Source organism: Pseudoalteromonas sp. 1_2015MBL_MicDiv, assembly GCF_002407505.1.
Taxonomy (GTDB): domain Bacteria; phylum Pseudomonadota; class Gammaproteobacteria; order Enterobacterales; family Alteromonadaceae; genus Pseudoalteromonas; species Pseudoalteromonas fuliginea.
In genome coordinates, this window is sequence record NZ_CP012737.1 from 2,422,206 (window position 1) to 2,883,578 (window position 461,373).

General features: G+C 38.7%; 373 protein-coding genes, 25 tRNA genes, 3 rRNA genes, 1 other RNA gene and 4 pseudogenes (1 of these 406 cut by a window edge). 146 read left to right on the forward strand and 260 right to left on the reverse strand.

The genetic code is table 11. The annotated features are described in order from the left end of the window. Positions 1-11 precede the first annotated feature (11 nt). From AOR04_RS10875 to AOR04_RS10890, 4 genes are all read right to left on the reverse strand, one after another. Positions 12-1,073 carry an alkaline phosphatase D family protein gene (locus tag AOR04_RS10875; RefSeq protein WP_096793353.1) on the reverse strand — a complete coding sequence of 354 codons (1,062 nt, stop codon included), beginning with the start codon at positions 1,071-1,073 and terminating at the stop codon, positions 12-14. After that, entirely contained in the window at positions 1,070-2,197 is a 1,128-nt protein-coding gene (locus AOR04_RS10880; protein WP_096793354.1) for an alkaline phosphatase family protein, read from the reverse strand. Before AOR04_RS10880 ends, AOR04_RS10875 begins: the two co-directional genes overlap by 4 nt. Before the next feature lie 74 nt (positions 2,198-2,271). Beyond that, a complete protein-coding gene (locus tag AOR04_RS10885; protein ID WP_008139144.1) occupies positions 2,272-4,641 on the reverse strand; it encodes a TonB-dependent receptor domain-containing protein in 2,370 nt (789 codons plus the stop codon). A 194-nt stretch (positions 4,642-4,835) separates the two neighbouring features. Then, the gene (locus AOR04_RS10890) at positions 4,836-5,879 is read right to left on the reverse strand and encodes an alkene reductase (protein WP_096793355.1); all 1,044 of its coding nucleotides are present in this window, start codon (positions 5,877-5,879) and stop codon (positions 4,836-4,838) included. A gap of 224 nt (positions 5,880-6,103) precedes the next feature. On the opposite strand from AOR04_RS10890, the gene AOR04_RS10895 reads away from it, so the two are divergent. Next, on the forward strand, positions 6,104-6,493 hold the full coding sequence (locus AOR04_RS10895; RefSeq protein WP_096793356.1) for a DUF2750 domain-containing protein: 390 nt from the start codon (positions 6,104-6,106) through the stop codon (positions 6,491-6,493). 68 nt (positions 6,494-6,561) lie between these two features. Here the strand turns inward: AOR04_RS10895 and AOR04_RS10900 are convergent, their stop codons facing one another. Then, positions 6,562-7,422: an alpha/beta fold hydrolase gene (locus AOR04_RS10900; protein ID WP_096793357.1), complete on the reverse strand. Its 861-nt coding sequence runs from the start codon at positions 7,420-7,422 to the stop codon at positions 6,562-6,564. Between the two features lie 512 nt (positions 7,423-7,934). On the opposite strand from AOR04_RS10900, the gene AOR04_RS10905 reads away from it, so the two are divergent. From AOR04_RS10905 to AOR04_RS10915, 3 genes are all read left to right on the forward strand, one after another. Beyond that, positions 7,935-10,898, forward strand: a complete 2,964-nt coding sequence (locus AOR04_RS10905) for a TonB-dependent receptor (RefSeq protein WP_096793358.1) — start codon at positions 7,935-7,937, stop codon at positions 10,896-10,898. Between the two features lie 135 nt (positions 10,899-11,033). Next, positions 11,034-17,213 carry a pectinesterase family protein gene (locus tag AOR04_RS10910; RefSeq protein ID WP_096793359.1) on the forward strand — a complete coding sequence of 2,060 codons (6,180 nt, stop codon included), beginning with the start codon at positions 11,034-11,036 and terminating at the stop codon, positions 17,211-17,213. A 299-nt stretch (positions 17,214-17,512) separates the two neighbouring features. After that, complete coding sequence (locus tag AOR04_RS10915; protein ID WP_096793360.1) at positions 17,513-20,185, forward strand: CHASE domain-containing protein; 2,673 nt, start codon at positions 17,513-17,515, stop codon at positions 20,183-20,185. Between the two features lie 140 nt (positions 20,186-20,325). On the opposite strand, the gene AOR04_RS10920 is transcribed toward AOR04_RS10915, so the two are convergent. From AOR04_RS10920 to AOR04_RS11020, 21 genes are all read right to left on the reverse strand, one after another. Then, positions 20,326-20,415 (reverse strand) — tRNA-Ser (locus tag AOR04_RS10920). Positions 20,416-20,676: 261 nt separating this feature from the next. Continuing rightward, complete coding sequence (nadA, locus tag AOR04_RS10925) at positions 20,677-21,717, reverse strand: quinolinate synthase NadA (protein ID WP_096793361.1); 1,041 nt, start codon at positions 21,715-21,717, stop codon at positions 20,677-20,679. A gap of 141 nt (positions 21,718-21,858) precedes the next feature. Further along, positions 21,859-21,934 (reverse strand) — tRNA-Lys (locus AOR04_RS10930). A 63-nt stretch (positions 21,935-21,997) separates the two neighbouring features. After that, positions 21,998-22,073, reverse strand: a tRNA-Lys gene (locus tag AOR04_RS10935). A gap of 83 nt (positions 22,074-22,156) precedes the next feature. Beyond that, positions 22,157-22,232, reverse strand: a tRNA-Lys gene (locus AOR04_RS10940). Between the two features lie 24 nt (positions 22,233-22,256). Then, positions 22,257-22,332: transfer RNA gene (locus AOR04_RS10945), tRNA-Lys, on the reverse strand. 83 nt (positions 22,333-22,415) lie between these two features. Beyond that, a tRNA-Lys gene (locus tag AOR04_RS10950) sits at positions 22,416-22,491 on the reverse strand. An 80-nt stretch (positions 22,492-22,571) separates the two neighbouring features. Continuing rightward, positions 22,572-22,647: transfer RNA gene (locus tag AOR04_RS10955), tRNA-Lys, on the reverse strand. A 64-nt stretch (positions 22,648-22,711) separates the two neighbouring features. Further along, positions 22,712-22,787, reverse strand: a tRNA-Lys gene (locus AOR04_RS10960). Between the two features lie 60 nt (positions 22,788-22,847). Continuing rightward, positions 22,848-22,923: transfer RNA gene (locus tag AOR04_RS10965), tRNA-Lys, on the reverse strand. Positions 22,924-23,094: 171 nt separating this feature from the next. After that, a complete protein-coding gene (gene ybgF, locus AOR04_RS10970; RefSeq protein WP_033023873.1) occupies positions 23,095-23,844 on the reverse strand; it encodes a tol-pal system protein YbgF in 750 nt (249 codons plus the stop codon). 13 nt (positions 23,845-23,857) lie between these two features. Continuing rightward, entirely contained in the window at positions 23,858-24,400 is a 543-nt protein-coding gene (gene pal, locus AOR04_RS10975) for a peptidoglycan-associated lipoprotein Pal (protein ID WP_007378882.1), read from the reverse strand. Between the two features lie 34 nt (positions 24,401-24,434). Continuing rightward, positions 24,435-25,793: a Tol-Pal system beta propeller repeat protein TolB gene (gene tolB, locus AOR04_RS10980; protein ID WP_096793362.1), complete on the reverse strand. Its 1,359-nt coding sequence runs from the start codon at positions 25,791-25,793 to the stop codon at positions 24,435-24,437. A gap of 9 nt (positions 25,794-25,802) precedes the next feature. Next, entirely contained in the window at positions 25,803-26,729 is a 927-nt protein-coding gene (gene tolA / locus AOR04_RS10985; RefSeq protein ID WP_033031002.1) for a cell envelope integrity protein TolA, read from the reverse strand. Between the two features lie 4 nt (positions 26,730-26,733). Continuing rightward, the gene (gene tolR, locus AOR04_RS10990) at positions 26,734-27,165 is read right to left on the reverse strand and encodes a protein TolR (RefSeq protein WP_007378885.1); all 432 of its coding nucleotides are present in this window, start codon (positions 27,163-27,165) and stop codon (positions 26,734-26,736) included. Continuing rightward, a complete protein-coding gene (gene tolQ / locus AOR04_RS10995; RefSeq protein ID WP_007378886.1) occupies positions 27,152-27,856 on the reverse strand; it encodes a protein TolQ in 705 nt (234 codons plus the stop codon). Before tolQ ends, tolR begins: the two co-directional genes overlap by 14 nt. Positions 27,857-29,010: 1,154 nt before the next feature. Continuing rightward, entirely contained in the window at positions 29,011-30,021 is a 1,011-nt protein-coding gene (ruvB, locus tag AOR04_RS11000) for a Holliday junction branch migration DNA helicase RuvB (RefSeq protein ID WP_096793363.1), read from the reverse strand. A gap of 7 nt (positions 30,022-30,028) precedes the next feature. Further along, positions 30,029-30,646, reverse strand: a complete 618-nt coding sequence (ruvA, locus tag AOR04_RS11005) for a Holliday junction branch migration protein RuvA (protein ID WP_008137045.1) — start codon at positions 30,644-30,646, stop codon at positions 30,029-30,031. Positions 30,647-30,648: 2 nt separating this feature from the next. Further along, positions 30,649-31,173, reverse strand: coding sequence for a crossover junction endodeoxyribonuclease RuvC (ruvC, locus tag AOR04_RS11010; protein WP_002960649.1), 525 nt, complete (start codon positions 31,171-31,173; stop codon positions 30,649-30,651). Positions 31,174-31,317: 144 nt separating this feature from the next. Beyond that, the gene (locus AOR04_RS11015) at positions 31,318-33,819 is read right to left on the reverse strand and encodes an ABC transporter permease (protein WP_096793364.1); all 2,502 of its coding nucleotides are present in this window, start codon (positions 33,817-33,819) and stop codon (positions 31,318-31,320) included. Beyond that, complete coding sequence (locus tag AOR04_RS11020; RefSeq protein ID WP_096793365.1) at positions 33,809-34,522, reverse strand: ABC transporter ATP-binding protein; 714 nt, start codon at positions 34,520-34,522, stop codon at positions 33,809-33,811. Before AOR04_RS11020 ends, AOR04_RS11015 begins: the two co-directional genes overlap by 11 nt. On the opposite strand from AOR04_RS11020, the gene AOR04_RS11025 reads away from it, so the two are divergent. The 4 genes from AOR04_RS11025 (at position 34,523) to AOR04_RS11040 (ending at position 36,552) form a co-directional block, all read left to right on the forward strand. Next, entirely contained in the window at positions 34,523-35,146 is a 624-nt protein-coding gene (locus AOR04_RS11025; protein ID WP_096793366.1) for an arylesterase, read from the forward strand. A 110-nt stretch (positions 35,147-35,256) separates the two neighbouring features. Beyond that, a tRNA-Pro gene (locus AOR04_RS11030) sits at positions 35,257-35,333 on the forward strand. Positions 35,334-35,674: 341 nt separating this feature from the next. Continuing rightward, positions 35,675-35,920, forward strand: coding sequence for a hypothetical protein (locus tag AOR04_RS11035; RefSeq protein ID WP_096793367.1), 246 nt, complete (start codon positions 35,675-35,677; stop codon positions 35,918-35,920). After that, complete coding sequence (locus tag AOR04_RS11040; RefSeq protein ID WP_096793368.1) at positions 35,920-36,552, forward strand: zeta toxin family protein; 633 nt, start codon at positions 35,920-35,922, stop codon at positions 36,550-36,552. The genes AOR04_RS11035 and AOR04_RS11040 overlap by 1 nt, the downstream gene beginning before the upstream one ends. A gap of 91 nt (positions 36,553-36,643) precedes the next feature. Here AOR04_RS11040 and AOR04_RS11045 read toward each other — a convergent pair whose 3' ends face one another. The 4 genes from AOR04_RS11045 to AOR04_RS11060 form a co-directional block, all read right to left on the reverse strand. Further along, positions 36,644-37,777, reverse strand: a complete 1,134-nt coding sequence (locus AOR04_RS11045; RefSeq protein ID WP_096793369.1) for a hypothetical protein — start codon at positions 37,775-37,777, stop codon at positions 36,644-36,646. A gap of 293 nt (positions 37,778-38,070) precedes the next feature. After that, positions 38,071-38,307: a helix-turn-helix domain-containing protein gene (locus AOR04_RS11050; protein WP_058549639.1), complete on the reverse strand. Its 237-nt coding sequence runs from the start codon at positions 38,305-38,307 to the stop codon at positions 38,071-38,073. A 294-nt stretch (positions 38,308-38,601) separates the two neighbouring features. Continuing rightward, positions 38,602-38,970, reverse strand: coding sequence for a hypothetical protein (locus AOR04_RS11055; protein ID WP_096793370.1), 369 nt, complete (start codon positions 38,968-38,970; stop codon positions 38,602-38,604). A gap of 88 nt (positions 38,971-39,058) precedes the next feature. Further along, entirely contained in the window at positions 39,059-39,250 is a 192-nt protein-coding gene (locus AOR04_RS11060; RefSeq protein ID WP_096793371.1) for a hypothetical protein, read from the reverse strand. Positions 39,251-39,342: 92 nt separating this feature from the next. Between AOR04_RS11060 and AOR04_RS11065 the strand changes: the two genes are divergently transcribed. Together AOR04_RS11065 and AOR04_RS21700 are read left to right on the forward strand one after the other, a co-directional pair. Further along, the gene (locus tag AOR04_RS11065; protein ID WP_096793372.1) at positions 39,343-39,618 is read left to right on the forward strand and encodes a helix-turn-helix domain-containing protein; all 276 of its coding nucleotides are present in this window, start codon (positions 39,343-39,345) and stop codon (positions 39,616-39,618) included. A 57-nt stretch (positions 39,619-39,675) separates the two neighbouring features. Next, positions 39,676-39,828 (forward strand): hypothetical protein, encoded by a 153-nt coding sequence (locus tag AOR04_RS21700; RefSeq protein ID WP_198402995.1) that lies wholly within the window; start codon positions 39,676-39,678, stop codon positions 39,826-39,828. On the opposite strand, the gene AOR04_RS11070 is transcribed toward AOR04_RS21700, so the two are convergent. Further along, positions 39,821-40,435 (reverse strand): Fic/DOC family protein, encoded by a 615-nt coding sequence (locus AOR04_RS11070; protein WP_096793373.1) that lies wholly within the window; start codon positions 40,433-40,435, stop codon positions 39,821-39,823. The two genes, AOR04_RS21700 and AOR04_RS11070, sit on opposite strands and share 8 nt — an antisense overlap. 562 nt (positions 40,436-40,997) lie before the next feature. Between AOR04_RS11070 and AOR04_RS11075 the strand changes: the two genes are divergently transcribed. The 4 genes from AOR04_RS11075 to AOR04_RS11090 all read left to right on the forward strand — a co-directional run bounded on the left by AOR04_RS11075 (position 40,998) and on the right by AOR04_RS11090 (position 44,068). Beyond that, the gene (locus tag AOR04_RS11075; RefSeq protein ID WP_096793374.1) at positions 40,998-41,219 is read left to right on the forward strand and encodes a hypothetical protein; all 222 of its coding nucleotides are present in this window, start codon (positions 40,998-41,000) and stop codon (positions 41,217-41,219) included. Further along, positions 41,212-42,093: a site-specific integrase gene (locus AOR04_RS11080; RefSeq protein WP_096793375.1), complete on the forward strand. Its 882-nt coding sequence runs from the start codon at positions 41,212-41,214 to the stop codon at positions 42,091-42,093. Before AOR04_RS11075 ends, AOR04_RS11080 begins: the two co-directional genes overlap by 8 nt. 654 nt (positions 42,094-42,747) lie before the next feature. Then, positions 42,748-43,662: a zinc dependent phospholipase C family protein gene (locus tag AOR04_RS11085; protein ID WP_007379059.1), complete on the forward strand. Its 915-nt coding sequence runs from the start codon at positions 42,748-42,750 to the stop codon at positions 43,660-43,662. 1 nt (position 43,663) lies between these two features. Beyond that, a complete protein-coding gene (locus AOR04_RS11090; RefSeq protein WP_007379060.1) occupies positions 43,664-44,068 on the forward strand; it encodes a hypothetical protein in 405 nt (134 codons plus the stop codon). A gap of 63 nt (positions 44,069-44,131) precedes the next feature. On the opposite strand, the gene AOR04_RS11095 is transcribed toward AOR04_RS11090, so the two are convergent. The 3 genes from AOR04_RS11095 to AOR04_RS11105 form a co-directional block, all read right to left on the reverse strand. Further along, positions 44,132-44,788 (reverse strand): RloB family protein, encoded by a 657-nt coding sequence (locus tag AOR04_RS11095; RefSeq protein WP_096793376.1) that lies wholly within the window; start codon positions 44,786-44,788, stop codon positions 44,132-44,134. Then, the gene (locus tag AOR04_RS11100; RefSeq protein ID WP_096793377.1) at positions 44,789-46,060 is read right to left on the reverse strand and encodes an AAA family ATPase; all 1,272 of its coding nucleotides are present in this window, start codon (positions 46,058-46,060) and stop codon (positions 44,789-44,791) included. 130 nt (positions 46,061-46,190) lie between these two features. Further along, the gene (locus AOR04_RS11105) at positions 46,191-47,450 is read right to left on the reverse strand and encodes a tyrosine-type recombinase/integrase (protein ID WP_096793378.1); all 1,260 of its coding nucleotides are present in this window, start codon (positions 47,448-47,450) and stop codon (positions 46,191-46,193) included. Between the two features lie 316 nt (positions 47,451-47,766). On the opposite strand from AOR04_RS11105, the gene AOR04_RS11110 reads away from it, so the two are divergent. Next, positions 47,767-48,270: a hypothetical protein gene (locus tag AOR04_RS11110; protein WP_096793379.1), complete on the forward strand. Its 504-nt coding sequence runs from the start codon at positions 47,767-47,769 to the stop codon at positions 48,268-48,270. A 426-nt stretch (positions 48,271-48,696) separates the two neighbouring features. Continuing rightward, positions 48,697-50,067 carry a serine hydrolase domain-containing protein gene (locus AOR04_RS11115; protein WP_096793380.1) on the forward strand — a complete coding sequence of 457 codons (1,371 nt, stop codon included), beginning with the start codon at positions 48,697-48,699 and terminating at the stop codon, positions 50,065-50,067. Between the two features lie 157 nt (positions 50,068-50,224). On the opposite strand, the gene AOR04_RS21590 is transcribed toward AOR04_RS11115, so the two are convergent. The 4 genes from AOR04_RS21590 to AOR04_RS11130 all read right to left on the reverse strand — a co-directional run bounded on the left by AOR04_RS21590 (position 50,225) and on the right by AOR04_RS11130 (position 53,143). Continuing rightward, entirely contained in the window at positions 50,225-50,389 is a 165-nt protein-coding gene (locus tag AOR04_RS21590) for a hypothetical protein (RefSeq protein WP_157770544.1), read from the reverse strand. 18 nt (positions 50,390-50,407) lie between these two features. Next, positions 50,408-50,869: a hypothetical protein gene (locus AOR04_RS11120; protein ID WP_096793381.1), complete on the reverse strand. Its 462-nt coding sequence runs from the start codon at positions 50,867-50,869 to the stop codon at positions 50,408-50,410. 277 nt (positions 50,870-51,146) lie between these two features. Further along, positions 51,147-51,983 carry a nitrate- and nitrite sensing domain-containing protein gene (locus tag AOR04_RS11125; protein WP_096793382.1) on the reverse strand — a complete coding sequence of 279 codons (837 nt, stop codon included), beginning with the start codon at positions 51,981-51,983 and terminating at the stop codon, positions 51,147-51,149. A 23-nt stretch (positions 51,984-52,006) separates the two neighbouring features. Continuing rightward, positions 52,007-53,143, reverse strand: coding sequence for a methyl-accepting chemotaxis protein (locus tag AOR04_RS11130; protein WP_232525469.1), 1,137 nt, complete (start codon positions 53,141-53,143; stop codon positions 52,007-52,009). Between the two features lie 308 nt (positions 53,144-53,451). Between AOR04_RS11130 and AOR04_RS11135 the strand changes: the two genes are divergently transcribed. Then, positions 53,452-54,549, forward strand: coding sequence for an ISAs1-like element ISPsesp1 family transposase (locus AOR04_RS11135; protein WP_096792602.1), 1,098 nt, complete (start codon positions 53,452-53,454; stop codon positions 54,547-54,549). 244 nt (positions 54,550-54,793) lie between these two features. Here AOR04_RS11135 and AOR04_RS11140 read toward each other — a convergent pair whose 3' ends face one another. The 4 genes from AOR04_RS11140 to AOR04_RS11155 form a co-directional block, all read right to left on the reverse strand. Continuing rightward, positions 54,794-55,042 carry a hypothetical protein gene (locus AOR04_RS11140; protein WP_096793383.1) on the reverse strand — a complete coding sequence of 83 codons (249 nt, stop codon included), beginning with the start codon at positions 55,040-55,042 and terminating at the stop codon, positions 54,794-54,796. A 92-nt stretch (positions 55,043-55,134) separates the two neighbouring features. Then, entirely contained in the window at positions 55,135-56,772 is a 1,638-nt protein-coding gene (locus tag AOR04_RS11145) for a cyanophycinase (protein WP_096793384.1), read from the reverse strand. A 341-nt stretch (positions 56,773-57,113) separates the two neighbouring features. After that, the gene (locus AOR04_RS11150) at positions 57,114-59,393 is read right to left on the reverse strand and encodes a putative bifunctional diguanylate cyclase/phosphodiesterase (RefSeq protein WP_096793385.1); all 2,280 of its coding nucleotides are present in this window, start codon (positions 59,391-59,393) and stop codon (positions 57,114-57,116) included. A gap of 116 nt (positions 59,394-59,509) precedes the next feature. Then, positions 59,510-62,377, reverse strand: a complete 2,868-nt coding sequence (locus tag AOR04_RS11155) for a UvrD-helicase domain-containing protein (protein WP_096794120.1) — start codon at positions 62,375-62,377, stop codon at positions 59,510-59,512. A gap of 211 nt (positions 62,378-62,588) precedes the next feature. On the opposite strand from AOR04_RS11155, the gene AOR04_RS11160 reads away from it, so the two are divergent. After that, positions 62,589-63,326 (forward strand): hypothetical protein, encoded by a 738-nt coding sequence (locus AOR04_RS11160; protein ID WP_096793386.1) that lies wholly within the window; start codon positions 62,589-62,591, stop codon positions 63,324-63,326. Between the two features lie 111 nt (positions 63,327-63,437). Beyond that, positions 63,438-64,355 (forward strand): M14 family metallopeptidase, encoded by a 918-nt coding sequence (locus tag AOR04_RS11165; protein WP_096793387.1) that lies wholly within the window; start codon positions 63,438-63,440, stop codon positions 64,353-64,355. Between the two features lie 70 nt (positions 64,356-64,425). Here AOR04_RS11165 and ccoG read toward each other — a convergent pair whose 3' ends face one another. The 10 genes from ccoG to AOR04_RS11215 form a co-directional block, all read right to left on the reverse strand. Beyond that, positions 64,426-65,808, reverse strand: coding sequence for a cytochrome c oxidase accessory protein CcoG (ccoG, locus tag AOR04_RS11170; RefSeq protein ID WP_096793388.1), 1,383 nt, complete (start codon positions 65,806-65,808; stop codon positions 64,426-64,428). Positions 65,809-65,953: 145 nt separating this feature from the next. Next, positions 65,954-67,372 (reverse strand): sigma-54 interaction domain-containing protein, encoded by a 1,419-nt coding sequence (locus AOR04_RS11175; protein WP_033030984.1) that lies wholly within the window; start codon positions 67,370-67,372, stop codon positions 65,954-65,956. 93 nt (positions 67,373-67,465) lie between these two features. Next, a complete protein-coding gene (locus AOR04_RS11180) occupies positions 67,466-68,770 on the reverse strand; it encodes an ABC1 kinase family protein (protein WP_096793389.1) in 1,305 nt (434 codons plus the stop codon). A 68-nt stretch (positions 68,771-68,838) separates the two neighbouring features. Further along, positions 68,839-69,393, reverse strand: coding sequence for a DUF1439 domain-containing protein (locus AOR04_RS11185; RefSeq protein ID WP_002960677.1), 555 nt, complete (start codon positions 69,391-69,393; stop codon positions 68,839-68,841). 95 nt (positions 69,394-69,488) lie between these two features. Next, on the reverse strand, positions 69,489-72,170 hold the full coding sequence (locus AOR04_RS11190; protein ID WP_096793390.1) for a DUF349 domain-containing protein: 2,682 nt from the start codon (positions 72,168-72,170) through the stop codon (positions 69,489-69,491). After that, positions 72,160-72,441, reverse strand: a complete 282-nt coding sequence (locus tag AOR04_RS11195; protein ID WP_007378333.1) for a YeaC family protein — start codon at positions 72,439-72,441, stop codon at positions 72,160-72,162. Before AOR04_RS11195 ends, AOR04_RS11190 begins: the two co-directional genes overlap by 11 nt. A gap of 1 nt (position 72,442) precedes the next feature. After that, positions 72,443-72,769, reverse strand: coding sequence for a hypothetical protein (locus AOR04_RS11200; RefSeq protein ID WP_007378332.1), 327 nt, complete (start codon positions 72,767-72,769; stop codon positions 72,443-72,445). A gap of 139 nt (positions 72,770-72,908) precedes the next feature. Further along, on the reverse strand, positions 72,909-74,411 hold the full coding sequence (locus AOR04_RS11205) for an alanine/glycine:cation symporter family protein (protein ID WP_096793391.1): 1,503 nt from the start codon (positions 74,409-74,411) through the stop codon (positions 72,909-72,911). Positions 74,412-74,787: 376 nt separating this feature from the next. Continuing rightward, on the reverse strand, positions 74,788-75,915 hold the full coding sequence (locus tag AOR04_RS11210) for a M14 family metallopeptidase (protein ID WP_096793392.1): 1,128 nt from the start codon (positions 75,913-75,915) through the stop codon (positions 74,788-74,790). A gap of 216 nt (positions 75,916-76,131) precedes the next feature. Continuing rightward, positions 76,132-77,574, reverse strand: coding sequence for a glyceraldehyde-3-phosphate dehydrogenase (locus tag AOR04_RS11215; RefSeq protein WP_096793393.1), 1,443 nt, complete (start codon positions 77,572-77,574; stop codon positions 76,132-76,134). Positions 77,575-77,716: 142 nt separating this feature from the next. Here AOR04_RS11215 and AOR04_RS11220 point away from each other — a divergent pair, with 142 nt between their 5' ends. Next, the gene (locus tag AOR04_RS11220; RefSeq protein ID WP_096793394.1) at positions 77,717-78,517 is read left to right on the forward strand and encodes a DUF2989 domain-containing protein; all 801 of its coding nucleotides are present in this window, start codon (positions 77,717-77,719) and stop codon (positions 78,515-78,517) included. Positions 78,518-78,595: 78 nt separating this feature from the next. Here the strand turns inward: AOR04_RS11220 and ihfA are convergent, their stop codons facing one another. The 8 genes from ihfA to AOR04_RS11260 form a co-directional block, all read right to left on the reverse strand. After that, positions 78,596-78,895 (reverse strand): integration host factor subunit alpha, encoded by a 300-nt coding sequence (gene ihfA / locus AOR04_RS11225; protein ID WP_002960690.1) that lies wholly within the window; start codon positions 78,893-78,895, stop codon positions 78,596-78,598. A gap of 2 nt (positions 78,896-78,897) precedes the next feature. Then, positions 78,898-81,285 carry a phenylalanine--tRNA ligase subunit beta gene (gene pheT / locus AOR04_RS11230; RefSeq protein WP_033039153.1) on the reverse strand — a complete coding sequence of 796 codons (2,388 nt, stop codon included), beginning with the start codon at positions 81,283-81,285 and terminating at the stop codon, positions 78,898-78,900. Positions 81,286-81,300: 15 nt separating this feature from the next. Beyond that, a complete protein-coding gene (gene pheS / locus AOR04_RS11235) occupies positions 81,301-82,281 on the reverse strand; it encodes a phenylalanine--tRNA ligase subunit alpha (RefSeq protein WP_007378326.1) in 981 nt (326 codons plus the stop codon). Positions 82,282-82,365: 84 nt separating this feature from the next. Continuing rightward, the gene (gene hda / locus AOR04_RS11240) at positions 82,366-83,076 is read right to left on the reverse strand and encodes a DnaA regulatory inactivator Hda (RefSeq protein WP_002960693.1); all 711 of its coding nucleotides are present in this window, start codon (positions 83,074-83,076) and stop codon (positions 82,366-82,368) included. Beyond that, entirely contained in the window at positions 83,076-84,131 is a 1,056-nt protein-coding gene (locus AOR04_RS11245; protein WP_096793395.1) for a DUF2066 domain-containing protein, read from the reverse strand. The genes hda and AOR04_RS11245 overlap by 1 nt, the downstream gene beginning before the upstream one ends. A gap of 222 nt (positions 84,132-84,353) precedes the next feature. After that, positions 84,354-84,468, reverse strand: a 5S ribosomal RNA gene (gene rrf / locus AOR04_RS11250). Between the two features lie 211 nt (positions 84,469-84,679). After that, positions 84,680-87,570: ribosomal RNA gene (locus AOR04_RS11255) — 23S ribosomal RNA — on the reverse strand. 299 nt (positions 87,571-87,869) lie between these two features. Continuing rightward, positions 87,870-89,405, reverse strand: a 16S ribosomal RNA gene (locus tag AOR04_RS11260). The 16S, 23S and 5S rRNA genes sit together here, the layout of an rRNA operon. A 603-nt stretch (positions 89,406-90,008) precedes the next feature. Here AOR04_RS11260 and AOR04_RS11265 point away from each other — a divergent pair. Then, positions 90,009-91,424 carry an alanine/glycine:cation symporter family protein gene (locus AOR04_RS11265; protein ID WP_058230544.1) on the forward strand — a complete coding sequence of 472 codons (1,416 nt, stop codon included), beginning with the start codon at positions 90,009-90,011 and terminating at the stop codon, positions 91,422-91,424. A 921-nt stretch (positions 91,425-92,345) separates the two neighbouring features. Here AOR04_RS11265 and AOR04_RS11270 read toward each other — a convergent pair. The 12 genes from AOR04_RS11270 to AOR04_RS11325 form a co-directional block, all read right to left on the reverse strand. Continuing rightward, a tRNA-Leu gene (locus AOR04_RS11270) sits at positions 92,346-92,432 on the reverse strand. A gap of 38 nt (positions 92,433-92,470) precedes the next feature. Further along, positions 92,471-92,544 (reverse strand) — tRNA-Cys (locus AOR04_RS11275). A 19-nt stretch (positions 92,545-92,563) separates the two neighbouring features. Beyond that, positions 92,564-92,639 (reverse strand) — tRNA-Gly (locus AOR04_RS11280). 49 nt (positions 92,640-92,688) lie between these two features. After that, positions 92,689-92,775: transfer RNA gene (locus tag AOR04_RS11285), tRNA-Leu, on the reverse strand. Positions 92,776-92,814: 39 nt separating this feature from the next. Further along, positions 92,815-92,890: transfer RNA gene (locus AOR04_RS11290), tRNA-Gly, on the reverse strand. Between the two features lie 64 nt (positions 92,891-92,954). Then, positions 92,955-93,041: transfer RNA gene (locus AOR04_RS11295), tRNA-Leu, on the reverse strand. 37 nt (positions 93,042-93,078) lie between these two features. Then, positions 93,079-93,152 (reverse strand) — tRNA-Cys (locus tag AOR04_RS11300). Positions 93,153-93,183: 31 nt separating this feature from the next. Beyond that, a tRNA-Gly gene (locus tag AOR04_RS11305) sits at positions 93,184-93,259 on the reverse strand. Positions 93,260-93,472: 213 nt separating this feature from the next. After that, positions 93,473-94,018: a CDP-diacylglycerol--glycerol-3-phosphate 3-phosphatidyltransferase gene (gene pgsA, locus AOR04_RS11310; protein ID WP_033016396.1), complete on the reverse strand. Its 546-nt coding sequence runs from the start codon at positions 94,016-94,018 to the stop codon at positions 93,473-93,475. Between the two features lie 42 nt (positions 94,019-94,060). After that, complete coding sequence (gene uvrC, locus AOR04_RS11315; protein ID WP_007377971.1) at positions 94,061-95,884, reverse strand: excinuclease ABC subunit UvrC; 1,824 nt, start codon at positions 95,882-95,884, stop codon at positions 94,061-94,063. A 10-nt stretch (positions 95,885-95,894) separates the two neighbouring features. Continuing rightward, entirely contained in the window at positions 95,895-96,545 is a 651-nt protein-coding gene (uvrY, locus tag AOR04_RS11320) for a UvrY/SirA/GacA family response regulator transcription factor (RefSeq protein ID WP_007377972.1), read from the reverse strand. A gap of 107 nt (positions 96,546-96,652) precedes the next feature. Then, the gene (locus AOR04_RS11325) at positions 96,653-97,804 is read right to left on the reverse strand and encodes a dicarboxylate/amino acid:cation symporter (protein ID WP_096793396.1); all 1,152 of its coding nucleotides are present in this window, start codon (positions 97,802-97,804) and stop codon (positions 96,653-96,655) included. Positions 97,805-98,165: 361 nt separating this feature from the next. Between AOR04_RS11325 and cysK the strand changes: the two genes are divergently transcribed. Continuing rightward, entirely contained in the window at positions 98,166-99,134 is a 969-nt protein-coding gene (cysK, locus tag AOR04_RS11330) for a cysteine synthase A (RefSeq protein WP_007377974.1), read from the forward strand. Between the two features lie 145 nt (positions 99,135-99,279). Beyond that, positions 99,280-99,714 carry a hypothetical protein gene (locus tag AOR04_RS11335; protein ID WP_033023777.1) on the forward strand — a complete coding sequence of 145 codons (435 nt, stop codon included), beginning with the start codon at positions 99,280-99,282 and terminating at the stop codon, positions 99,712-99,714. A 343-nt stretch (positions 99,715-100,057) separates the two neighbouring features. Here the strand turns inward: AOR04_RS11335 and AOR04_RS11340 are convergent, their stop codons facing one another. From AOR04_RS11340 to AOR04_RS11375, 8 genes are all read right to left on the reverse strand, one after another. After that, entirely contained in the window at positions 100,058-102,334 is a 2,277-nt protein-coding gene (locus AOR04_RS11340) for an acyl-CoA dehydrogenase (protein WP_096793397.1), read from the reverse strand. A gap of 770 nt (positions 102,335-103,104) precedes the next feature. Continuing rightward, the gene (locus AOR04_RS11345; protein WP_096793398.1) at positions 103,105-103,908 is read right to left on the reverse strand and encodes a putative porin; all 804 of its coding nucleotides are present in this window, start codon (positions 103,906-103,908) and stop codon (positions 103,105-103,107) included. 241 nt (positions 103,909-104,149) lie between these two features. After that, entirely contained in the window at positions 104,150-104,524 is a 375-nt protein-coding gene (locus tag AOR04_RS11350; protein WP_007377979.1) for a PH domain-containing protein, read from the reverse strand. After that, positions 104,524-105,432, reverse strand: coding sequence for an ABC transporter ATP-binding protein (locus AOR04_RS11355; RefSeq protein WP_096793399.1), 909 nt, complete (start codon positions 105,430-105,432; stop codon positions 104,524-104,526). The genes AOR04_RS11350 and AOR04_RS11355 overlap by 1 nt, the downstream gene beginning before the upstream one ends. Continuing rightward, positions 105,429-106,256, reverse strand: coding sequence for an ABC transporter permease (locus tag AOR04_RS11360; RefSeq protein ID WP_007377981.1), 828 nt, complete (start codon positions 106,254-106,256; stop codon positions 105,429-105,431). The genes AOR04_RS11355 and AOR04_RS11360 overlap by 4 nt, the downstream gene beginning before the upstream one ends. A gap of 143 nt (positions 106,257-106,399) precedes the next feature. Continuing rightward, the gene (locus AOR04_RS11365) at positions 106,400-107,581 is read right to left on the reverse strand and encodes a cystathionine beta-lyase (RefSeq protein ID WP_096793400.1); all 1,182 of its coding nucleotides are present in this window, start codon (positions 107,579-107,581) and stop codon (positions 106,400-106,402) included. 9 nt (positions 107,582-107,590) lie between these two features. Further along, complete coding sequence (gene nudC / locus AOR04_RS11370) at positions 107,591-108,511, reverse strand: NAD(+) diphosphatase (protein WP_096794121.1); 921 nt, start codon at positions 108,509-108,511, stop codon at positions 107,591-107,593. 174 nt (positions 108,512-108,685) lie between these two features. Beyond that, positions 108,686-109,174, reverse strand: coding sequence for a LabA-like NYN domain-containing protein (locus AOR04_RS11375; protein WP_007377984.1), 489 nt, complete (start codon positions 109,172-109,174; stop codon positions 108,686-108,688). Between the two features lie 85 nt (positions 109,175-109,259). On the opposite strand from AOR04_RS11375, the gene AOR04_RS11380 reads away from it, so the two are divergent. Further along, complete coding sequence (locus AOR04_RS11380) at positions 109,260-109,877, forward strand: hypothetical protein (RefSeq protein WP_007377985.1); 618 nt, start codon at positions 109,260-109,262, stop codon at positions 109,875-109,877. Next, positions 109,874-110,629, forward strand: coding sequence for a DUF3307 domain-containing protein (locus tag AOR04_RS11385; RefSeq protein WP_007377986.1), 756 nt, complete (start codon positions 109,874-109,876; stop codon positions 110,627-110,629). Before AOR04_RS11380 ends, AOR04_RS11385 begins: the two co-directional genes overlap by 4 nt. A 71-nt stretch (positions 110,630-110,700) precedes the next feature. Here AOR04_RS11385 and AOR04_RS11390 read toward each other — a convergent pair whose 3' ends face one another. Continuing rightward, positions 110,701-112,095, reverse strand: coding sequence for a DEAD/DEAH box helicase (locus AOR04_RS11390; RefSeq protein WP_008139081.1), 1,395 nt, complete (start codon positions 112,093-112,095; stop codon positions 110,701-110,703). A gap of 201 nt (positions 112,096-112,296) precedes the next feature. After that, complete coding sequence (locus AOR04_RS11395; RefSeq protein ID WP_096793401.1) at positions 112,297-113,136, reverse strand: isopenicillin N synthase family dioxygenase; 840 nt, start codon at positions 113,134-113,136, stop codon at positions 112,297-112,299. Positions 113,137-113,403: 267 nt separating this feature from the next. On the opposite strand from AOR04_RS11395, the gene AOR04_RS11400 reads away from it, so the two are divergent. Then, on the forward strand, positions 113,404-114,606 hold the full coding sequence (locus AOR04_RS11400; RefSeq protein WP_096793402.1) for a bifunctional alpha/beta hydrolase/OsmC family protein: 1,203 nt from the start codon (positions 113,404-113,406) through the stop codon (positions 114,604-114,606). A gap of 68 nt (positions 114,607-114,674) precedes the next feature. On the opposite strand, the gene AOR04_RS11405 is transcribed toward AOR04_RS11400, so the two are convergent. Continuing rightward, entirely contained in the window at positions 114,675-115,433 is a 759-nt protein-coding gene (locus tag AOR04_RS11405; protein WP_096793403.1) for an alpha/beta hydrolase, read from the reverse strand. 129 nt (positions 115,434-115,562) lie between these two features. On the opposite strand from AOR04_RS11405, the gene AOR04_RS11410 reads away from it, so the two are divergent. Then, positions 115,563-115,886: a hypothetical protein gene (locus AOR04_RS11410; RefSeq protein ID WP_002959968.1), complete on the forward strand. Its 324-nt coding sequence runs from the start codon at positions 115,563-115,565 to the stop codon at positions 115,884-115,886. Between the two features lie 57 nt (positions 115,887-115,943). Here AOR04_RS11410 and AOR04_RS11415 read toward each other — a convergent pair whose 3' ends face one another. From AOR04_RS11415 to aspS, 3 genes are all read right to left on the reverse strand, one after another. Beyond that, a complete protein-coding gene (locus tag AOR04_RS11415; RefSeq protein ID WP_096793404.1) occupies positions 115,944-116,540 on the reverse strand; it encodes a pentapeptide repeat-containing protein in 597 nt (198 codons plus the stop codon). Between the two features lie 14 nt (positions 116,541-116,554). After that, positions 116,555-116,785, reverse strand: a complete 231-nt coding sequence (locus tag AOR04_RS11420; protein WP_033028287.1) for a hypothetical protein — start codon at positions 116,783-116,785, stop codon at positions 116,555-116,557. Positions 116,786-116,904: 119 nt separating this feature from the next. Next, positions 116,905-118,683 (reverse strand): aspartate--tRNA ligase, encoded by a 1,779-nt coding sequence (gene aspS, locus AOR04_RS11425; protein WP_096793405.1) that lies wholly within the window; start codon positions 118,681-118,683, stop codon positions 116,905-116,907. A 249-nt stretch (positions 118,684-118,932) separates the two neighbouring features. Here aspS and AOR04_RS11430 point away from each other — a divergent pair, with 249 nt between their 5' ends. Together AOR04_RS11430 and AOR04_RS11435 are read left to right on the forward strand one after the other, a co-directional pair. Next, on the forward strand, positions 118,933-119,781 hold the full coding sequence (locus tag AOR04_RS11430) for a DUF72 domain-containing protein (protein ID WP_096794122.1): 849 nt from the start codon (positions 118,933-118,935) through the stop codon (positions 119,779-119,781). Positions 119,782-119,805: 24 nt separating this feature from the next. Continuing rightward, a complete protein-coding gene (locus AOR04_RS11435) occupies positions 119,806-120,303 on the forward strand; it encodes a M48 metallopeptidase family protein (protein ID WP_096793406.1) in 498 nt (165 codons plus the stop codon). Positions 120,304-120,778: 475 nt separating this feature from the next. Here the strand turns inward: AOR04_RS11435 and AOR04_RS11445 are convergent, their stop codons facing one another. Beyond that, a complete protein-coding gene (locus AOR04_RS11445; protein ID WP_096793408.1) occupies positions 120,779-121,111 on the reverse strand; it encodes a hypothetical protein in 333 nt (110 codons plus the stop codon). Between the two features lie 159 nt (positions 121,112-121,270). Continuing rightward, complete coding sequence (locus tag AOR04_RS11450) at positions 121,271-121,957, reverse strand: DUF3334 family protein (protein ID WP_008139103.1); 687 nt, start codon at positions 121,955-121,957, stop codon at positions 121,271-121,273. A gap of 117 nt (positions 121,958-122,074) precedes the next feature. On the opposite strand from AOR04_RS11450, the gene cmoA reads away from it, so the two are divergent. The 5 genes from cmoA to AOR04_RS11475 all read left to right on the forward strand — a co-directional run bounded on the left by cmoA (position 122,075) and on the right by AOR04_RS11475 (position 126,423). Then, the gene (gene cmoA, locus AOR04_RS11455) at positions 122,075-122,800 is read left to right on the forward strand and encodes a carboxy-S-adenosyl-L-methionine synthase CmoA (protein ID WP_007378000.1); all 726 of its coding nucleotides are present in this window, start codon (positions 122,075-122,077) and stop codon (positions 122,798-122,800) included. Between the two features lie 12 nt (positions 122,801-122,812). Continuing rightward, positions 122,813-123,781: a tRNA 5-methoxyuridine(34)/uridine 5-oxyacetic acid(34) synthase CmoB gene (gene cmoB, locus AOR04_RS11460; protein WP_096793409.1), complete on the forward strand. Its 969-nt coding sequence runs from the start codon at positions 122,813-122,815 to the stop codon at positions 123,779-123,781. A gap of 191 nt (positions 123,782-123,972) precedes the next feature. Next, positions 123,973-125,025 (forward strand): phosphoribosylformylglycinamidine cyclo-ligase, encoded by a 1,053-nt coding sequence (purM, locus tag AOR04_RS11465; protein WP_096793410.1) that lies wholly within the window; start codon positions 123,973-123,975, stop codon positions 125,023-125,025. Further along, positions 125,025-125,672 (forward strand): phosphoribosylglycinamide formyltransferase, encoded by a 648-nt coding sequence (purN, locus tag AOR04_RS11470; protein ID WP_096793411.1) that lies wholly within the window; start codon positions 125,025-125,027, stop codon positions 125,670-125,672. The genes purM and purN overlap by 1 nt, the downstream gene beginning before the upstream one ends. Before the next feature lie 16 nt (positions 125,673-125,688). Beyond that, positions 125,689-126,423: a DUF3108 domain-containing protein gene (locus AOR04_RS11475; protein ID WP_096793412.1), complete on the forward strand. Its 735-nt coding sequence runs from the start codon at positions 125,689-125,691 to the stop codon at positions 126,421-126,423. A gap of 309 nt (positions 126,424-126,732) precedes the next feature. On the opposite strand, the gene AOR04_RS11480 is transcribed toward AOR04_RS11475, so the two are convergent. Beyond that, a complete protein-coding gene (locus AOR04_RS11480; RefSeq protein ID WP_096793413.1) occupies positions 126,733-127,497 on the reverse strand; it encodes a class II glutamine amidotransferase in 765 nt (254 codons plus the stop codon). Positions 127,498-127,821: 324 nt separating this feature from the next. Here AOR04_RS11480 and fadE point away from each other — a divergent pair, with 324 nt between their 5' ends. Further along, a complete protein-coding gene (fadE, locus tag AOR04_RS11485) occupies positions 127,822-130,278 on the forward strand; it encodes an acyl-CoA dehydrogenase FadE (protein WP_096793414.1) in 2,457 nt (818 codons plus the stop codon). A 33-nt stretch (positions 130,279-130,311) separates the two neighbouring features. On the opposite strand, the gene AOR04_RS11490 is transcribed toward fadE, so the two are convergent. The 11 genes from AOR04_RS11490 to dnaQ form a co-directional block, all read right to left on the reverse strand. Further along, positions 130,312-131,286: a DUF6136 family protein gene (locus tag AOR04_RS11490; protein ID WP_232525470.1), complete on the reverse strand. Its 975-nt coding sequence runs from the start codon at positions 131,284-131,286 to the stop codon at positions 130,312-130,314. An 86-nt stretch (positions 131,287-131,372) separates the two neighbouring features. Further along, positions 131,373-131,963 carry an ABC transporter ATP-binding protein gene (locus AOR04_RS11495; protein ID WP_096793415.1) on the reverse strand — a complete coding sequence of 197 codons (591 nt, stop codon included), beginning with the start codon at positions 131,961-131,963 and terminating at the stop codon, positions 131,373-131,375. 570 nt (positions 131,964-132,533) lie between these two features. Then, positions 132,534-132,610: transfer RNA gene (locus AOR04_RS11500), tRNA-Asp, on the reverse strand. A gap of 54 nt (positions 132,611-132,664) precedes the next feature. Then, positions 132,665-132,741 (reverse strand) — tRNA-Asp (locus tag AOR04_RS11505). Between the two features lie 37 nt (positions 132,742-132,778). Beyond that, positions 132,779-132,855: transfer RNA gene (locus tag AOR04_RS11510), tRNA-Asp, on the reverse strand. Positions 132,856-132,893: 38 nt separating this feature from the next. Then, a tRNA-Asp gene (locus AOR04_RS11515) sits at positions 132,894-132,970 on the reverse strand. 31 nt (positions 132,971-133,001) lie between these two features. Continuing rightward, positions 133,002-133,078: transfer RNA gene (locus AOR04_RS11520), tRNA-Asp, on the reverse strand. A gap of 41 nt (positions 133,079-133,119) precedes the next feature. Next, positions 133,120-133,196 (reverse strand) — tRNA-Asp (locus tag AOR04_RS11525). Between the two features lie 26 nt (positions 133,197-133,222). Continuing rightward, positions 133,223-133,299: transfer RNA gene (locus AOR04_RS11530), tRNA-Asp, on the reverse strand. A gap of 97 nt (positions 133,300-133,396) precedes the next feature. Continuing rightward, positions 133,397-134,767 (reverse strand): TIGR03503 family protein, encoded by a 1,371-nt coding sequence (locus AOR04_RS11535; protein ID WP_096793416.1) that lies wholly within the window; start codon positions 134,765-134,767, stop codon positions 133,397-133,399. Between the two features lie 9 nt (positions 134,768-134,776). Next, on the reverse strand, positions 134,777-135,490 hold the full coding sequence (dnaQ, locus tag AOR04_RS11540; RefSeq protein ID WP_007378211.1) for a DNA polymerase III subunit epsilon: 714 nt from the start codon (positions 135,488-135,490) through the stop codon (positions 134,777-134,779). 68 nt (positions 135,491-135,558) lie between these two features. Between dnaQ and rnhA the strand changes: the two genes are divergently transcribed. Beyond that, complete coding sequence (gene rnhA, locus AOR04_RS11545) at positions 135,559-136,023, forward strand: ribonuclease HI (RefSeq protein WP_007378210.1); 465 nt, start codon at positions 135,559-135,561, stop codon at positions 136,021-136,023. A 163-nt stretch (positions 136,024-136,186) separates the two neighbouring features. Here the strand turns inward: rnhA and AOR04_RS11550 are convergent, their stop codons facing one another. Next, entirely contained in the window at positions 136,187-136,972 is a 786-nt protein-coding gene (locus AOR04_RS11550) for a class I SAM-dependent methyltransferase (protein ID WP_096793417.1), read from the reverse strand. A gap of 53 nt (positions 136,973-137,025) precedes the next feature. On the opposite strand from AOR04_RS11550, the gene gloB reads away from it, so the two are divergent. Beyond that, positions 137,026-137,799 (forward strand): hydroxyacylglutathione hydrolase, encoded by a 774-nt coding sequence (gene gloB, locus AOR04_RS11555; protein WP_096793418.1) that lies wholly within the window; start codon positions 137,026-137,028, stop codon positions 137,797-137,799. Positions 137,800-137,954: 155 nt separating this feature from the next. Then, the gene (locus AOR04_RS11560) at positions 137,955-139,535 is read left to right on the forward strand and encodes a LysM peptidoglycan-binding domain-containing protein (RefSeq protein WP_008138497.1); all 1,581 of its coding nucleotides are present in this window, start codon (positions 137,955-137,957) and stop codon (positions 139,533-139,535) included. A gap of 65 nt (positions 139,536-139,600) precedes the next feature. Here the strand turns inward: AOR04_RS11560 and AOR04_RS11565 are convergent, their stop codons facing one another. Genes AOR04_RS11565 through AOR04_RS11575 form a run of 3 tightly spaced genes read right to left on the reverse strand, consistent with a single transcriptional unit; the run spans position 139,601 to position 141,127 of the window. Further along, on the reverse strand, positions 139,601-140,050 hold the full coding sequence (locus tag AOR04_RS11565) for a flavodoxin (RefSeq protein ID WP_010553680.1): 450 nt from the start codon (positions 140,048-140,050) through the stop codon (positions 139,601-139,603). Then, positions 140,050-140,814 (reverse strand): tRNA pseudouridine(65) synthase TruC, encoded by a 765-nt coding sequence (gene truC, locus AOR04_RS11570; protein ID WP_096793419.1) that lies wholly within the window; start codon positions 140,812-140,814, stop codon positions 140,050-140,052. Before truC ends, AOR04_RS11565 begins: the two co-directional genes overlap by 1 nt. Beyond that, positions 140,807-141,127, reverse strand: coding sequence for a YqcC family protein (locus tag AOR04_RS11575; protein WP_096793420.1), 321 nt, complete (start codon positions 141,125-141,127; stop codon positions 140,807-140,809). Before AOR04_RS11575 ends, truC begins: the two co-directional genes overlap by 8 nt. Positions 141,128-141,231: 104 nt before the next feature. Here AOR04_RS11575 and AOR04_RS11580 point away from each other — a divergent pair, with 104 nt between their 5' ends. Further along, on the forward strand, positions 141,232-142,260 hold the full coding sequence (locus tag AOR04_RS11580) for a DUF3549 family protein (protein ID WP_096793421.1): 1,029 nt from the start codon (positions 141,232-141,234) through the stop codon (positions 142,258-142,260). Continuing rightward, a complete protein-coding gene (locus AOR04_RS11585) occupies positions 142,261-142,560 on the forward strand; it encodes a DUF3301 domain-containing protein (protein ID WP_007378202.1) in 300 nt (99 codons plus the stop codon). 725 nt (positions 142,561-143,285) lie between these two features. Here the strand turns inward: AOR04_RS11585 and AOR04_RS11590 are convergent. Next, positions 143,286-143,939 (reverse strand): GNAT family N-acetyltransferase, encoded by a 654-nt coding sequence (locus AOR04_RS11590; protein ID WP_008138505.1) that lies wholly within the window; start codon positions 143,937-143,939, stop codon positions 143,286-143,288. Between the two features lie 153 nt (positions 143,940-144,092). On the opposite strand from AOR04_RS11590, the gene AOR04_RS11595 reads away from it, so the two are divergent. The 3 genes from AOR04_RS11595 to AOR04_RS11605 all read left to right on the forward strand — a co-directional run bounded on the left by AOR04_RS11595 (position 144,093) and on the right by AOR04_RS11605 (position 145,479). After that, positions 144,093-144,329 carry a DUF2789 domain-containing protein gene (locus tag AOR04_RS11595; protein WP_096793422.1) on the forward strand — a complete coding sequence of 79 codons (237 nt, stop codon included), beginning with the start codon at positions 144,093-144,095 and terminating at the stop codon, positions 144,327-144,329. Positions 144,330-144,425: 96 nt separating this feature from the next. After that, the gene (locus tag AOR04_RS11600) at positions 144,426-144,692 is read left to right on the forward strand and encodes a hypothetical protein (RefSeq protein WP_007378199.1); all 267 of its coding nucleotides are present in this window, start codon (positions 144,426-144,428) and stop codon (positions 144,690-144,692) included. A gap of 13 nt (positions 144,693-144,705) precedes the next feature. After that, positions 144,706-145,479, forward strand: coding sequence for a Zn-ribbon-containing protein (locus AOR04_RS11605; protein WP_096793423.1), 774 nt, complete (start codon positions 144,706-144,708; stop codon positions 145,477-145,479). 63 nt (positions 145,480-145,542) lie between these two features. Here AOR04_RS11605 and syd read toward each other — a convergent pair whose 3' ends face one another. Then, positions 145,543-146,082, reverse strand: coding sequence for a SecY-interacting protein (gene syd, locus AOR04_RS11610; protein ID WP_096793424.1), 540 nt, complete (start codon positions 146,080-146,082; stop codon positions 145,543-145,545). A gap of 59 nt (positions 146,083-146,141) precedes the next feature. On the opposite strand from syd, the gene queF reads away from it, so the two are divergent. Next, positions 146,142-146,987 carry an NADPH-dependent 7-cyano-7-deazaguanine reductase QueF gene (queF, locus tag AOR04_RS11615; RefSeq protein WP_096793425.1) on the forward strand — a complete coding sequence of 282 codons (846 nt, stop codon included), beginning with the start codon at positions 146,142-146,144 and terminating at the stop codon, positions 146,985-146,987. Positions 146,988-147,242: 255 nt separating this feature from the next. Here the strand turns inward: queF and AOR04_RS11620 are convergent, their stop codons facing one another. From AOR04_RS11620 to AOR04_RS11630, 3 genes are read right to left on the reverse strand one after another with little or no spacing between them, the layout of a single operon-like run. After that, complete coding sequence (locus AOR04_RS11620; protein WP_096793426.1) at positions 147,243-148,148, reverse strand: peptidylprolyl isomerase; 906 nt, start codon at positions 148,146-148,148, stop codon at positions 147,243-147,245. 32 nt (positions 148,149-148,180) lie between these two features. Then, the gene (tamB, locus tag AOR04_RS11625) at positions 148,181-151,870 is read right to left on the reverse strand and encodes an autotransporter assembly complex protein TamB (RefSeq protein ID WP_096793427.1); all 3,690 of its coding nucleotides are present in this window, start codon (positions 151,868-151,870) and stop codon (positions 148,181-148,183) included. Further along, positions 151,870-153,597: an autotransporter assembly complex protein TamA gene (locus AOR04_RS11630; RefSeq protein ID WP_096793428.1), complete on the reverse strand. Its 1,728-nt coding sequence runs from the start codon at positions 153,595-153,597 to the stop codon at positions 151,870-151,872. Before AOR04_RS11630 ends, tamB begins: the two co-directional genes overlap by 1 nt. Before the next feature lie 214 nt (positions 153,598-153,811). Between AOR04_RS11630 and AOR04_RS11635 the strand changes: the two genes are divergently transcribed. Then, complete coding sequence (locus AOR04_RS11635; protein WP_096794123.1) at positions 153,812-154,147, forward strand: ribonuclease E inhibitor RraB; 336 nt, start codon at positions 153,812-153,814, stop codon at positions 154,145-154,147. A gap of 44 nt (positions 154,148-154,191) precedes the next feature. Here the strand turns inward: AOR04_RS11635 and AOR04_RS11640 are convergent, their stop codons facing one another. The 5 genes from AOR04_RS11640 to AOR04_RS11660 form a co-directional block, all read right to left on the reverse strand. Continuing rightward, on the reverse strand, positions 154,192-155,943 hold the full coding sequence (locus AOR04_RS11640; protein ID WP_096793429.1) for a DEAD/DEAH box helicase: 1,752 nt from the start codon (positions 155,941-155,943) through the stop codon (positions 154,192-154,194). Positions 155,944-156,062: 119 nt separating this feature from the next. Then, a complete protein-coding gene (locus tag AOR04_RS11645) occupies positions 156,063-156,365 on the reverse strand; it encodes an H-NS histone family protein (protein ID WP_096793430.1) in 303 nt (100 codons plus the stop codon). A 172-nt stretch (positions 156,366-156,537) separates the two neighbouring features. Then, complete coding sequence (locus AOR04_RS11650; RefSeq protein ID WP_096793431.1) at positions 156,538-156,777, reverse strand: hypothetical protein; 240 nt, start codon at positions 156,775-156,777, stop codon at positions 156,538-156,540. Positions 156,778-156,840: 63 nt separating this feature from the next. Next, entirely contained in the window at positions 156,841-159,726 is a 2,886-nt protein-coding gene (locus AOR04_RS11655) for a TonB-dependent receptor plug domain-containing protein (protein WP_096793432.1), read from the reverse strand. Positions 159,727-160,131: 405 nt separating this feature from the next. Then, positions 160,132-162,486 carry a DNA polymerase II gene (locus AOR04_RS11660; RefSeq protein WP_096794124.1) on the reverse strand — a complete coding sequence of 785 codons (2,355 nt, stop codon included), beginning with the start codon at positions 162,484-162,486 and terminating at the stop codon, positions 160,132-160,134. Between the two features lie 60 nt (positions 162,487-162,546). Here AOR04_RS11660 and dinG point away from each other — a divergent pair, with 60 nt between their 5' ends. The 7 genes from dinG to AOR04_RS11695 all read left to right on the forward strand — a co-directional run bounded on the left by dinG (position 162,547) and on the right by AOR04_RS11695 (position 168,420). Continuing rightward, the gene (gene dinG, locus AOR04_RS11665) at positions 162,547-164,622 is read left to right on the forward strand and encodes an ATP-dependent DNA helicase DinG (protein WP_096793433.1); all 2,076 of its coding nucleotides are present in this window, start codon (positions 162,547-162,549) and stop codon (positions 164,620-164,622) included. Continuing rightward, entirely contained in the window at positions 164,622-165,398 is a 777-nt protein-coding gene (locus AOR04_RS11670; RefSeq protein WP_096793434.1) for a sulfite exporter TauE/SafE family protein, read from the forward strand. Before dinG ends, AOR04_RS11670 begins: the two co-directional genes overlap by 1 nt. Before the next feature lies 1 nt (position 165,399). Then, a complete protein-coding gene (locus AOR04_RS11675) occupies positions 165,400-166,008 on the forward strand; it encodes a primosomal replication protein (protein ID WP_096793435.1) in 609 nt (202 codons plus the stop codon). After that, positions 166,008-166,901, forward strand: a complete 894-nt coding sequence (locus AOR04_RS11680) for a histone deacetylase family protein (RefSeq protein WP_096793436.1) — start codon at positions 166,008-166,010, stop codon at positions 166,899-166,901. The genes AOR04_RS11675 and AOR04_RS11680 overlap by 1 nt, the downstream gene beginning before the upstream one ends. Before the next feature lie 51 nt (positions 166,902-166,952). Further along, entirely contained in the window at positions 166,953-167,234 is a 282-nt protein-coding gene (locus AOR04_RS11685; protein WP_007378180.1) for a late competence development ComFB family protein, read from the forward strand. Next, positions 167,218-167,370 carry a DUF2496 domain-containing protein gene (locus AOR04_RS11690; protein ID WP_007378179.1) on the forward strand — a complete coding sequence of 51 codons (153 nt, stop codon included), beginning with the start codon at positions 167,218-167,220 and terminating at the stop codon, positions 167,368-167,370. The genes AOR04_RS11685 and AOR04_RS11690 overlap by 17 nt, the downstream gene beginning before the upstream one ends. Positions 167,371-167,544: 174 nt before the next feature. After that, positions 167,545-168,420, forward strand: coding sequence for a DMT family transporter (locus AOR04_RS11695; RefSeq protein WP_096793437.1), 876 nt, complete (start codon positions 167,545-167,547; stop codon positions 168,418-168,420). Between the two features lie 53 nt (positions 168,421-168,473). On the opposite strand, the gene AOR04_RS11700 is transcribed toward AOR04_RS11695, so the two are convergent. After that, positions 168,474-170,672: an exonuclease domain-containing protein gene (locus AOR04_RS11700; protein WP_096793438.1), complete on the reverse strand. Its 2,199-nt coding sequence runs from the start codon at positions 170,670-170,672 to the stop codon at positions 168,474-168,476. Positions 170,673-170,761: 89 nt separating this feature from the next. Between AOR04_RS11700 and AOR04_RS11705 the strand changes: the two genes are divergently transcribed. Next, complete coding sequence (locus AOR04_RS11705) at positions 170,762-171,256, forward strand: dual specificity protein phosphatase family protein (RefSeq protein WP_096793439.1); 495 nt, start codon at positions 170,762-170,764, stop codon at positions 171,254-171,256. 102 nt (positions 171,257-171,358) lie between these two features. Here the strand turns inward: AOR04_RS11705 and AOR04_RS11710 are convergent, their stop codons facing one another. After that, positions 171,359-172,102 carry a competence protein CoiA gene (locus tag AOR04_RS11710; RefSeq protein WP_096793440.1) on the reverse strand — a complete coding sequence of 248 codons (744 nt, stop codon included), beginning with the start codon at positions 172,100-172,102 and terminating at the stop codon, positions 171,359-171,361. Positions 172,103-172,164: 62 nt separating this feature from the next. Next, positions 172,165-172,620 (reverse strand): hypothetical protein, encoded by a 456-nt coding sequence (locus tag AOR04_RS11715; protein WP_096793441.1) that lies wholly within the window; start codon positions 172,618-172,620, stop codon positions 172,165-172,167. Between the two features lie 416 nt (positions 172,621-173,036). On the opposite strand from AOR04_RS11715, the gene AOR04_RS11720 reads away from it, so the two are divergent. Next, complete coding sequence (locus tag AOR04_RS11720; protein WP_096793442.1) at positions 173,037-174,461, forward strand: sugar porter family MFS transporter; 1,425 nt, start codon at positions 173,037-173,039, stop codon at positions 174,459-174,461. A 224-nt stretch (positions 174,462-174,685) separates the two neighbouring features. On the opposite strand, the gene AOR04_RS11725 is transcribed toward AOR04_RS11720, so the two are convergent. Further along, positions 174,686-175,075: an outer membrane beta-barrel protein gene (locus AOR04_RS11725; protein WP_232525471.1), complete on the reverse strand. Its 390-nt coding sequence runs from the start codon at positions 175,073-175,075 to the stop codon at positions 174,686-174,688. Between the two features lie 199 nt (positions 175,076-175,274). Between AOR04_RS11725 and AOR04_RS11730 the strand changes: the two genes are divergently transcribed. Then, positions 175,275-176,510: a helix-turn-helix domain-containing protein gene (locus tag AOR04_RS11730; RefSeq protein ID WP_096793443.1), complete on the forward strand. Its 1,236-nt coding sequence runs from the start codon at positions 175,275-175,277 to the stop codon at positions 176,508-176,510. A gap of 258 nt (positions 176,511-176,768) precedes the next feature. Here the strand turns inward: AOR04_RS11730 and AOR04_RS11735 are convergent, their stop codons facing one another. Next, positions 176,769-177,728: a response regulator gene (locus AOR04_RS11735; protein WP_232224765.1), complete on the reverse strand. Its 960-nt coding sequence runs from the start codon at positions 177,726-177,728 to the stop codon at positions 176,769-176,771. Positions 177,729-178,067: 339 nt separating this feature from the next. On the opposite strand from AOR04_RS11735, the gene AOR04_RS11740 reads away from it, so the two are divergent. The 4 genes from AOR04_RS11740 to AOR04_RS11750 all read left to right on the forward strand — a co-directional run bounded on the left by AOR04_RS11740 (position 178,068) and on the right by AOR04_RS11750 (position 181,283). After that, positions 178,068-178,331 carry a GrxA family glutaredoxin gene (locus AOR04_RS11740; RefSeq protein ID WP_007585470.1) on the forward strand — a complete coding sequence of 88 codons (264 nt, stop codon included), beginning with the start codon at positions 178,068-178,070 and terminating at the stop codon, positions 178,329-178,331. Positions 178,332-178,491: 160 nt separating this feature from the next. After that, positions 178,492-180,336, forward strand: a complete 1,845-nt coding sequence (locus AOR04_RS11745; RefSeq protein WP_096793444.1) for a DEAD/DEAH box helicase — start codon at positions 178,492-178,494, stop codon at positions 180,334-180,336. 263 nt (positions 180,337-180,599) lie between these two features. Next, complete coding sequence (locus AOR04_RS21595; RefSeq protein WP_157770545.1) at positions 180,600-180,764, forward strand: hypothetical protein; 165 nt, start codon at positions 180,600-180,602, stop codon at positions 180,762-180,764. 3 nt (positions 180,765-180,767) lie between these two features. Further along, positions 180,768-181,283 carry a hypothetical protein gene (locus tag AOR04_RS11750; protein WP_096793445.1) on the forward strand — a complete coding sequence of 172 codons (516 nt, stop codon included), beginning with the start codon at positions 180,768-180,770 and terminating at the stop codon, positions 181,281-181,283. Between the two features lie 188 nt (positions 181,284-181,471). On the opposite strand, the gene AOR04_RS11755 is transcribed toward AOR04_RS11750, so the two are convergent. The 12 genes and pseudogenes from AOR04_RS11755 to AOR04_RS11810 all read right to left on the reverse strand — a co-directional run bounded on the left by AOR04_RS11755 (position 181,472) and on the right by AOR04_RS11810 (position 193,386). Beyond that, positions 181,472-183,028, reverse strand: coding sequence for an AbgT family transporter (locus AOR04_RS11755; protein ID WP_096793446.1), 1,557 nt, complete (start codon positions 183,026-183,028; stop codon positions 181,472-181,474). Between the two features lie 142 nt (positions 183,029-183,170). Then, a complete protein-coding gene (locus AOR04_RS11760) occupies positions 183,171-183,446 on the reverse strand; it encodes a YfcL family protein (RefSeq protein WP_008138544.1) in 276 nt (91 codons plus the stop codon). Positions 183,447-183,457: 11 nt separating this feature from the next. Further along, the gene (locus AOR04_RS11765) at positions 183,458-184,606 is read right to left on the reverse strand and encodes an ATP-NAD kinase family protein (RefSeq protein ID WP_096793447.1); all 1,149 of its coding nucleotides are present in this window, start codon (positions 184,604-184,606) and stop codon (positions 183,458-183,460) included. Beyond that, positions 184,596-185,150: an elongation factor P hydroxylase gene (locus AOR04_RS11770; RefSeq protein WP_096793448.1), complete on the reverse strand. Its 555-nt coding sequence runs from the start codon at positions 185,148-185,150 to the stop codon at positions 184,596-184,598. Before AOR04_RS11770 ends, AOR04_RS11765 begins: the two co-directional genes overlap by 11 nt. A 118-nt stretch (positions 185,151-185,268) precedes the next feature. Further along, positions 185,269-185,730, reverse strand: coding sequence for a zinc-ribbon domain containing protein (locus AOR04_RS11775; RefSeq protein ID WP_198402996.1), 462 nt, complete (start codon positions 185,728-185,730; stop codon positions 185,269-185,271). A gap of 61 nt (positions 185,731-185,791) precedes the next feature. Further along, entirely contained in the window at positions 185,792-186,433 is a 642-nt protein-coding gene (locus AOR04_RS11780; protein WP_096793449.1) for a glutathione S-transferase family protein, read from the reverse strand. Positions 186,434-186,932: 499 nt separating this feature from the next. After that, positions 186,933-188,063, reverse strand: a complete 1,131-nt coding sequence (locus AOR04_RS11785) for an ABC transporter permease (RefSeq protein ID WP_033028252.1) — start codon at positions 188,061-188,063, stop codon at positions 186,933-186,935. Further along, positions 188,053-189,003 (reverse strand): ABC transporter ATP-binding protein, encoded by a 951-nt coding sequence (locus AOR04_RS11790; RefSeq protein ID WP_045984431.1) that lies wholly within the window; start codon positions 189,001-189,003, stop codon positions 188,053-188,055. Before AOR04_RS11790 ends, AOR04_RS11785 begins: the two co-directional genes overlap by 11 nt. Continuing rightward, the gene (locus AOR04_RS11795; RefSeq protein WP_050482411.1) at positions 189,000-189,944 is read right to left on the reverse strand and encodes an HlyD family secretion protein; all 945 of its coding nucleotides are present in this window, start codon (positions 189,942-189,944) and stop codon (positions 189,000-189,002) included. The genes AOR04_RS11790 and AOR04_RS11795 overlap by 4 nt, the downstream gene beginning before the upstream one ends. After that, entirely contained in the window at positions 189,941-190,618 is a 678-nt protein-coding gene (locus AOR04_RS11800) for a TetR/AcrR family transcriptional regulator (protein WP_033028251.1), read from the reverse strand. Before AOR04_RS11800 ends, AOR04_RS11795 begins: the two co-directional genes overlap by 4 nt. A gap of 365 nt (positions 190,619-190,983) precedes the next feature. After that, positions 190,984-191,313 (reverse strand): annotated as a pseudogene (locus AOR04_RS11805) (DUF4112 domain-containing protein); the annotation flags it as partial. 72 nt (positions 191,314-191,385) lie between these two features. Beyond that, positions 191,386-193,386, reverse strand: a complete 2,001-nt coding sequence (locus AOR04_RS11810) for a winged helix-turn-helix domain-containing protein (protein WP_232525472.1) — start codon at positions 193,384-193,386, stop codon at positions 191,386-191,388. A 174-nt stretch (positions 193,387-193,560) separates the two neighbouring features. On the opposite strand from AOR04_RS11810, the gene AOR04_RS11815 reads away from it, so the two are divergent. Beyond that, positions 193,561-195,516 carry a fused MFS/spermidine synthase gene (locus AOR04_RS11815; protein WP_232525473.1) on the forward strand — a complete coding sequence of 652 codons (1,956 nt, stop codon included), beginning with the start codon at positions 193,561-193,563 and terminating at the stop codon, positions 195,514-195,516. Positions 195,517-195,654: 138 nt separating this feature from the next. Here AOR04_RS11815 and AOR04_RS11820 read toward each other — a convergent pair whose 3' ends face one another. The 3 genes from AOR04_RS11820 to prmB form a co-directional block, all read right to left on the reverse strand. Continuing rightward, the gene (locus AOR04_RS11820) at positions 195,655-196,914 is read right to left on the reverse strand and encodes an IS4 family transposase (RefSeq protein WP_157770546.1); all 1,260 of its coding nucleotides are present in this window, start codon (positions 196,912-196,914) and stop codon (positions 195,655-195,657) included. Positions 196,915-197,452: 538 nt separating this feature from the next. Beyond that, on the reverse strand, positions 197,453-198,550 hold the full coding sequence (gene aroC, locus AOR04_RS11825) for a chorismate synthase (RefSeq protein WP_096793453.1): 1,098 nt from the start codon (positions 198,548-198,550) through the stop codon (positions 197,453-197,455). A gap of 64 nt (positions 198,551-198,614) precedes the next feature. Next, positions 198,615-199,550: a 50S ribosomal protein L3 N(5)-glutamine methyltransferase gene (gene prmB, locus AOR04_RS11830; RefSeq protein WP_002962167.1), complete on the reverse strand. Its 936-nt coding sequence runs from the start codon at positions 199,548-199,550 to the stop codon at positions 198,615-198,617. Between the two features lie 153 nt (positions 199,551-199,703). On the opposite strand from prmB, the gene smrB reads away from it, so the two are divergent. Both smrB and AOR04_RS11840 read left to right on the forward strand, forming a co-directional pair. After that, entirely contained in the window at positions 199,704-200,261 is a 558-nt protein-coding gene (smrB, locus tag AOR04_RS11835; RefSeq protein ID WP_007377742.1) for an endonuclease SmrB, read from the forward strand. A 27-nt stretch (positions 200,262-200,288) separates the two neighbouring features. Then, a complete protein-coding gene (locus AOR04_RS11840) occupies positions 200,289-201,218 on the forward strand; it encodes an AEC family transporter (protein ID WP_096793454.1) in 930 nt (309 codons plus the stop codon). A gap of 1 nt (position 201,219) precedes the next feature. Here the strand turns inward: AOR04_RS11840 and AOR04_RS11845 are convergent, their stop codons facing one another. The 3 genes from AOR04_RS11845 to sixA are packed head-to-tail and all read right to left on the reverse strand — an operon-like array spanning position 201,220 to position 202,816. After that, the gene (locus AOR04_RS11845; RefSeq protein WP_096793455.1) at positions 201,220-201,957 is read right to left on the reverse strand and encodes an SDR family oxidoreductase; all 738 of its coding nucleotides are present in this window, start codon (positions 201,955-201,957) and stop codon (positions 201,220-201,222) included. An 8-nt stretch (positions 201,958-201,965) separates the two neighbouring features. Then, a complete protein-coding gene (locus tag AOR04_RS11850; protein WP_096794127.1) occupies positions 201,966-202,319 on the reverse strand; it encodes a RidA family protein in 354 nt (117 codons plus the stop codon). 26 nt (positions 202,320-202,345) lie between these two features. Further along, positions 202,346-202,816: a phosphohistidine phosphatase SixA gene (gene sixA / locus AOR04_RS11855; protein WP_096793456.1), complete on the reverse strand. Its 471-nt coding sequence runs from the start codon at positions 202,814-202,816 to the stop codon at positions 202,346-202,348. A gap of 192 nt (positions 202,817-203,008) precedes the next feature. Between sixA and AOR04_RS11860 the strand changes: the two genes are divergently transcribed. Together AOR04_RS11860 and AOR04_RS11865 are read left to right on the forward strand one after the other, a co-directional pair. Beyond that, positions 203,009-205,732, forward strand: coding sequence for an insulinase family protein (locus AOR04_RS11860; RefSeq protein ID WP_033040657.1), 2,724 nt, complete (start codon positions 203,009-203,011; stop codon positions 205,730-205,732). Between the two features lie 54 nt (positions 205,733-205,786). After that, entirely contained in the window at positions 205,787-208,048 is a 2,262-nt protein-coding gene (locus AOR04_RS11865) for a sensor domain-containing protein (RefSeq protein ID WP_007377736.1), read from the forward strand. Between the two features lie 87 nt (positions 208,049-208,135). Here the strand turns inward: AOR04_RS11865 and AOR04_RS21880 are convergent, their stop codons facing one another. From AOR04_RS21880 to AOR04_RS11910, 9 genes are all read right to left on the reverse strand, one after another. After that, positions 208,136-208,330: a hypothetical protein gene (locus tag AOR04_RS21880; RefSeq protein WP_033016303.1), complete on the reverse strand. Its 195-nt coding sequence runs from the start codon at positions 208,328-208,330 to the stop codon at positions 208,136-208,138. Between the two features lie 321 nt (positions 208,331-208,651). After that, positions 208,652-209,224: an elongation factor P-like protein EfpL gene (efpL, locus tag AOR04_RS11875; RefSeq protein ID WP_007377734.1), complete on the reverse strand. Its 573-nt coding sequence runs from the start codon at positions 209,222-209,224 to the stop codon at positions 208,652-208,654. 147 nt (positions 209,225-209,371) lie between these two features. Continuing rightward, positions 209,372-220,930, reverse strand: a complete 11,559-nt coding sequence (locus AOR04_RS11880) for a tandem-95 repeat protein (protein WP_096793457.1) — start codon at positions 220,928-220,930, stop codon at positions 209,372-209,374. Positions 220,931-220,989: 59 nt separating this feature from the next. Beyond that, positions 220,990-221,814 carry a sulfotransferase family protein gene (locus AOR04_RS11885; protein WP_096793458.1) on the reverse strand — a complete coding sequence of 275 codons (825 nt, stop codon included), beginning with the start codon at positions 221,812-221,814 and terminating at the stop codon, positions 220,990-220,992. A gap of 6 nt (positions 221,815-221,820) precedes the next feature. Beyond that, the gene (locus tag AOR04_RS11890) at positions 221,821-222,522 is read right to left on the reverse strand and encodes a phage tail protein (protein WP_096793459.1); all 702 of its coding nucleotides are present in this window, start codon (positions 222,520-222,522) and stop codon (positions 221,821-221,823) included. Positions 222,523-222,553: 31 nt separating this feature from the next. Then, on the reverse strand, positions 222,554-223,480 hold the full coding sequence (locus AOR04_RS11895; protein WP_096793460.1) for a hypothetical protein: 927 nt from the start codon (positions 223,478-223,480) through the stop codon (positions 222,554-222,556). Continuing rightward, the gene (locus AOR04_RS11900; protein WP_096793461.1) at positions 223,467-224,717 is read right to left on the reverse strand and encodes a hypothetical protein; all 1,251 of its coding nucleotides are present in this window, start codon (positions 224,715-224,717) and stop codon (positions 223,467-223,469) included. Before AOR04_RS11900 ends, AOR04_RS11895 begins: the two co-directional genes overlap by 14 nt. Before the next feature lie 135 nt (positions 224,718-224,852). Continuing rightward, the gene (locus AOR04_RS11905; protein ID WP_096793462.1) at positions 224,853-225,059 is read right to left on the reverse strand and encodes a hypothetical protein; all 207 of its coding nucleotides are present in this window, start codon (positions 225,057-225,059) and stop codon (positions 224,853-224,855) included. Between the two features lie 266 nt (positions 225,060-225,325). Continuing rightward, entirely contained in the window at positions 225,326-226,384 is a 1,059-nt protein-coding gene (locus AOR04_RS11910) for a phytanoyl-CoA dioxygenase family protein (protein WP_096793463.1), read from the reverse strand. A 150-nt stretch (positions 226,385-226,534) separates the two neighbouring features. Between AOR04_RS11910 and AOR04_RS11915 the strand changes: the two genes are divergently transcribed. The 4 genes from AOR04_RS11915 to AOR04_RS11930 all read left to right on the forward strand — a co-directional run bounded on the left by AOR04_RS11915 (position 226,535) and on the right by AOR04_RS11930 (position 229,877). Beyond that, positions 226,535-227,806 (forward strand): class I SAM-dependent methyltransferase, encoded by a 1,272-nt coding sequence (locus tag AOR04_RS11915; RefSeq protein WP_096793464.1) that lies wholly within the window; start codon positions 226,535-226,537, stop codon positions 227,804-227,806. Continuing rightward, positions 227,803-228,339 (forward strand): hypothetical protein, encoded by a 537-nt coding sequence (locus AOR04_RS11920; protein WP_096793465.1) that lies wholly within the window; start codon positions 227,803-227,805, stop codon positions 228,337-228,339. Before AOR04_RS11915 ends, AOR04_RS11920 begins: the two co-directional genes overlap by 4 nt. A 27-nt stretch (positions 228,340-228,366) precedes the next feature. After that, a complete protein-coding gene (locus AOR04_RS11925) occupies positions 228,367-229,164 on the forward strand; it encodes a hypothetical protein (RefSeq protein ID WP_007377721.1) in 798 nt (265 codons plus the stop codon). A gap of 326 nt (positions 229,165-229,490) precedes the next feature. Next, the gene (locus AOR04_RS11930; protein ID WP_007377720.1) at positions 229,491-229,877 is read left to right on the forward strand and encodes an MmcQ/YjbR family DNA-binding protein; all 387 of its coding nucleotides are present in this window, start codon (positions 229,491-229,493) and stop codon (positions 229,875-229,877) included. Between the two features lie 189 nt (positions 229,878-230,066). Here AOR04_RS11930 and AOR04_RS11935 read toward each other — a convergent pair whose 3' ends face one another. Both AOR04_RS11935 and fabB read right to left on the reverse strand, forming a co-directional pair. After that, a complete protein-coding gene (locus tag AOR04_RS11935; protein WP_096793466.1) occupies positions 230,067-230,576 on the reverse strand; it encodes a GNAT family N-acetyltransferase in 510 nt (169 codons plus the stop codon). Between the two features lie 130 nt (positions 230,577-230,706). Continuing rightward, on the reverse strand, positions 230,707-231,918 hold the full coding sequence (gene fabB, locus AOR04_RS11940) for a beta-ketoacyl-ACP synthase I (protein WP_007377718.1): 1,212 nt from the start codon (positions 231,916-231,918) through the stop codon (positions 230,707-230,709). Between the two features lie 179 nt (positions 231,919-232,097). On the opposite strand from fabB, the gene mnmC reads away from it, so the two are divergent. Both mnmC and AOR04_RS11950 read left to right on the forward strand, forming a co-directional pair. Next, positions 232,098-234,107: a bifunctional tRNA (5-methylaminomethyl-2-thiouridine)(34)-methyltransferase MnmD/FAD-dependent 5-carboxymethylaminomethyl-2-thiouridine(34) oxidoreductase MnmC gene (gene mnmC / locus AOR04_RS11945; RefSeq protein WP_096793467.1), complete on the forward strand. Its 2,010-nt coding sequence runs from the start codon at positions 232,098-232,100 to the stop codon at positions 234,105-234,107. 509 nt (positions 234,108-234,616) lie between these two features. After that, on the forward strand, positions 234,617-235,252 hold the full coding sequence (locus AOR04_RS11950) for an SDR family oxidoreductase (protein ID WP_096793468.1): 636 nt from the start codon (positions 234,617-234,619) through the stop codon (positions 235,250-235,252). Positions 235,253-235,457: 205 nt separating this feature from the next. Here AOR04_RS11950 and AOR04_RS11955 read toward each other — a convergent pair whose 3' ends face one another. Further along, entirely contained in the window at positions 235,458-236,219 is a 762-nt protein-coding gene (locus tag AOR04_RS11955) for a sulfite exporter TauE/SafE family protein (protein ID WP_033028237.1), read from the reverse strand. Between the two features lie 218 nt (positions 236,220-236,437). Between AOR04_RS11955 and AOR04_RS11960 the strand changes: the two genes are divergently transcribed. Continuing rightward, positions 236,438-237,403 (forward strand): YHYH protein, encoded by a 966-nt coding sequence (locus tag AOR04_RS11960; RefSeq protein ID WP_096793469.1) that lies wholly within the window; start codon positions 236,438-236,440, stop codon positions 237,401-237,403. Between the two features lie 13 nt (positions 237,404-237,416). Then, positions 237,417-237,731, forward strand: a complete 315-nt coding sequence (locus AOR04_RS11965) for a hypothetical protein (protein ID WP_096793470.1) — start codon at positions 237,417-237,419, stop codon at positions 237,729-237,731. An 11-nt stretch (positions 237,732-237,742) separates the two neighbouring features. Here the strand turns inward: AOR04_RS11965 and AOR04_RS11970 are convergent, their stop codons facing one another. The 11 genes and pseudogenes from AOR04_RS11970 to ssrA form a co-directional block, all read right to left on the reverse strand. After that, complete coding sequence (locus tag AOR04_RS11970; protein ID WP_096793471.1) at positions 237,743-239,281, reverse strand: DUF2235 domain-containing protein; 1,539 nt, start codon at positions 239,279-239,281, stop codon at positions 237,743-237,745. Between the two features lie 475 nt (positions 239,282-239,756). Then, on the reverse strand, positions 239,757-240,107 hold the full coding sequence (locus AOR04_RS21705; protein WP_198402997.1) for an HNH endonuclease: 351 nt from the start codon (positions 240,105-240,107) through the stop codon (positions 239,757-239,759). Then, positions 240,092-240,493, reverse strand: a complete 402-nt coding sequence (locus tag AOR04_RS21710; RefSeq protein ID WP_198402998.1) for a hypothetical protein — start codon at positions 240,491-240,493, stop codon at positions 240,092-240,094. Before AOR04_RS21710 ends, AOR04_RS21705 begins: the two co-directional genes overlap by 16 nt. Before the next feature lie 68 nt (positions 240,494-240,561). Continuing rightward, entirely contained in the window at positions 240,562-243,831 is a 3,270-nt protein-coding gene (locus AOR04_RS11980; RefSeq protein WP_198402999.1) for a type I restriction endonuclease subunit R, read from the reverse strand. 64 nt (positions 243,832-243,895) lie between these two features. Next, entirely contained in the window at positions 243,896-244,903 is a 1,008-nt protein-coding gene (locus tag AOR04_RS11985; RefSeq protein ID WP_096793472.1) for a virulence RhuM family protein, read from the reverse strand. Further along, positions 244,896-246,269 carry a restriction endonuclease subunit S gene (locus AOR04_RS11990; RefSeq protein ID WP_096793473.1) on the reverse strand — a complete coding sequence of 458 codons (1,374 nt, stop codon included), beginning with the start codon at positions 246,267-246,269 and terminating at the stop codon, positions 244,896-244,898. The genes AOR04_RS11985 and AOR04_RS11990 overlap by 8 nt, the downstream gene beginning before the upstream one ends. After that, positions 246,262-247,308 carry a PDDEXK nuclease domain-containing protein gene (locus tag AOR04_RS11995; protein ID WP_096793474.1) on the reverse strand — a complete coding sequence of 349 codons (1,047 nt, stop codon included), beginning with the start codon at positions 247,306-247,308 and terminating at the stop codon, positions 246,262-246,264. Before AOR04_RS11995 ends, AOR04_RS11990 begins: the two co-directional genes overlap by 8 nt. After that, positions 247,308-249,737 (reverse strand): type I restriction-modification system subunit M, encoded by a 2,430-nt coding sequence (locus AOR04_RS12000; protein WP_096793475.1) that lies wholly within the window; start codon positions 249,735-249,737, stop codon positions 247,308-247,310. The genes AOR04_RS11995 and AOR04_RS12000 overlap by 1 nt, the downstream gene beginning before the upstream one ends. Before the next feature lies 1 nt (position 249,738). After that, complete coding sequence (locus tag AOR04_RS12005) at positions 249,739-250,662, reverse strand: restriction endonuclease (RefSeq protein WP_096793476.1); 924 nt, start codon at positions 250,660-250,662, stop codon at positions 249,739-249,741. Between the two features lie 527 nt (positions 250,663-251,189). Beyond that, a pseudogene (locus AOR04_RS12010) lies at positions 251,190-251,294 on the reverse strand (site-specific integrase); the annotation flags it as partial. A 180-nt stretch (positions 251,295-251,474) separates the two neighbouring features. Further along, positions 251,475-251,831, reverse strand: a transfer-messenger RNA (tmRNA) gene (gene ssrA, locus AOR04_RS12015). A gap of 556 nt (positions 251,832-252,387) precedes the next feature. Between ssrA and AOR04_RS12020 the strand changes: the two genes are divergently transcribed. Further along, positions 252,388-254,013 (forward strand): DUF342 domain-containing protein, encoded by a 1,626-nt coding sequence (locus AOR04_RS12020; RefSeq protein ID WP_096793478.1) that lies wholly within the window; start codon positions 252,388-252,390, stop codon positions 254,011-254,013. Here AOR04_RS12020 and rnt read toward each other — a convergent pair. Beyond that, a complete protein-coding gene (gene rnt, locus AOR04_RS12025) occupies positions 253,997-254,689 on the reverse strand; it encodes a ribonuclease T (protein WP_008137071.1) in 693 nt (230 codons plus the stop codon). The genes AOR04_RS12020 and rnt overlap by 17 nt on opposite strands. A 207-nt stretch (positions 254,690-254,896) precedes the next feature. Here rnt and AOR04_RS12030 point away from each other — a divergent pair, with 207 nt between their 5' ends. Next, positions 254,897-255,775 carry a flagellar protein MotY gene (locus AOR04_RS12030; protein WP_007379022.1) on the forward strand — a complete coding sequence of 293 codons (879 nt, stop codon included), beginning with the start codon at positions 254,897-254,899 and terminating at the stop codon, positions 255,773-255,775. A 17-nt stretch (positions 255,776-255,792) separates the two neighbouring features. On the opposite strand, the gene AOR04_RS12035 is transcribed toward AOR04_RS12030, so the two are convergent. Next, positions 255,793-256,689 (reverse strand): DMT family transporter, encoded by an 897-nt coding sequence (locus AOR04_RS12035; RefSeq protein ID WP_033023894.1) that lies wholly within the window; start codon positions 256,687-256,689, stop codon positions 255,793-255,795. Between the two features lie 215 nt (positions 256,690-256,904). On the opposite strand from AOR04_RS12035, the gene AOR04_RS12040 reads away from it, so the two are divergent. Next, positions 256,905-258,107, forward strand: a complete 1,203-nt coding sequence (locus AOR04_RS12040) for an aromatic amino acid transport family protein (protein WP_096793479.1) — start codon at positions 256,905-256,907, stop codon at positions 258,105-258,107. A gap of 80 nt (positions 258,108-258,187) precedes the next feature. Here AOR04_RS12040 and AOR04_RS12045 read toward each other — a convergent pair whose 3' ends face one another. From AOR04_RS12045 to AOR04_RS12060, 4 genes are all read right to left on the reverse strand, one after another. Next, positions 258,188-259,378, reverse strand: coding sequence for an amino acid aminotransferase (locus AOR04_RS12045; RefSeq protein ID WP_007378347.1), 1,191 nt, complete (start codon positions 259,376-259,378; stop codon positions 258,188-258,190). A gap of 80 nt (positions 259,379-259,458) precedes the next feature. Beyond that, positions 259,459-260,118: a GAF domain-containing protein gene (locus tag AOR04_RS12050; protein ID WP_008135709.1), complete on the reverse strand. Its 660-nt coding sequence runs from the start codon at positions 260,116-260,118 to the stop codon at positions 259,459-259,461. Positions 260,119-260,174: 56 nt separating this feature from the next. After that, on the reverse strand, positions 260,175-261,824 hold the full coding sequence (locus tag AOR04_RS12055; RefSeq protein ID WP_096793480.1) for an ATP-binding SpoIIE family protein phosphatase: 1,650 nt from the start codon (positions 261,822-261,824) through the stop codon (positions 260,175-260,177). After that, positions 261,824-262,129 (reverse strand): STAS domain-containing protein, encoded by a 306-nt coding sequence (locus AOR04_RS12060; RefSeq protein WP_008135712.1) that lies wholly within the window; start codon positions 262,127-262,129, stop codon positions 261,824-261,826. Before AOR04_RS12060 ends, AOR04_RS12055 begins: the two co-directional genes overlap by 1 nt. Positions 262,130-262,264: 135 nt before the next feature. Here AOR04_RS12060 and AOR04_RS12065 point away from each other — a divergent pair, with 135 nt between their 5' ends. Beyond that, positions 262,265-262,594: a translation initiation factor gene (locus AOR04_RS12065; RefSeq protein ID WP_007378351.1), complete on the forward strand. Its 330-nt coding sequence runs from the start codon at positions 262,265-262,267 to the stop codon at positions 262,592-262,594. 12 nt (positions 262,595-262,606) lie between these two features. Here AOR04_RS12065 and AOR04_RS12070 read toward each other — a convergent pair whose 3' ends face one another. After that, positions 262,607-265,627, reverse strand: coding sequence for a bifunctional diguanylate cyclase/phosphodiesterase (locus tag AOR04_RS12070; protein WP_096793481.1), 3,021 nt, complete (start codon positions 265,625-265,627; stop codon positions 262,607-262,609). A gap of 362 nt (positions 265,628-265,989) precedes the next feature. Between AOR04_RS12070 and AOR04_RS12075 the strand changes: the two genes are divergently transcribed. Next, complete coding sequence (locus tag AOR04_RS12075; protein WP_007378353.1) at positions 265,990-267,150, forward strand: chorismate mutase; 1,161 nt, start codon at positions 265,990-265,992, stop codon at positions 267,148-267,150. A 137-nt stretch (positions 267,151-267,287) separates the two neighbouring features. On the opposite strand, the gene tyrA is transcribed toward AOR04_RS12075, so the two are convergent. The 6 genes from tyrA to ffh all read right to left on the reverse strand — a co-directional run bounded on the left by tyrA (position 267,288) and on the right by ffh (position 272,292). Continuing rightward, the gene (gene tyrA, locus AOR04_RS12080; protein ID WP_096794129.1) at positions 267,288-268,421 is read right to left on the reverse strand and encodes a bifunctional chorismate mutase/prephenate dehydrogenase; all 1,134 of its coding nucleotides are present in this window, start codon (positions 268,419-268,421) and stop codon (positions 267,288-267,290) included. A gap of 269 nt (positions 268,422-268,690) precedes the next feature. Continuing rightward, positions 268,691-269,050, reverse strand: coding sequence for a 50S ribosomal protein L19 (gene rplS, locus AOR04_RS12085; protein ID WP_007581406.1), 360 nt, complete (start codon positions 269,048-269,050; stop codon positions 268,691-268,693). A gap of 33 nt (positions 269,051-269,083) precedes the next feature. Next, positions 269,084-269,851, reverse strand: coding sequence for a tRNA (guanosine(37)-N1)-methyltransferase TrmD (trmD, locus tag AOR04_RS12090; RefSeq protein ID WP_008135721.1), 768 nt, complete (start codon positions 269,849-269,851; stop codon positions 269,084-269,086). After that, positions 269,851-270,387: a ribosome maturation factor RimM gene (gene rimM / locus AOR04_RS12095; RefSeq protein ID WP_008135722.1), complete on the reverse strand. Its 537-nt coding sequence runs from the start codon at positions 270,385-270,387 to the stop codon at positions 269,851-269,853. Before rimM ends, trmD begins: the two co-directional genes overlap by 1 nt. A 17-nt stretch (positions 270,388-270,404) precedes the next feature. After that, positions 270,405-270,653, reverse strand: coding sequence for a 30S ribosomal protein S16 (rpsP, locus tag AOR04_RS12100; RefSeq protein ID WP_002962192.1), 249 nt, complete (start codon positions 270,651-270,653; stop codon positions 270,405-270,407). 259 nt (positions 270,654-270,912) lie between these two features. Further along, positions 270,913-272,292 carry a signal recognition particle protein gene (gene ffh / locus AOR04_RS12105; RefSeq protein WP_008135724.1) on the reverse strand — a complete coding sequence of 460 codons (1,380 nt, stop codon included), beginning with the start codon at positions 272,290-272,292 and terminating at the stop codon, positions 270,913-270,915. A gap of 250 nt (positions 272,293-272,542) precedes the next feature. On the opposite strand from ffh, the gene AOR04_RS12110 reads away from it, so the two are divergent. Both AOR04_RS12110 and AOR04_RS12115 read left to right on the forward strand, forming a co-directional pair. Next, positions 272,543-273,349 carry a cytochrome C assembly family protein gene (locus AOR04_RS12110; RefSeq protein WP_007378359.1) on the forward strand — a complete coding sequence of 269 codons (807 nt, stop codon included), beginning with the start codon at positions 272,543-272,545 and terminating at the stop codon, positions 273,347-273,349. A 61-nt stretch (positions 273,350-273,410) separates the two neighbouring features. Further along, a complete protein-coding gene (locus tag AOR04_RS12115; protein WP_008135726.1) occupies positions 273,411-274,679 on the forward strand; it encodes an HlyC/CorC family transporter in 1,269 nt (422 codons plus the stop codon). A gap of 144 nt (positions 274,680-274,823) precedes the next feature. On the opposite strand, the gene AOR04_RS12120 is transcribed toward AOR04_RS12115, so the two are convergent. Then, positions 274,824-275,432 (reverse strand): transglycosylase SLT domain-containing protein, encoded by a 609-nt coding sequence (locus AOR04_RS12120; protein WP_007378361.1) that lies wholly within the window; start codon positions 275,430-275,432, stop codon positions 274,824-274,826. 143 nt (positions 275,433-275,575) lie between these two features. Beyond that, a complete protein-coding gene (gshA, locus tag AOR04_RS12125; protein WP_033040263.1) occupies positions 275,576-277,153 on the reverse strand; it encodes a glutamate--cysteine ligase in 1,578 nt (525 codons plus the stop codon). A gap of 523 nt (positions 277,154-277,676) precedes the next feature. Between gshA and AOR04_RS12130 the strand changes: the two genes are divergently transcribed. Next, positions 277,677-279,224, forward strand: coding sequence for a methyl-accepting chemotaxis protein (locus AOR04_RS12130; RefSeq protein WP_096793482.1), 1,548 nt, complete (start codon positions 277,677-277,679; stop codon positions 279,222-279,224). 108 nt (positions 279,225-279,332) lie between these two features. Here the strand turns inward: AOR04_RS12130 and clpB are convergent, their stop codons facing one another. From clpB to rluD, 3 genes are all read right to left on the reverse strand, one after another. After that, positions 279,333-281,909 carry an ATP-dependent chaperone ClpB gene (gene clpB, locus AOR04_RS12135; RefSeq protein WP_096793483.1) on the reverse strand — a complete coding sequence of 859 codons (2,577 nt, stop codon included), beginning with the start codon at positions 281,907-281,909 and terminating at the stop codon, positions 279,333-279,335. A 98-nt stretch (positions 281,910-282,007) separates the two neighbouring features. Then, the gene (gene pgeF / locus AOR04_RS12140; RefSeq protein WP_008135739.1) at positions 282,008-282,739 is read right to left on the reverse strand and encodes a peptidoglycan editing factor PgeF; all 732 of its coding nucleotides are present in this window, start codon (positions 282,737-282,739) and stop codon (positions 282,008-282,010) included. Further along, positions 282,739-283,716, reverse strand: coding sequence for a 23S rRNA pseudouridine(1911/1915/1917) synthase RluD (gene rluD / locus AOR04_RS12145; protein ID WP_007378366.1), 978 nt, complete (start codon positions 283,714-283,716; stop codon positions 282,739-282,741). The genes pgeF and rluD overlap by 1 nt, the downstream gene beginning before the upstream one ends. Positions 283,717-283,857: 141 nt before the next feature. Here rluD and AOR04_RS12150 point away from each other — a divergent pair, with 141 nt between their 5' ends. After that, the gene (locus AOR04_RS12150; protein ID WP_007378367.1) at positions 283,858-284,622 is read left to right on the forward strand and encodes an outer membrane protein assembly factor BamD; all 765 of its coding nucleotides are present in this window, start codon (positions 283,858-283,860) and stop codon (positions 284,620-284,622) included. A 463-nt stretch (positions 284,623-285,085) separates the two neighbouring features. Here the strand turns inward: AOR04_RS12150 and AOR04_RS12155 are convergent, their stop codons facing one another. Further along, positions 285,086-285,424: a P-II family nitrogen regulator gene (locus AOR04_RS12155; RefSeq protein ID WP_096793484.1), complete on the reverse strand. Its 339-nt coding sequence runs from the start codon at positions 285,422-285,424 to the stop codon at positions 285,086-285,088. Positions 285,425-285,584: 160 nt separating this feature from the next. Between AOR04_RS12155 and AOR04_RS12160 the strand changes: the two genes are divergently transcribed. Both AOR04_RS12160 and AOR04_RS12165 read left to right on the forward strand, forming a co-directional pair. Further along, positions 285,585-286,133: a GspH/FimT family pseudopilin gene (locus tag AOR04_RS12160; RefSeq protein WP_096793485.1), complete on the forward strand. Its 549-nt coding sequence runs from the start codon at positions 285,585-285,587 to the stop codon at positions 286,131-286,133. Positions 286,134-286,214: 81 nt separating this feature from the next. Then, positions 286,215-286,754 carry a GspH/FimT family pseudopilin gene (locus AOR04_RS12165; RefSeq protein WP_096793486.1) on the forward strand — a complete coding sequence of 180 codons (540 nt, stop codon included), beginning with the start codon at positions 286,215-286,217 and terminating at the stop codon, positions 286,752-286,754. Between the two features lie 201 nt (positions 286,755-286,955). Here the strand turns inward: AOR04_RS12165 and AOR04_RS12170 are convergent, their stop codons facing one another. From AOR04_RS12170 to murJ, 13 genes are all read right to left on the reverse strand, one after another. Further along, positions 286,956-287,375: a type IV pilin protein gene (locus AOR04_RS12170; RefSeq protein WP_007378371.1), complete on the reverse strand. Its 420-nt coding sequence runs from the start codon at positions 287,373-287,375 to the stop codon at positions 286,956-286,958. A 10-nt stretch (positions 287,376-287,385) separates the two neighbouring features. Next, a complete protein-coding gene (locus AOR04_RS12175; RefSeq protein ID WP_096793487.1) occupies positions 287,386-290,652 on the reverse strand; it encodes a pilus assembly protein in 3,267 nt (1,088 codons plus the stop codon). Between the two features lies 1 nt (position 290,653). Beyond that, entirely contained in the window at positions 290,654-291,157 is a 504-nt protein-coding gene (locus tag AOR04_RS12180) for a hypothetical protein (protein ID WP_007378373.1), read from the reverse strand. Further along, complete coding sequence (locus AOR04_RS12185) at positions 291,145-292,146, reverse strand: PilW family protein (protein ID WP_007378374.1); 1,002 nt, start codon at positions 292,144-292,146, stop codon at positions 291,145-291,147. The genes AOR04_RS12180 and AOR04_RS12185 overlap by 13 nt, the downstream gene beginning before the upstream one ends. Before the next feature lie 2 nt (positions 292,147-292,148). Further along, positions 292,149-292,709, reverse strand: coding sequence for a type IV pilus modification protein PilV (gene pilV, locus AOR04_RS12190; RefSeq protein WP_096793488.1), 561 nt, complete (start codon positions 292,707-292,709; stop codon positions 292,149-292,151). Between the two features lie 127 nt (positions 292,710-292,836). Next, on the reverse strand, positions 292,837-293,538 hold the full coding sequence (locus AOR04_RS12195; protein WP_096793489.1) for a LytR/AlgR family response regulator transcription factor: 702 nt from the start codon (positions 293,536-293,538) through the stop codon (positions 292,837-292,839). Continuing rightward, positions 293,535-294,569: a sensor histidine kinase gene (locus AOR04_RS12200; protein ID WP_096793490.1), complete on the reverse strand. Its 1,035-nt coding sequence runs from the start codon at positions 294,567-294,569 to the stop codon at positions 293,535-293,537. The genes AOR04_RS12195 and AOR04_RS12200 overlap by 4 nt, the downstream gene beginning before the upstream one ends. A gap of 28 nt (positions 294,570-294,597) precedes the next feature. Continuing rightward, positions 294,598-295,527, reverse strand: coding sequence for a 4-hydroxy-3-methylbut-2-enyl diphosphate reductase (gene ispH / locus AOR04_RS12205; protein WP_007376921.1), 930 nt, complete (start codon positions 295,525-295,527; stop codon positions 294,598-294,600). Further along, positions 295,527-295,967: an FKBP-type peptidyl-prolyl cis-trans isomerase gene (gene fkpB, locus AOR04_RS12210; protein ID WP_002958231.1), complete on the reverse strand. Its 441-nt coding sequence runs from the start codon at positions 295,965-295,967 to the stop codon at positions 295,527-295,529. Before fkpB ends, ispH begins: the two co-directional genes overlap by 1 nt. Beyond that, entirely contained in the window at positions 295,964-296,464 is a 501-nt protein-coding gene (gene lspA, locus AOR04_RS12215) for a signal peptidase II (RefSeq protein ID WP_007376920.1), read from the reverse strand. The genes fkpB and lspA overlap by 4 nt, the downstream gene beginning before the upstream one ends. 12 nt (positions 296,465-296,476) lie before the next feature. Next, a complete protein-coding gene (gene ileS, locus AOR04_RS12220) occupies positions 296,477-299,305 on the reverse strand; it encodes an isoleucine--tRNA ligase (RefSeq protein WP_096793491.1) in 2,829 nt (942 codons plus the stop codon). Positions 299,306-299,310: 5 nt separating this feature from the next. Next, entirely contained in the window at positions 299,311-300,261 is a 951-nt protein-coding gene (ribF, locus tag AOR04_RS12225) for a bifunctional riboflavin kinase/FAD synthetase (RefSeq protein ID WP_096793492.1), read from the reverse strand. An 84-nt stretch (positions 300,262-300,345) separates the two neighbouring features. Then, the gene (gene murJ, locus AOR04_RS12230) at positions 300,346-301,884 is read right to left on the reverse strand and encodes a murein biosynthesis integral membrane protein MurJ (RefSeq protein ID WP_442960137.1); all 1,539 of its coding nucleotides are present in this window, start codon (positions 301,882-301,884) and stop codon (positions 300,346-300,348) included. 295 nt (positions 301,885-302,179) lie between these two features. Between murJ and rpsT the strand changes: the two genes are divergently transcribed. Next, positions 302,180-302,440: a 30S ribosomal protein S20 gene (gene rpsT, locus AOR04_RS12235; RefSeq protein ID WP_002958225.1), complete on the forward strand. Its 261-nt coding sequence runs from the start codon at positions 302,180-302,182 to the stop codon at positions 302,438-302,440. 69 nt (positions 302,441-302,509) lie between these two features. On the opposite strand, the gene AOR04_RS12240 is transcribed toward rpsT, so the two are convergent. After that, positions 302,510-302,893, reverse strand: coding sequence for a response regulator (locus AOR04_RS12240; protein WP_007376916.1), 384 nt, complete (start codon positions 302,891-302,893; stop codon positions 302,510-302,512). Positions 302,894-302,997: 104 nt separating this feature from the next. On the opposite strand from AOR04_RS12240, the gene AOR04_RS12245 reads away from it, so the two are divergent. Together AOR04_RS12245 and AOR04_RS12250 are read left to right on the forward strand one after the other, a co-directional pair. Next, positions 302,998-303,447 (forward strand): hypothetical protein, encoded by a 450-nt coding sequence (locus AOR04_RS12245; protein WP_096793494.1) that lies wholly within the window; start codon positions 302,998-303,000, stop codon positions 303,445-303,447. A 100-nt stretch (positions 303,448-303,547) separates the two neighbouring features. Beyond that, positions 303,548-303,793: a hypothetical protein gene (locus AOR04_RS12250; RefSeq protein ID WP_007376914.1), complete on the forward strand. Its 246-nt coding sequence runs from the start codon at positions 303,548-303,550 to the stop codon at positions 303,791-303,793. Between the two features lie 858 nt (positions 303,794-304,651). Here the strand turns inward: AOR04_RS12250 and AOR04_RS12255 are convergent. After that, positions 304,652-305,572, reverse strand: coding sequence for a 2-hydroxyacid dehydrogenase (locus AOR04_RS12255; RefSeq protein ID WP_096793495.1), 921 nt, complete (start codon positions 305,570-305,572; stop codon positions 304,652-304,654). A gap of 543 nt (positions 305,573-306,115) precedes the next feature. Between AOR04_RS12255 and AOR04_RS12260 the strand changes: the two genes are divergently transcribed. Continuing rightward, a complete protein-coding gene (locus tag AOR04_RS12260) occupies positions 306,116-307,825 on the forward strand; it encodes a GNAT family N-acyltransferase (RefSeq protein WP_033041286.1) in 1,710 nt (569 codons plus the stop codon). 333 nt (positions 307,826-308,158) lie between these two features. On the opposite strand, the gene dapE is transcribed toward AOR04_RS12260, so the two are convergent. Further along, positions 308,159-309,343, reverse strand: a complete 1,185-nt coding sequence (gene dapE / locus AOR04_RS12265) for a succinyl-diaminopimelate desuccinylase (RefSeq protein ID WP_096793496.1) — start codon at positions 309,341-309,343, stop codon at positions 308,159-308,161. Between the two features lie 500 nt (positions 309,344-309,843). Between dapE and AOR04_RS12270 the strand changes: the two genes are divergently transcribed. After that, the gene (locus AOR04_RS12270) at positions 309,844-310,497 is read left to right on the forward strand and encodes an OmpW/AlkL family protein (RefSeq protein ID WP_007376909.1); all 654 of its coding nucleotides are present in this window, start codon (positions 309,844-309,846) and stop codon (positions 310,495-310,497) included. A gap of 61 nt (positions 310,498-310,558) precedes the next feature. Here AOR04_RS12270 and AOR04_RS12275 read toward each other — a convergent pair whose 3' ends face one another. Next, a complete protein-coding gene (locus AOR04_RS12275) occupies positions 310,559-311,095 on the reverse strand; it encodes a thioesterase family protein (RefSeq protein WP_007376908.1) in 537 nt (178 codons plus the stop codon). Between the two features lie 105 nt (positions 311,096-311,200). Here AOR04_RS12275 and AOR04_RS12280 point away from each other — a divergent pair, with 105 nt between their 5' ends. Next, positions 311,201-311,695, forward strand: a complete 495-nt coding sequence (locus AOR04_RS12280; protein WP_008134718.1) for a hypothetical protein — start codon at positions 311,201-311,203, stop codon at positions 311,693-311,695. 30 nt (positions 311,696-311,725) lie between these two features. Here the strand turns inward: AOR04_RS12280 and tyrR are convergent, their stop codons facing one another. From tyrR to bcsE, 3 genes are all read right to left on the reverse strand, one after another. Beyond that, positions 311,726-313,282 carry a transcriptional regulator TyrR gene (tyrR, locus tag AOR04_RS12285; protein ID WP_007376906.1) on the reverse strand — a complete coding sequence of 519 codons (1,557 nt, stop codon included), beginning with the start codon at positions 313,280-313,282 and terminating at the stop codon, positions 311,726-311,728. Positions 313,283-313,483: 201 nt separating this feature from the next. Next, the gene (bcsG, locus tag AOR04_RS12290) at positions 313,484-315,064 is read right to left on the reverse strand and encodes a cellulose biosynthesis protein BcsG (RefSeq protein ID WP_007376905.1); all 1,581 of its coding nucleotides are present in this window, start codon (positions 315,062-315,064) and stop codon (positions 313,484-313,486) included. Between the two features lie 168 nt (positions 315,065-315,232). After that, a complete protein-coding gene (bcsE, locus tag AOR04_RS12295) occupies positions 315,233-316,852 on the reverse strand; it encodes a cellulose biosynthesis protein BcsE (RefSeq protein WP_096793497.1) in 1,620 nt (539 codons plus the stop codon). A gap of 113 nt (positions 316,853-316,965) precedes the next feature. Between bcsE and bcsR the strand changes: the two genes are divergently transcribed. The 12 genes from bcsR (at position 316,966) to AOR04_RS12355 (ending at position 336,937) form a co-directional block, all read left to right on the forward strand. Beyond that, positions 316,966-317,157 (forward strand): BcsR/BcsP family cellulose biosynthesis protein, encoded by a 192-nt coding sequence (bcsR, locus tag AOR04_RS12300; RefSeq protein WP_007376902.1) that lies wholly within the window; start codon positions 316,966-316,968, stop codon positions 317,155-317,157. Positions 317,158-317,178: 21 nt separating this feature from the next. Beyond that, positions 317,179-317,892, forward strand: coding sequence for a cellulose biosynthesis protein BcsQ (gene bcsQ, locus AOR04_RS12305; RefSeq protein ID WP_096793498.1), 714 nt, complete (start codon positions 317,179-317,181; stop codon positions 317,890-317,892). After that, on the forward strand, positions 317,889-320,561 hold the full coding sequence (gene bcsA / locus AOR04_RS12310) for a UDP-forming cellulose synthase catalytic subunit (RefSeq protein ID WP_096793499.1): 2,673 nt from the start codon (positions 317,889-317,891) through the stop codon (positions 320,559-320,561). The genes bcsQ and bcsA overlap by 4 nt, the downstream gene beginning before the upstream one ends. Then, the gene (gene bcsB, locus AOR04_RS12315; RefSeq protein ID WP_096793500.1) at positions 320,554-322,800 is read left to right on the forward strand and encodes a cellulose biosynthesis cyclic di-GMP-binding regulatory protein BcsB; all 2,247 of its coding nucleotides are present in this window, start codon (positions 320,554-320,556) and stop codon (positions 322,798-322,800) included. Before bcsA ends, bcsB begins: the two co-directional genes overlap by 8 nt. Beyond that, complete coding sequence (bcsZ, locus tag AOR04_RS12320) at positions 322,800-323,930, forward strand: cellulose synthase complex periplasmic endoglucanase BcsZ (protein ID WP_096793501.1); 1,131 nt, start codon at positions 322,800-322,802, stop codon at positions 323,928-323,930. The genes bcsB and bcsZ overlap by 1 nt, the downstream gene beginning before the upstream one ends. Next, positions 323,921-327,739, forward strand: a complete 3,819-nt coding sequence (locus tag AOR04_RS12325) for a cellulose synthase subunit BcsC-related outer membrane protein (protein ID WP_096793502.1) — start codon at positions 323,921-323,923, stop codon at positions 327,737-327,739. Before bcsZ ends, AOR04_RS12325 begins: the two co-directional genes overlap by 10 nt. 247 nt (positions 327,740-327,986) lie before the next feature. Beyond that, entirely contained in the window at positions 327,987-329,480 is a 1,494-nt protein-coding gene (locus tag AOR04_RS12330) for a peptide MFS transporter (protein WP_096793503.1), read from the forward strand. Positions 329,481-329,618: 138 nt separating this feature from the next. Further along, positions 329,619-332,366: a metallophosphoesterase gene (locus AOR04_RS12335; protein WP_096793504.1), complete on the forward strand. Its 2,748-nt coding sequence runs from the start codon at positions 329,619-329,621 to the stop codon at positions 332,364-332,366. A gap of 303 nt (positions 332,367-332,669) precedes the next feature. After that, a complete protein-coding gene (hppD, locus tag AOR04_RS12340) occupies positions 332,670-333,716 on the forward strand; it encodes a 4-hydroxyphenylpyruvate dioxygenase (RefSeq protein WP_008134701.1) in 1,047 nt (348 codons plus the stop codon). Positions 333,717-333,852: 136 nt separating this feature from the next. Continuing rightward, positions 333,853-335,166: a fumarylacetoacetase gene (fahA, locus tag AOR04_RS12345; RefSeq protein WP_096793505.1), complete on the forward strand. Its 1,314-nt coding sequence runs from the start codon at positions 333,853-333,855 to the stop codon at positions 335,164-335,166. Positions 335,167-335,301: 135 nt separating this feature from the next. Beyond that, complete coding sequence (locus tag AOR04_RS12350) at positions 335,302-336,465, forward strand: M23 family metallopeptidase (protein ID WP_007376893.1); 1,164 nt, start codon at positions 335,302-335,304, stop codon at positions 336,463-336,465. Beyond that, a complete protein-coding gene (locus AOR04_RS12355) occupies positions 336,455-336,937 on the forward strand; it encodes a bactofilin family protein (protein WP_096793506.1) in 483 nt (160 codons plus the stop codon). Before AOR04_RS12350 ends, AOR04_RS12355 begins: the two co-directional genes overlap by 11 nt. A 21-nt stretch (positions 336,938-336,958) precedes the next feature. On the opposite strand, the gene AOR04_RS12360 is transcribed toward AOR04_RS12355, so the two are convergent. Further along, entirely contained in the window at positions 336,959-337,432 is a 474-nt protein-coding gene (locus AOR04_RS12360) for a hotdog fold domain-containing protein (RefSeq protein ID WP_008134698.1), read from the reverse strand. Between the two features lie 183 nt (positions 337,433-337,615). On the opposite strand from AOR04_RS12360, the gene AOR04_RS12365 reads away from it, so the two are divergent. The 3 genes from AOR04_RS12365 (at position 337,616) to AOR04_RS12375 (ending at position 339,988) form a co-directional block, all read left to right on the forward strand. Then, the gene (locus tag AOR04_RS12365; RefSeq protein WP_096793507.1) at positions 337,616-338,815 is read left to right on the forward strand and encodes a multidrug effflux MFS transporter; all 1,200 of its coding nucleotides are present in this window, start codon (positions 337,616-337,618) and stop codon (positions 338,813-338,815) included. Then, on the forward strand, positions 338,812-339,456 hold the full coding sequence (locus AOR04_RS12370) for a LysE family translocator (protein ID WP_096793508.1): 645 nt from the start codon (positions 338,812-338,814) through the stop codon (positions 339,454-339,456). The genes AOR04_RS12365 and AOR04_RS12370 overlap by 4 nt, the downstream gene beginning before the upstream one ends. 67 nt (positions 339,457-339,523) lie before the next feature. Next, the gene (locus AOR04_RS12375) at positions 339,524-339,988 is read left to right on the forward strand and encodes a methylglyoxal synthase (RefSeq protein WP_002958191.1); all 465 of its coding nucleotides are present in this window, start codon (positions 339,524-339,526) and stop codon (positions 339,986-339,988) included. Positions 339,989-340,007: 19 nt separating this feature from the next. Here the strand turns inward: AOR04_RS12375 and yegD are convergent, their stop codons facing one another. The 6 genes from yegD to AOR04_RS12405 all read right to left on the reverse strand — a co-directional run bounded on the left by yegD (position 340,008) and on the right by AOR04_RS12405 (position 347,198). Continuing rightward, entirely contained in the window at positions 340,008-341,372 is a 1,365-nt protein-coding gene (yegD, locus tag AOR04_RS12380) for a molecular chaperone (RefSeq protein ID WP_096793509.1), read from the reverse strand. Positions 341,373-341,434: 62 nt separating this feature from the next. Then, positions 341,435-342,277: a DNA ligase gene (locus AOR04_RS12385; RefSeq protein WP_096793510.1), complete on the reverse strand. Its 843-nt coding sequence runs from the start codon at positions 342,275-342,277 to the stop codon at positions 341,435-341,437. Between the two features lie 33 nt (positions 342,278-342,310). Then, entirely contained in the window at positions 342,311-342,967 is a 657-nt protein-coding gene (locus tag AOR04_RS12390; RefSeq protein WP_096793511.1) for an HAD family hydrolase, read from the reverse strand. Positions 342,968-343,205: 238 nt separating this feature from the next. After that, a complete protein-coding gene (locus AOR04_RS12395; RefSeq protein WP_096793512.1) occupies positions 343,206-343,505 on the reverse strand; it encodes a hypothetical protein in 300 nt (99 codons plus the stop codon). Positions 343,506-343,611: 106 nt separating this feature from the next. Then, a complete protein-coding gene (locus tag AOR04_RS12400; protein ID WP_096793513.1) occupies positions 343,612-345,894 on the reverse strand; it encodes a TonB-dependent receptor in 2,283 nt (760 codons plus the stop codon). Between the two features lie 440 nt (positions 345,895-346,334). Further along, a complete protein-coding gene (locus AOR04_RS12405; RefSeq protein WP_007376883.1) occupies positions 346,335-347,198 on the reverse strand; it encodes a mechanosensitive ion channel family protein in 864 nt (287 codons plus the stop codon). A 700-nt stretch (positions 347,199-347,898) separates the two neighbouring features. On the opposite strand from AOR04_RS12405, the gene AOR04_RS12410 reads away from it, so the two are divergent. From AOR04_RS12410 to AOR04_RS12425, 4 genes are all read left to right on the forward strand, one after another. Continuing rightward, complete coding sequence (locus tag AOR04_RS12410; RefSeq protein WP_096793514.1) at positions 347,899-350,034, forward strand: M3 family metallopeptidase; 2,136 nt, start codon at positions 347,899-347,901, stop codon at positions 350,032-350,034. A 114-nt stretch (positions 350,035-350,148) separates the two neighbouring features. After that, positions 350,149-350,994 (forward strand): carboxylate/amino acid/amine transporter, encoded by an 846-nt coding sequence (locus tag AOR04_RS12415; RefSeq protein WP_007376881.1) that lies wholly within the window; start codon positions 350,149-350,151, stop codon positions 350,992-350,994. A 74-nt stretch (positions 350,995-351,068) separates the two neighbouring features. After that, on the forward strand, positions 351,069-352,394 hold the full coding sequence (locus AOR04_RS12420; protein WP_007376880.1) for a glycerophosphodiester phosphodiesterase family protein: 1,326 nt from the start codon (positions 351,069-351,071) through the stop codon (positions 352,392-352,394). A gap of 243 nt (positions 352,395-352,637) precedes the next feature. Further along, positions 352,638-353,372, forward strand: coding sequence for a dienelactone hydrolase family protein (locus tag AOR04_RS12425; RefSeq protein ID WP_096793515.1), 735 nt, complete (start codon positions 352,638-352,640; stop codon positions 353,370-353,372). Positions 353,373-353,404: 32 nt separating this feature from the next. On the opposite strand, the gene AOR04_RS12430 is transcribed toward AOR04_RS12425, so the two are convergent. Next, positions 353,405-354,328: a LysR family transcriptional regulator gene (locus tag AOR04_RS12430; RefSeq protein WP_007376878.1), complete on the reverse strand. Its 924-nt coding sequence runs from the start codon at positions 354,326-354,328 to the stop codon at positions 353,405-353,407. Between the two features lie 156 nt (positions 354,329-354,484). Here AOR04_RS12430 and AOR04_RS12435 point away from each other — a divergent pair, with 156 nt between their 5' ends. Further along, on the forward strand, positions 354,485-355,168 hold the full coding sequence (locus tag AOR04_RS12435) for a type 1 glutamine amidotransferase domain-containing protein (RefSeq protein ID WP_008137014.1): 684 nt from the start codon (positions 354,485-354,487) through the stop codon (positions 355,166-355,168). A gap of 118 nt (positions 355,169-355,286) precedes the next feature. Here the strand turns inward: AOR04_RS12435 and AOR04_RS12440 are convergent, their stop codons facing one another. Continuing rightward, on the reverse strand, positions 355,287-356,546 hold the full coding sequence (locus tag AOR04_RS12440) for an IS4 family transposase (protein ID WP_157770546.1): 1,260 nt from the start codon (positions 356,544-356,546) through the stop codon (positions 355,287-355,289). Positions 356,547-356,658: 112 nt separating this feature from the next. On the opposite strand from AOR04_RS12440, the gene AOR04_RS12445 reads away from it, so the two are divergent. From AOR04_RS12445 to AOR04_RS12465, 5 genes and pseudogenes are all read left to right on the forward strand, one after another. After that, complete coding sequence (locus AOR04_RS12445) at positions 356,659-357,240, forward strand: rhomboid family intramembrane serine protease (RefSeq protein ID WP_033031816.1); 582 nt, start codon at positions 356,659-356,661, stop codon at positions 357,238-357,240. A 90-nt stretch (positions 357,241-357,330) separates the two neighbouring features. Then, a complete protein-coding gene (yghU, locus tag AOR04_RS12450) occupies positions 357,331-358,173 on the forward strand; it encodes a glutathione-dependent disulfide-bond oxidoreductase (RefSeq protein WP_007376875.1) in 843 nt (280 codons plus the stop codon). Between the two features lie 214 nt (positions 358,174-358,387). Continuing rightward, a pseudogene (locus tag AOR04_RS12455) lies at positions 358,388-359,625 on the forward strand (ABC transporter substrate-binding protein). Continuing rightward, complete coding sequence (locus AOR04_RS12460) at positions 359,625-362,921, forward strand: PAS domain S-box protein (RefSeq protein WP_096793516.1); 3,297 nt, start codon at positions 359,625-359,627, stop codon at positions 362,919-362,921. The pseudogene AOR04_RS12455 and the gene AOR04_RS12460 overlap by 1 nt, the downstream one beginning before the upstream one ends. 111 nt (positions 362,922-363,032) lie before the next feature. After that, the gene (locus AOR04_RS12465; protein ID WP_096793517.1) at positions 363,033-364,406 is read left to right on the forward strand and encodes an FG-GAP repeat domain-containing protein; all 1,374 of its coding nucleotides are present in this window, start codon (positions 363,033-363,035) and stop codon (positions 364,404-364,406) included. A gap of 88 nt (positions 364,407-364,494) precedes the next feature. Here the strand turns inward: AOR04_RS12465 and AOR04_RS12470 are convergent, their stop codons facing one another. Both AOR04_RS12470 and AOR04_RS12475 read right to left on the reverse strand, forming a co-directional pair. After that, positions 364,495-364,947, reverse strand: a complete 453-nt coding sequence (locus tag AOR04_RS12470; RefSeq protein WP_096793518.1) for a hypothetical protein — start codon at positions 364,945-364,947, stop codon at positions 364,495-364,497. Positions 364,948-364,959: 12 nt separating this feature from the next. After that, entirely contained in the window at positions 364,960-365,235 is a 276-nt protein-coding gene (locus AOR04_RS12475) for an EF-hand domain-containing protein (RefSeq protein WP_007376870.1), read from the reverse strand. Between the two features lie 298 nt (positions 365,236-365,533). On the opposite strand from AOR04_RS12475, the gene AOR04_RS12480 reads away from it, so the two are divergent. Further along, positions 365,534-366,391, forward strand: a complete 858-nt coding sequence (locus AOR04_RS12480) for a PA4780 family RIO1-like protein kinase (protein WP_007376869.1) — start codon at positions 365,534-365,536, stop codon at positions 366,389-366,391. Positions 366,392-366,420: 29 nt separating this feature from the next. Here AOR04_RS12480 and AOR04_RS12485 read toward each other — a convergent pair whose 3' ends face one another. The 5 genes from AOR04_RS12485 to AOR04_RS12505 are packed head-to-tail and all read right to left on the reverse strand — an operon-like array spanning position 366,421 to position 371,422. Beyond that, the gene (locus AOR04_RS12485) at positions 366,421-367,095 is read right to left on the reverse strand and encodes a response regulator (RefSeq protein WP_033023590.1); all 675 of its coding nucleotides are present in this window, start codon (positions 367,093-367,095) and stop codon (positions 366,421-366,423) included. A 39-nt stretch (positions 367,096-367,134) separates the two neighbouring features. After that, on the reverse strand, positions 367,135-368,580 hold the full coding sequence (locus tag AOR04_RS12490; RefSeq protein ID WP_096793519.1) for an ATP-binding protein: 1,446 nt from the start codon (positions 368,578-368,580) through the stop codon (positions 367,135-367,137). Further along, positions 368,580-369,110: a hypothetical protein gene (locus AOR04_RS12495; protein WP_096793520.1), complete on the reverse strand. Its 531-nt coding sequence runs from the start codon at positions 369,108-369,110 to the stop codon at positions 368,580-368,582. Before AOR04_RS12495 ends, AOR04_RS12490 begins: the two co-directional genes overlap by 1 nt. Positions 369,111-369,119: 9 nt before the next feature. Then, positions 369,120-370,781 (reverse strand): YHYH protein, encoded by a 1,662-nt coding sequence (locus AOR04_RS12500; RefSeq protein WP_096794130.1) that lies wholly within the window; start codon positions 370,779-370,781, stop codon positions 369,120-369,122. A 32-nt stretch (positions 370,782-370,813) separates the two neighbouring features. Then, complete coding sequence (locus AOR04_RS12505) at positions 370,814-371,422, reverse strand: flavin reductase family protein (protein WP_096793521.1); 609 nt, start codon at positions 371,420-371,422, stop codon at positions 370,814-370,816. An 87-nt stretch (positions 371,423-371,509) separates the two neighbouring features. Between AOR04_RS12505 and AOR04_RS12510 the strand changes: the two genes are divergently transcribed. The 3 genes from AOR04_RS12510 (at position 371,510) to AOR04_RS12520 (ending at position 373,744) form a co-directional block, all read left to right on the forward strand. Continuing rightward, positions 371,510-373,039, forward strand: a complete 1,530-nt coding sequence (locus AOR04_RS12510; RefSeq protein ID WP_096793522.1) for a cryptochrome/deoxyribodipyrimidine photo-lyase family protein — start codon at positions 371,510-371,512, stop codon at positions 373,037-373,039. Between the two features lie 2 nt (positions 373,040-373,041). Then, positions 373,042-373,176: a DUF2256 domain-containing protein gene (locus AOR04_RS12515; protein WP_076925416.1), complete on the forward strand. Its 135-nt coding sequence runs from the start codon at positions 373,042-373,044 to the stop codon at positions 373,174-373,176. Positions 373,177-373,306: 130 nt separating this feature from the next. Next, the gene (locus tag AOR04_RS12520; RefSeq protein WP_008136991.1) at positions 373,307-373,744 is read left to right on the forward strand and encodes an OsmC family protein; all 438 of its coding nucleotides are present in this window, start codon (positions 373,307-373,309) and stop codon (positions 373,742-373,744) included. A 434-nt stretch (positions 373,745-374,178) separates the two neighbouring features. Here AOR04_RS12520 and AOR04_RS12525 read toward each other — a convergent pair whose 3' ends face one another. Continuing rightward, positions 374,179-374,358: a 2TM domain-containing protein gene (locus AOR04_RS12525; protein ID WP_096793523.1), complete on the reverse strand. Its 180-nt coding sequence runs from the start codon at positions 374,356-374,358 to the stop codon at positions 374,179-374,181. 218 nt (positions 374,359-374,576) lie between these two features. Between AOR04_RS12525 and AOR04_RS12530 the strand changes: the two genes are divergently transcribed. Next, positions 374,577-375,344, forward strand: coding sequence for an EAL domain-containing protein (locus AOR04_RS12530; RefSeq protein WP_096793524.1), 768 nt, complete (start codon positions 374,577-374,579; stop codon positions 375,342-375,344). Between the two features lie 114 nt (positions 375,345-375,458). Continuing rightward, a complete protein-coding gene (locus AOR04_RS12535; protein ID WP_096793525.1) occupies positions 375,459-376,244 on the forward strand; it encodes a putative porin in 786 nt (261 codons plus the stop codon). A gap of 71 nt (positions 376,245-376,315) precedes the next feature. On the opposite strand, the gene AOR04_RS12540 is transcribed toward AOR04_RS12535, so the two are convergent. Next, entirely contained in the window at positions 376,316-377,803 is a 1,488-nt protein-coding gene (locus AOR04_RS12540) for a dipeptidase (RefSeq protein WP_096793526.1), read from the reverse strand. 137 nt (positions 377,804-377,940) lie between these two features. On the opposite strand from AOR04_RS12540, the gene AOR04_RS12545 reads away from it, so the two are divergent. Then, a complete protein-coding gene (locus tag AOR04_RS12545) occupies positions 377,941-378,132 on the forward strand; it encodes a DUF2986 domain-containing protein (RefSeq protein ID WP_198403000.1) in 192 nt (63 codons plus the stop codon). A gap of 2 nt (positions 378,133-378,134) precedes the next feature. Here AOR04_RS12545 and AOR04_RS12550 read toward each other — a convergent pair whose 3' ends face one another. The 3 genes from AOR04_RS12550 to AOR04_RS22070 all read right to left on the reverse strand — a co-directional run bounded on the left by AOR04_RS12550 (position 378,135) and on the right by AOR04_RS22070 (position 383,064). Continuing rightward, entirely contained in the window at positions 378,135-379,097 is a 963-nt protein-coding gene (locus AOR04_RS12550; protein ID WP_096793527.1) for a TDT family transporter, read from the reverse strand. A gap of 186 nt (positions 379,098-379,283) precedes the next feature. Further along, positions 379,284-381,431, reverse strand: a complete 2,148-nt coding sequence (locus AOR04_RS12555) for a TonB-dependent receptor (protein WP_096793528.1) — start codon at positions 381,429-381,431, stop codon at positions 379,284-379,286. 334 nt (positions 381,432-381,765) lie between these two features. Beyond that, positions 381,766-383,064, reverse strand: coding sequence for a methyl-accepting chemotaxis protein (locus AOR04_RS22070; RefSeq protein WP_096793529.1), 1,299 nt, complete (start codon positions 383,062-383,064; stop codon positions 381,766-381,768). A 957-nt stretch (positions 383,065-384,021) separates the two neighbouring features. Here AOR04_RS22070 and AOR04_RS12565 point away from each other — a divergent pair. Next, positions 384,022-385,263, forward strand: a complete 1,242-nt coding sequence (locus tag AOR04_RS12565; RefSeq protein ID WP_257790461.1) for an MFS transporter — start codon at positions 384,022-384,024, stop codon at positions 385,261-385,263. A 64-nt stretch (positions 385,264-385,327) separates the two neighbouring features. Here the strand turns inward: AOR04_RS12565 and AOR04_RS12570 are convergent. The 4 genes and pseudogenes from AOR04_RS12570 to AOR04_RS12585 all read right to left on the reverse strand — a co-directional run bounded on the left by AOR04_RS12570 (position 385,328) and on the right by AOR04_RS12585 (position 390,597). Beyond that, positions 385,328-386,374: pseudogene (locus tag AOR04_RS12570) on the reverse strand (NAD(P)-dependent alcohol dehydrogenase). A 143-nt stretch (positions 386,375-386,517) separates the two neighbouring features. Beyond that, positions 386,518-387,231, reverse strand: a complete 714-nt coding sequence (locus tag AOR04_RS12575) for a DUF1499 domain-containing protein (RefSeq protein ID WP_007376175.1) — start codon at positions 387,229-387,231, stop codon at positions 386,518-386,520. A gap of 107 nt (positions 387,232-387,338) precedes the next feature. Continuing rightward, positions 387,339-388,679 carry a DUF1501 domain-containing protein gene (locus AOR04_RS12580; RefSeq protein WP_096793531.1) on the reverse strand — a complete coding sequence of 447 codons (1,341 nt, stop codon included), beginning with the start codon at positions 388,677-388,679 and terminating at the stop codon, positions 387,339-387,341. 10 nt (positions 388,680-388,689) lie between these two features. Then, entirely contained in the window at positions 388,690-390,597 is a 1,908-nt protein-coding gene (locus AOR04_RS12585) for a DUF1800 domain-containing protein (RefSeq protein ID WP_096793532.1), read from the reverse strand. Between the two features lie 171 nt (positions 390,598-390,768). Between AOR04_RS12585 and AOR04_RS12590 the strand changes: the two genes are divergently transcribed. After that, positions 390,769-390,984 carry a hypothetical protein gene (locus AOR04_RS12590; RefSeq protein WP_007376172.1) on the forward strand — a complete coding sequence of 72 codons (216 nt, stop codon included), beginning with the start codon at positions 390,769-390,771 and terminating at the stop codon, positions 390,982-390,984. A gap of 55 nt (positions 390,985-391,039) precedes the next feature. On the opposite strand, the gene AOR04_RS12595 is transcribed toward AOR04_RS12590, so the two are convergent. From AOR04_RS12595 to AOR04_RS12610, 4 genes are read right to left on the reverse strand one after another with little or no spacing between them, the layout of a single operon-like run. Continuing rightward, entirely contained in the window at positions 391,040-392,014 is a 975-nt protein-coding gene (locus AOR04_RS12595) for a sensor histidine kinase (protein WP_033023292.1), read from the reverse strand. Then, a complete protein-coding gene (locus AOR04_RS12600; protein ID WP_096793533.1) occupies positions 392,007-392,558 on the reverse strand; it encodes a heme NO-binding domain-containing protein in 552 nt (183 codons plus the stop codon). The genes AOR04_RS12595 and AOR04_RS12600 overlap by 8 nt, the downstream gene beginning before the upstream one ends. 15 nt (positions 392,559-392,573) lie before the next feature. Next, positions 392,574-393,689 carry an HDOD domain-containing protein gene (locus tag AOR04_RS12605; protein ID WP_096793534.1) on the reverse strand — a complete coding sequence of 372 codons (1,116 nt, stop codon included), beginning with the start codon at positions 393,687-393,689 and terminating at the stop codon, positions 392,574-392,576. A gap of 29 nt (positions 393,690-393,718) precedes the next feature. Further along, entirely contained in the window at positions 393,719-394,978 is a 1,260-nt protein-coding gene (locus AOR04_RS12610; protein WP_157770536.1) for an IS4 family transposase, read from the reverse strand. A gap of 269 nt (positions 394,979-395,247) precedes the next feature. On the opposite strand from AOR04_RS12610, the gene AOR04_RS12615 reads away from it, so the two are divergent. Continuing rightward, on the forward strand, positions 395,248-395,568 hold the full coding sequence (locus tag AOR04_RS12615) for an alpha/beta hydrolase-fold protein (protein ID WP_096793535.1): 321 nt from the start codon (positions 395,248-395,250) through the stop codon (positions 395,566-395,568). Between the two features lie 155 nt (positions 395,569-395,723). On the opposite strand, the gene AOR04_RS12620 is transcribed toward AOR04_RS12615, so the two are convergent. Beyond that, positions 395,724-396,188, reverse strand: coding sequence for a nuclear transport factor 2 family protein (locus AOR04_RS12620; protein WP_096793536.1), 465 nt, complete (start codon positions 396,186-396,188; stop codon positions 395,724-395,726). Positions 396,189-396,279: 91 nt separating this feature from the next. After that, complete coding sequence (hrpB, locus tag AOR04_RS12625) at positions 396,280-398,706, reverse strand: ATP-dependent helicase HrpB (protein ID WP_096793537.1); 2,427 nt, start codon at positions 398,704-398,706, stop codon at positions 396,280-396,282. A gap of 285 nt (positions 398,707-398,991) precedes the next feature. Between hrpB and AOR04_RS12630 the strand changes: the two genes are divergently transcribed. Further along, on the forward strand, positions 398,992-399,189 hold the full coding sequence (locus AOR04_RS12630) for a CsbD family protein (protein WP_008132353.1): 198 nt from the start codon (positions 398,992-398,994) through the stop codon (positions 399,187-399,189). A 61-nt stretch (positions 399,190-399,250) separates the two neighbouring features. Here the strand turns inward: AOR04_RS12630 and AOR04_RS12635 are convergent, their stop codons facing one another. Both AOR04_RS12635 and AOR04_RS12640 read right to left on the reverse strand, forming a co-directional pair. Beyond that, a complete protein-coding gene (locus AOR04_RS12635; RefSeq protein WP_096793538.1) occupies positions 399,251-401,512 on the reverse strand; it encodes a xanthine dehydrogenase family protein molybdopterin-binding subunit in 2,262 nt (753 codons plus the stop codon). After that, positions 401,509-402,006, reverse strand: coding sequence for a (2Fe-2S)-binding protein (locus tag AOR04_RS12640; protein WP_096793539.1), 498 nt, complete (start codon positions 402,004-402,006; stop codon positions 401,509-401,511). Before AOR04_RS12640 ends, AOR04_RS12635 begins: the two co-directional genes overlap by 4 nt. Positions 402,007-402,420: 414 nt before the next feature. On the opposite strand from AOR04_RS12640, the gene AOR04_RS12645 reads away from it, so the two are divergent. Beyond that, positions 402,421-403,053, forward strand: a complete 633-nt coding sequence (locus AOR04_RS12645; RefSeq protein WP_007376162.1) for an RpiB/LacA/LacB family sugar-phosphate isomerase — start codon at positions 402,421-402,423, stop codon at positions 403,051-403,053. 157 nt (positions 403,054-403,210) lie between these two features. Here the strand turns inward: AOR04_RS12645 and AOR04_RS12650 are convergent, their stop codons facing one another. Further along, positions 403,211-403,348 (reverse strand): hypothetical protein, encoded by a 138-nt coding sequence (locus AOR04_RS12650; RefSeq protein ID WP_198403029.1) that lies wholly within the window; start codon positions 403,346-403,348, stop codon positions 403,211-403,213. A 553-nt stretch (positions 403,349-403,901) separates the two neighbouring features. On the opposite strand from AOR04_RS12650, the gene AOR04_RS12655 reads away from it, so the two are divergent. Both AOR04_RS12655 and AOR04_RS12660 read left to right on the forward strand, forming a co-directional pair. Beyond that, a complete protein-coding gene (locus AOR04_RS12655; RefSeq protein WP_096793540.1) occupies positions 403,902-404,360 on the forward strand; it encodes an efflux RND transporter periplasmic adaptor subunit in 459 nt (152 codons plus the stop codon). A 619-nt stretch (positions 404,361-404,979) separates the two neighbouring features. Further along, entirely contained in the window at positions 404,980-407,796 is a 2,817-nt protein-coding gene (locus tag AOR04_RS12660; RefSeq protein ID WP_096793541.1) for a COR domain-containing protein, read from the forward strand. A 108-nt stretch (positions 407,797-407,904) separates the two neighbouring features. On the opposite strand, the gene metH is transcribed toward AOR04_RS12660, so the two are convergent. The 3 genes from metH to metA are packed head-to-tail and all read right to left on the reverse strand — an operon-like array spanning position 407,905 to position 412,555. Next, positions 407,905-410,535, reverse strand: coding sequence for a methionine synthase (gene metH / locus AOR04_RS12665; RefSeq protein WP_096793542.1), 2,631 nt, complete (start codon positions 410,533-410,535; stop codon positions 407,905-407,907). 9 nt (positions 410,536-410,544) lie between these two features. Next, entirely contained in the window at positions 410,545-411,618 is a 1,074-nt protein-coding gene (locus tag AOR04_RS12670) for a homocysteine S-methyltransferase family protein (RefSeq protein WP_008133982.1), read from the reverse strand. Next, a complete protein-coding gene (metA, locus tag AOR04_RS12675) occupies positions 411,608-412,555 on the reverse strand; it encodes a homoserine O-acetyltransferase MetA (RefSeq protein ID WP_002958117.1) in 948 nt (315 codons plus the stop codon). The genes AOR04_RS12670 and metA overlap by 11 nt, the downstream gene beginning before the upstream one ends. Before the next feature lie 220 nt (positions 412,556-412,775). Here metA and ettA point away from each other — a divergent pair, with 220 nt between their 5' ends. From ettA to AOR04_RS12695, 4 genes are all read left to right on the forward strand, one after another. Beyond that, positions 412,776-414,449, forward strand: a complete 1,674-nt coding sequence (ettA, locus tag AOR04_RS12680; RefSeq protein WP_096793543.1) for an energy-dependent translational throttle protein EttA — start codon at positions 412,776-412,778, stop codon at positions 414,447-414,449. A gap of 153 nt (positions 414,450-414,602) precedes the next feature. Further along, the gene (locus tag AOR04_RS12685; protein ID WP_007581201.1) at positions 414,603-414,971 is read left to right on the forward strand and encodes a PilZ domain-containing protein; all 369 of its coding nucleotides are present in this window, start codon (positions 414,603-414,605) and stop codon (positions 414,969-414,971) included. A 53-nt stretch (positions 414,972-415,024) separates the two neighbouring features. Beyond that, positions 415,025-415,933: a histone deacetylase family protein gene (locus AOR04_RS12690; protein ID WP_096793544.1), complete on the forward strand. Its 909-nt coding sequence runs from the start codon at positions 415,025-415,027 to the stop codon at positions 415,931-415,933. A 62-nt stretch (positions 415,934-415,995) separates the two neighbouring features. Then, positions 415,996-416,499 carry a TlpA family protein disulfide reductase gene (locus tag AOR04_RS12695; RefSeq protein WP_096793545.1) on the forward strand — a complete coding sequence of 168 codons (504 nt, stop codon included), beginning with the start codon at positions 415,996-415,998 and terminating at the stop codon, positions 416,497-416,499. 1 nt (position 416,500) lies between these two features. On the opposite strand, the gene AOR04_RS12700 is transcribed toward AOR04_RS12695, so the two are convergent. Together AOR04_RS12700 and AOR04_RS12705 are read right to left on the reverse strand one after the other, a co-directional pair. After that, positions 416,501-417,502 carry a helix-turn-helix transcriptional regulator gene (locus tag AOR04_RS12700; protein WP_096793546.1) on the reverse strand — a complete coding sequence of 334 codons (1,002 nt, stop codon included), beginning with the start codon at positions 417,500-417,502 and terminating at the stop codon, positions 416,501-416,503. Further along, positions 417,486-418,406, reverse strand: coding sequence for a GGDEF domain-containing protein (locus AOR04_RS12705; protein ID WP_096793547.1), 921 nt, complete (start codon positions 418,404-418,406; stop codon positions 417,486-417,488). Before AOR04_RS12705 ends, AOR04_RS12700 begins: the two co-directional genes overlap by 17 nt. A gap of 580 nt (positions 418,407-418,986) precedes the next feature. On the opposite strand from AOR04_RS12705, the gene AOR04_RS12710 reads away from it, so the two are divergent. Together AOR04_RS12710 and AOR04_RS12715 are read left to right on the forward strand one after the other, a co-directional pair. Next, a complete protein-coding gene (locus tag AOR04_RS12710) occupies positions 418,987-420,945 on the forward strand; it encodes a phytase (protein WP_096793548.1) in 1,959 nt (652 codons plus the stop codon). Positions 420,946-421,066: 121 nt separating this feature from the next. Continuing rightward, complete coding sequence (locus AOR04_RS12715; protein WP_007376147.1) at positions 421,067-421,735, forward strand: hypothetical protein; 669 nt, start codon at positions 421,067-421,069, stop codon at positions 421,733-421,735. Here AOR04_RS12715 and pdxR read toward each other — a convergent pair whose 3' ends face one another. Beyond that, entirely contained in the window at positions 421,736-423,193 is a 1,458-nt protein-coding gene (gene pdxR, locus AOR04_RS12720; protein WP_096793549.1) for a MocR-like pyridoxine biosynthesis transcription factor PdxR, read from the reverse strand. Between the two features lie 106 nt (positions 423,194-423,299). Here pdxR and AOR04_RS12725 point away from each other — a divergent pair, with 106 nt between their 5' ends. Then, complete coding sequence (locus AOR04_RS12725; protein ID WP_096793550.1) at positions 423,300-423,875, forward strand: GNAT family N-acetyltransferase; 576 nt, start codon at positions 423,300-423,302, stop codon at positions 423,873-423,875. After that, on the forward strand, positions 423,875-424,465 hold the full coding sequence (locus AOR04_RS12730) for an FMN-binding negative transcriptional regulator (protein WP_096793551.1): 591 nt from the start codon (positions 423,875-423,877) through the stop codon (positions 424,463-424,465). Before AOR04_RS12725 ends, AOR04_RS12730 begins: the two co-directional genes overlap by 1 nt. 206 nt (positions 424,466-424,671) lie before the next feature. Here the strand turns inward: AOR04_RS12730 and AOR04_RS12735 are convergent, their stop codons facing one another. From AOR04_RS12735 to AOR04_RS12820, 18 genes are all read right to left on the reverse strand, one after another. Beyond that, positions 424,672-426,255, reverse strand: coding sequence for an RICIN domain-containing protein (locus AOR04_RS12735; protein WP_007376143.1), 1,584 nt, complete (start codon positions 426,253-426,255; stop codon positions 424,672-424,674). A gap of 422 nt (positions 426,256-426,677) precedes the next feature. Continuing rightward, positions 426,678-427,562, reverse strand: a complete 885-nt coding sequence (cyoE, locus tag AOR04_RS12740) for a heme o synthase (RefSeq protein WP_007376142.1) — start codon at positions 427,560-427,562, stop codon at positions 426,678-426,680. A 9-nt stretch (positions 427,563-427,571) separates the two neighbouring features. Further along, positions 427,572-427,928, reverse strand: coding sequence for a cytochrome o ubiquinol oxidase subunit IV (gene cyoD / locus AOR04_RS12745; protein WP_002958101.1), 357 nt, complete (start codon positions 427,926-427,928; stop codon positions 427,572-427,574). Then, positions 427,928-428,554 (reverse strand): cytochrome o ubiquinol oxidase subunit III, encoded by a 627-nt coding sequence (gene cyoC, locus AOR04_RS12750; protein ID WP_096793552.1) that lies wholly within the window; start codon positions 428,552-428,554, stop codon positions 427,928-427,930. Before cyoC ends, cyoD begins: the two co-directional genes overlap by 1 nt. Continuing rightward, entirely contained in the window at positions 428,551-430,539 is a 1,989-nt protein-coding gene (gene cyoB / locus AOR04_RS12755; RefSeq protein WP_096793553.1) for a cytochrome o ubiquinol oxidase subunit I, read from the reverse strand. Before cyoB ends, cyoC begins: the two co-directional genes overlap by 4 nt. 2 nt (positions 430,540-430,541) lie before the next feature. Further along, a complete protein-coding gene (cyoA, locus tag AOR04_RS12760) occupies positions 430,542-431,501 on the reverse strand; it encodes a ubiquinol oxidase subunit II (RefSeq protein ID WP_096793554.1) in 960 nt (319 codons plus the stop codon). A 319-nt stretch (positions 431,502-431,820) separates the two neighbouring features. After that, positions 431,821-432,240 carry a hypothetical protein gene (locus AOR04_RS12765; protein WP_096793555.1) on the reverse strand — a complete coding sequence of 140 codons (420 nt, stop codon included), beginning with the start codon at positions 432,238-432,240 and terminating at the stop codon, positions 431,821-431,823. Positions 432,241-433,586: 1,346 nt separating this feature from the next. Further along, complete coding sequence (nqrM, locus tag AOR04_RS12770) at positions 433,587-433,799, reverse strand: (Na+)-NQR maturation NqrM (RefSeq protein ID WP_007376137.1); 213 nt, start codon at positions 433,797-433,799, stop codon at positions 433,587-433,589. A gap of 102 nt (positions 433,800-433,901) precedes the next feature. After that, complete coding sequence (locus AOR04_RS12775; protein WP_096793556.1) at positions 433,902-434,933, reverse strand: FAD:protein FMN transferase; 1,032 nt, start codon at positions 434,931-434,933, stop codon at positions 433,902-433,904. A 107-nt stretch (positions 434,934-435,040) separates the two neighbouring features. Further along, complete coding sequence (nqrF, locus tag AOR04_RS12780; protein ID WP_096793557.1) at positions 435,041-436,270, reverse strand: NADH:ubiquinone reductase (Na(+)-transporting) subunit F; 1,230 nt, start codon at positions 436,268-436,270, stop codon at positions 435,041-435,043. 18 nt (positions 436,271-436,288) lie between these two features. Beyond that, on the reverse strand, positions 436,289-436,897 hold the full coding sequence (gene nqrE / locus AOR04_RS12785) for an NADH:ubiquinone reductase (Na(+)-transporting) subunit E (RefSeq protein WP_007376134.1): 609 nt from the start codon (positions 436,895-436,897) through the stop codon (positions 436,289-436,291). Between the two features lie 10 nt (positions 436,898-436,907). Beyond that, complete coding sequence (locus AOR04_RS12790) at positions 436,908-437,540, reverse strand: NADH:ubiquinone reductase (Na(+)-transporting) subunit D (RefSeq protein WP_077535711.1); 633 nt, start codon at positions 437,538-437,540, stop codon at positions 436,908-436,910. Next, complete coding sequence (locus AOR04_RS12795; protein ID WP_077535712.1) at positions 437,540-438,292, reverse strand: Na(+)-translocating NADH-quinone reductase subunit C; 753 nt, start codon at positions 438,290-438,292, stop codon at positions 437,540-437,542. Before AOR04_RS12795 ends, AOR04_RS12790 begins: the two co-directional genes overlap by 1 nt. Continuing rightward, the gene (locus tag AOR04_RS12800; RefSeq protein WP_007376131.1) at positions 438,285-439,487 is read right to left on the reverse strand and encodes an NADH:ubiquinone reductase (Na(+)-transporting) subunit B; all 1,203 of its coding nucleotides are present in this window, start codon (positions 439,485-439,487) and stop codon (positions 438,285-438,287) included. Before AOR04_RS12800 ends, AOR04_RS12795 begins: the two co-directional genes overlap by 8 nt. A 4-nt stretch (positions 439,488-439,491) precedes the next feature. Next, a complete protein-coding gene (locus tag AOR04_RS12805) occupies positions 439,492-440,835 on the reverse strand; it encodes a Na(+)-translocating NADH-quinone reductase subunit A (RefSeq protein ID WP_007376130.1) in 1,344 nt (447 codons plus the stop codon). 374 nt (positions 440,836-441,209) lie between these two features. Continuing rightward, complete coding sequence (gene fabV / locus AOR04_RS12810) at positions 441,210-442,403, reverse strand: enoyl-ACP reductase FabV (RefSeq protein ID WP_007376129.1); 1,194 nt, start codon at positions 442,401-442,403, stop codon at positions 441,210-441,212. A 106-nt stretch (positions 442,404-442,509) separates the two neighbouring features. Further along, on the reverse strand, positions 442,510-442,821 hold the full coding sequence (locus tag AOR04_RS12815) for a BolA family protein (protein ID WP_096794132.1): 312 nt from the start codon (positions 442,819-442,821) through the stop codon (positions 442,510-442,512). A gap of 63 nt (positions 442,822-442,884) precedes the next feature. Next, a complete protein-coding gene (locus AOR04_RS12820; protein ID WP_096793558.1) occupies positions 442,885-443,493 on the reverse strand; it encodes an alpha-ketoglutarate-dependent dioxygenase AlkB family protein in 609 nt (202 codons plus the stop codon). Between the two features lie 41 nt (positions 443,494-443,534). On the opposite strand from AOR04_RS12820, the gene AOR04_RS12825 reads away from it, so the two are divergent. From AOR04_RS12825 to AOR04_RS12840, 4 genes are read left to right on the forward strand one after another with little or no spacing between them, the layout of a single operon-like run. Then, complete coding sequence (locus tag AOR04_RS12825; protein ID WP_096793559.1) at positions 443,535-444,668, forward strand: methyltransferase; 1,134 nt, start codon at positions 443,535-443,537, stop codon at positions 444,666-444,668. Between the two features lie 7 nt (positions 444,669-444,675). After that, positions 444,676-445,230 (forward strand): YajG family lipoprotein, encoded by a 555-nt coding sequence (locus tag AOR04_RS12830; RefSeq protein WP_096793560.1) that lies wholly within the window; start codon positions 444,676-444,678, stop codon positions 445,228-445,230. A gap of 2 nt (positions 445,231-445,232) precedes the next feature. Beyond that, entirely contained in the window at positions 445,233-445,853 is a 621-nt protein-coding gene (locus tag AOR04_RS12835; RefSeq protein WP_096793561.1) for a peptidylprolyl isomerase, read from the forward strand. A 46-nt stretch (positions 445,854-445,899) separates the two neighbouring features. Beyond that, positions 445,900-447,279: an AmpG family muropeptide MFS transporter gene (locus AOR04_RS12840; RefSeq protein WP_096793562.1), complete on the forward strand. Its 1,380-nt coding sequence runs from the start codon at positions 445,900-445,902 to the stop codon at positions 447,277-447,279. 78 nt (positions 447,280-447,357) lie between these two features. On the opposite strand, the gene AOR04_RS12845 is transcribed toward AOR04_RS12840, so the two are convergent. Further along, the gene (locus AOR04_RS12845; protein ID WP_007376121.1) at positions 447,358-447,597 is read right to left on the reverse strand and encodes a helix-turn-helix domain-containing protein; all 240 of its coding nucleotides are present in this window, start codon (positions 447,595-447,597) and stop codon (positions 447,358-447,360) included. Positions 447,598-448,009: 412 nt separating this feature from the next. Here AOR04_RS12845 and AOR04_RS21885 point away from each other — a divergent pair, with 412 nt between their 5' ends. Next, positions 448,010-448,198, forward strand: a complete 189-nt coding sequence (locus AOR04_RS21885) for a hypothetical protein (protein ID WP_096793563.1) — start codon at positions 448,010-448,012, stop codon at positions 448,196-448,198. Positions 448,199-448,247: 49 nt separating this feature from the next. Here the strand turns inward: AOR04_RS21885 and erpA are convergent, their stop codons facing one another. Together erpA and AOR04_RS12860 are read right to left on the reverse strand one after the other, a co-directional pair. Then, positions 448,248-448,586 carry an iron-sulfur cluster insertion protein ErpA gene (gene erpA, locus AOR04_RS12855; RefSeq protein ID WP_007376119.1) on the reverse strand — a complete coding sequence of 113 codons (339 nt, stop codon included), beginning with the start codon at positions 448,584-448,586 and terminating at the stop codon, positions 448,248-448,250. Between the two features lie 447 nt (positions 448,587-449,033). Further along, positions 449,034-455,312, reverse strand: a complete 6,279-nt coding sequence (locus AOR04_RS12860) for a M4 family metallopeptidase (protein ID WP_096793564.1) — start codon at positions 455,310-455,312, stop codon at positions 449,034-449,036. A gap of 475 nt (positions 455,313-455,787) precedes the next feature. Between AOR04_RS12860 and AOR04_RS12865 the strand changes: the two genes are divergently transcribed. The 5 genes from AOR04_RS12865 to AOR04_RS12885 all read left to right on the forward strand — a co-directional run. Continuing rightward, entirely contained in the window at positions 455,788-457,470 is a 1,683-nt protein-coding gene (locus tag AOR04_RS12865) for a chloride channel protein (protein ID WP_007376117.1), read from the forward strand. A gap of 15 nt (positions 457,471-457,485) precedes the next feature. After that, positions 457,486-457,920 (forward strand): CopD family protein, encoded by a 435-nt coding sequence (locus AOR04_RS12870; RefSeq protein ID WP_007376116.1) that lies wholly within the window; start codon positions 457,486-457,488, stop codon positions 457,918-457,920. 168 nt (positions 457,921-458,088) lie between these two features. Further along, positions 458,089-459,105: an aspartate carbamoyltransferase gene (locus AOR04_RS12875; RefSeq protein ID WP_007376115.1), complete on the forward strand. Its 1,017-nt coding sequence runs from the start codon at positions 458,089-458,091 to the stop codon at positions 459,103-459,105. A 33-nt stretch (positions 459,106-459,138) separates the two neighbouring features. Further along, a complete protein-coding gene (hemL, locus tag AOR04_RS12880; protein ID WP_008133947.1) occupies positions 459,139-460,419 on the forward strand; it encodes a glutamate-1-semialdehyde 2,1-aminomutase in 1,281 nt (426 codons plus the stop codon). Positions 460,420-460,598: 179 nt separating this feature from the next. Then, on the forward strand, positions 460,599-461,373 hold the beginning of the coding sequence (locus tag AOR04_RS12885; protein ID WP_033023282.1) for a methyl-accepting chemotaxis protein. 1,067 nt of this gene lie beyond the right edge of the window; 775 of the gene's 1,842 nt are visible here — the first part of the coding sequence; its start codon is at positions 460,599-460,601; its stop codon lies off the right edge, out of view.

The following is a 461,373-nucleotide window of genomic DNA, read 5'->3' on the forward strand; positions in this document are numbered from 1 at the left end:
TAGTAGTGAGTTTATTTATAAGGGCTAATACTTGATAAACTAAAGTCACTTTGCATTATTACTTCGCCATCAATGCCTTTTAATTTAAGTGAAATAGTGGGATCAATTTGCTGCCAGTCTATACTTAAATCACCGTAATTTACGTTATGAGTAAAATCCCCTACTCGGTGTTTATTAGGGCTTACGTCTTTCCATTTTTCAGTTAAGCCAGAGCTGGTCATCTCAATTAATGGGTAATCAAGGTTTTGCTGATACTTTGATATTTCACCCCAGTGCGTATCGCCGCTGATGATCACTACCCCATTTACTTTATGCTTTTTAATCAATGCAAATAAACGGTTTCTATCTTCAGGAAAGTTTGCCCATGACTCCCAACCTGTAAAATCGGGTAAAAGCTGTAAGCTTGAGGCAATCAATTTTATTGCAGCAGGCTTTTTAAGCTCTTGTTCAAGCCATTGCCACTGGGCTTCACCTAGCATGGATGCGCCCTTCACTTCACTGGGACTATACGGGCCTTGGTTATTTAACTTACGTTTAGTGTAGTATTCAAGCTCACCTACATGGTTTAGCGCATCACGATTCCAACGTAAATCAGGCATTATTACTTGTATGGTTTGCTCATTTTCACCATACATGTACGAGGTATAAATTCCATCAGGGCGAGTGCGACGCGCTGAGTTTACAGGTTCATCCCAAAAATTAAGCATAATTTGGCGTGATTGCTCTTTATGCGGATACTCTTTACCGGCATCGTTTTGGCCATAATCGTGGTCATCCCATATAGCAATAATAGGCGTTTGCGCTTTTAACGTTTTAAAACCAGGCTTTGCCCCTAAACGTTGGTACTTATCGGCAAGTACATCCATATCGTTGGTATCGCCGTAAATATTGTCACCCAAAAATATAAACAAACCCCCTTGCTCTTTATTAATTGTATTAAATATGGGTATGTTTTTATCTTGATGCCCACACGAACCAAATAGGATTTTAGATGGCGCGGCAGTAATACTTGCGCTAATAACCGAACTCAACGCCAAGGCAGTTAGGGTTAATGGTTTTAATAGGTTCTTCATTTTAAAATCTCGCTAATAGCAGGCGCCATATTTGAATTTATTTCATTTGGATTCTGCCCAAGCGCCTTTAAAACGGTCGCCGCTATTTGCGCTTGTTTAAGCTCATTTTTAGTTTTAATTAAGCCACTACCTTTTATTGCGGGGCCAATGGCTGCAAGCCAAATATGTTCAGAGCCGACAATTCCTTCTGGGTAGGTATTTTCACCTAACTCTAGCTCAGCAAGTGCACGTTTAGAGCTGTGATGTTGCCAATCGTTGGCATTATTGCCACGGCCGTGATCAGTAGTAATAATTAGTGTGGTGTTATTTTTATAACCTGCTGTAGTTTGAATGGTTGCCCATAAGTCTTTTATAAACGCGTCACTTTGCCTTGCCGATTTAAGGTATTGATCGTAATGTCCATCATGCGCAAAGTCATCGGTTTCGCCTAAACTTATCACTAACAACTTAGGCTTTTTAGCCAACATATACGCTTTAGCAAAGCGATATGTAAAACTGTCTAGTCGTACGTTATGCCAAGGACTGGGGATTTCATTTTGTAACGCATTTAATAATGGCGCATCAGTGAATAAATTCTCTGCAATTGACATAAAACCTGCATTTACATACACGTTACTGCGCTTAGTATTTACAATGTATGGAAATACATCCCAACTGCCAAATAAGGCTGTGCTACCTTTAAACCCAGGTAACTTATCTAAACGCTCTAAAATAGTTTTATTTGGGTTGAGCACTTTGTTATTACTATTTATATTTTCGTCAACTTCACCGGTGAGTATTTCGTTATAACCAGGGTATGAAAAATACCACGGGTTACTTACCGACATAGTAGAGCTGTTAGCTCTATCGCCAATTATAATGCCTTTTCTAGCCACTACTTGCGTTAAAAAAGGCATTAGTAATTGCTGGCGCTCATTTGCTGTTTTTGCCCAAAACTGGGTCTTTAATTGCTCTGGCTTTTTAACAAAATCAGTATTATTAATTAAGCTATTATCAGCCCCATTAAATACTTCTTGCCAGCGTACTCCATCAAGCGTTACCAGCACTACATTTTGCGCTGCTGCTGCAAAGTTACTCGCTAATACACTTAAGCTAAATAGTGTTACTTTTAAAATCGTTTTCATCGCGTTTTGCGCCCTTTGATATAATAAAGCCCATCAATGATGGGCTTTATTTTAATTCAATTACTAAAACTTAATTAAAAGTCAGCGGTAAATGTAACTGCTGCGGTGCGTGGCGCGCCAATGTAATAAGTAGCGCCGTTACCAGTACCACCTGCTAAGTAGCTTTTGTCAGTAACGTTATAAACAACAAACGATACGTCAATGGCTTTAAACGGACCTGCATCTACGTCAGTTGAATAACCTGCATTAAAATCAAGTACGGTGTAGCCGTCTACTTTATTACGCGTGCGAGTGTCTTCGTCTTGCCATGCACCTAAGCGCTCACCGGTGTATTTAGCCGATAAACCAACACGAAAGCCATCGCTAAAGTAATCGGTAGATACCACAAATAAATCTTCTGATGAATCTATTATGCTGTCGCCTTTTCTAAAGCTCGGTGCTACCTCATTACCACTTTCATCTCTTAATATTACACCCTGTGAATCGTATGCATTTGGATCATCCGACGAATACTCAGAACTGCTATTAGTATACGACGAATACACGCTCCAGCTTGGTGTTAACATATAGCTTGCTGCAAGCTCAAGCCCATTTGAGTCAATACCCCCTACATTTACGTACGAGCCATTTGTACCAATGGTGTAATCAATCCCATCTGTGCCACTACCAGGGGCAATAAAGGTAATGCGGTTATCAAACTTAACACTGTAAGCCGTTGCTGTAAGGGTTAATCTGTCGGCTTGGTAACGTACACCAAAGTCGATGTTGTCGGCAGTTTCTGGCTCTATGTTTGTAAGTGTTGAGCTATCTCGCTCAAGTACACCGTCTTTAATTGCTGAAAAATTCTCGCTGTAACTGGCAAATAATTCTGTGCTGTTATTTAGCTGATACAATACACCACCACTAAATAACACGTCTGAATCGCTATCTACTTTATCTGATCTTTCGTTAGCAAAGTGGTCGTATTTTTGTAATTCAACTAAATATTGTTTTGCACCAATATTTAATGTTAAGTCACCAAAATTAATCGAGTCTTGTAGGTACCATTTGAATGTATCGGTATCAAAAGTGTTTTTGTATTGTGTCCAGTAAGGCGTGCTATCAAAGTGATGATAAATACGCGCATCAATTACTTTGTGCCAATCACGCGATTCATCACGTTCGCTTTGCTCATACCAAAAGCCCGCTTCGATATCGTGATCACCAAATGTAGCTTGGTAATTTGCCGTTACACCTAAACGATCTTTGTTGTAATGCGTATGGCGGTAAGACATAACAGGCGTTGCTGTTGCATCGTAACACGCAGGATTTAAACCAGGACCCGACTCCCATGGCCAGCTCAAACTTTGCGTACAATCGGCATTGGGTGCAAGCGGGTTGCCTTCACTATCAGCAAAACCATAAGAGCCTGCATTAGTGCCACCCTCGGTTGTTGGGTCGCCATTTTCATCAACAGGCGTTGTTAAATAAGGTGGGATCCAATCGCCGCGACCTGAATTTTTATGATAATAAGGACTAACGGTTAATAATGAAGTTGGCGAAATCGCGTATTCAAATTTTAAATAGCCTAAGGTATTTTCACGAAGCGTTCCCCAACCTTCTGCAAACATTTGGTCAAAATGCGGAACTCCTGTCCAATTCCATGTTAGCTGATCCCAATCGGGTGTTTGTTCAAACTGCTCAAGGCTTACGCTGTTATAGTTTGTCTCGCTTACATCATCGTAAGATAAACGACCAGTAAGTGTTAAATCGTCAAAATTAGATACAAACTTAAGCTCAGCGTGTTGGTTGTCTTTGCCCCCATTACTGCCTGAACCAATCCAGCGGCTTGTATCTGTTTGCGAGTAACTTACGTACGCTTGTGTGTTATTAAAAACAGTGCCTGTTTCGTGTTTAATATAATAACGCGTGGCATCGTGGCTGCCTGATGTATAAGCAAAGGTAGTGCCTTTTTCAAGGCTTGGGTCTTTACTTACAAAGTTAAATGTCCCGCCTAGTGCTTCAAGTGAAGCCGACTTAATATCAGACGTACCTTGACCTACTTCTACCGTTGCTAAATTTTCGCTCTCCAAGTAACGGTTAGCTTTAGCACCACCGCCGTAATTAGAGCCACCATTGGGAATGCCATCAACGGTCATTCCTAATTGTTGTTGGTTCCCATCAATACTAAAACCACGCATAGTGATTGTAGTAGACCAATCGTCGCCACCAAATGCATCACCTTCGTTTATGCTAATACCTGGTAAGTTATCAATAACCGATAATATGCTCGATACCGAACTTTGCTGCTCAAGCATTGCAGGCTCAATAACATTGTTAGCGTAGCTCGTTGGTTTAGCTACAACGGTTACTTCTTCTATGGTGCTGTCGTTAGCATAAGTAGATGTTGATACAGCCATGGCAATAGCCATGCTCAATAGCGATTTGTTTTTTAAGGCGTACATTGTTGTCCCGTTTAGTTTTAATTATGAAATATGAAAACGAGCACAGTATGAATTTTAAATATGACAACGAGGATGAACTTTATTTACATAAAGGTTAAACAAATATGGAAGATTTATGGCGGGAATATGTACAAAAAAAGACACCCAAAGGTTTGGCTTAAGGTGCCTTAATAACTAAATATGATATTTAGCTGTTATTTTAATTCAGCTAGCATTTCATCGCTGTAAGGTACTAGTTCTTCACCGTTTGCAATTTTGCTAATGTAATCTGGGTTTGCGATAAGCGGGCGACCAATAGCGATAAGATCAAACTTAGCATCGTTAATTGCTTCTTTTGCTGACTCAAAAGTATAGCTGCCAACGCCTACTAATGTACCTTTGTAGCCTGCACGTAAAAATTCAGACGTTGTTTTACCTTCAAGCGAATCAAACGTTGTACTGTCGTCAAAAATACCACCGTGTAAGTATGCTAAATCTCTCTTCTCAAGCTCTGGTAATAAGTAATCAAATACCGCTTTATCACGGTTATCTTCGCTCATATTAAAATAAGCACCCGGTGTAACACGTAAAGCAGTACGCTCATTACCTACAGCGGCGATAACTGCATCGGTTACTTCTAGTGCAAAACGCGACATATTTTCAGGCGTTTGACCGTATTCGTCGCTGCGTGTATTTGCAGCGTAATGTAAAAACTGGTCAATCAAATACCCGTTAGCACCGTGAATTTCTACCCCGTCAAAACCCGCTTCAATCGCATTTTCTGCCGCCTTTGCGTAATCAGCTACTAGGCCCTTAATGTCATCTATAGTCGCTGCTTTTGGTGTGATGTATGTAAGCTCACGCATACGAGGCACAGAGCCTTCAACGCCAATTGCCGATGGTGCCAGTACATCGCCATCAAAAAAGTGAGGATGTGCAACACGGCCAACATGCCAAAGCTGTGCAAACATTTTGCCGCCATTAGCGTGCACTGCGTCTGTTACTTTTTTCCAACCTTGAATTTGCTCACTGGTAAATAAACCCGGTGTATTTGGGTAACCTTGCGCATCTGGACGAATAATAGTTGCTTCGCTAATAATTAAACCGGTTTCGGCACGGCGAGCATAATATTCAACCATATCTTGTGTTGGCACTAAGTTATCGTCAGCCATACAACGCGTTAATGGCGCCATAATTACGCGGTTTTTAAGCTCAATCGTGTTATTTAGTTTAAACGGAGCAAGTAGATCGGTTGTCATTTTTTAATCCTTCATTAAATATATGCTTACTACAATGTGGCCTTTTTACAAACATTCAAGCTTATCTTGAATGATCGCTCAAATTAGTGAGGACTTATACTGGTCAATATACAAATTAGATCTGCATTGCTGAAATTAAATAACAACTTTTCAACACTCTGTCATATAACTCGATATACTTGTGTGCATATAATTTAGATATAGTAATTAAGAGTGAGCTAATTATGGCAACGCCAAATTTAAGTGAAGAACACGCAGTAATTTTAGGGCTTGGGGCAAAAAAACGCCTAGCCTATATGTTCGAAACCGTACAACAATTTAAACAAGTATGGATTTTAAACGATGATGATGGCTGCGTTATGCTTGCCAACGAAGATGACGACTGTGTGCCAGTTTGGCCAACTCGCGAATTTGCAGAGGCATGGGCAACTGGCGAATGGGTTGGTTGTAGCGCTAAAGCAATTCCACTTGCTGATTGGTTTAGTCGCTGGACACCAGGCCTTGAACAGGATGATTTACTTATTGCAGCCTTTCCTACTGAGGAAGACGACGGCACGATATTGTTTTCAGATGAGTTTGAAAAACAATTAAAAGCACCAAAGCAAAAATATTAAGGTTCAAAGCCTAAATACTCAGAGTTCTAAAATTTATAAACGCGGCACTTAATTTAGTAGCTGCGTTTTTATTGGCAATATCTAAAATTCAAATAAGCCTTCGTAATTGCATCTGGATTTTCTACTTGCGGATAATGCCCAAGCTCTACAAACTCTTGTATGCGCGCATTGGGGATCAGCTTTTTATAATGTTCAATCATGTGCTTACCAGAGATGGGATCTTCTGCGCCTGCTATAAACGTAAGTGGTATATTGCTATTTATGATGGCACCAACCCAACGCTCTCTGTTTTGCTGCCTCTGCTTTATATAACTGATAAGTTTAGGCATAACGGCTAAACCATCTTTATAAATTAGCAACTCCCAAAGTGTGTCTACCACTTGTTTTGAAGGGGGTGTACTTTTACTAAAAATAGTCACTAAATTATTGGCAAATTTTTGTTTATTCATTAATTTTGGCACTAGCCAACCAAACTTAGATAATAATAATTTTTGTATAAATAAGGGGTTATGCACTTCAGGAAACAGTCCACCATTTAAAAAGCAGACACTGTTTATTTTAAAGTCACTTTGGCTAACTACTTGCTTTGCTAATAACTCTTGAGCCACAGTATCGCCATAGTCATGAGCTAAAATATGTATATCATTAATATTTAACGTTTTTAAAAATTGAGTATATAAGTCGGCTTGTTCAGTAATTTTATAGCCTGCATTTTTAGGTTTATCTGACAAACCAAAACCTAGCATATCGAGTGTAATTACAAAATAATGTTCACTAAGCGCTTGCCACATACCTTCCCAGTCCCAACTAGCACTTGGAAAGCCATGTATTGCAGGTTTTGTTACATCGCCGGCTACTTTTGTAAATATTTGATGACCATTAATTTGGGTAAATGAACCCTTAGACTGCCACTGCTGTAGGGAAACCATGTATTAGCTTAATTTTTATTATTTATTTGTGTAGTTCTATCATAAGAGTGATATGAAGAGGTAATAAAATTGATATTTAGGAAAAATTTTAATCCGAAAAAATCAACAGCTCCTAAATAAATTTAAAAAGCGGCTAACTAAACAGTCAGTCGCTTTTTTTAACTATAAAAAGTTTATTAGCACAAAACCTTATACTCTTTTCGTATTTATAATAAATTTTTAAATAAGTAGATTAACGACCCAAGCTGATTTATTTTCTTTTTTAATTAGAACACATCTAAAAGTATGAACAAACCACGATTACAGCGCCTTAAATAACACATACTAAAACTTCAAATAATACTTTATAACTATATTCAACTACGTAGTCACAAATCAACTGCCCGAATATTAAACGATTGACATATTTATTAATGAAGTGTTAACGTCATAAAACACAAATGCCACCGGTGGCAATAGGCATCTAAGTATCATTTTTGTTACACACAACGCTCTTATATAAAGGAAAAATCATGAAAAGCATGAGACTCAGCACAATAGCAGCTGCATTATTATTAGCCCTTCCCTCTTATGGGCAAAGCTCTTCAACCGCTGATGAGCTTAACAATAAAGAAAAGCCGATCTCTAGTGCATTATCGAAACAAGAAGGTAAACCTCAAACACCAGAAGATGATATTGAAATTATTAGTGTTACCGGTATTTACCAAGCTGATTTAAAAGCACGTGCACTTGAGCGAGACAGTAATGCATTTAGTTCAGTTATTGCAACTGATGACATGGGCAACTTTGTTGATCAAAATGTCGCAGAGTCATTAAGAAGAATGCCAGGTGTAACACTGGAAAGAAGTGAAGGAGAAGGGAAATACGTAGCTGTTCGTGGTTTAGGACCTAAGTTTGTAGCAATAAATATGAACGGTGCTGAGTTATCTGGCGCAGGAGATGACCGAAAAGTAGGTTTGGACGGTATAACGAGTGATTCTCTTGGTTCCATTGAAGTTTTTAAAACACTGACTCCTGACATGAACCTAAATTCAATTGGTGGTGCTGTAAATGTTAAATCGATCTCTGCTTATGATCGAGGTGAGAATACCCTAAAAATAAAAATTCAAGACGCTTACAATGAGCTGCGCGAAAAACACTCTCCTAAATTTAGTATTGATGGGACTCAATTGTTTCTTGATGACACCATTGGTATTGGGTTTGCCTTATCTTACGAAGATCGTAAAACACAAGTGGATGAAAATAGGCATCACAGTACCCGTGATTTAAATTTTTTAAAAGGTGGAATAGGCTTAACTGCGGAAGACATTGAAAGCGCACCTGAAATTTTAGCTCCTGCGCAATTAGAAAACCGCCGTGAAATAGCAAATAGGGAAAGAACTACCGCAACGGTTAATATCGAATTTAAACCAACAGACTCTGGTTTCTACTATTTACGTGCCAATTACTCAAACTATACAGATGAAGATATAGCACTACGTGAATTCTATAATTTTTATAATGGCGACCAAGATGACGAAGTTATTTATGTAAATTCAGAAACTAAAGAATTTGCACTGTCTGACATTGATGTAATGAACCAATATTTTGTTCAAGAAGGCGAAAAAACCACTATTAATATGAGTATTGGGGGTGAAAATTACGTAGGTGATGACTGGAAAATAAATTATGAGTATGCATATTCAAAAACAGATGATGAGTCTGTAGGTGACCGTCGTGTGCAATTTCGTGAAAGAGAAAATATTGTCTACGGCAAAGCGTCTAAAAACAGTATTGTGGCACGTGTACTTACTCCCGCAGAAGCCGCTGAGTTAGGCGGGTTTGCATTAAGTAACGAAGGCGATGTATTCAACGGTGAAGCTGATGGAGATTTAAGCGATCTTTCCAACATGGAATACGATAACTTGTTTATGGAAGACAGCACTCGTACTGACGAAATTAGTAGCTTAAAATTAGATTTAACCAAACAGTTTGACTCGGAGTATATAAATTATATCAAGTTTGGTGGTACCTATAATGAACGCGAGCACTATAACAACAAAGATCGCTGGAGTTATAGCATTGATGATAGTGACTGCAATGGGGATGAAACTTGTATTACTGTTGCGAACTCTAATATAACTAACTATGACTACGCAATACCTAATAATAGTGATTTCTCTTATCCGTTTGTATCTCGCTCGCAAATGGAATACATGGTTGATGCAACATCAATTACGCGCGAAAGTGCCACCGGTGGTGAAACGTCAATTGATAGTACTAAAGAAGATTATACATTAAACGAAGATACTTATGCCGCCTACGTAATGACTGAGCTACGTCTAGCGGATAACTTAAAAGTAATCACTGGGGTACGCTATGCGCACACTGAATTCTCATCCACTGGTTTTATGTCACTTGAGAATGATGATTGGAAGTTCGATGGTATAAACACACTCGATCTAGCTGTCCCCCTTCCCGAAAGTAGTATCACTTACAGTGAATATTTTCCGAGTATGCATATACGGTATGAGCCATCTGATACGGTATTAGTACGTTCATCACTTTGGACTAGTTATACCCGACCTTCGTTTAAACAAGCACGTGGTTATGCGAAATTTGATAATGACATTAGCTTGTGTGATCCAGCCACCGATGACTGTTTTAACTCGCAGGATGGCCAAAGCGCACTTGATTTACAAAACTATGTTTTAGGCCCTGATAACGCATTACAAGTAGGTAATCCAAACTTAGTTGCAATGAGCTCAACTAACTTCGATGCATCAATTGGTTGGTATCCTTCAAAAGAACTCTTTATGGAACTTGCTGTTTTTTATAAGGATATTGATAATTTTATCGTTGATGTTTCAGGTATTCAAATGCGCTTGGATGAATTGCCTTTAACATTGCCCGTTAATCAAGTTTCTGAGTTTGCAATTTTACAAGACTTACAACTAAATCAAGTAGATATCACACTCAATGGTGACACTGCCAATGTATATGGTATGGAATTGAGCTTTAATCAATTTTTTGAAAATGGTTTGTTTTGGCAAAGTAATATGACGGTAGTAAGCAGTGAAGCAACGCTAGACGATTCTATACGTGTAGATAAAATGCCACTACCTGGACAAGCAGATATTACTGCTAACATCTCTTTCGGTTGGGAAGATGACGATTTGTCACTTCGTTTAATCAGTAATTACCGTTCAAAAATCCTTGAAGAAGTTGGTGCTTGCCCTGCTTCTGCAAATATATCTGATCCCCACGAATGTAAAAAATGGGCGGATATATATCAAGACGCAATTACTACCGTAGATTTTAAACTCAAGTATGACTTTAGCAAAAACCTAAGCGCTTACTTTGATGCAATTAACATAACCGATCAATCTGATCTTCGCTATTTCGCAGGTAATGAGCTATCTGGTGGTGCTGTCCTGTATCAGCGTGAGAACTATGGACGAACCTTTCAACTTGGTATGAATTATAAATTCTACTAAATAATCTGAACTCTAAATAATAAATCTCTTAACCAGAGTACAGATTAAATACACAAAACTAAAAATTAGCACACTCTACGTGTGCATCACACACTGCCAACACAGACGCTAAAAAGTTCATCCTTGGAGGGATGTATGAAAACAAAAATAAGTGTAATCACCACATTATTACTCAGTACAATATTAACGGGATGCCAGGAAGAAAGTTCAATTAACGTTAAAGAAGCACCCGCCCCTGCTATTCAAGGAACCTTTGTAGATAGCCCTGTTGCAGGCTTAAGTTACACAAGTTTATCAGTACCTGATGGTGTAACCGATGCCAACGGTCAATTTAACTATTTTCGCGGCGAAGCGATTACGTTTGCAATAGGAGATATTGCGTTTCCATCTATTGCGGCAAGTAATATCTTGTCACCTTTAAATTTATTTTCAACCGATACTGTATTTCATCCTGCTGTTGTAAACAGCTTGCGATTATTTCAATCACTTGATAGTGATGGCGATGTGAGTAACGGTATTACCATTAGTGCCACAACAGCCGATGCAGCAACGATCAACTTATCAGAAGGCCAAACAATTACCGATTATTTTAGTCGTAGTGAAGATGAATTTGCGGCAGATGTAAACGTTTGGCTAGCAAATGCAGGCACACCAACAACGGAACTCATTGATGCTGATCAGGCTATATTACATTTTGTTGATTTTGTGTATAAGCAATACAACAGTACACAGCCTAATGCATTTAACTTGTCACTATTTACCGGTGATGTATACAACCCTTTGGTAAAAGGCAGTACTGCCGGTATTGAAATACTTAATTTTAGCCCCGCTGATGATACTAACTCCACGGGCACATTTACTAGAACAGCTGATGGTGAAATTATTGGCAACGGCAATTATGAATTTATATTTGGTGATCGCGTACTCGCTTTTACAACTGCTGTTAATGGTGAGTCAAATACACAATACCTAATTTCACGTTCATTTAATACGGTTGATAGTGTGTATAGTTTGTGCCACCAATCTGATGACGCATCGCTTAGCGACATGATTGCAAAATGCGATAGTAACGACGATGCTAAAAATAACGTTATCGTATTTAGTGAAGAGCAAGCTGCCATTGAGCTTGAAAACCTCAACAATTTAGCAGAACAGAACAGCAAAGCACTTATTGAAGATTTTAACACCACCACTGAAGACTTCTTTAAGTCTACCTATAAAAGCGTAAGTGATGAGATTGGCAGTGCTGCTCTTTACTTCAAAACCGGTGGTAGCTTAGAACTTGATGCTGAAAATGGCAATATAGTGCTTGAAGGCGACCGCTTTAGTATTGGTAACACACTGCCAGGCAAAGAAACAAGCCCAAGTGACACATTGGGTAAAGGTATTTATAACTTAAGTGAAGGCTTTACAATTAGCTTTGATGTTATTGCCCATAATGATGCGGGTACTCTGTCATTGTATGTTGACAATAATACGACTGGCCAAGACAACTCAGTACATGGCAAAGCATCTAAATTTTATTCAAAAGCTATTACAGCTGAAAATTTACCTCAAGGTCAACGCTTTACATATACCTATAAACCAGGTGAAGACGTAGTAACAGGCCCTGATCTGGACAGCGAAAGCGCGCAAGGCGTATTAAATGCAGAGATTAAAAACTCATTTTTACAGATTCGAACTGATAGCGCGGCATCAATTACGTTAGATAATTTAGAGTTAATTACGGTTGCCACAGATGTACCTGAAATTGAAGAGCCTACTGATCCAACCACACCACCAACAGGGGGAGACACGACAACGCCATTCCCATTTGTTACTGATTTTACAACGGTAACAGGTGATTTATTTTCAACTGATTTTTCCGCGATTACAGCAGCTGACGGCTCTATCGTCCCTATGTTTAAAAAGACAGGTGGATCGGTTTCTGTTATTGATACCGGTTTAGAAATTAATAGTGGCCGCTTTACAATGGGTAATACAACGCCAAATGTAGAGACGACCGAAACAGATCAAAGTACAACTGGTAGCTTTGATTTATCGCGCCCCTATCAAATTTTGATAGATATCGTGAGTGTGAGCGATCCTGATGGTGATAATAACTTCCAAATTTACGTGGATAACAATACCTCTAGCAGCTCAAAGTCAATTCATGGCTCTAGCTCAAAATTTTACAATGAATTAATTAACACCTTAGTACCTGACACTACGCTAGTTGTTGAAGGTAAAGTTGCAACAGCAACTTCATTTTTACAGCTGCGTACTGAAAATGGCGGGACGGTTGTTATTAAAAATCTACGTATCGAATACTTAGACGATCCGAGCGTATTTAAATGTAATAGCTCTCCTGAGCTGTATTTTTGTGATGACTTTTCAGCAGGCGATTTATCCAACTGGAAAATTATTGCAAAACCAGATAACACAGCGGGCGCCGTGGGTGAATTTGATATTTTAGATTTAAGTGGTAACAACGTTATGCGTTACACCGCCGGTGGTGTTGGTGGTGAGCTCATTTTAGCCACTGAAGACGCATTACAAAATGTGCCAGATACCGGTAACTACTTTTTTGAAGCTGATATTCGACCACGTCAAAACAGTACAACAGCGAGCAAACAGCTCTACTTAATGGCTCGTTATGAAAGTGAAGGCAACTGGCTTGCTGGTGGCTTAAATGTACAAAACTCAACAAGTAGCACACAAGTAGAAGTGGCTGTGACTGTTGACGGTTCTATTTCTCGACCTGTACAAGCTAAGTCTCCTATCTTATTAGGTGAAAAAGGCGGTACAACTGATGGCGTTTGGTATACCACCCGCTTTGAAATGATAGACTCAGAGCTTACTGCATACCTGAATGGTGAAAAAATGGGCACAATTAGCGACAGCACGTATAGCGCTCGTGGCCTAATTGGTTTGTTTACTAACAACCGCTCATTTGAACTTGATAACGTTAAAGTCGGCGATCCAAGTATTAAGCCAATTCAATTAACCCTTGATTATAAAGATCCTGCATGGGATGCCAGTACAACCACTGATCCGCTCATAATTAATGTGACAGCAATTAAAGACGATGGTGTTACACCCGATACCTTCAGCGTTACATCGAGTAATAAAGACGTAGTGTCTGCTGATGTCTCAGGCGATGTAGTTACGTTAAGCCCGCTCAGTGCTGGTGAAGCAACAATTAAGTTTGTATCAGGTTCTGATGAAACAATAATCAGAACGATTGAAGTAAATGTTGTCGAAGCCTTTGTGATGCCAAGCACCGATTATGGTGACCTAAGCGGTAAGCTAATGCCTGAAAAATCAGCAGATAATCAATTTGTTGATACGTTAATTTCAATTGATTTTGATACTACCGGTGTAACACCAACCTTAGGTAGTCTTGGCGAAGTTAGGATTTATAAACAAAGTGATGACACTTTAGTTGATACCCTACAAGTAGGTAAAAACATCGATGTAATTGGTTACCCTGGGCAAGATCGCATACGTGCTGTAAATTACTTCCCTATTAGCTTAGAGGACAATACATTAATCATTAAGCCTCGCAACAGTGTGCTTGAGTATGGCCAAACTTATCGTGTAGTTATCGGTGACGACGTTGTTACTGGTGCTAAATTAAATGACATGGATTTCGCTGGACTTGGCAATAACAGTCAGTGGACATTTACAACCAAAGTAAATATCCCAGCAGGAAATGAGCTACTCGTTGACGATAATGACGTTGCTGACTTTAGAACCGTGCAAGGCGCACTTAATTTTGCAATGCAGCATCTTGATAAAGATGAGCAAACAACGGTTTCAATAAAAGACGGGACTTACAATGAGCTGCTATTTCTGCGCAATAAAAATAATATAACGCTACAAGGTGAAAGCCAAAACAATACTATTATTCAGTACGAAAACTACGAAACACTTAATAGCGGTTCAGGTGGTAGCGCGGCACTTGGCGGTGGTACTCCAAACGGTGGCCGTAGTGTATTTTTGGTTGAAGGCACAGATATGCTGGTTATTAACAATCTAACGTTAAAAAACACGCACATTCGTAGTAACAGCGTATCAAATCAAGCTGAAACTATTTATTTCAATAGCCAATATCGTTTAGTTGCCAACAACGCAAACTTTATTAGTGAGCAAGATACCCTACTACTAAAAGGCTATACTTGGTTTTACAACACGCTAGTTGCCGGTAACGTAGACTTCATATGGGGATACCCAGTTACTTCGTTATTTGAAGATAGCGAAATACGTACCCTAGGTGATTCTAAAAATGGTGATCCAACCCAAGACACCAAAGGTGGCTACGTTTTACAAGCGCGTGTACCGGTAGAAACCGATCCTGGCTTTATTTTCTTAAACAATGAGTTTACCAATGGTCCTGGCCCTATTGGTAATGGCGTACTAGACAATTCAACATATCTTGCTCGCAGTAGTGGTAGCTCTTCATACTTTGATAATGTAACCCTTATCAATAACAAGTTTGATACCCACATTGCAACTGTTGGCTGGGCTGTTCAAGGTGTTGAAAATCAACCAGCTCCAAATCCAGAAGCACCTTCAGCAACAAGCGGCTGGCGTGAATACGGCAGCATGGATATGCAAGGTAACGCACTAGATTTAAGCACCCGTAATGGTGGTTATATTTTACAAACAAGTGAAGTAGCTCAACTGCTTGAACGTGATAGTATTTTTGCAAGTTATAGCGATGGCGCAGGGTGGACCCCAACCCCTTTACCAGTGCCAGTGTTACCTGACGAACCTGTAAAAGTAATATCTGTTAACGTGAATTTAGGATTTGCTGGTTATAACTTTGATGTGACCGGTGGTACTAATGGCACTGTGGTAACTGTAGATAATGGCTCATCATTAAAAGCAGCATTAAGTGAAGCAAAAGCAACCAGTACACCTATTATCATTTATGTTGATGGTGTTATTACTGATGCGAACAGTGGCGGTGATGGCTTATCAATTCAGATAAAAGATATGGATAATGTGTCTATTGTGGGCGTAGCAGATCGTGGTCATTTGGATGGTATTGGCATCGAAATTCGCAGAGCGAATAATATCATAATTCAAAATTTAAAAATTAATCAAGTGCTTACCGGTGGTAAGGATGGTATTTCAATTGAAGGTGATGAAAACGGAAGTACCTCTAATATCTGGATTGACCACAATGAGTTATATTCATCGCTAGACTCAGATCAAGATTTTTATGATGGCCTAATTGATTCTAAATCTGGCGCGCAAAACATCACAATTTCTTATAACTACTTACACGATAGCTGGAAAACCTCATTACACGGTCATAGTGATGATGACACCAGTACCAACAAAAATCGCTTTATTACTTTTCACCATAACCGATTTGAAAATATTGTATCGCGAGTACCCTTATTTAGATTCGGTCGCGGCCATGTATTTAATAACTACTACAACAACATTACCTCTAGTGCCATAAACTCACGTATGGGGGCGGAGCTTCAAATAGAAGGTAACTACTTTGAAAACACCAAAAACCCAGTGATCTCGTTTTATTCAGATACTATTGGCTATTGGAATACATCGGGTAACTACCTCAGTGATACAGTTACCTGGGGTGAAGTACCAGACGGTGACGTAGCGGGTGAAGTAACCGAAAATGGAATTACACCAACAAGTAGCTACCAAGTGCCTTATGAGTACACACTAACCCCTGTTATGGCTATTAAAGATCATGTTATTGCGCATGCAGGTATTGGTAAAATAGATCAAAGTGATTTAGATATCCCAACGATTGAAGTGCCTACAGAGCCGCCGATTCAAGAGCCGTTAGGGCTACCATTTACTGAAAATTTTTCTGCAAACAACGCTGATGAATTTTTCAGTAATCGTTACCGTGACTTATCAGGCCTTGCAGGGAGCAACACCCCCCTATTTCACCGTGTTACAGGCAGTGTTCAGGTAAGTAATGGAAAACTAACCATGACCGGTACACGTATTAGTATTGCAAATACAACACCGACCATTAACACCACGGGTGGCGATACGCAAACAAGCGGATTATTAGACCTATCAAATAACTACCAAGTAACGTTCAAGGTGGATGCTGTAAGCGGTAATACAGCTAAAAGCTTTCAGATATACGTAGACAACAATACCTCAGGAAGTGCTAATTCAATACATAACGGTAGTTCTAAGTTTTACTCTATAAAGCTGGAAGAGCTAGTACTGGGGCAAACCTATACTGTTGATGGTTTTGTTGCCACACCAACCTCTTTTATAACTATCCGTACAGAGAGTGAGGCAACTATTACGATAGATGAATTAACAATTCAGTAACCTTCCCAAGTAAAAAGCCCTTATGTTGATTCTATGGGGCTTTCATTTTTATATCTTTAATATAAAACTACATTTTTAGTTATTTCCTATTACACATAAGTCCAGCTCAAATAACACAATAAGTAACAACTTAAGATTAACACATTACCTCGAATTTAAGTCGATACAACTCTATAAGGTATTGTCCATTATATAAATTACAAAAAAAGCCTAAGTTGTAACATTCAAAATAAGTGCTATATTTAGTCCGAGCATAAGATACTAAACGCTTATATAAGTACATATAAAAGGACGAATGAATGCTTGCAAAAAGCAGGATTAATAATGGGCTTTTACTACAAGTAATCATCCAAATTATTATCCTCATTATAGGTGCTACTTTCACTTATTCTCAGCATATTCAATATCAACGCGAACGTAATGCTGTTATTTCAACGGCTCTAAACAACCGACTTTCCTCATTATCCACAGGTATCATCAATAGGGTTAATTTATATCAATATGGGCTATTCGGCTTAAAAGGATTTATACACGGTATTGGCATTGATAATTTAAATTATCAAGCGATGCAAAACTACTCAAATAGCCGAAATTATACTTTAGAATTCCCTGGTGCCGATGGTATAGGTTTTATTAAAAGAGTATCACCAGCGCATTTAGCTCAATTTTTAGAACACGCTAAAAACGAGCGGCCCGATAATACCTTTAGTTTAAAGTCACTCAAAGACGACAACGATGAGCATTTTATTATTCAGTATATTTTTCCTGAAAAAAATAATTCAAAAGCACTTGGTCTTGATATTGGCTCTGAGAACATACGCCGACAAGCAGCACTCAACTCAGCAATAAACAATAGCACCCAATTATCGGCGCCAATTACCTTAGTACAGGCTGACAAAAAACCACAGCAAGGTTTTTTGATTTTACTCCCTGTATATCAACAAAATATCGTGCCAAAAAATACACAACACCGCCTAGAAAAATTAGTAGGTTGGACTTATGCCCCTCTATTAATTAATAATATTTTAGAGTCACTTTCTCAAGTAGACGAAAATAGTTTAAGCATCAGTGATTTAAATAACAGTACTGAATTTACCTTTTTTAATTACGGCAATAAGAATAATAACACCGCGTTTCAAACTTCTAATACTATCAATATTATGGGACGAAGCTGGAAAGTAACACTGCATGGTTCTCAATCTTTTATCGCCAACCTCCATTTAGCTAATAAATATCAAGCACTCGTTGATGGAGTCTTTTTAACCGTCTTCTCAATGTTTTTTATATTCGCTCTACAGCTATTTTTTTATCGCAGGGCACAAAGAATAAAACTCAAAGTAGAAGCCGCTAAAAAGCACGAACAAATACTTGAACAAGCAAATTCAAAACTAGAAATTGAAGTAAAGTTACGCACCCAACAAATAGCCGATATAAGTACTTTACAACGCAGTATTTTAGACAGTGCGAGTTACTCTATTATTGCTACAGACAAAGACGGCCTAATTACTGAATTTAATCCTGCTGCAGAGAAACTACTTGGCTACAAAGCCAGCGAAATTATTGGTATCAAAAACCCGAGTATTTTTCATGTAGAAGATGAAGTAGTTAAAAAAGCGCAGCAATTAACAAAAGAATTAAACAAACCTATTAAACCTGGCTTTGAAGTATTTGTCGTTAAAGCAACACCCACCGAACCTGATATAAACCAATGGACGTACATAGATTCTAACGGTAAGCATATCCAAATTAATTTAAGCATTACCTCATTGCTCAATAATAGAGGTCAAGTAGTTGGTTTTTTAGGTATCGCATTTGATTTAACACAGCAAATAAAACATGAAGAAGCACTTGCACAAGCAAAAGAATTAGCAGAGCAAAGCTCTAAGGCTAAATCAGAGTTTTTAGCAAATATGAGTCACGAAATTCGTACCCCAATGAATGGTATTTTAGGTACTTTGCAACTACTACAAGAGCAGCCACTTAACGAAAAATCACAAGAATATTTAAAAAAATCATTATACTCAACAAGAGCATTAACAACCATCATTAACGATATTCTCGACTTTTCTAAAATCGAAGCCGGTAAATTATCATTAGAAAGCATGCACTTTGAACTGAATGAGTTAATAAACCATTTAGAGTCGGATCTCGCACTTTTTGCTAATGAGAAAGGCATTTACCTACGTTTCATATCTAATATTGATCACAACTATTGGATAGGTGATCCGGTTAGGCTGAGACAGATTTTCATTAACTTAATCTCTAATGCCATCAAATTCACCCACGAAGGTGGTGTAACCGTTGAGTTTAAGTTAACTGACGATAATAAAATATACGGCATTGTCTCAGATACAGGCATTGGTATATCACAAAATGCAATTGATCGATTATTTGAACGCTTTGAGCAAGCAGAAACGTCTACTACCAGAGAATATGGTGGAACAGGGCTTGGCTTACCGATAACAAAATCGTTAATTAGCCTCATGAAAGGTGAAATTAAAGTGACCAGCACATTAAACTCTGGAAGCCAATTTTGTGTTTATTTACCACTGAAGAAAGCAAATATAAAAGCAATAGATCTAAATACAAAGTATTTAGAATTTCCTGATTTATCAAACAAAACAATTTTAATCGCAGAAGACAACAAAATTAATCAACTGGTTGCAACTGCAATGTTAGAGCCGACTAAAGCCAATATTGTAATAGCTAATAATGGGCTTGAAGCAATTGCATTATATGAATCGTTGTTACCTGACATTATTCTTATGGATATTCAGATGCCGAAAATGGATGGTTTTGAGGCCTGTAAAAAAATAAATAGTAAACAAGTCATTATAGCCCTAACGGCCAATGTTTTTACTGAACAAAAAGAATTATATAAACAACTTTTTGATGGCTATATTTCTAAGCCTATTGAAAAACAAGAATTAATAAAAGCACTACATATGAATAATACAGAGGAAAACATTTGATATGCCTCAACAAATCAAGTTTAAGTAGATTGAATTAACAACATACTCCAAATTACTTTGTCGCGCCTAACCAATAGTTGAGCAGAGTTTACTTTACATTAAAAAGCCCAGTTAAATTAATAACTAGGCCTTAAGAATAATGGTGGAGGGAGAGGGATTCGAACCCTCGTTAGGGATAAACCTAAACACACTTTCCAGGCGTGCGCCTTCAGCCACTCAGCCATCCCTCCACAGTGTTGCAATTGTATAATGCAACGGCACGCTATAGTATGAAATAGGCCCACAAGGTGCAAGGCATTTTTAAATATGAACCTTCAAGTGCTTACTTATCAAGCAATAACTTACGTTTAAGTATAAAAAACGGCTAAATTCAAGATTTAACCGTTTTTAATTTAAACTTTAAAATGACTTAACCTGAACTCTGATTAAGAGATTTACTACGTATTGAATATGATGATATTTAAATTTATTTTCTCTAGCCAGAGTTTAGGTTACTTAGCCATACTCGCGGTAAATTCAAGCATGCGATTAAGTGACTTAAGTGCGCCTTCGCGTAAATCCATATCAACAAATACTTCTTTGCCTTTCGGGTCAATTAGGGCTTCCTCAATCGCCTTTAAGCCATTCATTGCCATCCAAGGGCAATGAGCGCAACTTTTACATGAAGCGCCCTCACCTGCCGTTGGAGCCGCGAAAAACTCTTTATCTGGGCATAGTTGCTGCATTTTATAAAAAATACCGCGATCGGTTGCAACAATAAATTTATTGTTGGGCATTGTTTGCGCAGCTTTTATGAGTTGGCTCGTTGATCCTACTGCATCGGCAAGTGCAACAATCTCTGCTGGCGATTCTGGATGAACTAATACGCCTGCATCTGGGTGTAGCGCCTTCATATCTTTTAAAGCTTTAGTTTTAAATTCGTCATGTACAATACATGCACCATTCCACATAAGCATATCAGCACCGGTATTTTTTTGAATATAACTACCAAGGTGCTTATCTGGTCCCCAAATGATTTTTTCGCCTTGCTCATCTAGGTGCTCTACAATTTCAAGTGCACACGATGACGTTACAATCCAATCGGCACGCGCTTTGACCGCAGTAGAGGTATTTGCATATACAACAACTTTACGATCTGGGTGCTGATCGCAAAACGCAGAGAAATCGTCTATCGGGCAACCAATATCTAACGAACATGTTGCTTCAAGTGTTGGCATAACAACCGTTTTATTGGGTGTTAATATTTTAGCTGTTTCGCCCATAAATTTTACGCCCGCGACGATAATCATATCTGCATCGTGACGTGCGCCAAAACGTGCCATTTCTAGCGAATCGGCAACGCAACCGCCGGTTTCTTCAGCAAGTGCTTGAATTTCAGGATCGGTATAATAATGGGCAACAAGTACTGCATTTTTATCTTTTAGTAATTGCTTTATACGCGCTTTATATTCGCCTTGCTCGTCTTGTGTTAACGGTGCTGGCTTAGGGGGAAAGATATAACCTTCAGGCATAATAGTTTGAGCTAGACTCATGTTCTCGACCACTTATCTACAGTGCATTAATTAGGGCGAATTATACGAGAATATCAAAGCAAATAACAGCAAACTAGCGAGGCTGTTTATAAAAAATAAAGTGGGAATTTAAAAAAGAATATAAAGGAAAGTATTAGAGAGTGGTGGGTCATGATGGATTTGAACCATCGACCAATTGATTAAAAGTCAACTGCTCTACCAACTGAGCTAATGACCCGCTCTAATATAAATTTGCTTTGTAAAAAGCTGCGTAAATCCGCCGATTAAAACTTTCATAGAATGGTGGGTTATGATGGATTTGAACCATCGACCAATTGATTAAAAGTCAACTGCTCTACCAACTGAGCTAATAACCCGCTCTATGCACTTATTCAGTTAAGAATGAAGTTTACGTAAATCCGCCGACTGATGCCAAACAGTATTCACAAGGAATAAACAATGGTGGGTCATGATGGATTTGAACCATCGACCAATTGATTAAAAGTCAACTGCTCTACCAACTGAGCTAATGACCCGCTCTTATATAAATTTTCATAGAATGGTGGGTTATGATGGATTTGAACCATCGACCAATTGATTAAAAGTCAACTGCTCTACCAACTGAGCTAATAACCCGCTCTATGCACTTATTCAATTATGAATGAAGCTTACGTAAATCCGCCGATTGATACCAAACCGTATTCACAAGGAATAAAGAATGGTGGGTCATGATGGATTTGAACCATCGACCAATTGATTAAAAGTCAACTGCTCTACCAACTGAGCTAATGACCCGCTCATGCACCTATTTAAAATAAATAAGCTTGCGTAAATCCGCCGATTGATACCAAACCGTATTCACAAGGAATAAAGAATGGTGGGTCATGATGGATTTGAACCATCGACCAATTGATTAAAAGTCAACTGCTCTACCAACTGAGCTAATGACCCGCTCTGATATAATTGTCTGTACTAAAGTCTAAGTTAAACCATTATATTATTTATAAATATAAAATGGTGGGTCATGATGGATTTGAACCATCGACCAATTGATTAAAAGTCAACTGCTCTACCAACTGAGCTAATGACCCGCTCTAATTTAACAACTTTAAATACTACGTAAATCCGCCGATAAAAGACCATTTTAAAAATGGTGGGTTATGATGGATTTGAACCATCGACCAATTGATTAAAAGTCAACTGCTCTACCAACTGAGCTAATAACCCGCTCTTTTTGCCGCATTTCGAGTGGGGTAACCATTCGTTTGCTGCGGGCGCTTATAATACTTATTTATAAAATGAGTGCAACCGAAATTGTCTCTTTTTTTAAGTTTTTATGCCTAGTTGACCAATTTTAGACCGCTTATGGCAAAAAGCAGTCTAATCAAGCCGATTCAATTATTTTGATAAGCGTTCTGTGGCCAATTTTGCAGCAGTTGTACTTGGATACTGATTAACAAGATCATTCAGAATTTTTAGAGCTTCCTCTGCTAAACCTTGCTCTTGCAAAAGTGTTCCTAGCTTTAACATTGCATCTGGTCGTTTATTTGAATTAGGAAATTCATTAACAACCACTTTAAAGTGCTCTATTGCTTTTACTGGCGTATTTTTAATCGTCAGCAATTGCCCAAGCCAATAATGTGCATTAGATGCATAAACTGAGTTTGGGTATGACGTTAAAAAAGTTTGAAACTCAGGAATTGCTTGATCATAACGCTTATCCTTCATTATAAGCGCTACAGCACGCTCGTATGCTTCGTTTTCAGATAAATCGTTACTGTATGTCTGTGCATCACTTGGTTGCGTATAATCAGCTGCAGGCGCTACAGCAGGTTGTGCATATGCTTGGCTTACGCGATTTTCAATTTCTTGATAAAGTTCGCGTTGACGCTGCAGTACTTTTTCAAGCTTATAGCTTTGTTCTTCAGTTACGCCACGGATTTGACTTACTTCATCTTGTAATAGATTAAGTTGTTGCTGTAACTCTACTTGTAAAAAATTACGCGACTGCATCATGCTCTCTAATGATGCTAAACGCTTCTCAATACTTGATTGTGAACCTGCAGCTTCTGAAACAGGAGCGGGAGCAGCCATTAACTGGGTGCTCCCGCTCAATATCATGGCTGCCAAAATAAGTTTCGGCTTCATAATATCTCTTATCTTAGTAAACGAGTACCGCACGGCGGTTTTTAGCGAAAGCTGATTCAGTGCGAGATTTAACCATTGGCTTCTCTTCACCGTAGCTTACTACTGACATTTGGCTAGCTGAAACACCTAAACTTTGTAAGTATTTCTCAACCGCTTGGCCACGGTGCTCACCTAGTGCAATATTGTACTCTGGCGTACCGCGCTCATCTGCGTGGCCTTCAATTAGTACTTTAACTGATGAATTTTGAACTAAAAATTCAGCATGAGCACGAAGCAAGTCAGCGTATTTGCCTTCAACTGTCGCTTTATCAAAATCAAAGTAGATTACTTGCTCTTGGCGTAGTGCTTCGTATTTTTGACGAAGTTGCTCTTCTGCTTGTTGCTCAGGAGAAATTGTAGCCACTTCAACTGTGTCTGTATTTGTCGATTGTTCAACAACAGCTTCATTTGTTTGATTTGCAGCACCTTCATCAATATCCGAAGATGAGCTACAAGCTGCTAATGTCATTACTGGCACAGCAATTAGCAGGCCTTTAAGTATTTTGTTAAGTTGCATTAAGTAGATTCCTATTTTGAGTAAACCAGTAATATTACTGTAAATATGGCGACCAAGCTGGCGCCTTTACTTGTCCGTCAAGCACAGGTAAACGAGCTTTAAAGCGACCGTCCATTGATACCAGCGCGAGTACCTGTTTATTATTATGAAGCGTGCTATAAATAATCATCGAACCATTTGGTGCTATGCTCGGTGATTCATCTAGGCGAGTTCGCGTTAATACTTGAAACGCGCCCGTAGCAAGCTCTTTCTTAGCAAGATGGTACTGCCCGTTGGTACGGTTAACCATCACTAATTCTTTACCGTCTGGTGTTATCGAACCCGCAAGGTTCATATCACCATCAAAGGTCAATCGCTGTGACCTACCATTTTTTAAATTTAACTTATAAATCTGAGCATTACCACCCCTTTCAGAGGTAAACACTATATCTTGACCATTTGGATACCAAGATGGTTCAGTATCTATACTACGATGTCGCGTAAGACGTGTTTCTTTGCGTGTTGCCAAGTCTAATAAGTAAACTTCTGTAGCACCCGTTTTGTCTTTAGAGAGCACTAAAAGAAGCTTTTTACCATCTGGCGAAAACTGCGGAGCACCGTTAATACCGCGATAACTTGCAATAACTTCACGCTTACCGGTATACAAATCTTGAATATAAATTTGGCTTTGACGGTTTTCAAATGTCACATACGCTAATTTTGTGCCATCAGGTGACCAAGCCGGTGACATTAGTGGCTCTTTCGAACGTAGTAACACCTGTTCGTTAAACCCGTCATAATCTGATACAACAAGCTGATAAGGCTTATCATCACCATCACGTACAATTACGTACGCAATCTTGGTTAAAAAAGCACCTTTCTCACCCGTTAATTTCTCATAAATGACATCACTAATACGATGTGAATAACGACGGAAACCACTTATGCCAATAACACTATCTCGTGCTTCTAAAATATGATCTTGGCTTTTAAGTAACTTACCATTACTCATCATTTGCGTTTCACCTCCCGTGATTTGACCACGAATAACATCGACTAACTCATAACGTACTAAATAACGTCCATCAGTCTGTTGCTCAACCTCGCCAACAAGTATCGCTTCAACACCTTTATTAACCCAAGATGCATAATCAATGTCAGCATCTTTGTTTGGTTGTTGCGGCATTTGCATAACATCTACAGGCTTAAACTTACCACTACGCATGAGATCTGCAGCAATAACATCACTTATTTTTTCAGGAATTGGACCAACACCATTGTATTTAAACGGCACAATTGCAATAGGTCTTGCACCATCTACACCTTCTGTTATTACAATTTCAAGGGCTGCGTTAGCAATGCCCTGAAAACCAAATAACAGCACTAAACAGGCAATTTTTACTTTGTTGAACATATCATTCCTTTAAAATTCTGGCTTGATTGTTAAATTAATATTCTTAAGTTGTTCGAATACGTCTTTGTCTTTAGATACCGGTAATGTGTCAGCCATACGAACAGCCCTAAGTGCAGCCTCACAGACTAGTTTATCGCCGCCTAATGATTTAACTTGTGTTACTAAACCATTAAAGCCTAAACGAATATTTACTCGGCACTGCTGATTTTTCATTTTCTCGTCGATCAGTAAGTTCTGCTGAATACGCGCCATAATTAGAGCGCGATATTTATCAACTTCACCCACGACCTGTTGTTGACGTATTTTACTACGCGCAGCCTGCTCTTTAGCAAGTTGTTCTTGTAACATTTGTTCTTGTAGGGCCTGTTGACGCTGTTGTTCAGCCTTTTTAGCACGTTCTTTAGCCTCTTCATCACGCTTTTTACGTTCATCTTCAGCTTTTTTAAGTGCTTCTTCCTCAGCTTTACGCTTATCGGCAGCTGCTTTTGCTGCACTTTCAGACTCTTGCTTTTGTTTTTCGGCTTGTTTTGCTTTAGCACGTTCCTTTTGTTCTATTGCGCGTGCTTTTTTAGCTTGTGCTTGCGCCTCGGCTGTTTCTTTTTCTTTAGCCTTACGTTCTTGCTCTAATTTCTTAATATGACGGGTTTCTGACTCGCGCTGTTTGCGTGCATTTGCAGCTCTGCGCTCTAAATCACGGATGCGTTTGTCTTCTGCCTTTTTTTTGTCTTTTTCTTGCTTTTGGAGTTCAGCTATTTTCTGCTCAACCATTTTTTGGTCAACTGTCACAGCTGACACCGCTTTATCAACATCAGGTATAGCTTTATTAAGCGTTACTTCCATAACCTTTGGTGCTGGCGGGTGAATGTTTGCCGATGCATATAAAAAACCACCCAGCGCCACATGCAAAACTACTGATTTAATTAATGAACTACTCATACCGTTATTTTGTCCCTTCGAAGGATTCTGTCATTAATCCAACTGACGGTACACCAGCACTTTTTAAAAAGTCCATTAAGAGCAATACCTCTTGGTATGATACTTTTCCAGATCCCTTTATCATTACAGGTACATCAGGATTTTTCATTAGCTGTAACTTAATCACAGCCGCTACATCAAGCGCCTCCATCGGAGCCTCTGGATCAGTCCCTACACTAACGTAATATTTACCTTGTGCGTCAATCGAAGCAATAATAGGTGGCGCATCTTTAGTATCAACTAAATCTGACTCCGTCATTTTAGGCAAGTCGACTTTAACACCATGTGTAATAAGTGGCGCTGTTGCCATAAATATAATCAGTAGCACCAACATTACATCAATGTAAGGAACTACATTAATTTCTGCGACCGGACGGCGCTTCTTACGCTGATACATTCGCTTGGGCCTCTATTTGTGTAGCTGCTTGACGGTGTAAAATATTAGCAAACTCTTCCATAAAATTAATGTAGTGAGATTCTAGCTTTTCAACTTTATTAGAAAAACGGTTGTAAGCAATAACAGCAGGAATAGCTGCAAACAAACCCATTGCTGTGGCAATAAGTGCTTCTGCTATACCAGGTGCTACCATCTGCAACGTAGCTTGTTTAACTTCACCTAATGCTATAAAAGCATTCATAATGCCCCATACAGTACCAAACAAGCCTATATATGGGCTAATTGAACCCACTGTCGCTAAAAATGATAAGCTTGACTCTATTTTCTCTATTTCTCGAGAGAGTGCCACGCGCATAGAGCGGTGTGTACCTTCCATTACAATACTCGCACTTTGAAAGGTATTTTTCTTATGTCGCGCAAACTCTTTAAAACCAGCTGTAAATAGAGCTTCAATACCTTCAGATTGACCGTTACGTGATGAAATTTCGTTATATAGTTTACTTAAATCAATACCAGACCAAAATTTTTGTTCAAACTTTTTAGCACTTGCTAACGCATCTGATATTGCTTTTTTACGCTGAAAAATAATTGCCCATGACATTACAGACATAGCAACTAGCCCTAACATTACTAGTTGAACAAGCAAACTGGCTTCTAATATTAAATCCAAAAAATTAAGCCCTGATCCCACGTGAAACTCCTAAATAGTATCAAAATACGTCAAATTGATTGATTTGTGTAAATATGACCGCTCGTGCAGCCAAAAGTTGCACATAGTGTATCGAGTCCATTTCAAACTGACAACGATATTGCTATGAACAAGCAACAAAAAACGTTGAAATAACCTTTATTTCGCAATTATCTAGCAAAAGAATTTAAAGCCATTTCCGCTATTTAATAATGCGCTCAAGATATGCTTAAATATACAAGCAAAACACCATAAAACGCCTCATTTATTCAAAATCACTGCATAAACACTCAAAAAACTTAAACAAAACCTAAAGGTAATAGTAAAACTAATAGCGACAAGCAGTGCAAACTCAAACTTAATCACTAATTTTCATTAACTTACAAACAGAAAAAAACATTAATGAACAAGTTTTAAACAACCAAAAATTTCATTGCATTAGTTTTTATAATCCGAAATTATAAATTTTCTAGTTTGAATAATAAATATATATTGCGTATTATCTCCTCATACCGAGCTGGCACTGAGTGAAATAGCTTCATTAAGCAAAGTTCTTAGTAATAGGATATTTTATCGTATTACATTGTTTTACATTTTTAGGATAAAACCTAGTTGTGTAAAATGTAGTTCCCAAGATTACTTCCTTCAACTTGTTGTTTACCCGCATTTTTTGCGGGTTTTTTTTTGCCAAAAAAATTGAAATCATTTAATACCAATTTACTTAATTGAGTGATCTATTTTGAGGTAAGAAAATCGTATCTATAACAAGGCAAAAATTTCGTTAGTTAGTTGTTATCACTCATGCTCCGGCATTGCTCTGCATCCATGCAGTTGTATATCAGAAATTTTTAACACGGTTAACGTCAGATTTAATCCCTCTAATTGATTAAGTATTATTGCAAACTAAACAACACTGTAACAGCCTAATACGATAACGGCTATGCAATATACTCTATCTATCGAATAGCCCGCAGCATAGCCACGCAAGTCTTAACGCTCTGTGAATTAAGCGTTAACTGATTATATAGTGGGTAAAATTGTAATAACTTGGTTTAGAGTAACGATGTGAAAATATGGTGGGTAACATTATAAAATTAGGTATACGCGCTTGCTGTACATTTACTTATGCAAGCGCAAGTGATTAATTGAAATTTAGATTAAGTCGTCTTTTTTGGCATTAATCCAAAGTGATGGTATGCACTGTCAGAGACTATTCGCCCGCGAGGTGTGCGCTGAATAAATCCTTGTTGGATCAAAAATGGTTCTATCACATCTTCTATTGTTTCGCGCTCTTCGCCAATAGCAGCCGCTACATTGTCGAGCCCTACTGGGCCGCCCATAAATTTTTCAATTATGGCGAGTAAATATTTGCGATCCATATAGTCAAAACCACTTTTATCTACGTCAATCATGTCAAGCGCTTGCTTAGCTACTTCGGCGTTTACTGTACCGTCAGATTTTACCTGTGTGTAATCACGTACACGGCGCAATAAGCGGTTAGCTATACGTGGTGTACCGCGCGAACGCTGTGCAATTTCGGTTGCGCCATCGTCACACATTTCTAAACCTAGATAATGTGCAGAGCGCCCTACTATGTGCGACAAATCTTCTACAGAATAAAACTCTAATCGCTGCACAATACCAAAACGGTCACGTAGTGGCGATGTAAGCGAGCCTGCTCGGGTGGTTGCTCCAATAAGTGTAAATGCAGGTAGGTCTAATTTAATAGAACGCGCAGCTGGGCCTTCACCAATCATTATATCAAGCTGGTAGTCTTCCATTGCGGGGTAGAGTATTTCTTCAACTTGCGGGCTGAGTCTGTGTATTTCATCAATAAACAGTACATCGCCTTCCTCTAAATTTGTGAGCAGCGCAGCTAAATCGCCTGCTTTTTCAAGTACAGGGCCTGATGTTGTTTTAATACTTACGTGTAATTCGTTAGCGACAATATTTGCAAGCGTGGTTTTACCAAGCCCAGGTGGGCCAAATATTAATAAATGATCGAGCGCTTCACCACGGGTTCGGGCAGCTTCAATAAAAATTTCCATTTGCTGTTTAACATGAGGCTGGCCTCTGTAATCGGCTAAAAGTTTTGGTCTTATTGCACGATCTATAGAGTCTTCATTTGTTTTTTCAGTCGCGTCAATTAAGCGATCCGCTTCAATCATGGGTTACTCACAACATAGATTTTAAAGATTCTCTAATAAGAACCTCAGTAGACATATCGGGTTTGCTTATCGATTTTACTGCTTTTTGAGCTTGTGGCAATTTATAACCTAATGCAAGCAGTGCTGATACGGCATCATCGGCTGCGTTATTAGCTATTGTCGCATCGCTCATTGGCTCTATTACTGCGCTGTCGCTAAATGGCGTAAATAAATCATTACCCCAATCTTTTAGTCTGTCTTTCATTTCGAGTACTAAACGCTCGGCTGTTTTTTTACCGACACCCGGTAATTTAACTAGCGACGTTGAGTCTTCGTTATTTACACAACTTACAAATTGCTTTGCCGACATGCCCGATAAAATAGCTAAGCCAAGTTTTGGCCCTACGCCATTTGCTTTTAATAGCTCTCTAAACAAGGCACGTTCAACTTTATTATTAAAACCAAATAACAGTTGAGCATCTTCACGCACTACAAAGTGAGTGTAAACAATCGCGTTTTCACCAATCTTTGGTAAATCGTAAAAACAGGTCATTGGCATTTGTACTTCGTAACCTACACCACTTACATCGAGTAATATTTCTGGTGGCTGTTTTTCGACTAAAATACCATTTAAGCGGCCTATCATAGTTATTTCCTTAGACGTCCTCTAACGGTTTTGCTTGCGCTACCCGCTAGTTTAATTAAATTTTGTTCTGAGTGAGCGTGGCAAATCGCAATAGCGAGTGCATCAGCTGCATCGGCTTGTGGCGTGCCAGGCAACTTTAAAATATTTTTTACCATGTGTTGCACTTGTGTTTTATCAGCGCCGCCGTTACCTACTACTGCTTGCTTAATTTGTCTAGCTGAATATTCAAATACGGGTAAGTCGGCCATTGCTGCACCTACAATCGCAGCGCCTCTAGCTTGGCCTAGTTTTAGAGCTGAATCGGGGTTATGCGCCATAAATACTTTTTCAATGGCAAAGGTTTCTGGCGAAAATTGCTCAATAAGTTGTGTAATGCCTTGGTAGATCATTTTAAGTCTAACCGGAAAAGGATGATCGGCTAACTTAATACAGCCACTGCCTAAGTATGTAAATTTAGAACCTTGGTGGGCAACAACGCCATACCCGGTCAAACGTGAACCAGGATCAATCCCTAAAATAATGGCCAAACTGCATTCTCATTATTGTTATTTTTAAATTACGCTAATAATGCCAGAGCACTGTATAAATTACCAGTACAAAGAAAACAAAAATGCCCACGTGTTAGGTGGGCATTTAATACTTAATCCAATACGTGTTAAGTTAGTTTAAGCTTACCCTAGGGCGCGCACTAACCCTTGGGTGTTTTGTTTTAGTGTTCGGGCAATCATTAAATAACCTAAACCCGCTACAAATACGCCGCCAGCTACCGGACCAATAATCCATATATGCGGGTGTAACTTACCTGCTAAATCAAACATTTGTTGCTGCACAATTAAAAGCGCTATGTCGCTAAAAAGTGCGGCCACTAAACCAGCTAAACCGCCTAGTAATAAAAATTCATACAAGGTCGCATTTTTAATTAGTCGGCTTTTAGCCCCTAGCGTTCTGAGTATTACAATTTCTTGCATACGCTCACCTAAACTAGCTTGCACTTGCGATATAAGTACAAGTGCGCCACACAACACAACAATTGCAAGTACAAAGCCGATGGCGAGTGATACTTGCGAAATAGTTGTTTGTATTTGCTTAACAAAGTTATCAATGTCAATTGCTGTAATAGTAGGGTAAGTACGCAATAACTGGCTAAAATCACGTTTTTGATCTGGATTTATACGTACCGACGAAATATACGTTGCCGGAAAATCTGCAAGTACATCTGGGCTTAAAATAATAAAAAAGTTAGGTTTAAGCGTGGCCCAATTTACTTTTCGCACACTGGTGATTTTAGCATCGAACGACTGCGAACCAATTAAGAATGTAAGCGTATCGCCTATCTCAACATCTAAACGCTCAAGCATCGACTCCTCTACTGAAGCCTCAGCCATCGCATTTTCACCAAACCACGTGCCTTGTGTTACTTCATTTTGATCAGGCACATCTTTAAGCCATGTAAGGTTTAGCTCACGGCCAATACCTGCACGGGCTTCTTCGTCTTTTTTCTCATTGTCTTGCAGCGATACAGAACGTGCTACCAACTCGCCGTTTACCGCATTTACGCGCCCACGAATAGTTGGATAAAACTCTGATACCTGAATATCTTTTTGAGCTAAATATTCATTAATTGGCTCAAGTTCATTTTGCGTAATATTCACTAAAAACGCATTAGGTGCATCGCTTGGTAACTGCGATTGCCAATCAGATATCATGTCGTTTTTAAGTACCACTAAAAACAGCAGTAATTTAATCGCTAACGAAAAACTAATTAACTGTACCGCGTTCACATTTGCACGCTTTTGAATAGACGCAATTGCAAGCGACCAACTGTTATCTGGCTTTAACCCTAGTTTTCGACCACCACCAAATATTAATTTAGATACTAAAAACAGCACACCAATTAGCGCAAGTGTTGATATAAACAAAATAAGCGTTATTTTTATGTTGTTGCTAAATAACCACATTAATAAAAACACGGTTAGCGCACTCATACCTAAATGCACACGACTTACTGCCAACTTGTCACCTAAGTTACGGCGCAGTACTCTAAGCGGCGGAATATCAAATAAATCAAATAATGGTTTAATAGAAAACATAACAGCACAAATTACGCCAGTGCTTATAGCCACCAGCCAAGGTTTAAAGCCACCTAAGGGTAACTCTGTGCCCATACTTTTTGATAAGTAACTTGTTGCTATTTCTTGCAAGCCATAACCAATTAACAGCCCTATACTTACCGCCATTGCACATACAAGCAATAAATGCAGCATGTATATTTTGCGGATCATTGAGCGGCTACCGCCTAGCGTTTTCATCATCGCTACTGGGTCGTATTGGCGTTCACAATAACGTTTTGCTGAAACAGCTATAGCCACTGCAGCCAAAATAATACCTAATAGGCCGGCAAGTAATAAAAAGCTCTCTGCGCGGTTTAAACTGTTTGAAATGGGTGATTGGCGGTCTTTAACACCATACCATTGTTGGTTTTCTTTCATTTGTGGTTTAAGCCACTCGTAAAAGCTATTTATGTCGGCCTCACTACCTGCATAAAGTTGGCGGTAATAAACACGACTACCCGGCTGCACGACTTCAGTTTTTGCCACATCGTCAATATTAATAAGCACACGACGGCTGCTTGAAAATACATTAAATGGCGCGTCTGGCTCCTCTACAATAACTTTTGAAACATTAAATAATGCAGCGCCAAGCTCTACTTGCGCGCCAATATCAATATTTAAACTGTAAAATACCGACTCACTTAGCCACACATTACCCGTCGTTGGTCCGCTATTAGCAACTTTAGTTTCACCGGTTAGGGTATCTTTAACTTTTAACTGCCCTTTTAGCGGGTACGCATTAGATGCCGCTTTTACTGAGCTAAACTGCATTTCATCATCGGCAAACAACATAGTGTCGAAATACACCATTTGCGCTGTTTTTAAATTTTGGCTCTGTGCTTGAGTAATAAAAGCGGTGTCCAGAACATGATCGCTTGCAAGTACACGGTCTGCTGCAATAAAAGCACTGCTTTTTTGCGCAATACTTTGCCCTATTCGCTCAGTAACCATCGACAATGTAAGCACGGTTAACACAGCAAGAGCGATAGCTGCGCTTATAACCGTGAGCTCACCACGGCGAAATTCTCGCGAAAATAATTTAAGCGCTAACTCAACCCACATCGGCAACGTCCTCTACTTGGCTTTTTACCAGTAAACCCGCTTCTATTTGAATAATGTGCTCACATTTTTGTGCAAGCCCTTCATCGTGAGTCACCAAAATAAGGGTAGTGCCGTGTTGCGTGTTTAAATCAAATAATAAGGATTCAATCATTTTACCGTTTTTGCTGTCTAAATTAGCCGAAGGCTCATCAGCAAATAGTATTTTAGGTGTACCAATAAATGCTCGCGCAATAGCAACACGTTGTTGCTCACCGCCAGAAAGTTGCGACGGGTAATGATCAATTCGATGGCTCAAGCCTACTTTTTCAAGCAAAGCAATTGCTTGCTCTTTCGCATCACTTTCGCCAGCAAGCTCTGCTGGTAGCATAACGTTTTCAAGTGCCGTTAAGCTTTGTACTAACATAAACGATTGAAACACAAATCCAATTTTAGCCGCGCGCAGTGCAGCACGCTCTTCTTCATCTAAATTGTGTAATGGCTCACCATCTAAAAACACCTCTCCGCTGCTTGCGGTATCCAGCCCTGCTAATAAACTGAGTAACGTTGATTTACCAGAGCCCGACGTGCCAACAATAGCAACAGACTCGCCATGCTTGACATTAAAGCTGATGTCGCTGAGGATGGGCAGCTCACCTTCAAAGGTAGAGACTACTTTAGACAAACCATTAACCTGAATTATATTTAATTGAGAAAGCGCTGACATATGACTCATTCAATCCTTCGTTTAGTATTCATTTTATTTTTAGTTATCAAACCGCTGAGCGCAGCAGCCGACAACACGATTTTAATACTCGGTGACAGTTTAAGCGCAGCCTACGGACTTCAACAAGAAGAAGGCTGGGTAAAATTGTTACAAGATAAATACGATGACGAACAAGCCGACATTGAACTTATCAACGCCAGTATTAGTGGCGAAACATCTGGTGGAGCCCTACGCCGTTTAGATGCATTGCTTGAGCAATACGAACCCACTCATGTACTTATTGAGCTAGGTGCTAATGACGGTTTACGTGGTTTCCCTGTTAAAAAAATGCAAACTAACTTAACGTCTCTTATTCAAAAAAGCCAAGCAGCTAATGCGATGACCGCCTTAATAGAGGTTTACATTCCCCCTAATTACGGCCCGCGTTACAGTAAAATGTTTACAGACACTTTTTCGCGCGTTAGCGAAGAAACAAATGCGCATTTAATGAACTTTTTTATGCTAAACATTGCCGGCCAACCTGAATTAATGCAAAACGACAATTTACACCCTAACAAAAAAGCTCAGTTATTAATACGCGATGAGATGTATGACTCGATCAAAAAGTGGTTAAATAAAGACTAGCCAATTAGTACATCGCAAGAGTGCCTTTTTAGGTCTCTTGCGTAATAAACATCCAAACAAACAATCGCTTATTGATTTTTAAAAAAATACACGTACTATTGCATACAAATCGGTATGTGGCGCAGCTTGGTAGCGCACTGTCATGGGGTGGCAGGGGTCGAGAGTTCGAATCTCTCCATACCGACCATTTAACCTCTTTTTATTTCAATTAGTTATAAATTAAAGCACCCTCTATATCGCACTATTAAATTCGCCTTTCTGAATATTTATCGCACATTTATCGCACGATACTTGCCTTAAATTATTTTATACTTTTAAGGTATAAAAGGGGGGATATATAGGAAGACAGCTAATGGCACCTTCGATAAACTCTATCTTCCCCTTAATTCCCTAAATTAGATGCGAAAGATTTACCCAATTACCTATAGCAAACTAACGACACATGTAAGAGCTTAGTAACTATTATTTTGTTGTAGTAATAAATGAGTGGTATGCTAAGTTATCAGTTATTAAGTAGGTGTTTTTAATATGACTCAAGATAGTACAAAAGCTAAATATAGTGCAGGTAAAAATGCACTTGAAAATTTTAACACTTTAGCGAGCTATGCTATATCAGGTGCTCGAAAAGCCAAGCGTCGAGTACATAGAGAGGGCTTAACAGTAACTGTAATTAAGGACGGCTATATCGTTGAAGTAACCCCAGATGGTAACGAAAAAGTATTGAAAGGAGTTAATTCTGTTGATAAATTCAAGCCTCTAGGTGTCACTAATTAATGCCCAGAATAAGGTTAATTGCTGGACCAAATGGCTCAGGAAAAACAACTCTATTTACTACACTTCAAGAGCATAATGATGTTCACTTTGGACAGTATATTAATCCTGATGATGTTGCCCTGACACTAAAAGATTACTCAGTGAACGGGAGTTTAATAGATCCCGAAAACACTGCAAAAATGTCTCAAAAAATTTGTACAGGTCTTCGGGAAAGATATTTAGATTTAGGCCTTTCTCTAACTTACGAATCTGTAATGAGTCATGAATCACACCTTGAATATATTAAAAGAGCTAAAGCTAAAGGCTATAAAACATACCTATATTACGTATGTATAAACGACCCTGAAGTAAATATTGCTCGTGTCAAAGAGCGAGTTGGTTCTGGCGGACATGGCGTACCAGATGAAAAAGTTATTGGTAGATATAAACGAAGCTTAGAAAATCTTTACGAAATGACTATGCTTTGTGAAAGAGTCTATTATTTCGATAATTCATATGAACAAGAATTATTTGCTGAAAAATCGGTAAATGGTCTACTAAAAATAAAAGTTGATAAATATAATAAGTTGAAGCCTTTGTGGTTTCAGAAAAACATTCTGGAAAAGTGGGATAAATCTAAAATTAGGTATTAATCGTTACAACAATGTTTTCTCAAAGTATTCTTCTTATAAGAATACAGCTAAATCCTTTTGTCTAAAGTTTTAATTCTTGAGTGTTGCCCTACTACCAATACCTCTTTATAGTCCTTAAGCTAAGCTTAGCTCTTTCAGCAACCTCTTTTTGAGTTGGTTTGTTGCCCGTTTCTTTGATTATTTTTTTAACTGCTTTTTTAACAAGCTGCTGCGAATTACTTCGCTTTTTAATCGCAGTGTCTATAGCTGCTTTTTTCTGCCTCTCCTTAATTTCACCACTTGAAAGCTTCACTTTTGACTTAATATTTAAATATTCAGGGCAATAGCCGAACAAGTCTTTCAGGTAATCAGCTAGAGTCTCTTTTCTGTACTTGTAGTGTGTTGTTTTTGCTGTTCTAGTTAAACTAACAAGCTCTTCTAATGATAAACCAATTAGCTCATCATTTATTTTTGTTAGCTTTTCAAATGCGGTGTTTTTATTTAGGTGTTGAAACGCAACAAACAGGATAAACGCTGTTTTATCTCGCTTACCCTTTGGCACCCCACCCTGCTTATAAAAATGGTTTTGAATACTGTTAATACATTTTAGCCACCATTCTTTAATGCTATGACCGTAGCGTTGGTGACCTGCTTGCTTTGGTTGCTTTGCTATCTTATTTCTAGGGCTTGAAGCTAAACTAGTTTTGAATTCTAGCTGTGATTTCTCTATATTCTTCCGTAAATGACATAGATCTAAACACATCAACAGTTCATCAAATGTATATTTAGTACCAGAGCCAAAATACCTGGCATGCAATCCTGTTCTACTGTGAACAGACCCTGGGACGCGCAAAAAGCCGCTAATTCTTTTTGTAGCCATAAGATCTATATGCCAAAAACTATCTGACGTTCCAAAACTCTCAATTAGACTTTTAGCAATTTGTTGCCATATCAACTTGTTAATTGCGACTGCATCTACAGGATTGTAAATCCAATATAGATGTATTCCACCTGAGCCAGAAAGGACATAGCCTGTTGGCGGCGGTAGCTTACTCAGTTTTAACCTATTGAATACTTCAGGAACAATTTTAGCCTCTGTCCTTCTAACATCAAATGGATCACATTTATGATTAAGATCAATTTCAATCCAATTCGCTGACAGTAGAGCTAGGTTGCTCTCCCTAGGCCAACTAAAAAATTCGTTTGGAGTGTAATAGCAGTCTACTGATTCACTTGTACTATACAATACTCCTCGAACAAACTTACTAGTGTCCCGTCTAAAAGCTCGAAAATCGGTTAAGCTTTTTGATTTACTGTTCCCAAGTAAATGAATAAATTTTTTAGACTTATGGCATTTACTTAGTAACCCTCGAACATATTTAGGTGTCTTGAATTCAATTAAAGAATAAAACTGACTCGGATAGGCAATAGTATATTATGGCCACTCATATTGTGGCCTTATTTTAAAGGCAAGCATATAATATTAAGATGCAAAGTGCGTTTGGGGTGTCGCCGGTCAAGCAGCCCCTTTCGCCTTTCTTACACCTCCACTCCTTCAAAGCGAGCAAGCCATTGCTCAACTGTTTCGCGTTTAAATAGGCGAACTCGTCCCAATTTAATAGAAGGTGGAGCTAAACGTTGAACTTGATAAAGGTTGGCATCTTTTCCAGACTCAATAGCCTTGCGCTGGGCGCTCAGACGATTATTAATTGTGCCTGTAGATAGGTGTAAAAGCTCTGACAGCTCTTTTACTGATAAGATCTCTGATGACTGCATATTCGCTCTCCAATACGTAAATTAGAGCAAAGAGATGCCACATTGCTCTGTGAGCCGTGGACTTGCTAGTACATATAATTAATATATGCGTACCCTAGTAACCTCTTTTCTACGTATTGAAAGCAGCCCCGAACATTGGGCGCCTGTTTTTTATTAACTTTACTATGTTCTGTGGTAAATCTTTTTATCTCTTTGCATTATAAGTAAGCACAATAAGTATGCTTAAAATGAATTTAAATGAGATATAGTGATAAATCAAGTGAACTTGAAGAATAAAATTGCTCTAAGGCTCTGCTAATGAATTACCGAGCGCTGGATTTTCAAACTATCGCTACAATCATCACAGAGCATAAGCATCCACTTAAACACTGATTGAACATGTGCCTCAGCGTAGTAATTATCAAACTTCTTCACTTTTTCTGAACGATTATAAAACGATGAAAAAGACTCTAGTTGTATATCCCAAACCTCTGATTGCTCGTTACTATAATCGTAAAACATGAAGTCTAAGGTAAGTAACTCACTAAGCACTTGTGCTTCATTAAGATTACTTAGGTTATTTCTAATCGATAATAACTTATCACGGCTATTATCTTGGCCTTGCAACCTGATATATAAAAAATCAATCGCGGGTAAAAATGCATAAATATTAAAATTAATCATAAAAAACTACGCAGCTTTTCAACTGCGTAGCCTGTATTTTGTGTAAAAACCCATCTAACAATTGCACTTAAAAAAGCAACTGTCAAAACTATTTGTAGAACTCACCACGGCTATGCGCGTCACGCGCTTCTTGCTCTGTGTAGCTATCACCACAATGATCGACATTTCCTGTTCCATCATTGTATTCATCAATGAACTTATCTTGCTCAGACTTATCATCAACATCCAGCAAAATATCAACCGTAACGGCTCCTATAAACTTAACTGCTTTCCACAACATTTACTTCACCCGCCTACATCTAAGTATTCCTTAGTATCGTGAATACATTAAAGCTAAGAAACTCTTAGTTTTCAAGTTAAGAATTAAATATAATGAAAACGAATGATGGTTCACCGTTTCCAAAACGGCTAAAAGAGGCAAGACTAGCAAAAGGACTTTCGCAAAAAAAGCTAGGAATACTGGCGGGAATGGATCAGTTTGCGGCTTCGCCTAGAATGAATCAGTACGAAAAAGGCGTTCACTCACCCGACTTTCAAACAGTGCGGGCACTAGCTAAAGTATTAGAAGTGCCAACAGCATTTTTTTACTGCGAAGAGGATAATTTAGCCGCTATAATTCTTAATCATAAATCTTATAACGTTAATTGATAACATAAGGCTCTAGGTGTAGAATTAAATGTAGATGATTTATTCGAGGTGGTAATAATGAGTAAAGATAAGAAAAAAATCACAAAACGTATGATTTTGAGATCTGTTGCTAGTTCAACTGCCATTGAAACTGGCGCAACAGTAAAAACAATCGAGAAAAGGTTAAAAGCAAATAAACTTAAATATGAGTCTCTTTCACTCGCTATTTAATTATATCTCTCACAAGCCTTTCAATGTGTTGATAATCTCTGTTTACACCCGCTTGAATTGACTTGATGTAGAAATCTTTATGCTCATCCCACAAGCTATAATCAAGCGTTCCTTTTCCAGCTTTGCTACACAAAAAGTCCATTAACAGACGGCTTACCCTGCCGTTACCCTCACGAAATGGGTGAATTAGAATAAACTCAACATGGCTCTGAGCTAAAAATGACACAAGCTCTTCATCGGTCATTTCTGGTAAGTTATTAAATCGAGATAAATACTCATCTTCAAATACGCTAATATGCCTTTCAATTTGCAGAGGTGACATAAACTGAAATCCACCTTTGCCCATATCAACGCTTCTTATTTTACCTGCCCACTCGTATACATTACCTAGCCATTGTCTGTGCCAATTAGCAACATTTTGAAAAGAAAAAACGTCATCTTCTGGCTCTGGCGTTGTAAATATTTTTTCATATAGTTTAACTAAAAGAATAGCCTCAACATCATCCATCTCTGCTGCATCAACAATCGCTAACTTGTTCGCTAAAACTAGTTTTTCAGATCCTAGTTGATATTGCGCTTCAATAGAATCAGTTTCGTATTTAGTCATTTAATTACGCCAGTAAAATGATTAGTGTAAAAGTGCTTAACAACCAATGCAAGTAACCTTGGTGTAATAAACTTGTCAATTTATGCTGTTGTTGAGTAATTAATTTAAAACCAATTTTAATAGAGGCATCATGAGCAATAGCCTCTCTTTAAACATTGGGGCTTCGCCCCTGTCCCCCGCTATGTCGAAGCCGAAAATCGGCTTACACATAGCGGGGGACAACACATTCATACTCTTATACGCAGGTTTTATTTGCAGATTGAAAAATATTTCTAAAGTGATAATCTTATTGCTACTGAAGCTCTAACGAGCCAGAAAAAAACAGGCGCTATTCTGCTGCCTTCAACACGTAGTAACGAGGTAAATACTATCTTTTTAAAGGTAGTAACCAATCAAAAACGGCGCACTCCAGCTGCTGACAACACGTAGAAATGAGGTTAATAATCAGGCGAGATCAGTCCGAGCCTTTCGCATATGCGAAAAACAGGGGCGAATAGGCTTAAGTGCCGCTGAGCTTTATTGCCAGTCAATCTTACAACCTTAATACGACTGGAGTCACACCATGAGATTCGATGCACTAGCCGAAGTCCAAAAACTTAAATATGAAAGTAAGTTAATCGCAGGAAGCCGAAAAAAAACATCTAAGCTTGATAAACATAAATTTGAGCTAATAGAAATTTACAAGCAAGGGTCTAACATTGTCGAGCTTCAGCGCTGGCTAAAGCGTAAAGGTATCAATGCTCATTGGTCAACAATTCAAAGATGGATTAAAAAACATGGCTAAATTTTCGAAACCAAAAACTCAAGCACACAATGTCATAAAAGGGCTTACAAAAAGTAAGCTTATAAAGTCTCTTGGAACTGCCAGAAACTACGAGCAATCACTTAGCACCGTTGCTTCATGGGCTAAAGATATTGGTATAAACGGTATTCAAGCAATGACCATCGTTCAAGCACTCAATTATTTAGATTACCGTAAAGAAATAGTGGGTCAAAAGTCACTGGATATGGAGCGCCAAGCTATACAAGCAATGATGAGGCTAAACGGCAAACTTAAAGATAAGCAAACACTCCCTGTTATTAAATCAATTAATCAGCAAATTCTTAAATCACGCGCCTACACCACAGAGCAAGCACAAATAATAAGTAAGCACCAAACATCTAAGTATTCATTATCAACACAAATAGCACTCTCTGCGGGGCTTCGTGCACATGAATTATTGACCATAGCCAAAGTTGAAGAACGCAAAGCAGATAAACGACCAGCTTTTGATTCAAAATGGTCTGGTAGAAACGGCGTACTATATACCGTAACAGGCAAAGGAGGTTTAACACGCGAAGTGCTAATACCCCACGATTTATCAGCTAAATTAGAACTTCGTAAACTTAAACAACCTGCCACTGTTGTTGATAGAAAAATAAACTACTTACAGCGCTACGATATTGGAGGTGGCAAAAAATGGTCTGATTCATTTAATAAAGCATCAAATCGTACTCTCTCTTTTTCCAATGGCGCACATGGACTAAGGCATAGCTACGCACAAGAAAGACTATTAGAGCTGATACTTAATCAATATCCATATCAAATAGCATTAGAGACCGTTTCACAAGAAATGGGGCATTTTAGGCCGGAAATCACTGAGGTGTATTTACGTTAAATTAAAGCTACCGTGAAGATAGCTTTAATTTCAAGTCTTATCTATTTCTTTGAAGATTTACTAGGTTTTAATCCAGGGGTGTTCCCTGGAGTATTTTTGTTATCACGTCTACGTTTATCAGGTTTGCCAGTTGAATCAGCAATTGGTTTTGGTCCTGGTTTAAGAGCCATAATCGTTATCCTTTCAATTAAGAGGAAGTCCCTCAATTATGAGTATAGCTTTAAACAAAAATTTGGAGGTTGTAATTGATAAATAGTTACTTTTTCACTAAATCGAAAAGGTGTAATTTTGAATTGAACCTGAAAATCAAGCATTATAGATACGTTAACATAATGGCTTTTAATACTTCTTTGGCGCACTTGAGACTAGGTAGGTTTCAATTAAAAGTATTAAGTGCTCACCTTAACCGCCCCCTACTCTTTTCTACAGGTGCACATGGTCTCAGACATAGCTATGCTCAAGAAAGAGTGGTTGAGCTCAATGCGTTAGGATTTAAATATAAAATGGCCCTATAGATCGTTTCACAAGAGATGGGACATTTTAGGCCTGAAATTACCGAGGTTTATCTCAGGTAAGCTCTCCTTAATTACTTGACTAATTATTCCACTATTGTAAGTTGTTAATACATTAAAGATTAAGTAAAAGGATTTACTCATGCCTGGTGCATTCGCTCATATAACAGCTGCTAACTTAGCAACTGATAATAACGCCCTTTCAAGAATGAATATTCCAAATCAAGCAAAATTAATTTTAAGCACAAACCAGAAATATATTGAATTAGGTTGCGTGTCACCTGATTATCCTTATCTCGCTGTTGGCAATTCAGAACAAAATAAATGGGCTGATTTAATGCATTATCAAGGTACAGGTGATGTAATTAAAGAAGCTGTAAAATATTGCAAAAGTCTTGAAGGGCATGCGAAAGAAAAATGCTTTGCATGGCTTTGTGGCTATATGTCGCATGTTGCAGCAGATATAACTATACACCCTGTAGTCGAACTAAAAGTTGGTCTATATGAACATAACCAGGCCGCGCACAGAACATGCGAAATGAATCAAGACTCGTTTATTTGGCCCAGGTTAAATCTTGGGGAAATTGGTCTGGCTGATCGAGTTGAGCTAAACATTGGTTCATGTACAAATCAAGGTAATTGCCTCGATGATGATATAAAGAAAATTTGGGGTCACGCTTTAACTAGTATACATAGTGAATATGCTCATTCGACCGCACCAAATTTTGATATTTGGCATAGCGGTTTTCAATTAGTTGTAAATAATGCTGAAGAAGGCTATAGGCTTTTCCCTTGGGCGAGACACGTTGCAGCTGAGAATGGCCTTCTTTACCCTAGACAAGATGAAATTGATTATAACTTTATAGAAAACCTTAATACTCCTAAAGGAGTGATGCACTATAACGAAATATTTGATTTAGCGATTGAAAATATTAAATATTTTATATCAATCATTGCAAATGCTGTTTTTAATGATGAACAATGCACCCAGATTTACAACTGGAACTTAGACAACGGCAAAGACGAAAATGGAAATCTAACAGCGTGGAGTATTTAAAATGAAATACATATTTCTAATTATAACAATTATTTTATCTGTGGGCTGCTCTAGCTTAGCCAATGCTCATGATCCTGAAAAAATGGCTGACCTTGCCTCACAATTAAAAGATATTTCCGCAGCTGTTGATGGAACATTGAAGTTTAGTTCTGAACCTTATACTGACCCACATAAGCTACTACTCGCCGCAATAAAAGACGATAAAACCAGACTTGAACCATTTAAAAATTATCGGTTAAAAGTCGTTATTCAAGAAAAAAATGCGATTTTATTGCTGTGTGAGGAAGAAACACTACTTATCGAGGATGCTGGGTGTACTGCAAAATCAGATATACAACATTGGCAATCTGATGAAAATCAGATTTGCGAAATTACACTACAATCTAATCAAATTTGCGGAATATGAATTAACGTGTAACCAAATAAGTAACCACTGTCTAAAAGAGTATCTCTATATCAAAATTAAACTTTACTTTTTAATGTTAATTAAGAACTCAACTAATTCGTGCATATTTGTTGAAGGGTTATCACACCCAGTTTTTAAACTTTCTTCGAGTGATTTTTTAGAGTTTCTAATACCAACATTTAATTTATCCTCTAATTGACTAAAGGTATTTTTTGCTCCTTTACTATAATCTGGCAAAAACTCTTTAAGCTTCTGAAGTGTTTTATCCCCTGGTGACTTTTTACCTGCTTTAACAATACTGGCTGTCGTATATGTAAAATGTAGTAATAACCAAAACTCAAAACACGGTACTGACTTAATACAATAATATCCTGGAAGGTTTTTTATCGCTATCACCGTTTTTTCGTAACAAGTATGGCTATCCTTATCAAATACACAATAGATCCTATCATAGTTAAATCCCTTTGCTTTTGACTTTTTTACTTGCTGTTTAGCGTACTTTAATATACTGCTAGGTGATGAGTCTGATTCACCATCTATTACTATATTTGCTACACTCAGCTTGTATCTTGATACAAGTTCATTTAAATAGTTAGGCTCAGTTTTTAAACCTTCAGTCACGACTAAAACCGTTTCATATGGTGCGCGTTTTGCCGCTTTTCTTTCTTGCTTTATCTTTGCAGCTCTTTTTCTACGGTTGAAGATATCATCTTTTCCCATCTAATTTACCCACTTAATTAGTTTATCAATAAATGGAAGTGCTCCATATCTTCCTGATAAATATCCTAATTCAATATTTTCCGTCCCCTTTCTAGGAGAAAAATCAAGAAGTGAATATAAATTAGTTTCTAAATTAACCTTTTCAGTAAACCAAATCTGGTCCCTTCTGAAAATATCCTGAGATAAAATTGATGTTTCATGAGTAGTAAAAATAAGCTGAGCGTTATATTTATTAATATCTTTGCTATTGAACAGTGAAACTAGATATTCAACCATCTTTGGGTGTAAATTTGAATGTAGTTCATCAATCACTAAAATCAATCCAGAATTAAGTGTGTCGATAACTGGTCCAATCAAACCAAATAATTTTTGAGTCCCATCTGACTCCTCATCAATCTCTAAAGAAACAGGCTTCCCGTTATGATCATTTCTAATAATGTTGACTTCGTAATCAACGTGCTCTTTAAGCTCGTTAGCAAGATGAGAGCGAACCTCTTCTGGAACATCGACAGGTAGGTCATCTACATTAAATGTTACAGCTTTAACATTAATATCATCGATAGACATGTCAGCAGCATTTAAGAAGTTAAGTAGCTCTTTTTTAGTTTTTTTGTCAGTACATAACTTAGCTGAGAAAACATTACTATAGCCAAAGATACCACCAAAATGAAGTTTTTCTTTAAACCAGTTATATACGGGTAAAAGCTGTTTATTGTTTAGTTGGACTACATTAGAAAGAAACAGTGAATTTTCTCTTGTTGTCTCTTGATATGTAGATTTCGGACCATGAAATGATTCGCTAAATTTATAAAGCGTTTCACCAGAATTCTCATCATAAATTCTTGTAAACCATCTTTGAGGTCGACCTTTTGGATAAGCAATTAACCACTCTTCTTCGATTCGGTTGCGACTCATAACAGTCCCGTACTGATACTTGATACCGTCAGAAATAAATGTAATCTCAAATTCTGTCGGATTTTGAGCGCAAATACCATCATATTTGAAAGGCTTTACATCTAACTCTTCACCTGAGTTGCGATCATTTGCTGAAGAAATAACTAAAGATTTAAGGGTTCTAATTGCTTTTATTACATTGGACTTTCCTGAAGCGTTAGCTCCATAAATGACTGTAGAACGTAGTAGTTCTATTGATGGTTTTTCTACTTTAAAAGTATTACTTTCCATTAATTCAGAACTTGAGCTTTTAAGCATAGAAAAGGTCAAAGTATCTTTGATCGATCTATAGTTCCTTACAGAAAAATCAATAAACATTATATTTATAATCCAAAATAATTTGTTAGTCTGAGGATAACATAAAAATCATTATAAGATAATTCTTAGTCGTTTATTTACAGGAAAAGTGCAAATATGGGACTTTAAATCAGTAAAAGATTAGCTAGTACTATTTGAAGTAAATCTTCTCTCCCCACTCTTCCAGAGCTTTGCGACGCTTTCCCATATACTCCTGCATATTATAAACGCCCTGCACTCCTTGTAATTGATGATTTAGTATTTTTTCAATCACTATAGGGTCAGCCCCAATATCGACATCACCTAAACGGGTAGCGACTGTCCTACGTAAATCATGAGGTACAAATTTAGGTACTCCTAATTGTTCTAATTTACGACTTATGGAGCGTGACAGTGAGTGCCTATCAATAGGCTGCTCACCTGGGCCTGATTTATTAGTTGTTGTACTCGGGAATACATATTTAGAATTGAGATAGCCAAATGCTGCACGTAGCTCATCAAGCAAAATAACCATATTTTGAGTAATTGGCACTTTATGAGTTCTTTCGCCATCTTTGTTTTGCTTTACTCGCTCGGCTGGGATTGTCCAAATCATTTTGTCAAAATCAAATTCTTGCCACTGTGCGCCCGTAACTTCTATTGGCCGACAACCTGTTAAAGTAATACATTTCAATGCATAAATAACTTGCTGGCTTATACCTAGCTTTGGTAGGCGGTCAAATACTTGAATAACCTCTTCAAACTCGAGCGCTCTGATTCGCGACTTTTCAAGGCCGCCTACGCTTTTCTTTTTAACCGTACTTACAGGATTGCCCTGCATAAGGTCTCGCTCAACACCGAAGTCGAACATTTGTTTTAAAATAGAGAGTGTTTTATTTGCTTGGGTATTTGAACCCCGATCTTTTATTGCATCAAGCACCTTATTAAGAATGTCACGCCGAGTTATCTCTTTGAGCTTATAGTTGCCTATAAAGGGCAAAATGTCTTTTTTGAACATTCTAATTACGGGGTCTACGTCTTTTCTGTTAACTTTGATATCTCTTTCAATAAACTCTTTAGCAAGTTCATCAACGGTTGGTGATGTATCTTCGATAAACTGCTGCTTTAGTGATAGCTGTTTTGTTTCGTATACGTCTTCACCTAAAGCAACTCGCCCTTTTAGACTTTCAACTTCCTTGCGTACGTCTTTTAAATCACACTCGCCAAAGTACCCTAAATGGTAATTACGCTGTTTACCTTTGATGCCGCCAAAACGATAGTTTAAGTAAAGTGCAATTTTACGCTTTTTATCATTTTGTGTTTTACCTACACGCGCATGAAAACCACTTAACTTTGTGTCATTTATCCGTTTAATAGGTTCAGGGACTGAGCTTAATAACGAATCAGTTAATAACATTTTCACGACAGACATATGTAGCACCAAATATTAAACATAAAGTACATGTAGCATATATGTAGCATCACCCGTATTCAACCACTTAATTCTACTTAGAGCTAACCCACACTAATAAATTAAATTTAAACCACTAATAACAATCAGTTAAATAAAAACTCAGTACTACTTGTAGCTACTTACTTCTACTTAAATCTAATCGTAACTTTTATGGTGTGGCAGGGGTCGAGAGTTCGAATCTCTCCATACCGACCATTTAATCCCTCTTTATTTCAACTTGTTACAAATTAAATTATCTTCTTTATCGCACTATTAAATTATTAGCAGGACTAAATTGAACTCAGGTGCATATTTTGAAACTCAGATAGGTTTTGCTTTAGTTCAGCTTTTGCCTATTTTCCCGATAGCACTGCTTTTATTTATATTATTTAAATTTTCTGACGTTACTCAATATATTTCAGAGATTTTAAAAATAAGTAGCAACAAATTTCTTTTGGGTTTTGGTTTTTTATCTTGCGTTTTGGTATCGGATAGTATCTTTGGTTACTTTAAAGTTTCACATTTACGCCAAATCATTGATGAGAAAAAGTATCAGATGGTAGTTGGATGCGTGAAACATTACAATTCTGAGACTTCACCAACAAACTACCGTACGGAAACGTTCGTAATCGAAAATACAAAATTCCAATTTAGCAATTACACTCAAAGTTTATATTTTACTGGCGATGATCATACCGATAACTTTATCACTGAAGGCCAGTGTATGGAAATCAGTTATGTCAGAGACGGTCAGAAAAATCACATTTTTAAAATCGTCCCGTTAACGAGGCGTGACTAATGTCCGCAATTGGGACTAAGCAGCGGGTTGACCTGACCCGATAAAGTAGACATTGAGTAGCTAGTTGATTTAACTCGTACCATCTAAGTAATATGATAAAAGAAGTTTTTTAGTTTTTATATAAAAACAATCTTCGCTTCTAATAATACTCTTAATTAGCAATAACTTACCCTTTTACTATTAATAGAAAAGACTAAAATAAGAACCCTACCACGTTAAGGTAAAAAATGACCTCTGATAAAGCTGTTACATTCACTTGGCCATTATAAGCAAATATACCTTCATTGAAAAAATTAAATAAGCTATTGAATAATATTGGTTTTATTTATTAAATTGCAAGCAGCTGCTATATGTAATATCATTGATTACAAGTGTAATCTGTGTTTTTATTTACAGATTTATTAAATGATTAAGGGAACATAGTTTATGGGAAAAAATATATTTTTTTGTCTTTTTGTAGGGTTGTATGGAGTAAAAGCTGTTGCACAACAACACAACTTTGCTGAATTAATGCAGTGCCATAACTCTTCAGAAGCTCCTGGCATGGTTGTTAGATTAGAACAGTCAGGTAAACATATTTATAGTGGTGCGGTTGGTTTGGCAAATATTGATACTGAGAGGCCTCTCAATGTAGATGACATATTTCAAATAGGTTCTGTCACGAAAACATTTACTGCTGCAGCGATCTTGAAACTATCGGAAGAAAAAAAGCTATCATTACAAGATACATTAGAGCAATTTATTCCTGATATTAACCCTGAGTTTAGGTATTTAACGATTGATAGAATTTTAAGCCATACTTCTGGCCTGCCAGATTACTTAGGGGAACCTTCAGTAAGTAAAATTTATGATAAGTATGCTTCTATTGACTTAGTTATACAAAGTATAAGTAAACAACCTCTTAACTCTGAGTCTGGTAAAAAATATAGTTATTCAAATTTGGGTTACGTCTTTCTGGGAAAAGTCATTGAAGTTGCTTCTGATACTCCATATGACCAGTTCATGTCAAACACATTTTTTAAACCTCTGAAAATGGATAATACTTTTGTTATTACTAAAGGAACATCTGCTGGGAAAGTAAACGGCTACACTACTAGTCGTAATGAGCCTAAAAAGTATATTAACCCTGAAGATTCAACTGAAAGGCAATGGAATGTTGATCGTAGTTGGATCTATTCTGCGGGCGCTATTGCTTCTACACTTGCTGATATGCACCTTTGGCAAAATGCATTAAAGTCAGGGCATGTAATTTCAAAAGAAAACTATAAACTAATGACCACCAAGGCATTATTAAATAATAATTCGCATGTGGATTATGGATACGGCTTAGATATATACAAAATAAGTGGATTAGATAGCTTTAGCCACCAAGGTCAGGTTCCCGGATTTTTTGCTTGGCATGTCTATTTCCCAAATGAAGATTTAACCGCTACAGCTTTAACCAACATCGACACAAAACACCCAGGCCCTGCTCTATTAGACATGATAGCGCTACAACTAAACTTATCTCCTAAGCAAGTAAATAGTCAAAAAGCAAAGGCCCTAGCAGCATCTTTAGTTGGAAGTTATCGTTCTTCCGATTCGAAAATTTTAAATATTTCGTTCGAAAACGGTACACTTTATTCCCAATATGAAGGTGAGAATAAACTAAAAATCATACCCCGGGAAAACAACTCGTACTCTTATGAGTGTACTGAAAATTACTTTCAGCTTAGAAAAAATAATGGAAAACATGAAATCGTCCCAGTTTATTTATATCAAGGTGAGCAAGATGCACTTGTAAAATTAGAATTATAAAAAATAGGCTAAGGTTATCAACGGCTGCCCTTGGCACTAAGCGGTCGGGGAACTAGTCCTGAAAGTTCTAAACCTTATTGTCTCAGTTTCATATTTTGCTGTTTAATTTTAATCTAAGTACCCTGTCACATTAAGTTATCCAATATCTTTTATGTTCTTAAACTAAGACTGGTATAAAGTACAGCAGCCTGTTGAGTTGGTTTTTCGCCCGTTTCTTTGGTTTTTTTAACTGTTTTTTAACAAGCTGCTGCGAATTACTTCGCTTTTTAACCGCAGTGTCTGTAGCTGCTTTTTTCTGCCTCCCCTTAATTTCATCACTCAATGAATTAACTTTTTACCACTACAGCACTTTGCAAACCTCCTTAGCAGGTAAAAGGTGGAGTTTGAAGTCATACCCACAACCACTCGTACCACAACTGTGAATTAACTCTAATGCACTCGTTTTAGATTTTTTATAAACAGTTTTACCCGCAGATACTAGTCCAGCTTTGCAAATAGGTTGTGTGGAAATGAGATTGTTCTTTTTCGATAAATATTGTTGCTTATTGGGTACGGAAAAGGCTAAACCTTCAAAATTAGGTAATGGTTTAGCTGTGATTTTTTTTAATAAATTCTCTTTATCACTCCCAATTTCATTGAAGGTAAGATTAACTTCTATTTCAACCGTCGGAGATTCTTTGAAGATTTCAATCAAAGATTGACGATCCATTAGGGCAATTTCACTTAGTGGGATGGTTGATTCATTTGCTGAAAGATAGCCTGAAGCTAGTACTGAGAGCACTGCTAATTTATAAAGACGCACTTCTGTATTCCTTTGCATAATTTGTAAATGAGATTTAAATTATCGAGATTTAAGGCAGCCATTTAGAAAACTAAGTGTCTTAAGGGTTATTTTTTTAATGGTATCAAAGCATATAACCATCAAGAGGTGAGGTAAATGAGTTTTACTATCATTAACTAAATTAGACAGTCTCATTAATTAAGCAAACCTATGCACTAAATTTACTTTCTTGGGTTGAGCGTTGGTAATCTCCATTTCTAACGGAGGCCGCAGAGCTATATGAAATTAATTTTAAATCTTATATAACTTTATTTAATTGCTTCACTTGGTGATCAAAAATATCATTCATCTTTGACATAGTCTCAGTTGCGAGTTCAAAGTACTGATTACTATCTATCGCAACTTTAGCTGCACCAACTAATTCTGACGTCATCACTTCTATTAATTTATTCATACTTTCAGTCGCTTTTTTCACTAGATTAGTATGGGTATGGTGCTCTTCTGGTAGGTGTGATAATCGTTGTAAAGTATCAATAGTGGTTTTTGCCATTGTTTGAATTAAAAAATTTAACCTGATTCTATCAACACTTGAACAGCATTGTTGAACAGCAACGCTCACTCCAATGGCTCGTGACTGGCCTATATTTTCTGTCGTTAATATTAACTCGCGCCAAACATACCCTATATTATTTATTTTTGGTAAAAAATCGGCCGTTAAATGCGAGCTTTCAGCGGTATCCTCTAATAAATAGGCTAAGTTTTTAATCATCATCGTATGCTGTTCAAAACTATTGCTGACCGATGATTTATTGTTAAAACTAAGAAGTCTACCCCAATGATCAGTAAAGGCTGCCCAACGCTCATTTTTAGCAACAGGTGAAAGCATTAAAGAGTTAATTTCTTGAGAAATTAATTTTTTAATACCAGTCAATTTAGCCTCTGCGTTAGTATCGCCATTTAACCAAGCAGCAGTGAGTCCTCGGTGTTGTTGAGCGAAAATAATTATCCTTTTGATCTGACAAATATGTACGAGTCCGTCTTTTTGTATTTTTTTATTGTTGCTTATTTTCATTTTTTTTATCAAAAAAATAATAATGATACAAAAAGTAGCTGTAGTTAAGGTTATCCATTGCATATTACACTCCTTAATAAGAACGACTATTGCCTTTGGGTTAATTTACGTAAATGATTTGCAACTAATTGAGATTGGACCGCTATATCTGAATTAGCTTGTGCACCAAGAACAACTTGCGCAATATGTTCAGAAATCTCATGGGTTGCAGCTGCCTGCTCGGTTGACACATTACTCACTATTTCCATTTGATGCTTAACCTGCTCAGTTGCTTTTTCGATATCGTTAAATGAAATATCGACCTCATTAACTTTTTGAAGGCAAACATCAGTTTGTATAACGACCTCACTCATCGTGCTAACAATCTCACTGCTTTCTTTCAATACATCATCAATATTGGCCACAATACTGTCCGTAGAATTATGTGTACGTTTAGCTAAAGCTCGAACTTCTTCTGCAACAACAGCAAAACCTAAACCAAACTCTCCTGCTCGAGCCGCTTCAATTGAAGCATTAAGTGCTAGTAGATTTATTTGTTGAGAAATTTGTTGTATCGATTCAGTGATCTTTTCAACATTTATAACTAATTCATTCAACGAAACCATACGCTGCTGGGTTATTTTGGCCCTTTTATTTACGTTGGTTACCGCATTACTTAGTGACACTAAAGTGTCTCTACCCTGATTAGCTATTTCTGAAGCTAAACATGAAGAGTGATGTGTTTTAGATATTTCGTTATTGATCTCGCTTAGTGAATGGCTCATTTGTGTCACTGCTGATGCTGTTGAATTTATAGCGTCGGATTGAAGCAAAACATTATTTTTTACTTCCGATGAAATTTCAATAACCTGAATCGCGGAATACTCAACCTCTTTATTTTTTTCATTATGATGGGTAATAACTCGACCTAACTCACGATATTTTACTAGTAACTCCTCAATAAATTCTGAGTTTGCCAAACTGTTAAAATGAATATCGCGGTGATCGAAATTTTTAGTATTAATGTGTTCAATAACACTCTTTATTTGTTTTAATTGTGAACTTGCAATACAAGCAATGCCCGATAGAAGATATAAAAGAACGACAAAAACAAAGATTAACTTCACTATTGGAAAATAAAATAAACTTACAAAAAAGCCAAAGAAGATAGTTAATGTTATCCAAAAATAAATTTTTAATCCTAAATTTTTTATTAATAAAGTTATAGGTAAAAATATTATCAAAGTAGTGTAGTCCAATTAAGAATGCGGATGATTTTTAATTGCAAGATACGAACCAATATTTAATGACCTGATTTTAAACAGTATTTTATTTTTTAATTTATAAGTAATTAACTATTATGATGATAACGAAAAATAATGCTCTCTTTTGGTGCATTTACTTCTATATTTTATTAATTCCCTTTAAAAGAAATATTCTTACTTTTTAAACGGTATGACAGACATGCTTTAGTACCCAGGGCGGGATCACACTTTGTAAATAAACAAATTTTATGATCTAATACCATAAATTTAATCACCTTAAACTTATTATGTCACTCTTCTCCCATTTAGAACTCGTCAAAGATAATCGTTCACATATAAATCAACACCATAACTTAGTTGATGTGCTTTTTCTTATTATTACTGCCGTTACATCAGGGTGTGAAAACTGGCAAGATATTGAAGTCTATGGCGAAAGTAAGCTTAATTGGTTAAGAGGATTTCGTTCTTTCAAAAATGGCATACCCACTCGACATAGTATTGCTCGGATTTTTAGAACCGTTGATACTGACTCATTACTACTCGCGATGTATAGCTGGGTCAATCAAAACCGCGTTAAATCAGCGCATCCTGTCATTGCCTTCGATGGCAAAACTATTCGCGGAGCAAGTAAACACATTGCTGATAAATTACACCTCGTCTCAGCATTTGATTGTGAGGCAGGTCTCACATTATTCCACCAAACAGTTGGCAGTAAGACGAATGAAATACCGGCAGTTCGGGATTTATTGAAAATACTCGATATCAATAACACCGTCATTACACTTGATGCTTTGCACTGCCAAAAAGAAACGCTAAAACAGCTAATTAGCAGACATGCAGATTATCTAGTGCAAGCAAAGGGTAATCAAAAGAAACTTTATAGCGCGATTCAAGATGCATTTACACACCAGTATGAATCTGAAAACTCAGAGATACTTAGTCATGTAACACAAGATGCAGGGCATGGGCGAAAAGAAGTACGCACGATAGATTGTCTTGATGCGCGTTTATTACCGAGTGAAATTAAAGAGAGCTGGCCATCAGTTAGGACAATCGTTGCGGTGCAGCGAGAGCGAACGAAGGGTAATAGAACGAGTATTGACACACATTACTACCTAACATCGTTGACAGACAATATATTGATAAGTAAAGCAATAAGACAACATTGGCTGATAGAAAATCAGCAACACTGGATACTGGATGTCGTATTTAAAGAAGATGCCTGTCAAATAAATGAGCCATTAAGTGCGCAACATATGGCACTATTTAGACGCGTCGTTAGGAACATGATAAAGCAGCATACGAAAAGCAAGGGGTCAATAAGAAGTAAGTGTGTAAGAGCTTGTTATGATGATGCTTTTAGAGAAGAACTTCTTTTTGGTTAACATTTTTAACAAAGTATGCTCGCGCCCTGCTTTAGTACCCTTGTGGGCTAAGTAAAAACCGAGCAAATCGATAATAAATCTATGTTATTAAATATTTATATCAGAGTTCACATTGGTTATTTTATGAAAGGAATTTTTTGATAGTTTAACTTTAAGATAAGATGACAAGCTAAGCATTTATTTTATAAAAACTAAGTTATAAAAGCGCCTAAAGGCGCATCTATAATATTTAAAAGGTACTACTTTAGTGCTTACGACCTACACCATTGCGTACCATGTCTTGCCCGGTTTGGAATACGTCTTCTGTAATACCGCGCGCTAAAAGTAATTTTTGTTGGTCGTCAAACACGGCTACAAAACGACTACTATCACTATTGTTTGTTGCCATACCAACGCCCGAAACACCCTTAAGGCCAAGACCGCCGTTTTCTACATTTAATAAAAAGCTTTCTAATTCGGCTAGACTAGAAATTACATCATTTTCTTTATTCATTTTAATACTCTTTTAGTAAGGCTTTTAAATCATTATGGTGGCTATTTTATAGAGAAGAGCCAAAAACTTAAACCCTTGGCTCAGGTTAGTCACTAAATCGACTTTATAGCTAACTCTAAATTGCTTAGCGCACAACCAAACTCTTTTGCATTGATGCGATGATACTGTGTGTCACTCGTTGCTGTGAGGCTAATTATAAACTCGTCTTGTTGGGCTACCGCACTTTGCTCTTGGCTTAGGCACATAGCTTGAGTTAGTGAGCGCAGTTTTGAATTTGTTAAAATTGCACCAAAACGCTGCACAGGCAGTGGAGGTATTTTTATAGCCGGTAACGCTTGGCTTATAGTGCGATCACTTAGAGTAAACGTGTTATTGGTAATATCAATTACACTGCCTGTAGGCCAGTAGGAGTAGCTATAACTTTTACTATTTGGCTGTACCTTACCTTGGTTAGCTAAATGCACTACACCACTTTTGCCTATTACGGTTATTAAACTATCTTCTGGTGATTTAATAACAACCAAAGCCGTATTTTCATCAATACCAAAACCATGTTGAATCTCTGTTTTAGTATTTTTTACTTCGTTTTTATTTAACGCTGCTGTAAGCCTAAATGTACGGTTTTGTTCGCTAAATTGAGTATCTAGTACACCAAAGTTAAAACTGCCCAGCCCACCAGCATTAGTGTTATTTTCACTTTTACGAAGTGCCTCAAGGCTTGTCGTATTTGTAAGCATGCCCGTCACTTTACTTTGGATTGCTGCGCCCGCTCCTTCACCTACAATTACTGGGCGAGTTTGCAATGCTTGCGTCCACGGGTATGGGTTATTGTTTTGATCAAATAATACCTTATGAGTTAATGCTGCATTACCGCTATTAAACATCACACCGGTACTATTTTTAATAAGTGATACAAGTGCATTAGTGCCATTTTTACATAAAGCGTATTCGGCCTTTGTGCGATCGGGATAAATCACTTCACGGTTATACACATTCATTAATGTATTTCTGAGCGCTGGTAATTTATCGCACGAGTTACTCGTAATCGCTTTAGCAAGCGCTGGCGTTAGTGCTAACCATTGAGTGTTTATATTTGATTGTGCCAAAAGACTTTGCGCTACATCTGCCGACTCATAAGGGTCGCGGCTCGATGCCGTAATAGCAAGCATTGTAGGTTTTGCGTTATTAACTTTTAAACTGCCCGACACAAATTGTAAAATATTATTAGTCGCGCTCTCGTTATTGAGTTCAGTGTTTACTTGTTCTTTTAAACGCTCGCCATCATTATCTAATTGATGTGTTTCTAACATATCAAACAAAAAATCGAACTCTTGATCTGTCAAACGACTTAGCTCTTCGTTATTTATATCACGCCATAGCCAAAGCAATTCAGCTTTAGTCATTGGTGAAGTACTTTTAGGATGTAATGCGGTCAACGAGTTAAACGTTTCCAACTTAGTTACGCTGTTATTATTGGGCCAGCGTGAGTTAATTTGATTAATTTTAGCGCTTGTGATTGTAAATAAACGATGCTTTTTACCTAAAATTTTCGTGTTATTTTTACAACTTTTTAAATTCGAACTAGAGCATACCGAAAATGTGCTACCGGCTAAAACCAACGTTTGGCTTTGCTCTTTACAAGCTAAGTTTGTTGAAAATACAACCATTAAAAATATGGCAAAAGATTGTGTTAATTGCAGTTTTTGGCAAAACAAAAATACGCATTTCATAATATAAACTCTAAGGCCTGCTGACCTTTCAGGATTAAAATTTGTTCTATCTAAGGGCGGTTTAATCGCAGTACGATATTTTTAGCCTCGTAGGATAAGTACTTAACCTAAACTCTGGATAATAAATCTATCTCGAGCAGCTATTTTCAGCACTAACTACGTTGAATTTACTGAAAGTCTCTGGCTAGAGAAAATAAATTAAAATATCAAATTATTCAATACGTTAGTAAATCTCTTAACCAGATTTTAGGTTGATTTATATAGTAATGGTTAGTAAATTGAGCCATTCTGTTAAATCTAAAACATAAACTCAATAAAGTAGTCGCCAATTACTACCGGAATTAAAAGACTTGTTTTTCATTATTTTTAGCAGCTATAAATTTTGTTCCGTGTTTATTTATATGAGCCTCATAATTTTTAACCGTAATAGGTTGTGCAAAATAAAAACCTTGGAACTCTTTACAACCCATTTCCGCCATAATAGCAACTTGTTCTTGCGTTTCAACACCTTCGGCAACACATTTTATATCTAATTCTTCGCACATAACGAGTATCGCTTTTACTAAACTCTTTTGACGTGAAGAATGAGTAATTTGACTGATAAGAGAACGGTCGAGTTTGAGCTTATTTATAGGGTAATGGGCAAGACGAGCAATATTTGAGTATCCGACCCCAAAATCGTCAACTGATATTATAAAACCCCACGATTGCAATGTTTGCATTAGCTTTAATGAATGGCCTTGATTTGCTTCAAGTGAGGTCTCAGTAAGCTCTAACTCTATTTGCTGCGGCTTTACGTTAAAATCAGCTAAAGATTTTACTAGTTTTGAAATAAAGTCAGGCTGGCTGAAATCAATTAAAGATATATTTATTGCTATAGGCACACTTGGCATATCTACTGTAGACCACTGAGCAATTTGAGCACACACTTTTTGAATAATCAAATCAGTTAACCTACTGATCATTCTGTACTCTTCTGCAATAGGTATAAATACAACTGGTGATACGTTGCCAAGTATTGAACTATGCCACCTCGTGAGTGCTTCGAGCCCTATACACTCTCCTTTAGCATTCACTTTTGGTTGGTAATGCACCGATAAATCACCTTGTTGAAGCGCTTCATCGAGCAACATTGATATTTCGTATTTTTCTATAAACGCTTGTGATTGTTCTTCACTATAGCTGCAAATAGGAGAATTACTGTTTGCTAATTTAAGTGCTTCGCAGGCATTTGTTAACACTTCAGCACTACTTTTCCCATGATTTGGGTAGCGCGCAAAACCAAATAAAAAAGTTTGCTGACACTTATTTCCAAGTACATTATATGCTTCGTCTAACGTGTTTTTTATATTTACCAAAAGTTTATCTTTTAGTTCGTTTGCCGAATGTGTTCCAACAATAAAAGCCAGTTTCCCCACTCCTACATGCGCACACAACAAAGGACCTTCTGGCATCTTTTTTAAACGCTTAAATGCACTAATTAGCAAAGCTTGTGAATCAATTTTAGTAAACTTTAAATTTAAATACTCACTATTAGCCGTTTGTGTAACCACAATATAAAAGCCTTTGTGATATTTAATGGTTAATCTGTTGCACTGTGTTTCAAACCATCCTCTATTTGGTAGCTTTGTTTGTGGATCTCTAAAGCGTAAGCGCTTGTTTTCTTGCTCCATTATAGTTAAGTTTTGTTTGATTAACTGTTCTTGAGTACAATCATAAAAATCATAAACACGATAATTAGCACTCATTACGTGCTGGTAGTTAGTCCGAAAAAAACTGTTTTTGTGTTTAACAATTTGATCTTGAGCATCAAGCTCATCAACATCAACATCAAGCGAAGGTAATAAATTGAATAGTTTAACGCCATGTTCTTTTAAATGTTTTTTAATATCAAACATATCAATAGCATGTTGATTAAAATCTGTAATCACAAAATTTTCATCTACAATAATCTTCGCTTTGTTTGATTCAGTAAAAAGAGCCCTATAAAGATCGTTTTTATCTTTGAGGTAAGTATTAGCGCTCTTCATACTTTTATTTAAGCGTTTTGCCGCAACAATAGTGCGAGCAAAAGCAAGTGGAATACAAACATTTAAAGATAAAAATATAAGGCTTGTAATATACAGCTTTTCATCAGAAAGTTTAGTTGAGACACCAGATAAAGAAGATAGATTTATGTCGTTAACTATAATATAAAAAGGAATTATATTTAACACAGCATAAAAAATGGCCGTTCTGCACCCTATTAACATTAGTGCGATTAAAGGGCACGAAAACATATATATCGAGCCAATTTTTGCCAGCTCTAAATCGGTCACGAATAAGTTAATACACAGACTTGCTGCAACTATAGAGAGCAGCAGTGCATGCGCACAAAATATATAATACCTTTTGCTTGCTGCTAATAATAAGGTCGTTATAAAAAAGAAACTAACGCTTAGTCCTACAAAGTATAAAATATTAAATTCAGCAGCTTGTTTAGATTTATGAAGCGATATAGCTAGGCATAATAAAATACCGGTTGCAAAAATAATACGTAAAGCACTCACACGCCAATTAGGTATTTGCCCTGTTGGTAAATGATGGTCTTCAAGCAAAAAAAATCGACTGAAAAAGTGCATGGTAATCAATAATGAGACTCAGGTAGCGTTAATTAAACATTGATACTAAATAAAAGCAATAAAATACGACTAATTAAAATTTAAGTACTACTTTAAGATTAATTTAAATAGGCTATTCATGTAACAGTTAGCTTTCGAGTGTTTTTACAGCTGTCTTCTTTGAGCTCAAAGCCACTGCATCCTAAAAATTCACCATGCTTAGATTTGCGTTTCCGCATTTCACGCCCACATTTTTCACAAATTGGATGCTGTGTTTTACATTCTATATTTACACATTGTGAATACGTGCTTTTATCAACCGATGGGCTACTACAACTTTTACACACTCGTAGTTTAGTTTCGCAAATTTGCGTGTTAGTACAGCTATAATAATTACCATACTGACCCGTTTTTGGCACGATTAATCCGTCGCTGCATGTATTACACTCTCTTTGCTTTAGTTGCGACTTGTTAAACAACGTTGAAGCGATCTGAATAGGATAATCGTCATTTACTAGTTCTTTTACAAACGCTGAGCATGCATAAGGGTCTGCAATTAAGTACGCTTTATGTTTAGCACGTGTAATGCCTACATAAAGCAAACGCCTTTCCTCTGAGTGAGTGAATTCATCTTGCTCTGGTAATAACGACTCCACCAGCACGCTATTTTGATTATCGCTAGGAAAGCCTAATTTACCTTGTTCAAAACCAATAATAATACAGTAATCGGCTTCAAGCCCTTTAGCACTATGTAATGTCCAAAAATAAAGAGAGTTTGTATGCTTTTTATCTTTTAAATGCTGCTGTACGCTATTTAACATGTATCGATATCGACTAAGTATGGCAATGCTCGCTGATGCATCGTTTTTTTGAATCGTGCTTATGCTCTGCTGCACTTTTATTTCTATCGATTTAGTACCTTGGTATAAATCGTCTAATAAAATAACGTGTGGTGTGGTTACTTGTGTATGTGTGCTGATCAGCTTTTTATATTGCTCAGGGTTTTGCATTACAAAACGCCCTGCTACATCGCTAATACTGTTGTTATATCTAAATGTTTTTTGCAACATAGTAAGTGAGTGGCCACCCACCAGCTCATTAAAACGCGTTGTAAACGCTAACTTACCACCCGAAAAACGATAAATTGCCTGCCAATCATCACCTACGGCAGTAAAACGTACACTTTTGCCCTTGTTAATAAGTGTGTTTAAAAAGGCCATACGCGCACCTGATATATCTTGAAACTCATCAACTAAAATATGGCTCCAAGGCACACTAAATTCACCTTTTTTTACAGCCTTTGTTGCATGAATAATCATATCGTCAAAATCAATGGCGTTTTGCGTATGTAGCTCTTGCATATAAGCATTATATATAGCTATAAGCATTGCGGCATAACGTTGATGGTTTTTGAGTCCACTTTGTTTTATACGTTGTTTTATTTGCGTATTAGTGAGCTGCTCAGCTCTTATGGCTTGCAAGCACTTTAAGTATTTTTCAACCCCTTGTTGTAACAGCCCTGAGTTATTTAACGTGCTAAATACTTCATCGTCATTTAAAGGTACAAGCGCCACACTATGTTGCTTTAAAAGTTTACTTAAGCGCCGCTCTAACTTGCCTTCGAACCAATTGTAGTGAAAAGTCTCAAGTAAAATAGTGTTATTATTTTTATGCAGTTTTCGCTTAAAAGCTATTTGCTCGTTATAGCGTTTTTTATTTATATCGGCGCGTGCATTACCCTCTCTATCAATGTCAAAGTGCTCTAGATAAATATTGTATTTTGATAAGTGAAAATTGGGATTATATTGTGCGTTTAGGGTTATGTCTTCTGCTGAAATCTCTAGCTTATTTTTGTAGTGAGGCTCGTACTCATGCTCAACTGATTGTAAATATAACCAGTTTGAAATAAGTAGCTCTTGATAACTTTTAACTTTAAGCCCTGCAAGGCTTCTATATTCGTTATCTCTTAGGTAGCGCTCATACTCAGCACTGCTTTTAAAACTAAAAATATCGACTGGTTCGTGAAGTAAATCAACAACGTTTTTCAAAAATGTAGAGTCGGTCTGCATTTGCTTATAAAGCCATGCGGTTAACCATGTTTTTTGCTGTATTTCATCGGTTGCAAATGTAGAAAGCTTCGTTGATTTTTTCGCGTCTTGTAATAGCTTCAATCCTAGTGCATGAAACGTTAAAATGGCAGGTGGTTTAATACTTAAATTGGCGTGTGCTGCACGTTTAATAAAGCGCTCTTTTAATTCCTGTGCAGCCGTTTTATTGTAAGCAAGTACCAATACCTGCTCTGGCAGTGCTATTCCACGCGCGATTAAATCAAGCGATTTGGCAACCATAACTGAGGTTTTTCCTGTGCCGGCTGCTGCAAGTACTAGATTTTTATCGTTATCGCGTATAACCGCTAAACGCTGCTCTGTAGTGAGCGGGTTAGACTCAACATTATTATAAAAGTTATCTCTTAAGGTAAGCTGCTTTTGTTCATATTTATGGCGTAATTGCGCTACAGCGTCTGCTGTTTTTGGTGTACTACTTAAAATACTTAAAAATTTTACGCTAATTGGTGATAAATGCTGTTGCCACACGGTTTGATTATGTGCGTAATTTTTACTTAAAGAAAAAACAGCTTTATTTAAGATTTCAATGGAACTGTCGCGTAAAAATTCATCAATGGCATAACGCTTTAAAAGTGTTTTCGCATTATTCACTTTTCGTTCTAACGTATTTAAAAAATATTTATTTAACGCTTTATTAAGCACATCTGCTTCGGCTTTTTTTAAAAAACTAACGCATGTGTTATTAGGATCACATAAATAAATTTTTGCGCTAAACAAGCTATTTTGCAGCACAGAAAAGTTACTGAAATCACTTAATAAAAATTGCTGTTTAGTCATATCTCTAAAGTGGACAACAAGCACGTCTTGCTCAATACTTACCCACTTAATACGGGTAAAAAAACGACCTAACCAACTTGGTGTGGCAACATACTGCACCATAATACTCAATACAAAAGCAGACTATAAACTAATTGTAACATACTCTTTTATAATAAATTTACTCACAATACTGGCCGTTATTTTACTAAAAATAAAACAACACTGCCTTCCAAGATCTTTTATTTAAAATTTATTTTACAGTTGTTAACAATTTTAAACATCTAAAAGTACTTTCTTGTGTAACAATACGCTCACAAATAAAGGAGCTAACATGTTTAAAAAAAGCTTTTCCCTCGTGGGCATCATATTAATGCTGTGTGCTTGCACATCAGAAACAGCATCAGATCTAATTAAAACGAAAGGTATTTGGGCGGGTTTTGAGCTTGTGTCTGACGGAAGTCGTACTCGTATTAATGCAGAGCTAAATGCAGGTGATATGAATGGGTCTAACATCGTATTAAGCGATAGCGACACATTACAAGTAATCGTGCGAGGCACAGCTGTTGAACTTAGTAAAGATACAGATTTTTTAGATGTAGATTACCAAGCCTACATCAACATAACTGATGATAACGAGCCGTTTGATATATTGTTTAACCGTGATGATGAAATAAGCACACGCTCAACTGTTGAACTTCCTCATAACTTTATTATTTTAACACCAAGTAGTGAGCAAAACTTTAGCATAACAAACACAATAACAGTACAACTTGATGGTATAGATACCAATAGCGCCAGCACAATTGAGTTAAGCAGTCATTGCACCACAAATAACAACTCTACATTAATACAATCTACGTCTTCATCTGTTACATCGTCGAGTTATTCATTTAATCTAAATAATTTGATAATGTTTAATGATACGCAAATAGATAAAAGTAAGGCATGCAATTTAACTATTTTGGTTGAGCGGGTTCGCTCTGGCGCTATTTCAGGGGAGTTTGCTAGTCAAAGTTATATTCAAGCTAAACAACAGCGCACAATAAATAATATGACTTTAACGTTTTAATTTGCACGCTAATTTACTCAGCGTTAAGCTACGCCTTTATTAAGTAATTCTAACAATTGTAATTGCCTACTTTTTTATATGGGCTAATAACAATTGATATAAAGGTTTATTATGACTAACAGCACATACCCTATTGGCACACCTGGCAAAAAATGGAATAACAACGATAAAGCCTTGTGGTTAGCACGCCAAAACATTAAACGCAGTTACCAAAATGAAGTAGTAACGCTAATTAATGATCTTAAAAGCACCTTAGATATAGAGCAATACGGCGAGCTTAATTACGCCGCTGGCACTTACCCATTATATATATTAAAAACGCCTAACTTTAATGCTAATAAACCAACAGTTTTAATCACCGGAGGTGTACATGGCTACGAAACCAGTGGCGTACATGGCGCACTTAGGTTTGCTAAAACATCGGCTGTGCAACACTCAAAGCAGTTTAATATTATTGTTGCGCCCTGCATTAGCCCTTGGGGATATGAGACTATAAACCGCTGGAACCCTGATGCTATTGATCCTAACCGCTCATTTTACGAGGGCAGCCCAGCTCAAGAATCAGCAGCTATTATGGCGTTTGTAAAATCACTCGATATAGACTTAGTTGCTCATATTGATTTACACGAAACAACAGATAGCGATAACAGTGAATTTAGACCCGCACTTGCTGCCCGTGAAGGCACTACAAACACCAATTGGAACATACCTGATGGGTTTTATTTAGTGGCCGATACCAATAAGCCTGAGCCTGAATTTCAAAAAGTAATTATCGAAGATGTGGCAAAGGTCACGCACATTGCCCCGAGCGATGAAAACAACCAGCTAATAGGCGTCCCTCAAGAGCAATTTGGCGTTATTAACTATGCGGCACGTGAGTTAGGTTTGTGTATGGGCTTTACTGACGCGCCCTATGTAACCACAACCGAAGTGTACCCAGATAGCCCAACAGCCACAGATGAAGAATGTATATTAGCTCAAGTGGCCGTTATAACAAGCGCACTCAAATATATAAATGCAAACACATAATAAAAACTACAGATAAAATGCCCAAGAGGAATATCTACTTGGGCATGTTGTTTATGAAATTTTATCAATCTTAGTTTTTATAAAACTGGCTATCTTTAGTTATGGTTATACTGGCGTCTTCTTGCGCTGTTACTACAAATTGTAACTTGCTAACTTTACGCTCAATATCGTAACCATCTGCAGTTACAGTAACGGGGACTCTTTTCATCACACCTGGCTGTATAAGTGTAGAACTTGGACTTGAGAGTGTTGCTTCTGGCAAGCCCTCTATGGCAATGGTGTAATGCAGTGCTTGCTGCGTTTTATTAATAATAGTAAGTGTATAAGGGTTTTCTACCAGGCCCTCGTAGTTCACTCTATAAAGCGCATTCCTATCTCGTAGTACTGAGGCTTCTATTGGTGTGCGTTGTAGCATCCATGCAAACATAGAAATTATTAACAAAGCCGTTAATGCGCCGTATCCTATTAGTTTTAATCTAAATGGATTGGTTTTTTTACCCTCCATTTGTTTTTCGCTGACGTATTTAATTAAGCCTTTTTGATAACCAAATTTCTCCATAGTATCGTCGCAAGCATCAATACATAAGCCACAGTTTATACATTCATATTGTAAGCCATTTCGAATATCTATTCCTGCAGGGCATACCTCTACACATAAGTTACAGTCTACACAGTCACCTAGGTTAAGCTCTTTTGGATCGGCTTTGCGTTTACGTGGTCCTCGGCTTTCACCGCGCTTGCTATCATAGGTAACAAGCAACGTATCTTTATCAAACATAACAGCCTGAAAACGAGAATACGGGCAAGCAATTGTGCACATTTTTTCGCGTAAAAACCCTGCATTACCGTAGGTGCAAAAAGCGAATAAAAACACCCAAAAGCTCGTAATACCTGACCATTCAAACGTAAGTATTTCCATATACAAACTTTTTGCTGGGATAAAATACGCCATAAACGAGGTGGCGGTTAAAACTGAAATAACAATCCACGCACTGTGCTTAGTAATTTTTTTGCGCCAAGTGCTCAGCGTCCACTGCGATTTATCTAATTTAATACGCTGATTTCGAGTGCCTTCTATGCGTTGTTCTACCCACGAAAACATGAGCATCCATATTGTTTGCGGGCACGTATATCCACACCAAACCCGACCAAGCCAGTTAGTTACAAAAAATAATGCAAAAGCCCCCACCATAAATAGCAGGGCTAAAATCATAAAATCTTGAGGAAGGAGTGTTAGACCAAAAATAGTAAAAGTTTGCGTTGCCACATCAAGCAGCACAGCTTGGTGACCGTTATATTGGATCCACGGTATTGCAATAAAAGTTAGCATTAGCAGCCAACCTAAATTACGGCGTATGCGCTGAAAAAATCCTTTTTGCTCGCGGATATAAATTGGCCCTTCGGTGTTATAGGGCTTAATGATCATGTCTTCTTCTTTAATATCAAACTTCATAATACTTGCTTCATAATGACGGGTATTAAGCAAGTATTTGCAACTTTCAGACCAAGCTGAAACTTTAATTACTTAATTGATATTAAAGAAATTATTTTAAAAAACAAAAACCAACCTCGCGATATAAAGCGTAATTCGCGATATATCACGAATTTTTAGCAATCCCTAACTTTCGCATTTTTGAACGTAGTGTACTCTCAGGTAAACCCAATTTAACTGCCGCTCCTTTATCACCCGATATTTGCCAGTGCGATAACGCAAGAACAGAAGTTATATGCTGCTTTTGTGCTTCATCGAGCGTAAGTGAAGGATTAATAACTACTTCACCACCCGCTTGCAAAGGCTGACTTAGCTGAAGTACCGCTTGATTAGATAAAATAGCTTCGCGTTCAAGTACATTTTGCAGCTCTCTAATATTGCCTGGCCAATCGTAAGCTTGCAGCTGCGTAATTGCTTTTTTACTTAGCCCTTTTAAGTTTTTCCCGAGCCGCTTATTTAGCTGCGCAATTAAATTAGCGCATAAATAAGGAATATCTTCTTTTCGATCTTTAAGGGCGGGTACTTTTATAGGAAATACATTAAGCCGATAATACAAATCAATTCTAAACGTGCCTTTTTGTACCATTTCCCACAGGTCGCGATTAGTCGCTGCAATCACTCTAATATTTACTTTTAGCGTATTGCTGCCACCCACACGTTCAAACTCTTGTTCTTGCAGAACTCTTAGTAGTTTACTTTGCGCCTCAAGTGGCAGCTCTGCTATTTCATCTAAAAACAAGGTGCCCTTATCAGCAAGTTCAAAACGCCCTTTACGGCGTTCATTTGCACCTGTAAACGCGCCTTTTTCATGGCCAAACAATTCCGATTCTAGCAAACTTGGGGTAAATGCGGCGCAATTTACTTTTATAAAGGCTTGTTCGCTACGCTTGCTTAGCCTATACAAATTACGAGCTACTAACTCTTTACCCGTGCCATTTTCGCCAAGTATAAGCACTGTGCTGTCGGTTTCACTCACCAGTTTTATTTGATCTAACATGGTTTGAAATATATGACTTTGTCCAACTAGCCCTGAGTCTTGCCAATCTTCGTTAAGTTCTGCAATTAAGTAGTTGTTTTCATCTTTTAGCTGCTCACTTAAATGCTTTACTTGCTCAAGTGCCTCTTGCAGTGCATTTTGTGTTTGCTGTTGCAGTGATATGTCGCGAAATACCGCTACAGCACCAATTAACTCATCATTTTGATAAACCGGTGTTGAGGTGTATTGAACTGCAAATGAGCTACCGTCTTTGCGCCAAAAAACTTCATTTTTAACTTCACGACGTTTTCCGTCAAACATGGTGCAGTAAATTTGGCATTCATCAGCGGGATAAGGTGTGCCATCAGCATGAGTATGGTGATGATATTGATGTATTTTTTTACCTAATAGTTCCTCAGCGCACCAACCTGTCATGCGCTCAGCGGCAGGATTAACAAACACCGCATTACCCGACAGGTCAAAACCGTATATACCCTCACCGACTGCGTTTAGCAATAATTTAGGATCGTTTAAAAATTGTTTTATCATAAATACACCTCGCGAAATATCGCGAGCATTATGGCAATTTTATACGCTAAGTGCACTCATTACTTAAAGCGCACTTACGTGTAAATTAAAAAGCTATAAATAGTGCTTAAATAACGTTTTTACATCTATTTTTGCACCTAGCCTTGCGGCTATTAAGTAAAGTCCTGCAAGTTTTCGGTGAATAAATAGCGCATCAACGGGCGGTGTATGCCATTGCTGAGATTGCCCACTAAGAGCAAGCCCTGCATTTTTAATTTTGAGCGCGAGTTCGCTATTTTTAAAATCAAATTCCCCTTCTGCTCTTAGTGGCTCGCACGCCATTAAAAATAAATCAATGACGTTGTTTTTATACTCATCAACTAAGTCATTTTTAAAATAACCTATGTGTGATGCCGCTTTAAGTACACCTTCTCGGTTGTTTTCACTACCCGCTTTAAATAAAGCTAAGTACGCTAAGCTAAGCTCGGTTGATATTTCTCGCGTTGCACCAAAATCAAATAAAACAGTTTTTTGTGTATCAAGCTGATAATGAAAGTTGGCAAAGTTAGGGTCGGTTTGAATCAATTTAAATTCAAACATTTCTTTAAAAAATAAATCAATGAGCTGCTCTGCAACAAAGCTTTTTTGACTATCAGGTAGCTCTGTAATGCTCTCAATGGGCTCTGCTTTTATATATTCCATAGTTAGCACGTGTTGTGTGCTGTGCTCTGGATATACGTTAGGCACTTTAAAGTGGGGATTACTTGCTAGTGCATTTTTATAACGTATTAAGTACTGAGCCTCCCGTTTATAATCAGCCTCGGCTAATAGCTGCGCTTTAGCCTCACTAATAAGTGGTTTAATATTAAGATCTTTTGGCAATAATCGAGAAATCGTTAATAAAGAAATAACGTTATCGACATCACTTACTACACTTTTTGCAATACCAGGGTATTGAATTTTAACAGCAAGCTGATCGCCATTTTCTTTATAAGCTAAATGAACTTGCCCTATAGAAGCCGCTGCAAAAGGTCTTAGCTCAATGTGAGAAAAACGCGCTAGCCACTCATCCCCCCATTGCTCTTTTAACACTTCAACAAGCTGCTTATGAGGCATTGGGTTCGCGTCTGAGCGCAGTAAAGCAAGTAACTGAGCTAATTCAGGACTAAGTAGATCACCGGCATCCATTGAAAGCAATTGCCCCAGTTTCATTGCTGCACCACGTAAATGTGATAGCTGTGTGGCTAATTTTTCAATATTTTTAGGTTGTAGTAGTAAGCTTTTATTATCCCAACCTTTACCTGTTAGCGCACTCTTAGCACCATCAACTAACATGTTGGTAGCAACACCTGTTGCAAGTGAGCCTAATTTTGCAAATCGAGAAAGCCGAGAAGTGGGAACAGTGTGAGGAGCCGCCATAATATTAAAACCTAATTAGCCTGAAAGTCAGGCTAATCAATACGTATATTGTAAGTAGGTCGATCTACTTATAGACGAGGTACTAGCTTAATTGCGCCTTCAACCACCTTCATATCAAGTGGAAGTTTACTAAGTAGCATCATTTTAGGGTCATCCATGTTTAGAGTATAAACTGGGTTAACCGCTAAAAAAGCATTAATAACATCCATTGCTTGGCTATCAAGTGCACCTAAATTACCTTTAAAACCACCGGCATCTACACTCGAATCAAGTAATTTAATATTACGTAAAAATACCGCTTTTTTCTCACTGTCGTAAAATGGGCTTCCTTCAATTTGTAGCTTTAAACGCACTGGGTATTTAAGTGCGAATGCATTAATTTCAGCGCTTGAATCAGCACCAAGCACAACAACATCGCGGTTATCAGGTCCAATGTTGACACTTAAGTCGTTTACATCAAACTGAACGGGTAAACCCATTAAGCTTACTTTTTCACTTAACTTTGGTAATTGCTTACCCAGTACAGATTCAACCTCAGAGTTAGTAAATGAATATACTGATATGCCTTGCGTGGTATTACAGGCAGTTAAAAATAACGCTGCAATAATAACTAAAATTCTCATGAGAACCCTTTTGTTTATGAATTAGTGATACATAAAAAAGCCGCTATTAAAGCGGCTTAGTAAAATAGTAACCAGCACATATTATGCTGGTTTTATTAAGCTGCAAGTGTCGCTTTAAGTCGCGTTAGTGTGTCAGGTTCAACTGAACCGTCACTGAGCGCTAATAACTGTTTTAAATAATAGTTTAAATCAGCATGATCGCCACGATGTTTGTCATCTAGCATGGCTACTTGCTCTGCCATTCTAAGTGACTTATCGGTTGAACTTACGTTCGCTAGTATTTCCATGCGCGTAATAAGCTGCTCGGTATTTAATGCTGTTTTAAGCGGTGCTTGATACTGACTTGGTAATGCTTCATTGTTCTCAAGTGCAGTAATTAATGCATCTAAATTAGCTTGCTCTGATTTACTTGTTAGCAATGCAAGTTTATCGTCAATAGCAGCTAGTAGCTTAGTAACCTTTGGCGCTAACGATCTAAATTGCGTATACCCTTTCACTTTTGTTTCGAGGTCGTGCAACTGCGCTCTTTGATTAACATCACTCAATGCTGCTTCAAGTTCAGCAAGTTCTGCAACTGCTTGCTTATCTGACTCGTTTTGCTCGAGTTTTTGCTGCTCAAACTCACTGCTACGCTTGGTAAATGTTTCATCGTTAAACTGACGAAACTTTTGCCATAACGCATTTTCAGCTTTCAAACCTGCAAAACCGATAGCTTGCCATTGTTGTTGCATTTGCTTCAACTCTTGGCAAGCAGCCGCTAAATCATCACTTTGTGACAATTGCTGCGCTTTTTCTACTAGTTCGTTTTTAAGTGTGGCATTAGTTTTATGAAATGCATTTAACAAAGCCAGTACTTGTTGTTGCTCATTTTTATAACGATCGTTTAGTGTACGGTATGTTTTAGGGTCAACTTTACCCACACTGCGCCACGCTTTATTTAAACGATTGTATTGGCTTTCATATTGCTTCCAATCAAAGTCATCCTCAGCAGTTGGCTGTAAATGGAGCGCATGCATGTCGTTAATAATACTTTCACGTTGTGCTTTTGATGCTTCTCGTTGTACTTCTTGCTCTGCGAAGTAACTACGGCAAGGCGCAAATAACAGCTCGATTTGTTCATCAAACTGCACGCCTTGTTGCTTTTCTTCATCTGTATCTAAACGACCTAACTCATTCCAACGTTTACGTAGCGCTTTTACTTGCTCTGCGCGTTGTTGTGGGTCGGTGCATTCTTCACTTACTAATGCACTTACTTCTTCTAATAAGGCTTCACGCTTTGGTGCTGCTGCGTATTTTTGCCAATCTTTAGCATCTGCAAGTTGCGCTTCAAGTTCCGCTTTTATGTTTACAAGCGGCTGTTGATATTGCTCAGTAAGTGTATTAAATAACTCTTCAAAGCCTTTAAACACACCAAAAGCAACGTTAAAACGACCTTCTTCAATTAGGCGTTTAACATCACGCGCTTTGCGCTTTGCTTGGCTTTGGTTTTTTTCAAGTGGCTTAACTAGCTCATTCATTGATGCTAAAAATTGCTTTTTATGCGCATTTAACTGTGTTTTAAACGTACTTTGTAGTGCGCCATCTAAAATATTTAAATGATTACGCGCTGCTTTAAAGCCATTATTAAATTCAGTTAAAGTTGCATCGTATTGTGCTAAATCTTCTGCTGGCGTAATTTCGCATAGCGCTGCAAAAGCGAGTTTGTACTCTTTAATAGCCGTTGTTAACTCAGGTAACTTAGCAACTTGAGTAAATAGTTTTTCTAACTTACTTACAGCGAGTTTTGATTGTGCGTTATTAGCAAATTCTGTTTCGCTAATAGCTAGCTTAGCTTGCGCTACTTTTGCATCAAGCCAATCTTGTTGAATTTGCTCTGGCGTTTCAAGACCAAGCTGTAGGGCATTTTCAATTTCTTCACCCAAAGCTTCAAGTGTTGCAAGTGCTAATAATTGACGCTGTTGTTGCGCTAATTGCTGCTGCTCTTTGTCATGTACCGCTTTTAGCTGTTCAATGTGTGTATCTAACTTAGTGGTGATAGAAGTATATTTTTCGTCAAGCAGCTTAACGCGCTCATCACTTAACCATTTAAGCTCAAGTGCTTGCCACTGAGCGATTAAATCGCTCGCTTGTGGATTAACAATACCAAAATCTGTTTTTTCACGTAAAGCATTTAATTTAGCTAAAATAACACGTGTTGCATTTTCAACTTCAAGTGGCATTTCAATTGCTAAACGTTCATTTTCAATATGCGTTTCAAGTGCTGCTTTTGCACCACCCTTTGCATGCTTTACTAATGATTTAGTTAATTGATGAGTAATAACAAGTTCAACTAATTGAGTTTGTAGCTCTTCGCTACCTTCTTTAAATGCTTTTTCTACTAGTTTTGGATTTGCTAAACGTTTCAGTAATTTAACGCGTACTTGCAGCTCTTTTTCTGCAAACGCTAACTTTTCAAGTGTTTTAACGGGTGCAAAACGCTCTATGTATTCGTTTTTAATTTTTGCTGTTAGCGTACTTTCGCTATTTAAAACAGCATTAGATATTTGTAGCTCGGCTATATCTTTTAATGCTTGATCTTGTTTATATGCTTTCCACCAAAGTGGTAAGTCGTTCACTTTTTGGAGCGCTTTACGGCGTATTTCAGCGGAGCTATCTTCAAGTGCTAACGTGTTTAATATGGTTGCATCACGTTCAATGTCTAATTTTTCGATAGCATCAAGACGTACTTGTTGCTTAGGGTGTTTCCATTTTGGTGTAAAAAGGTGCTTAAAGATCATGTTCACTAAACCTAGCTATTTCGTTGTCTGATTTAAATTCTTTTTGTAGTTGAGCTTTTGTCTTTTGGATCATCTCACCATTAGCACCAATCGTAAATTGCTCGTTTGATTGAGCCACTTTTGCTTGATACAACATAACCAACTGCACTGTTTGTTGCTTTTGCTCATCTGATAAAACGGTACCGTCTGGCCATTTACCAGTAGAGGCACCGTATTGTAAGCGTTCGAATAATTCGGGAGTAATATTTTGTACAAGATTGTCGATGTTCATGTCATTTTTTCTTTTTTAGAGTCACTAAAACAATACGGTTTATAAGATACCAAATACACCCTACGCCAATTGCGGCGGTGTAAGCGTACCACTGCAGTGTTTCTTCTTGCGGTTGTAGAAAGTACAAACAGAAAAAACCACCTAAAAATAAGATAAGCGCCAAAAAGGAGTGATTTATAAACATCTGCTTTTTTTTAATTCGCTGTTCGCGCTGAAGTTGTAAAACTTGCTCGTCGTTTAGCTCTGCAATGTTGCTTTCGCAATGCGGACATTGCTTATGTTTATCTGAAATTGATTTTGCACATTTTGGGCAACGAATAATCGCCATACTTCTCTCCATACTACGCATAAAAAAAGCGCCTTTCGGCGCCTTTATTGTACGTGTTTTATTTCTCGTTGTCTTTTTTGAATTCAAACCAATAACTAATTTAGGGGCGATAATTTTCCAAGTTGCCCACTAAGTTTAATTACTCTGCGTCTTTTGACTGCTTTTCTAAGCGTTTTTCCCAGAATGTGGCGTTTTTTATACCCAATTTAACTGGATCAAATATGACTTTTCCGCCTTTTTTCTTTTGTTCTTCATAATCGCTCAAACATAGCAAAGCAGGCTTAGCGACAAAGAAAATGGCTAAAATACCGAGTATGTTAATCCAAGCCATTAAGCCAACGCCAATATCACCAATAGTCCAAATATAACCTGAATTATTTACCATGCCGTATGCAACCATAAACATAATTACAAACTTCACAAGAACAAGCGGAATACTGCCCTTAAAATAACGATTTAAGTAAGCAATATTAGTCTCTGCAATAAAGTAATAAGCAAGTATTGTGGTAAAGGCAAAGAAGAATAATGCAATACCGACAAATGCTTGTCCAAAGCTGCCAAATACACTAAATAGAGCCATTTGAGTAAAGGCTGCTGATCCCACTTCAGTGGCTGCATCAACATTTTGTACAATAAATTGCCCTGCTGGTAGCTCACCCACAATATTGTATTGCTGCGTTATTAAAATCATTAATGCAGTTGCAGTACATACAAAGAGGGTATCAACATAAACAGAAAAAGCTTGTACTAAACCCTGTTGAGCCGGGTGATCAACTTCTGCTGCAGCTGCTGCATGAGGCCCAGTACCTTGGCCAGCTTCATTAGAATATATACCACGTTTAACGCCCCAACCAATAGCGGCACCAAAACCTGCCTGCGCAGTAAATGCATCACTAATAATTAAATAAAATATATCGCCCACTTTATCTAAATTTAAAAATACCACGATTAATGCCAGTACTATGTAACCAAGCGCCATAAATGGCACTACAATTTGCGTAAAGTTCGCAATACGTTTTATACCACCGAAAATAATAAATGCCAAAACAATAAGAATAATTGCTAAAGCGACTAATTTAAAGCTGCCTACATCACCAAAGCTAGTAGAAACAATGTTGCCATTGCCAAACACTTGGGTAAACGCATTACCTACCGCATTTGCTTGTACGCCAGGCAGAAAGACACCACATGCTATAATTGCCGAAACAGCGAATAAAATAGCTAGCCATTTTTGTCCTAAACAACGGTCAAAATAATACGCTGGGCCACCACGGTATTGCCCGTCTTCTTCTGTTTTATAAATTTGACCTAAAGTAGATTCTGCATATGCGGTACTTGCGCCTAGAAAAGCAACAACCCACATCCAGAAAATAGCGCCTGGTCCGCCAAAACCAATAGCCGCTGCAACGCCAGCGATATTACCGACGCCTACTCGTCCAGACAACGAGACTGCAAGGGCTTGAAAAGATGAGATACCTTTATCAGACGTGTTAGGACTAAATAATAACTTACACATTTCTTTAAAATGTCTAACTTGAGCAAATCGAGTTAATACTGAATAAAACAAGCCTGCGCCTAGGCATAAATAAATGAGTGCATTACTCCAAACAACATCATTAACAGCGCTTACAATAGCTTCCATGGATATCCTCTATAGTTATATTTATTATTTTTAGTTACGAGACTCTGCTTTAGCTACTACGCAACATAAGCTTTACGAAATAAGGTTTTGCCTCTCCCGTCCCGACTCATGATTTAATTAATCTTAACTTAAGTAACCTAACTTTGTTAACACTTAATTTTCAAAATATCTAATTACGTAGCTATTGCAAGGCACTACATCAGCAGTATTTAAAGGAAAGTAGATTGATTTGTACCGATACGGTGATGATACGCAGCGAAGAAACGTTAAAAACGTTTTGGAATGAAGTTGCTATATGATTATTATTTTTTGTAAAAGGGGTTTTACTAAAAACAAAAAGGGCATCAAAACTATTGATACCCTTCAAATAAATGTTTTATCTTAAATTATCAACAACATTAACAATTGCCGCTAACGTATCTTGACCAAATTGATACGAACGACGGTCTGACCAGCCATAGTCTGGATCAGGTAAATCGTTATTATCTTTAAATGGCATTTCAATTGTGTACGTTAATGCTTTAAATTCTTCAGCGGTTGCTGCTGAACCTACCGTTAGGTTAGCTTGGCCTGGCTCATCTTTTGGATAGCCATGCTCATCTTGAAACTCTGGAGTAATCGTTAAAAGCGCGGCTTTAAAGCTATCTTCAAGGCCTTTTAGGCGTGCATCGTAACTTGGAATACCTTCACTGCCTGCCACAAAGTTATACGGAATCGCTTCATCGCCGTGTATGTCTAGGTGCATATCTAAGCCAGCTTCGCGCATTTTATTTAGCACTAGGTAAACCTCAGGGCTATTTTCCATGCTTGGTGTTTGCCATTCACGGTTTAAGTTAACGCCTTTAGCATTAGTACGAAGATGTCCGCGTGCGCTACCGTCTGGATTCATATTTGGCACAACGTAAAATACTGCTTTTGATAGAAGCGCAGCTGCATGTGGGTCTTCGTCATCAAGAAGTTTGTGCAATAGACCTTCTACATACCACTGCGCCATTGTTTCACCTGGATGTTGGCGTGCTGTGATCCAGATGTTTTTCTTGTCTTCACTTGGTTCACCAATTTTAAGCACACTCATATCACGGCCATCGAGTGTTTCACCAAGCGTTATTAATTGGCAAGCGCCTTGGCTTTGTGCCCAAGATAATAAATCTAAATGGCGGTCGTAACTATATGGTGCAAAGTAAGCAAAATACACACTGCCGCACTCTAGTTCAATTTCAAAGCTTAATGTGCCATTTTCATAGCTTGATGGTACACGGAACCATGTTTGGCGGTCATATGATGCAACGGCTTGATACCCTTCCCAACCATCGGGGTAAGCTGATTTATCAAGCTCATTAATATTTAACTTATGCAATTGGTAAGGCGTTGTTTCAAGACGAAAGTGAAACCACTGATAAAATTCAGACTGGTGATCTTTATTAATTTCTAATTGAATATTTAAAGGATCGGTGGCTTCAATAACTTTGATATTACCACTGTCGAAATTGCTGCTGATTTTCATGAAAAAACCTTTAGGTTGAATAAGTTTATCTGCTTTTACTCTGCAGAACTAACACTACAGGTATTAAATACACGTAGTAAAATATTGCAATACTAATAAAAACTGAGCATTGCTAACATTTGAATAATTAAAGCCTATCACAAGGCATACGCTTTAAAAATAATACACGACCAAAAAAGCCAGCAACATGCTGGCTTTTACATCACTGCAAACAAATTAGCGAGGTAAGCTTGGGAATGACACTTCGGCCATATCGCGCATACAACGAACTACTTGGCAGCTGTAACCAAACTCATTGTCGTACCATACATATAAAACAATACGGTTATCTTCAACAATTGTTGCTTGTGAATCAACAACACCTGCGTAACGGCTACCGACTAAATCGGTAGATACAATTTCCGTTGATGCAGTGTAATCAATTTGATCACGTAAGTCTGAATGAAGTGCTGTGTCGCGTAAAAATGCGTTTAGCTCTTCAACAGAAGTACTTGTTGATAAATTAAGGTTTAAAATAGCTAACGATACGTTAGGCGTAGGTACGCGGATAGCATTACCTGTTAACTTACCTTCAAGCTCTGGTAATGCTTTTGAAACCGCTTTTGCAGCTCCCGTTTCAGTAATTACCATGTTAAGTGCTGCGGCGCGGCCTCGGCGCTCTGCTTTGTGGTAGTTATCAATAAGGTTTTGATCGTTCGTGTACGAGTGTACAGTTTCAACATGGCCATTATTAATACCAAACTTATCGTTTAATGCTTTAAGCGTTGGTGTAATTGCATTGGTTGTACAGCTTGCTGCACAAACAATTTTATCTTCAGGTAAAATATCTTTGTTATTCACACCATATACGATGTTTTTGATATTACCTTTTGCTGGTGCTGTTAATAATACTTTTGCAGCGCCCTGACACTCTAGGTGTTGGCCAAGGCCCGCTTCGTCTTTCCAAATACCGGTGTTATCAACGATTAATGCATTGTCGATACCGTATTGGGTGTAATCAATTTCGCTAGGAGAGTTAGCGTAAATAACTTGAATGTAGCTACCGTTAGCTTTAATTGCATTACGTTCTTTATCAATCGTGATTGAGCCATTGAATGGACCGTGAATTGAATCGCGACGCAATAAGCTTGCACGTTTTTCAAGATCACCATCTTTACCACCACGCACAACAATAGCGCGCAAACGTAAATCTGAATATGGACCTGATTTTTCAATTAATAAACGCGCGAGTAAACGACCAATACGACCAAAACCATACAACACAACATCGCGTGGTTCTTTCGCTGGTAAATCAGCTATTTCTGCAAGTTCGTCTTTAACAAACTCTTCGACTGAACGACCATTTGCGGCTTCAGTGAATAAATAACTATATGCAAGCTTACCAATATCAATACGTGCAGAGTTTAATTCCATTTTGCTGATAGCTTCTAAAAATGGGAAGCTTTCGCGCAAACGTAATTTAGTGCCTTCAAACTGAGCAACGGTTTTGTGAGATTTGATAATATCGATAGTACTGGCATTTACGAGAGGACGGCCATATACCGCAATTTCAATACCACGATTACGGTAAAGCTTACCAATGATTGGTTGCATACTTTCTGCGTAATCTTGGCGCTCTTGCCAACTATTTGTGTATTCTAACTCGTGAGATGAGGTCATTTTATTTACCTAAGTTAAACATTTTGAACGGATAGCCCAAATGGGCACTGCCATTCTAATTTAATCTGACGTTATTCTCTACTGTTAGGAGTTAAATGATTGAGCTAGAATAGGAGGGTATATATTCATTTGGGGTTAAGGGATGTTTCTAAAAGCAAGTGTTTTACTAGGGTTGGTAGCCCTAACTGGGTGTGGAGATCAGTTGACACTCTCAAAGGTATGCAAAGAAACACCAGGGTTTTGTGCCGATCTAAATAAAGATAGCCACTGTAAGGAGCCTCGCGCAGAGGTTATTATAAAACGCTACACAGAATATAAAGACCCGACAGATGAAAATAAATACCAATTACTTAAAGGATTTGAAGATTACAATCAATGCATAACATTGGCTGCAAAAATCGAGCACGTAAAACTCAAAGAAAAAACAACCTCTCGTATTGATGGACAACTAACTAGTATTAAAGAAATAACACGCTTATACCGAGATACTAAAAATACTAACCACCCAGGTTTACTTTATTACCATTGGTCGCGCAATAATAATCAAAGTGCACTAACTAAACTTCTTTCGCTAGAAAACGAAACGAGTGTGACACAAAGTGCTGAAATGCAATTTTTCTTAGCGTCGTATTACATTAAATTCGATGATGAAAAAACCATTGATTTACTCTACAAAACATTAGAGTTAAATAAAAAAGACACCGTACCTAACCCCGAAGTCCTTACCTCATTAATTAGCCTGTTTTATAAACATGATAAATTTAAGCATGCATATATATTTTCTAAAGTGGCCCAAATGTTCGGTATTGAAAATATTGAACTGCTGCCAATAGAACATCAACTAATTAGTAGCGGTAAAAGCTTAGACAGCTTAGATATACTTGCAGAGCAAACATATTTGCAAATACAAAACGGTGAGTTTGTATCACCTAGAGAGTTTTAATTTATTAGTATAAAAATAAGCTAACTTTTTAGTTAGCTTATTCATGTAAAATAAAAAGGCAGCTTACGCTGCCTTTTTTTATTTTGCTTTACTTGTGCCCACTTCTACGCGGGTTTTAAGCTTTTGACCTGGTCGAAAGGTCACCACACGACGCGCCGAAATAGGAATATCTTCGCCTGTTTTCGGGTTGCGGCCTGGTCTTTCTTTTTTGTCTCGAAGATCAAAGTTACCAAATCCAGAGAGCTTAACCTGCTCGCCTTTTTCTAGCGCTGAGCGGATTTCTTCAAAAAACGCTTCAACTAAATCTTTGGCATCTTTTTTATTGATCCCGAGCTTTTCAAATAGGTGTTCAGCTATGTCGGCTTTAGTAAGCGCCATATCTAGTCCCTCAACGATGCATTAAACTGTTCGGCCAATTCGGCCACCACGTTATCAACTACTAGATTGATATCTTTCTCTTCGAGTGTTCTATCAACCGCTTGCAGTGTTAGAGCAATCGCCAAACTCTTATAATTTGGCTCAATACCTTTGCCCTTATACACATCGAATAAGTTTAGGTCAACCAATTGATTTCCGCCAACTTTTTCGATCACGCTTAAAATGTCACCCGATTTAACGCTGTCTGCCACTAAAATCGCGATGTCGCGGCGATTTGAAGGGAATTTAGACACCCCTTCTGCTTGCGGTAAATTTCTTTTCTCTATTGCTGACATTTCAATTTCAAAAACAAAAGTTGCGTTGTTGATATCTAACAACTTTTGAGCTTGTGGATGTAAAGCGCCAAAAAAGCCAACCTTTTTACCATCAACATATATTACTGCTGATTGACCAGGGTGAAGCCCATCTGACTGCTCTGCTTTAATTTCAAAACGAGTAACGTCATTGGTAATTGCAAGTAAGGCTTCAACATCACCTTTTAGGTCATAAAAATCAACATTACGTTTCTCTTCAACCCAATGTTCACCATTTACAAGACCAGTAATAACACCACCAATAACCGGTACTTGGTAAACACCGTTTTCTGCACTTTCGTCGCTTATAAATTTAAGACCATGTTCGAATAAACGAATACGAGGTTGTTGGCGATTTTGGTTATACGCTACAGACGCTAATAAACCCGGCATTAAACTTACGCGCATTGCCGACATTTCAATTGAAATAGGGTGCGGTAATACCATTGCTTTACATTCTGGATGCAAAATAGCTTGTGCCTTAGGGTCTACAAAACTGTATGTAATTGCTTCTTGGTAACCACGAGTCACTAACGTATTGCGGAACTTGCTAAGCGCAATCGTTGCTTCGTTATGTGTCGTCATTTTAAGTTTTGCTGTAGGCGCAACATTAGGAATGCTGTTGTAACCGTAAACACGTGCTACTTCTTCAATTAAGTCTTCTTCAATGCGAATATCAAAACGGTAGCTTGGTACATCAGCACTCCAGCTATCATTTTCTACTTTTACATCAAGTCCTAAACGCGTAAGAATATCGGTTACTTTAGCATCTTCAATATGATGGCCAATAACACGGTCTAAACGTGCACGACGAAGGCGTACTTCAGTCACTTTTGGTAGTTTGTCAGCTGCGACAGCTTCGACAACAGGACCTGCTTGACCGCCTACTATTTCAAGAAGAAGTGCTGTCGCACGTTCCATTGCATCGTGTTGCAGAGCAAAATCAACACCGCGTTCATAACGGTGTGAAGCATCAGTGTGCAAACCGTAGCTACGTGCTTGGCCTGCAATTGCAACAGGATTAAAAAATGCACTTTCGAGTAAAATATCAGATGTTTTATCTGTAACGCCTGATTGCTCACCACCAAAAACACCCGCAATTGCAAGTGCTTTGTTATGATCGGCTATCACAAGTGTTGTGTCGTTTAATTTAGCGGTATTACCATCTAATAAAACAAGTTCTTCACCTGCATTTGCACTACGAACTTTAATACCACCTTCAATCGCATTTAAATCAAACGCGTGCATTGGATGACCAAGCTCAAGTAATACATAGTTAGTCACATCAACTACTGGATCAATTGAACGTACACCACTACGACGTAGCTTTTCAACCATCCAAAGTGGTGTTTCTGCATCAAGGTTAATGCCTTTGATCACACGGCCAAGGTAACGAGGACATGCATCTTCGTTAACTAGCTCAATTGATACTTTGTCATCAATTGTTGGCGTAACCGCAGGAATATCTAATACACTTACGTCAATGCTGTTTAAAACACCTACTTCACGTGCTAGACCTTTTATACCTAAGCAGTCACCACGGTTTGGCGTTAAATCAACATCTATAATGTTGTCATCAAGACCTAGGTAGTCACGTAAATCAGTCCCTACTGGTGCATCGCTTGGCAATTCCATAATGCCGTCGCCTTCTTCGCTAATACCTAGCTCAACAAAAGCACATAGCATTCCGTTTGAAGGTTGACCGCGTAGTTTAGCTTTTTTAATTTTAAAGTCACCAGGAAGTACAGCGCCCACAGTTGCAACAGCAACTTTAATACCTAAACGACAATTTGCTGCACCACATACGATATCAAGTAGCTCATCGCCACCTACGTTAATTTTGGTAACACGTAGTTTATCTGCATCAGGGTGTTGCCCACATTCAACAACTTCACCCACAACTACGCCATTAAATTTGGCCGCAGCAGGCTCAACGCCATCAACTTCTAGACCAGCCATTGAAAGCTGTTCCGAAAGAGCTTGCGTATCAATAGCAGGATTTACCCACTCTCTTAACCACTTTTCACTAAATTTCATTTTATTGTTTCACTCTTAACGGAACTGGTTCAGGAATTTTAAGTCATTTTCGAAAAATGCACGTAAATCGTTTACGCCATAGCGCAACATAGTTAAACGCTCTACACCCATACCAAAAGCAAAGCCGGTGTATTTTTCTGGGTCAATGCCCACAGACTTAAGTACATTTGGATGTACCATGCCGCAGCCTAGTACTTCTAACCACTTACCGTCTTTACCCATAACATCTACTTCAGCTGAAGGTTCTGTAAATGGGAAGAATGAAGGACGGAAACGAATTTCCATATCTTCTTCAAAAAAGTTACGTAAAAAATCATGCAAAATACCTTTTAGCTCAGTAAAGCTAACATCGGTATCAACCATTAAACCTTCAACCTGATGAAACATAGGTGTATGTGTTTGATCGTAATCGTTACGGTATACACGTCCAGGTGAAATGATGCGCAGTGGTGGCTGCTCAGTTTCCATAGTACGAATTTGCACGCCACTTGTCTGTGTACGTAGTACTAATTTAGGATTGAAATAAAAGGTATCATGATCAGCACGTGCTGGATGGTGCTCTGGAATATTTAGCGCATCAAAGTTATGAAAATCGTCTTCGATTTCTGGACCAGATTTAACTTCAAAACCTAACTCACCGAAAAAGCTTTCTATGCGCTCAATAGTGCGCGTAACTGGGTGTAAACCGCCAGTAGGCATAGCACGCCCAGGTAGAGTTACATCTATAGTTTCAGCAGCTAGCTTTTCTTCAAGTGCTTTACTTGCTAGCAATTCACGCTTTTCGTTGATAGCAGCTTGTACATCTTGTTTAGCTTGGTTTATAACTTGGCCTGCTTCTTTACGTTCTTCAGGTGCTATTTTGCCTAGCGTTTTAAGCAAGCTTGTGATTTCGCCTTTTTTGCCAAGGTAATTAACCCTGATTTCTTCTAACTGCGCGATTTCACTGGCACTGGCTACCGCCTCAAGTGCTTGCGCTAATATGTTTTCTAAGTTCATTCGATACCTGATCTTTCACAGAAGGTGATTGCTGTTAAGTAATAGCTTATGATAACTGAAAGCAGGGTCTAGATTCTAGACCTACTACAGCTTTAACGTTGATTTTATAAAAGGAATTGTTAATTTTCTCTGTGCAGCCATTGACGCATGATCTAATTTGTCGAGTACATCTAATAAAGCACGCATATCACGGCTTAAACGCGTTAATAAAAAACGTGCACATTCATCACTTAATTCAAGGCCGCGCATATGGGCGCGCTTAACAAGTGCTTGTGCTTTATCGTCATCACTCATAGAGCGAATTTGAAAGGTTGTTCCCCACGTTAAACGAGACTCTAAATCAGGCAGAGATATATTGAGCATGCTCGGAAGTAAATCAGCAGTTACTACTAACATTTTTCCGGGTTCGTTAAACCGGTTAAAAAAGTTGAATAATGCTTTTTCCCATGCATCATTGCCTGCAACTAAATGCACGTCATCAATACATAGAACATCAAGTGCTTCTAAGCCGTCTAATACCATAGGTCCAAAGTCAATTACTTCGCGCATAGACAGCAGCATATTAGATAGGCCACGCTCTTGTGCTTTAATGCAGGTTGCATATAAAAGGTGAGACTTACCCGAATCACCTAACCCACATAAATAAGTATACTGAAACGTTTTTGCTAATTTAGAAAAGCTATCTTTTAGGTGATTAACCTCCAAGGAATCTTCTCCACCAAAATACGATGCGAATGTTTCGTCATCCGGTAAAGTAACCGGTAGTGCCATTTGCATCGGCTCAGACATTAGCATTATGGTGTTACCCATTGATACTCTAAGCTATTTTTATCAACAACATGATAAAATGCGCGTGGATCCTCATAATCTTTAAATGAGGAGTCTAACCCTAATCCTTTTTTAAGATCGCTTAGGTTACCAGTATGATTTAGCTTAAACTCTACAAACTCCGGTGTTTTACGAACAATTTTAACTTGAGTAACAACGCTTAAACTCAATAACCTTCGTTTTGCTAATTCAACATCAATAAAACTTTCCGTGCCCTTTAGCCTAAGCATAGCAGTAGCTTGTTCATAATAAGCATTTGGATCAATAGCGTACTCGCTTGCAAGACCTCGTGCTAGGGTATCGATCATTTGGCTTACTATTTGCTGCTTATCACCCGTTAATCTATTTGAATCAAATAAATCATCATTTGTAAAACGCCAATCTAAAATCCAATTTTCGCTATCCGCTTCTTTATACATTCTTGCCGTAATACTTCGCTCAGCACTGTAGCGTTTAGAAGCCTCTTCTACTGGTTCTGAAAAGTTACCCCATACTTCAGGGATACCTACTAAACGTCTATCTTGTAAATCAAGTAATGGCACTACAACGGGTAGCCCCCGGCGTCCTGCCTTGTCATAAATTAACTGCTCTAGCTGCGGGTAACTTTCTTGTGTTACTAATTCTCTGCGCCAGTTGTCTTCAATACCTAGCCATATTGCAACTAATGGGCGCTGCACTCCCCATAAAGGTAAGTTTAATTCTTTGATTAGCGCGTTGATCTTTCGAGCTTCAAATTTAACAACGAGTTTCAATTGTCCATTTGCTCTCTCGTCATATTCAAACTTAAGCATATAATCAGAAATATCTTTAGTGCGTTGCTGTGCTAATTTATTTTGATCCGCAGTTTCATCACCGCTTACTTTCACTAAAACATTGAGTAAAGCTTTGCGACTCGCCGCTAATCGAGTATCTCGTGTTTTATCATCCACTTTTAAAATATCTTGATATAGATCAGTTACTTCAACTGCCGTTACAGAAAAACAAAATAAAATGGATATGGCACTAATTAATAATCTATACACAGGCTATTAGTTCTTGGTTTTAAACTGATTTGATCCTAAATCAAAGACAGTAACAAAGCAAAATTAAATTTGTTATCTAAGGAAATGAAAGTAATTGGCTTTTGTAGAAAGTAAAAAAGATTAAATATAAATAAGTGCGTAGTACGCTATTCACCTACCTTTAACTTTATTGCAGACGTAAAAAAGCCCGACTATTTCTAGTCGGGCTCTCTACAATTTGAAGCCTGGTAATGTCCTACTTTCACATAGCAAATGCTACACTATCATCGGCGCTGTTTCGTTTCACTACTGAGTTCGGCATGGGATCAGGTGGGTCCAAAACGCTATTGTCACCAAGCAAATTAGGTGCAAAGAATTAATGACAAGCACGTAGTGCTACCATTTTCTTTGCGCAAGGTGCCTCAACTTTAACGCTACGCGCTAAGAGTCACCTCTTGAATTTGGAAAATATCTGATAATATTTTTTAAGTCTTTCTAAGTAATATCTACTTTAGTCATATTAACTTCTTCGCGTGTTTCACTATCACATAAAACGCGTTTGGCGTTGTATGGTTAAGCCTCACGGGTAATTAGTACAAGTTAGCTTAATGGCTCACACCACTTCCACATCTTGCCTATCAACGTTGTAGTCTTCAACGGCCCTTCAGAGACTTTAAAAGTCTAGTGAGAACTCATCTCGAGGCCTGCTTCGCGCTTAGATGCTTTCAGCGCTTATCAGTTCCGAACGTAGCTACCGGGCAATGCCATTGGCATGACAACCCGAACACCAGCGGTTCGTTCACTCCGGTCCTCTCGTACTAGGAGCAACCCCTCTCAATTCTCAAACGCCCACGGCAGATAGGGACCGAACTGTCTCACGACGTTCTAAACCCAGCTCGCGTACCACTTTAAATGGCGAACAGCCATACCCTTGGGACCGACTTCAGCCCCAGGATGTGATGAGCCGACATCGAGGTGCCAAACACCGCCGTCGATATGAACTCTTGGGCGGTATCAGCCTGTTATCCCCGGAGTACCTTTTATCCGTTGAGCGATGGCCCTTCCATTCAGAACCACCGGATCACTATGACCTACTTTCGTACCTGCTCGACGTGTCTGTCTCGCAGTTAAGCTGGCTTCTACCATTACACTAACCGTACGATGTCCGACCGTACTTAGCCAACCTTCGTGCTCCTCCGTTACTCTTTAGGAGGAGACCGCCCCAGTCAAACTACCCACCAGGCACTGTCCGTAACCCCGATTCAGGGGCCAACGTTAGAACATCAAAACTACAAGGGTGGTATTTCAAGGTTGACTCCAACAAAACTAGCGTCTCATCTTCAAAGTCTCCCACCTATCCTACACATGTAGGTTCAATGTTCAGTGCCAAGCTGTAGTAAAGGTTCACGGGGTCTTTCCGTCTAGCCGCGGGTACACAGCATCTTCACTGCGATTTCAATTTCACTGAGTCTCGGGTGGAGACAGCGTGGCCATGGTTACACCATTCGTGCAGGTCGGAACTTACCCGACAAGGAATTTCGCTACCTTAGGACCGTTATAGTTACGGCCGCCGTTTACCGGGGCTTCGATCAAGAGCTTCTCCCTAAGGATAACCCCATCAATTAACCTTCCGGCACCGGGCAGGTGTCACACCGTATACGTCATCTTGCGATTTTGCACAGTGCTGTGTTTTTAATAAACAGTCCCAGCCACCTGGTCACTGCGGCTCCCGTCCGCTTAGAGAGCAAGTCTCATCACAGATAGGAGCGTACCTTCTCCCGAAGTTACGGTACGATTTTGCCTAGTTCCTTCACCCGAGTTCTCTCAAGCGCCTTAGTATTCTCTACCTGACCACCTGTGTCGGTTTGGGGTACGATTCCATATAATCTGAAGCTTAGAGGCTTTTCCTGGAAGTATGGCATCAGCAACTTCATCACCGTAGTGACTCGTCTCGTGTCTCAGGTTTAGTGTTCGTCCGGATTTACCTAAACAAACGCCCTACTCACTTTCACATAGACTACCAACGCTATGCTTGCTTAGCCTGCTCCGTCCCCCCATCGCAATTATATCGAGTACAGAAATATTAATCTGTTTCCCATCGACTACGCCTTTCGGCCTCGCCTTAGGGGTCGACTTACCCTACCCTGATTAACATGGGATAGGAACCCTTGGTCTTCCGGCGTGGGAGTTTTTCACTCCCATTATCGTTACTCATGTCAGCATTCGCACTTCTGATACGTCCAGCATACCTCCCGGTACACCTTCAACCGCTTACAGAACGCTCCCCTACCACTCAGAATAAATTCTGAATCCGCAGCTTCGGTGCATAGTTTAGCCCCGTTACATCTTCCGCGCAGACCGACTCGACCAGTGAGCTATTACGCTTTCTTTAAAGGATGGCTGCTTCTAAGCCAACCTCCTGGCTGTCTGGGCCTTTCCACATCGTTTCCCACTTAACTATGACTTTGGGACCTTAGCTGGCGGTCTGGGTTGTTTCCCTCTTCACGACGGACGTTAGCACCCGCCGTGTGTCTCCCGGATATTACTTTACGGTATTCGGAGTTTGCAAAGGGTTGGTAAGTCGGGATGACCCCCTAGCCTTAACAGTGCTCTACCCCCGTAAGTATTCGTCCGAGGCTCTACCTAAATAGATTTCGGGGAGAACCAGCTATCTCCCGGTTTGATTAGCCTTTCACTCCTAGCCACAGGTCATCCCCTAACTTTTCAACGTTAGTGGGTTCGGTCCTCCAGTTGATGTTACTCAACCTTCAACCTGCCCATGGCTAGATCACCGGGTTTCGGGTCTATACCTTGCAACTATTCGCCCAGTTAAGACTCGGTTTCCCTACGGCTACCCTATTCGGTTAACCTCGCTACAAAATATAAGTCGCTGACCCATTATACAAAAGGTACGCAGTCACCCAACAAGTGGGCTCCTACTGCTTGTACGTACACGGTTTCAGGTTCTATTTCACTCCCCTCACAGGGGTTCTTTTCGCCTTTCCCTCACGGTACTGGTTCACTATCGGTCAGTTGGGAGTATTTAGCCTTAGATGATGGTCCACCTATATTCAGTCAAAGTTTCACGTGCTCCGACCTACTCGATTTCACTTAAAATGTCTTTTCATGTACGGGACTATCACCCTGTATCGTGGCGCTTTCCAGCAGCCTTCCATTAACACATAATAAGCTTAAGGGCTGTTCCGATTTCGCTCGCCGCTACTTTCGGAATCTCGGTTGATTTCTTTTCCTACGGGTACTTAGATGTTTCAGTTCTCCGCGTTCGCCTCGTTAACCTATGTATTCAGTTAACGATACCTGCAAGCAGGTGGGTTTCCCCATTCGGAAATCCTAGTCTCAAGCGCTTTTTACTAGCTTGACTAGGCTTATCGCAAGTTAATACGTCCTTCATCGCCTCCAACTGCCAAGGCATCCACCGTGTACGCTTAGTCACTTAACCATACAACCCAAACGGGTCTTTGTTTTGTGACAGTTTAACTTCGCCAGAAGTTAATATTGAATACTAAAGTAGATACCAATCAATCAACTCATAAGAGTTAACTAAATGGCACTCAATGGTACTGCTACCATTGTTTTTTTACTTTTGAAAACTCTTGATAAATACAATGTATTCATCAGAATTTTATTATCAGCTTTTCCAAATTTTTAAAGAGCATATTAATTAGTTATCCCAAAGGGACAAGCACTAATTAACAATCATCTGTGTGGACACTACGAACAAATAAGTTCTAAATCGTATAAGGAGGTGATCCAGCCCCAGGTTCCCCTAGGGCTACCTTGTTACGACTTCACCCCAGTCATGAATCACTCCGTGGTAAACGTCCTCCCGAGGGTTAGACTATCTACTTCTGGAGCAACCCACTCCCATGGTGTGACGGGCGGTGTGTACAAGGCCCGGGAACGTATTCACCGCGTCATTCTGATACGCGATTACTAGCGATTCCGACTTCATGGAGTCGAGTTGCAGACTCCAATCCGGACTACGACGCACTTTAAGTGATTCGCTTACCTTCGCAGGTTCGCAGCACTCTGTATGCGCCATTGTAGCACGTGTGTAGCCCTACACGTAAGGGCCATGATGACTTGACGTCGTCCCCACCTTCCTCCGGTTTATCACCGGCAGTCTCCTTAGAGTTCTCAGCATTACCTGCTAGCAACTAAGGATAGGGGTTGCGCTCGTTGCGGGACTTAACCCAACATCTCACAACACGAGCTGACGACAGCCATGCAGCACCTGTATCAGAGTTCCCGAAGGCACCAAACCATCTCTGGTAAGTTCTCTGTATGTCAAGTGTAGGTAAGGTTCTTCGCGTTGCATCGAATTAAACCACATGCTCCACCGCTTGTGCGGGCCCCCGTCAATTCATTTGAGTTTTAACCTTGCGGCCGTACTCCCCAGGCGGTCTACTTAATGCGTTAGCTTTGAAAAACAGAACCGAGGCTCCGAGCTTCTAGTAGACATCGTTTACGGCGTGGACTACCGGGGTATCTAATCCCGTTTGCTCCCCACGCTTTCGTACATGAGCGTCAGTGTTGACCCAGGTGGCTGCCTTCGCCATCGGTATTCCTTCAGATCTCTACGCATTTCACCGCTACACCTGAAATTCTACCACCCTCTATCACACTCTAGTTTGCCAGTTCGAAATGCAGTTCCCAGGTTGAGCCCGGGGCTTTCACATCTCGCTTAACAAACCGCCTGCGTACGCTTTACGCCCAGTAATTCCGATTAACGCTCGCACCCTCCGTATTACCGCGGCTGCTGGCACGGAGTTAGCCGGTGCTTCTTCTGTCAGTAACGTCACAGCTAACGGGTATTAACCGTTAACCTTTCCTCCTGACTGAAAGTGCTTTACAACCCGAAGGCCTTCTTCACACACGCGGCATGGCTGCATCAGGCTTGCGCCCATTGTGCAATATTCCCCACTGCTGCCTCCCGTAGGAGTCTGGGCCGTGTCTCAGTCCCAGTGTGGCTGATCATCCTCTCAAACCAGCTAGGGATCGTCGCCTTGGTGAGCCATTACCTCACCAACTAGCTAATCCCACTTGGGCCAATCTAAAGGCGAGAGCCGAAGCCCCCTTTGGTCCGTAGACATTATGCGGTATTAGCAGTCGTTTCCAACTGTTGTCCCCCACCTCAAGGCATGTTCCCAAGCATTACTCACCCGTCCGCCGCTCGTCAGCAAAGTAGCAAGCTACTCTCTGTTACCGCTCGACTTGCATGTGTTAGGCCTGCCGCCAGCGTTCAATCTGAGCCATGATCAAACTCTTCAATTAAAAAGTTTTATGTCTTTCGACAGCTCAATGAATTCTGAATTTTTTAATATCTTTCGATATTGAATTGACTGTGCCGAATAATTACCGAAATAACTATTCTGTTGGTCACTCAGTTTTCAATTGAGACTCTAATTTGTTTGCCTTACTTAGCGAACTAAGCTTGGCTGTTAGAACTCAATCTGTACGAGTGCCCACACAGATGATTGCTTTATATTGTTAAAGAACGTTTTGAGTCGCTTTAGCGACTCAAGGGATGCGAATAATACACCCTTTATTTTTCGAGTCAATACTTAGTTTTAAACTTTCTTTTGGAAGATTTAAAACCGAAGTTTTATTTAACTCTCTGAGTAGTTCGTGCCTCGCTATGCGTTGGCGTTTCCCGTCTCAGTGGGGTCGCATTATAGGGAGCGGCGCATTTTACGCAAGCGTTATTTACATAAAATAGTAATTAAAATTAAGCCCCAAGCAAGCGCACATGATAAGCACAAGTTACCCACAAAACCCTGTTGATAACTCTGTTTTTGAACTTTAAAACTAAACACTTTTATCTTGATGTGATAAGTTGCGGTCACTTTTTTTAACTCATGTATTTAGGCAGTATCCATGACAGACATAATAAATAGTATAAGTGCCCTTCTATGGGGGCAAGTTCTCGTCTACTTATTAATAGCAGCGGGCCTCTTCTTTACTTTTCGACTAGGCTTTATTCAATTTGTGCAATTTCCACATATGTTCAAAGTTATGTTTGGCTCTCGTAAATGTGCCGACAACGAAATTTCATCTTTTCAGGCTTTTTGTACTTCATTAGCTGCACGTGTTGGCACGGGTAACATGGCTGGCGTTGCTGTTGCTTTATATTTGGGTGGCCCAGGTGCTATTTTTTGGATGTGGACTATAGCCTTAATTGGTATGGCTACAAGCTTTGCCGAGAGTACCTTAGCACAAGCTTATAAAACAAAAGACGCCGAAGGCAATTTTAGAGGTGGCCCTGCTTATTATATGCAAAATGGTTTAGGTAAACGCTGGATGGGCGTTTTATTCTCGTTATGTTTAATTTTAGCCTTTGGTTTAGTATTTAACGCCGTACAATCGAACTCTATTGCTGCAGCATTTGAAGTCGCGTTTGATGTACCTAAGTATATAGTAGGCATTTTGTTGGTTATTGGTTCTGGCATCATTATTTTTGGTGGCCTAAAAACCATTTCACGTTTTGCTGAAATGGTTGTGCCATTTATGGCATTAGCTTACCTGCTGGTTGCTCTTTATGTATGCGCCACTAACTTTACTGCACTACCAGATGTGCTAGTGCTTATTATAAAAAGTGCTTTTGGTATTGAACAAGCTGGTGCTGGTGCTATTGGATACGGTGTCACACAAGCGATGATCCAAGGTATAAAGCGTGGCTTATTCTCAAACGAAGCCGGTATGGGTAGTGCAGCTAACGCCGCAGCTACTGCGACGCCTTACCCTCCTCATCCTGCATCACAAGGTTATGTGCAAATGTTAGGTGTATTTATCGATACTATTGTTATTTGTACAGCGACTGCTTCTCTTATATTACTATCTCAGCAATTAGTACCTGAATCTGGTGTTATGGGGATTGAACTTACACAAGCAGCATTACAAGAACATGTTGGCGATTGGGGTACTTACTTTATTGCTATTGCTATATTGTTTTTTGCTTTTACTTCTATTGTGGCTAATTACTCTTACGCTGAAACAAATTTAATGTTTTTAGAGCACAACTCTAATAAAGGTATGTTTATCTTTAGACTGGTGGTTTTAGGTATGGTGATGTTTGGTGCTGTTGGTGAGCTTGGTTTAATTTGGACGCTGGCAGATATATCAATGGGCTTAATGGCCATTGTCAACGTTATAGCGCTATTTATGCTTTCAGGTGTTGTTGTATGGCTTTCAAAAGACTATAACGAACAACACAAAAAGGGCTTAATACCCACCTTTGACAAAAGTAAGCATCCTAAACTTGCTAAAGAGGTCGATCCTGAGGCCTGGAAATAAACAACAACCAGCGAGCTACGGCTCGCTTTTTTAGTTCTAAAATAAAAAGCACTTACATTAAGTCACTCTACCCTTTATAAATGAAAAGCAGTTACGGACGATATGTACTATATAGATATTATCTAATTATTAGCTTAGATAAGACAACCTACAAAAAATAGGTGTTCAATGCCAATAATTCTGCATAAGTGCTTTATTGATTGCCTATTTGGAGTTCTCACCATAACTCTAGACTTACTATTACCCGTGATTTTTAACTTCCAATGAACATGTATTACTAACCAATTCGATAATTATACCAACCTGCATAAATCTTTAAGCAATTTAACAAATTAAATTGCACTATAACGTCGTTAAAAATTTTTTATTTAGAACAACCAGATACAAAAAATTTTGTCTAGTTCTAACGTAATTTTCTTAACCTTAAATAGACCCCATATATAAGCAGATTGGTATTACTTTATGCTACCAGTACATGAGTGTTTGAACTTTGCTTTCAAGGTTGTTTGCTCTCGAGGTGTAGATTGCTTTACTGTTTTGAATTTTTTAAAGCTAATGGCCTACTTTACTGGTTGGTATCATAAGTCTATGACGCTTAGTTCAGTTCAAAGTGTATTCATTAGCATTAGTACTGTGTGTCGCTAAGGATTGCATGGCTGGTTTATTTGAGGCGCTATAGGATTGGGTTTGGAAATATTACATTATGCTTACTCATATATATCTTTAATACAATAGATATACAAACTCTTAATGCACTATCACACAACGCTATTATTGGGTAGACTATGCATAAAATAGTGCATATCAAGATAATATAAATCATAGAAAACATAAAAATAGTAAATCAGGTTCTTGCTGGGTATTTTTTATATATTAGAAGGTGTATTAAATGGTTTTTAAGCGGAGTACTTAATATAAAGATGGTGCCCGAGGCCGGACTTGAACCGGCACGACTTGTTAGTCGAGGGATTTTAAATCCCTTGTGTCTACCAATTCCACCACTCGGGCATCGAGTTTGCTAATTAAAGCGTGTGGAGTAAATTATATGGAGGCGGAACCCGGAGTCGAACCGAGGTAAACGGATTTGCAATCCGGTGCATGGCCACTCTGCCATTCCGCCTAAATGTGTCCAAATAATTTGGAGCGGTACACGAGGCTCGAACTCGTGACCTCGACCTTGGCAAGGTCGCGCTCTACCAACTGAGCTAGTACCGCAAAATACTGTTTTATCAACTTTAAATCATCTTGGTAAAATAATTTAAAGTGGTGCCCGAGGCCGGACTTGAACCGGCACGACTTGTTAGTCGAGGGATTTTAAATCCCTTGTGTCTACCAATTCCACCACTCGGGCATCGAGTTTGCTATTAAAAGCAAGTGGATAAAACTAATATGGAGCGGTACACGAGGCTCGAACTCGTGACCTCGACCTTGGCAAGGTCGCGCTCTACCAACTGAGCTAGTACCGCATCATATTAATTCTAAATTAACCATTTTATAAATTACACTTGGTAATGCAATTAAACCACAAAGTGGTGCCCGAGGCCGGACTTGAACCGGCACGACTTGTTAGTCGAGGGATTTTAAATCCCTTGTGTCTACCAATTCCACCACTCGGGCATCGAGTTTGCTAATTAAAGCGTGTGGAGTGTTGAAATGGAGGCGGAACCCGGAGTCGAACCGAGGTAGACGGATTTGCAATCCGGTGCATGGCCACTCTGCCATTCCGCCCCTGTACGGGGTATTAACCTTAAGATAAACTTGGAGCGGTACACGAGGCTCGAACTCGTGACCTCGACCTTGGCAAGGTCGCGCTCTACCAACTGAGCTAGTACCGCATTTTATTTATCAGTTATTTTAATTATCACATGATTACTTATGTGAGTCATTTAGGTAACTGATTAATTACCGTTTTGTTTATCTAGGGGGCTATGCCCTCTCAACACGGACGCATTCTACAGAGATTATTAAACGCGTCAATACAAAAAATGCTAGTTTTGAACTGTTTGCTTGTTTTTTATCTAAAACGGTGCGTTATTATACATTTAGAGTTAATTTTTAGTCAATTCGCCCCACGCTGCACGTAAATATTGCAGCATTGAACTCAAGGTTAAAAAGGTCGCAATATACAGTAGTCCAAAACTTAAATAGTTCATCCACGTATCATATTGCCAAATCAAACCGATAATGGCTAACATTTGTGCAGCCGTCTTTATTTTACCCATATTTGATACGGCGACGTTACCACGCTTACCTTGCTCTGCCATCCATTCACGAAGTGCAGATATGATAATTTCACGACTTATTATAATAAGAGCGGGTATTGTCATATACATTGATTGGTACTGATCAGATAATGCGACTAGCGCAGCACATACCATTACTTTATCAGCAACGGGATCTAAAAAAGCACCAAAAGGAGTTGATTGCTCAAGCTTTCTTGCTAAATAACCGTCGAGTATATCGGTTATTGATGCAAGCCAAAAAATAAAAGCGGCAGCAAAAAAAGCCCAGCTATAAGGCAAATAAAATATCACCAAAAAAACGGGGATAAGAAAAAGTCTAAATGTTGTGAGTGTGTTTGGAATATTCCACATAACTACTTGGATATGTCTTTTTTTCTATATTCGCATGTAGGGCTAGCCCTTGTCATGCAAATGGTTAAATATCTTCTCAGCCATGTCAGGGCTGATCCCAGGAACTTTCTTTAACTGTTCTATATTAGCAGCTTTTACTCCCTGCATGCCCCCTAAATATTTTAATAATGTTTGGCGACGTTTAGAACCTACTCCATTTATTTCTTCTAATAGTGATTGTGTTCGTTGTTTTTGACGTTTATTACGATGCCCTGCAATAGCAAAGCGATGAGATTCGTCGCGTATATGCTGAATCAAATGCAGTGCTGGTGCATCAGAATCCATTGGGATAGTTTTTCGACCACCGTCAATCAATAGTGTTTCAAGGCCTGGTTTACGGCTAGTACCTTTAGCAACACCGACCAATAATGGCATTTTTGTATGCGGCCAGTTAGAAAAGTACTGCTCCGCACGCCCCAGTTGCCCTTTACCACCGTCTATAAAGATAACGTCTGGAATTTTGTCTTCATCTACTAATTTGTTGTAACGCTTATTAAGCGCAAACTCCATTGCAGCGTAATCATCACCACCGGTAATACCCGTTACGTTATAGCGCCTGTACTCTTTAGTATTTGGTCCTTGAGAATCAAATACAACACAACTTGCAACAGTGTTCTCTCCCATGGTGTGGCTTATATCAAAACATTCCATTCGAGTAATATCGTCAAGTCGCAGTGTTGCTTTTAATTGTGCATAACGTTTATTAATAGAGTCTTGGGTACTTTGCTTAACTGCAATACTGTTTAATGCATTTTTGTTGGCCAGTTGTAAGTATTGAGCACGCTCACCACGGGTAACTACTTTAAGTATTACTTTGCGCTCACTTACTTGTGTGAGTGCTTCGCCGAGTGCATCGCTCTCTTCTATTTCAAACGGTAATATGATTTCTTTTGCAATACGCCCTGTTGCTCCAGGCGCTAAGTAGTATTGGCCTAAAAATGAGGTTAGGATTTCTTGCTCACTTGAATCTTTAGGTACTTTAGGAAAATACGTTTTACTGCCCAGTACCTTATGATCGCGGATCATTAATAAATGAATGCCATTTAATCCGTTTAAATGGGCAAAACCAACTACGTCCATTTCAGCAAAATTACCAGATATAGACTGTTGCTCCTGCATTTTACGAAGTAGCATTATTTGGTCGCGAACTTTTGCCGCCAGTTCAAAATTTAATTGTAGGCTGGCTGCTTCCATTTTTTTTATTAAATCAGCAATAACTTCGTGAGATTTACCCGTTAAAAACTTACGGACATAGTCAACTTGCTCGCTGTAATCATCATCCGTAACTTTATTCACACACGGAGCTGAGCAACGCTTAAGCTGATATTGCAGACACGGGCGACTTCTTGCGCGGTAATAAGCATCTTCACATTGACGAACAGGAAATATTTTTTGCATTAAGCGCAAGCTTTCAGATACAGCTCCTGCACTAGGGAATGGCCCAAAGTATTCGCCTTTAATTTTACGACTACCACGATGAAACGCTAAACGAGGGTGTTTATGGCTCGTTAGTAAAATATAGGGATACGACTTATCGTCGCGTAATAATATGTTATAGCGAGGCTGATATTTTTTTATTAGATTATTTTCAAGCAGCAGCGCTTCGGTTTCAGTATTAGTAAGTGTGACGTCAATATCACAAATATTACTCACTAAAACGCGTGTTTTACTGTCGGTAATGTTACTTCTAAAGTAACTGCTGACACGCTTTTTTAAATGCTTGGCTTTACCAACATAAATAACTTGGCTATCACTATCAAGCATACGGTAAACACCAGGCTCGCTTGATAGCGTTTTGAGGAAATGTACGTGATCAAATTCAGACATAAATTATAGGTTAGTACGACACGTCTATATCAATCATTTTATGACGAATAGCTAAGTGGGTAAGCTCAACATCACCACCTACATTAAGCTTTTCAAACATACGGTAACGATAGCTATTTACTGTTTTAGAACTTAGGTTCAAACGTTCAGCTATATCTTGTGCTTTTTCACCTTTGGTGATCATAAGCATAATTTGCAGCTCACGTTCAGATAAGCTCTGAAAAGGGTTTTCATCTGTACGGCCGGTCACTTGCGCTAGCGCTATTTGCTGCGCTATTTCAGGAGCTATGTATCGCTGACCTGCATGAACACAGCGAATAGCACGCACCATTTCGTCAGAACCTGCACCTTTAGTTAAAAAGCCATGCGCGCCAATTTGCATTACTTTACTAGGAAATGGGTCTTCGCAATTAACAGTGAGCACAATAATTTTTACATCGGGACAGTAACGACAAATCTTTTTAGTCGCTTCTAATCCGCCCATACCTGGCATGTTCATATCCATTAATACGATGTTTGGCGCATGCTGACGGCAAAACTGTACAGCCTCTTCGCCGGTTTTAGCTTCGCCAATTACTTTAAACCCTCGTACGTCATCAAGAATGCGCTTGATGCCTGTTCGTACAAGTTCATGGTCATCAACTAAAAGTACATTAATCAATGGAACATCCTCATTTACCTAACAACATGCAATTTAATAAATTAATTTGCCACAGTAACATATATAAAGCGAGACAATAACTAATATTATTGTCTCAATCTAATAGTTTAAGATGATTTTTTATCGCTAAAACGATCAACCCATAATGCAATGATACCATCACCGGTTACATTACATGCAGTACCAAAGCTATCTTGTGCTAAATAAAGAGCAATCATTAATGCAACAGCGCCTTCATTAAACCCAAGCATGCTTGTTAATAAACCAAGCGCCGACATGACTGCACCACCTGGAGCACCCGGTGCTGCTATCATAACGACGCCGAGCATCATAATAAATGGCAATATCCCCATTAATGAAGGTACTTCCATGTTTGGCGATAAAAACATAACAGCCATTGCACACGTTACAATAGTAATAGTTGAGCCAGATAAATGAATGGTTGCACACAGTGGTACGGTAAAGTTTGCTACATCATCTTTTACCTTGTTTGCTTTACTTGATTGTAGCGAAACTGGAATTGTTGCCGCACTCGACATTGTCCCCAGTGCAGTAAAGTAGGCAGGTAGCATATTTTTAACTAATTCGATTGGATTACGTTTTAACAATATACCTGTCGCTATATATAAAACGCTTAACCATAACCAATGCATAACAAGCGCTGCAATTAGTACTACACCAAATGTTTGCAATGTATCTACCACAGTGCCTGCCACCGTCATTTCGGCAAATACACCTGCAATGTAAAATGGTAAAGCAGGGATAATCACTTTTGATAATAAACCGTCAATCACATCACGGCCCTGATCAGACACCTTTTTAAGCGTATCAAGTTCTAATTGGCTCATGCCTATACCAAATACAAAAGCAGTTACTAATGCGGTCATTACCCCCATCAGAGGTGGAATTTCTAAATCAATAAAGCTGCCAATTTCTGTAGCAACTTCTGCCTCGAATGTAATGCCACCGCTTAAAAAAGGGATAACAGCACTTACTAATAAAAATGCAAGTGTACCGGCAATAATTGTAGAGCTATAAGCAAAGCCGACGGTTTTGCCAAGTAAGTGCCCTGACCCTTTTGGTAGGCCTGCAATACCCGATGCAATAAAAAATAAAATAATAAGTGGAATGGTAAAGGAGATAATTTGACCAATCAGCTCTTTTACTGTGAATAAAAGTTCAACACCCGTTATAGGTACGTAAAGTCCGACTAAAATACCGGCCACAATACCGGCAATTAATTTTAAGATTAACTTCATTGTGATTGCTTAATTGAATTTAGATACGTGTTTTTATCATGTTTTACCTAGCTTGTGTCATAAAACTGTTCAAGTGAAGTTCATTTGCACAAATAAACATCAATTGCACTTATTTTAAGTTAATTTTTAACTTAAATTGCTCAACTAATCATCTCTCACTTACTTTAAAAATTTAGTACACACCTTTAATAACTAAAGTATCAGCTATTGTGGATTTTAATTTCACTTAGTTATAAGCTCAATAGATATATGTTATAGCCAAACTTTACTTTAGTTTTTTTAAACTCTCAGTAAAGTGTGTCTATATAGTTAGTGGCAAAGGCTATTAACACGTTGATCAGATTGTATCCAAAGGAACATTATGTCTACTATTTTTGAAGATAACTCACTAAGTATTGGTAATACGCCGCTAGTAAAACTTAACCGTGTTACAGGTGGGAATGTATACGCTAAAGTTGAATCTCGTAATCCTAGCTTTAGCATCAAATGCCGTATTGGTGCATCAATGATTTGGGAAGCTGAAAAATCAGGTCAGCTTGTTGAAGGTAAGGAGCTTATTGAACCAACATCGGGTAACACCGGTATTGCACTTGCATTTGTTGCAGCAGCACGCGGTTATAAGTTAACGCTTACTATGCCTAATACTATGAGCCTAGAACGTCGCAAGCTATTAAAAGCATTAGGTGCAAATCTAGTGCTTACCGACGGTGCTAAAGGTATGAATGGCGCAATTGAAAAAGCAAAAGAAATTCAAGCAACGGCACCTGATAAATATATTTTATTACAGCAATTCGAAAACCCTGCAAACCCTAAAATTCACTTTGAAACAACAGGTCCTGAGATTTATGATGCGCTTGACGGCAAAGTAGACTTTTTTGTAGCGGGTGTAGGCACTGGTGGTACTATTACAGGTGTTAGCCGCTTCCTTAAAACAGAAAAAGGTGTAAACGTTAAGTCTATTGCTGTTGAGCCAACTAACTCTCCTGTTATTAGCCAAACGCTTGCCGGTGAAGAAATCAAACCAGGCCCTCATAAAATCCAAGGGATTGGTGCAGGCTTTATTCCTGGCAACTTAGATATGGATTTAATTGATGGTGCAGAGCTTGTATCTAACGAAGACGCAATAGCTATGGCGCATCAATTAATGAAAAAAGAAGGTATTTTGGTGGGTATTTCATCAGGTGCAGCCGTTGTTGCAGCTAAACGTATCGCAGAAAAACCTGAAAACGCAGATAAAAATATTGTTGTTATCCTACCTAGTGCAACTGAGCGTTACTTATCAAGCCCAATGTTTGATGAAGAGTTTAGTGAACAAGAGCTAGTACAGTAATCTACACATGTTTAAAAAGGATGCTTATGGCATCCTTTTTTATTATTTATCGAAAGATCAGCCCTTAAATATTGCCTCCCTCTTTACATATTCATAATTTAGCCACACACTTTAAAAAGCTTAATCAACAACAATAATGATAACAATGAAAAAACTACTAACTATTCTAAGTGTCATAACTTGCCTATTTATTGTAGGTTGCGGCGACGATGCCAAAATATCTAGCGATAGTCCAGGTGATACAGCAACCGCTTATTTTGATGCACTTTATAACCAAAAAGACCTTCAAAAAGCCAGCAAAATGGCAACACCTAACCTAACTCGCATAATGAAATCTTACGGAACAGCTAAACAATTCTCTCGTAACTTGATAAACATGCAATATGATGAGGTAGTTATTGAAGTCGACATGTCAAATATGAGTTTACGAGAACAATATGGTGATAAAGCTAAAATAAATTTGATTTTTACTGGCACCCTAAATGGCGGGAAAATTGATGAAATGCGCAGTGTTAAAATGCTTCGTAAAAAAGGAAAATGGTACGTAGATAAAATAGTTGCCGACCCGTACGCTCGTTAAAATAAATGTATTACACATAAAAAAGGCCTTACATTTGTAAGGCCTTTTTCGCTTTAGCTAGGGCGTGTTGATCTTTGTGGATTGAAGTTTGTTCAATCTAGGGGCGATTTAATCGCGGCGCGAGGTTTGTAACCTAGTGGGCTAAGTAAAAACCGAGCAACAAAGAGTTAATCGTCCCTAGAAAGAACCCAAAGGGCAGCGCATGTTTGGCATTTATGCTGCGTTATCGCCCATTTATGGGGAATAACCACACTACATAGGCTCTGCCTTGCCTAAAAACCAAACAGCCTGCTGCAAATTCAACCACGAAGGGTCAACACGCCCTAGTATTTAAAGTACTGCGCTACAGCTCACCTGGTTGAAAGTTATCAACTGCAATGGCTTTCATTCGTAACTTATTAGCATGATGCATAGCATCAGCATCCGTTTGCTCTAACAACTTATTTTCAAGTGCATAATTTATAGCGCCTTCAATATCAAGCGTTGCAGGTACACTGCCCTTACGCTGCCATTGTTTTAGGTCTTTAAACTGCGCTTGCATATCATGCATAGCTAAAAATGCACTTTCCATTACCCCTGTACCTGCATTTTCATCTACATAACATAAATGCGTTAAGCGGTTTCTAAATACTCCAGGTTGAGTCATACGCTCGCAAATACTTTGCGCTATTTCATCACTTGGTCTGTGGTAATGATTTCCAAGCGGGAACACGATACGTTTAAGGGTAAAATTAACAACCGGATTTGAAAAGTTTTTAAAGAAGCCATTAAACGCTTGGCCAATTTCAAATAATGAGTTCTCAATTGCATATTTTACAAATGGTAAATCAGCTTGTTGGCGCCCTTCGTCTTCATAACGTTTTAAAACAGTTGATGCTAAGTACAAATGACTTAATACATCACCCAAACGTGCCGATATCATTTCTTTTCGTTTAAGCTCACCGCCAAGCATTAACATAGCCACGTCTGTGCAAATAGCTAAGCCTCGGCTCATTCTGCTCAGTTGCTTATAATAAACAGCCGTTTCACCACCTACAGGCGCTTTAGCAAAATAACTACGTGTTAAGCCATGCACAAATGCCATACCTGCATTACTTGCTGCAAATATTATATGGTTCATTAATAAACCATCAAATTGTTCAAGTGCTGCGTCGTCATCTTCCATTGCAGCGGCTTCCATTTCTTTTAAAACAAATGGATGACAGCGTGTTGCACCTTGGCCAAATATCATTAAATTACGCGTTAAAATATTCGCGCCTTCTACCGTAATTGATACCGGAATCCCCATATAACCATGCGCCAAATAGTTATTAGGCCCTACTTGAATTCCTTTACCTGAATGAATATCCATTGCATCGTTCATTACCGTACGACCCATTTCAGTCATATGGTATTTAGCAATCGCTGTTACAACCGACGGGCTTAATTTTAAATCAATCGCACCTGCGGTCATTAATCTGCACGACTCAAGTGTGTAAGTTAAACCACCAATACGCGCAAGTGCCTCTTGCACACCTTCAAATTGCCCTATAGATACACCAAACTGCTGGCGTACCATGGCGTATGCCGATGTCATTTTTGAAGCTAAGTGCCCGGTTGCTGCACTTAATGCTGGTAGCGATATACCACGCCCTGCACTTAAACACTCAACAAGCATTCTCCAACCACGTCCTGCGCACTCTTGTCCACCAATAATCCAATCCAGTGGTATAAATACATCTTTACCGTACGTTGTGCCATTCATAAAGGCCATATTAAGCGGATAATGACGCTCACCCGTTTCAACACCCGGATGATCGGTTGGTATAAGCGCACACGTAATACCCAGCTCTTTTTTATCACCTAATAAAGCATCTGGATCATACATTTTAAACGCTAAGCCTAGTACAGTAGCCACTGGTGCAAGTGTAATGTAGCGCTTTGACCAATTTAAACGCAGGCCTATTACTTGCTCGCCATTGTGCTCCCCCATACACACCACGCCTGAATCAGGAATGCTGCCAGCATCAGAACCCGCCTCTGGGCCCGTTAATGCAAAACAAGGCACATCTGTGCCATTAGCTAAACTTGGCAGCCAACGATCTTGCTGCTCTTTAGTACCATAATGAAGAAGCAATTCGCCTGGACCTAAGCTATTAGGCACCATAACAGTGACTGCGGCAGTTAGACTTTTAGTCGAAATTTTTGACACTATCGTTGAATTAGCAATTGCGGAGAACTCACGCCCCCCAAATTTTTCAGGAATGATCAGTGCAAAAAAACCTTCTGTTTTTAGGTAATCCCACACTTCTTTTGGTAAGTCTTTGTCTTTTTGTACAATTTGATAATCATCAAGCATCGCCAATAAGGTTTCTACTTGGTTAGCCATAAATGCGTTTTCTTTATCGCTAAGCTCTGGTTTAGGAAAGCGGTGCAGTTTTTGCCAGTCTGGGTTACCACTAAATAACTCACCATCCCACCAAACATCACCTGCTTCCATCGCCTCTCGCTCTGTTTGCGATAGCGGCGGAAGTACCTTTTTGAACATTTTAAACGTGGGTCTACTGATCAGATTAAGGCGTATATCTTTAACTGCAAAAATAACCACCACCACAACCAGTAAAATAATAAATACTGACATGCGCACATTCCTTACACATTGAATTAAATAGTAGCTCAATTATGACCCATCTTAGTTTAAATACAATCCTTGCGCAGTGACTCTATTGCCTCAACGCATTCATTCTATTATTTAAAAATTCACTACTATTATCTTTGATCTAAATAAGCTGGGTTATGGATAATAAATCTATCTCAAGCAGCTATTTTCAGCGCTAACTGTGTTGAATTTACTTGCAATAGGCCCGCTGTTGACGCGTAAATTCGCCTTGTTTTCACTGAAAACCTCTGGCTAGAGAAAATAAATTTAAATATCACCATGATTCAATACGTTACTAAATCTCTTAACCAGAGTTCAGGTTAAATAATAAATTAAGGAATATCATAGATACGAGAGATTCAACACAAATTAAAAAGCCGTAACTGCTTAAGATGCAAATGCATTTATAACAAAAAACAGAAAAAGAACTGAACCGTGCAGTGCGATACCAATTCCATTAAGTATGTGATCTAAATTTTACGCCGAAAAAATAATTCAGTTCTAGGCGTAAATTGATGTAAATGGTTGTTCCCTTTGCGAAATTTACAACAAAGAAATGGGTTGTTTTTAGCAAGTAAAATAGATCAGCTATTTATTGGAATTGGTATGAATATACGCAAACTTGAAAAACTCAAAAGAAGTACACGCGAAGCAAAATGAAGGCCGTAACTGCCGCTGATAAATAGTGCTAAACGCAAAAGCCCGCTCAATTGAGCGGGCTTTTAGTATTATATTACTAATTTACAGCCGAATTAGAACTGTAAGCTTACATTTGCAAAGTAAGCATCATAATCAGAATCATCCCAGTTATTGCCATAACCTACTTCTAAACCAACATTGTTGTTGAAAAAGTGTTGAGCACCAAGAGTGTAATCATCATTTTTATTAACTGTAACAAAAACCGATGTTGCTTTGCTGAAATAGTAGTTAGATGCTAATTCCCAGTTACTTGAACCGCCATCAACATCTTCAAATTTACCTTCAACAGTTAAGTAGTTACCTTGTTGTAAATCAACAAAGTACTTTGCTGCTACTGCACGGTAATCAAACTCATCATCTGATGTTACTGTAAAGCCGATGTAATCAGTGCTGTTTAATTCGTGATTATATGCTAAGTCAAACATAAAATGATTGTCAGCATCTTCGAAATCTACAAACGTTGCTTTTAGTACAAGGTTTGGATTAAAGAAGTAACCAGCAGAAAGTTCAATTACATCCGTGCTTGAGCCAAAATCACTATCGAAATTATTGTACTGTGCACCTAATACAAAATCTTCTACAAAATACTCACCGCCAACGCGAGTAACATCTCCAAAGTCATTATCACTGTATGCACCATAAACATTTGTTTGCTTATTGATGTACTCAAATTGATCGTAAGGACCTAAAGTCGCTTTTGGAGAAAAATAATAAGTTGAGTCAACGCTCACCGTGTCATTACCATCAGTGTCCATGTATCCTACATGGCTGATTGATTGGTAAGTATCTGCGGCCATTGCAGTGGTTGCAGCGCTTGATAATAAAATGCTCGAAATAATAACGGCTAACTTTTTCATTTTTAATTTCCCTATGTATATTACTTTTTACGCTCTAGCTGTGTTGCTAAAGTCGGGGCACATCCTAGCGCCTAAAAACTGAATCAAAACTGAACGACAGCTCAACTAACCACCTGTATTTATTAGATAAATTATAAGTTATTGTTACTAAATGTTAACTTAGAGTAGTTGCTACATTTAGTCAACAACTACTTAAAATATGCATCAATAAAAAAGCCAATAAATACAATGCAATTTGTACCTAAAGTGCATGTTGACTAATAATTCGATAAACATCATTAATGTTATCGCCAGACTTAAATTCTTTACTAATTGGTGTAGGATCTGAGCCAACCCATATTTTTAGTTCGGCATCTAAGTCAAAATGGCCTGCACTTTCTTTACTAAACTTAGTTATTTTAGAGTAAGCAATGCTCACCATTTCCATTTTAGAGCCGGTCATACCTTGCTTATCAATTAAAATTAAGCGCTTATTAGTAAAAATAAACATATCACGTACTACTTTATATGCTTTTTCTACTTGCTCGCCGTCAATTAATGTATTGGCGAGGATTTTTTCTAAATCAGAATCGTCAACTTCACTTGCATTACCCATAAGTCCGCTAAGTAAACCCATTATACTTTCTCCTGTTTAAATATTTGATTCTCTAATGTATGACCATTAACTAACTGCCTGTACTGCCAGTGTTGTTGATGACAAAAATTCAGTAGTGCAATATCAAGTGGATCGCTCGTTGGCTGATACTCAACTACATATTCTTTATGTTGACTCATATACACACGACTCACACCTGCAATTGCTTGAAGCTGTTGCTCAACATTTTGATAAGCCTCGCTTAGCATTAATGTATAAAAGTGTTTATCTGTATTATTAGTTTTTGTTTGATGCTCGCTTAGTACGCCTTTATCTAAATGAAGTACCTGTGAGCATAGTCGCTCAAGCTCTGTTAAATCGTGAGAGCTTAAAATAAATGTAGCCTGCTCACTTAATTCAGATACAAGCTCACGTACTTCTCTGGCATGAATCGGATCAAGCCCTGCGGTTGCTTCATCAAGCATTACAATTTGTGGCGCGCCAATAAGTGCTTGCGCTATCGCAACGCGCTTGCGCATACCGTGCGATAAGTCCCCTGCACGCTGCTTTGCAATTTCTTTTAAGCCAACCAAATCAAGTACACGTAGCGCCTCAGTTTGGCTTTGCTTTGCCCCCATACCTTGCAGCTTTGCATAAAAGGCGAGTTGCTTGTCTATATTAAAACGGGGGTCAAGTTGTGCGTCTTGCGGTAATGCACTTACTTTATTAAATAAAGCAGCACTACCAGGTTTATGCCCTAATATTTCAAGGCTGCCTTTACTTGGTGCTAAATAGCCGCACAACAAACTAAATAAGGTAGTTTTACCCGCACCATTTGGCCCAACAAGCGCCACTGGCGCGCCTTTGTTAATTTCAAAGTCCACATTATTAAGCGCAAGTTTTGCACCATACGATTTACTCAAACCGCTAGCTGTAATTAATGGTCTCATAGTGAGCTCCTTGCAAAAATACGTTGAGCAACGCTTAGTAGCACTGCAGTTTGCACAAGGGGAATAGCCACAGCGCTCAATAATGGTAAATTTTGCCCCGCTAATAGCTCTAATTGCACACCCGGAAATAAATAATCAAGCAAGCCTAATGCGGGTATTTGCCATTGTAGTATTCCCACAACAATACCGCCTGCTGCAAAATATAAAATTGCCAATACAATAGATAAACGCGATGAGCGAGCAAAGGTATTTATTAACGTCATAAGTGCTACAAATGGGCACAGAGTAATCACTAATATTAAAAATATAGAAAGCGCACGAGCAAAACCACCAGCCAGTAAACTTGGATCTCTAAACCCTAGTACCGCGAGCGTAGCCACAAGCGTTATACCCACCAAGCAGGCTAATACTCCTAGCTGCCCTAAAAAACGGCCAAACAGTATTTCAAAGCGAGTGGAGCGCAGTGATAAAAACCTTAGTGTGCCGCGCTCTCTGTCGCCTACCGTTTGGTCGCTACAAATAAATAAACCAAAAACAGGAAAGCTATACAGGGCTATTAACCAGTACATAGCAAATTCGGCCTCAGGCCAATCCAATAATTTACTTAAACCAATAGAACCTGATATATCACGGGCTATTTGCTCAAAATCGGGCGCACTTACAATGCCTACTGCCTGCCCTATTGGGTAGCGCAGTATTATTAGCCACACCAATGCAAAGGCAGCTAATGCAATAAGTCCACGTTTAGTTAAAAACATACGTACAAGCTCAAATCCCGCTATTTGCGTTAATCGCCCTACGTTTATCGGTAATGGTGTTGCCATTGACTATCCTTAATGACTTTTTATTTTCTGTGTATTTATCCACACTAAGTGTAAACACCTTGAATTACCAGCAAAAAAAAGCTCACCTGTGGTGAGCTTTGTAACAATACATTTAAATGTAACAACATAAATTGCGATATAAATTATAAATACTGCTTATAAACCTCAAGTGCTTGGCTTAAATCGCTAATTAAATCTTCTACATCTTCAAGGCCTATGTGCAGGCGAATAACCGGCCCTAAATCCCAACCTGTATTTGAGCGCAACCCTTTCATAGTTAAATTAGCCGTTACTAAGCTTTCAAAACCGCCCCACGAAAAGCCCATTTTAATATGCTCAAGGCTATCTAAAAATGCATCAATCGCTTTTTGATTGCCGGTTTTCATAACAAATGAAAACAACCCATTACTGCCATCAAAGTCACGTTTAAAGAACTCATACCCTGGGCAGCTTTCAAATGCAGGGTGTCGAATATGATCAACAAGCTCATGTTTCTCAAGCCATTTAGCTACTTCTATTGCTGCTTTTTCATGTTGATTTAAACGCACAGCCATTGTACGCAGGCCTCTAAGTGCTAAATACGCATCATCGGCACTGGTACATTGCCCTAGTAAGTATGAGTTTTCGCGTAAGGTTGGCCAATACTTTTTATTAGCAACAGCCACCCCCATCATCACGTCTGAATGGCCAACAATATACTTTGTTGCAGCTTGAATACTAATATCAACACCGTGCTCTAACGGGCGATAATGCAAACCGTTACCGTAGGTATTATCAAGCATGGTCATTACGTTGTGCTCATTGGCTACTTTTACCATAGCGGGCACATCTTGCACTTCCATCGTAATAGAACCAGGGGATTCTAAAAACAACACTTTAGTATTTGGCTGAATGTAGTCTTTAATACCTGCGCCAATGGTTGGCGGGTAGTAGGTTGTTGTAATGCCCAGCCCCACTAAAATTTTATCGCAAAAATCGCGAGTTGGTTCGTACACGTTATCAACCATTAAAATATGATCACCGGTTTTTAAAAACGATAAAAATACTTGGCTGATCGCCGCAGCGCCACAAGGGTACAATGCACACCCTTCGCCGCCTTCAAGTTCTGTAATCGCTTCTTGTAGCGCAAAGTGTGTTGTTGTTCCTCGGCGCCCATAAAATAACGTTTTATCGCCACGGGTTTTAGCTGCTTCTTTTAAATCTGCTACGGTATCAAATACAATGGTAGATGCACGCTGTACAACGGGATTTACTACGCCATGTGTATAGGCTTTTTTTCGCCCTGATGATACTAGCTGAGTGTTTTTATTACTTTTACTCGACATTGTTAATCCTTAAGGGTTTGTGCGCCAATGCTCAATTAAATAACGAGAGATAGAATCGGTTCTAGGCAGCTTTAAATGCTCGCCTTCTTCGTGCCAATTACCAAATTGCGCTAAGTCTTCACGACTAAACCATTTTGCATCGTCTAGCTCTTCTTTATCTACGTTAATTTGCTCAGATGTCGCCTGTGCAAAAAAACCTAGCATAATTGACGATGGGAACGGCCATGGCTGAGATGCAACATACCTTACGTTATCAACCTCTATGCCTGCCTCTTCTTTAACTTCACGCGCAACAGCTTGTTCCAGTGTCTCCCCTGGGTCTACAAATCCAGCAAGCGACGAATACATACCAGTGGGCCACGCAGCTTGGCGACCTAATAAACAGCGTTCTACTCCGTCAGCAAAGACTTTAGTAACGACCATAATTACCGCAGGATCGGTACGAGGGAATGTAGGATGCTTACAGTTTTCGTTTTCACAGACTCTAGAATGCCCGGCTTCCACTGAACGGTTTTTACTACCGCAGCGCCCACAAAAACGATGCGTGGCATGCCAATAACATAACCCTCTCGCAAGGGCGGCTATTGAGGCATATTTAATGGTTACTTGAGGCCCATATTGGCGAATATCAAAAAACTGAGCGCCCTCTATTAAAGGCGAAAGTACGCTTTCATCCAGATCAGAAACATCCAATGCAAACACACCATGTTTAGCATTGTTTAAACCAACAAAAATAGCACTCGTTAAATCTAAATGCGCCACTTGCTGATACGTTAAATAGCTTACTTTAGGGGTATCTTTAATAAATAGGGTTTGATTATTTTTAACTAAAACCCATTTACTTTGCGCCGACATTTGCGCTTTAAGCCACGATGGGTCTTTACGAAAATTTGAACCTCTATCTAGTGGCATGTTGCTGTAATGAAGCATGTAAGTCCTTGGTAACTCGTTATGCTTTAAAATTACCATAATCATTTAGCAAACCCAATTGATTATAGTAATAAAAAAAGCCTATATAAGGCTTAATTCATCTATTACGGCTTTGTATTAAAATCTCTCATGTTGCAGGCACTTAGCTTGCACTTTTTTAACTATTTTTTACTGTTAAAGTAGCAAAGTATTATCAATTAAATGAAATTGCTCTGCGCTTTGTTTTAATACCTCAGCAGTTAACCTGTCAGCACCGTATACATCGCACGGTACATTATATTGATTTTTTAAATGCCCAAGTAACAAAGCAAAGTCACCATCGCCAGAGAGCAAAATAACTTTATCAAGATTTTTACCCTGCTCTAACATGTCTATTGTTATGCCTACATCCCAATCGCCTTTAGCACTTCCATCACGGCGTTGAATAAATGGCTTTAGCTTTACCTCAAAACCAATCGCACGCAAAATATTTTGAAACTGATTTTGCTTTTCATCTCCTCGATAAATTGCATACGCAAAAGCACACTCAATATTGTATTGTGCCCGCATTACCCGCCAAAACGCATTGTAATCAAAATTTTTTCCGTAGCTTTCGCGGCACGTGTAATAAATATTTTGTACATCGACAAAAATACCTACTTTTGGCTTATCTAATGCTGCCATAATTTACTTTATATTCGTTTTGCTATAATTTAGCATAAAAAAGAATACAAAGTTTAATAGTTCAAAAATATAAAGGATTTAAGTTGTGAGAATTGCGGTCATCACTGGAGACTTAATTAAATCACAAAATATTCCACAACAAGAATACGATGCAATGCTTTATCAGCTTGATCAAAGCTTGCGCTTTATCGCCAAACGTTTTAATGCAAGCTTTAGCATTTACCGTGGTGATGCGTTACAACTACAGCTACAAGAGCCTGAGCAAGTGTGTCAAGCCGCAATCTTATTGTATTTACAATTGAAAGCAGCAAATTACGAACTGCGGCAAAGCCTTGCTATAGGCTCACTCGACAATCCTCGCGCTGATATAAAAACAGCCACAGGCAGTGCTTATACATTATCTGGCCGTGGTTTAGATGCCATGGGCCAGCAACGCTTAGTCCTAAACCTTGAAAACAAAGCCATCGAGGAAGGCTTTACACTTAATATCGCTTTGATCGACATATTGCTTCAAAAAATGAGCCAAAAGCAAGCTAATGCACTGTTTTATTATCTAACCGCAGAAAATAACAACCATGCAGAGCTTGCCATAGAGCTCATCACTAGCAGAGAGAATGTCACTAAGTTACTAAACCTAGCCCATTATCGTCTCATTGATCGCTTTGTAAACTACAGCCAAACAACACTCAAAGGATTGCTATGAGCAGTTTTACTTTATTACTCACCGCTTTAATACTAGGCCATTTGCTTGCTGACTTTTATTGGCAACCAATGAGCTGGGTACACGACAGAAACAAACACCATTTTCGTGCGAAAAAGCTCTACGTCCACGCAGTAATACACGGCCTGACATCATTAACGGTGCTTACAATGTGGGAATATACTTACGGCTGGCAAGAATTTGCAAGAGTGTTTTTGGCAACCCTCACTATTATGTTGACCCATTATTTTATTGATCTAGCCAAGTCATATTCAAATAAAGGCGTGGTACCTTTTTTAGTCGACCAGATAACACACCTTATTGTAATATTAGTACTTGTCGTGTGGCTTGCAGATAAAAATGAGTTTTATGTCTTAATGTGGCAAGAACTCGTTGCTATCGATACATTAATTTTTATCTGCTCATACCTATTAGTTTTAAAACCAAGTTCTTTATTAATTGGTCTCATCCTAGATAAAATAACAGGAAACTTTAAAGCCTCAAGAAAAAGTATTGCAAAGTCTGGTCATTACTTAGGACTACTTGAAAGAGTGCTAATTCTTAGTTTTATCCTCATTGGAGAATACTCTGGCATTGGCTTTCTGATAGCTGCAAAGTCTATTTTTAGATTCGGGGACTTAAAACATAATGAGGGTAAAGGGCAAAGCGAATACGTCATGCTAGGTACTTTATTAAGCGTCATCGTCACACTCTTTATTGGTGTTACCACCTTATACTTTATTAAGCTAATTTAATCGCTAAAAACGCGCTACCTGTAAAAGTAAGCGCGTTTTTTGCAATTGCGTTTTACTAAACGCAATTGCAATTAATCATTATTTGTGCGACGACGGCGTTGGCCATTACCGCCAACAGATTCACGCTTTGCCCATGGGTTTTGCGCATTATCATCTGTTTTAGCTGCTGGCTTTTTAGAACCACCACGGCGTGGGCCGGTACCATTTCCACCATTGTTCGGCTTTTTACTGTTAGGCTTGCTGCTATCAGATTTAGGCTTATTAAAAGGCTGCTTTTTCTTAGGCTTTTTAGCCGGCAGTGGGCGAGCATCTAATGCGCGTTCAGCTACTGGATTAATAGGCTCAAAACCGTCTTCTTCAGCACGTGGAATAAGCTCACCAATAAAGCGTTCAATACCGTATAAATCAACAGCATCTTCTGTTGTTACAAACGAAATCGCATGACCCGACGCACCAGCACGGCCTGTACGGCCAATACGATGAACATAATCTTCATATACGTTTGGTAAGTCGTAGTTAACAACATGCGGTAATTCAACAATGTCTAAGCCGCGTGCAACAATGTCTGTTGCTACTAATACGCGTACTTCACCACTTTTAAAACCATCAAGTGCTTTAACACGTGCGCCTTGTGATTTATTACCATGGATAGCCGCGCCTACAATGTCATCGCGCTCAAGTTGTTTAACTAAGCGATTAGCACCGTGCTTTGTACGGCTAAACACTAATACTTGTTGCCAATCGTTAGTGCGAATCAAGTGGCTTAGCAATGCTGTTTTACGTGTTTTATCTACCGCGTAAACGCACTGAGTAACACTTTTCGCTGTGGTATTTTTTGCAGCAACTGAAATTTCAACTGGGTCATTAATTAACCCTTTTGCTAGTGCACGAATTTCATCTGAAAATGTAGCCGAAAACATCAAGTTTTGACGTTTAGCAGGCATTTTAGCAATTAAGCGTTTAATGTCATGAATAAAGCCCATGTCTAACATGCGGTCAGCTTCATCGAGTACAAGCACTTCAACGCTATCAAATTTAACTGCATTTTGATTATGTAAGTCGATTAAACGACCCGGCGTTGCTACTAAAATATCAACACCTTTACGAAGACGCTGCATTTGTGGGTTAATTTTAACGCCACCGTAAACTACAAATGAGCTCACATCAGAATGCTTAGCGTACTCTTCAACGTTTTCACTTACTTGCAAAGCAAGTTCACGTGTAGGCGTTAAAATAAGCGCACGTACGTGATTACTTTTAGCTTTAGGGCCCGACGACAAGCGCTCAATAAGTGGTAATGTAAAACCCGCTGTTTTACCTGTACCTGTTTGTGCTGCTGCCATAACATCACGGCGTTCAATAATTGCAGGAATTGCTTGAGCCTGAATCGGCGTTGGCGTTTCATAGCCCTTTTCTAAAACCGCATTAACCAAAGACTGTGATAAACCTAAACCTTCAAAACTCATATAAACTCTCTTTTAAATAAGGCTACATTAGCCAGTTGCGCGCATTATACCTGTAGTAGCTAAGAATGCATGCCATTATTTACGTTGCAGGCAATTGAGCATAGTTTATTAAAATTAAACCTGTGATTAAGTTGCTTAAAAATGCAAAAAACGGCCATAGGCCGTTTTTTTGTTTATACTTAATTACTCTAAGTATTAGAGTTACTTAACACCTAACTCACGCAAACGTTCTTGCAAGTAGCTATCTGCCGTGTAGCGCTCTGAAAGCACAACATCTGGATGCGGGTGTAAAAATAACGGTAGTGATATACGCGATTTAGTAGATGCTTTACCCGTTGGGTTAATTACACGGTGAATTGTCGATGGGAAATACCCGCCCGACGCTTCTTGTAACATGTCGCCGATATTAATAATTAAGCTGCCAAAATCACATGGCACGTCTAACCAACCGCCATCTGTTTTTTGAACTTGTAAACCAGGCTCATTAGAAGCTGGTAATACAGTCAATAAGTTAATATCGCCATGGGCTGCTGCGCGAATAGCACCTGGCTCTTCATCACCCGTCATTGGTGGATAATGTAGGATACGTAACAATGTTTGCTCAGAGCCTGCAATCATGTCTTTTAAATCAATCGAAAACTTAGCACGCACATCAGCTGGTGCTTCAGCCTGAACCCAGCTTAATAATGTGCCAGCAAATTCACTTGCTAAACGGTAGTATTGACGTACATCAGCTTCAAGCTGGGCAGGAACGCGACCTTTAGGGTACACATGAAAGTACTCTTTAATGTCTTTTATTGTAAAGCCTTTCGCTACTTCAGATACTGAAGGCGGAAAGTAACCGTCTTGAGTTTCTTTAGAGAATAAAAAGTCGTGCTTTTGCTCTGAGTTAAAAAAGTCTTGCCAATTTTTGTAAATAGACTCAACTAAAGACTGTGGGATTGGGTGGTTTTTTAAAACGCCAAATCCAGTATTTCTTAACGATTCAACAAATTGTGCAGCCGCATCGGGAGCTTTATAATCAACAGTAGGTAATTGCATTGTACGTTCCAGTGAATAGGTTGTGTGAAGTGAGTTGCTTTTAATAGTGCTAAATTACTTATATAAAGTAGCAAAGCCTTCATTATAGCGCTATGCGAGGATAGACAAATGACCTCAAAAACATAAGGACATATGTCCTCAAGACATGGTCACCGACACTTTGCTTGATCAAGATCAACTTATAAAAAAACGTTGAATTTGCAAGGTTTAGTAACTATCTCTGGTCTACTATTAGAATATATTTTATTTGTGTAAATAAGGCTCCCCATGCGACAAAAAGTATCTTTTAAAAGCGGCGATTTAGAACTTGCCGGCCAACTTGAACTTCCCTCTGGTGACGTTAAGTTTTACGCGCTATTTGCACACTGCTTTACATGCGGTAAAGACATTGCAGCAGCTACACGGATTAGCCGTGCACTCACACAACAAGGTATCGCCGTACTGCGTTTCGACTTTACCGGTTTAGGTAATAGTGATGGTGATTTTGCTAACAGTAACTTTTCATCAAACATTCAAGATTTAGTATCTGCGGCAAATCATTTACGTGAGCATTTTGCTCCGCCGCAACTACTCATTGGCCACAGTTTAGGCGGGGCAGCGGTTCTTGCTGCTGCTGAGCATATTCCTGAAGTATCGGCTATTACAACCATTGGCGCACCGTCAGATGCGCAGCACGTAGCGCATAACTTTGAAGCACACCTTGATGAAATTAACGCAGCAGGTGAAGCTAAAGTTAACTTAGCTGGTCGTGAATTTACCATTAAAAAGCAATTTATTGACGATATAGCCAAGTACGATAAAAGCCACATTAGTAAACTTAAGCGCGCATTATTAGTAATGCACTCCCCTATTGATGCGACTGTAAATATTAGTGAAGCTGAAAAAATTTATGCATCAGCTAAGCATCCTAAAAGCTTTATTAGCCTAGATAACGCCGATCACTTACTTACTAATAAAAACGATGCCGACTACGCTGCACAAATAATTGCAACGTGGGCAAACCGTTATGTTAAGTACGACAAAACTAAATACACGGCAAGTTTAACGGGTGGCAATGTACTCGTTGAAGAAAAAGACCATGTATTTACTCAGCACGTAAGTACAAAAGATCATACTTGGCTTGCAGATGAGCCAATAAAAGTAGGTGGTAAAAACTTAGGTCCTGATCCGTATCATCACTTATTAGCGGGGCTTGGTGCCTGTACGGCCATGACACTACGTATGTACGCTACACGTAAAAACTTACCACTGGAGCATGTAAAAGTAGAGCTTGATCACACTCGCGATTACAACAAAGATTGCGACGATTGTGAGCAAACAGGTAACCTTGAAGCAATTACCCGTAAAATCACCTTACGTGGCGACTTAACAGAGCCACAACGCCAGCGTTTACTCGAAATAGCCGACAAATGCCCTGTGCATAAAACACTACATAATAACCCAGTTATTGTAAGTAAACTGGTAGAATAACTGCCGTAAAATTAATATAGCGCAGGTCACACTGCGCTGTGATTTAACTTTTATAAACCTAATTTTTACTATCTAAAAAACGCCTCTACTTCTTTACTCATTCTATCCACCAGCCATTTTGGCCCGCCATCGTACATATCGTTATGACGCGATTTTTCTATTGTTATTTGTGTAACAGGAAACTTATCCAGCTCTGAATCGTTTAACAGCACATTCGCATCAGCTGGGTAATCACTACCGCGTAGAGTAAGTACGCGAATGTTTTTATTGCGCGGGATCAACATGCGGCGATGATCGAGCGTAATAATAGTGCTAACTTCGTTTGGATAAATAGAGCCATATAATGCGGAAATATCCCCGCCGTTTGAGTGCCCAAATAAGGTGAGTTTTGTAAAGTCGTATGCTGGGTATTTACTCGATAGCTCATTAACTAAAAACTTAAGCGTTACTACGCCACGATGCCAGTTTTCCATGCGAGTTGTTAAGTAAGGCTGCTCACGGTTTAAGTAAGGGTCACTTTTTAGCTCATGTCCAACGGCTATTGTTAAATATCCGCGCTGACTAAACGCATTACTGGCAAACGTATACCCGTTATGGCTAATCCCGTAACCTGCGTTAATAAACGCTACAGGGCATTTTACTTGTTCAGTGCACTTAGCATTGTTACTTGGTAGTGTGATATTGATAGGAATAGTGCGATTACGGCTTTCATCAGTTATAACGCCATCGTTTGCATAGCTTGTTGCGCTTATTGCTGATGTGCTTATAACTGATGCACTTAGAGCTAGTGCGCTTAACATAAAAAGCTTTTTAAGTGTTTTTTGCATATTTAAACTTATATAAATTATTGTTTTTAATTAAAAATAATTTTTACTTTATAGGTTTGCATTCTCTATTGTCAAACTATGCGATAATAGTCGCCATTGTTTAAATATATTTAGTAAAAGATCCAATAAATGAAATCATACAATAGCATTCAAGAACGTATAGAAATTTTAGAAGACAAACTAACGGCAATACATGACGAAATCGAAACACTAAAAACCCCTGCTAAAAACAACAATGAACGTATTATTTTTAAGTTTATTGAAACAGGCAGCACAGGTAAAACGAAGGATTTTGTTCGTGAGTTAGGTATTAAATCACCACGTGACGGTTTGTTTTCATCAGGTGACGTTACAAAACTAATTAAAGATGGCGCTGAAGATATTTCACCTGCGTTATTAGAAATCGCAAGACAGCTTGCCAGTGCACGTAATAAAAATGGCCCAAGCCGTTAATTACGCAGTCACGCAGTATCTAGAAGCCCAGCCAAGCTGCCGCTTCTAGGTGTTCAGTTAATCACAAAGCTCTATATTAAGGCTGGTAAGTAAATTAAGTGCTTCGAAGCGATCAAACTTAGCATTCGCTAAAATATTATTATTCAAATCTATATTAAATGCTGTCGCACCTACAAAATCACATTTTGTTAAGTTAGTTTGAAAAAACTCACTATCGCGAAAATCTGTTCCTGTAAATTCACTACCGCTTAAATCTGCATGTCTAAAATCAACATTTTTGGCAAAACAGTGTGTTAATTTGAGGGCTTTGAGGGTTAATTCAAAAAAAGAACTATTACTGAGCTCGCAATAATTAAAACTCACCGGTGCGTTAATACTAAGCGCTGGCCAATCTACATCAGCCCATTGCAAACTATTTAATTTACAGTGGCTAAAACTTACATCTTCAAGCGAGCTGTAGTTCCATTTAAGTGACGATAAATTACAGTTTTTAAAGTTGCACTGTATAAATCGGCAATTTTTAAACTGCCCGCCTGAAAAGTCGCAATCGGTAAATGTGCACTCTTCAAACTCAGAATTTTCAGTTAGTTGCTCTTCGTGCTGCAAAGCATTAAATTGCTCGTCGAAGTAGTGATTATTATTTGAAATTGACACTATTAACCTAGTTTTTAATGGGCATAGACGCTATTTTTAGGTAAATCTTTTTTAAGCGCAAGCACTGCAATAAAAATCAAAGCAAATAGTGGAAATAGCGCTAAACAGCCACCCACAAAAGCTAAAACCCCCGGCATAGTACTTTTACGCTTACCTATTTTGTAGCTAATTACAGCAAAAATAGGAATACTCAGCACAATAAAAAAAACTAAAAATTCACCAAGTAAGGTTGCATTGATCGACATAATAATTCCTTTTTCGTCTGTTCAGTTAAAATACACTCTGCTGCAAATTTAACCACAAAAAAACCCTTAAGCATATAACTTAAGGGTTTTTAAATTTAGCTCAATAAGCTAAACAAAAATTACTCTTCGCTAGGTATCGCTTTTTCAACAACACTAATTGCAAGCTCAGCTAACGAATCCATATTAGGCTTACTAGGCGCGTTAGTTAATAAACACGACGCTTGTGTTGTTTTAGGGAAAGCAATAACGTCACGAATGTTATCGGTACCACATAAAAGCATTGCTAAGCGGTCAAGACCAAATGCTAAACCTGCATGTGGTGGTGTACCGTATTTAAGTGCATCAAGTAAAAAACCAAACTTGTCTTGTTGCTCTTGCTCGTTAATACCTAAAATTCTAAATGCAGTTTCTTGCATATCTGCATTATGAATACGTACCGAACCGCCACCCACTTCGTAGCCGTTTAATACCATGTCGTAGGCATCTGAAATAGCAGCTGCTGGATTTGCTTCAAGCTCACTTGCAGTAATATCTTTTGGTGCAGTGAATGGATGATGCACAGCATGTAATGTGCCTTCGTCATCTTCTTCAAACATTGGGAAGTCTACAACCCAAAGTGGTGCCCAGCTATTAAGGTTAGTGATTTCTAAATCAACACCAACCTTAACGCGCAGTGCGCCCATTGCTTCATTTACTGTGTTGCGCTTATCGGCACCAAATAAAATGATATCGCCAGACTGAGCATTAGTACGCTCAAGTAATTTAGTAATTACGTCTTCACTTAAAAACTTAGCCACTGGTGATTGAACACCCTCAGCGCCTGCAGTGTGGTCGTTTACTTTCATCCACGCCATGCCTTTAGCGCCGTAAATACCAATAAACTTAGTGTAATCGTCAAGCTGTTTACGAGAAAGCTTAGCGCCACCCGGCACAGTTAATACAGCAACGCGACCTTTTTCGTCGTTAGCCGGACCTGAGAAAACATTAAACTCTACGTCTTTAACTAAATCTGCAACATCAACTAATTTCATTGGGTTACGTAAATCTGGCTTATCAGAACCGTAAAGGCTCATTGCCTCGCTGTAAGGCATGATTGGAAAATCGCCTAAATCAACGTTTAGTAATGTTTGCCACATTTCACGGATCATTTTTTCAGTCATACCACGGACTTGATCAGAGCTCATGAACGAGGTCTCTATATCTATTTGGGTAAATTCTGGTTGACGATCGGCACGTAAATCTTCATCACGGAAACATTTAACAATTTGGTAGTAACGGTCAAAACCCGACATCATCAACAATTGCTTAAATAACTGTGGCGACTGTGGTAAAGCGTAAAAACTACCTTTGTGAACGCGGCTTGGTACTAAATAATCGCGCGCACCTTCTGGCGTTGCTTTAGTAAGTACAGGTGTTTCGATGTCTAAAAAGCCGTTTTCATCTAAAAAGCGACGAACAAAGCTGCTTGCTTTAGCACGTAATTTAATACGGTCACTCATTTCTAGACGACGTAGGTCTAAGTAGCGGTATTTTAAACGACGCTCTTCTGAGTTTACTTGGTTAAAATCAAGCGGTAATGGCTCAGAGCGGTTAATAATATTAAGCTCTTTACCTAAAACTTCGATCTCCCCTGTTGCCATGTCTTTATTTACTTGGCTATCAGGGCGTGCGCGAACAATACCTTTTAACTGAACACAAAATTCTTGGCGAAGTGTGTTAGCTGAACTCATTAACTCTTCAATGTCAGAATCGAATACAACTTGTACTAAACCTTCTCTATCGCGTAAATCGACAAAGATAAGTCCACCAAGGTCACGTCGTTTGTTGATCCAGCCACATAGTTCTACTTCTTGATCTACGTGAGTTTTATTTAGCTGTCCGCAATATATAGAGCGCATAGTTTTCCTGTCAGATAAAAGGCTTAAACGGTTATATTTATTTGTTTTAAGGCGTGTGATTTAAAAAACAGGTCACCACAATACAAATAAAGCCGCTAGCAATCTAAAAATAATCAAATTAAGCCCTGCATTATACTCAACTAACATTAAGATGCTAGGGCGTGTGTTTAGCTTTGTAATGTTAATTTGCAGCAACCACCGCATGTATTTGGTACACTTGCGCCACGAAGTAATTTATCAGTCATTTATATGTTATATATTGGATGCCCTCAGTGGTCGAGCAACGCATGGAAAGGCAATTTATTTTCAAGCCAATGTAAAAACGCCGATATGCTTAGCCAATACGCCCAACACTTTAACTCTGTTGAAGGCAATACCAGCTTTTACGCCAACCCATCGCCAAGCACCGTATTGCGCTGGGCAAACAGCGTACCCAACGATTTTAAATTTACTTTTAAGTTTAATCGTCGCTTTAGCCACGAGCTGCGCCTAACCAATGCTCAAACCGAGCTTGCTGATTGGCTAAACTTGTTTACCCCTATTTTAGAAAAAACAGGGCAAATCATGCTGCAATTACCTAAAGCATTTGGCCCTGGTGACTTACCCAAACTAGCTCAATTTATTAGCCTGTTACCAAAAGAGGTTAATTACGGTGTAGAGGTACGTCATACTGCGTTTTTTCAAAAGGGTGAAGCCGAAATAGCGCTTAACCAATTATTAATGGCAAACAACATAAATCGTATATCGATGGATACTCGCGCCCTATTTGCGGTAAAACCAACAACCGAAGCGCTAATAGATGCACAGCAAAAAAAGCCCCACTTACCGGTACATGCAATAGCTACTGGCTCAGAGCCTATGGCGCGCTTCGTAATAGCCGATTTACAAAACGACTATAAACCCTTTTATAAACCGTGGCTAAGTAAAGTAAAACAATGGCTTGATGAAGGAAAAACGCCCTATGTGTTTTTTCATACGGCAGATAACCGAGAAGCGCCATTATTAGCAAGGCAGTTTTGCAAAGACCTTGGTTATGATCACAAAGCATTAAACCCATTTACTGGCGAAAAAGAAGCCCACCAGCAAGCACTTTTTTAAAAGTAAAACGACAGAGAAACAATAATGAGTGAATACGCACGTTACTTTACCGGCTACCCAGCTAACATTGTTGAGCAAGTATTAAGCCTTATAAATAACAAAAAGGTATGTGACTACTTACTTAAAAAGTATCCGCAAGCACACACTATTACCAGCGATAAACTACTTTATAGCTATGCAACCGAGCTTAAAAAACAGTATTTAAAAAATGCACCACCGTTTGGGCGCGCAGCATTTAAAAAGCAAGGCGATATGGTCACCAACGCACTGGGTACACATACGTATCGAATGCAAGGCAAAACCCGAAAGCACGATTTAGCCATAAATAGCGACTTGCTGCGCGCCCCCGAGCCATTATTAAAAGCGTTAGTGGTACATGAGCTCGCCCACTTTAAAGAAAAAGACCATAACAAAGGCTTTTACCAACTTTGCTGCCACATGGAGCCGAGTTACCACCAATTGGAATTAGATTTAAGGATATTTTGTGTGGTAGTGGCGATGGGAGAGAATCCTTATGGCTAGTAATCTCAGATTAACTTCCATTATTACTTTCCTCTTCCCTGATTGAAAAGTACTTATTCTTCAAAATTTGTAGAGAATTTTCAAATCTGCAATGCGTAGCTTCCCATTCTTTTAAGATCTCTTTTATTTCTTCAGTACTATTGTTAAGTGTATTCTGATAGGTACCAATATTCCTCTTAAAACCATTTATCTGTCCTGAACATTTAGTAGCGTATATATAAATGAGTTCTGCACTTTCACTATCAAATTTATCAAGACATCTTTTTAAAACTAGCGACGTTGAATGTGCCTTCCAAGCATACGAGTTACTATTAGATGCTAAAGTGGGGAGCTCTAGATTGTTTTTTAAAGTAAAATCTTCTAATGCTTTGCAACCTAGTGATTCGAGTTCATCAAAGGTATTAATGAAAAATGATAGTAACTGTTGCTGCTTTTCATGCTTTATGCGCTTGTGGAATGCATCACGTTGGTCTTTTTAGGACTTAATAGCTAACTTTTCAGAAGTAAGCCTATCCTCTGCTGCCTGTTTATTGGCTAGAGCTTGAACTTTATTACTATCCGATTGAAGATAAACAGTATATATAATCGCAGTAAAAGAGAAGAAAGAAAGTATAGGACCTAATACCCCACCAAAGAAACTTCCAAAGTGAGACCAAGTCTCAGTGGTTCCAGTGGTTCCACCGATTCCTACACCTAAACCTTTGAACCAAAGTGTAAAGATGATAACCATTGGAACTATTGCTAATACAATTAAAGAAATCAAAACCCCTTTAAAAATTTTATTATTTTTCTTATGGATAACTGCCATGTAACCCCTTTCCTTTAGGTTTTATTTTTATTCACAAAAAACGCGATTTAAAATCGCGTTTTCTTTGGTAGCTTTTCTACTAACCGCTTATAGCTATAAACTGGCAGCTCAAAAGCGTGTTGGGTTTCGTTTCACTCAACCCAACCTACATAAATAAACTTAAAGCCCTAAGCCTGCCATGAAGTCGTCATCGTCGTCATCTTGTCCAGAAGACGCAGCTGCTTTAGATTTTTCAGCTTGTTGTTTGGCTTCATTTTCGATAATGTCATCAGGGTCTATAGCTTCTACAATGTCAAAATCATGCAGTTTAATAAACTCAGTTTTATCCATAGCAAGTTCTAGGTAAAAGATATTTTGCTTACTGGTAGTAAATGTCACGCGACGTGCTTGTGGGCGATCCATCGTGGTATCTACCGATATTTGCACTTGTTTGTTAATTGCCATCATTTTTGGCTGATTTTGCGTAATAGAAGTGTGTAATTGTTCGCGTACTTTAGATGTAAAATCGCCAACAATTTGGTTCATTAACTCACCTAATACGTTAGACACATCGTCTGATAAATGGCTATGCGCTATTTCTTCTTCTGGCATCCCCATATTACGCATATAATCGCCATAAATTTCCATTGCTGCTTGCGAGGTGAAGTTAGTAATTACCAATCCGGTAAAGCCACCATCAAACAAAACAAAGCAACCAATATCTGGGCGCATACATGTTCGCGTTATTTTTTGTACCATTGCAGAATAGCTAATGCTGTTGCCGCTGGCTGAGGTAAGTACGCCTGTTACAGAATGACACAGGGTTGCTAAAATATCGTCGGTACTAATCACCTTACTTTTACTCATTTAATAATCTCTTTTTGTGCTTATTATTCATAATTCTAGTCAAGCTACTGAATTTATCACTGACTATCCAGTATAAAATGTTAAAATAACACTATTATTTTAAAAGAGACTGCTTTCGTGACCATAAAAGACAGTATTTATGCCTCTGAGCAACAAGTAAAAGATTTTAGCTTTGACCAAAATGTAGTCGAAGTATTTCCCGATATGATTCAACGCTCAGTACCGGGCTACGCAACTATTGTCAGTACAATGGGTAAACTCGCCGGTGAATACGCGCAAAGTAACTCAAATCTTTATGATTTAGGCTGCTCACTGGGCGCCGTAACACTTAGTATGCGCCGTAATATTCGTACCGATAACTGCCATATAATAGCGGTAGATAACTCTCAAGCAATGGTTGAACGTTGTAAGGTACATTTACAAGGTTTTAAATCAGATGTGCCTGTTACTGTTACTTTAGGCGATATTAACGAGCTTGAAATTCAAAACGCCTCGGTAGTAGCAATGAATTTTACGTTGCAGTTTATTCCACACGCGCAGCGCCAAGCTGTGCTTGAAAAAATATATGCTAATTTAAAACCTGGTGGTGTATTGCTGCTAAGCGAAAAAATTAAAGCTGAAAATGAGCAATGCGACAATTTATTGATTGATTTGCACCACGACTTCAAACGTCACAATGGCTACTCAGAGCTTGAAATAAGCCAAAAACGTACCGCCATCGAAAACGTTATGCGCCCAGATACACTAAGCGCTCACTTTACTCGCTTACAAGATATTGGTTTTAGCCAAACTCAAGTGTGGTATCAATGTTTTAATTTTTGCTCAATGGTAGCAATTAAATAAAGAGAGTGACTTATGTCTCAATGGTTTAACCAATTTTACGCATCTATTGCACAAAGCCCACTTAGCCACTGGCTAGAAACCCTGCCTGCACAATTAAAGCATTGGCAAAACGAGGCAAGCCATGGTGATTTGCCTAAATGGCAAAAAGTACTTAAAAACTTGCCTGAGGTGACAACTTCGCATGTTGATATTTCTACTAAGGTAGAAATTGGCGCGCCAGGGGAGATGAGTGATGGCGAGCAAAAGCAAGCCATGCATTTATTAAAACGCATGATGCCATGGCGCAAAGGCCCGTTTAGTGTGCACGGTATTGAAATAGATACAGAGTGGCGCAGTGATTGGAAGTGGGACCGCCTGCTTCCTCATATTGAGCCATTAAAAGGCCGCACTGTTTTAGATATTGGTTGTGGCTCAGGTTATCATTTATGGCGTATGCGCGGTGAAGGCGCAGAGTTTGTCGTGGGTATTGATCCGTCTGATTTATTTTTATGTCAGTTTCAGGCAATTAAACACTACAACCCAGACGAAAACGTGCATTTACTGCCACTAGGCGTTGAAGCATTACCTGAGCTTAAAGCGTTTGATACGGTTTTTTCGATGGGCGTACTTTATCATCGTCGCTCACCTATCGACTTTTTAGCACAATTAAAGGCGCAGCTTCGCCCAGGCGGCGAACTTGTGCTTGAAACTCTGGTAATTGAAGGCGATGAAAACACAGTACTAGTCCCAACTGATCGCTACGCTAAAATGCGCAACGTTTGGTTTATACCAAGCACTGCAGCATTAAAGCTGTGGATGGAACGCGTTGGCTTTAAAGATGTGCAAATAAAAGATTGCGCTATTACCACGCTTGAAGAACAACGCAAAACCGATTGGATGGAAAACGAATCGTTAATCGACTTTTTAGATCCAAACGACACAAGTAAAACTATTGAGGGCTATCCTGCTCCACTTAGAGCCATATTAACCGCAAAAGCATAGCGGTTAATTTAATGCATTTAATTACTAAAAAAACGCCTACGGGCGTTTTTTTGTTTATTTAAACAACAAGCAGCGGACAAGTGTCCTTGTTAATTATTTCAAAATTACATTTACGCTGGCCGCGACCTTGCAATTGTTGTAAAATACGCGCGTTTCTAAGCAACCCAAAACAACTATTTTGAGGAAAACCTGTGAGCGAACAAAAACAGTCTCTAAGCTATAAAGACGCGGGCGTAGATATCGACGCTGGTAATGCACTTGTTGAGCGTATTAAAGGCGTAGTTAAAAAAACTCGTCGTCCTGAAGTAATGGGCGGAATTGGTGGTTTTGGCGCACTTTGCGAAATTCCTGAAGGCTACAAGCAACCAGTATTAGTTGCAGGCACAGATGGCGTTGGTACTAAACTACGTTTAGCAATCGACTTAAAAAAACACGATACGGTTGGTATTGATTTAGTTGCAATGTGTGTAAACGACTTAATTGTTCAAGGTGCTGAACCCCTGTTTTTCCTAGATTACTATGCAACGGGTAAACTAGATGTAGACACAGCAGCTGACGTAGTTACAGGTATTGGCAAAGGTTGTGAAATTTCAGGTTGTGCCCTAATTGGTGGCGAAACAGCTGAAATGCCAGGTATGTATGATGGTGAAGACTACGACATGGCAGGCTTTTGTACAGGCGTTGTAGAAAAATCAAAAATTATTGATGGCACAAAAGTAGCAACAGGCGATCAGCTTATTGCACTTGCTTCAAGCGGCCCTCATTCAAATGGCTTCTCTTTAATTCGTAAAGTACTTGAAGTGTCAAACGCTGATACCAGCGCTGACTTTGAAGGTAAAACATTAGGCGAAACCTTACTTGAGCCTACTCGTATTTACGTAAAACCTTTACTTGAGTTATTCAAAAACGTTGACGTACATGCGCTTTCGCATATTACTGGCGGCGGTTTTTGGGAAAACATTCCACGCGTATTACCCGCTTCTGCAAAAGCAGTAGTTAAAGGTGATAGCTGGCAGTGGCCATCTATTTTTAACTGGCTACAAGAAAACGGCAATATAACTACACACGAAATGTACCGTACATTTAACTGTGGTGTAGGCATGGTTTTAGTAGTCCCTGCAGACAAACTTGAGCAAAGCTTAACAATGTTAAAAGACTTGGGCGAAAATGCATGGCACCTTGGTGAAATTCAAGATGCAGCAGCTGGCGAAGAGCAAGTTGAAATTGTAGGTGGTGCTAAGTAATGGCACCGACTCGTCTGGTAGTTTTAATCTCAGGTAGTGGCTCTAATTTACAAGCCATTATAGATGCCTGCGAACGTGGCGAGATAAACGGACATATAGCGGCTGTTATTAGTAATAAAGCAGACGCTTATGGCCTAGAGCGTGCAAAACAAGCAGGTATTGCTACAAAAGTGCTCAGTCATAAAGATTTTGACTCGCGCGAAGCGTACGATGCGCAATTAATGAACGTTATCGACTCTTTTATGTCAAATCTAGTTGTATTAGCTGGATTTATGCGTATTCTTACTCCTAGCTTAGTGCAAAAATATGTTGGAAAAATGTTGAACATTCATCCATCTTTGTTGCCTAAGTATCAGGGGCTGAATACCCACCAAAGAGCAATTGATGCAAAAGATAATGTTCATGGCGTAAGTGTTCACTTTGTTACTGAAGAGTTAGACGGCGGTCCCGTTATTCTTCAGGCGCAAATACCTGTACTCAAGGATGATACAGCAGAAACATTAGCAAAACGCGTGCATGAGCAAGAGCATGTAATTTATCCTTTGGTGGTCAAGTGGTTCAGTGAACACAGACTTACTATGGAAGCAGATTATGCAGTTCTTGACAAAAAACAACTTCCTGCACACGGCGCGCACTACCCACAATAAAAAAATAAGTGCCCTGTTGTTATGTGCGGGCGCTTTACTTCCAACTAGCCTAATTGCAGGCGAATTGACCCAATATCAAGCTAACTACGATATTTTACGCAAAGGTAAAAATCATGGTGAGGCTGTTCGTGAGCTCAAAAAAATGGGCGACGATACTTATGAACTAACATACCACAGCAATATTGAGTGGATGATTTTCTCTGACTCTCGTGAAGAAACATCAAAGTTTACCTTTAAAGATGGCAAGGTTACCCCGCATCATTACAATATGATCCGCACCGGTACAGGCCCAGATAAAGATTATAAAATTGATTTTGATACAACAAACAAAGTAGTGACTAGCAGCGCTAGCGAATACCCACTTAAGTGCGAATGGACTGATGAATTTCAGGATGCTATTTCATACCAAGTGCAAGTGCGCGAAGGGTTGAAAAAAGGCGAAACGAGCTTTTCATTCCCGCTTATAGACAAAAAAGGTAACCGCCGCGACTACAACTTTGAAGTTGTTGAAAAAGAGATGATCTCCCTACCTATCGGTAATGTAGAAGCCATTAAAGTTAAACGTTTATACGATAACGATAAACGCCAAGCAATTGCATGGTTTGCGCCAGAAATGGATTACATGCTGGTACGTATGTGGAAAGGCGAGAAAGGTATGGAGCAGTTTGAAGTTCAAATAAATTCATTTACTGTTACTGCACCAACAGCTATTGCGCCTGCTGCAGCACAACAACCTCAAGAAGCTAACTAAATTTAATTAAACCAAAGTTAAGCTAGGACCTGTTGACCTTTGTGGATTAAAATTTGTTCAACCTAGGGGCTATTTAATCGCGGCGCGAGGTTTGTAACCTAGTGGGCTAAGTAAAAACCGAGCAACAAGGAGTAAATAGCCCCTAGGCAGAACCCTTCGGACAGCGCATGTTTGGCATTTATGCTACGTTATCGCCTATTTATGGGGAATAACCACACTACATAGGCTCTGCCTTGCCTAAATACCAAACAGTCTGCTGAAAATTTAACCTCGAAAGATAAACAGGTCCTAATATTTAAAATAGGTGGGCTAAATTAGCTCACCCATTTTAAATAATGCAAATTCCCCCGGCTCCATTTTTTGCCAGCGCTCATCATTCGTCAAAGGCCTTGTAGCTATAACTGTTACTACATCGTTTGGTGTGGTCTCTTGTTGAAAATCAACCACCATGTCGGCATCAATCAATGTTGCTTTACCAAATGGCGCACGGCGCGTTATGTAATGTAAGTTATTAGTGCAATAGGCTAAAACAAATATGCCATCGGTTAGCAGCATATTAAATACGCCTTTTTCACGAAGGGTATGCGAAAGCTTAGCGGCGTATCTAAAAACCGACGCCATATTAGATGGACGCTTTGGGTATTTTTCGCGAATTTTATCAAGTAACCAACAAAAAGCGAGTTCGCTATCGGTGTTACCTACTGGGCGATAGTACTGTGGTTTTAAATCGTGATAATTAGATAGCTGCCCGTTATGAGCGTAAGTGATTTCACGCCCCCATAACTCTCGCGTAAAAGGATGAGTATTTTCAAGGCATACTCTACCGCGGTTACCTTGGCGAATATGGCTAACAACCGAGACACTTTTAATTGGGTATGCTTTAACGAGCTTTGCAATTTCAGATTGATAACTCGGCTCAGGATCTTTAAAGGTTCTACAGCCTTTACCTTCGTAAAATGTAATACCCCAACCATCTTTATGTGGTCCCGTGTTTCCGCCACGCTCTAAAAGACCTGAAAAACTAAAACAGATATCAGTAGGCACATTGGCTGACATGCCAAGTAATTCACACATTAATAAAATAACCCTCAAAAACCATACATTAAAATAAATAGCGTTATATTTGTGTATTAAGCGTACACTAATTTGCAGCCCACTATAACGGCTATATTTACTTAAAAAGTGTCATTTTACTATTAGATTTATTTATTTTTACGGTAACACTGCTTACGGCTAATGCTTTGACTATACGATAGTTATTAAGCCTTCCTCTATCGGGTAAATAAATATCGTATTTAAGTTACTTTCTACTACAATTTAACATCGTTATGTACTTGAAAATTACTGTGACTAGCGCTACTCTAAGTGAGGTGGTCTGACCTCTATTAAGGAATAAAAATGACACTCATATTTACACTCGGTTTAATCGTGCTGCTTTGCACAGCGATTTACCACAGAGCGAGTTGGAACACAGCACTTGGTGTTTCTGCCGCAACCCTACTTATAGGTACCTTCGCCGGTGCTTTTGGTTTAATTAGCTGGTTGATCTTTTTGATCATCGCGGTTCCTCTTTCTGTTACTGGCCTTCGTCAGCAATATATCATCAAGCCTATTTTTGCTGTGTTCAAAAAAGTAACGCCAAGCATGTCTGATACTGAAAAATCAGCTATTGATGCCGGTACAACTTGGTGGGAAGCTGACTTATTTTGCGGTAACCCAGATTGGAAAAAACTTCACCAATACCCAGTTCCTAAACTTACTATTGAAGAGCAAGCCTTTGTTGATGGCCCTGTTGAAGTAGTATGTGGCATGTTGGACGATTGGGAAGCAACGCACGAACTAACCGACCTTCCTCAAGATGTATGGCAATATCTAAAAGATAATAAATTCTTTGCCATGATCATCAAAAAAGAATATGGCGGTTTAGAGTTTTCTGCATTTGCACAGTCTTGTGTACTTCAAAAACTAACAAGTAAATCAACATTACTTTCGTCAATTGTGGGTGTACCGAATTCTTTAGGCCCTGGTGAATTATTACAACACTATGGTACAAAAGAGCAAAAAGATCATTACTTACCGCGCTTAGCGAGCGGTCAAGAAATTCCATGTTTTGCGTTAACTTCGCCAGAAGCGGGCTCTGATGCAAGCTCAATTCCAGACTACGGTGTGGTGTGTAAAGGGCAATGGAATGGTGAAGAAGTTGTGGGTGTTAGTTTAACGTGGAATAAGCGTTACATTACACTTGCCCCAGTGGCTACCGTACTTGGACTTGCGTTTAAATTACAAGATCCAGACGGCCTAATTGGCGACAATAAAGAGCCAGGCATCACCTGTGCACTTATCCCAACGGACACTCCTGGAGTTGAAATTGGTCGTCGACATTTCCCGCTAAACGTACCATTTCAAAATGGTCCTACTCGCGGTAAAGACATTTTCGTACCACTTGATTATATTATTGGTGGTCCAGATATGGCAGGTCAAGGCTGGCGCATGCTGGTTGAGTGTTTATCGGTTGGTCGTGCAATTACATTGCCGTCAAATTCTGCTGGCGGCATTAAAATGATTGCCGTTGCAACGGGTGCGTATAGCCGCATTCGTCGCCAGTTCCGTTTACCTATTGGTAAAATGGAAGGTGTTGAAGAGTCACTAGCAAAACTTGCTGGTTACGCTTACAGCTCTGATGCTGCGGTTAGTATGTCTACAGGTGCGGTTGATTTAGGCGAAAAGCCATCAGTTGTTTCTGCCATTATTAAATACCACCTGACAGAGCAAATGCGTGATGCAACTATTCATGCAATGGATGTACTTGGCGGTAAGGGCATCATGCTTGGGCCAAATAACTATTTAGGTCGTGGCTATCAAGGTGCACCTATTGCCATTACCGTTGAAGGTGCAAATATCTTGACCCGTAATATGATTATTTACGGTCAAGGTGCAATTCGCTGTCATCCATTTGTACTTACCGAACTAGGTGCGTGCGAAATTGAAGACCGCGAAGAAGCGCTTAACGTATTTGATAAAGCGCTAATGGGTCACATTGGTTTTACTATGTCGAACCTTGTACGTACTAAATGGCTTGCACTTACCGGCGCTCGTTTTACAAGTGTGCCGTACAACGACGAAACAGCTGAATTTTACCGTATAGCGTCGCGCTTTAGTGCATCACTTGCTCTTATGTCTGACATTAGCATGGCAGTATTTGGTGGCTCACTTAAACGTAAAGAACGTATTTCAGCACGTTTAGGTGACTTACTTAGTTACTTATACTTAGTGTCTGCAACGCTTAAGCGTTACAACGACGAAGGCCGTAAAAAAGAAGATTTTGCTCTAGTAAAATGGAGTTGCCAAGATCATCTTTACCATTGCCAACGTGCACTTGCTGATTTAATTAATAACATGCCTTCGGCTCCACTACGTGCCGTGTTAAAAGTATTGTTATTCCCGTTTGGTCGCCCTGTTCGTAAACCAACTGACCAGCTTGAGCATAAACTTGCACAACTGCTACAAGTACCTAGCGAAACGCGTAACCGCTTAGCAAGCTATGTATACTTAAAAAATGAGCCGCTTAACCTTGTAGGTCGTCAAGAGCAAACGCTTAAAGACATCCTAGACGTTGAGCCATTATTTGAAAGAGTATGTAAAGAGAAAGGCCTTAAACTGCCATTCTTCCAGCTTGATAAAGTAGCGCAAATGGGACTTGAAGCCGGTATATTAAGCCAAGCAGAGGCTGATAAACTAGCTGCCGTTGAGCAATCTCGTTTAGATGTTATTAACGTTGATGACTTTGACCCTGCTGATTTACTTGCAGGCAAAGCAGCACGAAATAGCGTTAAAAAAGAAGCTGATGCGGCTTAACTAAGTAAGCATTTGAATACTAAAAGCCAGCGCCTAATGCGCTGGCTTTTTTTGTGCAAAATTAACCTGCAACAAACACCACGGTAAACCTAAACTCAACAAAATAATGTTTAATCTCTCAAACGTAATGCTGTAAGTTACAAAGGTCGCTAAAAACAACAGCATACTAGGTATAAACTGGCTAATATAAAACGTCCGTGCTTTTTGGCATATATTAAAAAACAAGCGATATTGTGCATAAATTTTAGCGCAATCAAATTGTAATGAGCTGCAAAATAATACAATAAAAGCCATCGCCACAGCATCAAGTATATTAACGAGATCAGCACGCTCAGCGACTAAAGTAGTCGAGGCCATAAACACACATAAAAGTAATGACATACGCCATACCAGTGTCCAGCTGTGATTTATAAAGTAGCAAAACCAAAAACCAAACAGTGACCGAACACTAACACGCCCATTTATATTAACTCTAGGTATAAGCAAGCTAATGCTAAAGATGATTGAAAAACCAATATGATAAATAAGCGGCGGTATGTTGATGGGAGTGAATAAAAAAAGGCCGCTTAACATAAAACCATAAACTAGTGCGCTAGGTTTGTATAAACACACAATGCCTAATCCTAACTGAATAAACATAAATACTATAAAATGCGGCACCTTTAACCACTGTTCAAAGGTAAGATCAAGCGCTATCAACAAGCTAGCGATAAGCCAGCCATTGCTGATAAATAACAATTTAATATCAGCAAGGTAAAGCCAGCTAGGGTGAGCGATCGTAAGTTGAAACAGCCGTTGGTTACTATTTTTAATCGCCAGTTTCATTGCGCTTATCATCACGCTTTGCAATAACAAGTAAAATAGTGCCATTTGCGCGCCATATAAAGGCGTATCTGCACTATCTATAATTTTCCCTAAGCCTAAAAAAAGCAATAATACAAAACCAAGAGCGGGTGATCCCAACACCACTAAAAATAACAAACCAAAGTTTTTTAGCTGTTGAAGCAATTACTTAAGCTCAAACGTGTACGCTAAATACCGGTAACCTATAAACGCGAGATACTGATTAAGTTTGCTTTTTATGCTTATGATACTCATAGCGAGACACACTTAAAACCATGCTCAATAAACACAGCGAGCTCATGGCAAGTAATGATAATTTGCCCATTGGGTTTGTCAGCCAAATAAGCATCGAGTTGGCTTAAAAGATAATGAATACTGGTTTGATCGAGCGCAGCACTTGGCTCATCTAATAATAAATAAGGTGATTTACGCATTAATGCTAAAATTAGCTGGCATTTTTTTTGATTGCCCGACGACAGTGCTTCGAATCGCGTATTTAAAAATGCATTAAAGTTAAACCCGTTAACCAGCGAATGGGGCCAATCGCAACCTAATGTGTTAACAGATAAATCAATAATTTGATTTGCAGTTAAAAAATCTGGTAACGCAATACGGTCACTGGCAATTGCTACGGTTTTTGTTGGAGTGTTCAATCGGCTACCAGCAAATAAAAGTGAACCACTTTGCGGCTTTTCGAGTCCTGCTAGCATCATCAGTAATGTCGTTTTTCCTTGGCCGTTAGGCGCTTCAATACACCCCTTTTGATCTGAAAAAACTTTGTTGTAATCCTTAAAAACAACGTTGCCTGAAAACTGCTTATTTAAGCTTATGACTTCAATCATAAAATATCCCTCTAAACTGACTATTCATTATAAGAATTCTGTTATGAGAAACAACTAATACCAATTCGCTTAATTAAGTGATCTATTTTGAGGATGGAGAAACGTGTTGATAGCTAGGCAAAAAAATCGCTATTTAGTTTTTCTAAATGAGAATTTTTTAACACAGGTAACGACACGTTTAGCCCCGCAAAATGATTAAGTATTATTGCGGATTGGTATAATGATTGGAGTGGTGCTGTAGCTCACACTGCATACCACCCATGAAAAAATTAAGGTTGTTAAAATCGTTGAAATAGCTTCTGGCACGAGTAAATACTTTAACTAAGCCGTTATACCCGATAAGAGCTAATTACGTCATGTGTGACACCATGGGGCAATTTAAGACTGGAGCGGTATTCAGTGCTAAGTGTTTAACTATTCATGGAGATAGAAGAAGATGAATATTTAGGAATAAGAGAAATATTAGTAAGGTAATATTAAAAAGTCGAGTTTTTAGCTGATAGCCAAAAAATGTTTTACTAAATTATTTAATCAAGGATTTTATAAGCTTGTTATTGAGGAAATAACAAGTGGCGGAGTGGACGGGACTCGAACCCGCGACCCCCGGCGTGACAGGCCGGTATTCTAACCAACTGAACTACCACTCCGCAGTGGTATGTGCATGGGGTAATGCACTTACTAATTTTAATCATGATATCAAATGGCGGAGTGGACGGGACTCGAACCCGCGACCCCCGGCGTGACAGGCCGGTATTCTAACCAACTGAACTACCACTCCGCAGAGATATCATTATACTTGTTATTACTTAATTTGTTGGCGGAGTGGACGGGACTCGAACCCGCGACCCCCGGCGTGACAGGCCGGTATTCTAACCAACTGAACTACCACTCCAGCATACAAATTTTGTAATATAACATTGCTTAAATAGTTGGCGGAGTGGACGGGACTCGAACCCGCGACCCCCGGCGTGACAGGCCGGTATTCTAACCAACTGAACTACCACTCCAGCGCATATTTAAACTGTTATTTCTTCTTATTGGCGGAGTGGACGGGACTCGAACCCGCGACCCCCGGCGTGACAGGCCGGTATTCTAACCAACTGAACTACCACTCCATAATAAGAATATGTTTTACAACCATACGTTGTGTAAGTGTTGGCGGAGTGGACGGGACTCGAACCCGCGACCCCCGGCGTGACAGGCCGGTATTCTAACCAACTGAACTACCACTCCAGCTTTTACTTACAAGTTTTCGAAAATGGCGGAGTGGACGGGACTCGAACCCGCGACCCCCGGCGTGACAGGCCGGTATTCTAACCAACTGAACTACCACTCCATATTTTCGTTGCTGTTTAGGTCTCCCTGACAGCGGCGTGAATAATACGAACCAACCCCTATTTCGTCAAGGGCTTTTTTGTTTTTTTATAGGTTTTTTAGTCATCTGTCATCGAAAGGTTTAAAATTTCACCTGATTTGTCACTTTTTGAGCCATTTTTACCGACTTGATTTTTTTCTGAGTCAGTAACGTCATCTTCACTTGCTTTCTTTTTCTTTAAAAAAGGCAGCCTGACGTTAAATTTAATCGACTTTTTCTGAACAAATATACGAATTAACAGCCAACCAACCAATAATATGAATATATTACAGCCGACAATCAAACTAATTATTGTTGATGTGGTCATTTTTCCTTCATCAGGATCGCTTTTAATCATTTCATCAGGCGTAATAATCGTTGCAGGGTCAATTTCGGGCACCGCTTCTATGGGTCGTTCTATCTCAAATTTATATGTGGGTAGCGTTGCCATAAATTCACGATCATTTATATTAGTGCCAAAAACAGACAGTTCAACACTATACCGACCCCAGTCATAATTTTTTATCGTAAGCTGGCGTGATACATTTGCCATTGCATCAATAGTAAACATTTGTTCTTCATTATTGGGATAATATATTTTGCCCTGAATTATCACGGTTTCAGGTTTAACAATGTTTGCATCAATAGTTATAGCTAAAATATGATCATCAAAATCCTCTTTAGCTAAAGCTATATCAAACTCAAAAGGCGGCTCATGAATAATAAGTGCTTTTTGGATTATACGCCTTTGTAGCAAAGGAGTCGCAATGTAAAGTTCTGGTGTCCACTCTCCTGCAGGGAAATCTAATTTAAATTCACCGGTAAATACACCATCTTTTGGTCGTTCATCAAACCCACGACCATCATCTTTAAACTCAGCAACTTCTTGTATACCAGCACCGAAATTCGCAAAACTCTCGTTGTTAGTACTGACAAAATCGACATGTAAACTAACCACATCTTTAAATAAGTTAGCATTAATTGGTTCGCCATCATTTAATACTCTACCCGTAACCTTTACAGATTCGCCTCTAAATAACACCGATGGTAACGACTCTGCCTGCAACGACACCTCACCTAATACCACGATTCGACTATCTGGTAATATGCTGCCTATAACTTGCCAAGGCCCAGGCGTTGGCTTTTTAATTGTAACGAGATCGTAGTTAAGTTCATCAAACCATTCAATGTTAGGATCTTTAACTGAGTCGGGAGCAAAGTATTTACTGCCATCTGGCCTTACTAAAATAACAGCAGGTGTACCTGCCTTTCTAAAAAAAAGTAACGTTATTTCATCAATTTGACTATCTATACGAAAACGATTTTCTAATAAAGGTATTTCATTTTGTTGGCCATCGCGTTTAAGTACTTCCACTTGCTTAGCGCTATAAGCATTATTTGTAAAACAGCTAACCGCTATTAGCACAGTTACAAAACACATCGTTTTCATATTATGGCCTTATTCAGCGCGCCATAAACATTGGCCGCCTTCTTTATTTACAAGATCTAATCGGGCTTCGTGTGCGCTTTGCTCAGCATCGCTTGCTCGCAATACAACTAGTGGGGCTCTGTCACTATTTAAACGCTTTATACCCCCCTTTCGCTGCTCGCTGCCGTCATCTTTGTTTTGATTCAAATTCAGCTTTGTTTGACCACCCGTCATGGCAAGGTAAACATCGGCTAAAATTTCAGAATCCAGTAGCGCGCCGTGAAGTGTTCGCTTTGCGTTATCTACATCGTAACGACGACATAATGCATCAAGATTGTTCTTTTGACCTGGATGCAAGTCACGCGCCATTTTAAGCGTGTCAAGAACTTCACAAAACGTACTCGTTTTAGGATAACCCTGATTAAGCAACGCAAATTCGTTATCCATATGACCAACATCGAACGGCGCATTATGAATAACTAGTTCAGCCCCTTCAATATAGTCGAAAAACTCTTGCGCAATTTGATGAAACAGTGGTTTATCACGTAAAAATTCGTTAGTGATACCGTGAACGTCGATTGCTTCTTCTTCGCTTGGGCGTTGTGGGTTTATATAAACGTGAAAGTTATTGCCTGTTAAACGGCGATTTACTAACTCCACACAACCAATTTCTATAATACGGTGCCCTTGTTTAGGGTCGATGCCGGTGGTTTCTGTATCTAAAACTATTTGTCTACGTGCCATATCGAATTTAGCCTGATTCTGGTATCTTTCTATAATCACTTTATTGTACATAAGATCAAGGTAAAACAGTGCAAAAAACCGTAGAGATTTACACCGACGGCTCATGTTTAGGTAATCCAGGCCCCGGCGGTTATGGTATTTTTATGATTTATAACGGCCACGAAAAAGAAATGAGCCAAGGTTATAAACTCACAACAAATAACCGAATGGAAATGCTCGCGGCTATTGTAGCCCTAGAATCACTCACTCGAGAATGCGAAGTAAACCTAACAACCGATAGCCAATATGTTAAGCAAGGCATTGAATCGTGGATCACTAACTGGAAAAAACGTGGCTGGTTAACATCAGCTAAAAAGCCAGTTAAAAACGTCGATTTATGGAAACGCCTAGATAAAGCCTGTAGCGAGCACAATGTAACCTGGAAATGGGTTAAAGGGCATAGCGGCCATAAGTACAACGAAATAGTTGACGATTTAGCGCGCGATGCCGCAGGCAGTAAAGATTTACTAGAAGATGTAGGCTACCAGCCTTAAATTTATTCTAAGCTAGTTGTTATACCAATTTTATTAAAAACATGTTCATTCTATCGCATTAAATAACTCACTAACTGCGTTAAAAATTATTCATATAGAACAACTATATGTCACAATTTTCGCCTTGTTAATGTGCTATTTTCTTAGCGCTATAATAGATCACTTATTTAATGCAATTGGTATTATTTTTTTGGTCACACGTTTTGTAATGCTGCTTAGAGGTTTGCCTAAGCCCTGCCCCTTTTACTGGTGCAAACTGCGGCCTTGCATGCCACTTAGGTTTTATTGGCGTAAGTGGCGCAACTCTTTTTCGTGCCACCAGCATATAAACACTGCCCATTGGTTTTAAATACTGTTTTGCAAAAGTACGCCAAAACTCAAATCTTGATAACCTATTACCTCTAGCCAGTGATGAATAAATAAAACGTTCGTCACTTACAATTTCAAAACCCAATAAATTTAGCCAATCTTTAACCCTCGCAGGGGTAAAAAAGCGCCCTGTCCATGGTAATTTCTGACCACTAAAAGGCAGCATTTGTGCAAGCCCGCACAAACTAAACGGATTAAAACCAGTCACGAGTATATAACCGCCCGGAATAAGCGTGCGATGTGCTTCTCGTAAAATATGATGCGGGTCTGAATGATACTCTAAGCAATGGCTTAGTATGCAAGCATCAATACTGTGCTCGTAAAATGGCAGTTCATCTATGTCAGCAACTACCCCGGTGTAAGGTCCTGGCTCTGCAACACACACTTGATGTTTAATCGTACTTGTACTTGTGTTTAATTCGCCACTTAAATTACCCAACTTAAGCATATGATAGCCAAACATACGCGGCAGCCATTGCTCCATTTTGCGTTCAATATCTGTGCGTAAATAATCCCCATGAGGAAACTGCTGCCACGACAGTGGTTTGGGTCCTTCTTGAAAACTAAGGGCTGGTTTCATTTTTTGAGCTCGTTATACTATGCGATAAGTGTCACTTTATAGAGCAATTTACCATGGTGCAAGTCAAAGCAATTAAAGCCTTTTCTGATAATTACATTTGGTGTTTAACTACCGATAACAGTAACCAAGCATGGGTAGTCGATCCAGGCCAAGCACATCCCGTATTAACGTACTTAGCTGAGCATAACCTAACGCTCGGTGGCATTTTAATTACGCATCATCACTACGACCACACCGATGGCGTAGCTGAATTAGTTGACGCCTATCCAGATATATCGGTTTATGGCCCTGCAAATAGTCCATTTAAAGGCGTCACTCACGCACTCACTGATGGACAAAGCATCAGTGTGCTTAATATTAACTTTACTATTTTAGCAACTCCTGGGCACACGCTTGATCATATTTGTTACACAAATGATGAACTTGCTTTTACCGGCGATACATTGTTTAGCGGTGGATGTGGGCGCTTATTTGAAGGCACGCCAGAGCAAATGTGGGAGTCTTTTAATAAACTAAGAGAGCTGCCTGCAAGCTGCAGTGTGTATTGCACGCACGAATACACGCAAGCTAACCTTGCCTTTGCCAAAGCCGTTGAACCACGTAACCCAGAACTCCTTGCGTACAGTAAAAAAGTAGATGAATTACGCAGTAATAACCAAATCTCCCTACCCACTTCTATTGGCCAAGAGCTAAAAATAAATCCATTTATGCGTAGCGATTTGCCAACCATTACAGAGTTAGTGCCAGAAGAGTTTACCTCGGTTACAAAAAACAATGAACCTTGGGGAAACTTTGCTAGTCTGAGGCAGTTCAAAGACAATTTTTAATGCACAAACTAATACTTTAACATTTATTCTATTAGAATCATTAACTTAAGATATAGTGATGATTCTATTTCTGCGTTTTAAAAAGTCATTCAGTGGCAATGTTAACTCATAACAGGTAGTATTCGCCGAGTTTTTTACCCGATGTATTGGTATTTATGAATAAATCTCCCCTATTAATAGCCTTGGCGTTAGCGCTAAGTGGTTGTCAAACTGTGACAACTTTAGACTCAGACTCTCAAGTCGCCATGCAAACAAACCAACAACTCGAAGGCGCAAGTCCTAACGACATTAACAATGCATTGATGGTAAACGCACAATATCAGCAAGTTGACCCTGATGAGCAAGAAGCTCCCGTGTTTGATGATGTGTGGGAGCGAATTCGCTACCAACTTTCTATTGAAATACCGCAAAACCGCCCTGTTGTTACTGAACGTAATTATTACGCTCGCCACCAAGCCTATTTAGATCGTATTTCTAAACGTGCAGAACCTTACTTACACTTTATAGTTGAAGAAGTAGAAAAGCGCGAAATGCCAATCGAAATTGCACTACTGCCTATTGTAGAAAGTGCATTTGACCCGTTTGGTTATTCTAATCGCAGCGCATCGGGCATTTGGCAGTTTATGCCTGCAACCGGTGAGCGATTCGATTTAAAACAAAACTGGTGGTACGACGGTCGTCGCGACATAGTGCAGTCGACTCGCGCAGCACTTGATTACTTATCGTATTTACATAAAACACTTGAAGGCGATTGGCTAAATGCGATTGCTGCTTATAATTCAGGTGAAGGGCGTTTAATGCGCGCGATTAAAAAGAATCGTAAAAAGCATTTACCTACCGATTTTTGGTCTCTTGATTTACCAAGCGAAACAACAGCCTACGTACCAAAGTTATTAGCACTTGCCGATTTATTAAAACGCTCAGATGATTTTAACGTTACATGGCAACCAGTAATTAATGCACAAGTGGTTGAAGTGGTTGATGTTGGCTCGCAAATAGATTTAGCACTTGCTGCTGATATGGCTGATATGACGCTTACTGAGCTATACAGATTAAACCCCGGTTTTAATCGCTGGGCAACAGATCCTAATGGCCCTCATTCTTTATTATTGCCTGTTGATAAAGCAGAGGAATTTAGCCAAAAACTAGCAAACACTGATGTTAAAAACAGATTACGCTGGCAGCGTTATATTGTGGCTCGAGGCGACAGCTTATCGGTAATTGCCAAAAAGTTTACAACAAGCTCAAGCGCAATCCGATCGCTTAATAAACTCAAATCAAATACGATTAAAGTAGGCCAAGAATTATTAGTCCCGCTTACTGATGGCGCTATAAATAGTGAGCATTTACCAAAGCAGATGCGTTTAGCTGCTAATAAAGCAACTCGCACAAAACTTTCGCACACAGTTAAAAGTGGCGACACGTTATGGGATATTAGCCGCGAATATGACGTAACTATGGATGAGTTGGCTAAATGGAATAAACTAAAGAAAAACTCTGTACTGCGCCTAAATCAAAAACTAACTGTGTATAAGTCAGCTAATAAACCACAAGCAACGGCAAGCACCAACCGTACTATTACATACAAAGTACGCCGAGGTGATTCTCTTGCACGTATTGCGTCTAAGTTTAATCTAAGCGTTAACGAAATTATTAAGTGGAATAATTTAGCCGGTCAAAAATACTTACAACCTGGCCAAAAGCTAAAACTTAAAGTAGATGTCAGAAGTAGTTAATTTATAAAGCTATAAAAGCAAAAAGGAGCGCATGCGCTCCTTTTTTAATACCTTAAAGTTAAGGATTAAGCAGGTAGTTTTTCTAGCCATACTTTTAACCAAGGCTCAGTTACTGGCCATGGTTCAAAATCTTCACATGCATCTATTTCTAGGCGGTTGCCCACAGGCTTTGCTTGTAAATCGCGTAGTAACTCGTCAAAGCTACGCCCTGCGCCACAAAATGTATCGCCGTAGCATCTGTCACCCATTGCGATTACACCAAACGGTTTATCGGTAAGCATTGGGAAAGTGCTATTCATTGCAAAGTACAATCCGGCCAAATTACTCGGTACATCACCTTGCCCTGTTGTGGAGGTGACAATTAAAATATGCGATGCATTTTTTATATCATCAAGTGATGCTTCAGTAATTACTGTAGCAGTATGACCCGCTTGCTCAATTGTGGCTGCAACTTCATCGCTTAAACGCTCAGCACCGCCATTAACGCTGCCTACAAAAATACTAATATGTGCCATTAATAATCCTTTTCTTGCTCTGGCCAACCTAGCTGCTTACATATTTCAAGCATGTCTTCACCTAGTGGCGCTTTAATTTTTATTGATTCATTACTATAAGGGTGCACAAAACTAAGCTCTGTTGCAAATAACATTAACCGTCTTAGCTCAAAATGATCCCTAAAAAATTGATTATGCTGGTTATCACCGTGATTTACATCACCAATGATAGGCAGTGATAAGTGCTTTAAGTGCCTGCGAATTTGATGCTTGCGCCCTGTTTTTGGAAAACACTCAACTAACGAGTAACGCACTGTTGGGTACTTACCAATAGGAATAGGCAGTGCAACTTGGTGCAAGCAATTAAACTGGGTTTGCGCTTCTTGTGGTGCTTTGTCTTGATCTGCAAATTTATCGGCTATTTTATCCAGCTCTTCTTTAAGCGGTTTATCTAAAAATACTGACTCTGGCGCAAAACCGCGCACTAAGGCTAAATAGCGCTTAGCAATGGTACCTTCAATAAATAGCTGGTTCATATCGCGAGCAGCTTCCGAGCTCAATGCAAACAGTAATACGCCCGACGTAGGTCTATCGAGCCTATGTACTGGAAATACATGTTGCCCTAGCTGGTCGCGCAACATTTGCATAGCAAACTGGGTTTCGTGTTTATCTAAAAACGAGCGATGCACTAATAAACCTGAAGGCTTATTTATAGCCACATAGTTTTCATCTTGATACAAAATAGTCAGCTCGCCATATTCAATAGGCGCTGGACGCTCACTCATTTGGTTCTCCTAAAAAGGTATCAAGGGCTGTTAGTAATTCAATTATTTCATCGCTTCCGGCTTTATGCACAAGTGTCATTTGCGCCATAGGGGCAATAGCAAAGTTACGCGGCAGTGGTTGCCTATGTGTTATTAGTTGCTGTATTTTTTCAATAAATACAAACTGTAACCACTGCTCAAATGCCATTGTATCGTGACAAAAAGGAGTATTTGAAAGCAGTGCCTCAGCGTCTATTGGCTCACTTTGCCAAAGCGCGTGCTTTTGTAAAAGTGCTGTTAGCTGCACTAAATAAGTTTGGGTTTGCTGGTACATAACCACCCTCTTTTATATATGTAATGCAATTATACCCTGTTCCCTCATAGGCGGCTATGACGTATAATTAATGTAATTTTGCAGTAAAAACAGTTGAGAAAACAATGAGTGATCAAATAGCTACATTAGGTCAGCTTTTAGATGGTGCGGGTACTCAGTGGCGTACTTTTGATATTGGCAGGCACATTACTAAGCTTGATAAAAAACAATTTTTAGCTATTGAACAAGCTCAAGTGCCTTACCCTTACCCACTTGCTGGTCATGCATGGCTCGCTATTCAATTTTGGGATACTAAAGCCAGTAAAGAACCTTATGTATGGTTTTTAAAGTTTCCACTTGATGAGCAAAGTATGCTGGTAAGTGCTAGCCGCGATCACTTTGCTGATATGGTTATTCAAGCGCTAGGCACTGAAATTACAGGCGAACAAGCCGATGGAAAACTTGATAATAATCCTTATGTTTTTACGCCAAACGCAAATAAATTAGCGGCATTTAACGCCCAAGTAAAAGTACTATTAAAACAGCCTGCGTCGCAGTATTACGAGCATGCACAGCTTTACTTTAGCGGTAAAATTGGTTTTGATAATTGGCAAAGTGTTGCACTGCAGGGTATTGCCGATTTTGCACTGCGCTTGGGCAGCGATACAAACTTAAGTAATCTGCAAAAAGCATGGGCGCATTTACCTATTGAAGTACTGCAACCACTCAGTGCCATGCTTGAACACATTGAAATACCAACATCAATGAGTGAGTTACTTGTTGATTACATGCAGGCCGCAATTAGTAACAACGACACAGTGGCTATAACCGCAGCACTAAGATCTGCATCAAAAGGTCAAGCTCAAGGGTTATGCGCTCAATTAGTTGATACTGTACTAAGCTCACCTGCAGGGCAAGATTCAGATGTGTTATTAACGGTAGCTGGGCGTTGTTTTAAGCAATTAGAAAACCCTGAACGCTTGCATGTATTTATGGATAATTGCGCGCATCATCAAAAAATTGAAGAATTGTTTCCAAGTATTTTTGCTGATTTAGTTGCAATACCGACTATTCGCCCGCATTTATTAGGCTTATTACGTAAAGAAAATCGCAGCGAAACCCTCGCGCGTGCAATTGGAAGGTTATTCTCTTAAATGGCAAGTTTATGGACGTTCATACTTATTGGTAGTGTAATTTACTTATTTTGGCTTAACCGAAAGGTGGCAGAAGCTGCGAACGTTCATGCTAAACGCCAAAGTGAGCAACTGCAGGTGCAGTTGATGAGTGTTGCTTGCACAAAACGCCGCTTTGGTTTTTTAAAGAGCGGCAAGCCTGGCATCAAAAGTGAATTCATATTTGAATTTTCAAGCGATGGTGAAAATGCTTATCAAGGCGTGTTAATTATGGAAAATGAGTTTTTGAAAAGCGTGGTTGTTCCACCACATAAAATATAAATGGATTTAATTTAGGGCTAAATTAAATTTACTCAAACACAAAAACTAAGGCGTAACTAAAGTTACGCCCCAACTGGACTGCATCCTGCTAGATATCCGTTATCTATTAATCCGTATTATCATCCCCTGAACGAGTAAACAGCCTTATTTACCCTCACATTGCATCCTGCAATATCCATAACCTTCTTGGCAAATCCACGCAAACTAACGCTTAGCTACATCCTGTAGCATCATCCCTGGTAATCCTTTGAAGTAGCTCCTGCCACTTTTGCATCCTGCCATGTCCTCTCGCCACCTTGGCCTATGCGTAATCTAACGCTTAGCTATATCCTTTAGCATCATCCGTGGTAATCCTTTAAGTAGCTCCTGCTACTTTAGCGCACCTTGCACTTCCTATTCGTCCTTGCTTTCCTTGTTAACTTGTCCTTTTTGCTTCCTGCTAGCGTCCGCTACGTTGCCTATTCCATATCCTTGGCAGTAACTCAATCATTGAGCTATGTCTTCTTGACAAAGTAAAGTTTAAAGCAAACGAGTGTGAGTAATAGGACTTAACATTAAATAAATAAGCGTCACAAAAATGAAAAAACAAAATAAACATTTAATAACAGCAACTTAAATTAAAAAAAGCCACTTAATAGTAGCCTTAAACTGATTATGCTCACAACAATGTAAGAGATGTCTCACGGCCTTATGTCCGTTTGGGCGCATTGGCTTACATTATAATTTTAAATAGCTGGCTCAATTATTGATTTAAACAGTAATTCGCCCTCTACTTGGTTAAAAGTAAGGTGTTTAAATGCTTCAAACTTTTCAGTTTTAAAAAATTCAATGTGCTCCTTACGTGTTACAAATACAGCCATCCCTGTTGACTCAGCGTTACATTTAACTAAGTCATCCAGCCCACGTAGTAAGTAACGGCCAAATCCTTGCCCATGAAAATGCGGATCTACGGCAATAAAAGCTAAAAAATAGTAATTACCTTTCTGTTTAAGCGCGTCTCTAATTGTTTGTTCTTTATCTATTAATTGATTTGTTTGCAAGTAGCCCGCACTCAGCATTAATTTTAAACGCCAGTGCCAATAACGCTGCGCTTGTAATTGGCTATTAGATTCAAATACACACGCTACTGCTTTTAATTTATCGTTGCGGTATAGGCCAATTAGTGGCTGTTTTTCTTGCCAAAAACTACTGAGTTCTTCGCGAATTAATGATCGTAGTTTTTTTTCGTAAACTGATTTATTTTCGTCATTGTAGCTAAGCATGTTTAGTAATACAGGATCGTCATGATAAGCCTGATAAATTAGGCTCGCTGCAGTACTAATATCTTCTGCAGCTAAATACTGTACGCTGAACGTATCAGCTGGTGTGGTTACACTCATTGTATTTCCTTTATTATTTTAGCTATAGGCTGTTTAACTTTAAACCTAACTATATACCTAAAATTATTAACCGTAAATTCAGCGAGAGTTTAACTAGCAAGAGGTACAGTTAGGCACTAGTATGAGTTTTCATTCATTTAAAGGAGCAATATCATGGATACGACAAAACACGACATTAACACACTTTTTGCACAGCTTGGATTACCAAATAGTGATGAGCAAATAGATGCGTTTATTGCCTCACATGAATTAGAAGACACAACATTACTCCAAGAAGCTTCTTTTTGGGATGAAGCACAACAACACTTTTTAGCTGAATCCCTTGCAGAAGATGGAGATTGGAGTGAAGTAATTGACGAGTTAGATGTACGCATTCGTCAAAGTAAGTAATTTTATTTAATGTACCCTCCCTTATTTATTGCTAACATAGCATTTGCGCAGCATTTATATGCTGCGTATTTATTTTATTAAAGAGTTATATATCTAATGAATTCAGTTGTATTTGATGCAATCAAAGCCCTTCTCGATGAAGGCAAAACCCCTACTGTAGCACTAACTAAAAGCCGTTTGGCGCAACCGGTTCCAATGCCGATGATTATTGCAGCAGTAAGCCAATATAAAAACAATCCTGATTCAATTAATAACTTCATGAGAAACCCACAGCAGTCAGATAATACTGAGCTTAAAACAAGTCAATTAGATAGAATTGAGCAAAAACTCGATAAACTTCTTGCGCTGCTAGAACAAAAATAATTTGAGACTATAAATGTTCGTTGTTGATTTAACTTTTGATTGCTACCAAGACACCACCCTAGAACAAGCCGAACAAGCAATAAATCGCTTAGTAAATGCACTGCGTTTTAATGGTCAAATAATGGGGGAAGAATTTCCAACCGTTTTAAAAGATGGATTTTTTATTACCCGCGTAATGTGCCCGACCGAAGATGCAATGCACCCGCTAAATAACAGCCCGTTTGTTAAGCACAGTATCGAAAAGTTACATAGTGCTGGGCTACTTGCGCCAAAAGTAAAAGTGATCGGACAAGATATTCACTCCAACGGCGCTGATTGCTGCAAAGAACCATCAAGTTATATTTTATATACAACCTATGTGCATACGTGCAGCCCGCTTTATTGTGGTGATGACTTTTTGCCTGTGCCGCTATTTCGTATTCCGGCAATTGCTAATGGTGACTATAAAACGCTTATAAAATGGCAAGAAGATTGGCAAGCCTGCGATCAAATTCAAATTAATGGCGCAACTCGTTGTGAGTTTCCGGCGCTTGAAGAAATATCGAGTGTCCAAAGCGACCTATATAGACGCGGAAAAGACATAACAAAGCGAATTAGTTTTTTAACTAAAAAGCCAACCTATTATTATTTATACCGTGTAGGCGGCGTAGATAAAGCGTCTGAACTTGAACGAAAATGCCCTAGTTGTAATGGCGATTGGAAATTACCTGAATCGTGGTTTGGGTTATTCGACTTTAGGTGTGAGCCGTGTGGCTTAGTGTCTAATATATCGTGGGATTTTCAATAACCACTTTAATGAGTGCTTAAAATCAGCTTAGTGATGACGCTAAGCTGATTTATTAAACACGTTTTAAACCTCTAATGCCTTTAAAAAAGTATTAATGTTAGGTGCAAGTACATGGTGTGTTTTTTTGCCTACGTGCTCTAAACATACTTCACCAGTGTGCACCAATACACTTACTAGTAAATCATCTTGATCAGTTAAACCAATAAATACTGTTTCTGGTTGCTTGAGCTTGCGTTTCATTAAAACGTGACCCGTTATATTTTGCTGTAGCAAATTAAAGTCTTCTTCGTTCCATGCTTGTAGTAATTCAACCTGATGCCCATCAATACTTGCTAAAATACTTCCACCGTACATATGTCCGTATAGCTCGCTAAGCGCTTTTGGAAACTCAAGTTCTAGTGCACTGGCTAAATCATTAAGCGAACCTGCAGGTTGCTGACGCGCCCCCTGCCATTGAATGTTTCCTTGCTCGTCAACCTCACCAACTTCACATGGGCTTGGCCATTGTTCGTCGTGCGCAATAAGTGGGTACTTTGTAGTGTTTTTAAGGGTATTTTCGCTAAATGTTTGATGAAGTTGTTCTATAAGCAATGCAACAGACATACTGTGAAACTCATTTAAATTAGATATAATGTCCCTATTGTAACTATTTAAGAGCAAACATGACAGATTACAGCAATTCTCCAGACCTTAAAGGTAGCGTATTAGGCCAATCTACTGAGTATGTAGATGTGTACACGCCAAGCTTGCTTTTCCCTATTGCGCGCAAACTAAATCGTGATGCTTTAAATATTGACGAAGCAGAGCTGCCATTTAAAGGCCAAGATATTTGGACTGGTTACGAGCTTTCATGGTTAAACGCTAAAGGTAAACCGCAAGTTGCCGTGGCCTTATTTACCTTTGAATGCCAAAGCAGCCATATTATTGAGTCAAAGTCGTTTAAACTTTATTTAAATAGCTTTAACCAAACCCGATTTGAAAGCATTGATGTAGTAAAACAGCATTTAATTGATGATTTATCAAACGCGGTTAACAGCCCTGTCAAAGTAACTTTATATAATCCTGATGATTACAATTGCTTACCATGTACGGCGCTGCCAGGTGAATGTATTGATGACTTAGATATTGAGATTAGTAATTACGATATTGATGCTAATTCACTTAAAGCAAAAAGCGATGAAGTAGTGACTGAAACGCTCTATAGCCATTTACTTAAATCGAACTGTTTAATTACCTCCCAGCCTGACTGGGCAAGTGTAATTATACGATACACAGGCGAGCAAATATGTCGCGAATCGTTACTGCGTTATTTAATTTCATTCAGAACACATAACGAATTTCATGAGCAGTGTGTTGAGCGTATTTATAGTGATTTAACAACACAACTTAATATTAAAGAGTTAGAGGTTTACGCGCGTTATACTCGTCGTGGTGGGCTTGATATAAACCCGTATCGCTCTACGCATTATAACGACACGCCATTTGCAGTTAAAATTAATCGTCAGTAGGTTATTTTAAACTGGAATATGAGTATTAAAAAAGGAGCCTAGGCTCCTTTTCTATTTGTATATTTAATTAATACCAATTCGCTTAATTAAGTGAGCTATTTTGAGGCTGGGAAAACGTGTTGATAGCTAGGCAAAAAATTCGCTATTTAGTTGTTCTCGGCAATTGCTCCTGCATTGCTCTACCTTCTGCATCCATGCAGTCGTAAATGAGAATCTTTTAACGCAGGTAGCGACACGTTTAGACCCGCAAAATGATTAAGTATTATTGCGGATTGGTATAACTTCACGCTTAGTGGGTATGGGCATACCACACACGTCAACGTAATTATGTGCTTTAACAAACCATGGCTCAACACGGTTTTTACGAGCGCTGATTAAGTTTTTAAACACTGATGAGTTTGTTTTCATCACTTTAAATATACTTTTATCGCTTTGTATATCGCCAAGCACTTGTATATTTTTAATTGAGTTAAATGCTTTTCCTTCAGTTGGTGTACGCGCTAAACGGTTAAAATGCTCTATACCTTCGAGCACTCGACCAAACACCGTAATGTTTTTATCGAGGTAGCGCGGGCCTTGCCCTATCGTTACAAAAAACTCCGTGCTCGCACTATTTATGTCGTTATCGCGCGCCATGGCAAACACGCCACTACAATGCACTTGCCATGTTTGCGTATGTGCTGAGTTTTGAGCTACTGCAAAGCCGTTTAAAAAGCCGGTAACTGGTGCATATCCGTCGCCATTTAGCTCAGTAATTAAAAGTGGTTTGTTTGTTGTTAAATAAAACTCAGCTGGGACTGTTTTGTCTGCCGTTTTAATTAACTTTTTACCCGAGCTGTCCCCGCCTTGCGCTACAAAACCCTCAACAAACCGATAAACGCTGGTATTTTTATAAAACCCTTCTCGTACTAACTTTTTAATATTTTGAGCGTGCTTTGGGGCAAGCCGTTCATTAAGCTCAATGTACGCATCACCCGTTGGCAGTGTTATCTTTAAAATATTTTGAGCATCCACTAATCGCCAATCATTATCTGTTGCACTAGCAATTACCTCACTCGCACTCAATAAAGGTAGCTCTTGATTAGCAACATCATCACCGAGTTGTTGAGCACAACCGCTCAACAAAACACTAAGCAGAGCTGGCAATATAATTTTTTTCATCGCTTATATCCTTATAATTATTATAGTTTTGGTTATTCCCAATCAAACTTATATAGCACATCAACATTTTGATATAGGCCGCTCGTTATTTCTATGTATAACTGTGAAAGTAACTGATAACGCACAGCCACTTCACTGAGCGAATCAAATACACCCACGCTATATTTAACTTGTAAGCTGGGTGCTACGTAACCTGATATTTCTACTTTGGTGCTATCACCACTACCTGATGAGCTTAAACTTACATCTGACAGCCCAAAGGTTTCACCTACCTTAGAAACAACTCCTTCGCTGCGGCTAACACCTTGAGAGAGTAATAACTGTGTGAGCATAGCATCGCTTGACGAACTTTCTCCATCGCCTAAAGGTTGGCCATTAAGTAAATATGCAAGTGCTTGAGCTTGATCCATCGCAGGCTCAGAAAATATTTTGAGCGTTGGTTGTTCAACATTACCCGTGAGCGTAACCCCTGCAATGACACCATTTGCAGTCGTATCGGGGTTACGTATTGCTTTAATATTTAAAAATGGTTGTTCAATTGAACCGCTAAAACCTACTTGCCCGGTGCTGATTATTAAATCTTGCCCAAAGGCTAAGTAAGTACCTTCAATTAAGTTAAGCTCACCTGTGGCTATAATTGGTGCGCCTTGACTCATTTTTATGGCTAAATCACCCGCAACTTTTGATTCCAAGCCAAACGATTCTACTTTTACATCGTTTTTAACAATCACTTTTAAATCTATGTCGTAATCAAATGGAACTGTTTCGGTGGCCTCGGTTTTTTGATCAACAATAATTTCATCATCGCTAACTTGCACTGCGCCCTCTGGGAGCTCTTCAATCATTATACGACCGTAAGGCACAACTACCTCACCAGCAAGCTTGAGTGCATTATTAGCCAAGCCTATTTTTAAATCCGGTGATACTTTAAAAGTAACCCCTTGCTGCGCACGTACATAAAACTGCTCGCCAACTACCGCCACATTTACAGCAGGTTGCGCACCTTGCCAATCAACGTCACCGGTGAGGTTTATTTTACCGCCCTGGTTGTCGTTTAAGTTGCCTTTTATTGTGGCTGTTGTTTTATCAAACAATACGTTTATATTTGATTTTTGCAGCGCTATAGGTAGTTGCTCGCCCTCTAAACTAATATCGCTCACATTAAGCTCGCCATTTAATAATGGATCTTTTAACGTACCAGCTAACGCGACTTTTCCGCTAATATCACCTTTTAACTGCTCTAGGGTTTCAAGAAATGGTTGTAAGTCTGAAAGGAGTATTTTATCAATATTAATAGTGCCGTTAAGCGCTTGCGTATTTTGTATGTCGTCAATATCAATGTGTGTGTTTATTTTACCAAGCACACTTGATTCTAAATTAGCTTCAAGCTTGCCAATTTGAGAGTCCGAAAACGCACTAATAGTTAAAGTTTCGATTGGTAATTTAAAACGATCTTCTTCCGAGGTAAGCACCGCTTCTAAGTCGCTAGAATCGATATTTGCGCGTAATGTTTTAAGCGCACCGCTTTGCCAATTAAGTGCTACATCGCCAGCTATATTACCACGAGTACGAATGCTATTAGGTAAAAAATGCTTAAGCTCCTCAAGTGCTAAGTTGCTTAGCTTCGCATTTAATTGACCAAGTTCTTTTGATTGCGCTAGCGTGTCTATACATAATTCACTTTGCTCAGATGCCCAACAATGTGCACTTACATCAAAGTCACTAGTTTGAGAATTAAACATAATGGCAATATTTTTAGTATTACTAAAACTAAGCTTTTTATCGCTAAGCGTTACATTACTAAGCTCGCCATTCCAAGTGGTATTATTAATTTTGCCATTAACTTCAAGCTCTATACTGCCTTGCTCGGCATCTAAAGATGCCGTAAGTTGGTGATCTGTTTTGTCGCCGCTAATATCAATTTTAACGCTATTAATTTGCTGTTCGGCTACAAGCGCCGAACCAACACTTACCGAAACATCAGTTTGCCAATCGGCTGCGGTATCTAACTGCCCTTTTACTGATAATTTATTAATGTTTATTTCATCAAAAATAAAGCGATCTAGTATTAGTGCTAAATCAACAGAGGGCGTTAACCTTTCCCCTCTCACTTTTAAATTTGCGTTGCCGTCGGCAGTAAATGGAATATAAGCTTTTTCATCACTTTTTAGCGTTACTTTGCCATCAACCTGCCAAGTATCATCAACTTGCCCGCTTAGTGCTAATTTATTGGTACCACTGCTTAAATAAAAGCTATCAATATTAGCTTTTAAAGTATTGTCAAGCTTAAAGTTTGAGGCAAATTCTAGTGGCACGTCGTTAAGTAATCCGTTTAACTTTGTATTATTCATTTGTAGCTGCCACTTGTCGTCAGCTGCACTAAACGAGCCTTTAAACTGTCCTGAAATATCACTGGTAACGGCATCAGTTAAGTACTGCGCTTTTAAGTTAGCAAGCGTGCCATTAAAGTTAGCCTGTATGCCTTTTTGCCAATCAACATTGGCTTTTATAGTTGCACTGCTTTCGTTCGCTTTAATGCTTAGCGCTTGTAAAGTTGCTTTGGTGAGACTGCCTTTCAATTGGGTATTTAAGTCAACAGCTGGGTACGCACCTAATTGGCTATTCGCCTGAAGGCTAAGCTGATAGTCGTCAGCATTACCTTGTGCGTTAAGGCTTACATTTCGCACTTTAAGCTCATTACTTTGCGCATCAATAAGCCACTGTTTAATTTTTCCATTTAACTCAAACGGATAGTTTTTTTGCTTTAAATTTGCCGTTGCCGTTAAACTAAGCGGATATTGTCCCTGCGTTTCTAAATTTAGGTTTAGGTTTGACAAGTCGCCATTCAACTGCAAATTGGCTTGGTGCTCATCACTTTGTAAAACAACATCCCCTTTCACGGGCAAATTCCCTGCAAGCTCAGCGTTAAGATGCGTATTAAGCTGCCACTGTTCATACTTTGCTGAGAATGACTCTAAATTAATAACCGCATCTTCCACACTTAATTGCAGCGAGATGTTTTCAATAACATGTTGGGCTTCGTTTTGCTCAATCGTAATTTTAGCAATTTCAAAGTCTTCAACAACTAAATCAAGTGGCGAAGTAAATTCTATATTAGGCAATGCGGGTAGGTGCGTTAAAGGCGCTTGAGTATTTTGCGCCGTTTGTGTTTTCGCATCTTGTTCTTGCTCTTTTAAGGCAACAAGTATGGTGGGAATATTCAGGCTTTTAACCGTCAGCTTTGAACCCTCAGCTTTTGCTGAGAGTTTAAAGTTATTAACGCTTACGTTTGCACTTGGATGCTCTAGCGTAAATTTATTGATCGCAATGTTTTTTACAGCAATATTAAAAGGTAAGCTGATTTTTTCAAGCGGCTCTGTCGGGGCTTCTTCTTGTGACTCTGCAGTTTTTGGTAATGTTAAATTTATAGATTTAGCACTTAAGTTATCTATACAAATTCCATCGCACTGCCACCAAAACAAATCAATTTTCAATTGTTGTGCATTAAAGTCCAATCCGTTGCTAGCAAAGCGTACATTAAAGGCATCATTATAAATAAAACGACCATCTTTAATTTCAATATGTAGTCCATCTACTGCTTTGTTTGCACTATAAGCAATAAATTGATTACCGGGTGCGGTAAATAACAAACAAAATAGTGCAACAACTAACGTGACAAAAATAGCACTTACGGCGGCTGTTATCTTTTTTAATACTGACATTAAATTTCTGGCCCTATGGTAATACTTAAACGTGTGCTTTTACTTTCTTTTGTTAATCCCCAAGCGTGGTCTACGCGCACTGGGCCAACGGGTGTTAAATAGCGAAAACCAAAACCAGCACCTACTTCAAAATAATCAGAAAAATCATTAGTCGCAGTACCACCATCAACAAATAAAGCTGCTCGCCAATTTTTAGCAAACTGGTAGTTATATTCCATCGTGCCCGATAGTAAATACTTACCACCTATTAGCTCGCCGTCATCGTTCTCAGGCGAAATTGATTGGTACGCAAAACCACGAACACTTTGATCGCCACCTGCGTAAAACCGAAGTGAAAATGGCACGTTGTTAATATCATCAACAAGCATTGCCCCCACATTCGCTTTTAAAAACACCAAGTGACGGTCAAAATAAGTGCGTAGCCATGCATGTTGCATTTGCACCCTAATCAGATTAGTACTCGAAAGCACATCATCTAAGCCAAACTCAGCAGATATAAGCCACTGCTCTCCCCAATAAGGAGTCGTGCCGCCTTTTGATTTTTTGCGCGCGTAGCTAATGCCCGGCATTAACATTTCGGTACTTTCTTCGTCTTCATCACCAATACGGTAGGTTTCTTGGTCGCGGCGTAAAAATGCAGTACGCACCCACTTATTTTCGGTCAACCATTGGCGCTGAACTTGCCCTGTTAATATTTCACTGTAAGTGTCGTTTGTGAGCTCATCTTCTAGCTTATAACCGACAGAGAATCGCCATAAATCATCATTAGGATCATCAACCGGAATTGTATAAGCCATGGAAATATCTTGCTGCTTTTGTGCCACATTGAAATTAGTTTCGAGGTAATGGCCGTCTTCTGTGATCCACGGTTTACTCCATTTAAAACGCACCTTAGGCCCTAAGTCAGTACTAAAACCACCGCCAATTTCATAGCTGTTAGCTGGCTTGGGTAATACTTCAACTTTAATCGGTACTTGGCTGTTTTTGCGCGCTGCAATGTCAGCATAAACACGTACACTGGCAAAATAAGGGGTACTTGATAAATCCAAGTTATAGTCAGCAATATGTGTTGATTTATAAGGTTGGCCCTGCGAGAAAGGCGCTATAGAGCGTATGTATTTTTCAGCGGGTGTACTACTGGCAATTTGTATATCGCCAAACTCATACCTAACTCCGGTATCAATTATGAAAGTAATAACAGCACTATTTTTTTTAAGCGATACTTCTAATTTACGCGCTGGCCACTTAGCATCAAAATAACCTAGTTCTAGTAGCATCGATTCTATTTTTTTATGGGTTGAGTCGTATTTACCATGATTTAGAACATCGCCTTGTTTTAAGCTGATGTTGTTAATTAATGCCTGTAATTGGGTATCACTTTGGCCATCCCCATTTAAAGTAATGTTAATTGCTTCTATACGAGTTGCAGGCCCTCGCTCAACTTTAACGATTAATTCACTGTCGTCTTTATCAAACTCAACTTCAACGGTTGGGCTGTAGTAACCAAGTGCTTTGATACTATTTTGTACTTGCTTTTGAGCATAGCGGCGAAGTGTACGGGTTGGCTTCTCACCAATTAATTGCTTGAGGTAAAGGGCTACGTTACTTTCTAAATCACCATTTAACCCTTTAATTTCGTAATCTTCTATGACTTTTTCTGCCGCATAGCTATTTGTCGCAATTAAAGCGATCACAACACACATGCAACGTAAAAACTTAATAAACAAGTAAATATCCTTACTTTTAATATCTTACATAAAACTGGCTGATTACGCGCATATTAGCATAGCCATAATGAGCAACACATTAACTTAATGACAATCTAACGCGTAAATTTAACTTTGAATAAATATCAGCATAATTAAAATTAGTACGCGTTAAGACAATATTTTAGTTACAATAGTGCCTACGAATAAAAAATTAATTTTAAATGAGTTTTTAATGCAATTCCCTGATGATGATAACGGCCAACTTTTAGCCGAAATAGCCGCTGCTGGCATTGATTTAAATAAAATGCACCAAGTCGATTTTTTTATTTTATTTGAACAAGAAGCCGATGCTGAAAAATTTGCTAAAGAAATAGTCTCTGATGCATTAATTCAAAATGCTGAGCTTGAAAAATGTAAAGATACTGGCGTTTGGGAAGTAATCACTCAAGTACAAATGGTGCCAGAGCACACCCTTTTAGGACAAGCAGAGCAATACATTGAAAGCATTGCTAATAGCTTTAATGGATACGGTGATGGCTGGGGATTAATGGACGGTGACGAGGCTTAATTGCCTTTTAATTGTATTAGTCCAATGTACTCTATCAGTTAAGCTTAGCGGCTTAACTGATTTGCCTTTCTAAAACCCCCTTTATAGTCAAATAGCTTATCAGCTACTTTCCAACCATATTTTTTGCTTTTTCGTGCAATAACAAAATCCGGTGGTACTAATTCAAATTGTGCTTTTACTACTTGCTCTGCAGTTTTAAAATTAATAGGTGTTTGCCCAAGTCCTACTCGTAGACCAAATTGCTTATTAAATATAAATTGCCCGCCTTTATTTGCGAGGTTATATACCTCATCGCAACTTGCGCCATCTTCATCAAAATACGTTACTTTAATAAGTTCATCTTTAATTAGAGTTACTGATAACCCACTACATCGAAGCACAAGTGCGTCTTTTAAGTTTAATGCATTACGTAGCTTATCATCAGGGTCGGCCATTACCGCGCCGCAATCATGACATTGTCGTGCAGCAATATCATTTGGGGCACCGCACTGCTCACATTCTTTAAACCTAAAACGATAATCGCACTGCTCGTTATGGCCACTATCGTCCTCTAATAACCCTTTACAGCGCCTGCCAAAGTGCTCTATTACTTTTCCTGCAGAATCAGTTTTACCCCAAAATATATTCGCAAAACCACAGCCAGGACAAAGTACCTGCACAGGCTCGTTATCACTATCGCCTTTTTTATCGCCTACTTCTGGGTGAAATAAATTAAAACCATTGCCGGCATAATCGATTACTAAGCAATCTGTTTTTGATTCAGATAACCTGAGACCTCGCCCCACAATTTGTTGATATAAACTAACTGATTCTGTAGGTCGTAAAATAGCTATAAAGTCGACATGCGGGGCATCAAACCCTGTAGTTAATACCGATATATTAACTAAATACTTTAATTGCTTAGCTTTAAATTGCTTAATGATTTTATCGCGCTCAGTGTTTGGCGTATCACCTGTTATAAGTGCACTTTGATGAGCTGGTAGGTAGCTTAATATTTCCTGAGCATGCATTACCGTAGCGGCAAAAACCATAACACCTTCGCGCTCTTCACTGTATTGAATTACTTGCTGTAATATAGCTTTCGTTGCGCGCTCACTGTTTTTTAAAAGCGCATTCATATCATCAGTCGTATATTGCCCAAATGCATTGCTATCTAAGGACGAAAAATCATAATGGCTAATTGCTGCATCAACTTCGTTAGGCGGCGTTAAATAATTATGTTTGATCATATACCTGAGCGGCAATTCAAAAATACAACTTTTAAACGGGCTTTCTTTAGTCCCTTTAACAAAACCATGATAATGGTGGTGGTATATCCACCCCATTCCTAACCGATAAGGTGTTGCTGTTAAACCCAATACTTTTAACTGAGGGTTATACTCTTTTAAACTGTTTATTACTTTTCCGTACTGGCTTTTTTTATCCCCATTTACCCTGTGGCATTCATCAATAATAAGTAATGAATAATGCTCATTTAATTTATTTAAATTACGGGAAAGTGATTGCACACTGGCAAAGGTTACTTGATGGTTTAATGATTTTTCTTTTAAGCCTGCTGAAAATATACTCGCCTCTAAACCAAAACTTTTATATTTTTGCGAATTTTGCTCTACAAGCTCTTTTACATGAGCAAGCACTAATATTTTTTGCTTAGCAATACGGGCAAGTTCAGCTATAACCAAACTTTTACCTGCACCGGTTGGTAGGACAATAACGGCAGGATCATTACTCTTTCTAAAGTGTAAAACAGTTCGTTCTACGGCTTCTTGCTGGTAAGGTCTTAGTTTATAGCTCATGGGAAAACAAATAGGTTTGAGTGAGGAGATTTTAGCAAATAATAGCTAGGAGTTTTAAACTTTAATTATATTTTATTGAGGGATAAAAAGAGAAGTTTCGGCTTCTCTTATATTTAGCTTTAGGCTAAATAATTTTCAAGTTCAACACCTTCAAACGCTTTAGGGCGACGGCCACGGCCAGTCCATTCAATAGTCTCACCATTCAGTTCCATGCGGTACTTAGGCTTAACTTTGGTGCGTTTGTCAGATGCTCCATCTTGTAAATCTTCTAGCGTAAGTCCTTTTTCTTTTAAAAGTTCCAAAACTTCCTGTTTTGCTTTTTGTTGCTGGGTATATTTTGAAATTGCATCATTGATAAGCTGTTGAGCTTTTTCAAGCTCTGTTAATGATGCAGTTTTAATAAAAGATCGGACTTCTTTCATTTATATCTCTCTAAATTTATTTGGTTATGCTTGCTTATTATATTCTTGTTTATTATATGCTTGTTTACTAAATATAACTAGTAGCACAATTTTAATTATCTAACGAAATAATAAGTTAATATAAGCTGTCGCCACAAAGCATCCGCAAATAGATTTAATGTAAGTTATAGTTTTACGTCCTATCTTGGTAGATATTCCCTCTTTTATTTATTTCTCTCATAGCATCTTGGTTTTTCTTACGTTGTTCTTCAGCTAATTCTTTTGACATACAAGTCCGTTTTTTTATATTACTCCCAGTAACAGCTATTTTTTCACATACTAAATTTGAATTAGAGTTATCGTCCTTTGTTAGAGCTGTACAGCCACTTAGTAATAATAAATTGATACTTAATATACCTAACAACTTTTTCATTTCGATTTCCTTAAATTATAACGTCAATACTTATGTATTGACGTTATAATAAATAACAACTACTTAAAATTTAGCATGAAGTGTTAAATACAAATGACGACCTGTTGTATTGTAAGTACGAGGGTCTGTATTATCATTGAATCCTGTAGCTGCGTACGGAGGATCTTCGTCAAAGATATTATTAATACCAAATGTCGTTGTGTAGTTATCAAAGAAGTAACTAAAACGAGCATTATGAATAACTTGAGAGTCAACAGTCCTAATTACATCGTAAGAATCAAGAACACCTGCAACATTAACAGCTTCAGTTCTAAATGATGAATTAACATCAGCTAAATCTTCTGGATCAACATTTGTGAAGTTCTCTTCAACTTCACCAATATAACGCAGTGCATAAGTAGCAGACCAATTTTCTTGAGTTAACGAAACATTAAGGTTTGTTTTCCACTCAGGGAAGTTACCATCACCACTATTTCGACGGTAGTAGCCAGCATTTTGAAGCGTTGAACCATCAGCTTGAGTAATAGTGTAATCATCATAGTAAGTTGCATCTAAACTTGTTGATAATGAACCAATCGAAGTATCTGTAGTATAAGCAATATTGAAGTCATACCCTGATGATTCAACACCACCTACGTTAATATTTCTGTTATCAATATCGCTTGAATTACCAGCTAAAATACCAGATGTATAACGAGTGATTTGATCACAATAAGTACCGCTTTCGGCACACTTGTTTAAAATTAGCTGCTCACCTACAGAACTGATTGCATTTTCTAGTTCAATATCCCAGTAATCAATTGTGAAAGATAAACCATCAACAAACTCTGGGCTATAAACTACGCCAACTGTAAATATATCAGCTTCTTCTGGTTGTAAATCTGGGTTACCACCTAGAGTAGAAGATAACTGATCACCGATAGGTTCAAAACCAGCTGCTGGAACACCATCAGCTATACAGAACGATGTTGGGTTTGTAGCACATGGATCCGAAACTTCAGGGCTATTATCTGATGCACCTGAGAACAGGTCAGAAGTAGAAGGAGCTCTAAATGCAGTAGATGATGTTCCACGGAACATCAGGCCATCCATAGGAGACCACTTAATGCCTACTTTATGGTTTGTAGTATCACCAAAAGTGTCATAATCAGAATAGCGAATTGCTAAATCTAACTCTAATACCTTAGCAAAAGGTGCGTCATATAATAGTGGTACATTAAACTCAGCATAAGCTTCATCTACTGTGTAGCTACCTGATGTTTCTTGACGACTAGAACCAGATGTAATTCCTAATGCAATTAGAGCATCAGGGAAGTCACCACCTTTTTCTTCACGGTGCTCAAGCCCAAATGCCATACCTAAACTACCAGCAGGTAATTCGAATGCACTACCGAATACGCTACCACTAATAATTTGCTGTTCATTTGAACCAAAGTCATGTGCTTCAAACGAAATAAAATCTAACATATCTTGGGTAACTTGAGTATCAGTTCCTGGGATACCAAATACATTTAGTGATGTACAACCTACGATAGGATTATCTACAGTCCCACATACAATACTTCCATCAGTATCTTGGAACGAAGGACCTACAGCTTGTGTAACTTTTTCAAAGTTTACGCCGCCAGCTCGTTTAGTTGTAGAATCACTTGAACCAAAGATGTATGAAACTTCATAGCCCCAATCATCGTTAATATCACCTTCAAAACCAACTACAGCACGAACAGTATCAACGCGGAATTGAGTATCTCGACCACCAGTTTCAACCATACGACGACGCCAATCAGATATTTCTACTGTGTCACCATTACGATCTTTAGGACCAAACTGTTGATTGTAGTAATTATCCGCAGAATAATTTGCATCAGTCACACCAAAGAATGCAAGCGGTGCTAATGGTAATGGAGCAAGCTTAGTATCAGAAATTCGGCGGTTTAAGCTAATTTCAGAAAAGAAACGAGCATGTTCAGAAAATTCATAATTACTTTGTACAAATATACCGTAGCGCTCTGCTGGCGTTAAATGGAAGTTAACAGGGGCAAAGTTATATGCATCTTTGCTTCCGTAACAATCATAGCCTGTTGGGTTAGCAAAGTCACTTGGATCTGATTGACCTGGTCCATTAGCTGCACCGTGAGTAAACGTAGAACAATCTTCACCAGCAATTGAGCCATCAATGCCACCATAACGGCCCCAAGGTCCCGCAGATGAACCACCTTTAGAAATTTCGCCAGTGTGATCCATATCTAATGAAAATTTAGACCAATCACGATCGCCAGAAGACTGAGAGCCCTGCTGAACATAGTAAGCGCTGGCTACAACGCCACCTTTGTCGTTTGTTAAACCAACAGTAAAGTCATAGCTTTTAGTTTCACCATCACCGCCATGCGTTGACGCGTCATAGCTTGCTGTAGCTTCAAAGCCTTCAAAGTCATCACGTGTGATAATGTTAACCACGCCGCCAATTGCATCTGAACCATAGATTGCAGAAGCACCGTCTTTGAGGACTTCAACACGTTTAATAATTGCTGTAGGTATTGTACTTAAATCTACAGAAGAGTTAGCACCACTTCCTGATGCAACCATACGACGGCCATTTAGGAGTATCAGGGTTCTTGAAGAACCTAACCCACGTAAAGAAACACGAACTGCACCTGAACCACCATTATTAACTGCTGCATTTGTACCAGCGCCAGCTACTGAAGGGATTTCTTGAAGAATATCACCAACGTTACTGATACCTGAAGTAACAAGATCATCACGAGAAATTATTTGTACAGGATTCGCACCTTCCATATCCGTTCTTTTAATTCGTGAGCCAGTAACTTCTATTCGTTCTACTTTTCCTGCACCCTCTGCTGCCATGGTACTTGCTGAAAATGCAGCTGTTGATGCTGCACCAAAAGCAATCGCTAAGCGAACAGCTTTTGTTACTTGATTATTTAACATTTGATTCTCCCAAGAATACATTTTATTAATTATAATTTTCAATCTAGCGTGGTGGCAAAGTGTTACCAAACGCTACAATTGTGTGATGAATGATAATACCAGTGAAACAACAACGTCAACAATCAATTAACCTTAAACCCTTTTAAATTACAAAAAAAGCTTAGATACACAATTAAATATCAATCACTTAGAAAAACACAAAGGCATAACCAACTGTTTTAAAAGAAGAAAAAAATAAGTAAAAAGGTTCAATTTAAATTACATAAAACAGGAAATTATTAACAAAACAACATGAGGGAATCATAAATTTTAACAAAAAAAGAGAAAAACACTTCATCCCACACTAAATCAGATTGAATTTCATACAAAAAATATGACTATTTAAATACGAAAACTGTAAAGTAATTATAAAAATGAAAGTTGAGCCCCTTGATATTCAATTTCTTTCAAATTCAAGGCATCAAGTACCATTTCGGCGATAGGAGTTAGCTGTTTTTGTATGTAAACCGAATAATTAAAATTATTTGAACCATTGTATAATTGCGCCCCATCATCAGAATAAACATATTCAATAATTTGACCTCGTTTAATTTCAAAATCAGGATTACTAGCTTTATACTTTTTAATCGCTTGCACTTGGGGAGGAACATTTTTTACGTAATCATTTAGATTTTGTCCTAACTTTTTACGGTATATTAACTTTTCATCGAATTCACCTGCGAACAATCTTTTGGTGTAGTCACTTATAATCTCGTGAAGTTGTTTTATTTCAAATTTTTCATTAAATAAAGTTTTGAATAACTCTTTTTGAAACTCTTGTGCAAATTCGGTCCAATCGCTGCGTACGGTTTCCATTCCTTTAAATATAAGTTCAGGCATCCCATTTTTTATAATTTGTCCTACATAGCGTTTTTTTGAACCTGTTTTTTTACCTCTTATTGTTGGCATAAAAAATGGGCTATAGTGGGTTTCAAACTCTATTTCTAAATAACTAGTAAGCCCAAAACGGTCTTTAATATCGCAGCTCCATTTATTATTAATATAGATCGTTAAATCTTTGCCTATTTGATTGCAACTCAGAGCACTTAGCTGATCGTCAGCTTTTACAAAAATAGAGTCTGTATCGCCATAAATTACTTCATAACCTAACGTTTCAATCCATTTACGGGTTGTTTGCATAATTTCATGCCCACGTAATGTTATTGAACTCGATAATCTTGGATCATAAAATCGACACCCTTTAGAGCCAAGTACGCCGTATAAGCTGTTCATTATTATTTTTATAGCTTGCGATAACATTGGCTGATTTGTGTCTTTTGCCCTTTGCCGTGTATGTGTTAAATGCTTAATTAACGACGGTAAGTGGTGTTCATTTCGTGAAAAAACGGCTTCATTAAACCCTTCAATTGCATTTTCAGGTGAGTCTAACCCTTTAATAAGCCCAAGAGGGTCAATACAAAAAGTTCGCATAATTGAGGGATATAGGCTTTTAAAATCTAAAACAAGTATATTCTTATAAAGCCCAGGCACTGACTCCATTACATAACCACCGGGGCTTTCAAAAGATAAACCGTGATCGCCTAAATTTGGCGCAACATACCCGCTGCGATGTAGTAATGGCAAATATAAGTTAGTAAATGCAGCAACCGAGCCGCCCATTCGCTCAAGCTCAAGACCGGTTAACTGAGTCCTCACTATTGCAAATTCAAAGAGTTGTAACTCTGCAAAAATCCTCTTAACGAGTATACAATCTTGTCGGTTATAAGCTGCTAAGTTGAGCTTATCTTCATTAAATTGACGAACAATTTCACTTAAACGATTATCTGCCTGAATTAGTTTAGATTCACCAAGGACTTTATAAGAAATATTCGCAAGCGAATAGTTATCAAAGTGATAAGTGGCATTTTTTAAGGTATCAATGCCATCTATAACGCTTCGCCCAGGTAAGGTGAGGCGAGTGTAATGCCCTGTTTTTATATTTAAAGGCTGCTGATCTCGGCCAAAATTAAGCGTTACCCCTAGTGCCTCTGCCCTAGAGTTTAACACTGTAAAATCAAATTCAATGACATTCCAACCCACAATAATGTCAGGATCATTATTATTGATATACTGCTGTAGCTTTTGTAGTAGATTAATCTCGTCAAAGCACCAATCAATATTAAATGGCTGATTATGCTGTTGAGGCTCACCAATCATTAATACAGTATCAAGGCCATTTCCTACCAGCCCAACCGAAAACAATACGCCCTCACCATTACACTCAATATCTAATGAAAGCGATTTCAGCGTGGGTGTATATTCAGGGCTCGCTTTTAATTTAGCATTGCTAATTAAAATAAAGCCGTTTTTTTGAGATACTTCACCCGTAACCCATACACCACCTTTAATAAAACGTTCCATTAAAAAACGATCGCTGTGGCGTATATCCGCTTCGTATATACTTATGTGCTTTTCAAGTAATGTGCGTGCTTTGTAAAGGTTACTTACATCATTAAAATAACAGCCTATGCACACAACACCACTAAAATGGCGCATTTCTACCGTTTTAAAATTAACACTTATATTTTCTTTATTTAATATGCTTTGTGCAAAATTGTGTTCATCTTGTGGGATAAAAAAAACAGCTTGCTGGTTTTCAATTAGTACTTTAATTGGGCCATTGTCAGATACGAGCCAGTAGCAAAGCGTGATCCCACGCTTACTCTTAGGCGAGTATTGTTGCCTTGATAAAATAAAGCCCTGATAGATTGCTTGTGTCAACGTACGATCCCACTTAATATATACACTGTAATTATATACATACTTTAGGTAAATCATCCCATGCTTTCTGACTCACTAAAAAAAACAATTAGGCAAGTACACCAGCATGTGGCTAATAACCTAAACGATTATCGCCCTCGAAGTAGCCAAAACTACCTTGTTGCCGAAATAGCAAAAACACTCGCAGGCGACTATCACAAAAAACAACGCATATGTGTTATTGAAGCAGGCACCGGTACAGGTAAGTCTCTTGCCTATTGTTTAGGTGCATTACCACTGGCCTTGGCACAAAAAAAGAAACTGGTTATTTCGACTGCTACCGTTGCACTGCAAGAACAATTAATAGCAAAAGAGCTCCCGTTTTTTAAAAAGCATTCAGGCCTCGACTTTAAATTTGATTTGGTAAAAGGTCGTCATCGTTATATTTGCGCTCACAAACTACACAATGCTGTTAATGGCGATAGCCAAACACAAATGGATTTTATGCCATCGCTTGCTTCACCACTGAGCGCAATGGAAACCAAGTGTTTAAATGAGCTATATAACGCCTATGTTAATAAAAAATGGCAAGGCGATAGAGACAGCTGGGCCGATACTGTACCCGATAGAGTGTGGAACTTAATAGCCTGCGATAAACATTCATGCCAACGCCAAATGAAGGCCCATCAAACGTGTCCGTTTCAACTTGCCCGTAATCAATTAATGCAAATGGATGTACTGGTAATTAATCACTCTTTGTTACTTGCCGATTTAGACTTAGGCGGCGGTAAAATTTTACCAGAGCCCGACAACACCATTTACGTTATTGATGAAGCGCACCATTTAGCACATATAACACGCGATTTTTCATCTGCTGCTGCCACAATAAAAGGCACAATAGAATGGCTTGATAAGCTCACTAAGTTTAGCGGGAAAATGGCGAAGGTCTTAGTGGGGCAAAGAGCTATTGGGCAAAACTTTAAACTTTGCGACAGTATTAATAACGCAAATAAAGATTTAAAAGTAGTTCGCGATATTCTTGATAATGCCGACTTTGAATACTCAAAAGACGATACTTACCGCTTTGAACACGGTGAAATCCCAGAATCGCTGCACAGTAAAGCTAAAGACATAAGCGAAGCCACACAAGATGCCCTGCGCTGTTTAAACAAAATGCACGACACCCTTACGCAAGATGTAAGCGACGGCGATATAAAACCTTACGTTGCCGACCCAATACTAGGCGAAAGTGGTCAATACATAAACCGCTTAGAGCAACTAAACAAACTCTGGTTTAGTTACGCTAAAAAAGGCGAAGGTACACCTCATGCACGGTGGATAAAACGCCTTAAATATAAAAGCCATCACGATCACTTATTAAGCGACTGCCCTATTGAAGTCGGTTACTACTTAAAAGATAAATTGTGGCGAGAATGCGCGGGCGCTGTTTTATGCTCTGCTACATTAAGTGCACTGGGCTCGTTTGATCACTTTGCTTACGAAACAGGGCTTGCTAAAGAAGAAGGCGTTAAATTTATTAAAGTACCTTCTCCTTTTGATTACCCAAAACAAGCCACTTTACGTATTCCGGTATCAAAAGTAGAACCTACCGATAAAGACTTTAGTGACCACTTAGCTAAAACATTGCCAGAGTACCTAAATGATAAAAAAGCGAACCTTGTACTATTCGCTTCTTACTGGCAAATGGACCACGTAACAAAGTTTCTTAGAACAAAAGGTTTTAACTTATTAGTACAAGGTGAGATGTCTCGAGAAGCGTTGCTTAAATTACACACCAAAAATGTAGACGAAGGCAAAGGCAGTATTTTATTTGGAACCCAGAGTCTTTCGGAAGGCCTTGATTTACCTGGTAAATATTTAGAGAACTTAATAATCACTAAAATTCCGTTTGCTGTACCTACTTCGCCGATAGAAGAAGCGCAAGCAGAATTTGTACAAAGCAAAGGTGGTAACCCGTTTTTAACGATTACCGTGCCAGACGCCGCAAAGAAATTGGTACAAAGCTGTGGTAGACTGCTGCGAAAAGAGAGTGATGAAGGCTGTATTACTATTCTCGATAGGCGCTTAGTTACTAAGCGATACGGTAAAGCCATGCTCGACACCCTACCACCTTTTAAAAGACAAATAGATTATTAATGTTTGAACTCGCACTCGATCCAACAACCTGGGCTGTTTTATGTGCTGTTGCACTTGCCGCAGGTTTTATAGACGCTATCGCCGGTGGCGGTGGCATGTTAACTGTACCCGCTTTATTAACTGCTGGTTTGCCTCCACATTTAACATTAGGCACCAATAAACTAGCAGCAAGTTTTGGCTCGTTAACGGCAAGCTATACATACTATAAAAAGAACTTATTTAGTCCTAAGTTTTGGGCTGCCTCTATTATTGCTACCGCAATAGGTGCATTGATAGGTACTGTTATTGTTGATCATTTAAGTATCGACTTTTTAAACAAACTACTTCCAATTATTATTATTTTGGTTGCCGCTTATAGTTTATTTGGTAATTTAAGTACCACCGAAGGTGATAAACTTCCTAAACTAAACAAAGCGATGAAAATAAAACAGTGGTTACAGGGTTTATTATTAGGCTTTTTTGATGGTTTAGCAGGCCCAGGTACGGGTACTTTTTGGACTGCCTCCAATGGCATGCTTTACAAAATGAACCTGCTACTTAACTGTGGCTTAGCGCGTTCAATGAACTTTGTTTCTAACTTTATATCGTTGATAACCTTTGTAGCACTCGGCCATGTAAACTTTTTACTTGGCATAACAATGGGCTTTTTTATTATGCTAGGCGCATGGCTTGGCGCGCATTCAGCAATCCGCTTTGGCAGCAAATTTATTCGTCCAGTCTTTAATACTATGGTTATACTTTTAGCATTAAAACTAATTTACGAGGCTTACTTTTAATATGCATTCAATGGCTTTAGATAAACTACGCCAACAAGTTACAACGCTAAAACAACAAGCTGAGCAATTTGATAAAGCTAAACTTTTTTCTAAAAACCGTTACATGCAAGCGCAACCTAGCTTGTTTGACCGCGCAGTTTTTAGCACAAAGAGCATGAACCTAGTCGATTACGTAATAGAAATAGAAGATGAAGTGTCAAGATTACCGCCAAGTGAGCATCGCCATGCTTATACCTACGCGCTTGAACGTATTGCAGCTCAAGTACAAGCTGTATTCAACGTTATTAAATCAACGCCTATTTGGGTTAAAGAAAACAAAAGCCATTATAAACCACGCCCTAAGCAAACTGTTTACAAGCAAGCGGTACAAAAAATAATGCAATCGTCGCATGAGCTTTACGACGAATTAAAACAAAACCATGAGTTTGAACGCCGTTTAGTGCTCATGATTGAAGAGCGAAAAATGCAAATGGATAAAGCCTCGCCTGCTAAAGCACAAAAGCTTAACCTTGAAATATTAAGCACACACGCTCGATTAGGCCGCTGCAGAAAAGCAATTTCTGCCACCGAAGATAAAATTCAACAAGTCGAAAAACAACAATTACGCTAATGCAGCTTTTTTACCACCCGCTATATTCTGCTTTAACGCTTCCTGAGCGCCATCGTTTTCCAATACAAAAATACCAAAAGCTCAAAGCAGAAATTGAAGGACTAGGCTTAATGCCCAATAATTTTACTTCACCTATAAAAGCAACGCCTGCTCAGCTTTCGCTGTGCCATAATCAAACTTATATAAATAACTTTTTAAACGGCACGCTTAGCAATAAAGCCATAAAAAAAATGGGCTTTCCTTATTCAAATGAATTGGTAGAGCGCACACTACTATCAGTTGGGGCAAGCATCCAAAGTAGTGAACACGCGCTAAAACATGGTTTTTCGGCTAATTTAAGTGGTGGCTATCATCATGCATACAGTGATTACGGTAGCGGTTTTTGTATTTTTAACGATCTAGCTATTGCAGCAGCACATTTAATAAATACAGAGCAAGCCGACACTGTTTTAATTTTTGATTGCGACGTACACCAAGGCGATGGCACAGCACAAATCACTCAAAATCATGACCAAATTATTACGTGCTCAATTCATTGTGAGCAAAATTTCCCTCGTAATAAACAGCAATCCACTTACGATTTTGCATTACCCGCTAAAACAACCGACGCTGAGTACCTCACTACATTAAAACAAGCACTCGATTTTTGCGTGCGTATTCATAACCCCGATATTATTTTATATAATGCTGGCGCAGATATTTACGAAAAAGATGAGTTAGGGTTATTAAATGTATCGCTCAATGGCGTATATAAACGTGACTTTTTTGTTCTCAATTTTTGTAAACAACAGAAAATACCACTCATGTGCAGCCTTGGCGGTGGTTATCAACGTAATTTAACCTCATTAGTTAATGTACATAAACAACTATTTAAAGCCGCTATCGATTTATAGTAAGCCTTGGTATAAACTCAATTAAATGGATTAACAAAGAGTGATAGGAATATGCGATTACATGACGATATACACAACTTTTACGAAAAAATTGTTCTAGAAGAAATAATTAAAAGAAAACTTGATAGACAATACAACGAAGATGTAATGGCTGACTTTTGCTGTACTGTACTAAACCAACTGCCACCAAGATATATTCGCTATGACGTAGACATGGCATTTTACTTACCACAAGCCGAACGTACACATATGGAAGAACGCGTACAAACTGCGATTGATGTGGCTATTAGTCAAATTTCTAAAAAGAAAAAGCACCATGACCAACCCACTTGATCAAGCTCCAACATACATTAAACTTGCAGTAGATTTAATTATGATATTAGAGCAACACGATGTTGCTCCAGAAGAAGTACTAAAAGCACTTGAAATAGTTAAAAGCGACTTTGAAAAGAAGCGAACCGAAAGTTAACTTTATTTAGCATGCTCAATTGGATAGGTAGTTACAGTCTCTTCGTATTTCTCACAATTAACTTTTCTTTATTAACCTTGGTTTATTATTTTTATGTGTCAGTTCCGAATATGGCTTACACCATTTATAAACCCTGTTACTCTAAAAGCTAACCAGTATAATTAAAGTACTATCATGACCTTAGCAAGCTTACTACGATTGTTTTTTTTGGCCGCTATTTGGGGCGCTTCTTTTTTATTTATGCGAATGGCAGCTAACAGCTTGGGGCCTGCAGTATTAATTGAGTTTAGAGTAGGCTTTGCTGCAGTTACTTTATTTATTGTTGCTTTGTATTTAAAACGCCGTTTAGCGTTTATCCAGCATAAAAAACACTTTTTTATTATAGGCGCGTTTAATTCTGCTCTGCCGTTTTTATTTTTTGCTTACGCAGCCCAAACTATTAGTGCATCCACACTCTCTATTTTAAATTCTACAACACCAATATGGGGTGTTGTAGTTGGAATTTTATGGACAAAAACAAAGCCCACAAAAAGTATGGTGCTTGGTTTACTGCTTGGTTTGATAGGTGTTGCAATACTTGTTGGGCAAAATCATTTTGTATTAAATAGCCAATCAATTTTAGCCATAGTAGCAGCATTAAGCGCATCACTTTGCTATGCCATTGCATCGCATTACACTAAAAACGCGCCTAAACTGGCCCCATTTGATAACGCCCATGGCTCAATGTGGGCTTCAAGCTTTATGGTATTACCGCTTATCTTATTTATGCCAATACGAGAAATACCAAGCACCAACGTTATGCTAGGTGTACTCGTATTAGGAGTAGTGTGTACCGCACTTGCTTATATTTTATTTTTTAAATTAATCGACGATATAGGCCCTACATCGGCGTTAACAGTCACGTTTTTAATTCCACTATTTGGCATTTTTTGGGGACATTTAATTTTAGATGAGCAAATTGGGCCAAATACGTTACTCGGCGCATTATTTGTAATTATAGGTACGATGCTTGTAACTGGATTTTTACCACGAAAAAAAACACTTAGCTAAAGTAAGCTAAGTGCTTAAAATTGCATACTACTTCTTGCGTCAAGATTTACTGCTTATTCACTAATTTGGGATTGCTGAATAAGTAACAACAACTCAGCAGTAGCGGTTGCATCGGCAAGGGCGCGGTGATGGCTGGTTAAGTTTAAATTAAAATGCGATGAGAGATTACCAAGCGAATACGACTTTAAGCCTTTAAACGCTTTGCGCGATTCAACCACGGTGCACATTTTTGGCATTTTAAAAAAGTGCCCTGCCATCTCGCATTCTTTTTTAATAAAGCCATAGTCAAAATTAACGTTATGGGCTACAAAAATACTGCCTGCGAGTTTATCTAATAGCGGCTTGGCTATATCGGCAAATACAGGCGCGTTGCGTACCATGTTATCGCTTATGCCAGTTAGTGACGTAATAAAGCCAGGTATATGGCGCTCGGGGTTAACTAAGCTCGTCCAATTATCAATTACTTTACCGTATTGCACTTTTACAAGGCCTATTTCGGTAATACGGTTACCGCCTTTTAAGCCGCCGGTGGTTTCTATATCAACGATGCTGTAAACACGGTTTGGATCTACAAACCATTTAACCGCAGCAATATGTACTGTAAAGCCCACATTTTTTAAATTATCTATGGTGGTAAGTTGGTTGCGCCTAAGCTTATCGCCAGGGGCTTTTACCTCTTCAAAATGTACTTGGCCATTATTAATGACCATTAAGTCGGGATAGCCGTCTTTCAGCTGTAAATAATGTTTGCTCATGGCTGTTAAGTGCGCAATTAGCGCCTTAATAGGGCTGTTTAAAATAAGCGCCTCTAGTGGCTCTAATAAATTGCTGCGCCATCTAAATAATCCATTGGGCTGATCAAAGTATTGCGCTGCATGTTTGCATACTAGATTAAGTAATGCTTGCGACGTTTGGCACTGCGCTAAGAGCTCATTTATCTGTGTTTGCTGCGCTTCATAAAAATTACCAAGCCTTAATACTTGCGGATAAATATCAAACTCATTACATGGCGGATAAGGCGACTCCACAAATAACTCATGCCAAAATACTAAACCAAACAAACTTTGCCAAAGCGTGTTTTCGGTATTAAATACAGCCATACCTTGGCGAGTATAATAATCGTTTACGCCCTGCTCTACTTCTCCTCTGTACAGTTCATCTATTTCTAGCACGCATTGGGTGTCGGCAAGCATGGCACTTAAACGCGAACGTGTTTTTTTATTAAACTTACGCATTAAAAAATCGTCAGCAAAATACAGTAAATCATCAGTGAGCGGGTTTTCGATAATGGCTTCTAATCGAGCTTTTACCCACTCTTTATTGCCAAGCCTGTATTGCTCTCTTATTTGAATTTCTTGTGCTTCGCTATCATCCTCGCACCCTTCAAGTAAGCTAAAAGCAAGTTTGCTATCAACTGTTTTTAGCTGCCTATAAAGCCTAACTAATAGTTTGTTTTTTAATACAACGGCTATTGCACCATGTGCAGCTTGCACTAAAACCTGCGACGCTAAAGCAACATAGTCGCTCTCATCTGTTATATTTTTAAATGCTAACCGGTAACGGTTTAATAAATAGTTTGATTGCGCTTCGTCAAGTGTTTCAAAACGCGACAAGCTCTCGCTGTGTCCTTCGCGCGTAGCGGTTAAGCCTAAGTCTCGCATTACAAAACGATTTTGATGATTCACATCACCACTGCTTAGTTTACCTGCAAATAAAAACTCAAAATACTCGTAGTAATCACTGCGGTTATTAATCACATACTGGCTATAAAGTGGCGCAAGCTCTTGTGGGCACGCTTTAAAAAACTCACGCGCAATATCCACCAGCGCGCCTTTAGCGGCGCTCTTTTTAAAGCTTATTTGCTCACTGTAATTACTTAGCAACTCAACCAAAGAAGGTTTGGTTAAGTGCGCTAAAAGCTGCTGGTAATGCTGCTCGTTTGGCTCAAATAAAATACCTGCTTTCTTTAGCGTATAAATAGCCTGATGCGGCGAGGTTATTTCTTCATAATTAAGCGATTGCGCCTGCACCAAATAAGGCTTTCGCGAGTACACCCGCGCCAACATGCATTGGCTTTGCTCATCTAGCTGATTAATTTGACTAATAAATTCACTATGTTTAGGCTCAAGTAAATGCATACATTTACTTGTTACAAACTCAATAAGCTCTCTAAAATGCGCTAAATAGTATTTTGCTGGTAATTCTTTTTTCATAATATCGCCACAACTGTATATAAAAACAGTATCTAGCATTTGTGCTTATTATTCAATCTTAAACTTGTAACTAAAACACGCTATAGTGAGCGTATAAAAGCAAATTCATTAAAAATAAAGGACTTACCATGAGCGCGCACCCGTACGATGTTTTATCACTCAATAACGGCGCAAATATTATTTTTACGCCTTGCCCTGGTACAAAAACACAGAACCTAGCTGACTCAATCGCCACATTAAAAGCTGCTAAAACTCACATGCTGCTTTCACTTATGCCGCAAAAGGAGCTTGAAAAAAACAACGTAGAAACAATAAATAGTGAGTGCAACAAGCACGATATAACGTGGTTTCATTTACCTATAAATGATGACGAAGCACCAAAACAGCCTTTTACATCAAGCTGGAACACGCATAAAACCGAAATACTACAAGCCATGCAGAACAAGCAAACCATTGCCATACATTGCAAAGGCGGTACAGGCCGCACAGGGTTGGTCGCCGCACTTATTTTAAATTCGGCAGGTTACACAAAAGAAGAAGCATACGGCCTAGTGCAAGGCATTCGCCCTAAAGCACTGACTATAGAGCTACAAAAAGAGTACTTTGAGAACTTTGAGGTGTAAGGCAGAGACTGGGGAGGATTTAACACTATAAATAGTGCTAATAATTCTATTTATAGCCTGTAATGAATTAGCACTGATAAGATTGATCACTTGTTATGCAACTCATTTAAACTTTGCCAAGAAATCATTTTTAATACATGCCTTAATACAGAAACTACTATAATTGTTAAAACGCATTAATTGCCAGATGACACCTTGTCCAAAGTCCAAATAAACTGGTTTTGTTGCTTTAAACCAAACATATCTAGGCCTTTTCCACTCAAAGAGGAAGTGTCCTACATGCGTGGATTTAATTATTCCATCTATTTTATCTGAGCTATGTATTTCTACTAACTCATTCGGACCTCGATACTCAGAAATAAAAGAATAAACGAAATGAGTTTTATGATTACTTGAATGAATAGATATATCTTCCATTGATTCATGCAGAGGATCAGGAAGCATCGCACGTAATTCTATGTTTTTCGCTAGATTACAACCATTAATTACCCAAATCATATCCCCGTAGAAATCCTCTCTTGATTTCAACTCAGCTTCAGACATTGGGGAGTTTTGAAATTCAATTACAATATTCTGCTCATTAACAACATCTGCAATATGCTTTTCACCACTTTTATCAAAGTATACTATTTCTTGATTATGATCTTCCCAATGATTTTTCCAATCTCGATGCCATTGGGATTCATTATCCCACCAAGGATCACAACTACATTTTACCTTGTGCGCCCAATGCCATCTAATTTTTGAACCACACTTTGCTACGGTTGGACTACCACAATATATACAAACTCCTTTAATCTTGGGCAGAGGAGCTTGCTTAAATCCGTCAACTAATGAAAATTTCATAAGTACATAACACTCGGTTGTATAATGCCTCAATCAGCCGCTGCTGGATTGGCTTGTTATATTTATTTACCCAATTCAGGAGCGGGTAAAGTTTTTGTAATACTTTTATTTAGCGAATGATTGTCAAATGCTATAGAAACCATTGAAAGTTTCGCCACCAATTTTTTCCCCTTAAATAGAGCTAAATCCGTTCCTAATTCTGCACCGTCAAGATCGGAGAGTGGAAAAGTTTTGTCAATTTTTTTCCAGCCAGATAATCCTTTAAGTAGGATTACTTCACTGTCTATTTTGATTTCGTATTGCCGAAAGCTGAGTACCATCCACCAAGCAAAAATAGATGTTGTAACCAAAGCGAGAATTAACGCCAAAAGTTGTTCATTTGGCGATAACGAAGTATTGCTCTCGCTAAGGAATAAAAGAGCGCCAGCATATATTGCAAAGAATCCAATACAGTTAAATAATAGTAAAAAAATTGATTTAAAAATGATTTGAAAAACTGAGCTACGAATTACAGACATGGTATCTCTATAAATATGACAATTTAATCTACGACATTTGACGCTTTATAAACCGATAAATGCCCCTGCTTTACAATCTATTAACCTTAACCACCAAATAACCACATGTAAACAATTACTAAACCTCATATCAGTTTATGTAATTGCAAAAACACACCAAAAGGGTGAGAACAGTGATATTGGAAAAAACAGCCACTTCCTATACAAAGCATATTATTTATTAAAATTCAGTCTGTGTTATCTAAAAAGGCAGCTACTTAATTTCAAAGCCTTTAAACTAAAGCCCTTAAATTAAAACCTTCAAAACACTGCTTAATTTACACCCGCTAAACAGTTATACCCAAACAAGCGTATTCAGCCATAACGCTTTACGATATTATGCTCCTTTGAACTTAATTTAACTTTCAGGGCATATAATGACAACGCACACACCGCCTTCCAACTCAGCCAACACAGCTGAACACACCTCTCTTTTTTACGTAATATTTATATCGGCTGTGGCTGCTATTGGTGGCTTTTTATTTGGTTTTGACTCGGGCGTTATTAACGGCACAGTGTCGGCGCTAGGTAATGCATTTAATTCTAGCAGTGTAGCTACGGGCTTTAACGTAGCGTCTGTGTTACTTGGCTGCGCCTTAGGTGCACTTGCTGCGGGGCCGCTGGCTGATAAATTTGGCCGCCGTACAATTATGATCATCACCGCGATTATTTTTGCCATTAGTGCATTTGGTTCGGGCATTAGCGAAAGCTCTGCGGAGTTTATTTTTTACCGTTTATTTGGTGGTTTAGGTATTGGTGCTGCATCGGTATTAGCGCCTGCTTACATTGCTGAAGTTGCGCCACCAGCACTTCGTGGTCGTTTAGCTACATTGCAACAACTCGCTATTGTATTGGGTTTATTTGCTGCGTTTTTAAGTAACTATTTAATAGCTGATGCAGCAGGCAGTGCGCAAAATATTTTAATGCTTGATATAGCCGCTTGGCGCTGGATGTTTTGGGCTGAGCTTGTGCCTGCTGTGTTGTTTTTAGTCGGTGTTTTGTTTATTCCTGAGTCGCCTCGTTATTTAGTGGCGCAAGGTAAAGTGGATGATGCAAAATCGGTATTTAGTAAAATATCGAACGACAATATTGATGCGCAAATAAGCGATGTTAAACGCTCATTGCATAGCGATACAAAGCCAAGTATTCGTGATTTATTTATTGATGGCAGTAAAAAAGTACACCCAATTGTTTGGGTAGGTGTGGCGCTGAGCGTATTTCAGCAATTTGTGGGTATTAACGTGGTGTTTTATTACGGCTCTGAGCTTTGGCAAGCCGCTGGGTTTGACGAGTCGCAATCACTATTTATAAATGTACTCGCAGGTACTACTAATATTATATCGACCTTTATTGCCATTGCCCTAGTTGACAAAATTGGCCGTAAACCACTGCTATTAGTCGGCAGTATTGGTATGTTTATCAGCTTAAGCGCGCTTACTTATATATTTGGCAGTGCGGGCCTTGATGAAGCAGGCAAACTTGCACTTAGCGATAACATGGGTACGTTTGCGCTTATTATGGCTAACTTATTTGTGGTGTTTTTTGGCTTAAGTTGGGGCCCAATTGTATGGGTATTATTGGGCGAAATGTTTAATAACCGTATTCGTGGTGCTGCCCTTGCCGTTGCTGCCAGTGCGCAGTGGATTGCTAACTTTGCCATTACCATGACCTTCCCTATTATGCTGGCTAACATTGGACTTGCAGGCGCTTATGGCTTTTATGCGTTATCGGCACTTATAAGCATATTTTTTGTTGTTAAATATATTAAAGAAACACGCGGTAAAACGCTCGAATCTATGTAATATCAATCTACATAGTCAGTAATGGCGAGGCTACTCGCCATTTAGCTACGAGCTTTAAAACTCAAATAATATACCCAATTGAGTTGTTTCATTGCGGCCGAACTCAACTTCAGTACTCGCATACGAAAGTGAAAGTAAAACCAAATCACCCAGCGGTACTTCAAATCTTACTTTATAAGTAAAATCAGTTCCTGAAAATTCCTCTTTTGCCTCAGGGCCTGGGTTTAAAAAAACCCTTGTTTAGTGTCTAATTCCCAGCGCGATAACCCAACCATTGGCACAACCCTAAAGTGTGTTGCTAAATCAAATGAATACCCTACCATTGCCTTAAATTCATACGTTTCGTAACTATCAAAAGTACCAAATAATACATCACTTGATGTATAGGCTAAATTAGCCTCTGTGACTACATTGTTTTCAAACTTATAACCGAGTATATAACCAAGCGAAAACCCGTCGGTGTCAAAATCTTCTTTTAAAATTGCAAAATCTTTATCTACTTTTATTTTTCCTGTACCAAGCTCAACGCCCATTCTTATTTGAGCCTCATTGGCATGTGTAGTAAAGCTACTCATTAACAATGTGAATGCACTAAGTGTGATTATTTTTTTCATTTTATTATCCAATATTGAGTTGACCTTAAAACGACACTTTGTTGCTCCAAGGGTGTGTTCAATATATGATATTAAGCGTACCCAAATTAATCCACGGACATAACCGGACATTTTAAGTATTGCGTTAGGAAACCTTTTGTCAGAATTGAAATACCTCCTAAGCCGTAAAATATTTAATACCGACTTACAAGAGTGAAAATTGAACAATTCAAAAACTGCCCTTCTAAATCGAGGGCAATTACAGCAATATATAATAGAGCAATCGATAAAACATTTATGGCTTGCCAATCAAATAGGTGTAAGCGAAAAAACCCTTACTCGATGGCTTAATGGCTCAGTTACAAGAATACGTCTGAGTAATTTAAATAAGCTTGCAAGTGCTTTAAATTGTGAAAAAGGAAGCTTGATTGCCCGTTCAGAAGTGGATATTTACCCGAGTGAAGAGAACCGAGATATTTTAGTAAATGAATTGCATAACGATGGGCTTTTGTATGAACTAATGATAAGCAACAAGATTAAGCTCGCTATTTCTTTAATTAAATCAACATTTCACTCCGCATTACCAAGCGCTATTGTGGCCAACTTCTATATTAAACTTGGTTATGCCGCGCTTATTCATCGTCAATATGAAAAAGCACTACAATATTTTGATAAAGGCCTTAATAAAGCAATTAAAGTGAATGATCTTCCGTTAGTGTTTTCTGCTAATTTAGGCACTGCAATTACTTTAGTATTCTCTTGTGAGTTTAAAAGGTCACACCATTACTTAGTAATATGTAATGCCACATTACAACACGCGAACCAAGAGAAGGCTCACTATTACAGCACAAATGCACTTTTCTATTTATATTCTGGTGATATAAACGCTGCAATCCAATCAGCTAATTTATGCTTAAACGAATGTGATATAACAACCGATTCAATAGAAAAGAATCTATTTAAGAGTACCGCTTTACAGCTGCTCGGCGCGTGTTATTTGTTACAAGGCGATATTGAATTAGCGTATACATTTTGCGCTGAATCACTAAACGTAGCCAATCTATCTGGGTATAATCGCTGTGTTGCGGTATCAAAAGGATACTTAGCCGCTATTCATTGCACAAAAGCAAACTATGTACTTGCAGAGCAACTTATAGCCCAGAGTATTGCCTTAGTAAGTGACGAAGATATTGCACTACCGAGCTTGTTGTGTATCTCATTATTTATTTACCGGAAAACTAGGAACAGTTCAAAATTCGCGGTTTCTTTAAACGCACTAAACAAAATTTGTAACACCGCTACAGTCCCTAACACCTTTGCTATATATCAACTTTATTTAATAAATATAGAGCAAGGTGAGATGCACAAGGCATCTGAAAAATTAACACATATTGAAAACACACTAACTCAGCTCTCACTCCCGCTTTGGCAGCCATGGTTAACTAAGCTAAGCTAGTATGTTTTCAATATGTTAGTAAATCTCTTAACCAGAGTTCAGGTTATGTAGTTTTATTGCACTCATTTGTAAAAACTCACTTATACCAACCTGCTTATATATGGGGTCTATTTAACGTTAAGAAAATTACGCTAGAACTAGGCAAAAATTTTTGTATCTAGTTGTTCTAAATAAAAAAATTTTAACAACGTTATAGTGCAATTTAATTCGTTAAATTGATCAAAGGTTTATGCAGGTTGGTATTATTAGCCGGCTAATTTAATTAAGCTGCCAAGGCTTAATAAATTTTTCCAGATCCGCTTTTGTGACTGGTTTTTGTAAATAATGCGTAATGCCTTTTTTAAATAATTTTGCTATTTGAACATCATCTGTGAGACCCGACAAGATAGCTTTTGGTGTATCAGTATTTAAAGTACTTTTGCTTACTAACTGCTGCGCTACATCACTGCCAAATATTTCTGGCATACATTCATCTAAAAGCAGTAAATCAAATTGATTATTTAAAGCTAGCGTTAATGCACTAGCACCGTTATCTGCACATGTTACCGAACAACCGAGCATTTCAAGCATCACTTTAGTCGCTACTTGACTTGGTAAGCTATCGTCAGCAACTAATACAGACAAGCGTTTCTGGGCATACAATGAAGTTCGAATAGCGACCAAGTCTGTATCAAAAAAGGGCCATCCAAGCACATTGCCTGATAATTCTATGTCTTTATTTAGTTCATCAACTTTACCAATAGCATAAAGTTTTATACTATTTTTTAAAAAGTTAGTATCCAGCTTTCGCATTAGAGAATGACTATTTAAGTGTCGTAAGTCCTCGAGTTGTAGAAATTCATTACAAGTATTTTCGTATAATCTAAAATTAAAAGCATACAGCTCATGAGTGTGCGCTGACATTATTGAACAGCTTTTAAATAACGTTTCGCAATCAGTTAAAACACCAACATTTTGATTAAGCTTAAGTGCTAAATCAATAGGTTGTTTGGTAACTAACAGACCATGCACATCAAATGTATTTTCTTGGTTAGCATCATCTATCCAATAGCAAACATTAACTCCTAAGGTATTCGCTCTAACTTTTAGCACAAAATTATCATTTACTGACTTCAAAGCAGGAATAATAAATTTTTCGCACTGCGCTAAAACGTGTTCATAAGGCGCATGTAAACATACGTAACTGCATTGCAACTCATTGATTAAAGTAATTGACATATACCGCTCTTGTGTTTCGCAGTATTTACCTATTACCCCTTGGATAATCTTTAAAATATGGCTTTGAGTATTCATATATATCTTATGTAACTTTGTATACTTAGCTTAAATCAAGTTACATGCCACATTTATAAACATTCTTTATTGACTATATTCAATAACTTAAAAATTAATATTAAAAACACTTTAGCCGTATTCGCATTTTAAAAATCATAATGCGAAGCATATTGGGGTGACTTCCTATATTTATGCTTTATTCGAACAGTCCAATCGATTTTTTGCGCTTTAAAATATTTTTTAATCATTTAAACTGATATCAATCAAATAAAGGAGAGCATTATGCTAACAGTAATTTTTGGCCGTGAAGGCTGCCCATTTTGTGTACGTGCAAAAGATGTTGCGGAGCAACTATCAAATGAACGTGATGACTTTAAATTTCGTTACATCGATATAATTAAAGAAGGCATTAGTAAGGCCGATCTTGAAAAGTCAGCAGGCAAACCTTGCCCAACAGTGCCGCAAATTTTTGTAGACCAAAATCACATTGGTGGATTTACCGAATTTGAAGCTTACGCAAAAGAAAACCTAGGCTTGTATAAATAAGCTTTGTATTAAATATGTTAACCAGATCAATAAACCCAATATTGAGCTGGTTAAATTTCGACCAACATCAAACACATAGAAATTAGTTTCAATTTATACAAGCATTTGCCTCGCGAATCCTATATAATGCGCGCCTCTTTAAATTCGTTGAGGCGTATTAATGTCAGAACCAGTCACGTTTGAATCTCTAAATCTTTCTCCTGCAATTTTGAAGGCAGTTGAAGAGTTGGGTTACAAGACACCATCTGAAATCCAAGCTCAATGTATACCGTTATTGCTAGAAAGAAAGGACGTACTGGGACTAGCTCAAACGGGTACAGGTAAAACCGCAGCATTTGCACTGCCATTACTAAATAATATTGACCCGTCTGTGAAACAGCCACAGATCCTTGTACTCACACCAACACGTGAGCTTGCGATCCAAGTTGCTGAGGCATTCGAACAATATGCTAAACATGTTCGTGGTATTGAAGTATTGGCACTCTATGGTGGCCAAAGCTACAGTATCCAATTAAGCGCACTTCGTCGTGGCGCTCAGGTTATTGTTGCAACTCCAGGTCGTTTAATCGATCACATTAACCGTGGCACTATCAAGTTTGATGCTCTACAAGCACTTGTACTTGATGAAGCCGATGAAATGTTACGTATGGGCTTTATCGATGATGTAGAAAACATCATGGAAAAAACTCCGCGCGAAAAGCAAACATGTCTTTTCTCTGCGACTATGCCTAAGCAAATTCAAAACATCAGCAGCAAATATATGAACAATCCTGAACAGGTTCATATCTCTGCGCGTAACTCTACAGTATCATCTGTTGAGCAAGTGTTTTGGAATGCAAGCGTACATAAAAATAAAGCAATTGTTCGCTTCTTAGAAGCTGAGCAATATGAAGGTGCTATTGTTTTCGTTCGTACACGTAACGATACAGTACAACTTGCTGAGTTATTAGAGCGCGAAGGTTTCTCTGCTGCTCCACTTAACGGTGACATGAACCAGCAAGCACGTGAACGCACTGTAGATCGCTTAAAAAGTGGCATGCTAAACATTGTTATTGCAACAGATGTAGCAGCTCGTGGTCTAGATGTTGACCGTTTAAGCTTAGTTATCAACTACGATATCCCACAAGATTCTGAAGCCTACGTTCACCGTATCGGCCGTACAGGTCGTGCTGGTCGTACTGGTAAAGCAATCTTATTCGTAAAACATAACGAACGTTATTTACTTAAAAATATCATTCGTCATACAAAGTCTGAAATTGCTCAAGTTGAATTACCTACAGCAAAAATTGTTGAAGAAAAACGTATCGAAGCGTTACAAGCAAAATTAACTATTGCGCTTGAAAACAAAGACATCACGTTCTTCAATGAAGTAGCTACTAACATGGCTGAAAAACTTGACCTTCCTCTTGAAAGCTTAGCGGGTGCGTTACTGTGTTTAGCACAGCAACAGTCGCCAATTAAAGTTGAAGAAGTTAAGATTCAACCTCGTGAACGTAACGAGCGTAACGACCGCAACCCACGTAATGATCGTGGTGACCGTGGACGTCGTAACGAACGTGGCGGCGAACGTGGTGGTGAACGCGCTGAGCGTAAACCTCGCGAACGTAACAGCCGTGATGCAGGTCCTATGGATACTTACCGTATCGAAGTAGGTCGTGAACATGGTGTTCAGGTTAAAAACATTGTTGGCGCTATCGCTAACGAAGCTGACATCTCAAGCAAGTTTATTGGTGATATTCGTCTACACGACAATCACAGCACGGTTCAATTACCGCAAAACATGCCTAAAGATGTACTTGATCACTTCCAAAAAGTGTTTATTTGTAAACGCCCTATGGGCTTAACAATTACAACTGATCAAGGTCCTGCTGAACCACGTGGCGAACGCTCTGAGCGTCCAGCTGGTGATAAGAAACGCAGCTTTAATAAAGATGACGGCGCACGCGGTGATAAGCGCAGCGGTCCTCGTAAAGAACGTCGCCCAGTAAGCTTCACTGCTAAATAAGCAACGACTCTTTAATAAAAAACCTTGCCACGAAAGTGACAAGGTTTTTTTGTGTCTGGGACTTAAAAGAAGTTAGCTAAAGTAAAAGTTTATAGAGATTACATATTGAGTCTAAAGCTATAAGTGGTTTTTAGTAGCTTCTTTCTATCCCGAATACCAATAGAAACTATCGCTCTATATGATGGACCGACCTTATAACAATCAGCATTACCACAATAAGGTATTTTGGTTTATAATGAATAAATAATTATACAGGAGGTTATATGACCTTAGAAATAATCAAAAGAGCTAATAGAGCTTTAATTGAAGGCAAGAATATAGATTCATATAATTTACCCAAAAAGGTTAAAGAGTCTATAGTGAGTAAAAAATATTCAAAAGAACAAATAAATGCAGCGTATGCTAAAGCATTAAAAATGGAGGCCTAAATTTTGTGGAAGCATAATACATTTGAAAAATTAGTTGAAAGTAAATCTGATTTTACAGGTATGGTTGCTTATACAATTTATAAAAATGATAAGCTCTCTTGGATAAATGATCAAAAGAATAAAAATGATGAATACCCTTCTCAAAATATAATTGATGAATATTTTCATTCTAGTGCAGAAAGTGAACCTAGCATTGAAAGATATAAAGAACAGGCTGTTAGCATAGTTAACAGATTTATTTCTGCAACAATTTCTGAAGAAATGGATAATTATAAAAACCAAGTTCGTGACGAAACAATAATAGAAGCAGTTACTCCCTCTTGGAAAAAGCGTATATTAGATGGTGTTATAATCACAATTGTGACTACTTCAATTGTTACATTTACAACTAACCTCTATTGGTTTAATAATAAAATTCAAGAGTCTAAAGATAGAGAAGCTTATCTTGAAAAGCATGCTGTACCAAAAGAGCTAATCGAGCTACTCAACAATCCTCCAAAAAAAGACTCCGAAAACTAACCCACTATTTCTCTGTCACTCAAGCCATCGCCTTATTAAATTGAATACAAACAACTATAAAAATTGAACTCTCTAATTTTTAAACTTTTCTATAATTAATACTAAACCCACACTTTAGAAACCTAACGATCAAAAGGCCCTATCATTTTCATAATAGGGCTATTAATAAAACTTTTACTTACAATACACTAAAGCGCTAGCGCCGGGTAAACATAGCTGGCATCAAGCCCTAGTGGAATACCAAGTGCCCAATAACCTAATAAAAAGATACTCCAGCCAATCATAAAGGCAATTGAGTACGGCAGCATAATAGCAATTAAAGTGCCTATACCTGTGCCTTTGACATACTTTTGACAGTACACTACCACTAATGGGAAGTATGGCATTAACGGTGTAATAATATTAGAGCTTGAGTCACCTACACGATAAGCGGCTTGAGTTAAGTCTGGCGAAATACCAAGTTGCATTAACATTGGTACAAAAATGGGGCCAAGTAACGCCCATTTTGCTGAACTTGAACCTACAAACAAGTTAACAAAGCCAGTTAAAAAGATAATGCCTACAACCGTTACTGCACTTGGCAATTCCATCGCCTTTAATAACTGCGCACCTTCAATTGCGAGCAGTGCACCTAAATTTGATTTACTAAATGCAGCAATAAATAGCGAACAGAAAAATGCCATGACGATATAATATGCCATGCCGCTCATCGCTTTACTCATTGCATCAATCATATCTTTTGAAGTTTTAAAGGTACCTACCGTAAAACCATATACAGTGCCTGGAATCCAAAAAAGTAAAAATATTAGTGGGACAATTGATTGCATTAAAGGAGAGCTAAAATTAGTAAGGGATCCGTCACTACTGCGCATTGCAGAATCGTCTGGAGCAGAGACAAATGCTAATAACGCAAGTCCTGCAATCATCACGGTACTGGCTATATAAAAGGCCCGTTTTTCATCACTACGTGCATCTTCAAATACAGGTAAATCCTCTTTAGCACCATCAACCGCTGTTTTTTGTAAACGTGGTTCAATAATTTTATCGGTAATGTACCAGCCTAATGCCACAATAAATAAGCTAGATGCTGAAGCAAATGCCCAGTTATTTAACGGGTTAATTGTTATTGCAGGATTAATTATTTGCGCCGCACTTTGGGTAAAGCTTTGTAGCAATGGGTCGATACCCGATGGAATAAAGTTAGCCCCAAAACCACCACTGACTCCTGCAAATGCAGCTGCAATACCCGCAAGCGGATGGCGTCCTGCAGCATAAAATATAACACCTGCAAGTGGAATAACTAATACATAACCTGCGTCAGTAGCGGTATGGCTCACAATGGCCACTAAAATGATTGAAGGCGTTAATAGCTTTTCAGGAGTCACTTTAAGCATTAACTTAAGGCCGGTATTAATAAAGCCAGAATGTTCGGCAACGCCCACACCAAGCATAGCTGCTAAAACGACACCTAAGGGAGCGAAGCCAGTAAAGGTTTTTACCATAGAGGATAAAAAGGTAGCAAGCGAATCACTTGCCAGCATATTATTAATAATAATCGCTTCACCGGTACGTGGGTCTATTGCATCAAAACTCACGCCTGAAAACCACCACGACAAAAACCAAATTAATAACATTGCAAATAGAAATATTACGGCTGGATCTGGAAGCTTATTCCCAACCCGCTCAACGAAATTTAAAAAACGCGCTACAACCCCTGAAGGTAAAGCATCTTGATTATTATTCATTCTTATTGTTCCTAAAATTTATTTCAGTAACAATACCGCACAAAAATAAAACAGTAAATTAACATTGGAATTTGCTTTAAAAGTTTTGGGCACAAAAAAACACGATAGTGATAAACAAATCGTGTTTTTTTGCCACTTACTGTTAAGCGAGGGCTTTAACTTCTTCCCACAAGCGTGCAACTAATGTTTTGTCTTCTTCGTTAAGCTCGCCGTTGCGATATGCTTTTACTAAGCTTTGCTCTACTGTTTCGTTTAGCTCATCGATACTAATTGTTAGCTTTTCTACTTCGGCATAGCCTACTGCAAGATCATAGTGGCCTCGTAAATAGCCGCCTGCAAATAACTCATCGTCAGTTGCTTTTATTACTAAATCATCGAAGTACTGCTGGGCTGCATCGATATAGTTCACTAAACTCATTTATTAATCTCCTAGTTTTGCAAAGCACCTGTATTTTCAAGGTTTTGGTGCCCTACTGCATACATAATATGGTCGTTAAATCCGGTGGTTACTTTAATATAACCCGTTAATTCATCATCTAATTCGCCATCGCCTGTATCACAAATAAGGGGGCGGCCATTAAGCGCTTGTAGTTTTGTTTTTGTTGCTACTACAATAATGTTTTCTTTACCAATTGCACGTATAAGCGCTGGACTCAATTGCTGGTTACCACGGCCAAATATATGCCCTTGCCCGCCAATGAGCGTAATGACTAACTTAGTACTTTGATCATGTGTAAGCTCAAGCAATTGCTTAGCCGTTAAATCTTGGGCAACTAAGGTTTGATCTTTTATTAAATCAACGCCAAGTAACGTATTTTCAAGACCCATTTCTTCCATTATGGCTTCAACCGTTGAGCCGCTACCCATAATATAAAATGTGTCTTCATCCATTTGCGATACAACATGCGCTGCAATGTCGGCAAGTACGAGTTCGTCGGTTTCTTTACCGCCATTTTTAACCGCTTGCATATAGCGTACTTCGCTAGGTGTTTGCATTTCGCCGTAGCGTTTGGCTTTTACTGTGCCTTGTCTGAAAGCATCTTCATCTATATCCATTACATCTGCATCGGCTAAGGTAACTAACTCACCCTTAACCAACATTTCGACTACGCGCCCTGCAGCCTTTGGCGTAATAGCGTAAACACCAGAATGAATTTTACAACCTGCGGGGATACCAAGTACGGGAATGGTATCCTCTATTGCATGGCAAATGTTACGTGCTGTACCATCGCCTCCGGCAAATAAAACTAAATCAACACCAGAGTTTTTAAGTATTTTTGCTGCTTGTTCTGTGTCATCTGAGGTTGTTATTGCTGCAGTGTTATATACAACCTCTACATTAAAGCCCAAAGCTTTTGCTGTTTGCTCACCCATGTCACCGTTAACAGTGTAAATAGTTAAGCGTTCTTTATAAGGTAATAGCACCTCAAGCGCTGCTTTTGTACGGATATTTGCTTTTGGCTCTGCACCTAATTCAATTGCTTTAGCGGCTGTGTGCGCGCCATCACTGCCTTTTAAGGCAACTGTGCCGCCTAAACCTGCTACAGGGTTTACAATTAAGCCTAATTTAAACGCCATTACAAAGCTCCTTTGGATGTTGCCAATTAAATTGCTGCGCTGTTAAGGGCCACGTTGTATTGTAAAAATCACACAGTGCTTTTAAAAGTGACTCTGTACGAGAGTTAAAGCCATTTTCGATTAGCGATAATACCAGTGCATGTACTCGCTGCTGAAAATCAAACCGACATGTTTGCTCGCCGTTTAAGTTATCCACCGACACATTAAAATTAAACCCTGCTGCGGTGCTTAATAACCACTCTATAGCTTGGGGCTTTACTTCTACCTTTTCAAACTCAGCTTGTTTTTGTTTGTCGCGCCCGTCTGGGCAGTACCAGTAGCCGTAATCTTCTAATAATCGACGTGCATCACCGGCCACCAGCCAGTGTGCTATTTCATGTAATGCACTGGCATAAAAACCATGCGCAAATAAAACTTGGTGATATGGCACCTGCTCTGTTGCTGGTAAATACACAGGCTCACAATCGCCTTTTATCAGTCGTGTATTGTGACTTTGATAAAAAGTGCGCTCAAAAATTGAAATTAGATCAGCTATTTGATGCATAAAAATTGATTAATTCGTCTCGGTTACAGCGCCATATTAGCGCACTAAAAACGAGACGAATTGTACGGGCTTTTACAACTAAAGTAAAAATAAGGCGTGGTAGTAAAATATAAGCGGATTAATCTTTCACTTTATTGATATTTTTAATAATACCTAAACAGTAAAGCGTATTGGCAAGTTCTTTACGCTCTGTTTTTTCACTTGAGGTTTTATTGGCTAAGCTAGTTAACATATCGTACCGTTTACGTAGAGTTAGTATATATCTGGCATGCTTACGGCATTCAAAACAACGTGTACAGTGTGAATCGACCCAAAAATCAAGTACCTCAAACCAATATTGCTGCTCTTGAGCAAAAAAAATAAATACCTTAGAGCAACTTTCGCACTTCTCTTCAATATCAACATAAAGTGCCCGAGGGTCAATGGCATAGTTTTGCTTTTTTATATCAGCCAATATTACCGTATTAGGGAAGTATTTAAGCCTCGAGTAACGCCAGTGCGCATTCTCTATCGCCTCTATTGTCGCTGAGGTATTGGTAGTTATCGGTTTATTGCCATACCTTGGGTGATTTAGATACATGAGCTGCCTAGTTTAAAGTTATGATTTTAAAGCATAGAACATGCCATATGAAAAACAATAATTATACAGGCGTTCCTGCTTCATCACACTCTACAATATCGGTCTCGGTTAATGCCTGAGTAATCCAAGTTTGCAATACGGGGCAACGCATAACAAAGTCACAATATTGTTGCGCCTCAGGCGATAACGTAATTTGATACGTTTTTAAACGCAATACAATAGGGACGTACATGGCATCAGCAATACTAAAGTCACCAAAAAACCACTCATTTGGAAACACATCTTGTTGCTGTACAAATATCTCGTGTATACGGGCTATGTCTTTTAATGCTTCGCTCGATAGGTCTACTTTACGGGTAGCTCTTATATTCATTGGCATTTCGCTGCGCAGCGCCATAAAGCCTGAATGCATTTCAGCGCTTAGCGCTTTAGCTCTTTGGGTAATATATTTTGGCCATGCAGCGCCTGATAAGTAAGCATCGTTAATATATTCACAAATTGCTAGCGAATCCCATACCTGTAAATCGCCATCAATTAACGCTGGGACTTTTTGCAAAGCAAAGGTTTTTTTTAGTTCATTGTAAAAGTCGGGGGTGTCGAGTACCAGCTGGGTTTCTTCAAACGGTATATTAAATTTACTCATCAAATACCAAGCTCGGAGCGACCAACTAGAGTAATTTTTGTTTCCAATAAATAAATGCATTTAAATTTCTCACTAAGTAATACATATTTGGGAAAATGAATAACCTGAACACTGGAAAGATCTATCTCAAGCAACTATTTTCGACTAACTGCATTGAATTTACTTGCAATGAACTAGCTATTTACGCATAAATCTGACTAGTTACTATTAAAAGTGCATAGCTAGAGAAAAGTAAATTAAAATATCATAATGTACTGGCTATTGATTTAGCAAAGATGTTTTTCAAGTATGTAAAGCACCTTTTCCTGACAACATAATAGTTAACCTGAACTCTGGGTAATAAATCTATCTCGAGCAGCTATTTTCAGCACTAACTACGTTTACTAACAAAACGGTCAGGAGAGCTTACGCACTAATAAAAATAATTATGACTACAAAACAGCTGGACCAGCGACATAAAAAGCAATTAGAGCTATACATAAGTGCTCATCTAAACTCTATTGTGTAGAACGAATTGATTAATTATGTGAATCCATATAATTGTTCTGGAGAAACTTCCCTATTCTAATGTTTTATTAAAGCGCAACGAAGCAATAATTAACCCAACGAAGACAAATACCCCTAACCAAATAGCATCATATTCTAATATTAAAATACTTGCATCTCTCAATACAATAGCACGGATAATTCGCATGAAGTGAGTTGCAGGAAGCGCCTCAGCAATCCATTGTGCAACAATAGGCATCGCCTCATAAGGAAACATAAACCCTGATAGCAGAATAGAGGGTAGTAAAATAAATATAGTCATTTGCATAGCTTGCAATTGCGTTTTTGCTATCGTTGAAATCATTAACCCTAATGTTAAACTTGCTGCAATAAATAAAATAGATCCTACTAGCAAAGAAAGTATCCCTCCATGAATTGGGACAGAAAAAACCCAAAAACCAACGCTTAAAATAATAACAACTTGTATCAACCCAACGAACACATAAGGAGTTATTTTACCAACCATTAACTCAATCGGCCGCACCGGAGTAGTTATTAAAAACTCCATATTTCCCTGTTCTTGTTCACGAACGATTGCCGATGAAGTAAACAAAATCATTGTCATTGTCAAAATAACAGCCACTAAACCTGGAACAATATTAACCACTGTTCTTTGCTCTGGATTAAAATACTGAACCACAGCAAAACTGGGAGCCTTTTGAATAATAGGCCGATTACTTATCTCATCCAACGGCATATTACGTAGCCCTCTAATTGCAGATGAAATAACCGTATCAGAACCATCCACTATCCATTGCCCAATAGGTCTAGTCATTGACGAATTAATTTGTTGATGATTATAAAGAGAATGATCAAATAGCCGCCGAGTCAAATCACTTGGTAAATATAATACCGCTTTAATTTTGCCTTGTATAATTGCTTGCTCAGCTTCTTCGATTGAATTATATCGTGCAACAAAGTTAACCGATTGAGTAGCCGTAATTGCTTGTTCAATGGCTCTGCTTTGTGATGTTTGGCTAAAATCCACGAGCGCAACCGGGATATGCCTTGCATCAGTATTAATTGCATAACCAAATAGCATTAGTTGTACTAATGGGATCATCAAAATCATAGCAAAAGTCATTCGGTCTCTAGATAGTTGTTTTAATTCTTTAATAAAAATCGCATAAATTCTAGTCCACATTTCTACCTCCAGTACAGGCGACAAAAACATCCTCAAGACTTGGGCGAACGATTAGTGCTTTTCGATTGTTGCTAAATTTTGCTATAAACGTTAATGGGTCTTGTACACAATGTTTTACTAATACTCTAAGGTGTGCACCAATTTGAGCCGCTGACAAGACGTTAGAGTTTATAATGAGTGTATGCTTTAACTCTCTTAATTTGTCTCCACTTACTTCGACAACATGCGCTGGCATTGCATCCATTAATGTTTGAGGGGAACCATCAGCGCGCTTTTTACCTTGTTCTAAGATAGCCAGTGCATGACAACGTTCGGCCTCATCCATGTAATGCGTAGATACCAAAATAGTGGTTCCTACATCACACAAATCAAATAACCGCTCCCAGAACTCACGTCGATTTTGAGGATCGACAGCAGAAGTTGGTTCATCAAGAAATAAGAGTTCAGGGGAATGTAAAGTTGCACAAGCAAGTGCTAAACGTTGCTTCTGTCCGCCACTCATAGAGCCTGCAAATTGATTTTTCTGTTGTTCTAAGCCATATAAGTGGAGTAACTCTTGAACCCGAACTTTCTTACGCTGTCTTGAAAAGCTGTAAATTGAACCAACGAAATTTAAGTTTTCTTCTACTGTTAAAGTGTCATATAAGGAAAATTTTTGCGTCATATAACCTATACGCTTTTTAAACAACTCTTCATTACCTAATAATGGCTTTCCTAGAATAGTAACGTCTCCCTCTGTCGGCGTTAATAAACCGGTTAATAGACGAATACTGGTCGACTTACCACACCCATTAGGTCCTAAAAAACCATATATACTTCCTTTTGGAATATTTAAATCGAGCTTATTCACAGCTAGTTTATCACCAAAACGTTTACTTAAACCTTTAGCTTGTATTGCATGCTCAACTGTTTCAGACACAATATTTCCATAGTTACTCATGGTATATGCACCTCAACAGCAAGCCCTGTGGGTAAGCTTTCTGCTTGCAAAAGATCAATATCAGTCAAGTACATTAATCGCGCTCTATCGCGTTCATTTAAAGCATAAAATGGAGTGTAGGCAGGTTGTGAACGAATATTGCGTACTCGTCCTTTAATAGGTGTATTAATTCCATCAGCAAATACATCAATTGGATCACCTACCTTAACCTTCATCAATGCTGATGCAGGTAAGTAAACTCTGGCATAAGGCTTAGCAATAGCTAAAACACTCATTAGTTCCGTCCCTGTAATTACACGGTCACCTTTATACCAAGGTAGGCTGTCAATAATGCCATCGACAGGTGCTTTAATAGTTAGGTCTTCTGCTGTTTTTTGTTGCCATAATAAAGCCGATTTTGCAGCGTCCACTCGAGCCTGAGCTTGTGACAAATCTTGCTGACGCGCGCCATTTTTTAACTCTAACCACTGCGCATGAGCAAGATTTTGTTTAGCTTTGGTACTATTTCTCTTTGCTTTTGCTACATCCATATCAGCAGTACCAACAGCATGGTTTTTATAAAGTTTAATAATACGTTGATACTGATGCAGAGCTTCTTTACTGTCTGAACGTGTAGCATCTAGGGCTGCTTTTGCCGCATTTAATTGCTCAACACGAGTACCAGCATTTAGTAAACTCAATGCCGCACTTACTTGTGCTAGTTCGGCATTTCGTTGAGAAACCAGTGCATTCGCACGCACTGTATCAAGCTGTAATAAAATATCTCCTTGATGAACAACAAGCCCTTCGTGTACCTTTATATCAACAATCTGCTCTGACGCAGGGGATGAAAGCTTAATTCTGTCGCGCTCTACAGTTCCCATTGCATAATCAATATCTTGCGTATCGCAACCAGATAGAAAAAGTTGACCTATAAATAACAATAACAAGCACATTTTCATAATGATCCGCCCTCCTCATTGTCATCACTTTGGTTATTTGGAAAGTTAAACAACCCCTGTTCTAAAAGAGTCTGATTATGTTCCGCCAGTCCCATTAACCAGCGTTCTCTTATCTCAACACCTAGTTGCTTTTGTACATATTCAGGAGCTAGTAACGGAAACACCATTAAACTCATAAAGCTTAAACGTATAAAATCTGTATTAAGGTTTGGATTAAGGTGACCCTGCTGCTCAAATGCTTTTATCCAGCTTTCGGAACACCGTAAAATGTTATCAAAAACACTAGTTAAAATAGCGAAAGTTTGCGGATTATCCTTTTGCCCTAGCACATGTAAAATCAGTTTTGGTAGCATCGGAGTTGCTGCTATCATCCGGTAATAGGTCTGCATTAGTCGTAATGGGTTGAGCTGTGCATCTGGAGTCAAATCTTGCTGAAATTGCGCTATCACGGGCGCTAATGTATCTTGCATTACGGCTTCAAACAAACCTGCTTTTGAACCAAAATAATAGCGAATCATTGCAGCGTCTACATTCGCTTCTTTAGCTATCTTTCGCGTTGAAACGCTATCAAACCCTTTTTCTGAAAAACAAATTTTGGCGGCGTCAATCAGGCTTTGTCTGGCTGATTCTTGGTTAGGGTCATCTTGTTTGGGTCTGCCTGCTTTGGCTGTCATAATGCTCTCTGCTTATTAATTCATCTATTGATGAATATAAACCACTTTAGCATTGCTTGATATGAAGATAATTCCTCAAAATAACCCTTGTTGAAGAGTTTAATAAATCAATTGCGAAAAAATAAACTCATTAATGAGAAAAACTTCTAAACATTGACGATTTATTCTATAAGTTGTGTATATTTTTTTGTAAAAAACTAATCGTTTATGATTACGTCTTAGGAATAGCCGCTACATTTTGCTGCCAATATGTTACAGGCAAGTGAATGGACAATACGTAAGAAAAGTTATCAATTTTATTTAAATTTTTAATATAAACAGCTTCAACGCGAAGCTCATATTCTGAATACTATATTAAGTTAATTTCATATTTTTTTGATATGATTTTTTAACAAGCAGGTGTTACGCGTATTTGCTTTAAAAAAGGCATCAAAAATATCACCAAGTATAGGAACTAACCCGCCAATAAAATCAATTGCAATATTTAGTAAAATACGAAATTTGATATGCCAGCTTACACCTAATCTTTGAGCCTCAAATAATACATAGCTTGATAAGATTAAGCCTGCAAAATCACCAATAACTGGCACAATACCAATTATTGCTTCAACCCCAAATTTAAAATTGGTAAAGGGAATTCGGATACTACTATCTGTTATCTGACTAAAACGCTCGAGTCTTGCGAGTGTTGCTTTTTTTTGGCGTTATTATTCATAAAATCTCACTTTAATAATCATAAATTAACGCCTACTCATTCATGAAAGCTGTTAATTTAAGCGCACTAAGGTACGTATTCTTTTCGGCTCTGTTAAATAAAGAAACTGCTGAAAGTCATGAGATGCGTTTATTAACATTTTTCCATCATCATTGCCTTTAAAGATCGCCTTACTACTTCCTGTTCTGAAGTCTATTTCATTCATCTCATACCCGTCTTTATCTGCAAATGTTACTGTCATAACCGATTCGTGAACGGCCAAACCAATAATCTCTTTTGCTGGTGATTTCCAAATAATTTCTAGCTCGTTTTTTTCGTTCATCCTAAACACTTGTTTTTCATTAGAAAAGTAAACCAGATCCTGTTCATCAATATCCATTGCATAGCACGCCAAGCGCTTTCCTGAACCTGTATATGGTGTTAATTCAAGCGTCTCTAAATCAAATTTAGCAGGATGGAAAGTAACTCCGTCTGCAGCGCGATAAGAAACTAAAATAGCAGCTTCGTGGTGATACATTTCTCGTAGATAAAATGAATGGTAGGAATGAGGAATACTATCAAAGCTTTGTTCTTTTAGATTAATTCTAAAGAGTGTATTTTTACTGGCAGTGATCACTTCTTCTGCGTCTTTTGACCACACGATACCAAATAATTCTTCATTGTTTGGGTTAGAAAAAATCAGCGTTTGCGTCCCATTCTCATACAAAAATAATTGCTTTGTACCAAATCGGTGAGATTCAAATACAAATTTAGACGAATCGGGAGAGTACACCGGTAAAAAGTCAACTGATGAGGTATCTACAAGCGTTTCAAATTGCGTTGGCTCTTGACGAGTTGAGCGAATAATATCCACATCAACCTTTACTAACTCCATTAAAATGTCGTTACCTGACAACGAGAAATGCGCGTCTCTAATAATGTGGTAGTTATTAAACGCCAACTTTGTCAGTTGCCCCTGTAAATTTAATAGCTGAAGTTGATGTTTATTACTAATCAATAATTGTTGTGCATTGGGGTGCCAGCTCAACCCCTGCACTCCATCTTCAACCGTTGCTAATGTTTTAGTCAAGCTTGTTTCAATGTCGAACAAATCAATTCTGTATTGGTTTTGACCAGATTCAGAAGCTAGAGCAATAGACTTCTGGCTCGGTGATAATGCATGTAACATCATCCAATCTTGCCCCGCAGCTTCCTTAATAACACGCTTTTCTTGGGTTATTAAATCAATTGTACTTAGTTGAGTATGATTATCGCTTTGGCGTTTTTCAATGAAATAAATATGATTGTTATTCGCCCACTCTAACTGCTGGCTCGTAATCTTAAAGTCTTTAAAAGTATAAATTGTTCTATAGTTTGCCGATTGTAATGTCAGCTTGTCTAAAGTGAAATACCCCAATATCTGGGTATCATCCTGATTCACAAATGCGATTTCACTGTCATCACTGCTCCACCCTAGGCTGTGATAGGTTGATTGCTTTTGTGTTAATTTAACTTCTTTTCCTGAGCGTAAGTTTTTTAACCAGATAGCTTGCTTTGACTTATCACCACGCACAAAGGCTATATACTCACCATTATGTGACAAAGAAATGCTCGATTCATTTTCTTCACTCGAAGAAATAGGCATCAATTTGGTAAAACGTGTCTTTACTTGCGGTGTATCGGGGTAAAGCCAACTTGCGATCCCACCCAGTGTAACCATTAAAATTACCAACGCTGATAAGTATATACGCTTGGGTTTATTAGGCTGAGGCTCAGCTACTTCAAGGCTATAGCCTCGTTTTGGATGAGTAATAATATATCGTGGATTTTTTGAATCTTCACCCAATGCTTTTCTAAGCAATGCAATACAGCGCTGCACATAACTGGGGCTAAATGTAGCATTTGGCCATACGGCTGAAAAAATTTGTTCTTGGCTAACCACAGAGCCCCGATGTGAATACATATATTGCAGTACATCCATTACTTTGGGTTCAACGACTTGCTCTGTGTCAGCTGATGATATTTTACAGCGGCTTACATCTATAGCAAATTCCCCTATTACAAAACGGCCCACTGGCTACTCCAATAAATTACTATAAATCATATATTAAGGTTTTCTTAAGAGAAACTCTAGGGTAATTCCATTGCTGCTTAATCTATTATCCGCAATGCTGCTCGCATTATTCATTAACAATTAAAATCCATGCTTCGTATCTTATTTATCTTAACCATTTTTGTTAGCGCTTTTTTGCTATTTCAAATTCAACCTATGTTATCTAAAGAGCTGTTACCTCGATTTGGGGGCGGCGCATCGGTGTGGTCTGCCAGTCTATTTTTTTATCAAACTGTTTTATTACTTGGCTATTTTTACGCACACTTTTTAACTCGTTATCCACTAAAAAAACAAATGGTAATCCATATTTCGCTTGTTGTTTTAGCAAGCTTAATTAGCCTTAACAAGTTCCAAGTTAATTTTACTTTAACCCCCTACTGGTCAGTGATTGCAAACTTGCTGAATCAAATTGGCTTAGTATTTATGCTGCTAAGTGCCACAAGTGTGCTTATGCAACGATGGTACATAGAGCGCGGTGAAAATACAGTGCCTTATCATTGGTATTCGGTTTCTAACCTCGGCTCTTTATTAGCTTTAATAAGCTACCCAATTATATTTGAGGTGTTTTTTTCACTACAGCAACAAAAAGATTACTGGCAAATCGGGCTGCTTATCTACTGCATGCTATTAATCAGTTTAGCTTATAAGCTATTGAGCATGAGCACCAAAAAAAATAAATCACCGTTACCGCTTACACAAAAAATGTCAAAAAAACCAAATGTACTTTGGATTATTTTATCCGCGACAAGCTCAATCATGTTAATTGCGACAACACAAATGATCAGTACTAATATCCCACCAATGCCACTTGTATGGGTCATGCCGCTTGCTATCTATTTAGTGACTTTTAGCTATACGTTTGCCAATAAAAACAACTATAACCGTTCTGTTTGGGTATATGCTTTTATATTAAGCGCGTTTGCAGGGTTGATAATGTACTTTTTAGGGAGCCAATTTAACGCTGTTTCACAAATTATAATTTATAGCTTTATTTTATTTACTGGCTGCATGATTTGCCACGGTGAACTTAGAGAACTTGCACCACAAAGCACATTACTAACACACTTTTACCTGTATATTGCTTTAGGTGGCGCGCTTGGCAGCTTATTTACCACGTTACTTGCTCCGGTGTTATTTGAACAAATCACCGAATATATAGTCAGCTTGGCAGTACTACTTACTCTCATTAGCTACATTCAAATAACTAAATTAAAAAAAATAAATACGCTGCAAATCGGCGCGTCAGCTCTGTGGTGTGGCTGTTATCTCGTTCTTTATTTTAGTTTCAATCAATATAACGTTGCATCACAAAGAAATTTTTATGGCTACCTCACAGTAAAAGATATCAATACTGCAGAGCTTGCACAAAGACGTTTAATTGATGGCACCACAATTCATGGTTCGCAGCCTTTGCATGGTCAAAATTCACTCACTAACAGTTACTATCATCAGCACACTGGCGTAGCTAAGTCGCTGGCGATACTTAAAAGCCAAGAAAACCTCAGCATGGGCGTCATAGGGTTAGGTGCAGGAGTATTGGCTAGCCTGGCTGACAAGCACGATACAGTCCATTTTTATGAGCTAAACCCCGCAGTATACAAAATGGCTAATACATATTTTGATTATCTTAAAAACACCCAAGCTAAAGTAAATGTAACCATTGGTGATGGCAGAGTCTCATTAGTAAACGAGCTTAAAAACAATGCCCCTTTAATGAATGCCTTGGTTATTGATGCATTTTCTAGTGATGTAATTCCCGCCCACCTATTAACTCAGGAAGCGCTTGAGCTTTACTGGCAACGATTAAGTGAAAACGGTATTTTAGTTATCCATATATCAAATAACCATATAGATTTACTACCAGTACTCCAAGCGCATAGTACTAACTTTGCAAAAGCATTAATAAAATTTAAACATAATTCAACAAAGCTCACCGCTTTAGGTTCGGAGTGGGTTGTGTTAACAAGTAATCAACTATTTTTGGATGCTATTAAGGTAAGTGATTTATCGCCGTTGAAATCCTATCCAAAAACTGAGTTAGTACATTGGACAGATCAAAAAAATAGCTCATTACCGCTATTAAAATTTTAAGCTAAACTTGGGGGTACAGCCCCCTTAAAAATATAAAAAACCACTTCGTATTTAAGTTATATCCCCCTCTTAATGACAGCAACAATATTGGTTTCTGTATTTGATTCAGTTACCTAGGGCGCGTTCATAGCTTAGTTCTTAAGGAACACAGACCGTGTGACTTCCTATCTTAAAACGGCAAATATCATTGTTTTTCTCAATGCTTTGCCGCTTACAATTTACCGCTAGTAGCTCAAATACACGATGTATCTTATGGCTGCACCGTGTTTGTTCTATGCAATCCAGAATATCATCCAACCAAAGATAACTGCACTTACTCGCTCTAAATGTCGAGATCGCACACTTAAACATACCCGCTGCACTATGGCAGATAAAACGCTTGATAAGTGTTTGCAGTATGCTCAGCCAAACCAATGATTCGGCAATATGAGGATCTCGTGTGATGAACCCTTTAAGATTATTCCATGACTTTAGTTCTTTGAAAAACAACTCAATTTGCCAACGAGTTGCATATATATCGAGTAGTTCGTCAAAGCTAAACTGTGCCTCTTTTAAATTAGTAACAAGGAAAACGGGGCGCTTTTCATTCGGTAAATAGATAAGCCTGTACTCGGGCCCATTTTTCTTCCAACGTACTGTTAATTCAAGTGGTTGGCTTGCGAATTTATCGAGTAACGTTTTGATTTTAATGTTTTTTTCTTTAATTTCTATACCCGCGCAATAAGCTGATGTAACGATTGGGTTAATGTTTTTATTTGCTCTGATCAAAAAATATCCGCCATCTTGAGCTACTTGCTCAAAGTAATCTAAGTCAAAATACCCAGCATCAGCAAGTAATAACGTATCTTCAAGTGTGTGGCTACCTGGTAAAAAGGCGCGCTCAGTTTCAACATCAGGACGAATATCTATTTCGCAGGGTTGTTCATTAAATAGGTCATAGGTAACGTGCAACTCAATTGCGGCAGGACTTACAGCAGTAAAACGACCAGCAAAAACCTGCGCTAATTCATCATGTAGAGCAAATGAAGAACCATCTTGCAATAACACTCGCTGTATTCCTCGCTGGGTAAAAAAGGTTTTATCCAGCGTGTTTACAGTCAATTTAGACATCGCTTGAATAACGAGCTCACGGACAAGCTCAGTCAAGGCTGGTTTTCGAATTTGATTATGAAAGGGTTTATAACTTATCGTGCAATCAGCCTGCGTTCGCAAGTTTTGATGGATATCTGACAAGTTAGCGTCTTGCAGGCAAGATAAGCTTTTAAATACGGCTTTGAGCAGAGAAACGATCGACAGGCAACGGTGTCGAACTTGAAATCCAGAGGTTTTTGCAAGCTCAATGAGGTGTTTTTCTGAGATAAGGGCTTTTAATTGGTTTGAAACTTGGTTAATCTGCATGTGAACTCTGTTTTTAGTCATGTTTTTATTGGCGTAACTATTTGATCATTAACAGAGTTCAACTTCAAGTTTTCTTAAGATCCAACCTATGAGGGCGCGTTGACCTTTCGTGGGTGAATTTGCAGCAGTATGTTTGGTATTTGAGCAAGGCAGAGCCTATGATGTGTGGTTATTCCCCATAAATAGGCGATAACGCAGCATAAATGCCAAACATGCGCTGCCCTTTGGGTTCTTTCTAGGGACAATTAACTCTTTGTTACTCGGTTTTTACTTAACCCGTTAGGTTACAAACCTCGCGCCGCGATTAAATCGACCCTAGATTGAACAAATTTCAATCCACAAAGGTCAACACGCCCTAGTACTGTAACACCGAGCAAGCAACCACATAATCCGCTAAAACAAGAGTTAGTGAAATAATCACTGCAAATTTTTAATAGTCACAAAACTTGATTTATAAAAGAGTAAACGTAAAAAAGCACGATATAAAACCGTGCTCTAATACACTAAACCACTCAGTTTAATTTAAAAAATAAATTAATCACACTGAGCCGTTAATTGGCCCGTGTTCGTGGTTTACATGTGGATTTTGTCCGCGTTGACGCAGTAAATGGTCCATTAATGTAATAGCCATCATTGCCTCAGCAATCGGGATTGCACGAATGCCAACACACGGATCGTGACGACCTTTGGTGATCATCTCAACCGCTTCGTTGCTTGTATTAATGCTGTTACCTGGGATGGTAATGCTCGACGTTGGTTTTAGCGCAATAGAAGCAATAATATCTTGCCCTGTCGAAATACCCGCAAGTACACCACCTGCATGATTTGATGTAAAACCTTCAGGGGTTAGCTCGTCGCGATGCTCAGAGCCTTTTTGCTCAACCACATCAAAGCCATCACCAATTTCAACGCCTTTAACTGCGTTAATACTCATTAATGAGTGCGCAAGCTCGGCGTCAAGACGGTCAAATACTGGCTCACCAAGACCAACAGGTACATTGCTTGCCACTACTTTTACTTTAGCGCCAACTGAGTCACCTTGCTTTTTAAGGTCACGCATGTATTCGTCAAGCGCTTCAAGCTTACTTGCATCAGGGAAGAAGAATAAGTTGTTTTCCACTTCATCCCAGTCAAACGTTTCCGCCTTGATAGGACCAAGCTGACTTAAGCATGCTTTAACTTCAATACCATGAAATTGCTTTAAGTATTTTTTAGCGATAGCGCCTGCCGCTACGCGTATCGCGGTTTCGCGTGCAGACGAACGACCACCACCACGATAATCGCGCAGGCCGTACTTATGCCAATACGTGTAATCGCCATGACCGGGGCGAAATACATCTTTAATTTTGCCGTAATCTTGCGAACGTTGATCGGTGTTTTCAATTAATAAACCAATGCTAGTACCTGTGGTTTTACCTTCAAAAACGCCTGCTAATATTTTTATTTGATCGCTTTCACGGCGCTGCGTTGTGTAACGGCTTTGGCCTGGTTTTCGGCGATCTAAATCAATTTGTAAGTCGGCCTCTGTGATTTCAAGACCTGCGGGAGTACCATCAACAACGCCGCCTAATGCAACGCCGTGGCTCTCACCAAAGGTGGACACTTTAAATAAATGCCCAATGCTATTACCTGCCATTAACTTTCCTCATTCCTAATGACTACCAATAGCCAAGCACAGGGCTTGGCTATTCATTTTTTACTTATTTTGCAAAATACTCATCTAGCTGCTTTTTGCTAATTACAAATACACCTAAGCCGCCTTGTTCAAATTCAATCCATTCAAACGGCGCGCCCGGATACAGTGCATCCATATGTACCATAGAGTTACCAACTTCTACAAATAACAAACCGTTATCAGTTAGATGTTCACTCGCTTCGCTCAATATAGTACGGGTTACATCTAAACCATCGTGGCCTGATGCAAGTCCAAGCTCTGGCTCATGATGAAATTCGCGTGGTAAGTCAGCCATATCTTCTGCATCAACATATGGTGGGTTTGCTACTATTAGGTCGTATTTTTGACCTGGTACACCGCTAAATACATCAGACTGAATCGGTAACACGCGCTCAGTTAACATGTAATCGTTAATGTTTATGTCTGTCACTTCAAGCGCTTCATACGATATATCTACCGCGTCAACTTGTGCCTGCTCAAAAGCTTGCGCAAGTGCAATTGCGATACAACCCGAACCCGTACATAAATCTAATATACGGTTTACCGATTGTGGCTCTTCAAGCCAGGGTGTAAAGCGGTTGCTGATAAGCTCAGCAAACGGTGAGCGAGGTATAAGTACCCGTTCATCAACATAAAATGGCATACCCGCAAACCATGCAATGTTTGTTAAGTAAGGTACTGGTGTGCAGTCGTTAATACGTTCTGCAATAAGACCCGCAAGTCGGTTTTTTTCTGTGCTTGTTAAACGCGCGTGCATTAATTCTTTTGGCGCATCAACAGGCAAGCTAAGCGCAGGCAGTAATAAGCTTACAGCTTCATCCCATGCGTTATCTGTACCGTGTCCAAAAAATATACTACTACTTGCAAATTGGCTTGTAGTCCAACGTAACCAGTCATGTAAAGTTGACAGTTCTGCAACGGCTTCTTCGAGTGTTGCTTCTTCTATTTGTAAATCGCTCATATATTTTTACCTGTATTAGCTTACTGACTGTTTTGAGTCTTTAAGACGATTGCATTGCCTATCTGCGCTGGGCAAATTACAATTGCCCCCTCATTTAAGTATTGTACCGCCTTTTGCGCTGCGTTTTTACGTTTTTTTGTTTAGGTAATAGTTATGAAAAAAGACACTCCATCACATTCGTCCCTAAGCAATGACGACATAAGCTTATTTCGTCAAACGATCACAGGCGCTAAAGTATTTAAACAAGATACTCATCGTTTTGATACAAAACCTAAGGTGTCACAAGCTAAGCAATTTGCCCAGCAAAAAAAGCAGGCTCAGTCTGAATTTTTTTTCTCAGACGTTTATATTCCCGATATAGACACCCACGGCACGGTTAAATATGTGAAACCTGGCCAAGATACTTTCCTAGCTAAACAGCTTCGCCGTGGTGACTTTGCACCCGATTTGACGCTAGATTTACATGGCTTAAATAAAGAACTTGCTAAAGATGAACTCGCTGGACTCATTCACGAATGTAAAAAGCAGCATTATTATTGTGCATGTGTAGTGCATGGTATTGGTGGCGGTGTACTAAAGCACAAAGTACCGCAGTATTTAGTACAGCACCCTGACGTAATAGCGATGCATCAAGCCCCTCTCGAATATGGTGGGAGAGGCGCTGTACTTATTTTAATTAATTTACCGCAAAGTGATGAATTTAGACGCTAACTTTAGCCATTACTAGGATGTAACTACGTGCATATTTTTTCAATTATTTTTCCGCTCATTTTTATTGTTGCGTTTGGTTATAGCTGTTGCCGATTAAAATTTTTCGACAAGCAGCATATTGCAGGCCTGAGTAAGTTTACCTTTTATATTAGTTTGCCTGCTTTTTTATTATTAAATATGTCGCAAATTAACTTACAGCAAAGCATTAGCCTTTTTGCATTTTTGAGCTTTTACGTACCTGTTCTGAGTGTATTTGGGGTGGGTATTTTAATTGACCGCTTTTATTTAAGTAAAAAACATTTAAAAAATTACCAACAACACGGTGTCTTTGGACTTGCTTCTAGCTATTCAAATATGGTGTTAGTGGGTATCCCTATTGTTATTGCATCGCTTGGCAAAGAGATGATAGCCATTGCGTTTATGATCATTACTTTTCATAGCACATTGTTATTTGCACTTACTTTTTTAATAGGCGCTAAAGGTAGTAGCGATAAATTTTCGTGGTCGCACTTTGGAAAAAGTATGGTGTTAAACCCAATAGTACTGAGTATTGGGTGCGGGCTTATATTAAACATATTAGGAGTAACAATGTTTACCGACTTAGCAAATAGTTTAGAGCTATTAGCTAAACCAGCAATTGCCTGTGCGCTATTTGTACTTGGTGCAAATTTAGCTTTTTATAAAATAGCTGCAAATTGGCAACCGGCGTTAATAGCATCAATTTTAAAAATATTTTTATTGCCTGCGCTAGTTTTATTGGTAGGCACCTATGTATTTAAGCTAGACACGCAAATACTTAATGTATTGGTACTTTTAAGTGCGTCCCCTGTTGGCGTAAATGCTTATCTTATTGCGAATCAAATAAAGCAGCATGAAGCCACGCTTGCTGGGGCTGTCGTACTTTCTACTATCTTAAGTGTTATTAGCTTTACGTTTTGGCTAGCTTTATTACTTTAGCTTACAAACCGCCGGCTACATCAACAAAGCTACCCGTTGTAAAAGAAGCGTGCTCCGAAGCTAAAAAGTAAATTGCTGCAGCAACTTCCTCGGGTGTACCGCCTCTGCCAAGGGGTAATTTACTTTTAAGGCGATCGACTCGGTTTTTTTCACCACCATCGCTATGCATATCAGTGTAAATAAGCCCTGGTCTAACCGAATTAACACGAATACCTTTACTTGCCACCTCTTTTGCCAAGCCAATAGTAAATGTGTCCATTGCACCTTTGGATGCTGCATAATCAATGTACTCATTAGGAGAGCCCGTTTTAGCAGCCCTCGATGATACATTAACAATACTGCCGCCATTTCCCATTCGCTTTATAGCCTCACGACTACATAAAAAAGCACTGGTAATATTTGTAGTCAAAACTACGTTTATGCGCTCAGCACTCATTTCTAACAAAGGCATTTGTGGTTTTAAAATACCAGCGTTATTTATTAGTGCATCAAGCCGACCAAAGACTTTATCTATATGCATAAATAAAGCTAAAACGTCAGCCTCTAGTGATACGTCACCTTGAATTACTTCAGCCTCAACGCCTAATCGCTTTACTTTTTCTGCCACTAACATTGCACTAGCTAAATCTGCTTTATAATTAATGCAAACATTATAACCGTGCTTTGCAAAATATAGTGCGGTAGCTGCGCCAATACCTCGGCTAGAGCCTGTGATAAGTACAACGGGGGAGCGATTCATTAAAGCTACTATTCTTTTAAAGCTGCAACTACTGAAATTTCAACAAGCAGTGCATCACGTGCCATTTTAGCTTCAACGCAGGCACGTGCTGGTGCATAACCCTCGGTTACCCATGCATCCCATACTGCATTCATATCAGCAAAGTATTCCATGTTCTTTACATAAATAGTCGCGCTAAGCATATGTTCTTTTGAACTTCCCGCTTCATCAAGCAGCGCCTCAACTTTATCAAGCATAGTTTGGGTTTGTTCTTTGATATCTTTTTGCGCGTCGGCGCATACCTGCCCACATAAATACACAGTGCCGTTATGTTTTACAATGCGGCTCATGCGCGCACCGGTTTGAAGGCGTTCAATAGTCATTTCTTCACTCATATTATTAATTAAATTTATACATTATCGGGAGCATTGATACTCATATACTGGCTGCGTTGAGTTCTTTCATCGTAACTTATTACAGCAATGGCACCCGTATTAAAAATAGGCATGTTACCAGGGCATAATTGATCAACTAAATAACTCACAATTGGCATATGTGCTAACACAAGCCAAGTGTTGCATTGGGGGTGTGCTGCTATAAGCGTTTCGAGATAATCCGCTGCTATTTGCGGTTTTCCTTCAGGCACAATATCACTGCATGTTTCGCTAAATTTAAACTCTGCATTTTTAGCAACGTTTTCTGCAGTTTGCTGAGCACGAATGTAAGGGCTAACTAACAAGGCATCAGGTGGGTAGTGTTTAGCAAGCCATAGGCCCATTTTCTCGGCTTCAGTATGACCCGTTTGAGTCAAATTTCTAGCCGCATCATCAGCCTGCATCGGTGTTGCTTCGCCGTGGCGCATTATTAGGATTGTTTTCATAAAAAATCAACCGATTAAAGAGTATAAAACAGTAGCCAATTTGCCCATTTGTCCGCTATATTAAAAACATAAACCTATTTTTTTCTAAAATAGTTCTTTCGTGATATTCAGGTAAACCTTTTAGTCGTATTCCACTTTCCTGAAGTTATCATCTGTTGTTAACAAGTAAACGTTTAATTTCAGGAGCATCATTTGAATATCAGTCGCAATGATAACAGAGCATATAAAGCTCTTACACTGGACAATGGTCTAAAAGTACTACTTGTGCAAGATAAAGATTCAACAAAAGCGGCTGCATCTATGGCAGTAAATGCTGGTCATTTTGACGATCCTCTTGATAGACAAGGCCTCGCACACTTTTTAGAACATATGCTTTTTTTAGGTACTGACCAATTTCCAGACTCTGGTAGTTTTAATAATTATGTATCTCAAGCCGGTGGAAACACTAATGCGTGGACTGGCACAGAGCATACCTGCTATTTTTTTGATATTAATAATCAAGAATTTAAAAATGCATTAGAGCAATTTAGCCGCTTTTTTATTGCGCCACTTTTAAACTCAGCCGAAACCGAAAAAGAACGCAACGCAATTGAAGCCGAATTTAAACTAAAAATTAAAGACGATGGCCGCCGTATTTATCAAGCACATAAAGAAACGGTAAATCCAGCCCACCCTTTTGCCAAGTTTTCAGTTGGTAATCTACAAACGTTGGCAGACAGGGAGCGCTGTATAAGTGACGAACTTCGGGATTTTTTTAATGCTTTTTATCAAGCCCAGTGGATGACGTTAGTTATTTGCGCCAATGAAGAGCTCGACACCTTACAAAGCTGGACTAATACATATTTTAACGAAATTAACGGTAATAAAAACCTTAAAAAACCAGAGATCAGTGAGCCACTTTACCGTAAACAAGATATAGGGAAAGTGCTGCATATTGAGCCGCACAAACATATGCAAAAACTGATTGTCAGTTTTGCGATGCCAAATATTGATGATTTTTATCGCCATAAAACGGTGAGTTTTATTGCTCATTTATTAGGTTATGAAGGTGCAGGTTCTCTTTACTCTATTTTAAAAGAACAAGGTTGGATAAATGCGCTCTCAGCTGGCGGCGGTATTAACGGCAGTAACTTTAAAGATTTTAATATAAGCATGGCGCTCACTGACGAAGGTATTGAATATTTTGAAGACATTATTGAAATGGTGTTTGAATATATTTGCTTAATTAATGCCAATACAGAGAAGTTACCTCGTCTTTATCAAGATAAAAAAAACCTATTACAAATTGCTTTCGATAATCAAGAAAAGTCACGTCTAATCGATTGGGTCAGTAATTTAAGTATAAATATGCAACATTACGATGAAGTCAATTATGTACAAGGCGACTACTTGATGGAGGGCTTTAAAAAAGCCACCCACGAAATCGCAATGCAATGGTTAACGCCGCATAATATGCGTATTGTTCTTATCCACCCTGATGTAGAAGCAGAACACAAAACTGCATGGTATAACACCCCTTATAAAGTTGAAAAAATATCACCCAGCTGGCTCGATGCTTTAAGTGATATAAATAAACCACTGAAAGATATGCTACTGCCAACGGCAAACCCTTACTTAACAAAAAATGTAGTGCTATATGATGTAGAAAAACCACAAATAAAACCTGAACTTTTAGTAAAAGAGCCCGGTTTTGACTTTTGGTTTAAGCAAGACAATACTTTTAGAGTAGCAAAAGGCCATTTTTATTTAGCCTTGGACTCTGACTTTGCAGTAAAAGACGTAAAACACATGGCACTGACTCGCTTATTTACTGATTTATTTATGGATAGCGTAGGTGAACAATTTTACCCAGCGGAGCTGGCAGGGCTAAGTTACCATTTAACATCTCACCAAGGCGGTTTAACACTGCATACAGCCGGATTATCGTCTAGCCAATTAGAATTAGTTGATGAGCTTCTTGACGCCCTCTTTAATGTCGACATTTGTGCAAAACGTTTTGCTGAATACAAAAAACAACTTGTCAGGCACTGGCGAAATAGCAACCAAAACAAACCAGTTAGTGAACTGTTTAGTATTTTAGGTGCTAAAGTAATGCCTTGGAATCCACAACCAGACCAACTTGCATCAGCATTAAAAAACACAAGTTTTCAGCAATTTAATGAATTCAGACAAGACTTTTTTAAAGCACTACATGTTGAATCATTTTTACATGGTAACTGGCAGCAAAGTGATGCAATAGCCTTTCAAAAAAAGGTCGCCGAACACTTAAAAAACGCAGCCATAATTGATGATTTAAGACGTCCGCTATTTGAAATTGAAAAAGTAACACGCTACGAACTAGAGCTGCCTTGCAGTGACCATGCAATGGTTGTGTATTATCAAGCAAAAACTGATTGTGTAATCGAAAAAGTTAAATTAATGGCACTTAATCACTTAATGAACCAAGACTACTTTAACGAGTTACGAACCACACAACAGCTAGGTTATTTAGTTGGGGCTGGTTATGCTCCTTTTAACACTCGTGCGGGTATTGCTTTTTATATACAATCGCCAAAGTTTATCGCAAAAACATTAATGCATAGACATAACAGCTTTGTTAATAAATATTTAACCAACATCGATGAGCTTAATGAAGAAAATTGGCAGCAACAGAAACATGGCTTAACGACCCATATTGCTGAAAAAGATAAAAACCTTCGGTTACGCTCGCAACGTTTTTGGCTTGCAATAGGCAACAGAGATCATGAATTTAATATGCAGCAAAAGTTACTTAATGCATTAAACGCATTAACACTCAAAGATATAAAAGAGTATGCCGTCATCCTATTTGATGAAAATCGACCAAGATATGAGCTTTTAAGCTCAGCTAAAGACAATAAACCTCAAAATATGCCTGTTTATTCGCATTCTCTTTGACTCTTGGTTTAGCTTGTTTTAGATTATCATTTGTAAATTTGAAGTAATAAAAAAATGATAATCAAAATAATAACAAAATTAAGCTTGTCAGTTGTATTACTTGCTTACTCATTTAAGCTTTATGCTTTTGAGTCATCATTTAATTACAATTCAGATACCATCCTTATTTTAGCAAGCGCCATTATAGCGCTTGCTTTGCCTTATCTGTTGTTTGTCATCCACAAACTTAAGCGCTCACGTCGACAACTTCGTTTATCCGAAAGGCGCCTTAAAAGTACTGTTGAAGGCAGTGGTGATACTTTATGGGATTGGAACATAAAAACGGGGGAAGTTATTCGAATAAACGACAAATATATGATGAACTCAACTACGTTAATAGGTTTCCCTCCAAATAAAAGTCTCATTCACCCACTCGATATTACAAACGTTGAACACTTACTTAAAAAACACTTTGCAGAAAAAACCGTTTTTTTCGAAGCGACTTATCGTATTAAAGATACCTTTGGCCGTTGGCATTGGGTACTTGATCGCGGCAAAATTATAGAAAAAGATACCAACCTATCACCACTAAGAATGACGGGTACTGTACGAGATATATCACAGTTAAAATCAACCGAAGAGCGTTTGAATCTCTTTGCAAAATGTGTTGAGTCGCTAACTGATGCGCTGGCTATTTACGACAAAAACTTTAAGTTAGTTGATATAAACCCTAGTTTTTTAACCCTCTTTGGCGGTGTGCGAGAACAATACCTTAAAAAAGACTTTACCTTACCGGGTTATGAACAAGGCTTCATTGATACAATTATCGAAATTGTACGTGAGAATGAACATATCCAACGAGAGGTAAAGCTACGTAATAGCGAACGCGTTTTACTACCATTTGAAATTTCAATTGATGAAATTAAAAATGATCAAAACCAAATTACAAATTACGTGATTGTTTACTCTGACTTAACTGAACGTAAAAAAGCAGAATCACAACTGCATAATTTATCAAATCGCGACCGTACAACAAGCCTGCCTAACCGAAATTTATTTTTTACCGATTTACATAAGTTAGTTAAACAAAATTCACACCATGCGCTGCTTGTATTCGATTTAGATAACTTTAAAAAGATAAACGACTCATTAGGACACCAGTTAGGCGATAGCCTGCTTGCAAAGCTCGCTATGCGCTTAAATAAACTAACCCGAGAGAACGATGTATTTTACCGTTTAGGGGGCGATGAGTTTGCTCTAGTAATGTCTGATACCAATGATATTCATGTGATCACCCGCACGGCTAAACAGTTTTTAGCCGCTATTGCTACACCTTTTAAAATGGCTGGTCATGAGCTCGCGATTACTTCAAGCGTTGGCATTGTACTCTTTCCTGAAGATGGTAATACACCAGAACTACTTTTGAAAAATGCAGATACGGCCATGTATCACGCTAAAAAGAAAGGTAATAGTTATCTGTTTTTTAACGACACGATGAACCGCCAAGCAGTTAAACGCCTGCAAATAGAAAACCTTATGCGTTTTGGCCTAAAAGAAGATCATTTTGAGGTTTACTATCAACCAAAAATGAATATTCGCACCGGAAAGTTAACAGGGATGGAGGCGTTGGTTCGCTTTATAACCCCTAAAAAAGGCATTATTAGCCCTGGTGTATTTATACCTATAGCTGAAGAAACAGGTCAAATAATTGAAATTGGTGAAGTGGTATTAAACAAAGCTTGCAGAGATGTTAAACAATGGCTTGATAGCGGTCTATTTAGTGGTCGAGTCGCCGTTAATTTATCAGCTAAACAATTCAGCCTACCCGATTTAACATCTCGCATTGACGTTATTTTACAAAAAAATGAACTACCTTCATATTTCTTAGAGCTTGAAATTACCGAAGGTACTGTAATGGATGATCCCAAAGAAGCCATTGCGATTATGCGCTCATTAAGTGCCCGAGGGATTCACTTAGCAATGGATGACTTTGGCACCGGTTACTCTTCCTTGGCGTACTTAAAACAATTTCCGCTTAACACGTTAAAAGTAGACAAGGCATTTATAGATGATATGAAAAATGAACGTGGTCGTAATATGGTCGACTCAATTGTGACGATTGCACATAACCTTGATTTACATGTCGTTGCCGAAGGGGTTGAACAGGCTGAACAAATTGAAATACTAAAAAAATTGAATTGTGAAACAGTACAAGGTTACTTTTATTCTAAGCCACTCTCTAAAGACGAGTTTACTGATTTTTTGAAACAACAACAAACTAAAGCTGCGCCTAGTCTAATTAGAACGGATACTGAAAATATGGCATCAATAAGCTAACCAGACTTCCAGTTAATACCAATCTGCTTAGGTATGGGGTGATTTAATTCGTTAAATTGTCCCAACACTTATTCAGAACGGTATAAATTAAGGGCGCCATATACATGCTTTGATCCCTACATTTCGTACCAATGCGCGGCGATAATGTAAGTTAAACAAGCACCATGCTACCGGCCCAAGTAAACCAGCCAAAATAAGCCATCGCTTAATTGGCATGCCTTTTTTAATCGTTTCCAAATACATCACGGCTATAAACACACAACTTAGTAAAACAATAAACAAATCTACACCCTATACCAATTCGCTTAATTAAGTGATCTATTTTGAAGTAAGAAAATCGTGTCGATAACAAGGCAAAAATTTCGTTATTTAACTCCTGCATTACCCCGCATCCATGCAGTCATGTATCAGAATTTTTAACGCTGTTAACGTCAGATTTAATCACTCAAATTGATTAAGTATTATTACGGATTGGTATTAAATAGCCTAAAAATAAGGCGTGTATTCTAGCGTTATTTTGGTTGAATTTACAGCAATAAACCTCTTACATACAAAAAAGCCGAGCCATCTAAATTAAGGCTCGGCTTTTTTAAAGTTTATAACTTACTTTTCAGCACGGCCCATGAATTTATGTTCAACAGTATTTATACGAATACGGTCACCTGTTGAAATATGCTCAGGCACAGAAATATTTAAGCCTGTAGACATACGTGCAGGTTTTGAACGAGCGCTTGCAGAAGCCCCTTTAATTGAAGGGTCGGTTTCTTCAACAACAAGCTCAACACTTGATGGTAAATCAAGGCCTACTGGTGCACCGTCAATGACAATAACATGCACACCTTGGGTTTCTTCATTTACAAATTGAATCTCTTCGCTAATAGCATCTTTATTTAAGTTATATGGCGTGTAATCTTCGTTATCCATGAAAACATACTCGTCGCCATCAATATACGACAACATTGCTTCGCGACGTGTTAAATCAGCAAGCGTTAGCATATCGCTGTCTTTAAATGTTTCATCCACTTTGCTGCCAGTTACTACATCGTATAAACGCATTCGATATAAACTGCCACCAGCACGGCCTTGCGGCACAGAGCGCACAATATCTTTTACAACTAGCACTCGGCCATTAAAATCAATAGCAGTACCTTTTTTAACATCACTCGCCTTTGGCATGTGTGAATTCCTATTATTTTTTTGATTGCGAGAAACATACCACGAACTCAGGATTCTTCAATAGAAACAAAACAACTTAGTGATACTTTTTGAATAATACTTAAAATCAGCGCCCCTTAATGGCGCGCTGATTTATTAAGAGTGACTTTAAAAGCGGACTTTAACGCCAGCAGATAGCTCACTTACATCGTTTTTTGACACTTTATAGTAGCTATACTTGAGTAGTAACTCGGTATTTTTATAAATCGAATACCCAACTGAACCACCCGCATAAAGCTTGGTCGTATGCTTTTTAGACTCTAGCGTTGCACCATTGGTTATATCACTTTGTATTTTATATTGATGGCGATAAGCCCCCAAAAACAACTTAGTACTAAATGATTCAGCAGGCATAAATAAATAACCGACTTCCGTGGCAACACCTTTTGGTAAGATTGGAGCATAACGCGCGTAGTCATGATGAAGGTCATTTGGTGTTGTTGTATCCGCTGTTAATTCAACACGTCCTTGCCCTAAATCAATATACCGTATTGCAACTTCCCAATTAGGAGCTAGCTCATAGTAAGCGCCCACTGACCAACTAGTATCTTTATCATCAACTGAAATGGTCTTAACATCACTGCCCGTTATTGCCAAAGAATGCTTAGCTTTAGCTTGACCTACAGTTCCCTCAAAAGACCATGCATCAGCGAGTGCACTGCCACTTATTAAGCAACTTGTAGTAATTATCGCAAAACTTGGAAACAATGACTTTCGACGGCTAAATACCAACATTGAAATCAGCAACAACCCAACGCCTCCCATACTTCCTCCCGATGACTTATTACTAATAGAAACTGATTTTACTGCACTAACGGTAATTTCAACTTGTGCCGAAGATTTAGCTCCTTTACTGTCTTTAATAGTATAGTCGACAGTATCAACACCTTCAAAACCTACCTTTGGCATGTATTGTAAAGTGCCATTAATATTAATTGATACAGTGCCATAAGTTGCCGCTGCACTAATAATAAATAATTCATCCATATCAATATCAGTATCATTACCAAGTACATCAATTTCTATTGATACGCGATCGGTGGTACTAGCTGTATCAAATATTGCTGTTGGTGCATTATTTTCCACTAAGTTAACCTTAGCATTATTGTTAGATGTTCCTCCTTGTCCATCAGTAATGCTGTATTCAATGGTCGCAATACCGATAAATGATGTAGGCGGAGTATAAAGTATCTGATTATCAATAATACTCACTTGCCCAAAATCAACCGTCGCACCCGTCAGTGTTAATGCATCTCCATCTATGTCTGTGTCATTTTCTAGCACATCAATAGTAATAGATTCACCTGCACCTATCGTTACTTCATCTTGATTTGCTTGTGGTAATTGATTCGTTGTACGCACAACAGCAACACCGCCAGGATCTACAATAGAGCCATTTGCTTTTCCATCATCATCATTTGGACCACCGTCAACAATTTGTAGTTGCACACACCATGCGCCTTCCGCTAGGCCTTGCGTCCATTCACTACTTCTTGGTGGTGGGCAATAACCTGGTTCACCCGCAGCAGATAATATTTGGTCATGTGCTGTAGATACAAAATCAACCCATTGGCCTTCTTTAAACTTCCTATAAGTGGAATTTTGTGAGATTGGCTTTCTTTGTGGAAATACAATACTGTAGGTATCTCCAGGGTTTGGAAGCCCTGTCGCAATAAAGTCAAATACTCCACCAATATTTAATGCGTTAGCGTCGGCTGGTAATTCACTCTCTAATAATTGAACCCCTCCTGTCACATTTTGTACAACAGTCACGCCCTTTCTAACACAGACACCTGGCTCGCCTTCAACTAAAAACTTGTCACTGTCTTTGACTTGACCTTGTACCACATTACATTGACTAATAGCATCTAGGTAATCTGGTATGCCGTCATTATCAGTATCAGTAAAGCCTTCTTGATCATCCGGTATTAGATCGCCATCAGAATCACCCGAATCGAGGGTATCAAGAGACTGTACTACTTCAACATAGATTTCTTTTGTTGTTGATAAGTTTGGTTCACCGTCATCTTCAGCCGTCACTGACACTTTATAAATACCCGGAGCAAGTGATTGCGTTGAAAAAACAAATTCCCCCTCATTTGTACTGGTATTAGTTAACTGATCATCTTGTGATAACCAATTTAGTGTTACGTTATCACTTGGGTTTATATCCTCTGCGACCCCAGTAATAGTGACTAACTCCTCGCCTATCGCGACAAGCGATCTAGCTTCCTCATTTTGCTTAATCGATGTAGAGATTGTAGGTGCTACATTATCTTCAACAATCGTGATATTAACCGTTGATCTCGCACCCAGATTTAACGTATTCGCTAATGAAACAATAATTGTTTCGTTGCCTTCAATTTCTGAGTCAGCAAAAACAGTAAAGCTTACTTGCCCCTGGACGCCGCTTTCAATAACTAATTCACTTGATGTTAAATCGTGGTCAGCACTGTTGGCCGTACCTGAAACAGTATAAGGAATTGTTACTGGATAGGTCGGTGACTCGCCATTTAAAAATACATTAAAGCGATATGTTTGATCCTCTGCTACTTGGCTATCTTTACTTAAAGAAATAAGCGGATTAACATTAATGCTCTGTGTAGCAATTGCTTCAAGCCCATTACTGTCAAAAGCCTGCCAATAGACCAAATGACTTCCAGGAGTAAACAGTGACGTTGAATCAACGAGTGATACTGCCAATCGGTTACCTTGATTGTCAGTAGCAAGCGGTACACCTAAATCCACCTTAGTGAACAATCCTTTAGCATTAATATCCAAATCAACCGGTGTTTCAATCGTTGGCACACCATCTGTTTGTTTATTCAACGTTAATTTAGCAGTCGTTCTACTTCTTGCTTTATCTGGATCTTCAATCAGGTAACTAATCTGAATAATCCCTTGTGTACTCGCTTGCGATTTATATGCAATCACACCATTTTCAATTGTTACACTCCCCACGCTCGCGCTTGCACCGATAATACTCAATGGTTGTTCATCAGCATCGGTATCATTGGCTAATACATCCAATAAATACGTGTTTTCCTCATTTATATCTAATGAGAATACATCAGGATTTGCAACAGGTCTGTCATTCACTGAAATAACATTCAAGCTTACCGTAGCGATTGCAGATTGTTCTGTACCATCGCTTACAATGTACGTAAAACTGTCAATACCAAAGTAATTCGCATTTGGTGAGTACGTTAACACATTGCCTTGCTTACTTAAAGTACCAAATTGAGGCTGCGATATGGCTGTTAGCGTAAGTATATCGTCATCAAGATCTGAGACATCTGGAGCAAAAGTAATGGAAGCGTCTTCAAGAACATCTAACATCATACTTTGCGACACTGGGGCTTTATTTGTGTTATTTACTGTTACTGTAAATGCAGGTAAGCGTGCTTCAAGTTGTCCGTCAGTTACTGCAATAACAATATTAGTAAATTGACCTGCATTTTCTCTTAGTGGTGTGCCACTAAGTTGCCCTGTTGCGCTATTAAAGCTAGCCCAACTTGGCTTATTACTGATACTGAAGGTTAATGCATCCCCATCCATATCTTGTGCACTTGGTGTAAAGCTGTACGACTCTTCTTCATTAACCTGTGCTGTCGGCGTACCCGTTATTGTTGGTGCGTCATTAGTATTAATAACCGTAATATTAAATGGCGCTAAACTTTGAGTCACTGTTGCATCATTAACACTTATAACGATGTTACTGTAGCTACCTACCTGCGCATTGAGTGGCGTACCACTTAATTTTCCGGTTTCGCTATTAAAGCTCGCCCAACTAGGTTTATTACTAATACTAAATGTCAGCGTATCATTATCCGTATCGCTTGCTATCGGGATAAATAAATACTCACTGTCTTCGTTCACTGATGCCGCAGGTATCCCACTTATCAACGGTGCATCATTAACACTGTCGACCGTAATCGAAATACGTGCAAACTCTGAATCAAGCTCACCATCATTAGCCACAATGCTCACAGAGTCACTGCCATTAAAGTTACTGTTTGGTGTATAAATAAGTATGTTACCGGTTAAGGTCGTACTGCCATTAGCAGGCTCAGTTACCACTCGATAGCTTAGAGACTGCTCTTCAATATCATTACCCGATAGAGTAACCGTTAGCGCTGTATCTTCATGTGTTGAAAGTACTTGCCCAGCGACCGTAGGTGCATCATTAATTGCATTGATAATTAACGATACAGTGACTTCATCAGAATCAATTTCACCATCGTTGGCCACAAACGTAAAGCTGTCTGTACCATTAATGTTTTCATTCGTCGTATAAAGCCAACTATCGTTACTTTGCTGTACCAAAGTTCCTTTGCTTGGCGCATTGACTATCCGGTAACTTAACGTGTCTTGATCTATATCTGTTGCAACTAACGTCAGTAGTATTGAGCCATCTTCATCCAGTGATTGCGATTGCGCAACGGCAATCGGTTTATCATTCACGGGAGCGACACTCATAGTCACTGTCGCTATATTTGATACAGCTGCGTTGCTATCTTCAACCGTATAGGTAAAGCTATCATCGCCAAAAAAGTTCGCTTGAGGCGTGTAAACAATTGCACCAGTTACTGATACGCTCACGGATCCATTTGCAGGGTTAGTAACAATCGTTACAGAGCTCGCGTTAAGGCTATCACCAATATCAACATCACTATCATTACCCAGAACATTGACCTCAAACTGCCCTTCTTCTTGTAACTGTGCAGTGTTATCAACGGCAACTGGGGCATCATTTATCGCCGTAATACTCAGTGTAACTGTAGCTGGTAGCGAAGTAAGTCCTTCACTGTCAGTAACGGTGTAAGTAAAACTGTGAACCCCATTTATATTTGCTTTAGGGGTAATTGCTAAACTACCATCAAGGTTCACGCTTACGCTGGCAAAATCATATTCACCTGCACCATCGCCTTTATTTTCTAACAGCACATTTGCGCCATTAAAACCTTGGTCTTCTACATCTGAATCATTCGCTAAAATAGCCACACTGGTTGCAGTATCTTCATCGGTCGTCACTGCATCATTAACGACAACCGGACGGTCATTCACCGCACCTATATTTACCGTCACAGAGGCTGTATTTGATGCCAAACCATTGCTGTCGGCTATCGTATAAGTAAATGTATCGCTTCCGTTTTCATTGCCTGTAGGTGTATAAATTAAAGTACCGTCATTTTGATCAACACTCACTGACCCTTTGGATGGTTGTGCTACAACACTAATATCACCCGTTGGAATAGTATCTTCTATATCGGTAGCGTTGCTTCTAATTGAAAGTGCAGAAGTTGGTGTATCTTCATCGACCATCTCATTAAAGTTAATAGCAATCGGCGCATCATTCACTGGGGTTATAGTAATCGATACAGTCGCTTTTTCAGATATTAAACCCGTGCTGTCTTTTACTGTATATGTAAATGAATCTGTACCAGATACATTACTCAATGGTGTATAAGTTACGATTCCATTTGCAATACTAGCTTGCCCTTTAGTCGGTGTGTCCACTATCGCAGCAGAAGATACAACCATATTATCTTCAGCGTCACTGTCATTACTAACAACACTAAAAGTAACAGGAGTATCTTCATCAGTTGTTATAGAGTCGGCAACCACAATAGGCGCATCTTCTACTGGCGTAACGGTAAAGCTTACCGTCTGAACTGCTGACTTGTCTCCTGCGGCATCTTCTACTTGGTAGGTGAAACTATCAGACGTGCTTTCACTGCCATCATGTTGATAACTAAAGCTACCGTCGCTATTAAGCGTAACCGTACCCGATGACGGGTTTGTCACTTTCACTGCAGTGAGTGTATCACCGCTATCAAGGTCATCATCAGTGGCATTGCTTAATACACCATTAACAGGGGTGGCTGCAAATAATGCCCCTTCATCTAAACTAAATGCAAAGTTTTGACCTACAGGCGCATCATTGGTATTTTTTACTTCAATATCAAATATCATCGCTGCGCTATCTTCAGTACCATCGGATACCTTTATACTGACATTCGCTGAGGTACCTACATCTTGATCGGTGGGTGTTCCTGACAGTAAACCTGTGGCCGTATCAAATGTTGCCCAACTTGGCTTATTAGTAATACTAAACGTATGTATGTCGCTTGTATCCGGATCCGTGAGCGTTGAGGTAAAGCTGTATTGAGAATCTTCATCTATTGTCGCCAATGGCGTACCTGATAGTACAGGTTTAATGTTGTAGCTTTTAACAATTGTTGCCGTTACATCGCTGGCTTCATTCCCTGCGGTATCTGATACTGTCACCGAAAGTGTAAGTGTACCTTCATTTAAAGTGGTTACATTAACACCCGTAACCTGAGCTGAAGCTCCCGTTATTGCTCTAGAATTACCTATAATTTCATTAGAGCCATCAGTCACTTTGTAAGTAAATGAACCGCTGCTTTCAAGCCCATTTAGAGTAAAACCTAACGCGGCTTCATTATCTCGAGTAATCGTATCTTGAGTTATTAAAACGCTGTGCCCTGTCGGTGCAATATTATCAGTCACCGTTACTGTGAATGATTTTTTAAACGATGACGAAGCATCATCCGCTTGCACACATACTATGTAGGTGCCTGCTGAAATGGCGGTTTGAGTTTCTAGCACGCTCCCATTAATTTGAAAGCTACTGTTACCACTATTTGATGAACACGAACCACTGGCTGATGAACTAGGAGCTACCAATGTATAAGTATGCGTACTATCATCAAGATCCGTTGTACTTAAAGTCCCAACATCAGCGCCCAAAGACACTAAAGATTGATTGATGTTTGTTGCCGATAAAGTAATGTCTGTTGGATCATCATTTACACCCACTACTTTAACCGTAGAAGAACCAAAACTACCTGTAGATCTATCAACACCACCATTAGATGTACCACCGCTATCTTTTATAGACGTTAGCGTTACAACTCTATCTCCTTCTGTCGGTGATTCACTCGTATTTTTATAAGCTAAGAAAGGAACATAGTTCTGCCATACGGCCGCAGTGTCTGAGGCGACAATCGTTACCGTTGCCTTTGAACCGCTAAGAGTGACAACATAACTAAAATTAACTGACCCCGAATATGTACCGGATGCATTATTTTCTAGCCTAATAACATCAGTGCCAAATTGAAGGAACTCATTGCCAATATCTTTTACATTACTTACCGTCAGTAATATTTGCTCAATATTTTGTCCGCTTTCAATAGCATTAATAGAGGCTGAAGAGAAAATACCAACTTGTGAGCCATTTTCTGTAAATGTTGGATTAGCCCCGACTGCTGATACAGTAGGAGCATCGTTAACCGAGGTAATTGTAACTGATGCCTGATTAGTACCTGTACTATCTACGACACCATCATTAAAGGTATAGTCAAGCACAGTTGCATTTAGAGGAATATCTGAGTTATTGGCGTAGGTAATTGCTTGCGCAACAGAGTCTACAATTACAGAAGTAGCATTGCTATTAAATGTTAGCGTTAAAGTACCTGCCGAGTTTGTGGTAACAGTCCCTACATTATTACCGTTATAACTAAATGTATTACCTTCAATTAACGTCCCTAATAGCCCCGAATGACCAAATCGATCTTCGGCACTCGCACCGCCACGTCGGCGAATAGTTAAGCTAGCATTGTTGTAATCCCCTGCGTTGCTGTTAAGTGCATCAAGTTCAGCATCTGCAATTGTCATATCGCTATCAATGCTCACTGCACTTAAACCTTCGATAAACGTAGCACCGCCATTAAGCGAGCTAAATGTAGGCGCAGAATTTGCTGAAACAAATGTAATAACGGAATCTGATCCGCTATCAGCAACCGTAAAGGCCAAATCATTACCTGGCGCATTAGTAAGTGAAAGAGTCAGTTCAGAAATATTAAAATCGGTGGCGTTGGTATCTACTTCTAATGTACTCGTGCCATTAAAACGCACGTTACTGGCTGAAAGCCCTGTAATACCAGCAATAGTAATACGATCGCCTGCGGCTAAATCGGTAATTGTATCTCCTGATAATTGAGATGAGCTACCTACAAAATTATCATTACCTGCGTTACCTGTTAACGTATCTGTACCAGCGCCTGGGCGTAAAGTATCGGCCCCAGAGCCACCTTTAAGTACATCATCACCATTAAAATCTGATGAGGTCATTGTTAAAATGTCAGCGCTAAATGCACTTGCATCTAGCGTCACTGCAGCTGTAATAGCACTGCCACTAGCATTAGAAAAAGATACAACGCCAGCATCAGTATTAAAATTATCGGTTAAGGTGATAGTCGTGTTGTTATTAGTGCCGATTGCCAGATTCTCAATACCCGATACCGTGGTGCTGGAAAAATTAAAAATACCACCATCCATCAGTTTTAGCGTATCAGCGCCAGCAGAGCCTGTAATTGCAGTATTAAAATCATTAATATTATTAACATCAATTGCTACTGTTGCTGCAGAGGCTAAGCTTAATGTACCAATATTAAAGAATGAGCCAGAAGTCACGTCAGCACCGTCAGTAACACTCACCTTATCTGCAGCATTTAGCTCTGAGGTTAATGAACCACTAAAGCCAGCGCCACCAAGTGCAAAGGTCATTGCTGTGTTACTAGATCTATCTATTATACTTTGGGTCGCTGAGACTATCGTAATTGTTCTACTGTTTGAAGAATCATCAAATACGTTGTAAGTTTCAACATCACTGAAAGTAGAAAAATCACCATCGCCATAAACATCAATTGTTTCAGAACCTATTGCAGATATAGTGCCTGTAAAACCGGCGTGTTGCGAACGCGTCATTGAAACCCGTGCACCACTGCTAAGTGTTAGGTTTTCAATATTGGAAACTGTTGCTCCAGTAATATCCCCCGTATTACTGATAGATAGCGTATCATTAACGCTTGCTTCACCTGTTATTGTTCCAGTAAACGTTAATCCACTGACATCAAACGTATTTGCATCGGTTGTTGATGCGCTTGTCACATTGACAGACAAAGAACCTAACGTAATTGTTCGTGTATTTGTTGAATCATCACCAACGTTAAACGTTTCAATATTGCTAAGTGTTGTAAAGTTACCATCACCCGAAACCGTAATCGTTTCAGCGCCAGACGCTGTAATAGTGCCTGTAAATGTACTCACTTGCGCTGCAGATAAAGCCACCGATGAGTTTGTTGCAAGGGTTAAGTTTTCAAAACTAGACACTGTAGCACTTGTGGTGTCGGCACCTGTTGCCATGCTTAATGTATCGGTACCACCATTTGCATTGAGTGTACCTGTAACCGTTAAACCTGCAATATTTACCGTATCATTGCCCGTGCTGCCTGTTATATTTTGTGAGCCATTTGATAAGGTAATTGTGTTTGCACTACCGAGCACATACGTTTCAATATCATTCGCAGCAATTAAACCATTAGTTGCGTCTGAAATGGTAATTTGATCTGTACCTGCGCCTGAAATTGTAGAAAACGCATCATGCTGCGCTTCTTTCATCGTGACAGATACGCCGCCGCTCAAATTAAGTGTTTCAAAGTTCGAAATCGTTGCCGCCGCTAAACTCGCGCCATTAGCTAGCGTAAGTGTATCTGTGCCATCCCCACCATCGAGAGTTCCTCGGTACGAAAAGTTGGAAATATCGACTGAATCAGCTAAATTACTGCCTGTAACAGACTGGTCTCTGTCTACAAGCGTTAATGAAACTGGTGTATTTAAAACGTATGTTGCGATGGTGCTATTTGCCGTTAAATTTGCATCGCCCCCACTGCCTGCTGTAATCGTAAAAACAGGAGCCCCGCTCCCCGAAATCGTTGTAAATTGCTCATGCTGCGCTTCACTTAACGTTAAAGTGACGCTGCTAGGCACTGATAATGTTTCAAAGCCTGTTAATGTAGTAAAAGCCGTTAAATCGGATCCAGTCGGAACGTGAATGGTATCTGTACCAGTACCACCATCAGCCACTGAACCTGTAATATGTGATGGATTGCTTATCGTTAATGTTTCGGAGTCACTACTAAACGTTATTGCCGGATTTAAATTTGTACCATCTAAGGTGCTAAAACCCGCTGCTGTAGAGCTAGCTGCTGTAAGATTAGCCACTGAAATTGTCGCGGTACGGCTAGTACTGTTTTCAGTGCCATCATTGATAACAACTGATACTGTCCGCGAAGTTGTGTTGGGCGACGAACTGGTATTGTTATACGTGATTGCTTTAAGGAAAGTGGTAACTTCAGCCGTTGTTGCAGTTGCACCTGTAATAGAAATTGTATCTTGTAAACTAATATCTGATGCACCACTAATTCCACTCAGTGCATTTTGCGCACTGGCAGATACATTAAGACCTTCTGAGGCGCCATCTTGATCATTTGTTAATGCAACGGTTATTGTTGTTATTGAGTCGCCATCACTATCACCGGCTTCAGCATCGGGTGCAATCACGGTAGCAGGGCTGCCTTCAGTAAACGCCGAAAAACTCCCTGTACCTGGAATCCCACCATTTAAATCAACAACAGGCGCTGAATTAACAGGAGTTGAAGACAAGTTAGTGATGGCAAGGTTGTCAATTTTTAACCAGCTAAGAGTAGAGTTATCAGAATAAGCTATTTTTAACCATTTTATTTCTGTAAATAACGCACCAGAAGCATTTATAGTCTCGCTGCTACCGCTCGGTAAAGTCCCGCTATCCGCTACGCCTCCTTTATCCGTTGTTAGTCGTATAACTCTATTAATACCACTTGAGTTATAAACATATAAACTAGATAAATCAAACGTTTCGTTATTTGTAAAATATATTTTACTGTATGTCTGAGTTGATGAGTCTGTAGATATATAAACATAGCCCGCTGAAAAATTATATAAATCTTGACCCCCACCAGCCCCAGACTTAACTTTTATGCTGTAGCTGGTACCCGGTATTATATAACTCTTATTATTAGCGTATCCCGTAGGTACATTATCAAAATTCAATGTACCATCAAACGCTAACACCTCAGAAAAGTCAATCAAGGCTCGCTCTGAAAATGGTCTATCAGCAAAATCGACATCCCCTTTAACTATTTCTAAATCCCAATCTCCGCCTTTATGACTATTACCGGTTAAATCGTTAGAAGCGGCTACATCAAGCTCCGTTGACTGACTAAAGAGTGTTAAAAATTGATCGCCTTGCAGACCCTTACCAATGTCACAGCCATAAAAAAAAACATCCCCACCAGGTTTTACAGCCCCCTTAAATACCGCCATAAATTGTGGGTTACTTTCAATAACCGCAGTATTTATTTGGCTGTTACCTAGTTGTAGCTCGCCACTGCGCCCATGAGAAAATATACTCACGCTCTCTAACTGTTGGTAACGACCAAGCAACTCTTCAAGTTGATTTATACCTGATTCATCAGCATTGAGTTCAACAATCTCTGTCTCTGCATTTAAATCGCTATAAAATAAGGCTTTATCAGGTACTCCCGCATCGATAATGACTAGATGGTTAACACTGCTTGCAGCAGTTAACACAAGATCATCAGCCTTTGCCTTAAATGAATTAATACTTGGCACTATAAGTGGGGTGAGTTTAAACTCTGATTGCACTGGCACTTGTACACTCTGTGCAATGCCTGCGGTTTGAGTGAGCCCTAAAACCGAACCGACAACAATAGAAATAGGCGATAAGGAGAATTTCAGCATGTATTCAATCCTTTAATATATTTATGGAGAACAACGTTTTTAATACCATTACTGGTAAATTAAGGTGTTTTTTGTGTTATTAAACTTGCGTTACTGCCTTGTGGTTCTAACCAAAAAGCCATATCGCTGTATTTTTTAAATAGTTCTGGGGGGAGTACTGTTTTACGCCCAGTAAAAGCCACTTTATTTTTCACTGTATGTAAGCCATCTGCACCTAAGTTTTTATCAAATTCACTGGCGTTATATGTCACATTTTCAAAGTCATGCGCAAAGTTCGGTAAGCCTAAAAACTGATAAATTAGAGCCACACTCTTTTCAGGTTTACTTACGAGCAAATCGTAGTCGATCAGTAATAACTGATCCGAAAACTCACCATAAAAACCTTCTTTTAGCGCAGCCCAAGCACTACCAAAAGGCCCTTGATTAGACGCAATGTGCTCACAGCGGGTATACACGTTTTGTCGTGCTGCGGGGGAATAAATACGGCTAAATTCAAGACTGTTTTGCCTATAGACACGTTCAAAACTGTCCATTATCCAAGCTGGATTTCTGACTAAACAAATCACTTTAAAATCATTACCAAATAAGGAATTTAAGATATTAAGCTTTGCAGTCCACAGTCTATTGGTATCAAAAATAATGGGCTTTTCAACATCTTGGTAATACCCAGACCAAACCCCATGACATATATTCAAGCGCTGCGCTGAGCTTATGCTACTAGCAAACTCACTCCCAGCTCCCATTTGCTCAAGTAAACTAGTAACAAAACCAGCTACAGGGGTTGACATATCGGCATGAAAATCGGGGTTTTGCCGTAATATACCAGCCAATAATGTTGAACCAGTCCTCGGTAAACCAGCGATAAAATGATAATGACGCGACATAAATAGTTAACTCCGACTCGGATAAATCCCTTGCATGGCGATGATATAATGCATAGCAACAAATGGTGACTGAGAATAAAGCGGTTGGCCACCACCATGTAAATTAACGATACCTGTTAAACTATTCGCGGGCAGAGTTAGGGCAATGTTATCTTGTGCTGGAACATCAAATGTATCAACTGTCACATTACCAATACTGATCAATGAACTTGGTGCCGTAGATTGATATATTTTTTCTTGTTTATCAGGCCCACCACCAGCAACAACCGTAGCAAGTACTGCACCTGCTGTTGGTTCTCCACTATTAGCATCTTGTGTTGTTGCAATGTTTGCAGATCCCGTTACTCCACTTATCGTCTGCCCAGGAATACTGACAGAAACTGACTGTGCAAAACTTGGCAATGCAATCGTACTTTGCATCGGTGGCAAATTATTAGATGTAATATTACTAAGTTCACTTCCGCCACGCTGGCCCCACCTACGACTGGACAAGCCAGCCCCACTACCAACACCTATCGGTGTACGTCCTCTGATATCTGGTAACCCCATTGACGAACGGCCGTCACCACCATAAGTAGTACCAACAAGTGAAAAAAGGGCGGTATTTTGAGCAATATTCAATAGCTGTCCTGCACATATAGCCCAACCTCTAGGGGCAAAATTTCCTGCAAAAATCTCCACTTCGCCTAAAAATGGGTCTGCGCTCATAACGTATTTCCTTTTAAAATAATTTATATAATTACAATTGCATACCAGCTGTAATATTAGCTAAAGATGCAAAACGATAACCTGAAATACACCCAAACTGACATGAAACAATATCTAATGCCACTGAGCCTTGTTTAGTCTGCACAACTAACCCTTGTGACTTGTCAATACTTAAGACCGTACCAGCTGGCTCTGTGAATGAGGCTTGATCAACAAAGGATGCTTGTAGCACATTAAAATCACCAAATTTACCCGATAAAATAAAGCCACCATAAAGCGGGTTACCCGCTCTTGCCGCCGCGACTAAATCAACCGCGCTGTACTGTTCAAAAGACAATGTTAAATTATCATAGTTCAGGGCTGTCGCGACCTTGATTTGTTCAATGTCGGTATCTGATTGCCAATGCAAATTATCAAATTGTTCGAAGAAAATACTCAACACTTGTGGGATTGCAGATGCAACGCGAATAGCAAGGCTTTGATAAGTATCAAATGGGTGAATGGCTATACTCTGCTGTAACGAAAATTGTAGGGGGTGTTCGCAGCTTAAGCGATAAACAGTTAGTAACAAATTATCTTGATGCTCTCTAATTTGCCAGTAGAGTGGATCAGTACCTTGATAATCTGATAACTTTGCAGGGTAAATTCCATAAGCATTACCATGAAAAAAATCAATAATCGTTTGACTTTGAGTTCCCGCATTAAAACAGCTCAAGGCCATTGATACTTGCCAATCATCGAGTTGTGCAAGCAACGTATCATCATTATTCCATACTGAAAATTGTATATTTTGTGATGTGCAATGTGCTTGCAATTGACCAATTTCGCTTTGCATGTTATTTGTTTGCGTTGGCACTAATACTACAGCGCCTAACAACTGGCGCTGTATCAACATATCAATCGTAGGTATAGATAAACAACTTGAAGTAAATAACACTACCTTGCTAATTTGCTCCATAGTGTACCTCTTCGTCAGCTTTCGTCGGCAAAAAACCTGTTAAACCGGTAAGCTTATAATAAAAATCTATTTTATCTTTTTTTGTAAGTAATAAACCATCTACTGCGGGGGCCTTTGGTACAAAATCAATACATACCGAAAAAATAGGCAATGGATGCGTAATGCCTGACTGATATTGCTGTAACCAATGCCCATTATACGTCATTACTTCAGCGTAAAGGACAAGCGTTAGTTCGCTTACATCAGTGGCTGTTTGAGGAATAGAAACTGTGTTACAGCGTACAACTTGTTGTTCTCCAAGAGCAATTATGTCTAGCGTGAGCAAACTATGACGATCAAGAGTTAATATATTTCCCAGCTCAATTCTTTCATTCAACGTATCTTGATTTAATATCGGATTCGCAGCATCGCTTTGCGGTTGCAGCCACTGTTCAACATATTCTCGTTGGCAATTAACTAATGCAGCATTAACCATGATTTTACACGGTAACATTACTCCATGGTGGCTTAGTTGAGAGGCAAAGTTTCTGCATATACTCAAATGAGCTTCTTTAGAAAAACCATGCTGAAATGCCTCAGCAATAAAAATATCAAACGCTTTGTTACCTTTAAACAAAGCAGCATCAGCCTCGTAAATGCCATCGATATAGTCATTAAGTTGCAACTCATTAACTAACACCTTGAGAGATTTGATCGCTCCAGGTTGAATATCGACTAAAGAAATGCGTACTTTTTGTGGTGAAATAATTTTTTGCTGATCCATATACAGCAAAATAGGTAATAATAACGGGGCGAATGGCCCACAAGCTGGGTAGACAATATTTATTTGCGAATCCCGTTGTTGTAAATCATTAATAAGCTCAAAAATCCCTTTGTAGAAACGGGTGTTGCGATGTACATCTTTTATTGTTGTTGTGCAGTTTAAAACCGACATCACTAGGCCATGTTGATTAATATACTGTTTTGTCATTTCAACTTCATGCAATTGAGCTTGCCTAAGGACTTTCATTGCTTCTTCGTAAGCGTCAACAAAAAGTTTTTCAATTAACACAGCATCGTCTCTTTCAGTCAGTGCTTGATCTGCGATTGCTAAAAAAGACTGCTGTAGAGTCAACGCTGTAGCTGGTTGCTGTTTAAGCAAACTAATTTGATCGCGCAGTGCCTGATTAAGTAACCCAGTTACAACTGGCTCTTCACTAATACATGCGGCTGACTTAGACAATTGATGGTGTAGCACCACACACTCCTTATAATTTATAATATATATTTCTTAGCGTACAATGATGTAGCAATTAAACTGTGAAGCCATCCATTTTATCAATATTATTGATTGCACAACTTGATCATGTATGGCCTTAAAAGCTTTAACTAATTAAAGGTGTTCAACTTGAGCGTTGCTCAAAGCCAAAGCCATCGCATCAATAAAACTATTTTGCAAAAGTAGGTGTTGTTGCCTGATTGTTAATTTCGCTTTTAAAAGAAATTCAAACCGAGTACGAATCGAGTGCTTTAATAGCTTATTAATTTTGGGTAGTGCGTACTCTAAACATGCTATAAGCTGTGGACTATGTTTTTTCATACTTAAACACTCTTTTGAGCTTTTATTGCAATATAAAATTCTATCGCAAATTAATATTATGTTCAGATAACATAATAACCCAGAAAGTATAGAGTGCAACTTTTCTAGTTCTATTATTTTTAATAATCACTGACTTGCATAAAACACTAAAAACCAATCAACTTATTGTTAACAAACTATCTATAAGTGTGGCACAAGTTAAAGATAAAAAATATTACACTTTATTACACGGCATTGTTTATTACTCATAGCGAGTCTTTAGCTACTTACTTTAATGGAGCCATATTTATATATTGCACAATACGAGGTCTACTTCCCTTATTTGGACAACTACCGTGCGGTAATGTATGTCGCCAAACAATTAAGCTACCTGCTTTTGCCGCTAATGGAGTGCTGTTGCATTTATCGAAATTAAAAGAGTGTGGATTAGTATTTTTAGGTAAGTTAGCTAGCCAGTTATCTATTTTTTTATGAAAGCCAGGTACACAACTAAACGCACCTTGCTCAGCGGCAACGTCAGTAAGGTACAACAACCCTTGCGTTGCAAAGGTGAGTGCTTTATTAAAGTCTATATCCCAGTGAAGATTTGGCCCAGGAAACTGCCAACTTTCTGTCTGCGGTGGATTAAAACTAAGTCTGTCAGTGCTTACTATTAAGTTTTTTCTCCCCCAAAGTTGCTCAAAAACATCTCGAACTTGAGGAAGAGAACGTATAACTTGCATGGTTATATCATTAAATATTTGTACCATAACCCCCTGTTTAAGCGCATGACAGCTATACCATGAAGCGGGGTTGTTTTTATCCATTTTCAAACGTTCATAAAGCATATTACAAACGTCTTCACATAATTTTTTTGACACCAACGCTGGAATAATAACATAACCATTATCATCCCAGCTTTGCCAATGCACTGGCGTTAAAATATAGTGACGAGGCGTCTCTACTAATACTGTTTCATTTTTTATGTCTGTTTTCTCAAAAAATGAAACAATGTTTTTATTAAGCTGATTTATTTTTGCGTTTGAAATAGCTCTACCATGCGTTTTTTTTACCCAACTTTCAAATTCGAAAAAACTATCACTCGCAAAAATAGACTCTATAGTCGGTGTGAGCCCTAAGCCTAAAGTGTCCATAATCATGACATCAAGCGACCATTCATCTTCTATTATTTTTTTATCCGCACAGCCTTGTTTTTGTAACTGTACTTTGTGCCACATTCGCTTTAATTGAAATAGACCTAAGCGCCCAGTTTCTTTATAACAAGGAAGTGTATTCTGCGTTATTGTGTGCGGAGGTGGTACTTTTACTATCAACTCATTTTGCATAATAACTCCTTTTTCTTGCCTGATTTTAGACTTGAATCTGCCACGCGTAAAACTCCTTAAATTGATTTCTTAACGCTGACTAAACTTAATTAGAATAGAGTGCTATATTATTGCAAGCAACGATTTTTGTAGCTAAATACAGAGAGTGATATGGATAGTGAGTTACTGAACAGATACCGCAATGCGATTACACATTTGCTAAATGAGCCAGCCGATGCGGGCTTGATGAAGCCTTTTATCAACGATTTAAAAAATTACTTAGGGAATATTACGTCTATTTCAACTGACTTAGATATGAATGACTGGAATGATGAAAATACATCCCAAGGCGTTGCAATTTCTCCCGTACAAGCAGCTAAATGCATAGAAGAAACTCTTCGTACGCAAATCTTTATGCAAGGTGTTAAACTCGCTATTGAAGAACGTTTAAAAGCAACGACTGATGATATTCATGTTCTTTATGCCGGTACAGGTCCTTATGGCACGTTACTTATTCCTTATTTAGGTCTTGCCACAAACTCACGTATAAAAGTCACACTCATTGACATTCATCCAGAAAACATCAGTGCAATTAAAAAGCTAGTAAAGCACTTTTCAATCACCCAAAACATTGTTGCAATTACGTGTGATGACGCAACTTGCTGGCAAGCGCCCCCCTCTCAGCAATTTGACATCATTATTTCAGAAACTATGACAGCGCTATTAAAGCGAGAACCTCAAGTGTTCATTTTCTCTCATTTATACCAATACCTGCATAATTCTGGCACCTTGATCCCACAAAATATTTCTTTAAAGGCATGGCTAACACCTTTTAAATCTTTAATGTCTGCAGAAGCTAATACTACAGATGACATACTCCTAAAAGAGTTTTATTGCTTAAACATCGACGAAGCAAGGCGTTTAAATGCAGGAGACGCATCTTCTTTCAAAGGTAATATGCTGATCCCAAATGGCGTTGATACTAATTACAGACTCAAACTAACAACCGACATTCAAGTATACAAACACCATAAACTAACGGAAAATCAATGTAGTTTAAATATACCGCTTATTTTTTTACCTCATGATGCGCAGCTTCGTGGCGGTGAAGCTATTCATTATGAATACATAACACCTAACAATGCAGACTTTATATTTACATTCCCAATAAAAAACACGATTAAAACGATTAATGAATTGGCAAGATTTACAGATCTCAATAACTTGGGATTGCCTGGTGTAAAGCGTATGTTTGAGCATGCGCAAGCAGCTAAATCCGGTCACCCTTTTAGTATTGCCGACGATGAATGGGCATTATGGACAGAGCTACTAGATTCATTAACGCTGCCGTACCATGAAACAACGGCAGCACTTTATCAAAGTCAACGTATTGAAGAATTTGAACATTGGCTAGTCACTAACAGTAATCTCAAATCATTATGACTATTAGCACTGAACACAATACAGATAAGCAGTTAACTGAGGTTGAAAATATTTTAGCCTTTCTTACTGATATAGATATAAACCACCGGTATGAAACGCTAAACGAAAAGACTTTTTTACCTGGCCTTAAAATAGAACAAGGCACTTTATTACTTGATTTAGAAAAGCTGTTATACCCAGGTGATATTCTTCATGAAGCAGGTCATATTGCAGTTACCTCAGAAACGACAAGAACGTGTTTAACAGGAGATATGAAAAACCATGATCATCAAGCGGCCGAAGAAATGACCGCAATAGCTTGGTCATGGGCTGCAGCTTGCTATTTAAATATCGCCCCGAATATTTTATTTCATGAACAGGGTTATAAAGGGGCATCTGATAACTTAATCGAGGCCTTTACCAACAGCACTGGTTTTGGTTACCCTCTTTTATATTCATGGTTTATGTGTGAACAGCCCAATCACCCAAACGGTTATCCAAACATGTTAAGGTGGCTAAGAAATGACGCTTATACACAAGCTCAGCTAAAATAGTCGCAGTAGATTTTATAAGGAATATGAGTGCTTAATAACAGCCTTACGCCAAAGCAGCTAACTATGTTGTGCAACGATTTAGCACAACTTAGATTAATTGCCGATTTAACACTTGCGCCTAAAATGCCTTATTTTGCCAATAAACCCTACCCAATAGGGCGTTGTAGAGAAATTCGCGATGAAGTGTTTTCATTATTGCAAACACAACTACCACAAACAGATAAACCGGGTCTGTGCTTATTAAAAAAGCGTATTAACCAAGGTACCGATTTAAAAAAAGCATGGGGGTCATTACGAGATGAATACTTTCAAAACGCACTCATATTCGGGCCATGGTATATCGATGTTGCCAATGACACCGTTAATGCAAATAAGCCAAGAGTCGAAATTTTACCTTTGGCAACATCCAAATTTACAACAATTGAAAGTTTTACTCAGTTTATAAAAATAGCCCGTCCATACTGGCAAGTCGAAATATACAAAAATGATGTGTGCCCAGCTCTAGCACCTTATATGCCATTGCTTTGCGTAGGTAATAATGGATCTAGTTGGTTGGCGGCTGCTAACGATGACATGCTGAATGTTGCAATTAATAGTAATTTTGAAGAATCGAAACTCATTTTAAATTCTTTACCAAGCGCCCCCGATTCAATTACAAAGCGTTGGAAAGAAGTTCTATTACAATTCACTCATGAATATTACTTAACAGCCAAAGGGGATCCCACAGAGTTTTGCCTTCTTTATAGTAAAAATACAACTAAACCAGATCTCGCTCAACGTGATGCCGCTGTCATTGCCTATTCGTCTTTACCAAAGTCAGTTTAGCCTATTAACTGGTTTACTTTAGGTAAGCAAGCCTTGTTGGTAACAAGGTAAAAATTCATTATTTAGTTGCTCTTTGTCAGAAGTTTTTAACGCCGTTAACGCCAGATTTAATACCACACATTGATTAAGTATTATTGCGGGTTGGTATAATATCTCATAGGCTGATTTTTGTATTTAGAAGGTTTATCTCTGTATCAATATAAATAACTTCCAATACTTCAGTGTATTAATGCTAAAAAAAATGAAGACAATCGATATTTCGTATCACAAAACTAATAAAATAATGCTATGGTATGTGTACCGAGTATGACTTCAAGGAATGGATCATGGACCAAATAAGAGTGCATGAGTATTTAATTAAAAAGCCACTTGTTCAAGTTACAAAACCGTTTGCTCAAGAGGTTGATGTTTATAAAGTGAATCATAAAATGTTTGCTACTCTTGCCGTTGGCAATGATGGTGAAACAAATGACGATGGAGAAATTATTTGGTGGCTTAATTTAAAGTGCGATCCCGATGAAGCACTTTCGTTACGCGACATTTTCCCTGCAGTGATCCCAGGCTATCATATGAATAAACGGTTATGGAATACTGTTATTTTAGATGGTTCGATTCCACAAGGCGAAATAGAACGAATGATCGATAATTCATTTAATTTAGTCGTGGAAAACATGCCAGAAAAAGATCGCAAAACAATAGAGCAGCATTTGTAAACGTCTACTTCTATTAGGGGCTAGCTTTCTAGCCCAATAAACCCACCTAACGTTGTTAACCTTTCAAGATTAGAATCTTCCAGTCTTGGGCTGTTTAATAGCCTTGATAAATTTATAACTTAGAATGTTTAACGCTGTTAGCGCCAGATTTAATCCCTCAAATTGATTATGTATTATTGCGCATTGGTATTAGACTTTGAGTGTGTAAATTAAATCATCATAACGCGTACCAGCAATAATATGTGATTGAGGTATAGCATCTGTCTGTGTTAATCCGCATTTGCTCAATACATTTTCTGAGCTTGTATTACCCCGTGTCACCACAGCTTTAAACTGTTTGATACCACATTCTTGCCACGCCCATTCGATTACGGTTCTTAACGACTCAGTTGCGTACCCTTTAGAGAAGTGTTTTGGTAAAAATAAATACCCTAGTTCAGCAGTTATTCCATCATAAGTAAAACCAGTAACACCTATAACCTCCTGTGTTTCATTGTTTATAACAGCAAAGCATAATGGATGGCGAGAGTCTGGATCCCAAATAGGTAAGCGCTGCTCAAACCGCTGTCTCACAAATACTTCTTTTGGCATGTCAAAGCAATATTCAAGCACGTCGGGTTCACGATGGAGCTGCAAAAAAACAGACCAATCAGCATCACTCAATTGCCGCATTTTTAATCGTTCTGTAAATAACAGCATAGGCCCTCCACAAATGATTATTAATAAAAAGCACGAAAAACAATCGCAATAACTTATAAATTCTTAAGTAAAAAGCCGCTCACTTATAAAGTGAGCGGCTATAAATTATATAAAAACTAAGTAGAACCAATTAGCCTTTATATTTGCTCATTACTAAAGTCGCGTTTGTGCCACCAAAGCCAAAGCTATTTGACATAACCGTATTGAGTTCAACATCACGACGTTCAGTAATAATATCTAAACCAGCCGCTTGCTCATCTAGGTCATCAATATTAATTGAAGGCGCTACAAAGCTGTGCTCTAGCATTAATAATGAAAAGATTGCTTCGTGAACACCCGCAGCACCTAGAGCATGGCCTGTCATAGCTTTAGTTGCACTGATCATTGGTGACTTACCGCCAAACACTTCTTGAATTGCACCAAGCTCTTTAACGTCGCCTACAGGTGTAGATGTACCGTGAGTATTTAAGTAATCAATACTGTCTACATCTTGCATAGCTTGGCGCATACAACGTGCCGCACCTTCGCCAGATGGCGCAACCATGTCGTAGCCATCTGATGTTGCACCGTAGCCAACAATTTCAGCGTAAATGTGTGCGCCACGCGCAAGGGCATGTTCAAGTTCTTCAACTACAACAATACCGCCACCGCCAGAAATAACAAAACCATCACGGTTTGCATCATATGTACGAGATGCTTTTTCGGGTGTTTCGTTGTATTTAGTAGAAAGTGCGCCCATAGCGTCAAATTCCATTGCTAATGTCCAGTGTAATTCTTCACCGCCACCAGCAAATACAACGTCTTGTTTACCAAGTTGAATTTGTTCTACCGCGTTGCCAATACAGTGCGCAGATGTTGCACATGCTGAGCTAATTGAATAGTTAACACCTTTAATTTTAAAAGGGGTTGCTAAACAAGCAGAAGTTGTACTTGCCATAGTACGTGGCACCATATAAGGCCCCACACGTTTTACGCCTTTTTCACGTAAAATATCAGCGGCTTCTACTTGCCATTTAGACGAACCGCCACCAGAGCCAACAATAATACCCGTGCGCTCATTAGATACTTGTTCGTCAGACAAACCTGAGTCTTCGATTGCTTGTGTCATCGAAATATAAGAATAAGCAGCAGCATCACCCATAAAGCGCATTGCTTTGCGATCAACATGGGCTTTAACATCAATATCAATTTTACCCGATACGTTACTACGTAACTTATAATCAGCAAATTCTTGGTTAAAAGCGATACCGCTCTTACCTGTTTTTAGCGATTCTAATACTTCTTCTTTGTTGTTACCGATACTTGATACAACACCGATACCTGTAATTACAGCTCTTCTCATGGGTAATTCCCTTAGCTTAATACTCAATTGTGTTCTATTTTACGCGAATTTAATCACCTAAGTGGTCAGCTTTCTAGCGTACACTTGTACTCTGAACCGCTAGCTTATAAATAACGCCAGACTATTACAAAGAAAACACGTAAAATAATTAAAAATATTATTTGTAAACCTTATAAGTCATGATCAAAAACGCGCAAATACACTTTAATCACTCAGGTACTCCTGTTGCCAGCGACTTCGATGATATTTATTTTTCTGATGATAATGGCTTGGCCGAATCCCATTATGTGTTTTATGATCAAAACAATATAGATACTCGATTACAAAATCATGACCAACCACATTTTGTTATAGCCGAAACCGCTTTTGGTACCGGCCTTAATTTTTTAAATGCATGGCAGTGCTTTAATGACCACATTGCACGCCAACAAGTTCAAAATCAATTAGATATAGGTGTTAAACGGCTGCATTTTATTTCCTTTGAAAAGCACCCATTAAAATTAGCTAACTTAAGCCAACTTTTACAAGCATGGCCTTCTTTTCAGCCATTAAGTGAAGAGTTACTTGCCCAGTACCCTATAAATTTAGAAGGATGTCATCGACTCGAATTTAATAATGGCCGTGTTATCCTCGATTTGTACTTAGGTGATGCACTTGAATCAATACAAGCAATGAGCTACCCACAATCTGGAATCGTTGATGCTTGGTATTTAAATGGGCTTGAGCCAAGTAAAAATCCTGATATGTGGCAACAAAGTTTATTTAACTCCATGGCTGATATAACAAGAGCTAATGCAACCTTATCGACTTTTACTTCCGCTGACTTTGTTCAACGAGGATTAATAGAGGCTGGCTTTAGTGCTGAAAAAACAAAAGGCTTTAGCAAAAAACAAAACATACTGTTCGCAAAGCTCAAACAAGCTAATAGTTCACAATCGGCTCCAGCTTATTTTAACCAAGATAAAAGCACACTTAAAAATGTGGCTGTAATTGGCGGTGGTATTGCCAGTAGTTGTGTTTTATACAGCTTAGCTAAGCGTGGTATTGCAAGCCAATTATTCTGCCAAGATGAAAAGCCCGCAATGGGCGCTTCGCATAATGTACAAGGTGCTATTTACCCTCACCTACAAGCTAAAAATTCACCGCACAGTGAATTATTCGCACATAGTTTTTTATACGCAAAACGTTTGTATAACCAGTTACTCGGTAGCGGCTTTAGCTTTGATTACGATTGGTGCGGCGTATTACAACACGCAGTAAAAAAGCCTCTCGCCGATAAACACGGAAACTTAGCGCAAAAACAGCTGTGGCCAACCCAGCTAATGCGTAATGTAACAGCCGAGGAAGGTGATGAAATAGTGGGTGTAAAAACAGGTTATTCGGGCGTGTTTTTTGAACAAGGCGGCTGGGTTAACCCTCCGCAATTAGTAAACGCCATGTTAAGCGCTGCAAATAGCATAAACCCATTTAAAAGCGTATTTAACTGCAATATAAAACAGCTTAAAAAAACTGACAGCGGTTGGTTTTTATTAACGAATGATGAGCAGTTAGGTCCTTTTAGTGATGTAATTATTTGTGCAGGCGAGCACAGTGATGCATTTGAGCAAACAAAAGCACTACCAATAGTAGGCGTACGCGGGCAAGTTTCGCATGTTCAGGCAAGTGAGCAATCACGCAAACTTAAAACAGTGCTGTGCCATAAAGGCTATTTTACCCCAGCCTATTTAGATCATCACTGTATGGGTGCCACGTTTGAAAAAAATACCAAAAGCCGTCAAGTTACAGCGCTCGACAATCAGTTAAACCGCGAACAACTGCTTAACTTTTATAAACAAAGTGAATTTGCAACAACGCTTGGCAACATAACTTCTGCAAAAGCGGCTGTGCGCTGCACATTTATCGACCACCTGCCAATGGCAGGACAATGGTGTGAACAAAGTGATTACATTACAGCCTTTGCTAACTTGCGCCTAGGTAAGCGCTATCAGTACCAGCAACTAACTAAATCACAGCAAGGTCTGCATATTTTTACCGGTTTTGGGGCACGTGCTTTGTGTAGTGCCCCACTCAGTGCAGAGCACCTTATTAGCTGTTTAAACAATGAACCTCGCCCGTTAAGCGAACGTGTTAGCCAAGCGATTCATCCTGCCCGGTTTATCGTCAGAGATTTAATTCGTAATAAAATTTAAGCAACAGCGGTGCTTTTTGGTAAGCTAAAAAACACCGCTTAAAAAGTTATAATTAAAAGCCTTCCCAACAAAAACGCTACACAACCTAAAAATATAACTGCCAAAAAGTATTGTTAACTTACACCATCGCGATAATATGTAAAAAGCATAACAACCAATCAAAAAACTCTAAAAAACACGATAAAAACAGCTAATTTTAATACTCAGTTAAGTATCGTATTTTAATTAAAGTATTTTTTGAAATTAGCTCATTTAAACTCAAATTTACCCTTTAAAAATAAACGCCTACCCCAAGGTCTGTTTACACAGCACATTACTTTTCAATTTATTTATACTAACAGCATTAAATTAGTGATTTATTATAACGATGAAAAATAGCTTAATAACAAAGTAAAAATTATGACATAGAGTGATCTGTATAAATAATTTTAACAACGTTAGTAAGTTACTATCTTCGCCAGAATATTCACTTTTTAATAAAATTGGTACTAGTTAAGAAGGAATTAATTATGAGCAAGACCTTAATTATTGGCGCAAGCGGTAAAATTGGTAAAATGACCACTGAGTTATTATTAAAAAATGAACAAAATGTGGTTGCCCTAGTGCGTGATAAAAACAAGCTGAGTGATTTAAAAAGCCCTTTTTTAAGTATTGTAGAGCAAGATCTCGAAGGCGACTTTAGCAACGCACTAAAAGGCTGCGATCAAGTTATATTTGCTGCAGGTTCGGGCGGTAGTACTGGCGACGACAAAACCGTTTTAATTGATTTATGGGCAGCAACTAAAGCTGCAAACTACGCCCGTGAACATTCAACAAAACACTTCATCATGGTTAGCTCTATTGGTGCAGACGATCCCGACTCAATAAATGGCGACTTGAAACCATACCTTGTAGCTAAGCATATGGCTGATGAGCATTTAATTAACAGTGGCTTAAATTACACAATTATTCGCCCTGCTACATTAACCGACGAAAAAGCATCGTTAGCAGTAACAACCGAACGCCCTAAAGACAGTGACAAAGCTAAAATTAGCCGAGAAAATGTTGCTAATGCATTACTTCATATTGCAACTAACAGCCCAAATAGCAACCGTATTTTTGAACTGTTCGATGGTGACAAACCTATCAAATCCGCTGTTAAATAAACGCCAACAAAACCACAAAATTAGTACAATGTAATACCAATCCCTTAACCAGAACTCTAGTTAAGGGATTTACTAACATATTGAACCATAATAATATTTAAATTTATTTATCTCTAGCCAGAGCTTTCAGTGAGAACAAAGTAAATTTAACGCAGTTAGCGCTTAAAATAACTACTTGAGATAGATTTATTGCCAAGAGTTCAAGTTAATTAAATATTACCTCAAGGCCCTGCCAAGCTAGCTGTAATGCCAGTAATGTTAATATGCATTTAAAAATACACTTAAATTTTTCTGTTGGTATACGATGCAGTAATCGAACACCCAACCATGTACCTAATGCACCACTTAAAATCATTGCTCCAACCAAAGGCAACCATTGCCAAAAGCTAAAACCAACCGCTGCATATACACCCGCTTTAAATAAATGTTGAACCGACATAATGCCAGAAAACGTCGCCGTAAATCGCAGCTTGCTGTAATTGCTCATGTGCAAGCAACTTCCAACGAGTGGCCCACTTGCCCCAACAAACATAGAAATAAACGTGGTAACAAAGCCGGAAAAAAAACGCCACACGACCGAACTGCTTTGTAACGCAGTGGGGATTTTTCCCCACAATAAATAAATTACAAAAAGCCCCGCTATTAATTTCATAGCATCAAGTTGAATATCGACAATAACAAAACTCGATAATATAGCCCCTGCACTCCCTCCAAGCGTAAAATAAATAAACATTTTTTTGTCTATATGCTTAAAAGTGAGTAATAACCGATTTGTGTTCGAACCTAATTGCACAAGCCCATGTACAGGCACAACCAACGTCATTGGCATAAATGATGCCATTACAACAAGCAACATCAACCCGCCGCCGGCACCAAATGCAGCTGAAAAAAATGAAGTGAAGCCCGCTAACACAATAAAAACGCTCGCCAACAGAGGCGAAATAAGATCAGTGGTAAATAAATCCATCTGTAAACCATGCTTTTAATAGAGCCATAATAATGGCGATTAAATATACCAAGGTCTACTGCTATTTTTCATCAGCCTGAACAGCCATTTTACCTGCGTGTAATGTTACTTAATTTTTGCGCTTTATTTGCACATTTAACAAATACCCTATACCCCACTTCATTATTTGGATTAATCACGTGATAAAACTAAAATCAGAGTTTTTAAAGCTTGTTTTCATGAGTGTAACAGCCATTGGGTTATCAGCATGTGGTAGCAATAACGACAAAGACACAACTGAAACAGAAGCGATTATTATTGATAATACTTCACCCAATACAACAACGACTACAGTAATAGAAGTAGACCCTTTTAATTTCGAAGGTGGTGCATTGGTATCAGCTATAACAACTCAATTGTGTACATTAAGTAATGGCGATGAAACGTCATGCTATAAAATTGAGATTGCAGGTGCACCTGCAAATCATGAAATAGGTATTTTTTGCCCAAACACGATTACCTCAAATGCTGATGAAGCGGGTATTTGGTTTGATGGTAATGGCGAGGTATATGACATTACCGGTGATTTTATTTTAAATTTACCCGCATTATATAATGATAGCCACTGGCAACTTTATGACGAAAGCATAGGACAAGTAAATATCACAAATACGTATGCATCATGCGATGGTGCAGCAAGGCCCAATGTAGAAGAACAATACCAAAACCACTGCGTAGAATGCTCAATAGAGTATGTAAATGGTGGTATCTCGCAATCATTTTTAATACCTATAACCCCCGTAACCGCAAACCAAGCAAATAGTGTTGGTAGATCAAATATAGGCATCGCGCTTAATGGAGTTGTGTTAGCTGCTCCTGCCCCTGTAGATGCCATTTTAAGTGCCTATACCATAGCCGCATTTGATGATTGTGCAGGCCACATAAACCTTAATGAAGGCTACCACTATCATGGCGAAGCAGGTTGTAGCCAAACGCAAGCTCAATCAGACGGACATGCTGCAATGGTAGGTTATGCATTTGATGGTTTTGGGATCTTTGCCATGCTAGGGAGCAATAATACAGAACCAACTGATTTAGATGAATGCAGAGGACATTACGACGACACACGCGGCTATCATTACCATGCAGCAAGCGTCTCAGAAAATATGTTTATTGGTTGTTACAAAGGCGAAACCGCACAATAAAAAGGACAACAAAATGAAAATGTTAACTATATCAAAAATGGTTATTGTGACTTTTACATTAGGCAACTCATTTTATGCGTTTAGCCACGCAGGCCATGGTAATACCGCACCTTGGCATGCATGTGAAAACAAAAACCTTAACCAAACGTGCACCTATACAACACATAATCAAAAAGCAACCGGTACTTGCCAAGCAATGAATAATGTACTTATGTGTGTACGTACTCAACCTCTCGAAAACATAATAGAAAAAGCCACTAAAAGGACGAAAAATGAAGTGACTCCTCACAGCTCTGCTTATAATTTAAGTAAACAGGCTACACATTAATATTTTAGCCACTATGACTTTCGAGTTACCCTGAGTTGAATGCAGCCTTGATTATTATGGTACAAAGACCACACATCATTTGGGAAAGCATAAAAATAGCCCGAGGAGCTAATCTGTAACGTCTTCGAGTTTTTTTGATAATGTGAGAGAGCTTCATATTGATGAGGGTGCGGACTACCATCGTTTGTAACCGCCTGCGCTTTACCAGAATCGTTTGCGATACACCCAACAGCAATGAACCATCGCATATGCTCTACCCGTTTAGTTCCCCAAAAATCGGTAGAGCGATTCTGCGTTGCTTGTTTAAATTTACGTTCAGTCATTCCCAAAATAGATGATGCAAATCGAATAATGTCGCCCGCCGTTAATTTTCCATCCTCTGTACCAAGCCAATCACATTCATCTTTACTATCTTGCCACTCGCCTTCAGAGTCAAAAATATACCGTTCACCCTTATTCATGTAAATATACGTTGGAGTCCAATGTTGCTTAGCAAATACATTAACAACCGTCGATTCCCCAACCTCTAATTTTATTGTTGGCCAATATTCAGAATGTTCAATAGGCGATATTTCTTGACGCTTAAATACACTCTCGTGGAAGCTTTCATTATTTGCTGTAATTACACAATCCACATTGCGCGGACGAGATCTAAACTTAGCAAATATTCCTTTAAATGAATTATGAAGTACGCCACAAGGATTTGGATTAAGCTGATTTAAAATGTTATCCCGAAAAAATAAACCGCTCTCCTGCGCTTCCTTTATCATCCACTCAAGTGCGATATCTGATAAATCTGTATCATAATACCCGCCACCTACATCGGAATGTACGCCCGGAAACCACATTTCTTTAACGTCTCGATCAACTAAATTCTCACTCCAGCGAGTAACACAAAAACTACTTCGCTTCTCATCCATTGCCATTGCGTGCCTAGCAATACTTATATGTTTTCCCAAACTAGTATCGTGAAAACGCCATGACGCAGGGTTATCCAACAAGTTAAATAGCTCCATGTCATTTGGTATACCCAATGCCCCCACCGTTTCCCATACGCCTATAAAATGAATAGGTAAGCTTTTTTTATTGTTAATATATAAACTCTTAGGGATCCTCTCTAGTTTTGACTTATAGTTTTCAAAATGTCCGTGGGTCTTTTCCCACCGCGCTTTGTTATTTTCAAGCTTATTAAAATCAAGTAGCCCTAGCCCTAACAGCCCACCTAAACTCCTCGCCGTAAATGCTCCTCGGCTAAACCCAAAAATAAATACTTTGTCGCCTTCGTTGTAGTTACTCGCTAACCAATGATAAGCACTACAAATATGCCTTTTTATACTTTTACCTAAAGCTCCATCAATTATAGAATCTTTTAGCCCCGTTTCTTCGCCCCCAAGACCTGGGTGGTAGTACAACTTTTGAGTGACCTCTGAATTATCTTTTTTCGCTAGCGCGTGGTAGAGCTTGACGACATTGGTTGGTGCGGGAGCACCATTGTCTTCTTGTTGAGGATTATTCCATGTGCCGTCACAGCAAATTACTAAGTTAGCCATAATTAACTTCCTTGCATCAATTAATGTTTATTATATCAATTCGCTTAATTAAGAGATTATTTTGAGCTAAGAAAATCGTATCGATAATAAGGCAAAAATTTCGTTATTTAGTTGTTATCACTCATTGCTCTGCATCCAGCATCGAGATGTAGTCGTATATCAGAAATTTTTACGCAGTTAACGCCAGATTTAATCCCTCAAATTGATTAAGTATTATTGCGGATTGGTATTACTTATTGTTACTTGAGTTCAAGTATTAAGTGACAAACGTTAATTAGTCAAAAATAAAATCCTAAAAACGAAGATCTGTAGTTCAAAAACCTTTATTGGTGGAGCTGGGGGAATCTTAATCAATATCGTAACACACTGTTTTAACTTAAATACAAAACCAACAAACAGCTTGATTGGTACTAACCTTGGTACTAAAAAGAAATATCATAATTGAATCCCGACATTAGATTCTTTTAATAAATTATTATAACTTATTTTTATTAAGTTCCGATTTTAAATCTGCTAAAGACTTTGCTGGCTTTATTCTGTGAACCATCGCGTGACAATTAGGACATAGAGGCACCAAATCTTCTTCTGGATTTACTTCGTATTCTTTGCCGATCTCTGATAATGGAACAATGTGGTGGACATGTATATACCCTTTTCCTAAGTCACCATAAACTTTCTCAAAATCAAAACCACATACCTGACATACACAGCCAAAGTGAGCTATACACTTTTTTCTAGCCTTAACATCTCTTTCATACTTATTTATAGTTACAACTTTAGTTGCCCCCTCAATGTATGTATCCGCTCCAGTTACTTCTTCTGGCAATACTTGTTCGACAGGCTGCTCATCTGCATAAAAGTTACCCCCTCTTTTGTTAGTGTTTTACTTACAGCTAGCGGAACTATTTTTTTGATTTTCACTTTTCCATTTTTTGTTTTTTCTTCTGAGCGAAACATTTCAAAAGTAAGTAATTCATACTCACCACTTTCAACTAGCTTTAAATGCTCAATTGACTGGCTATATCCACTCTGCTTTCTGCCATTCTTATTTTTTTCCCAGCGGTCACTTAAAATAAGCTGACTACCATCACTTGAATTATGATTCCATGCACCAAATATAATTTGCTTTTTTTGCCTGTTAATAAATGACCAACTCCATGTCCAATTTTGACAATCTCCGCCAAGTGATTCTACAAATTGTTTTCTATTCATAATATTCCCTTTTAAGTTAAGTAGTACTCGCTATACCTATATTAAAGACCTTACGATTTCAAAAAAAACTAGCCCTTAAACCCGCTCAACATGTCAAATATCACTCGCGCGAATTGCTGGTTTCTTGCGGGATCTGACAGTAGCTGCATCATTTGTTCTTGGTGTGCATCACTGCTTCCTAAGATGGCGTCATCCATCGCTTGAGGGAAATCACCTAGCATTGCTTGCTCTGGGCTATTGTTTGCAATCTGGCTCATTACAGAGGCGTTTTCGGTTAGTTTATCGCGTACTGTATAGGCATAGTTAAGCATGTCTTTATTAGTTAGGTTATCAGTAATAAAAACCTCATTAAGCTTGTCGATTATCTGAGATAAGAACGCTTCTTTTTTATCCTTCGCTTTAGCACTACCCACATCATTACTTGGCTCAAGCTTGTAATCAGGCGCGTCTTCTTTTAGCTGTATATCTTGCTGGCGTATTTTTGATAGGCGGTAATGGCTCATTACTACGTTGTCTAAATCAAGCTCATCTTCAGTCACTACTTTTTCACGTAACAGTGGGCGTAAGTGGCGGGCGAACAAGCTTAGTTTTTCAAGCTCTTTGTCGTCGTATTCCACCAGCTGCGACATAAACTCGTAAAAGCGGGTAAAGCTGCCTAAATCCTTTTTGAATATCTCTAGGCGGTCTTTTTCTTGTTTGCACTCTTTAAAGCTTGTTTCTGCGTTAGCTATTAATACAGCGTCTTCAGTCTTTTTGGTGCGTTCAAACATTTCTCTCGCTTTTATATACGCCTCAATTGCCGATGCGTAACGCTTTTGCCAACGCTCTTTAGCGGGGTGAATAATATTGCTAATCGCCGCGTTTGATTTGTTCTTGGTAAAGAACGCTGCACAAAACTGCTCAACCTCAGCCCACAAAAATATACCGCTAGCACGCAGTTTTTCAAACAAATCAAAAACAATCTGAGGGTCAGTCACATCAGCAAGCTCCGCTGTTTGGTAATAAGGCTGAAATGCTTCTAGTATGTCTTCAGGGGCATTAAAGAAGTCCAATACAAACGTGCCTGTTTCAGCTTTACTTGGGTAAGTACGGTTTAATCGCGACAGGGTTTGTACACACTCAACGCCGCCTAGCTTTTTATCTACATACATAGCGCATAGTTTTGGTTGGTCGAAGCCTGTTTGAAACTTATTAGCAACCAGCATGACTTGGTAATCATCACTATCAAAGGCTTTGCGCATATCGCGCCCTTTAAGATCAGGGTTCATATTTTTTTCGGTAAACTTCTTATCTAAAAATGCAGCGCTATCAGGGTCGCTTTTAGTAAACTCAACTTCGCCTGAAAATGCCACCATAGCGCGTATTGTCGAGTAACCTGTTTTTTGCTCTGCAAGCGCCTCTGCCACGTATTTATCAAATGCTAACTTATAACGTACAGCCTCTTTACGTGAGCCAGTTACTACCATTGCTTTGGCTTGCCCGCCTAATAAACCCATTACGTTATCTTTAAAGTGTTCAATAATCACTTTAACTTTTTGCGATATATTATGGTCGTGTAAACGCACCCATTGGTTAAGTTTTACTGCTGCTTTTTTACTATCAACCTCTTCATCTGCCGCTTCTATTTTTTGAGCAAGTTGGTACATCACCTTATAGTTAGTGTAATTTTTAAGCACATCTAATATAAAGCCTTCCTCTATTGCTTGGCGCATTGAATATATGTGATACGCCACTGGCTTATTTTGTTTTGATGGAGGCAGTTCTGGGTTAGGTAATCGACCAAACAGCTCTATTGTTTTTGCTTTAGGTGTGGCAGTAAATGCATAGTAGTTAAGGTTTGCACTACCACGGCGGGCTGCAACGGTTGCATCGAGTATATCCTCTGACGATAACTCAACATCGTCATCAGTTTCTTCAGTCATTAATACTTCTTTTAACTGGCGAGCTGTAGAGCCACTTTGTGATGAATGAGCTTCATCGGCAATAACCGCATAGCTGCGCTCTTTTAAGCTGGTACTGTTCTCTATAGCACGCAATACAAACGGAAAAGTTTGAATGGTTACAATAATAATAGGCTGAGCGTTTTCAAGTGCACTGGCGAGCTTTTCTGATTTAGAGCCATCACCTTCTTTATTATTAATACGCCCTACTACACCGTCTGCATGCTCAAACTGATAAATAGTATCTTGCAGCTGATCATCAAGTACCGTTCTATCTGTTACAACAATCACTGAATGAAATTGTTTATTACCTTGCTCGTCATACAGAGTAGAAAGCTGGTGGGCTGTCCAAGCAATAGAGTTTGATTTACCAGAGCCCGCACTGTGTTGCACTAAATACTTGTTACCTGTGCCCTCTTCAATTGCTGCATCAATCAGCTTACTTACTACATCCCATTGGTGATAACGCGGGAAAATAAGCGTTTCTTTTTTATCTTTTAGCCCTTCCCAATTTTCAAACTCTTCTATTTGTAAGTGTACAAAGCTGCCTAAAATATTAAGCAGATTTTTAGGCACTAATACTTCATTCCACAGGTAATCGGTTGCGTAACGGCTAGTGTCTTCAGGTACATCATTACCTGCCCCACCTTCGCTTGTGCCTTTGTTAAAGGGTAAAAAGAAAGTGTCGTCACCAGCAAGCTTCGTGGTCATATATACCTCAAATTGACTTACGGCAAAGTGCACTAATGCACCGCGCTTAAAGGTAAGCAGTGGCTCTGGTTTTTTAGTTGCAGGGTCTTTAGGTAAGCGGGTTTGTTTGTATTGCTTAATGGCATTTTCAACCGCTTGTTTAAATTCTGATTTAAGCTCAAGGGTTGATACGGGTAAGCCATTTACAAACAACACTAAATCTATACGCCAGCTTTTGGCTTTGCTGCCTGTTGCAGCTAAGTGCTCTGCACTGGCATACGGGCTATACACTAGCTCTTGCACTATTCGGCAGGTGTTTTGCTCGTAACGCGCTAGGGTTTCGGGGTTTAGGTTGTGCTCTGGTTTAAATTGGCACAGTTCAAATCGCGCATTACGAATTTTTAAACCATGGCGTAACACACCTAAAACACCATACGTTCGAGAGGCTTTATCGGTGGCGTTTATATCCGCTTTTTTAAGTTGTGCCACCAGCGCTTCTAAAAAGTGACGTTCAGGATCATTAGGGAACACCTTACACAGCTTTTGCCACTCTTTGGGTTGGGTGTTTTTAACAAAGGCCAGTGCATCTTGTTCATACAAAGCGGTTTCACAGTTATAGCCAGCGCCTGTGCCTTCAACCCAACCATTTGCCACCATTTGGCTAATTATGTCGTCTTGAAAAATACGTTCTTGGGTTGTATCTATCACTTTTATTATTCCTTATACGTGACTTATTTAACGTGTTGGGTTTTTAACCTAAAATCAATTAACGTTAACTATTTGGTTTATCCTGCAGCTGCTTTAATGCATTGGCTAAGTCTAAATCAACCTTTGATGGCTGTGCATCGATTACTCTACGGTATTTATCGTATTCTTGTTTTGCTTTTTCAGTGGCTTGTGCCTGTGAAATATTGCCAGCATGGTTAAGCACTTCATAGTCACTTAAGCGTAAAAAGTCATCAAGCTTGCTCGCCCAGTCTGCCATTTTCATTAACTTGCCATTGCGCGCTTGAAGCTCTGCAAATTCTAAGTAGGAGTTAACCAGTCTATTTAAGGTATCAAGCTCTTGCTCATTTAAATAGTTTTTGCCTGTCACCACCTCTTTGCGGGTTGGCTCTGTACCTGAAAAGCTGGTTAAACCTAAATGAGGTTTGTCGGCATCAATGCGTTTAAACACTAATTCTGCTGCTGTATTACCATGTGCAGCCCAATGCATTTTATTTTGCACTTTAGCAAAAAAATCAACACTGGTTTGTGCTTTGCCATCGTAATCAATGCTGGTGGCGTATATGTCGCAAACCTTGCGCCAAAATATCTTCTCTGATGAACGTATATCGCGTATGCGGTTTAATAGTTCGTCAAAGTACTGCATGTTATCAGGGTTTTTAAGACGTTCGTCATCCATTACAAAGCCCTTAGTTAGGTACTCTTGTAATGTTCTCGTCGCCCACTGACGAAACTTGATGCCTTGCTTAGAGCGCACACGGTAACCTACTGCAATAATTAACTGCAAATTATAGTGCTTAGTATTGTAGTTTTTTCCATCTTCTGCAGTTGTTCGGAATAACCGAACAGCTGTATTTTCATCCAATTCCTGCTCGTTAAATATATTGGTTATGTGTTCGCTGATAGTCGCTTTTGACTTGCCATACAACAGGCATAAATCAGCTTGGGTTAACCATAGCGTTTCTGTTTCAAAACGGCACTCAACCTTAGTTTGACCTTCACCTGTTTCAAATAAAATAAACTGCCCAAGCGGTGGTGTAACATCATTAGTCATTAGGCTGCTCCCAATTACGCACGTCTATTTTGCCAGTGACTGCAGCAGATATTAAGGCTGTTCGGCGTTCTTTCATTAATTTAATAGCAGAAGTAGCTTTGATTATGAGCTTTGAATAATCATTTCTTAACTTATGGATTGAACTTACGATTTGCCTAACTTCACCTTTTGGAGGAATCGGGATTGAGATATCCTTGACGATATCAGTGTTCAAATTTGGCTGACCAGAACCTTGCTTAACTCTTTCACGAAGATCCTCTGTTAAGGTTGATAGATAAAAGTATGCGAATTCCGTATCAACATTTAAGCTCTCAAACCCAACTACACCATCGTTGGCATTAGCATCAATTTTAAGAATTGCAGGGACTCCTAATGTTGCACCACTATTCGAGAGCAATAGAGTTCCTGAAGAAAAGACTCTGCATTGCCCACTCCCTTTACGCGTTAAAAACGTCTCGGTCTCGGTCAGATAGATTTCATCATCTTTTGTTATTTCGGCAACCGTCACCCAAGGTGAATAATCGCCATTAAATAATGTAGGATCACCAGCTGGACGAGGTGAGCCACCTCGAACAACCTGCGAAATATATCCAAACTTGCTCACTACCCAATGCTCCGGTATTTCGCCCAACCACTCGACACCTGAATCTTTCGTCGGGGCTTGGGGGTCAAGGCCTTTAGTCACAACATGGCTGATCACCGCTTGGCGCTTTTCTTTTAGTAGCTTAATCAGTTGTTGCTGCTTTTCAATCAAGGTGTCGATTTTAGCGATTTCGTGATCGAGGAAATTAGCGATTTGAGTACGCTCGCCTATTGGAGGTAACCAAATATTAACCCCACGCAATATTGCTTGAGTAATGCTAAATACCTTAACCCCTTTTACAGCATGTCGGATTTGTGTTCTTAGCTCTTTAGAATCAAGTAAGTATGCATAAAATCGACTGCACTCTCTATCAAATGGACGCGCTATAATAGTATGGTAACCAGCAAATATCTGCTCATCTGAAACCAACTGCGTAAAGTTTCCAGAGCCATCAATATCTTCTGAAGTATCAGCAAATACAATATCTCCATTTTCTAGCAGCGCATAAGGTGATGTTTTAAGATACTCCTCATCTACACACTTCAAAGGATGTTTTTGTGGATTAACTTCAAAGCCATATTTAGAATGAACTTCACCATAATTAACACAAGGAATCCCTGTATCCCTAAGGTTTTCCTTAGTTATAGTTAGTCCTTTTCCAAAACTAAATGTGTAACGGAGCTTACTTGTCGTCCAGTGTTCTGGAATAGCATCTAACCAATCGATATTCGAATCTTTATACTCAGGATAGGTCTGATACTTGCCAGCTTTTAACTCACTCATTATCGCCCCCTAGCTGGGCTAATACTTCAACACTAGGCAGTTCATTTTTCAACGAGTCGGGGAGTTGTTGGGTTAAGCGGTACTCGGCAATGCCCATGGGTTTATCCATGCCACTCAGGGCGTATTCGGCCACTAACTTATCTTTGGTTTTGCACAATAACAGGCCAATGGTGGGCGCATCGCCTGCTTTGGCGAGCTGCTCATCCACAGCTTTAATATAAAAATTTAGCTTGCCTGCGTGCTCTGGCTCAAAGTCTCCAAGCTTTAATTCGATCACTATGTAGCAATGTAAATGCACATGATAAAACAACAGATCGATATAAAAGTCACGCTCGCCCACTTGCAACGGATATTGTTTGCCGATATAGGCAAAGCCTGCGCCTAGTTCGAGCAAAAACTGGGTAATGTGTTTAACCAGCCCTTGCTCTAATTCGCGCTCTGAATGATTTTTGGCAAGGCTTAAAAAGTCAAAAATGTATGGGTCTTTTAAGGTTTGAATTGCCAGCTCAGATTGTGCGGCAGGTAAACGCTGCTCAAAGTTGTGCAAGGCTTGGCCGTCGCGTTGCCACAAGCCACTTTCTATCTGGTGCACTAACACATTACGGCTCCAGCCATGCGCTAATGTGTTGCTAACATAATAGGCCGCCTCGTCAGTGGTTTTGCACTTACTGATAATTTGAATATTGTGCCCCCAAGGGATTTGCACTAATTGCGAAACAGCTTGTTTCGCAATTGCATCATCACCGCACCAAAATAAGTACCAACGGCGAATATGCTCTAAATTTCGTTTTGAAAACCCTTTCATTTGTGGAAATTCGGCCATTAAATCTTGGCTGAGTTGGGCTAATAACTTATCGCCCCACGCGGCTTGTTGTTGGCGGGCAACAATCTCTTCGCCCAACTGCCAATACAAAGTTAAAAACTCGGTATTCACTTTAACAACGGCTTTTTGCTGGCTTGATGCCACTTTTTGTTTAAGCTCTGTTAGCCATTGCTTGTATTCTGCTCTTTGCAGTAATGCTGGGTGTTTGTTGCTCATTACGAGTGTACCTCTTGCAATAAGGTCATTATGTCACTGCTCACAGCATCAAGTTCTGCATCAATCTCGGTTAAATCACGTGGTGGTTGGTACTCATAAAAGTGGCGGTTAAAGGGTATTTCGTAGCCTACTATACCTAGCTCGCCGTCTTTATTGTCGCACTTGGTAGCGTTTATCCATGCATCACTTACGTGCGGGGCAACCTCGCGGTTAAAGTAGTTTTCTACCATTTGGGTTGTGCTGATACTTGGCTGAGTTGAGCCGTTTAAATAGGCTTCTTTTAACGGTACGTTTTCGTTATCACGCAAGTCGCCATCTTGCTTATAAGTCACGACCTTACCTTGCCACTTTTTAACATTGCCTTGATATTCAAATGCGCCATACATTGGGTTTGCTGAATCTTTAAATAATTTATCAACCACGCATTCTGCCGCTGGGTTTTTAAAGGTAATAGCATCAAGCAGTTGTTTTTTCTCTTTAGTATCGAGCTTAATATCTAAGGCTTTTAGTGCTTGTGTATAGGTAATATCAAACTGGTTAAAGTCGTCTGATTGCAAGTGCTTGCCACCAGCATCGTCACCTAATTGTGTTTGTAGCTGCTGTGCTTTTTTCATAAGGGCTTTTTGGAATAACCAAAGCTTAGGCTCTAGTACATCTTTAATTTGTTTTTCTTTCAGCTCGGGGAAGTCAGCTTTAATAATAGCTCTGGCTTCAATCTCAATAGCACTTAAATCGCCATATTGATCGTCAGTAGTCCACTGCGCGCCAAACTTTTCATACAGCGCCATCATGGCTGCATTGTATGGCTTAGGTGCAAAACGAAGTGATGCAATAGCTTCATCAGTTACTTGCGCTGACAACCTAAGTGGGCGTTCGATGGTGATACGGCGATAACCAAACTCATAGGTGTTAAATATTTTACTGGCAAAGGTTTTTGCTACATCGGCTTTAGGGTTAGCCGCTTGGCGACCTCGACTACTTTTAACTTCTGTTGGTTTAGCTAAGCCTAGCTCTTCAAGTGTTGTTGTTTCTACTTGTTCAAAGTTACCAAAGCTGCGAGTGATTACTTTAATGTCGTCTTCGCTCATAATGTTACGTTTAGAGCCAAGAGATTTGCGCATTTTACCGCACAGGTTAGCCCCATTAATTAGCTGAACTTTATTTTTACGCTCAGCGCTTTGCTGCTGTGCTTTTTTGTTCGACAAAACCCATACATAGGTAGCAATACCTGTGTTGTAAAACATATCGGTAGGTAAAGCTATAATTGCCTCAAGTAAATCAGACTCTAAAATATAACGACGAATCTCACTTTCACCACTGCCTGCACCGCCCGTAAATAAAGGAGAACCATTTAGAATAATACCAATACGCCCGCCGCTGTTAGAATCATTTGCAGAGGGTGATGCATCGCGCATTTTACTAATAAGGTGCATTAAAAATAATAGCGAACCGTCAGACACTCTTGGTAGGCCTGCGCCAAAGCGTCCATCAAAGCCCTTAATTGTATTCTCGTCTTTAATATCGCCTTCAATTTTTTTCCAATCTACACCGAATGGCGGGTTAGACAGCATGTAATCAAACTTATCTACTGCTAGCTGATCATTCGATAAGGTATTACCTAGTTTAATACGGCTAACGTCTTGCCCTTTAATAAGCATATCGGCTTTACATATCGCGTAAGACTCAGGGTTTAACTCTTGACCAAACGCGCGCATAACCGCATTAGGGTTAAGCTCGTGCACGTACTCCATACCTGATGATAAAAAGCCGCCAGTACCTGCTGTTGGGTCGTAAATGGTGCGAATAATCCCTTCTTTGGTTAGGGCGTCGTCGTCTTCCATAAATACCAATGAGGTAGTTAAACGCACTATATCGCGTGGGGTAAAGTGCTCCCCTGCGGTTTCGTTAGAACTTTCAGCAAAGCGACGTATTAGCTCTTCAAACACTAAACCCATATCGTGGTTTGATATAGCTTGTGGGCTTAAGTCGGTCGTTGCGAATTTTTTAACGACTTTAAAAAGTAAGTTGGCGTCGTCTAATAGCCCTATAAACTCATCAAACTTAAAGTGCTCAAATATTTCGCGGGCATCGGCTGAAAAGCATTGAAAATAACGCTCAAGATTAGCTTTAATATCACCCTGCCCCATTTTACCTAAATCCATAGGCGAGGTATTAAAAAAGGTTAAGCCGTTTGTAGCTCTTATTAATAGTTTTTCTTGTGCATCTTCTGGCAGGTTTAAGACTTTAATACGCTCAAACTCTGCTACTACTGCATCTTTACTTGGTGCGAGCACACACTCAAGGCGACGTAATAAGGTAAAGGGTAAAATAACACGGCCATATTGAGACTGCTTAAAGTCACCGCGAAGGAGATCAGCTACTGACCAGATAAATGCAGCGGTTTGAGAAAAGTTATTATTAGTTGTCATTTTAATCTTCCATAAAGTAATCGCTATCGAGCGCTTTTACTTCAAATACATGTTTGGTGCTTACGCCTAAATTATGGGTAAGCATGAGTTCGGTTAGTTGTGCGCCATCCACCAGCACTATGCGTTTTTCTATCATGCCGACATATTCAAGGGCATCTTTACTAAAGCTGCTGGTGGTAATGAAAACGTCCTTTTTAGCACGGTGCATATCAAGCGCACCTGCAAAGGCTTGTATATCTGGGCGGCCAACTGTTTTATTGGTATAACGCTTGGCTTGCAAGTATATCATTTCAAGGCCAAGTTTATCTTCTTTGATTACACCATCAATACCACCATCTTGCGTGTATTGAGTGGCTTGGCCTGCATCTTTGCGTGATCCGCCGTAACCCATGGCGAGCATTAAATCGACCACTAGGTTTTCAAAAAATACGGGGGATGCTGCTAATATCGCTTTTAGTATTTCGTCACTTAGGTTGGTATTGAGCGTGTCTACTGCAGCTTCTATAAGCTCTTCAGGGGTTTTATCTGAGTTATTACTTACTATGCTGGTGGTGTTTACTTGTGTGGGCTCATTTGCGTCTTTAGAGCGTGTTTTAAAATCAAGGAAAGCATCGAACTTACTTAAGTATTGGTTATTGATTGGCGCGCCTGACTCGATTGCAGCTAGCCATTTTTGTGTGATTTTGCAAAATGCTCTTTTGGGTTGTTCTATTAAACCTGCTTGAACTAAGTAAGTTTTAGCCCACCCCAAACGATGATAAGCATATGTTTGCTTGCCGCTCGGTATGCGGAGCTTTAGTTGATCGGCACTAAGCCCAAGTTTACGGTAAACATCTGCATCAATATCACGCAGCTTAACGGTCTTACCATTTGCTAAACATGCTAGCAACGGGGTCATAAAAGATTGGTAATCAGGGAGTGACACAAGTATTCCTTTACAGCCTAAGAGTGGGGCTAATCCATTAATGTATATAAGAATACTATATAAAGTTATGCTATTTATCAAAGCAAACTCTGGTTTAACTTTTACATGGTAGTTAAATGATAAAATTGAGCACCAAAGGTGATCGAATATAAGAGCGATCACTCTTTAAAATTAAACTCGAACGATTTTAAATAAACTTAATTAACTGTTAATAAAGGAAATAATATTTTTATTTGATTATTTGGTAGCTTGTTCGGTTACTTCCTGTTTTTTATTTTACCGCCTCTAGCCATTTAACTACCCTCTCTATATGCAAGTATACTTGAAGAGTCGTTTTTTACTGATTGCAAGACACGCCAGTAATGAGCTAATGTCTTTCGAAGAGCAGAGCTTCCTTTTTGAAGAATGCTGGTTAGTAAGTAAAAAAGACTAAGCGCTACTTTACATTGATTTAATTTTTGAATTAAATCGAACCCTCATTCAATGAGTTTCTTAACTCACTTTTATACTTTTGGTCCAAGCTTACTAGCATAACCAAGTATTTGTTGTAACAGTAAAATATTCCCTCCGTTCATCATAAAATGACTCGCGAAAGTATGCCTTAAAGCATGGCTACATTGCCCCTCTGGCAAGTTAATATTGGTTTTACTTACTGCGCTGTACAACGCTGAAATAGCAGCTAAGGCTTAGTTATTACAAACGTTGAACAATCATTAATAATTAAATTATAAGCATAAAAAAACCCGCAAATTTGGATTAACAAATTTGCGGGTTTCTTATGGTTTTCGAATAACGAGTTCAAAAACCTTTATTGGTGGAGCTGGGGGGATTTGAACCCCCGTCCGAAAAGCCTCAACCGTCGGTACTACATGTTTAGTATCGTCATTTAATTAACCTTTAAATCTCGGACGAACACGATAGATAAAGGCGAGGCCGCTTAGTTTTAACGCTTCAACCCCGGCCAGGGTTTCCGTCGCGATCAGGTGTTAGGGTGACACTCCAAAATCCAGTCCACAAGAATACATGGAAGGAGCGCTAGCTAGCCTAAGCTGCTAGAGAGTAGTTATCGTCGTTTGCGATTACTTTAGGTTGCGGCTGTTTAACGAGGCAAACCGCACCTCGACATGCACCTTGGGCGTCTTGAATTCCGTCGAATCCTAATCAGCCCCTGAATCAGTAAACTCATTCAGAGCGTGCGAGCAGTATAACTGAGTAAGGCGCTGATACTCAAGAACTAACTCGCTTTTATTTTATCTGTTAGGACTCGCTGACCTTTTAGGTTGAAATTTGTTCTATATAGAGGTGATTTAATTGCGGCGTGAGGTTTGTAGCCTAGCAGTAGGTAGTAGGCTAAGTAAAAATCGAGCAACAATGAGTAAATAGCCCTTGGAGCGAGCCCAAAGGACAGCGTATGTTTGGCATTTATGCTACGTTATCGCCTATCTATGGGGAACAACCGCACAGCATAGGCTTTGCCTTGCATAAAAACCAAATACACTTCGGCAAATTTAACTTCAAAAAATAAGCAGGCCCTCATACTAACTGGCTATTAAATAATCATATTTTTATAAATAGCTGCATAGTTAAACAACATTTACTTAACACGAGACTCTAGTTGTGCTCCAATAGAGTGCTGGCTTTTTTGATCGTATTAAAAATGCACCTTAAAGCAATGAAAAAATATAACAATTATAATAACAAGCACATTAAGTAGGGAATAAATAAATGTCGGTTTTTTCATTTAATGAAGAAACGGGGTACTTATCTTTAATAGCACACCCTGTTGATAGTGGTTTTCCAATAACTGCAACGCAGTTAATTGAACTGCTAGAACAATCTGACTACTGTGATTTTGACGTTATTTCGGCCAACATTGATAAACTTTTTTCTCAAAGCAAAGATTATAAAGAAGAGTCGTTAATTATTGCTCAGGCTGTAAATGCAACTGTTGTTATTAATATCGATGAAAAAGGCATGGTAGCAGAAGCAACCATTACCACTACAAAAGGTGGTTTATTATTATCGATGGAAGGTGCGCAAAAAGCACTGGCTGATGCCGGTGTTAAAAAAGGAATAAGCCCTCGCGCGCTTGATTCCTTTTTAGGTCAACAGTTTGAACAACCAGCTGGAAGCTCTTACAGTGCAATAATTGCTCACGGACGTAACCCTAAAGATGGCAAAGATGCTAGATTTGTTCGTTTATGCTCAACAGCCCAAGATCGTGTGCTTAGCCCTCAAGCAACTCAAGGCGGTAAGGTTGATATGAAAAACCTTGGCGCAATCATCACGGTAAAACCAGGTACACCTCTTATGCAGCGCATACCCGCCACTCGCGGTGAAGATGGCTACACTATATTTGGTGAAATTATTCCTGCAACACCAGGAAAAGAACATCAATTACAACCTTTCGAAGGGACTAAAATAGACCCCAACAACCCAGATATACTTATTGCAGATTGTAAAGGTGTACCCGTTGCTTTGCCTCGCGGTATGCGTGTAGATGATGTTTTATGCTTTGATAACATTGATGTAAGTACTGGCCATGTCGATTTTGATGGTAGCGTAATAATCAGCGGTGATATAAAAGACGGTATGCATGTTAAAGCAAACGGCGATATTACCGTTATAGGGTTTGTAGAATCAGGTATTGTTGAGAGCAAAAGTGCTGTAACAATTATGCAGGGGGCTATTGGTCGAAAACGCGAAAACAATGAAGCATTTACATGTCATATTACAGCTTTGCGTACTATTTCAATTGGCTACGCTCAATATTGTAATATAAAAACAGAACAAGATTTATTTATTGAACGCCAAGCACTGCATTGTGATATGAGTGCAAGGCGGTTAATACGCGTTGGTAAAGCAGATAAACCTCGCGGTAAAATTATTGGTGGCAATATTTTAGACGCTATGCGTATTGAAACCGGCGAACTCGGTGCACCAGCGGGAACAAAAACTCGTGTGCTTTTAGCACAAAACTGGTTTGAACTTCGTGACAAGCAGATCCAAATTGCTGATTTTGAAAAAGTGCTTGCAACTAAAGTAACTGCTTTAAAACAAGCTCGTAAAAAAGCGGGACAAGTTGCAGAGCCCACTCAGCGTCAGCTGTTATTGAATAAAATAACCGAAAATGAACGACATATAAAAGCACGTACAGAGCATGTTAATCGTCAAAAATTGTTGATTAAGCGAAAAATCACGCAATTGCTTTCAAGTTGCCGCTTAAAAGTGAATGAGTTAATGCACCCAGGGGTAGAACTTAAAATAGCAAAAGATTCAAAACAGTTTTCGCGTATTTATCCACCCCATTTATTAAAACTAAATGAAGGAAAAATTACTCAGTCATTTTAGTTTCTGTGCCATCTTGTGTATCCACTTCGGCGTCACTATCATCTAGTGGCGCTAACGGCCAACCACCTAGTTGCTGCCAACGATTTACAATTAAACAATACAGCTCAGCGGTACGCTCGGTATCATAAAGTGCTGAATGTGCTTGGCTGTTATCAAATTCAATACCGGCAGCGCGGCATGCTTTAGCCAATACAGTTTGCCCTAACGCAAGTCCTGCAAGAGTGGTTGTATCAAAACTTACAAAGGGATGAAATGGTGTTCGTTTTATATTATTACGCTCTATAGCTGCATTTAAAAAGCCATGATCAAACGCTGCGTTGTGCGCCACAATAACAGAGCGTTGACACCCTGCTGCTTTTTGAGCTTTGCGTACCACTTTGCAAACTTCTTTAATAACGTCTTCTTCTGGCACTGCGCCGCGTAATGGCGAAAAGGGATCGATACCATTAAACTCAATTGCAGCTTGCTCTATGTTTGCGCCTTCAAATGGCTCTACATGAAAGTGCACGGTATGATCTATGCTGAGCAACCCTTCGTCATCCATTTTTAAAACTGAAACGGCAATTTCTAGTAAAGCGTCTGTATTTTTATTGAAGCCCGCTGTTTCAACATCAATTACAACCGGAAAAAAGCCACGAAAGCGTTTTGCGAAAAGTGTTTGCTCAGTATTTGCCATAGTATTCTTGGTTTATAGGTATAAGCCCACTATTATGTCAAAAGTGAGTACCTTTCGGCTAGTGCATTGCTAGATTAATTGCGCCTTAAATTGTAGGCATGTAATTTGCTTTAAAGTTTAAGCTAGCTAGGTGTTATTGACCTTGAAATATAATTACTCTGTATTTTGCCAAATTATTGGCATGAAAGATGTGTTGGAGCATGCCCCATGAAGTTTAAGTTGCTATTAATTAGCCTGAGTATCACCAGCGCACTATGCCATAGTAGTGCCTATGCTGCTATGCGCCAATATACAGCTAATCAAGATAACTCTAACTGGGAAGTGGTTAAAACAACAAGGCTACAATGCCAATTAAATCATGAAGTTCCTTACTATGGAGAGGCTATTTTTAAAGCTTCAGCAAGTAAAAACAAAAATCTCAGCTTTCATTTAGATATGGTTGTCAGGCCTGAAAATTATGACATAGCGGGTTTAAAAGCAGTCCCCCCTACTTGGCGTGCGGGCTTACCTACGCGCGATATTGCCAATATGAAGCTACTCAAAAAGTTTGACGGTGAGCTAGACAATAAAACATCATGGGAAATGCTAACCGAACTTGAAAAGGGCTTTTACCCTACCTTTTACTATCAAGACTGGCAAAACAGTGCCGATAAAATTGCCGTTGGTATTTCAAGTGTTAATTTTAAACAGGCGTATTGGGCATTTTTACAGTGTCGAGATGAATTACTCCCTTATAGCTTTGAAGATATTTCATTTACCATTATGAATTATCAATCAAATAGCAGTAAGTTAACTAAATCTTCGCAGCAGCGTTTAGATAAGATTGCCGAGTATTTAAAAAACGATCCGAGTATTGAATCCATTAGCATTGATTCGTATACCGATAGCTATGGTGGACGTTGGAATAACCTTGACCTTTCACGCAAACGTGCAAAATCAATTAAAGATTACATGGTTAGTTTAGGTGTTGATGAAGCAAAAGTGCAAACAACTGGTTTAGGTGAAAAACGCTTTGTGGATACAAACGAAAATATTTTAGGGCGTAATAAAAACCGTCGTTTAGTTATCCAAATAGCTAAAATGTGATCACACTGAGGGCGCTTTTAGTCTTGGGTTTTTAATTTGGTCGATTTCAAAAATTTGTCTCCAAATTGAAAAAAACCTAAACTAATCAAAATAATAACAGCGCCTATCAGCAACTCTCGACTAAGCATTTCATTATTTAGCCATGCACCTAACCCTAAAGCAAAACTAGGGGTAATTAAGGTAGTAAGTGCTACTGTACTTGCATTTAAGTTTTGTAAAACATGAAAGTAGGCAAGCGCACCGATCAGTGATCCAAACACGCCTAAATACCCAATAGCCCAAAGTGATTTTGCGCTCCAATTTGCAGTATTCAACTCTCCATCGAGTAACCACCACGCTATAAAAAATAGTGGCGTTACAAACACTAAAGCACCAAAGGTGGTCGCCATTGGGTGAATTGCTATTTGTACTCGTTTTATCATTACCCCACTTAAGCTAAAAAAACACACAGCCATAAACACATAAAGTAGGCCTATACCTTGGGTTTGTGAGTGCTGCACTTGATTGTAACTAACAAAATATAAACCGATTAATGCACATGCCAGTGCCGTTAACTTAATTGGGCTAAATTTGGGTTCGTTTAGTAGTTGCTGAGCGAGTAATCCCGACAAAATCGGCGCTAGACCAAACATGAGTGAGATAATTCCTGAGGGAACCGTTTTGGCAGCCATATAGCTAAGTAACATGCCACCAAAAATACCAATGCTCGAATAAAAATAAAGCAAGCACGCATTTTTACTCCAAGGTACTCTAATATTCGTAATAGCAACTATTAAGCCGCCTATAAACAATCCCACAAGCATACGCATGAGGACTGCAAGTGTTGGCGATACGCTTTCGCTGCTCCACACTATCCCTAGCGGCGTTGTAGACCATATGAGAACCATTAAAAAATACGAAGCTTTAACAGGCACGTGCCATCCCTATGCTTTTTATAAATGAATATATTAAAGAATAAATTATACGCTCACTACTGTATTTTAGTACTTTTTAAACACTAAATGCCTTAATAAATACAGCTGTAAATTGTAAGTTACATTTTAATTGCAGCGTTTTATTATAAAACTATTTAAGTTTTAGGTAACTAGTTATATCGTGCATGTATATTAATAATAATTAAGGTAATTAAGTGCTTAAAAATAAAACAATAGGGAGCATGTTAATTGTTGCAGGAACCACTATTGGTGCCGGAATGCTAGCATTACCGATTGCTTCTGCCGGTCTTGGTTTTAATACCGCATTAGTGCTAATAGTCGCGAGCTGGATGTTAATGACTTACACAGCGTTGCTTATGTTAGAGCTTCATCAGTACGCACCACGTGATGCTACTTTAAATACTTTAGCTAAACTTTGGCTTGGAAAACGCGGGCAGTATGTGGCTAATTTTTCGATGATTTTCTTATTTTATGCACTTTGTGCCGCTTATATTGCAGGTGGCGGAGCACAGCTCCAAGAGCGTATAAATATAGGTTTAAGTGTGAATATAGCACCACAACTTGGTTCAATTGTATTGGCGGTCATAATTGCGAGTGTAGTAACACTAGGCACCAGTAAAGTAGATAAATTAAACAGGGTGTTATTTACAATAAAAATCATTGTACTTGCTAGCTTGTCCTATATGTTAACGCCCTACGTTCAAGGTAAGCACTTATTAGAGATGCCAGTAGAGCAAGGCTTAATATTGTCAGCGATCCCCGTTATATTTACCTCATTTGGCTTTCATGGCTCTATTCCATCTATTGTTAAATACGTAGGCCTTGAAATAAAAGTACTGCGCAAAGTAATGATCGCGGGTGCTGCTCTGCCTTTAGTGATTTATATTTTTTGGCAATTACTGAGCCAAGGTATTATGAGCCAAGCTGATTTACTCAACAGCCAAGGCCTTAATGGGTTTGTATCTAGCGTGGCAGGTATTGCGCATAACCCAAACGTAACGACCGCCGTTAAGTTATTTGCTGATTTAGCCCTTGCAACATCATTTTTAGGCGTGAGTTTAGGTTTATTCGACTTTTTTGCCGATGCATTTAAAAAAGGTGACAATAAAACAGACCGAATTAAAACAGCCTTAATTACGTTTATGCCGCCACTTGGCTTTGCATTATTCTATCCACAAGGCTTTATTATGGCTTTAGGTTATGCGGCAATTGCACTTGTTGTTCTTGCTGTATTTTTACCCGTTGCAATGGTTTATAAACAGCGTACAACATCAAATAAAACAGGCTACAAAGTCAAAAGTGGGAATGTTGGGCTTGGCATAGCAGCGATATGTGGCATAACGATTATTGCTGCGCAGTTTATGCAAATGGCGGGGCTTATTCCTGCTATCGGTTAAAGGTTACTGCTTTTTGTTTAAATTTAGATAATAAAAAACCGCACATCATTATGATGTGCGGTTTTTTATATTAACTGCGTTTATTTACAAACGTCAGCTACAGCATTTGAAAAGTATTCAATATTTGAATGACTAATACCTGCAACATTTACGCGGCTTGAGCCAACAATGTAAATACCGTATTCTTTTTGTAGGCGAGCAATTTGCTCTTTATTAATACCTAAGAAAGAAAACATACCGTTTTGACGTTCAATAAATGAGAAGTCTTGCGCAATATCTTTAGTTGCTAAGCTTTGTTTAATTAAGCTACGTAAACCGTTTATGCGGCTACGCATTTCATCAAGCTCAGAGTGCCATAATTGTGTAAGCTCTGTACTGCTTAAAATAGTATTAACAATATCAGCACCATGCGCTGGCGGCATTGAGTAAATACTACGCACAACGCTTAGCATTACAGAGTTGGAAATATCTGCTGTTGCGCTGTCTTTTGCAATTAGTGAACATGCACCAATACGCTCGCGGTATAAGCCAAAGTTTTTAGAACATGAAGAACAAATAATTAGCTCTTCTACTGCATCAGCTAAAATACGTAAGCCACGTGCATCTTCTTCAAGTGAAGCACCAAAGCCTTGGTATGCAATATCAACAAGTGGTGTAAAGCCAACTTCTTTTGCAAGTTCAGCAACTGTGTTCCACTGTGTTTCGTTTAAGTCCATACCGCTTGGGTTATGACAACATGCATGCACTAAAACCACATCACCTTTAGGCACTTGTTTAAGTGTGTTGATCATTTCATCAAACAGTAAGTCTTTGTTTTCATAATCGTAATACGGGTATTCTTTTACTGTTAAGCCTGCCGCTTCAAACAAGCTAATATGGTTAGCCCATGTTGGATTAGTCACCCAAACAGTCGCGTTAGTATTACAACGCTTAATAAATTCAGCTGCAACGCGAAGTGCACCTGTACCACCAGGAGCCTGCGCGGTACGCACGCGATTTGCTAGCAATGCTTGATGTTCGCCTAGTAGTAACTGCTCCATCTTTTGGCAGTAATCTAAGTTACCCGCTAAACCAATGTAAGATTTGCTCATTTCGTTTTCAAGACGAAACGCTTCAGCTTTTTTAACCGCTTTGAGTACCGGTGTATTGCCTTGCTCATCTTTGTAGACACCTACCCCTAAATCAATTTTATTAGGGTTTGTATCTTGTTTATAGGCCGCCATAAGGCCAAGAATAGGATCTGTTGGTAATGGTTTTAATACTGAGAACATTGGCTATCTCTTATCGTTATTTAGGGGTTAGCTGTTAGCCTAAGCTTAACATAAAAGCACGTCACATTGACTAGTGTTATTTACACTAGAAAGTGAGGAATTTTAATACAACACGCAATTAAAACGGCAAGTGTCTTGTCATCAAAAAAGTCATTTTTAAAGGCTTCTGCATCTATAATACCAACGCATTCATTTTGCGCGTTAAATAGAGGTAAGCAGGTTTCTGATTTAACTTTAGGATCGCATGTGTAGTATTCACCACCTTGTGATAAATACGCCTCGACGTTATTGATAATACGACCATGGTGAGATAACGCTACCTGTACATTGTTGCTACCAGCAGCAAAAGCTTCTGTTAATGGAAACAACGGACGACTTGGCACCCCATGATAAGCCAATTTGAGCAATTGCTTACCTTCACTGGTATTGGTTGATTGATAAATACCATACCAGTCGACACCTGTTTGCTGCTCAATATAGCTTACAATACTTTGTAGACTAGCTAGCTTAAACTGTGTTTGCTCATCACTTTTAAGGTAGTCAGTTAATTTGAATGGCTCATCTTGTAGGTAACCAAATAAACTACACGCACCGCCCTCGCCAAGCTCAGGTATTTGATACTCCCAACGCACATCAGGCAAAATTGTGTTTGTAAGATGCAACTCAAGCTTTTCAAGCTCTGTTGAAATCAAAGTAGGATTTGCACTTAGTTGTGCTTGTTTTAGGTAAGAAGAAATCATTTAGCCATCCATACATCTAGAGTTTTCAGAATAATAGCATGGATATTTTTACAGAGCTAGCTCAACTTGTAACACATTTCTACCTGATTCCCACTGGCATTGTAAGTTACTTTCTCGGCTATCTCTTTAAGTAATGACAAACCTCGACCAAATTCACTATTCGTAGCAGAAAGTTCACTTTCACCACGATTAAAACCTCGACCCGAGTCGCAAATAATAAAATATAAACTTAATGTATCTGGGCAATAACGCATATCTATAATAATCATCGCATCTGACAACGCTGCGAGGGCTTTTTCTCTCATCTCATAGTATTTAAAAAAACCATCTTCTTGTAGTTTAATGCTTGAGTCTAAACCCAATACGCCATGGTCAAGCGAATTATTATAAGCTTCAGAAAGTAATAAAAATATATTTGAACGATGATCTTTTAATCCGCCTACCCCGCTTAAAATATTAACTAAATCGTATACGGGATCGGTTTGCTTTATTTGCTTAGCATTTAAACTTAGCGACAAATTAAATGCTAACGTTGAAAACGTCTCTCTAACCTGCTCTTGCGAAGCAAGAGGCAAACAATTAAGTAAAACAATACTGACATCATCTTGTTGCTCGCTCCCATCCGCAAACTCACTCACATATCCAACTATGTTTTCACAGCTAACCATGGGTTTACTTTTTAACGTTTCTAAAAAGCGTTCTTCACCAAAAAAAACATCATTTTTATTAGTTGTTTCTATAATCCCATCTGTTGCAAATGCTAAACGGGTTTCATGATCTGTTTCAAAATGAATAACTTCGTGCTCAAACTCATCTTCATCTAAAATACCTAATGCCATATGTTGAGATTCAAGGACTTGCTTAACATCACCATTTTGATCAATTAAATACGCATCTGGTAATCCGCCTAACCATGCCGATATGCTTTTCCCAGAAGAACTAAGCTCTATAATTGTTGCCGCACAAAACATATGACCAGGTAGTAAGTTATAAAGTAACGTATTAATTTCAGAGGCGACGTCGTTCACAGCCATACCTTTACTTACCATTCTATAAAAGGCACGCGAGGCAGGTAATGCACCAATAGCAGCAGCTAAACCATGCCCCGTAAAATCGCCAAGCATACAGTAAAGGTTACCAATGGGACTTTGTGCAACTAAAAACATGTCTCCATTAAACATAGATGCAGGTGATAGGTTGAAATCGAGGTGGTCTTTAAATTTATCTTGATTTTCGAGTGAGTTATTAAAAATATGTTCAATAATCTCATGCTCTCTTTCGTTTTGGTTGTGATGATATTGAAGAAGTTCTTTTTGTTGATTGGCTTTTTTACTCAGTTGGCGAGTGCGGCTGTGCGCTTTAATTTTTGCATGCAAAATAACTTTTTCAAAAGGCTTTTGAATAAAGTCATCTCCGCCAACTTCTAAACAGCGCTCAAAACTACCTTGATCATCCAAAGAAGTAATAAAAATAATCGGTAGGTAAACTTCATCAAAGCGTTGTTTTATTTTTTGAGCTGCTTCAAAGCCATCCATTACAGGCATTATTACATCAAGTAAAATAATATCTATATCTTGTGTTTCAAGCACTTTTAATGCTTCAAGACCGTTATACGCCATCGATATTTTGTAGCCGTCCTCCTCAAGCATCTTACTTAATAAGATTCGGTTAAGCGCCTGATCATCAACAATAAGCACATGGATCATCAGCAAATATCAAACTTTTTATCAAAGCGTGAAATTTGTAATATTTTTCGTAACTGTGGCTGACAATTACTTATCTCAATTGTACCTACTTGGCTTTCTATTGTTTTTTTCATGTTAAGTAACATGCCTAATGCCGAGCTATCCATGTACTCTGTTTCTCTTAAATCAACAATTACTTTTACTATATTTTCATTTATTTGAGCGTAAGCTTGTCGAAAAGATTGCACTAAATTAAAGTCAAACTTACCCTTAATTTGTATTGTTAAGGTCGTTCCATCCGCTGATGTGCTCTTAGTTAAGTTCATATATGGGTTCCAATAATATTTCCTTTAAACTAAATATAACCTGTTAAAACTAATTAGCAAAAAGAAAAACACACTAGCGCAAATTTGTTATCATTTGAGCCATTGTTTAATTCATTTTATCTATGTAGGTTAGGTATGAGTGATAATCACTTAGTATATTCGACGGATTCTGGGCGCATTAGTCAGCCTAAACCAGAAAAAGAAAGTACCGGAAAAATTTTTAAAGATGGTTTTTTGCGTATTGAACGTCAAACAAAAGGACGTAAAGGCAAAGGAGTTATGCTGGTTGTTGGAATAGATGCAAAAGATCATGATTTAAAAAAGCTGGCCAAAACAATTAAAAGCAAAATGGGCCAAGGTGGGGCAGTTAAAGATGGCACTATTGAAGTTCAAGGTGATGATCGAGACAAGCTAAAAGCGATTCTCGAAGGCTTAAAATTTAAAGTGAAAATTGCGGGTGGCTAAACCCGCATTTTACTACTCACTTTGTAACGCTTCAAAGTCAGGTATATCCTTTAGCCTATCAAACAATTTTGGTAACTCAGCCTCAGTAATTGGTGGGCTAAAATAATACCCTTGTACTATAAAACAATTATTATTTTGCAAAAATTGTATTTGTTCTATCGTCTCGACACCTTCAGCAACCACATTAAGTTTTAACTTTTGCGCCATTGCAATAATTGCAGCCGTGATTTCCATATCATTGCTATCCTCTGGAATGTCTTTTACGAATGAACGATCAATTTTTAATATGTCGACCGGGAATCGTTTTAAATAACTTAAAGACGAGTAACCTGTACCAAAATCATCTATAGAAATCGAAACACCTAATGCCTTAAGCTCATGCAACTGCGTTATTGCTGCTTCGACATTTCCCATTAGCATGCTTTCGGTTAATTCTAAATGCAGATGCTTAGCAGACACCCCTGATTTAATAATCATTTTACTAAGCATTGGTACTAAGCTAGCATCTTTAAATTGACGAGCAGATAAGTTAATCGAAATATTATTACTTCGGCCTTTCTCTTGTAATCTAACTGCAAAATCGCATGCTTCTTGAAGTACCCAAGCACCCAACTCAACAATTAAACCTGTTGCCTCGGCAATTGGTATAAACTTGGTAGGAGGAATAAGCCCCTCTGTTGGGTGAAACCACCTAAGCAAAGCTTCATAGCCAACAACATGCTGACTTCGGCTATCGACTTGTGGTTGATAGTAAACAGCGAATTGTTTTTCTTTCAAGGCTTGTCGTAGTTCGTTTTCTATAAATAATCGCTCATTTGCCGCAGAGTCCAATTCTTGGCTATAAAAGTGAAATGTATTACGCCCTTTTGCTTTGGCTTCATACATGGCCAAGTCAGCATGTTTTAACAACTGATCTTCTTCAAGGCTGTCGTAAGGGGCCATTGTAATACCTATACTGGCACTAATAATGACTTCATTACTGCCAAGTTTTATAGGCACATTTAACGTTTTTTGAATCGTATTAGCAACATCGGTAGCATGCTCTTGATGCTCAATACCACTGAGTAAAACCGCAAACTCATCTCCGCCTAATCGAGCAATGGTATCTTCTGCTCTTAAACGTTTTTTTAGCCTATTTGCCACCTCTATTAACAACTGATCCCCAGCATCGTGCCCTAGTGTGTCGTTAATACGTTTAAACTCATCTAAATCGAAGTAAAATAGTGCAAAGGCATAATGCCCTCTTTCTGCAAGTGCCATCGATTTGCGTAACTGCATTCTAAAAAACGTTCTATTTGCTAAGCCAGTCAATGTGTCAAAATAAGCTAACTGCTCCATTTTACGCTGACTTTCTTTTACAAATGAAATATCTTGCGCAGACGCAACATAACTTGTTATTTTTCCGCCGTCCTCGCGAATTGGAGAAACACTCAGCGAAACCCAAATGGGTTGTTTATCTAAAGCTTGAATAAGCGTATCACCACGCCAATAGTTACGACTTCTCAGATCAATGTCTATGTCTTCAACCAAAATGGCCATTTCGGTGGCAATAATACTTAACAACGGCGCTCTACTAAAGTGGCTTTCTTGATACCCTGTCATCTCAAGCATTTTAGGGTTTACATATTCTATAAAGAAGTTTTCATCGGTGATCACAACACCAGTCCCAGAAAATGCAACCGCTTTGGATAAACGATTAGCTGCTTTTTCTGCTATTTCTTTTTCTGTAATACGCATATTGAGGCCATCAATGAGTTTGCGTATTTCTACTGCCATATCTCTAAATGAGCCGTTCAATGTGCCAATTTCATCTTTATTTTCTTCAGGGAATTCAGTTGTTAACTTCCCTTGGCCAAAGTTTGTCACTGCATAAACTAAAGTATGAAGGCGACGAAGAACAAGCTGATAAAGTGCTTGATGTAGCAATAAAGCAACTAAAATCGCATATAGAATGAATAACCCAAAAAACTTAAGCTTCAGTTCTTGAAGAGCTGAGAGCGTCGATGAACGTTTTTTATAGACACCAATATACCAATCTAAACCTTCTACTTTACGGATATTAATAATATGCGCTTCACCATTTTGCTTAAATGAATTCGCGTATTCAGGTAACTTCCTTTTAGTTGCATCACTAATAATCGATTGTAGTTCTTGGTTAACAAAGTCGTAGGTTTTAAGTACTTTACCTTTACTCCCGTAACTGGCTAATAAGCTCGAACTTACTTCTGGGTGCGCTAACAGCTGCCCTTTGCTATCAAATACTAATAAATGTTTTTCTTTGTCGCCCACAGGCAACTGAAATATAAGCGTATCAAGCGCAATATCATTACCTGTCACACCTAAAAACTCATTATCGACATAAATCGGAACTAATAAACTAATAACCCATTTACGCCAAACTTTATCGTAGTAAACATTTGACCACGTTGGTTCACGGCTTGGGTTAGTTTTTCCTTGGGCGTAATTAAATGTAGGCCCTTTTGTGAACTTAAATTCGGCGGGTGCATTTAGTGCCCAATTAGGAGGGGATATCCGTATAAAGTTATCTTTAGTAATTAAATAAAAATTAAAAAAATCATTAATAATTGTTGGAGAGATAATTCGCCATAATGATTCTGAGTCGTTAATTAATTGTTTATAAAAAGGTGAGTAACTCTCTTGCGGTAAATAAGCTGCTGATAAACCATCTGCAGACGCACTACGAATTGTACCATCACTGTTAAACTGTAACTGAGACCTGTTTTTAAGATCAATTGAAACTTGCGTAGAGAACAGCTGCTCTACAACAACTTTATTGGCCTGCTCTGCGGTATTAACTTTGCTTTTAATCAATCCATCAAATTGCTTAACAAGTAACTCTGTTGAACCTTTAAGTACTTCGTGCTCTTCAAAAACAAGTTGCTTTTCTTCTGACTTGAGCATTAAGGCGGCCGCACACACGCCCGCAATTAAACAAATTGCAGATATTAGCAATGATAATTTTACACTTAGTGAGTTAACACCAAAACGCGATGGAGGGCGTCGATACACCACAGGTCAACCTTATTAGTAATTGTTATTATTTTTTAACAAGTAACCGAAATATACCAGATCCGCCTCGTAATTATAATTTTTTTATAGTTTATCTCTAAAAAAATAGAATGATAAATATTAAATTTATAGTTAACTCATTATTTCGCATAACTGTCTGTTGACATTAATGGTAACTCTCCATACATTGTAATTATGAATATTATTTGTTCTCACACTACCTTTTCGTTTTTTAGCTTCTTTATATAAAAGAGGCTGACCTGTTTGTGAGATAAAATCAATCGAATAGTAAAGCCTCCCAACCGGGAGGCTTTTTTATTTCTGCTGCATAATAACAGCTTGTTTTTTGGAATGAGGAAACCAAAATGACCAATGATGTATTAAATACATTAAGACACGACATAAATGAAATAGATTCAGATTTACTTGTGTTGCTCGCCAAGCGCCGCCGCATTAGCCATGGTGTGGTTGAATACAAAATTGCTAACAATAAACCAATTCGCGATGAAGCACGTGAACTCGCACTTTTAGAGAAACTGATTGGTTATGGTAAATCACTAGGTTTAGATGCTTATTACGTAAATAATGTTTTTCAAACTATTTTGGAAGATTCTGTTTTACACCAACAAGCTATGCTACAAAAAAACCTTAATCCAGATGCCCTTAGTGAAACACATCGTGTAACTTACTTAGGTGGTCAGGGTTCTTATAGCCAGCTAGCATGTCATAAATACTTTAGCCGCCGACCTGGTAAATTAGTTGAAATTGGTTGTACATCGTTTGACGAAATAACAGGTAAAGTAGAAAACGGCCAAGCTGATTTTGGTTTATTACCTATTGAAAATACCAGTTCGGGTAGTATAAATGAGGTGTTTGATTTACTCCAACACGCACAAGTATCTATTGTTGGTGAAGTAACACACAGCGTTGAACATTGTTTATTAGCGACACCCAATACAGAACTAAGCCAATTAACAAAAATATTCGCCCACCCTCAACCATTTGCGCAGTGCAGTCGTTTTTTACAGGGCTTAGGTGAGTTACAACACGAAACCTGTGACTCAACGTCAAGCGCGCTGCAGTCGGCACTAAATACGCCAATGAGTGCTGCAATTGGTTCAGCGCAAGCAGGGAAAAACGTAGGGTTAGAAGTTATTAAAACTAATCTTGCTAATCAAAGTGAAAACCATAGCCGCTTTATTGTCGTTGCTCGCAAACCACTGCAAGTTTCGAATCAAATTCCAACTAAGACCAGTTTGATCATGTCTACAAAACAACAAGCGGGGTCGCTTGCTGACGCGTTAATGATTTTTAAACAGCATAAGATTAATTTAGTTAAACTAGAGTCTCGCCCAATGCCTGGTAACCCATGGGAAGAGGTGTTTTATGTCGATTTAGAAGCAAATTTAGCGGATAGCCAAGTAAAAGAAGCGCTAGAAGAACTTAAAGAGCACACCCAATATGTACGTATTTTAGGATGCTACCAAAGCGAGTCATTGCAAGCAGTAAGCGTGAATACTCAATAAGCAATTTTATAAATCAAAAAGGGCCGATATAGGCCCTTTTAGTTAACCAGTGCTAATCTGTATAATACCAACCCGCAATAATACTTAATCAATTTGAGGGATTCCCCCCCATATCTAAGCAAACGGTATAACAAATATTAATCTAGCACTTTTGAATCATTCGCTTTATTTAATAAGCTTCTGCTTTGCGTTAAAAAGTGTTCTGTCGAGTCAGAAAAGTAAACTTTAGCCTGCGCAAAAGAATCAATAAGTCCTGCTTTATCTCCCGCCTTTAATTTTGCTAATGTGTTAGCAAAGGTATCTTGATACTGCGCGAGTAAAGTCTCTACATCATCAAACTGCGCTAACATAATATCAGAGTAAAGCTCAGGTGATTGAGCAAATAAACGCCCTACCATCATTAATTCAAGTTGATAAATAGGTGATGAACAACTACGTAGTTCCTCAAGTGTATGGCTTTGTTTTGCTAAAAACTGTCCGTAGACAAAGGTTGTTAAATGACGCATTACTTGAATAATTTGCATTGCTTCATCGTGTTTTTTTGCGTCAAGCTCAACAAGCTGACAACCCCAAACCTGTAATTGCTCTAATAATCCTTTTGCGGCTTGGTGATCTCGCCCTTCACATACAACGACTGTTTGTTTTACCCAGTGTGATATGTCGGGGCCAAACATAGGATGCAAGCCAACTACAGGGCCACTGTGCGCGGCTTTTAGTGCTTTAATAGGCGATTGCTTTACCGATGTAATATCAACAAGTAAGCAATCATCATCTAGTTTAGGTAACTTAGCTACTACAGCGCCCAATGCGTTAATTGGCACACTGATCATTACTAGCTTGGCACCCTTTAAAATACCTTGCGCTTCGTTTTGCTGATCTTTATCTAAAATTTTAACGTTGTAACCTGAGCGAATAAACTGCTGAGCAAATAACTGACCCATGGCACCTTGGCCGCCCACAATAACAATAGGTGAAAGCTCTGGCGCAGCACATGCAAGTTTTGCTTGTTGGTTTTGATAGGCTTCTCGCATCATGCGTCTTAGTATATCTTCAACAAGATCTGGGCTTACACTTTGATTGATCGCTTCTTGTCGTCTTGCTGCTAATAGCTCTGCTTCACGTTCAGGTGCATGTAAAGGCGCGCCTGTTTGTTGTTTTATCTCACCAATCTTTTGCGTAATACCGTTACGTTTAGCAAGTAAGGCAACAAGTTGTGCGTCGCATTCATCTATACCCTCTCTTAGCTGTGCTAAATCACTTATGTCAGCCACGTTCATCCCACCTTAAAAAACAAATAACGTAAATATAAATTTACATAAAAGTAAACTAATCAATACGATAAATACTAACAGGATCAGGTAACTGAGAAAAGGCTAAAGCGGAAATTTTACTAATGAAGAATTGAGAATTGAGAATTGAGAATTGAGAATTGAGAATTGAGAATTGAGAATTGAGAATTGAGAAAATAATATTCTAAAACCAAAACGGGTTGCAACCCGAAGGATGCAACCCGTTTTTTTGCGTTGATAAACAGCGCGTATTAGTTAAGTTTTTCTCTAATACGTGCAGATTTACCAGAACGCTCACGTAGATAGTAAAGCTTAGCACGGCGAACTGCACCGCGACGCTTAACTGTTACGCTATCAATAAGAGGGCTGTGCGTTTGGAATACACGCTCAACGCCTTCACCGTTCGAGATTTTACGAACTGTGAATGCTGAGTGAAGACCACGATTACGCTTAGCGATTACAACACCTTCAAAGGCCTGTAGACGCTCTTTAGCACCTTCTTTTACTTTTACCTGTACAACCACTGTATCACCAGGGCCAAATGCAGGTACGTCTGTTTTAAGCTGCTCATCTTCAAGCGCTTTAATAATATTTTGGTTTACTTTTGCCATTATGTTTCTCACTTTCCTAGGTGTAACTGTCTTCTAGCCACAAGCTTTTTGGTACTCTTGCTGAAATTTCGCGAGTAATACCGCTTGCTCCTCAGTCAGAGCTAGGTTATGCAACAAGTCAGGACGTCGTAACCAAGTTCTGCCTAATGACTGCATAAGCCGCCATTTTGCTATCTCTTGGTGGTTACCACTGAGTAATACAGCAGGAACCTGTTTGTCGTCCAATGTTTCTGGTCGTGTATAGTGTGGACAATCTAACAAGCCATCCGAAAATGAATCTTGTTCCGCTGACTGGTTATGACCTAACACACCCGGCACTAATCGCGCTACTGCGTCAATTAATGTCATGGCAGGTAGTTCACCTCCACTCAAAATAAAATCACCAATCGACCATTCTTCGTCAACATATGATTCTATTATTCTCTCATCTATACCTTCATAGCGACCGGCAATCAAAATCAGTTTTTTAGCGTTAGCGAGTTCGCTAGCGCCTTGCTGATCAAGTTTGCGCCCTTGCGGGGACATATAAATTACTTTAGCACCATCACCAGCAGCTTTTTTAGCTTCGGCAATCGCTTTTTTTAATGGTTCAACCATCATTAACATACCCGGTCCACCCCCGTAAGGACGGTCATCTACGGTTCTATGCTTATCTAAAGCGTAGTCTCGCGGATTCCAGCAGTTAAAATCAATTAAGCCATTTTTTACTGCGCGACCGGTAACACCTTGGTCTGTAATAGCGTCAAACATGTCTGGAAAAAGGCTTATCACCCCTACCCATAATGAACTAGTTTGCGTCATTAAAACCCAGGATCCCAGTCTACGGTAATTTCTCTTGCGTCGTATTTAACTTCTTTAATAACTGAATCAGTTAAAAAAGGAATCAAACGCTCAGCTTGACCAAATGCATCTTTACTATTTGCTTTCACAACTAGTACGTCATTTGATCCTGTCTCCATCAGGTCATCAACAATGCCTAAGCTATAACCTTTATCAGTTACAACCGACATGCCAATGAGATCTCGCCAATAGAACTCACCTTGCGGGAGTTCAGGTAATTGCGCTGAATCCATCGAAATTTCTGCATGGGTATAAGCCATTGCTTCGTCTCGATCGTTTATTTGCGCAAATTTAGCGATAAAGCCTTTGTTGTGGCGACGCCAGTCGACCACTTCTAAGGACTGCCATTTACCTTGCTGCCCTATCAACCACGGGCTGAAATCGAAGATCCCTATGGGATCATCAGTAAATGAATGTACCTTAAGCCAGCCCTTTATACCATATGGGGCACCGAGCTTTCCTACGACAATTATTGATGAGGTGTTCTCTTGACTCATGGTTACACTTACGCCTATTAAGCCGCTTTACGAGCGTCTTTTACTAACTTAGCTACGCGATCTGAAAGAGATGCGCCCTGACCTACCCAGTGTTCAACACGTGGTAAATCTAAACGAATTTTTTCTTCTTGACCTGAAGCAATTGGGTTAAAAAAGCCTACTTTCTCGATGAAGCGACCGTCACGCGAGAAACGGCTATCCGCAACCACAATTTGATAGAAAGGGCGTTTTTTAGCGCCACCACGTTGCAAACGAATAGTTACCATACCGTCCTCTATAAAGATTGACTGTTTTCATTAATAAGATTTACTCCCCAGAATGGGGAGCTGGGGAATTGTACGAGTTTTTGGCAATAACGCAAGTAAGAAGTGCAGCAAAAAGGCAGTTTAGTAGGTTAAACCGTGATCTCAACTGAAAATTAGAGCTTATGAGGTATTACGCGCATAATTTATTCAATAAAAAAGGAGCTATTTGCTCCTTTTTTGTCGTTTATTTATTCTTTCAAAAATAGCTAAAGGCTAATATTTAAAATTTAGGGCCGCCGCCGCCCATCATTCCAGGAGGTAACATGCCTTTCATACCGCGCATCATTTTGGTCATGCCGCCTTTGCCTTTCATTTTTTTCATCATTTTTTGCATTTGCGTAAATTGCTTAAGCAACTTATTAATTTCTTGTACCTGTGTACCTGAGCCAGCTGCAATACGTTTTTTACGCGAACCTTTAATAATTTCTGGGCGTGCACGCTCTTTTTTAGTCATCGAGCTAATAATAGCTTCCATTTGGATAAATGTTTTATCACCCATTTGACCTTTAACTGCATCTGGTAAGTTAGACATACCAGGGAGCTTATCGAGCATCGACATCATGCCACCCATATTTTTCATTTGCTTTAGTTGATCCGCAAAATCATCAAGGGTAAAGCCTGCGCCTTTAAATACTTTTTCAGCAACTCTGGCAGCTTGCTCTTTATCTACTTTCATCTCGACTTCTTCGATTAATGAAAGTACATCACCCATGCCTAAAATACGTGACGCTATACGGTCAGGATGAAAAGGTTCAAGTGCGTCAGTGCGCTCACCAACACCCATAAACTTAATAGGCTTACCTGTGATATGACGAATAGATAAAGCCGCACCACCACGTGCATCACCATCAGTCTTTGTTAATATAACACCGGTAAGTGGTAATGCCTCGTCAAATGCTTTAGCTGTATTTGCCGCATCTTGACCTGTCATTGCATCAACAACAAATAATGTTTCAATTGGGTTGATTGCTTTATGAAGGTCTTTAATTTCGTCCATCATGTCACTATCGACATGTAAACGCCCTGCGGTATCAACAAGTACTACATCGATGAATTTCTTTTTTGCATGAGAAATAGCTGCTGTTGCAATATCTACAGGTTTTTGCGAGATATCACTTGGGAAAAAATCAACATCAACTTCAGCAGCAAGCGTTTCTAACTGCTTAATTGCCGCAGGACGGTATACGTCGGCACTCACTACTAGTACAGATTTTTTCTTACGCTCTTTTAAAAATTTTGCAAGCTTTGCGACACTGGTTGTTTTACCTGCACCTTGAAGACCAGCCATCATTACAACCGCAGGCGGTTGCGCGTTTAAGCTTAGCTCTTCGTTTGCTTCACCCATCGCTTTTTCAAGCTCTTCGCGTACTATTTTTACAAATACTTGGCCTGGGCTTAAGCTTTTTGTAACTTCAACACCGACTGCACGTTCCTTTACTTGCTTTACAAAGTCACGAACAACTGGCAACGCCACATCGGCTTCTAAAAAAGCCATACGCACTTCACGAAGAGTGTCTTTAATGTTGTCTTCAGTTAGGCGGCCACGACCACTGATATTTTTTAAGGTTTTACCTAATCGTTCTTGGAGGTTCTCAAACATGTATCGGTTCCGATAAGACGTTATATCAATCTAATTACACAGCTTTTTTATTTAGCCATCCAATTAAGGATATTGATATTATTAAATTTGAATTAAAAACAGTATACCGTAAATGGTGCCGGACAATACAGTGTTCAAGTGCCGCTTGTTGAGTTTCTTTTTTTAAGGTCTATCCATTTGCTTTGCTATAAAATACAATGCCAATATAACAACAAGGATTTTTTGACTCAAATTAAGTGGCCCAAGCACAATGCTGATTATTAGTTTAACTATTATTGCCAGTTTATTTTATGTGTTAGCAACGTCTCACGTGCTATCAAGACTGTTTCATCAACAAGGCCCTAGCCAGAAAGTAACTGTAATATTAAGTACGGTTGCTATATTGGCGCACATGCTGCTGTTAGTGAATTCAGTGTTTCGATCCGATGGTCAAGATTTAAGTATCGTTAATGTCTCTTTACTCACCTGTTGGGTTATCGTTGTATCTGTCACAGCCGTGTCATTAAAGTTTCCGGCGACCCTATTACTTCCGGTTGTTTACGGTTTCGCAGCACTTCTAACTATCGCTAGTTTATTTATACCGCACCATCTTTTGCTACAAAGTATAAATGTTGAAATAGGTTTAGTGACACATATCTCTATTTCTTTGCTCGCATACTGTATTTTGATTATTGCTACCCTATATGGCGTACAGTTTTACTTTATCGATAAGCGATTAAAACGAAAAGATTTAGCAATTGTACACAGTCATTTACCCCCTCTGATGGTTGTTGAGCGCCAGCTCTACCAACTTTTAAACTTAGGGACAATCCTTCTTACTTTTGCATTGCTGTCAGGGTTTTTATTTCTTGATGGGATGTTTGCTAAAGAGTTTATCCATAAAACGATACTGTCGTTAATCGCGTGGGTAATTTTTGCTGTTGTTGCATTAGGTCATATGAAAAAAGGTTGGCGAGGAAAACCGGTCGTTATTACAATTATGATTGCTGCATTTATCCTCACACTTGCTTATTTTGGCAGCCGTTTCATACAAGAAGTGATACTAAATAAGTTTTAACTTGACTCTGCTTGCTCACTCTAGCTTAATACGCATTGATTTATAAGAAAAGGATCCATCGTTGGACGACATATCGACAAGTACCCTATTTATCATTTTAGGTTTTTTGGTGCTTTTTTCTGCTTACTTTTCCGGCTCTGAAACCGGAATTATGTCAATCAATCGTATACGCTTGCGACACCTCGCTAAAGAGGATCATCGTGCAGCTAAACGAGTCAGTAAATTACTTAGCCGTCCAGATAGGCTCATCGGTTTAATCTTAATCGGTAACAATCTTGTTAATATAGCAGCAGCCCAAGTGGCTACGATTATAGGCATTCGCCTTTACGGTGACCTTGGTATTGCTATAGCAACGGGTGTGTTAACTTTAGTCGTGCTTATATTTGCCGAAGTAACTCCGAAAACCCTTGCTGCCCTCTATCCTGAAAAAGTGGCCTTTCCAAGCTCAATAATACTTAAAGGGTTACTAAAAATTCTATTCCCTTTTGTCGTTGTTATTAACTGGATGACCAACGGAATACTGCGATTATTTGGTATTAGCGCCGCTCAAATAGACGAACACAGTATGAGTAAAGAAGAATTAAAAACCGTACTCAATGAGTCAGGCGCACTTATTCCTGCACGCCACCAAAGCATGCTCACCTCAATTTTAGACTTAGAACAAGTAACCGTTGAAGATATCATGATCCCACGTAACGAAATTGTGGCGATAGATATAAATGATGATTGGAAACTAATTAGCCGCCAGTTAACTCATGCACAACATACCCGTGTGTTGTTATACAGAGATAACATAGATGATGCCGTCGGTTTTATTCACTCACGCGATGCGCTTAGGCTTCTTACAAAAGAGCAGTTTGATAAACCTTCGCTGCTACGTGCTGTACGTGAAATTTACTTTATTCCTGAAGGTACGTCCCTTAATACTCAACTTTTAAAATTCCAATTATCTAAAGAACGTATTGGCCTCGTCGTTGATGAGTACGGTGATATTCAAGGCCTAGTAACCCTTGAAGATATTTTAGAAGAAGTGGTTGGCGATTTTACAACAACACAAACACGCACTCCGAGCGAAGAAGTAACAACCCAAACTGATGGTTCTTGTATTGTGGATGGCGGTGCTAACGTACGCGATTTAAATAAAGAAATGGGTTGGGATTTCCCACTTGACGGTCCTAAAACATTGAGTGGTTTAATTGTTGAATATTTAGAAGATATTCCTGATGCAAATATTAGTTTACGTATTGCGGGATACCCTGTTGAAGTACTTGAAGTAAAAGAGAACATGATTAAACAGGTAAAAATACATCCCAATAAACGAACTCGTTAAAGTAAAAAGGAGCCGAATTGGCTCCTTTTTTAGTAATGAAAATAATTAACCTAAACTCTGGTTAAGAGATTTTCAGTAAATTCAATAAAATTAACGCTGAAAATAGCTACTCGAGATAGATTTATTATCCAGAATTCAGGTTAATTAACTAAATAATCGCTCTAACCACCCTTTATCAAGCTCTTCTTCACAACGCTTTAATTGTGCGCCATAGCGACTAGCTCGGTGTTTAACTTTATTTGCGACGCCCATTAGCCATTTTTTCTTTTTATAAGTACCACGCTTATATCCGCCCCAGCCTTCGTGATAATTAAGATATTGCGCATAAGCATCCCATTTAGAAATACCATTCACTTTATGCGTTTTATAAACAAACCATGCCATAAAATCTATTGCATCATCAAAGTCATCTCTATCAGCACCATTATTACCTGTTTCGCGAATATAATCTGCCCATGTAGGAGTCTTAGCTTGCGAGTAACCATAAGCGTCACTGGCACGCCCAGTTGGAATTATCCACAAAAAGTATTCCATTGGTGGCGCTGCATCGTGTTTAAATGAGCTTTCTTGATACATCATGCTCATTAATACATGCTTAGGTGAACCCCACTTTTCTTGAGCGTCTCTTGCATCGAAATACCAATCGGATTTTTCCTTAAAAATCTTACAAATATCATTCGGTTGCTTTGGTGGGGCTGTAGCGCACCCCGCAAGAGTAATAGCTAGAGATAACATTAGTGCATTTTTTTTCATGTTTTTAGATCTCACTGAACTTTTATAAAAAGTGTGGGTCTGATTTTATAATGCAGCAGTACAGCATTGTTTCATCCCTGAAAAGTATTTACGCAGCCAACTTGGGCTGCGTTTTTTTTGTTTAAAAATAGTGGGCATTAAACTTACTTACTGGCAAAATATGCATCTAAGAATGCTTTGAACGATTGCGTATCCGCTTGCTCAATTGCCACTTGTGCCTCATTAGACTCTATAACTTGTTGTTCCAGCCAAGGCTTTAAAAACTCACTATAGTCAGTTTCAGCATGACTTTTTTTATACTTATTAGCTAATGCTAATGCGAAGTGCCCGTTATCTAAACCAGATTCTTTTAGTTGTGACACGTAACGTCCCGAGTAAGTCAGTGCGGGGTTATCAATCCACGTTGCCATACGCTTTATAGTATCTGAGTAATAATTAACACCGTAAGCATTATCCATCCATTTAGCAACATCCGTTAGCTGGGTAAATATTTCGCCCCCCCACGACTGCAGGCTTCGTTCTTCGTTATTAAAGTTAAGCATTAGTCCTTCTTCTCGACCTTGATTTACTACTGTGTCGAGGTTTTCAGTACTACGCGCTTGTTCTTTCCAATCCATTGGAGCTGAATCTTTTAATAAACAATATGTTAAAAATACATCTAAAAAGTGAATTTGCTCTATATCAATACCCACTTCGCTAAAAGGGTTTACGTCTAATGCGCGAATTTCTACATACTCAATGCCAGCTCTAAGCAGCGAGTCTGTCGGCGTTTCACCATTTTTAGCATTTCGTTTAGGGCGAATTGGTGAGTAAAATTCATTTTCTATTTGCAAAATATTTTTATTAAGCTGCTTAGGAGCTTCACTCGTATAATCGTCAATATCGCTATAGATTTCAGATGGGGTATTGATCGCTTTTTTCAAACCCGCTACATATTCATCTAGTGAATTATACATTACGCGCAATGATGACTGTGCGCTATTTGTATACCCCAGATTACCTAAACGAAGTGCAGTACCGACTTCTAAATAAAGTGTACCTTTCCCTAATTTTTTAAATGGCAAGTCGGTTTTGCGACCTTGTAAAAATGAATTACATAGCGCCGGAGATGCACCGAACATATAACTTATTAACCACAGCTCGCGTTTAAAATTACGGATCAGTGCTAAATAACCATCAGAGATAAAATCTTGTAAACTGGCGTTACTTTGTTTTAGTGAATGAATTGATTGCCAAAGTGTGTCAGGAAAAGAAATATTAAAATGTACGCCTGCAATTGCTTGCATCATACTACCGTAACGATTTTTTAACCCTTCACGGTATAATGTTTTCATTTGACCAGTATTTGAGCTGCCAAATTGTGCTAATACAATATCATCTTGATGTTCAATAAAGCACGGCATGCTAATAGGCCACAGTAATTCATCGCCCATTTTTTCTAAAGTGAATTTTTGCAAATCTTTTAATTGCTTAAGTGTCTGTATAGACGATTCGCTAACAGGGGTAATGAACTCAAGCAAAGACTCAGAAAAATCAGTGGTGATATGCCCATTAGTTAATGCACTTCCAACCCCTTTAGGATGCCCTTGAGCTGATATAACACCATCGTTTTTTATTCTTAACGACTCTCGCTCAATACCACGCTTAATGCCTTTAACTGCGTGTTTATGCTCATTTGCTGATAACGCGTTTAGCGTATTTGTTAAATCATGTGTTGTCAAAAATGCTTCCTCGGGCCACGTGGCTTAATCATAGGGTTATGGGGGCTAATTACCTAGACTCAAGATTAAATTGCTAAGAACAAAACAATTTCTCAAAATTAATTATCATTTATCCAATTTGGATATGCGTTTGATATGGCAGGCATCATACAGTAAACCCTAATATTGCCACCGCTCTTGGTATTATACAATTTTTTTGCATGGGTATTTAACCTAAAAAACGTGAAGACTCACGCGACTCAAAATCTCTCATTGCAGTACTTACGGTGTTGAATCTACTTGCAGTCGATTCATTTTAATCTGCGTTCAGAGTAAAGATTAAATTTCATCAATAAATAGACCGGCACTTACACGACATTGGCTCATCTAACTTTCAATAATCAGCTTAACAATTCAATTACTTGATGTAGATCATAAAAATATGAAATTTAAATTATAAGTACTAAAGAAATACTTTGTTTTTTTGCTTTGTAGTTAACAAGCAATATAATGACGCCAACGATAAAGGATGATAAAAAATACAATGCGCAATAATAAAAGCTTAAAAAATGAAGAAGTCCATTTTGATGAGTCACAAGAACTTGTTTCTACGACTGACCTAAGGGGAGTAATAACTTATGCTAATCAAGAGTTTTGTATCATCGCTGGATACACCTCAGAAGAACTCATAGGAAAAAATCATAATATAGTACGTCATCCTGATATGCCTAAAGCAGCATTTAAAGAAATGTGGGATATCTTAAAACAAGGCCATTCTTGGCGAGGTATGGTAAAAAATCGCTGTAAAGATGGCCGCTACTATTGGGTTGATGCATTTGTAACGCCTATTTTTGAACATGGTCAGCTTATTGGCTATCAATCTGTAAGAACAAAACCAAGCCAACAACTAAAACAACAAGCACAAGACTTATATAATAAAATAAATGCGGGTAAGTCACTATTTAGCCTCAAAGAACAAACAACAATAAGACAAAGCATCAGCTTTGTATGCGTATTACTATGGCTAATTTATGTTGCTCTATTTGGTTCGCTAAGCATTGCCTTAATAAACTTATTTATTTGCTGTTTAGTTATTGCTCTTAATTATGAAGAGCTAATTGTGACACCTAAAATATTACGTGATCAAAAAGCTAAGTCTGATTCGGTATCTCGTTATATTTATAGCGGCTATAACCCGCATAGTATAAGTGATTACAGAGAACAAATGATCAGTGCAAAATTACGTACTGTATTGGGTCGTATGAAAGATTCAACATTAAGCTTTAATAACATTGCGACCGACTTAGATAAACAATCCGCGATGACTGAAAAAGGTATTGCGGCACAAGGTGAGCGTTTAGAACAAATAGCATCAGCTATGGCACAAATGAGCTCAACAATTGGTGAAATATCAAATAGCACCACAGAAACAGCAGATAAAGTAAACCTCACTCACCAAAGCTGCTCTGATATTAAAAATCATATTGCCGAAAACAGTATCATGGTGTCTGATTTAGCAACACAGGTGGAACAAGCCGCGACAACCGCAAGCAGCTTAGCTTCTGAGGCTGATAAAATAGGTCAAGTGATGAGTGAAATTGAAGGGATTGCGGATCAAACAAACTTACTGGCATTAAATGCAGCAATAGAAGCAGCAAGAGCAGGCGAACATGGTCGAGGCTTTGCCGTTGTAGCAGATGAAGTAAGAACCCTGTCGTCAAGGACTCAAAATGCAACAACACAAATCCATAGCTCAATTAAAGAAATACAAGATACCTTATTTAGCTGGTCTAAAGTAATGCAGAGCACTAAAACTCAAGCCGATACTTGCGTAGATACAACCGCTAAAACTCAGATCGAACTTGATGGTATTTTTGTTCAAATAAGTGAGATTTCTCAACTAGCAATTCAAATATCGACCGCAGCAGAAGAGCAACAGGTAGTTAGTAATGATATTGGTAATAATGTATCGCAGATTAAGGGGTTTGGTGACGAAAATCTCAATTTAAGTTTTAATGTCGCAAAAGGTGCAGCAGAGTTGGTTGAAGGTTCTCGTAAAGTAAATGGCCTTTTACTTACGTTTAAAGTTTAAATTAGCACCTATAAAAAAGCCGCTGATTGAAGTGGCCCACAATAATTGGAATGTCCAACTATTGGGTGTCACTTTAGGTAGCGGCTTTATATATTTAACTTCTATTGATTAGCGATTTGTAAATACTAGACCTTCATCGGTTGCATCAATAATGATAACACTGCCAGGTAAATAATCACCACTGAGTAACTTTTGCGCGAGTGGATTTTCAATGGTTTGTTGAATCGCACGTTTAAGTGGACGCGCGCCATAAACGGGATCAAAACCACTTGCTGCAATGCGTTCAAGCGCAGTGTCCGTTATTTCCAATAAGTAACCCATTTCAGTTAAACGCTCACGTAATTTCATTAACTGAATATCAGCAATCTCTTTGATATGTTCGTTAGCTAATGGATGAAATACCACCGTCTCGTCTATACGGTTTATAAATTCAGGTCTAAATTCATTTATTAATACATCCATCACTTTAGCTTTAAGCGTTGTGTAATCATTATTTCCAGCCTGCTCTTGAATAATATCTGAGCCTAGGTTTGAAGTCATAATAATAACGGTATTTTTAAAATCAACGGTTCTACCTTGTCCGTCGGTTAGACGACCATCATCTAATACTTGCAGTAAGATATTAAATACATCAGGGTGTGCTTTTTCGATTTCATCAAGCAGTATTACCGAATAAGGTTTACGACGCACTGCTTCAGTTAAGTGCCCCCCTTCTTCATAACCCACGTAACCTGGAGGAGCTCCAACTAAACGTGCAACTGAATGTTTTTCCATAAACTCAGACATGTCGATACGCACCATGGCATCTTCGGTATCAAACATAAAACCAGCCAGTGCTTTAGTTAGCTCTGTTTTACCCACACCTGTTGGACCTAAAAATAAAAATGAGCCAATCGGACGGTTAGGATCAGCAAGTCCGGCACGTGAGCGTCGTATTGCGTTAGAAACAGCAACAACAGCCTCATCTTGGCCTATTACCTTACTGTGTAACTTATCTTCCATTTGCAGTAACTTTTCACGCTCACCTTGTAGCATTCTCGATACCGGTATACCGGTCCAGCGAGAGAGTATTTCTGCTATTTCATCCTCACCGACTTGGTTTTTAAGCAGAGTCATTTCTTGCATTTCGGCTTGTGAGGCTAAATCAAGTTTTCGTTCAAGTTCAGGGATACGCCCGTATTGCAGCTCTGACATACGCTGTAAGTCACTTGCCCTTCGCGCTACATCTAAATCTAATCTTGCTTGTTCAAGCTCAGCTTTAATTACTTGCGTGCCTTGAAGTGATGCTTTTTCAGCATTCCATATCTCGTCTAGCTCACGATATTGCCCATCAAGGTCGGTGATCAACTCTTGCATTTCAGCTCGGCGTTTTTGGCTTGCTTCGTCTTTTTCTTTCGCTAGTGCATTATCTTCTAACTTTAGTTGGATAATACGACGTTCGAGTTTATCTAATGACTCTGGTTTTGAATCAATTTGCAAACGAATTGAAGAACCCGCTTCATCAATCAAGTCAATCGCTTTATCCGGTAGCTGGCGATCACTAATATAGCGGTGAGATAACTGCGCCGCAGCAACAATAGCGGGATCTGTAATTTCTACTGAATGATGTAACTCATATCGCTCTTTCAAGCCGCGTAATATAGCAATGGTATCCTCGACTGAAGGCTCTTCAATGAGTACTTTTTGGAAGCGACGTTCAAGCGCTGCGTCTTTCTCTATGTATTTACGGTATTCATCAAGCGTGGTTGCGCCAACACAATGTAATTCACCGCGCGCTAATGCTGGTTTTAGCATATTGCCCGCATCCATTGCGCCGTCACTTTTACCTGCCCCCACAATGGTGTGTATTTCATCAATAAATAAAATGACTTGGCCTTCTTCTTTAGCCAATTCATTTAATACTGATTTTAAACGTTCTTCAAATTCGCCACGGTATTTAGCACCCGCAACTAACGCGCCTAAATCAAGTGATAGTACGCGTTTATTTTTTAATCCTTCTGGTACTTCACCATTAATAATACGCTGCGCTAAGCCCTCAGCGATTGCTGTTTTACCAACGCCAGGCTCACCTATTAGTACAGGGTTGTTTTTAGTCCTGCGCTGCAGAACCTGAATCGTACGGCGAATCTCATCATCACGGCCTATAACAGGGTCAAGCTTACCCTGCTCAGCGCGTTCAGTTAAATCAATGGTGAACTTTTCTAATGCTTGGCGTGTTTCTTCTGCATTTGGATCATCAACTTTTTGACCTCCACGAATCGCCTTAATCGCACTCTCAACTTTGCTGGCGGTTATATTTAACGCTTTAAAAATAGTCCCAAGCGGGCCTTTATCATCACATGCAACAAGTACAAATAATTCACTAGAGATGTATTTATCTTTACGCTTTTGCGCATATTTATCGCATAAGTTGATAAGCGACACCATATTATTGGACAGTTGAACATCACCGCCGACCCCTTCTACTTTAAATAGCTTTTCTATTTCTTGGGAGAGCTTGGTATTGAGTTCGTCTGCACTTATACCTATTTGGGCAAATAGCGCTCGAACACTTGATCCGCTTTGCTGAAGCAATGAGTACATTAAGTGTACAGGTTCAATAAATTGATGATCGCGGCCAAGTGCCAGCGATTGCGCATCAGAAAGCGCAGATTGAAATTTACTTGTAAATCGATCTAAACGCATAAGGGTTTACCTATCAAATAATCTAATTGCTTAATTAATGGGTATGTTTAGGCGTTTGTTCAAGGTGTAGCAGAAAATATAATCACAACAATGATAAATTACTTGCGCCAGATCAAACTTGCCATGCGTCCAGTTTGGCCATCACGACGATAAGAAAAAAACAGGTCTTTGCGAGAAACAGTGCAGTACTCTCCCCCTGTAATTTTTTTTATACCTGATTGATTTAGTAATATACGAGCAATATTATAAATATCGGCAAGGTATTTGTGGTTAGTTTGTAGTTTAAACGCTTCAACAAAAAGAGATGACTGTGCTTGGAATAGCTCAAAAACGTCTGAGCCAACTTCGAATTTATTTGGACCAATAGCAGGACCTAACCATGCATTGATATCCTTATGCTTTGCATCAAAACAATCAAGAGTACTTTTAATTATACCCTGCTCTAACCCTCGCCACCCTCCGTGAATGGCCGCAACTTCATTGCCATCATTACTACTTAATAATATGGGAAGGCAATCAGCGGTCATAATAGCAAGTGGTTGATCAATTAGTTGTGTATAAAGAGCATCAGCATTATGTAACTCAGTGAAGTCAAAATGCTCATCAACAATAACAACATTGTTACTGTGAACTTGATTTAGCCATACCGCTGGTTTTGGAATATGCGTATTTAACAATGCGCGATTTTTTAATACGTACTCCTTATTATCACCAACATGAAGTCCAAGGTTTAAACTTTTAAATGGGACTTGAGAAACACCACCTTCACATGTAGTACTTAACGTACCTACATTATGAAGGTTTTGCCATGTCGCTGATAATAAATGCACTATCTATCTATATCAGGATTAGCTTTGGTGTCTTCGCGTAGTGCTAGCGTCATAGCAACCATATCATCAGGTATAGGCGCTTGCCATGTCATCATTTCACCCGTAATAGGATGAGCAATGCTTAATTTAACCGCGTGGAGAGCTTGGCGTCTAAAACTACGAAGTAGCTCAAATAACTCAGGAGTTGCACCTTTTGGTGGACGCGGACGGCCGCCATAAGACTGATCACCAATTAATGGGTGATTTAAGTAAGCCATATGAACACGAATTTGGTGTGTACGACCGGTTTCTAAGCGCAAACGTAAGCGAGTATGTGCGCGAAACTTTTCAGCCACACGGTAATGCGTAATAGCAGGTTTGCCCATTTCATGAACAGCCATGTGTGTACGCTGTGTCGCATGGCGACCAATAGGCTTTTCAATCATGCCACCAGCGGTCATGGTTCCATTACAAAGCGCTTCATATTCACGGGTGAAGTTTTCACGTTTTTGCAATGCTGTCACTAAATGCGTTTGTGCAGGGATCGTCTTAGCCACAACCATTAATCCGGTCGTATCCTTATCTAACCTGTGCACAATACCAGCTCGCGGAACATTGATAATTTCCGGGTAGTGATGTAATAGCGCATTTAATACTGTGCCATCAGGATTACCCGCCCCAGGGTGAACCACAAGTCCCATTGGTTTATTAATTACCAAAATATGATCGTCTTCATAAACTATGTTCAAATCGATGTTTTGTGCAAGGTATTCTCGCGGTGCTTCAATAGTTGTTTCAACATTAAGAAGCTCACCACCTAATAACTTAGTACGTGGTGTGTTTAATATTTCGCCATCAACAGTAATTTTATCATCCAAAATCCATGTTTTTATACGTGAACGTGAATAATCAGGGAACAATTGCGCTAATACTTGGTCTAGACGTTTACCACCTAAGTCAGTTGGAACCTCGGCTTGAAGAGAAATTTGCTCTGTCATTAGTAACTTTACCCAATTTACCAGTGCAAGCTTTGCTCGACTGGGTTAGAATCGCTTTTAATAAAAGCATAATATAATACGTATAGTTTACTCGGTTTTACCGACTTGGCCTAGCCGAAGACATCGAAGGTAACAAATAAAATGATAAATAAAATAGGGAAACGTGCATTTGCCATTGTTTTTTCAGTTTCTGTACTTAGTTTAGGCGCTTGTTCGTCTGCGCCTGACCAAGAAGATATTCAACGTGTACCAAACAGATCAGCACAAGCTTTGTATGAAGATGCAAAAGAAACACTAGATTCTGGTTTATATGCACGTGCAATTGAGCTTCTAAGTGCAATAGATTCTCGTTATCCATTTGGCCCGTTTTCTAAGCAAGTACAAATGGATCTAGTGTATGCGCATTATCAATCGGGTAATACAGAGCAAGCATTAGCAACAGTCGATCGCTTTATACGCCTCAACCCAAATCATAAAGATTTAGATTACATGTATTACATGCGTGGTTTGGTAAACATCAAAGCAGACAAAAATGCATTTCAAGAATACTTTGGTGTAGATAGAGCTGACCGTGATGCAAACCGAACACGTGTTGCATTTACCGATTTATCAACATTGGTTAAACGTTTTCCAGATAGTGATTATGCACCAGAAGCTAAACGTCGTTTGGTGTGGCTGTTAAACCGCATGGCACGTTACGAATTAAAAGTAGCGACTTACTATTACGAACGTGAAGCTTATTTAGCAGCAGCTAATCGTGGTAAATTTGTTGTTGAGCATTATTCACAAAGCAGCTATTTAGACCCTGCACTTGAAATGATGGAAAAAAGTTACGACAAACTAGGGTTAACTGAACTTAGCAAACATGCAAAGCAAACGCGAAAACTGAATAATAGAACCAAATAGAAAAGCGCTTGTAAGCTGCCTCTTATACACAAACCCCTACTAAGTAATTAGCAGGGGTTTTTTATTAGGGGTGTGTGCAGGACACGGGATCTTTGCTCAATTTTGACTTATTTTCTCACGGATGTAAGCCAATAACATCAAACAGGGGCAGTTACCAAGCCCACTAAGTTACAAACCTCGCGCCGCGATTACCCCCCTAAATAGAACAAATTTTAAACCTGAAAGGTAATACCAATCTGCTTATATATGGGGTCTATTTAACGTTAAGAAAATTACGCTAGAACAAGGCAAAAATTTTTGTACCTAGTTGTTCTCGGCAATTGCTCCCTGCATTGCTCTACCTCCTGCATCCATGCAGTCGTAAATAAAAAATTTTTAACGACGTTATAGTGCAATTTAATTCGTTAAATTGATCAAAGATTTATGCAGGTTGGTATAAACAGATCCTGTATTAATTTAAACGTTAAATCGCGTCTTCATCTTCTTCTGCTGTTCGGATCCGTACGACACGCTCAACATCAGTGACAAATATTTTACCGTCACCTATTTTTCCTGTTTGCGCTGTTTTAACGATAACTTCTATAGCACGTTCAACATCATCATCACCAAGTACGATGTCTAATTTTACTTTTGGCAAAAAATCAACCATATACTCCGCACCACGATACAGCTCAGTGTGCCCTTTTTGACGACCAAAACCTTTAACTTCACTTACGGTCATTCCATTGATACCTATTTCAGACAATGCTTCACGTACATCATCGAGTTTAAAAGGCTTAATAATTGCTTCTATTTTTTTCATGTTAACTACTTTTTTAAAGCTTCAGATGCTTCGATTTTAGACAATCATAGAGTTCATAGCAAACAAAGCAATTGAATGACGGTGATAAAACAATCAACCATGGTATAATTTACCAAATAAAAATAGCTATACTTAAACAACTCGCAGTAATGAGATTAATATGAACAATAAACAAAACGGATTCACCCTTTTAGAATTAATGGTCACTGTTGCTATTGTGGGTATTATTGCCTCTATTGCCTTTTGGAACAGTAGCGACATGCTTGAAGAAAATAGGGCTGAAAATTTTTTGTTAGAGTTGAAAAGAAATATTAGCTATGCACGTTCTCAAGCAGCAAGTACTGATGAAATAATGGTGCTATGCCCTGGACCATTAAATAAGATAAGCGAAAATAAATTCTTTAATTGTCAAAACACATGGCAAGGCGATTCGGTAATAGCATTATTTGTTGATAAAAATAACAATGGTAAATTTAATAGAAAAACAGACACTATTTTTAGAGCAATGGAAAAAATTAGTTCTACAGATAAATTAAAATACACTGGAAATGAAAAAATGCTGCGCTTTAATACCAGCGGTCGTATCACGACTAATCCAGGCGACTTTATCTTTTGCCCCAATAACGGTACTGAAAACAATAAAGCGCTCAGAGTTTCTCAATCAGGAACAGCCTTTTATCTAGGAGATACCACAGAAAAATGTGATTAAAAAACACACTAATTAAATTTGTCATATTCTGATTATTTACTAGACTAAATTAATCATTTAGATTGATTTAAGGCTTCAGGGATGAGGTTTAAAACACGTTCAAACAGAATATTAGGGATAATTCTCATAGAGTTAATGGTGGCTTTATCAATCATTGCTATCATCAGTCAGCTTTCAATATGGTTCTTTTCAGATTTTTTAGCCTTAAATCGTGCCGACAATCAAGTTAACCTATTACATCGTAATATTAACTACGCACGGCTGTATGCAATCGAAAATAGCACCTATGTTACGCTATGTACGTTAAAAGAAAAGGAATGTGTGAAAGATGATTGGGACGGTCGAATCTCTTTATTTATCGATAATGATAAATCCACTACACTAAATAACGATGAACTACTTTTGAGTACATTTGAACATACTCATGATGCAGATAGCTTAAAATACCCTCGTGATGCAATAACTTTTAGGCCTGACGGTTCACTAAATGGCTTTCAAAATGGCACTTTTATCTATTGTCCAAATAGCGACAAGGCAAATCTTGAAGGGCTTGCCTTGTCAGTAAGTCAAACGGGTCGAATACGAATTAAATCAACCGATATATGTCAAAAAAGTAACTAACCTGAACTCTGGTTAAGTGGTTTACTAACGTATTTAATCATAGTGATGTTTAAATTTATTTTCTCTAGCCAGAGATTTTCAGTGAAAACAAGGCTAATTTACTTGCAATAGCTGGCCTATTGCAAGTAAATTCAACGCAGTCAGTACTGAAAATAGCTGCTTGAGATAGATTTATTATCCAAAGTTCAGGTTAACTAATAATTACCGACCCCAACAATAGTCAACGTCAGTAGCTCCTTTAGTACCTTTTGCACCCTTTAAGCCAATATCAGTAATAGATAGTTCAGTACAATCACCATCACCTTTCACTGCGCCACCTATGGGCTTTGCTTTAATGGTAAACGTATTCGTTTGTTTCACTTCGATACTGAGTTCAAAGTGTTTACTTTCTGTTTTATTATTAATACCAAGGTTATCAAACGATTCTGTGTATTCCCTATTATCAACAAAAAACTGCTCTTCTTTATTTGCCGCATCCAATAATGCCGCAGCGGCTTCAGCACGCGAAGTGCGCTTAACATACTCAGTGTAATTAGGTAATGCTATTGAAGCTAATATACCAACGATAGCAACAGCTATCATTAGCTCAATTAACGTAAATCCACCTTGTTTATTGCTCATCTATTTTTCCTTAATTTTTGATTTCGTCATTTTCTTCACGCTTATAAATATAGGTTTGCTGCGTTTTGAAGCCAAAGCCGATAGGTTGAACATCATTAACTAACTTAATCTTACCATCAACAACATTTAACCCAGGCCCTACAATCTCGACTGGTTTCATTGGATTTTCAGCATTTTCGCCTTTGATGCCAGGGCCAATTAAATAGAACTGACTTTCCATTTTAACATCTATGTCTGTATCAATGATATCTGGTGGTGTGGGGTCATTTTCATCCAGAATAGGCTCTGCATCACATTTACCATTGTTATTTGCATCCACACAAGATTCTCCTTCGCCAAAATAAAGCTGTGCTGTATCGGGTACATCATAACTCGTGGAAAATTTTAATTCGTCATACACTTTCGTCCCGTAGTGTAAATGGAATGCATATAAAGAACCTCCTCCCCCACTAAGCGAGCATTGGTTTTCAGTTGACGTATCTGAAGCTGGCTTAAATGATGAAAAATAAGCAACACCACCTACAACGGCAGCTGCAGCTAACGACTTTTCACCTGTGCCTAATTCATAGTGCCAGCCCTTGAATCCAGCTAAATCGACTTCTAAGTCGACAAATTTATCAACATCATTTAATGCATTACCAAAAGGGTCTAAATTCATCGGCATTAAATCAGCTAGTTTAATCGCATCTGGTGTATTTGTTGTAAACGTTCGTGTTACCGTGTTTTCATCTCGAATCATTAACAATTGATCTTTTTCATTAGTATCATTCGGTTTCGAACGATTACCGCTCCCCAATACCACAGCATCAAAGGGTGTATCTAGCCGAGTTATAACTTTTTTACCATTTACAGTCACTTCAGAAACTTTGCTAAACATCGTTCTTACTATTAATGGGTTATAAAAAAAGCGTCTATCTTCTGTTGCTTGACTACTCCCCAATTCAGCAAACTTAAAGTGACTAAATTTATTTACATCGTCTCCTGGCATATCAATACGCCATATATCTCCTCCAGTATCAGATGCGTAAATTCTATCAATGTATCCATCGTAATCGGAATCAAGTAAAGAAACATTAGCAGCAATACTGTGTTCGCCCTCAAATCCATTAATATCAGGGGTGAGCGCCCATACTCTTTTTCCTGTTTCAGCTTCAACAATATAAATACCTCTACCTATATTATCTTTACTTCGAATAGCCGCATCCTTATTCGTATCATACCCTGCACCAAACACAAGTAACGGCTTGTCACCAAATGCTTTTATGTAAGCAATCTGTGGCTTTGACCACGTTTGAGCTAATTCTTTAAAATCGCCTTTACCACCTTCGATTGGCTGTGCCCACAACTTTTTTGGCTCACTAGGGTCTGAAATATCAAGTGCATAATAGTTTTTACCACCACGTCGCATACCTGCTACAGCCCAGACTTGATCACCTTGACTTGCATCAATAACACCATCATTTAAGCCATTATCATTTAGGTTTTTATTATTAAAATAAACACTAATCGGCCCATCCATACCATACAGTTTACCGGTTTCATTATTGCGAAGAGGTTTAATAATGTCATATAGATCAGAAGGTATAAATGCCCAACTTTCGCTCACTTCATTATTAACATCATCATCTTTGAACATATGCAGAAATCCAGCATTAGTGCCTATTAGAATACGAATATCATCATTGCCGTAATCTATCGCTATCGGTTTAGAATGCAGGGGGTCACCAAAAATATTACCTCTTTGATCTGTTCTATCGCCATCACCGTTTTCATCATCAACATCAATGCCCATAGACCATTTAATATCAGAGCTACTTAAAGTAATCGGATTGTCATCTAATGAATCAAGTATCTCGCTTACAATCGTGGTGTTAAATTCAACAATACTTCCTTGCTTATTTGTATAAAGATTCCGCCTTTTTAAAGCATCACTGCCAGTCAGTGAACTTAAGTGATAATTTACACCACCTTCTGCAACCAAACTTCCATCAGCTGACTGATCACTTGGTAACCAATAGGTTTTTGCATCATCATCAATCAAACCATCCGAATCAAGCGCCGCTTTATTCGTTGAATCAATAATACGGCTACCAGAAACTTTTAATTTTTTTAAGTTTCCTTTCCACCTAGTACCTATTTCAGGATAAAACATAGCGAAATAAATAGCATTTCGACTACGAGTTTGATCGACGTTATTACTCGCTACAGATGGCGATGAAAAGCTATCATTTACTTCTCGAATTTTAGAAATTGCTTTATTTAGTGACTTAGATAATTCATCTGGGGTACTGGCTGGAAAGTTTTCGCCACCACCTAATGACGAAGCTTTAACTAAAAGCTCTTGCCCCTTAGCGCTCATTCCAGAACCAAAACCTATTGTGTATAGACGCCCTGTCTCGTGAATATCAGGAGTCGCTGGATACAAATCTACTTTTACATTACTCGTACCATGAATAACTTTAGCCAACTGATGTAAATAGCTACTGTAATAACTATCAGTACTCCAATTTAGGCCTTGCCCAAAGTACTTCTTATGCTCATCACTAATTACGCTATCACTATCATTATCTCCTGACGGATCACCATCAGTCATATAAATAATATTTACCGAGTTATCACAACGCTTCGCTTCCTCTACGCTGTCATTAAATGGAGAAACATACGTATAAGTAGTTTGTGTATCATAATAGTTATAACAAACCTCTCTGCGATTTCGCCCCCAACCAGTCCAATAGCAATGCTCTTTTTCTATCTGAGTCGTTACAATATCTTCAACACTGGTATCTCTTTCAACTTCGCTTGCTCCCAAACCATAGCTCACACTTTGCCCTGTAATATATAAATAGGCTTCCCAGAGTGTCTCTGTTAGCGGCGTTCCACCATCCGCTGGTAAATTTGCGATTGACGATTTAACCACAGAGGGGTCTTTCCCCAAGCCATTTATAATATAACCGCCATCAGTCTCTTTAAAACGCATTAAACCAAAGTCAATATTATCGTTATCTTCTATAACTTTATTCATCGCATATTGTGCCGCACCTAGGCGACTATCCGAGCATAATATATAGCGTCTTAGATTATTACTGTACCCACAATCATTACCCGAACTTGATGAAAACGCCATACTTCCCGATGTATCAAATATAAGCAGCACACGTGGTTTTTCATCCACGTTAATATTATGATTCACGTAGAGCTCTATATCCTCAGCGATAGCCGGTACACTCATTGTTAACCCTAGAGATGCAGCAAATAATTTATTTAATTTAAGTCTCATTTTAAATTCCTTTGCCTGTACTAGCCATTTGTTGAGCAATACCGGTAACAATGGTTAACTGATGTTTGCTTTTAGAGCCATACTCTATTGTTGTTGATACTTGCATCATATTGCAAGCAACCCCTTTTGTGCAGCTATAGCACCTCGGACACTCCAGATTAAGTGCGCCTTTATTTAAGTTAATCATTTTACTTGGCATACCATTATGTTCAGCAATAAGCATTCCGTCGGTGCTTTCGTCAGCTATTTTAGTGACTTCCTCGGGTGACAAGAAGAACTGATTAGCCGCACCTTTATTTGCTTCCTCAGCAATCACGCGAAGTACTTCGCCTATCAATTCATTTTCAGCTACTTCGCGCTCTTGTGCTGCATTCGTAATTTTAATATCAATACTGCTACTGCTCATTAATGTTACCGCAATACCCGTGACAGCAATTACCATTATCAAAGCAGTAATCAGTACAACACCTTGTTGCTTGATTTGTGATTTCATTAAATGCGCCATAAATTTTCCCCAACGTTATTTAATCGAATAGTCGTTGTAAAAACAGTTCGCCTAAAATTATCTGTAAATTGTAATTCTCTATTATCTGCATCTTCGCCTAACGTGTATGTTTGATTTTTAATGCTAAGGTCTGCATCAGGTTGCAGGGCCCGTATCAATAAAAATACTTGCACAGTTAAAATTCCTTTGCGATTTTCCCAATCGGCTGGAGCCATATTATCAATGCTCTTATACATATCTATTCGACTATCATTTGTTGTGTCTAAGCCAAAAACAAAACGCATGTTTTCGACCCCTTCCATTATTGTTTCGGTTTTCATAGCATCGTCAACCAAACGTTTACGCATTAATGCAGGAACCGTTAACTTATTATTATTTACCGTATAGGTTTGATTAGAAATATAATAAACATGGTGACTATACGGCCACACTGTCGCATTAACATTTAGCGTCGCTGGATCAACAATATTTCGCACAAATTGTGCACGCTCTTGCTCTGCTATAAAGTAATTTTCTTTATTTTGTGTTTCATTACTGCCCGCTTTAACTGTAATTGGATCACCCTGTAAAAACTTAAGCTGCAGGATATCCGTTCCACCTATTGGATTAGTTACGCAATTAAGCTCTTTTACGGCTCCCGCTGTTTTGGCATAAATAGTGCGAAAGTTAGTGGTACTGGAAAGATCTGGGAAACTGCCGTTATTTAAGCCTTCAAGGCAATCGTTTGCTGCATTAGGTGTTGCTAATGTCGTCGTGTTCGCTGATGAAAATGAATCATCATAAAATGTTCCCCAAAACCCAATTTGCTCAATATCTCGTTGCATTATATTTATAGCTAAGCGACCTGATTCTTGCAGCTCGCCTATTGTCATAGTATCTCGAGTTGTTACTTTCATACCTATGTAGGTAAACATGACGCCACCAAGTACAAGACCACCAATAAAAAGAGAGATCATGACTTCTATAAGTGTAAACCCTTTTTGTTTCATACTTAGCTCCTAAGATAAATATAGCTGGTCAAAACAACTAGACGGCGTCGTTTATCTGCTGTCCCGCATTCAATATCGCCCGTCGCTTTATTAGCGGTAAATTCTTGCCTGCCTTGCCACGAGACAACAACCTCTAAGTTAAATGCTTTACCGCCTGAGCCACCAATAGCTGAAGGGTTTATACATACTGTGGCCCCATCCAGCGTTCCTGTATTTTCGCGAGCGCGTATAGCTCGTTTCCACTGTTCAATATCCAACAGCGCAATTTGTGCTGAACTGCATGAATTACTAAAACAAGTAGTTGTCGATTTCATAGCGGTTTGGCTATTAAACGTTTGTTTATAGAGTGTGCCTAATTGAGACGTATCATTAGCACGAATACGTTGAATAATATCGTTGCCAAGCGCTACAGCCGCAGCGCGCTGCATTGAATCAAAACTTGCTTGCTTTGCTTTAGCTTGTAGTGCGATAGCACCTAACAAACCAAAGCTGAGAATAATAAATGCAATAAGCACTTCTATCAGTGTGAAACCTTTTTTGGAAGAAGGAGAGTAAGATTGCATAAAAAAACCAAATGAAAATTATCTAATTATTAGTTTATCTGCTAAATGGTAATGTTCAATCAATACTACGATAGGCGGTTAAATTTGTTGATAAGCGGTTAACAGAATATATTTAAGAGGTATAAAATCAAAGCGCGCTTTTGACAGCCTTGACCTCACGACGACTAACAGGCAGTAACTCGCGACTCCCTTTAAGTTCAATCATGTGATGACTACTCCCTTGCGAATGCAAAGCAATAACCCTTTTTTTATTAACTAATGTATTACGATGAATTCGTAAAACATACGCTGGATAGAGTAATTCTAACTGCTTTAAACTTTGTTCTAGTAAAGCTTCTCCAGTTAAAAATACCATTTTGGTGTATTTTTCTTCTGCACTAAAGTACAAAACATCTTTTATATCAACGCTACGTAGAGTACCAGCTAGCTGATAAGAAATTTTTACATTTTGCTGTTTTTGAATATGCACTTTGTTTAAACGCCCGACTTGCTTAAGCACCTTTTGCAATGATTGCTCTGAAATAGGTTTAACTAAATAACCCGCTGCGCTTAATTGTAAAGCATCGAAGGCATGCTTAGGGTGAGCAGTTATAAAAACAATTGCTGGAGGTAGAATTAAACTATTGAGCTCATTAGCAACTTGTAAACCATTCATTCCAGGCATATCAACATCTAAAAAAATTAAATCTGGCGTTTGCTTTTTAGCAAGTATTAGGGCTTCATTACCATTACTTGCCTCACCTTGTACAACTATACTTTTGTCGTGTGCTAACAAACGAATTAAGCGCGATCTCGCAAGAGGTTCATCATCAACAATGAGTACATTCATACACTGCCCTCAATTAGCTTAGGGATCACAACCTTGACCCTAAACACATCATTTTTACTAGTAATTGTTAGCTGCGCTTTATTTTTATAATAAATATTTAATCGCTGGCGAATATTTTCAAGCGCCATGCCGTTATTAGGCCTAGTTTGAGCATTAGAAATTATTATGGGGTTAGATACAATCATGGTTATATAGCCGGTAGTAATATGCAGCTCTACTTTTATTTCTGCACCATGCTCACTTGTTTCAACGCCGTGGCATACCGCATTTTCAATTAATGGCTGCAGGGTTAAACAAGGAATACTCAATGCAGGTAGTTCATTGGGTATTTGCCAATCAACTCTTAAGCGGTTACCAAAACGCCAAGTTTCAAGTGCTATATATTGCTTACTCAGTGTTATTTCATCGTCAAGAGGTACATTTTTTCCTGAGTGCATTGCAGCCTGCGATAAGGCGGCTAATGCTAAAATGGCTTGCTCTGCCGCATCGGCATCATGATGGGTAAGCTCTGCAGCAGTGTTTAAACTATTATATAAAAAATGAGGACGTATTCTAGCTTGTAAGGCATCAAGCTCAGCACGAGAGAGCGCCTTAGTTTGTTGCGCTTTTTCAAAATGAATTAATAAAAATTGGACGAATAAAGCCGCCAGCAAAGCCACTATAATGCAATTGCGAAGTGTAAAATAAATTAGGTTCTTTGTATCATCTATATCAAAAGCAAAATGGGAAAATAAAATACTAAAAATGCATGTAGATAATAAAAAAGAGGCAAAAAATAGACTTAACTGAAAAGCTTGAGTACGGTTCTGTAAAAAAAAACGACAAAAATATAAAGAAGAAGTGCCGACTAAAACAATTAAATGTAAAAATAAACTAATGATCCCAAGTCGAAGCCAAATATCACCTTCTACATTGGGTGCAAAGGCTAAAACAATAGCAATAACTTGAGAAACAATAAGCGAAGCTAATACGCCTCGCTCATTAAAAAGAGCCGAAAAAAGCAAACCATCATTTTGAAGTGACTTGCTCATAACGACTCTCCTTTATCTAAATTTTAAATTAACGTAGCTCTACAGGAACAGCAAATACGATATTTTCTTCTTCGCCTGGGTTTTCAACAACCTGTGTGCCACCTAGCTCTTTTAATCGGCTTATAACTTGTTGTACAAGTACTTCTGGCGCAGAGGCTCCTGCAGTAACACCCACTGATTTAGAACCCGAAACCCACTGTTCTTGCACATCAGTTGCATCATCAATTAAATAAGCAACCGTGCCCATTTTATCTGCCAGCTCACGCAAGCGATTAGAATTAGAGCTATTTTTAGCGCCAACGACTAATAGCACATCAACTTTGTCAGCTAAGTCACGCACAGCGTCTTGACGATTTTGTGTTGCATAACAAATGTCATCTTTACGCGGTCCGTCAATTGATGGAAACTTATTGCGAAGTGCATCAATAACATCAGCGGTATCATCAACTGAGAGTGTTGTTTGGCTGCAATAAAAAAGGTTTTCAGCATTTTTTACATCAAGCGCAATTACATCGTCAACAGTTTCAACAAGGTAAATGCCACCGGCTGAGTTATCATATTGTCCCATTGTTCCCTCTACTTCAGGGTGACCATGGTGTCCAATTAAAATACACTCAATACCTTTTCGACTCGCACGTGTAACTTCCATATGTACTTTAGTTACAAGCGGACACGTTGCATCAAATACTTTTAAGTCACGTCGTTTAGCCTCGCTGCGAACAGCTTGCGATACGCCATGTGCGCTAAAAATAACAATGCTGTCGTCAGGTACTTGATCAAGCTCTTCAACAAAAACCGCACCACGGCTTTTTAATCCATCAACTACATAGCGGTTATGAACTACTTCGTGGCGAACATAAATTGGCTTTTCAAAAATATCGAGAGCGCGCTCAACAATACTAATAGCACGGTCAACACCAGCGCAAAAGCCGCGTGGATTAGCTAATAATATTTCCATTAACCTTCTACCTCAATAATATCAACTTCAAACGTTAAACGCTGACCAGATAAAGGGTGATTAAAATCAATCGTTACCGACTCGCCTTGCACTTCACGTACTAAACCTGGAAGCTCAGTCCCATCAGGTTGAGTAAACGCAATAATTGCACCTACCTTAGCTGGTGTTTCTGGGCCAAATTTACTACGGTCAACGTAGTAAATATTATCTGGGTTTGGCTGACCAAATGCATCTTCAGGTTCTAATTCAAACGTTTTACTTTCGCCTGCAGTTAGCCCTAATAAACACTTTTCGAAGTTTGCCGTTAAGCTGCCATCGCCCATTGTTAATTTAGCAGGTTTATTGTGCACCTTGGTAGAGTCGGCGGCAGAACCATCTTCTAATTTAATAGAAAAATGGAAAATAACTTGTGAGTTTTCACCAATTACAGCTTGGCTCATGCTTTATGCTCCTTCGGACTCTCACCGGTAAAGGCGTCAAATAACAATAGTGCTGCGCCAATACAAATAGCGCAATCAGCAATATTGAATACAGGAAAATGTGAGTCTTTATAAAATACGTGAATAAAGTCGATTACATAACCATACGCAATACGATCGTATAAATTACCAATAGCGCCTGCAAGTACCAGTGCATAGGCACCGCATAGTACTTTGTTTGTTGCAGGTAAACGTTTTAGCCACCACACAAGCAAAGCACTAATAGCAATGGCAATTGCACTTAAAAACCAACGCTGCCAACCACCCGCTTCACTTAAAAAGCTATAAGCAGCACCATAATTATGCACATAAGTAATACTAAAAACAGGGAGTAAATTTATCGACTCTTGATAAGCCATTGTCCCTACAACAAGTGTTTTACTGGCAAAGTCTATTACTAAAAGTAATAGACTCAACCAAAGCCACACTAAACCACTTTTTTGGGCTAGTTTGCTCACTAAGAATAACTCCTAAGCGAATTGACGCTTTTCACCTTCGCCATCAACATTACTTACACAGCGACCACAAATTTCAGGATGAGCTGGGTTAACACCTACATCTTCACTGTAATGCCAACAACGCTCACATTTAGCAGCATCTGTTGCAGCAACACTAATAAACAAACCTTCAATTTCGGTAGCTTGTGTATCAGCAGGCTGGCTATCAACTTCAGTAACATTTACCGCTGATGTTAACAATACAAAACGCAGTTCATCACCAAGCGCATTTAACTTAGCGGCAAGCTCTTTACTCGTAAATAAATTAACCGTTGCTTGAAGTGTTGCACCAATGACTTCTTTTTTACGTGCAGCTTCTAATAAGCGGTTTACTTCGTCACGTACTGTTAGAATTTCTAACCAGTCATCGTTACTAAATTGGCTATTTGTTGGTGCTTGTAAGCCATCATACCAAACTGATGTAAATACGTAGTCACTACGCTCACCCGGTAAAGCTTCCCAAATTTCTTGTGCGGTAAAGCTCATAATAGGGGCCATCCAACGCGTCATTGCTTCTGCTATATGATAAAGCGCTGTTTGACAAGAACGACGTGCATGGCTGTCGCTCTTAGCTGTGTATTGACGATCTTTAATAACATCTAAATAGAACGAACCAAGTTCACCCGTACAGAAGTTCATTAGCTTTTGCGTTACTAATAGCATTTGGTAGCTGTCGTACGCGGCTAAAATCTCGTCTTGTAACTGAGCAGCACGGCCAACAATCCACTTATCAAGCTCAACCATATCATCAACAGCTACTTGATCAGTTTTTGGATCAAAACCATTTAGGTTAGCAAGCAAGTAACGGCTGGTGTTACGAATACGACGGTAACGATCGGCTGAGCGTTTAAATATCTCATCCGACACAGTCATTTCTGCCGTGTAATCGGTAGAAGCCACCCATAAACGTAGAATGTCGGCGCCTAGTTTATTCATCACATTTTGTGGAGAAATAACATTGCCTAACGACTTAGACATTTTGCGGCCGTTTTCATCAACAGTAAAACCATGAGTCAATACTTGGCGGTATGGCGCATGACCATTAATTGCCACTGACGTCATCATTGACGACATAAACCAACCACGATGCTGATCAGAACCTTCAAGGTATAAATCAGCTGGACCAACTAAGTCTTCACGTGCGTCTACAACACATGCATGTGAAACACCTGAGTCAAACCATACATCTAGCGTATCTTGCACTTTCATGTATTGCTTGGCATCTTCTTCACCAAGTAATGTAGCTGGTTCTAAATCGTACCATGCCTGAATACCAGACTTTTCAACAAGCGCTGCTGCTTGAGCAATTAGCTCTTGTGTATTTGGGTGAAGTGCACCGGTGTCTTTATCAACAAACAATGCAATTGGCACACCCCAAGTACGCTGGCGAGAAATACACCAATCTGGGCGGCTTTCAACCATGTTAGAAATACGGCTTTCGCCCCACTCTGGTAACCACTGCGTGTTTTTAATTTCTTTTAAAGAATCTTGACGTAAGTTAGCCTGATCCATGCTTACAAACCATTGTGGTGTAGCACGGAAAATGATTGGTGTTTTATGACGCCAACAGTGTGGGTAACTATGCGTAAGCGCATGATGATGCATAAGCGCACCGTGCTCTTTTAATACTTCAATTACGCTCGCATTCGCCTTAAATACGTGCTGACCTGCAAAAAGTTCGGTATCTGGTAAATAAACACCATTTGCACCAACAGGGTTAGCCACTTCAAGGTTGTAATTTAAACCAGCCACGAAATCTTCTTGACCATGCCCAGGTGCGGTATGTACAACACCAGTACCTGAATCAGTCGTTACGTGTTCAGCAACAATCACTGGTACATTAAAATCATAAAAAGGATGGGCTACTTGCAAGTTTTCAAGCGCAGCACCTTTTACATACCCTAGTACGTGAAAGTGATTAAAACCAAAGCGGTCCATAGCATCTTTAACAAGCTCAGAGCCTAAAATTAGACGTTGTTGTACGCCTTCATCTTCAACCTGTACCAACGCATACTCTAAATCGGCATGCACAGCCACAGCGCGGTTTGCAGGAAGCGTCCACGGTGTTGTTGTCCAAATAACAGTACCAACACTGCCTTCACCTTTATGACCATCAGCCAAATCAAATGCACTCACAACAGCATCTTGATCAACAAATGTAAAACGCACATCAATCGCTGGAGATTGCTTATCTTGGTATTCAACTTCTGCTTCTGCTAATGCAGAACCACAATCTGTACACCAATGCACAGGCTTAGCACCTTTATGCAAATGACCTTTTTCAATAATACGACCAAGTACACGAATTGCATTCGCTTCAAAGTCAAAGTTCATTGTTAAGTAAGGCTTATCCCAATCTGCAAATACGCCTAGACGTTTAAAATCAACTTTTTGACCTTCAACTTGTTTTTTAGCGTATGCACGGCATTTTTCACGAAACTCACTCGCAGTAACTTTTACACCTGGCTTGCCTACTTTTTTCTCAACCATTAACTCGATTGGTAAACCATGACAATCCCAACCTGGAACTAATGGTGAATCAAAGTCAGATAATGTTTTAGACTTAACAATAATATCTTTTAATATTTTATTAACTGAGTGGCCTAAATGGATATCGCCATTTGCATACGGAGGGCCGTCATGCAAAATAAAGGTTTTTTTACCTTTCTTAGCGCTGCGAATTTGACCGTAAAGGTCGTCCTCATACCATGCTTTAAGCATTTTTGGTTCACGTTGTGCCAAATTGCCACGCATTGGAAACGGTGTTTCCGGTAAGTTCAAAGTATGTTTATAGTCGCTCATTTATCCTACATTCCGTCTCTATCGGCTACCTGATTTAAACCAAAACACTGCTTAGCGGCAGCAACATCAGTTGCTATTTGCGCCGTTAATTGTGTTAATGTCTCGAATTTTTTCTCATCGCGAAGTTTTTTTATTAACTCCACATGCATAAATTGTCCGTAAATATCCTGTGCAAAATCAAAAAGGTGAACTTCTAATAATGCACGAGTTCCATTGAATGTCGGCTTATTACCTACATTTGCAACTCCAAAAATCTGTTTTCCTGCAATCGTTGCTTGCACTGCAAACACTCCGTTAACAGGACACACTTGGCGTTTTAGGGCAATATTTGCCGTTCTAAAACCGAGTTCGCGTCCTCTTTTCCAGCCATGTATAACACGCCCAGAAATAGCATAATCGTGACCAAGCATTATTTTAGCACTCGCTAAGTCACCGGATGCTAAAGCATCTCGTATTAAAGTGCTGCTTACTCTAGCATTTAATTGACGAAAGCTCGCGGTGCTTTTTACATCCATGCCCGCTTGCTTACCCATGCTAGCAAGTAAGTGAAAGTTACCTTGGCGTTGCTTTCCAAACTTAAAATCATCACCAACAGTAAGTGCTTTAACACCTAACTTTTTAATCAAAATCTCATTAACGAATTGCTCAGCATGCATGTTTGCAAATTGCTGATTAAAGCTAATGCAAATAACTCGCTCAATACCTAAATCACTTAGCAAACGTAGCTTATCTCGCAAGCGCGTTAGCCGTGCTGGGGCATTATTTTTAGCAAAAAACTCTTGTGGCTGAGGCTCAAACAGCATTACAGTGCTTGGCAAACTATGTGCTTTAGCATCGCTAAGTAAACCTTTTAATACTTCTGCATGGCCTAAATGAACACCGTCAAAATTACCAATAGTTAACACACAACCAAAATGGTGCGGGCGAATATTGTGTATACCTCTAATTAACTCCATGCCACCTAATGCCTTGTTTAGCGAGTTATTAATTACGACTAAAAATTAATTAAAGTCGCAGAGTTGCCGATTATAATCTTTTTTTTAATTTGATTCAGTAATTGCTACACTTTTTATCGTATTTAGTCTAACACCCATCAAAAATAGCATTGCAAAGTAACTAATACCTGCCAAAGCCACTAATGCTATTAATAACATTACCTGATGTGAAAAGCTCCATGCAGCCCAATAATAGTAACTGCTCACAAACCATGTAACAGCTCCCATAACCGCACTTGCAACAACACATTTAAGTGTAAAACGTATACTCATTGATGAGAACTGGTATACATTTTCTTTTTTAAGCTGCCTGTATAATAAAAATGCATTGCAGCTAGCCGATAACGAAGTAGCAAGTGCTAACCCTAAATAACCAATGAAAGGAGCCAGCATAATGTTAAACACCATATTAAGTACTAAGGTGATAATACCAATACGAACCGGCGTTTTAGTGTCCTGGCGAGCGTAAAAGCCAGGAGCGAGTACTTTAATTAGCATAAAACTTACAAGCCCTACTGAATATGCGGCTACGCCTAGGCTTACTGCTTTGACATGATCAATACTGTCTTCTTTAAAAGCACCGTGGTCGAACAATACGGTAATAATAAGTGGACTGATGATCATTAAACCTATCATTGCTGGTAGGCCTAAAAATATAACAAAACGCACTCCCCAATCGAGAGTCTGCTGAAAGTCGCTACTTTTTTTACTGCTATGTAGTTTAGAAAGCGCCGGTAAAATAACTGTCGCAATACCAATACCAAATAAACCCAGCGGAAATTCAATTAAGCGGTCTGAATAATAAAGCCATGCAATTGAGCCCGTCATCAGTAATGACGCAATCATGGTATCTAACAACAGATTAATTTGACTAATAGAGACACCAAACAAAGCCGGTAGCATAAGTTTTCGTACTTTTTTTACGTTTTCGTCTTGCCATGCCCAACGCGGACGCGCCAACATTTTTGCACGGTATAAAAATGGAAGTTGAAACAAAAGCTGTACAACGCCACCAATAAATACGCCAATTGCGAGAGAATAAGCCCCGACGCTAAATTTATCATGTAAAAAAATTGCACATGTAATAATAGAAACATTGAGTAGAACAGGTGTAAATGCAGCAACAGCAAAACGGTTATACACATTCATGACTGCACCACTAAGCGCCACTAAACTTACAAAAAATAAATAGGGGAATGTAAATTTAAGTAATGAACTTGCAAGTTCAAATTTTTCGGCATTAGGCCCGCCCTGCCACCAATCTATAAACCAACCAGTACCAAATAATGCTGCAATAACAGGGGAGGCAACAACACCTATAATGGTGACAATCAATAAAATGGTTCCTAATGTACCCGCCGCTTGTGCAACAAAAAGCCTGACCTTGTCGTCACCTTGTTGCTCTTTAATTTCACTCAACACGGGTACAAATGCTTGTGCAAACGCCCCTTCTGCAAATAAACGACGTAGAAAATTAGGAATACGGTTAGCAAATAAAAAAACATCAGCAGCTGCACTTGCACCTAACAAGTTAGCAACGACTGCATCTCGAACGAGCCCTAAAATACGCGATATCATAGTCATACAACTAACTATCATACCGGAGCGAAATAAACCTTTTGACACCTTAAACCTACTCAAAAATCCCTAAGAGAGGCAATTATGCCATAGTCTTTTTTATAAATCGCTTTAAAGCACTAGGCTGGGGGTCTGTGCTTTGTTACAATGTCGGTATTAACTGCTAAAGCGGCAAATTGATGCTCGTTATATGGTGCAGTTTTTCTTGGATTGTTAAATTTAAATTGACATTCATGATTGAAACAGGCATATTCCACGGCCTTTAATTTAAGCTTTATTTTAAGATTGTTAGGAGCAAACCTTGGCTAACATCAAGTCTGCAAAAAAACGCGCTATCACAAGCGAAAAAAACCGTCAGCACAACGCAAGCCGTCGTTCAATGATGCGCACTTACTTCAAAAAAGTAATTGTTGCTATTGAAGCGGGCGATAAAGAAGCTGCACAGCAAGCTTTTTCTGTTGCTACACCTATCCTAGACCGTTACGCAACTAAGGGTCTAATTCACAAAAACAAAGCAGCTCGTCATAAGAGCCGTATAGCAGCTAAGATTAAAGCTCTATAATTTGTTTTTGATAAAATATAAAAAACCGGCTTTTGCCGGTTTTTTTTTATTTAAAATTTAATTATATAATTACACGTTTTCTAAATCTGGATAGAACTTCTTAAGCATTGCCGCTATTTTTTTAGGAGTGAATGGCTTAACCACAAAACCTTTAGCGCCTTTATCTATCGCATCTTTTACATTCTCTATACCCGAATGAGCCGATACCATAACAACATTAGTCTCAGGGCTTAATTCATTTATTTGTGCAATTAATTCTTTACCATCACCATCAGGTAATTCAATATCTAAAAAGATGATATTATATTTTGCAGCGCGGCACTCGCTAATACACTGTGAGGCGGTAGATGCTTCCTTTACGTTATCTATCCCTAAATGCATCAGCGTTTGACTTAAAAAGCTGCGTACAGTGCTAACGTCATCTACAATTAAAATTGATAGCTGCGTATTCATCTTCATTCCTCATAGGCTACAAGCCAAATTTACGTTATTATATTGGTATATAAATTTATTCATTTAATTATAGAGACCTACACCAAAAAGGCCAGATCTGCTTTATGTCAAAAACACAAAAAAAACAAACACTACTTGGAAAAACGCCTGCCAAAAAAAAGCAAGTACAACAACGTAGGCCTCGTACAGCATCGCAAGGCGCAATAAGTGAAACTCAAAGTACGACTATTTCTAGCCAAGGTGGCAAAGAAACTAAGTCAAAAAAAGGTTTAATAATAACTTTAAGCATTGCTCTATTAATAATAATAACGTTTCCAAAGCCGACATTACTCACCTATAAAAAATTAGGGATGGTAAGCGAAAGCATTTATTGGCCTGGTGTATTTGGCTACGGAGCTACCATTATAGATTCAAACTTGCACCCACAATTAGATTCTAGACGAAAATCCCTTTATTTATGTACTAATCCAGAAAGTTTAAATAACTGTCAAAAGTATCAAGTCATAGCAGATCATGGTTTATTTGCAGCGATTGGAAGTTATTTTAAGCATTAAAAAAACTAATCTGAAAATTTAAAATTACTTGGTTGAAAGGTGCGCAAAATATCAACATAATGGCGCTCCTTTTTTCTACAACTGAACTATTGAAACGACCATGCTAAACGAGCTAGATTGGCTTTTAAACACGATACTACTTGCACTAGGTTTAGGTGCATTCTTTATTAACCAGATAACACTGCTACGCGTTGCCGCGATTAGTGCATGTGGTTTGTTATTTTTATCTTTTAGCTTAGATCTTATGTCGTCGAGTGTTATTTCAAATATGAGTTTGGTGCTGATAAATACTTTTTACTTGTTCAAAGTTTATACATTTGGACAGTTCAATGTAACTCAAAGTTAACAACTTTCCCTTAGATTATTTTATAGCCCAGCATTGCTGGGCTTTTTATTGCAAAAATAGAAAGGTTCTCGGAAACATCCTAAATTTAGAAAAATTATTGTCATTAGCGAAATTTTGGGTGAGTAAGGCCGTGTTTACTCTTTTAAGGCTGAATTTGTATAATGGATTGCTTGCTCGCCCACATCCAACGCTCGATTCAAAAATTAGACGATGAATTTTTTATTCTTATACCTATTAGCTTAATTAAGTGATCTATTTTGAGGTAAGAAAACCGTGCCAATAACAAGGCAATAATTTCGTTACTTAGTTGTTATCACTAATTGCTCCTGCATCCGTGCAGCCGTATATCAGAAATATTTAACGCAGTTAGCGTCAGATTTAATCCCTCAAATTGATTAAGTATTATTGCGGATTGGTACTACCTAGATGTGAGTGGGTAATTCTAAGGAAATAACTTGGCTCTGGATAATAAATCGATCTCAGGCAGCTATTTTCAGCGCTAACTGCGTTGGATTTACTTGCAATAAGCCCGAAGGTTTCAGTCGATTAAGTAATCTCTTAACCAAAGTTTAGGTTAAATAGTATTTATGGAAACGATAAAAAAGCAAAAATTTAGAAATAACCACAGCAAAATTAAATAATTGACTGTGGCATTGTGTAATTACAGAACAGTCGGTTGATTAAACCAAGCAGATACACCCAATACAATAATCGAAATAACAATTAAACTTAACTTCACACCACCTTGATTCGTCTTCATAACACCCTCTTTATTGTTTTTATTAATGAGAATACCTAACAACAATAATAAAAATTACAAGTGTTAACAAGTAGTTTGTTAAATTATTTAACTATCCATTAATAACCTTTCGTTCTATCTATTAGATTATTAAGTTTACTACCTTGCTTTAAACATTCAATATTTTCTGCTATTTGCTCAATAACACTTCTTAAATCAGATAATGCGGCACAGTGAGGCGTCAGTGTTATTTTTGGGTGCTGCCAATATGGGTGGTCGATTGCGAGTGGCTCTTGCTCAAAAACATCTAAAGTAGCTACTCGTAAGCTATCTGTATTTAAAGCATCTAATAAATCTTGCTCAATAACATGCTCCCCACGGGCAACATTAATGAGTCCTGCATGGACTGGAAGCTTTGATAATAATGTGCGATCAATTATACCGGTAGTTTCTTGTGTAAGTGGCAATAAACAAATTAGATAATCTATATTAGGAAGCATTTTATTAAGGCCTTGTTTAGCATAAAACATTTCAACATTAACTGCCTTTTTCTCTCTTTGCGCCCATGCACTTACAAGAAAGCCATTACTAACAAGCTTTTTTGCACACGCCTTGCCCAACTCACCAAATCCTAAAATACCAACATTTTTATAGCTATAAGCACGCTTTGGCTGCCAACTTTGCTGGTTTTGTTTAATAAAAAACTCTTTAAAACGTAACTTTTGCGCTAATACATGAGCAAGTACATATTCAGCCATATCCTCTGCCAACTGAGTATCAACAATGCGCACAACCTCAACATTACTAGGTAATAATGCTAAATCGATACTGTCAACTCCAGCACCAAAAGACGAGACAACTTTTAAATTAGGAAGTTGTGACCACATTGTTTGCGGGGCTTTCCAAGCAAGTACAAAGTCGACTTTATCCAAACTCTGGCAATCTGGCCACTCTTCAATGCATACATTAGGTAACCGTATTTTTAATTGCGCCATTAATTTTTTGTTATCTCGCCCTGTGATAGCAACTAATACAGACATCTTTATTTCCAAATAAGTTTCGAGTTTAACTAATTATACTAATCGAGATATCTTTGCCTAGGGCCTACTGACCTTTTAGATTAAAATTCGTTCAATCTAGGGTATTTAATCGCGGCGCGAGGTTTGTAACCTAGCGGGCTCGGTAACTGCTCCTGCGTTACCCTAGTGGCTTACATCCATGTAAGAATAAGTAATACCAACCTGCATAAATCTTTGATCAATTTAACGAATTAAATTGCACTATAACGTCGTTAAAATTTTTTATTTAGAACAACTAGATACAAAAATTTTTGCCTAGTCCTAGCGTAATTTTCTTAACGTTAAATAGACCCCATATATAAGCTGATTGGTATAAAAATCGAGCAACAAAGAGTAAATTGCCCCTAGGCAGAGTCCTACGGGCTGCGGATGTTTAACCTCAAAAGATAAACATGCCTTGGCTCAATTCGCACTTTAAAAAGTCACACAACTGCAAAGTAACTGTCACACCCTTTTTTTATTCTAAGTAAATGGTAAACATGCCAATGCGTGAAAGAGGTTTATATGATTAGTATTGATAAAGTGATTGCAGCAAATTTACCACAATTAGAAAAATCACCAAAAGTAAAAGGCCTTGTAAAAAAAGGGCTAGGGTATCTGTTACATGAACAGGAGTTTGTTGCCTTTGGTGATGCTTACCCTCACTTGCAAGGTTTAGAGTTTGTTGAACAGGTATTAGATGAGCTTGATTTTGATACACGCTACAAACCTAAACAAATTGAACATATCCCCAATGAAGGTAAGCTGGTTATTGTTGCAAACCACCCTATCGGCTCTTTGGATGCACTTGCACTTATTAAAGTACTCTCAACTGTTAGACAAGATTTAAAGGTCGTAGCTAACCGCATGCTGATGTCGGTTACCCCCATGCATGAACTGTTACTACCCGTTGATAACTTATCTGGAACAAGTAAAAAACAAGAACTCAATAATATCCACCAACACTTAAAAAACGAAGGTGCACTGCTTATATTCCCTGCCGGTGAAGTCTCTCGTTTGAGCCCCACAGGCATAAAAGATTGCAAGTGGAATAGCGGTTTTTTACGTATGGCAAAAAAAGCCAACTGCCCCATTTTACCTGTTTTTATAAAAGCTAAAAACAGCCCTTTATTTTATGGCACATCAATGATTTATAAGCCTCTAGCGAGTTTGCTACTGGTCAAAGAAATGTTTAAGCAACGTCAAAAGTCATTGGAGTTTGAAATTGGAGCTTCAATTCCGCCTGAGTCTTATTTGATAGAAAATCTAAAAGATAAAGAAGTTGTAAACCTTATTCGTAAGCAGCTTTATAGGCTAACGTCTAAAAAGCCGTTACCACTAAAAACACAAATGCCTCTTGCTATACCTGAATGCAGAAAAGAGCTAAAAAAAGCGATTGATCAATGCCAGTTGCTGGGTAAAACAATCGACGATATGCATATTCACCTTTATCAATATACCGGTAGCTCTGCGGTGTTTAGAGAGCTAGGTCGATTAAGGGAAATTGCATTTAGAGCAGTGGGAGAAGGCAGCGGTAAGCGTCGAGATATAGATAAATATGATATGGATTATCAACATCTTGTATTATGGGATCCTACTCAATTAGAACTCGTTGGTGCATACCGATTAGCTTGTGCGCAAGATATAATAAAAAAACACGGACGAAAAGGGCTCTACACCGATAGCTTATTTTCCTATACAGAGGCCATGACCCCCTACTTACACCAAGGTATTGAGCTTGGTCGCAGCTTTGTACAACCAAAGTATTGGGGACGTAAAAGCTTAGACTATCTTTGGTATGGTATCGGCGCCTTTATTAAAAACTACCCACAATACCGTTACTTATTTGGCGCTGTAACCGTACCTAATACCCTACCAGAGCAGGCAAAAGCCATGCTTGTTTATTATTATCAACATTACTACAAAAACAATGTGCAACTAGCAATGCCTAACAATGAATTTAGACTAAGCGATCAACAACTAACACAATGCCAAACAGTGTTCAGTGGCAACAATGTGAAAGAAGATTTTGTAGAGCTTAAGCACGTACTAGCCAATATGGGAGCGCAAGTCCCCACATTATTTAAGCAATACACTGAGCTCTGTATGCCCGGTGGCGTACAGTTTTTAAGTTTTAGTATTGATCCCGACTTTAACAATTGTATAGACGGCTTGGTTTTAGTCGACCTAGAAAGCGTAAAAGAGAACAAAGCAAAACGTTACTTAAAAAAATAATAACTAGTGCAAAAACTAGAAAAATTTATTACAGCATGTGTTTGGCATTCATGTTATCTCATTGCCTATTTATGCACAGTAACGGCATTGCATAGACGTGGCCGATTAAATAACCTGAACTCTGGATAAATCTATCTCAAGTAGAGTTCAGGCTAAAGGGTTCTTTCTAGGGACAATTAACTCTTTGTTGCTCGGTTTTTACTTATTCTTACACGGATGTAAGCCACTAGGGTAACGCAGGAGCAGTTAACGAGCCCGCTAGGTTACAAACCTCGCGCCGCGATTAATCGACCCTAGATTGAACAAATTTCAATCCACAAAGATCAACACGCCCTAGCTATTTAAAAAAACCTGCTCGAGCAAAGAGCTATAAATTTCTTCTATTTTTACTAAATCACTTATAGGTACATGTTCGTTTACTTGATGTATCGTATTATTACGCACACCGCACTCTATAACTTGAGTGTGGTTATTTGCAAAAAAACGCCCATCGGATGTTCCACCGCTGGTACTGAGCAGTGGATAACTGCCTGTTTGCTTGTAAATAGCCTGCTCAACATGAGAAAGTAAACTCCAGTCATGAGTGTCTGCTGTATAATATGGCTCACACGGACGCTCCCACTCTATTGTAAAGTAATGGGCAAACTCACTAAGCGATTGTGTCAATAACGCTTTAATCGCCTCGCTGCTATATGCATGACTATAACGCACGTTAAAAGTAACCTCACAATAAGCTGGCACAAGATTATCAATAACGTTATCAATATTAATACCCGTTACTTGCAATGTAGTTTTTGAGCTTTGTTCATCAAGTTGCCACGTTTGTTCACTCAAGTAATTAACTATTTTAGCAGCTATAAAAGCTGCATTGATCGTATTATCAGGATAAGCCACGTGCCCAGCCTTACCTGTTACCTTAATACGTGCAGAGAGTGCACCTCTTCGCCCATTCTTGATAGTGTCACCTACGCACATATGGCTGGTTGGCTCTCCAACAATACAGCCATCAAGTACAACACCTTGCTCGGCCAGTTTATTAACGATTACTTGAGAGCCAAATTCAGCCTCGCCTTCTTCATCAGATGTAATAAGCCAATACAATGTTCCTTGCTTATTCTCGCTATTATTAATCAGATTATTTGTTGCGCTAAGCATTGCAGCCACACCACCTTTCATATCTGCAGCGCCTCGACCATACACTGAATCACATACAATATTCCCTGCAAAAGGTGGGCTTAACCATTGCCCTGTTGCTGCTGGTACTACATCTATATGCCCTGAAAAGGCGACGCATGGTCCGGTTCCAAAACTAATTGAAGCGATTAAATTACTCACGCCGTTTACATTAAAATGCTCACACTGTAATCCCAAGTCACTCAATTCTCTAGTAAGCCAATCAATTGCTCCAGCCTGATTAGGTGTAACAGATTCAAATCGAATAAGCGTTTGTAAATATGCAACAACGTCGCGTTGGAATTCTCTTTCACTGATTGCTTTATCAAAAATAGCGATAGCCATATCAAACGCCCTTTATTGCTTAGCCCTAACTTTAGTTAAGAGACTCACGAAAATATTGAGTTATTATTAAAGCCTGAATTTATGACTAAGCGATGTCAGTATTAATACACAGCTGTGACTATTTTTTATATTTTATTATTATGAGCGGTTTAACTTTTGAGGTTAAATTTACAGCAAACTGTGTGGCAATCAGGTAAGGCAGAGCCTAATCATGAAAAAAAGAGACGTCGTTTTCTCGATTCTGGTTAAGGGGGATTTATAACTTTTGCTACCTAAAAACCTGAACTTGCACGCACTAAACACATTCAGAACAGCGCTTTTAGCTATTTAAGAAATCAAGAGTCAAGTATCTCTGTCGCTAATCAACATCAAAATTAATCTAAATCAATAAAACACTTCACAACGTTCAAACATTTTTGAAACTTTGATCTAGGACAGGTTTTGAACATTTTAAAACTGCAATAATAGCGTCAATCAAAAAGTAGTTCTTGGAGAACAACATGAAAACCACTATTAGTATTGCATTACTGACTTCTTTATTAGCACTTTCTCCTGCTGCACACGCCAATTTTAGCGTAAATGTGGGTGCTATTAACATTAACCCTGATAACAGCAGCTCAAAAATTAACGAAGCACCGACTTTAGGTCTAAAAGGTGATTCTGATACGCAACTAGGTATTACGCTTGACTACGCATTTAACGACCAATGGGTGCTAGAGCTTATTGCAGCAACGCCATTTTCGCATGATGTTAATGGTACTGGTGGGCTAGCGGGTAATAAAATCGCGAATATAAAACAACTCCCCCCTTCACTTATTGCTCAGTATCACTTTTTAGATACAAGTTATGCATTAAGACCATTTGTGGGTATTGGAGTTAATTATACAACATTCTTTGATGAGCAACCGTCGCAAGCGCTTAAAACAACGCTTGGTACAAATGATGTAGAAGTAAAGTTAGACGACTCATTTGGATTTGTAGCACAAGTAGGTGCTAATTATAAAATTGATGAAAAATGGGGTTTACATGCAATGGTATCAATTATGGATATTGATACTGATGCAACAGTATATGCTAATGGCGCAAAAGCTCTCACTTCAACCGTTGAACTGGACCCAGTAGTCGCCATGTTTGGGGTTAGGTATAATTTTTAAAAATGCTTTAATGCATGTGTGTGCAAAAGGCCGAAAGGCCTTTTTTATTTTAATTAACTAATCATTTGGGTAAGTTATTTGCTTTTTTCTGTTCAAGCATTTCTTTCCAATGCATAACTTCACTCGGTAGTATCGGTGTTTTACCTTTAAAACTAGCGACTTCAAGCATTTCTTCGATACTTACAATGCCTTTTTTACTTTTAAACACACCGCGTACATAAGCAATAGCATGTAAGCCTCGTGCTGAATGAAATTTTTGTTCTATATAAAAATACTTATGATCCCAACCAACTAGTTTTGTACTAATAGTGTAGCGTTGCATTGGTTTAATATCACGGATATACGTGATAGCGGTAGCATTAACAATAGGAAACCAACGGCGTTTCAAAATTTGCTTAAGCAAACCCACTCGTTCCGTCATCCATGTACGTGACAAATCCATCATGGCTAAATAACGTGAGTTTGTTAAATGCAGATTTATATCGCAATCAGTTGGTAGTGCTTTGTAATCAATATCTACTGTATCAAGTAAGTCTTGATATTGATGATTACGCTTAATTTTAAAAAATAATAAAAGAAGTCGAATATATAAGTTCACAGCAAAGGTCTTACCAGTTCAATTTACCTGAGTGTAACACAGGCACTTGCTAAGACGAATATTCTGCTTTAATCTGAAGTTATAAATACAACTAAAAATTTACTTATGAATTCAAAATTAAACATCCTTATTGCTAGTATATTCTTAACAGTGAGCCACCACGCGTTAGCCGATTTTAATTTCCCCGGTAATGGCTCTATTACTTACTCTACAGGGGTAGAAAAATCGTTTGAATTTGGTTTTGCTTGGCAACAAAAATTTAAGAAGTTTACTATTGGCTCAAAGAGTTATGAAATGGATCAAATTCCTAGTTCTTACTCAGTCGCCATCACGCTTGCAAAAGACGGCAGCCAAGTATGGGTTCAAGAATTTAATAATGGATTTATAGAAGCGTTTGATTGGACAATAGGCAAGCACACCATCACTCTAAAAAAACAACAGTTTAGTGATCAAGTGAAAGGGAATTATGTTATTGAGTTAGATGGCCGAAGTTACTTTTTTGCTCGTAATAATGCCAGTATTGTTATGAAATTTGATGAAGATGGTATAAAGACGATTGCTATTGATGGTGTCAAAAAAAATATGGGCACTAAAAATTAATTAGCGCCCTATTTTAAATATTGCCGTATTTTAAACTTTAACTGTTTTACGGTTAATACCGTAATCTCGTAGTTTATTTGCAACTGCTGTATGGCTAAGACCTAAACGTTTAGCGAGCTGTCGTGAGCTTGGATAAGCTGGATAAAGTTTGCGTAATAATGTTGCTTCAAAACGTTTTACCGCTTGATCCAGTGAACCTTCAAAATCAGATTCTAAATACCCTAAGTCATGCGTAAACGTAGGTAACTGTAAATGCTCTACTCGTAACTCACTATCATCTAATAAAGATACCGCACGATAAATTGCATTTTCTAATTGGCGTACATTTCCAGGCCAAGGATACTGTTGTAAAAAGCTTAAGCACTCTTGAGATAACAGTGGCACCGCGTGACCATTTTGCTGTGCATATTTTTGAATAAAATGCTCTGCGAGTGGCCCAACATCGGCTTTGCGATCTCTAAGTGGTGCAATATCTAATGTTAATACGTTGATTCGATAGTATAAATCCTCTCTGAACACGCCCTCTTGCACCATAGCAGGTAAGTCTTTTTGAGTAGCTGCGACTATACGAACATTAACTTTAACTTCGTTCTCATCACCCACTTTCCTAAATGTGCCATCTTGTAAGAAGCGCAATAACTTAGTTTGCAGTTGAGTCGACATTTCGCCCACTTCATCTAAAAACACAGTCCCACCATCGGCTTGCTCAAGTACGCCGCGTTTAGGTGCTGCATTTTCTTCATAGCCTGCGTAGCCAAATAACTCAGATTCAGCAACATCATCAGGAAGTGAAGCACACGACAGCGCAATAAAAGGCTTCACTGAGCGATTAGATGCATAATGACACGCCCGTGCTAATAGCTCTTTACCGGTTCCTGTTTCACCCGTAATTAGTATTGGTGCTTCTAACTGAGACATTTTACGCGCTTCGCGAACAACACGACGCATAGCAGTACTAAAGTTATGAATAGTTGCAAAGCTTTCTTGTCCGTAACGTCTAAATGCACTAACTTGTTGACCTAATCGGCTTTGTGATTTTATATTAATAACAGCACCGGCAAGTACATCACCTTCACCACCTTGCGGCACAGCAATAGGTAAAATATCGGCTATAAAGTCTTCACCAGCGACTTCCACTCTGGTGGTTTGCCCTAATACTTCTTTACTTTCTAACCAGCGAGTAAAATTAAAGCCTTTCAGCAAATTATTGATATTTGCACCAATAACCTCTTTTTCACTCAATTGTAAGTCTTTACAAGCCGCATCGTTACATAAGCGTACCCAACCCTTGGCATCAATAGAAATAACACCATCGGGCAATGCTCGAAGCAATGTGTTTAGCTCATTATGCTCACGCTCAGAGGGTAAAAAAGCGGTTGTACGTACATCATGAACACCATCAATTAAACGAATTGATGGCATTATTTTCTGGAACTGTTCAAACTCAATTTCAGGGAAACTTACATACATACGACAATTAACTGAATCAACCTCTATTCCTTTTAGATCAACACTGTAATTAACTAAAATATTGAGAATTTCTTGGGCGATACCGATTCTGTCAGCACAATGAATATCTAAACGCATACATCCTCTAAGGAAGGAAAACTATATTAATTGAATAATACGCTAAGTGGCTATGAGAAGGTAGTTTATTGTAAACATTTTTGGACAATACTAGTGTTTATAATAAATGAGTAGATACATGGATTTATTCACGCAATAACAGCAATAACATATTTACTCCATGAAATATGCCACTACTGCTATTGCAGTTCTTAATAAAAATTAATCACCTTGTGGGTATTCAGACCAATCACCGCCATCTAATTGTATGTATGGTCGTTGATTAACATACATCATTATAGTATCTGCATTTTCAGCAACTTTTGGAGCTTTCGGTAAATTATCTAACAAATTTGCTATACTATTTTTCCCACCAAAAACATTAGTTTTCAATGTTTTACTCACTAATTCTGACAATGAAAAATAACTGATTGAATCATCAATTACAATTTGGGAATAGTTTTGCACATCAGGGCCAATAAATTTAATTGCAACTGGAACTGATACAATAGCTGGGCTTGGTATTTCTCGCAAACCAGCAAATTGTACTTTGTCTCCTTTTAGTGCAGCACCATGCTCAGGTACTACCATCAGCATTACATTTCTACCACGTTTTTCTAGGTTTTTAATAAAGCCATTAATATCAGAAAATAAGTTTGCATGCCTAAGAGGATAACTTTGCTGGCTATTCATGCGGGCTCTATTAGCAAGTTGATTACCATCGTGTAAACTCGTGGTATTGTAGTACATTGCACAAGGCTTACAGTCTTTAGCTTGTTGGTCAAGCCAGCCGTTTAGAACCGCACCATCTGAATAAATAGGGCTATTATCAAACCCATACTGAGCAATAGGCATAGAATCAATATTAAATGGCTTGCTGTCTAAGCCACCATATCTATTTATTAGGCCTTTAAATTCATCAAAATGCCCATCGTGATTCATCACTACGTTGTTTTGATAGCCTAGTTTTTCTAAGTTCTTAAATAAATAACACTGTTCTGGCGCATCCTTGAACAAAGACGCTTGGTTTGTTTGTCCACAGCTTGCTCTTAATAATCGAATGGCTGCTGGACCACTATATGATGTGGCTGAGTTGAAATCAGGAAACACCACATCAAAATCTTTATACATGTCTGTAACGCTAATACCTAAAAAATTTAAGTCAGCAACTGCCATAGAACAAATATTTAAAATAATAACGTCAAACAACTCGCCATTGTATTCCTTTGGAAAGTGACTTGTTAATAAGCTTTGTTGTTGATAAAAATCACTAAGCTTTTGGTCGGGCGATTGGTATTGGGTTGTTACAACAGGCGCCTTACTTTGAGTTGCAATACTACTGTTATTAACCACTGTAGGGCTTTCATTAATATCTAATGAGTTACTTTGACCTTGCCAGCCAATAAACGCCAAGCCAATAATAGTCACTGTAGTAAACCGAATCCATTGAGAGCTGTACCAAAATAAAACAACAATAATGAATAAGCCAAGTAGCATATCGACATTAACTACCCGCCCAACTAGTTCGATAAAATAATCAAAGCTAAAATCTTGAACGTTACCAGCCTGTTTAATTAAACGATTAATGGGAGGTAACCAGGAATCTTTATACAGTAAAATCACAGCTATAATCAGTGCGATAATGTGTTTAACCTTCTCAACTCGCGCATTTTTAAATTGTATTACTAACAAAGCGGCCAACGCAGCATTGCTCAAAAAACTAAAATCGATTACACCGTAATAATACAGGGCAAATTTAACTAAAAAATAGAGATTCCAAACCCCTAGACCAGACAATTTCACTTACGTTCCTTATTTTTAGGTGTATAGGGTTCTAGCACTTCGTGCTTAAATGTCATTTTGTAATAATACTTTTTTAATTTAGATACTATGTAAGAGCCAATTAGGCACAATAAAACACCAAATAACCCCGAGATTAATGCTGTAATTAAAAGTTGATTAATACTCATATCACAGCTCTTTAACTTTCATTGTAAAAGCTTTTGCATCAGGGCGTTCCTGAGTGAAAAATTCAGGCGTAGCAATATCAATACTGGGATTTTTTGCTAAAGCAGGATCGAACTTGTAACTGTCATTTTCTTTTAGTTGATTTGTAAAATCACTCACATCTTTATCTCTATAATATCGGCGTAATTGTTTACATTCTTGCTGAATATAGAAGTGGTCCGAAATAATGCTCTGTTGAGCAAAAAAATCACTGGTTTCTAATTTGAATAAATGTTTAATCGCATTCATTACATCATTTTCTCTACAAGCATGTAGATACAAGTAAACTTTGTTTTCAGCAACACTAAATACATCACCTTCACGTTTTATGTGAAATAGATGAAGTGGGTGAATAGGATCTATTCTTGGTAATAACTCAAGTACAACCAGTACCCCACTGACACCTAAATTAACCGCCGAGTCACTGTGCACTTCAACTTGGCGAGTAAAATCAATAAATGGTAAGTAACCTTTTGAAAACGTGTTTTCAGTATAACGTAATACATGCTCAACAGATGGTGGCAATGGTCGAGAAAATTGAAAGCCTTGGATCGACTGAATTTGCGATAACAACCGAGAAGGTTCGGAAAAGCTATACAAAATAAGATTAACACCCAGCGTTAAAAATAAGCACTCGTCTTGGTGCCTGATAATCCCATCTACATTTTGAATCACGAGTTTTAACCAACGACCACAATTTTTTCTCAATTCAAAACATTGTTTACCCAACTCAGATAAGTCGGTATAGCGTGTAACCGAAAATACTAATGTTGCGGCTTCTAGCTGAGGACCTTTTTCAAATAAATCGCTGTTACTTTTTACAACATGATAATTTGCAGGCAGCTTTGTTCCCTCTGGTACTGAGTTTTGTACTAACCACACAACATCTTCATCATTAAAATGTTTATTGCTAAGTGTTTGGGTTTCTATTTTCCCTTCTTCTACAACTAACCGATCATTTTGCAAAATTAACTGATAGTGAGTATTTGATAATATCCCTGTGCTGTGTCTCCAATAGTCGTACTCAAGTACTCGTGCAGCCGAATCATTATCGACGAACACAACGCCGCTAAAGAGTTGATTTAAGCGCCTTACTAAAAATCGATAATTAGCAACTTCAGGACCTGAGATTAAAAATAGAAGACTAGTATTTGTATCAATTAAAAATGATTTATATTGCTCAATAAGCGTTTCAAATTGCTGTTCAGTGGTATCACGTAATTGCTGAGTACTAAAATGAACAACGATTAGAGCATTTTTTATATTTTCATACGCACTTAACTCTTTAATAATCCCTTTATTTATGCGTTTTGCATTCCACTCACTAATTTCTTTTGTAAATGAAAAAGAATGCACTCGGCCTTGCTCACTAGCATCAAGTAGTAAATTCGAACAAGAAGATTCAAAGAATGACTCTATCTGAGAAGAGACTATAAAAATATTTTCTTTCACATCATTGGGGCTTATTGAATGCAATATAAACTCAATAGAAAAATTGTCTAAAGGCGCTAAAACAGCATAAATTGCAGCAGGTTTTATTTCTTCAGCTGCGGGGTCTAATCCCAAAATGTTAAACTTATGCACACAAAACACCTTTCAAAAAAAATACTTTTTTACTAGTTTTAGCCGCTATTCTATATATAATAGTCAAATAATGTCCATATATTATAAAATAAAACATACTGATACAGGTAGTAATGCAAAACTTAATTTCAAAAAATCCTCAAACACTCACATCTAACGATATAGCAAACTTAGCTCATCGCTTTGGCGGTAAAAGTGAAGATTACATTGAAATAGTGAATACGCAAAAAAACATGCAAACTATAAACAAATATGCGTTATTAAAAGAAATTGATAACGAACTTGCGTCTATTACTAGCCGTTGAAACTATAGGTAACCCCATCACGTGCAAAGAATTTTTTTAAAAGGTATAAAAGGTGGTACAGGTTGTACCGCAATTGTGGCTAATCTTGCCTGCGTGCTGAAAAAATCCGATGTACACGTAATTGCGGTTGATTTAGACCCAAAAAGTGATTTAGGGCTGCATTTTGGTTTGCCTTGGAAAAATACACAAGGCTGGAGCGACGCTGAAAATTTCAACGATATCCTGACATCTTTTTACCAAGATAGTGACGGCATCATTTTTTTACCCCATGGCGAAAAAACACCTTCTAATACCGCATTAAACGAACTGATTGATAATTGCAATAAACTGGACAATATTCAAAACGCTTGGGTACTCTTCGATTGTCCAAGTCATATAGATATCAGTAACTACACCTTACATAAAGACGATATTGTCATTGAGTTAGTCAATTGCGATGCGGTATGCCACAGTCTTATTTATAGACGTTTGCAAAAACTAAAAAAGACTGAAAATTCGTGGCATCACTTTTTTTTAGTTAACCGATACAATTCATCCTCTGAATTAGAATTCGATTTATTCTCACTTTGGCAGTCAACACTCCCACTTATGGCACCTTTTTTTATAAATAGTGACGAAGTGATTAAAGAGTCAACGGCTTATCGTAATGTGGCACTAAACTGTGCACCTTATAGCATTGCTAACGACGATTTCGAAACGCTGGCTGGCTGGTTGGTAAGTAAAACAGCATTATGATCTCATTTAAGGCACTTCATAAACACCCTTTTCAAAACACCTTTCGACTGGTGCTGAGTTTATTGTTTAGCGAAAAATTAGTCCGTTTGATTCTGTTTAAGTTTCACGGCTACTTCAATCAACACAGAATGAATGCGATTGAAGCATTGCTGATGCCATTTCTGATTATAGTAAGTTCTCTATTTGTAAAAATTAGCGTTCATAAGCGTAATATTCGTGAATCGATAAGCGTGAATTATCCGCATTTAAGACAACCGTATAGAAACCATCCTTATTCAAATTCAATACGCTTTATTTTACAAAGCGTTTTTTTGACGTTCGTTAAAAAAACGACAAAAAAAAGGGCGACGAAAGAAAAAATATCACACCATTTCTATGACTCAGTGAATCGTCTCTTTAGGCAGTTTAGGTGGTTTGATTTAAAATTAGGTAAGTTACTAAGGCGTATACTGTCAAAAAGCAAAAAAAAACCTAAACAAAGTGCTTTTTACTCTATTGCCGATGCGCGTGTTTGGCAAAATAAATATGTAAAATACATTGTGATTGCATTCATATTGTTTTTATTAACGATTTTTATCACTATTCCTTTTAGTCTAGAAGCGCAAGCCATTTTTATAAGCTTCATTTTATTAGTCGCCTATTCACTTAAGCGAATAAAAGGCCAGATGGCAACGATTGTAATGATCACTTTATCGGTAACAACGTCCTCACGTTACTTATGGTGGCGTTACACTGAAACGCTAAATTGGGATGATCCTCTTGCTTTAGCCTTAGGAGCTGGACTACTACTTGCTGAAACATATGCTTGGCTTGTTTTAATACTTGGTTTTTTCCAAACTATTAACCCACTCGAACGCAAGCCCATACCATTACCTAGAAACACTGAATTATGGCCTACGGTTGATGTGTATATCCCAACTTACAATGAACCATTGAGTGTTGTAAAACCAACTACATTAGCAGCGCTAAGTATCGATTGGCCTGAGGACAAGTTAAATGTGTATATTCTCGATGATGGTAAACGTCCTGAATTTGCTGATTTTGCAAAAGAAGTTGGCGTAGGGTATTTAACGCGTCCGGATAACAATCATGCCAAAGCTGGCAATATGAACAGCGCTATGCGCTATACCCACGGTGAGTACATTGCTATATTTGACTGTGACCATGTTCCTGCGCGTTCTTTTTTGCAAACAACCATGGGCCAATTTTTAAAAGACAGTAAAGTCTGTTTAGTGCAAACACCACATCATTTTTTCTCTGCTGATCCATTTGAAAGAAACCTTAACAATCACAGCCAAATCCCAAATGAAAACATGTTATTTTACGGGCTTATTCAAGACGGTAACGACATGTGGGATGCGACTTTCTTTTGTGGTTCTTGTGCGGTATTAAAACGAGAAGCGCTGGATAATATTGGTGGTTTTGCATTTGAAACTGTAACCGAAGATGCTCACACAGCACTTCGTATGCAGCGCGCTGGTTATAAAACAGCTTATATCAACATTCCACAAGCCGCAGGACTCGCTACTGATAGTTTATCGGCGCATATTGGGCAACGAATTCGTTGGGCACGCGGTATGGCGCAAATTTTCAGACTTGATAACCCTTTAATGGGCAAAGGGTTAAGTATTCCTCAACGCTTGTGCTATATAAACGCAATGTTACATTTTTTATCGGGAATACCTCGTATTGTATTTTTAACAGCCCCTTTGGCACTGATCTACTTTAATGCCTATATTATTTATGCGCCTTTTTTAGCTATTTTTATTTATGTAGTACCTACGCTTATTCAAATTAAAGCGACTAATTCACGTATTCAAGGTAAATACAGGTACTCATTTTGGGGCGAAGTGTATGAATCGGTGTTGGCTTGGTACATATTGAAACCAACCACTGTTGCCTTATTTAATCCTAATAAAGGTAAGTTTAATGTAACAGAAAAAGGTGGGCTAAATGATGAAGAGCATTACGACTGGGGAATTTCGAAACCCTATCTCATACTGTTAGCAATTAACCTTCTGGGCATCGTGTTTGGGGTACTGCGTTTGATCTTTGGTGACCCTTCTCAAATAGGTGTGTTAGTGATTAGTATGGGCTGGGCGCTCTACAACATGATTATTCTAGGAGCCGCTGTTGCTGTTGCAGCAGAAGCGCGTCAAGTAAGGCACTCACACCGAATAAAAGCCAACTTTCCAGCGGGTATTCGCTTAGCGAATGGGCACACATTAAAAGTTAGAATCACTGATTACTCAGATAATGGTGTCGGTATTGAGACAGAGCATGCCCACATATGTAGAGTAAACGATAAAATTGAGTTGTTAATGAGTCGAGGAGACAAACAATTTTCGTTTACAACTCATGTGTGTAATACCCGTAATAAACATATAGGCCTGACACTTAAAGATTTGTCGCTCGAAAAACAACGTGCATTTATACAGTGTACTTTTTCTAGAGCAGATGCCTGGCTTGATTGGCAAAATAACTTTAGGCATGATCGCCCGTCATACAGCTTCAAAGAAGTACAAAAGACTAGTTTAAGAGGCTTTAGTAATTTACTATTTCATGCGCCTAGGCCATTACAACCGACTATTAAACTGTTAACTCGTTTAGTTATGTATATAAACTCATTCATTCCAAAAAAACCTATAGTGCAAAATAATTATGATTAATAAGCTACTTAGTACACTCGTTATATTTTTACTCATGAACATTGCTTGGCAAGCTAATGCTATTGAGCCCATGAGTGATAAGACCATATTCAACAATGGCTATCCTGAGAGTGCTCAAGTTACTAGCTTACGTCTTGATTTTGAAGCTCTGGGTTTTAATAATTATAAGCTAGACGGTATAAATAACGATTCAAATGTCGACTTCACTAATCGCATTGATAAGTTGAGTAAAAATTTGATGTTGAATTTCTCATACACAAACTCTCCTTCATTAATTGCCAACGTATCGCATTTAAAAGTGTATTTTAATGAAAATTTAGTGACAGTTTTATCTATAAATGAACCTTCCAATATTATTAAAAATACCGCTGAACATAATATAGCGCTCAACGCAAAATACATTCAAGACTTCAATCAAATTCGCTTTGAGCTTGTTGGTTATTATAGTACGTCATGTCAAGACTATTTTAGCCGTGCTATTTGGGTAGAAATAAACAAATCAAGTAATATAACTCTCGACCAAACTTCACTGGCTATTGATAGTAAAATTGAGTATTTACCTGAACCATTTTTTGATAGCAAAGATTACAGTAAACTAACTCTTCCGTTTATTTTTTCCGGCACACCAAATGAAGAAGCAATAGAAGCCGCTGCAACACTTTCGAGCTGGTTTGGTGCTCAAGCTGATTGGCGTGGTGCTAACTTCCCTGTTGTACTTAATCAATCACCTAATCAACACAGTGTTGTATTTATTACAAACACATCTAAACCTGCTTTTTTAGCCGACTACCCTGATGTAGAAAAACCAACAATAGAGATTATTTCCAATCCAATACACCGTTATAAAAAAATACTCCTTATATTAGGACGTGATGAAAAAGATTTAAAAACCGCAGTAAACGGTTTAGTGTTTGGCCATAAAGTAATGACTGGCCGAAGTGTAAGTATTGAAGGCATGAATAAGATTCCACTTCGCAAAGCTTACGATGCACCTCGATGGCTGAGAAGCGATCGCCCTGTACATTTTGATGAGTTAATTGACTACCCAACTCAGTTACAAACTACAGGGCTCAATAGCGGTCCTGTTAAGTTGAATATTCGCTTTGCACCTGATTTATTTACGTGGCGTGAAAAAGGGATCCCGATAACGTTGCAATATCGTAATACGCCAGAAGATGACACACTAAGTTCTAGGCTGAATATGCTGATAAACCAAGAGTTTATTAGTGGCTTTTTATTAGAAAAAAATGACTCTACTGTAAGTACAACAAAAACACTGTTACCGTTAATTGCTAATACAGATTCAACTCAAAGTACTGAAAACTTTTCGCTTAATGGTATTAGCTTGGCTAAACGTAATGAGCTTAATTTTGATTTTCGATTTGACGTACTAAAAAATGCAACATGTACTGGAGCTCCTCTTGGCGGCGAATATGGTGTTATAGACGGTAACTCTCATATTGATGTAAGTAATTTTAATCACTATATCGCACTACCAGATTTAAATGTATTTGCTAATAGTGGATTCCCGTTTACAAAATACGCCGATTTACAACAAACATTAGTTATTTTGAATGAAAACCCAACACCTAAAGCACTTTCAATGCTCTTTAATTTAACAGGTCATTTTGGCGCTATAACAGGCTACCCTGGTCACCGTTTAACAGTAAAATATTTAAGTGATGATATAAACTACAACGATAAAGACATACTGTTTATAACCAAACCAAGTACGCGCAGTGACAAGCTAAAAGAAGATGAACCAAAAAACATTTTGCTTAACAACAATCAACGTGCAATTAAACTCGCTATTTATAACGGTGCTTATGACGATAATAAAGCTGAAAAAATACAAATAAACGTAAAGAGTAGCGGCAATATGGCGGTGATTACAGGCTATCAGTCCCCCTTTAGCTCGCAACGTTCTATAGTATCGTTAACGGCAACAACAAATGAAGCGTTTGGCCTATTAGATAACGCACTGATGAACTCGCAAAGTCGAGAACAAATTAAGGGCAGTGCAACAATAATTACAACACAAGGGATCGAAACAATTAAAACAGATAAACAGTATTTTGTTGGTCAGATCCCTGTTCATACCTTAATTTGGTTTCACTTATCAGATCACCCATTTATATTAGCGTTATTATCTATTTTAACGCTACTGCTGATCTCATTTATTCTATGGCGATTATTACAAGCACTTACATACAAGCGTTTAGCTGAGGGAGATAAATAATGAAGTCACTTATAAAGGTATTCTGCGTTGCTGTGGCATTATTTGCTTTTAATGCGAAAGCACAGATAGAACAGTGTCAACCGTGGCAAGCATGGCAAGTATTTAAAAGCCACTTTATAAGCCCAGATGGTCGTGTTATTGATTTAGGTAGTAAGCAGAGTATTACAACATCTGAAGGTCAGTCTTACGCGTTATTTTTTGCTGTAATAGCAAACGATAAAGCAATGTTTGATTTAGTACTTGATTGGACCGAAAATCATTTATCCGAAGGTGATTTAAGTACGCGTTTACCAGCATGGCAATGGGGTATAAATGAAAAAAATGCAGGATCAATTTTAGATTCAAACCCTGCCGCTGACTCTGATTTATGGATAGCTTATAGCTTATCACAAGCTGCTATTCTCTGGGGTGACCGTCGTTATAGTATATTAGCGGCCGTGCTAGCTCAGCGTATAATACGAGAAGAAACAGCCTATATTTCCGGTCTTGGTTTGTCATTACTACCAGCCCCAGCTGGCTTTGAATTTAAAGATGAACAATATAAATTAAACCCTAGTTACTCACCTTTATTTATATATCAACAATTTAAAAAACTATACCCTCATTCTCCTTGGGAGCAACTGCATGAAAGCTCAGCAAAGTTAATTCTAGATACGGCCAAACAAGGTGTTAGCCCTGACTGGGTAATGTACGACACTAATAATGGTTTTTATTACGATAAAAAAACAAGTGACGTAGGAAGCTACAACGCTATTAGGGTTTATTTATGGGCCAGTATGATGGCAAACGATGCGCCTTATAAAAAAGAATTGTTAGCACAATTTAATCCATTTTTAAAAACAATTAATGACCGTGGTTATGTGCCATTAAATACGTTTTCGAAATCAGGTAAATCAGAAAAAAGAGGCCCATTAGGCTTTAACGCTGCTTTACTACCTTTACTTGCAATACAAGACGATGATTCCTTAGCGATGACAATTCAGCAAAAATTAATGGTTGATAAGTCATTCACTCAAACTCGTTACTACGACAGTGTATTAAATTTATTTGGTACAAGTACTTTAAATAAACGTTTTGCAATTACAGCGGATGGAACATTACAACCTAAATGGAGTACTGAATGCAGCTAAAGGTTGCCCTACTCTGCGTATTAATACTGAGCCCAATGCTAAACGCAAAAACAGTAAATGATATTGATACGCGATCTGTTGAGTGGTTACTAAGCCAAATAAATATTGGTGAAGCACAAAAAAATAAAAGGCTTATTGAAGATAGCTTGAAAAAGCTGGTCGCGATTGCTCCAACCCGCATAGAAACACAGTGTGCTCAAGCGCATTACAACTTTGTTAACGGTGATTTAGATGGAGCAAATCAACTACTAAGCAAGTTAGATAACGGACTTATTAAGCAACCCCCTTGCATTGAAAAACTCAAAGTCATGTCTCGAATTGAAGGCAAAGATAAATCGGCTATTCAAGAAGCTAAATTACTAGCTCGCGCAGGTCGGTACGAACCTGCACGTCAAATTTATAATAAAATATTTAATAATGTATACCCAACACTCAATTATGAACTAGAACATTTAAGCTGGTACGCACAAGACAGCTCTCAATGGCAAAGTGTTAAAAATGGTTACGAAACATTATTGCAAAGTTACTCTAATATAGGCCAAGTTAAGATTGCTTACGCGAGGCATTTACTCAGACGTAACCCAAGTGACAAGCACGCTATTCGTATTCTAAGTAAATACGGCTCAACTTCTAGCTTTAGTAATGAAGTAGAAGAGATTTGGCTCGGTTCGCTAGCAAACATGCCAATTAGTGGTGCCACTGATAAAGAGTTTCAAACCTACTTTATGCTTTACCCGTTTAGTACTAAAGGTGAGTTACAGTATCAGGATTTCAAAAAAGATTTAACAGCACGTCAAACCTTAATTGCAGATCCAGCCTATCAGCTCTGGGTTAGAGGCGATAAACTCCTTGAAAAAAACAAATTAAAAGCGGCTGAACCGTTACTGTTAAAAGCGATAAGTGGGCGACCTCAAGACGGTGCAATAATGCGAAGTCTGGGTATTCTTTATTTACGCTTAGGTGACAATCAAAAATCCTATGAGTACTTTACACGAGCGCAACAGCACACCGCCGATTTTGCACAAAGAGAAACCTTAAAAGGATTAGCTAAAACAGCAAAGTTTTGGCTTTATATACGCCAAGCCAAAGATGCAATTAATAAGAACGAATTTAAAATAGCAAAGCTAAAATTAGACTTAGCTGATGCATTGGAGCAAAACCCTAATGCAGTTTTATATAACAGAGGCTTGTTACAATTTGCTCAAGGGCAATACTCTCAAGCAGCACGAACCTATCAAATTGTTTTAAAGAATGACCCTCTCAATAACAGCGCCTTATTAGGTTTGCTTGAAATAGCTGAACTTGAACAAAGTGAACAAGCTTTAACGTCTTTTTATAACCGTTTAACATTTGCTCAAAAGGAGCAAATTAAGCAATCCTATTCAATATCGCTTAGTAGCCAATATCGAGCAAAAGCAAATACCCTAGCGCAAGCAGGTGATTTAGAGCAGGCTGAAAAAGTGTTGCGTGAGGCAATAGATATTGCACCAGAGCAATCTTGGCTATATTACGACTTAGCTTTTATATACCAACAAAAAGGGCTTACTGATAAAGCTCGTACGTTGTTTAATAACGTATTGTGGCAGTTCCCTTTAAACCCTCAGCTGCGCTATAGCCACGCGCTTTTTCTACGATCTATTGATGACTACCAAGGCGCTATTGCAACCTTGCAATATATTCCCTTTAGAGCCAGAAATGCAGATATTGTTACGCTAGAACAACAGCTACAACTTAACGAATCTTTAACTCAAAGCGAGCGCCATCTTGATGCTAAAAATAAAGCAACGGCCATCTATCATTTAAGCGCCTTAGAAGCACAAAACTTAACTCCCGTAATGCAAGCCGAATTAGCACGTAATTGGTATCGAATTAATGAAAAGCTATACGCTGTTAAACTTATAAATAAAGCATTAACGGCACAACCTACACTTGCTGCTTATTGGCATATGCTTTATGGCGAATGGCTATTAGAACAAGGAAATGAGCAACAAACTAAACAATGGTTCACCAGTTATGCTCTTTCAGAAAATGCATCTGAAAATGATGTTAATCAATATGTACAGTTACAAAACAACTATATTAACCAGTATTACAGCGGCAGCGATTTAATTGCGAAACTAAATCAACTAGACCAAAAATATAAAAATAACGCAGCAATAACCACAGCATTAATTAACGCAAATTTAGCGCTTGAACAACGCCAAGCAGCGATTATCTTATATCAGCAAAAAGTACAAAATAAGCAAATTATTGAGCCACAAGCTTTACTAGCGATTGCTAAAGCGTACAGAGAGCAAGGTGATGATTTTCAAGCCAAAGAAGTAACACAACAAGCTATAACGCAAACTTCATCACAGGAAAGCTATTTACAACGTCAAATTATGGCATCTCTTAATGATTTTAACTACTCAGGTGACGCACTTGGTTTAGCTACAGAACTCATTACTAAATCGCCAAATGATACAGAGTTACGTTATTTGGGCGCCCAAGTGGCCAGCAATTTCAATGAAACAGAACAAGCTCAACTTTGGTACACACAAACACTCTCGCCTAACCGCACATTAACTGAAAAAGAGCTTTATAACTCGCTTTCGCTAATAAATGAAAGCGATGAGTGGTATATAAACGGCGCAAAGCGTGAGCTTATTAATGAACAAAACAAAAACCAAGCTTACATCGCTATTGGTGTTAACTTTAGTGGCCAGACAAGCACTGAAAGTGAAGCAACCCTTGGGGCTGGTTTAGTGCCTATTGAAGCCTATTTCCCACTTTGGCAAGGTCAAGGCTTTGTAAAAATAGACCCGACAACAATTAGTGCGCAAACAACACGTTTTGATGAGCAATTTGCGGGAAGCCGTTATGGCCAAGGTGCTTTATGTATATTTACGTGTTCTCTTGATGAAGTAAGCCCGAAAGAAAGCGGCGTAGATATTGGATTAGGCTGGCAGAATGAAAACTGGCGTTTAGATATAGGTACAACCCCTTTAGGGTTTTTAATTGAGGATATTGTCTGGGGCGTAAATTACGCCGATGATATTGGCGACTTTGGATACAGCCTTGAATTAGAGAAGCGTCCTGTTACCAGCTCAGTACTTTCTTATGCGGGTCTTGAAGATATAAACACCGGTAAAATATGGGGAGGCGTACGTTCTACAGGCCTTACTGCAAATATATCACACGATTTAGGTGGTAATTGGGGATTTTGGTCTAGTGCTGACTTTACCTCATATAAGGGCCAAAATGTAAAAGACAATCAGCGATATCGTATTATGGGTGGCAGTTATTATCGCGTAATTAGCAATCAAGAACGCGAATTCACTGTAGGAGCAAGCTTATTACATTGGGCATACCAATATAATTTAAGTGAAGAAACTTGGGGGCATGGTGGTTACTATAGTCCACAAAATTACGTTGGTTTATCAGTACCGCTTAGTTATGACGCACGTTGGGGCAATGATTTTGTTTATCGTTTGAAAACGGGCGTTTCATATTCACAAACTAAAACCCAAGCAATTGACTTTTTCCCTAACGATCCAGACTTACAAGCAGAAGCGTTTATTCGTCAGCTTGAAACAGGAGCAAATCCAGCGTTTGAGGGCGACACAAGTTCAAGTATCTCTTATAACCTAGAGGGCAGCTTTGAATATAGAATAACGCCACACTGGTTTTTTGGTGGTTACCTGGCAATAGATCGTTCAGACTTTTACGAGCCTAACTTTGGCCAATTGTATATGCGATACTACTTCAACCCTGTATATGGCACTCTTGAATTTCCTGGCACTCCAATTGTACCTTATGCCGAGTTCTAACTCGGCATAAGGTGATACACCGCGCAATACTTCCCCTAGCACTAAGGTATATGTATACTTGTGCCCAATTGTAACTAGGATAAGGGTGTGCCTCTTACCTTGTGGTGTTATTACCCTATAGCAAATCATTATCTTAGCTACAAATACTATACTGATGGTCGAGCATTCTAGTAAATACAAATACTAAAATAGCTAAAGCAAAAAATTATAAGGCCATTACAACAATTCTTAAAGTTAGGAAGTAAATATGAGTTCAGCTCCAGATAGTGGCTGGTTTGGCCACCCTAAAGGACTTTCGACATTGTTCTTCACTGAAATGTGGGAACGAATGAGTTATTACGGTATGCGAGCTATGCTCGTATTGTTTATGACGGCAAGCTTACAACAAGAAGGCCTTGGCTTTACCGTTGCATCAGCTGCTGCAATATATGGTTTATACACAGGCGCAGTATACTTTTTAGGTTTACCTGGCGGTTGGCTAGCCGATAGACTATTCGGTGGTCAAAAAGCGGTTTGGTATGGCGGTATTATTATTATGTGTGGCCATATTATTTTGGCAGTTCCACATGATTATTCATTTTTTATTGGCTTAATATTTGTAGCGACGGGTACTGGTTTATTAAAACCAAATATCAGCGCAATGGTTGGCCAGTTATACAGTGATGCCGACGAACGTCGTGATGGTGGTTACGCTATTTACTACATGGGTATTAACCTAGGTTCTTTGATTGGTTACTACGTTTGTGGTTACTTTATGGAAAACGTAGGCTGGCACTGGGCGTTTGGCGCAGCAGCTGTTGGTATGGCTATTGGTTTAGTGCAATATAAGCGCTCACTTAATAACTTGCCAGAGCATAGCGTTTTACCAGCCAACCCATTAGGCCCTAAAGGTACTTCCCGCGCATGGGGTGGTATTGCTGCGTTTGTAATTATAGCTGCAGCAGTGACTACAGCTGCAATGACCGGCGCAATTGTAATCAATCCAACAGTGGTTGCAGGATACGTAGCTGTTGTATTCACTATTATCTTTTTTGTTTATTTTGGTGTTATTTACTTTACAGGTAAATTAACTGATGCTGAAAAACAAAGAATGTGGGCGCTATTTTTAGTATGTATTGCATCAGCATGTTTTTGGTCTGGTTTTGAACAAGCAGGTTCATCATTAAACTTATTTGCACGCGATTATACTGACCGCCTTATTGGTACTTTTGAAATCCCTACAACGTGGTTTCAATCGTTAAACTCGCTGTTTATTATTGCCCTATCACCATTTTTTGCAGCGCTTTGGATTAATTTATCTAAAAGTCTAGTATCACCTAGCTACAGCCTTAAGTGTGCGCTTGGTTTAATTATCATGGCGTCAGGCTTTTTAGTTATGTTTATGGCGGCTCATTACGCTGCTGAAGGCTTAAAAGTAGCGCCTTACTGGCTTGTTACTACCTATTTTTTACATACAGTAGGTGAGCTTTGTTTAAGCCCTGTAGCATTAAGTGCGGTAAGTAAACTATCGCCTAAACGTTACACTGGTCAAATGATGGGTGTATTTGTATTAACTTACTCAATCGGTAACATCATCGCAGGTTTACTTGCTGGTAATTTCGATCCGAATAATGTCCAAGAAATCCCTAACCTATACCTACAAATTGCATTATTTAGCATTGGTGTTGGTGTTGTTTTAGTGCTCATGACATTTAAAGCTAAAGTATGGGAAAAACAAGGGCTAGAAGAAAAAGCTTCTTAATTGTTTTTTAAATAATATAACTAAAAGCCAATCCCTCATAACCGCTATGAGGGATTTTTTTATTCAACTTTGCCGCACCACCGTTAACTGATATTATAGCCTGATTGATTAGAGAATAGACTCAGGGAACAGCTGTATATGCAATCGTTAACGATATTACATGCCACAATTTTAGCATTTTTAATTATGCTTTTATCAGCTTGTGGCGGCTCCAGTGACGAGGTTACACTCAATCCAAACAACCCAGTTGAACCAGAGCCAAGTACACTAACATTATCAAGCTCGACTGGTTTAGACACGACATTAGATGAAGGTAATTTTATACTAACCGCTCCTGCTGGTGCGACTTCTAGTAATACAGAGCTTACTTACGAGAAAATACTATTAGATGAAGCAAATGAGCAACAAAATATAGTTTCAGATTTACATAGTCTTACACCAAACTCGCTGACTTTAATTACCCCCATCACTATTACAATAAAAATCCCTGTGGACTATGCATTAGGCGGGCAACTCTTTATAGCAAAACTATCAACCAATACATGGGACATAATCGAAAACTCAACCGTGTTAGATGGCTTCGTTAGCGCGCAAGTGAACACATTAGGCACCTACGCAATACAAATGCAGCGTAATGAAACTTTTGCCAATATAGGCCCAACTTGTGATGCGAATGCCACTAAACAATCAGTGAGGTTTGTGCATGTTGCCGATTTACATGCTCGCTTTGGCTACCAAGAGCAATATTTCAGCCGTATTAAAGCCTACTACAACCAAGTAGCAAGCCAAACTCCTCATACCTTATTTACAAATGGTGGTGACGACTATGAAAAAGGCACCGTTGCAGAGCAACTATCACAAGGTACTGCAACAGAAGAAGCAATTAAAGCGATGCAATTTGATGTTCGTGTTGTTGGAAACCATGATTACGCATGGGGCCCAGAAAAATTACTAAGTTATTCCCAAGACGAGAATGCCATCGTACTGGCGAGTAATACACGGTATGAAGGTGAGCAACTACAAGATTTTGCAGGCGTAGGATTTGCAAAAGTACAAGTAGGGTGTGTCACTTTAGGTTTGTTTGGTATGACTTCTGTGCCATGGAATGAACTTGATGAACCAATTGAAGATGAACCAATCCCTGATTTTATAAAACAATTTAAAATGAGTTGGCAATGGCAACAAGTGGCGCAAAGCATTGTTAGTCAATATCGTGACGACGTAGATTATATGATCATGCTGAGCCATTTAGGTGTCGGTTTTGATACTGATATGGCAACTAACGTCGCAGGCATTGATTTAGTGCTTGGCGGCCACACGCATGGTGGTGAAAGTTTCGAGACACTAGACAACGGCGCGATTGTTATTCAGCCAGATTTTTATGCTAAAGGGATTACTGATTTAACGCTTGATTTTGATTTAGCGGATAAATCATCTCCGGTTGTTGATTACAAAACAATTGAAACCGACTCTATTAATGAACGAGATGAAACGACTAAACAAGCTATTGATGAAATTATGGGTCGTTATGCTCCTGACGCTGAAACAGAAATAACTATTTCAGAAAATTATCCAACTACTTTACAATTAGCTGAAATAACCGCCTTAGCTGCAAAGCATTCAAGTTCAATAAGCGCAGCGCTTTTAAATCCTGAGCTAGTACAAAAACGCTGGACACCGGGCGCGCTTACCCAAGAAGATTTTCATAAAGCTTTTTATGTAGAAAGGCAGCCATCAAATACGCCTGGGTTTAATTCTATTTATAAAGTCACCGTATCAGGCAGTGATTTAACCGCTATGTTTGCCAGTCAACCTGATTGGTTTTCACTTAAACCTGAAGATATACAACCCACAAATAATTACGAAGTTGCGCTATTTAAAGGCGCGGCTTTAAATCCTGATTTATTTTTTAATAGTGTGACATTCTCAAACATAGAGCCAATAGCCGAAGCTTGGTGGCTACTTGATAAATATGCTCGATTTAGAACAAGCCAATGCCTACATTTGGATACCGACACTGAGCTTTACTCGTGCAGTAACGTAGCAAATGTAACTGTATGGAATTTTGAGGATACTAACAATCCGTTAGCGGCTGATTTTGGGCCTTCAGTACTTAACTACTTTGATCCAGATGAAACAAATTGGGGCACTGATGAAACCCAATATAACACCACCACTCAGTTAAATATTGATGATTTAACTGACGGCCCTTCGGGTGTCATGGCATTTTCGCGCCACTCCCCGACAGAAGGCTTATTAATTGAATTAAACACCCCTGCAAATGGTGATTTTGCAAACGAAGGAATGGTATCTGACTACACACTTGTTATGGATTTATATTGGCCTTCAGAAGGCAAAGATATTTATCGTGCAATAATGCAAGCAGAAACAACCAATTATCTGGATGACGATGCTGACATATTTATAGACCCAAGTGGTGGTTATGGTAAATCAACAAGCGACAGTGGCTACTTTGGTAATACTCAGGCAGAAGCATGGCACCGTGTCGCATTTGTTTTCTACACAGCACCTACAAATGGGGTATTTGAAGTATACATTGATGGTGAATTAGCTGGCGTTAAAGAAGACGGCGAAATTGACCGTCAATGGGCACTCAATAAAACGGTGCTTTTATTTACCGATAATAATTTTGAAACCGTAGCGGGTTACTTGAATGCATTGCTTTATGCTGGCCGTGCTATGACCCAAGATGAAATTAAGCGTATGGGCGCTGCACAACAAAAATTAACATTTGAGCAATCTACACGTACTTTAAACCAAACAATTGAACGTCACTACAAAGCAGCTCCAGCAATAAAAACTAACCCATGGCTAGAGCAGCGAAACAAGTTTTTTGGCAACGCCTCTCAAAGTGTAAACAATTAAGTACGAAAAAGCTTTTACTTATTAATTATAAAAGGAGGTTTAACGCAGGTTAAACCTCCTTTTTAGTATTTAAATACAATAACTTAAAAACAAGCACTCCCACTTGAATTTATACCATATAACTTCATTTTACTTAACTGTATTACAAACACGTAACTTTATAATAACCGTCCTATAAAATTTACACATGCACTAGACACTAAATAGCGCCCTTCTCTTCCCCAAATTAAAAATCTGGTTGATTATCTACTGTAATATGACAACAACACATAATCGCAGTGCTTAATTGCGGGAGTAATAATAATGAGTGAAGTAAATAACTATTTAGGTTTAGTCGGTATTGAATTTACCGAGTACGCAACACCTGATGCTGATTATATGGATAAAGTATTTACTGATTTTGGCTTCTCTAAGCTTAAAAAATTCAAAGGTAAAGACATTGTTTATTACAACCAAAACGATATTCACTTTTTACTGAATAACGAGCGTGAAGGTTTTTCTGCAGAATTTGCTAAAAGCCATGGCCCTGCTATTTGTTCAATGGGTTGGCGTGTTGAGAATGCGCAAAAAGCATTTGAAACAGCTGTAGAGCGAGGTGCAAAACCAGCCACTGATTCAACACATAAAAACATGCCTTACCCTGCAATTTATGGCATTGGCGACAGCCTAATTTACTTTATTGAAAATTTTGGCGACAAAGGCACTATTTACGAAAGTGATTTTGAAGACTTAGAAACGCAAAATATTGTAGAAGATAAAGGCTTTATCCGAATCGATCATTTAACCAATAACGTTTATAAAGGCACCATGGAAAAATGGGCTAACTTTTATAAAGACGTATTTGGTTTTACAGAAGTACGTTACTTTGACATTAAAGGTCAAAAAACAGCGCTTATTTCGTATGCACTTAAGTCCCCTTGTGGCACCTTCTCTATTCCAATAAACGAAGGTAAAGGTAACGATAACAACCAAATTGATGAATACCTTGGTGAGTACAACGGCCCAGGCGTTCAACATTTAGCGTTTTTAACAGATGACTTAGTAAGCTCTCTCGATAAGCTGGATAAATCAACAATTGCTACTTTGGATATTATCCCTGAGTACTACGATACTATTTTTGACCGTGTACCTTGGGTTGCGGAAGATAAAGAAAAGATTCGTCAGCATCAAATACTCGTTGATAGCCAAAGTGAAAATTGTTACTTATTGCAAATCTTCTCTAAAAACTTATTTGGCCCAATCTTTATAGAAATGATCCAACGCGTTGATGATGGTGGTTTTGGTGAAGGTAACTTCCAAGCATTATTTGAATCAATCGAACGCGACCAAGAGCGTCGCGGCGTTTTATAAAACATTTGAGTAAATTAAAAGCAGCGAATTTCGCTGCTTTTTGTCGTTTTAATATTTAAAAAGTATTGCGCTGAGTACAAGTATGATTAAATAAACTGTACTTTATCGCTATACCGTAAAATCCAAAGGAAATGTAATGAGCCTAATTAACGAAACCCACGATATTAATTTAATCAGCTGGGTAGAATCAGCTAATGTTGATAACTGCGACTTCCCTATTCAAAACTTACCGTTTGCAGAGTTTCGTCGTAAAGGCGCTGATGAAGCCTTTCGTGGTGGTGTTGCTATTGGCGACCAAGTAATCGATTTAGCAAAACTAAGTAAATTAAACGTTTTAACAGGTGACGCTAAAACAGCCGCTGATGCAGCAAGTGAAACAACTCTAAATACATTTATGGGTTTAGGGGGGCAGTATTGGTCAGCCCTTCGTTTGGCCCTTTCAAAAGCACTAAGAGCAGGCTCTGAGCACCAACAAGCGCTTAGCGATACATTGGTTGCACAGTCTGATATAGAGTTTTCTTTGCCTTGTCGTATCGGTGATTACACCGACTTTTACACTTCTATTTATCATGCTACTGCTGTGGGTAGTTTGTTTCGCCCTGACAACCCATTATTACCTAATTATAAATGGGTACCTATTGGTTATCATGGTCGCTCTTCATCTATTGACGTATCGGGTCAAACATTTCATCGCCCTAAAGGTCAAACCAAAGCGCCAGACGCTGAAGTGCCATCATTCGGTCCGTGTAAACGCCTTGATTACGAACTAGAGCTGGGTATTTACTTAGGTAAAGGCAATGCACTGGGCGATGCAATCGCTATCGAAAATGCTGAAAACCACGTATTTGGCTTTTGTGTATTTAACGATTGGTCAGCACGTGACTTGCAAGCGTGGGAATACCAACCGCTTGGTCCATTTTTAGCTAAAAACTTTGCCTCAACTGTATCGCCTTGGATTGTAACAACCGAAGCATTAGCGCCTTATAGAACAAGCTGGACACGTGATGAAAACGATCCACAGCCTATGGACTATTTAGAATCAAAAGCGAATCGCGACCAAGGTGCTTTTGATATTCAAATGGATGTTAAAATTCAAACGCAAAAAATGCGTAGCGAAGGCCATAACCCAACGCGCGTATCAACATCTAGCTTTAAGCACTCTTACTGGAGCGTGGCACAAATGGTTACTCACCACACAGTAAATGGCTGTAACTTTATGCCAGGTGACATGTTAGGTTCGGGCACTCAGTCGGGTCCAACGCACGAAGAAGCAGGTTCATTACTTGAGCTTTCACGTGGTGGCAAAGAAAAAATCACGCTAAGTAATGGCGAACAACGCAGCTTTTTAGAAGATGGCGATAACGTTATTATGCGTGGCTGGTGTGAAAAAGAAGGCTATGCACGTATAGGTTTTGGCTCTGTAGAGAGTACAGTTCTGCCTACAAAATAATACGAGTATTAAATAAAAGGGCTGCTTACTAAAAGCAGCCCTTTTTTATTAATTTTTGAACAGTTACAATTTTTCTCTGGCTTTTTTAACTCAAATTGCTATCTTAATTCGGTTAATAGCCAATGTTTATATGCCATGTCAGTATTTATAAAGTCTTTTTATCAAAAAACATTTCCAGCCCGTCAGTTACTTATTCGCCAAAATGGTGAAGTTAAGCATGTTGTTTTGGCGTCTTGGGTTCAGCTTACTGTTGCAGTACTTGTTTTTGCTACTTTAGCTTGGATCAGTATTTCTACATTACGTGTTTATTCACAAACGAACAAAATTTCCAACATCCAGCAAAACCAATTGAATAAACAACTACTTTGGCAGAAAAAAGTCAGCGAACAAAATGCACTTTATACAAATCAGTTAGAACAGCTGGCTATTCTTGAACAAAAACAGGCTTTATTGCAAAGCATGATAGAGTCATTACCGGCCTCGATTAGCAAAGATTCAATACAGCTTGATAGTAATCTCGAGTCACCAATTAGTGAACGAAAAGAAGAATTTCATGCTCCACTACTTGATGAAGAGCCAAACAATAAGCAAGTGAACTTAGTTACCCCGCTTACTTTTTCAGCAAGATACCAACATTTAGCACAAGCTTATCAAAAAAACTTTGCATTACTTGATAGCCAAATAAATAAACGACACGACGATATTTTAGCAATGCTTAAAGGCGCAGGACTTGAATCGGCACTTAAACAACATTTGGCACTAAGCGAACAAAAAACAGCACAAGGTGGCCCACTTGATGTTTTTGATGAAACAAAAATTCCGACCCAATTTTTACTTATTGCCGATAAACTACTCTTATTAAATAACCTTGAGAGCTTTTTAACAGAGCTTCCGAATTCTTTACCTTTGCCTGCTGCAAAATATTACATTTCAAGTAGTTTTGGTCTTCGCAAAGATCCTATGAATAATCGTCGAGCCTTTCATAAAGGAGTCGATTTAGCTGGTTGGCATAAAACCGAAATTTTTGCCCCTGCTGACGCTATAGTTCTCAGAGCCGGCCGCAACGGTGGTTATGGTAACTTTATTGAGCTTGAACATAAAAATGGCCTTGTGACTCGTTTTGGCCACTTAAATAAGATTAAAGTGAAGAAAGGTCAACTAATTACTAAAAATGATGTAATAGGTTTAATGGGGAGCACCGGTAGAAGTACCAGTACTCACTTGCATTATGAAGTATTACTTGATGGCAAACATGTTAATCCTCTAAAAATAACAAAGGCGCTTTCTCATGTTCGGTAGAAAGAAACAAAAACCAGGAAGCTCTAGTTTAAAAAGAGTAAATAACACTCCCTCTATTATTTCACAAGATGTTCGTATCACAGGCACCTTAGTTAGCCAAGGTGAAGTACAATTAGATGGTCGTATTGATGGTGATATTAAAGCAAAACATTTAGTTATTGGCTCAACAGGTATTATTGAAGGTATGGTTGAAGCACAAAATGTAGTTGTAAAAGGCAAAGTTATTGGCTCAATAAACGCCAGTGAAGTAAATGTTAAAAGCGGCGCACATGTTCATGGCGATGTATTCCACGATACCTTAAGCATAGATGCCGGTGCGATTATTGAAGGTAGTTTAAAGCAACGTTTTGAAAAAGATGCAATTGAGCTTATTAGTGAAGAATTAAAACCAGTCAGTGAAGTTAAGATGTTGTTAGAGGAAGACGACAGCGGCTTGTCGTTTGTAAATAAACAAGCCACAGATAAAAACTAAATCAACTCAGTTGACTGTTCATTATTTTTTTTCAGTGATATACATTGTAATATCAGCAGTGAATACAAGTTCATTGCGAGTATTATAAAGCTTTACTGGCACAACTAAGTCCTCTTTATCTATCCATTTATGCGGTAAATCAATCTCTGCAATTGCAGTTACATCAGTGTCTACTTTAGCTAAATACTGCACTGTCATCCCTTTTGGGATCCAACGATGCGTTTTAACTGGCACTGTAGCATCAACCATTACACCCGCACACAATTCAGCTAAGTTACACTGCGCAATAGCATGAATAGTTCCAATATGATTATGAACGCTGCGACGATTTTTAACCACCGCACTACAATGGCCCTCTCTCAAATCGAGTACGTAAGGTTTCATCGAACCAAAATATGGCGCTTTAAAGCAAACAGCTTTAGTAAAAAGCCAATTCCCAAAAGGTAAGCGCTTAAACTTGTGCCATGTTTTTACAAGTGCAGATTTATTACTCATTATTATTTTCCATCAACAGTTACTTTTTTAAAATTAACACATCAGACCAGTTTTAAAAAGTGCATTTATGCTGGCTTTTTAGCTTAATCCAATCAAAAAGTAAGAATGACAGCCTATGCAGGGGTCATAAGCCCTTTCTTTTTTATGAGTGCCCACCTAAAATACTCGGCAAAAGGAGACTCAATGCAAACACAGCCCGCTAAACCTAATATGACTTTGTTACTTATCTTAGCGTTACTCGTTATATTTTGCCCTATGGCAATCGATATTTACCTACCTGCTTTTCCAACTATTGCAGAACAATTTGCAGTTACTGAACAACAAGTACAGCAAACCGTTGCTATTTTTATGCTAACAGTAGGCCTAGGCCAATTAATTGCGGGCCCTTTAGCTGATAGATTTGGCCGAAAACCAGTGGCAGTAGTGGGCATTAGTTTGTATGCAAGCTCTGCATTACTCGCATACTACTCGCCTTCTTTTGAGGTATTGCTGATAGCACGTGCTTTTCAGGGAATTGGAGCCTGTGCCACGTTTGTTGTCGCATTTGCGATAGTGCGTGATAAATATGGTAGTGAACGAAGCGGTCAGATGATCACCTACCTTAACGGGATTGTGTGTTTCATTCCGGCAATGGCACCTATTTTAGGGGCTTGGCTTACCGTACAGTTTGGCTGGCGTATGAACTTTATGTTTTTAACCGCGTTTGCCATTTTGGGCCTTATTGTTACCCTATTCTTTTTTAGAGAAACTCGCCCTCCTGATAGTCATTATCAAGGGCATATTTTAGATTTACGTCGCTTTACACCGATTATTAAAACACCGGTATTTTTGTTTAATAGCCTAATTTGTATGGTCTCAATGTCGGCCATATTAGTGTATGTAACGCTCGCTCCAGGCTGGCTTATTACACATTTAGGCGGCACCGTAGCCGACTTTACTTTTTGGTTTACGTTAAATGCCGTAATAAGTATTGTCGCAAGTTTTATTTTACCAACCTACATTAAACGAAATAGCCAACGTGCTTTGCGTGTCGGTGTGAGTGTACTGGTTTTCTCAGGCATTTTAATGTTAGCCCTTAGCGGTATAGAAACAGCATTTGCGCTTATGTTACCTATCTTAATTGCTGCATTAGGGTTTGCTTTAAGTTTAGGCTCTGCAGCAGGAATGTCTCTGTCTAGCTTTCCTAAACAAGCAGGCACAGCCTCTGCATTACTCGGTGCTATGCAAATGAGTGGCGCTAGCATATTGGTAGTATTGACCCAGTATTTAGGGCTAAGCACACCATGGCTAATTGCTTTTCACTTATTATTACTAGTTCCGCTTTGGCTTATTTTAATGAGCAAAAAAGCACATACTTTACACCCAACTAAAAGCGCCCAATGATCAATCCTGATTTTTTAGTCTCGTTTTTATTAGCCAGCTTTTTAATGGCGGTAGCACCTGGGCCATCAAATGCATTTTTGATGGCACAAACATTTGCTAATGGTCGAAGCGCCGGTATGCAAAGTGCTTTTGGTTTTGCATTAGGTGGGGTTATTCATACTCTATTTGCTGTTGTAGGGCTAAGCGCAGTCCTAAAAGCTTCCCCTAGTGCCTATGCCGCAGTGCAATATGCAGGCGCAGCATACTTATGTTATTTGGGGTTTATGATGATTAAAGGCACGCTAAAGCAGCCAGAGCCTATATCTGATGACAAGCAAACCGATAAACCGCATATAAGTACCAGTAAAAAAAGTAATGTCATGTTTCAAGCCATGATGACTGAAGTGCTAAACCCTAAAGTGGCGCTGTTTTTTATTGCATTTATTCCGCAATTTGTAGATCCAACGCTTTCATCTGCTACTTTTCAACTCGCTTTTTTTGGCTTGCTTTACCCTATTTTTGCTTTTCCGATTGACTGCACGTATATTTATTTTGGCGACAAAATTGCACAGTTTTTTAGACGTAACCCAAATAGCCAACTTTGGATTGATAGGATCACCGGCACTGTATTTATAGCCCTTGCTATCAATCTATTATTTTAACTAACCTGCACTTTGGTTAAGAGATTTATTACCCAGAGTTTAAGCTAACTAATAAAAAAGAATCAGCATGGAACAAAAAACACAATCTCTTCCCGCACAAAAAAATATTGCTTTAGTTGCCCACGATGGTAAAAAAGCAGCACTAAAATTATGGTGTGAAAAACACAAAGAAATACTAAGTAAGCACACTTTATATGGCACAGGTACTACGGGGCATTTAATTCAAAAAACGACGGGGCTTGATGTAGTTCAGCTTTTAAGTGGCCCTATGGGCGGCGATCAACAACTTGGCGCTAAAATAGCAGAACATGAGATACATGTATTAATATTTTTTTGGGACCCATTAGCATCACAGCCTCATGACCCTGATGTTAAAGCACTACTGCGTTTAGCCGCTGTTTGGAATATTCCGGTGGCGTGTAATGAAGTGAGTGCAGATATGTTATTAAGCTCACCGCTTATGGACGTAGAGCTTGAACGTACATTGCCAGATTACGAAAAATACCTCGCAACCCGACAAATAGATCTTTAAACCTCAATTGTAATCTAGGTTATTTATAAAGCATGCTGGCCCATTTAGTCAGGCCAGCGGTTACACTACCAAAGTGATCCCCGTTAACCATTTTTATATCGCCTAAGTGCTCACTTAAAGCCGCTTTAATCAATGGGGATTGTGCACTACCCCCTGTTAAATAGATAATGTCTGGCGTGGTCGCAGCGTCACTGATTGCTTGTTTTGCTAAAGTAACTATTTGGCTAATACTACTCTCAACGGCAACAGCTAAATCGCTTACCGATACATTTTTATTTAGTCCACTAACTAAAAAGCTTAAATCGCAATCAAACGCACTAGCTGATGAAAGTGCTATTTTAGCCGCTTCACCTTGTTGCACTAATTGATGGCCTTGCTTGTTTTGCTGTAAATGTATTAAACGCTTATAAAGCTCAGGCGCACTAACATCACGTAATTGTGCATTTAGCTCTCGGGTATGGCTTTCACTATAAAATTGGCTTTGTAAGTTTACATCGTTAATTTTACACGCTTGCCAAAACGCTTGATTAGGCAAAGGCAAACCCGATTTAAACGTACTACCTAAACCCAATAACGGCATTAAACCATGAAAGCTCAAAGCAATATCTAAATCATTTCCGCCAACACGTTTACCACTGTGAGATAAAAAATCGCTATCGCGCTGGCTATTTCCTCTAAAGCTTGGGCCCATTTGTACAAATGAGCAGTCACTTGTACCACCACCAATATCAATAACGAGTACTTTTTGATCCTGAGTTAAATCACTCTCGTAATCGATACCCGCAGCAAGTGGCTCATATAAAAACTCTACGTCTTTAAAACCAGCACGTTTAGCTGCACGTTCTAAAATACCGACCGCTTGTTGATTTGATTGATCGCCACCCACAGCTTGGAAGTTTACTGGGCGACCAATCACTGTTTGTGTAAGTGTTTTACCTAAAGAGCGCTCAGCGCGTTGCTTAATTTTTAAGATCATCGCGGTTGCGATATCTTCAAAAAAGTTAATTTGACCTTGCTTTAAACCTGTTGCACCAAAAAATGATTTAGGGGACTTAACAAAATAGCCTTCTTCAGGAAACTGCACGTACTCGCTAATCGCTTCACGACCAATAAATAGGGTTTCATCTGAAGGTTGTAAATCAAGGTCTGACTTAATACGAGGTAAGGTATTTAATAATGCTTGGCGCTGCGTTAAAAAGTCATGCTCATGGGCTGTGCCATGTAAATGCTTAGCAACAAAATCAACAACCAACGCACTGTGATGAGTGTAAAGTGTAGACGGTAAGTAATGTTTTCCTTGCTCTAGCGGTACTAATTGAACATTACCCTCGCTCATTACACCCATAGCACAATTAGAACTACCGTAATCAAAACCTACAAACATACTTCACCACACATTACCAAAAAGGCCGCGCAATTTAGCACACTTTGTAAAATTTATAAATGTTATAAACTATCTCTGACCCGTAAAAAACTAGCAAAACGCGGTAACCCATTTTTTGTTAAGCCATGAAATCGGTACGTTACAGTACTACCAATTTCCGGTGGAATGGAGCGCTGTGCATCATTAAACCCAGTACCAATAGAAAATACCTGCCCCTGCGCTGTTTTTACCCTTAATGCCCCTAACATTCCTTGATATTTACCTTTGCCTGGTAAGTGTGCAATTACAACCGCTTCTGCATCTAAATAAGGTTTTAATTTTAGTAATGCATTACTTCTTCCATTGCTGTGCTTCGCGCTGGCCAAATGAAGCATTACGCCCTCGCCGCCCTGCTTAGTTATGTTCTCAAAATACTCTGTAAGCTGCTCATTATTTGTAAAGCTATATTGACCTACTGCACTAATGTGCGGCAAGTTTAGGCTAGTAATTAGCTCATTATAGTTTTTATAGCGAGTGCTAAAAGGCAGATTTTTATCTGGCATATCAAATACTTTATAAGTAATAGTTTGCCAATCATGATTATTAGGTTTTTTAGTTCTGACTATGCCACTCAGCGCAGAAAAGTGCTCACGTTTAGTCCACAGCTCACCATCAAGCCATACATTTGGCAATGGCGCTGTAAACCAACTTGGCGCATTGATAATATTGCCCTTACGAGTTAAAAACTCCGTGCCGGTCCATATAGCTCTTACGCCATCATATTTTTCACTGACTAAATACTTACTTACATCATAATGCTTAGTTTCGTCATATACTTTAGCCAGTAAAACAGACGGCTGTGCTGCACTTATGCATTGCGTAAAAAGTACAATAACAATTAAAAGCAGGTGTTTAATAGTAAACATTGGCGCATCCAAGCATGTAAAAGTTGGCTTAAACTATAGTTGAGATTGCGCCCATTGCCAAAACTCATCTAAGTTGCTCATTTGATAGGTAGCTTGGCTAAAATCGTGATCTTTAGTATGGCTATTGGCAATGGCTACCACACGTAACAAAGCATTGTTGGCCGCCGTAACGCCGGTAAATGTATCCTCAACAGCAATTGCATTGCCTGCCTGTATATTTATCTGCTCAAGTGCCAGTAAATATGGGTCCCCAGCAGGTTTAGGATTAGTTACATCGTCTTTTGTTACCACCGTATCAAACAGCTCATAAAACCCTAAACCTTTAAGTATTGGCATAGCTTCACTTTTAGCACTGCCTGTTACTAGCGCCATTTTTAAGCCACTCTCTTTTACAGCTTTCAACGTTTGCTCTGTAAATGGCATCAGTGGCGGTAAATGTGTTACTACATATCCACCAAATAAACGGTATTTTTCATCTGCTAAAAATTGTGCACTTACCGATAAGTTATGCTCTTGCTTAATTTCGATTGCGGCTTCTAAAGTGGGCCGTCCCGAAAAGCGCTGACAAAAATCATTTTCTAAATAACTAACACCGTAAGGCTTAAGTAGTTTACTCCAGCATACAAAGTGCATACTTTCTGAATCAACTAATGTGCCATCCATATCAAATAATATTGCTTGTAAAGTCATCCTCATTCCTTATACCAACCTGCATAAATCTTTGATCAATTTAACGAATTAAATTGCACTATAACTTCGTTAAAAATTTTTTATTTAGAACAACTAGATACAAAAATTTTTGCCTAGTTCTAGCGTAATTTTCTTAACGTTAAATAAAACCCATATATAAGCAGATTGGTATTATTTAACCTAAGCTAAATTTTGGCAATAAAAAAAGGCGCCTTAAGCACCTTTTATATAAATACAGTTATTGCGTTAAGCCTGCTGGCGGCTCACCCATTGCTTCCTCACCCGTATCAACATCAACAAGCTCATAGCCACGCGTTTTGCGCATAACTTTAAGTACAGGTTTTTCAAATGCTGTTTTTAAACGCTCTGAGTCATCTTTTAATTCATCTAATGTTGTACCAAAAGGGGCTGCGCCTGTTTCTGACCAGTTAGTTACTTTGCCGTTCAAGTTATATTCCACTTCGTGTATTTGATATTGCGCTGCTTCGTCTTTCGTTGCTTCACAAAAAATTACACGGTAATTCCAAAATCCAGCCATTATCTTATCTCATTAAAATTAATTTACGCTACTTTACCAGCTTTAAAAAAACATAAAAGCCTGCACAGGGCAGGCTTTTAAAAATCAATATAATTTAAAGCTAACTTTAGAAGAAGTTAACTTTAAACTCAGCGCCAACATAGCGTTCTTCATTAACCATTGCTGTGTTGTTATTAAAGTCGATTGCACCAATAGCAACTTGCTCATCAAATAAGTTACGAGCAAAAACAGCTACTTCGTATTCATTATCATCCTGAGCCCAAGTATAACCGGCGCGCACACCTACTTCTGTTAATGGTTTGCCTTCAAACTCAACCGCTTCATATAGGAAGAAGTTAACTTTACTGCGGTACGATACATCGGTGTAAGCGTAAAAGTTACCTTCGGCTAGTTCTTTTGAATAACGAAGTGTTATGTTAGAAATAAACTCAGGTGCATTAGGTAAGCTATTACCATCAATGATTGCTCTGCCATTTACTGTCGTATCAGTAATATGCAATGTGTCACGATCTGGTACAGGAATGGTAATGCTGTTATCTTTTAACTCTGTTTTGTTATAACTAAAGTTAAACGTGGCATTAAGCTCATCAGTTAATACCCACTCGGTATCAAGTTCAAAACCATAACCTGTTGTCTTATCTGCATTGAGCAAACTTGTGGTATTTGCAGTCCCACCTACAGCAGTTAATTGCTGATCATCCATAGTAAAATAATAAATACTCGCATTTACACGCCCGCGACCATCAAGTACGTCTGATTTGAAACCTGTCTCATATGAAGTAACAGTTTCAGAGTCAGCTGTAGTAACCTCGTCAGAGAACGTGATACGACCTTGAATACTAGGAGCGCGGAATGTATTTGCAACTCGTGCATATAAATTAACATCATCATTTAATTTATAAGACGCTGAAATATCCCAACTTACATGATCATCACTTACATCAGTTGTACGGGTGATATCGTTTGTACATTGTATCAAGTTATTTAGGCAGTCATCGCTAACTATTTTACGTACTGCTTCAAAGTCTTTTTCATCGTCTGAGTAACGAAGGCCAGCCGTTAGTTTTAAATCATCAGAAACAGTGTAATCTACAGAACCAAATACAGCCCAAGCTTTAGTATCTTGCTGTTGATTAACGTAACCGTTTAACGCGCCCCCAGCTAGAGTGTTATAGCCGAAGTTTTCAATCGTTACTGATTCATCAAAATAAAATAAACCGGTTTGAAAATTAACTTCGCCGTCAAAGTTACTCGCTAAACGTAATTCTTGCGTGTATTGGTCGTGATCTGGTAAACCACTTTCACTTTCTGATGGGAATGGAATTGAACCTGGACCATGAAACTCACCTAAAAAGTCAGCACCATAACCACCATCAATATCGCCACGCGAGTTTACTTCTGCGCTTTCCCAACCTGAAATTGAAGTAATTGTATAATCATTAAAATCATATTCTAGCTTTAAGCTTAAACCTTGTGCATCAACAGTTTGCTTTTCACGTGCTGCTGCATCGTGGTAAACAACTTTATAATCAAAGTCATCAACTAGATCGTTAGTGCCACTTTTAATTGCATTCGCACGAAATGGAATAGGTGTGCCATCCATATTACGTACGTGATAATTAAGTAAGGCTGAAAAATCATCTTTTTCATATAAGAATTGAACACGTGCAGCTCTATCAGTGTAACCACCTAATACATCGTCTTGTTCAAAACCTGGTGCACGGTTATCAATAAAATTATCTTTATCTTGCCATAAAACAGAAACACGTGCAGAAAGGTTATCCGTTAAGCCACCACCTACAGCACCTCTAAAATCTACAGCACTGTCAGTACCATATGATACTGAACTAAAACCTTCAAATTCTTGGCTTGGCTTAACTGAATCAAATTTTACAAGACCAGCCGGTGTATTACGGCCAAACAATGTACCTTGCGGACCACGTAAAACCTCTACGCGCTCAACATCAAATACAGGGAAACCTTTTAGAATCGCATTTTCTTGAACGATATCGTCAACAACCAGTGACACAGGTTGTGATGCATTTAAATCAAAGTCGGTATTGCCTAAACCACGAACATAAAAACGTGGAAATGTACGGCCATAAGAAGACTCAATCGCTAAACTTGGAATTTTCGCATTCATAAAGCGAATATCCATACCGGCAGAGCTATACACATCAAGGTTATCACCTTGTAATGCAGATACTGCTACGGGTACTTCTTGAGCGTTTTCGACACGTTTACGAGCGGTTACTTGAATAACTTCTAATTGGTTGCTCTTTTTAGCTGTTTCTTGCGCAGCTAAAGAAGAAAATGAAGTACCTGCTACTGCAGAGAACAACGTTGCGTTAATTAGGGTTGCTAACGTAGATCGTTTCATTGCTTTCATGTTGGGTTTAACCTTTTGTGTGCACTCTTATTCAACGGTTTATGTGTTGCGCAATTTATACCATGGAGGTAGATTGCGGGTTCGACCAATTTTTCGCGTCTTGCTATAGGCTGCGCGGACCTTATTATCGAGAGTACAAAAACGATGTTATAAGGCTGAACGAACGATCGATATTATACCACCACGTAATAATTTTACTGCAAAAAGATGAGCAAAAAAGTAAACTCTTTTGCAACATTTAACTACACGTTATGCCATTTTTATACATTTAAAGGCATAAAACACAACAAATAAGGACATATGTCCTTATAAAAAAACACCAAACAAAGTAGCCACTTGCACTTTTTAAACAAAAATGAAAAAACACGAACATAGTTTGAAAATAAAAGAGCTGCACACGGCAGCTTTATTTTTTATGGACTCAGATAACTGAATGTTTTTTATTTGATACGCTTAAGTGCAATTTCTCCATCTATATGAATATCACGCTGCGGGAAAGCAATCACTACATCATGCTCTTCAAATACAGCGTAAATACTAAAGCGAATATCACTGCGTACTTTTCTAAGCATAGTCTCCGACTCTGCGCACACCCAAAAAATAGCGTTAAATACAAGTGAGCTATCTGCAAAGTCATCAAATAGTACTGACGACTTTGGATTAGCCAATATAGCTTCATGGTCATCAAGTACTTGCTGAATTAGCTTTTTAACCAGCAGTACGTCCGATCCGTATGCAACACCAACGCTCACCGCTGAACGCGCATTACCATCAATTAGTGTCCAGTTAGTTACTGTATTTTCTAATAGCTGGCTATTGGGTATCAGCATATGCACACCATCGTTTCGGCGTATACGTGTTGAACGTGTATTTATTGTTTCTACCACACCTTTTGCATTACCTACTTCTAAAAAGTCACCAATACGAATTGGTCGCTCCCACATCAATATCCAACCACTTATAAAGTTGTTGATAATATTTTGTGCACCAAAACCAACGCCAATAGCAATAGCGCCCGATACGAATGCAAATGCAGTAACGGGGATACTAAGCACTTCTAAGGACGTAAAAACTAAAATAGCAATGCTTATAATAAAGTAGATACGAGTGAATAAATGCACAGCGTCTTGGCTTAACTTTTTTGCTAGTAAGGTTTTTTTTATCAACTTACCAATACGCGTAACAACAAACCAAATAGCGAAAAGTATTAAAGGTACTTTAATGATTTTTGCAACGGTAATATGTACATCGCTGTAACTAAATACAACAAAGGCAAGAATTTGGTTTATGTGTTCTAACGTCATTTATTTTCCAATACAAGCAAGGAGCGCTTTAAAGTTAAATCGCTATAGAGTGAAAGTGATTCAGTGTTGGGTAAGTTTAGCACGTCATAATATAACTTAAACACACTGTTAATAAGTTCAATATGCACTGATTTAACTCCTACTGCAGCAAGTCCCCTCTAGTTATTAAAAAGTGGCGCGAGGTTTGTAACCTAGTGGGCTCAGTAAAAACCGAGCAAAGCTTCCGCATCCTGCTCACGCCCCTTATCTACATCCTGTAAGCAACAAAGAGTTAATCGTCCTTAGAAATAACCCGACGGGCAGCGCATGCTTGGTCTTTGTGCTACGTTATCGCCTATTTATGGGGAATAACCGCACTTCATAGGCTCTGCCTTGCCTAAAAACCAAACATACTGATGCAAGTTCAACCACCAAAGTTCAACACGCCCTAACCTACATTTTAGAGCATCGCAATAAAATAGGGTGTCTACTTGCATAGCAAGAGTAAATGTATAAACAGCGCCTCTTTTGATACTCAGCAGTAGTTAAAACGATCTTTTAGAGCTGTATTTACCTACCTAAATGCCTGTTATTAGCTAATTTGCGTTCAAATCCCGCTTAATATCGATAAACTTTATTGTATATAAATCAGAATTTGGTAAGTTAACTGGGTTTTTAAACTCATAAAGCCTATTCCGGCTAATCTTTCTATGGAGTTATTATGCGTAAGACACTGATCGCCACTACTATTGCTAGTGCCCTAATACTATCGGCCTGTTCATCAGATGAAACAACAAAAACGGCAGAAGAAGGCGCAGCACAAGTGCAAGACATGAACGCAAACAATGTTTTATTTAAACCAAGCCCATTGCAATATATGGCGCCAGAATTTGATAAGTTTGGCACAAAAGACTACGAAGCAGCGTTTGATGCTGGTATTGCACAGCACACAGCGCAAATTGAAGCTATTGCTAATAACCCAAAACCTGCAACATTTGAAAATACATTAGTTAAAATGGAGCTATCAGGCGAGTTATTGAACCGCGTATCGGCTGCTTTTTACAACTTATCGGGTTTAATTTCAGATGACGAATACCAGCGCATTGATGAAAAAATGGCGCCGGTATTATCAGCTCACTCAGACGATATTTACTTAAATGGTGCATTATTTAAGCGCGTACAAACAATTTATGACAATCAAGATAAATTAAATGCTGAAGATCAACGTCTAGTTGACTTTTACTACAAGCAGTTTGTAAAAGCAGGTGCTAAATTAAATGACGCTGAAAAAGCTAAAATGCGTGAAATTAACTCAGAGCTAGCTCAACTGTCGACCGCGTTTTCACAAAACATTTTAAAATCATATAAAGAAGACGTCATTGTCGTTACTGATAAAAGTAAATTAGCCGGTCTTTCTGAAGGTGAAATTGCAGGTCTTGCAGCTTCTGCTAAAAAGGCGGGTAAAGACGGCTACATGATCACGTTAGTAAATACAACGCAACAGCCTATTTTAAGCAGCCTTGAAAACCGCGACCTGCGTGAGCAAATTTTTAAAGCTTCTGCAAATCGTGCTGCAAAAACCAACGGTCCTATTATTATTAAAGAAACCAACCTACGTGCCCAAAAAGCAGAGCTTTTAGGCTATAAAGATTGGGCTTCTTATGTAATGACGTCGCGTATGGCGCAAACAACTGACAATGTATATGGCATTCTAGACGACCTTGCGCCAAAAGCAGTTGAAAAAGCCAAAATAGAAGCAGCCGCTATTCAAAAAGTGATTAACGATTCAGGCGAAAACTTTGAGCTTAAACCATGGGATTGGACTTTTTATGCTGAAAAAGTACGTGCAGAAAAATACAACTTAGACCCAGCACTTGTTAAGCCATACTTTGAAATGCAGTCGGTAATTCACGACGGTTTATTCTTCGCGATGAATAAACTATATGGCATTACGTTTAAAGAACGTAAAGATCTTCCCGTTTATCATGAAGATGTAACTGTATACGAAGTATTTAACGCTGATAACAGTGCTATCGGTTTATTTTACTTAGACCCATATGCACGTGAAGGTAAACGTGGCGGTGCATGGATGAGTGCATACGTAAGCGAAAGTGGCTTAAAAGGTACTAAACCAGTTATTTACAATGCGCAGAACATTCCAAAACCTGCTGCAGGCGAACCTACGCTAATGACGTTTGACGAAGTGTCTACTATGTTCCATGAATTTGGTCATGCTGCACACGGTTTATTCTCAGATGTTAAGTATCCAAGCTTAGCGGGTACTGCAACGGCGCGTGACTTTGTTGAATTTCCGTCGCAAGCAAACGAAGATTGGATGATTGAACCAATGGTACTTGCTAACTACGCTAAGCATTACAAAACAGGTGAGCCAATTCCACAAGCCCTACTTGATAAAGTACTTGAATCGCAAAAATTCAACCAAGGCTATGGCACTACCGAGTATTTAGCCGCTGCACTACTTGATATGGAATGGCATTCATTTGGTTCTGATGAAAAAATTACTGATGTTCAAAAGTTTGAACAAGACGCGCTAGAAAAACACGGTATTGCTTACTACCCTGTTCCACCGCGTTACAAATCAAACTTCTTTAGCCACACATTTGCAGGTGGTTATTCAGCAGGTTACTACGCGTACCTATGGACTGAAGTGTTTGCAGCAGATGCCTTTGCACATATGGAAAACAACGGCGGCTTAACACGTAAAAATGGTGACAAGTTCCGTAAAGAAATCCTATCAAAAGGTAACAGCCGCGACTTAATGCAAAGCTACATTGAGTTTAGAGGTCAAAAACCAACTACCGACGCATTACTTAAGCGCCGTGGTTTAGTTGAGTAAATAACTTAATTTATTAAGCTCACTTTTATAAAAGCCCGCTTGCGGGCTTTTATTGTTTATACCCTCACATATAACAGATAAACTTAGCTCAATATTTATTAAAAGATGATGGTTATGCAGTACTTATTTACAGTCACTTTGCTATGGGCGTTTTCGTTTAGTTTAATTGGTGTGTACTTAGCAGGACAAGTTGACGCTTGGTTTAGCGTATTAATACGCATAGCACTGGCAACACTGATTTTTTTACCTTTTTTAAAGCTCAAACAAACGCCTAAACCTTTAGCCTTAAAGCTTATGCTGATTGGCGCTATACAACTTGGTGTTATGTATAGCTTTTACTACCACTCATTTTTATTTTTAACCGTTCCTGAAGTACTGCTATTTACTGTAATGACTCCTTTGTACATTACCTTGCTAAATGATGCATTGAATAGACGCTTTAACCCACGCTTTTTTATAGTCGCGCTTATTGCTGTAATCGGCGCAATTACTATTCGTTACGAAAACCTAAATAACAATTTCATAATCGGTTTACTATTAGTTCAAGGTGCGAATATAAGTTTTGCTGTAGGCCAAGTCACCTATAAACGCTTAATGAATAAAAATCAACTTGATGATAAAACCGTGTTCGGATGGTTTTTTATAGGCGCACTTATTATTGCCATAATTTGTTATGCATTATTTGGCAATTCAAACAAATTACCAACCACTTCTACTCAGTGGGGCATACTGATTTATTTAGGGGTTGTTGCATCAGGCCTTGGTTACTTTATGTGGAATAAAGGCGCAACACTTGTCAACGTTGGAGCTCTAGCAGTCATGAATAACTTACTTATCCCAGCAGGGATTATTGTTAACGTGCTTATTTGGAACAGAGACGCTGACATAGTTAGGTTAAGTATTGGAGCAGCTATAATGTTAGGTGCATTATTGGTCAATCAAATGCTTAATAAAAAGTGAATTAATAAGTTTGTAGCTAAATTGTCATTAATAATCATTAAGGTAGTACAAATTTTACTTTTTAAGGATAAACAATGAAACGTATTACCTTACTTACAAGCTGTATATTGTTAGCCGCACTTGCAGGCTGTGATGACGATGTAGAAATAGTAGAAAAAGAAGTGGTTGTTACCAACACCGAAGTGGAAATTGTTGAAGTACCTACGCCCATTGTTGTAGAGGTTGCTGAAGGCGCAAATATTCAGCTAGGCACTCGCCCCGACTATTTAATTGATGATATGGCGCAAAGCACACTAAAAACAAAATTAGAGTCATGCAGCGAAGGGCCATTTTATCGTACTGATTTTTCCATTGGTCATCGCGGTGCGCCAATGCAATACCCTGAGCATACTAAAGAAGCCTACATTGCTGCAGCCAGAATGGGCGCAGGCATTGTTGAATGCGATGTTACATTTACAAACGACAAAGAGCTTGTTTGTCGCCACTCTCAATGCGATTTGCATACCACGACTAATATTTTAGCCATTCCTGAACTTGCAGCGAAATGCAGTGTGCCATTTACACCAGCCGATCCTGCTAATGGTATTGCTGCATCAGCTAAATGTTGTACCAGCGACATAAGCTTAGCGGAGTTTTTAACCCTTGAAGGTAAAATGGATGGTGCAAACACTAATGCAACTACCGTTGCCGATTACATGGATGGTACACCAAGTTGGCGCACTGATTTATATGCCACCAACGGCACATTGATGACCCATAAACAAAGCATTGCACTGTTTAATGAGCTGGGTGTAAAAATGACCCCAGAACTAAAATCGCCACAAGTAAGTATGCCATTTGATGGAATGACACAAGAGCAATATGCGCAAAAAATGCTAGACGAGTACACACAATTGGATGTGCCAGCCTCAAAAGTTTACCCGCAATCATTTAACCTTGATGACGTAAAATACTGGATTAACAACAACCCTGACTTTGCAGACAAAAGCGTATACCTAGATGGTCGCGACAGTGAAGCCGGTTTTGATCCAAGTAACCCGCAAACATGGCAACCAAGCATGGATGAACTTGTTGCCGATGGCGTTAAAATTTTAGCCCCTCCTATTTGGATGATGCTAACAATAGATAGCGAAAACAATATCGTCCCCTCGCAATATGCAATTGACGCTAAAGCGGCAGGTTTAGCGCTTATTGCATGGAGCCTTGAGCGATCAGGCCCGCTAAATGAAGGCGGCGGCTATTACTATCAATCAATTGCTGATGTTATAGATAACGATGGCGATATGATGACGGTTGTTGATGTACTTGCAAAAGACGTGGGGGTCATGGCTATATTTTCAGATTGGCCTGCTACGGTAAGTTATTACGCCAGTTGTAATAAAATGCCTGCAAGTATTTAATACCAATCTGCTTATATATGGGGTCTATTTAACGTTAAGAAAATTACGCTAGAACTAGGCAAAAATTTTTTATCTAGTTGTTCTAAATAAAAAATTTTTAACGACGTTATAGTGAAATTTAATTCGTTAAATTGATCAAAGATTTATGCAGGTTGGTATAAATACTCAACAACAAGAGTCGTTTATTTTATCGCGCTCAGTTACCATATCATTATATATAATTTTATTTAACTGAGCGCTTTTATGATAATCCAACAACATAATGCTGACTTGCCAACATCTACAGGTTTAATGCGAACAACTGTATATCGCCCTCAAGCGCAAGGACAGTTCCCTGCTATCATTTTTTATTCTGAAATATTTCAGCAAACCGCCCCGATTGCACGCAGCGCAGCTATTTTAGCAAGCCATGGCTTTGTGGTGTTAGTCCCGGAAGTATTTCACGAGTTAAACCCTATAGGCACTGTGCTTGCTTACGACGATGCAGGTAAAGACAAAGGCAATGCCGACAAATGGGCAAAACCACTTGAGCATCATGATAGCGACACGCAAGCCATTATCGACTTTATAAAGCAACAAACTTACTGCACAAGCACCGTAGGCGCAATGGGCGTATGCATTGGCGGACATTTAGCTTACAGAGCAGCACTTAACCCTGAAATTAAAGCGGCTTTTTGTTTATACGCTACTGATATTCACAGCAATACATTACCGGCAAAACTAAGCAACAACTCATTCGAGCGTATGGCTGATATACAAGGTGAAATTCACTTTATATGGGGAAAACAAGACCCGCATGTACCAAAGGAAGGCCGCGCTAAAATATACCAACAATGTGTAAGCACAAACATTAATTATCAGTGGCAGGAAGTTAACGCACAGCATGCCTTTATGCGTGATGAAGGTGAGCGATACGACGCTGCCCTTGCTATTAATATGTATCAACAAGCGGTTGCATTATTTAGCCGTACTTTATAAGTGCTTTATAAATATTTTAAAAGCGAAAATAATTAAACGCCTTTCAGCATACCTAAAGCGGTATGCTGTTTTACAAAGTAGGCTTTTAAGTAATCAATAAATAATCGTAGTTTTTTAGATCCCGCAGCCCCTGGCGGAAATACTCCATACAGTTCAATATCTTTGCTTTTATAATCATCTAATATAATTTCAAGCAACCCAGCTTGTACTTTTGGCCACGCATCGTAAAGCGGAATACGGCCAATGCCATGCCCAGCTTCTACAAAGGCAGTACGTGCGGCTGCGTTATTAGTACTTAGCCCACCTTGCATTGTAATATCGTGTTTTTTGCCATCTTTTTGAAGTGTTAATGTTTTACTCCCGAGCTGGTAAACGACCCATTGGTGCTCTGCTAGTTCTAAGGGTGTTTTAGGTTTACCAAAATGTGCAAAGTATTCCGGCGCGCCACAAATACAGGTGCTCATTGTGGTCAGCTTGGTTGCCTGCAAGTTGGAGTCACTCAGCGCCACGCCCCTAATTGCAAAATCAAACCCATTTTTAATAATATCGATAACGTCATCCGTAAGTTGTAAATCAATTTTTATTTTAGGATATTGCCGTTTAAAGGTATTTATTGCAGGCACAATTAATTGCATTCCTACATTTACGGGGCAACTAATTTTAAGCAAACCTTGTGGCTCACTTTTTATATTTTCTATTTGTTGATTAGCGGCATTGGCTTGTTCGGTAATTATTCTACAACGCTCATAATAAGCAATGCCGGCTTCAGTGAGCGCCATGGTGCGGGTTGAACGATTTAGTAAAGTGATTTCAAGTTGGGTTTCTAATTTCTTTAAATGATAACTTGCCACGGCTCGCGTAAGCCCTAGCTGTTTAGCAGCAGCGGTTAAGCTACCCTGCTCTACAATTTGTGCAAATACCACCATACTTTTTAACTGCTCAAACGACACTTTCATAAACGCTCCACAATGTGTTTCAAATTCAACCCCTTAATTGTATCAATTATTAAATCAATAAAGTTAAATTTATCATCGTTGTTTAAATAGGTGTTAGTCCATATAGTAATCGGTAAGCAAGATTACTAATTTAAATCATCAGAAGGAATATATTCAATGTCTAAAAAAATACTTATGGTTCTTACATCTCACGCAGAACTTGGTAACACTGGCGAAAAAACAGGTTTTTGGGTAGAAGAATTTGCAGCCCCTTATTACGCCTTTGTTGATGCAGGCGTTGAAGTAACGTTAGCGTCTCCAGCTGGCGGCCAACCACCCATTGATCCGACAAGTACACTTGCTGATTTTCAAACAGATGCAACAAAACGTTATGACGCAGATAGCGCAGCACAAACATTAATGGCAAACACTAAAGTGTTGAGTGAAGTGAATTCAAGCGATTTTGACGCTGTATTTTACCCAGGTGGCCACGGCCCATTATGGGACTTGGTTGACAACACAGATTCAATTTCACTTATCGAAAGCTTTGTAAAAGAGCAAAAACCGGTTGCTGCGGTATGTCATGCAAGCGCGGCATTTTTAAATGTTAAAGATGCTGATGGCAATGCGTTAGTAGCGGGTAAAAAAGTAACTGGTTTTACCAACTCAGAAGAAGCTGCAGTACAACTTACCGATATCGTGCCATTTTTAGTTGAAGACGAGCTAATTAAAAAAGGCGGCGATTATCAAAAAACTGACGACTGGGGCGTATTAGCACTAGTAGATGGTTTAGTAATTACCGGTCAAAATCCAGCAAGCTCTGAACTAGCTGCTAAAAAGCTACTAACTAAGTTAGGTTAATAGCGAGTAATAATTAAAATTAAGCACAGTATTTTATGCTGTGCTTTTTTAATTGCTTTTCATTAGCAAATACAATTCCTATACTGGCAACTCTTAAAGTCAATTCATAGCTTAGTTCTTAAGGAACACAGACCGTGTGACTTCCTATCTTAAAACGGCAAATATCATTGTTTTTCTCAATGCTTTGCCGCTTACAATTTACCGCTAGTAGCTCAAATACACGATGTATCTTATGGCTGCACCGTGTTTGTTCTATGCAATCCAGAATATCATCCAACCAAAGATAACTGCACTTACTCGCTCTAAATGTCGAGATCGCACACTTAAACATACCCGCTGCACTATGGCAGATAAAACGCTTGATAAGTGTTTGCAGTATGCTCAGCCAAACCAATGATTCGGCAATATGAGGATCTCGTGTGATGAACCCTTTAAGATTATTCCATGACTTTAGTTCTTTGAAAAACAACTCAATTTGCCAACGAGTTGCATATATATCGAGTAGTTCGTCAAAGCTAAACTGTGCCTCTTTTAAATTAGTAACAAGGAAAACGGGGCGCTTTTCATTCGGTAAATAGATAAGCCTGTACTCGGGCCCATTTTTCTTCCAACGTACTGTTAATTCAAGTGGTTGGCTTGCGAATTTATCGAGTAACGTTTTGATTTTAATGTTTTTTTCTTTAATTTCTATACCCGCGCAATAAGCTGATGTAACGATTGGGTTAATGTTTTTATTTGCTCTGATCAAAAAATATCCGCCATCTTGAGCTACTTGCTCAAAGTAATCTAAGTCAAAATACCCAGCATCAGCAAGTAATAACGTATCTTCAAGTGTGTGGCTACCTGGTAAAAAGGCGCGCTCAGTTTCAACATCAGGACGAATATCTATTTCGCAGGGTTGTTCATTAAATAGGTCATAGGTAACGTGCAACTCAATTGCGGCAGGACTTACAGCAGTAAAACGACCAGCAAAAACCTGCGCTAATTCATCATGTAGAGCAAATGAAGAACCATCTTGCAATAACACTCGCTGTATTCCTCGCTGGGTAAAAAAGGTTTTATCCAGCGTGTTTACAGTCAATTTAGACATCGCTTGAATAACGAGCTCACGGACAAGCTCAGTCAAGGCTGGTTTTCGAATTTGATTATGAAAGGGTTTATAACTTATCGTGCAATCAGCCTGCGTTCGCAAGTTTTGATGGATATCTGACAAGTTAGCGTCTTGCAGGCAAGATAAGCTTTTAAATACGGCTTTGAGCAGAGAAACGATCGACAGGCAACGGTGTCGAACTTGAAATCCAGAGGTTTTTGCAAGCTCAATGAGGTGTTTTTCTGAGATAAGGGCTTTTAATTGGTTTGAAACTTGGTTAATCTGCATGTGAACTCTGTTTTTAGTCATGTTTTTATTGGCGTAACTATTTGATCATTAACAGAGTTCAACTTCAAGTTTTCTTAAGATTCAACCTATGAAAGTCAATTAGGGCAATTATATGGCAACCAAGCCAACCACACTGTCATTACTAACCAGTACCCGTTTCGCAATTTTTAGTATTGTTGTTATTTGCTTTGTACTACAAGTAATTAATAGCCTCCCTGGTATAAGCTTAAATGGTTTAGGAATATACCCACGCAGTATCCAAGGCTTAATTGGCATACTATGCGCGCCTTTTTTACATGGTAGCTGGTGGCATTTTGCCAGTAACATGATCCCATTTGTAGTATTAAGTTGGCTAATTTGCCAATACAGCGTTAAGCGTTTTTATAATGTATTCATTTTTACCGCTTTAGTTGGTGGACTGTTAGTTTGGGCATTTGGGCGCAGTAACATACATGTTGGTTTAAGCGGTGTTATATATGGTTTGTGGGGATTTATACTTTGCTATGGCGTGGTCAGGCGTTCGTTAAAATCCATTATCATTGCTATTGCTGTTGCCATACTTTATAGCGGTTTTATATGGGGTGTTTTACCTCAGCGCTACCATGTATCGTTTGAAAGCCATCTATTTGGAGCGCTAAGCGGGTTGTTTTTAGGTTATAGATTAGCAAAAAACGATAAGCTAAAAGGTCGATGAGTTAAATATTAAACGAAACCTTTAATTAATTTTTTATGTCCCCATTTATGAGTAAGTATTAAACAATTCTATTTAACATTGAGGTTATTTATGAGTGATGAAAACGAGTATACACCACCAAAAGTATGGACGTGGGAAAGTGAAAGTGGCGGTAAGTTTGCTAGTATTAATCGCCCCGTTGCCGGCGCGACTCATGACAAAACTCTACCTATTGGTGAGCACGCATTTCAGCTTTATTCTCTTGCGACACCTAATGGTCAAAAAGCCACTATTATGTTTGAAGAGCTTTTAGAGCTTGGCTTAACTGGTGCAGACTACGACGCATATTTAATAAATATAGGTGATGGTGATCAGTTCGGTTCTGACTTTGTTGATATTAATCCAAATTCGAAAATCCCAGCACTAATGGATCATTCAACCACGCCACCGACTCGTATTTTTGAATCAGGTTCTATTTTACAGTATTTGGCTGAAAAATTTGATGTACTCATCCCTAAAGACTTAAAAGCTAAAACGCAGTGTCGTAACTGGCTATTTTGGCAAATGGGTTCAGCGCCATACTTAGGTGGCGGATTTGGTCACTTTTATAGCTATGCGCCAAGTAAAATGCAATACCCTATTGACCGTTTTACAATGGAAACTAAACGCCAACTTGATGTGTTAAACCGTCATTTAAGCGAAAACGAATACATGGCGGGTGATGAGTATTCAATTGCCGATATCGCCATTTGGCCGTGGTACGGCTCGCTAGTTCTAGGTGCTTTGTATGATGCAGCTGAGTTTTTAGATGTTGCTTCGTACACTCACGTTGTACGCTGGGCTACACAGGTTTCAGAGCGTCCAGCTGTAAAACGCGGTCGTCGTGTTAATCGCACATGGGGCCCTGAAGAAGAGCAAATGGCAGAGCGCCATAAAGGCAGTGATTTTAAATAAAATAGCCACGCTATCTTTGTATAAAAGCCAGTAATCTTTGCTGGTTTTTATACTTCAAAAAACACGCCATTTATTGCCAATAAATCAATTAAAGCAACAGCTTAATACAAATTAACTATTTAAATCATTTATTATAAAATTATTTTCTTTTAAAATATGAAAACGCTCCAAAATAAGCTAACTTTAATATAAATTATTAAAACTAAGTGTTTTTATGCGTATAACTATTTATCTCATCATCATAAGCCTCTTTTATACGGCCTCTTTTTCCTTTAGTACCTACGCTGAAAATATTAAAACACTGACTATTTATCACGATTCTGACTACTCTAATCATAACGAATCCGCCTATGCAATGAAAATGGGAGCACTTACAGCACTCGCCGAAATTAATAATAATGTACAAGGTTACCAAATAAATTTTATTGAAAAAGATAATAGAGGAAACTCTAATCGCAGCTTGCTGCATATGCAGCAGTTTTTAAAAGATTCAAACGCGTTAGTTTTTTTGGGAGGTCTACACTCTCCTCCCTATATTAAAAATAGAGATTTTATAAATAAAAATAAATTATTACTTTTAGTTCCTTGGGCTGCTGGAGGGCCAATTACCCGCTACCCTGACGCGAAAAACTGGGTATTTAGACTCTCTGTAGACGATACAAAAGCAGGCCATCGAATGGCCCAATTTGCAACGCAGACTCTTGGCTGTCAAAAACCCCAACTGTTATTAGAAAATACCCCTTGGGGTAAGTCTAACAATATTGCGATGAGCAAAGCATTGGGGAATATTAAAACTAAAGTAAATTGGTTTAATTGGAACATAAAAGCGAATAGTGCAAAAATAATTCTACGTGAAATCATAAGCGACCAAGCAGATTGTATTTTGTTTGTGGGTAACGCACTTGAAGGAGCTGAAATAATTAACGCTATGGCAAGCTTTGTAGAGAATAAGCGAGTACCTATAATTAGTCACTGGGGGATCACTGGGGGGATTTTTTCACAAATGTTGAGCACGCAATAAAATCAAACCTCAACCTGCATTTCATACAAAGCTGTTTTTCTTTTTTAACTAAACCCCAAACAAAGCTTACCAAAAACGTGGTAAATCAAGCGCTATCGCTTTCCCCCCCTTCTATAGCACCAGAAAAGCTGGATTCTCCGGCTGGGTTTATTCATGCATATGATCTTACTAAAATTCTATTACAAGCTATTTCGCAAACAACATTAACCGACGATATACAAAAAAACAGAGCGAATGTTAGGCTCGCACTAGAGAATTTAAATCAACCAATCGATGGATTAATTAAACAATATAAGCAGCCTTTTACTCAGTGGTCTAGTGATGATCCAGATGCACATGAAGCACTTGGGTTAGATGATTTATGCATGGCAAATTATAAACCTGATGGGAGTATTCATATATTAAATAATTTAGAAGGCAGTCCAGAATAATGCCAAACTCACTGAGTAATAAATTTAAACTGACAACAAACAATGCATTTTATACTTTTTTAGCATTGAGTTTAATACTTTCAGTAACAATAAGCCTTTTACTTGTTGGGAGCAGAGCTAATGATGCTATTTATGATTTACAGAGTAAAAGTATAGAAATTGAATCGGAGTTAACCACTAGCTACTTAATGCTTTTTATAGAAACCCGAGAACAGATCCTCAAAGATATTGCTCGCCAGCCAATTTTGTCAAATGCAATCATGGGCTCAGAGACATCTAAAGCTGCGCTATTAGATTACCTTGATGAATATAAAATTTTAGGAAAAACCGAAAAGCTTGTTATTACAAATATTCTCCAAGAAGTTGTGTATAGCAGTGACTCATCATTAGCTGAGGTAATTGCGACAGAACCTACTTGGCTAAATAGTATAATTAACAATCAAATAGAAAGCGCTGTTATTTTACGGTCATCACAATCGCAATATTTTTTTACCATTGCAGTACCTATAAAATATAACAACCTCAGTGAAGGGGTGCTAACAGTACAATTTAGCACACCGCTTAGGGAGTTATTACCTGCAAAATTTGTATTAAATAATCACAACATCATACTCAGTGGCCCTTGGGTCTCTTTTTCAAATTTAGATGAAACACAGCAGTATATTTCAATCAGTAAAAAACCGGTTGGCTCCACAGGCATTGAGTTAAATTATTTAATAAAAAACAGCTTGTTAGCTGAAAAAGTAACCGCCTTTATGCTAGATATAGCAGTAGCTCTTATTTTAAGCCTACTCCTTTCATCTGTTGTGTTATTAATTTTTGGTAGGCATTTACTATTAAACCCATTTAAGCAGCTTGAGATTTCAAAAAAAGCGATCAAATTAAGTGAAGCCCGTTATGAGTTAGCAGTTGAAGGCAGCAATGATGGTATTTGGGATTGGGATATCCTCTCTAATACAATATATTTTTCCCCACGGATTAGAGTATTACTTGGATACAATGAAAACGATATAGAGTTTTTACCTAATACAATTGAAACATTTAATAACCTAATTCATATTGATGATATAGATGAAAACCAAAAACAATTAAAAGCGCATTTAACGCAAAATAAACCATATAATATTGAATACCGCTTAAAGAATAAATCAGGTGTATACCGTCACTTTAGAGCGAAAGGCATGGCATTACGAGACAGCAATAATATTGCCATCAGAATGGCGGGCTCAATTACTGACATCACTGAACAAAAAAAATCACAAGAGGCATTAAAAAAAGCCAAAGAACAAAATGATTTATTAGCCCATGCTATAGAGTCTTGTAATGTAGGAATATCGATCGCAGATGCTAAAGTTCCTGGTCTACCTTTAGTATTTTTAAATAGCGAGTTTGAAAAAATAACCGGTTACAAAAAAGAAGATATGATCGGTAAAAATTGCCGTGTTTTACAAGGCCCCAACACAGATAAAAAATCAATATCGGTCATTAAAAACGCAATAAAAACATTAAAAACTCAGCGTGTAGAAATAGTAAACTACAAAAAGGATGGCACCGCATTTTGGAATAGTTTACAAATCTCCCCTGTTTTTGACGAACACTCTAAACTCACCGCCTTTGTAGGAATTCAGCAAGATATCACTAAACGGATTGCTGCCAATCATTCATTAATTGAAGCAAAAGCATTAGCAGAACAAGCAAATATAGCAAAAAGTGAGTTTTTAGCCTCAATGAGTCATGAAATACGTACGCCTATGAATGGAGTACTCGGTATGCTTAACTTTATTTTAGATAGCCCTTTAAACGAAAAGCAGCAATATCAAACACGTATTGCACTTAACAGTGCAAATTCTTTACTCAATATAATTAATGATATTTTAGATTTTTCAAAAGTAGATGCAGGTAAGCTTGAGCTAGAAGAGTTAGAGTTTAACTTGCATGCCATGCTAGGAGATTTTTTAGAAACAGTCGCAGCTCAAGCATATAGTAAAGGTATTGAACTTATTTTAGATATTACAGATATCAAATACCCTTTCGTTATTGGAGATCCTGGACGACTCAGACAAATATTAACAAATCTTGTTAATAACGCCCTTAAATTTACCCATGTAGGGGAAGTGCAAATTATTGCTAAATTAATTCCCACTAATGGGAATGAAATACGCTTTAACTGCCAAGTGAAGGATACCGGAATAGGCATTCCAGTAGATCAACAAGCCAAGTTATTTAAATCATTTTCACAAGTAGATTCTTCAACAACACGGAAATACGGCGGGACAGGATTAGGCTTAGCTATCGTTAAAAAACTCTGCAATTTGATGCAAGGTGAAGTAGAGGTAAAGTCGGACGAAAATAAAGGGAGTAACTTTATTTTTGATATCACTTTAAAGAAAAGTAAAAAAACAGAAAAAATAATGCCTCCTATAGATATTACTGGAATTAACATACAAATAGCGTGCAGTAACAAAAGCCAAGCTAACGTACTTCAAAAGCAGCTTACACAATGGGGAGCAATCGTAACAATAAGCTCATCAGCAAAAATTGCGCTAAATACTTACGAGCAATTTTATACCCAACATGCTCATCCTTTCGACATTGTAATTATTGATACAAAACTTAGCGACAGTAACGGATTAACACTCGGTAAAACGATTAATGATCTAAATCTTCTCAGTACAGCAAACCTTGTATTGATGACCACAATAGATCAGTTTGAAACTAATGAACACTATAAACAAAATGGTTTTACTGCTTACTTTCCAAAACCGATGACAACTAAAGATATTTTTAACCTTCTTACAAAATGCTTACCCGAGAGAAATACTTTACATAGTGAAAATACCCAAACTTGTACCATAACCGAAAAACCACTTGGGCCGAATGATATTGTATGGCGTGAAGATATACGTATTTTATTAGCTGAAGATAATCAAATTAATCAGATTGTCGCCGCAACAACATTGAAAAAGATGGGAATTAGTGTTGTAGATATTGCGACCAATGGTAAAGAGGTACTTGATTACTTAGATCAAAAAAATACTATTGAGCCATACTCTCTTATTTTAATGGATTGCCAGATGCCTGTTATGGACGGATATCAGGCAACAACTTTAATTAGAAATAATGAAGCAAGAGATAAAGCAAACGCCATTACAATCATAGCCATGACAGCGAATGCTATGACGGGTGATAAAACTAAATGTTTAGATTCCGGAATGGATGACTATATATCAAAACCAATTGCCCAAGATATTTTATTTGAAAAGCTTTTAAAGTGGCTTCCTCACTCTGTAAAATAGACATTCAGCCACATTTTCTTACATATATTTAGTTGTTCTAAAATTAGTCGTTGGTACTATAAATTAATCTTGAGCAATACTATATTGCTCGTTAATTTAAAGGATTAACGAATGAATAAAATAATAATAACGCTATGTGCTTTAGCTCCTTGCCTTGTATCAGCACAAAAACTAGCAATACAAACAACACAAGCATTAATTACAACCGACTCCGCAACTGTATTTGCATATAACAAGACCCTAAAGCAGCTTGAGAGCATCAATTTACTAAGCGCAAAAAGCATTCAACTTACCCTACCCAATAATGCGATTGGTTTTGATGTAGCAACACTTGCCAATGCCGATACCAAACAAGCACTAATTTTAGCAAACGACGGGGTTTATAAAACCAATAGCGACAAAACAACATTATTGTTTACTTATGAATCAGTGCTTAATACATTAAAAGTAGATGAGTTTGAGAAAATTGATTTTGTTTTTGATGCCAATAACGATGGTTTAAGTGATATTTTTATCCCTAATTTAACAAGCAGCACCTTATATGTTCAAAACAAAGACGGCAGCTTTAAGCCCAACCAATTTATGCAAACACCTTTGTATGAAGGTCGTTTTTCAAGTAAAGGACTTTCGCTGGAAGTTAATATTAGCAATAAACCCGTCGTTATTGATTTTAACCACGACGGCTTAAACGACCTAGTATTTTCAAACGACTTTGGAGCAGATGTACTCCTTGCTAATTCAGAGGGCTTTGAGCAAAAGCTTACCTCAATTGACTTTGACATCGAGTTAGGCGAACTAAGTAATGGTGAAACTCGAAAAATAAAGCAAATTATTGATATTAATAACGACGGATTTCTGGATTTTACAACCAGGCAGTTTAAGCCTACGCAAGGTATGGATTCGTTAGATATAAAAATAGCACATACTTTATACCTAGGGAGCGCTAAAGGTTTTACTAATACGCCCATTACCTTATTTGAAACACAGGGCCCTAGTGAACTATTGCTCAAAACTGATTTTAATAATGATGGCTTAATTGATTTACAAAAAATGGACTTAGATATTGGCTTAGGTACTATCGCGTCTATGGCATTGGGCGGTGGCAGTACTGATGTAGATGTAGAAATGAATCTTTATAAACAGCAATCCGACGGCTCATTTGCCAATAAATCGAGTATCGAACTTGATTTAGAAATGGAAGTGGGAATGAACGGCAATGATTCCAAACCAGCGCTCTATTTAGGCGATATTAACGGCGACAGCTATATTGATGCGGTATACAAATACAGTAAAAAAACACTGTATATTTATTACGGAGAGCAAGATTCACTGCTAAATAAAAAACGTAAAAAATTAAAATTAACGCTGCCTAAAAATAACAAAGATATTCTGTTAGTTGATATAAACCAAGATGGTAAAAAAGATTTTGTATTTAAATTTACCGAAGAAGATGGCACCAACAAAATAGAAACACGGTTAAATTAAGCCAATAAAAAAGCCCAACAGAATTAACCGTTGGGCTTTGGACTTAAGACTTTCGAGTAACAGTCAGCTTTACTCTAAGTAATAATACCTAAGCAGTTACATTTAGCAGCGAATCGCCTTCACTTAAACCAAATTTCTCTTGCACTGATGCAAGGATTGATTCTTTATCTTCACCTGACAACTGGTTTGAATACTCAGTTAAGAGCTCATCTAAATAGCTGACTACTTCGTCTGTATCGACTGATTCTAATGAGTTTTGTGGCGGTGGCGGACGCTGGCCTTCTGCCCGTCCTGCATCACCAATACTTTTAGCATCAAATTCAAGTTCGCCCATTAAATCAGCAAGCTCTTTAGTGGGTGCAATACCTTGTTCTTTAAATGCTGCTTGAATACTTTGCGCATCGTCGCTAGTTAAGTTTTCTGCATCAAACTGTGCAAGCGTTTCTTTAATAAAATCGCTTTGCTCTGTTGTTAGCTTTGCTGTTTGGCTGCTTTGTTGCGACATCAAACTGGCAGAACTGCTGTTAATACTATTAATCATTTTAGTACCCTTTCAACGTTCACGACGAGGTGGTTTATGATCGCTAAGCTCTTGTTCACTGATTTCGCCATTACCATCGGCATCTATAGAATCAAAAATTGTTTGTGCATCGCCGTGCGGTGGTTTTTTAGCACTAAACTCTTCAAAGCTAATTACACCATCGCCATCAGTATCAATAGTTGAAAAATCAGGTCTTTCAGGAGGATTGTCACCGCCTCGTGCAGCTACATTAGCTGAAAAAGCAATAGATAATATTGCCACAGTGGCAAGTGTTGAAAAATGCTTCATAGTAATAACCTCGTATTTAAGAATTAAATTAAGATTACGCTTTAAAAACGCAAACAATGTGCAAACAATAGGGAAGTAGTAAATTATTTTGATAAAAAAATTAATTTAAAAAGTTATGGTTGATTGCATTGCAATCAATATATAAGCTAATAAAATAATACGATTAATAACTGACGAGCAGTTGCGTTACTGCCCTTAATTCTCAAAGCTGATATACTGCTTGAGCCAATTAAACAAACAAATACAGAGCACTTTCATAAATAATGATTAATAACCAACCCTACTTAGCAGGCAATCTGTGAAAATACCTAAACGCCTACAACCTCTTGTTGATGATGGCCTTATTGACGAAGTTATAAGCCGACTAATGAGCGGCAAAGAAGCCGATGTATTTATTGTGCGTTGTGGTGAACACATACGCTGTGCAAAAGTGTATAAAGATGCCGTTAAACGTAGCTTTAAAAAAGCGGCACAATACCAAGAAGGCCGAAAAGTACGTGGTGGACGCCAAGCCCGTGCTATGGGCAAACGCTCTAGCTATGGCCGTCAATTAGAAGAAGAGATTTGGCAAAATGCCGAAGTGGATGCGCTATCTCGTTTAGCCGGTGTGGGTGTACGTGTACCTGATACTTACTTTTGTATTGATGGCGTGCTGCTTATGGAGCTCGTGTCGGACGAGGATGGTAACGTAGCTCCTCAACTTGGACATGTCGTTTTTAGTGAAGAGCAAGCGATTGAGCAGCATAAACTCATGATGCATTATATTAAGCTTATGCTTTGCGCAGGTATAATACACGGTGATTTATCTGAATTTAATGTACTTGTAGATAATAACGGCCCTGTAATTATAGATTTACCGCAAGCAGTTAACGCTTCAGCAAATAACAGTGCACAAGCTATGTTTGCACGCGATGTAAATAACATACGCCGCTACTATGGTGAATTTGCGCCAAGCATACTAAAAACTCAATACGCTAAAGAAATGTGGGCATTATTTGAAGAGGCCAATTTAACGCCTAATTCAACGCTTACAGGTGAATTTGAAGACAGCGACGAACTTGCCGATGTAGATTCTATTCTTGATGAAATCCAAGCGGCAGAATATGAAGAGTTTGACCGTTTAGAGCGAATTAAAAATGCTGACGATGATGAGTAGCTCATCGTCATAGCTCACTAATCCCCCCCTTACTGCGGGTGCACAAATCGGTAGCCAACCCCATAAACAGACTGAATAACACTTTCAGTTTGTGTCACTTCATCTAGTTTTTTACGCAACTTTTTAATATGGCTATCAATAGTACGATGGCTCACAATACGCTGATCGGCGTACATAGTGTCCATTAAACTATCGCGCGAATAAATACGATTTGGGTTGTTAAACAAAGGTTTAAATAGCTGAAATTCAAAGTTCGTTAGCTCTATGCTGCTTGATTTGTATTTTACGTTGTAGGTGCTCTCATCAAGCTTCATTGTTGACTCTGTAACATCACTTGCGTTATTTAATCGCCTTAATATAGCTTTTACGCGTGCCACCAGCTCAGCATAACTAAACGGCTTACAGATATAGTCATCAGCACCTAACTCTAGTCCAAGTAATCTATCTATTTCTTCGACTCTTGCCGATACCATAATAATAGGCACGTTTGAAAAGCGCCTGATTGCTTTACACAATTCAATGCCACTTTGGCCAGGTAACATTATGTCGAGTAAGATTACACTCGGGCTGTTAATTTCAAGCCAAGGTAATACTTCATTCCCGTGATGTATTTGATGAGTGATAAAGTGGTGGCTGCTTAAAAAGTCACTCATTAAGTTAGCTAACTTTACTTCATCTTCCACAATCAGAATTTGTTCACTCATAGGCATCTCTGTAAGTAACCTCAACTTTATTTTTATAAACTAAATCGTCGGCAATCTAATAATAATGGCAAGACCACCTAAACTGGCTTTTTTAGCAGCTATTTCACCATTATGGCCTTTAACTATATGCTGGCAAATAGATAAGCCTAAACCAGAACCCCCCTCTTGGCGATTACGCGAACTATCTACTCGATATAAATACTCAAACAAATGCGATAAATGCGACTGCTCTACACCTACGCCATTATCTTCAATTATAAGCTCTAAGTAGGTTTGCCCTTTAATACTTATATTGCTAGCCGTTAATGAAATAGTTGAGCATTGTGCATAGTGTACTGCGTTCATTAAAATATTATCGAGTAGCTGCAAAAGGCGTGTTTTATCTGCTTGTACAGTTATGTGTTTAGCGCTATTTAGTAAATGAATTTTTATATTATGTTGTTCAAGCACAACCTGATATTTTTGCTCAATAGTATTTAATAATAACGCCATGTCAGTAGGTTGCATAGTGTAATGCATACCCCCTAACTCTGCGCTATTGAGCATATGCAAGTCGTCTATTAAGCGTTTTAAATGCAAAGCTTCATCGTTAGCCGAACTTATATTTTTTGTGTTCGGTTCTCGTATACCAAGTAGCATAGCTTCAAGTTCACCGAGTAAAATGCTCATTGGCGTCCTAAGCTCATGAGAAATATTAGCAAGCCATCGCTTACGTACTTGCTCATCTTTAGCGAGTGTAAATGCAAGGATATTAAAATCTTCGCTTAATTGGCCTAATTCGTCTTTTCGCTCAAGCGTAAGTTTGGTCTCGTAATTACCTTGCGTTAAGCGATGCATACCGTTAGCAATTTGCTTTACTGGGCTAACTAAGTGGCGAGACAATAAAAAGGTAACCAGTAATGTAAGCAATACCGCAGCTAAAGCAATAAACCATAAGTAGTTAGTTTGCTGCTGTAAAAAATCAAGCTCATAACCATCAACCAAGTTATCTCTTTTGGAAACAGCTAAGTAACCCACTGTTTTATCGCCCACTGTAATTGGGGTTGTTATATATTTTAAATCACTGAGATATTTACCCACTACTCGCTGTTTATTTTCATCAAGTAATGCGTAGTGAGCAATATTGTCCGGTGGTGGGCGGCGATCCATCCCTAAACGAACATGATCTGGCGGCGGTCGTCGCATCATCCCTCCCCTGTGACCCGGACCTTTTGGTGGTCTAGGTAAAAACTGGCTATTTTCTAGCTGCGATTCAACAAGCTTTCTAAAATTTTCGTCATCGCCAACAACGCGTTGCCATGAGGGGGTTTGTTCGTACTGTCTTGACAGCTGCGCAACAAGTGGTTCAAGCGCTTTCACCTCTTTTGCATTAACAAAATCAATTACGCCTTGGCCTATACTCCATTGTATAAGTACCACCAGTCCTGCAATAACACTAAAGGTAAAACTAAATAGTATTAAAAAAAGTTTATTATGAATTTTCATTAATGCGTGTTTTCAACCTTGCTAGGAAAGCTTTCAAATCGGTATGTTATAAACTCTTTGCTTTGATCGCTAACATACAACGTAGCAACTATTTTTTTGCCTTGAACGGTCCAATACATATGACCATGATTATTTAAAGTAACCGATACGGTATTTATACCAGTTTTAAATAAGTTAGCAGGTAAATGCAACGCTTGTCCGTAAATTCGCTGTATTTTAACCCCATTAATGTATAAATGAGCATGACCTTGTAAAAAGCCCGTGTCATCGTTTGTAGTAACGCTCATCATTTGCTGCATGTTCATCGCGCCCTCAGGGGGTACAGATAAATCATAGTTCTGTGTATCTAAAATTAAGTTATAACCCGACATACTATCTTTTAATAACTTAAGGCTTAATGCCGGGATTGGCGTATCACTTGGCACTGCTATAGGCATATGACTATGATCCATCATTTCCTGCCGCGCAAAGAGCTTAAAGCTCAATAGCGCAGCAGTAGTTAGGATCAATGCGTATTTAAAATAACGCATAGTTACTCCTTATATTCCCGGTGGTGGACCCATTGTTTCGCCCGTATCACAGCGACCAATTGAATTATCGGCTAATTGACCTTTAAAACGAGGCCCTATTTGATAAGGAAAAGAAGGCTGTAATTTACCATCGCTGTCTAACGTTAGTGTTATATGGTAGTGATAACCCTTGCCATCGTTAGTATCGTGGCCGTTATGCTCATCTAATTGAGCACCGGTTACTGTTTTTTGTGCGTAGTAATAATCTTCAAAATAATAACCATCGTCGGCATTTAATGTATTACCAGAGAGCGTCGTTACTTCTGCGCCAATAGCAGGACCTGCATCACTTGTTTGTGTACCTTGGCTAACATCGTATTGATCAACTAAGGTACAGCTTCGCTCGCCCTCAGTACCACAACCACCCTCACTTTCTGATGCGCCATAATCACGCATTTCCCAGCCGCTTAATGCAAGTTGACCGTTACTTTCATAAGGACCATAAAGCGGATAGCCATCAGCTGCAAACCCATAAATAGGTGAATGCGCATCGCCATCATCTTCAAGTAAATCAGCTAAGCAACTCGTATAAAAGTGATGATGATATTCACCGTTAGCAGCATGTCCGCCACACACATCAACATCATATTGCTCAGCAATGGGCGCTAGTGTATACCAAATATTATTACCGTAGCTCATACCATCGCCCCAGTTAAATATACTGGTGCCATTAACCATTAAGCCAACTGTACCTAAACCTGTTTCACAAGTTTCAGTGCCTGATAAGTCGGTAGGTGTTATCGGAAAATACGCCTCAACTGTTTGTTCTGTCGGGCAACCTGGTCCTGGAGGCCAATAACCTGCACCGCCTGTGTCATCACAGTTTTCAGTGCTGCTGTTATAGCCAATATCTTCACCAAACGAAATGGTTTGCCCTACTGCTGCTGAGGTTACACCGTTATAAAAATCAGTAGCTGCACGCGGGCGATTATTAAGTGCGTCTACTTGGTCTTGTGTAAGCGTTACGTCATATTTAGGAATGTCAGTTGTTTGCACATACATGTATTCAACGTCAGCATCTTCCTCAGTAACAGTAACAACCTCAACTGATTGAACATCTTCAACCACTGCGCCATTGTTTTGTATATAAGTGGAGGTTGTATCGTTGTTAATTAACCAGCTGGTAAGTTTTGCACTATTATCAACTACACCAGTATCTGAGTCTGATGAAGCAATAACATTAACTATAACGGTATCTACAACGACATCGTTTGTGCCGTCATCTGCACTGATTTCAAATACAAGTGCTTCATCGGTTAATACCTCAGGTGCAACAAACTCAGTAGACGTTGCGGTACTTGAAGATAAACTAACGGTAGTGCCTGATGTTTGTGACCAACTAACAGATACTTCGCCGTCATCTTCAACCGTTGAACTTAAATAAACGGTATCACCCGCATTAACAGTTTGGTCAATACCGGCGTCAACCGTTGGAGCACTATTACTGACCGTTTCGCCGTCTGTTGTAGTACTTGTAGAATCGCTGTTACATGCGCTTAAAGCGATACAAAGCGCGCTTAATGCAAATAACTTAGTTACATTAGAGGCTTTTGTTTTAAGAAGTGTTTTCAATGCTTGAACCTTTACTTTAACGTTTAATAAAACAAAGTTAACAAGTAAAAGTGCAAACAATGTGCACAAACAAAGGAAGAATCTACATAAAATTACAACTGTGGTCTTTTAAGCAAAAACTTATCTTTGGTTGTACTAAAGTAATCGCCGCCCATTTTGCCCACTGCATTTAATAATTCAGGATCAATATAGCCATTACTCATCACTTCATAGTCTATAAAAATACCCACTACATCCAACAACATCATTTTTCCGCCGCCAGGCTCATTTGAAATACTAATAACTTCGCGTAACTTACATTCAAACCGTACTTTTGAATCGGCAACGCTTGGCGTATTAACTAACTTACTTGGAGCTTGCGCGATGTTAGCTGCATCAAATTCACTTATATCACTAGGGTAATTTGCACAACTTTGATTCATTTTTTCAACTAGCTCTTGGCTAACTATATTAACCACACATTCTTTAGTTGCCATTAGATTACTGAGCGTATCTTTATTCGTTTTATCACTAGGGTTTACTTGCGTAACACTTAAAACAGGTGGCTTGCAGCTAGCCACAGTAAAAAATGAATAAGGCGCAATATTCGCAATACCTTCACTATTTAATGTACTTATCCATGCGATAGGCCGTGGGCTTATACCGCCGACTAAGTAAGAGTAAACATTTTGGTTGGTATTTTCGGTGAGATCTAAAAACATACTTTTCCTTTATTAAAAGTCACGCGGCAAATCTTAAAATAAGTTTATTACGTACAATACATTAAAGCAGCAGCCATTTTTTAAAATATGCATGAAAAAATAAACATAGTGTGGTTTAAACGTGATTTGCGTCTTAGCGATCACCAACCATTAAAAAGTGCATTTAGTAATGGCTTACCGACACTGTTACTTTATAACTTTGAGCCATTACTGCTCGAAGATGCACACTACAATGAGCGGCACTGGCGCTTTGTATATCAATCAATAGTTGAGTTAAATAATCAGCTAGCGCGTTTTAACGCCTGTGTTCATATCTTTAATTTAAACATGAGCGATTTACTTGAATCGTTAAAGACGCAGTTTGAAATAGTAAATATATTTAGCCATCAAGAAATAGGCTTAAACAATACCTTTGAGCGCGATAAAGCAATAAAAACTTGGTGCCAGCATAACCACATTAATTGGCTAGAGTCGCAAACAGGCGCGGTTATTCGCGGCAAAAAAAATCGTAATAATTGGAATGAACGCTGGCAGCAAACAATGCAAGCACCTATTGCTGTTCCTAATTGGAAGAGTATAAAAACAATTACCCTCAATAACTACCAAGCACCTGAGCTGCCAAGCGCTTACACGCAAGATCACGACAGCTTTCAACAAGGCGGCCCGTTGCATGCACGCCAAGTAATACAGAGCTTTTTTGCCGAGCGCGGTAAAGGTTATCAAAAAGGAATATCGAGCCCAAGTTTAAGCCAAACCCATTGCTCTCGGCTTTCGCCTTATTTAGCGTGGGGGAACATTAGCCTTAGGCAAGTGTATCAAATGGCAATTGATGAATATCACTCAAAGCACCCCGATAAAAGAGGCTGGAAGCGCCCACTTGCTGCGTTTGTATCGCGCTTGCATTGGCACTGCCACTTTATGCAAAAGTTTGAAAGCGAATCCTCTATGGAATTTTTAGCCCTTAATTCGGGTTATCACGTATTTCCGTATCGCGATGATGAACATGTGAAAAACGATATTGAACGCTGGGCGCAAGGTCAAACAGGTATTCCCATTATTGACGCTTGCATGCGCTGCTTAAAAGCCACCGGTTATATAAACTTTAGAATGCGCGCCATGCTTGTAAGCTTTGTAACCCATCATTTAAATATAAGTTGGCAGCAAGCAAGCTTTCCGCTCGCTAATTACTTTTTAGATTTTGAGCCCGGAATTCACTACCCGCAAATTCAAATGCAAGCCTCGGTAACAGGCATTAACACCATTAGGCACTACAACCCAATTAAGCAGTCAGAAGATCAAGACCCAACAGGCTCGTTTATTAAAAAGTGGTGTCCAGAGCTTGAAAAACTCCCTATTGAATATTTACATCAGCCTTGGGAGCAAACTCCAATGGAAGCACTCTTTAACGACTTTAAATTAGGGGAGGATTACCCTGAACCCATGCTTGATTTAACAGCAGCCTCAAAAGAAGCACGCGAACGCTTATGGCAATATCGTGAGCGAGCCGATGTTAAACGCGCCATAGGGAAAATTCTTAGGAGGCACGTAGCAATTACACCAAAAACAAGCCAAGTAAGAAATAAAAATAACACTGAAAGTAATAGTGAGACTAAGTAAGCATGACGCATAAAAAACTAAACTTACCTCAAAAAATATGCCCTCTTTGTAATAAACCTTTTACGTGGCGTAAAAAATGGCAACGCGACTGGGATAACGTTATTTACTGTTCAGAGCGCTGCAGACGTAATAAATAAGAGTAACAATTAGCTGGCGTCTATTTTGCAACATCATCAGTAATTAGTGCTTTTAAGGCTTTATATAAGTTTATTTTGTAAATAACGCTTAACTAACCTGAAAAGCTTACACCCAAGCAAGGAGAAGATGATGACTATTAAAAAAACGGCAAGTTCTACATGGTCTGGCGACATTAAAACAGGCAAAGGTAGTATATCAACTCAAAGTGGCGCGCTTAACAAACAACCTTACGGTTTTAATACCCGCTTTGAAGATAAGGCAGGCTCAAATCCTGAAGAATTAGTAGGTGCAGCGCACAGTGCATGTTTTAGTATGGCGCTTTCGCTTGCATTAGGTGATGCAGGCTTTACTGCAGACAAAATTGATACTAAAGCCACTGTAAGCCTTGATGAAGTAGATGATGGTTTTTCGGTTACGCATATTGCCCTTGAAGTAAAAGCGCGTATTGATGATATTCAAAATGAGCAGTTCCAAGCCTTATGCGAGCAAACCAAAAAGAACTGTCCTATTTCCAAGCTCTTAAATACTGAAATATCATTAGATGCGACACTTCAATCAGCATTTTAACTATTTAGGCTTAACTATTACAGTCCCTTACTAAACAAGCCAAGTAAATATTTACTTGGCTTTTTTATTATAAAGAAGTATCTCTAGGGCGTGTTGTTCTTTGGTGGTTGAATTTACAGCAATGTGCTTGGTATTTAGGCTAGGCAGAGCCTATGTTGTGTGGTTATTCCCCATTAATAGGTGATAACGCAGCATAGATGCCAAACATGCGCTGCCCTTTGGGTTCTTTCTAGGGACGATTGACTCTTTGTTGCCTACATGGGTGTAGGTAAGGGGCGTGAGCAGGACGCGGAAGCTTTGCTCGGTTTTTACTTATTCTTACATGGATGTAAGCCAGTAGAATAAAGCAGGAGCAGTTATCGATCCCACTAGGTTACAAACCTCACGCCGCGATTAAATCGCCCCTAGATTGAATAAATTTCAATCCACAAAAATCAACACGCCCTAGGTTTATTCCTACTCAAAGCACTTACTACTAGCCCAATTCCCATCCCAAGCGCTGGCCATACTACCCAGATATAACTAGGCGAAGTTAGTAAATTTATAACGCTTAGCAAAGTTAAAATAAGTAAATATGCTTTAATTTTTTTGCCTATTGTAATTGTATTGCTCATTTATATTCTCCAAGTAATTTATGTCGCTATTATTGTTTTAATAAGCAACGTACACACCTGCCAAATGTCACTAAGTGATCTGACATTAGTCATTATTTTTCATTTAATTACATAGTTATTTATTACGTATAAAAACATAAAAAACAATACTTTAATCTATTTGTGTTAGAATCTAATCTCAACTAACCTAAACAAATATGCATAAGAGGATGAGCTAAGTGAGCGAAAAATCAAAAGATTGCGAAAAAGTGACGTGTAGTAACTGTGCTGACGCTAACGATCTCGAATTTGATTTTTCTATGGCTTTTCAACCGATTATAAACTGTAAAACTAATCTTATTTATGGCTATGAAGCGCTGGTTAGAGGTTTAAATGGCGAGTCTGCTTATTCTATTATTTCAAAAGTGAATGAAGACAACCGCTATGCATTTGATCAGCTTTGCCGTATTAAAGCCATTCAACTAGCTTCAAAGCTAGGCATAACATCAATGCTAAGTATTAATTTTTTACCTAATGCTATTTATAAACCAGAACGATGTATACGCACCACACTAGAAGCTGCAAAAAAGTATAACTTTCCAATTCAAAATATTATGTTTGAATTTACTGAAGTAGAAAAAATAGAAGACACCGCACACATTAAACGCGTTGTTGATTACTACCAGTCTCTCGGATTTAAAACGGCTACCGATGACTTTGGTGCAGGTTATTCTGGTTTAAATCTACTGGCTGACTTTCAAACAGATATTATCAAGCTTGATATGGCGCTAATACGCGATATAAGCAACGATAAAAAACGCCAATTAATAGTAACTCATTGCTTAAATATGTTTCGCGACTTAAACATTACCGCACTGGCTGAAGGAATTGAAACAGTAGAAGAATATACGTGGCTAAAAAACGCAGGTGTTGAGCTTATGCAAGGGTATTTATTTGCCAAACCAAGCTTCGAAAACTTGCCTGAGGTAACCTACGTTTTTAATTAAGAAAATCTACAATATTCAAACAATTTATTACAACCATTTAATTGCCTTATAAAACTGCATTAATATAATGCCCATTCTAGTAACAAGTTTACTCAATTATAAGAAGGGATACTTATGCGCTTTTTAATGCCACTCACTTTACTCACACTTAGCTGCACAGCGTCTGCAAACGCTGAGCAGTCAGAATCAAAACAATGGTTTAACTCTATAAACTACGCAAAAATTGATTCTGATTATTACAGCGATGATGTGTATGGGCTATCAACTCACTATTACTTTGAGGAACAGCAAAACTCTGGTGTTTGGGATGATTATGGCTACTTGGATACAGATAGTAATATAGGCTTAAATTATTTTAATTCAGATGGTTACAGTGGAAAAGGTATTTTTGGAGAAGGCTTTTACGGCAATGCTTTTGCAACTTTTGAACTACCTAACATTGGTGATGCCGACAACTATTCGCTTGGTTTAGGTTACTTGTTTGCTGATTCACTAAAAGTATCTGTACGTATGTTAGATTATGAATATAGTGATACAGTTTATTTTTTTAAAGCTCAGTATAATCATGAGATTAACGACACCGACTACATTGGTTTTACTGTTGAAACAGATGATGAAACAGAGTCGTGGGATCTATCATCACGTTACTTTGCCCACCTTTATGATGACAGCTATTTTGCTATAAATGTTGACTATCTAGATGTTGGCGACGACTCAGTTTTTAATGTACTCGCAAACTATTACTTCAATAAACATGTTGCGGTCGGTATTGGCTCAAACGATTCTGATTTAGTGATTGAAGGTAAGTACTTTATTAATGATAGCTACTACTTTACAGCTAATTACACTGATGATGATAACTACGATGTATACAACCTTAGCTTTGTAGCCCAATTTTAATAAGTACAAAAAAGCCGCCTTACTGGGGTCACTTCAGTCAAACAAGGCGGCTTTTACTAAACAACTATAACTTACATATTACCCAGCTCTATCATCATAGCTGTATACATACGCAAATTAAGCTCTAGTTGCTCAAGCGTCATAAATTCATGCTCTGAGTGACCTGTGTAGCGCTTACCTGGCATTGAAGGACCAAACGATACCGCGTTATCAAACAGCTTTGCATTAGTCCCACCACCAATCGATACAAAGTCAGCTTTTTCGTCACCCGTAAAATGCTTGAAAATATCAAGTAGCTTTTGCGCATGCGGCGCACCATCTAGTAGCATTGGAGTGCCAATAATTGTTTCTATGTTAGCAAGCGTTACATTGTTAGCAGCCTGCCAATTCGCGAGTGCATCATCAATTTGCTTTTGCAGTACAGCTTCGTCTTTACCCATAGGGCGACGTGCATTTACAGCAAGTGTTAGCGCATTACCATCGCGCTCAATAACTGTTGGTGCAACCGTCATCGGGCCCATAAAGTCGTGCTTATAGGCTATTTCGCCAAATTGTTTACCGTGAATGTCTAAACCAATTAACTGGTTTACAAAGTCGATTAGCTCGCCGTCGCTATTATTTTCAAGCTCCACGCCTTTAAATAATTCAGCCAAATACGCAATGGCATTTATACCTGACTCTGGCTCTGATGAATGTGCCGACATACCTTTAACGCTTATTGCTAAGCTATTACTTTTTTCACTAAAGTTAAATTCAACTTTATTTAATGTTTTTGCTTTTGCTTTTAATGTATTAATAAGTGCCGCGTCTGCATTGTGAAGTACTAAGCTTGCATCTTCTGGAATTTGACTTCTAAACGCACCGCCAGTTACATCCTTTACATATAAACCCGTCTGTGGTGATGTTGCATTAAAAGTAGGTGCAATTAAGCTCCAGCCTTTCTCGGCAACCACTACAGGGTATGATGCATCAATCGTTACTGCATATTTTGGTTGTTCATACGTTTTCATGAATTTAGTAAGCGGACCCCAATCAGACTCCTCTGCAAGGTAAATCATCAGCTCAATTCGGTTATTAAGGGTTATGCCTTTATCTTTAATTGCTTTCATGGCGTAAAGCGCTGTTGCTATTGCACCTTTATCGTCTTCCGTACCACGACCAACTAATTTACCCGGTTCAGATGTATCAATAATAAAAGGACTTTGTTTCCATTTGCTAGCATTAGCAGGTTGCACATCGCCGTGGGTTACTACCGTTACTTTTTCGCTTTGCTCGCCCATACCAATTAATACGGTGTAGCCTAAATCTTGATAGTCAAAACCAAGCTCTGCGGCTTTCATTTTTAAAAGTGCTTTAAAGCCAATAAAATCGGGATTTTGAGGAGCGCTAATGTCGTTTTTATTAACCGTCGGAAAAGCCACTAAGTTAGTTAGTGTGTGTATTTGAGCATTTTGGTAGGTATTTACTGCGTAATCGGCAACGCTATCAATATTTTTATTTAACTGCGCATGAGCACCAAATGCAAATAAAGCAATACTGGCTAAAGCTAACTTTTTCAAAACAATTCCCATTTAATTAATAACTAAGAGCATTAATTATAACGCTATGGGAGGCTTACATATAGCAATTTGTGGCAGGCACACAGGTAACTTAAGGTAAATATTTATATAGCAGCTTTTATGAGGATGAATGTATAATGCGCGACTTAAAATTAACAGGGTCTTTAATTGTGAACCGTCGTAAAAAAATCGTCACTAAATTTCAAAAGAAAGATAAACGCACTAACGCTAAACTACACAAAAGCAACAAACCTGGTTATGTGTCAAAAGCTGAGCGCGAAAAACTAGCTGAACAAGAAAGTAATGAGCCACAGGTAACCCAAGAGTAACTTTACGTTACCCGTTGCTTTGATAATTTAAAGTGGCAAAAGTAGCGACCACTTACATAACATATCACTCCCGTGGCAACTATAAGCTCAAACGTAGCTAAGTAATTAACTGTATCTACATATGGTATTGCGAGGTTTATACTTTGCATCCAGTCTTTCATTTTAAATAATGCAGTTGCCCCAATAACCATTGGAAATGTAAAAGCAGCGTAGCTCGGCGTAAAAGGTCTGCGTAATAACTTTATAAATAACACATAAACAATCAGTGTTTTTATTATCGCTAATATAAATAATGCCCCCACTATAACAAGTGATGGATTAGCTACAATATGAAAATACCCCGCTAATGTTAAACTGGCAGGCGCAGCTAAAATGGCAAGTGTTGGCTGTATTTCGTAGTCACTTTTTAATGCTAATAAAAAACGATAAAACATAATTGGCAGCATTATCGCGTACGTTGATATACCAATAACCAGCGCGCTATAAGCTAACCACGCTAATGTCGGATTTCCCGAAAAAGTAATATCTGCAATAATTATCCCTACTGGTGGCACAAACCAGCTGGGCGCCATATCCTCAAAGTTAAACTTTTTTGCTCGCTGGTATAAAAAACTCACCAAAAATGTGAGATGCAGCACAAAAGCTAAAACCCACATAATATCACCAGCCAATGGGTTAAATTGCCCAATTGAGTTTGAAATAACAAGATTAGCCATTGCAAATGTAGGGATCACACTTCCTGCAACTGGGTGTGCTAAATCGGCTTTTAATAAATGAGGGTGTAGTAAAAACTTAGCAGCCAAAAGTAAAACTAATACGCCAGCTAATACCGCTCCCAAAAATTGCCCTTGAGAGTTTAAATTAAAAACGTTTTCCCATGTCCATCCCATACTAGCAATACCCAAAGCTAAACCGGCCATAGCTGTTGGCGCACCCATCACTTTATTTTTAAATTGCTTAAACACTGTACTTCCTAATCATTGGGTGATGAACAAGTTACTGCTTTTTACTGCATTACCTTAAAATAACGCTGTAAAATTAATCCAAGCGTGCTTAATAGAACCCTTTTTGCATACAAATATTTCATAAAAACAAAAAACCATAACACAGCTACGGCTTTTGCTTTATTTTAAATTTGAATATGAGGTTAATTAAAACGCGTAACTAACGCTTACATTAAATGAACGACCTTGCCCTGCTAATTGCTCAAACCCGTTGCCGCTATCTTGTTTAAGCGCTGCAATACTTACACCGCCAAGGGGGAGCTGGTAATATTCATCAAACACGTTACTCACTTCTGCGCTTAGCGTTAATGAATCCCATGTGGCTTTAGAGCTTAAATTAATCAGGCTGTAGCTGTCTGTTTGGTTTTCAAAACGATTATTATCTACACGGCTTTTTGCATCTACCCACTGCCAAGATAACGCATTTTCAAATCGATTAATTTGCTGGCTAATACCTAGCTGGGTTTGCAGTGGTTTAATTTGATAAAGCGGCTGGTTGGTATCGTCGCGCTTACCTCTCGTATTAGTAACATTAGCGTGCAACTGCCAGTTACCTAAATCCTTAGATTCATAAATGTTGGCTGTTAAATCTATTTTTGCACCATATAAAATGGCATCTACATTAGTAAACTGCAAAATGTTACGCGCTGTATTATCTAAATCATAACTATTGAAGCTTCTTACAATATCAGCATCAATATAATCATTCACATCTGTATACCAAACATTGGTGCTTAAACGCCAACCATCATCTTTAGCCTGCTTAATATAAGTAGCACTTATTGTATGCGCTGTTTCAACGTCTAAATCAGGGTTACCAATATAGCCATTACCATCGCCATACCAACCAATCATGGTGGTTGCCATATTGCTTACGCCCCAGCTGTATCGCTCGTATAAATTAGGCGCTCGGTTTTTACGGGCAAGGCCAAATTGCAGCTCATCATAATTTGTTATTTGGTAGTTAATTAATAAATTAGCATCAACTATGGTGTCAGTTTTATCTCTGTTGGCAGCATTAAAGTTCTGTGCAGCAATGCTATTATCTGTAGACGTATCGCTCATGGTCATAGTTTCCATACTGCCTATACCCATCATGCTCATACCATCGTTGTAAGATTGAACCTCCCCAACGTGGGTATTAATACTTTCAATACGCACGCCTACGTTTAACCATAACTTTGTATTTATTTGACTCTCAAATTCAGCAAATGCCGCTATGCGCTCTCGTTTACCGTTATTTATATTTACGTAATCGTCTGGTCCCATCATGGTTGAGCCTTCAATACCTGGCCACCAATCATCAATGCTGTAATTGTAATATTCTTGAGCGAGTAAAATACTGCTGTTTTTATTAAGCGCGATACGCCATTTAAGCTGCGTACTTATATCTTGTGCATCGGTTTTCATTGGCATCATGCCTCTTTTTTCTTCACTGAAAAAACCCATTTCGTGCTTTACGCTATGCCAGTTAACTTGCCCTTCAAGCTCGCTGTTATCAAAAGAGCGTTTGTATTGAGCTATTGCGCCGTAACTGGTGTTATCGGTCATATCCATGTACTGATTTGCAAATCCCTGATACGGGATTTTTTGATGCGTTAGCTTTATCACTAATTGCTGTTTATCATCGCGCATAGCTGCGGTTAAACTATGATTTTGTGCTCGGTACAATGTATCTAACACTACATCGCCGTTACCGTCTTCATAACTATCTGCATCACTAAACGAGCCCTGGTAATTAAGGCTAAACGTGTCACTTGCTAAACGTGCACCTACGCCAAGTTTACGTCCGTTATCAACACTACTGTACTTTGCTGACACATAACCTGAGTGCCAACCTAATTCATTGCTATCGCTATACTGTGGTGAAATAGAATTAACGCTTATTACGCCAGCAATATTATCGCCGCCCGCGCTCACTGGCGACACGCCTGCAGCCACATTGTAAGACGAAATTTGATTAGCCGAGATATACGACAGTGGCGGGTTCATGTGATTAGCGCATGCAGCGGTTACATCTGCACCATCAATTAACACTTTAACTCTGTCGCCCATTAAACCATTTAAAATAGGGAGGTTAGATACGCCGCCCGCATCTGAAAAGTCGACACCTAAATCACTTAATAACGATTCTGACGAACCAAGTGCTAAATGCTTATTTTGAGCATGTCCGTGTACTTCAATTACTTCTAAAGGCGTATCGTCGGCAAATGCAAAAGGAGATAGCACACCGCTAATAAAAAGTGCGACAGGGGAAAGTAAGTAAGTTTTTTGAGTTTTGCTTTTATAAACCATTGTTAATTTATGCCACTGTAATAATTGGCGTAATTATAGTGTGAACTGCAAAAGCAAAAGCGCGACATATTGTCGCACTTTATCAATTAAGAATGTTGTTAAATTGCCCCTAGACAGAACCCTTCGTGCAGCGCGTGTTTGGCATTTATTCTACGTTATCGCCTATTTATGAGGAATAAACACTACATAGGCTCTGCCTTACTTAAATACCAAACATACTGCTGAAAATTCAACCTCAAAAGATAAGCAGGCCATAAATAAAGGATGGTTTTAATTATAAAAAAGAGCCAACAGTAAAACTGTGACCCTTATATAAAAATGTATTCTTTAAATTTTATACATTTAGCTGCGACACAATTTCCGACACCTTCTCCGCCCCAGCTTCAATGTCTTTTATAACGTCAGATACTTCTGAAATTAACTCTCGCCCTTTAACCGAGGAATCAGAAACAGATGTTATTTGCTTTGAAATATCATTGGTCAGCTCTTGATTGTTTTTTACAACCGTTGCAATTTCATTTGTAGAACTACTCGTTCTTGCTGCCAATTGTCTAACTTCATCAGCTACTACTGCAAAACCTCGGCCATATTCACCTGCTCTAGCGGCTTCAATAGCTGCATTTAAAGCTAGTAAATTAGTTTGATCGGCAATACTACTTATAGTAGAAACAATTGATCCTATGACCGCAGATTGTTCATTTAGATTTTTAATTAACTCAACTGATTTAAGGACCTGATTTACGATGGCATCGGAATTTGCGATCGAATCGCTTAAAATACCAGAGCCTAGTACGGCGGTTTTAACCGTAGAAACGGCTGATTCGTGTGCAATCGCTGCGGCTTCTGTAACGGCTCTGTTACGCGACATGCGCTCAGTTATATCCGAAGCAAATTTAATAACCTTTATCACGTTTCCCTTGTTATCTAAAATAGGGTTATATGTTGCCTCAAGCCAAATTATGTCTCCATTTGCTTTTACTCGTTTAAACTGTCCTGATTTGAATTGCCCTTTCCCTAACTCATCCCAAAAATGTGGGTTTTTATCGTAAAACTCGTCGGTGCAAAACATCCTATGATGCTCACCTGTTATTTCATTTAGCTTATAACCGGTAGCAGACAAAAAGTTGTTATTAGCTGTTAATATTTCACCTTGAGGGGTAAATTCAATCGTTGCCAACGCTTTGCTTAATGCTTCTGCAACTGCTTCTTGTGCTTTTCTTTGCGTGTAATTAGCCGTAATATCAGAGGCTATTTTAATTACCTTAACGACAACCCCATCTATTTCAACTGGAAAGTATGTTGCTTCTAACCATATTTTTTCGCCTTGGGAGTTATATCTTAAAAAAGACCCACTCACTGACTTACCATCTCTGAGATTTTTCCAAAATTGAGTATACTCTTTCGATTCCGCATATGATTTTTCACAAAACATACGGTGATGATGACCAACAACATCATCCTTGGTATAATCTACTGTGTTCAAAAATAATAAATTAGCGTCTAAAATAATCCCTTCAGCCGTAAACTCAATATAAGCAACATGCTTCGTTATTGCATTTAATACTGATTCTTTTTGAGCGACTTGTAACTCAAGTGCTTCTATTTTCGAGTTACTTTTATTTATACCAAACATATAAGCTGCCTTAGGGTAAATGTTTAATCTGAATGAGCTGTTTCTTTAAGCTCTATACTACAACTATAAAATTTAAATATAGGCAAAAATACAAATTTAATCTAATAAATTAGACTTTATGCGCCGCATCACACTAATTGACCGAAACTCTGGATAATCAATCTATCTCAAGTGGTTACTTTCAGCGCTAACTGCGTTTAATTTACTTGCAATAGGCCAGCTATTAACGCGTAAACTCGCCTTTTTTCACAGAAAATCTCTGGCTAGAGAAAAACCTCAATCTGAGTTTAGGTTAATTATCTAGAGCCTGTTGATCTTCAAAAATTAAAATTCACTCTATCTTGGCCGATTAAATCGCGGCGTAGGCTAGGTAACTGATCCTGCTTACTCTACTGATTTACATTGACATAAGAGTGAGTAAAGACAGCGCATGCTTTGCATTTACGCTACGTTATCAAACACTTATAGGAGTTAACCAGGGTACATAAGGCCACTGTGCTTAAAAGTAAACAAGTTCCTGTAAATTCAATTTCCAAAGATAAACGGGCTCAATAATAATCTATTTTATATATAAAAATATCACTATTAAATGCATAAATCGTATATATCTTATTTAATTTCAGTTTGGCACATGACGCCGCGCACTTTTTAACTTAATATAACCACCTGTTTATCTCTAAATCACGTCATTTTTTCTAGGGTCTGTTTATAGATTAAAATTCGTTCTATCTAGGTTCGATTTAATCGCGGCGCGAGGTGTGTAACCTAGTGGGCTAAGTAAAAACAGAGCAAAGCTTCCGCGTTCTGCTCAACACCTTTTACCTATATCCATGAGGGAATAATCACACTAACAAGCTCTGCCTTGCCTAAAAAACACACTGCAGTTAAATTCAATCTCGAAAGATAAACAGAATCTAGCCTATATATAATATTTTTACATATTTTACTGTTGCTTTTATCTATGTATTTCACATCAATTTCAAAGGATTTTTTATGACATCAGATGTAACGTCGGCATCTAGTCAACTTAACAGAACCGCTATTTTATTTGTATTAGCGCTCGGTACATTTATTTTAGGATTATCTGAATTTTCGATGATGCCTATGCTGCCACTAATTAGCGAAACATTTGGTTCAACGCCATCACAAAGTGGTTATGCAATTAGTGCTTACGCCATTGGTGTTGTCGTGGGCGCGCCTATTTTAATGCTAACAACTGCTAATATGAGAAAGCGCAAAGCATTGCTCATTTTTATAAGCTTAATGTTTGTCTCAAACGGATTAAGCGCGATGGCAACATCGCTTGAGCAGCTTGTAATATTTAGATTTTTAAGTGGCTTACCTCATGGTGCATATTTTGGCGCAGCTATTTTATTAGCATCGGATATTGCCCCAAAAGGTAAGCGTGCAAGCTTTATGTCTAAGGTGTTTATGGGTTTAACTGTGGCTACTATTGTTGGCGTGCCTATAGTTACACTTGTAGGTCAAAATTTAAGTTGGCGTTATTGTTTAGCTGGCGCTGCAGTGCTTGCATTTATTGCTTTTGTTTTTGTTTATAAAGTGGTGCCAAATATTGACAATGCTAAGCCTTCTAATTTACTAAACGAGTTTGGCGTACTTAAAAACAAACTGGTTTGGTCTATTTTAGGGATTGTAATTATTGGCTTTGGCGGGGTGTTTTGTATTTACACTTACATTGCCGACACCATATTAGTGGTAACAAAAACAGCCCCGTATACTATTTCTATCGCAATGGTAATGTTTGGTATCGGTTGTACGCTTGGTAACTATGTACTGGGTAAAGCAGCCGATAAATCAGCAATTAAAACCACTGGTCTTGCACTTGTATGTACCATTGTATTTGCTTTTACTTATGTAACGGCAAGCCATAATATTTGGGCTCTTTATGCGGTGATCTTCTTTATTGGTTGCAGTGTGGGCTTGGCTACGCTGATTCAAACGCTTTTAATGGACGTCGCCCCCGAAGGCCACGCTATGATTGGCGCCTTAGTACAGTGCGCATTTAATACTGCCAATGCTATAGGCCCTTGGGTCGGTGGAATTGCAATAGCGCAAGGTGCTGCACCTAATCAAACAGGTTATGTAGCAGCTGCATTGTTTTTAGGTGGTTTGGGTATGTGGCTATTAAGTTACTTACAACTAAACAAACAGCAACCAACAGCGCAAGCAGCTAATTAACTTGAGTTCTGGTTAATTTAAAATACAAAAAGAGCCGCTAATTAGCGGCTCTTTTTAGGTAAAATTAAGCGTTTAGTGATGCCATATCAATAACAAAACGGTATCGTACGTCAGATTTTTCCATACGCTCGTACGCCGTGTTAATTTCGTCTATGTTGATCATTTCGCACTCAGGTAGCACGTTATTTTCACCACAAAAGTCGAGCATTTGTTGCGTCTGTGCAATACCACCAATAAGTGAGCCTGCAATACGACGGCGACCCATTAATAATGGCACTGTATTTACTTCATCTACCGGACCAACTTGACCAACAATAACTAATGTACCATCTACATCAAGTAGTGGCGTGTAAATAGATAAATCATGTTTTACAGGGACTGTATCTATAATGACGTCAAAGGCAGATTGCGAGTCTTTCATTTCGTCATCATTAGATGACACTAAGTAATGCTGAGCACCTAATTTAACGGCATCATCTTTTTTAGATTCACTACGACCAATAACCGTTACGCTTGCACCCATCGCAACTGCATTTTTAACAGCCATATGACCAAGTCCGCCTAAGCCAACTACACCCACACGGCTACCTTTTTTTACGCCCCATTTATGCAGTGGTGAGTAAGTAGTAATACCAGCGCAAAGCAATGGCGCAACGCGCGAAAGGTCTAAATTTTCTGGTACTGAAAGTACAAATTCTTCACGTACAACAACATGTTTAGAATACCCACCTTGGGTCATTTCACCACTAATACGGTCTTTACCTGCGTATGTACCAATCATACCTTCTCGGCAAAATTGCTCTTCGTGATTATCACATTGATCGCAACTTTGACACGAGTCAACCATACAACCAACAGCAACAGTGTCGCCTTGCTTATATTTTTTCACGTCGCTACCTACCGACATGACTTTACCTACAATTTCGTGCCCAGGTACTAACGGGTAGTCACTGCCGCCCCAATCATTTCATACGGCGTGTAAATCTGAATGGCACACACCGCAGTATAAAATTTCAATTTCTACATCGTTATTTCGTAAATCGCGGCGCTCAAAAGAAAACTCTGTCAATTCAGAACCTTGGCTTTTTGCTGCATATCCTACTGTTTTCATAATAACTCCATAGTGGTTAAAAATTTAAATCATCAACAGCATAGCCCATAGCCCGTGAATAGAACCTGACAATATAAAATAGGCACAAAAAAAGCCCAAACAGTGTTTGGGCTTAATCGTTAGTACTAGGGCGCTAAATTTAATTATTTTGCAAGTAAGCTGTTTAGTTCATTAATTAATGTATGAATGCGCTGTGCATTTTTGCCTAAATCACTACGTCCTACTCGCGACTTACTACGAATATCGACAAAACGTTCGCTGCCTTCATCGTTAATGCGGACAACGACATCATCTTTAAAACCAAACCATGTTGTTGTATCAGTCGCTTCTACAAGACCTAAACTTGTATCTGTGTTAACAAGTTCCCAACCCAAGTTTTTCACTGCTTGCTCTGTAGCTTCAAGCAAATCAGTTTTAGATTGAGCAAAACTAAGCGTTGCAAGTTCTGGGTAAGCTTTGCGTTGTTCAATTGCGGTTTCTTCGCCTGCATAGGCAACTGGGTTTGGCGCATCAACACGAAGTGGTGCAATAGCTACAAACTGAGGGGGGTTAACTAAGTCGGTAGAAATATCATGTATTGGCGGCACACTTTTAGCTGTGTTCATCATATTTAAAGGCATTGCTATAGCCACTGCTGAAAATACAACCGCAATAGCTGCACTACCAAATGTCACGGTTTTGCGCATAAAGATTATCTGTATTAAAAGTAGCACAAGTGCAGCGCCACCTGCATAAACGCCAAATCGAAAGCCTGTAAATGCAGTTCCTAGTTCTACAATACCAAATTTGTACAAAGGCCCAGGCAGAACGACCAGCAAAAAGGCAATTAAACTAACTAAGCTCACTAAAATTTTCATTTTATGATTCCTTTATTATGTGTGATTTTTATTATTAAACAGATAAACGCTATTAACGAGTAGCTTATACTGCCTATAAGTGCTTTTAGATTACTATTAGCGACTAATTACACAAAAAAGTCCAATGTTGTGTGATCAAAGTTACTTAAATTAGGAAAAATATCAACAAGCTCAGAGCTCGGCACACCAAACCACTGAGCCAATGTGGCAAAGTACTGCTCATTTGCAACGCTTGGAATTAAACGCCCGCCACTGGTATCTTGTGGGCCATCTAAATGCTGAGTTAAAAGCTCACCATATATATCGCCACCCTTTACTGCGCCGCCCATTACTATTTGATTCCCTGCCCAACCATGATCAGTACCATCGCCATTTGAGGTCAACGTACGACCAAAATCAGACATAGTAAACGCAGTCACTTTATCTGCCATATCAAGCTCTTTCATCGCACTATCAAACTCACTAAGCCCTTGGGCTAATGTGCTTAGCAATACAGGGTGAGTATCTAGCTGATTATCATGGGTATCAAACCCGCCCATAGACACAAAAAACACTTGGCGCTGAGTACTTAATTTTGACTGCACGCTAATTGTTTTAGCAACTGCTGCTAACTGCTCCGATAAACTTGTATCACTAAATGAAGTAATTAACGCTGGCGCTGTTTCTAGCGCATTATTCATCGCTTGGGTGTTATTAATCGCCGACTTGAAGCTATCAGCGTAAGCACTACTGAGGGGATGAACTGTATTACTCATAATCCGGTTCATTATAGTAGTTACATGTTCCATGCGCGGCTTATAATCACTAAATGCATTAATTTTACTTATACCGCTTTTATTAAGTGCAAATGCTTTTGTTTGATTACCCGTTTGCCAAAGGTTTGTACCATCAAGCGATATATTAGCGGCAAACTGATCTTGCTGCTCTAAGCGCTCAAGTAAACGTGCGCCCCACCCACTATTTAACGACTGTTTTTCACGCCCATACATCCATGATGCCTGCTGATCATTATGCGAGAACAAATGTTTGGGGATCGTCACTGTTTTATTTTTATAATCATCGAGAGTAGTAGGTGAGAGTAAAGTTCCAAGGCCGCCAACAAACGCTAGATTAGACGAATCAAACACACTTTTAATAGGCGCAAGCGAAGGATGCAGCCCAACTCCACCAACAAAATTAGTTGCACTATTAAGTGCTATAGGCGCCGAAACAGCAAGGTTTTGACGACTTTGTTCATACAAACTACGTTGCTCACCTTCTAATGGTACTAGCATATTAAGTGAATCATTACCGCCATATAAAAACACACACACCAACGCTTTGTAATCCCCCAACTCAATCGCATTTACTGACCCCGTTAATGCTTGCAGTTGTAAACTTGTTAACGCGGCCGCCGACACACCGCCTTTTAAACATAACGACAAAAACTGTCTTCTATTTATGCTCATTATGTCTCTCCTAATACTGCAGATTAAATTCAGGTGAAATAGCAATTATGTAAAGTAAATACGATACCCGTTCTCGATATTCGTCATCATTAAAGTATGCATCTAAATCAAGTAATGCTTGGCGCGTATCAGCACTCATTAAACCGGCAAAATATAAAACATTATACTGTTCAAGTAAGGCACCTACCCCGTTACTTTTTAAAAAGCTCATATCGCTCTTGATATAAACATATAACTCTTTGGGATTTAAATCATCACGTGCTTCTGCAGTTCCCCATACTAAACCTGAGAAATGCTCGTTCATAGTGCCAATTAATGTAGTATCACCCGCTATTTGTAATTCCGGTGCGACTAACTCATCACTGCGTAATTGAGCTGGCTGATAATCGGGTCTAAAAAAGTTAAATACAGATGGCGAACGCATTGGCCCCTGCCCATAATTATTTATTAAATTCCATGTTCTATACTCCCCTTCTAAAGACCTTGCATCAAGGTTTCGCCAAAATTGTACTGTTTTTAGTAAGGGCTCCTTAACTTTTCCTTGATAGCTTAAAACACTGCCAAAATGACGAGCCTCGTCATCCAAGTAAATAGCTTTAATGACAGCCGCTAAATCCCCACGCACACCATCGCCATTATCGTTAAACACATTAGCCACTCGCTCAATATATTGAGGGGTTGGATTTGATGTAATTAATCGTTGAATTAGTTGCTTAGTAATAAATGGTGCTACATTCGCGTGATTAAATAAATTATCGAGTGCTATTTGCAGTGATTCCTCTGGCCCATAGCCCTCAGGGATTACTTCATTATTTAAAAGTACTTTTTGTTTACTTGAATGGTATTCGCTAAATGCTTGCATTGGTTTAATATAATCACGGCTTTTGCGTTTAAACGTTTCACTATCGGCAAACGTCCAACCAGTAAATACCCGTGCAAAGCCTTCAATTTGAGACTGCCCGTAAGTGGCAATGGTATTCCCTTGGGCATCAAGCTTTGCGCTACCATCTTTATTTAGCTCTTCAAGCCCAATGGTAAATAACTGCATTACTTCACGTGCGTAATTTTCGTCTGGACGAATGTTAAGTGCATCATCTGCTTTTTCGTTACCTAAATGGCTTAAATAAGTCCCCATAATTGGCGAAAGCGTGACATCCTCTAGTAACTCCCGGTAATTACCAAATGCATTTTTAAGCAGTAAATCGTAGTAGGTAACCATTCCTTCTGGTTGAGAGCTTAAGCTGCTGTTGGCATCCGACACGACTAATATCTCGCTCAATGCAAATGCAACGCGCTGGCGAAGCTGATCGTCACTGCGCAAGGTCGCCTTCCACCAACCATCAATACGGTTGATATATCTAAAGTCATCTTGATCCGGACTTTTGACTAAATAACTTCGGTGGTATTCAATTGGCAATGCTATTTGGCTTTCAAGCCATTGCTGCTCACTTAACCCTTGGGCTTTGCGTATTTCATTAAGTGTTGGCCCCATACTACCTTGGTGTAGCAAACGTGCAGCAGCAAATTCATCCATCGCGTTTCTGGCAATAAAACTTACCGTTTTAACTGCAATAGCACCTTCGTTGTCCGTTGCAGTTACATTAAAGGCATACTCTTTTGGTGAATAACTCAATGCTGAAGGAATATTTATTATCACAGAGTTAGCAGCTATTGGCTCATCAAGTACCTTAAGACCAGCAGTTTGCTCCCAGATCACACTTGTTATTGTGCCGTCGTTATCGCTCGCTGTTGCAGTTAATTCAATAGTTTGGCTTTTGGTTATATCGCTTGGAATATTAGCCACAGATAAAATAGGAATTTCATTTCCGTTAATAGTTGGCGTATCATCTGAGCCTGAACCACCGCAAGCACTTAGTAGCAAAACTGAGCTTGCCATCAAAAAATATTTATAATGCATGAAAGTCGTCATCGTCTTTTAATAAAGGTACATTACCATGTACCGAGTTTGATGCATTTATTGAAACACAAAATTTACAATTTAACCCTTTATTTTTTGTAACCGAAACTTGACTAACCCTCAAAAACACAAAAAATACGGTGGTTTAAATTAGCCTGGGCTTTATTATTTATGAAAACAGAAATTAGCTATCGTTTTGAATCTTCACAAGTTGCCAACCGATTTTCACATGAACTAAAAAATTGGTCTGTTAACGATGTAAAAACTCGTCTTTTTAATGGTGGCGACAGTGTAAAAGTAAGCTATGAGTATGACGAAAATGGGTTTGATTACACTATTGCAGAACTTGATGACCTAGCTGAGCGACACGCAGGTAAAGAAATATAAGTAAACAAAACCCCTCTCATACGTAATTTATTAAATATAAATACGTTAATTACTTTTAACACGCTAGAGATGAGTCTGGCAGTGTTATTATGGGTAATATACAACGCATTAGAGTGCCCTTATTAAGCTCACTCTCAATTTCTATAGATCCCTTATGTTCCTTTAATACGTTATATACAATAGCCATTCCCATTCCAGTTCCCTCACCTACAGGCTTTGTAGTGTAAAATGGTTCAAAAATATGATTGACTGTTTTTTCATCCATTCCGCAGCCATTATCGGACACTTCAATGTAGATATTTTTCTCGTCTGAGAATAAATTAACAAGAATTTCTCCTTGCTGGTCTTGTACTAAATCACAGGCATATTTAGCGTTTAGTAAAAGGTTTACGAAGATTTGATTAATTGCCGATAAATTACAATAACTTAATGGTAATTCATCATCCGAACACGTTATGTTGCATGTTTTTAATTGATTAGCGAGTAACTTAATAGCCCCCTCTAGCGACTCTCTAATATTAGCCATAGCCATGGAATTATTTTTAGGTCTAGCAAAATTAAGTAAGTTATTAACAATTGCCGCAATTCGCTGTAATCCCTCATGCGTATCATTTAATAGTTCATCTAGATCATCTAAAATAAAATCAATATCACTTTCTTTATCAAGTTTTATTAGTAATGTTTCCATCTCTGCAGCAGATATTGATTTATTAATATATTGTTTTGCAACAGTCATTAATGCTATCAGCGTAGGTTTAAAAAATTTAATACTTTCAAGGTTACTTGTTACATATGCCAGTGGATTATTTATTTCATGGGCAACACCTGCCGATAGCGTCCCTAAAGTAGCCATTTTTTCACTTTGCATAAGAGTAACCTGCTGATTTTTTAACATGTTAAGCTTTTCTTCAAGATCTTGGTTTGCACAAAATAATGCGCGTGTTTTATCCTCAAGTAGCATCTCTAGTTCATCTCTTGCTGCTTTTTCACGAAGGTATGCTTTTTTGTAGTTGTGGGTATCTTCACTCATTGCCAATCTCATATTTAACTTCAATTACACATTTATCAAAACCATTATGCATACATTCAACATGATTTAGCGCCACCTCAATACCGTAATGAGAGGCTGCACCAAAAATAAGCCCTTCAGCGCACATGCACAGCTGCCTTTTGGAATAGTAATACATCAAAATAAATCCATCTTCAATAAGCTCTGCTTTAATTTCTGGTAAATTTGGCTCTTGATATAGTTTTGCAACTTCAACATGAATCACCTTATCGATACCCATAATTAAGTCCGCAAACCCATTAAAGTTTTCAACTATTGTAGGGTGCCGGCCCCTTAAGTGGCCAAATAAATACTCACCAAATGCCTTTAAAACATCAGGCATAGACATAGATAAAGCATCAGCTACATCTTGCGCCAACCCCACTATTTCTTCATCTGGATAGCTTTCTGCTGAAATATAAATACGATCACTAGGTGCATTTTTTTCAAGTAAATCATCCCACGCAGCCATGCCGCACTTTTCAATAACGAGGGCTTCAAGTCCTCTAAAAATAACACCTTTCATACATCCCCTCGTGTATCACTTTTTAAAACTTAAAAACCATTGTTGTACATCTTCTAGTATTTTCAAATCATCAATAAAGTCATATTCAGTTTGATTAAACTCAATTACTTGCTGGCAATAAGCATGCTCAACAATCATATGAATAACAGTTAATGATATCCCCTCATCCACAGGTAAATCATCCAGTAACTGCGCCCTAACAATTGACTTTTCAAACCCCCAAAGCGCTAATAAGTAGGCACTAAGAGCGTACTTAGGCACGTTTTCATCTTCGTTATCTTGCACAATACACATAGCAGCTAATTCACCAATAACACTAAGCAAACCAACTGCAAATGCAAACAACTGTGTTTGCCTATCTTGCTTTAAATACTTAGCGAGCGATTGCGCCATACTTGCTTTTTTATATCCTTTATTAATTAACTCATTAAGCGTCTCTTGCTTAGCCTTATTAAGTAATTGTTGAGACAATTCAGAAAAAACCACAATCGCCTTTAAACTAACTAAACCAATTCTTATAATCGCCTCTTTTAAGTTTGTAGTTTGACTATCAAACCCCATAAATGCGGAGTTGGCTACCTGCAAAACTTTTCCCGTTAATACAGGGTCGTGGCTAATATTATTTTCTAAAATAGAAATGTTTGGCTCATTTTTATTTAACTCACTTAATAAGTTTTGAGTCACAATACCTAAAAATGGCAAGTCTGAAAGCTGCCCTAAAATAACGCGATGAGGAGCATGAATAGGAAGTAATTTTAATAACTTAGCGCTGTCTAGCACCGCTATTAAATGTTTTTGTGTAAAAGGTTTTACAAGATGAAAGTGGATTGTGTTGTTAACTTGTAGTTGATAGTTACTACTTAAATCACTGGTAAATAAACATCTTAAGGCTGTAGGACAGATCGCTTTAGCGTGCTCTAGTACTTTAAGCCCTGAAGAAAGTGGCATCATAGAATCACAAAAAATAATGTCGGGTGTATTATTGTTTTCTATGTAACGTTCAAATTCAATAGGTAACTGTAAGCAGGCTACAGTTACATTTGCACATAAGCGGCTCAACGTTCTTGCTAGTGCACGTAATAATAATTCGTCATCATCAATTAAAAGTATATTTATTTTTTGCTCATGCATTCACTATACCTTCGCTCATAGCTTAGTTCTTAAGGAACACAGACCGTGTGACTTCCTATCTTAAAACGGCAAATATCATTGTTTTTCTCAATGCTTTGCCGCTTACAATTTACCGCTAGTAGCTCAAATACACGATGTATCTTATGGCTGCACCGTGTTTGTTCTATGCAATCCAGAATATCATCCAACCAAAGATAACTGCACTTACTCGCTCTAAATGTCGAGATCGCACACTTAAACATACCCGCTGCACTATGGCAGATAAAACGCTTGATAAGTGTTTGCAGTATGCTCAGCCAAACCAATGATTCGGCAATATGAGGATCTCGTGTGATGAACCCTTTAAGGTTATTCCATGACTTTAGTTCTTTGAAAAACAACTCAATTTGCCAACGAGTTGCATATATATCGAGTAGTTCGTCAAAGCTAAACTGTGCCTCTTTTAAATTAGTAACAAGGAAAACGGGGCGCTTTTCATTCGGTAAATAGATAAGCCTGTACTCGGGCCCATTTTTCTTCCAACGTACTGTTAATTCAAGTGGTTGGCTTGCGAATTTATCGAGTAACGTTTTGATTTTAATGTTCTTTTCTTTAAGTTCTATACCCGCGCAATAAGCTGATGTAACGATTGGGTTAATGTTTTTATTTGCTCTGATCAAAAAATATCCGCCATCTTGAGCTACTTGCTCAAAGTAATCTAAGTCAAAATACCCAGCATCAGCAAGTAATAACGTATCTTCAAGTGTGTGGCTACCTGGTAAAAAGGCGCGCTCAGTTTCAACATCAGGACGAATATCTATTTCGCAGGGTTGTTCATTAAATAGGTCATAGGTAACGTGCAACTCAATTGCGGCAGGACTTACAGCAGTAAAACGACCAGCAAAAACCTGCGCTAATTCATCATGTAGAGCAAATGAAGAACCATCTTGCAATAACACTCGCTGTACTCCTCGCTGGGTAAAAAAGGTTTTATCCAGCGTGTTTACAGTCAATTTAGACATCGCTTGAATAACGAGCTCACGGACAAGCTCAGTCAAGGCTGGTTTTCGAATTTGATTATGAAAGGGTTTATAACTTATCGTGCAATTAGCCTGCGTTCGCAAGTTTTGATGGATATCTGACAAGTTAGCGTCTTGCAGGCAAGATAAGCTTTTAAACACGGCTTTGAGCAGAGAAACGATCGACAGGCAACGGTGTCGAACTTGAAATCCAGAGGTTTTTGCAAGCTCAATGAGGTGTTTTTCTGAGATAAGGGCTTTTAATTGGTTTGAAACTTGGTTAATCTGCATGTGAACTCTGTTTTTAGTCATGTTTTTATTGGCGTAACTATTTGATCATTAACAGAGTTCAACTTCAAGTTTTCTTAAGATCCAACCTATGTACCTTCGCTATAACGTATTAATTTCTAATCAAAGCGTAGTATAAATTCACAAATAGACATAAAATGAAAAGGGCCTAATCGTATTAGAGATTCATAGGATTAAGATAAAGCCATTGAGCTCTGATAGGATATACTTAATTACTGCACAATTAATGTTAAACCAGCCGGTTAAATAGATTGAATGAAAAATATATTTTTAATAGCACCTTTTTTATTAGTTTTATAAACGACAAGCTTCGCCCACTGATTAATAAAACATACCGTTCCAACTCAACAAATACTTTAATTGGTCAATCATTAGCTGGTCTGCTTTCAAGCGATATTTTATTTAATCACTCTGCAACTTTTAATTATTACGTAATAATTAGCTCAAGCTTATGGTGGGCCAATAATGAATTACTAAATAGCCCTTTTGAGCCACAATCGTTTCCTCAATCGGTTTATATTGACGTTGGTAAAGAAGGTGAATTAATGGAAGGCGATTGCATAAGAAAATAGTGCCTATTTTTGGTAATAAAAGCCAAGTGAAATTAGGCTATTTTAAAAACCTAGATCACGCCGATACTCTGCATCTAGCTGTATACGACGCTTTTACATAGATTAACTACCATCCAAAAAAGTAATTAATAAAAATGCTTATAAGACTTTAAGTATTATTCATGGTATTTGCGGATCATCGCCACTTTGCCGTTTTCAATTTCGATTACTTCCATCATTGTGGAGGTGTATTCTATTGGCTGCTTACTTTGTGGGTGAATACCTTTTGCAAAATTCTTATAACGAATAGCAAAGCCTGTATCGTTAAACACAAATGTATTAAGCAGTGTGCTTTCAAACAACGTGTGTGCACCTAAGTAAAAACTCATACCTTTGCGCATCTGCTTTTTACCATCAGGAGTACGTGAGTCATCCGGTTGATACGGAATGTGCTGATTGCCAATATCATCGGTTAACAATGCAAGGTAAGCCTCAAGCTCTTTAGTACCTGCGTTGGGTGCTTGTGTGGCGGACATTGTTTTATAGTACTGCTGCGCAAACGCTTTTAAGTCGAGTGGCTTTTCAGCATTCGCCGAAAAAGCAGTTACTAAAGCCAAACCTAATGCTAAAAGTAACCTCATTGACTATTCCCTGTAGCTAAAAATATTTTATAGGTACATTACCTTAGTAAGTTCAATAATCAAACAAAATCAGTTTTAAGTGAATTAACACCTACATTTTACTTTTCACTCTGTTGGTTGCAACGCTATTAGCGGGGTCGTCTGGCCAAAAGTGCTTAGGGTAGCGGCCTTTCATTTCCTTTTGCACATCGCGGTAACTGCTAGCCCAAAAGTGGGCTAAATCTTGAGTAAGTTGCAATGAGCGTTTACCTGGCGATAGCAACTCCATAAGCAGTGACAGCTTACCGTTGGCAAGCATAGGCGTACTGGTCAAGCCGTAAACCTCTTGCATACGCACGCTTAGCTTTGCGGGGCCATCAAGCTGGTATTCTATTTTTATATTTGAGCCACTTGGTACCGTTAAGCGCAGTGGTAACAATGCTTTTAACGCGGTTTGTTGTTGCCAATCAAAACAGTTTTGTAATGCTTCAAAGTAGTTAAACTTTTTAAGCTGCGTGAGCGTTTTAATATCTTCTAAAAACACGCCTAGCCACTGCGCTGCATTTTGAATAAGTTGTTGCTCGTTTATTTGCGGGAATTTATCGGGCATTAAATTACTTGCTAGGCTCATACGTATCAGCAATTGTTGCGCATCAGGTTGCTCGTTAAATAAAGCAAAACCGTGTTTAGCAAATAAGCTAAGCCACGCTTTAGCACGCTCGCTCTTATCTAGTTTTTGTTTACTAGGCTGGCTGCTGAGCGTTATAGCCCCGAGCTTTACTTCATCTTGATGAATAAAGCGCGCTGATTTTTCATCAAACTCACAACGAGTAAGTTCACTAAATAAATGCGGTAAAAATTCTTGTAACTCAAATGGGTTAAGCGCGGTGGCTGCAAATATACGCCCGCCTTTGTGCCCGCCCATGGTTGCTATGGCTAAGTAATCGTCGTTGTGCCAGTAATCGGCATTTAACTCAGCACCAGCACCATTGGCAAGTAAATAACCATTACCACGTTTTTTAGCAATACGATCTGGGTATGCCAATGCCACCAGCAAACTTATATAATGCGTATTTAATTCGCTGTTTTCGTCTTTTACTTTTAAGCGGCTTTGCCAATACTTTAACTGTTGTTTAAATACCGGATGCGGACGTTGCTGTTGGCTATGTAGCGCTAAACTCAACTCGTTTGCACTATTTACTCGGCTCTCAAGTAATGCCACTAAATAAATAGCGAGCCTAAAAATACCAGAGAGTTGGTCATCAAGTATTTGTGCTTTTAATAGCATATGCGCCAAACGAATATCAGCACCAAAACCTAACATTTTACTGCCAAGCGGTGTGAGCTTACCTTTGCTATCAATAGCTTCTAGCATGTTAAGCAGGTTACTTGCTTGCTCGCATTGTTGCTCAGTGGGCTTATCGAGCAAGGTTAGCTCATCAATACTGGCTCCCCATTGCTTTGCCTCAAGCATAAGCTGGCTTATGTCTGATGTGAGTATTTCGGGATTGTCGTGGCTATTACGTCGCTCAAAGGTTTGCTTTGAGCCAATTCGATAAACAATACCAGGCTCTATTCGCCCTGCACGTCCTGCACGCTGCACAGCAGAGGAGCGTGATATACTTTGTGTTGTGAGCTCTGTAACCCCTGTTTTTAAATTAAAGGTGGCTGCACGGCGCTTGCCGCTGTCAATTACAATGCGTATACCTTCAATAGTTAAACTGGTTTCGGCTACATTAGTGGTAAGCACTACTTTGCGCATGCCGTTTGGTGCAGGAGCAATAGCAGCTTGCTGATTGGCCTTATCTTGCTCGCCAAATAGCGTTGTAACTTGGCAGTTACTGGGTAAATCGCTCAGTGCTTGTTGCACGCGTAGTATCTCAAACTGCCCAGGTAAAAATACCAATGCGCTGCCTGTTTGCTCATTAAGTGCTTGTTTTATTATGTTAGGAATTGCATCAAGCCAGCGACTTTCATCTTTTATGGGTATGTATACTTCGTCTATTGGATAGCTGCGACCGCTTGATTGAATTACAGGGCAGTCAAAAAACGCAGTGTAACGCTCTGTATCAAGCGTTGCCGACATAAGCATAATGGTTAAATCTTCACGTAGCGCACTTTGGGTTTCAAGCGCAAAGGCAAGTGAGGTATCTGCTGCAATTGAACGTTCATGAAATTCATCAAATATCAGTAAATCAACATCGCTTAATTCGGGGTCGTTTTGCAGTATGCGCGTTAGCATGCCTTCGGTGACTATTTCGAGGCGCGTATTAGCGCTTACTTTACTCTCGCCTCTAATCCGCAAGCCCACACTTTGCCCAACACTCTCGTTTTGGCACTTTGCTAGGTAGCTGGCAATATTACGTGCAGCTATTCGGCGAGGCTCTAGCATTACAATACGTTTAAAATGCCCATCGCGCATAAGCTGCAGCGGCAACCACGTAGATTTACCCGCACCAGGCGGCGCTTGTAATAACGTAATAGGATTACTTTGTAATGTAGTAACGAGTTGTTGATATATGTCTTGAACCGGCAGCACTGCTATTTACCCAAAATTGCTTTGCGTGCATTGTAACAAAAACCAAAAATAAACGCGCCGCTAAAGCTATGTGGTTATAAGGGATTTAATAAAGGGTTACATAATCAGAAATAATTACAGACCGCTCTGTACATTTTTTAAGGATGTTTTCACAACATTAATCATTACTGCCTCAATAAAAACATAACACCATGATTATAAATGCAAAATAAAAATTTAACTTATTGGTACACGCCTTGCTCCTTTTATACTGAACGTTAATTAAATCTAAGTAAGGAGAAACTTATGAACAGCGATCGTATGAAAGGTAATTGGAACGAACTTAAAGGTAAGGCTCAACAAAAATGGGGCGATCTTACCAACGACGATTTAGACAAAATTGAAGGTAGCCGTACAGAGCTAGTTGGTAAAATCCAACAGCAGTATGGTAAATCTAAAGAAGAAGCAGAGCGTGAAGTTGATGAGTTTGAAAAAACTCACTAATCGCTAACTTCTAAAAAAACCGCCGAATGGCGGTTTTTTTGTTTAAGCTGTAGTTATTTAGCTACGCTTTTAACTGGTCACCTATTGGTAACTGCCTAATGCGCTTTCCGCACGCTGCAAAAATAGCGTTACACAATGCTGGCGCATAAACTGGTGTAGATGGCTCGCCTACCCCTGCTGGTGGTGCATCACTTTGTACAATTTCAACTTCAATCTCAAGAGGTGAGTCGCTCATACGCGGTACGCGATAATCATGAAAGTTACTTTGCTGTACGCGGCCTTTATCAAAAGTAATACCATCGCTGATTGCAGCTGTAATCCCATAAATAGAGCCACCTTGGGTTTGATTTTTAACGGTGTCGGTGTTTACAACCGTACCCGCATCAATAGCCACCCACGATTTAATTACTTTTAAATCACCAGCATCCGATACTTCTACTTCAACTACCGTCGCTACGTAAGTTAAAAAGCTTCTATGAGCTGCTATACCTAAACCTCGTCCTTTAGGAAGTTCTCGACCCCATTTACTCATGTCAGCTACTTTTTCAATAACATGGCGCAGCCTGCCAATATCTAACGGATAAACCGCTTTATCGCCACCGTAATTATCGTATGTAGCATTTTGCTCTGTTACATCAACAATACGACTCGGACCTATAGTGTCTAGTAAATAGTCTTTTTGGTCACGGCCAGCTTTGTGCGCCGCTTCGCCAATAAATGACTGAATAGCAAAGGCATGAAAAATATTTGATACAGAACGCATCCAACCAATTCGTGCTTTGGCTTGCGCATCACCGTTTTCTAACTTCATGTTAGGTGTGTTAATTGGGTTATCGGTAAACCCTAAGCGCAGTTCAAAGCTCCCTGGCGTAGTCGCCCCTTCTGAAAAGGTAGAGGTAATTGGTGAAAATGCGGTGCGGTGCAAATACGATTCTATAGCGCCATTTTTATCTAGCGATGCTTCAATGTGCTGAGCTGAAACTGCATGGTAAAAGCCATGTTGTATGTCGTCTTCACGCGTCCACTGCACACGAATGGGTTTGCCTACTTTCATTGAAAGATAAGCTGCTTCTGCTGAAAAGTCAGGTTTTGACTTACGCCCAAAACCGCCGCCGAGCATAGTAACGTGAACATTAATTTTGCTCTCATCCATGCCAAGCATTGCAGCCACTGTTTTCATATCGGCTTGTGGATTTTGCGTAGCAGCCCATATATCAATACTGTCTTTGTTGTACATAGCCGTTGCACAAGGCGGCTCCATTGGGGCTTGAGCAAGGTGCGGCGCGTAATAATCAGCTACCAATTTATTGCTCGATTTAGCCAACACGCCCATAGCATCGCCTTTATCACGTATGTTTGCCTGTGGAGTTTGTACTGTTTTTAATAATGACTTTTTAAATTCTTTTGAATTGTAATCCCCATTTTTGCCATCATCCCACACGACTTTTAATGCTTTACGCCCTTGCCATGCAGCCCATGTGTTTTTAGCTATAATCGCAATGCCACCTTTTGGCTGAAACTGCGGTGCGCCTTTTGGTGCAGGTATTTCAATAACATCTATAACGCCGTTTATCGCTTTTGTAGCACTGGCATCAAATGACTTAACAACACCGCCCACTACCGGCGGGCGTTCAATTATAGCCACCAGCGCTTGTGGTTCGCGTACATCGGCTGCAAATATAGCTTTGCCTGTTACTAAGTCGGCTAAATCTATGTGCGCCATGCCGGTATTAATATAGCGCCATTCTTTGCGTGTTTTAAGTGTTAGTTTGTCAGCTTCTGGTGGCGTTATTGTAAGCGCTAGGTCGATTAAATCTTTATAAGTAAGCGATTTACCTGAGCTGTGTGTAACAACGTGTTGATTAGCAGTACAGGTTTGTGGCTCAACTTTCCAATACTTAGCAGCAGCATGCTGCATCATGTAACGCACACTTGCGCCCATTTCACGCAGGCGCTGCATGTTGTAGCGGATACTGCGCGAGCCATCGGTATTTTGATCGCCGTATTTAGGGTCGCCCTTCCCCTGAATAACAATAACCTTATCCCACGCGGCTTCCATTTCATCGGCAACTATTTGTGCAATCGCGGTGCGAATTTGTTGACCCATTTCAGAGCGATGACACGTTATTTCAACCATGCCGTCAGGGCGCAGTGCAATAAATAAGTTTGCGCGTTTTGCAAGCTCAGATGGCTGTTCTAACACACCCGCAAATGCTCTTGGCGCACGGCCTACAAAATAAGTACCGAGTACTAACGCACCTATTGCACTGGTTTTTAAAAATTGACGGCGGTTTAAATCAAAGTATTTATTATCTTGGCTCATACTTCTTCCCCTTGCTCATTTGGGTCAAAATACTGCACGCCCGCAATAGTTTTAGCGGCTGATTTAATTGCTTTATGAATGCGCGGATATGTACCACAACGGCAAATGTTTCCCGACATGTTACTTACTATTTCATCATCGGTTGGGTTTGGATTGGCAGCTAATAAACTCGCCGCTTGCATCATTTGGCCGCACTGACAAAAGCCACATTGCGGTACTTTATGCTCAACCCATGCTTGTTGCACTGGATGGTCGCCATCTTCACTTAGCCCTTCAATTGTAGTAATTGAAAGACCCGCTACTGCCGCTACAGGTAATACACACGAGCGCTGAGCTACCCCATCAATATGCACAGTACACGCACCGCACTGAGCCATACCACAGCCAAATTTAGGGCCGGTTAAATTCAATTCGTCTCGGAGATACCATAATACTGGCGTTGACGGATCGCCAGAAAACTCATGTTTTTTACCATTAATGGTAAGCGTGATCATACTAAACTCCTTGGCAAAGCGCTTTACAGGAGGGTTCCTTGTCGCGCGAGAACTATTTTTAATTACTTACTATTTTATACTTACTACTTTTAGCCTACCACTTAGATCTGTTTTATAAAAATACTAATTATTAGAACGTTAGTAAAAATAGGACAACCAACTAACCACAATTTAGATAAAATTTAGGTAGCCGTAAACAGCTTGTTGGTAAAATTGAGCAACAATACGCTAAACCAAGAAAAGTAAATGAGTTGAGAAAGGTTATTAATTTATAAGCATTTTAACTAAAGTAGTGCATCACTGTAGCTATCCAAAACTTTATAATGGATAAATTACTGTTCTGACAACCCATAATTGCCACCGGTGGCAATTGAATGTAGAATAAATTTAATATTAATTAATTTGGTAAAATCTATGAAAATCGCATTAATGAATGAATTTAGTCAAGCAGCAAAAAACCCTATTGTACTTGAGCAACTTAATACTGTGGCCAAAGCCCAAGATCATCAGGTATTTAATGTTGGCATGGATGGTGACAACGACCATAGATTAACATATATCCACCTAGGAATTATCGCCAGTCTATTGCTTAACTCTAAAGCTGTGGACTTTGTTGTAACAGGTTGTGGCACAGGCCAAGGTGCACTTATGGCTAGCAATGCTTTTCCGGGTGTTGCATGTGGTTATTGTATTGACCCTTCTGATGCATATCTATTTGCACAAATAAACAATGGTAATGCACTGGCTTTACCGTATGCAAAAGGTTTTGGGTGGGGTGCTGAGCTAAATATAAAATACATTTTCGAAAAAGCATTTACAGGTGAAAAAGGTCAAGGTTATCCAGCTGATCGTAAAGAATCTCAAGTGACTAACGCTGGTATTTTAAGTCAATTAAAAGTAGATATAGCTAAAGATTATCTCAAGGCACTTGAATCGATAGACCCCGACCTTATTAAACAAGCTATTGGCGGCTCACGGTTTCAAGATTGTTTCTTTAAGCATTGTAAAGACGAAGCAATAGCAGCATTTGTTAAAGCTAGAGCTTAATAATAAAATTGTCACATAGCCTGAGCTCTGGTTAAGAGATTTACTAATATATTGAACCATAATGATATTTAGATTTATTATCCAGAGTTCAGGTTACATACCTCTAATAGCAGCTTCTGCATCATCTTGGGATAACAACTACTCACGTCTTTAAGACCTAAAGCCAACCTGCAGTGAGGTAATAGCAGCCAATAATGGTTACATGTAGTATGTAACTATAACGCCCATTTTTAAACGTATAATGGTGATTACCGCCAGCGCCACTAACCGTTACATCGCCGTTAAATAAAACCATATCAGGCTTATCCTTTGCTCTTTTATTAATACCCCACACCGTATTGCTCTGATCCAATAATTTTGGACACCTCTGTAAGTAAAGTAAACTAAACTCACACAAGTGAAATATGACTAATACTAATCCGCAGTAATACTCGATTCAATTTGAGGGCTTAAACCTGACGCTAACTGTGTCAAAAATTTCTGATATACGACTGCACGGATGCAAGAAGTAGAGCAATGCAGGAGCAATTAGTGATAACAACTAAATAACGAAATTTTTGCCGTGTTATCGACACGATTTTCTTACCTCAAAATAGCTCACTTAATTAAGCAGATTGGTATCAACGTAAAGCGTATTCATGCAAAAAATTATGCAATCCGAAAAAATACGGTATCTTGCCCGCTACATATATGTTTTTCTCGAAATCACAAATAAAAAATTTACGATTTCGAGAATTAAATATAGAACAACAATCTAAAAACAGTTTTAAATTGCAAAATCAACAACTTAAATGTTGGCAGATTTATTGCTAATCCATGCTAAGTATTTTTATAAAAAGAGAGTTCACATGGACATAAAGCGTGACACATCAAGCAAGAAGACGGTAAATCGCCGTTACCTGTTAGTAGCCGTTTTAATTTTCTTAGTAATCTGGATAGTATTCAAATTTCAATCGAGCCAAAATCACAAAGTAGATTCGTCATCGCTTTCTATTGCTGAGGTAAAGAGAGGTGATTTACCTTTAGAAGTCAAAGGATTTGGCGTGCTGGAATCTGAAAGAAAACGCCTAATCACGGTACCCTTTTCAGCTGTAGTGGAAGAAGTCCTGTTGAAGCCTGGCGCGACGGTAAAACCGGATAGTGTTATTTTACGCATGTCTAACCCGGAGATAGATCAGGCAGTATTACAAGCGAAACAGGTCAAAAATAGCGCGAAGGTCGCATTAAAACAACTGCAACTTGAGCATCAAAAAGAGAATATGATAAACCTGAATAAATTGGCCGATACACAATTTGATACAAATTAGGTTAACGTGTTGAGCTAGTAATGGGGTTGGTAAAACCATTAGATTTGATTGAGCCTGCACGTTAACCGCTCATATTTTAAATACTGGATATGCCCAATGTTTGAGCCACAAAGGGTTGGTTATGTGTAAGCATAAACCACAGACTTGTTACAGCGCAGTGTGTAAACACAGCCATAAACTGGACTGACATGGTACTAAACGATGACTGAGGCGAAAGCCAATGGCCTTAATTAATCATCAATAATGCTTAATTAAACTGCCTAAATTCATATGGGTGACTGGTGCATATTCACACCAATCGACGTCATTACTAGGTGCGTAGTCATATTTAAATTGAGTTTAAATAATAAGAACACTTGGTTTTTGAATAAAAAGATCAAGGAAACACAGCTGCCTGCTTGACCGGAACTTTCTAATGGGTGACCCTTTTGGCTTTTCCGCTCAAATGTAGTCTATAAACTTCATTTATAACCTTTATTAAAGTTCACTTTTTACAGAAAGCGTAAAACTGATTTTTATCCTACTAATAAAATTTAATTAATTTCTTAAATCAGTTAACCTATATCTACTTGAAAACGATACCTATAGAAAATCAATATCATGAATTTAAGGGACTAAAATGAATAATCACTCCAACAATATTGACTCTACTCAGGAGTTGTACACCCTTAACGAGTACAATGCTAAAGTAATTGATAAAATAAATGAAGCTCTCACAAGTCAAGGGAGAACTGAAGCAAAACAATCAAAAAAAAATGGTTCCTTTCAACAGGGTACTAATTATTATGTAGATAAGGATGGAGAAATTATATACATATGTATATTTTCTTATGTCCATGAAGGTGAGGATGATTTTAATTTTGATTTTCTTAAAACTATTAAGCTGAACCACATAAAAAGATTTGTTCTTATAGTAGATAAATTAGCTACTGTAGAATATTTATCTCATCTCACATCCTTAGAAGAAATTTTTATTATTACAAACAATGAAGTTCACTTAAATGATCTAGGAAAGCTAAAACTCTTAAACACATTAGAATTAAACTCTTCCTTTCAATCAAACTTAGTCCCCTTAAAAGATCTAACTAACCTAGAGAAAATGAGTGTTACCGTCGAAGATGAATCCGTTTTGTTTCCCATCAAAGAGCTGAAAAATCTAAAAGAGCTAAACTTATCTGGCAGCAAGATAAATAATCTAGAGTTGTTTAGTAATGGTTTTCCAAATTTAGCTAAGTTAAATTTGGCGGATTGTAATATAAAAAGAATTCCAGAAAGCTTTATAGATCTAAATTACGAAGTTCATTTGGACCAACGCATAGATTTTCACTTCCTAGACTTCACCAATGAAGATAAATTAGCTAACTTTTACGGAAATAACCTGACTATTCCACCAATAGAAATAGTGAAGCAAGGAAACCTAGTAATGAAAAAGTATTATCAGTCATTACAAGGGGAAACATCAAAATTAAACGAAGCTAAGTTGGTTCTAGTCGGTGAAGGTGCAGCCGGTAAAACATCACTCATAAATCGCTTTACCAAAAATGAATTTAACCCTAGAGAGGACAAAACGGATGGTATTTCAATTACTCCATGGAAAATAAATGTAGATAAAGAAGAAATAACTCTTCACTGCTGGGATTTTGGTGGGCAAGAAATAATGAGAGCGACTCATCAGTTATTCCTTTCTGAGAGAAGTATTTACGTCATAGTATTAGATGGAAGAAAAGATGAGAACCCTGAGCATTGGCTGAAACAAGTCTTAGCTGTAAGCAAAAACTCCCCCATTCTCATTGTTTTGAATAAAATTGACGACCATTATGATGACAACATTCGAAGACAGCATTTAAAAGAAAAGTACCCTAATATTCTTGGTTTTTATAAAGCGTCATGTAAATCAGGCACTGGTATAGCCAAGCTCAAAAATACTATAAAAGAAGAAGTCGCTAAGCTTGAAATGAGAAATTTTGTATTAGCTAAAAACTGGCTTGCAATAAAAGACGATTTGGGAGAATTAAAAAAAGAGTCTGACCATATATCTCACCAAGATTTTACCAAAATATGTACAAAACATTCGATTGAAGATCATCAAGTACAAAATATTCTTCTAACACTTTTAAACGATTTAGGCCACATAATTCATTTTAAAGAGTTGCAAGAGTTACAAACTCAAGTCCTGAATCCGACTTGGATCACGGAAGGGATTTACACTCTTTTAAATTCAGATGAGCTAGCTAAAAATGACGGTGTTATAACTATCGCTGAAGCTGAAAAAATACTTGAGGAAAAGCTAGACTTTTCCAGATATAGAGGAAAGTCTGTTTATCTAATGCAAGTGATGGAACAGTTCGAACTTTGCTACAGTATAGACACTAAACGAAATGACAAAAAATTCTTGGTTCCAGATTTATTACCTACAGAACTGACTAGAAACCCGACTGTAGATGATGGTATTGAATTTATTTATAAATACAATGACTATATGCCTCCAGAATTAATGGCGCGCTTTATAGTTAAAAGTCACATCTATCAAATACCTAAAAAGTGCTGGAGATACGGCGTTCTTTTGAAACACAAAGCATTTAAATCTTCCGCGCTAATTACTCAAGATAAAGAAGACCGAATAATAAAAATCAAAGTAGATGGAGCCGAGAGACGTAGCTTTTTAGCTGTATTACGTAGCTATTTTTCTGAAATACATTCAAGTTATAAAACTGAAAACATTGGTCTAGAAGAGCTTTTACCGCTTAGATGTACTGAAACCAATAAAGAAAGTTACCTTCCTTACGAACGATTAATAAAAATTGAGCAGCGTTTACTTACAGGTATTGGAAGTGATATTCAGTATGACCATATATTAAATATTGATTATTCAGTTGCAAAAATATTGGATGGCATTGAGAAGCCTGAAAGTAGACATCAAAGTTATAAAGATTTAGAAGAGAGGCTTACCGTGAATATTACACAAAATCAGACTGCAAACCCTGTAATAACAAATACCGCATCTCAACATAATGAACAAAGTTCTACCTTGACATCAAATATTAGTATAAACATCCAGCTAAAGGATTTTAGTAGTGATATGAAAAGCTGGAGCCAAGACCTATTCGAAGATTTAGTAGAAGATGAGGATGTAATTTCAAATAATGACACAGCTAAACTCTTAAAACGCTCTCAAAAAGAAATGGAAAGACTTTCTGCACCTCTAGATGAAATTGAGGATATTGAAAATAAAGAGGAAGCATCAAATAAGTCTGATAATTTTTCTAGGGTTAAAAACTTCCTTGAAGATGCATTAAATAAAACAAATAAAACTGGTGAGCTATTAGATAAGACGGGGGAAGGTATAAAGAAACTGCAATCTTTAGCAAGCAAATACAATAAAGTTGCAGAGCTATGTGCGATGCCTACAGTACCCAGTTTTTTACTGGGTAAATAATTATTTCTATCATAAATACCTATAATTTAAAGCTACAAAAAACGAGCCACTTTGGGCTCGTTTCTGTTTTACTAACAGCTGACCGCTTAGCTAATTAACCACTTAGCTCTATTCCGGCTCATAACCCAAATTAGGCGATAGCCATCTTTCAGCTTCTTCAAGCGTCATATTGGTTCGTTTAGCATAATCTTCAACTTGATCGCGTTGTACTGCGGCTACTGCGTAGTATTTAGCCTCAGGGTGTGAGAAGTACCAACCCGAAACAGCAGCACCTGGCCACATGGCGTACGAACTAGTTAGCTGTATACCAATGCGCTTTTCGGTATCGAGCAACTGCCAAATTTTCTTTTTCTCGGTGTGCTCTGGGCACGCAGGGTAACCTGGCGCTGGGCGAATACCTTGGTAGTTTTCGCGTATTAGCTCATCGTTTGCTAGGTTTTCGTCTGGTGCAAAACCCCAATACTCTTTACGTACTTTTTCGTGTAAGTATTCTGCAAACGCTTCAGCGAGCCTATCGGCAACCGCTTTTACCATTATTTTATTGTAGTCGTCTTGCTGTGCGTCAAACGCATTTGCTAAGTCGTCTTCTTCTAGGCCGCCCGTTACTGCAAACGCGCCAAAGTAATCAGGCGTGCCTTTGGGTGCTATGTAGTCGGCTAGGCAATAATTAGCAAAGTCGGTTTTTTCGGTTTGCTGACGTAAATGGCACGAAGTAGTTAATACTTCTTTGCGTGTTTCGTCGGTGTATATTTCTATGTCATCACCAACGCGGTTAGCAGGGAATAAACCTATTACGCCAAGTGGTTGCAAACTGCCTGCTTTTTCAAGGTCGTCTAACATATCGTTAGCGTCTTTAAATAAGCTTTGCGCTTGCTCGCCTACTACTTCATCGTCCATTATGCGCGGGTATTTACCGGCGATTGACCACGTCATAAAGTATGGCGTCCAATCTATGTATTTACGTAAAGTCGCGATTGATATATTTTTAAACTCGGTCACGCCCAGCTTTTTAGGCACTGGGGGTGTGTAGTTATCCCAATCAAGCTTTGCTGCGTTATCGCGTGCGCGCTGGATTGTAACAGGCTTAGAGCGTGGTTTTTTACGCGCTTGTTGCTCGCGTACTTTTACATATTCCGCTTGTGTTTTAGCTAAAAAGTCAGGTTTAAACTCTTTCGATAATAAGTTCGAAACCACACCCACCGCACGGCTGGCGTTATTTACATACACAACGCCTTTGTCATATTGCGGCTCAATTTTTACTGCTGTATGCGCTTTAGAGGTAGTTGCACCACCAATGAGTAGCGGCAGTTCAAAACCACGGCGTTTCATTTCTTTTGCTACGTGTACCATTTCGTCAAGCGATGGGGTAATTAAGCCCGATAAACCAATAATATCGGCTTTTTCGTCGATGGCGGTTTGCAGTATTTTATCGGCAGGTACCATTACGCCTAAATCAATAACTTCGTAGTTATTACATTGTAGTACCACGCCTACAATATTTTTACCTATGTCGTGTACGTCACCTTTTACGGTCGCCATCACTATTTTACCGTTAGTTGAGCCTTCTTCTTTTTCAAGCTCAATGTATGGGTCTAGGTAGGCTACAGCTCGCTTCATTACGCGCGCCGATTTAACCACTTGTGGTAAAAACATCTTACCTGCGCCAAATAAATCTCCTACTACGTTCATGCCGTCCATTAACGGCCCTTCAATTACGTGAATAGGTTTAGCTGCTGCGGCGCGGCATTCTTCGGTATCTTCATCTATAAAGGTAGTAATACCTTTAACAAGCGCGTGCTCAAGGCGTTTTGCAACAGGCCATGTGCGCCACTCTAAATCTTCTACTCGCTCGGCTTGCGCCATACCCGAGTATTTTGGTGCAAGCTCAACTAAGCGCTCGCCTGCACATGGGTCTGTGTTAAGTATTACGTCGGTAACGGCTTTGCGTAGTTCTTCTGGTATATCATCGTAAACGGCGAGTTGCCCCGCATTTACAATACCCATGTCCATACCGGCTTGAATAGCATGATATAAAAATACCGAGTGAATGGCTTCACGTACGGGGTTATTACCCCTAAACGAAAACGATACATTTGATACACCGCCCGACACTTTACAGTGCGGCAAATTTTGCTTAATGCGGCGTGTGCCTTCAATAAATTCTACGGCATAGTTGTCGTGCTCTTCAATACCGGTGGCTACGGCAAATATATTAGGGTCGAATATAATATCTTCTGGCGCAAAGCCAATGTCTTCTACCAATATTTTATAACTGCGCGCACATATTGCGAACTTACGGTCTGCCGTGTCGGCTTGCCCGTCGGTATCAAACGCCATTACAACAGCGGCTGCACCAAAGCGCTTTATTATTTTAGCTTGGCGAATAAATGGCTCTTCGCCCTCTTTTAGCGATATAGAATTAACAATTGCCTTGCCTTGAATACACTTTAAGCCTGCTTCTATTACTTCCCATTTTGAGGAGTCGACCATAATTGGTACGCGAGAAATATCAGGCTCTGAGGCTATTAAGTTTAAAAACTTAACCATGGCGGCTTTTGAGTCCAACATGGCTTCGTCCATGTTTATATCAATAACCTGTGCGCCATTTTCTACTTGTTCGCGGGCCACTGTTAGCGCGGCTTCAAAGTCTTCTTCCATGATTAAACGTTTAAACATGGCAGAACCGGTTACATTGGTACGTTCGCCGACATTAGTAAATACTGCTATTTGTTGGGTCATGTTGGCTCCTTAATTTAAGTTACAGGCTTCAAGGCCTGATAAACGCATGCGTACTTCAAGCTCTGGCAGTTGGCGTGGTTTAACGCCCGCTAGACCTTTTGCAAAAGCACGAATATGCGCAGGCGTGGTGCCACAACATCCACCTACAATATTAATAAAGCCCGATTTACCCCAATCGATAATTTCGGTTGCCATTTCAGGCGCTTCTAAGTCGTATTCACCGAACTCATTAGGCAAGCCCGCATTAGGGTGCACCGATGTAAAGGTTTCGCACACGCGCGACAACTCTTCTACGTATTGGCGCAGTAAATCAGGGCCAAGCGCACAGTTTAGACCTATCGAAATAGGCTTAATATGGCGAATAGAGTTATAAAATGCTTCGGTTGTTTGCCCCGAAAGCGTACGGCCAGAGGCGTCGGTAATAGTCCCCGAAATCATAACTGGTAATTTACGCCCTGCCTGCTCAAAGGCTTCTTCTACGCCAAACGAGGCGGCTTTTGCATTAAGCGTGTCGAATATAGTTTCGATTAGTATTAAATCGGCGCCGCCTTCCATTAATGCAAGGGTTGATTCAATATACGCAGTAACCAGCTTATCAAAGGTGACATTTCGGTAACCCGGATCGTTTACGTCTGGCGAAATTGAACAGGTTTTAGATGTCGGCCCTAAAACACCCGCTACATAGCGTGGTTTTTCTGGCGTTTTAGCCGTAAATTCATCACAAATGGCGCGTGCTAATTTAGCCGACTCTAGGTTTATTTCACGGCTTAGGTTTGCCATGTCGTAATCTTCCATCGAAATAGTGGTCGAGTTAAACGTGTTGGTTTCAATAATATCGGCGCCCGCTGATAAAAAACCACGATGAATATCAGTGATTAAGTCGGGCTTAGTTAGGCTTAATAAATCGTTATTGCCTTTAATTAATACATGCCAGTCTTTAAAACGCTCTGCGCGATAGTCTTCTTCTTCTAGCTTATGATCTTGGATCATGGTGCCCATAGCGCCATCTAAAATTAAGATGCGTTCTTTTAATGCAGCACTTATTTCGGCTTGCTTATTATTTGTAGGCGCGTTATTCGGCATAGTTGTTAGTCCTCACGTCTTGGCTAACTAAATTAATATCATACGGTGTGGTTTGGTACACGTAGTAATTTAACCAGTTCGAAAAAAGTAAAAAAGCATGGCTTTGCCACGTTTTTGAAGGTTGTTTGGTTGCATCGTCATCCGGAAAGTAATTTTCGGGCTTTGGTGCATTAGGGCTTTTTTTACAATCGCGCTCGTATTCTGCTTTTAGCGAGTCGGCGTCGTACTCTGGGTGGCCGGTTATAAACACTTGGCTACCTGATTTATTTTTAAGTAAGTAAGCCCCTACTCGCTCAGAACCTGCCAGTACAACGAGTTCTTCACAGGCGTTTATCTTATTTATATCAATATGGCCGTAGCGTGAGTGCGGTACCAAAAAGGTATCGTCGAATCCGCGAGTCAGTGCACCGTGATCAAAATAACACTGGTGAGTAAATACGCCACACAGTTTATCGTCTTTTAAATCGCGTTTTAAATTGTAACGGTGATATAACGCTGCATGCGCTGCCCAACACGAAAACAACGTAGAGGTAACGTGTTGCTCAGCCCAATCAATAATGACTTTTAGCTCATCCCAATACGCTACATCGTCGTATTCTAAATGCGCAAGTGGCGCACCGGTTACTATTAATGCATCGTAATTGTTGTCTTTAACCTCAGAAAAATAACGGTAAAAGGTATCAAGGTGCTCTTCTGAATTGCTGCTACTGCGGTGAGTGTCGAGGCGCAGTAGTTCTACGTTTACTTGCAAAGGCGAATTGGCAAGTAAGCGAATAAACTGAACTTCGGTTTCTACTTTATTAGGCATTAAGTTTAAAATAGCCAAACGCATTGGGCGTATTTCTTGCGTTTTTGCACGACTTTTTGGCATTACAAATACGTTTTCTTGACGTAAACGTGCAATTGCCGGCAACTCGTCTTTTACTGTAATTGGCATACTTTACTCCTGCTCATAAAAACCGAAGCTTAATTATGAACTGAAAGTAAAAAATATCAACCTCTAGATGTATAGATGTCCAAATGAAATTTATTCATGATTTTATACTTTACTTACAAGCATGCTTTAGTGCTTTAAACCCGCCATTCGTTGACTGTTTCACCTGAGAGCCACTACAATACAACATTGAAAATTTTATTATTATTTGAAGGCTCCTTTCATGGTTTTACCTGATAAATTTATATTCTCGATGAGTCGAGTATCTAAGGTTGTGCCACCTAAGCGCACTATCTTAAAAGATATTTCGTTGCACTTTTTCCCTGGCGCTAAAATTGGTGTGCTTGGTTTAAACGGTTCTGGTAAATCTACGTTACTACGTATTATGGCCGGTGTTGACCAAGACTTTGAAGGTGAAGCACATCCTCAGCCTGGTACAAAAATTGGTTACTTGCCGCAAGAGCCAGTACTGGACGAAAGCAAAACAGTGCGCGAAATTGTCGAAGAAGCCGTTGGCGAAGTTAAACATGCACTTAGCCGTCTTGACGAAGTATATAACGAGTACGCAATGGAAGGTGCTGACTTTGACGCACTTGCAAAAGAGCAAGGCGAGCTTGAAGCGGTTATTCAGGCACACGATGGTCATAACATCGATAACGTTTTAGAACGCGCAGCTGATGCACTTCGCCTACCAGAATGGGATGCTAAAATTGAGCACCTTTCAGGTGGTGAGCGTCGTCGTGTTGCTATATGTCGATTATTACTTGAAAAACCAGACATGCTTATTCTCGATGAGCCAACTAACCACTTGGATGCTGAGTCGGTTGCATGGTTAGAGCGCTTCTTACACGATTACGAAGGCACTGTTGTGGCAGTAACGCATGACCGTTACTTCCTTGATAATGTAGCTGGCTGGATATTAGAGCTTGACCGTGGTGAAGGTATTCCGTGGGAAGGTAACTACTCTTCTTGGCTTGAACAAAAAGATGCGCGCTTACAGCAAGAACAAAAATCTGAAAAAGCTCGTCAAAAATCAATTGCGCAAGAACTTGAATGGGTTCGTTCAAACCCTAAAGGTCGTCAAGCTAAGTCAAAAGCACGTATGGCTCAGTTTACTGAAATGCAGCAGTCTGATTACCAAAAACGTAACGAAACTAACGAGATGTTTATCCCACCTGGTCCGCGTTTAGGTGACCAAGTACTTGAAGTAACTAATCTTCGTAAGAGTTTTGGCGATCGCGTTTTAATTGATGACTTAAGCTTTAGCATGCCAAAAGGTGCCATTGTGGGCATTATTGGCGCGAATGGCGCGGGTAAATCAACGTTATTTAAAATGATAAGCGGTGAGCAAACGCAAGACAGCGGTAGCATCAGCGTTGGCGAAACAGTACACCTTGCGACTGTTGATCAGTTCCGCGACGGTATGGACGAAAGCAAAACTGTTTTTCAAGAAATATCAGACGGACAAGACGTACTGAAAATTGGTAACTTTGAGTTCCCAAGCCGAGCATATGTAAGTCGCTTTAACTTTAAAGGTAACGATCAGCAAAAGTTTGTTAAAGACCTATCAGGTGGTGAGCGTAACCGTTTACACCTTGCTAAGTTATTAAAAGCTGGCGGCAATGTGTTACTACTCGATGAGCCAACCAATGACTTGGACGTTGAAACACTACGTGCACTGGAGAACGCTATTTTAGAGTTCCCAGGTTGTGTAATGTGTATCTCGCATGACCGTTGGTTCCTTGACCGTATTGCTACACATATTTTAGATTACCGTGATGAAGGTCAAATTAACTTCTTTGATGGTAACTACACTGAATATGAAGAGTGGCTTAAAAAGACCCTAGGCGCTGAGGCAACTCAACCTAAACGTATTAAATACAAAAAAATTGGCTAAAATATTGGTTAATTTTATGTTTGTATAACTTAAGCCCTGCACTTTGCAGGGCTTTTTTATGCCACCAGCATTACAGGAGCACATCTTGCTAGCATGTAGAGAATTACCCGCTATGCTTAATTTATTATAAAAACAGTAAGGCTAAATTAGGTTATGCAAAATCGTCGTCAGTTTTCTCGTGTTTTATTTTCAACCGATGCACAAGTAATTTTTAATGATCACCAATACCCATGTAAGTTACTTGATGTATCTTTACATGGCGCATTAATCACTAAATGTGATGCTTTTATTGGCAACCAAAATAGCCAAGCTGTTCTGCGTTTTTCGCTGCCTCAAAGCGAAATAGAAATAAAAATGGAGGTTGTGGTGTGCCATATAGAAGCGGATCATATTGGTTTAAAATGCCACCATATTGATATAGACAGCATTACTTATTTAAAGCGTTTAATAGAGCTAAACTTAGCTGATGACGAACTATTACATCGCGAACTCGCCATGTTGATTCACGACACACAAGAATAGACTCATTAGGATTAGTTGATTACCATAGGGCAAATTTTTCAACGTGTGAATACATGACTTTAAATCCACATTTACCTTTGGTGTATCATCCTAACTATTCGTTTAGCTTTGATCCAAAGCATCGTTTTGCAATGAGTAAGTTTGCACATTTATATCAGCATGTTGAAGAGCTGGGTTTGATTGGCGATAACCTCGTTGAGCCAATATTAGGCACGCCAGCGCCACTTGAGCTAATACACTGCGAAAATTACATACACGATTTGTGGAACAACCGCTTAGATGAAAAAGCCATGCGCCGCATTGGCCTACCTTGGTCAAAAGAGCTCATGGCGCGCACATTTACAGCCCCTCAAGGCACATTACAAACGGCTCGTTTAGCGCTAAAACATGGCATAGCATGTCACCTTGCTGGTGGGACACACCACGCACATACCGATTTTGGCTCAGGCTACTGCATGGTTAACGACCTTGCCTTTACCACGCAAACTTTAATTGAATCGGGTGAAGTAACTAACGTACTTATTTTTGATTTAGACGTGCACCAAGGTGATGGCACTGCGGCCATGTTACAGCATCAGGCATACGCTTATACTTGTTCTATCCATTGTGAAAAAAACTTCCCCTTTAGAAAATCCGCTAGCGATTTAGATTTTGGCTTAGCAGATAATATGAAAGACGACGAATACCTTGCCGTAGTTGACGACACCTTGAGTTATTTACTTAAAGAGCTAAACCCAAGCTTGGTACTTTATGATGCTGGCGTTGATATTTGGCAAGGCGATGGTTTGGGTAAATTAGATATTAGCTGGGATGGTATAATTAAACGCGACCATTTAGTGTTAAAACGCTGCCTTGAACACAACACACCAGTGGCGACAGTAATAGGTGGAGGTTATGATAAAGACCATCTTCGCCTCGCTAAACGCCACGCTATTGTTGTTGAGCAAGCCGCTCGCTTTTAGTGTGAAATAAAAATGTTAAATTCTCGTTCTTATTTAATACATATAATAAAAACGAAAATACTATGAAACAGCTATTTATCGCCATCACACTCACTTTGTTAAGCTTTACAGCGCATGCGCAACAGGAAATAACAAATACCACCCACCCTAAATTACCTACATTAAATTTACAAATGGCCGACGGTTCTATAATTAATACCCACGATTTACTAGGCCAGCCTTATGTTTTACATTTTTGGGCCACTTGGTGCCCATACTGTAAAAAGCTGCAACCGGCACTTCAAAAAATTGATGATATGGGCTTAAAGGTCATTGCAGTTAGTTTTAAAGAAGATGAAGATGCTGCTCCCGCCAAAGCTCTTAGCGACAGAGGTTATACTTTTAAAACAGCAATAAAGGCTGATGCGATAGCTAAACAGTTAGGGATCAGAGGTACGCCTACTACGTTATTTATTAATAAACAGGGCGATGTGATTTGGCTCACTAACACCTCAAATCCAGAAGATGCAAACTTGCATTTAAATGCACGTACGTTACTTCACTCTATGGAGCTAAAAACAGAGTAATTTACTGCGTTTTTAGCTGACTTGGCGTTAAACCCGTCCAACGCTTAAAAGCACGCCGAAAATTTGGGATGTCATAAAATGCTAGACGCTCAGCAACTTGTTCATTACATTTAGCACGTAAGGTAAGTAGGTAAATTGCTTTGTGTTTGTTTTGCTCGTCAATTAGCGCTGAAAAGCCTACTCCGTTAATTTTCAGTTTTCGTTTAAATGTAGCTGAACTCATAGCAAAGTGCTTTGCGGTACACTCTAAATTAGCACTTGGGTGAGAGTATAAATACCTACAAACGGCTTCAATAAAAGTCATGCTAACTAAATTTTTATTATGTAATTGAGACTGCGCTTGCATAAATCGTAATTGACTAGCGCACGGGTTCTTAGCCCTTAACATGGCTTTATTTAATACCCAGCGAGTACATGGCCTATCAAAACTTATCTTTAGCCCTAAATTTTGTTCGTACTCTTGAATATGCCGAGGGCGCTTAAAAGCAAAGTCAAACTGACAATGCGGGTAACTTTCGCTTACTCGTTTGAGTAAACTATAAAAAGCGGTGCTGTATATTTCTAATACGTAGTGGTGCAGCTCTTCATTGAGTCCATGAGCAGGTTGTAAATAAATATAATACTGCTCGCTTTTAATGTATGTTTGGCTAAATAATAAAGGCGCTAACTGCATTCTTAAATGCGCTAATTGCTTTAGTACTTGCCCTAAATCAGCACTGTAAATAAGCGCTTGTACTTCAACTCGCGTATCATTTATTAGCTGGCTACCAAGTAAAAAACCACTGTCGGTACTTTTCATTAACAGTTTAAATTGTGCTAGTAAACGCACCTGCTGAGATAAACTAAACGCATGTTGAAAGTTAAATAAATCTTGCTCAAATATTCCCGTACCACGCAGTAGTTTATGCAGTTCAATACCTCGACTTTGTGTTAATTCAACAATCGCAATTATAAGCCCTTGTGCACTTACAAACTTATCATCTTGATTAACAAAGGTGTGCACGTTGCGCTACTTTTTGTTGGTGCTTTTTTTGTTGTAACTGGCTATGCAATTGGCTTGTTAATGTACCTGTGTAATTACGTTCATGACCTTGAATTAAAGCCGTTGTTACATGCTGAAACTTTGCTTTTTTTGAGCCTTCCACTTTAAATGCGCAATACCTCAATGCCCCTTTAATTTGCATCATAAGCTCTTTTGCTTGTTGTTCTGTGGTTTCTGGCATTAACACCATAAAGCAGTCTCCTGCATACCTGCACACAACATCACTTAGCCGGCAGTTCATTAGCAATAACTCGCTCACCTCACGCAGTAACCTATCGCCTTCTTTAAAACCAAATTCGCTATTAAAATGCGAGAAGTCGCGTATATCAATAGCACCGAGCCACAAAGGCTGTGTGCTTAAAAGCTGATTTTTAATGGCTAAATCTAAGTACTGCGCTTTATAAAGCCCTGTTACAGAACAAACTTTACTGTGTTCACGCAAGTTAGCTTCACGGCGGCGTAATTGGCGATTTAATACATATTGCTCTTGATGCCAATAATACAACCCCAAGCTAGTTAGTAGCATGCCTACAGGGGCTGGTAATGACTCAATCCAACTTAGCCATTTGTGTGCTGGGTGCATTAACCACTCATCGAGTAAATCTAAAGTAGCTGAGAACATAAACAACCCTACGCCAATCACTAAATAAGTTGTTACTTTACTAGGGGGCCTTGAAATTAATAACACCGTGATCCATACCAGAGCCATGAGTACAATACCGCCCTCGCCCATAATATCTAGCCATTGAATATCAGCATACGTTTTAAGTACACCTAGGTAAGCGCTTAAAAAGCAGGCACTGAAAAACATCGCAATAATACAATTAACTAATAATCGGTGGCTGGTAAATGGGTTAAATCGCATTAATTATATCTTCTCTTTGTAGAGTCTATTTTTATGCTAACTCATATCTATATTTGCCAGCAGGGTCATATTAGCTCAACTATATGACAGCAAGATGATCACCATTTTCAAAACCATCTTACACCACACAAAAAACCTCACTTTATAAGGAGTGCTAGTAGCTCATAAAGCCTTTCATAACAGTAAAGCACTGCTCACTGTATATGTTTAAAGTAACCCCTGTCACATTTACGTCATAAAATAACTTTAGTTTGCTCGTCATGCCAAAAATCAATGCAGATTTTAACGTTAACAATAAATTAGATATTTCTATATTAGAATCAGAAGCAACTTGAAAGACGGATTTAGACTAGGGGCGAAGCAGCTTTGCTCGGCTTTTACTAAACCTTCTAGGTTACAAGCCTCGCACCGCGATTAAATTGACCATAGATAGAATGAATTTCAATCAAAAAGGTCAGCATGCCCAAGGTCTATAAAGCATGGTTTTTAATAAAGAAAAGCTATTTATTACAACACTCGCTTCATGATTTTTTAGAAGAGACTGAGAAAATATAACGCTGTGTTCAGTAAAGGAACCATTATGAATTTTAGATTAAATAAAACACTTAGCTTACTTGCTAGCTGTTTAATGATTAGCGCCATAACCGCCTGTAGTAACGGTGCTGTAAGTGAGAATGTAAGCATTGAGAAGCAAATAGTTAGCACTGTAGAGCTTGGTCCAAATCAAAATATGCAAGGCTCACAAGGCGCGTGGCTAAGCAATAATAATTGGTTATTAGCAAGTGAAAGCAAAGGGCTAGTACTTGTAAATAGCCAAACAGATACAAACCAAATAATTGCGCCCGGAAATTTTGAATCTCTTTCAGTTAGGGCTTTATCAAGCAACGCTTTTTTAGTGGCGAGTATTGATAACAACCAAGACAATGTAGCTATTTTTAAACTTCAACATGTAAATAAAACATGGCAGTTATCTGAGCTAACCCGAATCATATCACCACAGGCTCAGCCCGACACAGTTTGTTTATTTGCTAATAATATCACGCAGACAGTTACTGCATTTATAGCCGATGTTCGCGGCTTAATTACCGAAACGGCTATTTTTGATACAGCTAAAAATCAGCCCGTCAATGTCAGTATACGAGAATTCCCTGGCGTAAGTGAAGCTGCGGGTTGTGCTGTAAGTGATATTACAAGCACGTTGTTTATTAGCGAATCCAACGTGGGGATTTGGGCTATAAATGCAAATGCTGAATCGCAAGCTGATAAAAAACCAATTGCGCTTGTTGCACCCTTTGGCGAACTTAAAAATGAACTTGGCGCTCTCTTTGCCTCAAGTGATGGCATGATATGGTTTACAAGCACTGAAAATAGCCTCCTATATGCTTATAACCCAATTAGTAATAAATTAAAACACTGGAGGTTAAATACTAATTTAAACCCTGAATCAGCCGCTATCAAGTACACCAGTAATAATACAGCGACTGCGGTTATTTATAATGATACGACTGGGGCTTATATGCAAAGCCAACTATCCGTGAAAAAAATAACGGTTCAAAAAAATAGGCAAAACATAACGCAAATACATGCAAATGCACAAACTACACCTGTAAACGCATTTGGTGATGCCGCCGACGATCCTGCCATTTGGGTAAACCCTAGTGATGCTGAAAACAGCCTTATTTTAGGCACTGATAAACGTCGTGGTTTGATGATTTATAGCTTACAAGGCGCATTAATACAGTCGCTTAACATCGGCCGCTTAAATAATGTTGACGTACGTCAAAGTAAAATAATTCATAATAAGACATGGATAACTGCTAGCAACCGGACGCACAACAGCATTAGTGTCTTTACTATTGAGAATAAAAAAACGGTAAAGTACCTGACTGATATTGCTACAAACCTAGATGAAATTTATGGTATGTGTATGTACTCATCACCCACTGGTGATTATGTATTTGTAAACGATAAATCAGGGCTTTTCCAACAATATAAATTACACAACCAAGCCAATAAAATAACGGGTGAACTAGTACGCGAGTTTAATCTGCCAAGCCAACCTGAAGGCTGTAGCACCGATGATGAAGCAGCACAGCTATATGCTGGCGAAGAGGATGCGGGTATTTGGTATATAGGTGCTGAGCCAAGCACCGGAACAACACCTATCATGCTACAACACATTAATAAGCAATTAGTTGATGATGTAGAAGGGATGGAAATTTATCATGCAGATAACGCACGTTATTTAGTTGTTTCAAGTCAAGGCGATAATAGCTATGTGTTATACGAAATAGGTAATATAACTCAAAACACTGAAGTGCCATCACTCAAATTTAGTGGTAAATTTAGCGTTATTGCTGATTTAAACTCAGGTATTGATGGCACATCAGAAACCGATGGACTAACTGTTACAGCAAAACCTTTACCAGGTTACCCTGAGGGTATTTTAATAGTACAAGATGGTTATAATCGAATGCCGCAGCAACCACAAAACTTTAAAATAATTGATTGGCGAGAAGTTAAAAAAGCCATCAGATAATACGCGCTACCTAATCATTTTATAAAGGCTCACTTGAGCCTTTAAATTGATCTTGTAATTAGATAAATATTACATACATTTTTATACTACAATTTAAACTCATAAATTAATTGAGATTATTATGCGCCTACTACTTACTTTATTACTAATTACTATAAGTGGCTTTGTAACAGCGGAAGAAGAGAAAAAAGTAGAACTCCCCCCTGTCGATCCTGCTTATAAAGCTAAACATCCAATGGTGTTAGTTAATAAAGGCTCGTCTATCATCGCGATGAATTTGCCTACCTATAATTCACCTCATGATGTACAAGTTGTTTATAAAATAGGTAACCCCGATGTGGCGTTTTTAGGCTTTGTCAGAAATGCTGAATTAATCACCGTAAAACCACAAGCATTTAATATTCAACATTTAATGCGTGGTGAAGAAATTACGATTATTGCCGATATTTTTGAAGGCGATTACCAACAAGGTGGTAGTTTAATTTACTCACAAAAAGAACTTGTACTAGGTAAACAGTTGTATGCCAGAGAACTAAAGGGGTTAAGTGAATCATCACAATGGCAAGACTACGACATAATTAACCTAGGCGGCACTGAGCGTATTTATATTCATAAAATTCAACAAGCGCCGAGCTATAACCATCTTATTTTTGTCGATTTAGTTAATGCGTGTATGCAAAAATTCCGCACCTCAAAACGAGTTCCACCTGTAAATGAGCTTACCTATAAATTTGTTAATTGCGGGACACTCAAACCACTTTACTACAATGCAAATGATTTTAAAAAATAGTTACTTATAATCAGTTATAAGCTTAAGCCCCTGCTGCATAGCATCGATTGATTGCCCTGCAAAACCTAAACGAACATGGCTAGGTTGCTCGGGCATTAAACTTCTTACTGAATTAGCAAAATAAAATTCAAATTCTGCTTGTAAATACACGCCTTTACTTTGCATTGCTTGTTTTATATTACTCGTATTTTTATTTAAGTTAACCCACATTGCCATGCCGCCATCAGGCTTTTTATACTCTATTGGTAAACCCTGTGATTGCAGTAACGTTAACGTATTGCCCATTGCTTCATAACGTTGTTTATAGTGCTTAGTCATGCGTTTTAAGTGGCGTTCAAACCCGCCCTCTTGCATAAAATGCGCTACAGCTAACTGCATAACAACATCATTTTTATGATTTACTAACTGCTTCCATGCGATTAACTGTGTTAATACTTCAGGGGCTGCGCAAATGTAGCCAATTCTAGCGCCTGAGAACATAATTTTAGAAAATGTAGATAAGTAAATAATAATCCCAGCGGGATCGTTCCCAGCCATAGGTTGTAATGGCTGACAGCGATAGTGAAATTCGTGATCGTAATCATCCTCTATAATCATTACGCCATACTCATAACATAATTGATAAATTTGCATGCGCCGTGTGGGCGAAAGCGTCACGGTGGTTGGATATTGATGCAGCGGCGTTAAGTACAACATTTTTATTGGATATCGTTTAAGTTGCGCTTTTAAATCATCTACACACAACCCATATTCGTCTTGTTTTATATCTATTAATTGCGCACCACAAGCTGCAAACGCTTTACGTGCTGGCGGATAACCTAAGGTTTCGGCAGCGACAAAATCGCTTTTATTTATAAACGCCTTTGAAATTAAAAATAAAGCTTCTTGTGAGCCATTACATACAAGTAAGTCTGATACTTTTAAACTTCTAGTTTTATGTAGATAATTGCTTATCTGAGTTTTTAGCTCACTCACTCCACTTATATCGCCATAATGAAGTTTACTGGTGTCTAAATGATTAAATACATGGCTCATAGAGCGTTTAAATTCTTTATAGGGAAAGCTATTTAAATCAGGAAGTCCACCTGCGAAATTATATACGTAGTCTTTTAAATTCATTGCCGGAATAGGCACGGCTAACTCTGTAGCAAATTTATAAGGTTTTGGTGTTAAAACTGGCGTGTGCTCACAGTTAGCACTGCTTTGAATTGGCAGTGTTTGAGTGACGCTATACCCAGAGCGTTCATGGGACTCTAGCCATCCTTCGGCTACGAGTAACTGCAATGCGTTCATTATTGTATGGCGATTTAACTGATACGTTTGCGCCATAACTCGAGCAGAACTAAGTTTTGCACCAGGTGCAATATCTCCCTTTACGATAGAACCGCGCAGAGCATCTGCAACTTGTAAGTACTTAGCTTTGTTTAAGCTATTAAATTCAATATTAAGCGGTTGCATGTTACCCCCTTATAACTGGTATAGCTAAAAAGCCAATTCTGGTTGTTTTTACCAAACCAAATTAGCGTACATTTGTTGCTCGCAAATAGCAAAGCTTAGAGGCAATATGTTTACTCAACAGGTACATAAAACAAATAAGGTGATACTAGAGCCATTAAATTATGAGCATTTAAACGACTTATATAAAGCTGGGCAGCATCCAAAAATATGGGAATGGGTATTAAGCAACTATACAAAAACACCCGAACAGTTAAAGGAATGGTTTACCACAAGTGCACAATTTAATAAAAAAGAACAAATTGTATTTGCCATAATAGACATAGCCAGCAAAGAGGTTGTAGGCACTACACGACTATTTAGATTAGATACACATAACTTAAGTGCTGAAATTGGTCATACATTTATAAGCCATCACTGGCAGCAAACTTATATTAATACTCACACGAAATATTTACTGCTTAGCTATGCTTTTGACGCGTTGAATTTAGTGCGAATAACATTTAATACTCACGAACAAAATCAAAAATCTCGAAATGCAATTACTCGACTAGGCGCCCGATTTGAGGGCGTAGCTTATAAAGACAGACTCCTTAGTGATGGGAGTTACAGAAGCACTGCAAAATTTAGCATTATTGACGAGCATTGGCAGAGTATTAAATTACAGTTAGAGGAGAAGCTTTAATGTACCCACCAATACATTTTCAAGAACATAATATTGAACGTTTGCAGGCTTTAGTTAAGCAATTTCCACTTGCAACTATTTTAATGCCCTGCTCGCAAAGTGACTTAAATAATATATGCCAAGTACCTGTATTATATGAGCCCTCACGTAATGTATTTATTGCTCACGTAGCAAAAAATAACCCGCTAGCGCAATGTGATAAACAGTCAGTAAAATTACTCTTTAGTGGCGATAACTGTTATCTATCTCCCTCGTATAGTAATAATAAAACACTGCCGAGCTGGCTTTACTCATCAGTACAAGTAACCGCAAAAGTAGATATTATTAAAAGCGATAATGAGAAAGAAAAAATAATGAGGCAATTAACAACCTATTTTGAGCAAGGCTTTACGCCAATGTGGAGTATTGATGAGGTGCCAAAAAATCACCGTGAAGCTATGTATCAACAACTTAGTTTTATAACGTTTACTCCTATTCACTGGCAAGGAAACTTTAAATTAAATCAAAACAAACCAGTCGATGTAAGAGCAGCTATAAAAAACAGCTTAGCACGTGAAAATAAAGGTAGTATTGCAGCGTTATTTAACTAGCAAAAAACCTTGCTCGCATTCTAATAATTCTTGTTAGGGGCCATTAAAGAGCCCCTTGATTAAAAATCAAACTCAGAAAATTCAAGTAATCTCAGCTAAAATAAGGTTAACTTAAAATTATAATTTACATATCAATTAACCTTTAAACCCGAACTTAATCTAAACAATGAATAGTTAAATAACCCGATTATTAGCAATAGCATTTATTACTCAGGGCCAGACTCTCCATTCAATAGTGGCATTTGATAAGCATCATCCAATTGATAAATATACATACTCACATCAGTAAACACACTATTTCCAGTATCTCTTTGCGGATCAGTTGCAGACTGTGCAGCGTAAACATTGTTGCTCGCTTTCATATAGCCTGACACATTCCAATGTGGTCTTCTGCTATCATCAAAATAATTAGATTCAATAAGTGCTTGCGCCTCATTTGTCGTATTAATCGCGAAATAAGTAATTTCGAGCCAATAATTATTATATAAATGGGCACGTGTTTTACTGCCATCTAATTTAGGATTTCGCCCTGCAGTGTAATTCCAAAAGTTATGATGAAATGTAACTTCTGAATCAGTGACCGCATTAGTATACCAATGCTGGTTACCACATACGAATGGGTTATAGCCGTCAAATTCATTGTGACTTAGCGTAATATTTTTACTGTTTTTGATATCGACATAACCATCAGAAATATTAGAAAAATTAACATGGTCAATAACTATATGGCTTGAACTATTCAAACTGATGCCGTCTCCCCCCTCAACCAAATGAGGATTGATATTGTCAATATTGAGGTTTTTAACAATAATGTTTTTACTATTGCTTAGATCTAATGTCGCGCCAATAATTTTAGCATTGTCACCTAAACCGATTAGGGTTTTATTTGATTTAACACTAATGGAAATATCATTACGTACCTTGTTTACGGTCGTATTTGTTGTACCACCTAATGATGTACAACTTTGTCCCGAATTAGGTATACGATAAAATATTTCTCCTGGATCCTGATACTCAGGACACTCAATAGCACATGCTGCTACGGTTGAACCGCCGGTACGACAATCAATGTGTGTATTATTTGGAATTTGGATAATCGTTGTGTTTGACGATACCAATGCTGATTTTAATGCACTACAGCTCGTTACCGTTATTGAAGACCCTCCTGCGCCTCCTGTCGTTGTTGCTAAACCATCACTGCCTGGAAGTGATGCAAAGCCCGTTACATCAATATTTGAATCGTTCGCGCTATCGCAGCTTCCATTGACTGGGTTTAAGTACCAACGTTGCGAACTAACATTTAAATCATCATTTTGATAAATGTTTGCCCCATTATCACTCCCCGCTACCGTAATTGCCTTATCACTAAAAGCGGAACGAATACTAAATGCCCCCGTAGAATCTTGTAACAATCGCCATTGTTGATTTGATTGCCCAGACGCTGCCCACTGAATAATATTGCCACCATTAGCTTGAGAGCGCTCTGATACATCCAAAAACAAGTCACTATGTGAAGCTTTAATTGTCCAAAAACCATTTCCTAAATCATTAAAGATAAATTGCTGATTTGTTCCGCTATTTTTTGCATAAGAGATGATATTAGCACCAGACTCTCTTGATTTTTTATCAACATCAATCGCTTTATCTGAACTAAAGTTAACAATTTGATACCGTTGATTATTTTTTGGTAGAGCTTTACAGTTTTCTGCTTTTGCCTGTGTTGATATTAAATTTAACAACATCATCGAAAGTGCAATTTTACTTACATTTTTTATATTCAAGAATTTCATAATTTTCCTCATACTTTTTGATATAAACGAAAACTTAGGCAAAGCAAGAAAATAAAAAAACAATGCCACCGGTAGCATAATTGCACAACAAAACCAAACGTCAACATTTTATTAACATTCACTGTCATTATATCTTTTTAAAGTTAGGTTTAAATAGTCAATCTGTACCCAACTATTTTAAACGCTCTTCTTAAATGCGAGTTCTTCCGAACGTGTGTTTTATTTATTCAAACTACGAGGGTCGTATTATTTAAAATGGTCTTGAAATCGACTTAAGGTGATACTTGCTCTTAAATTGAAATGATTGAAATAAAGTTCTAGCAAGTTTATTACTAATTACGCCTATAAAAACATGCTATAAATATAAAAAAAGGCCCTTTCGAGCCTTTGGATTAACTTTGGAATAGTTAAAAATTTTTAAATTAGGTAAGCGTTAATAGCTGTGGAGCAACGCTATGATAGTCAACAGCCATAGCAATACTTAACGCTGTAATATTAATAATTGAAAATGCGAACACTTTACGTGCCCAACTGCTCATATCAATATTACGACGATAACCACGTAGCGCCATTAGCAACCACCAAAAGCTGGTGATGCACGCAACAGCCATAAAGGCCACGCCGGTGTATCCACTAATAGGCAGTAACATCACCACTAAGGCGTATACAGCAATATAAAGCACAATGTGGCGCTTTGCTTTATCAATACCTTGCGCAACGGGTAATACAGGAATACCTGCAGCTTGGTAATCTTTAAAGCGAAAAATAGCGATGGCGTAAGAGTGCGGCATTTGCCACAAGCTAAACATAACAAGCAGTATTAATGCGCCCATATCGAACTGCCCTGTTACGGCGCAGTAACCTACTACTGGCGGTACAGCGCCTGAAAGGCTACCTACAAATGTGCCATATACTGAGTTACGTTTCATGTAGAGGCTATAAACCCCTACATAAATTACGTAGCCAAAGGCTGCAAAAAATACTGCGGCTTGAGTGGTGTAGGCGATAAGTAAACCAAAGCCCACAACACCCAATAAAATACCGTGACTAAGTGCAGCAAAGGCCGACATTTCGCCTGTTACTGTTACTCGCGTACGAGTACGCGCCATGGCTACATCTATATCTCTATCTATAACATTGTTGATAGCACAACCTGATGCAACCACTAGTGACAAACCAATTAATGTGGCAATCATTAACCATGGGTCTATATCACCGCGCGAGGCAAGTAAAAACCCACCCGCTACGCTGATCAAATTGCCCATAATAATACCCGGCTTTGTCACTGATAAATAACGACGAAACATCTTCAACTCCTAGTACATCATCATTGCGTTAGATTCATAAATGATCCAAACAGATAACCCAACAACCATTACGATGATCAGAGCACTGAATAGGAATGAGAATGTACTTGCACGACCATCTTCGGTGGTAAAATTAAGGTGTAAAAAGTACTTTAAATGCACCCAAATTTGTACGATTGCTAAAGTAACAATGCTCCAAAGCGTTGTTGCTTTTGAGAAGTCACCTTCCATAACCATATAAAACGGTATAGCAGTTAAAATTACCGATAGTACAAAGCCAATTAAGTAAGTTTTAACACTCCCATGAGATTCATCATGATGATCACTTTGCGTTTGCTTTAACGCATGCGTTTCGCTGTGGCTCATTACATTGCTCCCATCAAATAAACAACGGTAAATACACAAATCCAAACAATGTCTAAGAAGTGCCAAAATAGGCTTAAGCAGCTTAAACGCGTTACGGTTGCTTTACCTAAACCACGTTTAGCAACTTCTATCATCATTATGGTCATCCAAATCAGCCCAGCAGTTACATGTAATCCATGTAAGCCGACCAATGAGAAAAACGATGTTAAAAAGGCACTTTGTTGTGGGCCATTACCATGCACAATTAGGTGATGAAATTCGTATACTTCCATACCAATAAACACTGCACCTAAACAAAACGTAACAAATAACCAAGTCAGTGTTAGTGCCTTTTTTTGCCCTTGAGCGGCAATCATGGCAAAACCAAAGGTAATACTACTAATCAGTAGTGCTGCAGTTTCTACTGCTACAAAGTCGAGTTCAAAAATATCTTTACCCGATACACCACCGGCTGTGTTCATAAATAACACAGCGTAAGTGGCAAAAAATGAGGCAAACAGTAGGCAATCGGTCATTAGGTATAACCAAAAACCAAATATCGTATCGCCAGATGTGTCGTGATGATCATGCGCGTGGGCATGAGCATCATGCGATACTGATTCTAAATTTGCAGAAAGTGTACTCACGCTTTTAGCTCCTTAATGCCACTTGAATTATATGCAGCTTCAATGCGTGCAATTTCATCAGGTTGTATATAGTAATCAACATCGCTGGTGTAACAACGTTTGATAAATATGGCAATCCCGCCCACTAGACCAACAACAGCTAACCACCAAATATGCCAAATCATTGCAAAACAAAATACTGTTAAGCTTGCTGCCATGAACACGCCAGCTGATGTGTTTTTAGGCATATGAATAGGGCTGTAGTTTGCTTTATCTTGATATGCTTGGCCTTTTTCTTTCATGTCGGTCCATGCATCAATATCATCGATGTGTGGAATTGTTGCAAAGTTATAAATTTGCGGAGGTGAACTTGTAGCCCACTCAAGTGTGTGGCCGTTCCACGGATCGCCTGTTGTATCGTCAAGCGCTTCACGGTCTCTAAAGCTCACATATAATTGAATTACTTGGCTAACAATACCAAACATAATAATTACAGCACCGCCTGCGGCAATGTATAACCATATGTTCCAATCTGGGTTGTTAGTGTGGTTTAAACGACGTGTCATACCTAAGAAACCAAGTACGTACAACGGCATAAATGCAACGAAGAAACCGATAATCCAACACCAAAATGATGCTTTGCCCCATTTTTCGTTAAGTTTAAAGCCCATTGCTTTAGGGAACCAAAATACAAAACCAGCAAGGTAGCCAAATACAGCACCACCAATAATGGTGTTATGAAAATGTGCAATTAAGAATAAGCTGTTATGCAGTACGTAATCAGCACCAGGAATGGCAAGTAATACACCGGTCATACCGCCTACGGTAAAGGTAACCATAAAGCCAAGTGTCCAAAGTACCGGTACGCTAATACGTAAACGACCTCTGTAAATAGTAAATAACCAGTTAAACAACTTAACCCCAGTTGGTACGGCAATAACCATGGTCATTACCCCAAAGAACGCGTTAACATTAGCACTCGACCCCATGGTAAAGAAGTGATGTAACCAAACAATAAAGCCTAAAATTGAGATTGCACCGCTGGCGTAAACCATCGATTTATAACCAAATAAACGCTTACCTGCAAAGGTCGAAATAATTTCAGAAAAAATACCAAACGCTGGTAATACTAATATGTATACCTCAGGATGACCCCATGCCCAAAATAGGTTGATGTACATCATGGCGTTACCGCCCAATTCATTGGTAAAGAAGTGAAAGTCGAGATAACGGTCAAGCGTTAGCATTGCAAGTACAGCAGTTAAAATTGGGAATGATGCTGCAATTAAGATGTTTGCCCACGTACATGTCCATGTGAAAATTGGCATTTTCATTAGGGTCATACCTGGTGCACGCATTTTAAACACGGTTGCTAAAAAGTTTACTGCTGTTAAAAGTGTACCGAGCCCGGATATTTGCAAGGCCCAAATATAATAATCGACCCCCACCCCAGGGCTAAAGGTCAACTCCGAAAGCGGCGGATATGCCACCCAACCTGTTTTTGCAAACTCACCAAACACAAGTGATAAGTTAATTAAAATTGCACCACTGGCTGTAAACCAAAAACTTAAATTATTTAAAAATGGGAAAGCAACATCGCGAGCACCAATTTGCAGTGGTAGAACAATGTTCATTAAACCAATCATAAATGGCATAGCCATAAATATGATCATAATTACGCCGTGGGCAGTAAATATTTGGTCGTAGTGTTCAGGTGGTAAATAACCGGGCGCACCACTAGTAGCAAGTGCCAACTGCGCACGCATCATTATTGCATCAGAAAAACCACGAAACAGCATTATTAGTGCTAAAAGAATATACATTACGCCTAAGCGTTTGTGATCAACAGACGTGATCCAGTCGCGCCAAAGCACGCCCCATTTTTTATACTTTGTAATAAGCCCGGCAATAATAAGCCCAGCTATCGCAATAACCGACATCGTGAACACAAGAATTGGCTCATGAAACGGAATTGCGTCGAGTGAAAGATTACCTAATAACGACATTATTATTCCTCGCCTTGGCTGTGAGATGAAGGCATTGAGTGCTCATTCATTTCATGATGCTTTTTACTCATTTGCCCATGTTCGCCCATTGCATGGTGTTTTTTGTTCATATCGCCATGCGCCTGCATGTATTTCATCACGATGGTATGAAATAAGCCGTCATCAACTTTTCCGTAATATGCTACTGGGTTATTTTCGCTTGCTTTTGCAAGCTCAACATAATTTGCATGAGTCAGGTTATTAGCGCTTGAATTCGCTTTCACATCACTCACCCACTTATCAAAGTCTGCTTGAGTAGGTGTAGCAATGGCATTAAATTTCATGCCAGTGAAACCTGCGCCGCTGTAATTTGCTGAAAAGCCTTTAAACGTACCTGGCTCATTTGCAATTAAGTGAAGCTTGGTTTCCATGCCAGCCATTGAGTATATTTGACTACCCAATTGCGGAATAAAAAATGAATTCATTGTGCTCTGTGAAGTGATTTTATATTCAACAGGTACATTTGCTGGGAACACTAATTCATTAACCGTAGCAATACCTTGCTCAGGATATATAAATAGCCATTTCCAGTTTAATGACACCACTTCAACAGTAAGATGCTTACCTTTACCTTCAATTGGTTTGTAAGGGTCTAGCTCTTGGGTAGACTGCCAGGTAATTACACCTAAAATGATCACAATAACAATAGGAACAGCCCAAACTGCGGCTTCAATTTTATTTGAATGAGCCCATTTTGGAGCATAAATTTCATGAGTTTGCGTGTCTCTATATTTCCATGCGAAATACAAAGTCATCACAATAACGGGAACGACTACAAGCAACATAAGCACGGTTGCGATGATGATTAAATTTTTCTCATCTATGCCTATCTGCCCTTTTGGATCGAGTATCCCGCCTTTACAGCCTGACAACGCCAGCACTGTACTAGCTAAAGCAATATTACAAAGGTTACGAATTAACAAGGGAGTATCCTACAAACCTAAAAGTTCTAATTTGCTGCTTTAAATAAAAAACAAAGCAACGATTTTTCAATAAAAACCCAAGTTAACTAGAATTAAATTATAAAAATAAGGGGGCTATTCAAAACCTAGAGCTCATGCCATTAATGACCTAGCAACAAACCCAGCTTTCTAAACGCATTTATATAACGTAATAAAAATTAACTTGGGTGAGTGGTGGTTGGCTGAAATGTGTTTAAAAAACACGGAGCTACTTTGTTTTAGCTAACCTTAATTATTTACAGCAAGAACAAATAATTAAAACCAGCAACAAGATGCAGCGTTACAGGCAACCTGTAAAGCTAGGTGGAGCACGACAACCATGTGAAGAGATCACAGGCTGAAGAACTTTAGCCTCGCTAAAAGCAAAGGCTGCTTTACGGAGGATTATGCCAGCACGACGTGCTGGACAAATATGGAACAATAACCAACAAAGGCCAATAAGTAACTGACTTGATATGATCGGATGAGCTAAAAATTGCGCAAGATTAAGTAACAGTGGCTCTACAATAAACCCATCACTTAATAGCGCTTCAAGCTTGAAGACATCCTCTAATGCACCGCTTAGCAACATTACAGTGTTAAACACTAATAAAGTTATAGCTACACACACGCCCTTGCCTGCTTTATTCAAGCGTTCACACGTCTGCGGCTCGCCAGAGGCAAGTTCCGTATTTGTATGATGCAACGAAAGTGTGTTCAAAGACATTAACCTACTAAAATGACTATCACAAAATTAGAGTAATACAGTTTGCAATGGAAAAATTTTAAAAACATTGCTGTTGTAAGCCCTAAAGCCAGGTGCTAAATACAATCAAATCCAGCTAGCACATATTTACCTAGCGAAAATTGATCCGTATCAACCAAACTTTCAAAACTTACTGAAAGTTCGAACGTGAGTATAACAAAGAGAATTTTCTGTTCAACTAAAAATCAATTAATTTGAGTTAAGCTTTCGAAGCTATTTTGTTAATAAAAAATAACACGATAAAAAACATTTGGTTAGCTAAAATAAAAAACAATTTAAAGAGAAATATTTAATAGGATTATAGGTATTTAGGTTTTTAGGTTTTTAGGTTTTTAGGTTTTTAGGTTTTTAGGAGGGAGTAATAATTGTGTGGCACAAATAAAAACAGCCCAAATTCAGTCACCACCGAACATGAGCCGCCTTTCACACTGACAACATCTTCACACACAATATAAAGATTCTTGGTTTACATTACGTGGCAATTGAAAGGAAATAAAAACAACCCAAATTCAGTCACCACCGAACTTGAGTTGCCTTTCACACTGACAACATCTTCACACACAATATAAAGATTTTTGGTTTACATTACGTGGCAATTGAAAGTAAATAAAAACAACTCAAATTCAGTCACCACCGAACTTGAGTTGCCTTTCACACTGACAACATCTTCACACACAATATAAAGATTTTTGGTTTACATTACGTGGCAATTGTAGGGAATAAAAACAACTCAAATTCAGTCACCACCAAACTTGAGTTGCCTTTCACACTGACAACATCTTCACACACAATATAAAGATTCTTGGTTTACACTACGTGGCAATTGTAGGGAATAAAAACAACTCAAACTCGTTCTTTATGGAAGTGAATCCACCGAACTTGAGTTGCCTTTCACACTGACAACATCTTCACACACAATATAAAGATTCTTGGCTTACACTGCGTGGCAATTGAAAGGAAATAAAAACAACCCAAACTCGTTCTTTATGGAAGTGAATCCACCGAACTTGAGTTGCCTTTCACACTGACAACATCTTCACACACAATATAAAGATTCTTTTAAGCGAGGCTAAGTTGCCTCAAGCTTATGACTAGAGCCTTGCTCTGTGTCTATGATTAAACTTTAGAGTGTTAGCTCCAATTTGACAAACGAGAAAAATAAACCTAATAGGTGAAAAAAACTAAACTATATACCTTTGTCTAATACATTTAGATTGGATTGCTTTGGAAGCTATGATGTTGAGGCGTTTTACAGACACAAAAAAAGCGCTATAAAGCGCTTTTTAATATTTAAGACAGACTTAAATAATTTGGTTTTCTTTCCAGGCTTGCTCTTTTGCTAAACGGTTTTTGCGTTTATCACATGGATCATCGCAATCACAGGCTTTATCAATACCAACCGAACCTAAACCACCACAGCTGCTTGCCATAGATTTTTTTTGCACGATCATACCAACGGCCATAGCCGAAACTATCAAAATTAGTAAGCCAAAAGTAAGAAGAAAAAGTGACATTGCTTAGCCCCTATTGATCAGCAATAAATTAAGCTCAAAACATTGTTGAGCGACTGCTATTATATACCCAAATAACGTGGAAATAAACAAGCCCGCGCCTTACTATAAATAAGGTTTAAATGCAGGGCTTGAGTATGTTATTAAACCGTCTTTCGATTTAGCGATTAAATATACAGGTAAGTCATGCTCCTGAGCATAAGCTTGCGCTTTATCCATGCCCATAACGGTTAATGCTGTCGCTAAACCATCAGCTGTCATAGCACTTGGATGAAGCACGGTTACCGATACTAGGTCATGCTTAGTTGGCATTCCTGTTGTTGGGTCAATTAAATGAGTATAAATTTCACCATTCATCTCATAAAAAATCCGGTAATCACCTGACGTTGCAATACCATTAGTACCAGGCGTTAAAATACGGTGTACTTTACGCTCTCCAGGTTGTGCATCTGGTTGCTCTATAGCTATTACCCAATCTTTATTATTTGGCTTTTCGCCTGCAATTCGAAGCTCACCGCCAATTTCAACCATGTAGTTGGTAATATTGTGGCTTTCTAATAATTGCGCCACCTTATCAATACCATAGCCTTTAGCTGTTGCCGAAAACGATAACTCTAAACCATCCACTGTTTTAGCTAAACCTTGAGCTGTTAGCGTAAGTTTATCAAGGCCTATATTTTTAATCATACTTACAAGCTCTTCATCGCTTGGCCGTTTAGTTGGTTTTTTATCTGGGCCAAAACCCCATAAATCAATTAAAGGTCCCATAGTGACATCAAGTGTTTTGGTTGACTCACCTAACCGAATAGACTCAGATATAACAGCTCTAAAATCTTCACTAATCGGCATAACCTGATTTGCTGGTAATCTGTTGAATGTATTTATCTCAGAGTCTTCTATGTAAGTAGACATAGATTGGTTCACGTCTTTTAAAACAGCGTCTATTTGCGACTGTAATTGTGAGGCCGACAGCTGAGCTTGCTCGTCATAGTATTTAATATGATAAGTGGTCCCCATAGTTTTACCTTCTAAAAAGGTCTCTTTTAACTCAGGCTTTTCACCACACCCAGACAATAATAAGGTCAGTGTAATTAGCAAAAAAGCCATTATGCCTTGTGAAGTACGTACTCGATTCATAGCTGCTCTACTTAATGGATTAAAAAATTAAAGAATAAAAAAGCCTCGTAACACAAGTGCTACGAGGCTGGTATTTTAACCAAAACTAAACTGTTTTGGTATGAGTGTTAGCCACCGAAGTCATCTAGTAAGATATTTTCGTCTTCAACACCTAAATCTTTAAGCATAGTAATAACTGCCGCGTTCATCATTGGAGGACCACACATGTAGTACTCACAATCTTCCGGCGCTTCATGATCTTTAAGATAGTTCTCAAATAACACGTTATGGATAAAGCCAGTATAGCCTTCCCAGTTATCTTCAGGTTGTGGATCTGAAAGCGCTGTATGCCATACGAAGTTAGGATTCTCAGCGGCTAAGCCGTCAAAATCTTCTACGTAGAACATTTCACGTTCAGAACGTGCACCATACCAAAAGCTCATCTTACGTTTAGAGTTCAAACGTTTAAGTTGGTCAAAGATATGAGAACGCATTGGCGCCATACCAGCACCACCACCAACAAATACCATTTCTGCATCGGTGTCTTTAGCGAAAAACTCACCAAATGGACCAGAAATAGTTACTTTATCGCCAGCTGTAAGTGACCAAATGTACGAAGACATTTTACCACACGGCAAGCTAAGGTTTCTTGGCGGCGGAGCAGCAATACGCACGTTAAGCATAATGATGCCTTCTTCTTCTGGGTAGTTAGCCATTGAGTAAGCACGAATAGTTTCTTCGTCTACTTTTGACTCCAGATCGAAGAAACCAAAGTGGTTCCAATCACCACGATATTCTTCAGGAACATCGAAATCTGCATATTTAACGTGATGAGGTGGCGCTTCGATTTGGATGTAACCACCCGCACGGAACGGTACTGACTCACCATCTGGAATTTGAAGCTTAAGTTCTTTAATGAACGTTGCTTTGTTATCGTTAGAGATAACTTCACAATCCCACTTCTTAACACCGAAAATTGACTCTTCAAGCTCAATTTCCATGTCGTTTTTAACATTTACCTGACACGCTAAACGACAGCCTTCACGGGCTTCGCCTTTAGATATGTGATCAAGCTCAGTTGGCAGGATATCGCCACCACCTTCTTTAATGTGTACACGACACTGGCCACAAGAGCCACCGCCACCACATGCAGATGATACAAATATACCTGACTCAGATAATGCACTTAAAAGCTTATTACCTGCTGATGTAGTAATGGCTTTATCTTTATCACCATTAATACCGATGATGATATCACCGCTTGCAACTAACTGAGATTTAGCACCAATGATGACTAAAACCAGTAGTACAACGATAGCGATAAAAACACCAACGCCTAAGAAAATCTGATAATCCATGATTTATCCTCGCTACCTTTACAGTGAAATACCAGAGAATGACATAAAGCCAAGTCCCATTAAACCAACAGTGATGAAGGTAATACCTAAACCACGTAAGCCGTCTGGCACGTCTGAATACTTCATTTTCTCACGGATACCTGCAAGTAATGTAATTGCAAGTGCCCAACCAACACCAGCGCCAATACCATAAACAACAGACTCACCGAAGTTATAGTTGCGCTCAACCATGAAAGATACCGCACCAAAGATTGCACAGTTAACTGTGATCAATGGTAAAAAGATACCTAACGCGTTGTAAAGTACTGGGAAGAACTTATCTAATACCATTTCAAGAATTTGCACTAGCGCTGCAATAACGCCAATGAAAGTTAAGAAACGTAAAAAGCTAAGGTCTGCATCAGGATAACCAAGCCACGTAAGTGAGCCTGGTGCTAACACAGCATGGTAAACCAAGTTGTTAACAGGTACAGAAATACCTAAAACAACGATAACCGCTACACCTAGGCCAATTGAAGTAGTCACTTTTTTAGATACTGCTAAAAAAGTACACATGCCTAAGAAAAATGATAACGCTAAGTTTTCAATAAAAACGGCTTTTACAAACAAACTAATATAATGTTCCACTGTGTGCCCCTTACGCTTTAGCTTCTACTTGGTCTTTCTTATAAGTACGAAGTACCCATATGAATAAACCAATGATGAAGAATGCACTCGGTGGTAATATTAATAGACCCATAGGTTGATACCAACCGCCATCTTGTACTAATGGGATAATATCAACACCGAATAGTGTTCCTTTACCGAATAGCTCACGAATGAAACCAACAGTAAGTAAAACAACAGAGTAGCCTAAACCATTACCAATACCATCAAGGAATGACATAAGTGGTGGTGACTTCATCGCATATGCTTCAGCACGACCCATTACGATACAGTTAGTAATAATTAGACCAACAAATACTGAAAGCTCTTTAGCTGTAGCATAAGAAAACGCTTGCAATACTTGGTCAACAACAATTACTAATGATGCAATAATCGTCATTTGTACAATGATACGTACTGACGATGGGATCTGGTTACGAATAATCGAGATAAAGAAGCTAGAAAATGCAGTTACTAACGTCAATGCGATTGACATAATTAACGCATTTTTTAAGCTAGACGTTACCGCTAGCGCAGAACAAATACCCAGTACTTGTAGTGCGATTGGGTTGTTAGCTAAAACCGGACCAAATAGGACCGCCTTCATTTCTTTAGTATCAGCCATTATTTCAATGCTCCTTTACGTACTTTCGCAAGGAAAGGGCCAAAGCCATTTTCGCCAGTCCAAAAGTCAACTGCATGTTCAACACCGTTAGACGTTAATGTAGCACCTGAAAGACCATCGATCTTATGCTCATTGCCGTTAGCAGTACCTTTAACGATTTGAATTGGTAGCTCTTTGCCTTGCCACGTAGCAGTCCACTGTGGATTTTGGATTTCACCACCTAAGCCAGGCGTTTCATTATGTTTGTAGAAGATAATGTTTTTAACTGTTTCGCCATCGCTCTCAAGCGAGATAAAACCGTACATTAAGCCCCATAAGCCATAGCCCTGAATAGGAAGAATGATTGCATCAATAGAGCCATCTTCTTTTTTCGAGATATACACCGGTGACTCTTTAGTCACACGTTGAATACCAGCAATGTCTTTAACGCCTTTCTCTTTTAGAGAAACACTTAGCGCTGCATCGTATTTGCTTTTTTCAAAATCAAAGATTGTTGGGTCTGTATCTACAAACTCACCTGTGGTCATATTTACAACGCGCGCTTCGATTTTAGCATTAAATGTATCAGATACATTCTCAACTTTATCTATGCCCGCAGCTGCTAAGATATTGCTTTGAATATCTTTATTTTTATTAGCTTGCTGTAAAGGACGAAGCTGTACAGAAGCAAACGATACAATAATTGCACACACTAAACATAGTGCGACAACAACTGCTAACGTTTTACCGATTGATTCGTTATTACTAGACATTACGTGCCAACCTCCGCTTGATATTAGCTTGCACTACAAAGTGATCGAACAGTGGAGCGAATAAGTTAGCAAATAAAATTGCTAGCATCATACCTTCTGGGAAAGCAGGATTCACAACACGGATAAGAACCACCATAAGACCAATTAGTAAACCGTATGCAAATTTACCTTTGTTAGTAAATGCAGCCGATACAGGGTCAGTAGCCATAAAGAACATACCAAACGCAAAACCACCAAGCACTAAATGCCAATACCAAGGCATTGCAAATACAGGGTTAGTTTCTGAGCCAACAGCATTTAGTAAGAATGCCGTTGCTACCATACCAAGGAATACACCTAGTACGATACGCCAAGAAGCGATGCGAACGTAAATTAAGAATAAACCACCTACAAGTAATGCAAGTGTCGATGTCTCACCAACAGAACCTTGAATGAAACCGTAAAATGCATTCCACCATAATTCCATGTTTGAAAAATCAAGTGTGCCAACAAAAGCTTGGCCTAGCATAGTCGCACCAGAGAAAGAATCTACTGCAGTCCATACTGTGTCACCCGAAATTTGTGCCGGGTATGCGAAGAATAAGAACGCACGGCCAGCCAAAGCAGGGTTTAAGAAGTTACGACCAGTACCACCAAAAATTTCTTTAGCGATTACTACACCGAACGTGATACCCAGTGCAACTTGCCATAAAGGAATTGTTGCAGGTAAAATAAGTGCAAATAATACAGAAGTAACGAAGAAACCTTCATTAATTTCATGCTTACGCACAGAAGCAAAAATCACTTCCCAAAAACCACCTACAGCAAACGTGACTGCGTAAATTGGTAGGAAGAAACATGCTCCGTAGAACATTTTAGCGCCCCAGCCTGCATTAGCGGTTAATTCACCACCAAAGAACTGAAACAGACCAACCTGCCACGAATTTGCTAGTTCAAAACCTTGTGCTAAAGCACCTGCGGCCTGGTGACCGATGTTGAACATACCAAAAAACATAGCTGGGAACGTCGCCATCCACACTAAAATCATCATACGTTTTAGGTCGATATTATCGCGTACGTGTGTCTTGCCTTTATTTACATAGCCTGGTGTATAAAAAATAGTTGCAGCTGCTTCATACAGTGCATAAAATTTTTCATATTTTCCACCGGCTTCAAAATTCGGCTCGATATCTTCTAGATATTTTTTTAAACCCATCTCTCTAGCCTTCCTTCTCGATCGTAGTTAAGCAATCGCGTAGGATAGAACCATACTCGTATTTGCCAGGACAAACGAAGGTACATAACGCTAAATCTTCTTCATCAAGTTCAAGCGCGCCCAGTGAAATTGCACTATCTAAATCGCGTGCAATTAAGTCACGTAATAATAGTGTAGGCAAAATATCTAACGGCATCACGCGCTCGTAGCTACCAATTGGAACCATGGCACGTTTTGAACCACCTGTAGACGTTGTCATTTTAAATAAACGACTTGGTGTAAGGTGAGAAAGGAATGTACGCGTTACAGAGAATTTATCACTACCTGGTGCAATCCAGCCAAATAGTTCTTTTTCGCGACCTTCAAGTAATACAGATACTTGAACGTGGTAACGACCTAAGAACGCATTAACACCGTTTGAAGTAGCGCCAGATAAAACAGAACCAGAAATAACACGGTTATCACCGTCTTCTAATTCTCCAGCAACTAAATCATCCAATGAAGCACCTAATTGTGTTTTCACTAAACGTGGGTTTTTAACACGAGGACCTGCAAGCGAAACAACACGGTTTGTGTAAATTTCACCCGTAAGGAATAAGTGACCATACGCAATAACGTCTTGGTAACCAATATGCCAAACTTGTTTACTAGCAGATACAGGGTCAAGATTATGGATATGAGTGCCTACAAGGCCAGCAGGGTGCACACCACCAAACTCATGTACTTCTACTTGAGCTATAGATGAGCTAGGAACTTGACTGCCAACTTGCTTACAAACAAATACTTTTCCATCAGTCAAACGCGATACAACGGCTAAACCCGCTTCGAATGCTTGCGCATTATCAGCAATAACTACCGCAGGATCTGCAGCAAGAGGATTAGTGTCGATAGCGGTCACAAAGATAGAGCTAGGATTTGCATCCACAGCCGCAACTTTGCTGAATGGGCGAGCACGAAGTGCCGTCCACTGACCAGACTGGATAAGTACTTCTTTAGCTTTTTCACGATCTAAGCTCGTAAGCTCAGTGTCAGAGAAAGAGTCAAAGGTGATTTGCTCACTGCCGTCTACTTCAATAACAACAGATTGCAGCACACGTTTAGCACCACGATTTATTTCTTTTACAACACCAGAAGCTGGTGCGGTAAATAGGACGCCGGGGTTCTTTTTATCTTCAAAAAGTACCTGGCCTTTTTTAACTTGGTCATCCATACGGATATGCATGGTTGGACGCATACCAATAAACTCTTCACCTAGCACAGCTACACGTTTGACGGGAGAACCGTCGTGAATAACTTGCTGAGGTGCGCCCTCTATGGGTAAATCCAGACCTTTTTTTATGTTGATCATACGCACTTGCACTACATTAACGGAAAGAAACTGAAAAATCGTACCAACCACGTCGCCATTTGAGCTATCCCAAGTTATATCTATGTATACAAAGAACAACTTGCTATGAATACTAAACAAGCAACGCGGTAAAAACTCTTCACATATTGCCTTAATTTTAACATCATTGTGGGCGACTATGCGAGTCTAATTATGAAAATTATACGACAGAAACACTTATTTAGTTTTGTTATGTGTATTTAATAAAATTTAAGTTAGACCAAAGTGGTAGCTTAAGCAAAGAATGACATTTTTTAATCACAATTGTTCAAAAAAGCCCGCAAAACAAAAAAGTCGCACTCAGCGACTTTTTAATTACATATTTGCAAATATGGTTAATCAATCATATTTGCAATTGGTTTGACCGAATCCACATCTTGATCGTAATCAACTCCGTCAATACCAAAGCCAAATAAACGTAAAAATTCGTTATGGTAACCCACATAATCGGTTAACTCATCAATTGAGCTTGTATCTACGCTATCCCAAACAGCTTGAACACGTGCTTGCACATCGTCTTCTAATTCTTTGTAGTTTTGAAATAAGTGGCCACCTTCATCAAAGCGTGGGTTATCACCATATAAGTTCTCACTAAATAAAGCCTGAATTTGCTCAATTGTACCTTCATAAGTACCATCTGCTTTCATTACTTTAAATAATGCTGAAATGTATAAAGGCATAATAGGAATAGCCGAGCTTGCTTGTGTTACCACAGCATTAAGAGACGATACATAGGCTTCGCCATTTAAATCTTTTGTAGATTCTTTAATTGCAGCAGTTGCTCGGTCTAAATCTTCTTTAGCCTTACCAATAGTAGCGTGTCCGTATATTGGCCATGTTAGCTCTTTACCAATATAAGTGTAGGCCGTAGTTTTAAAGTTATCAGCTAATACGTCGGCTTCTTTTAATGCGTCAATCCACATTTCCCAATCTTCACCGCCCATTACTTTAATGGTGTTGTCGATATCGTCCTGGTTTGCCGCTTCAACAGTAATTTCATCAATTTCACGCTTTGACGTATTAAGGTTTTTAGTTGTAACTGCGTTACCAATTGGCTTAAGTGTAGAGGAGAACACTTCACCCGTATTTGGATCAGTACGACGAGGAGACGCCAAGCTATAAATAATACAATCTACTTTACCCAAATCTGCTTTAATAGTGTCGATTGCTTTTTGTTTGATTTCGTTAGAAAACGCATCACCATTAATATTTTTAGACCAAAGACCCGCTTCGTCAGCTGCTTCTTGGAATGCTGCAGTATTGTACCAACCAGCAGAACCTGTTTTACGTTCAGTGCCTTCTTTTTCAAAGAAAATACCGAGTGTTTTAGCGCCGCCACCAAATGCAGCTGTAATACGCGATGCCAAGCCGTAGCCTGTAGATGCGCCAATAACTAATACATTTTTTGGTGCGTTTTTTAACACGCCTTGTTGTTTTACATAGTTAATTTGTTCTTGAACATGCTCGCTACATCCCGTTGGGTGTGCGTTGGTACAGATAAATCCACGAATTTTAGGCTTAATGACCATTGATGATCCTATATCTTTTACAATAAAAATTAGCGCTAGTTTAAAGGCTAATACTAAAAACACTGATCTGATCAGTTAATCACTAATCAGATACTTCAAAAAATACTTAGCTAATTTTAGAGCCGCCCATACAATTAGGCGAATCAGGTGCTTCTCCGCCCTGCTCGGTATACTCATCCGGTGTATAAGTATGGATAGCGAGTGCATGAATATAATTTGCTAACTCATCTTTTAAAATTTCATTAATTTGACGATGGCGTTGTAATAGGCGTTTGCCAGCAAATTCTTCGCTTACCACAATAACTTTAAAATGTGACTCGGTGCCTTTGCTGTGCATGTGACTTTCGTTAATTACATTTAAATGCTTACAGGCAATTGCGCTGCTGATTTTTTCTTGAATTTGTTGCTGCATTGACATAAAAACCATTTTTGTAGTTAAGTTATGTTGTTATCATAACAAGTAGCCAAGCCTATTGGCTAACTAAAATTGAGCTTGCTTGATTTGCTTTATGTATCTAAACGTTAAGCTAATTCGTGGGTGAGCCAATGTAGTTTGCTTTGGGATTGCATGTTGATAATCACGCTGACTGTCGCCACTCATGACTAAACAGCTACCACTTTGCAGCTTTAAATCGGTTACTTTATTTGTCGATTTTTGTTTAAGCTTTAAAACACGCTCTGCTCCAAGTGATACACACACAATAGTAGGTTGATGGCCCAGCTCTATTTCGTCATCACTGTGCCAACCCATAGTATCGTTACCATCTCGGTAATAATTAACTAATAAAGAATTTAATGGCTGATTTAAATGTTTTTCTAAGCGCTTACGCATTGCTAATAAAATATCAGGCCAAGGCTCTACTATTAACTTACTATGCGAATAACCATATTCGAAATTATGCTCGCTAATAAAGCATTGAAGTCGGGGAATTGGGCCTGTTTTAGAATAAACGGTGACGTCGGGTTGCTGCCAAACTAGGTTTTTTTGTAAATAATAAAATAAATCGAGGCTTTTTTGCGCGCTAAGTGCCCTACTTTGATAAGAAAAGCCATTTGGTAACTGTTGGGGGTTGGCGTTTTGCCGTTGCATGTTAGAATTTACCTACATTAGTTTACTGATCAAATACCATTATGACGACGCAAGCCCAGCTAGGCGATAAAACCTTTACTCTTGAACGCTTTCCTTTGGATCAAAAAAACCGCAGTTTACAAGCGTGGGATTCAGCCGATGAGTACCTTATCAATTATGTTAACGAACATTACCCTGATTGTCGCTCACTGCTTATTTTAAACGATAGCTTTGGTGCACTTGCTTGTAGTTTTAATCAATTAACGGTTTGTTCAGTTAATGATTCTTATATTAGCCATCAAGCAGTGGCATATAACTTACAAATAAACAAACTATCCACAGCGCAATTTAGCCAAATAGATAGCCTGTCTGCATTGCCTGAAGACATAGATTTAGTGCTAATAAAAATACCGCGTAACGTAGGTTTTTTGCAATTTCAACTAAGTGAATTAAGCGAAATACTTGCACCTGGTACCCCCGTAATTGCAGCCGGTAAAACAAAAGAAATTCATAATTCAACAATAAAATCGTTTGAGCAATTTATTGGTGAAACAAAAACAAGTTTAGCGGTTAAAAAATCACGTCTTATATTAAGCACGGCAAAAGGTGGGTATAAAGCAGCTGATTTCCCTATTACTTGGCCACTTGAAGGCACTGAATTTAATATAACAAATCATGCAAATGTGTTTTCACGTGATTCGTTAGATATAGGTGCTCGATTCTTTTTCAACTATTTACCAGAAACCAAGAAAGAAACTAGCATAATCGATTTAGGTTGTGGTAATGGTGTTGTAGGTGTTATGGCGCTTGCTCGTTGCCCTAAAGCATCTGTCACATTTGTTGATGAATCATACATGGCGGTTGAGTCTGCACGTTTAAATGTAGAACAAAACATGCCTGAGCAGTTTGATAATTGCCAATTTATTGAAAACGATTGCTTGACCGACTTTGATCAAGACAGTGTGGATATGGTGCTATGTAACCCACCATTTCATCAAGCGCAAGCTGTAACAGACCACATAGCGTGGCAAATGTTTAAACAAGCAAAAGAAACCTTAAAACAAGGTGGCGAATTACGTATTATTGGTAACCGTCATTTAGATTATCACGACAAACTAAACCGTATGTTTGGCAACTGTAAACTACTTGGCTCCAACAAGAAATTTGTAGTACTAAGTGCCACTAAAAATTATTAGGAATTTAATGATTAAAATTACTTTTAGCCTATGTGCGTTACTTGTACTAGCTGGCTGTGCTAGTCAGCCTAATCAAGTGATCCTTAACCCTGTTTATAAAAATGGCCAAATTAGTACAATTAACAGCAGTTTAAGTACCAGCGTGATTGATTTACGTGGTGACACTGCAACGCTTAAGCTGATTGAATCTGATAAAACCAAAACGTTTGCAAGTCAAGGTATTACAGAGTCAGTTAAAAACGTTTTAGATAGCGCGCTGAGTCGAAACGGAGCAGGTATTTCAAACCTAGCGACTGTGCGTTTTGAAGTAGATATTCACGCACTGCAAGCTGTGGTAACCGAAAAACTAGTAAGCCACACCAGTGAAGCTCAGATAGAGCTTGGTGTTCGTGTTATTCGCGCTTCAAGCAATTTTAGTAAGGTGTACCGAGGTAGTGCTAATTTAGAAGGCCCATTTAGTCACGAGCGAGCAAAAGTAGAAGGCCAGCTCAATAAGTTGACTGAGCAAATTATTACCCGCATTGTATCAGATCCTGAATTAATAGAATTTTTAGAAGGTTAAACATGAAACGACTTTTTTTAATCTGTTTCGGCCTATTTTTTAGTGCAAGTAGCTTAGCAGCCCAAGAAGGCCGCTTTGTGCAAAAAGATAATATTTTTCCGCGCGTCGAAATCGTAACCTCAATGGGCAGTATCGTAGTCGAGCTTGATCGCTCAAGAGCCCCTATTACAGTCAATAACTTTTTAACGTACGTGTCAGATAAAAGTTACCAGGGGAGTGTTTTCCACCGTATTGAGCGTGATGTAGAAAATGATCGCGATTTTGTTATTCAAGGTGGCGGGTACGACAAAGACTACGATGGTTTACATGAAAACGCTCCTATTTTTAACGAAAGTGGTAATGGCTTAAAAAATGACATGTACAGTATAGCCATGGCATATCAGGACAGAGAGCCGCATTCTGGTACTCGTCAATTCTTTTTTAATATGGACAATAACGACCATTTAAATCCAGATAAAGACTGGGGATTTGCCGTATTTGGTAATGTAATGGATGGCTACGACACACTTGATAAAATAATGGTTGTCGAAACAGGCTTTAACGAAAAGATTGGTTACGATTTCGTGCCAAAAGTACCTGTTGTTATCTTAAATATAAAAGTCCTTGAGCAAGTACCATTATAATTAATGAGCTGTAGTTTAACTACACCCAATCGCCAATGAAGGCCCTATGAGCAAAACTCTCTCTATTAGCGAATATTTTTCTTACTTTAAAGACAAACGCTTAATCCACATTTTTATATTTGGTATGAGCAGTGGTTTTCCTTGGGTTTTAATTGGCTCAGTGCTGTCGGCTTGGTTAAAGGATGAAGGCCTAAGTCGCAGTATGATTGGCCTATTTGGCATTGTATTTGGGGCTTACAGTATAAACTTTTTATGGTCGCCACTCATTGACCGGACCAAGCTCCCTATTTTATATAAATGGCTTGGCCAACGTCGTAGCTGGATACTATTGTGCCAAAGCTTTATCTTAATTGGCACGTTACTATTAGCTGGACTTGATTTAAAAACTAACTTAGCGCTTGTTGCCGTAATTTGCTTATTAATCGCCATTGCTTCTGCTACGCAAGATATTGCAATTGACGCATTTAGAATTGACACTCTCAGTGAAAACGAATCTCATAAAGCTACGGCAGCCGCCGCAATGGCAACATCTGGTTGGTGGACAGGTTATGCCCTTTTAGGCGCTATTCCATTTTATATGGCTGATATCCCGTCGCTTGACTGGCCCCAAATATATTATTTTTTAGCCGCTATAATTTTGCTGTTAATGGGTGGAGCTTTGTTCGCAAAAGAGCCTAAGTCAAACAGAGAAGCCGTGCATGCTGAACTTGAGCGTGTATACCTTGAAAAACTTTCATCAACAAAACAAACCCCACTTACAAAAACAGTTGCGTGGCTCGCGGTAACCGTTATTGATCCCTTTAGAGCCTTTTTCACTAAAAACGGCGTTAAAACTGCACTCGCGTTACTTGCATTTATTTTCTTATTTAAGATAGGTGAAGCGTTTTTGGGCCGCATGTCTATTGTGTTTTATAAAGAAATTGGTTTTAGTAATAGCGATATTGCTACATTTTCAAAAGTAGGCACTGCCGTACTTACCATTATATTTACCTTTGTTGGCAGCTTATTTAATCAAAAATATGGCATTGTTAAAGGTTTATTTATAAGTGGTATTGCAATGGCAGCATCAAACTTAGCATTTTCATGGATTGCTTTAGTTGGGCCTGATTTAAGGCTGTATGCCTTTGCTATTGTTATTGATGGGTTTACACAAGCGTGGTCGTTAGTGGCAATGGTCGCGTTTATATCAATGCTGTGTGATAGGGCATTTAGCGCAACTCACTATGCGTTGCTAGCATCATTAGGGAACTTAGGAAGAACGTTGCTTTCAAGTTATAGTGGTGTAGTAATAGATGATTGGTTGGCAGGTAATTGGTCGCTATTTTTTATTCTTACAGCGTTAATGGTTTTACCATCGTTACTATTTTTGTACTTAATTAGGCACAAGCTGTATGAACTTGAGCGAAATTATCATCAAAAAAATTAAGAAATATAATGCATCCCTGCATTAATTTGCTGCCTAGAACATTTATATAACTCATAAATGAACTAAACAATCACATAATTAATCTACTTTCAGCAAATTTAATGCTTCATGTGGATCAACATCTAGTGCAGTACAATAGCGAACAAATTCAATAACATCTAAACGGCGCTCTTGATTTTCAATTTTACCGATAAACGAATGAGGTGTACCTAGCACTTGTGCAAGGCTGCGCATTGTATGCCCTTTTTCATGGCGCTTACTCTTAAGCCACTTTGTTAGCTTTGCGTTTTCTTCTGAAGAAACGGTTTTGCCCATCATTTTACATCTCCTACTCGATGATTTGACATACCCATTAAAGCAGTAGCCTATCAATAGCTGTAGGTAAGTAAGCAGCGCTACTTAATTTCACTTCAATAGCAAGGTGTTGCAATTAAGCACTGTTGCCACTTACTTCTAGCCACTTAGCTAAAAGCTACGCTAATAATGTGGTATAAGTTTGTTTTTATTGAGAATGAAATTTTGCCCGTCTCATTCTTGGATACATTATATACTATTAATACTTTGGTTGAATGATTAATTGCGTTGTTCGGTACAAAATTAACTTGAGCGAATGTTTATAAACACTGAATATCCATCCATTTTCATCAAAAATTGAATTTTTTATGATTTTGTTTCATTTTAATGCGACATGTTTATTATTGAGTCTTATTAATTTTAAAAAGGTTGAGTCATGTTCAGGATACTATTTTTATTGCCAATTTTACTGTGCTTAGGTTGGTATCTTTTTTTGCGCAATAACGGGGTTCCAATTAAACAAGGTAAAAAAGGCTTTATGTATATTTTAGCTTTTTCTGTGTTTGTGCTCGGCTTTTTTATATTTATTATGCAAATAACCGAATACGCACCAACTGATTTATAGGCATTAAAAAAGCCGCAAAAGCGGCTTTAATCTATTTAGCGTTTGGCTGTTAAACGCTAAAGCTTGCACCACAACCACAGGTTGTTGTTGCATTTGGATTAGATACAAAAAAGCGTGCGCCTTCTAATCCTTCAGTGTAATCAACCTCACCATCAACCAAATATTGAATACTCATAGGATCAACAACTAGGGTTACACCATTTTTTACTATTTCTAAATCGCCGGGGTTTGCTTTTTCATCAAAAGTAAAACCATATTGAAAACCTGAACAACCACCGCCTGTGACATAAACACGCAGTTTTAGCTCTGGATTTTCTTCTTCGTCGATTAACTGTTTAACGCGAACAGCTGCTGCATCGCTGAACTTAATTGGTAATTCTTCTGACATTTTAAAACCCTCAATATCGTAATGGCGTGATTATCTAATACCCGAGTGTTTTAATCAAGTATAGTAAAACAACTCTTTACCCTAATCTAATGTCGCATGTATTATGAACTTGGCGTAGCTTTAACCAAGTTAAAAAAATTGATACAAAACTGAGCTCTAAAAAGATCTAATAGACTGATTGATTTGGATTTTAGGAGCATTTTGACTTTTCCGAATTATAATTAGTTCAATTTACGAACAATTTAATTACAACTTAAAACTTCTGCTAATCAATACAGCTTAGAAAGGGCTGCACATATTTGATATTTATGCGTCATGATCTCCTATTTATGGAAATAACCACACTACATATGTTCTACTCAGCCTAAAAATTAAACATACTGCTAAAAAGTCGATCATAACAGCTGCTATGATCGACTCCGTATTTTCAATGCTAATGCCTGTGTGCTACTTATTGAAATAGTATGATCTTTTATAAGCTATAAACATACCTAGCAAGATAAGTAGCATCGCTAATGAACCGCCACCACTACCGCTATCTGAATTAGCTTTTGTTGGAGTGATGATAGCTTTTACATTAACTTCCACCAGCTGTTCAGCTTGATCTTCACCATCAGAAACAATAAGTTTAAACACCAAAGTAGTATCTTGAGCTACGTCTGGTGCTGTAAAGTTAAGCGTATTTGTAGTTACCGAGTCTAGTTGAGTAAGGGCTCCCTGAACTTGCACCCATGAGTAGCTTAAGTCGCTAGACTCTTTGTCTGTAGCTTCAGCGATAATAACAACGTTATCACCTTCATTTACAGAATATGTACTCGCGAGTGTAATCTCTGGCAATTGGTTGATATGTAAAAACTTAACATTGTGCGTATACGTAAACTCTTCATAGCCATCATCAATAATAAGTGTAATTACACTATCAACACTTTGCGTTAATTCACCTACCGTAAGTGTCGCTATATCGAGTTCCGGTGTATTAATTGTCACGGCTTCGTTTGCAACAGACCAACTGTAGCTAAGTATATCTCCGTCAGGGTCAATTGTGCTTGATGCATCTAAATTAAACGTTTCGAGTTCATTCATTTGATCCGGTAATTCAAGCGCTAAAACAGGTGCCTGATTCAAACTTTCTTGTGCAAGTTTTGCAACTAATTCCACAAATCCATTCTTTTGACCATCTAAATCAAATTCGCCACCATCAAGTACTTCAAAAGCTGTGCATTGCGAGCATATTTCTTGATAAACATTCCCTGTTAACTTAGGCACCGTTTTCCAACCAGAGATTGAAAGTAACCTAACTTGTAAATCCGAGCTCAATAACGCGTTATCTAACTGTGGTAGAGCAATTTCAACATAATCGGCTTCATTTGCTAATTTTACGTTTAGATTAACTAAGTCACTTTTAGCTTGAAAATGTGGCTCAAAAATATCTAAATCAGATAAGTGATTTTCAAGTTGTTGCTCATCAATTGTCAAACTATGGATAACATCACTGTTGCTCAAACGAGCAATAGTGCCAACACGAATTGAATTGAACTCATTGACGCTATGGAGTACTTTACCCGATTCTAAAATACCGATATTCATTATTGATGAATTATCTAAATAATCAGGGATCCCATCTCTGTCAGCGTCACTCATACCCTCTTCTATATCGGGAATACCATCACCATCAGTATCTATTAGTGGATCATTAAATACTACTTCATCAATAACAGGGATTGTTTGTGTAGTTGTCGCAACAACATCATCGTTTATCGTCGCTGAAAATGACAACTCAAATACATCCGAGCTAATACTTTTTGAATCAAAAGTCATTTCCCAACTCGTATCACTCAGCCTATAAAAATCTAAGTCACTGCCAGTGTTTTCGTTCAGCTGCGCGTATTCAGGTGTAGTCCCCATTAACTTTACAACCACTGAAGTAGGCGAGTTACTTCGCTCTATCGATGTTACTACTTTATTATTTTGTTTATAAAGTAAAGAAATATAAGGCTCAATCAACTCATCATGAAATAAAATTTTGCTTTGAGCTTTGTCGGTAACAAAAACGCTATAATTAGGCTCAAGCTCTAGCTGGGTTGAATTACCAATGAAGCTAGGATCTAGTTCAACTTCAATAGAGCCAGATTCATCTATACTAAATGATTTATAATTATTACCTGCTCGTAACTGAAAGCGAGCATAGCCTGTGGGGCTTTCGCCTGATATGTAAAGTTTAACAACTATTTTATGAATCGAATCAGAAAGCGTAAATGGTTGAATCGCGATCTCTGGGTATATTTGCACATTCACAACCCCGGATGCTTTATTTCCAGCTCCATCTTCAGCCGTAACAGCAACGTTAACTAAACCAGTACGAAAAACAAAATCATTATCTATTGTTACTGAACTCAGACCAGATACATTCTCACGAATGACATAACCGTTTAGTAGCTCATTTTTAATTCCATCAATTGTATTACCATAAAAATGAAGTGTACTATTTGCTTCAAAAGTCGGTGCAACGGTGTCAACAATGAAGACGGTTTGCACAGCTTGAGTTTCATTCCCAGCCCTATCACGCGCAATCCATGTAACTTGATGTTCACCTACATCAAACCTGCTTCCATTCGAAATGTAAACCTCTGGCGTAAAATAGCCATTGTCCACTACATCGGGTCTATAGAGATCAAGCAAATATGTGTATTCACGTTCAGCCTCAATCGTAACAGCGGATAAATCTGTAAAAGTAGGAGCTTGGTTCTCACCCTGAGTAGGGTCTGTTGGGGCACTATCTTCATTATCAATAACACCATCGCTGTCTGTGTCATTTGATTGAGGGTTTGTATTTAACTCAAACTCGATTAAATTAGTTAAGCCGTCGTAATCGTTATCATTGGATGCATCATAGCTATCAAGTACATTTAAACCATGCTCAAACTCCCAGTAATCGGGAATGCCATCATTATCGGTGTCTAGCGTCGGATCAACTTCAGAAATCCATTGCAATTGGTCTACAGCTAAAGCGAATTGTATATCGTGGTTTGGAATAAATGAGACTTTAATTATATTGAAACCGGCATTAATCGGAATTAGAAGTCTTGATTCATTAGTGAATAAATCGAGCTTATTACCATTGACAATAACTGCAAAGACGCCAGAGTAAGAGTAAGAATAATCTAAATTCAAATAGCCTTGTTCAAACACACCAGCGAGTGCAAACCCAACTTGCTCACCTTGTTTTACGTCTATGATTGAAATGCTTTGAGCGCCGTCAGTAAACCAATTTTGATAAGCACTCCACTCCTTTTGACTATTCGCAAGGGGTGTTAAATAACTTGGTAATGAATTACCTTCAAAACTTTCACTTAAATTAGAGAATGTCGAAGGAATTGATTGTGAACTATCTGCTCGACTTTGTGCATAAAACTCTTGGTAATTTGAGTAACCATCATTATCGGTGTCGAGTAATGCATCCGTTGAATCTAGAGGTAATAATCCATTATCTACTTCGTAACCATCACTTAGCTCATCGTTATCTGTATCACCAAGATTAGGGTTTGTGCCTAATTCATACTCTTGCAAAGCACTTAAACCATCGTTATCTAAATCTAATTGCGCATCAGTACTGTCAAGGCGATCTAAAGCATATTTGACCTCCCAAACATCGGGTAACAGATCACCGTCTGAATCACGCATATCATCTAATGGTAAATATACAAAATTATCAATCCATACAGTATCCTGACCATAACTAGCAGAGCCGTCTTTACTATATTTGAAGCTAATATTTTGAACCCCCTCTTCAATCTCTAACAGCAGTGGGCCTTCTTTTAAAGAGGAATCTGATGCAAATATTCGTTGTTCATTTACATACACATGTAAATTATCACAGCAACTTTCAGATTCTATTTTAAAATCAAACAGTAAGTAACCCGACTTAAATAACCCCGTCACATCAAATTGGCTAATTTCATTATCAGATAATACTCCTGACCGAATACTTTGCGCACCATCAGTCGCAAAAGTTGTATCAATATACCATGGTGAATTACTCTGTTCATTATCCACTAGCCATGATGGTAGTTCGCTGCCTTCAAATGAATCCGTAATATCTAAATGCAAAGGGAAAGAGCTTATATCTTGTGGGTTTGTACCACTTATAAATTCGATTAAATTACTAAAACCATCGCCATCGTGATCGCTCGTCGCATCACTAGGATCTGTTAGAGATAAACCGTTGTAAAACTCCCAACCGTCCGGCATTTTATCGCCATCAGTATCTGCGTTATTCGGTAAGCCTTGGTTTTCAAATTCCTGTAAATTTGACAGCCCGTCTTCATCATTATCGAGTAATGCATCACTTGAGTCATTAATATTTAAACCGTGTTGCAATTCCCAATAATCAGCGATACCGTCTGCGTCAATGTCAGAAAATTCGTCGCCAATATAAATATTATCTATAAATACGGCATCTGAATCAGTTGATACGGACATATCTTTACTGTAAACAAAAGTTAACTTATTCAAACCAGCAGAAATTGGATGAGTAAATGTTTCCCATTGCAGTGAAACACCTGATTTATTTAAAACCAATTCATCGTTAATATAAACAGTGAAAAAATCAAAGTTTTCTTCTGAATTAATGTTGTAGTTAAAGTTTAAAAATTTGTCACTATCAATAAGTACTGAATATTCAACACTCGTTTGCTGGGAGTCGCCTATATCATTATTAGTTAATACAAAACTATTGGTCTCAACATCCTGCACTACTAACCAAGGAGTACTAGGTACAGATGAAATAAAGTTTTCTGGTACAAGTCCGTCATCAAAATTTATCGTGGTAGTGGATGGAACATCTGGTGTTGAGCTAGCATCAGATGGGTCAGAACCGGCTAAATATTCAATCAGGTTGCTTATTCCATCCCCATCTAAATCTAGTTGGCTATCACTCCCATCTAACGGATTAAGCTGATATGTAAGCTCCCAGTTGTCAGGCATCGTATCTAAATCTGAATCTGAACTTATAGGATTAGTATTGTGTTCATTTAATTCAGCAAAATCAGTTAACGTATCCCCATCGGAATCTTCGTTGTTAGGAAGAGTATTTGCATTGTATTCTTCCAAATTAGTTAGACCATCATTATCTAAATCAAGATCTGCATCACCTGCTGAGCTGGGGTCTAAATTGTAAACACGCTCCCAGTTATCATCCATTCCATCTAAATCACTATCGATGAACTGAATGTTATTACAGATAACACCAACAGCATTAAATGCATTAACAACATCACCTGCATTGTAGCGAAGGTCTATTGCTGTATTTATTGCACCACATGCGGCATCAATATAATCCGATGAAGAAATCCAATAGTTTTGATTGGCTTTAAGCATAATTTCAAATGCTTTTTTTGGATCCCAACCTTCACTTGTCGCTAGTAAGAAAAAAGCACGATTAAATACGCCACTACTAAAGTGCACATCCATTCCGTAGTAAAAATCATTAGCATGATCAATAGAGACACCATCATTAGAAGGTGTTTCAAAGTAACGTAAAGCAGTCGCTTGTTTCGTTATATCTGCGCCAGATAACCAATCAGTCTCGCCTCGAACAAAAAACTCAGCTGTTTCTCCTGCCATATCAGAAAATGACTCATTAATACCACCCGACTGATCAAAATACATCAAGTCTGAATTTTGATTTGTGAAACCATGGCTTACTTCATGAGAAACAATATCTAATGACACTAAAGGGTGAAATCGATCTGCCCCATCGCCAAATGTCATCGCATAGCCATTCCAAGTGGCATTTTCCCAGCCATTATCTTGATGAACACGCATTAACAATTTAAATGTTAATGGGGCCGTATTATACCATTGCTCATACATATCAAAAACAGCGGTACCAAACGCGTGCGCATCATTCAAAGGAGAATATGCACCATTTATTTCTTTATGAGTATTTCTATCACAAAGGAACGAAAATGCATCGACAGGTTCTTGGCCTGACTCCATTGTCACTGTCTTTACTTTGTCGTTTTCTAAAAAGCATGCTGTGCCATTTTGAGTAACTTCTAGCGCAGGGAAATCTGTCCCATATTCATACTGGCCAGTCTTCGTATTACCACCAGGTCCTGAAGCTTGCGCTTGTTGAATATTATTCCATACTTTAATTAGAGAATAATCTGACTCATCAATTAACGCTGCTGGTTGGCTCTCCAATGACTGATCATTAACAAGCAATTCTATAAGTCGAACATAGCGCGCTTTACCATTATTTATGTAGATGTAACGATCATTACTCGTGATATCAAAACGCGAAGCTATATTTAGTTTTGACTTTGCTAATATTGCTTTAGCAGCATCTTCAGGCTTGAACTGATTATTTATTGTTTTTTTAAGCTGTTCATCGCTGATGTTCTTAGCAAAAAAACCACTGATATGGTTTGTTTTATTTTGTACACTAATTTGCTGCCCCCAAATAGGAACCCCAGCGTAATACTGTTGCATCTTTTTAGATTTTTTAGAGCCATTAATCCCTTTAGATAACATACTGCTATTTTTTGATATTTCAGAGAAATAAACTGGATTTATATTTTTTGAATTGCTTGTAGATGAATTATTAAGAAGTGCCGTCAATTCCACTTTATTTACAGGTGTAATTCTTTCAACAACAGCGCTATGGGCTACCATCGAGTTAAAAACACATAACGCAGTAATCCCTGCAGTTAGTCCTTTATACATAAATTTCCTATGCTTAACGCATTATAATTAGTTGTTAATACCTTATATTAACAAAAGTAAACCATTTAAAAAATAAAAACGACTCATTTTAAGTTTATAAATAGTATCAACGAACACCACCATAAATATTAAAACTAATTTAACCTGAGTACTGTTCAAGTGACACACTAAAAAATTGAATTATATGATATTTTAATTTATTTTCCCTAGCCAGAGACTTTCATTGCGAGTAGATTCTACGCAGTCAGTGCTAAAAGTAACCGCTTGAGATAGATTTATTATCCAAAGTGCAGGTTAATTTACATGTCAAAATATTTTTTCAGGCAAATTTTTGAAGGAAATAAAGTTAATTTAGTAGCAACTTCCTTATCAGTTATGTGAATCTATTTATGTTATTAATTTTACAAAATCACAAGGACTTAGTGGTTAGCATTTGCTAAACTGCTCGCTGAAAAATATGACGAGGAAATAATGCATGTGGCTTGAGCAACTCAGGCGTCGGCTGGCAAAACCTAAAACATCTGTACAATTATGCTTATTAGGCGTAGTTGCCGGATTGATTGCTGCATTTTTTATTATTTTATTTCGTTTAACTATTTTATTTTTCCAAAGCTTATTTTTAGAAACCCCTGACGACTTTACTACCCTACCCACTCTTGAACGTGTTTTAATGCCGCTAATAGCCGCACTATTAATTGCGTGTTTTGCTGCGTTTACTGGCTTTAAACATTACCGTTTAGGCATTCCTTTTGTTATTCACCGTATTAAGCGCCATTACGGACAAATGCCTCTTTATAATACGGTAAATCAGTTTGTTGGTGGTGCATTAGCACTTATAAGTGGTTTTTCGGTCGGCCGCGAAGGCCCTTCTGTTCATATGGGCGCCACTGGTGCAAGCATTTTAGCCGACAAGCTCCACTTACCTCATAACGCGATGCGTACATTAACGGGTTGTGGTGTTGCAGCTGGGATTGCTGCTTCATTTAATACCCCACTGGCAGCCGTTATCTTCGTAATGGAAGTAGTACTTAGGGAATATAAAGTACATATATTTGTGCCCATTATGCTTGCTGCGGTTACCGGTGCACTCGCTACTCAATTTGTTTTTGGTGAAGGCTCTGAACTTGCTCTTATTACAATAGCGCCACTTAGCGGTTGGCACTACCCATATTTAATATTGTGCGGCATGGCACTCGGTGCAATTGCATTTAGCTTTAATCAAAATTTAATGTTAATTATTAAAACATTTAAGCCTTTGAGTATGTTCCCTCGCCTATTGATTGCAGGCTGTATTGCCAGTTTAATTGCATACGCAGTACCACAAGCAATGGGGTCAGGTATGAGTGCAATTACCATTGCGGTAGAATCCCCTGAGAACGTAAAATTACTTACCACCATTTTAATTGCCAAATTACTTGCCACTTTATTTGCGATTGGTTTGGGTATTCCTGGTGGGTTAATTGGCCCAGTGATCGGACTTGGCGTATTAATTGGTACTCTTATGGCCTTTTGCGCACAATTTATTAGTCCTGGAACTGATATAGCAGGTACTTATGGGGTTTTAGGAATGGCGGGATTAATGGCTGCAACGTTGCATGCCCCATTAGCTGCTTTAACAACCGTTATGGAGCTAACATCATCGCCTGAGATTATTGTGCCTGCCATGCTTGTTATAACGACAGCCTATGTAACTGCATTACAATTTTTTGGAAATCGCTCCATATTTTTACAGCAATTAGATTTTCAGGGACTTCCCTATCATGTATCTCCAGCCACAGAAGCGCTACAAAAAGTAGGGATAATGGATGACATGGACGAAAATTTCAAATTGCTATATTCAGATGATAAAGAGCAAATAAAAAATACCCTTGATGCTATGGATAGCCAAACACCACTTATTGTATTTGATGAGGAGAATGGCTACAGGCTTGCTGAATACGATTTAAGTCTAATGTCTGATCAGGCCATCAATTTAAACTACATTAGCCTGCAGGGAATTAGTAGCCAAGCAACACTAGCCGATGCATTCGATATGTTAAAAGACAAAAGAAGTGGCGCACTGTACGTTTACAACCTTTTAGATAATCAACAAATTATGGGGCTTTTACGTTGGGACCAAATTCATCATATTTTGACCATTCGTAACAGCTTACTTTAAACAATAAGGATTATTATGAGCGCATTATTGATTTATAAAACACTCCACATATTTTTTATGATTGCGTGGTTTGCCGGTATTTTTTACTTACCTCGATTATTTGTATATCACGCCATGAGCGAAGAAAAGTCGTGTAACTCTATGCTTAAAGTTATGGAGCGCAGACTACTTTATTTTGTCACCCCATTTGCTGTTTTAACGGCTGTATTTGGAGTACTAACCATTGTTGAGTATGGTCGTGATTGGTTTAGATACAGCATGTGGCTACATTACAAACTTGTACTCGTTATTATTTTGTATATATACCACGGCTACTGTTTTAAATTATTGAGCGACTTTAAGCATGACCGAAATACTAAAACGGATCGTTTTTACCGAATTTTTAACGAGCTACCTGTTATTGCACTACTCATAATTGTGGCATTAGCAGTAATAAAGCCTAGCTTGTGAAAACCTCTGGCTAGAGATGAATAAATTTAAATATTATTTATCAATGCATTAGTGAGCAACCCAACCAAAGTTCAGGTTAAGTCACATTTTAATTTTGTTTTAATACGCGCGATTGCGTGCCCCATTTTTTGGATTATCGCGCCCTTTTGAAAAACTAGGAATAACCCCATGTTAAGTTTCCAAGGTGAAAATATACTGTCTGTTAGTCAACTAGACAGGGACTGTATTGAACGCATTTTTGCAGTTGCTAAAAAAATGGAGCCTTATGCTAAAAAACAAAAACGTACCAACGTACTTGAAGGTGCTATTTTAGCTAACTTGTTTTTTGAGCCAAGCACACGAACACGTGTAAGCTTTGGTACAGCCTTTAACTTACTCGGTGGTTTAGTTCGTGAAACAACCGGTATGCAAAGCTCAGCCCTTGCAAAAGGGGAATCACTTTACGATACCGCACGTGTTATTTCAGCTTATGCTGATGCTGTCGCTATGCGTCACCCAGATTCAGGTTCGGTCAGTGAGTTTGCTACGGGCTGTAGCGTACCAGTAATTAATGGTGGCGATGGCCCAAATGAGCACCCCACTCAAGCCTTACTTGACTTACTCACTATTGAACGTGAACTCAGCCGTTTTGATCAAAACATTGATGGTATGCATATAGCCTTAGTGGGCGATTTAAAATATGGTCGCACCGTACACTCGCTTTCAAAACTATTGTGCCATTATAAAAATGTAAAATTTTCGATGGTTGCTCCCGATGGCTTACAAATGCCTGACTACATCTTAGACGCAGTAGATAACGCGGGTCACAAAATTGAATTGGTAGACAAGATGGAAGGCAATTTAGCGGCCGACATCGTTTATCAAACACGTATTCAAGAAGAACGCTTTCCTTCACAAGAAGAAGCAAATAAATACCGAGGTGGATTTAGAATTAGCCAATCAATTTACAGTGCACACTGTAAACCTAACTCTGTTCTTATGCATCCACTTCCGCGTGACAGTCGTATTGAAGCCAACGAGCTCGATAATGACTTAAACGCTAACGACAATTTAGCTATATTTCGCCAAGTACAAAATGGTGTATTAATTCGTATGGCACTGTTTGCTTTAACACTCGGCGTAGAAAACAAAGTTGAGAAGTATGAAGTAGACGTACCTTGGTTTAGCCGCAAACGCGATAGCTAAGCCCCTTTTAAGTGACAATTTATAGGATTTTTCATGACAATTAGCCAAGACTTATTTGAACGCGCTCAAGCCTCTATTCCAGGTGGCGTAAATTCGCCAGTTCGTGCTTTTAATGGTGTAGGCGGTACGCCGCTATTTATTACAAAAGCAGAAGGTGCGTTTACATTTGACGCTGATGGTAATCGTTACATTGATTACGTTGGCTCTTGGGGGCCAATGATTATGGGGCATAACCACCCTGCGATTAAACAAGCCGTTCACGAAGCAGTAGAAAACGGCCTCAGTTATGGCGCGCCAACTGAAGCCGAAATTTTAATGGCTGAAAAAGTAAAAGAGCTAGTCCCATCAATCGAAAAAGTGCGTATGGTCAGCTCAGGTACTGAAGCAACTATGAGTGCAATTCGTTTGGCACGTGGTTTTACGGGTCGCGATAAAATATTAAAGTTTGAAGGGTGTTACCACGGCCATGCAGATTCGTTATTAGTTAAAGCAGGCTCTGGTGCACTAACAATGGGCGTACCGAACTCTCCAGGTATTCCAGAAGACTTTGCAAAGCATACGCTTACGGTATCGTTTAATAACTTAGATGAAGTAAAGGCTATTTTTGCAAAATACGCAGACGAAATTGCTTGTATTATTGTAGAGCCAGTAGCCGGTAACATGAACTGCATACCACCTGTGCCAGGCTTTTTAGAAGGTTTACGCGATGTGTGTGACGAATATAAATCAGTACTTATTTTTGATGAAGTAATGACGGGTTTTCGAGTGGCACTTGGCGGCGCACAAGCTTATTACAACATTAAACCAGATCTTACATGTCTAGGTAAAGTTATTGGCGGCGGCATGCCCGTTGGCGCGTTTGGTGGTAAAACCGAAATAATGGATTACATTGCACCTGTTGGCCCTGTATATCAAGCGGGCACTCTTTCTGGTAACCCTATCGCAATGGCTGCTGGTTTAAAATCACTGGAGCTATTAAGTGAGCCAGGCCTGCACGATAAGCTAGAAGCAATTTCAAAAGCAATTTGTGAAGGATTTGAAGCAGGCGCTAAAAAAGCAGGTATTGCGTTAACGACTAATTACGCAGGCGGGATGTATGGATTCTTTTTTACCGATGCGGAAAAAGTAACAACCTACAAACAAGCAACTGAATGTGACTTAGAGCGTTTTAAACGTTTTTTCCACCTTATGCTTGAAGAAGGTGTTTACTTAGCACCATCTGCGTTTGAGGCCGGTTTTGTATGTGCTGCACACTCTGTTCAGGAAGTAAAAGAGACCATCGCAGCTGCCGAACGCTCATTTGCCAAACTGTAACTTAAAAATTACTTTTGTATTAATTAAACGCCTGTTTTTAATACGTATAATTAATATAAATGATTAAAAAAAGCCCAAAAGGGCTTTTTTTATTTGTAAAGTAATTTAAATGAATGATAATTAACCTTAACAAGGTCTAGTTAGCATTAATTCCCTATTCAATAATACAAGAGAGTCTTATGTCAGGATTACGACAATTCACAGCACCTGCCACCAGGCTAATGGCTAATTTAAAGTACAAAACAAAAATTAGCCTTACATTTGGTATATTGTTAGTTCCTCTTGCTATTAGTTTGTTTTTTCTAGTGTCGCTATTAAGTGATAGCATTAACGTATCTAAAATGCAGCAGCAAGGCTTAAAAGGTTATCAAGCCATACTTAATAATCAAATGCTTGGAACAAGCAGTAAAAATATAAAAGTTGCTCGCGAACTAGGCTTCACAATAAAAGATGGTCAAGCTGATGATGTGCTAGAACTTGTTTCAATTGAGTCTAATTTAGCACTTGATAGCCAACTTGCCAGTGCTTATGTAAATCGCGCATTAGTCACCCCGATCCCTGCACTTATAATGCAAATAAATTTAACGACCGAAAGCGCAAATACAGTACTAACCAGTAACAGATTTACACCCGATACATTTATTGCTCTCTCCAATCTTAGTAAGTCATTGCCTCTGTATGAAAAGCAATTAGAAAAAACTTTAACCGTAGCAACTGCAGCAGACAAATCAGTTAGTAAAATACTTACCCCTGCTCTACAGCAACTACAAGAAACTGTGTATGCATTCAAAAATGCGATAGACAAAAAGTTACTTGAGCCAGATGATATAGAACTAAGTAAAAGTAAATTTGAACAGCTAACAAATGATGTTAATAACAGTATCAGTACATTGATAAATAAGAGTATTCCAACTCTAGAATCTTTAGTTGAAAATAAACTGAAAACGCAACAAT

What these genes read in the sequence shown, in the direction of transcription:
- AOR04_RS10875 (WP_096793353.1), bottom strand. Translation starts at nt 1,073, where the DNA reads ATGAAGAACCTATTAAAACCATTAACCCTAACTGCCTTGGCGTTGAGT.
- AOR04_RS10880 (WP_096793354.1), bottom strand. Translation starts at nt 2,197, where the DNA reads ATGAAAACGATTTTAAAAGTAACACTATTTAGCTTAAGTGTATTAGCG.
- AOR04_RS10885 (WP_008139144.1), bottom strand. Translation starts at nt 4,641, where the DNA reads ATGTACGCCTTAAAAAACAAATCGCTATTGAGCATGGCTATTGCCATG.
- AOR04_RS10890 (WP_096793355.1), bottom strand. Translation starts at nt 5,879, where the DNA reads ATGACAACCGATCTACTTGCTCCGTTTAAACTAAATAACACGATTGAG.
- AOR04_RS10895 (WP_096793356.1), top strand. Translation starts at nt 6,104, where the DNA reads ATGGCAACGCCAAATTTAAGTGAAGAACACGCAGTAATTTTAGGGCTT.
- AOR04_RS10900 (WP_096793357.1), bottom strand. Translation starts at nt 7,422, where the DNA reads ATGGTTTCCCTACAGCAGTGGCAGTCTAAGGGTTCATTTACCCAAATT.
- AOR04_RS10905 (WP_096793358.1), top strand. Translation starts at nt 7,935, where the DNA reads ATGAAAAGCATGAGACTCAGCACAATAGCAGCTGCATTATTATTAGCC.
- AOR04_RS10910 (WP_096793359.1), top strand. Translation starts at nt 11,034, where the DNA reads ATGAAAACAAAAATAAGTGTAATCACCACATTATTACTCAGTACAATA.
- AOR04_RS10915 (WP_096793360.1), top strand. Translation starts at nt 17,513, where the DNA reads ATGCTTGCAAAAAGCAGGATTAATAATGGGCTTTTACTACAAGTAATC.
- nadA (WP_096793361.1), bottom strand. Translation starts at nt 21,717, where the DNA reads ATGAGTCTAGCTCAAACTATTATGCCTGAAGGTTATATCTTTCCCCCT.
- ybgF (WP_033023873.1), bottom strand. Translation starts at nt 23,844, where the DNA reads ATGAAGCCGAAACTTATTTTGGCAGCCATGATATTGAGCGGGAGCACC.
- pal (WP_007378882.1), bottom strand. Translation starts at nt 24,400, where the DNA reads ATGCAACTTAACAAAATACTTAAAGGCCTGCTAATTGCTGTGCCAGTA.
- tolB (WP_096793362.1), bottom strand. Translation starts at nt 25,793, where the DNA reads ATGTTCAACAAAGTAAAAATTGCCTGTTTAGTGCTGTTATTTGGTTTT.
- tolA (WP_033031002.1), bottom strand. Translation starts at nt 26,729, where the DNA reads ATGAGTAGTTCATTAATTAAATCAGTAGTTTTGCATGTGGCGCTGGGT.
- tolR (WP_007378885.1), bottom strand. Translation starts at nt 27,165, where the DNA reads ATGTATCAGCGTAAGAAGCGCCGTCCGGTCGCAGAAATTAATGTAGTT.
- ruvB (WP_096793363.1), bottom strand. Translation starts at nt 30,021, where the DNA reads ATGATTGAAGCGGATCGCTTAATTGACGCGACTGAAAAAACAAATGAA.
- ruvA (WP_008137045.1), bottom strand. Translation starts at nt 30,646, where the DNA reads ATGATAGGCCGCTTAAATGGTATTTTAGTCGAAAAACAGCCACCAGAA.
- AOR04_RS11015 (WP_096793364.1), bottom strand. Translation starts at nt 33,819, where the DNA reads ATGTGGGTTGAGTTAGCGCTTAAATTATTTTCGCGAGAATTTCGCCGT.
- AOR04_RS11020 (WP_096793365.1), bottom strand. Translation starts at nt 34,522, where the DNA reads ATGTCAGCGCTTTCTCAATTAAATATAATTCAGGTTAATGGTTTGTCT.
- AOR04_RS11025 (WP_096793366.1), top strand. Translation starts at nt 34,523, where the DNA reads ATGACTCATTCAATCCTTCGTTTAGTATTCATTTTATTTTTAGTTATC.
- AOR04_RS11035 (WP_096793367.1), top strand. Translation starts at nt 35,675, where the DNA reads ATGACTCAAGATAGTACAAAAGCTAAATATAGTGCAGGTAAAAATGCA.
- AOR04_RS11040 (WP_096793368.1), top strand. Translation starts at nt 35,920, where the DNA reads ATGCCCAGAATAAGGTTAATTGCTGGACCAAATGGCTCAGGAAAAACA.
- AOR04_RS11050 (WP_058549639.1), bottom strand. Translation starts at nt 38,307, where the DNA reads ATGCAGTCATCAGAGATCTTATCAGTAAAAGAGCTGTCAGAGCTTTTA.
- AOR04_RS11055 (WP_096793370.1), bottom strand. Translation starts at nt 38,970, where the DNA reads ATGATTAATTTTAATATTTATGCATTTTTACCCGCGATTGATTTTTTA.
- AOR04_RS11060 (WP_096793371.1), bottom strand. Translation starts at nt 39,250, where the DNA reads ATGTTGTGGAAAGCAGTTAAGTTTATAGGAGCCGTTACGGTTGATATT.
- AOR04_RS11065 (WP_096793372.1), top strand. Translation starts at nt 39,343, where the DNA reads ATGAAAACGAATGATGGTTCACCGTTTCCAAAACGGCTAAAAGAGGCA.
- AOR04_RS21700 (WP_198402995.1), top strand. Translation starts at nt 39,676, where the DNA reads ATGAGTAAAGATAAGAAAAAAATCACAAAACGTATGATTTTGAGATCT.
- AOR04_RS11070 (WP_096793373.1), bottom strand. Translation starts at nt 40,435, where the DNA reads ATGACTAAATACGAAACTGATTCTATTGAAGCGCAATATCAACTAGGA.
- AOR04_RS11075 (WP_096793374.1), top strand. Translation starts at nt 40,998, where the DNA reads ATGAGATTCGATGCACTAGCCGAAGTCCAAAAACTTAAATATGAAAGT.
- AOR04_RS11080 (WP_096793375.1), top strand. Translation starts at nt 41,212, where the DNA reads ATGGCTAAATTTTCGAAACCAAAAACTCAAGCACACAATGTCATAAAA.
- AOR04_RS11085 (WP_007379059.1), top strand. Translation starts at nt 42,748, where the DNA reads ATGCCTGGTGCATTCGCTCATATAACAGCTGCTAACTTAGCAACTGAT.
- AOR04_RS11090 (WP_007379060.1), top strand. Translation starts at nt 43,664, where the DNA reads ATGAAATACATATTTCTAATTATAACAATTATTTTATCTGTGGGCTGC.
- AOR04_RS11095 (WP_096793376.1), bottom strand. Translation starts at nt 44,788, where the DNA reads ATGGGAAAAGATGATATCTTCAACCGTAGAAAAAGAGCTGCAAAGATA.
- AOR04_RS11100 (WP_096793377.1), bottom strand. Translation starts at nt 46,060, where the DNA reads ATGTTTATTGATTTTTCTGTAAGGAACTATAGATCGATCAAAGATACT.
- AOR04_RS11105 (WP_096793378.1), bottom strand. Translation starts at nt 47,450, where the DNA reads ATGTCTGTCGTGAAAATGTTATTAACTGATTCGTTATTAAGCTCAGTC.
- AOR04_RS11115 (WP_096793380.1), top strand. Translation starts at nt 48,697, where the DNA reads ATGGGAAAAAATATATTTTTTTGTCTTTTTGTAGGGTTGTATGGAGTA.
- AOR04_RS11125 (WP_096793382.1), bottom strand. Translation starts at nt 51,983, where the DNA reads ATGCAATGGATAACCTTAACTACAGCTACTTTTTGTATCATTATTATT.
- AOR04_RS11135 (WP_096792602.1), top strand. Translation starts at nt 53,452, where the DNA reads ATGTCACTCTTCTCCCATTTAGAACTCGTCAAAGATAATCGTTCACAT.
- AOR04_RS11140 (WP_096793383.1), bottom strand. Translation starts at nt 55,042, where the DNA reads ATGAATAAAGAAAATGATGTAATTTCTAGTCTAGCCGAATTAGAAAGC.
- AOR04_RS11145 (WP_096793384.1), bottom strand. Translation starts at nt 56,772, where the DNA reads ATGAAATGCGTATTTTTGTTTTGCCAAAAACTGCAATTAACACAATCT.
- AOR04_RS11150 (WP_096793385.1), bottom strand. Translation starts at nt 59,393, where the DNA reads ATGCACTTTTTCAGTCGATTTTTTTTGCTTGAAGACCATCATTTACCA.
- AOR04_RS11155 (WP_096794120.1), bottom strand. Translation starts at nt 62,377, where the DNA reads ATGGTGCAGTATGTTGCCACACCAAGTTGGTTAGGTCGTTTTTTTACC.
- AOR04_RS11160 (WP_096793386.1), top strand. Translation starts at nt 62,589, where the DNA reads ATGTTTAAAAAAAGCTTTTCCCTCGTGGGCATCATATTAATGCTGTGT.
- AOR04_RS11165 (WP_096793387.1), top strand. Translation starts at nt 63,438, where the DNA reads ATGACTAACAGCACATACCCTATTGGCACACCTGGCAAAAAATGGAAT.
- ccoG (WP_096793388.1), bottom strand. Translation starts at nt 65,808, where the DNA reads ATGAAGTTTGATATTAAAGAAGAAGACATGATCATTAAGCCCTATAAC.
- AOR04_RS11175 (WP_033030984.1), bottom strand. Translation starts at nt 67,372, where the DNA reads ATGATAAAACAATTTTTAAACGATCCTAAATTATTGCTAAACGCAGTC.
- AOR04_RS11180 (WP_096793389.1), bottom strand. Translation starts at nt 68,770, where the DNA reads ATGGCGGCTCCTCACACTGTTCCCACTTCTCGGCTTTCTCGATTTGCA.
- AOR04_RS11185 (WP_002960677.1), bottom strand. Translation starts at nt 69,393, where the DNA reads ATGAGAATTTTAGTTATTATTGCAGCGTTATTTTTAACTGCCTGTAAT.
- AOR04_RS11190 (WP_096793390.1), bottom strand. Translation starts at nt 72,170, where the DNA reads ATGATCTTTAAGCACCTTTTTACACCAAAATGGAAACACCCTAAGCAA.
- AOR04_RS11195 (WP_007378333.1), bottom strand. Translation starts at nt 72,441, where the DNA reads ATGAACATCGACAATCTTGTACAAAATATTACTCCCGAATTATTCGAA.
- AOR04_RS11200 (WP_007378332.1), bottom strand. Translation starts at nt 72,769, where the DNA reads ATGGCGATTATTCGTTGCCCAAAATGTGCAAAATCAATTTCAGATAAA.
- AOR04_RS11205 (WP_096793391.1), bottom strand. Translation starts at nt 74,411, where the DNA reads ATGGAAGCTATTGTAAGCGCTGTTAATGATGTTGTTTGGAGTAATGCA.
- AOR04_RS11210 (WP_096793392.1), bottom strand. Translation starts at nt 75,915, where the DNA reads ATGAAAATCAGCAGCAATTTCGACAGTGGTAATATCAAAGTTATTGAA.
- AOR04_RS11215 (WP_096793393.1), bottom strand. Translation starts at nt 77,574, where the DNA reads ATGACCTCATCTCACGAGTTAGAATACACAAATAGTTGGCAAGAGCGC.
- AOR04_RS11220 (WP_096793394.1), top strand. Translation starts at nt 77,717, where the DNA reads ATGTTTCTAAAAGCAAGTGTTTTACTAGGGTTGGTAGCCCTAACTGGG.
- ihfA (WP_002960690.1), bottom strand. Translation starts at nt 78,895, where the DNA reads ATGGCGCTTACTAAAGCCGACATAGCTGAACACCTATTTGAAAAGCTC.
- pheT (WP_033039153.1), bottom strand. Translation starts at nt 81,285, where the DNA reads ATGAAATTTAGTGAAAAGTGGTTAAGAGAGTGGGTAAATCCTGCTATT.
- pheS (WP_007378326.1), bottom strand. Translation starts at nt 82,281, where the DNA reads ATGAACTTAGAAAACATATTAGCGCAAGCACTTGAGGCGGTAGCCAGT.
- hda (WP_002960693.1), bottom strand. Translation starts at nt 83,076, where the DNA reads ATGCTAATGTCTGAGCCGATGCAAATGGCACTACCGGTTACTTTACCG.
- AOR04_RS11265 (WP_058230544.1), top strand. Translation starts at nt 90,009, where the DNA reads ATGACAGACATAATAAATAGTATAAGTGCCCTTCTATGGGGGCAAGTT.
- pgsA (WP_033016396.1), bottom strand. Translation starts at nt 94,018, where the DNA reads ATGTGGAATATTCCAAACACACTCACAACATTTAGACTTTTTCTTATC.
- uvrC (WP_007377971.1), bottom strand. Translation starts at nt 95,884, where the DNA reads ATGTCTGAATTTGATCACGTACATTTCCTCAAAACGCTATCAAGCGAG.
- AOR04_RS11325 (WP_096793396.1), bottom strand. Translation starts at nt 97,804, where the DNA reads ATGAAGTTAATCTTAAAATTAATTGCCGGTATTGTGGCCGGTATTTTA.
- cysK (WP_007377974.1), top strand. Translation starts at nt 98,166, where the DNA reads ATGTCTACTATTTTTGAAGATAACTCACTAAGTATTGGTAATACGCCG.
- AOR04_RS11335 (WP_033023777.1), top strand. Translation starts at nt 99,280, where the DNA reads ATGAAAAAACTACTAACTATTCTAAGTGTCATAACTTGCCTATTTATT.
- AOR04_RS11340 (WP_096793397.1), bottom strand. Translation starts at nt 102,334, where the DNA reads ATGTCAGTATTTATTATTTTACTGGTTGTGGTGGTGGTTATTTTTGCA.
- AOR04_RS11345 (WP_096793398.1), bottom strand. Translation starts at nt 103,908, where the DNA reads ATGAAAAAGTTAGCCGTTATTATTTCGAGCATTTTATTATCAAGCGCT.
- AOR04_RS11350 (WP_007377979.1), bottom strand. Translation starts at nt 104,524, where the DNA reads ATGGGTTTACTTAGCGGACTTATGGGTAATGCAAGTGAAGTTGACGAT.
- AOR04_RS11355 (WP_096793399.1), bottom strand. Translation starts at nt 105,432, where the DNA reads ATGAGACCATTAATTACAGCTAGCGGTTTGAGTAAATCGTATGGTGCA.
- AOR04_RS11360 (WP_007377981.1), bottom strand. Translation starts at nt 106,256, where the DNA reads ATGGCAACACCATTACCGATAAACGTAGGGCGATTAACGCAAATAGCG.
- AOR04_RS11365 (WP_096793400.1), bottom strand. Translation starts at nt 107,581, where the DNA reads ATGTCGAGTAAAAGTAATAAAAACACTCAGCTAGTATCATCAGGGCGA.
- nudC (WP_096794121.1), bottom strand. Translation starts at nt 108,511, where the DNA reads ATGCTTCATTACAGCAACATGCCACTAGATAGAGGTTCAAATTTTCGT.
- AOR04_RS11375 (WP_007377984.1), bottom strand. Translation starts at nt 109,174, where the DNA reads ATGGCAGCATTAGATAAGCCAAAAGTAGGTATTTTTGTCGATGTACAA.
- AOR04_RS11385 (WP_007377986.1), top strand. Translation starts at nt 109,874, where the DNA reads ATGAGCAGTTTTACTTTATTACTCACCGCTTTAATACTAGGCCATTTG.
- AOR04_RS11390 (WP_008139081.1), bottom strand. Translation starts at nt 112,095, where the DNA reads ATGAGTTTTGAAGGTTTAGGTTTATCACAGTCTTTGGTTAATGCGGTT.
- AOR04_RS11395 (WP_096793401.1), bottom strand. Translation starts at nt 113,136, where the DNA reads ATGCAATTACCTACTGTTGATTATAAAGCTCCCGATGCGGCTGCACAA.
- AOR04_RS11400 (WP_096793402.1), top strand. Translation starts at nt 113,404, where the DNA reads ATGCGACAAAAAGTATCTTTTAAAAGCGGCGATTTAGAACTTGCCGGC.
- AOR04_RS11405 (WP_096793403.1), bottom strand. Translation starts at nt 115,433, where the DNA reads ATGCAAAAAACACTTAAAAAGCTTTTTATGTTAAGCGCACTAGCTCTA.
- AOR04_RS11410 (WP_002959968.1), top strand. Translation starts at nt 115,563, where the DNA reads ATGAAATCATACAATAGCATTCAAGAACGTATAGAAATTTTAGAAGAC.
- AOR04_RS11420 (WP_033028287.1), bottom strand. Translation starts at nt 116,785, where the DNA reads ATGTCGATCAATGCAACCTTACTTGGTGAATTTTTAGTTTTTTTTATT.
- aspS (WP_096793405.1), bottom strand. Translation starts at nt 118,683, where the DNA reads ATGCGCTCTATATATTGCGGACAGCTAAATAAAACTCACGTAGATCAA.
- AOR04_RS11430 (WP_096794122.1), top strand. Translation starts at nt 118,933, where the DNA reads ATGTTATATATTGGATGCCCTCAGTGGTCGAGCAACGCATGGAAAGGC.
- AOR04_RS11435 (WP_096793406.1), top strand. Translation starts at nt 119,806, where the DNA reads ATGAGTGAATACGCACGTTACTTTACCGGCTACCCAGCTAACATTGTT.
- AOR04_RS11445 (WP_096793408.1), bottom strand. Translation starts at nt 121,111, where the DNA reads ATGGCAGTTATCCATAAGAAAAATAATAAAATTTTTAAAGGGGTTTTG.
- AOR04_RS11450 (WP_008139103.1), bottom strand. Translation starts at nt 121,957, where the DNA reads ATGAGTAAAAGTAAGGTGATTAGTACCGACGATATTTTAGCAACCCTG.
- cmoB (WP_096793409.1), top strand. Translation starts at nt 122,813, where the DNA reads ATGTCTCAATGGTTTAACCAATTTTACGCATCTATTGCACAAAGCCCA.
- purN (WP_096793411.1), top strand. Translation starts at nt 125,025, where the DNA reads ATGGCACCGACTCGTCTGGTAGTTTTAATCTCAGGTAGTGGCTCTAAT.
- AOR04_RS11480 (WP_096793413.1), bottom strand. Translation starts at nt 127,497, where the DNA reads ATGTGTGAATTACTTGGCATGTCAGCCAATGTGCCTACTGATATCTGT.
- fadE (WP_096793414.1), top strand. Translation starts at nt 127,822, where the DNA reads ATGACACTCATATTTACACTCGGTTTAATCGTGCTGCTTTGCACAGCG.
- AOR04_RS11495 (WP_096793415.1), bottom strand. Translation starts at nt 131,963, where the DNA reads ATGATTGAAGTCATAAGCTTAAATAAGCAGTTTTCAGGCAACGTTGTT.
- AOR04_RS11535 (WP_096793416.1), bottom strand. Translation starts at nt 134,767, where the DNA reads ATGAAAACGATGTGTTTTGTAACTGTGCTAATAGCGGTTAGCTGTTTT.
- dnaQ (WP_007378211.1), bottom strand. Translation starts at nt 135,490, where the DNA reads ATGGCACGTAGACAAATAGTTTTAGATACAGAAACCACCGGCATCGAC.
- AOR04_RS11550 (WP_096793417.1), bottom strand. Translation starts at nt 136,972, where the DNA reads ATGAAACCAGCCCTTAGTTTTCAAGAAGGACCCAAACCACTGTCGTGG.
- gloB (WP_096793418.1), top strand. Translation starts at nt 137,026, where the DNA reads ATGGTGCAAGTCAAAGCAATTAAAGCCTTTTCTGATAATTACATTTGG.
- AOR04_RS11560 (WP_008138497.1), top strand. Translation starts at nt 137,955, where the DNA reads ATGAATAAATCTCCCCTATTAATAGCCTTGGCGTTAGCGCTAAGTGGT.
- AOR04_RS11565 (WP_010553680.1), bottom strand. Translation starts at nt 140,050, where the DNA reads ATGGCACATATTAGTATTTTTGTAGGCAGCGTTAATGGCGGTGCTGAG.
- truC (WP_096793419.1), bottom strand. Translation starts at nt 140,814, where the DNA reads ATGAGTGAGCGTCCAGCGCCTATTGAATATGGCGAGCTGACTATTTTG.
- AOR04_RS11575 (WP_096793420.1), bottom strand. Translation starts at nt 141,127, where the DNA reads ATGTACCAGCAAACCCAAACTTATTTAGTGCAGCTAACAGCACTTTTA.
- AOR04_RS11580 (WP_096793421.1), top strand. Translation starts at nt 141,232, where the DNA reads ATGAGTGATCAAATAGCTACATTAGGTCAGCTTTTAGATGGTGCGGGT.
- AOR04_RS11585 (WP_007378202.1), top strand. Translation starts at nt 142,261, where the DNA reads ATGGCAAGTTTATGGACGTTCATACTTATTGGTAGTGTAATTTACTTA.
- AOR04_RS11590 (WP_008138505.1), bottom strand. Translation starts at nt 143,939, where the DNA reads ATGAGTGTAACCACACCAGCTGATACGTTCAGCGTACAGTATTTAGCT.
- AOR04_RS11595 (WP_096793422.1), top strand. Translation starts at nt 144,093, where the DNA reads ATGGATACGACAAAACACGACATTAACACACTTTTTGCACAGCTTGGA.
- AOR04_RS11600 (WP_007378199.1), top strand. Translation starts at nt 144,426, where the DNA reads ATGAATTCAGTTGTATTTGATGCAATCAAAGCCCTTCTCGATGAAGGC.
- AOR04_RS11605 (WP_096793423.1), top strand. Translation starts at nt 144,706, where the DNA reads ATGTTCGTTGTTGATTTAACTTTTGATTGCTACCAAGACACCACCCTA.
- syd (WP_096793424.1), bottom strand. Translation starts at nt 146,082, where the DNA reads ATGTCTGTTGCATTGCTTATAGAACAACTTCATCAAACATTTAGCGAA.
- queF (WP_096793425.1), top strand. Translation starts at nt 146,142, where the DNA reads ATGACAGATTACAGCAATTCTCCAGACCTTAAAGGTAGCGTATTAGGC.
- AOR04_RS11620 (WP_096793426.1), bottom strand. Translation starts at nt 148,148, where the DNA reads ATGAAAAAAATTATATTGCCAGCTCTGCTTAGTGTTTTGTTGAGCGGT.
- tamB (WP_096793427.1), bottom strand. Translation starts at nt 151,870, where the DNA reads ATGTCAGTATTAAAAAAGATAACAGCCGCCGTAAGTGCTATTTTTGTC.
- AOR04_RS11635 (WP_096794123.1), top strand. Translation starts at nt 153,812, where the DNA reads ATGCAATTCCCTGATGATGATAACGGCCAACTTTTAGCCGAAATAGCC.
- AOR04_RS11640 (WP_096793429.1), bottom strand. Translation starts at nt 155,943, where the DNA reads ATGAGCTATAAACTAAGACCTTACCAGCAAGAAGCCGTAGAACGAACT.
- AOR04_RS11645 (WP_096793430.1), bottom strand. Translation starts at nt 156,365, where the DNA reads ATGAAAGAAGTCCGATCTTTTATTAAAACTGCATCATTAACAGAGCTT.
- AOR04_RS11650 (WP_096793431.1), bottom strand. Translation starts at nt 156,777, where the DNA reads ATGAAAAAGTTGTTAGGTATATTAAGTATCAATTTATTATTACTAAGT.
- AOR04_RS11655 (WP_096793432.1), bottom strand. Translation starts at nt 159,726, where the DNA reads ATGTTAAATAATCAAGTAACAAAAGCTGTTCGCTTAGCGATTGCTTTT.
- dinG (WP_096793433.1), top strand. Translation starts at nt 162,547, where the DNA reads ATGCTTTCTGACTCACTAAAAAAAACAATTAGGCAAGTACACCAGCAT.
- AOR04_RS11670 (WP_096793434.1), top strand. Translation starts at nt 164,622, where the DNA reads ATGTTTGAACTCGCACTCGATCCAACAACCTGGGCTGTTTTATGTGCT.
- AOR04_RS11675 (WP_096793435.1), top strand. Translation starts at nt 165,400, where the DNA reads ATGCATTCAATGGCTTTAGATAAACTACGCCAACAAGTTACAACGCTA.
- AOR04_RS11680 (WP_096793436.1), top strand. Translation starts at nt 166,008, where the DNA reads ATGCAGCTTTTTTACCACCCGCTATATTCTGCTTTAACGCTTCCTGAG.
- AOR04_RS11685 (WP_007378180.1), top strand. Translation starts at nt 166,953, where the DNA reads ATGCGATTACATGACGATATACACAACTTTTACGAAAAAATTGTTCTA.
- AOR04_RS11690 (WP_007378179.1), top strand. Translation starts at nt 167,218, where the DNA reads ATGACCAACCCACTTGATCAAGCTCCAACATACATTAAACTTGCAGTA.
- AOR04_RS11695 (WP_096793437.1), top strand. Translation starts at nt 167,545, where the DNA reads ATGACCTTAGCAAGCTTACTACGATTGTTTTTTTTGGCCGCTATTTGG.
- AOR04_RS11700 (WP_096793438.1), bottom strand. Translation starts at nt 170,672, where the DNA reads ATGCTAGATACTGTTTTTATATACAGTTGTGGCGATATTATGAAAAAA.
- AOR04_RS11705 (WP_096793439.1), top strand. Translation starts at nt 170,762, where the DNA reads ATGAGCGCGCACCCGTACGATGTTTTATCACTCAATAACGGCGCAAAT.
- AOR04_RS11710 (WP_096793440.1), bottom strand. Translation starts at nt 172,102, where the DNA reads ATGAAATTTTCATTAGTTGACGGATTTAAGCAAGCTCCTCTGCCCAAG.
- AOR04_RS11715 (WP_096793441.1), bottom strand. Translation starts at nt 172,620, where the DNA reads ATGTCTGTAATTCGTAGCTCAGTTTTTCAAATCATTTTTAAATCAATT.
- AOR04_RS11720 (WP_096793442.1), top strand. Translation starts at nt 173,037, where the DNA reads ATGACAACGCACACACCGCCTTCCAACTCAGCCAACACAGCTGAACAC.
- AOR04_RS11725 (WP_232525471.1), bottom strand. Translation starts at nt 175,075, where the DNA reads ATGAAAAAAATAATCACACTTAGTGCATTCACATTGTTAATGAGTAGC.
- AOR04_RS11735 (WP_232224765.1), bottom strand. Translation starts at nt 177,728, where the DNA reads ATGTCAATTACTTTAATCAATGAGTTGCAATGCAGTTACGTATGTTTA.
- AOR04_RS11740 (WP_007585470.1), top strand. Translation starts at nt 178,068, where the DNA reads ATGCTAACAGTAATTTTTGGCCGTGAAGGCTGCCCATTTTGTGTACGT.
- AOR04_RS11745 (WP_096793444.1), top strand. Translation starts at nt 178,492, where the DNA reads ATGTCAGAACCAGTCACGTTTGAATCTCTAAATCTTTCTCCTGCAATT.
- AOR04_RS21595 (WP_157770545.1), top strand. Translation starts at nt 180,600, where the DNA reads ATGACCTTAGAAATAATCAAAAGAGCTAATAGAGCTTTAATTGAAGGC.
- AOR04_RS11755 (WP_096793446.1), bottom strand. Translation starts at nt 183,028, where the DNA reads ATGAATAATAATCAAGATGCTTTACCTTCAGGGGTTGTAGCGCGTTTT.
- AOR04_RS11760 (WP_008138544.1), bottom strand. Translation starts at nt 183,446, where the DNA reads ATGAGTTTAGTGAACTATATCGATGCAGCCCAGCAGTACTTCGATGAT.
- AOR04_RS11765 (WP_096793447.1), bottom strand. Translation starts at nt 184,606, where the DNA reads ATGGCGTTTAAATTAGGCTTAATTGTAAACCCTGTAGCAGGTTTAGGC.
- AOR04_RS11770 (WP_096793448.1), bottom strand. Translation starts at nt 185,150, where the DNA reads ATGCATCAAATAGCTGATCTAATTTCAATTTTTGAGCGCACTTTTTAT.
- AOR04_RS11775 (WP_198402996.1), bottom strand. Translation starts at nt 185,730, where the DNA reads ATGTATCTAAATCACCCAAGGTATGGCAATAAACCGATAACTACCAAT.
- AOR04_RS11780 (WP_096793449.1), bottom strand. Translation starts at nt 186,433, where the DNA reads ATGCATTTATTTATTGGAAACAAAAATTACTCTAGTTGGTCGCTCCGA.
- AOR04_RS11785 (WP_033028252.1), bottom strand. Translation starts at nt 188,063, where the DNA reads ATGTGGACTAGAATTTATGCGATTTTTATTAAAGAATTAAAACAACTA.
- AOR04_RS11790 (WP_045984431.1), bottom strand. Translation starts at nt 189,003, where the DNA reads ATGAGTAACTATGGAAATATTGTGTCTGAAACAGTTGAGCATGCAATA.
- AOR04_RS11795 (WP_050482411.1), bottom strand. Translation starts at nt 189,944, where the DNA reads ATGAAAATGTGCTTGTTATTGTTATTTATAGGTCAACTTTTTCTATCT.
- AOR04_RS11800 (WP_033028251.1), bottom strand. Translation starts at nt 190,618, where the DNA reads ATGACAGCCAAAGCAGGCAGACCCAAACAAGATGACCCTAACCAAGAA.
- AOR04_RS11820 (WP_157770546.1), bottom strand. Translation starts at nt 196,914, where the DNA reads ATGCAGATTAACCAAGTTTCAAACCAATTAAAAGCCCTTATCTCAGAA.
- aroC (WP_096793453.1), bottom strand. Translation starts at nt 198,550, where the DNA reads ATGGCAGGTAATAGCATTGGGCATTTATTTAAAGTGTCCACCTTTGGT.
- prmB (WP_002962167.1), bottom strand. Translation starts at nt 199,550, where the DNA reads ATGAGCGATTTACAAATAGAAGAAGCAACACTCGAAGAAGCCGTTGCA.
- smrB (WP_007377742.1), top strand. Translation starts at nt 199,704, where the DNA reads ATGAAAAAAGACACTCCATCACATTCGTCCCTAAGCAATGACGACATA.
- AOR04_RS11845 (WP_096793455.1), bottom strand. Translation starts at nt 201,957, where the DNA reads ATGAATCGCTCCCCCGTTGTACTTATCACAGGCTCTAGCCGAGGTATT.
- AOR04_RS11850 (WP_096794127.1), bottom strand. Translation starts at nt 202,319, where the DNA reads ATGACTATTGAACGCCTTCAAACCGGTGCGCGCATGAGCCGCATTGTA.
- sixA (WP_096793456.1), bottom strand. Translation starts at nt 202,816, where the DNA reads ATGAAAACAATCCTAATAATGCGCCACGGCGAAGCAACACCGATGCAG.
- AOR04_RS11865 (WP_007377736.1), top strand. Translation starts at nt 205,787, where the DNA reads ATGATAATCAAAATAATAACAAAATTAAGCTTGTCAGTTGTATTACTT.
- efpL (WP_007377734.1), bottom strand. Translation starts at nt 209,224, where the DNA reads ATGCCAAAGGCGAGTGATGTTAAAAAAGGTACTGCTATTGATTTTAAT.
- AOR04_RS11880 (WP_096793457.1), bottom strand. Translation starts at nt 220,930, where the DNA reads ATGCTGAAATTCTCCTTATCGCCTATTTCTATTGTTGTCGGTTCGGTT.
- AOR04_RS11885 (WP_096793458.1), bottom strand. Translation starts at nt 221,814, where the DNA reads ATGTCGCGTCATTATCATTTTATCGCTGGTTTACCGAGGACTGGTTCA.
- AOR04_RS11890 (WP_096793459.1), bottom strand. Translation starts at nt 222,522, where the DNA reads ATGAGCGCAGACCCATTTTTAGGCGAAGTGGAGATTTTTGCAGGAAAT.
- AOR04_RS11895 (WP_096793460.1), bottom strand. Translation starts at nt 223,480, where the DNA reads ATGGAGCAAATTAGCAAGGTAGTGTTATTTACTTCAAGTTGTTTATCT.
- AOR04_RS11905 (WP_096793462.1), bottom strand. Translation starts at nt 225,059, where the DNA reads ATGAAAAAACATAGTCCACAGCTTATAGCATGTTTAGAGTACGCACTA.
- AOR04_RS11910 (WP_096793463.1), bottom strand. Translation starts at nt 226,384, where the DNA reads ATGCAAAATGAGTTGATAGTAAAAGTACCACCTCCGCACACAATAACG.
- AOR04_RS11915 (WP_096793464.1), top strand. Translation starts at nt 226,535, where the DNA reads ATGGATAGTGAGTTACTGAACAGATACCGCAATGCGATTACACATTTG.
- AOR04_RS11920 (WP_096793465.1), top strand. Translation starts at nt 227,803, where the DNA reads ATGACTATTAGCACTGAACACAATACAGATAAGCAGTTAACTGAGGTT.
- AOR04_RS11930 (WP_007377720.1), top strand. Translation starts at nt 229,491, where the DNA reads ATGGACCAAATAAGAGTGCATGAGTATTTAATTAAAAAGCCACTTGTT.
- AOR04_RS11935 (WP_096793466.1), bottom strand. Translation starts at nt 230,576, where the DNA reads ATGCTGTTATTTACAGAACGATTAAAAATGCGGCAATTGAGTGATGCT.
- fabB (WP_007377718.1), bottom strand. Translation starts at nt 231,918, where the DNA reads ATGAGAAGAGCTGTAATTACAGGTATCGGTGTTGTATCAAGTATCGGT.
- mnmC (WP_096793467.1), top strand. Translation starts at nt 232,098, where the DNA reads ATGATCAAAAACGCGCAAATACACTTTAATCACTCAGGTACTCCTGTT.
- AOR04_RS11950 (WP_096793468.1), top strand. Translation starts at nt 234,617, where the DNA reads ATGAGCAAGACCTTAATTATTGGCGCAAGCGGTAAAATTGGTAAAATG.
- AOR04_RS11955 (WP_033028237.1), bottom strand. Translation starts at nt 236,219, where the DNA reads ATGGATTTATTTACCACTGATCTTATTTCGCCTCTGTTGGCGAGCGTT.
- AOR04_RS11960 (WP_096793469.1), top strand. Translation starts at nt 236,438, where the DNA reads ATGAGTGTAACAGCCATTGGGTTATCAGCATGTGGTAGCAATAACGAC.
- AOR04_RS11965 (WP_096793470.1), top strand. Translation starts at nt 237,417, where the DNA reads ATGAAAATGTTAACTATATCAAAAATGGTTATTGTGACTTTTACATTA.
- AOR04_RS11970 (WP_096793471.1), bottom strand. Translation starts at nt 239,281, where the DNA reads ATGGCTAACTTAGTAATTTGCTGTGACGGCACATGGAATAATCCTCAA.
- AOR04_RS21710 (WP_198402998.1), bottom strand. Translation starts at nt 240,493, where the DNA reads ATGAATAGAAAACAATTTGTAGAATCACTTGGCGGAGATTGTCAAAAT.
- AOR04_RS11985 (WP_096793472.1), bottom strand. Translation starts at nt 244,903, where the DNA reads ATGACTAATGATGTTACACCACCGCTTGGGCAGTTTATTTTATTTGAA.
- AOR04_RS11990 (WP_096793473.1), bottom strand. Translation starts at nt 246,269, where the DNA reads ATGAGTGAGTTAAAAGCTGGCAAGTATCAGACCTATCCTGAGTATAAA.
- AOR04_RS11995 (WP_096793474.1), bottom strand. Translation starts at nt 247,308, where the DNA reads ATGAGCAACAAACACCCAGCATTACTGCAAAGAGCAGAATACAAGCAA.
- AOR04_RS12000 (WP_096793475.1), bottom strand. Translation starts at nt 249,737, where the DNA reads ATGACAACTAATAATAACTTTTCTCAAACCGCTGCATTTATCTGGTCA.
- AOR04_RS12020 (WP_096793478.1), top strand. Translation starts at nt 252,388, where the DNA reads ATGTCGGTTTTTTCATTTAATGAAGAAACGGGGTACTTATCTTTAATA.
- rnt (WP_008137071.1), bottom strand. Translation starts at nt 254,689, where the DNA reads ATGGCAAATACTGAGCAAACACTTTTCGCAAAACGCTTTCGTGGCTTT.
- AOR04_RS12030 (WP_007379022.1), top strand. Translation starts at nt 254,897, where the DNA reads ATGAAGTTTAAGTTGCTATTAATTAGCCTGAGTATCACCAGCGCACTA.
- AOR04_RS12045 (WP_007378347.1), bottom strand. Translation starts at nt 259,378, where the DNA reads ATGTTCTCAGTATTAAAACCATTACCAACAGATCCTATTCTTGGCCTT.
- AOR04_RS12050 (WP_008135709.1), bottom strand. Translation starts at nt 260,118, where the DNA reads ATGATTTCTTCTTACCTAAAACAAGCACAACTAAGTGCAAATCCTACT.
- AOR04_RS12055 (WP_096793480.1), bottom strand. Translation starts at nt 261,824, where the DNA reads ATGATCCATGTGCTTATTGTTGATGATCAGGCGCTTAACCGAATCTTA.
- AOR04_RS12060 (WP_008135712.1), bottom strand. Translation starts at nt 262,129, where the DNA reads ATGAACTTAACTAAGAGCACATCAGCGGATGGAACGACCTTAACAATA.
- AOR04_RS12065 (WP_007378351.1), top strand. Translation starts at nt 262,265, where the DNA reads ATGAGTGATAATCACTTAGTATATTCGACGGATTCTGGGCGCATTAGT.
- AOR04_RS12075 (WP_007378353.1), top strand. Translation starts at nt 265,990, where the DNA reads ATGACCAATGATGTATTAAATACATTAAGACACGACATAAATGAAATA.
- rplS (WP_007581406.1), bottom strand. Translation starts at nt 269,050, where the DNA reads ATGGCAAAAGTAAACCAAAATATTATTAAAGCGCTTGAAGATGAGCAG.
- trmD (WP_008135721.1), bottom strand. Translation starts at nt 269,851, where the DNA reads ATGACGCAAACTAGTTCATTATGGGTAGGGGTGATAAGCCTTTTTCCA.
- rimM (WP_008135722.1), bottom strand. Translation starts at nt 270,387, where the DNA reads ATGAGTCAAGAGAACACCTCATCAATAATTGTCGTAGGAAAGCTCGGT.
- rpsP (WP_002962192.1), bottom strand. Translation starts at nt 270,653, where the DNA reads ATGGTAACTATTCGTTTGCAACGTGGTGGCGCTAAAAAACGCCCTTTC.
- ffh (WP_008135724.1), bottom strand. Translation starts at nt 272,292, where the DNA reads ATGTTTGAGAACCTCCAAGAACGATTAGGTAAAACCTTAAAAAATATC.
- AOR04_RS12110 (WP_007378359.1), top strand. Translation starts at nt 272,543, where the DNA reads ATGCTGATTATTAGTTTAACTATTATTGCCAGTTTATTTTATGTGTTA.
- AOR04_RS12120 (WP_007378361.1), bottom strand. Translation starts at nt 275,432, where the DNA reads ATGAAAAAAAATGCACTAATGTTATCTCTAGCTATTACTCTTGCGGGG.
- AOR04_RS12130 (WP_096793482.1), top strand. Translation starts at nt 277,677, where the DNA reads ATGCGCAATAATAAAAGCTTAAAAAATGAAGAAGTCCATTTTGATGAG.
- clpB (WP_096793483.1), bottom strand. Translation starts at nt 281,909, where the DNA reads ATGCGTTTAGATCGATTTACAAGTAAATTTCAATCTGCGCTTTCTGAT.
- rluD (WP_007378366.1), bottom strand. Translation starts at nt 283,716, where the DNA reads ATGACAGAGCAAATTTCTCTTCAAGCCGAGGTTCCAACTGACTTAGGT.
- AOR04_RS12150 (WP_007378367.1), top strand. Translation starts at nt 283,858, where the DNA reads ATGATAAATAAAATAGGGAAACGTGCATTTGCCATTGTTTTTTCAGTT.
- AOR04_RS12155 (WP_096793484.1), bottom strand. Translation starts at nt 285,424, where the DNA reads ATGAAAAAAATAGAAGCAATTATTAAGCCTTTTAAACTCGATGATGTA.
- AOR04_RS12160 (WP_096793485.1), top strand. Translation starts at nt 285,585, where the DNA reads ATGAACAATAAACAAAACGGATTCACCCTTTTAGAATTAATGGTCACT.
- AOR04_RS12165 (WP_096793486.1), top strand. Translation starts at nt 286,215, where the DNA reads ATGAGGTTTAAAACACGTTCAAACAGAATATTAGGGATAATTCTCATA.
- AOR04_RS12170 (WP_007378371.1), bottom strand. Translation starts at nt 287,375, where the DNA reads ATGAGCAATAAACAAGGTGGATTTACGTTAATTGAGCTAATGATAGCT.
- AOR04_RS12175 (WP_096793487.1), bottom strand. Translation starts at nt 290,652, where the DNA reads ATGAGACTTAAATTAAATAAATTATTTGCTGCATCTCTAGGGTTAACA.
- AOR04_RS12180 (WP_007378373.1), bottom strand. Translation starts at nt 291,157, where the DNA reads ATGGCGCATTTAATGAAATCACAAATCAAGCAACAAGGTGTTGTACTG.
- AOR04_RS12185 (WP_007378374.1), bottom strand. Translation starts at nt 292,146, where the DNA reads ATGAAACAAAAAGGGTTTACACTTATAGAAGTCATGATCTCTCTTTTT.
- pilV (WP_096793488.1), bottom strand. Translation starts at nt 292,709, where the DNA reads ATGCAATCTTACTCTCCTTCTTCCAAAAAAGGTTTCACACTGATAGAA.
- AOR04_RS12195 (WP_096793489.1), bottom strand. Translation starts at nt 293,538, where the DNA reads ATGAATGTACTCATTGTTGATGATGAACCTCTTGCGAGATCGCGCTTA.
- AOR04_RS12200 (WP_096793490.1), bottom strand. Translation starts at nt 294,569, where the DNA reads ATGAGCAAGTCACTTCAAAATGATGGTTTGCTTTTTTCGGCTCTTTTT.
- ispH (WP_007376921.1), bottom strand. Translation starts at nt 295,527, where the DNA reads ATGGAAATATTATTAGCTAATCCACGCGGCTTTTGCGCTGGTGTTGAC.
- fkpB (WP_002958231.1), bottom strand. Translation starts at nt 295,967, where the DNA reads ATGAGCCAAGCTGTAATTGGTGAAAACTCACAAGTTATTTTCCATTTT.
- ileS (WP_096793491.1), bottom strand. Translation starts at nt 299,305, where the DNA reads ATGAGCGACTATAAACATACTTTGAACTTACCGGAAACACCGTTTCCA.
- ribF (WP_096793492.1), bottom strand. Translation starts at nt 300,261, where the DNA reads ATGGAGTTAATTAGAGGTATACACAATATTCGCCCGCACCATTTTGGT.
- murJ (WP_442960137.1), bottom strand. Translation starts at nt 301,884, where the DNA reads ATGACTATGATATCGCGTATTTTAGGGCTCGTTCGAGATGCAGTCGTT.
- AOR04_RS12240 (WP_007376916.1), bottom strand. Translation starts at nt 302,893, where the DNA reads ATGAATACGCAGCTATCAATTTTAATTGTAGATGACGTTAGCACTGTA.
- AOR04_RS12245 (WP_096793494.1), top strand. Translation starts at nt 302,998, where the DNA reads ATGTCAAAAACACAAAAAAAACAAACACTACTTGGAAAAACGCCTGCC.
- AOR04_RS12250 (WP_007376914.1), top strand. Translation starts at nt 303,548, where the DNA reads ATGCTAAACGAGCTAGATTGGCTTTTAAACACGATACTACTTGCACTA.
- AOR04_RS12255 (WP_096793495.1), bottom strand. Translation starts at nt 305,572, where the DNA reads ATGTCTGTATTAGTTGCTATCACAGGGCGAGATAACAAAAAATTAATG.
- AOR04_RS12260 (WP_033041286.1), top strand. Translation starts at nt 306,116, where the DNA reads ATGATTAGTATTGATAAAGTGATTGCAGCAAATTTACCACAATTAGAA.
- dapE (WP_096793496.1), bottom strand. Translation starts at nt 309,343, where the DNA reads ATGGCTATCGCTATTTTTGATAAAGCAATCAGTGAAAGAGAATTCCAA.
- AOR04_RS12270 (WP_007376909.1), top strand. Translation starts at nt 309,844, where the DNA reads ATGAAAACCACTATTAGTATTGCATTACTGACTTCTTTATTAGCACTT.
- AOR04_RS12280 (WP_008134718.1), top strand. Translation starts at nt 311,201, where the DNA reads ATGAATTCAAAATTAAACATCCTTATTGCTAGTATATTCTTAACAGTG.
- tyrR (WP_007376906.1), bottom strand. Translation starts at nt 313,282, where the DNA reads ATGCGTTTAGATATTCATTGTGCTGACAGAATCGGTATCGCCCAAGAA.
- bcsR (WP_007376902.1), top strand. Translation starts at nt 316,966, where the DNA reads ATGCAAAACTTAATTTCAAAAAATCCTCAAACACTCACATCTAACGAT.
- bcsA (WP_096793499.1), top strand. Translation starts at nt 317,889, where the DNA reads ATGATCTCATTTAAGGCACTTCATAAACACCCTTTTCAAAACACCTTT.
- bcsB (WP_096793500.1), top strand. Translation starts at nt 320,554, where the DNA reads ATGATTAATAAGCTACTTAGTACACTCGTTATATTTTTACTCATGAAC.
- bcsZ (WP_096793501.1), top strand. Translation starts at nt 322,800, where the DNA reads ATGAAGTCACTTATAAAGGTATTCTGCGTTGCTGTGGCATTATTTGCT.
- AOR04_RS12325 (WP_096793502.1), top strand. Translation starts at nt 323,921, where the DNA reads ATGCAGCTAAAGGTTGCCCTACTCTGCGTATTAATACTGAGCCCAATG.
- AOR04_RS12330 (WP_096793503.1), top strand. Translation starts at nt 327,987, where the DNA reads ATGAGTTCAGCTCCAGATAGTGGCTGGTTTGGCCACCCTAAAGGACTT.
- AOR04_RS12335 (WP_096793504.1), top strand. Translation starts at nt 329,619, where the DNA reads ATGCAATCGTTAACGATATTACATGCCACAATTTTAGCATTTTTAATT.
- hppD (WP_008134701.1), top strand. Translation starts at nt 332,670, where the DNA reads ATGAGTGAAGTAAATAACTATTTAGGTTTAGTCGGTATTGAATTTACC.
- fahA (WP_096793505.1), top strand. Translation starts at nt 333,853, where the DNA reads ATGAGCCTAATTAACGAAACCCACGATATTAATTTAATCAGCTGGGTA.
- AOR04_RS12350 (WP_007376893.1), top strand. Translation starts at nt 335,302, where the DNA reads ATGTCAGTATTTATAAAGTCTTTTTATCAAAAAACATTTCCAGCCCGT.
- AOR04_RS12355 (WP_096793506.1), top strand. Translation starts at nt 336,455, where the DNA reads ATGTTCGGTAGAAAGAAACAAAAACCAGGAAGCTCTAGTTTAAAAAGA.
- AOR04_RS12360 (WP_008134698.1), bottom strand. Translation starts at nt 337,432, where the DNA reads ATGAGTAATAAATCTGCACTTGTAAAAACATGGCACAAGTTTAAGCGC.
- AOR04_RS12365 (WP_096793507.1), top strand. Translation starts at nt 337,616, where the DNA reads ATGCAAACACAGCCCGCTAAACCTAATATGACTTTGTTACTTATCTTA.
- AOR04_RS12370 (WP_096793508.1), top strand. Translation starts at nt 338,812, where the DNA reads ATGATCAATCCTGATTTTTTAGTCTCGTTTTTATTAGCCAGCTTTTTA.
- AOR04_RS12375 (WP_002958191.1), top strand. Translation starts at nt 339,524, where the DNA reads ATGGAACAAAAAACACAATCTCTTCCCGCACAAAAAAATATTGCTTTA.
- yegD (WP_096793509.1), bottom strand. Translation starts at nt 341,372, where the DNA reads ATGTTTGTAGGTTTTGATTACGGTAGTTCTAATTGTGCTATGGGTGTA.
- AOR04_RS12385 (WP_096793510.1), bottom strand. Translation starts at nt 342,277, where the DNA reads ATGTTTACTATTAAACACCTGCTTTTAATTGTTATTGTACTTTTTACG.
- AOR04_RS12390 (WP_096793511.1), bottom strand. Translation starts at nt 342,967, where the DNA reads ATGACTTTACAAGCAATATTATTTGATATGGATGGCACATTAGTTGAT.
- AOR04_RS12395 (WP_096793512.1), bottom strand. Translation starts at nt 343,505, where the DNA reads ATGGCTGGATTTTGGAATTACCGTGTAATTTTTTGTGAAGCAACGAAA.
- AOR04_RS12400 (WP_096793513.1), bottom strand. Translation starts at nt 345,894, where the DNA reads ATGAAAGCAATGAAACGATCTACGTTAGCAACCCTAATTAACGCAACG.
- AOR04_RS12405 (WP_007376883.1), bottom strand. Translation starts at nt 347,198, where the DNA reads ATGACGTTAGAACACATAAACCAAATTCTTGCCTTTGTTGTATTTAGT.
- AOR04_RS12410 (WP_096793514.1), top strand. Translation starts at nt 347,899, where the DNA reads ATGCGTAAGACACTGATCGCCACTACTATTGCTAGTGCCCTAATACTA.
- AOR04_RS12415 (WP_007376881.1), top strand. Translation starts at nt 350,149, where the DNA reads ATGCAGTACTTATTTACAGTCACTTTGCTATGGGCGTTTTCGTTTAGT.
- AOR04_RS12420 (WP_007376880.1), top strand. Translation starts at nt 351,069, where the DNA reads ATGAAACGTATTACCTTACTTACAAGCTGTATATTGTTAGCCGCACTT.
- AOR04_RS12425 (WP_096793515.1), top strand. Translation starts at nt 352,638, where the DNA reads ATGATAATCCAACAACATAATGCTGACTTGCCAACATCTACAGGTTTA.
- AOR04_RS12430 (WP_007376878.1), bottom strand. Translation starts at nt 354,328, where the DNA reads ATGAAAGTGTCGTTTGAGCAGTTAAAAAGTATGGTGGTATTTGCACAA.
- AOR04_RS12435 (WP_008137014.1), top strand. Translation starts at nt 354,485, where the DNA reads ATGTCTAAAAAAATACTTATGGTTCTTACATCTCACGCAGAACTTGGT.
- AOR04_RS12440 (WP_157770546.1), bottom strand. Translation starts at nt 356,546, where the DNA reads ATGCAGATTAACCAAGTTTCAAACCAATTAAAAGCCCTTATCTCAGAA.
- AOR04_RS12445 (WP_033031816.1), top strand. Translation starts at nt 356,659, where the DNA reads ATGGCAACCAAGCCAACCACACTGTCATTACTAACCAGTACCCGTTTC.
- yghU (WP_007376875.1), top strand. Translation starts at nt 357,331, where the DNA reads ATGAGTGATGAAAACGAGTATACACCACCAAAAGTATGGACGTGGGAA.
- AOR04_RS12460 (WP_096793516.1), top strand. Translation starts at nt 359,625, where the DNA reads ATGCCAAACTCACTGAGTAATAAATTTAAACTGACAACAAACAATGCA.
- AOR04_RS12465 (WP_096793517.1), top strand. Translation starts at nt 363,033, where the DNA reads ATGAATAAAATAATAATAACGCTATGTGCTTTAGCTCCTTGCCTTGTA.
- AOR04_RS12470 (WP_096793518.1), bottom strand. Translation starts at nt 364,947, where the DNA reads ATGATTAATAGTATTAACAGCAGTTCTGCCAGTTTGATGTCGCAACAA.
- AOR04_RS12475 (WP_007376870.1), bottom strand. Translation starts at nt 365,235, where the DNA reads ATGAAGCATTTTTCAACACTTGCCACTGTGGCAATATTATCTATTGCT.
- AOR04_RS12485 (WP_033023590.1), bottom strand. Translation starts at nt 367,095, where the DNA reads ATGAGTGAACAAATTCTGATTGTGGAAGATGAAGTAAAGTTAGCTAAC.
- AOR04_RS12490 (WP_096793519.1), bottom strand. Translation starts at nt 368,580, where the DNA reads ATGAAAATTCATAATAAACTTTTTTTAATACTATTTAGTTTTACCTTT.
- AOR04_RS12495 (WP_096793520.1), bottom strand. Translation starts at nt 369,110, where the DNA reads ATGCGTTATTTTAAATACGCATTGATCCTAACTACTGCTGCGCTATTG.
- AOR04_RS12505 (WP_096793521.1), bottom strand. Translation starts at nt 371,422, where the DNA reads ATGTTTTTAGATCTCACCGAAAATACCAACCAAAATGTTTACTCTTAC.
- AOR04_RS12510 (WP_096793522.1), top strand. Translation starts at nt 371,510, where the DNA reads ATGCATGAAAAAATAAACATAGTGTGGTTTAAACGTGATTTGCGTCTT.
- AOR04_RS12515 (WP_076925416.1), top strand. Translation starts at nt 373,042, where the DNA reads ATGACGCATAAAAAACTAAACTTACCTCAAAAAATATGCCCTCTTTGT.
- AOR04_RS12520 (WP_008136991.1), top strand. Translation starts at nt 373,307, where the DNA reads ATGACTATTAAAAAAACGGCAAGTTCTACATGGTCTGGCGACATTAAA.
- AOR04_RS12525 (WP_096793523.1), bottom strand. Translation starts at nt 374,358, where the DNA reads ATGAGCAATACAATTACAATAGGCAAAAAAATTAAAGCATATTTACTT.
- AOR04_RS12535 (WP_096793525.1), top strand. Translation starts at nt 375,459, where the DNA reads ATGCGCTTTTTAATGCCACTCACTTTACTCACACTTAGCTGCACAGCG.
- AOR04_RS12545 (WP_198403000.1), top strand. Translation starts at nt 377,941, where the DNA reads ATGCGCGACTTAAAATTAACAGGGTCTTTAATTGTGAACCGTCGTAAA.
- AOR04_RS12555 (WP_096793528.1), bottom strand. Translation starts at nt 381,431, where the DNA reads ATGGTTTATAAAAGCAAAACTCAAAAAACTTACTTACTTTCCCCTGTC.
- AOR04_RS22070 (WP_096793529.1), bottom strand. Translation starts at nt 383,064, where the DNA reads ATGTTTGGTATAAATAAAAGTAACTCGAAAATAGAAGCACTTGAGTTA.
- AOR04_RS12575 (WP_007376175.1), bottom strand. Translation starts at nt 387,231, where the DNA reads ATGAAAATTTTAGTGAGCTTAGTTAGTTTAATTGCCTTTTTGCTGGTC.
- AOR04_RS12580 (WP_096793531.1), bottom strand. Translation starts at nt 388,679, where the DNA reads ATGAGCATAAATAGAAGACAGTTTTTGTCGTTATGTTTAAAAGGCGGT.
- AOR04_RS12585 (WP_096793532.1), bottom strand. Translation starts at nt 390,597, where the DNA reads ATGCATTATAAATATTTTTTGATGGCAAGCTCAGTTTTGCTACTAAGT.
- AOR04_RS12590 (WP_007376172.1), top strand. Translation starts at nt 390,769, where the DNA reads ATGAAAACAGAAATTAGCTATCGTTTTGAATCTTCACAAGTTGCCAAC.
- AOR04_RS12595 (WP_033023292.1), bottom strand. Translation starts at nt 392,014, where the DNA reads ATGAGTGAAGATACCCACAACTACAAAAAAGCATACCTTCGTGAAAAA.
- AOR04_RS12600 (WP_096793533.1), bottom strand. Translation starts at nt 392,558, where the DNA reads ATGAAAGGTGTTATTTTTAGAGGACTTGAAGCCCTCGTTATTGAAAAG.
- AOR04_RS12605 (WP_096793534.1), bottom strand. Translation starts at nt 393,689, where the DNA reads ATGCATGAGCAAAAAATAAATATACTTTTAATTGATGATGACGAATTA.
- AOR04_RS12610 (WP_157770536.1), bottom strand. Translation starts at nt 394,978, where the DNA reads ATGCAGATTAACCAAGTTTCAAACCAATTAAAAGCCCTTATCTCAGAA.
- AOR04_RS12620 (WP_096793536.1), bottom strand. Translation starts at nt 396,188, where the DNA reads ATGAGGTTACTTTTAGCATTAGGTTTGGCTTTAGTAACTGCTTTTTCG.
- AOR04_RS12630 (WP_008132353.1), top strand. Translation starts at nt 398,992, where the DNA reads ATGAACAGCGATCGTATGAAAGGTAATTGGAACGAACTTAAAGGTAAG.
- AOR04_RS12635 (WP_096793538.1), bottom strand. Translation starts at nt 401,512, where the DNA reads ATGAGCCAAGATAATAAATACTTTGATTTAAACCGCCGTCAATTTTTA.
- AOR04_RS12640 (WP_096793539.1), bottom strand. Translation starts at nt 402,006, where the DNA reads ATGATCACGCTTACCATTAATGGTAAAAAACATGAGTTTTCTGGCGAT.
- AOR04_RS12645 (WP_007376162.1), top strand. Translation starts at nt 402,421, where the DNA reads ATGAAAATCGCATTAATGAATGAATTTAGTCAAGCAGCAAAAAACCCT.
- AOR04_RS12650 (WP_198403029.1), bottom strand. Translation starts at nt 403,348, where the DNA reads ATGGTTTTATTTAACGGCGATGTAACGGTTAGTGGCGCTGGCGGTAAT.
- AOR04_RS12655 (WP_096793540.1), top strand. Translation starts at nt 403,902, where the DNA reads ATGGACATAAAGCGTGACACATCAAGCAAGAAGACGGTAAATCGCCGT.
- AOR04_RS12660 (WP_096793541.1), top strand. Translation starts at nt 404,980, where the DNA reads ATGAATAATCACTCCAACAATATTGACTCTACTCAGGAGTTGTACACC.
- metH (WP_096793542.1), bottom strand. Translation starts at nt 410,535, where the DNA reads ATGACCCAACAAATAGCAGTATTTACTAATGTCGGCGAACGTACCAAT.
- AOR04_RS12670 (WP_008133982.1), bottom strand. Translation starts at nt 411,618, where the DNA reads ATGCCGAATAACGCGCCTACAAATAATAAGCAAGCCGAAATAAGTGCT.
- metA (WP_002958117.1), bottom strand. Translation starts at nt 412,555, where the DNA reads ATGCCAATTACAGTAAAAGACGAGTTGCCGGCAATTGCACGTTTACGT.
- ettA (WP_096793543.1), top strand. Translation starts at nt 412,776, where the DNA reads ATGGTTTTACCTGATAAATTTATATTCTCGATGAGTCGAGTATCTAAG.
- AOR04_RS12685 (WP_007581201.1), top strand. Translation starts at nt 414,603, where the DNA reads ATGCAAAATCGTCGTCAGTTTTCTCGTGTTTTATTTTCAACCGATGCA.
- AOR04_RS12690 (WP_096793544.1), top strand. Translation starts at nt 415,025, where the DNA reads ATGACTTTAAATCCACATTTACCTTTGGTGTATCATCCTAACTATTCG.
- AOR04_RS12695 (WP_096793545.1), top strand. Translation starts at nt 415,996, where the DNA reads ATGAAACAGCTATTTATCGCCATCACACTCACTTTGTTAAGCTTTACA.
- AOR04_RS12705 (WP_096793547.1), bottom strand. Translation starts at nt 418,406, where the DNA reads ATGCGATTTAACCCATTTACCAGCCACCGATTATTAGTTAATTGTATT.
- AOR04_RS12710 (WP_096793548.1), top strand. Translation starts at nt 418,987, where the DNA reads ATGAATTTTAGATTAAATAAAACACTTAGCTTACTTGCTAGCTGTTTA.
- AOR04_RS12715 (WP_007376147.1), top strand. Translation starts at nt 421,067, where the DNA reads ATGCGCCTACTACTTACTTTATTACTAATTACTATAAGTGGCTTTGTA.
- pdxR (WP_096793549.1), bottom strand. Translation starts at nt 423,193, where the DNA reads ATGCAACCGCTTAATATTGAATTTAATAGCTTAAACAAAGCTAAGTAC.
- AOR04_RS12725 (WP_096793550.1), top strand. Translation starts at nt 423,300, where the DNA reads ATGTTTACTCAACAGGTACATAAAACAAATAAGGTGATACTAGAGCCA.
- AOR04_RS12730 (WP_096793551.1), top strand. Translation starts at nt 423,875, where the DNA reads ATGTACCCACCAATACATTTTCAAGAACATAATATTGAACGTTTGCAG.
- AOR04_RS12735 (WP_007376143.1), bottom strand. Translation starts at nt 426,255, where the DNA reads ATGAAATTCTTGAATATAAAAAATGTAAGTAAAATTGCACTTTCGATG.
- cyoE (WP_007376142.1), bottom strand. Translation starts at nt 427,562, where the DNA reads ATGTTTCGTCGTTATTTATCAGTGACAAAGCCGGGTATTATTATGGGC.
- cyoD (WP_002958101.1), bottom strand. Translation starts at nt 427,928, where the DNA reads ATGAGCCACAGCGAAACGCATGCGTTAAAGCAAACGCAAAGTGATCAT.
- cyoB (WP_096793553.1), bottom strand. Translation starts at nt 430,539, where the DNA reads ATGTCGTTATTAGGTAATCTTTCACTCGACGCAATTCCGTTTCATGAG.
- nqrM (WP_007376137.1), bottom strand. Translation starts at nt 433,799, where the DNA reads ATGTCACTTTTTCTTCTTACTTTTGGCTTACTAATTTTGATAGTTTCG.
- AOR04_RS12775 (WP_096793556.1), bottom strand. Translation starts at nt 434,933, where the DNA reads ATGAATCGAGTACGTACTTCACAAGGCATAATGGCTTTTTTGCTAATT.
- nqrF (WP_096793557.1), bottom strand. Translation starts at nt 436,270, where the DNA reads ATGGATTATCAGATTTTCTTAGGCGTTGGTGTTTTTATCGCTATCGTT.
- AOR04_RS12790 (WP_077535711.1), bottom strand. Translation starts at nt 437,540, where the DNA reads ATGGCTGATACTAAAGAAATGAAGGCGGTCCTATTTGGTCCGGTTTTA.
- AOR04_RS12795 (WP_077535712.1), bottom strand. Translation starts at nt 438,292, where the DNA reads ATGTCTAGTAATAACGAATCAATCGGTAAAACGTTAGCAGTTGTTGTC.
- AOR04_RS12800 (WP_007376131.1), bottom strand. Translation starts at nt 439,487, where the DNA reads ATGGGTTTAAAAAAATATCTAGAAGATATCGAGCCGAATTTTGAAGCC.
- AOR04_RS12805 (WP_007376130.1), bottom strand. Translation starts at nt 440,835, where the DNA reads ATGATCAACATAAAAAAAGGTCTGGATTTACCCATAGAGGGCGCACCT.
- fabV (WP_007376129.1), bottom strand. Translation starts at nt 442,403, where the DNA reads ATGGTCATTAAGCCTAAAATTCGTGGATTTATCTGTACCAACGCACAC.
- AOR04_RS12815 (WP_096794132.1), bottom strand. Translation starts at nt 442,821, where the DNA reads ATGTCAATGCAGCAACAAATTCAAGAAAAAATCAGCAGCGCAATTGCC.
- AOR04_RS12820 (WP_096793558.1), bottom strand. Translation starts at nt 443,493, where the DNA reads ATGCAACGGCAAAACGCCAACCCCCAACAGTTACCAAATGGCTTTTCT.
- AOR04_RS12825 (WP_096793559.1), top strand. Translation starts at nt 443,535, where the DNA reads ATGACGACGCAAGCCCAGCTAGGCGATAAAACCTTTACTCTTGAACGC.
- AOR04_RS12830 (WP_096793560.1), top strand. Translation starts at nt 444,676, where the DNA reads ATGATTAAAATTACTTTTAGCCTATGTGCGTTACTTGTACTAGCTGGC.
- AOR04_RS12835 (WP_096793561.1), top strand. Translation starts at nt 445,233, where the DNA reads ATGAAACGACTTTTTTTAATCTGTTTCGGCCTATTTTTTAGTGCAAGT.
- AOR04_RS12840 (WP_096793562.1), top strand. Translation starts at nt 445,900, where the DNA reads ATGAGCAAAACTCTCTCTATTAGCGAATATTTTTCTTACTTTAAAGAC.
- AOR04_RS12845 (WP_007376121.1), bottom strand. Translation starts at nt 447,597, where the DNA reads ATGATGGGCAAAACCGTTTCTTCAGAAGAAAACGCAAAGCTAACAAAG.
- AOR04_RS21885 (WP_096793563.1), top strand. Translation starts at nt 448,010, where the DNA reads ATGTTCAGGATACTATTTTTATTGCCAATTTTACTGTGCTTAGGTTGG.
- erpA (WP_007376119.1), bottom strand. Translation starts at nt 448,586, where the DNA reads ATGTCAGAAGAATTACCAATTAAGTTCAGCGATGCAGCAGCTGTTCGC.
- AOR04_RS12860 (WP_096793564.1), bottom strand. Translation starts at nt 455,312, where the DNA reads ATGTATAAAGGACTAACTGCAGGGATTACTGCGTTATGTGTTTTTAAC.
- AOR04_RS12865 (WP_007376117.1), top strand. Translation starts at nt 455,788, where the DNA reads ATGTGGCTTGAGCAACTCAGGCGTCGGCTGGCAAAACCTAAAACATCT.
- AOR04_RS12870 (WP_007376116.1), top strand. Translation starts at nt 457,486, where the DNA reads ATGAGCGCATTATTGATTTATAAAACACTCCACATATTTTTTATGATT.
- AOR04_RS12875 (WP_007376115.1), top strand. Translation starts at nt 458,089, where the DNA reads ATGTTAAGTTTCCAAGGTGAAAATATACTGTCTGTTAGTCAACTAGAC.
- hemL (WP_008133947.1), top strand. Translation starts at nt 459,139, where the DNA reads ATGACAATTAGCCAAGACTTATTTGAACGCGCTCAAGCCTCTATTCCA.